Below are 461,373 nucleotides of genomic sequence, written 5' to 3'. Positions count from 1 at the left end.
GAATATTCCATTTTCGAGCAGGCGGGCATACCACAGGGTGAGCTTAAAAAGCCAGATTCTTATTTTATAGATTAAGCTGAGCTGTTTGTTTGAAGATGGAAGATATTAAATTCAGGAAAACAATTAAACTCAGTTTCATGAATGTTTTAAACTTCCACGGATAACTTCTTTAGCTAGCCAAAGAAATCCTCAACGCCAGCAATCCTGTGATTCCCTGCAGATCTTCAACTTTTAGAAACTCCACATCATTCTGAAGAATTCCTTTTTTCTGAAGCTTACTGATGTATTCCAGATATTCTTTCTGATTCTCCATACCGAAGTAAACAATGGTGATTTTTCCGGGACAGGTTATTCTTTCCGAAGAGTCTTTAACGTGGGCTTTGTCCAGACGTTTTTTTATGATTTCGTAATAAGAATTGTAAGCGCCATCTACATCAAAGCGTTTTTCATCCATTCTGAAGCGGATGTCTATTTTTTCATTATAAACAAAGATGAGCGACGCAATATCTAATTGGATGGGAAGATCTCTTTTAAAATTTTGAAATTCACGTTCCATATTGCACATGGTTTTCAGTTGCCAGTACCTTAATTTGTGTACTTCTTTTGAAGTATAATTAAGATCCGGTGCAATATGGTGCCCGATGTACAGGTTATGCTCTACACCATCAGATTTAAATCTTTCATAATAATGCGGAAAGATCTGTTGGGCTTTTACCTGGCCTTCATCCAGCATGTCTGCCAGCTTTCTGTTAACCAATGTAATAGAATCATCCAGGCTTTTTCGGTTGGCGTAAAATAAATTGGTTTGCGTAAAGACCTGTACAAAATAATCTTTGATCTTAGTCTTTATTTCCCTGTCGGTTTTCAGTTCCAGTTTTCCCTGCAGATAAGGATGGGCCTCTTCCCTAAGGAATCTTTGGAGGCGCTGCTCGGTATCGGCTTTGATCTCGTTGTTCAGTTCATTTTCAAAAACATCCAGAGCCATAAGATATTTCTCTGACTCAGAATTGATCATTGCGAAAATCTCCTGAAGGCTTTCAATCTGTTGGTTGAGGTCCTCCAGCATCAGGTTAAAACGCTTTTCTGAAGAAGATCGGATATCAGAGAACCCAAACAGTGGAGTCAGGTTTTTAAATGAGATCTGCTTCAGTGTATACATTTTTTTTCCCAGTGAAGCATTGAAATATTTTTCGGCCTCATTTCTGAATTTCCACACCACACTATTGTGGATGGAGGTGTATTCACGCTGGATAATAGCTTCTATCTGATAGTTTTTTTCATAACTGAACCTGTTCAGAGAAAAGAGGATCATATCGGTGAAAAACTCCATTTTTTTCAGCTTTAATCCGTTGAAACTGTTGGCCTGTGGAGATGTAAACTCCATGATAGCCAGAAGATTATTGTCTTTCATGATGGGAATCACCATGAAGCTGTTGATATTGTTATCCCTAAGAATATTAAAAGAAGGGAGTTCTTTGATGTTGTCATCCAGATTGTCGACATTCGAGATGACAATCGGTTTGGAATTGTGATTTAAATTGGTAAAAGTACTTTTTCGGGTTTCTTCATCAAATGCATTGATCCAGAAATCTAAAACATGATGGGTGAAAACATTTTCGTAGATCGGAAGTCTGCCTAGTTTCTGATCTTTTTGATCAAACAACATTAATCCGAAATTAAGCTCCGGGACATCAAAATAGGACTTGAAAATTTCCACAAGATTTTCATCCGGGCTCAAATCCTCCGGATCAATTTCTATCATGCTCGATTTAAGGTCAGACAGGGCTACTTCTGAAGTGCAGTCTACCAGGGAAATGATTGTAAACCCTTTTAGTACCCATGATTTTGAAGGGAAAAACTTTTTCCAAAGTTTAAAATCGTCCAGGTTTTCCAGTAGCATATCCAGCACATCATCTGTTGGAATTTTTGCCTCTTCAGTAGGATAAACCTCTGTAAAATCTGAATTGACCGTAATTTTATAATGTTTCATGATTCCCAGCCTGTTTGGGATATCATAATAAAGAGGCATGGTACTCTTAATATCTCTTTTGAAATAACTCTGAAGGATAAGACAGCAGCAGAATACGTAAAATTCATCGTCCCCGATATTCCTCAGCTCTATTTCAAAATCTTTTCCGGCATCTTTAAGTATACCCTTAAATCTTTCGGTATAGTTGAAAGTGGTTTTGGAAAGCGGAATACTGGCCGCTTTGATTTCGTTGTGTGTAAGACCGGTAGGGAAGAGGTCTGCAAGAATTTGCCTGATGAGGTCTTCATGTTTTTCAAGAAGGGCTTCATCCAGGAATCCGTCTCTTAACTCAGGAAATTTTTTTGTTCTTTCAATTAAAGATTCAGCATAATTAACCCGATACTCCAAACGGTCGTTATAGCGGATATGTTCCAGTACATCCAAATACTTTTTGAATGATATAAGAACCTGAAAGGGAGCGTCTTTTTTATAAAGATTGGCCAAGAGCTGAAATTTAAAGTAAAGTTATGAAAAAAAGGGCACTTCCGAATGTTGTGTCTATTGGTGAAAACTATCTTTTGGGATAGCTTTACTTCTTTTTCTTAAACAAAATCCGGAAATAGATAAAACATTATCTGTTACTGCTTTTCTTTTTAAAAAAATCTGCAGTTTTATGAAAAAGATTGGGATAAAATTCTGATGTTCCGATCTTTAATTCTTTGGTTACCGGAAACAGAAATTTCATTAGCGGAACACTAAATATTGAGGCGATAACTGCGACCAGCATATTGTAATTGGCTGTATCTGTTTTGCCTTTGTTTATATAAAAAACCATGGCAGAAATGGATACCGCAGTCAATAAGGTTATAATGAATTTTTTCATGTGATCAAGGTTATTCAAATTTAGCTGTTTTCCGGGATATTTAATATAAAAACTCTGTGTTTCTAATGGAAATTTTTTCAGCAAGTACCCGGCAACCACAAAAAAAGCACAACTGAAAAGTTGCGCTTTTGTATATTTTGATATTGAGATCTTACAATCCGAACTGTCTTGCAAACAGATCAGGGAAAACACCCAATAGAATAATAGATGCGATTACAAATACCGCTACGATATTGTAAGTAAGCGTTACTTTTTCTGAAGATTTGAATGTAGAATCTTTGAAGAAGAACATAGAAATGATCAGTCTTAAATAATATGCAATAGATACTGCAGAACCTAAAACAGCTACCAATACTAAGAAAACTCCGTGCTTAGAATTCATCGCCTGAGAGAATAAAGCAAATTTCCCCATGAAACCAGCTGTTAACGGAACTCCTGCCATTGAAAGCATAGAGATGGCTGCAACGGTAGCCAATAGAGGCTCAGATTTTGCCAAACCTTTGAAAGCTCCGAAAGAAGTTTCTCTCTTCAGTTTTTCTACATAAATAAGACACATGAAAACACCCACTGTAGATAACGAATAAGCGAATAAATAGAATCCTAAATTATAAGTAGAAAGGCTTGTCATTCCGAAGAATACCAATCCGATGTATCCTGCATGAGAAACGGAAGAGTAGGCCAGCATTCTTTTGGCGTTGGTTTGGGCAAGACCCATAACATTGGCTAAAAGTAATGTGATGATCAGGAATACTCCAAAAACATTAATCCATTGTTCAGTTACTCCTCCAAACCCGATGGTCATTAATCTGAATAAGGCATAGAATCCTGAGATCTTTACCACACTCGCCATAAATGCTGTGATCAGGGAAGGTGAACCCGCATATACATCCGGACTCCACATGTGGAAAGGAGCTAATGCTACTTTGAATGCCAGTGCACAAAGAATAAGCAGAACACCTAAAATGAACATGACATCTTTAGGATTTTTAACTCCAAAATCCTGGATTTTATACAAGTCAAAACTTCCGCTGCTTCCGTAGATAAATGCAATACCGAAAAGTAAGAAACCTGTCGCAAAAGCACCCATCAGGAAATATTTGATTGAAGCTTCGTTTGATCTTAAATCAGTTTTGTTGGCACCTGCCATGACATACAACGGAATGGAAAGAATTTCTACCCCTAAGAAAAGGGTTACTAAATTCTGGAATCCGAAAAGGACGATCCCTCCGCATAATGCAAAAAGCATCAGTGCATATAATTCCGACTGGTGGCTTCTGTGGTTGCTGAACGCAAAACCTCCCAGGAAGAATAACAATAAGGTTGTTACAATAGATATTTTGGTGAATAACGCAGTATTTGCAGTGTATTCATACATGTGTCTGTACTTTTCAAAGAAAGCACATTCAGGTAAGAAACTTACGTATAATGCGATGATCAATCCTAAAATCCCAATGTATCTTGCGAATTTTCCTTGTTCAAAAACTCCTGAAAATAACGCAATAACTGCCGTTAGGAAAACAATAATTAAAACACTCATAATATAGATTTGAGATGTGAGATTTTAAGTTAGAGTGTAAAGTTCAAGGTTTAAAGTTTAAAGTCGGTAGAATGATCTCTTGTCTCTAATCTCCTTGTCTCTTTTCTTTTACTCTTCTATAATCTCTTAATTTTTTAATTTTTAAATCTTTTAATTTCTTAGCTGGCCATCGCTGTATAGATAAACGTCAGCGAACTATTCACCATATCGATTACCGGCTGAGGGAATATCCCCAGCAAGATCACGAAAACCGCTAAACTAGCCAATACAGAGAATTCCACAGCGGATAAATCTTTTGCTGTACTTAAAACGGCTTCGTTTCCTTCACCAAACATTGCTTTTCCATAGAATCTCAACAGGTAAACGGCACAAAGAATGACGGTAAGACCAGCAATTACTGCTGCCAATCCGTTAAAGTCATATACAGATTTCAGCAAAATAAATTCTCCAATGAATCCATTGGTTAATGGAACTCCCATTGAACCTAATATAATGATCAGGAACAACACGGCAAATTTAGGAGCCACTTTCGCTAAACCTCCCATTTGTCTGATGTCTCTTGATTTAAATCTCTTGTATAAAATATCACAACAGTAGAATAATCCCACTACGTTGATACCGTGGGCAAACGTCTGTACCAATCCTCCTTCAGCTCCTTCAATATTGAATGTTCCTCTTAAAGTAATTACTGCAGAAGAGAAGATCCCTGCCACCATCAATCCTACGTGAGAGAAAGAAGAATACGCGATGATTCTCTTCATATCGGTCTGGATGATTGCGATAAGCGCTCCGTGAACAATTCCTACAATAGCCAGAATAATTACAATCTGCCCAGAAATTCCTGCAATAGGAAGCGGAGTGATCGGAAGAAGGTAACGGATAACACCATAGATCGCCATCTTCAGCATGATCCCTGATAAAAGCATGGATCCCTGAGTAGGAGAGTAGGTATAGGTGTCCGGTTGCCAAGTATGGAAAGGGAATACCGGTAATTTCACTGCAAATGCAAAGAAGATAAACCAGAATACCACCGTCTGCTGTGCTTCGTTAAGCTGAGCGTTGTATAGATCTGTTAAAGCGAAAGATGCAGAGTGGTTGTACACATAGATCAATCCGGCTAACATAAATAATGACCCAACGAATGTATAGACGAAGAATTTCGTGGTGAATTCAAATCTTTTATTTTCCTGGCCCCAAAGTCCGGCGATGAACCAGATCGGAATCAAGGTTACTTCCCAGAAAATGTAGAATAACAATCCGTCTAAAGAAGTGAACACGCCTATAAGACCAAACTGCATCAGCAGAATCAGACCGTAGAATGTATTTCTATAGTTGACATTTTCGTTGAAAGATGATAAAATAATAATTGGCGTTAAAATATTGGTCAACAATAATAGAAGCAGACTCATTCCATCTATTCCGAAATGAAGAGAGCTTTTAATAAATTGTGACCAAGGATAATTGATCTCGTGCTGCAATACACTGTCTACCGTGGGATTAAAATCAAAATCCGCTGCGATGTAGAAAGTAATGAGCATTTGGATCAATGCAATTCCTAGCGCCAAATATTTGCTGGATTTATTTTTCCAAGCAAAAACTAATCCCGAACCTACTAGAGGTAATAGTAATAATGTTAATAATAAACCAGACATTATTGTAATATAAAGTTAACAATCAGTATAATTCCCACTGCTAAAGACATGATAAGAATATAAGTCTCCACATTTCCGTTCTGTATACGCTTCATCGCTTTTCCGCTGTCTTCAGCGCCTTCGCCTACGAAGTCTACAAAACGGTCTAAGATCCCTTTATCAAACATCTTTCCTCCGCGTCCTAATCCTTCAACAGTTTTTACAATCAATGCATTGTAAAGTTCGTCTACATATAGTTTTTTAGCAGAAAGCTTTTCCCATCCGGTATAGCTTTCTTCTGCCAGAGCCATCTTTTTCTTTTTTACGTAGGTGTTTTTTACAATAAACCATACGGAGAAGAACATCAGCACTGTGGCTGCTAATAATATCATTTCAGTACCAAACGGAACTCCCGAAAGAGTAGCTTCCATTTGTTTGTAGCTCTGCTCGGTAAGAACAGGTTTCAACCATTCCATCAATTTAGCATAATGACCATGTCCAATGAAGTGAGGAAGATTAATGAAACCTCCAAGCACAGAAAGGATAGCCAGAACAATCAACGGAAGCGTCATGCTGGATGGGCTTTCGTGTAAGTGATGTTTCTGATCTTCTGTACCTCTGAATTCTCCGTGGAATGTCAGGTAATACAGTCTGAACATATAGGTGGCAGTTATTGCCGCTAAAACAAATAAGAACACCCAATAGATTGGATTTTTAGCGAAAGCTGCTACTAAAATTTCGTCTTTAGAGATCATCCCTGATAATAAAGGGAAACCTGAGATCGCTAGTGTTCCGATAAGGAAAGTAGCGTGTGTAATCGGGATGTATTTTTTCAGACCTCCCATGAAACGCATATCCTGTTCGTTGCTCATCGCATGGATCACAGAACCTGCCCCTAAGAATAATAATGCCTTAAAGAATGCGTGAGTCATTACGTGGAACATCGCTGTTGTATACGCTCCCAATCCTAAAGCAATGAACATAAACCCAAGCTGGGAAACGGTAGAGTAAGCCAACACTTTTTTGATGTCGTTCTGACGAAGTGCATAGAATCCTGCCAAAGCAGCCGTTAAGAATCCGATAAATAAAATTCCTCCCTGAACTGTAGGAGCCAAAGTAAATAAGAAGTTTGATCTTACTACCAAATAGATCCCGGCTGTTACCATCGTTGCCGCGTGGATTAACGCTGAAACCGGAGTAGGACCGGCCATCGCATCCGGTAACCATGTATATAAAGGAACCTGAGCCGATTTACCGGTAGCCCCGATAAATAAACTGGCCGTAATAAAGATAATGACGGTTCCGTCTAATTCAAATTTTGAAGCGTTCTGTGCTACGGTAAGGTAATCTACTGCATTGGTCTGAGAAGCGATCATGAAGATCCCGATCAGTAAGGCAAGGTCACCAATTCTGTTCATGATGAAAGCTTTTCTTGCTGCTTTACCATATTCTTCATTGGTATACCAGAATCCGATCAGCAGGTAAGAACAAAGACCTACACCTTCCCATCCGATAAACAGGATCAGGTAGTTGCTTCCCATTACCAGAAGTAACATAGAGAAGATGAAAAGATTCAGATAAGTAAAGAACTTATAGAAACCTTTGTCGTGGCTCATATATCCGATAGAGTATAAATGAATCAGAGAACCGATACCTGTAATGATCATGACCATCATTAATGAAAGCTGATCAATCTGAAATCCTACGTTGATCTGGATCCCGTTTACTGTAAACCACTCAAAAGCTTTTACAATGACAGGCTGACTTTCAGAATCAAATTTCATGAAAAGACTTACTGCGATACAGAAAGATCCGAAAACCATTGCTGTAGCCAGGGAGCCTACGAATATTTTTGGAAGATTTTTCCCGAATAAACCGTTAATAAGAAACCCTAATAGTGGTAAAAGTACTATTGCATACACTAAATTTTCCATTCCTTATCCTCTTAATTTATTAAATATACTTACATCCACAGAACGGGTATTTCTATATAGCATAGCAATAATTGCCAGACCTACCGCTACTTCAGCGGCGGCTACCACCATAATGAAGAAAACTAAAAGCTGTCCGTCTCCGTTTCCTTTGTATGCTGAAAAAGCAGCCAATAAAAGGTTTACAGAATTCAGCATAAGCTCTACACAGCCCAAAATAACAATAGCGTTTTTTCTCAACAATACTCCCAATACTCCCAAACAGAACAATACTGAAGAAAGAATGATGAAATAGTTAAGAGGGACGCTTTGTATAAATGTATTTACTTCTCCCATAATTTTATAAATCTTTTTTACCGATTAATACCGCACCTACAATACCTGCCAAAATTAGGATGGATGCAAGTTCAAACGGTAAAACATATTGATTAAACAAAAGTCTGCCCAGATTTTTAGTAAGACCCACACCCTTGTCTACATTTTCCAATACAATGTGGTTATCGGTTACTCCTCTGAATACGCCTAAAACTCCAATTAATAAAAGACCGGCTGTAAAAACTCCAACAAATTTTAAAGTATTGTTCTTCTTACTTTCGTCTTGTTTATTAAGGTTAAGCATCATCAGGATATAAAGGAATAATACCATGATGGCTCCTGCATACACTATGATCTGAATGATGGCAAGGAATTGTGCATTCAGAAGAATGTACATTCCGGCAATTGAAAACATCGTAACAATTAATGACAAAATAGCATAGAGAGGATTTCTTGCAAATACAAAATACACTGCACTAGCTACTGCTAAAAACGCTACCAAGAAAAATAAAAACTGATCCATTATTTTACCGCATTTTTTTGTTTCTCGGATTGTCTTGTCGTAATATCAATCCTTTCATTTATTTTTTCAACCAATTTATCTTTTCCATAGATGAAAGAGCCTCTGTTGGTTTCTACATCCACTAATCTGTCTGTAAGATAAATTGCAGACTTAGGACAAGCTTCTTCACACATCCCACAGAAAATACATCTCAGCATATTGATTTCATATACCGATGCATATTTTTCTTCTCTGTAAAGACCTTTTTCCTCCTTCGTTCTTTCTGCGGCAGTCATCGTAATGGCTTCAGCAGGACAGGCTACGGCACAAAGTCCACAGGCTGTACATCTTTCTCTGCCTTCTTCGTCTCTTTTGAGAACGTGATGACCTCTCCAGATGGAAGCTCTTGGTTTCTGTACTTCCGGATATGAATATACTGCCGGAGCACCTTTTATCACGGTTCTTACAGCATGCTTAAATGTAATCCCCATCCCGGTAAAAATAGCAGGAAGGTAGATTTTTTCAGCAAGGGTCATTTCTTTGTTGGAAACAACTTTTGATCTGTTTGTAAGTTTCATTTAATTATGGATGTTAGATGTTAGACGTTAGATGTTAGAAGATGGAAGTGGGTGTTTATTTCCCGCATCACCATATTATCACATCATCACATCATCTCATTTTTAAATTATTCTAGTTGGCAAATGCTAAAATCACAGCACCTGTAATCAATAGATTGACTAATGCCATTGGGATCAGGGTTTTCCATCCTAAGTGCATCAATTGGTCATATCTAAATCTTGGAAGCGTCCATCTGATCCACATAAAGATCAGAATTCCGATTACCGTTTTTGTTAAGAATGCTACGATACTCAAAATTCCTGCAGCATTTTCACCCCAGTTCTGAGTTACCCATTCAATTCCAGGATAGTTATACCCACCGAAGAAAAGAACGACCATGAAAGCATTGGAGATAAACATGTTCACATATTCACCGAACATATACAATCCTAATTTCATGGAAGAATATTCCGTAGAATATCCTGTTACCAGTTCAGATTCACACTCAGGTAAATCAAAAGGGTGTCTGTTGGTTTCTGCCAAGGCAGCTACAAAGAATACAAGGAAAGCAACTGGCTGGTAGAAAATATTCCAGTTCATCCCGGAAACCCATGGAATAACTCCCCATAGTTTTCCACCGGTTTGACTTTCAGTAATTTCTTTTAAATCCAAACTTCCTGTCATCATAATGATAGAAAGCAATGCTAATCCCATCGCCAATTCGTAAGAGATCATCTGTGAAGAAGCACGTATAGCACCTAATAATGAATATTTGTTGTTCGAAGCCCAACCTCCGATCATGATTCCGTATACGCCAATGGAAGCCATTCCGATGATGAAAAGTACTCCAACATCAATATTTGCTACCTGCAAATCATAAGAAACTCCACCGAAATTCAAGGTTTTACCCCAAGGAATAACCGCTCCTGTGATCAATGAAATAAACATTACCAAAGCCGGTCCCAATACGAAAAGAAACTTTTCAGCATTGGCAGGGGTAAAATCTTCCTTAAAGAAAAACTTTCCACCATCGGCCAGAGGCTGCAGTAATCCGAAAGGTCCGGCTCTGTTGGGTCCAATTCTATCCTGCATGATTGAGGCCACTTTTCTTTCTGCCCAGGTAGAGTAGGCCGCTATCGTTAAAGACAGCAGGAAAAGTGCCAGTACAAGTATAAGTTTAAATGTTAGTAAATCCATTTTATTTTTATAGATGTTAGATATGAGATGTCAGATGCTGGATGTCAGATATAGTCTGAAGTCTGTTGTCTGAGATCTGATGTCTTATTAATTATTTTTCGTCTTTTTCACTGATTTCTTTCGCCATAGGATTGTCTAATACTCTTAGCTCATCCTTAGGTTTTTCGTAGTGGTTCAATGAAATCACAGAATGTCTGTCGATATGTCTAGGTCCTTCAATATTCCAGTCGGACAATTCTTTTCTTTCGAAACGACACGTATCGCAGATGAACTCTTCAACTTCACCCCACTGGTCTTTTCTGGCAGTGACTCTTACAATCTCATCACCTTTCATCCAAACTACAGCTTTTCCTGAACATTTTCCACATTTACAAGATGCATTCATTGGTTTTGTAAACCAAACTCTGCTTGCAAAACGGGAGGTTCTGTCTGTTAATGCTCCCACCGGGCAAACATCAATAATGTTTCCGATGAAGTCATTATCCAAAGCTTTATTTAAATAAGTTGAAATTTCAGCGTGATCTCCTCTGAAAAGAATTCCGTGCTCTCTTGAATCCGTCAGCTGATTGGCTGTCAGTACGCATCTTGCACAAAGAATACAACGGTTCATATTCAACTTGATATTCGGACCAAGATCGTCTGCTTCGTACGTATTTCTTTCAAATTCTGTTCTGGTCTCAAGGTTTCCGTGCTCATAGCCAAGATCCTGAAGGTGACATTCCCCGGCCTGGTCGCAAACGGGGCAATCCAGCGGGTGATTCACCAATAAGAATTCGGTAACAGCTTTTCTACCTTCCTGAGCTTTTTCAGACGAAAGGTTTTTCACTTCCATACCGTCCATTACGTTAGTTCTGCAACTAGCAACTAATTTTGGCATAGGGCGAGGATCTGCTTCTGATCCTTTCGAAACTTCGACTAAGCAAGTTCTACATCTCCCTCCACTGGTTTCCAATTTGCTGTAATAGCACATTGCAGGAGGTACAGATTTTCCACCGATTTGTCTGGCAGCTTCCAAAATAGAAGTCCCAGGCAAAACTTCAGTAGTCTGTCCGTCTATAGTTATTTTGAATTTTTTAACCTCTTCGCTCATATTCTATGCTTTCGCTTATGCTTTTAAGGCGTTAAGCTCTATTTTAATTATACTTCTTCGTGTTAAATGTATACCCGACTCCAGCAAGGACCTGCCCGAAAACAAAATCCTGACGTGCTTTATCCGGTTTATTATTCAATGTAGTCTTGATATCCCACATGTTGATATATCCGGCTTTAGCCTCTGCTCTGATCATCCAGTTTTTCCAGAAAACCATGTTAAGGCTGGTTCTAAGGTCGGTTCCCATACCTGCAACGTGAAAACGGTCACTTCTTTCATTTCCAAAAAGTTTGATATTACTTTTAGGAAACATCACCCCGATTCCTGCTCCGTAAGACCATACTAAATCTATATTTTTCTTATGAATAAGATTTTTGTATTTCTCAAGACCTAAATTTTCATAATTAAGTCCGTCTGTATGCTCGAAAGTTAAGAACTGGGTATCTGCTAAATTCACCTGTCCGTTCTGTACCATCCCTGCATATTTAGGATCTGAAATTGTTCCTGAAAAGCCAGCCGTCTGGTCCTGTTTCATTACATATTTCATATGATCGATTCCTAAAACTAGGGCTAAGTTATCTTTTATAAAATATCCCAGTCTGAAGTTATACTGCGTTACGGTAAACCAGCTTGGATCAATATAAACGATTCCAAATTTGGTAGGTTTATCTCTTGCCTGCACATTATTCAGCTGAAAATCGTAGCCGTTTCCTGTGAAATGGATATCAGAATTGCTGAAAGCCCCTCTGTTCCATCCGTAAAAAACAAACACCTGACCTTTTTTGCTTAGTGGTAAAGGCTTTTCTTTTTTTTCAGCTTTATATGGAATTACCTCCAGTTTATATTCTTTGTCTAATGTATCTTTTTTAACTTGCCCGAAAGCAAAACCCGACATCATTAAGCCAACAACTAATAACTTCTTCATTTCAGCTATGCATTTTTTTCAACAGCAGGAATAGGATCTGCATAATGTGCCAATCCATAATTTTGTGTCTGAGACAATTCAGGATTTTTTACATGCCATTCGAACTCGTCTCTAAAGTGACGAATTGCTGCTGCAACAGGCCAGGCTGCTGCATCACCTAATGGACAGATGGTATTTCCTTCAATTTTTCTCTGTATATCCCAAAGAAGGTCGATGTCTTCCATTTTTCCTTCTCCTTTTTCTATCTTCTTCAAGATTTTATGCATCCATCCCGTTCCTTCACGGCAAGGCGTACACTGTCCACAACTTTCGTGATGATAAAATCTCGCCAACGTCATGGTATGTTCTACGATACACTGGTCTTCATCTAAAACAATGAAACCTCCTGAACCCATCATTGTTCCGGTAGCGAAACCACCATCAGCTAATGATTCATAGTTCATGTATCTAGGTTCTCCGTTTACGGTTCTCAATAATAAATTAGCAGGAACAATAGGAACGGAGCTTCCTCCAGGAATACAAGCCTTTAGCTTCTTTCCGTTAGCAATACCACCGCAGTATTCATCAGAATAGATAAATTCTTCAACAGTAATGGTCATATCAATTTCGTAAACTCCGGGTTTGTTGATGTTTCCACAAGCCGAAATCAATTTCGTTCCTGTAGATCTTCCTACCCCGATTTTAGCGTATTCAGCTCCAGTGATATCAATGATCGGAACGATGGCTGCGATAGATTCCACGTTGTTTACTACCGTTGGTCTTTCCCAAAGTCCTTTTACAGCTGGGAATGGCGGTTTTAATCTTGGATTTCCTCTTTTACCTTCAAGGGATTCAAGCAATGCAGTCTCTTCACCACAGATATAAGCTCCTCCTCCTCTCTGAACATAAATTTCACAGTCGAAACCGGTTCCTAAAATATTTTTACCTAAAAATCCTGCTGCTTTAGCTTCTTCAATAGCTTCTTCCAAAATATCTGGAATCCATGAGTATTCTCCACGGATATAGATATAAGAAACATTTGAACCTAAAGTAAAAGATGAAATAAGCATTCCTTCAATCAGTAAATGAGGAAGGAATTCCATCAGATACCTGTCTTTAAAAGTTCCGGGCTCAGATTCATCAGCATTCACTACAAGGTGTCTCGGTACGCCTTCCGGTTTTGCCAGAAAGCTCCATTTCATCCCTGTTGGGAATCCTGCTCCACCACGTCCACGAAGTCCTGAAGCTTTTACTTCTTCAAGAATTTCGTCAGGTGTCATTTTCAAGGCTTTTTCAGCTGCAGTATAACCTCCCTGTTTACGGTAAGTTTCAAAGTAGCGAATACCTTCTATATGTGCGTCTTTAAGTAAAAGTTTTTTACTCATTTTTATATGCTTTTAGCGAATGGCTTTTACACTTCGACAAGCTCAGTGTGACAGCTTTGCGCCTTTTTTAATTAATTTAAAATTTATTTAGCCCAAATCAACCTGTCCTTCTCTACAAAGATCCAGAATTTCGTCAACTTTCTCTATTGTTAAATTTTCATGAAAGAATTTTCCAAGCTGTAACATGGGTGCGTATCCGCATGCTCCAAGACATTCAGCAGGCTTTAAAGTAAACATACCGTCTTCGGTAGTTTCCCCGTCTTTAATATTCAGTTTGGTTCTGATATGATCAAGGATTTTTTCGCTTCCGCACACCATACATGGTCCGGTTCTGCATACTTCCAAAACATATTTACCAACCGGCTTCATGTTGAACATGGTATAAAAAGTAGCTACTTCATATACTTCAATTGGCTTAATACTTAATAATTCAGCAACATAATCCATTACAGGAACGTCTAACCATCCTCCGAATTCTTTCTGTGCAATGTGTAGAACAGGAAGAAGAGCAGATTTTTGTCTACCTTCAGGATATCTTGCGATAATTTTGTGTACCTGTGCTAAACTTTCCGGTTTAAAAGCTATTGTTTCGCTCATTTTATTTTGTTGTAAAATGTAAAATGTACATTGTACAAAGTACAAAGTATTTATTATCTGTTTATATTTTTAAGTACATTGTACATCCTACATTGTACTTTTTACAATTTTTATGCGTCTAATTCTCCCGCAATAATATTCATACTACACATCGTTACGATCGCATCTGAAATCACAGAACCTGTGATCATTTCAGGATATGCCTGGTAATAGATGAAGCATGGTCTTCTGAAGTGAAGTCTGTAAGGGCTTCTTCCTCCGTCGCTCACCAAATAGAATCCTAATTCTCCGTTTCCACCTTCTACTGCGTGGTAAACTTCTCCTTTAGGTACATCGGTTTCTCCCATTACAATTTTGAAATGGTAGATCAAAGCTTCCATTTTCTTGTAAACATCTGCCTTTTCAGGAAGATAGAAATCAGGAACATCCGCGTGGAATGGTCCTTCAGGAAGATTGTCGTATGCTTGTTTGATAATTTTAAGGGATTCCCAGATTTCCTGCTGACGAACCATGAAACGGTCGTACGTATCACCTGCAGTTCCTACCGGAATGATGAAGTCGAAATCTTCGTAAGAAGAATAAGGCTGTGCCACTCTCACGTCATAATCTACTCCTGCTGCACGTAGGTTTGGACCTGTAAAACCATAGCTTAATGCTCTTTCAGCAGAAATAGCTCCTGCTCCGATGGTTCTGTCCATGAAAATTCTGTTTCTTTCCAACAGGGTGCCGAATTCTTTAAATCTTGCCGGGAAGGTTTTTAAGAAGTCTTGTAATAACTCATGGAATTTCGGGGTGAAATCTCTTTCAAAACCTCCGATTCTTCCCATATTGGTGGTCATCCTTGCCCCGCAAATCTGCTCGTACATATCATAAATACGTTCTCTTTCGATAAACATATAAGTAAGACCTGTAATAGCTCCTGCATCCATTCCGGTTACTCCGTTACAGATCAGGTGATCACCGATTCTGGCCAATTCCATCAAAATAACGCGCATATAATCTACACGCTTTGGAACTTGTACACCAATCAGCTTTTCTACTGTCATGTGCCAACCCAGATTGTTGATAGGTGCAGAACAGTAATTCATACGGTCGGTAAGGGTTGTGATCTGAGCATAATTTCTTTTTTCAGAAATCTTTTCAAATGCTCTGTGGATGTATCCTACCGTCTGTTCCGCATGAAGAATTCTTTCTCCATCCATCGTTAAGATGTTTTGGAAGATTCCGTGTGTGGCAGGGTGGGTAGGTCCTAAATTGAGGGTATACAGCTGCCCGTCAATTTGCTCCTTACTTTCGTACTGGTTAAGTATATTAGATAATGAGTTATCTTTCATAATATATAATTGATATTGATAGGTGATAATTAATCATTGATCAATCATCATTAATCATTTATATTTCTATTTTATCTTCCGAACATGCTATCGTTCTTATCCGTTCTGGTACCATCTTCAAGGCGATATTCCTTCAGCATCGGGTGGTATCCGAGATCTTCCATATTCAGGATAGCTCTCAGGTCAGGATGTCCTTTAAATTTAATTCCGTAGAAATCAAACGTTTCTCTTTCCATCCAGTTGGCCCCTGCAAATAATTCTACAAGAGAATCCACTTCAATATTTTCTCTGGACATAAAGATTTTCAGACGTAATCTGAAATTGGCCATCATGTTGTGCAGGTGATACACTACACCTATTTCCTTGTCCGGAAATTCAGGGTAATGAATCCCGCAGATATCGGTAAGGAAATTAAATTCCAGTGATGAATCTCTCAGGTAGTGAATGATCTTTTTGATATCTTCTTTCTTCACTTCAACCGTCAACATTCCATAAGGTTCTGAGCTTGAAATAACAGAATCCGGAAATTCTCTTGTGATGGCTTCTAATACAAATTCGTTCGTCATTTCCGTTAGTTGCTTATGTTGTAAGAATCTAGTAATTTCTGGTATTCAGGCATATCTCTTCTTCTGATGCTTTCGCTTTCTGAAAGAGCCTGAACCTGCATTACGCCTTCAATGATCTGCTCCGGTCTTGGAGGACATCCCGGAACGTAAACGTCAACCGGAATAATTTTATCAATTCCCTGTAATACAGAGTAGGTGTCAAAAATACCACCACTGGAAGCACAAGCTCCAACAGCAACCACCCATTTTGGCTCTGCCATCTGAGTGTAAACTTCTTTCAGGACGGGTCCTAATTTTTTAGATATCGTTCCGCAAACCATCAACATATCTGCCTGTCTTGGGGAGAAAGAGTTTCTTTCCATACCAAATCTTGAGGCATCATATGTGGGGTTCAGGGTAGCCATAAACTCGATACCACAACAAGAAGTAGCAAAGGGTAACGGCCAAAGAGAAAATTTTCTAGCCATCCCGATTACACTGCTCAGTTTCGTTGCGAAAAACCCTTCTCCTTCAAATCCTTCGGGAGCAGGTGCATCTGTTCTTATTACTGGTTTGTTATCTGACATTTTGTAATGATTTTAGATTTTAAATTTTAGATTTTAAATTAATTCAATTCAAAACCATTATCTAAAATTTTTAATTTAAAATTTATAATTCTATTTATTTATCCCAATCTAATGCACCGCGCTTCCAAACATAGAAAAACGCCATGAAGAAGATCGCCACGAACATCAATACGGCCAGGAATCCTTCTACTCCGAATTCTCTGAAGTTAACCGCATATGGGTAAAAAAATACGATTTCAATATCGAATAGTACGAACAATACCGCAGTCAGGAAGTATTTAATAGAAAACGGTGTTCTCGCATTTCCCTCCACGGGAATTCCACATTCCCAGCTTTGGTTTTTCACAGAATTTCCTTTCTTCTGTTTCGGTCCCAGAAAATGTGCTCCAAGCAAAGAAACGGCTACAAATGCCATCGCTACACCTGCTTGGATAAGGATTGGAATATAACTTTCAGGTAAATTCATTTTTGCATTATTATCTCAATTTGCAAATTTAGCGAATAAACAATAAAGCATGAAATTAATAAGCTTAAAAGTGGGATGAAAATGGGGAAAAGCGGTAATTTAGAATCAATAAAAATAGTACTTATTTCTTCATTTTTTTGAGGAGAGAGTAGGCCATGAATGAAATATATCCGAAAAGAATACTTGCCAACATTATGTTAACTACCGTATTCATTCTATCATCTTCGATCTGAAAAAAGAAGTTATAAGCGATAAATGCTGCGATCAGAACAGCGAAAACAATGAGATGTGGTTTCATGGGTTGTGGAATACGGGGTTAGAGATTCGGGTTTCAGAGTGTGGAGTGAGTGGTGTAAGATCCAGGGTTTATTTTTTTTGTGTAAAATATGAGTTATTAGTTGCCGGTTTAAAATAAGTCACGAATAACTCATACTTGTGAATCGTCAATGATCAATCCTTATTGATCGTTAATGAATACGTTCTTCTTCTCTTGTGGTTCACCGGATTGTAGTCCTGCCAAAGAACCTGGACACTTTTGTTTTCTTCAAGCTCAGGATTGGTTTCGGCAAAATCGATTCCCATACTGGTAAAACGTACAAAAATCTCTTTAAATATAATGGCTGTTACTCCACGTCTCTGGTATTCAGGGTGAATTCCGATCAGGTAGAAATTAGCGCGGTCGTTTTTCTTCCCGGCCTGCAAGAAGTGCCACCATCCGAAAGGAAAGAGTTTTCCTTTTGATTTCTGTAAGGCCTTTGAATAAGAAGGCATTGTAATGGCAAAAGAAACGAGCTCGTTGTTTTCGTCTACAACGCAGATCACATAGTTCTTATCTATAAAAGGGAAATATTTTTCTCTGTAGGTCTGTATCTGTTCGTCCGAAATAGGAGTGTAGGTAGAAAGGTGTTTGTATGTTTCATCAAGCAGCTTAAACATAGGTTTCACAAACGGTAGGATTTCCTGTTTTGACTTGAAATTGAGAACTTTAAGTTTGTATTTTTGAGCAATTAATCCACTGAATTTTTCTACTTTTTCAGGTAATATTTTCGGGAAGTTCATTTCATATTCCACCCATTCCTTTTCTTTGGTAAGTCCCAGTTCTTCCAGGTGTTTAGGGTAGTATTCATGGTTATAGATCCCAATCATAGTAGCCAGTTTATCAAATCCCATGGTCAGCATTCCTGCCTTGTCCAGATTGGTGAAGCCCATTGGTCCTTCGATCTTGTCTATATTGTTTTCTTTGGCGTAGTCTATTGCTTTCTGAATCAAAGCTTTAGAAACTTGTTTGTCATCAATAAAATCAATCCACCCGAAACGTACTTTTCTGATCCCTAATTCCTTTTCTTCCTTATGGTTGATGATCACAGCGATTCTTCCCACTACTTTGTTATCTTTTAATGCCAGAAACTGTCTGGATTTTGAATAATTTAAAGCAGGATTTTCTTTTACATCCCAAATTTTAAATTCGTCTTTGATAAAAGAAGGAACGTAATATGGGTTGTTTTTATAAAGATCCATTGGAAACCTTACGAATTGTTTTAATTCGCTTTGGTTTTTGACTTCAATAACTGAAACTTCAGACATAATTAGAGGGTAATTAAAGGGCAAATATAAATAATAAAATGTAATACTTTGGCACAGTTTTTACATCATTATGCTTAAAATTTAAACACAAAAATCTATATAAAATGATGAGTTATTATATTATTATTGGTATTTCAATGTTGGTGAGCTGGTGGGTTTCATCAAGGTTGAAATCAAAATTTGAATATTATTCCAATGTACATCTCAGAAATGGTTTATCGGGTAAAGAAGTGGCGGAAAAAATGCTTAGGGATAATGGGATCAATGATGTACAGGTAATTTCAGTTCCCGGTCAACTGACGGACCACTATAATCCGGCAGACAAAACAGTCAATCTTTCCGAAGGAGTCTATATGCAGAGAAATGCGGCAGCAGCAGCAGTGGCAGCCCACGAATGCGGACATGCAGTACAGCATGCTGTAGGGTATTCGATGCTGAATCTGCGTTCAAAATTGGTTCCTGTAGTCAATATAACTTCTAATTTAATGCAGTTCGTTCTGATCGCAGGTATCGGAATCATGGCAGCCACAAGATCCATTGAAGATCCAAATGGAAATACAGCTGTTTTGGCGATTGGAGTGGCGATGTTTGCAATGACGACGCTTTTTGCTTTTGTAACGCTTCCGGTGGAATATGACGCGAGTAACAGAGCGATGAAATGGCTTAAAGATACAGGCACGGTTACTCAGGAAGAATTTGTAGGTGTACAGGACAGTTTGAAATGGGCAGCAAGAACCTATGTTGTGGCAGCCATCGGGTCTTTGGCACAACTCCTGTATTGGGGTTCTTTGCTTTTAGGCGGAAGAAGAAATTAATCTTTAAATTCAAATGAAATATACTGCATCTCGGATAATTTATCTGAGATGCTTTCTTTTTGTGCCAATTTTAAAGAGGCGGTAAGAATGCAGTTTTCATTGGCATCGAAATGTAAAACTTTAGCATCAAACTTAGAAAGTAAGGTGAAGATGGTATTCTGCTGATTAAAATTAAACTGGATCTCAATTTCTGCTTCAAGTTCTCTGGTGATGATGTTAGCTTCTTCCAGAGTGATTTTTGCACATTCTTTATAGGCTTTTACCAGACCTGAAACGCCGAGTTTTGTTCCTCCATAATAACGGACTGAAATAACGAGAACGTTGGTGATCTCATGAGCTAAAAGCTGATTGTAGATGGGAAGTCCTGCACTTCCTGACGGTTCTCCATCATCATTGGCCCGGTAATTTTCCCCTTCCAGACCCATTCTGAAAGCGTAACAGTGGTGGGTTGCTTTTGGATGTTCTGTCCTGACTTTCTCCAATGCCCCTTTCAGTTCCTTTTCATTATTGACGGGAAATGCAAATCCGATGAACTTGCTTCCTTTTTCTTTCAATAAAGTGTTTTCTATGGGTTTTTCTATGGTTTTGTATTCGAACATACCGCTCAGTAACTTTTGAGCTGCAAATTTACGGTTTATATATTGATAAAAAAAAGAGCGTTTCCGCTCCTTCATATTTTAAATACATAGTGTACCATTAGGTTTACAGACTTCACTGGCGTCTGTAGGAACGCATCTGAAGTATCCGGGTCTGCAAGGGCAAAAGTAAGTGCCATTTGCTAAATAGTAACATCCCTGGATTCCACCTTGAATAGATTTTAATTCTCTGTTTGATAGTTTTCTTAAATTTTTCATGGTTATATTGGATTTTAATGGTTTTAGTTGAATAAAAAGGTAAGCAATTAAATCCAATAAAATGAAAATATCAAAAAAAAAATTATTATGTTAAGTTTTTGATTGTTATGTTTTTATGGTTGTTCTTTTTGTATGATTGACCGTAAAAATAAGGTGTATATATTGCAAATAATGATCAAAAAAGAAGCCCTCAAAATTTTGAAGGCTTCCTATATTTTTTTGATTTTTATACTTAATGACTATATCCCTGTTCCGCAAAGATCCATTGGAATCAGGCACATATAGCTTGTAGGACCACAAAAATCCTGAGGACATCTATCTCTACATCTGGTAGGTTCACCGTTAGGTAGGGTACAATTTACAAATGCGCCACCTGTAATGCTTTTTAAACCGATTCTTGAGATTTTTTTTAAACTTTTCATATTAATTTTTTTTTGGTTAAAGACTAATTTAACCATTTAATTAATATAATTCTCTTTTTTGGGATAAATTAACGTGTTTACTTATGCTGTTGTCACGAAAATCTTTTTGAACGGCAGTGTCGTGTTTGAACTCAGGAGCTTTTGTTCCGTTTTCAAGCTTCAGGTCATCATTTTTGATTACGATAGCTTCATCCCAAAGTCCGGTATTAATGAACTGTTGTAGGGTGTAACTTCCCCCCTCTATAATAATAGATTGGATATGTTCTTTATAAAGTGCATGCATCAGATCCTGCAGGAAATTTTCTTTTCCCACTTTAATAAATTTGATGTTGTTTTCCGCTCCTTCTTTTGTGGTATTGATCACTAAAGTTGGTGCTTCATCATTGAAGAGTTTAAAATTGTTTGGAACTTTTAAATCAAAATCTATAAGAACTCTTACCGGATTGGTTCCTTCGGCATTTCTAACTGTCAAACTCGGATTGTCGTTTAGGGCAGTCTGGGTTCCGACCAGGATGGCATGTTCGTCTGCTCTTAATTGATGAACAAATTGATTAACCAAAGGGTTTGAAATAGCTGTAGGTTTAAAATCTTTGTCTAAAAATCCGTCTCCGGATTCTGCCCATTTGAGGATAATATAAGGTCTCTTCTTCTCGTGATAGGTGAAAAACCTTTTATTTAATTCAATGCATTCTTTCTCCATTATTCCGGAAACGACTTCTATTCCGGCATCCTGGATAATCTTCTTTCCTTTGCCATTCACTTTATCATGAGAATCCATGGCACCAATTACAACTTTTTTGAATCCAAGTTCTTTGATTTTTAAAGCGCATGGCGGCGTTTTTCCATAATGTGCACAAGGCTCCAGAGAAACATAGATCGTAGACTCAGGGATCAGCTTTTTATTTTCTACAGAATTGATCGCGTTGATTTCAGCATGATTCTCTCCGGCTTTGTGATGATAACCTTCCCCGATGATCTTTCCATTATGGACGATAACACTTCCTACGAGAGGGTTGGGATAGGTGTGTCCTAGCGCTTTTTCTGCAAGTTCGATGCATCTTTTTATATATTGTTCGTCGTTGTTCATAGGGTGAAAAGAAAAGGCGAAGACAAATTTCTTTGCTTCGCCCTTATTATATTTTTTAATAGATTAATCTCCGGTAATGATATTGTGAAGATTCTGTTTTAAAGTTTCCAGATGTGCCTTTTTATCGTCGATCGTATTGAAGGTATCTCTAAGCAGAGGATTTTCTCTTGACGGCTTGTTGAAGAATGCAAGGTTGTTTTCCAGTTTTACAATTTCACCTTCAAGGTCAGAGATTTGACTCTTGATCTTTCTTGCTTTATCAGTAAGCTGATTTTCGGTTAATCCTTCTTCTTTCAGTTCAAGCTCATTGATTTTATTCAATTTCAACTTTTCTCTTAAGGTTCTGTTGAACTCGGTATTGATCGCGATTTTATCTCTCGGTACTTTTCCTATGTTATTCCAGGCTGTTTTTATAGCTTCTATTCGCTCAATACTGCCTTCGTCATTAGAAACGGTTTTCAGGTCTTCCAGAATTTCTTTTTTCTGCTTGTAATTCTCTTTCCAGTTGTCATTGGAAGCATTGTTTTTCTCTCTGTAATTATTGAAGAAAGTATTACATGCATCACGGAATTCATCCCAGATTTTGTTGGTCATGCTTTTTGGAACGTGACCTACCTTTTTCCAGTCTTCCTGAAGTTTTTTGAATAAAGGAACGGTAATATCCCATTCTTCATTCATCATATTATCCTGAGCGGTCTGGATCAGTTTCAGTTTTTCTTCAAGATTAGCCTGTTGGGAACCTTTCAGCGATTTATAATAATTATTCTTTGTTGTATTGAAGCTTCTCAATATTGTTTTGAAATCATTCCAGTTCTGGTTGGATAATTTTCTTGGAACACTTCCTGTTTTTAAGAATTCAGTACGAAGATCTTCCACTCTTTTAATGGAATTCTGCCAGTAGTTGTGATTGGGCGTTTCAGAAGGCTCAGACAATTTTTTGATCTCTGCGATAATCTGGTTTTTCTTTTCCAGATTGTCATTCTGTTCTCCTTCGATAGCTGCCGAAAGTTCAGATTTTCTTTCGTGAATTTTATTGGAAATTTCTTTGAATTCTTCCCATGTTTTTTCACGGAATTCTTCTGCTACTGGTTCAGCTTCTTCTTTCCAAAGCTTGTGAAGGTACTGAAGTTCGTTTAATGCTTTCTGAATCACAGGCTCACTTTCCAGTTCTTTAGCACGCGCAATGATATGCTGTCTTTTTTCCAGATTGTGACTGAATTCCTGCTCCAGAAATTCTTTATTCAGATCCAGCATCTGGTAAAACTGATTCAGATGGTGGAAATAGTTATTGTTAAGGATCTTGAATTCAGATTTTGCTACCTGACCCGCTTTTGACCATTCTTCTTTGATTTCACGGATAGATTTGAAAAGGTTGGTTCCCGGTTCAGAATTGGTGTAAAGATTTTTAAGCCTTTCTATAATGTTCTGACGGTGATCAAGGTTTTTCTTCTGTTCTTCATCCTGAGATTTCTGGTACGTGTCATGTTTCTCTCTGAAAATATTAATCAATGCAGAAAGTTTAGACTGTAGAGGATGCTCATAGCTGAAATTTTCAGAAGCATTTCCTCCTTCTTCATATTCATGCTTTTTATCTTCCACTTCATCATGGATGTAATGACTCGCTTTTTCTTTTAACTGATTGAATCTTTTGAAATTTTCCCCAGCATTGGTTGTGTTGATGATGGTTTCCATTTCTTTCAAAGCATCAGCCAGAGAGATATCATCAGCATGTTCCTCTTCCAAATGTTCTGTTTCATCAGCAGGAGTACTTTCAGCATGAACAGCCGGTGTTTCTGATGTTTCTTGTTGAGATACTTCGGTAGAAATTTTATTTTCTTCGTTTTCAGAAAGATTGTTTTCTGTAGTCATAGCAAATCTTTTATGTGAGTGGCGTTATTTCCTTTTGTATATAGCTGTAAAGCCAATTAAGGTACTAATTTAGGTTATTTTTTTTGAAAATTCCAAATTTCCCAAGCTTTTTCTGCTTGCTGTTCAAGCATGTAATATCCGTTCACGGTTTTAGCTCCTTTTTCAGATGCTTTAATGATGAATTGAGTATAGTTTGGGTTGTAGATGAGATCGATGATCAGATGTTCTGAAGTGATACCGTCAAAAGGAAATTCGAGGCAGTCCTCAACATTGGGGAATGTCCCAACGGGCGTGCACTGGATGATGATTTTATGGTCACGAACTGTATCGGTATCCAGATTTTTAAAATTAATTTCAGAATTTCTGGAAATGGTAATGGATGGGATTTCATGTTTATCCATGATATATTTCACAGCTTTTGCAGCGCCTCCGTTTCCCAGAATCAAAGCTTTGTCGTGGTATATTTTCTTGTGAAGCAGAAGGGTTTTCTCAAAACCAAAAGCATCGGTATTATAGCCAGTCTTTTTGCCGTCTTTAATCAAAACGCAGTTTACGGCGCCTATTTTTTCAGCTTCGTCACTAAGCCCATCAAGATAATCAATGATCTTTTCCTTGTAAGGGATCGTCACATTGAATCCTAAAAGGTCCGGATCAGTAAGGAGGTTTTCCACTTCATTCATTTCATTCAGGTCAAAAATATCGTAGGTAAAGTCTTTCAGCATCAGCTTCTGAAACTTGTCTTCAAAGAATTTTTTGGAAAAGGAATAGGAAATATTCTTTCCTATCAGCCCTAGTTTTTTATTGGAATCCATAGATCAAAAATAAAAAAAAGACCGAATAAATCGGTCTTTGTTCTCAAATATTTTTTACGGTTTATTCTACAATGAATTTTGTAGAGAAACTGTCTGTTTTTAGGATGTAATTCCCTTTAGTAATTCCTTTAAGATTGATCTTATTAGAGTTTTTGAATGGATTGGCAATCACTTCAATAAGTTTTCCTGAAAGGTCATAGATTTCAGCTTTTGAAATTTTGCTTAGGTTTTCGCCTTTTACAAATAATTCATTGTTTTTTACAGGGTTAGGGTAGATGCTGAATTCTGATTTTTCCTTTTTCACCTCTGAAGTTCCAAGGGCACCGAAACATGTCCAGGTAAGGTCATCCAGAGCCACTCTGTTTCCACTGGAAGATACAGGATTAACAATTTTAATCACTATGTTTCCGCTTACATTGATATTGTTGATATTCAATGTAGATACTGTTTTATTAGCTGTGTATGTTATAGTACCTACCTGTACGTCGTTTATAAATACGTTTAGAGATCCTGCTGTACTTCCGTATTTTAACTGTGTCTTTATTTCTAAATTCTTAATGCCTCCTGAAATAGGGGAACTTGTTAAAGTACCGTTTCTGAGTGTAATTGCTTTTCCATTCATAGTTTCATCAGCTCTTGAAACTGTAGAAGTCCAGTTGATATTATTATTGGTCCACGTTATTGTTGCATAAGTGTTTGGAGCACCAGTAATCATTTCAAAATCTTCAGTTCCACAACCTGTATTTCCGCCAGGTTGTCCTGCCAGAGTGGTTCCGTCTGCAGAATTACTTTGTGGTGAAGCGTTTCCTGAAGCATCTTTAGCAATTACATAAAATGTATACGTAGTAGAAGGCGTTAATCCCTGAACCGTTGCTGTAGTTCCTGAAACTGTAGTTTGTAATACTCCGTTTGCATATACATCGTAACCTATAACGCCAATATTATCTGTAGCGGCAGTCCAGCTTAAAGATATTGTACTGGAAGTAGGATTCTGAGTAATAAGATTGGTAGCAGCAGTTGGAGCCTGAGTATCTACAACCTGTGTTCCCCAGATTAGCTCAACAAATTCCGGATGATCAATGAATGGATTTTTGTTTTTCTGATATTCGTAAGTCGCGTTATTTCTTGAAATTTCAGCAGGTGATACAGGATCTGCTGCATGCCATGCCCTTAACTGATCAAGCTCCCAGGTTTGTAGTCCCGGAAATGCTGTTGTCCCAAGCATACCTCCCGTTCCGTTGGTGCTTGTAAAGTTTCCTAATTGAGATTGATATCTTGTTACAAAATAAAAGATCATTCTTGCAACATCACCTTTAAATGCATCAATAGGTTCAAATACAATTCCGGTATATCCAGGAGATACAGATGTTCCTAATTTTGATCCGTTTTGAGATGTGAAAGATGGGCTAGTGTTTACTTTTCCAAATGGATAATTAGATCTCATCCCATTTACTTTTCCGTCTGTTGCTCTGATGAAGTTGACATCAGCCACCATTGGAGAAGCCTCATCAAAGAGACTTTGAGGAACAATATGCTCTCTGTTGTAACAGTCACTTTCAACGGAGTATTGTCCACATTGGTTAGTGCCGATCGTAAAATTGTAAGGATCTTGTCCCGTCGGATTTTCAGAATAAATATCTAAAACAGATCCGTCATTTTCATAGAAGTAGTCACGATCGGTTGTCTGGTAAGCCGTCCATAAACCATTGTAAGTTTTAGCCTGGTGGCCGTCCGTGATAATTTGGCTTAACTTGTTTTTTAAAGTTATACCAGTCAAACCTGCAGTTCCATCATAATAGGTGGCAGGTGCCTGCGCTGATACAGCAATCATTGCAAAACTCAGCAGAAAAAAGGATAAAATTCGTTTCATTTAAAAAAAATTGGGCCGTAAAGGTACGAAAAATCAAAAATGAAGGCGATTTTATTTTAGATCAAGTATATTAACTTTTAGTAATATAGTCTTTGTTGATTCTGGAAAAGAACCACGAAATAATGATTCCAAAAAGAGAAGCTGTGAGGGCTACGATAAGATAATTTTTTCCAACAATTTTTACAGGGAAAGGTAATAATTCATTGGCTCTGAAGAATTCAGTATAAAGCTGGAAATAACAAAGGATGGTTCCTGCGATTAATCCCGAAATCACTCCGGAAATTACAATGAGTATTCCCGTATAAAAATACGTCATCCTTAAATGACTCAGTGGAAAACCGAGTGAAATAAGAGATTTTGACTGTTCTTTTTTATCAATTTGAAGGATAATAATGGCTCCGGCTAAGTTGAAGGTTGTAATGAAAATAACCAGTGCAAAAATCAGGTAGATGAACATTTTTTCTGTATTGATCATCTTCCAGAAGGCCGCATTTTCTTCTTCCTTGGTTTTTATTTCAATATTTTTTCCCAATGCTGTAAGAAGACTTTGCTTGACGGCATCAGCCGTTTCCGGATTTTTTAATTTGATAACAATCTGGTATGCTGATTTCTTTGGTAAACTAAGAAGTTCTTCGGTAAGTTCTATTGGAGCGATAATATAACTGTCCAGTTGCTCTTTTCCAGGGAAAACTCCGGTAACCAGAAAATCTCTTTTGTTATAAATGTCTTCCTCTTTGTTGATGATCCCGGTTCCCGGCTTAGGCATGAAAACGGTAGCATAATTGCTTGTGGAATCAATAGGAATGGAAAGCCTGTTGTGCAGGTTGGTTTCCATCAATACTTCATTGGAGTATTTGAAACTGGGATACGTTCCGTAGAATACATCCTCGTTAATAGGATTGACCTTTATATAAGCGGAGTCTACCCCTCTTAAATAAGCAATATCGCCCTTACCTTTATAGTTGACATACACTTTTTCCTCAATTACCCGGGAAAAATTGCTGATCGCTTTATTGTTTTTTAAAACATGAATAACCTTGTCAATATCTTTTACCGTTTTCCCTGAAGCACTTTTAAGAGTCAGGTCTGCATGAAGATTGGAGATAAGGTCTTTGTTCAGGGTTTCAAGTCCGGAGAATACGGAAATGATTACGAACATTGCAGTCACAGCAACCATCATGGCGCCTGCCGAAAGCCACGTAATGAACGTCACGGCGGTACTACCTTTTTTAGCCAAAAGGTATCTGGATGCTATGTAAAATGCAATATTCTTCAAGATCTTATAAAACCGGGTTGTCGCCTTCGCCTCTTAATTCTCTTTCTAATTTTTCAACGTCATCAAGAGCGGTATCCAGGTAGAAGTTAAGTTGGGGAATGATACGTACCTGTTTTCCCATTTTCTGGCCAATAAAATTTCTGTACTGAGCTTTATTTTCTTCAATTTCCTTCATGACCGCAGAACGGAATTCCTGAGGGAAAATGCTTAAATAAATTTTAGCAACACCAAGGTCTGCTGATACTTTTACGTCTGAAACGGATACTAATATACTCTGCTTGCTTTCTGAAGCCTGTTTGCGGAAAAGCTCTGCGAAGTCTTCCTGAATGATCTGTGCTACTTTTCTTTGTCTGTTACTTTCCATAAGTTATGCAAATTTAGTACTTTTGTTTGAATTGATACCTTTGAAATTCAGCTCCGGTATCAAATTTACGATTTAATTATATTTATTAGTATTTATGAAGCTAGAACATATTGGTATTGCCGTGAAATCTTTGGAAGTCTCTGACGAGCTTTTTACCAAATTATTAGGAAAAAAATCCTATAAAAAAGAAAGTGTGGAAAGGGAAGGGGTAGTGACTTCTTTCTATGCAACGGGAGAAAGTAAAATAGAACTGTTAGAAGCGAGTAATCCTGAGAGTCCGATCTCAAAATTTATCGATAAAAGGGGCGAAGGCATCCATCATCTGGCATTTAGCGTGGAAAATATTCTTGAGGAGATCGAAAGATTAAAAAAAGAAGGATTCCAGTTTATCTCCGAAGAACCGAAAGAAGGTGCTGATAACAAATTAGTTGTCTTCCTACACCCGAAATCCACGAATGGGGTACTGGTAGAACTTTGTCAAGAAAAGCAATAAAAAGTTTTGTAGTGAAAGAAATTTTACTATTTTTGCAATCACAAAATTTAACCAAGTTTTGAGGTCCTATAGCTCAGTTGGTTAGAGCACCTGACTCATAATCAGGTGGTCCCTGGTTCGAGCCCAGGTGGGACCACGAATTAAACCCTTGAATGCGCTGGTATTCAAGGGTTAATTTTTTGTGGGGGCTAAGTAGGGGGGCTGTTACTAAGTAGGAATAATTATTATATCTAAACAATAGCATTCTCCACCATTATTATATGCTGTTCCAAGAACAATTTCAGTATTTTTAAAATTCCAAACTCTAATTATATCATCATTTGGATCATCTTTTTCTAGATCATAATAACCTTTGTTTTCAAAATCTACTCCAAAGAGGTTAATTAGTTTATTGGTTAGTATTTCAGCTTCTTTGTACATAATAAAATTAGAATTATAATACCTTTGACAATATAATTTTATTGAATTTTGACTGTAGCTGATTCTATTGAAGTAATTAAAAAATTTATGATGATTTTTTAAAATTATTGAGTGATCTGTAGCATTATCGTCATTATTGCTTAAGATTAAACTGTTTTTTAATTCATAATCTAATGTTTCGAAAAAAGATTTAATATCATTTTCCTCTTGTTGTAGAAATAAATTTCTGTTATTGAGGAACTCTTTAACATCGTAAATTTTTGTTTGTATTTTAAAAAATTTAAATGTTAGGTAAGCTTTGGTAGCTAGTCCTTTATCATCAGTAACTAAAATGTCAGAATATGATGCGTACCAAGCATGATTTGCATCTGTATTTATACTACCTAATGATTGTGACTTCCTGAGGGGTTTGTCTTTCGTTACATTATGTAGTTCCAATGAATTGAAAAAAAGAATAAATTTATCATAATCATTATAATGGTTAACTGATTCAAAAGTTTTCTTCATTATGTCTGTAAAGCTATTTCCTCCGAAGTTTTCTTTAAATTTTTCATCAAATTGATCCTTCCATTTTTCAAAACTGTATTTGTCACTATTAACATATTCTTCCATCATCTTTTTAAGTTCTATTACTTCATGTCGATCTGTCAAGAGCTTATTTCCAAATTTGAAAAAATGTTCCAACATAGAACCAACTGTTAGATTTTCATCTTCTGGTAAATATTTTTCGGAAAGCTGTTTCTCCTTTTCGTCTAAGTCAGATTTTTGAAAATTAGGAATTGGAATATTGAATAAATTATCTAAAAGGTTTTTCGTTATTTTTGAAAATTCATCATCTTCCTCTCCTTCAATAGTCGGAAAAAGAGAATCCATAATATTGGTTGTAGGACTATGGAAATTTTTAGCAACAGTAAAATCTGTATCGTAAAAAGATTCTGTCGGTTTCGCCAATAGGCAGTTCGTTTTTCTTTTGATGCCGTCATAATCAAAATAATGATTTTTTACATACTTTTCTAGCAGATCCAAATCTTCTTTCCAAAATGAAGCGTCAGAATTTGATAAATCTTGATGATGTGCGTGCGAATATGTAAAAATAAAAATATCCTTCAAATCTTCCATTAACTCTTTAAGTTGTGGATTGAAATTTCTTTTTTCTTCTTTTAAGAAAGAGTAGATGTTTTTATCACAATATATTCTAATCATAATTATCGTTTGTCCGTTTCACATAAAATAATCAAAATTCAGAAATTTCAAGCGAAGACTTTATTCAATTATTTTTTTGATATTTATCAGAAATATCATCATAGCCACGTTGCCAAAAATACATGTCTACAATTTTCATCTTTGGGTAAAACATTTCTCTTTTTTCATTAAGAAGATTTTGGCATTCACAAATTTCATTGTATTCAATATTTTCTACAAAATGAAATAAATGTTCTAAACAAAATTCTGATAGATTAATAAAACAATAATCCTCTTGTTTAACACCATGTAAAAAATATCTATCAAAAGCTGGTAAACAACCTAAAGTACCCATTATTACTTTCGTGATAAGAGTTATTGTAGGATTGATTTTGTAATTTTTATAATTTCTGGTAAACAATATAGAGCCATAATATTTTTCGAGTTCTTTGATAAGCCCGTTTAGATCTTTAATATTATTTCGGGATATTTCAAAGGAAGAAGAACATTGCAAATGCTTATAATCTAAAATAATATCTACAGCTCCATTATGAACTTTATGATTTTTTTGAAGAAGACCACTTGAACCTCGATACATACCCCAACTTGCTAAGTAAAAAGCAAGATGTATTGAAAGTGTCTCTCTATTATTATTTTTTTGAAATGCTTCATAGCAATTTTCCCATGAGGTATATCTATGGTCAGAATCAATTTCAATATTATTTAAAAACCTTAAAATTGTAGATTTTGTTTTCACATTAATTAAGATCTAATTTTGAAATAATCTCATCGTCATTTGCATATGTTTTACCCAAGAATGAAGATAAACGAGTTATACATTTTTTTAAATTTTTATATTGATTACCTAGAGGCGTCACAGTTCCGTCTGAGCTTATTTTTTTTAATACAATTACTTCACATTTATTTAAATATTTGTTTCCATCTAAAAGGGTAAATTGTTTGAGATGCTCTTTCAAAAAGATTTCATACGTAGTCAGTTCTCCAGTTGAATCAGTATCAATAAATTTAATAATTGAGTTTGCATCCTTTATTTCTTTTAAGGTTACAGTGTGTAATATTTTAACTTTTGGAACCAATTCCAGTAATTTTTCTAATTCTTCTCTATACGCAGGAGTATCAATATTATCATGTGAAAAAGGATTTAATATATGATCTTTATAAACAAATAAATCAGTAATAATATCAGTTGAAACACTGTTTGCAGTATGTATATTTTTTAGTTCCGTTAATAAGTCATTAAATTGTTTTCCTGTAGTAGTTTTTGTACTTCTATCAATCGTCAATTTACTATTATCTGGCAAAAAATTAAAAATAATATTTTCAAATCCTTGTCGCAGTGCATTTGCACAAGCTGGATAATCAAAAGCTTTTAAGTGCTTTTCAGCTCTTTCAAAATAATCACTGTTTTTTTCAATATATGGTCTTTGTGGTACTTTTGAGGTATCTAAATATATTTCTTTAAAAAGCCATTGACTTTCATCCAAACTTAATTTTATTCTCTGTTTGCAAAGATTGTAAAATGCTTTATCATGTGTGAAAATCACTTTTTGGAATTCGTCAAAATAGTTTAATGCAGGTAATTTATCTGTATTTAAAAATGTTTTAATAACTTTTTCACGATTTCCCATATCAAGGCTGATTAACATATCGTCTAAGCACAATATTTTATAGTCAGAAGTTGTTACACGGGTCTGTAAAGCGCCTATTCTGACAGCTATTGCTATTCTTGTTAGTTGAGCCTCATTTAAAAATGATTGCGGTCTTTTTATAGAAATCCAACGATTATTTACTTCGTCAAAAAACTTTAGAGATAAAATAATGGAGTAGTCATGCCTATTATTATCGATTTTGTTGTAAGCAAGTTTATCTTTAAAGGTGAGATTCAATTCAATTTTATCATTATTATCAAAAAAATATTCTTTTAGAAAAGAGTTTGCATTGTTTTGAATTTCTTCGAGAAATAAATCTATACTTCCATTTAAATTTGTAATTTTTTCCTCATACTGAGTTCTTGGACCTCCGCTTCTCTTTCTTCCAGTTCGAAGGCTTCTAGGAACTCCTTTAGTTAAACTAAAAATCTCCTCTTGATAATACTTATCTGTCTCAGTCCTTCGATAAAATGGAAATATATCATGTTCAAAAACTTTCCATAGATTAATTTCCTGCTTATGGGTAACATTGTAGAAATTGTGAAGAAATTTGTAATTAATAAAATCACTTGCGGCATTTGCCATTGATATTGATAAATTGTTTTTATCAATATCCGTAGTAGAATCAGTATATCTAATATGATCTACAATAGTATTTCCTACTATCTCATCTCTGGTATGTAGTTCAACAAATGCTTCATCAGTGGCAGTAGCATATATATTTTTTAAGCTTGAAAAAGTAAGCGGGTTAGCTTCATCAAACTGTACAAAATAGTCTTTAATCTTATCTTGTTTTTTTGTGGTGCTTTGCAAAAAAGTGTAGATACCCCAAAATATGGAGGACTTACCACTTCCATTTTCACCGTAAAGCAACAAGTTTTTAGAATTAAAATCTATCTCTTGTTCACCATTGAAAGCTTTGAAGTTTTTAAAAATAATTTTATCAATCTTCTTCATTTGGACTAAGTATTTTTCCTACAGTATCAGGACATTTTAAACTCATTAATTTTAGACGATTTCTAACTTCGGAATGTGAGGATGTTAGATGTACGAAAAGATCTGTTATTTGTTGTTTAATATCAACATTCATATTTGAAAGCTCATCGATGATTCCTTTTACATACACAAGAATTTGAACATTTTGTTTCTTCATCTCGTCTGCATAAATAGTTTCCACGATGCACGCATCTACTAAATCTTCAAAGGCTTGTGAAATGACTTTATTGCTGATACGAGTACTTATTGGGTCATTTTGAGAATTATTCAAGTAAAGGAGGTAATTACAGAGAACATCAAATGTTTTCTGCTCTTCCACAGAAATTTTTGGTATAAATAATTTACGCACATTTTGAGGTTTAACTTCAGCAAAAGTTCTTCCTTCTTCTTGCGTAATGTTTTTATAAACTAAACTATTTAATTTACTATTTAACGACAACAGGGCGAACTCATAACTTACACTATAATTTTCAGCAATTTTAAATACTAAAATGCTATTTAAAGTGTAATATGCCTTTTTATCTAATGTTGCCCTAATATTGTCTGACGTCTGTCTAAGAATTATTTTTGTTTCATCGAAAAGTGCAGGATATCGCTGTCTACCCAAAGCATACCAAGGTAATATTCCTGCTTTACTTTCACTTCGTTGAGATAATTTATCTTTAAATTCTAATAAATAATTTTTAATTTTAGGATAAGATTCAATCTGGGTTTCTCTTGAAGTATAAATCAAGACATTTCCCTTATAGTTTACGCTGTATTTATCAATTTCTCCACCTACTAAAATTGGCTTTAAAATTTCTTTTTCAAAGCCTTTATTTAGAGCAACTTCCTCAGTAATTCTAAATACCTTATCACTTCCAGTGCTTATACCGCTTGCTACTTCTAATGCTATTTCATCAACCGTCCAGCTTTTTTCAGCAATATCTTTCATTATTTTTACAGTTGAACTACTCACTCCAATAACTAAATCAGGAACTTCGCTGATTTCTTTATTAGACAATAATTTTTGAGCTTGATCAAAGTCAATTGTAGAAATTGTTTGTTTACGATTATCACTGTAAGCGATTTCGTAGTCCTCAATACTAGTTTTTACTGTAACAAAAATACAAGTAGGAACATCTGCATTTTCAAAGGTGTTATCACCAAGATTTATTATTCTTTTTAAATAATTTTTATTAATAAGTAGGTCTCGGGTTTTTGTATTTTCATTTTGAAATAGCAAGTTATTGGGTACAATGAAAGAAAGGATACCTTTATCTTTAAGTAAAATAAAAGACTTAGAAATAAAATAATTAAAAGTATCGGGAGTCCGCATATGAACATTGCTGTATAATGCTTTAAAAAGAGATTTCTCATCTTTTGAAAGCTTAGCTCCATACGGTGGATTACCAATTACAATATCAAATCCATCCTTAATACCAAACATCCACCAAGAGTCAAACCAAGAACAGCTTTTATCTTCAAAAGGATTAAACTCGCTTATTCTTTTGTATATTTCTGCATCTTCTCCAGTTGCCCATTCTCTTGAAGTTGTCCATAATTTGTTTTGAAGATTTCTAAATTCTCGTTCTAAATCTTTTTTATTTTCTTTATTGGCATCAAAGTACCGATCTCTAATTTTTTCGATTTCATCTGCGATTTCATTTGTTAAACCTAAATCTCCTTTGGGTTGACCTAAAGGAACTAATGTGTTTGCACAAACAATTTTAAATGAAAGATTGGGTAATGGTTGCGGTTTAGGTTCATCTACAACCAAACTTAACCAAAAACGTAGTCTAGCAATATCTACTGCACCAGGATCTATATCTACACCATAGATACTTTCCTCTATAATATGTTTTTTGATTTCTGCATCGGAAACTTTTTTTGTAAATCCTGACATTTCCATCAAGAAAATTTGTGCATTAAAAATTTCTTGTAAAAGTCCCATAGGAAAAGCTCCTGATCCAATTGCAGGATCACAAATTTTTACCTGCTTTAAATCATCAATAATTTTAAAAGCTTGTTTTTCTGCAAATTTAAGTTCAGATTCATCTAATTCTTCTTGTGAAATTATTTTTCTAATTGCAGATTTAGCCACTTCATTTTTAGCACCTTCTAATTCATTTTTAGAGATTAAGTATGCCAATAAACTTTCTTTAGACATATAATGTACAATCTCTTTTGGTGTATAGAATGCACCCTTGTCTTTATTATCTTCTAATAAGTTTTCAAAAATATGCCCTAACATTTCAGGGTCAACAGCAATGGTATGTTCATCTGGAGCATCTTCGTAAACTGTAAAGTTGAAATTATTAAAATTCTCAAAAAGTTTATCAAATATAGATGATGGCAAAGCTATTTTATCATATTGAAAATCTTGTGATCTGTCAAATAGCCCACCATTAAGATACGGAAAACGGAAATCTTGATTTTCATTTTCTGACTGCGGATTATTAAGAGTGTCAAAAAATAAGGGAACTAAATAATCACTATAAAAAAGCTCCTTATACTTTGCGTTTTTATAAAGTTGGTAAAGGTATTCTGAATTTCCCTCATCCCAATTTTTCCCTTTTTCTACTGCAAGCCAACCTTTTTTCTGAATAAAATAAAGAAAGACAATACGACCAAGCATTCTTTTGAAAAAATCTCTAACAGCTTTGTCATCATTTTTAAAAATATCATTAAAATCGAAATGAGGATCATGCACTTTTGTAACTGTCCATTTTCCTCCCTTTTTCACATAACGAGAACCGGTTATATATTCTACAAAATCTTCATAGATCTCTTTGTAGTTTTTAAAAAACTCTTTTCCTAATTTTTCAACTGAAAAAGCATCTTCAAAATCTTCAAGATTTAAAAATTGATATAAATTTTCTTTTTGTTTTTGAATGAGTTTATCAAATCTTTGAGCAGCTGTAAGTGCTTTTTCGCCTTTGCCGAAAAGATAAGTATATCTTTTGGGTGCAGTTTCTTGGGTTTCAATTAAGTTAGTTTCTGAATTTTTAATTTTTCTCTTGCTAATATAACTGAATCTCCATTTTTCACCCTGTACAAAAACAACCATAGCACCTGCAACCTGTGACGAAATATCTTTAATGAGATTACGAAGTGCAACACGGTTTCTAGAAAGATTTACTTTTTCATTAAGCTCAATCTCAAAAATTCCTATTTTAGTAAATTCATTAATCTCATAATTTCCTAAGCTCAGACATTTTTTAGTAATAGTTTTGTCGGCTAAAGTAATTACTCTGTCTTCAGCATTTAATTTATTATTTGTAAACTGTGTCTGTAAAAAGTTCTTCCAAACTTTTCTATCGTAAGGACTTTCGAGTATTTTTCTTATCTCTGCTTTTGTCATTTTATCTATAAATTAAGAAACAAAGGTTTCTGAGATTATTATTTTAGGTTGTATTGGTTCAAAATCAGACTTTGAAATTCTTTCTACCTTTGATGTATATTTTCGTGAGAGTCGGATCATTTCGCTTTCAAGTTTAATAGAATTGCTTTCATTTCTAAACTTATACACCTCGTTAGTCAGATTTAAATAAGTGCCGTTTTTAACTAAAGGAATTAGTTTTTTAACAGCTTCGATAGCTTCTGGACTTGAAATAGCACCATAAGATAGCCAATTTTCTAAATCATTTTTAGCTTTATTTGATCTCAAATCTTTTCCATCTTCATATCCACTAACCATTTCAGGTGTAGTAATATCACTTTCAAATTGCTTTAATATAAAGTTAACCTGATCATAATGAATTTCTGGGATTTCAGATATGCCTTCTTCATTTTTTGATGCTTCAAAAATCTTGACAGCTTGTTCAAATGGTAATGCTGTAGATTTTCCGTCTAAATAAACATATATATTTTTATGTTTTCCATTTTGTACAAAGGCAATACTTAACTGATTGTCATTAGATTTTCTAATACACCTTACTTTTAATGGCATTTTTTTGATTTTAGCAAAATCTTCTGGATTTTGCTCACGAAACTTTCTTAACCACTCCAAATACTGTGTCCGAAGATCTTTCTCCGCATCTTTTTCTTCAAACATTCTAAACTGATCAATTATTTCTTCTAAAGTATAGATTTTATTGTCTTCGCCAAAAGTACTGTGACTACTCTGTAATTTGGCTAAAGACTTTTGGCGTAAATTTATTCTAGTATCACCTTGTTTTGAAGGATAAAAATTATAGTTGTAAATAAATTCCGCCTTAGTTCCAATACGATTTATTCTTCCTAATCGTTGAATTAATTTTGTTGGATTCCAGGGTGTATCGTAATTTACAATTACGTTTGCTCTATGTAAATTGATTCCTTCTGCTAAAACATCAGTCGTTAAAATTATATCATAATCATTTTTTATAATCCCCTCAAAATTTGCGTCAAAATTCTGTTGAATTGTTTCAAACATTTTATTTCGATTTGATGCAGTAATGCTTAAAACTTTATGATTAGTCTCAACAGATAATCTTTCAGTAAGATAGTTTAAAGTGTCAGCTGATTCTGTGAAAATAACAAGCTTACCTAATTCATTTTTATCTTTATTAAAATATTCAATCTTCAGTAACTCTATGAAAATATTCCATTTTGGATCATCAGTTTCTTTTATATTTTTCCAACGTTCATTGAGCTGATATAAATTTTCATAATCCTGTCTCAAACCTTCGATAAAACCTTGTTTAAAATCTGACTGTTTAAAAACTTTATTTTTAGGCTTTTCATCATCAATCTTCAAAATTTCCAATTCGATTTCTTCATCAGTAAGTCCTTTATTTAGCAAATCAGTAATGTCTAGATCTGGTGCTATAAAAATGCTATCTCTTTCATACATTTCAATCATTTGTAGTGTAGAATTAGTAATCTTATTTAAAGATTTTTTAAATGCATGAAAGCTGCTTTCCAACCTTTTAATTAATTGCGTTTGCATAATATATGCTAGAGAACGAGATACAGTTTGAGCACTTTGGTAGAGCCCATTATTTGCTTCATCAGTTAAGTATGCGATTGCTTGATATCTAAAGAAATCAATTTTATTTTTATCAATTATACTATTTGCAGTATCTAAGAAAAGTTCTGCCAAGTTTTCGGATAATTCATATTCGTTAGCGAATGGGTCAACAACTGTTGGGAAAATAATTCCTTGTTCTTTTAAGTCTTTTGCATAACGTTCATTCTTATTTAAATCTGTACGAGTTCTACGAATAGTGATATCTTTAATTACTTTATCTCTAATGTTGTTGAAAATCTCTTGAATTGCCTGCAAATCTAAAGGAGTTTGTTGGATGAGAGTTTTATATTTTACAATATAAGGGTAAAAGAATTTCTGCAAATTAGTTTCTCCTAAATTACTGTTGCGAACATCCTGAAATAATGATATTAAATAATAAATATCTTCTGGTCTATTGTTTAGTGGTGTAGCAGAAATAAGTACAATTTTCTTTTCAAATCCCTCAATATTACCCTCATTTTCTCTGCCTGATTTGCAAATTATCTGCAAGTTCTGAAACTGACGACTTGAATGATTTCTAAATTTATGTGCTTCGTCAACTAATATAAGGTCGTACTTTTCTTTGTATTTTAAAGGGTCATCCTCGTTTATGATTTTGTCTAGGCTTCCATTTGAAATGAAGTCGCATTTTTCATCAATTCTAAATTCTTTGAAAGTGCTTTTCCAGTTTTTTTCTAATGTAGGAGGATAAACAATTAATATTTTTGTTTTTGCGCCATTATTAATAATGAATTTTTTTGCTAATAAAGCAGCCATAACAGTTTTACCTGTCCCCACTACATCAGCAAGAAAAAAACCATTGTGCTTTAAAAGAAGTTCATATCCTTGATTTACAGCATCTATTTGATAACTTAATTTCTTGAACTTTTTTAAAGGAATATCATCTATGCTATCAGGATCATATTCTATGTTTTTACCAAAAAACTCAATTAAAAATTTCACATATATTTCAAATGGAGTTGGATTTACTTCAAGATATGTTTTCTTTATTAAGGTTGGAGCATCAGTAGGTAATATTGGAGAGCTTTGATCCCAGAGTTTTTCAAATTCTTGATCTGCGAATTTCACATTATCAAAATCTCGAAGTTCAACATTCATTTCGTAATTAAATTCAACACCCTCCAAACCTAATCCTTGAGCTGTTAAGTTTGAAGACCCCATTATAACCATCCCATTTGGGTTATGTTCATTAAAATTAGGAGAAAGAAAAATATAAAATTTAGAATGTAATTTTTTAGAATTATGGGCTCTAATCTCAATTTTACGTTCGGCAATATCTTTAATGAGTTGTAAAATTCCTTTTTCTACCTCACTTCCATAATTAGATGATGAAATATCTTCTTGTATTGACTCAATAAAAGAATCTCTAACATCTTTTGCATTATTACTAAATAGTAATCCTTTATTCTGAGCTAAAGCAATTAAAGGATCAACATCAATTCCTGCAATAATTTTAATTTTTAAATCTTCTGGAAAATGTTTTCGTATAGCAAAATAGCCTGATGCTCTAAAATATCCTATTACAGATTTAAAATATTCTATATTTTTCATATGGTCAAAAACCCCTACAAATTTTTTGTAAAGTGTATTTGAACCCTGATTTGTAAAAAAATTGGTACTCATTATTTTGTAGAATTCAATAATTCTTTAATATCAATATCTAAAAGTTTCGCTATTATTAGCAATGTTTCCATAGAAGGCTGTATTTCATTCCTACACCATCTAGAAATAGTAGTTTCAGATTTATCTAATTGTGCAGCAAGCCATTTTCCGGTTCTTTGTTTTTCAGCCAAGACAGCTTTAAGTCTATTTATTGGTATTTCTTGCATAGAAATATACATTTGGTGTAAAGATATTTTAATATTCAATATTAAACAACAGATTTTAGGTGTAAAAATTGTATTGCAAGAATGAAATTATTCAATACAAATTTTATAGTTTACCCTGAAAAATTATATAACTTAGAATTATGGAAAATAATCAAAAAACCGATTCGAATTTCATCAAAATACTATTTGTACGTCTTGCTTTTGATGATGTATATACTCTCGAACAAATTGAAAATTTAAATAAAACCGATACGATAGCATCAGATTTTTTTATCGATTTTGATTATTTGAAAACGAAATCGTTGGATTACATTCTGATGACAGGAGAAGATATTTTTGATAGGAAAGATAATCCCTTGTTTGAATTTCATTATAGAATTTATCTTTTCTATAACAATTTATTGCCATTTGAAAGATAGCAACTCCATAACGATTATTTGAGAAAATGCTTACTCTTTGATTCTAAAATTAGCTTCAGGTTTGATGCAGATAATCATAAAATTTCCAACACATTATTAAGATACTGTGTTAGAAATTCTTGTATGTTTTTTGATGAATTTGACCGTTCTACTGGAATGCTTGATGTTGAATATTTTTTAATGACAGTTGATCATTATTCTAATAACTATGTTAAATACTATTAAAATGCAAGTTTTGTCCAGGTTAGATCACAGAAAATCAAGCACTTACAGAAATGTAGGTGTTTTTTTTATGCCACTGCAATAAAATTGTATTTCAACCAGAAGAATAATCCGTCAAAAAATATCCTGCGAGTATGAGGTTAAATAGGATAGGATGGTAACACGAATTTCATCAACTTGGTTATATTTTTGTATTATTATGTCGTTACTTAAAAAGATGAAAAAATGACAAATCTTGAAATTGTAAAAAGTACTTACGAAGGAAAAACTTCAGAAGAAAACGGTGCCAATCTGGCCCAATATGCAGCTGATCATATTTCCTGGACAGAAGCGAAAGGGTTTCCCTATGCAGGAACTTATATCGGTCTGGAAAATGTGGTGAAAAATGTATTCAGCAGATTGGGAAGTGAGTGGATTGACTATAAATTTACTCCCGAGGATTATGTGTCCAGCGATGATAAAGTGGTAGCCTACGGATCTTATACAGGTACAAATAAAGTGAGTGGGAAACATCTTGAAGCTAGAGTAGCTCACATTTGGAAACTAAAAGATGGTAAAATTATTAGTTTTGAGCAGTTTGTAGATAGCCAGACAGTCAATGATTCAATGAAATAGGATTATCAAATGTATTCATAAAAATACCCAGTCTTTAAAACTGGGTACTTCTATATTTTAATTCTCTTACTTTCCTCCACCACTATTTTTCTCCACATCCGTCTTTGTATTTCCTTTTACTTTCTGGTTTCCGAAACGTTTTACGAACGATAGTGAAAACCCATACCAGTCAGATCTTGTTGCGGTTCTTGAGGTTCCTTCCTGGCTGTAACTTGTGGAATCAAAATTTGGTCTGCTGAAAATATTCATCAGCTGAAGACTTACTTCCATTTGTGTTTTAGGGAATATTTTGGTGGCAGAGATATTATGGAAAATATTCGTTTTATTCGCGTATGAATTTCCGTTATTCTGATTAGAAAGCTCTGCCCAGATACTCAGATTAATGTTTTTGTTGAACAGGTTCGTGTACGACAAATTAGCTGAGGCTCCCAGATAATTGATATATTTTTGACCTTTCAAATTGTTGATTTCATTAAAATCATGATTGTCAATATAGTACCATCCAACTCCTACATTCACATTTAACTTATTTTTCAGGAAAGTCTGGTTAGTATTCGCAAAAAGGTAATATTTCTGTACTTTTCCGTTGAAATTATCCGGCAGGGTTACCAGTCTGCCATTTTCCTCAGCTAAAGAGGTCCAGTAATCCTTATCCGTATACATATACCTCGCAGATAGGAAGTACTTTTTAAGAATTCCCAGTTTCATATAAATTCTGTGACTCGGGTTCGGGTCCAGGTCCATGTTTCCACGGGAAAATGTTCCGTCATTTGTAGGAACAAGAAAAGGATTGAACTCCGAATACCACGGACGCCACAGATTACGGTTGTACGTCAGGGTCAGGTCATATTTATCGGAAAAAGAATATTTCAATAATAAATTGGGAAGCAAAGTACTGTAGGAATCCTTTCTGTTTTTCCCGGATACATCTTCCCTCATTTTATAATCGATATGTTCATAACGAACTCCGACTCTTGTTTCCAGCTTCTCAAAGAAGGTTTTGCTGTAGTTCGCATAGAGGGAATTGATATTGTCCTCGTAATGAAAAATATCATTCGTACGGAGATTATCTGCATTATTTCCTGACAGCGTATTTGGGATCACATTATTATTGAAATCCATTTTCCCACCTACTTCAAAGCTTCCGCCTTTTCCAAGGGGCTGGGTGTAATCCACTTTGATATAATAGTTTCTGGTCTGCTCATGAGAATTGATTCCCAGCTGACTTACTTTTGAATTATCGCTGTATGTTTTTAAAAATTCATTAAGATTTTCCTGAGAATTGTAATTGGATCCTAAATTGACATCCAGAATCCTGTTTTTCTCCTTATCATAGTACTTATAAAAAACATTCGTCCCCAGCGTACGGTAACGCCCCGTTACATCCTGATCCTGATGATAAGATTCAGGTTGATCATTATCCCTGGTTCTGAGGAAATCTGCATCAGAAGTGGAGGAATTTTTACTTTGATAATATTCCAGAATAACGCCTACATTGTTTTTGTCATTCAACTCATATTCTGAAGTAGATGACATGGATGGGCTTTTGCCTCGTCCCAAAGTTTCGTTGCTGCTCTGGGTAATATCATTATCCTTATACAGCATATTAAGACTGGTGTTTCTCTGTAAATAGGAATTGTCACTGTAACTTCCGATCAGGGTCTGCGTGAAACTTTTCTTATGATAATTCAGGTTAAGATTCGTATACTGTGAGTTTTTAGCATTCTGTCTGTTGTTGAAGGTTACGCTGCCCTTCATGCCTTCATCATCCCTCTTTTTCAGTACAATGTTAATCACGGATCCCGCTGTTTCATAACGCGAGGACGGACTTGTAATCACTTCAATTTTCATCAGGTTATCCGCAGGAATGGTTTTCAGATACTCCTTTAATTCCTTACCCGTAAACACCGATTTTCTGTCATTGATATAAACCGTAACAGATTCACCTTCCGCTTTCACCGCATCATTATTATCAATGCTTACCAGAGGCGTCATTCTCAGAACATCCCAGGTTGTATTTCCAGCAAGGATAGAGCTGTTGGATACATTAAAAACCGTTCTGTCTGCTTTAGATTCTACGGTAGGCTTTCTTGCTGTTAGGGTAACACCTTCAATCTGATTTTCCTTCTGCTTGATGGTGTCATTTTTTACCTGTGCAAAAACCAAAGTACCCATTAATAAAGCCGCCGAACATATAATTATTTTCATCTAAAGTGATATTTCACCAATAAGACACTTATTATAGGAGGTTTGTTACATCAGATTGGAAAAATAAATAAAAAATTCACATAGGCCTGAATTTTCATTAAATCATATTTCATGGCTCTTATCATATTGTGATAGCCCTTATTTTTTAATTGATTTGAGTGCCTTATAATAAGATCTTTAACCCTTATAAAGTAAAATGCTTCCTTTGTTCGTTGATTTATATAAATAAGAAATCTATTCTTATATTTATTCTTCTGATTCAATCTTAATTATCAAGGTTCAGAACAAAAAACAACGTAATGAATTTAAAAAAACAAATGGGACAGTTTCCCAATGAAAAAAGGAAAATATATTTCAGTACACTCCCCAATTATACCAACGGGAAATTTCAGAATATACTGCCTACACCGGCGCTGCTGGAAGGTGAAAGTATGACCAAATTACTCCTGCAGACCTTATGCAAAATAGAAAATGTAACCCCAAAATTACCTATTCCATTTGTAGTAACGGATCTGAAGAACCTTAAGCCTGAAGAAAATGCGCTTGTATGGTTTGGGCACAGCTCTTATTTCATCCAAATTGATGGCAAAAAATTTCTGGTAGATCCGGTTTTCAGCGGAAACGCTTCTCCGATGCCGGGGTCTATAAAGGCATTTCCCGGATCAGACCATTACAAGCCTGAGGATATGCCGGACATCGATGTACTCCTTATTTCTCACGACCATTGGGATCACTTAGATTATTCAACCGTTCAGACCCTGAAAGAGAAAGTAGGGAAGGTCATATGTGGATTAGGAACCGGGCAGCATTTCGAGTATTGGGGATGGGAGACGGACAAGATAATTGAAAAAAACTGGTGGGAAAGCATTGATTTGGCTGATGGTTTCACCGTCACACTCACTCCGGCAAGACATTTCTCAGGAAGACTGTTGAATAGGAATATCTCACTGTGGACTTCCTTTGTTCTGCAAACCCCTTCTAAAAAACTTTTTCTGGGTGGCGACAGTGGCTACGGAAATCATTTTACTGAGATTGGTGAAAAGTATGGACCCTTTGATCTTGCTGTGATGGAATGTGGACAGTACAATGAAAAATGGCCTTATATCCACAGTCTACCCGAACAGATTATTGAAGAGGTAAAAGAACTGAAAGCCCGGAACTTTATTCCCGTTCATCATTCAAAATTCAAATTGGCCCAGCATCCATGGTTTGAACCTTTGGAATTGGTCTCAAAATATGCAGAAGAAAACAATGTACCAATTACCCATCCCATAATTGGAGAAAAGGTAGATCTGGATCAATTGGGAGAGGTAGCCTGGAAAAAATGGTGGGAAGAGTTGATGTAAAAAACAGTTGAAATTCTTCTTCAATGATTGTAATGAAGATCATAAACAGCTTAAAATAGGAGTCTGCGGCCCGAATTCGGGCCGCAGACTTACATCCATAATCAACTAACTTAAAAAATATCTAGGGTTCCTGATGATTCACTTTGGTATGGATGATATCATAGTAAACAGCAGGATTTCCTGCATCAGGAGTGATTCTGTAGGTAAATTCTGAATTGTTCAGCGTAAGAATATCAACCGTTCTGGTGAAAAGGATATTTCCGTTTGCATCCAGAGCCGTGATTGTTCTTTTCTTTCCGTCCAGAGAAATAGACCATGTTCCCTGAGATCTCAGCACATTATTCAATCCATAAATCGTAAAAGTTCCGTTTGCTTTAAAATAAGAATACCCAACGAAGCCCGAAACACTAGGATCCGTTAAGGCTACAGGATTTCCGATACTATTTTTAGCACCTGTAGTTTCCCATGGGGTAGAAGCTAAAGTAAGCTGTCCGTTCGTTGGTTCAGCGTGTGTTGTTTTGGTGTGAATAATATCGTAATAGACAGAAGGATTACTTGGATTGGTGTGAATTCTATAAGTGAATTCATTATTGTTCAGCACAAGAATATCTACAACGCGGCTAAAGATGGCGGTTCCGTCAGGATTTAATGCGGTGATCGTTCTTGTTTTCCCCTGTGAATCCACAGACCAGGCTCCTCTGGATCTTAAAACATCGTTCAATCCGTAAATCACGAAATTTCCGTCAGCTTTGAAGTAAGCAAAACCTACAAAACCGTTTACACTGGCATCATTAAGATTCACAGACTGGCCATTTTTGTCTTTTGCAGCCGTAGTTTCCCACGGAGTAGAGGAAAGCATCTGAGAGGGAGTCATCTGTTCCATAACAACATTGTTGTCATTATCAGAACAGGAAACAAAAGCAGCAGACAGGAGGATGGCCGTAAGCAGGTAACATAATTTTTTCAATGTATTCATAATCGATATTTTTATTCACTGCAAACATATCCCTTATGAAAATCAAAAAGTTGTACGAAATATCTCTTTTGTTGTAAAATGTATAACTCCACATTTCAGATGTTGATAAATTAACATGAAATCTGGATAATATATTTTTGTTGTCATAATAAGGTCAGGAAGTTTGAAGCTGGAAGAGGGAAGTTTTTGAAGTTTAAAGGCAGAACTGTAACGTGGTTTTATTAATTTTAAAACAATTTCATCAAATTTTAGGATAACTGTTAAAAATTATTGGCCAATAGCAACTCCCAGCTTCCCTATTCCAGCTTGCTGTTTCTTAATCTTAACTTCCTAAATCCAAGCTCAAGTCAAATGATAAGTAGTAGAGAGTCATAAACAGATTACTGCAATTATATCCCTTTAAAAAACTATTTTTGAATATGAATAACAGAAACCGTGGGAAAAATACAGGTGATGATGTACTGTTCGGCTCACAAAAACAGCTCGATAAGCTGAAAATGGGTGTTCAGGATATGCTGTATGTATTAAGCAGAGGTTATCCTGAAAAAGCTTCCTCCGAACTTGTAGGAAACCGATATAAACTGAAAACAAGACAGATTCAGGCATTACGCGGTGCTTCTGCATCCGGACAACAGATAGAAAATAGAAAACTTAGACAACTTGAAGTTTCGGATTTGAAAGGTAAAATTCTTTATCTGGATGGTTTTAACGTATTGATCTTAATGGAAAGTTTACTTTCAGGCGCTTATGTTTTTGAAGGAGCAGACGGATGTTTTCGCGATCTTTCCGGTGTTCATGGAACCTATAAAAGAGTCAACCAAACACAAAGAGCTATTGCATTGGTGGCTTTATTTTTCCAAAAAGCTGAGGTACAGAAACTGGTCTGGATCTTTGATAAACCAGTTTCTAATAGTGGACGGATTAAAGAGATTGTTCTCGATTATGCACAGGAAAATAAACTGAATTGGGAGGCGGAACTGGAGTACAATCCGGATAAATTTATAGCAGAAAACTCAGAAATAGCAGTCTCTTCAGATGCATGGATTCTGGATCACTGTCAAAAATGGTTCAATCTCATTGCCTGGCTGATCACAGAAGAAAAACTGGATGCTAATCTCATTAAAATGGCTTAAAATGAATGTGTTTACACCATATATTCCACTAATTTCAAACTCCTGGACAGAAAAATACCAAAGTATTCTTGCTGAAGAGCACCTGCAGACCATAGAAAATAATATCCGGAAATTTCCGGATAAGATTCTGGAGTGGGAGCTGCCTTATTTTAACGAAGAAATTAAAACAGACAGAAAAGAAAGTTTCGAACTGTTCATCGATATATTACAAAGCAATGACTGTGATGAGGTTAAAGCGTTACAGTTGGAAAAAATTCCATTTGAACACTGGTTGAATATTTTGGGTCAGCGCCTTACTTCTGCCAGCATCAGGGATGAAAATGCTGTTCCACCCTTAAAAGAGACTTTGCTCGAAGCCTGCCGGAAACCTTTTAACAGCGAAATTACCATTGCACACAGAGCCTGGGAAAAACATATCGGAAGAATGGATGACCTGTTCTGGGGCGAGATCAAAGGAAATAACCAGCAGAAACAGAAAAATGTCATGGAGAAGATCTCCTATATTCTGGACAACAGAACCTGGTGGAACGTTTTCTATCATTACAAACATGAACTTGTTTTTGAAGTCAGGGAAAAAGAAGGTCATGGCATTCGTTGGAGTCATGGCGGAAAACAGTTAATAGGTTTTCTTGAAAAATTTATTAATGAATAGGTGATAAAATTTCACTGCGTAAAAAGATTGCGTACTGAGTAAATAATTTTGCAGACATATACTGAAGCTATGGATTTTTCAGATCAAAAATTTTCGCAAAATGAATGGGAAACATGTCTCAAGGTTCTGAATGCCTTGAAGGATGCCCCGTTTATCAATCCTGACAACAAAACATTTTCAGGATTGATCACGAAAATTCATAAGAATGCTAAAAAACAAATCCGCCACGAAAATTATTCCATGATGAAATCTCATGATCTTGCGGTGAGTTCTGATGCTGTGCTCATGCAAAAAGCATTGTCAGGAGCTTCAGCTTTTTACGATGAAGAACGAGATGAGACAAAACTCACTCCGCTTCAGATCCCAAAAAACTGCTACTGCTGTAACCAGAGCTATCAGTATGCTCACTCTTTCTACACCAGACTCTGTCCGAAATGTGCCGCACAAAATTATGAAAAGCGTTTTGAAACGGCAGATCTCAAAGGAAGAAATGTCATTCTGACAGGAGGAAGAGTAAAGGTAGGATTTGCCGCAGCATTGAAACTGCTGAGAAACGGGGCCAATTTGGTTTTGACAACCCGTTTTCCTGCATTGGCGCTGGAACTGATGCAGCAGGAAGCAGATTATGAAGACTGGAAAGAAAAACTTTGGGTGTACGGTTTGGACCTGAGAAATCTGAAGGCGATACAGGATTTTATAGATTTTTATAAAACCCGTTTTGATACATTGGATATCCTGATCAATAACGCAGCCCAGACTATAAAATATCCCGATGAATATTATCTTCCGATCATCAAACATGAAAAAGAAAAGTGGGTTGAATTTAAAAATATTCAGAATCTTTTTCCTAATCAGACAGAAATTTCGAGCGAAATCGCAAAACTTGAATATGCACAGAACGAGGAAACTCCGGTTGCACTTACCCGTTTCGGACAACCTGTGGATAACAGAGAAAAAACGAGCTGGAATTCTACACTGGAAGAAGTTTCCATGTATGAACTGGTAGAGGTGAATCTGATCAATCATATCGCCCCTTATTTTCTGATCAAAGAACTGAAACCTTTGATGAAAAATTCAGCATTTCAGGAGAAATTCATCATCAATGTGACCTCTTCAGAAGGTATTTTCAGCTACGATAATAAAACGGTATTTCATCCGCATACTAATATGACAAAGGCAGCGCTGAATATGATGACGCTCACCTCAGCAAGAGAATTTGAAAACGATCAGATTTATATGAGTGCGGTAGATGTAGGATGGATTTCTACAGGAGCCAAAGAAAGCCTTCGAAAGAAACAGTTTGAGCAGGGATATATTCCGCCACTGGATTCTGTAGATGGAGCTGCGAGAATACTGCATCCGATCGCTGAAGGGATAAAAGGAAATTATTACAGCGGCGTATTGCTGAAAAATTATAAAATAAATACCTGGTAAAAGGAGAAACGTTAGCTCAATGGAAGAGCGCTGAGTCGACAAGTCAGAGGCGCAGGTTCGAATCCTGCCGTTTCACAGAGAATAATAAGGAAGGAAATAGTTTAACCTGGAAAAAACCAGCTTCTAAGAAGCGAATTATCGGTTCGAATCCGATTTTCTTTCATTTTTTATCATCAAAAAATAAAAGCCATGTTGAAAAAGATATTTGATTTTTTTAGAGATAACGGTCCTGTTGAAGAAATAACAGCTTTTCCTGCCATAGAGGAAATTCAACTTCATTTTGTAGAAAATATGAATATTCCTGAATCATCTGAAATTAAGCCTCACAGAATAAAAAGGACAGAGGCAAGAGAAAAAATCAACAACTTAGAAGAACATACTAAAACCTATAAAGAATACTGTCTGGAAAAGACAAGCAATCAGCATACCCTGAAAGCACCCGGATATAAGATCATTGAAAAGGATGGCAGTACTGAAACCTTTAGAATCTATGGCGATGGCTTTATCTTTCATGGTGAACACAAAATCCTTCGCGTAGAAAGTTACTATTTTGTAAAGTATATACAGCAGGAATATAACCCCATAACACAACTGACAGAAAATGCATACGACTGATCCCATCACAAGATATAAAGTATTCTCCACGGAAGACCTTCCGGAGACAGCTTCTGATGAGCAGGTGACCGTAGAGATCTATGGCAAAAATATCATATGGAACATTGAAGAACTGAACGGAAACCTTCTGCTTCGGGGAGAAGGATGTCATCTTCCGAATCTTACAAAGGTCAATGGATCTCTTTCTGTAGATGCGGCAGACTGCTCTCTTCCCAATCTTAAAACGGTAGAAGAAAATTTCACCCTTCATTGTTTTGCCCAAATCTGGGGACTGGAAACCGTAAAAGGGCATTTCAAATGCATCATTGATTTTGATTTTAAAAATCTGGCAACGATAGGAGGAAATATCTCCGTTAAAAAAGCCAATGTCATTGCAAGAGGTAAAAAGCTGGTGCAGTCCAGAATCGTTATCCCGATCAATCATCAGTATGAAGTGGAATTTCTTCCGAAAGAAGGTATTTTCAATATTGATATTTTTGGCAACGATATTATAATTCCGCATGATGAGATCCGAGGAAAGATCAATGTTTACGGTAAAAATGTATCTTTTCCCTACCTTGAATTTCTTCAGGGGCAGATCAATATGGAATGCCGGGACAAAACAGGACATTATTTTACGCACGATTTTCCTGAACTGAAGAAAATAATAGGACACCTTAGATTTGAAAAAACAAAAGCTTCTTTTCCGGTGCTGCAGGAAATCACAGGAAATATTCTATTGGAACAGGGTTGCTATGCAAATTTTCCATTGCTGGAAACTTCAGGCAGCATTTCTGTTAACCATAATTCAGGCGTAAGATTTCCATTATTGAAGAATGTGAATGGAAATATTCAGAATCAGGGCGAAACCTGTCATTTTACCGCTCTTGAAAAGGTGAAAGGAAACTATAAGACATTCCGCACGATTGCTCCCAGGCTTCAGGAAGTCGGGGATCTGGAGATGCATACTTCTTTGGAATTTGATCATCTTAAGAGAATCAACGGAAGGCTGATTAATGCATTTAAAGTTAATTTTAAATCCCTGGAGTATATTAATTTTTTCGGTGATGAAAGACAAAACGGGTCGCATCTTCCGGCATTAAAAGAGATCAATTTTTATCTGTACCAGAAGGATGATCATTTTGAGCATCTGGCTAAAAATATTTATTTTAAGATCAACGACAGGATGTATCTTTCCAAGGATAAACTGATCCTTTCGGGAATGTCTTTCAACTATGTGGTTCATCAGCAGAATTATACCATCCGGAAACTGGTTTCTATCCTGAAGCTACGTCACAGCAGTTTTCAGAACTTTATGACAAGAGAGTATGAACGCCAGTGGACGAGGTTTGATACCCCGTTTTTTACCAAAATTCTTGAAAAAATAGAAAAACTCTGGAATGTGGTGGAAACCATACAATTTGAAGAATTCTTCGAATCCACGGACAGAAATCTGCGTCTCTTCTGTTTTAATTATGTAGGAGTAGGAAATCTGATGAAGCGTCTGGAAGCGGAAAAGATCAATGAAGAAGAAGCGGAACTCAATTACAACGAATACGATCAAAACGGAAATAAAATCCAGATTAGGAGAGTCAACCGTTATGAAGTGTATAAAATTGAAAATAGAAAATTAGGAATTTATACATGGCGCGAAACAGATCAGTATTCCTACGCCGTAAAATGCTGGTGTCCTTCCACAGAAAAGGAACACTGGCTTTGGATAGAACAGGAGTATAAAGGAAATGCACTCACCGCTATTGCCTCTACTTTCAGGATACACGAAAACATCATTCCACACATCAAATGTCTGAAAAGACAGGGCGATCTTCTGATCTGTGAACTGGAAAGGGAAATTACGCCACGAGGTTTTCCCAGAGCATTGACGGCATCAGAATATTTCAGCCTGCTGGAAGTGGAAGCATAAATAAAGAAACAGTAGTTTAACTGGAAAAACATTCCACTCAACGGAAAGTTGCAGGTTCGGGCCCTGTCTGTTTCTATTTTAAAACTAAAACAATGAAGGAATAGTAAACTCTTAAATTTTCAAATAAACGGAGGCAATAGTTTAATGGAAAAACGCACACTGCTAATGTGATATGCGGGTTCGACTCCCGCTTGCCTCCCTTTTTTAACAAAACAAAAACAAATGAATACATACATTGATATTGGCATTAACCTGACCAATAAACAGTTCTATAATGAACACGAAGAAATTATCAACCGAGCCTTGGATAATGGGGTAGAGCAAATGATCCTCACCGGAACAAGCGTACGCGGAAGCAAAGAATCTGCGGAGATCGCAGAAGAATATCCTGAGATTTTATTTTCTACAGCAGGAATTCATCCGCATGACGCCAAATCGTTTAATCAGGAAAGTATCCGGGAACTTCGGAACCTTCTGAAATTGAATCTTGTAGTCTCGGTAGGAGAGTGTGGATTGGATTTTGACCGGGATTTTTCACCCAGACCCATTCAGGAAAAATGCTACAGAGCCCAACTGGAACTGGCCGTTGAGGTGAATAAACCACTTTTCCTTCATGAAAGATCAGCGTTTAAAAGGTTTAATGAAATTACGGATGAATACCTTTCCAGATTATCGGAAGCGGTTGTTCATTGTTTCACCGGAACTTTGGAAGAAGCTAAAATTTATCTTGATAAAGGGTTTTATTTAGGATTTACAGGCGCTATAAGTGATGACAAAAGATTTAAACAGCTGGAAGATGTCATAAAATACACGCCGCTGGACCGGATGATGATCGAAACCGATGCTCCGTTCATGCTTCCGAAAAATATGCCGAGAATACAGAACCGCCGCAATGAGCCGTCTTTCTTGCCATATGTAGCACAAACGATCGCTCACTGGAAGAAAATAAGTATTTCCGAAGTCGCGGATGAAACTACAGAAACCGCCAGGAATTTTTTCAAACTATAAAAAAGAGCTCTACTCATCAAGTAAAGCTCTTTTTTTATGGTGAAACTGCAAAACTACAGCTTAGCTTTTTTTATTAAAGACTTTTTATCGCTGATTCCAAAGCCAGTTCCATCATAGGTTTAAGGGCTTTTTCTCTTTCGTCAGCAGAAATTTTTTCGTGGGTAGGAATAATATCGGTTACCGTAAGAATCGTCGCTGCATTTTTCCCTAAATGCTGGGCATTGGCGAACAATCCGAAAGCTTCCATTTCTACAGCCGGACAGTTGTATTTCGTAGCAATTGCAGGAATATTCGGGTCTTTTCTGTAGAAAATGTCGCTGCTGTGTACATTGATCGATTTGGTGGCTAAAGAAAGCTCCTGAGCGGTTTCATTGATTGTTCCGAAGATATTTCCCTGGTGAGGAAGGATCTCATCTTCAATTTCCCATGCATATTTGGCATACGTACTTTCGCTGGCTGCATTTTCAATATTTAAAATATCAAAAAGTTTAAGGTCCGTTGTATAAGCTCCGCACGTTCCGATTCTGATGATGGTATCTACTTCATACTCCATAAATAATTCAAAAGAATAGATTCCGATGCTCGGAAAGCCCATTCCACTGGCGCCTACAGTGATCTCTTTACCTTTATAAAGACCTGTATAATAAAAGATTCCTCTTGTTTTGCTTACCAGTTTAGCATTTTCCAAATAATTTTCAGCAATATATTGTGCACGAAGCGGATCCCCCGGCTGCAATACTACTTTAGCAATTTCTCCTTTTTTTGCACTGATGTGAATACTCATAATGTTATTTTGAAGGGACAAAGATAGCAACTTTTAGATTGAAATATTCAAAGGTTTGTTTCTCAATAGACTAAGTTTTTTAAGCATGAATGTCTATCATCTGAAGGGGTCGTGGATCAAAAACATGACCATGTGGTAAAAAGAATCAATAATTTAATTCTCCAAACAAACCTATGAGGTCTAATCAACAATAATAATCAACAGAGAAAACTAGCACACCATTTATTAATGCCAATACAGTTTCAAAATAGAATAACACAGAAGAAGTATGGGCAGGATCTCCTTCCTATTTTAGCGAAAGTTAAAAGATAAACCATAATGAAAATTGAACATATTGCATTCTGGGTGAAAGATTTGGAAAAGATCAGAGAATTTTATCAAAAATATTTTGGAGCGATTTCCAATGAAAAATACCATAATCCTGTAAAAAAATTCAACTCTTATTTCTTAAGTTTTGATAACGGCTGCCGTCTCGAAATCATGACCAGACCTGATATTCAGGAAAGCAGAAGTACTTACGATTCCCAGCAATATGGGATCATTCATCTTGCTTTTTCCACAGGAAGTAAAGAAAAAGTAGATGAGCTCACGGAAATTTTAAGAAAAGACGGTTATACAATCGCCGGAGAACCACGTACAACAGGCGACGGCTATTATGAAAGTGTCATTTTAGATCCCGAAAACAATATCATCGAAATAACAGATTAATTTTAATCTGAAAGAATATTCTGGTTCAGGTTTTCAGGTCGCGTCGAAGACGCGGCCTGAAAACCTGAACTCTAAATCTGTAAACAATCTACCTCATAAGCTTCCAAAACTAAATTAAACATAGGCGGTTATCTGCACCATTTGCCCAATCTGCGAGAGCTAAAAAAAAGAAAAATAAAGAGCTTTATCATTAATTTAATCAACATATTTATGAATTATACATTATAAATAGTATTGAACTGTCAATCATTCACATAAAAATTTTATTTTTGTTAGATGATGGAAACCAGATCCCCATTTTTAGACACTATTTTACTGCTGCGAAACAGCGGATCTATCACTGTTTTTTCAAATCTTCACGAAATCTCAAAAAAAGAAGAACAGGAAGCCGGAGATTATTTTGAAGCAGAATTCGAAAAAGAGCGACTGGAATTTTTATCTACGGATATGAATTGTGATAAAGAAGCTGCGGTTTGGGGAGCGAAAATTCTGTACTATAGCGCACAGCTCTACCTCATTCGTGAAAACACCGCAAAAGATCTGGATAAGCTGATTCCGAAACTGAAATCAAGTTCCGATATCTCTTCCATTTTATCTGCAGATTTATCACTGAGATTTTTGCCACAGATTGCCTCCGTATTGCAAACGGCAGATCCTTATGACCCGTTGGTGAAAATCTTAGAAGAAATACTCACTCAATTTCATTATTCCGGGATTGGATATCCGCTTAATCTGGAGAAAGTCAACTGGGAAAAAGAACTTCAGAATAAGGTTTATAGAAAATTATACCTTGAAAGGATTGTAGAAAAGAAAGCTTATGCGCTGGCGGAAATTCCATATATTAACAAATTGCTGATGGCAGATTTTGGGCTCCATAAAGATATATATTGGCGGGATTTAAAGATCGTTGCCCATGAAGATTAATTTCAATACATACCTTTTTTCCGGAACTCTCGTTTACTTTTTATATTAATCTTATCATAAGTGGATTTATATATTTTTTATTATTAAGATTTTTCATTAAATAAATACTAATGACTCAAAATATTACAAAACTCAATACCGTTCTCAACTACGTAAAAGATACTTTCGTAGGAAAAAATGATGTCGTAGATCTGCTGGGAATATGTCTTTTGGCCAAAGAAAACGCATTTTTGTATGGACCTCCGGGTACCGCAAAATCAGCGATCGTAAGAACATTGTCAAAAACAGTGAAAGACGGTAAAAACTTTGAATATCTGCTGACCCGTTTCACAGAACCGAACGAGATTTTCGGGCCTTTTGACATCCGGAAATTAAAAGAAGGTGAACTTCTTACTAACACCGAAGGCATGATGCCGGAAGCTTCACTGGTATTTCTGGATGAAATTTTCAATGCCAATTCTGCTATCCTGAATTCACTGCTGACTGCTCTGAATGAAAAGATCTTTAAAAGAGGAAAGGAAACAAAGCATCTACCAGTCTTGATGTTTGTAGGAGCTAGTAACGTACTTCCCGAAGATGAGTCTTTGAACGCATTATTTGACCGTTTTCTAGTGAGAATTAATGTCGATTATGTAAATCCTGAGCTGCTTCAGCAAGTTCTTATTGCCGGGAGAAAACTCGAAAACGAAGGGGAAACAAATATTCCCGAAATTCTGGCAGATGAGATCAGGGAGCTTCAGAACCTGTGTAAAACAGTAGACCTGAGACCCATCTACGAAGTCTACTTAAATACCATAATCAACCTAAGAAATACCGGAATTGCTATTTCAGACCGTAGAGCCGTAAAACTTCAGAACCTGATCGCGGCCAGCGCCCTGATCTGTGGAAGAAATGAAGCCGTACTATCCGACCTTTGGGTACTGAAACATATCTGGGATACAGAAGAACAGATTGAGATCCTGGAAGGAATCATCAACAGAACGATTGAAAAAGATGACAATTCAAAATCCCATCCACAGGCGATGCAGAACAAAACTCCGAATCCGGAGGAAGTGATGAAAGATGTAAAGATCCTTGTGGAAAAATGGAACAGCGGAATGTTGAGTTTTGAAGAACAGAATGTGATCAAAGATAAATTGAGATACCTGCAGACCCGCTGCGACTGGATCAGAAATCCGGAACAGAAACAGTATATCCAGCAAGAAATTGAAAGCTTATGGCAGAAGATCCTTCAAACTGTATAAAAGAATTCTGGGCAGAACTTCCCTGGGCCGACGAAGATTTTCTGGGCGCTATCCGCGATTGGAAGAATGTTCAGATTGCAGCAGACGACGATACGGTGTGGCTGAAAGGTTTCACAGAGGAACAGGCTGTATCCGCAGATATCCAGCAGCTGCCTGCTTGTATCCTGTACGAACTGCGTGATGGACTTCTGTTTAAAAAAGAAGCATTGGTACCGAGCAAAAAAATGAGAACGGCTTTGCTTTGGTCACCGATAGATAAAGCGCTGCGTCTTACTTTTCCTGCTTCTAATAATAATTATTTTGGGATCAGCGAAAAAGTGGAGGTTAGATTGAAACCGGGGGATGAAGAATATCCTGCTGTAGCATTGTTAAGCACAATCACAGAAATTAAAGACAGTATTCCTGCACAGCCGAATTTCAAACTGGAAAATATAGAATGGACGGTCATTGGTGATAAAGCATTGTTTCTGGGAACACCGCTGCTGAGCCTGCCCGGAAAAACCTATTGGACAAGAGACGGTCACCTTTTACCTGCAGGTTTTGATTTCGAATTTAAAAATTTGAGTTCCCTGTTGCAGCAGCAATATAACAAAGACTTAGACAAATGGCTATTATGGAACGAAGACGGAACCTATCTTCCCGTTAAGAAAGATGATTTCCGGAAACTTTCCGTAAGCTCATTCCGCCTTACTGAAAAAACAAAAGAATGGATTTAAACGAATATTTCCAGTCATACGAAAACTACTTTTGGGAGTGGGAGACCGACGAGGATGTCGCCGGTGATTCCGGGTACCATGATCATAATCTTGTCTCGATTCCAGGGGTGGGGGCAATAGCCTACAGACCTTATGTGATAGAGATTCTGAAAGAACTTCAGCCACAGGGATGGCCTCCGTTTGGCGCACTGTTGATGGTTTTATATGCGATGCAGGACGGCTATACAGATTTTGTAGGCCCGCTGAAACATACCGCCAATTTTCACAGCATTGGAAATTTTGATTTTACAGCAGACAAGAGTATTGAGTTTCTTGAAAGACTGAAATCCCTAAATAAAGCCTATAAACACGGACAGAACAGAATTGTATTGCTTCAGACCCTTTTTCAGGATGCCCACAACAGAATGGCTCCCGGCAAAGCAGAAATGATTCTTACGATCTACTACAAAAGACCCCATATGCTGGCGGCAAGTGCTGAGAAAAAATATGCAGGACCGTCCGCCATTAACAGAGACCTGAGTGCACTTGATCTGTTAAATGAAAAATTTCCTACCGTACAGTCTATCGTTGATGCCATGCGGGATCACATTGATGAACCTGAACTGGATGATGAAGTCGTAGAGGAAGAAACCACTGTAGAAACGGATAAGGATTTTATCCAGCAGCTGATCGAAGAGCCGAAAACCTTTCAGGTGGGAAGTCTCATCAAAAGAATCTGGAGCGGACTGAGAATTCCTATGCGTCATCTGTCTCCCGGAGAACAACCCATTGGAGGAATTTCCGATATGGCAAATAAAGGGGATCTCCACAGAATGCTGCTTTCTGAATTTGCCAATGAAGATGAAGTTTTCATGAACCGGATAGCGAATAATGAAGCACTCTACATTCAAAGAGAAATACCACCGGAGGAAAATATTTTTGAGCGTATCATTTTAATTGATACTTCCCTGAGAAACTGGGGAACACCTAAAGTGCTGGCCTTTGCATCGGCCATTGCAGTGATCCGGCATCCAAAAGCCCATTCAGAATGTAAGGTTTTTGCTTTGGGGCAGGCAGGGTTACCGGTATCTCTTGATAAAACGGAAGATGTTATTGAAAACCTGAATCAGGTGAGCCCGGTTCTGGAAGTTTCAGAAACGCTGGGAAAGTTTTTTAACGAAGAGCATCCTGAGAAAGATCTTGAAGTTTTCTTCATTACCCATCAGGAAAATCTTGCTGACGAAAAAGTAAGGAAAGTGATCCACGAAAACAGGGACCGACTTAAATTCCTGATCACCACAAACTCAGACGGCGAACTGAATTTTTATAAACACCATAAAGGAGCCCGGAAACATATCCAGAAAATAAAACTTCCTCTTCAGGAATTGTGGGCGAACCCACCTCAGCGTAAGCTGAAAGCGACTACCGTTAATGGTAAGAAAACGGATCTTCCACAGAATTATCCGATCCTGTTTCCAACACCATCCAATAAAATCGCCCAGTTTTTATATGAAGGTGAATTTTATATTTTAAGCTCAAAAAAGCAGTTGCTTAAAACCTATCTTTCCGATAATTATTATGACCGAAACTCCTATGACTATTACAAAACCTACCATGGATGTGAAGTCTTGATCGAAGATATTTCTGTAAAACCAAGAGGACAGTTTGCATTGGCAAAAAACAGGCAGCAACAGTTTATTCTCTGCCAGTATCAGCCGGATAAAAAACTGATTTCAAAACTGAATCTGACTACAAAAGAATATTCCGAACTGAATATAACAGGACTTAATATTCCGAACTCATACCATCTAACCTATTTTGGAAGAAGTTTTTATCTGCATCAGCCAATGAATTCCTCTCTTTATAAGATCAATTTGGAAGGAAATATATCTGTAGAATCCATTTTTAATGAGGACCGTGAAATAGATAAAAACATTGCGAAAGCTGAAACAGAAGTTGCCAAACTGAACAGGAGCGGGATGAAGATCATCAGCAATTTCAACAGAATGGGGATCAATGAAAATCATAATTTGGTGATCTCAGGAAATGAATTGTGCAGTTTATATGACAACTCACTGAATCTTTATAAAAACAGATGTACCGTTACTATTCTTGCAGAGCAAAACAAAAATAAATTTACATTTCAGGACGGCAGTGAGGTGATTACAGATTCCCGTGGAATGCTTACCTTTAAAAGCAGCAACACCGGGATTCCTACGTTTTATATTCCCTCTACAGAATATGGTTTCCTTGCATTGGCTACGGGTACCGAGTACGGAGGCTCGGAATATTATCTTCCCCAACAGACCTTGCTGAAAGTAAAGACCCTGGAAGAAATGTATTCCCAATATTTAACAGCGTTTATTGATCAGATTTTGGATTATGGAGCTTAGAATAAAACCCTTTCCGAAAAATACATATCCTAAAAAAGGGCTTTTGATCAAAAATCCTTCACCAAAGGTATGGCTTCATGAAATGGAGATGTTGGGAATAGATCTCAATAAAATAAAATCTTATGCTGTTCCTGCAGATGAGCCGAATGTTCTGTACGGATGTTTGCTGGTATTTCTTGATGAAGCTCCACAGGAAATTGGAAGGAATGCGTATTTCCAGTGTGTAGATGATCAGCTTTTTATCCCTGAAAATACTATATTTTATCCTAAGATCAATGCGGAAGACTGGAAGTCTGGGGGGGCAAAACTCATGATCATGCATCCTGAGTTTGGATTTGTAAAACTGACAGAAGAAATAGACTGGCTTTCTGTGATACAGGAACCTGACATAGCACAGGGAAAAGTAAGAAAACCGTCGAATGGGGTGAAAACGCCTCAGCATATTGAAAGCTTTACAGTTGAGATGGACGACGAAAAAATTCTGGCCGCCCTTCAGCAACCTAAGAGCGAAGAAGAATGGATGAAAAACCTGCCTTTTGACCTGAAGAAAGTGATGGCCGGGAATAAAAAAGAAATCGAAAAGTATTTAAAATATATAGAGAAATATCCTGACAGAGCTGTAGAACTGGGAGTGCCATTGGATATTATGGGAACTTCACGTGGGGACGGCTTTGGAAAATTTACTTTTGGAGACAACTGGCTGAGTACCCTGTTCGGGGGTTCCGGAGATAAAAAAGAAACCGTAGGAACCCGAAATTTCCGCAGGATATTCTGGGCAGTTGTTGTGATTGCTATACTTTTCAGAATTTTTATGCCTTCTGATAAAGACAGGACCCTGAAAGAAGATTTTCTCGTTTCATCCGGAAAAATTATGAACGGGACAGATCAAGCCCGGGCAGATATGATTGCTTACCAATCCGGAGTAACGGATATTGACATGAAAATTGATTCCATTTACGGAAAAACAAGAAAAAAATTGTCCCGTGAATATACTGCCGCAGGAGCTGCCATGTCAAAAGATAAAAACGAAAGGGAACAATATAAAAAATCCGGAGGCAGAAATCTGGGTGAGGTAGGTAATGACATTGAAAAACTCAACAGCAGGGAACAGAACAGCCGAGATTCTCTGAAAATCGTTTACTCAAAAAAAATAACGAAACATTTGGTTCAGCAGGAAGCCACCATGAAACGTCGCATTTCAGACTCACTGAAACAGTATAGTAAGGGAGAGCATGTGAACGGAGAAGTGGTGAAATTTGTTTTAAAGAAAAAACAGGTACTCATGGCAGATTCTCTCGGTCGATTGTATGGAACGCTTGATATGATGCAGCTTCCTCCAACTCCCGTTAAAGATTCAAAAATAGGAAAGCTCGAGTCCGATGACAGCAGTTCCCCTGAAAAAACAAAAGTTTCAGATATCCTGTACCTTGTGATTTTTATGTTTGGAGCTGTAGGAATTTATTCTTTCATCTTCAAAAGGAAATCATTAAACCTTGGTGGAGACAGTGTTCCGCTTTGGGTGAAGATTATTTTGTCGGTATTTCTTGTTGCCATGCTGGTGTATCTGTTTTATCCACTGATAAAGATGTTCGGATACAACTGGTTTGTATGGATGCTGGTGATCTGTGTGATCCTTCTTCTTTACCGACTGTTCAGCGAAGACAAAACCATTTTAAACCCTGACAACGATGAATAAACAGAAATTTATAGACAAATTCCTGATCGCATTTATGATTCTGGCGGTGTTTAAGATCATAGGGATTGCCGCACAGTTATTCCACGAAAGCTTTTGGAGTGTTGTAGGGACGCTGGCGATTTTCCTTGTGGTAGCCTTTATTATCTTGATCATTATTACTGCTTTAAAAGACAAAGAACAGAACAGGAATAATTCCGGCAAACGAGGTTCCGGGGGTGGGAATTTCTATCTTGAAGCCTCCCTGTTTGACCGGATCCGAAGTAAATACGAAGAACTTGCTGAAAAATATATCGCTGAAAAAGATTACAAAAAAGCAGCAAAAGTATATATGAATTTGCTTCAGGATAATTTCCGCGGGGCGAAAACACTGGAAGACGGAGGTTTCTACAATGAAGCGGCAGCGGTGTATCTTAAAAAACTAAACAATAAATCAGAAGCTGCATCATGCTATGAAAAAGCAAAACAGTACAAAAGAGCCATCGATCTGTACAAAGAAATGCAGCAGAAAGAAAAAGTAGGGGATTTGTATAAGGAACTCAACGATCTCAATAATGCTCATAATTATTATCAAATGGTTGTAGATGACTATACAGCCAACAGTCAAATGGTAAAAGCTTCTCTGGTGTACAGCAAGAAAATGGAACAGCCTGAGGAAGCTCAAAAAATATTGCTGAAAGGATGGGGTGAAGATAAAGATGCATTCAACTGTCTGAATAATTATTTTGCCAATGTTTTTGATGTCGGAAAACTAGAGACGGAAATTCAAAAACTTTATCAGAAAACCCCTTCCTATAAAAAGACCATCTACCTTGAGGCGATGAAACATGAGTTTAAAAAAGATCCTAAGCTACAGCCTGTAACACGGAGTATTGCGTATGAAATTATTGCAGAAAAAGTCGGAACCCGATCTGAAATTATTAATGAACTGAAATATTTTAATCCCGATGACAGTGTGATCCTAAAAGATATTTCAAGGTTTAAAACGGGAAGGAATAAGATGTTGAGGAATTGAAAAATTTAAAGGATTTAAAAATTCAAGAATTAAAAGAGTACAGGAAATCACTTACCGATAAAATAGAGGGTGGCTGAGGTACTCGAAGCTACCGTCTTAAAACCCCTTAATTCAACAATTTTCACATTTAAACTTAGTGAAGCAAAATATTATTTTCATTACTGAAAAACAATTTTTCATATCTTTGCGCCAGAAAATTATGATACTACAAAGAGCACATATCAATGTAAATCTATGCGATAGCCCTTCAATAAAAGGATTATTCGGATACGAATGGATGATATGGAATGAGGCGAAATGTGCTTACTTTGAAAATTATTTACAATAAACCCGTAAGAATTTAAACAAAATACCGCAGAAACGCCTCGATAACTCGAGGCGTTTCTTGTGTTTTAGGCCATAAATTATTTAGAATGAAAAAAAATAACCATACAAACAAACAATTTTTAATTAACAATGTCAATTTAATACGATAAATAAGAGTGATAAGTAACCCGATGAGAGACAGTCATTTAGGTATTTAAGAGATCCGCAGGATATTGCGGACGGTTATTCTATATGCTTAAATTGCTATATAAACTATTGATTATCAATTGATTAAAAGAAAAATAAATTTGCAGATTAAAAAATTTCATACTTACTTTGCAACCGAAAATTGAAAGCAACAGGTTTTCAGGATTCAAAAACTTTTTAAATAACAAGAATATAATGAAACAATTACATAACATATCTAATCAGTATTCAAGACTACACGGACAGGAGCCGAAAGGATATGCATGTATTCTGGATAGTGAATTTATAGATAAAAGGTGCTTATATACGTAGGTCTCAGTGATCTGACACGTCAAAATATATACAGCACCTCCCGAAAAGAGGTGCTTTTTTTATGGTTTCTTTAGCTTATTTGGTAAAGCGTCGGTCTGTGGAACCGGAGAACCGGGTTCGATCCCCGGAGATACCCCAAAATAAATAGGAATAATAAATCTTGTTAAGTGTGAATGGTCAATTTAAAGTGACAAGAAAAGCGAATTGACAATCGACCATTCATTAAAAAAACAATCTCATAGCTCAATTGGTCAGAGCACCGGTCTTTTAAACCGGGGGTTGAAGGTTCAATTCCTTCTGGGATTACAAAATAGTTCTGTAGCTCAATTAGATAGAGCGTTGGTTTTCTAAACCGAAGGGTAGAGGTTCGATCCCTCTCAGAATTACAAAAAAGGTCTATTGAGGTAAAGGCTAATCTGCCCGACTGTCTCTTGGGCACTGCGGGTTCGATTCCCGCATAGACCGCAAGGTTCAAAGAACATTTTAGCTCCGGCTGTCTCCCGGAAAAGAAATTGGAAACTGAACCTGAAAAACTGGAAAGATAACGGTGGTTGTTTACCCGTCTTGGACGCGGGAGGTCGCAAGTTCGAATCTTGCTTTCCAGACAAGTTTTGCAGGTGCAAAAGTGAATGGTGAATAGTGAATTTTACGTTGCAAGTGAATTTTTAAAAATCGACAGTAAAACGAATTGACAATTGACCATTCACACACAAAAAAAACAATTTCGTAGCTCAAGTGGTTAGAGTATCGGTCTGATACACCGAAGGTTGAAGGTTCGAGTCCTTCCGGAATTACAAAAGATGTTAGAGATTAGAAATGATAGTACGTCGAATAATTATCATTGATCAAACATCATTAATCAATTATTGATTTCGTAGCTCAATGGTAGAGCGCCGGTCTGTTAAACCGGAAGTTGAAAGTTCGAATCTTTCCGGAATCGCAGATAACTAAATGTTAATTGTTTCAAAAGAGAAGAAATAAGGTGTGTCAAGAGCAGAAGATCTTTACACCAAATATGGAAAATACCGACAGCCTTTTTCTTTTTTTATTGAGAAGTTAGATGTTAGAAACTAGAAGTTAGGAGGGGTGTAAATTCACTATCAACTATCGATCATCAATTATCAATTATCATTTATAATCCTATCTGATGGTTCGCCGAAGTGGAAGAGTCGGGGCGGTCTGCAAAACCGTTGCATAAGCTGAGTGGGTTTGAATCCCATAGCCATCTCAAATAACTAAAATGAGATTAGTTCCGGAGAAAAAGTAAAAGTTTGTCGAGCGAAGACGTTCTTATATCAAACAAAAAATTAAGACAGGCTTTGTTTTTCTTCAAAATAGGAATTAGAAGTTAGAGGTTAGAAATTAGAAGTGGCAGAGAGTTGTAAATCTCGGATCATGTATCAACTATCAGTAATCATATATCATTTATAAAAATTAGTTAGTTCAGAAGAAAAAGTAAAAGTTTGTCGGGCGAAGAAGTTCTTATATCAAACAAAAAATTAAGACAGGCTTTGTTTTTCTTCAAATAGGAATTAGAGATTAGAGATTAGAAATTAGAGATTAGAAGTTAGAAATTGCTCATTACTAATTGCTTATTACCTATTACTCATTATACTGGGAAGCGCGCCGGAGTTGGAGAGTCGGGGCAGACTGTAAATCTGTTGCTTTATTGCTGAGTAGGTTCGAATCCTACCGCTTCCACAAAAACCGCTGATAATGTAAGGGCAGCATGCAGGAAAAGTACTCTTGTTGTTCAGGTTCGACTCCTGGTCAGTTGGTTTAAAATGCTCTATTCGTCTAACGGTTAGGACGCCTGCCTTTCGAGCAGAGGATAAGGGTTCGATTCCCTTATAGAGTACAGACGTGAATGGTCAGAAGTCAATAATGAATGATTAATACCATGAAAGTTCAGATTGAGAAATAAATTGATACGATCATTCACAGAAAAACAGGAAAGAGAAAGGTTTGTCGAGCGCAGAAGATCTTACAAACACAAACTACAGGCATAGTTTATATAAGTACAAGCCTTCTCCAACCTTAATTCATAAATGATGAATGATAAATTATCATTGATAAAAATTTACGTTTTTAAAAATGATTGATCACTTATCAATAATAAAAACCCGGAAGAGTGGTGTACAAGGTGTTGCACGTTAGTCTGAAAAACTAGAGGTACAGGTTCGATTCCTGTCTGTTCCACCAAAACATAAATGATGATTACAAGATAGTATCAATCATCATTCATCAATTATAAAAAAGACTCTGATAGTGTAATGGGAGCAGCTCAGTCTCCAAAACTGATGGTATCGGTTCGAATCCGGTTCGGAGTGCAAAAAAGTGAATGGTCAATGGTGAATTTTGCTACATAAGTGAATTTTTAAAATTGACAATTCACGATTCAAAAATTAATATTTAAACAAATTTAAAACATGTAAAAAAATGGAAACGCAACAAGAAGTATGGCAGAATATGAAAGGAAATTTTTTCCAAAAACCTATCACACAGCTGGTAGAAGAAGCCATCATCCGCGAACAGGCTAACGGTCACCGCCTGAAGGTATGTGTGGGCTCAGATTCCCACGTTTACGGCGAAGCGATCAGCTATGCTACAGCAGTAGTATTTGTACGTGAGGGAAAAGGAGCGTTTACCTTTATCAGAAAAGAAAGACAAATACAGAAGATCAGTATCAAAGAACGAATGCTGAATGAGGTCAACAGATCCGTAGAAATTGCTTACGCTATCTGTGCCATTCTGGATGATTATGGTGTGGAAATGGAGGTACACGCAGACATTAATACCGACCCTGATTTTAAATCAAACACAGCATTGAAAGATGCTATGGGATATATTCTGGGAATGGGATATGTGTTTAAAGCAAAACCGTATGCATTCGCAAGTTCCAATTGTGCTGATATGATGGTTTAAAAAAAATAATTGTTAACATAAGTTTTCGGGCTTAAAAAATAAAACAATGGAAATGACAAAAAGACTATTATTTCTGGATGATATAAGATACCCGATCGAAGCGTATCATTATACCAGACAGGATATTTTCCTCAGAAAGGACTGGCATATTGTTCGGAATTACGAGCAGTTTGTCAACAGAATAGTGGAAAAAGGACTTCCGGAAATAATTTCTTTTGACCATGACCTGGCAGATCAGCATTATCTGAAACCCGATTCTCAGGAATATACTGAAAAAACAGGCTATGACTGTGCCAAATGGTTGATAGAATATTGTATGGATAATTATTTAGACCTGCCCAAATTCTACTGTCATTCCATGAATCCGGTAGGAAAGAAGAATATTCTAAGCCTTTTGGAAAATTTTAAAAAGTTGTAATCAACATTTTTAGATCAGCGCAAAAAGATTGCGTCATTGTTTTTTTACTTTGCATAATCGTAATATCAAAGATGACTGAAAGGAAGAAGTTAAAAATGATGAGTCTGCAGGAAATATTCTAAGCTTTAAAAAAACTAAAAAAACTAAAAAAATGATTTTCAAAACATATAACTCTATAGAAAATGCTTACCAGGCCCGCGTGATCGATCAGATCAGGTTGCAGGGTTTTGGGGATGAGATTTTCATCGTGCAGGAAAAGGTTCACGGGGCTAATTTCTCTTTCTTTACCGATGGAAAGGAAATTAAAATCGCGAAGAGAACCGCCTTCATTGAAAAGGATGAAAAATTCTACAATGCACACCATATTTTAGAACGTTACAGAAAAAATGTAATTGATTTGTTCCAAAAAGTGAAAACCATTCATCCGGAATTGGAAACAGTAGTGATCTACGGTGAATTATTTGGTGGTGGCTACAAACATAAGGAAGTAGAGCCCGTAAAAGATGCTATAAAAGTTCAAAAAGACATTCAATATGTACCTCACAACGAATTTTATGGATTCGATATCAAGTTGAACGGAGTTACTTATTTGGATACAGATCGGGTCAATCAGATTTTTGAGGAAACCGGATTTTTCTATGCTAAAATTTTGTTCCAGGGAAGCTTGGAAGAAGCTTTGAAGTTCCCGAATGTATTTGATTCTAAAATTCCGGGCTGGTTAGGCTTACCCGAAATTGAAAATAATACGTGTGAAGGAACTATTGTTAAAACTTTGAAAACCAAATATTTTGGAAATGGAGCAAGAGTCATTCTTAAAAACAAGAATGAAAAATGGGTAGAAAAGTCTAAAATGGTTAGAAAAGAACACAAACACGTTCAAAAACCGGCAGATTTTTCTGAAAATGCTCAGCATATTTGGGAAGAGATCCAAAAATATGCTACGGCCAACAGGTTGCATAATGTGGTGAGCAAAGTTGGAGAATTTGAACCTAAAATAGTAGGCAAAATCATAGGTCTTTTTGCACAGGACATTTTGGAAGACTTTGGGAAGGACTTTCCGGAGGCTTTCAGTACCGTGGAAAAAGATGAACAGAAAAGAATCAATAAAAAGTTGAATACTTTAGTGGTTGATTTTATAAAAGAAGAGTTCATGACTCTTAAAGTTTAGTTTCGGTATATTTTACCGGAACTTTTTTATGTTTAAAAACTAATACAATGATACAGGCAGAAATAAAAAGTCTTCTGAGAGAAGACATCAGTATATTAATAAAAATTACAAATTCAGCAAAGCATTATTTATGTGACTGCGGTGAGGCCAGCTTGCTGACGGTGAAAGAAATACAGTCCGTTTCGGCAGTATTTATCAGCCATACCCATATTGACCATTTTTCAAATTTCGACGGAATTTTCAGACATCAGATTGGTAGCGGAGAAAAAGTGGTGATCTGCGGACCTAAAAATATCCATCATCAGATTGAAGCACGGTTAAAATCTTACACCTGGAATCTGATCGACGAAAAGGCCATTGAATATGAGATCCGGGAGATTATTTCTCCTGAAGAAATCAACGTTTACATGCTCCGTCCGCCCTATTGGAACCTGGAATTGGTAAAGACGCAGAACTTCCTTTTTGAAGACGATCAGGTAAAAGTAGATTTTGCCATTCTGGATCATAAAACAGATTCCATTGCTTATCTGTTCAAAGAAAAAGATTCAGTGACCTTTCATGAAGAGGCTTCCGGCTTCAAAAAAGGAAAGTGGATCAGCGAGTTGAAAACAGCTTTTGAAAAGAATGATTCTGATAAGGAAATTGAGATGGAAGGAACAGTGTACAAAGCATCTGATCTTTTTCATTTATTGACCCTTAATCCAGGTTATAAGCTTGGTGTCATCATGGATCATGCAGCAAAGGAAGAAAATTATGAAAAGATAAAAAATGTCTTCAACAAAGCAGATCTGATATATATCGAGAGTTTTTATAAAGATTCTGACCAGGAGTTTGCCAAAATTAATTATCACAGTTTTGCTTCTGCATCAGGAAAGATCATGAAGGACTGTCAGGTGAAAGAAGCCATTCCCATTCACTTTTCGAGAAGATATATGGAAAGTGATGTTATTGAAATTGAAACTGCTTTTTATAAAGCATTTCGCGAAAATTAAACAAACAAATTATTAAACAAATGAAACCTAATATATTTTTTACAGCGGACCATCATTTTGGGCACGCTAATATTATAAAATTTTCAGAGCGGCCATTCGAGTCTTTGGATCATATGTAATTTATAAGTAATGAGTAATGAGTAATGAGTGGCGGCATTGTAATGATACCGGCCCTTATACTTTTTACATTGTACTTTATACATTTAACTTCAATACTTTATACATTTTACAAAAAAAACCATGAACACAACCAACGAAATATTAATCATCGATTTAGAAGCTACCTGCTGGGAAAATGACAGGATTCCCATAGGGCAGAAGGTAGATATTATAGAAATAGGAATCTGCAAGCTGGATTTAAAATCAAAAACCATTTCCCAAAAACAGAGCATTTATGTAATTCCCGAAAGATCAGAGATCAATGATTTCTGTACAAAACTGACGGGAATCACGCCACAGCTCATCGAAGAAAAAGGAATCTATTTTGAAGAAGCCTGTGAAAAGATCTTGGATGAATATGATCCTTCAGTACTTACTTGGGCAGGTTTTGGAAACTTCGACAAGGAACAGATTTTTGAACAGTGCGACTGGCTCGGAATAGAAATTCCTTTTGGTGGAGAATATCTGAACATAATGGAAGAATTCAGAGAGCATTTCAGGCTCCATAAAATGATAGGCCTGAAAAGAGCTCTGGAATACCTGAAAATGGATTTTGAAGGAAATCACCATAGCGGTGCAGACGATGCATACAATGCTGCCAAAATTTTACAGAAGATTTTGGAGTAAAAAGAAAGTAGGAAGAGGGAAGCAAGAAGTAGGATGCCATAAGTGAATGATGTCCAGTATGAACTTCCATCTTCCCTCTCCCATCTTCCCTCTTTAAAAAACATTAAAATTTAAACAAATGAAAACAACAGAAAATATATTAATTATAGACCTGGAAGCCACTTGTTGGGACGACAGACCGCCCAGAGGCCAGGAAAGCGAGATCATCGAGATCGGTGTATGCATTATGAATGCTGCAACCGGTAAGGTCTCAAAAAATGAAGGCATCTTAGTGAAGCCACAGTACTCAAAGGTAAGTCCATTTTGTACAGAACTGACTTCCATAACACAGAACATGCTGGATGATGAAGGGGTCCTACTGGAAGACGCTATGGATATCCTGAGAGCAGAATACGATTCTGAAGATCTGACCTGGGCAAGCTACGGCAATTATGACCTGAATATGCTGCAGAATCAGGCCAGAAGATTCAATGTGGATTATCCGCTGAGCGATGACCATATCAATGTGAAAACATTGTTCGGGCAGCTACATCCTACCGTCAGAAAAAGTGTAGGGATGAGCAGAGCTTTAGGTGAGCTGAATCTTAAGCTTGAAGGGACGCACCACAGAGGGGTGGATGACGCGAAGAATATTGCGAAAATACTTCATTGGTGTTTGAAGCAGGACTAATGTAACAGTTGAAAAATATAATAGTTTAGTAATGGCTCCCTTTTTTAAGGGAGTTTTTTTTAGGTAAGATTGATTATAAAATAGTAAAGATAAAATAAGAATTCCATTTAACTTTTATTCAGAAATGCTTGCAGAAGTCCTATTGAAAGCATAATTTTTTGTTAAAAAAATCACTTTATCGGGATATTTCAATGCCTGTCAGCCAATTTTTATTATTTTAGTCCCCAAGATTGGAATTATGCTTATTGGAGATGAATTGAAAACGATTTATTTAAATTATAGAATCAAGGAAATTGTTCCTTTTCTTATAAAGCTGACCCCAAAAGAAAAGAAAGAAACTGCAGTCATTTTAAAGAAATATTTAAATAAAGACTGGGGTTATAATCACGTTTCCATGCTGGCCACTCTGGCCTGCAGCAGTACTCAGGATGAATACGAAAAATGGGCTCCCGGATATTACGCGGCACCCATACATCTTATCGATGAATTATTTGAATCTTATGTTCCGGAATGGATTGGAAACAGCTACCCGTTTCTAAGAAACATCGACTATCTGAAAGTTCTTGAATGGCAACAGAAAGGCTACCTTAAACTGAATGATGAAGTTTGTGCAAATCTTCTTTCAGAATCACTGGCTTCAGATTATACATCAGAAGAAATTCTTTTCACCTATCCTGAAACACTGGATGTCCACATCTGGTTACTATTTCAGTATAACTCAAGTATCGATTGTCATTATCAAAACGGAAGAAACTGGAAAGAACTTTTGAAAGAGCTTGTCAGTGAAAATAAAATAGACCGCTTCAAAGTTTTACAGTCTTGTCTGGATGCAGTCCATCTTAACTTCTCAAAAGATCACAATACCTGGTTTCTGGAGCTTTTTTCTCACCTTGAACCTGTTAATGAAGAAATTTTAGCCCTTCAGGACAACCTTTTTTCAGTCTTTCATACTTCACAGCAATCTCTTTTTGTTCCGGTCATGAAAGTGATAAATCCGGTGATCGCAGAAGCTGATTTCAGGACAGAATATTTTCTTGATGCTGCAATGTCATTGCCTGGTCTTCAGGTTAAAAATATTTTGAATACACTCCTTCAGATTCTTGAGAAAATAGCGAAGAATGATAAAAAGTACAGCGAAGAAATCTGTCTTTTTTTACTTCCTGTTTTCATGAATAAAGATGCTGGTATACAGATTAAAGCGGCTAAGATCATTTCAAAATATGGTGACCCTGATTCAGAAAATCTAAAGAATGAACTCCAACCTTTTGTAGAATCTCTTCTTTCAGATACCAAAGTGTGGCTTGAAAAATTTATTTCCAGCTTCGAAAATAAAGAAATACAGGTATCCGTTGAAATAGAAGAATCTGCTCTCTGGCATGTTAGCCAGCCTGTTTCTCCAATTAAAACAGTCAGCGATTTTATATTCTTTGCCTCTCAGGTTTTCGGTAACAATGAACCTAATGATTTCGATCTCTTTTTAGATGCAGTGATGAGGTTCAATGTTGAGATCAATGAAGAACAACTTCACCAGTTGGAACCAGCGTTCAAAGCTGCGCTTAAAGTAAAAGGGAGTGTCGGAATGCATCATTTATACGCATCATTTTTTATTAAATACGGCCTTTTAAAGCAGAAAAACAGATCACCGGTACTCAATGAAGCAAAGAAAGAATTTCCCGACCTTGAAAACTGGGTGGGAAAACGTACCCCTTTGATCTTTAAAGCCTATCATCAACTTCTTTCAGGCATATTTGAACTTTTAAAACAGGGAAAAAACCTTCCATTGCTTTCAATTTCTGATCATACACCATGCTGGATAGATATTAATGTGTTGATAGATAAATTAAAAATATACCAGGACCAAAAAGAACTTCCGGTTCCTTTCGATTTGCAGAGAGCAGTTCTGCGTGTAAAAAAAGAAAATCTTGAAGACTCAGAAAAATATGCACGGCAGCAGCTTCACAAAGATTATTTAAAACTTCTAGAGCCTGTTTTTGATTCTGGATATTTTAAAAATATTTATGGAAAAGATGATCTGAACGGCAGTTTCGGCAGAAAGCCGGGCATCAGAAAAATATACAAAGGATATGTTGCAGAAGAAGTCCCGGAGCTTAGGATAACGATTGAGAATAAAGAAATTTCCGCGGAAGCACCTCTTTTGGATCACTTATTTAACTCATATCATGGCGTTTATGATCAGGATTTGATTCGTATTTTATATACCGCTCCGTACTTTTCAGGCTCTGTTTTTGCGAAAAAATATAACGAAACATTATCCAACGCTGTTTATCAGTATGACAGCAGGACCAATACCGAATTTTTAGATGCATGGATGAAGTTGGATCTTCCATTCCAGCCTGTGCATTATTTATTCCTTTCCGCGGCTATGTTCAGTAAGGATAAAACCTTCTCTGGTACGGCTTTTGAAGCGATTATTCACAAGATAGTTTCAGATGATTTTGACATCGGAACATTAGGAATAATGATCAGTGAAAAGATCAACTTCGGACTTGTTCCGGTAAAAAGACTTACCGATGGAATTTCCGGTTTTATCGGCTTGAATTCCAGTCATAACCGGGCTTTTGAAAAACTATTGATATCCATTCTTACAGCGATAAATCATCCGGTTTTTAATCTTAAAAAGATTTTGGAGACTTATTATGAACTGTTGCATCTCAATCAGTCACCCACTGATGATGCTGTAATCGTGAAGCTAAAAGAATGGGAAAACGAAAATAACCTGAAAAAAATGATCATCAAATTAAAAACAAATGAAAGAAAGATTGTATGAGATCCTTAATGAGGAAAAAGCACATGAGATTATTCCCTTTCTGAAGCAGCTTACCGCAGAAGAAAGAAAATCCCTGGTACCGACTATAAAAAAACTGGACAGGGAGATCAGTAAGATTGTAATGACGAAAAACTCCTACCATACTGCCGGTTCTGCAGATCAGCATTCTATTATAGATATAGCCTCATTTGTCTGCATGGATCAAAAGCATTACGGAAAAAACTATTGGAGTCTTTTCAGAAACAAAGAGCAAACCAGCACCATATTGGAATGGGGCTGTCCGCACTGGTTTTCAGATTTTATCAATGATTCTATAGATGCAGAATTTACCGCATTTGATTATCAGGATATTCTGGGCTGGGCAGAAAAAGGATATGTACAGCCGAGACCTGAGCTGCTTGGCTATCATTTAAGCCTTCAGCCTTATGATCTTGACAAATCTCCGGAAACACTGGAGACCCACTTTTGGTATTTGTGTGAATTCCCTTCAAAATCGCTTCCTTTTAAAAGAGAATGGCTGCCATTGGTTCAAAAACTCGTCGCCGAAAATAAAATCGACAGAAAAAGATTTCTTAAAGAATGCCTTCTGGCAGCGAACAGGAATTTTAATAAAAATGTGACAGGATGGTTCATGGAGGCATTCAATGCATTAAAGCCTTCTGATGAAGAACTTGTCTTGCTTCAGGACGAACTGATGGCAGGGCTGGCTTCTGTACAGTCAAAGGCAGTTAATACCATGCTTATCCATTTGAAAAAGATAGTGCCGGCTGTTGAATTTAAAACTGCGGAGTTTTCTCATTTTCTTCCGAATCTGTTGAGTTCAGAGGTGAAAACGGTAGTTGCAGCCAGCCTGACCGTAACAGAAAAAATATTTCAAAAAAAGAAGCTGGATACAGAAAACCTGGAAATGGCATTGAGTGCAGCATTTGTAAGCAAAGACGAAAGCATTCAGAGTAAAGCGGCAAAGATTATTCAGAGGTACATTCCGGTTTCCGACAACATGAAAGAAGCCCTGTCTCATTATGCCGATAATATTTTAGCTAATGTAAGACCTGGTTTAGTTCAGTATATAGAAAACACACAGCTGGAGCTGGATATTGTCATTCCGGAAAAATTAGAACTGATCAGTGACGAAAGCCAGGTTCAGGAACCCGGAAGCTTTGAAGATCTGATGTTTTTTCTTCCACAGGCCATAGAAAATCGCGGAACATATTATTATGATCTGGCGTTGGCAGGCCTTATCCGTTTTGCTGATGAAGCAGATAACGAATCTGTAAAACTTTTTGAACCCGTATTTCAAAAAGCGTGTAAAACCATTGCAAAATGGGAAGTTCATCATTTTAATGTTTTGCTGTGCAATCTGATTATCAATTACGGACTTTCCTTGTTAGAAAGGTTTCCTGTTCAGCTTAAGAGTCTGGAAAAAATATATAAAAGAACCTGCGACGACGAAGCCACAAGAGAAGCGTATTCCAGTTATCATAAAAAGCTTGGACCTGTTAAAGACATCCACGCGGGTGGGGTGGCTATGAAGCCATTTAAAAATATAGCCATACATGTTTTTAACAAAATAAAATCTGGAGATACCACACCGTTGTTGTCCACGGTGACTCATGACCCTTGCTGGGTAAGCCCCGAAGCATTGGTAGAAAGATTTGAAATCTATCAGAACAAAAATATAGAACCGCATGATCTGGATGTACAGCTTGCATTGCAGCGATGTTCAATGGAAAAAACTTCAGACAGATGGCAGCTTGTTGAAGAGAAGTTAAAAGGCGAATATAAAGAACTCCTTCTTTTCTTTTTTAATAAAAATACTGAGCCCAAAGGAAAATTTGAGCACCCTTCATGGTGGATGACAGCAGGAATAACACGCTCTCCGGGGAAAGTTTTTGAAGAATTCAAAGACTTCGGATATGATGATATTCCTAAAGAACTCCTTACCGGTGCTTATAAATGGAAAACCATTGACAGCAAAAAGAACTCCTATTATCCGGTAGAACTTAATATCAGTGTACCCAAATATCACTTGAAAAAAAGAGAACATCAACTTTTCTTAGAATACTTTGTTGCAGAGCAGAAACATTTTTCCGAAACACCTTCATTCATGTGGAGCTTCCCAAATACCCTTGGAAATGTGTTCGCTAAGATTATTAAAGACTGCCTGTTTTATTCAGGGATTGCGGAAGTCTATGAAAGAGGCCTGGTTCTGAATACGGCACAGGCACTTCATCAGATGAAAAAGCCACTTGACGCTATGGGTTACCTGTTTCTGGGTACCATTTTTCTGGATGGTGACAAAGTAATCCGCGGAACTGCTGCTGAGATCTGGCTGGAACATGTTTCCCATAAAGTGATGGATAATAAGCAATTGGGGCGCGTAATCGGATTGCATGAAAAGTTGGAATGGGCGCCTGTAAAGAGATTCACGGATCTTGTTCAGAATCAGATGCTCAATGTCAGCAAAGACCACAATCTGGCACTGGAAGAGCTTCTAACCCATATTTTATTACAGATGGAAACACCTGTTACCAATCTTAAAAAAATATTAGATATTTACCACGAGGTTTTGGCTTTAAACCAATCAGAAGCCGATAAAGACTTAAAAGAAAAACTGAATAGCTGGAAAGACAACTCCAGTCTGAAAAAAATCTGCAATCTTCTTCTAAAAAAATAGATATGGAAGATACGCTTGTTTACCATTATCAGAGACCATCGTCTTTGATAAAAAAAGATGCATCTGAAGAATTATTTCTGTCCAAGTACAGCGAGATTCAGAAGAATACAGATGCTCCCTGCTTTTTCTGGGGAAATGTCAGTCAGCCGTTTATATTGGCAAGATGCCTTATTACACTGTCCAATATTGTGAAATCCAGCTTTAATCTGTCGCCGTTTCAGATGGCTCTGCTTAAAGACCCTATCGTTACCGCAGGAAACAGCAGGTTACGTTTTGAGGGGTTTTCGCATTGTGCCGGCGTTTATGCCAGGGTAGATGTACTGCCTGACGGCCTTGATGGTGAGTTTCTGGAGAATGGAACCACCAATGTGGATTTTAACCAGCCGATGATCATGGCTTTAGGAAGCATTCGTCCTAACGAAAAAATAGTCCTTTCTGTAGGTGAAAAAGAAGTAGGGCTTTACAAAGAAGAGAAAAAAGTAGTGGAAAGAAAAGTTCCGCTGCCTGTAAAATGGATCAAAGGGCTCAGCACGGTTCAGATCTATCTCTCTGAATCAGAAAAGCTTCATACATTTAATAAAATCCAGACTCAACAGCTGTTCAGAGGAATACCAAAAGGTCCGGTAAAATCAGACTATTATCTGATCATCAGAGGGAATAAGCCTATGTTTTCTCCTGTGAAATCGGCAGATGCGGTTTGTATTGGAGGGCTTAACAGGCTTCGACTGCTGGAACCGCTTCTTCCTTATATTGATCAGATGCAGGTATTTCCCCATTCCGGTATGCAGTCTACCACGTGGCAATTGTATATGGGAAATATCAGGTTCAGTTTTTCATTGTCAAGAGAAAGCTGGAGAGGGTTTTCCGGTGAAGGTGCAGTTTTAGACAGCCTGATTGATGATATTTCTGATGAATGGATTGACGCACTAGATAAATATGCTTATGCCAATCAGTCTTTTAACCCTACAGCTTTTGCTTTAGATGAAAATATAAGCCTGAAAAAAACAGATAACCTTACAGGAAGACTTGCAGCTATGGGACTTCTGGGGTATGATCTTGATGATAACGGGTTTTTCTATCGAAGATTACCGTTTCAACTCAACAGAATTATAGGATTAAATCCACGCATGAAAAATGCAGAAAAACTGATTGCCGAAGGAAAAGTACAGATATTAAATAAAAGCCTGGCCAGAACTGAAGCCAGGGTAGAAGGGACTGGTGTTCACCATACCGTAATTATCGACAACAGCAAAGAGCGTTGCACCTGTGAGTGGTTCAGTAAATACCAGGGTGAAAGAGGACCCTGCAAGCATGTGCTTGCCGTAAAAAAATTAGGACAGCTTTAAATAAAAAGGACAGCTTCATAATGCAAGACTGTCCTTTTTTTATTATTGATGTTTCATCCATTCTTCATAAGAGATCACACCCAGTTCCGGTTTTCCTTCCCCTTCAAGGATGGAGATAAATTCCAACTGGTTACCATCCGGATCATTAAAGTAAATGGCTAATGCAGGCATCCAGGCAAAAACCATGGGCTCGTCAATACCATCTTTCAAGAAGTTATAAGGTTTCAGATCTTTATTTTTCAGAAAGTTTACGGAATAATTTAAAATATCTTCTTGGCTGCTGGAAAAAGCAAAATGTCTTGGCTGCAGGTTTTCTTTCTGCTCCCACAATCCCAACATAAATTCTTTGTCTTCACCGATCCACAAAAATGCAATGGGACGAGTCTTATCCATATGCGCTAATTTCAGACCCAATACCTCAGTATAAAACCGTACAGAATTTTCTAAACTGCTAACCTGAACGTGGGTTTCATATAATCCTTTAATCATAGCTTGAATTTTAATGTACACAAAGCTAGACAATGCTGTTGGGAAAAGCAGAGAATGCTGATTCCTTTATTGGAAATGAATGATAGACATTTTGTATGTGGAAAAGATGGGATAAAAGATAAAAGATAAAAGATAAAAGATAAAAGATAAAAGATAAAAGATAAAAGATAAAAGATAAAAGATAAAAGATATTTTCATTAAACATCAATAGGAGTGGGCTTTAGCCCACTTATGAAAAGTATACCCATTCAATCTGGCTTTAGCCAAAACCTAAATTTAAACACAAATAACACAATGTTCTGCACACATCTGAGAAATCTGTAGGAGATAAAATATGCATTCAGTTCAAAAACTCACCAATTTGATTAAGTTTTGAAAAAAAAATAAAAAAAATCATATAAATATTCGCTGCGCAAAAAGACTGCGTAATACTGTTTTTACTTTGCATCAGAAATCAGAGAGGATGAGGTGATCCTCCAAACAATGTTTAACAAAAAACAGTAACTCATGAAATTTAATTTTTTAAAAAAAGAGAAAAATACCGTATTGAACTACGAAGGTGCAAAGGCGTTGACCATGACACCTGCTGAAGAATTATATAGTGCTGTTGTTACAACAGGATTATCCAGTACTTCTTATGAAAAAGGAAATGACAGATTGGAGAGAATTCAGTCTCTGATTAAAAAGAATGATCCGGAATTCGTAGCTAAGCTGGCAGTATATGCCAGAAAGGATATGTATCTGCGTTCAATTCCGTTAGTTCTGACTGCAGAACTGGCCAAACAGGCTTCCGGTACAGACCTGGTCAGCAGAACTGTTGACGGTGTTGTTCAGAGAGCAGATGAAATCACTGAACTTTTGGCTTACTACCAGACTGCCAACGAAAGAACAGAAATCAAAAAACTGAACAAACTTTCAAAGCAGATCCAGAAAGGTCTTGCCAAATCTTTCAATAGATTTGATGAATACCAGTTTGCAAAATATAACAGAAAAGCAGAAGTAACCCTGAAAGATGCCCTTTTTCTGGTGCACCCGAAAGCAAAGGATGAAAAACAACAGGCGATTTTCAACAAAATTGTAGGTGATGCTTTGGAAACTCCTTACACCTGGGAAGTCGAACTTTCAGCTTTAGGTCAGACCAAATTTGCCGATGAAGCAGAAAAAAAACTGACTTTTAAAACCAAATGGGAAGAGCTGATCTTCAGTAGTAAGCTTGGTTATATGGCAACATTAAGAAACCTGAGAAATATTTTGGAATCAGGTGTTTCTTCTGATGCCATGAGTAAGGTCTGTAGTTATTTGTCCAATGAAAAAGCAGTCATCAACTCAAAGCAGCTTCCGTTCAGATTTTTAGCGGCGTACAGAGAATTGAAGGCTATGAATTCACCTTACCTGTCATCCATTTTAGAAGCATTGGAAGAGGCGGTTATGGTGAGTGCGAAAAATATTAAAGGTTTTGGTTTTGATACTTCAGTGGTGATCGCGGCAGATGTTTCGGGTTCTATGCAACAGCCTGTTTCTCCTAAAAGTAAAGTATTGCTTTACGATATTGGTTTGTTAATGTCCATGATTCTTCAGTCACAGTGTAAAAATGTAATCACCGGTATGTTCGGTGACAGCTGGAAAAGAATTCCGATGCCTAAAAACGGTATTTTGAGAAACGTTAATGAATTTTACAAACGTGAAGGTGAAGTCGGTTATTCTACAAACGGTTATCTGGTTATTGAAGATCTGATCAAAAAGAAAGAAAAGACCGATAAAGTAATGTTGTTTACAGATACCCAATTGTGGAACAGCAATGGAACCAAAAATTCTTTTGAAGATTCCTGGAACCGATACAAAAGTATGGCTCCGGATGCGAAATTATATATTTTTGACCTGGCAGGTTATGGAAAACAGCCGCTGGATATCAGACAAAATGATGTATATCTTATTGCAGGCTGGTCAGACAAAATTTTCAATGTATTGAATGCTTTGGAAGACCGGAAGTCTGCCATTCAGGTAATTAAAAAAGTAGTGCTGTAAAAGGCACTGCTTTAATAAATGATGAATGATGATCCATCTTCATTACAATGAGCGAATGAATATAAATAAAACTCAAACTTAAATTCTTCAAAGTATGAAACTTATTAATGTAATTGAAATCTACCCATTAAAATATTCAAAAGAAGAATCCGAATTACCAGATAGTTTTGATTTTCCAGATTCTGAAATTTGGTATAAGGAATGGGTTAAGTCTGTCTCTAGTCTGAATTTTAATTTTGGTCCAATAGATAACAATTCTTATCTTGTTGATATTGAAAAGATTGATGACGATAATTTAGGAATTATTTTAGGAACGGATTTTAAAGGAATCAAACCAGCAGAGCTTGAAGAAGACATGCTCACAGCTTTTGATGGAGGAATAGCTTTGATGGAAGATGGTAGAGCAATGGTTTTGCCTACCTGTTGTGGTGATATTGGAAATATTAAAGAATGGAAAAGAATTCTTGAAGATCAAACTGAAGAATGGAATGAGTTGTGGATCGGCCATCCCTGGATTTTTTATAAAAAAGTGAACGGGAAGGTTCAGTTGTCTGATTATTCTGATGTAAATCTTAAAGATGCAAAAAATATACAAGCGCATATCGAAGTTGATGAATTGGAATTGAAAACTGAATTGGAGAAAGCAGAAAAACAACAAATCAATTTTAAAAATAGAATTTCAAAAATTTTGGAAAAGATGAAGATTAAAAATTTTGATATAATCTCAGAAATATTGACTGGCCTAAACAAAGCGACCTAGGAAACGGAGGCGTTAAAAAAATAAACTATGCGAACGTTAAAAAAATTCTACTGTTTGAGCGCGAGACAATTTTTGAAATATAATAACAATACATAATTCGCGCGAGTTTAGAATTTTTAGAGAGTATAGATTATTTTTAGCTGGAGTTTCCAAGTCTTGAATTTTTGGTTCTTTTGCTTCAAGGCAAAACGAACAGACATAATAAATAAAATTTTGAAATTGCTTCGTCACTTTGGTCCTCCCTATAACAAAAATAATAACAATGTCCGAAACCCATCAACATCAAAGAACCGGAAATCCTTTGATAAAAGAAGATCTAACCCATCTCTGTCGGTGTCCTTGTTGTGGAGCGCCGGATTGTGGTGAAGAATATATGCTCCTGACTGAATCAGAAGGGAGACAGGAAGCTGTACTCTTTGGAGGTGGAACTTTCAGAGGATATTTGAACTACTGGTTTTATGAAGGAATTTCTCCTGAAGAATACAGCCGGTTACCGGAATTTGTGAGACACAATAATGAATGCATCGGCTGGCAGGATATCAGCGCTCAATGTACAGAGATTGATGCAGATGATTTTCTATTCACTTTAGGATCCATAAAAAATGGCAGCCATAAAGAATATCCTGATGAAGATTTTGAAAACTATTATTATCCCGTTTTTTAAAAATTGGTAAAGGAGGTCATGAGAAAAGGGCAAAAATTATACATCAGCATTTAAAAAAATAAAAAATAAAATAAACTGCGTAAAAAGAATGCGCACTTCCGGAATAATTTTGCAGTGTTATTCATCCGGTGCCGTAAGGAAAGAACTTCTTCGACTTCCACTTGAAACAAAGTCTTTCCGCCAGATGCCCGGTAAAAACAGACCAATGCCGTACAATAAGAGTTTCATCGTCAAACTTTCAATTTGAATACATTCAAAAACGCTTATGATTCATTGCTTAGTTTTTAAATTATAATTATGGAAAATATCCTTTATAGAATCGAAAAAGATATTGAAGAAGGCAGAAAGAAAAAAGCATGTGACAGACTCAGAAACCTGATCAATCAATTTCCGGATGACCTTTCTTTAAGAGACAAATTAGGACAGATATATTATGACGCAGGATTTTTGGATGAAGCCGGGAAGTTTTGGATTTTATCTAAAGATAAAGAAATGGAACCTGCAGTGGAGATCTATAAACGTTCATTAAGCTATTCGGGAAATGCTATTTTAAAAGATATTGTTTTCAGAGGGGATAAAAATGTACTGAGTGATTATGCACTTAATGTTTTAAAAGATCTTGAAACGGATAGTTTAAAAAAGACCAATCATATTCCTGAATATAAAAAGAAATATAAACAAGGATCAATAGGTTCAAATGATGAACAAAGCTTTCTGGGTAAAGTGGGTGTCTGCTTATTAATTGGAATGGTAATCCTTCTACCGATTTTAGGACTTATCAAACTTGTTGAACTTTTTAAGTCATTATTTGAATGAAAAATCTATTGATTTTACAATGTAAAAAAAACAGTAACCATGAAAACTTATAAACCATGTCTTAAAGAAGCAGTGTATTGAGGTTAATTCTCAATAGACATGAAAAAATACAAGACATTAAAACAAACTTTCGGGGTCAATGAATACGGACTCATTAATTTTCCAAAGAAAATTTCCGGAATACAGATCTCAAGATTAATGTATGGAATTGAAATGGGTTGTTCGTATTGCTTTCCGCATGGTTTTGAAACGGTTAATTCCCATCAGGAAAAATACCAGAGAAACTGGAAAAAATACAGAAAGACCCGTTGGAAAAATATAAAGCAGGTGCCGTAAAACAGAATTGCTTCGTTGGGGGCAGCAATACAGGTTCGAATCCTGTTCTGGAAACAGATGGCGTAATGGTATCGCTCTGTCGTAAGTTTCTGTTTGACTAAATGCCCTGCTTAAAAATAATCAAGTGTCGTTTTAGGATCGTACTTCGGGATTTTGAAACATTGGGTCGCAGGTTCGATTCCTGCCTTTTCCCTCGAAAAGGAGAAGTAGCTCAGCAGGTAGAGCAAATGCACGGAGATCCTTTCAGTATTACCTTGATTTCAATAAAAGAGTGCCGTTAGAGAAAACTTACTTCGGTTACAATTGGTTCGACTCCAGAATAAACCTGATGGTTTATAAACAGCAGTTTTCCCGCCTTTAGCCTCTTTTTAATTTTAAAAAACTCAGCAGATAAGTGTCGTAGAGAAGAGTTTCTTCGAATTAACGGTCCTAAGGTAGCGTCATTCGGGCGACCGAACTAGCGACGCTGGATTGAAACCCAGCCTGGCAAAAGTTTTCCCCGGAAAGCGGAAGTCTCACGCAGATGTAGAATTGCCGGTTCACTGCCCGATATGGGTAAGAACGACGCTCTGAAAAGAGCAAACTCTTTTCGCCTGTTTCCTTATCTGCTTCAAAACAAACAAGTGCCGTAGAACAGTGTTACTTCGCTCATTACGACGGGGTCACGGGTTCGAGTCCCGTCTCTTCCACAAAAAACACAGTCTATCAATAGGAAGAGTAGCTCAGTTGGTTAGAGCACGACTATACACTTTCGGTTGTTGCCTTGTTTTTACAATATAAAAGTGTCGTAAAGGAAGAAATCCATCGTCACACCTTTGGGGAGGAATAGCGAAGCCGATCACTCCGGCAAGGTTATCCGGTTCGAATCCGGCACGACTGCCCCATTTTTCCTTACCATTACCTTTTATAATAAATGCCGGAGAATTATTATTCACCGGCATTTATTACTTGTTCTATTTCTTCTTCGAAAGTCTTTTTCCAGTTCATGATCGTTGTTCGGCTGATCTTATAGGTCCTGGACATATAGCTGGTAGAAAAACCATGCTTATTTTGATACTGTAAAAGCTTGAACATTGTTTTTTTGTCATATGTTTTAAGCTTTTGGTTGTTGATCTGGCTTTCTTTAGACTGGGCAAAAATCTTATCGTTAAAATTCAATACATCTTCAGTCGTATTCAGTTTTCCCAGAAGTTCTTTGATCTTGGGATCCTTCAGCTTTTCCGGATGTTCCAGCCTCAGCATATCATAATATATCTTCTTGTAGTTTGGACGCATAATAGGTCTGTTTATCCGTTAGTATTATCATTATTTTTCTGAAGCCAGCGGTGAAGTGTGCTTTTCGGAATAGAATATTCTTTGATAACTTCTCCGTAGGTCATTTCACCGGATGAAATTCTTTTCATGATAAAATCTTTGATCTCCTGGGTATAGATATTTTTTCTGAAATAAGGGATTTTATCAGATTTCTTCTGATTCTTGTTTACGGCAGACGGCGGTGCATACAAGATCAGGTGTGAACTATAAAGCCTGAAAAAATCATATTCCAGCAGCTTGCTCCATCTCAAAAGAAGATCTGTATCTATAGATCTGCTTTTGTAAACATTTTCAATGAACTCATCATTCTTATTGAGAAAATTACAGATCCTCTCCATGGGTACCTCATTTTCATCAACCATCTCCTTGATAAACTTTCCTATGTGAATTTCTTTATATAACATGTGTTGAGTACTATTTTTTGTTTAATTCATGAATTAAAGTAAACAGATGATATATTACACTCTTATGGTGAATGAGCAGACTGTTTGAAAAATAAAATTACACTAAGAAAATCTCAGTGACAGCAAAAAGGGAAATATTAAGTTCAGTGCTATACCTGGTGTTTGTATAGCCGGCAGTTTGTAAGGCGATCTGCCGATCATTTAGTTTTCAGGTTATTTATGGGTCTTAAGAATACTTTCTGTCTTCCATTTCTTTTTGCGGTATTCCTATTCAATTGATCTCTTCCATGCTTCAGACTTCTTTGCTGTAAGAATAATATATAACCTATTAAAGCTCTTTCATGCAGTTTTATTCGTAATATTTTTAACTATTGACCTTAGTGTAAACAGACCTTTGCATCGGTACATTTTTTAATGAATAGTAAATAATCTGTTTGTTCGTTTTCAAATTTAAATAAAAAATAGAACCTAATTCTCAAAAAGGGATAAAAAATCTCCTTAAATGCAAAATTTAATTAAAATTAACATATTAAATACACGTATATGTGAATTATTTTAAAATTTTCGAATTGTATCAAAAAAAAGAAAAAAATACTAATTGTATTCCATTCCTCAAGTATATACCTTTGCAGTTCAATGAAAAATACCATAAGCTTATTCGATTTCTCGAAAAAAATAAATTATAAGAACGAACTTCTGGCGGGCTTCACAGTCGCTATGACCATGATCCCCGAATCCCTTTCTTTTGCGATCCTGGCCGGACTTTCTCCGCTCACCGGGCTGTATGCAGCCTTTATGATGGGAATCGTCACCGCAGTTTTGGGCGGCCGTCCCGGAATGGTTTCAGGAGGAGCAGGAGCTACTATTGTTGTATTGATTGCTTTGATAAAATCCCACGGGATAGAATATCTTTTTGCAGCTGTTGCTCTTGCCGGAATATTCCAGATGCTGGTTGGGTTTTTTAAGCTGGGAAAATTTGTCAGGCTTATTCCGCAGCCTGTGATGTACGGCTTTTTGAATGGTTTGGCCATCATTATTTTTATGGCCCAGGTCGAGCAGTTTAAAATCACAGACAGTACCGGAGTGTCCAGCTGGCTTCAGGGAGCACCTTTGTATATCATGGCTGGATTAACAGCTCTTACGATTGCTATTGTCTATTTTTTTCCAAAGATCACAAAAGCAGTTCCTGCATCTCTGGTTGCCATTATCGTAGTTTTTGCAGTGGTTTTGGGTTTTAATATTCCTACGAAAACAGTAGCAGATATTGCCCATATCAGTGGAAGCCTTCCAAGTTTCCATATTCCTCAGATTCCTTTTACTTTGGAAACGCTGCAGATTATTTTTCCCTATGCTTTGGTGATGGCTGGGGTAGGTCTTATCGAATCTCTTTTGACATTGTCTATGGTGGATGAGATTACCAATTCGAAAGGGAATGCCAATAAAGAATCAGTGGCGCAGGGAATAGCTAATATCACCAACGGATTTTTCGGAGGAATGGGAGGTTGTGCAATGGTAGCACAAACATTGGTGAATCTCAATGCAGGCTCAAGAGCCAAACTGTCCGGAATTATCGGTTCAGTCATGATCCTGATGATCATCTTATTCGGAGCTCCTTTTATTGAAAAAATACCGATGGCTGCACTGGTAGGTGTCATGATGATGGTCGCTATAGGCACATTTCAGTGGGTGTCTATCCGGATTGCCAATAAAATGCCGAAGTCTGATATATTTGTTGGAATTACAGTAGCTCTGATAACGGTTGTCCTTCATAACCTTGCTCTTGCCGTACTGGTAGGAGTTGTTATAGCTGCTCTTGTCTTTGCTTGGGATAATGCAAAAAGGATTCGTGCAAGAAAATCCATCGATGAGAATGGAGTGAAACATTATGAAATATATGGTCCCTTATTTTTTGGTTCAGTAACTGCATTCATGGATAAATTTGATCTGATGGATGATCCGGATGAAGTAGTCGTAGATTTTAAGGAAAGCCGCATCGTGGATATGAGTGCCATTGATGCCCTGGATAAACTGTCTAAACGTTATAGCCAGCAAAACAAAAAGCTCTATCTGCGTCACCTCAGTGAAGACTGCCGTAAAATGCTGAAAAATGCAGAAGCAGTGATTGAAGTGAATATCCAGGAAGATCCTACGTATAAAGTGATGCCGGAGAGGTAATTAATGAAAAATTAAGATTGAAAAATTAAAAGATTTAGAGATTCAGAAATTTAAAAATCTGTTTCAACTGAGAAATCTGTGGAAAGCAAAACATCAACCACAAAAGTCACAAAAGTTTTTTCAAACACTTTGGTTATTTTAAGTTGAATGTATTTTACTTATAAAGTGCATTAAAGTTTTATGAAAATCTCTGATTTTCTCTTATGTGATCTTATTATTTTCAGGATGATAAAACTTTTGAAACTAAAGTGGTCTAAAGTGTTTAAAAGCGTAACCTTTTGTGACTTTTGTGGTTAAATAGTACGCAAAATTCACAATTGACCATTCACATTTCACCCTGCAATAACCAAACAAGGACTGTAAAATCACTTTACAGCCCTCGTTTTTTAGGTTATTAATGTATTCGCAATAAAATCAGGCACTAAAGCATAGTGCGAAAGTTTCATGCTGATCGAAGCTCTTCCGCTTGTCAGAGTTCTCAGATCGGAAATATATCCAAACGTAGAGGCCAACGGAACTTCCGCGGTGAAAATCTTTCTTCCTGATCTTTCATCAATGGACGAAATAATTCCCCTTCTTCGGTTGATATCAGCAGTTACGGCGCCCGTGTACTCTTCAATGCTCTGGATCTCAACCTGCATGACCGGTTCCAGAAGCTTAGGACTGCATGTTAAAGCAGCCGCTCTGAATCCGTCTCTCGCGGCATTTTCAAAATCATACGCTGCAGAATCCTGAGCATGGAAAGAACCATCCAGAAGTCTGATCTTCATACTTTCCAGAGGATAACCTTTCAATGGTCCGTTTTCCATGGCTTCTCTGAACCCTTTTTCTACAGAAGGAATAAATTCACCAGGAATAACCCCTCCTTTGATAAGATTAATGAATTCCAATCCCGGTTCGTTATGCTCTCTGGGACCCATTTCAAAAGTGATATCAGCAAACTGTCCGCTTCCACCATTCTGCTTCGAAAGCTTTTCCCTGTGGGTTCTCGTTTCCGTTAAAATCTCACGGTAAGACACTTTAGGTTTCCCCTGATTGACTTCTATACCATGATTCAGACGGATCTTTTCCAGAGTGACCTCAAGGTGAAGCTCACCCAGACCACTCAATAAAGTTTCTCCGGTTTGTCGGTCTCTTTCAACCACCAAAGACGGATCCTCTTCCTGGATCTTAGCTAAAACTAAACCGAAAGATTTCTCGTCACTGTTCGTCTTAGGCTCTATCGAAACCCGGATAACAGGAGCAGGAATGGTAATCGCTTCAAGAAGTACAGGTTGATCAACCGCTGATAAAGAATCTCCTGTTTTAGCATCTTTTATTCCTGTTAAAGCAACGATGTCACCCGCTTTTCCTTCCTCTATCGATAAGGTTTTATCAGACTGCATCTTCAGAATTCTCGATATCCTGAAACTTTCACCTGTTCTCACATTCAGAACCATATCGCCGGATTTTATCGTACCGGAATACAGACGGAGCATGGCAAGCCTTCCCATATGTTTATCGATCACGACTTTAAAAACAAGACCTGAAAAAGATTCCGTTTCATTTCTTACCAATTCCACCGCTTCTTCTGTTTCAGGATCTTTCCCCTGAACGGCAGGAAGCTGATCCGGTGCCGGGAAATACGTGACGACCGCATCCAGAAGAGGCTGTACGCCTTTATTTTTAAATGCCGAACCACAGAGGACCGGAACCGCAGCACCTGATCTGCAAACTTTTTGTAAAGCTTCAGTGATCATTTCCTCAGAAATCCTGTTTTCAGTATCCATGAAAAGCTCAAAGAACGTTTCATCGTGTTCCGCAAGGGTTTCCATTAATTTCATCCTGTATTCATCAGCATCCGCTTTGTGATCCTCAGGGATTTCCTTTTCAATAATGGTTTCCCCGTTTTCATCGGCCCAGTACAAAGCTTTCTGTCTGATTAAATCAATCACTCCCTCAAATTGGTCTTCAGCTCCAATCGGGATTTGAAGAGCCATAGGAACTGCATTCAGTTTCGTTTCAATTTCCTTGACAACAGCAAAGAAATCTGCTCCAATCCTGTCCATTTTATTAATGAAGCATATTTTTGAAATTCCGTGTTTCTCAGCCTGGAACCAAACATTTTCGGTTTGTGGCTGAACTCCTGATGAGGCACAAAAAACAGCAACGACGCTATCCAGAACTCTTAAAGAACGTTCGACTTCTACTGCGAAATCAATGTGTCCGGGCGTATCGATGATATTGATGTTATATACTGTTTCTCCTTTTTCCCATTGTGTAGAAACTGCCGCGGATGAAATGGTAATCCCTCTGTTTCTCTCCTGGATGTCTTTATCCATAGTCGTATTTCCATCATCTACATTTCCGATCTTATGAATGAGGCCTGTGTAATAAAGAAGCCTTTCCGTTAAAGTGGTTTTTCCTGCATCTACGTGTGCTATGATTCCTATATTTCTTGTGTTATATTTCATTTTGCTGAATTTAAATTGTTGATTTTAAGAATACGGTTAGGTATTCTTCTCGTTTTGAGGTCTGAAAATTAGGCAGCAAAAAAGACCCATCTGAATAGATAGGTCTTCAATATATTTTTAGTAATAAAAGATCTAAGGAACTATTCAGATAAATATTGATTGCTGCCAGAGTACACAGCTCTCACAGGGTTACTTAAAGTTATTATATTTATCATTGTTGTTGACATTGTTGATTTTTAATCGGTTGCGAAATTAGATAAATTTTTTAATTGGCAAAAATTTTTTTGAGTTTTTTTTAATAATTGAATTTAAACAAATTGTTAAGCCCGACCGAAACGGGTAGGGAAATCAGTAAAAATTCATAAAAATTTCTTAAAACAGAGAAGTACGTAATGCTTTTCTAAGAAAAATTTTATCTTTGGGAAGAATACCCAGTTAAACACTTGTTGATGATTAAATAATTTTAAATCTTTTTCAAGAAAGCTAAATAAAACTTTTAACTTAAAACTATTGAAAACGGATATCGACATTCACAACCACTGTCATTTTTCTTTTGATTTGTGGCTTACCTTAATCAAATCTCACCCTGAATTTAAAACAAAAAGAGTTGAGCTGTTCACCTCGTTTTTTAATATTGACAAACCTCTTTCTGAAGTTGCGAAAGTTGTAAAATATTATGATGATCTGTGTAATACGATCAATGAAGTGACAGGGGGCAATATTGATACTTATGAAATGTATTTGCTGATTCTGGGCTCACTGGATCTAGATGTAAAACAGTTAGATAAAGAAAAATTAGACGGATTTTATCTGAAAAGCGAAGAACTCTTTTTAGAATATAAGCCTGTTGTCATTTTCGAAAACATAAAAGAGTTTTTTGATCAGATTAAAAATGAAGGGAAGACAGTTAATATTTTAAGCAATACAGGATTTATCAAAGGCAGAACGATGAGGAAATTTCTGATCCAGGAAGAACTGGACCCGTACATAGATTTCCATATTTATTCTGATGAGATTAATATTTCCAAACCCAATCCTCTTATTTTTCAGGAAGTAAAAAATAACCTTAAGGACCAGGATCTTCCCATGCACCGTATCCTGCATATCGGAGACAATCCCGTGGCAGATTATAAGGGAGCAAAAGATTTCGGTTTCAGTGCACACTTACTTAAACACTAAATTGTATGAATAAAAGATACAGCTTACACCCCATTCATTCAGCGGATGAGTTTACTTTTTCACCCGCGGAATACAGCTATTTCAAGTATGGCGATAAGTCGTATGCTGAGAAGTTTGCTAAAGAATTATTCAACGGATTTATCGCAGAACATGCAGAACTTTTAAACACAGAAAAAGAGATAGTAGTTCTTCCAAGTCCGTATATGGCCATTCCTACGGCTTCTAATTTTTTATGTTTTTTCTTTAAAAAGCATCTGGATCTGTACCTGTTTCAGAAAGGAAGAAAATCCAGTATTTTATCTAAGATCAACCGTAATCACACGTATATCACGGATTATGGGAACCTTAATTTTGAAGACCGGAAAAATCTGATCGCCAATGATACTTATTATATCGATAAAGATTTTTTACGCGGAAAACTTTGTATTTTTATAGACGATATAAAAATCACAGGAAGCCACGAGTATACGGTGAACCGGATTTTGAACGAATATGAAGTGGAGGCAGATTTTATGTTCCTCTATTATGCGGAACTGATGAATTTTGACCTTGATCCCAAGATTGAAAACTTCTTTAATTATTATGCGGTAAAGAATATCAAACACGTCGCAGAAGTAATGACAAAGCCAAGTTTTGAATTCAACACAAGGATCGTGAAATATATTTTAGGCCTGGATTCAAGTAATTTTGACTATCTTACGTCTAAAGTAAAAAAGGAGCAGATGGACCTGCTTCTGGAGCTGGCGATCAGCAATAACTATCATTTAATAAAAGAATACGAAAATAACATCAATACTTTAACACAAACGGAACTCTATTATGGCTATTAACTTACAAAAAGGACAGAGAGAAAACATTAACGCACCTAAATTTACTGTAGGTTTAGGATGGGATATCAATAATACTTCTACAGGAACAGGTTTTGACCTTGACGCTTCATTATTTTTGTTGGGTGAGGACAAAAAACTGGTTTCAGACAGTCACTTTATTTTCTATAATAATTTAGAATCTCCGGATAAATCTGTGATCCATACAGGAGACAACCTTACCGGTGAAGGTTCAGGAGATGATGAGCAGATCAAGATCGATCTTACAAAAATCGATGCAGCGATTCAGGAAATTACAGTAGTGGTAACGATCCACGATGCTGATGCAAGAAAGCAGAACTTCGGACAGGTAAGAAATTCTTTCATCAGAATTTTCAACTCAGAAACAAACGAAGAAATTCTGAAATATGAATTAGATGAAGATTTCTCTATTGAAACTGCTGTGGAATTCGGAAGAATCTACAACAAGAACGGAGAATGGAAATTTGAAGCTGTTGGGGCAGGTCAGAGAGACGGCCTTGACAAATTCGTATCAATTTATCAAAAGTAATTATGGACAATCAGGAAAATCAACCCATAGATCCAATGGGATCCATTGAACCTCTTAAAACATTTGAACCTGCTCCGATGGCTCCACCGAGCCAGCCTGTACAAAATACAGCACCGGCGGTTCTTGTGGACAAAGAAGGGAATGTAAATCTGACTCATTTACAGATAGAAGAGCGTAAGAAATATGAAGTTCTTGCAAATTCTATCGATGAGACCAATCCTGGTTCCATCGTGAACTATGGAGCAGAGCTTCAGAAAACTTTATCCAACCAGAGTGACAGTTTCTTAGGGAATGTAAGAAGATCCAACTCAGGAGAAGTAGGAGTGCTTATCAATGATTTATTGGTAGAGCTTAACTATGTAGACGTTGATGAACTTCAGCAAAATAAAGTGAAAAGCTTCCTGAGCAAGATCCCGTTCATGAAAAAGGTCATGACGCAGGTGGAAAACTTGTTCACGAAATATGATAAGATCATCAACAATATCGAGCAGATCGCTCATAAAGTAAATGCGGGAATTATCACTTCTACTAAAGATAATGCGGTTCTTCAGACTATTTTTGAGAGCAATGTGAATTCCATTAAGGCAATTGAAGATTTGGTCATCGCCGGAAATGTAAGAATGGAAAGAGCAGCCGGAGAGTTAGCTCAAATGGAAGCGGATCCGCAGACCTATCAGGACTATCAGATTGCTGATAAAAGAGATTTTATCGCAAGATTAGACAGAAGAATGGCTGATCTTAAAGTAGTGCGTATCATTATGATGCAGTCACTTCCACAGATCAGACTGGTACAGAATAACAACGTTTCTATCGCTGAAAAGGCACAGACGATCCTTACCACAACACTTCCGGTTTGGAAAAATCAGCTTTCACTAGCGGTAGCGATGTACAGACAACAGCAGAATATCGAGATCCAGCAGAAAGTATCTTCTACTACAGAAGCAATTCTGAAGAAAAATGCAGAACGTTTGGGCCAGAATTCAGTGAATGTAGCCAGAGCGAACGAACAAACAATCGTATCTGTAGAAACATTGAGAGAAACGACTTCAATGCTGATCAATACATTGAATGAAGTGAAGCAGATCCAAAAACAAGGTGCTGAAGGCAGAAGAAAACTGGATCAGGATCTTCAGACACTGGAGCATGAATTAAAAGCTAACGTCAGAGGTTAATTAACAGAATATCAAGGTGGGAGATGATGCGGCAGCCATAATGTCTCAGAGCAGAAGAAGATTAACAAAGCTTAAACTTCTGGCTAATTTTTTTGAACATATTGACATCATATCTATTTACATCAAAACAGATATCATCCATAATTTGTTCCAGGAAAATACCGCTCTGGACTACAATAAGCTTGAACTTTTCCACCTGCAGTATACCGACAGCCTCATTGAACTGCTGACAAAAATAAAACGTCAGAAAGAAAATGATATGCTGGCTGTCCTTAATGAAATTGACGTTAATAGTAAATATATTGAAGGTTTTCAAGAAAGACGTGTAGACAGTTTTCAGACCGATCGGAAGATGTACAGCGGTATATTTTCCCAACATCTGAAAATGCTCTATAAGGATCTTACAGAAGATATCTTTACAGCAGACTGGAACAATGTCCTGTATTTCCATAAAAAATACGGACAGGAATTTTACAGAACAAGTACGGATGAAGAGCAGTTGAAATCCCAGCCTTTTCCAGCTTATCAGTATAAAGACTATACGATAGAAAGGAAGCTTTTGGGGAGATTGAATATCCAGAGTTTTAAAGTACGGTTTGTCTGCGGTTATCTGATCGGGACCAATGAGTACGAGCTTTTCAAAATATTTCAGTCTGATGACCATTTTATTTTCGGTATCGATGATAAAAAGCTTTACCTGTTCGATGGAGATCTTGAAAAACTGGATGTTTCCGAGAACCAGTCGAACCAAAGTGCCATCATCAACCAGCTGAAAAGAAAAAATGAACTGCTGGAAAACTCCATCAACGAAAGGAAACGAACGATTCCCGCAGAAGTGGAAAATGTGCTGAAAGATTATCTTAAAAACCTTGAAAATATAGACATTATGAGCAAAATATTTGATTTTGATGAAGAAACGAATATCCTGCGCGCGATGCTTAATTTAAATTTGAATAATAATTAATACGGAATTTGATAGCAAATAGGCTCTGGCACATTTGCGAAAAATAAATAACATACTAAACATAAAAAGATGGCTATTAACTTACAAAAAGGTCAAAGAATAAACCTGAAAAAGGAAAACGGTGCTGATCTTACCCAAGCTTGTGTAGGAATCAACTGGGGAGCAATTGAGAAAAAAGGGCTTTTCGGAACCAAAAAAGAAGCAGTAGACTTAGATGGAAGCTGTATTTTATTTGATTCAAACAAAACGCTTACCGAAGTCATTTATTTCGGAAACCTGAAATCAAGAAACGGTTCTGTAAAACATAGTGGTGACGACCTTACCGGAGATGTAAACGGAGATGATGGATTAGATAATGAAGTGATCACAGTAGATTTCAGCCAGCTGGAGCCTAATGTAGAGCACGTTGCATTGGTACTGAACAGCTACCAGGGACAGGATTTCGGAACGATTCCTTTTGCTTCGATCCGTATCTATGAAGGAACTCCTACGAACGTAAGAGAGGTTTTCGCTAAATATGATATCGCCAACGATGCTTCTTTCAAAGGACACGTTGCCATGGTAATGGGAGTTTTCTATAAAAGAAACGGCGAATGGAAGTTCAATGCGATCGGAGATCCTACTTCAGATAGAAAACTGGAACAGACGATCCAGACGGTTCAGGCCAACTATTTATAATCAATGGATAATCAGTAAGAATGAGCTTTGGTTCGTTCGGAAAAAATGAATAGTTTTACAGGCTTTAGCCAAAACTTATTTTATCTATTGATCTCAAATAAAAAATATTAAAAATTAGCAATATTTGTGCATACTGTACATCTATTGCTTTTATCATATAATAACATAAACTGAAGTGGAACATCAAAGTATTTTAGAATTGCACCCGGGCTTGGTGTGGGGATTTGCGGTAACAGTGGTTATCATGCTACTCCTGGATTTAGGAGTATTCAACAAAAAAAGCCATGAAGTATCATCCAAAGAAGCTACCATCTGGTCTATCGTATGGATTTCATTATCCATGATATTCTCCGGAGTAGTGTATTGGGTTTTCAATACAGACGGAAGCCCTGGAAGTCATGCTATAGCCGTAGAGAAATTTACGCAGTATCAGGCAGCTTACTGGATCGAAAAAGCCCTTTCTGTGGATAACTTATTCGTATTCATCCTAGTTTTCGGATTCTTTAAAGTTCCGAAATACCTTCACCATAAAGTTCTCTTCTGGGGAATCATTGGGGCATTGGTATTCAGGGCGATATTTATCTTTGCAGGGGTAGGACTTATTAACCTGACTTATCTTCCTGAAATGAATGTTTTCGGAAAGGCAGTACAAATCAACGTGGTAATGGCCCTATTCGGTCTGTTCCTTGTCTATGCCGGGATCAAATCCTGGGGTGACGGAGACGGCGATGATGATGAAGATTACAGCAATACAGCAGGAGCAAGGCTGATCAAAAGCTTCTGGAAAGTTTCCGATAATTATGATGGGGATAAATTCTTCACAATTCAAAACGGAATCAAGATGGCAACACCGCTTTTAGTAGTGGTTGGGGTTATTGAATTTACCGATGTTCTTTTCGCGGTAGACTCTATTCCAGCGATTTTCGCCATTTCCAATGATCCGTTTATCCTGTATACATCCAATATTTTCGCCATCTTAGGATTGAGATCATTATATTTCCTATTGGCGAATTTTATCCACATGTTCAGCAAGCTTTCTTACGGACTGGCTATTATCCTGTCATTTATCGGGGTAAAAATGTTGATCGCACCATGGATTCATATTTCGTCTCCGGTTTCATTGGGAATCGTAGGAGGAGTGTTATTGCTTTCTGTTCTTTTATCCATTATGTTCCCTGAAAAGGAAGATGAGGAAAAAGAGAAATTAGAAAAATAAGAACAACAAAACCCTATTATATTGAAAGGCTTTACAATCTGTAAAGCCTTTTTTATTTTTAAAAATTCACCAAACCATCTAAAAATTACTATTCACAACGGCAACTTACGTTACTCCATGCAGCAGCTTATTAATTTTCCTCCTCGTCTGTACAGATACTTTATAAGCCTCATCACGCAGTTTCTGTATCTTTCCGACAGGCTGGAAAAATATCTTGCTTTCAAATGGATTGAATGAAAGCAGTTCATTGGTACAGCCCCGTGCATCCGGAAGTTGGCCTTTATCTATTTTCACTTCCCCGATTTTAATAAAAGGAGAATTTTTCCACTCCACATTCAGTTTGTTGATGGGTTGATCTTTAAGATTATAGCAAAACTGGATAAGAACATCTGCTGCGTAATCATGATCCTGGAAATAGCTTTTCAGAGCTTCTTTCATTTTTAATTTTCTGCCGAAATTTTTGTCTACAGATTTTGGGACCAGTTTTATCTTGATCATGTGGTCTCCAAGACGATAAGCTCCCACAGAATGATAATCAAAAGACAGAATAAAATCATTCCTTTTACTTAATAATTTAAAAATGTTTCTGGCAAACGAGAGGGTGAAAACATAAGGGATTACTTTTGCAGCCTGCGCTGTCAGCGAAAAAAAACTGCTCCATTTTTTAATATAAAACCTGTTGACAGCAGTAAATAGTTTCAAAAAATGAGAAACCGAATTGGTGGGGAATAAAGGAAAATTAACCAAAGGAAAATTCGCGATCAATCCGCCTTTCTCGTCTTTTATTTTGACGGCAAATCCGTAAGCAGGAATATCTTTTCCCGTATTTTTAATCTTCAGGTTCGCATTGGAAAGCCTGATGGTAAGGTCAAATTTTTCGTTGTCAAAAAACGGAAGAAGATCTTCAGGAATGTTTTTGTCGATAAAAAAAGTACCCTCAGCGGCAGCATAAGTTTTGGCGTGGGCATTTCTGGTGGCATAGTTGACATCGCTTATGGAAGATGATTGTTCAACGAAATCTGCAATCGTCTTTTTATTGATTTCCAGAAGTTCTTTTTCCTCTTCGGTAAGCTCATCAAATTCCTTATTATATTTTAGTGGTTGTGGCATTTAGTTTTTAAATTCAATTATAACGCCAAGTTTCGGAATCTGCGTTAACCCAATGTTAAAATTATTTGAATTTTAAGGCAGATAGGCAGATTCGGGCAGAAGTTGTTGCTACTCTGTGATTTAGGTGAAAGGAGGGGAGGTGGAAGGAGGAAGATGGAAGGATTTATGGTTACCCTTTAACCGGAAGACTTTTAAATTTATTTTTTAATTATACATTATACATTATACATTATACATTATACATTATACATTATACATTATACATTATACATTGCCCTTTAAACTCGCAACTAAAACCCCGAAACCCATAACTCGTACCCCATCACCCACCACCATAACTCCTATCCTTCGGCTTCCCTCTTCCATTCTCTACAAAACCCCTATCTTTGTAAAAAATATCAACAATGGGAGTAGCAGATATGTTATTTAAAAAGAAAAAAGAACTGGCAGAAAAGAACCTTAACGACGGTAAGGAATATATGATGGAATATGGTAAAAGAGAAAGTGTTGTACAATTGCCAAGCGGTTTACAGTACGAAATCATTACCGAAGGCGATGGCGCAAAACCAGGTCCTAAATCCACAGTAAAATGCCATTACCACGGAACGACAATCACCGGAAAAGTATTCGACAGCTCTGTAAAAAGAGGAACTCCTGCATCTTTCCCTTTAAATAAGGTAATCAAAGGATGGACAGAAGCCCTTCAGTTAATGCCTGTTGGAAGTAAATGGAGACTCATCCTTCCTCCGCATTTAGCATACGGAGATCAGCAGATCAGCAAAGAAATCGGACCTAATTCTACCCTTGTTTTCGAAGTGGAATTGTTAGATATCAAATAATCCTGCTTAAAAATAGCTTAAAAAATTTACCCGGATTCGGGTAAATTTTTTTATTTGTATTATATTCGTGCTGATCAATTTCAAAGAATAAAGATTGTTGTAATTTTTTAAGGTTTCAGGGAACCCCGAAAGATGGTGTACAAAATATGCAGTTTTAAATTTTATCGGAGATAAATTTTTTGCGTCTTAAAAAGAGTAAACCATTAAATCTCTTTACGCCTTTGCAATTACCCAACGTTTTCACACAAAGAAAAAATATAAACTGAATGAAAAAACTCTTTTACCTTTTGGCTATATTCAGCTTGTTGACTTCCTGTGTTTCCAAAAAGAATCAGGTCATCAGGCAGAATATCCTTACTTTGAAAGACAGCTATTGTAAGGCGCCTTTTAAGTATAACTACAGCAACAGAGTTCCATCATATAATTCTGATTCTATTTTAGCAGCCAATAAAGAACTGAAGGAACTATTTTCTGATCAGAGTATTCTTATTCTGAATGCTTTGGATAATCTCGATGAAGTTCATAAAATCATTGACCTGAAAAAAGATTCCTCCATAACCGCTCAGGTTAAAGTCTTACAGCTTAAAAGCAAAATCAATAGTAAAATCACCATTGCGCTTACAGAACTGGATGCAGTGGCTGCAGAATTCGATTGTGAAGGCGAAAGGGTAGCACAGATCGGGAATTATGTGGATAACCTTAATGATTCCAGAAATAATAAAATGATCCTCTATTCCATTGTGACAGGAGCAGCCGCTTCTATTGCAGGTGGGATTGTTTCAGATGAGGGATGGAGTAATGCGATTGATATTGGTGGGGGTGTTGTAGGAGCCGGTTTTGGTCTTGCCACTCTTAATCCGAAAGGGAAAAAGGTAGAATTTATCCATCACAGAAATCTTCTGAGAGATATCTGGAAAGAAAAGTTGGAGTCCCCGAATTTTCCGCCATTCATTTGGTATATGTATACGGAGAAGAAATTTTCCAATAAAGAAACGCATTCTATTATTGGCAATATGAAGGAAAGGTGGCTGCATTATCAGTTTGATGACAGTAAGATAGAAGCCGACCAGTCTGTCATCTTTAGTGATGGAGGGTTTTACAGAGCAGATGATCTTCATAACCGCGCAGCAATGCTCAATCAGATGCAGTCGGCAACACGAACAATTAACCAAAATATCAATTATCTGCTGCTGGATCTGGATAAATTAATCCTTTAAGAAAAATTTAACTGTAATAAAATTTGTTACATTTAAAAATTTGTCTATCTTTGCCCTGTAATTACAATGAACAATACAAGATTTGCTACGGCAATACATATCATGACCTTATTGGCAAAAAGTCCTCAGGAGTGGCTCACTTCTGAATGGATGGCGGGCAGCATCAACGTAAATCCAGTGATTGTCCGTAAGGAGATCAGCGTATTGAGAGAAGCAGGTCTTATTGCCAGCAGACAGGGGAAGGATGGTGGAAGCCAGCTTGCTAAGAGTGCAGATCAGATTAGTATTTCAGAGATTTACAGAGCGGTAAAGAATACCGAAGTTTTAGGGAAAAAAAATCAGAATCCTAATCCGGCATGTAGCGTAGGTAAAGAAATCAATAGTCATTTAAATACATTATTTGAAGAAACAGATCAATTGGTTACTCAGTTTTTAGGAGATAAATCCCTGAAGGAATTTTCGGAGCAGTTCGAATAAAATTTTTTTAACCATAAATGTAACAAGTTTTATTACAATTTAATTTTAAAATAAAATATTATGAAAAAAGTATCAGTAATCGGTGCAACCGGTTTTGTAGGAAAAAAAGTAGTCAATGAATTAGCAGAAAGAGGATATGCTGTAGAAGCTTTGGTAAGAGATGCTTCTAAGGTAGAATCACAAGAAAATGTAACAGCAAAAAGTGTTGACGTAAATAACACAGAAGAACTTGCAGAAGCTTTGAAGGGGAGTGATGCAGTAATCAGTGCATTCAACGCGGGCTGGACAAATCCAAATCTTTACAATGATTTTCTAAATGGTTCCATTAATATTGAAAAAGCAGTAGAAAAGTCAGGCGTAAAAAGATTAATCGTAGTAGGAGGGGCAGGAAGCCTTTATACTCCGGACAACGTACAGATTGTAGATACTCCGGATTTCCCTGAAGCTTACAAACCAGGTGCTACAGCAGCAAGAGATTATTTAAACAAAATCAAAGAAAACAGTACCCTGGACTGGACTTTCTTCAGCCCTGCCATTGAAATGAACCAGGCGAATGTAGGAGAAAGAACAGGTAAATACAGAACCTCTTTGGAAACTCCTGTTGTTGATGAGAACGGAAGAAGCCGTCTTTCTGTGGAAGATGTTGCAGCCGTTTTGGTAGACGAACTGGAACAGAACAACCATATCCGTGAGCGTTTTACAGCAGCATACTAATTCATAAAAAAATAGACAATGTTAAAAAAGAAATTATTATCACTATTGACCCTACTTGGATTTGTAAGTATAATGCTGGCAGGGAATTTAAAGATTAAGGTTTACAATCCTGGCCCCAAGGCTATTTTTCCCATTACGTCTACCATTGTTTACGGAGATAAAGATGCTATACTGATTGATGCCCAATTTCAAAAGCAGTATGCAGAGCAGTTGGTAAAGGAGATTAAGGCAACAGGGAAAAACCTGAAAACAGTTTTTATTTCCCACAGCGATCCCGATTTTTATTTTGGTTTAGATGTCATTAAAAAGGCATTTCCGAATGTAAAAATCATCTCAACAGCGCAGACCGCTTACCTTATATCCGCTTCAAAAGATGATAAAATGGCGGTATGGAAACCACAGCTGAAAGAAGATGCTCCCTCAGAGATCATTATTCCGGAAGCGGCTAATGCAATTCCTGATTTAGAAGGAAACAAGATTGAGATAAAACAAAATGCTGAAGATCCTGCTCACAGTTTTGTATGGATTCCATCTTTAAAAACAGTGGCCGGCGGTATTTCTGTTTCTGTAGATTCCCATATCTGGATGGCAGATACTCAGAATATGAAGGCGATTGATCAGTGGATCGGACAGATTGATGCGATGAAAGCATTACAGCCTCAACAGGTCGTTCCTTCTCATTTCGCAAAATTGTCCCTATCTCCTCAATCTCTTGATTTCGTTAAAAACTATCTTGAAAACTATAAGAAAGCAGTCACTGAAAACAAAACATCTTCCGGTGTTGTAGATTTTATGGTTAAAAAATATCCTGATCTTCATGGAAAAGATGAACTGGAAATGGGAGCGAAAGTTTTCTTTGGAGAAATCGATTGGGATCTGAGATCACCGTATCCGGCCATAGGAAACAAAGTAGAAGCCGATTTCGGAACGTTTAAATTCCTCCTGAATTTCAAGGACAATAAAGAAATGTCTTTCACAGGAATTTCCGGAAACGTAAAAGGAAATACAGATACCGTACAGTACACTGCTGTAGAAGTGGCAAAGAATGTCTTTATGGTATACTGGCATGAACCAAAACTAGGTTCCAACATCACTCATGTTCAGGATTATAACAAAAATATAATTTATACTAATATTGCAGAACCTAACGGGTCATTCACTCATCTGAAAGGAACGCTTAAAATCCTGAAATAATAGACTTAATAAAAAACTGCCATCACATGATGGCAGTTTTTGGGTGAATCAATCTTCCACAGATCATTAAGGGTACACAAATTTTTAAACTGAACCATAAGAGTATTGAAGGGATTAAGCTTTGTTAAGAAAATCAGATAGATTTTAAGCAGCTTATCTTCAAGCGAAGCTCATCTTAATCATCTTAAAAACTTAATAGGATCTTAATGGTTTAAAACTCAAATCAAGAGTTTTTTTATAAAATCTTCCACAGATTTTTTCAGATGACATAGATTTTTAGCTTTTGAATTGTATTAAATAACAATTGTCCGAAATGTTTTTAAATTAAGCATAATTAAACCATCTGCTTCATCGAATCAATGTATTGATTCCATCTTTGTCTCCTAAAGCTTACAGTTCATATGATAAACTTTGCGTTAAATAAAATGTTGTCAAATTTTCTGAACCATTAAGTGTATTGAAGGGATTAAGCTTTGTTAAGAAAATCAGATAGATTTTAGGCAGCTTATCTTCAAGCGCAGCTATCTTAATCATCTTAAAAACTTAATAGGATCTTAATGGTTTAAAACTCAAATCAAGAGTTTTTTTATAAAATCTTCCACAGATTTTTCAGATGACAAAGAGTATCTTTTGAATCGTGTTGAATAAAAAATGGCCGTCAAACAGACAGCCATTTTTTTATAGATTCATAAACAATTTCGGATTCACCGGTGTATTGTTTTTATGGACTTCGTAATGAAGGTGCGGTCCTGTTGAACGTCCGGAATTCCCGGATTTAGCGATAACCTGTCCTACTTTTACTTTCTCATTGACTTTAGAAATCAGTTGGGATAAATGACCGTAAAGCGTAGCCAATCCATTTCCGTGAGACACGATGACACAGTTTCCGTAACCGCCTTTCTGACCGGAAAATATAACTGTTCCCGCAGCAGCAGATCTTACATCTGAACCGAAAGCAACCGCAATGTCCAGTCCTTTATGAAACTGCATCTGGTCTGCTTCAGCAGGTGGATTGTTCTTTTCTACAGGAGCTTTAGCTGAAGAATTGCCGGCAACCGCTTTCGTTGAAGCAGCGGCAGGTGATGGTGTCGGAGCAGAAGGTGCTGCTTTAGGCGTTACCATTACTTTTACTTCTCTTTTATTGCCGTAGCTGTCTGTTAATTCGATGATTTTTTCAACGGGTTCAGCTTTTACTTCCGGTTTAGGAGCTGCAGCAGCTACAGGTTTAGATTCTGCGGCACTTGATTTCACAGAAGCAAATACGGTTTTAAAAGGAATTGGATTTTTTCTGATGCCGAAATTAGAGGAAATGTATCCGTCGGTAGGCATTCCAAGTGGAACTTCCATCAGCTTTTTTTGAAGATTCATCAAATATTGGCTGTAGCGGTTGGCTTGTTTGGCCAGATATACAGAATTGGAGATACTGTCCTTACTGAGGATCATCAGCTTTTGATCACTGATGTTTTTGGATTTCAGAAATGAATTAAGCTCAGCCACAGTCTGATCTACCATAGTAAGATCAGTTTTCATTTTTAAATAATCTACACTGTCTTTTTCAGTGTTTATTTTAACGAGGTTCACTTCATACATCTTGTCATCCTTTTCAGAAAATAACCTGGCGATAAAGATGGCCTGTGCAAAAACTACCAGCAAAAGTCCTCCGAGGAGAATATTCACATTCTTCTTGCTGTTTAGAAATTTCTTCATATTTCTTCTCTTAGTATATTACAAAACGGTTTAAGCGTGCAAATTTAATTAAAAATACTCTTTGGAGGATATTTTTAAAGAAAACTTAGTTTTTTCTGTATTTAACGTCTAATTAGATATTTAATTGTGTTGAAGTGTTAATTTTTTCAGAAAGTAGCTTTTATCATAGCCCCAAAGTCCCTGTTCCGTCTTTGTTTTAATATATTTGCAGTTCACATTTCAATTATGGCTAAAAAGAAAATAATTTCAGAATCTTCACATCCGAAAAAGAATAAAAATGAAGTTTCTGTAGGGGTAGTAGGCAGTGGAAGTTTTGCAACTGCTATCGTAAAAATGCTTGTTGAAAACTGTAAAGTGGTACACTGGTGTGTAAGAAGTGAATTCGTAAAAGGAGCTATTGAGCTTCGCGGACACAACCCGTCTTACCTTACGGCAGTTAATTTTAATCTTAAAAGTCTGAAACTTACAACAGATATTAATGAGCTGGTGAGTGCCTGCGATGTCATCGTACTGGCAACGCCCTCTATTTATCTGTCGGATACGATGGATAAAATGACCTGTGAATATGGTGACAAGATCTTTGTTTCTGCGATTAAAGGGATCATTCCTAAAGTAAATGATGTGGTAGCGCATTATTTAAGAGATGAATTCAAAATTGGTTTCAGAAACCAAGCCGTTATAGCAGGACCATGTCACGCAGAAGAAGTAGCGATGGAAAGACTTTCTTACCTTACTGTTGCAGCAGTAGAGGACGAAACAGCAGATAAGCTGACCGGAATTTTCAGTTCAGATTTTATCAAAGTACATTCCAGTAAGGATATCTTAGGAAATGAGTACAGCGCGATCCTTAAAAATATTTTTGCCATCGGGGCCGGAATAGCAAGCGGATTGGGTTATGGAGATAACTTCACTGCTGTTTTTGTTTCCAATGCGATCCGTGAAATGGAAATCTTCCTGGAAGCCATATACGAGGCCCCAAGAGATGTTAATGAAAGTGCTTATCTGGGTGACCTTCTGGTAACAGCATACTCACTTTTCTCAAGAAACAGAAGTTTAGGAAATCTTATCGGAAAAGGATATACCGTAAAATCAGCGATCCAGTCGATGAACATGGTAGCAGAAGGGTATTATGCAGCAGATTCCATCTATAAAACAGCTAAACAGAAAAATCTTAAACTGCCCATCATAGATACGATCTACGCAATCCTTTATGAAGGCAAAAATGCAGAAAAGCAATTTAAAAAACTGACTGCAAAACTGAATTAAAAAAATAAGGCTTTAAATTATTTAAAGCCTTATTTTTTTGAACACTACTGAGCCATTTTAGTAATTGTTAATGAAAAGGAAGACCTGATCAATAGATTACTTCCGGTAAAACCATTTCCCGTATCAAATTCAAATTTTTGTTTGATTGTAGTAGGTACAGTCAATTTTAAAAAGAAAGTTCCCTGGAAAAAAGTGAAAGTATCAGTTAACTGGCACGTTCTGTTAAATTCTGACAAATTCGTATTAGTGGCAGCATTAATCAGATAAGACCTTGTACAGACAAAGTTTTTTGACAGATAAGTTGTGTTTACTGGTCCTGTGTTATTAGTATCAGTAACAGTATCAGTAGAATATCTGAAAATATAAGTTCCTGCCGGCAGGGTAATTGTTGATTTGTCCGCAGCAAGTGAAGCGCCTGCAATTTTATTAACACCCACTACAAGATTGGGAACTACATTATTTGAGCTGTTAGTTGCAATCAATATATTAGGGGGCGTAACGGTGATGTTGGTAAGCGACATAATCTGTGGTTCTGATCCGGCAAGGATCGCTCTCTGCCATTGGTCTCTTATCCAGATGTAATATCCTTTAGGGTAGGTAGATGCTCCGCCTTTGTTATAAATCATTAATCCCTCTGCCGGAGCAGCAACGGGGGTAGAAGTACTGTTCAGAACTGTTAAGTCATACTGAGGAAAAAGGACCCCTTTATTGGATGAATTGATATCTAAAACACTGCTGGCATTTGGGGCGTTGGTATTAATACCGACTTGTGCACTCGTTTTCATATTAAAAGATAAAATAATCAATATGAAGTAGATGGTATGAATATATTTTTTCATTTCCTGTTAATTATTGGTTTAGCGCAGATCTTTGGATATCTACTTTTGCGTTGGTGATAATGATCTCTCCGTTATTAGGAGCGGTACCTCCTGCTCCTGATTGGTAAGTACCTCCTGCCGCGTGCGCGATAGCCGGTAAAAGATTAATAGGTGTTGCAGAAGAAGTTACAAATGAAAAACTCAAATTAAGTGTATGTACTTTGTTACTTGCAATAGACATCGCATTGATGCTGAGTGTTTTCCCATACTGAGTACCTGTACCTGGATCTATGAGTTTTAGAGTGTATTGATGCACATGCAGAGGGGTTCCTCCTATACCTGCCGTCGTGCTTTCTTGCGTATCTCTTATGTCTAAACAAAGATTTACAAGATATCCGCTATTTCCTGGCAATGTAATAAGTCCGGTGCCGGAATTGTAAGATGCACCAATATCATTAGAAACAACTGTAAAAGCTGCATCATTGAAATTTTTGTAAGTACCATTGGCAACACCTCCCAATACAGTGTAATCTGTGGATCTTTGCAGGACCAGATAACTGACAAGATTATACGTATCCGCTACCTGGTTCCATTTGCTGTTCTTCCAAATATAGAGTCCGGGGCCTATTGTATTTCCTTTATTGTAGACAACCAGCCCATTTGCAGGTGAGTTGACGGGTGAAGTATTATTCAGAATGTCGATAATGTCTACCCTTGGGAGTAGGACTCCTTTGTTAGTATTACTAGATACTTCTAATACTGCGGAGCTGTTGACACTGGTTTGCCCTATAGCAACCTGTGCACAGATCATATTAGTAAAAGCTAATAATAGGGGTAAGATATAATTTTTTTTCATGTTTTTAAAGCTTAGATATTTTAATGTAAGATTCGTCTCCGATAACGTTTACCAGGTCATAGAATGTACTTCCCTGCATTCTTCCAAGGTATAATCTTAGTGCTCCTATGATATTGGCATCAGCATTAGCAGGGATACTGTAATAGAATGACCATGTAGCAAGATGGTTGGTATTCACTTTAGAGACAATGGGAATTTCTTTTCTCGAAGAGGTTCCTGCTGTAAAAACTCCTGTTGAATTATTATACACATCCCTGTAAAAATCTATGAAGTAGCCCATAAGATAGAATGTACTTCCCGTTAAAGGAGCTGTTCCGTTAAATCCTGCAGGGTTTTCTTGTGGAGAGTTAAGATTCAGATTTACTTCTACCAAATAATTTCCTTGTGGTAAAATTAAAGAATAAGCATTATCATTAGGTAATACTTTAAAACCGTTAATATTAGAAACCGCTGATACCGAAAGAGGATTCTTTAAAAGCCTGTCACTGATCCCCTGAATAGAGTTATCCAGTAAAGGTAGGTTTCCAGTAAGCTGTATATAGGCAATCTTGGGGGTGTCTTCAGCATCAAGAGAGCTTTGCCATTGGCTGGTGGTAGAATTAAAGAAATGCAGAGCTTTGTTATTGCTGTTTGCACCTCCATTGTACGCTATCAAACCATCAGCTGGTGAAGCTACCGGAGTAGTAGTGCTGCTTAGATTGGCTATGTTCAAACTTGGAAATAAAAGTCCTTTATTCCCTCCGGATATTACGACAGTTGGTGCAATGGTATAGCCTGTACCTCCACTGTTGATTGTAATACCTGTAATTACACCTCCTGAAACTGTGGCCGTAGCCTTCGCCTTAGAACCTCCGCTTACAACAGAACCTCCGCCATAAAAATTAATGGTGGGGGGGCTTGTGTAGCCGCTGCCTCCATTCGTAATGTTAATTGCAGTGACCACCCCACCAGATACGGTAGCTGTAGCAGTTGCAGGTGTTCCGCTAAAATTTTCAATGTGTAAAATGGCACTGTTGTCCGGTGTGGGCGTGTTGATTCCTACATTTCCGCTTTGCGAAAAGAGTAATGAGGCGAGTAAAATACCCACCAGGTTAAAAATTTTCATCTCTGTTATTTTAAATTCGAAATAATTCTAATACGATTTAATGAGTATCGTACTATTTTAATGCAAGTTACATAAATAAACAGTTGTATTTTTGAATATTTTATAGATTTTAATCTAAAAATGTTGTTATTTTTCACTTATTGTGGAGTATTTATTATGAAATATTCATGCATATCACTATTTGTTGATAATTTTTGTTTTTGTAAACAATCGTGCATAGGGACTTTTCTTTGCCTGAACTTAAGTGATCTTATAATTGTATTAGATTAAAATTGAACTGTTTTTGTATTTTATTCGATAAAAATTCACTGTAAAAAAAATAATTTTTTGTGAAATAATGGATCATTTTTCTCCTTTTTGTGGTACCTAAGAGTAGGTTTGTATGTCATTGATTTGAAAAATTAGTTCAGATAACTCAAAAATACGAAAACTTTATGCTGTTAAAATTGATAAAACAAAACTCAGTTTTTAAAACTTTTCCCGAAATTTGATGTAAAATTTAGAATTATGCCACACTCGCTTACAAGCAGAACACCGAAACCAAAATATGACGTTGTACTGATAGGCGGCGGAATCATGAGCGCCACTTTAGCAACACTGCTTCACGAATTTGATCCCAATCTTGAAATTGCCATATTCGAAAGGCTTGGCAGGTTTGCGAAGGAAAGTACTGCAGCCTGGAACAATGCAGGAACGGGGCATTCTGCTTTTTGTGAACTTAATTATACTCCTGAAAAACCGGATGGAACGGTTGAGATCACTAAAGCAGAAAGTATTGCAGAGCAGTTTGAGATGTCAAAACAGTTTTGGGCTTATCTGGTGACCAAAGGATATGTTCAGGATCCTAAAGAATTTATCAATTCATGTCCGCATATGAGCTTGGTATTTGGTGAAAAAGATGCTGAATATCTTAGAAAACGTCATGAAAAGATGTCAGAATCTGTTCTGTTCTCGGGTATGGAATATTCTACAGATCATGAACAGCTCAGAAAATGGCTTCCTTTGGTGATGAGCAAAAGAAATCAGTCTGAAGTGATGGCGGCTACCAAAATGGATATGGGTACCGATGTCAACTTTGGAACGTTAACCAGAAAAATGGGAAGACACCTGCTGGAAGATTCTAATGTTGAGGTATTCCTATACCACGAAGTAAAAGATGTTGATCCGAGAGAAGACGGAAAGTGGGAGATGAAAGTAAAAGACAGAATCCACAATCACAAACAGGAAGTTGTTGCTGATTTTGTATTTATCGGTGCCGGTGGTTATGCGCTTCCTCTGTTGGATAGTTCAGATATTAAAGAAAGTGAAGGGTACGGAGGCTTTCCTGTTTCCGGGCAGTGGCTGGTAAGTCATAATCAGGAACTGGTTGAAAAACATCACGCCAAAGTATATACTCAGGCTACGGTAGATGCTCCGCCAATGTCTGTGCCTCACCTGGACCTTAGAATTATTGACGGTAAAAAAGCACTTCTTTTCGGACCTTTTGCTGGATTTTCCACGAAATTTCTGAAAGAAGGAAGCTATTTGGATCTGCCTGAAAGCGTTAATACTAAAAATTTAAGATCATTATTTGGAGCATGGTGGCACAACCTGCCTCTCACTAAATATCTTATTCAGCAGGTAGCAATGACAAAATCCCAGAGAATGCAGCACCTGAGAGAATTCATCAAAGATGCCAATGAAGAGGACTGGGAACTGAAAGTAGCCGGACAGAGAGTACAGATTATCAAGAAAGATGAAAAAGACGGTGGAAAACTGGAATTCGGAACCGAAGTGGTAGTGAATAAAAGCGGAACCATCGCCTCATTGCTTGGTGCCTCTCCAGGAGCTTCCACGGCAGTATATGCCATGCTGAATGTTCTTGAAAAATGTTTCCCTGAAAAACTACAGGGAGAGTGGAAAGACAAATTGTTGGAAATTGTACCTTCGTATGGACAAAAACTAGCTCACAATCCGGAGCTCACCGAAAAAGTAAGAAACTATACTAAAGACAAATTAGAATTAGAATATTAAAAAAGTGAATGGTGAATAGTCAATTATAAATTCTAAAAAATTGACTATTCACGATTGACTATTGACATTATAAAAAGGTGGAAGAAATACTCGTAAAACCCATTATCGCCAAAGAACTCCTAGAATCTCTTCAAACCAAAATTGAAGAGGAGAAGCAGGTCATTGTACACTGCTGTTTTCCGGCATCGCCATTTTTAGGAAATCTGATCAGAATATGGAATTCTACCTATCTTATTGACAATCAGTCTGAACATAAAAGTAAGCTGATTCATGCTGAGAATATTACGATCTACCCCAATTGGACACCCGTCCCGTTTATGCGGGATTTCTGGTTTACCTTAGTGTTTTCCGGATTGCCGAGAGACTGTAAAAGTTTTAATCTGCAAGAAGTGATTCCCGAAGAAGGCGGATTTTTCGTAGAGTCTATCAAAAGAAATTCTCTGGATGTCTACCGGGTGAAAATTTCAGAATCTTATTAAACAATGAAAGCGCGGGAGGAAAAACTGAAACAGATCATCAGTTGGGCAGAAAACAATCCTGACATTCGCGTTGTATTGCTGACCAGTTCGCTGGTGAATCCTTACGCACCTGTAGATAGTTTTAGTGACCTTGATATAGAGCTGGTCTTTGAAAACCTAAAGGTGTATGAGGCCGATAAGACATGGATATATCTTTTTGGAGCCTGTTTCTATGATAGAAGAAGATGATACTTATTTTGATGGAAAACACGCCATGAAAATGGTCTTGTACACCGATCATGTGAAAGTTGATTTTAAGCTCTATCAAAAATCAGAATTTTTAAAAGACGTTCAGGAAGAAACACTTCCCGACGACTGGGATGTTGGTTATAAGGTTTTGGTTGATAAAGACCAGTTAACTGAAAATTTAAAGCCGCCAACCTATCAGTCGATCATGATCCAACAACCGACAGAACAGCAGTTTCAGCAATTGATGAACGATTTCTGGTGGGATACGACTTATGTGGCCAAATGCCTTAAGCGTGAAGATCTGTTTTATGCTAAATTCATGTCTGAAAATGTGATACGGACAGATTATCTCGTTCCTCTGATCGAATGGTATATTGCCAGTTTTCACGACTGGAAAAATATCACCACCAATAAACATGGCCGTCTTTTCAAAAAATATCTGTCTGCAAAACTCTGGACACAGGTAGAAGCTACGTTTTCAGGAAGTAATATTGAGGATAACTGGTGTGCTTTACATGCCTCTGCAGATCTGGTGCATGAACTTGGAACTGTTTTAGCAGAGAAACTTAATTTTGAATATCCTCAGAAGCATGAAGACGATATAAGAAACTACTTAGATGAGGTACAATCCATGCTCTGATCTTAAGCAAATTCATTTTGTCTGATCAGATTTTCAATACAGTATTCTGCAATAGCGGTAATCGTTACAAAGGGATTAACACCAATCGTTCCCGGAATTAAAGAGCCATCTAAAACATACAGATTGTCGTGATCATTTACCTTTCCATATGCATTGGTAGCTTTACCCAGTACACAGCCGCCCAGCGGATGGTAGCAGACATCTGCCCCGAAACCATTATTAAATAAAAAATGGCTTCTCGTCCCGCCATTGGCCCGATTCATCTTTTTTATAAAATAGTCAGCATTCTCCCTCATTTTAGCCGTATTACTCTGATCCCAGTCTAAATTCAGTTTTTTGGTGTTTACATCATAAGAAACTTCTCCTTTTTTATCCACTCTATTGATCAGCAGATATAGAGCCGTTGCCACATCCATTCCCATCGGGAGGGGAGCGATCTCTGTGAAAAAAGGATGTTCCTTGTCGTCCCAGTTATCTATTCCTCCCACAGGAATCGTAGACTGCTTGGCCCCAGTTCCCCCTGACAAAGGTTTTACCCAGTTTCTGCCCGTCATAAAATTGCCATTATTGCCCCAGTTTTTTCCAATTTGTTCGTGAATCGGAAGGCTAGTGACGGCATGAGACTGTAGCAAAAGTTTCAAAGTTCCCATGGTTCCGGCTGCAAGGATCAGTTTTTTACAGTTGAATATCTTATCAGAAACGACAACTCCGGAAGTGTCGGTTTGCTGAACATTTAAAGTATAGGTTTTATCATCATTAAGCTTAATATTTTCAACACAATGCAGATCCAGAATTTCAAGATTTCCGGTTTCCAAAGCTTTTTTAAGGTAAGTCTTATCCAGACTGTTCTTACCATGGTTATTTCCGTAAATCACTTCCGTATTGAAAGCAGAACGGGGAACTTCATTTTTATATTCCTTTTCCATATATTGAAAGTCATAGACATTCGGAACGCGGATGGTTTTAAAACCAGCTTTATGAGCTTCCTCTTCACCAACACGTGTAAATTGATAATAAGGACAGTCTTTTAAAAATTGCTCACCAATAACATTTACTTTTAATTCTTTATGAACTAAAGGGAAGTAAGTGTTGTAAAACTTTTCAGCATCCAGATCAGGAAAAATTTCTTTAAAGTAACTTTCCTTGGGAGTAACGGCCATTCCACCATTAACCAGAGAACCACCGCCGACACCCCGTCCAACCCAGATATTGATATGCTCAAAATCCATTCTGTCCAGCGTTCCGGTAAAAGGCGTTAAAGAAAAAATATTCATAAACGGAGCAATCGTTTTCTTTTTCAGCCATGCTGCACTTTTCCCGGGTTTCAGCATATTGGAAAATGGAATTCCGGATTTTTCCCAGTTGAGACCCATTTCAAGCATTACCACTTTTTTTCCGGCTTCACAAAGACGCAAGGCCGAAACCGCACCTCCATATCCGCTGCCGATAACAAGTATTGGAGCATCTATGACCTCTTTCTCCCGGCTGTTGGTTTCGGGCTGCATTGCCTGAAACAGATTAGCGTTAAGGAAATAAAAACCTGATACGGCGAGAATGCCCGTCTTGATGAATTTCTTTCTGTCCATGTCCACTATGGGTCAAAAAATATGCTAAAGAAAATAGAACATGTATTATTTAAAACAGATTGTGTCTTTTTATTACAATTTTAACTTTTCATGCCATGAAAAATTCATAGTTTTACTCATAATTTGAAGCGTTCATGAAAAAAATATTAATTATACTTCTGTTATCTCCGCTGTTTATCTTTGCTCAAAAAACAGCTTTAAAGGAGATTAAAGAGATCAAAAAATTCCAGAAAGAACTCAATGCAGAATATCTTAATCCAAAGGAAACACCTTTACGCGGAGACAATTTTACCAATTTTAAAAAACATCCATTCTTTCCTGTAGATTTAAAATACAGAGTGACTGCAAAATTTAGTAAAACTGAAGATCCCCAGCCTTTTGAACTTCCTACCTCTTCCGGTAAAACCAAGTCTTATCGTGAATACGGAAAAGCAACATTTGAACTCGATGGAAAATCTTACACCCTGAATTTGTACCAGAGTCTCGACCTGATTAAGCAGGAAAAATATAAAGACCACCTTTTTCTTCCCTTTCGGGATGCTACCAACGAAAAAGAAACCTACGGCGGTGGAAAATATATGGACCTGAAAATTCCAAAAGGAAATATGATTGTTTTGGATTTCAATCAATCCTATCAACCTTATTGTGCCTACAACGCTTACGATTACAATTGTCCAATTGTTCCGGAAGACAACAAACTTCCGGTAGAGATCAGGGCTGGTGTCATGTATCAGGATATTTATCATCATTAAGAGTATGGTCAGCTTAGATTTTTTTAAACAGGAAGATTTCGCAGCACTTAATTATGCTTTGGATGAAAATCAGAAACAGTATACTTCAACGGTAGAACAGGCTTTGGAAAGAATAAAGGAGAGAAATGATCCTAAAGCTTTTGCAATGACTGTTTTTGAAAATCAGCAACCGTCAGGATTTTTCGTGCTGGATTTTGGGGATGATAAGTTTGAACTAACTGACAATAATAAATCTGTTTTGCTGAGATCTTTATCCATAAATCCCATCTTACAGGGAAAAGGGATAGGAAAAGCTGCCATGCAGATCGTGGATGAGTTTGTGAAGAATAATTTTCCCGGTTGCGACGAAATTGTTCTGGCAGTTAATCAGAAAAATGGGTCAGCCTATCATATTTATCTGCAAACAGGGTATTTGTACGACGGAAAAAGCAGAATGGGAAGAAGTGGTCCGCAATACCTGATGTATAAAAAACTTTAAGAAAAATTTAAATTTAATAATTCCATCCTGCTGAATTGTTTCCATAACTTTGAGTAACATCAAATAATAAAATATGGAAATATCACTTCGTAATCAGGTAGCGGTCGTTACTGGAGCGTCCAGCGGAATAGGCTCTGGAATTGCAAAATCTCTGGCTTCTGCTGGTGCAACAGTTATTGTCAACCATTCTTCAGAAAGATCAACGGATGAGGCGAAAGCTGTTTTAAAAGAAATTACAGATACCGGTGGAAAAGGAATCACCTACCAGTGTGATGTCTCCAAAGAAGATCAGGTGATCAAAATGTTTCAGGATACCGTTTCCCAATTCGGAACCGTAGATATCCTTATCAATAATGCAGGAATTCAGAAAGATTCAAAATTTACCGAAATGACCATCGACCAGTGGAATGCAGTGATAGGAGTGAATCTCACCGGACAGTTTCTCTGTGCCCGTGAAGCGATCAAAGAATTTCTGCGCCGGGGTATAGACCCGTCCCGTTCCATTGCCTGTGGGAAAATCATTCATATCAGTTCTGTTCACGAAATTATCCCCTGGGCAGGACATGCCAATTATGCATCCAGCAAAGGTGCCATAAGAATGCTGATGCAAACTCTTGCACAGGAATATGGAGCCGATAAGATCAGGGTCAATTCTATCTGTCCCGGTGCTATTCAGACACCAATTAATAAAGATGCATGGAGTACACCTGAAGCTTTGAATTCTTTGCTGAACCTTATTCCCTACAACAGAATCGGACAGCCACAGGATATCGGAAATTTGGCAGCTTTTCTGGCAAGTGACCTGGCAGATTACATCACCGGAACCAGCATTTTTGTAGATGGCGGAATGACCACTTTCGAAAGCTTTTCTACAGGAGGGTAGATGCGGTACGGGGTTCGGGGTTTGAGAGCATGAGAGTTTTAGGGTTGAAGAGTGAAATGGTTGCTAGTTTGCTTGTTGTCAGTAATTAAAGTTTCTATTTTATAGTCTGAAATCTGACGTCTCATGTCTCACGTCTTTTCTCTTTATTCTTATCTCTATTCATCAATAAATTTTACAAAAAAGCAATACATGTCCGAAAAACAAAGACTTTCAGAAATTTTATGGAAAAAATGGGGACCATACGTAAGCAACCGCGAATGGGGGCTTGTTCGTGAAGATTACAGCGGAAACGGGGATGCATGGAACTATACCAACCATGATACGGCAGAAGCCAAAACTTACCGATGGGGTGAGGAAGGTATTTGCGGGATCTGTGATGATCTTCAGAAACTGGTCTTTTCCATAGGATTCTGGAACAAGAAAGATAAGATGATCAAAGAGCGTTTTTTCGGTCTTACCAACGGACAGGGAAATCACGGGGAAGACGTCAAGGAGTATTTCTATTACTTGGATTCTACCCCAACACATTCTTATATGAAGATGTTATATAAATATCCACAGAATGCTTTCCCCTATGAAGATCTGTTAAAAACCAATGCAGAAAGAAGCAAAGATGAGCCTGAATATGAATTGATTGATACCGGAATTTTTGATCAGAATGAATATTTTGACCTGTTCATTGAATATGCCAAAGAAAGTGAGCATGATATCCTGGTTAAGCTTACAGTAGTTAATAAATCTGAAAAAGAAGCTCCAATTGTCATACTGCCGACAATATGGTTTAGAAATACCTGGAATTGGGGGTACGATGACTATAAACCTCAGTTGAACAGTGAAGAGGCAGAACACATTGCGATTGATCATAAGGAGCTTGAAATTAAAAATTTCTATGCCAAGCAGTCGCTGAAGACCCTCTTCTGTAACAATGAGACCAATACCGAAAGACTTTATCAATCTGCCAATGAAGCAAAATACTGCAAAGACGGAATCAATGATTTTGTCATTAACGGAAATTCTCAGGCAGTCAACCCCAAAGGTACCGGAACCAAAGCATCTTTTTTTATTGATGAAATACTGAAAGGCGGAGAGTCAAAAACTTTTGAATTTAGAATAACAGATAAAGAATTAAAAGAACCGTTCGCTGATGTCGAAGAAATTTTTGAGTTGAGGAAAAATGAAGCAGATGAATTTTATGCTGAAATTCAGAAAGGGATTGAGTCGGATGATGAAAAAATGGTTCAGAGACAGGCTTTTGCCGGAATGCTCTGGAACAAAATGTTTTATCATTACAATGTCGAAAAATGGCTGAAAGGAGATCCTGCAGAAATGCTACCCCCTAAATCCCGTGAGAATATCCGGAATTACGACTGGAAGCACCTCAATAATGAACATATTATTTCAATGCCGGATAAATGGGAATATCCATGGTATGCGACATGGGATCTGGCGTTTCATACGATCAGTTTTTCATTAATCGATCCTGATTTTGCCAAATATCAATTGAAGCTTTTCCTGTTTGAATGGTACATGCATCCTAACGGCCAGCTTCCCGCCTATGAATGGAATTTTAGCGATGTGAACCCTCCGGTTCATGCCTGGGCTGTTTTCAGAGTATTTAAAATCGATGAATACATCAAAGGAAAACCGGATATTCAGTTTTTAGAAAGTGCTTTCCAAAAGTTGCTCATGAATTTTACATGGTGGGTCAATAAAAAAGACAGCAACGGGAATAATATTTTTGAAGGAGGCTTTTTAGGACTCGATAATATTGGCGTTTTTGACCGTAATATAACGCTTCCGAACGGTGAACAGCTGGAACAGTCAGACGGAACGAGCTGGATGGCCATGTTTGCCCTGAATATGATGAGAATTGCTCTCGAATTGGCTCTTTACAACAATGTCTATGAAGAGATGGCGATGAAGTTCTTTGAACATTTCCTTTCTATTGCCAATTCCCTGGATAATATGGGGGACGAAGAATTCAGCCTTTGGGATCAGGAAGATGAATTTTTCTATGATGCTATTGCTTCCGGTGATGGTAATCATATGTATCTAAGGCTTCGGACGATTGTAGGCCTGATTCCCATGTTTGCCGTTGAGGTGATCGATGATGAAATGATCGAAAAACTTCCCAATTTTAAAAAAAGGATGCAATGGGTCCTTGAAAATAAGCCTGAACTGGCATCGCTTGTATCAAGATGGGAAGTGAAAGGGCAGGATTCCAAACACCTTCTGTCATTGCTCCGCGGACACCGTTTAAAGAGATTACTGAAAAGAATGCTGAATGCTGATGAATTTTTAAGTGATTATGGAATCCGGGCATTGTCCAAAGAATACGAACAGAATCCCTATACATTAAACCTGAATGGAACAGATTACTGTGTAAAATATACCCCTGCAGAAAGCGATAGCGGACTTTTCGGAGGAAACAGCAATTGGCGGGGACCCATCTGGTTTCCAATCAATTTTCTGATCATTGAAAGTCTTCAACGGTTTTTCTTCTATTACAGCCCGGATTTTATGGTGGAATATCCTACCGGAAGCGGAAATTATTCTAACCTGGATCAAATTGCAGATTCTTTAAGTAAAAGACTGTCTAAGATCTTTTTAAAAGATGAAAATGGAAGACGTCCGGTGAATGGCCAGTATGAAAGATTTCAGACAGATCCGGATTTTAAGGATTATATTTTATTTTACGAATATTTTCATGGCGATAATGGAAGGGGAGTAGGAGCTTCCCATCAAACCGGTTGGACTGGCCTTATCGCAAAAATCCTGCAGCCAAGATTCTCGAAAAAGGAAATTGCGGAATCTGAAACGGAAATGCCGGGAGAAGTGAAGGGAGTGTAAGAGGGAAAGTGAAAGCTATTTTTAGCGTAGATTGCTGAACTTAGATTGATGCTATTTTCGTTCAATTTTAACAATCCATGTCAAGGTTTAAAACCTTGACATGGATAACAGTGATACTCCTCGAAAACTTTGTCTCGAGCTTCCTTACACTCATATTATTCAAAAATCTGCTGAATAACTTCCAGCGATGTCGGGACTTTAAAATCTGTAATATGGTAATGATAATAGACCAGAAGGCTGTCCAGGAAATCCTTTCTTAAAGAGGAATGAATCTTGGTGGTATAGAGATTTTCTGAGCAGAGCGCTGTTTTCCAGATGGCTGATATTTCTTCAGTAAACAGATGGTGCGAAGGAGAAACGGAGAACATTCCGGTTTCCGGATCCAAATAGAGTCCGTCATTAATCAAAGGTGCCACGCCCTGAATTTTTAATATGGTAATTAAAAAAAGCAGATGACACTGATAGTTTTTGCAGTTCAGTTCATTGACAAATTCCTCGATACTGAAAAATAAACTGGAGTTTTTATTTTCGTGTCTTAAAACCTGATTCAGAAAATCTGAGATGAAAAATATGACAGTATTGGCTTTAATATCCATATACATATCGTGGTTTTTCAGCAGCTCAAATCTTGAAACGGACGGTATTCCGTTGCCCCTCGTGGGATTAATGGTAAAGCTAAGCATGCTTAAAGGCTGAAGCAGGGCTTTCTTTTTATTTCTTTTAGCGTAAATACCCTTTACGAAATAGGTTTGAAAGCCATCCTCTTCTGTAAAACAATGCAGAACTGCATCATTTTCGCCATATTTTATGAATGATAATAAAAATCCGTTTTGTGAATTCATTAATTGACCACAGCTATTTTTGCGGTAGCTTTATCTGATCCGTCTTCATTGGTCATCAATACAAAATAAATTCCGGAAGCTACTCTGTTCCCTTTCATATTGTTAAGGTCCCATTCATAATAACCTCCTCTGGCCACTGCAGAATGTATTACATTTCCTGCTGCGTCTGCGATTCTGATATTTGTTTTTTCGGCAAGCCCTTTAATGGTAACTTTTCCTTTAAAGTTTGAATACACTACAGGATTTGGATAAACCAGTACATTTCCGAAGTTGGATGTTACGTCTCCTACATCTCCCTGATAAGCTACAATACCGTTAAATGTAACAAAATATACTTTTCCTGTTTTCCTGTCAACCTTTATATCGGTAACAGAATTCGTTGGAAGAGGTGAGTTTTCTTTTGTGAAATGTTTGATGGTCTGCTGCCCGTCAGAAGAAAGGTAGTATACACCACCTCCGTCTACAGATAACCATTTATAATCTCCAGCATCTACTGCAATTTGCAAGACCTGGCCATCTCTGAAAAGTTCTTCTCCAAGCCCTCCTTGTTCTATAATGATAGGCTCTACTTTAGGATCCGGGGTTTTTATTTCTGCAGCAGCATTCGGTAATATTCTTAAGCCACTGTCGGTACCTATCCAGGCATCTCCCGATTTACTAAATGCTACAGACAGCGTTCCTTTTGAGTTTCCGGCGAATCCGTTGGCATCTGTTAATATATAATCTACATCATCAGAAAGATTGGCTGCATTTTTATAATCGTATACAATGAAGTTATTTGTTCTTGGAAGCGGTAGCCACAACATATTCTCATAGTAAACAGGTGTTTGTGTGGCAACACTTGATATTCCGAATTTTTTTATAGTAAAATCATCAGTTCCTCTGTCATAAATACCTATAGAGGGGTTTCCATAATTGAAACCAAAAGAGACAAAAAGATTATTCTGAGGATCACTGGCAAAGCCAACAGGACGATGCGAGAAATCTCCGGGAGATCCCAGATTATAGCTCTTTACAAAATCGAAATCTTTAGTATTGGCGTTATACTTCATTTTATAGACGCCCTGAGCAGTAACCGTATAGTTTGTGAAAAATATTTCACTGTTGTCAGCAGGGTTGAATACGGCGTCCAATACATTGGTAATGATAGGACTCGTTGAAAAAAAAGAAGGCCGTGTCCAGTCGGTACCGTTAAAATAATAGAATCCAGCTTTGTTTGGAATGACAGGTGGCTGGTTAAATCTGTTCTCTCTGGATCCTGATGATACCAGCATTTGATTGTTATCGTACAGGTTAATCTTGTAGGCAGAGTTTGAGTAAGGTCCTGAAGGTTTATAGGTCGTACCGCTCTCTTCTTTTATCCCGGACACCATTGTTCCCCCATAAATTTTTCCGTTGACTGTTATACCCGTATTACAGTCTTCTCCCATGCTGGCTGCATTTAGAGATACTCCGTTTAAGCTAAACGTATAAATTCTGTTGTCTGTGACTACGATATTATTTGAACTTAAAACAATGTCTTTAATACCTCCAAAAGTGGCGGGAAGGGGAGTGCCAGTTCCGTTATTATAGATAAATGCAGAAGTTGCCGAAGAAAAAATAAGGGAAGAGGATTCTGCATCAATATGCTTGAATGATCCCGGTATTTCCGTAGTCCATGTAGAAAAAACCGGAAATGTTGTATTCATTTCGTGGCTTTTCAGACCTGTATTTGTTACAGAATAGATCTTGTTCCCGAATATGGTTGCTTCATTGCTGGCTTCGTATACCCCGCCATTTACAAAGAATGCAGAATCTCCAAATTCGAGTTTTTTCAGGTTAAATACTGAAACTCCATAGCCTACCGAAACTACAGCCTGATCTCCTGTAATAGAAATATGATTGATTTTTTTACTCCCACTGTATCCTGTTGCGATAGGAATATCAACAACATATTTGACCTCTTGAGGAGTAATAATATCCATAGAACCATTCGCATATCCTATCACTCCTATTTTAGTTTGTGGATTATAGTCGAAGGCAGAGATATTAATGTCATGGAGGCCGTTTGCTTTTGACAGCTTTGTAATCTCTCCCGTTGCAATGGTATAGTAGAATACCCCATTTTCTGTTGCGGCAACTATTTTCCCGTTGTCTTCCTTCATGGCCAAGACATTGTTATAGGAAAAATGATCCGTCCATTTTTTTGATGAAATGACCTGCGCATTCATGAACTGCAGGGAGGCTAAAATACCAAAAGAGATTAAAGAGAGTTTTTTCATATTATACGGTTATGCTGCTGTCTATTGCCTGGTTGTTCCAGGAAATATGCTTTACGTTTTTATTTGCGTCAAAGTAAAAATCTATTCTGCCAAGAAGAAGACCTGCCCATCCTACCTGGTTCACCAGAACATTTTTACCCTGTTTGTTGGTAAAGGTTTGTGGTTCAGGTAAAAAAGTGTGGGTATGCCCGCCGAGAATAATATCAATATTTTCAGTTTTGGCAGCCAGAATTTTGTCGCTTATTTTATTCGGTTCATCTTTATAATCATAGCCTATATGGGAAAGACAGATCACAAGATCACATTTTTGCTCATTTTTCAGGAAATTAGAATAATGTTGAGCCACATCCACAGGATCTGAGTATACGGTTTCACCATATTGCTTTTTACCTACAAGGCCGTCCAGCTGGATGCCCACTCCGAAGATTCCTACTTTTATTCCGTTTTTATTAAAGATCTTGTACGGTGAAGTTTTACCGTCCAGAACTGTATTTTTAAAATCATAGTTTGAACAGATGAATGGGAATTTCGCATTGGGAAGAACTTTTAAAAATCCATCTAAACTATTGTCAAAATCATGATTTCCCATTGTTGAAGCATCATATTTCATCATAGACATTAGTTTAAACTCCAATTCACCTCCGAAGAAGTTAAAATAAGGAGTTCCCTGAAAAATATCACCTGAATCAAGAAGCAAAACATTGCTTTCCTGATTTCTGATCTGCTGTATTAAACTTGCCCTTCTCGCAAAACCACCTTGATTAGGATTCTTGGTATAGCTTGAGTCAAAAGGTTCTATTCTGCTGTGCTGGTCATTGGTATGAAGAATGGTCAGTTTGTTTGTGGATTTTAAATCAAGAATTTTTAATTCCTCCGCCATCATCATATGGGGAGCTAAAGACATTGCTAAAGTTCCGCCACCTATTACTTTTAAAAAACTTTTTCTATCCATTATTTCTTACCGATAAAATTTAAACGAATATCTGTATTGGGAACCACTTCAGAAGTTTTCTTGAAATATTCAATGAAAAGATCTCTCAATTTAATTCCGGTAGAAATGGCTTCTCCTTTGGAAAAGAATTTCATATTGTCTCCACCCAAAGCCAGATAATCTGACGTTGCAATATAATAATCCTGAGCGGGAACTATAGGTTTTCCATTGATCAGGGATTGGGTAAGCTGTCCGTTGTTGGTTTCTATATATAAATGAGAAACAGGATTGTTTACCTGAGTTTTTGCATAATAATCAAAAAGTCCCTGCAGATCTGTTCCTTTCATTTTTACAATGATTACTTCATTTTCGAAAGGCATTACTTCAAAAACGCTTTTCAGAAAAATATCTCCTTTTCCGATCGTGGTACGGATACCTCCGATGTTGATTAGAGCGGCATCTACATTTTTTTTGAGATTCGTTTTCGTCCAGGCATCAGCCCCGTCGAACGTGTAATCAGCCAAAAGATTACCCAGATTGCTGTTATCTCCTTGTTTGGTAAGATCTACACTGGTGTGGGAGATCTTCTGGTTCATCTCCTTGTCCAGTTTCTGCTTATAAGGTTCGATAATTTTTACAAACTCCTCATCATTCTTTAGCTCATTATTAATAGAAATATTTTTCTGGGTCTTTACATCCGCCAGCTGCAGCGTAGAAGCTGTTTTGCAGGCAGTAAGCGAAGCCAGAGCAATTCCTAGTAACAAGAATTTATTTTTCATATGCAGCAATTTATTTTTTATTAAGGTCATATGTAATCGCCACTATTTGTAATGTTTGTGTAAGCAATTTCAGTCATAGCGATTTCATAATATCTTTTAGTATATGCAAATATAATTATATGTATAATAAAACATTATTATTTATTATAAATTCTTACGGTAAATTATTAAATTTGACAAAAATAATTCTAACAGATGAGCATTTTAAAAGGAGTAGGTGTTGCGTTGGTAACGCCCTTTAATGAAGATTTATCCGTTGATTTCGAGAGTTTAACAAAACTTGTTGAGTATAATATCGAAAACGGAACCAATTATTTAGTTGTTTTGGGAACTACAGCAGAAGCTGCAACGCTTTCTGATGAGGAGAAGAAACAGGTGATTGAGCATATCATTAAGGTTAATAATAAACGTCTTCCTTTGGTTTTAGGAATTGGCGGAAACCATACTCTTGAAGTCAAGAAACAGATAGAAGAAGCAGATCTTTCAGCATTTGATGCGGTACTTTCTGTATCTCCATACTATAACAAACCTAATCAGGAAGGGCTTTATCAGCATTATAAAATGTTGGCTTCCACGGGTAAGAATATTATTATTTACAATGTTCCGTCAAGAACAGGACAGAATGTTGAAGCCGATACTACGATCCGTTTGGCAAATGAATTCCCGAATTTATTTATGATCAAAGAAGCGGCACCGAATATTCTTCAGTATTTCGATATTTTAAGAAAGAAGCCTGAAGGCTTTTCAGTGGTTTCAGGAGATGATGAATACACACTGCCTGTAACTTTAGCTGGCGGAAATGGTGTAATTTCTGTAATCGGGCAGGGGTATCCAAAAGAATTTTCTACAATGGTTCAGTTGGCTTTTGAAGGAAAGGTAAAAGAGGCCTATGAAATTCACAATAAGTTAGTTGAAATCACAAGATTGATTTTTGCTGAAGGAAATCCTTGTGGAATTAAGGTGATTTTAACAGAAAAAGGAATCATCAAAAATTATTTGAGACTTCCTTTAGTTACTGCTTCAGAAGGTCTTTATGCTAAGATCAAAGCAGAAATTGCGAAAATTTAAAAAACAGTCAATTGTGAACTTTGCTTCGCAAGTGAATTGTCAATTTTAAAATTAACCGTTGACCATTCACCATTCACCATTGACATCAAAAATACCAAAGGTGAAAAGTTCCGGCTTTTCACTTTTTTTAATCATAAAAATTATGAAATTAATAGAAGCAACAGAAAAAGACATTCCCCTTATTCAGGATCTGGCGAGAAGATCCTGGGAAAATGCTTACGCAGATATTCTTTCCGGTGAGCAGATGGAGTATATGCTTTCAGAGATGTATTCCGCCGCCGAAATCGGGAGCCATTTTCAGCATAAGGATTATCACTATTATTTGATTCAGGATGAAAATACCGGGTCTTATGAGGGTTTTATAGGATATCAGCATCATTATGAAGAGGGAACAACGAAACTCCACAGGATTTATTTAGTTCCTGAAAGTAAAGGAAAAGGTTTTGGAAAAGGGGCTTTACAGTTCCTGAATGGGAAAGTATCTGAAAATGGAGACGGAAGAATTATCTTAAACGTCAATAAATACAATGCAGCCCGAAACTTCTACGAATCCCAGGGATACAGGATTTACGATGAAGGTACTTTTGATATTGGACGTGGTTTTGTCATGGATGATTACCTTATGGAATTCTTAATTCACAAATAATTGACTTAAAATTGTGTAACATTTAATTTTAATTCTATAACATGTGACGTTTCTTTTTGGTTCATCTTTGTATCAGAACCAAATCACTTTCAATAATACATTCATATGCTTGGTTTTGAGCTTTTGCAGCTTTTTATCAGTATATTTTTTTCATCCTTAGTGTTTAAATTCCTGTATTCAATATGCAGGAGTTTTTTGTTTTTATACATTATGTTAAAAATTTTAATTGCTATTTCACTTTTAAATGAAATAAATTATTATATTTACTTCGAAATTTGACACACTTATATAAGGATGAAAATGTATGTAAAATTTGATTTCAATGCTCTCTGTAAGAAAGTGTTGGATGAAAAGCTAAAAGAGCATGGGCTGAAATACCGTCTGCTGAACTTTGGCGAAGTGGAATTCTATGAACCCATTACGCAGGAGCAGCACAATCTTTTTAAGAAGAATCTTGAAGATTACGGTATAGAGATTATTGAAAGCCAAAAGACGGCTTTAATACAGAAAATAAAAGATGCCATCGTAGAACTCGTTTTTTCTGAAAATGCTGTTCCCGTAAAAGCATCTATTTATATTGCTGAAAAACTAAACCATAGTTATGGGTATCTTTCCAATCTTTTTTCGGAGGTAGCATATACTTCGATAGAAAATTTTATTATCCAGCAGAAAATTGAGTACGCCAAGGAACTGATCTTAAATAATAAGCAGAGCCTGACAGAAATTGCCCATAAACTGAACTATTCCAGTGTGGCACATTTGAGTACCCAGTTCAAAAATACGACAGGGATCACACCTTCCCAATTTCATAAGATCATTATAAAGAGGAGAAAGATTCAAACGTTGGCAGTAAATTCCAAAACGTTGTATGAATAAAGAGTATTTGAATGTAATAGCAGTAGATAATGACGAGGGCAATATACTATTTTTTAAAAATATTTTCAAGGATTTAAAGATAGGAGTGAAGTCTCAGTGTTTCCCGGATGGTGGTAATCTTATGCAATATCTTACCAGCGACGGAGCGATCATTCCGGAAGTTGTTTTCATCAAATATGATATTCCCGGAAAAAACTGCATGGAATGTCTGGGTGAGATAAAAGCAGATCCAAGGCTCAGCAATATAATAATTGTGGTATACATGGATCAGATTTCGGAAAACGAAATAGAAGATATATTTGTTAATGGAGCTAATATTTTTATGAGAAAGCCGGACAGTTATGAAGGCTTAAAAAAATCACTTACAGAAATTATTACGATAAGCTGGCAGTATCATACTTCAGGACTCAATAAAGATAATTTTATTATGAAAGTATGATGAATAAAGACTTTTTTAGTTTTTATTCTTGAAACTAAAAATTATATTTAATGCATACTATTCACAGAAAGGTGAAAATTGTATAACTAATAATTAAAATGATATAAGAGAGAATTCGCGTAATATCATCAATTTTGTAAATGTAAACATTGCAACACAAATTAGCCATATAAAAAGCAATGGATGATAGAGAATAGATTATTTCATTTAGAAATCAAGATATAAGTCACAATGTTAGTTTTAACAAAATGAATTATGTTTATTTCCAGCTATAAAGCATAGAAGATCTTTAAACAAAACGGTACAATCATGAAAACTTAAAAAAGTTGAAGGGTATTTATTCGTTTCATTCCCACTTCCTTCAACTTGAAACAGTTAGTTTTTATAATAAGCAAGTTGGAAAAATAATTCATTTTGTTTTTTTTAATTTATTCTAGTAGTCAGGACTGAAGATTCAAATAGTATATAAATATTTTCACACCAAATCACAAGATATTAAGTTCTGACTACTAGAATAAATTTTTTTAAACAGACCAAAAGTAATTTCTTCTAAATAACAGTTTTATAAGGGGGCCGCGGAAAGATTTTCTTTTCGCGGTTTTTTTATGAAATTTTACTCCACTTATTCTTTCCTTTGTAGTATCTCAGGTAGTAGTTTTTGATGATCAGATTGTCCGGATTGGCCAGAAGAGGATCTGTTTCCAGTATTTTATCAACTGTGTTTTTTGTCGTTTTAATAATGGCGGAATCATTGACAAGATCCAGTCTTTTAAAATCTACAACTCCGCTTTGCTGCGTTCCCAAAATATCTCCCGGGCCTCTGAGCTGCATATCCACCTCCGAAATTTTAAAACCGTCGTTGGTCTCTGTCATCGTCTTGATACGGGTTCTGCTTTCCTTCGACAACTTATCGGAAGTCATAAGGATACAGTAGCTCTGCTCGGCGCCTCTTCCCACACGTCCCCGCAGCTGATGAAGCTGCGAAAGTCCGAATCTTTCCGAACTTTCAATCACCATGACAGAAGCATTCGGTACGTTGACACCCACTTCGATCACAGTAGTTGCCACCATAATTTCTGCTTTCCCCGAGGCAAAATAATTCATAGCTGCATCTTTTTCTGCAGGTTTCATTTTCCCGTGAAGCATCGTGGTATTGTAGTCGGAGAAGGCATCCATAACATGATCCAGACCTTCCATCAGGTTTTTATAGTCCAACGTTTCAGATTCTTCAATCAGTGGATACACAAAATAAACCTGTCTTCCTTTTTTGATCTCGTCCCTGCAGAAATTATACACATATGTCCTGTCTTTTTCACGTCTGTGGGCGGTGATGATCGGCTTTCTTCCTACCGGCATTTCATCAATCACAGAAACGTCAAGATCAGAATAAAAGCTCATGGCCAGTGTCCTTGGAATAGGTGTTGCTGTCATCACCAGAATATGCGGTGGGATTTTATTTTTAGCCCATAATTTGGCTCTCTGTGCCACACCAAATCTGTGTTGCTCATCAATGATAGCCAGCCCAAGGTTTTTAAACTTCACCTTATCTTCAAGAACAGCGTGTGTTCCTACCAATATAGATAACGTTCCGTTTTCAAGTTCTTCATGGATTACTTTTCTTTCCGAAGTTTTCGTGGAACCGGTCAGAAGGCGTACATTAATATCTGTGGCCTCTAAAAGCTCTTTAATGCCATTATAGTGCTGCTGCGCCAGAATTTCAGTCGGAGCCATCATACAGCTCTGAAAACCGTTATCCATAGCAATCAGCATGGTAAGCAAAGCCACCATTGTTTTTCCGGATCCTACATCGCCCTGCAGAAGTCTGTTCATCTGAACCGGCCTTTTCATATCCAGACGGATTTCCTTTAAAACCCGTTTCTGTGCACTGGTAAGATCAAAAGGAATATGATGATTATAAAAATTATTAAAATGATCACCCACAATAGGAAATGGATTTCCGGGGGAATGGCTTTTATGATGAAGCTTTTTAAGGGCATATCCCAGCTGAAAAAAGAAAGATTCTTCAAACTTCAGCCTGTTATCCGCCTTTTCATAGTGCTCCATGTCCTTTGGAAAATGGATATTTAAAAAGGTGTGTTGTCTTGATAAAAACTTAAAAGCCTTGGTTAAATAATCGGGAAAATTTTCCTCCACGAGATTGGGAATCTCTTTGCAGATGTTCCTTAAAACAACCTGGAAAAACCTTTGATTCAATCCTCTTTTGGTTAGCTTTTCAGAGCTTGGATAGATAGGTTTCAAACGGTTTTCACCTTCTTTTTTTTCCTCAATTTCTATTTCAGGATGAGGCATAGAAAACTGACGATTAAAAACACTGATTTTCCCGAAAATATAAACTTCCCGGTTAATCGGGAGCTGTTCTTTCAGCCATTTTGAATACTGGAACCATACCAGATCCATGGTTCCGGTATCATCATTGAATTTGGCCGAAAGCCTTTTCGTCTTTCCGGTCTGAACCTCCTGTACCTGAGTGATTCTTCCTTTAAGCTGTATTTCAATACTGCTTTCCTCAAGCTGGGAAATTTTAAAAACTTTACTCTTGTCCAGATAGCGGAGAGGGTAGAAGTTCAGAAGATCATCTACGGTTGAAAGACCCAACACACTCTTGATGAGTTTAGCTCTGTCAGGACCAATTCCTTTGACGTATTCTATGGATGTGCTAAGTTCCAGATGATAATTTTACAAATGCGAATATCGTTAAAACTTAGTATAAATAAAAACCTCTTAAAAAAAATTAAGAGGTTTTTTGTTGGAATAATGGCTTTTTCACAAGAATATTATTCCAGGAAAGCAGCGATTTTTATTTTGATAGCCATACATAATTCCTTTTCTAAAATATATTTGTTGACTTTGAAATTGCATCCTACGGTAGATGTATTTCCGTTTGCAGGCGATCCGCCGGGATTAAATCCACCGCAATTACAGGCTGTAAGTTCATTTTGGGGACCATATTTTACAATGGAGCAGTCATTGGGACAGCCTATAATATTAACACAGGTAACAACATGGCCGGGACCGGGAACGAAAAAGTAATCAGGAGAGGTTCCAGTATTGCCTAACGGAAGAAATATAGTGGCTCTTTCCATAGAATTGTTGCCTGCTACAATCCCTAAATAGTAAGTATCTATATTGGATTTTACAATTTTAATATCTTCTACCATAATATTTGGATTGAATCCATTTACAGCTTCCTGCACTGCCGTTTGAAGCGCCTTTTTGGGTATTGAAAATGCCATATTACCTTCCATATATTTTGCAATAGGAATGTCTGTAAGTTCATTTTTTGATAGTTTCATAGCATTTGATCTACTAACAGCAGAAACGGTCTCTACTTTTTGTGCGATTGAAAATTGATACATAAAAATAAACAGAATCAATTTCAGGATGTTTGAATTTTTCATGATGTCTTTGTTTTTTAGTTAAGTGAATATTATTTGGAGTATTTTAACTCTTAACAAAGATTAGAATTTGTCCACACATGAGTTAGAGGGTTTATATTGAATTTGCAGGGTGAAAACACTGTATTTAGAAGGGAAGTAAAAAAGGCTTTCAGATTATTCTGAAAGCCTTTTATTTTTAAGAAACCTGTGAGGTTTAAAGTTTAATCTTTTATTTTAGATTTGAATTTCTTCTGATAATCTTCCCATTGTTCTCTGGAACGGATCTTTTTGAAGAGATCTTTTGATATGAATTCTAAATAAGGTTCAAGTTCTTTTGCTGATAATTCTCCCTGAAGAATGGTGATAGGACCACCTTTCTCATCCAGAAACACGGTACTTGGAACAGCTCCTACGTTCATATATTGAGTAAATTCATGCAAAGAATTTTTGCCTTTTTTTTGTTCAGTATTATCATTAGAAAATGTTCTTCCAAAAACATCAATAGATTGTTTTTCTTCAGCATTAAACTTAACAGGATAGTAATTTTCATTTAAGATCTGGGCAATCACAGCGTGACCGTATGTTTTTTTATCCATGATTTTGCATGGGGCGCACCAGTCTGCATAAAAATCGATCAGGATTTTTTTTGGATTTTCCTTTTGAGCTTTTAAGGCTTCTTCAATAGTCATCCATTTGACCTGGGCGAAACTGAAATTTACTAAAAGTAAAAGTATTATGCTTATAATTTTCTTCATAATTTGTTATTTACGTAAAAATAAGCATAATCTCGCTTACTTTATTTTACATCTTGCATTAATTTTTTCACAAACGGAGATATCAAAATTAATACCACACCGGCAATTACCGCGTATAATCCCAATTGTTTATATCCATCAGTATAAGTGATTAAAACATCATAGTTGGTAGAACCTTTTTTTGCCGTGGCAAGTCCCGCTCCGATAATTCCGGCCACATACTGTCCGTAAGCCGAGGCCAGGAACCACATTCCCATCATCATTCCCTGAAGATTCTTGGTGGAAAGTTTCGTCATAATCGATAGCCCGATCGGTGACAGACACAATTCTCCAAGCGTGATGATCAATAATGCCAGCGTGAAAAAGTTCAGAGATGTAATTCCCTGAAGGTCTGCAAAAAGTCTGGTTGCAAATAAGACATAATATCCAATACCCAGGAAGATAAATCCTAAACCGAATTTAACGATGGTATTTGGCTCAATTTTTCTTTTGTTCAGCCAGATCCATAGAAGCCCGATAATTGGGGCAAGGAAAATAATGAAAAATGCACCTCCGGAGTTATTCACCCCGTTCGGATCTAATCCAAGAAGGTCTTTATTAAGGTTTTTAGCCGCGAAAATACTTAAAGAGCCCCCGCTCTGTTCGTAAATCCCCCAGAACACAATAGAGAAAATGATAAAAACTAAAGCAGCCCAAAGTTTTTTACGTTCTGATGCGGTTACTTTTGACATTTCATAGAACAGATAAATCAGTGTTAATGGCCCGATGGTCCACATAAAATAGTCTGTGTATTCTGTTTTGGCTACCATTTTCATGATAATTGGAACGAAAATAAGAGATAAAACATATACTCCGTATTCTTTCCATTTTGGAATCGGTGCAGCTTTTACTTCCGCCAAAGGATGTCCCGGCTGAAGACCGATAGTTCCCATTCTTTTCTGTGTAAAAATGAAATTGATAAGACTTATTACCATAACCACAGAAGCCAGACCAAAGGCTACATTCCATCTCATGGCTTCTGAAATAACACCACCTAAAATTTCTCCTTTACCGATCGCAATACATAGATACCCACCCAGTAAAGCACCCAGATTGATCCCTGCGTAGAAAAGAGAAAAGCCCGCATCTGCTCTTGAGTCGTTTGGTTTATAAAGTTGCCCTACCATAGATGAGATATTAGGTTTAAAGAAACCTGTTCCCACTACGGTAAATGCTATTCCTAAGAAAAAGAATTTGTGAGGATCGGCTGCCAGGATTAAACTTCCCACAATCATCAGAAGTCCGCCCCAAAAGAGTGATTTTCTAAATCCAAGGATTTTATCGGCAAAAAGACCGCCGACAAATGTAAAGGCATATACGAATGCTTGGGTAGCGCCATATTGAAGATTAGCTTCTTTTTCATGGAAATTCAGCTGTGAGATCATGAAGAAAACCAGCATTCCGCGCATTCCGTAGAAACAGAAACGTTCCCACATTTCAGAGAAAAACAGGCTCCAGATCTGTCTGGGATATTTTCCTTTGAAATTTTGTATTTCATCTAGAGTTAAGCTCATAATTGTATATGATTGATTTTATTAGGGTTGTTTATTGTTGTTTTGGTCCAGTTCAAAACGGATTCTGTCCTGATCAATGATTTCTTTTAATTCTTCTTCTTTTGGAAGGTAAAGGAGGTACTTGCTGGCAAAGAGATTGTTTTTGTCATTCAGAACGGAATACTTTACAATGGTCTCATCTTTTTCGGAACAGAGTAAAATTCCTATCGTTGGATTATCTCCTTCTCCGCGTTTCAGATCATCATACATCCGTACATACATATCGATCTGCCCGATGTCCTGATGGGAGAGTTCTCCTGTTTTAAGGTCTATAATGACAAAGCACTTTAGGATATAATTGTAAAAAACCAGGTCAATATAAAAATCTGAAGTATCCGTGGAAATATGCTGCTGTCTTGCCACAAAAGCAAATCCTTTTCCGAATTCCAGAAGAAACTTTTGAATATGGTCGATGATGGCTGTCTCAATTTCTTTTTCAGAAAATTTTTGATCCGGTGTTAAGCCTAAAAACTCAAAAATGTAAGGATCTTTTAAGATGCTGTGAATGTTTTCTGCCGGAGATTTTTTGTGTTCCAACACTCTTTCGTAAGCAAGTGAATTGATCTGCCTTTTCAAGTCTCTGTAATTCCAGTTATTCTGGACGGCTTCATTGATGTAATAGTTCATTTTATCAATGTGATCAAGTCTTATCAGTAATCTGTAATGGGTCCAGCTCAATTCGTGACGCAATGCGTCGCAAATTGGAAATGCCTGATAAAAAGACCGCATATTTCTTAAATTACTTTCATCAAAACCTTTTCCAAATTCCAGAGAAAGTTTTTTAGAAAGATTTTTTAATGTTTGCTTTCCGTATTCAGCGCGTTCTTTTCCCTGTTGTTCATCTTCTACGATCAGTTGTCCGATCTGCCAGTAAGTAAGCAGTAAAGTAGAATTCGCTATCCGAAACACTTTTTCGCGCGACTGCCTAATAATTTCCTTTACGGATTGAAATAAAGAATCTTCGGAAATTTCCATCATACGAAAATAAAAAAAACCTCCGACTTAGCAGAGGTTTTATTGTATTTTATTGATGTGGTTATTTTACACCGTGCATCATTTTCTTTAAGATTGGAGAAAGTAACGCCAAAATTACAGCTGCGATACCACAAAGTACTACGAATACCATAAAGAATTCGAATAGGTTGTGGATCTCAAATCCTGCAAATGTAGGATTTTGCAATGGTAACTGAGCTTTCTCAAATGCTGCTGCCTGATCAGCAGTCAATGTTACTTTTTTATCTAAAACATCCTGAAGATTAACTCCTATTTCTTGTGCTTTAGTGAATTTATCACCTGTAGCTGGGATAAGAGCTCCCAATGAACCTGCTAAAGCATAACCTGCAGCATTGGAAATAAAGAAGACACCATATAATAAAGAGGCAAATCTCTTTGGTGCAAGCTTACCTACCAATGATAAACCGATTGGAGATAAACAAAGTTCACCACAAGTCTGGATGAAATAAAGAAGCATTAACCATTTGATGGCCAATAATCCTGAATTTCCAAGATCTTTTACGTTGTGTGCAATGATGAAATAAGAAAGAGCAATCAATGCTAATCCCATTGCCTGCTTGAAAGGAGACACGGGCTCTCTTCCTTTTGTTCTCAATTTATCCCATGTTAAACTGAATGGAACTGCTAATAAAACAACGAAAATACCGTTGAAGATCTGAACCATTGAAGGCGGCATATTCCACCCAAAAATATTTCTGTCTGTTTGATTATCTGCGATAAAGGTTAATGAAGATCCTGCCTGCTCGAAAGCTGCCCAGAAGAAAATAATAAAGAAGGATACGATGTAAATTACCCAGATTCTCTGTCTTTCAATCTTGTTTTCTGCAGAACTCATGATAAGGAAGGCTAAAGAAATACCAGCCGCATAGATGAAAGGATAGATAATTCCCTTGATCATTTGCCCCATTTCTACAGCTTTAAATCCAAATTCTCCTACCAGCAGGTATCTGAAGACAAAGAATAAAACGACAAATAAAAATCCGGTAATCCCTAAAGATGTTCCTGAGAACTTGGCTGTCTGAGTTTCACCTTCTTCAAAGTCTGCACTTGTATTGTTCTTTGGTAATCCACCGATAGGTCTTCCTTCCGGTGTTACCACATATTTATTTTTAAGGATAAAGAATGTTATCGTTCCAATTATCATTGCAATTGAAGCCGCTAAGAATCCCCATTTGAAAGCAAAAATATCTCTTACTCCGGTGGTTGCATCTTTCACATCTCCAACGTATGGGCAGATAAACTGTCCCAGGAATGCTCCGATGTTGATCCCCATATAGAAAATCGTAAAAGCTGAGTCTAATTTAGATTTCTCCTGCTTAGGATAAAGACTTCCCACCATTGAGGAAATGTTAGGCTTGAAAAATCCATTACCGAAAATGATAACGAATAAAGCCAGCCACATGATCATTTTAGAACTGCCCAGATCGGCAGAGAAAGTAGAGGCACTGATAAATAGTAGAAACTGGCCGATAGCCATTAAAGATCCACCGATTAAGATGGCATTTCTGTTTCCGATATATTTATCCGCAATAAATCCTCCTAAAAGAGGAGTTAAATAACATAAAGCTAAAAATCCACCGTAAATGATTGCCGCATCAGCTTCTTTTATTAATAAGGAATTTACCATAAAGAGCGTCAAAAGGGCTCTCATCCCATAAAAGTTGAAACGCTCCCACATTTCTGTTCCAAAAAGAACCCACAATCCCTTTGGATGCCTTGAATTCTTATTCTCTACAAATTCATCCGGTTTCGGACTTAATGCTTCAATATTATCCATTCTATTGTTAATTTTTGTTAAGACTGACAAATATAGTTTTTTTTGAGTTTTTGGCAAGGTTTTAATTTTATATTTAAATAAAAAAGCTGCAGAGTGATTCTGCAGCTTGATATTCTTTATGATAATTAAGGTTTAGTGCCCTTTTTCCTTCATGATCTTGTTTAATCTTTTTAACATAGATAGTCCTAAAAGGGTCGCAAATATTAACAAAGCGAAGTTGACCAGGAAGTAATTCATTTTGTTGTCGTAATTGTACCATGTACTTGCCAGAATTCCCGAAAGCTTGTTTCCAACCGAGTTGGCCAGGAAGAAACCTCCCATCATCAATGCTGTAATTCTCGCCGGTGAAAGCTTGGAAACAAAAGAAAGTCCCATTGGAGAAAGGCATAATTCCCCAACCGTAATTACGCCATAGCCGGCAACGAGCCACAACGGAGAAACTTTTACAGCACCGTTGTCCCCAGCCATAACAGCAAGAACCATGACCAGGCATGATAATCCGGAGATGAATAATCCCAATACAATTTTTGTAGGGGTTAACGGTTCTTTTCCTTTCCTTCTTAATAAAGCCCAGAATCCTACCACCAGCGGAGTAAGGGCGATTACCCAGAATGGATTGATAGACTGGAATAATTCTGTATTGTATAAATAGACTTTAGTTTCAGGATTTTTCTCTAAAACGGCACGTTGCTCAGGAGAAATATTTCTGAAGTAGATATCTTTTCCGGTTTCCTTAATGCTTTTCCCATCTTTGTCTTTTTGAGACTGGAACTGTTTATCATATACAGAAACTTCTTTGTCTTCGTAGCCCTTTCCTTCCACCATATAGATGTCTTCAAGAGGTTTTTCCAAAGAAGCAGGAACACTTCTGTCCGTATAATAATTAGCCCATCTTGTAAGAGCTGTACCGTTCTGTTTGAAAACGGCCCAGAAAAACATACTGATCAGAAATACTGAAAGTAAAGCTCCGATTGAAGGTTTCTCTTCCGGCTTAGCTTTAAAGTATAATGAAGCATAAAAATAAATTACAGGGACACACGCAAAAATAAAGGCATCTGTACTGTCACTTCCGAAAATGTTTCCGGGAATGAACCATCCTATAGCTCCAACTGCAATGGCAGGGACAAAAACCTTCATTAAAATTTCAGAAAGTTTGGTGTCTCCTTCTTCTACAGGTTTCATCTGTGCCGCATGGATATAGTGTTTTCTTCCGATGGTAAAGATAACAAGGCCAACCAACATTCCTACTCCCGCCGTGATGAACGCTTCACCCCATCCGAATTTATTACGCATGAAAGCGGCAATAATATTACAAATGAATGCCCCGATATTGATTCCCATATAGAAAATATTGTATCCGGAGTCTTTATTGGCTTTATAAGGTTCCTCAGAATAGAGGTTTCCTAAAAGTGTAGATATGGTAGGTTTAAAGAAACCATTTCCAATGATTATTAATGCTAAAGATCCGTAGAAAAGGGGAAGTTCTTTGAAAACGCCCATTCCTATATATCCGGCAGCCATTAAAATTCCACCCAGATAAATAGATTTAATATATCCTAAAACTCTGTCAGCCAAAAATCCTCCAAGGAATGGCGTTAAGTAGGTCAAAGCGATATATGTTCCGAAAATATCATCAGCTGTTTTGTCCGGAAGTCCAAGACCTCCTTTTAGTCCGGTGGGCTCAATGACATAAAGAACAAAGATTCCAAGAATCAGATAGTACCCAAAACGCTCCCACATTTCTGTGAAAAAGAGAAAGGGCAGGCCTTTAGGATGTTTAGTCTTCATATATTCAAATTTCAAATTTCCCAAAAATAAGTTTTTAATTTTAATTGATAAAATAAATAATACGCTCAAAAATGATTAATGAAATGAATATAAAAACCTCTCAAATCGAATTGAGAGGTTTTAAGAGTTTATTTAAAAAGGATTATAAATTATTCAAAATAAAATCCGTCATTTTCTGATACAGTTGTGGTCTTGTCTGCCCACCATAAATTCCGTGGTTTTTATCAGGATAAGCCATGAAATCAAACTGTTTTTTATTCTGGATCAATGCTTCAGAGAATTCCATAGAATTCTGGAAATGTACGTTGTCATCAGCTGTTCCGTGGATCAACAGGAATTTACCTTTTAATAGGTTTGCATATTCCGTTGGAGAGTTTTTATCATAGCCATCAGGGTTTTCCTGCGGTGTTCTCATGAATCTTTCCGTGTATACAGAATCATAATATCTCCAGTTGGTCACCGGGGCTACAGCAATTCCTGCTTTGAAAACGTCTGCACCTTTGGTCATTGCAAGACTGGTCATGTATCCACCGAAACTCCATCCGAACATTCCGATTCTTGTTTTGTCGATATAAGACTGGTTTCCGAACCATTTTGCAGCAGTGATCTGATCTTCAATCTCGTATTTACCTAAGTTCATATACGTCACTTTCTTGAACTTAGTACCTTTGTATCCCGTTCCACGACCATCTACACAGGCAACGATATAACCTTTCTGAACCAAATGATTAAACCACAAAGTATTTCCGGTGTCCCAAGAATTGGCAACCTGCTGCGATCCCGGTCCGGAGTATTGGAACATAAACAGCGGGTATTTCTTATTGGGGTCAAAATTCTTTGGTTTTATGATCCATGCATTCATCTGATCGCCTGCACCGTTTGGAATGGTAATAAATTCTTTATCTGAAAAGTTATCTGCTTTTAATTTCTGAAGCTGATCATTATTATTCTGAAGTTCTTTTACCGTTTTACCGTTTCCGTCCTTTAATACAAACGTATAAGGTTTTGAAGCAGTGGAAGACGTTTCGATGAAATAATTATAGTTTTTGCTGAAGTTGGCAGAATTGTTTCCTTCCGCATTAGAGATCAACTGAGATTTTCCGTTTTCGATATTCACCTTAGAAACCACTTTGTTGATGCTTCCTTTTTCAGTGGTTTGAACGTAAATTTCCTTAGATTTTGGATTAAATCCATAAAAGTCAGTTACTTCCCAATTTCCTTTTGTAATCTGCTTTTTAAGCTTTCCATCTTTGTCGTACCAATATAAATGACGGTTTCCGTCTCTTTCAGAAGCCCAAAGGAAAGAGTCGTCCTCAAGGAATTCAAGAGTCGGGCTATCCGTATCGATCCATTGATCATCCGTTTCTGTGAATAATTTCTGAATAGCTCCCGTTTTGGTATTGACTTTCAGAATATCAGAAGCATTCTGAATTCTTTCAGAAGTAACCAAAACAATTTCGTCCGGTTTTGCGGTCTGAATAATATTGGGAATATAATAGTTTTTGAATGAGCTTAAATTAAGCGGCATTGTTTTTCCGGAATCAAGACGGTACAATTGGGCAGAAACGATAGAGTTTTTTTCTCCCGCTTTAGGATATTTGTAACGCATTTCCGCAGGGTAAAGTTTTTTTCCGTAGATAGGAATGTAAATTTCCGGAACCTGGCTTTCATCAGATTTTACAAATACAACTGCATCAGAGTTTTTTGTCCACTCAAACTGTCTTGCATGCCCGAATTCCTCTTCATATACCCAATCCGAAAGTCCGTTGATAATGGCATTTTTCTTACCGTCATTCGTAATCTGAGTGATTTTTCCTGAGCTCAGATCCTGATAGAACAAATTATTTTCTGCGATAAATGCTACTTTGGTGGCATCAGGCGAGAATCGTGGTTCCTGAAGTGTTTTTCCATTATTTAAACTGATTGTTTTTCCTGATTTCAGATCTTTTACATCAAATTTCCCAAGGAAAGAATGTCTGTAGATCGGCTGGCTTTCTGTCAGGAGAAGAATTTTTGACTCATCATCGGAGAATTCATAGCTCTCAAATTTACCGTCTACAATATTTCCTTCTTTTTGTGAAGTTTTGTAAGAATACTTGGCAATTCCCGTTGGTTCTATAACCAAATAGTTCTCTCCGTTTTTCATGGATGCTATACCAGCAATGCCTTTGCCGCGGTAATATCCAGAATATATTTTATCTAAAGTGATTTCCTGTGCAGATACATTATGGAATGCCACAGCTACAGTAAGAGTTAAAAGTATTTTTTTCATTTCTAATTTTAATGGATCTCAAAGATAATAATTTTATTAAATGCATAAAAAAGCTTTTTTAATACGAGTTTTGGCAAAAAAATTGAATGTATTAGTATACAATCAAATTAAATAATAATTATGGAAACGAATGCATACAACCAGAAACTGAATCGCTATGTTTTAGCTGATCAGATTGTTTATACTGGATTTTCAAGTTTTAAGGATGCTGAAGAATGTGCAAGCAAAAAAGGCGGAACTTTGGTAGAAGTGAGTTTTAAAGACGGAAATGATAATCCGCAGATCACGGATGAAGCCGGACTTATTGAGAAAAAACTTCATTATTATGTGTATGCGGGAGATGAATATAAATTTATTCACTCATCGGATCCCGGATTTAGAAAATATGCTGATGAACTTCAGAAAATAAAAGCCAACAATGATAAAACAAGCCCGGACGAAAGGTATCTTGCCAATTTTGAAATCGAAAATATAGAAGACCCGATTATTGTGATCAAAAACGACCATTTTGAATCGGTAACTTCCAGAGAACGCTCAAAATATTTGAAGCATGCTGAAGTGTATGAATTAGGGGTATCCCTACCAAAATCTTAAAATTTTTTATCATGAGCAAGACCAAATATTCAGAAAAAGCTCAGGACAAAGTAGGAAAGGTCATGCACGAATTCAAGGAGGGGAAGCTGAAATCCTCTTCAGGAGAAAAAGTGACCAACAGAAAGCAAGCGATAGCCATCGGGATTTCCGAAGCCAAAGAAAAAGGCTTAAAAGTGCCGAAGAAGAAAAAATAATAGTTACCAAAAAAAATTCCGCGAAAAGCTTTCACGGAATTTTTTTTAGAGAAGTCTCTCATCTATTTATAGAGTACTTTATAGTATTCATCTGCCATTCTATCACTGTTGAAGTGTTCCTGGACATCATTCATCGCATTATATTGAATCTTTCTCCATTGATCCGGATGATCGTAATAGGTGGGAAGAATTTCGTTTTCTAGGATCTCATAGAGCTTATTCAGGTCATAAGTATCCTGTTCGTAGATACTCATATTCATATAATCTGCTTTTGGAACTACAAATGAATTTTCTCCTGGTTTAGCAAATTCAGGAATCCATCCGTCATCGGTAGAAAGATTGACAGAACCATTCATTGCTGCCGTCATTCCGGAGGTTCCCGATGCTTCCCGTGGTACCCTTGGATTGTTGAGCCATAAATCTGAACCCTGTTTCATCGACTTACTTAAAGCAAGTTCGTAACCTGTAAGAACTGCCATATTTTTATGATTCTTGCTTTCTTCAACCAGTGTGTTAAAAGTAGAAATTGCAGAATAGTCCATGGGATAAGGTTTCCCAGACCATATGATCTGTACCGGGTATTTTGGATTGTTCAGTAATCTGTAGAATCTTTCTTTATCATGCAGCAATAAGTCTGCACGTTTATAGCCTGCAAACCTTCTGGCCCAAACAATGGTGAAAATATTGGGATTGAACAGATTTCCTGTCTGATCGGAAACGATCGTGAAAAGTCTTTTCTTTAAATGTTTTTTGCGGAAATCGAAAACGGTTTCGTCATTTTCATCTTTGGCATTGTAAAGCGGTTTGTCTGCCCAGTATTTGAATTCCTGAGCATTTGTGATAGAAGTAATTTCACATATTCCCGGATATTTGCTCCACATCGCTCTGGAAACTACGCCATGCAGCTGGGAAACACCATTGGCCATTCTTGCCATTTTCAAAGCACATAAAGAATGATTGAAACGGTCGTCATCCGATCCTTCAATACTTTTTACGTCCTGCATACTGAATCCGGAAAAATAAGACATATCATAACATAGTTTCAGATTGTGTTTTTCATTTCCGGCTTCTTCGGGAGTATGGGTGGTGAAAACCAATTTTTCTTTTACCCTGTTCAGGTCTCCGTTGTATTTTTTCAGAAGGTAGAATGCTGCCGGAAGTCCGTGAGCTTCATTAAGATGGTAAACATCCCTTTCAGCGTTCATTTCATCCAGTAATTTGGCACCTCCTTTTCCTAAGAGAATATATTGAGCCAGCTTTGTAGATTCGTTGGCGTCATAGAGTTTATGGCAGATGGTTTTGGAAACATGATCGTTTTCAGGAACATCTGTTGAAAGGAAAAACATCGGTGCTGTATTGAAAATTTCAGGATCTAGGTACCAAACCTTGACCCATACCGGGGCACTATGGATTTCGATCTGGAATTTTATTCCGGTGTCTTCAAGAAAGCTGTACATTTTTTTTGTCCATACGGGCTGCAGGGTCTGGTCATGGTTTCTGGCCTGATCATAATAGCCAAATTTCCAAAGAATTCCGATCCCGATAAGATCCTGTTTCAAATTGTAAGCACTTCTCATATGAGATCCTGCCAGGAATCCCAAGCCTCCCGAATATATTTTTAAAACCTGTTCGATAGCAAATTCCATCGAAAAATAGGCGGCTTTTTTAGAATATTGTGGATTGATGCTGTAAGGTATTTTAAAATTTTTAAAATCCATAAATCGCAGTTTTATAGTTAAGGGGCTAAAGGTATTGATTATGAAAATAAACTTTACATTAATTATTTGATAAATTAATTTAAAAGTATCTTATGAATAGTTTTTTTACCTACCTTTAATAGGTAAATTTTTGAAAATCAAAAACTTCTAACGGTGAGAACCATTATGGCATGTGTTCTTTGGTCACATAAAAAAATCACCCATGAAAAAGACATTTTCTGATGAAGATTTAATAAAGAATCTAAGCCTCTACTATATGAACCGGCATTTGAAAAAAAAGCCGATGGAGAAGTATCACCGTAAAATAGACGAATCTCTGCTTCATGACCGCGAAAAATACAGAAAAAAGTCTGAGATTCTACTGCTTAATTCTTTCATGCATCATTTTCCAGATGTTAAATTTGAAGACCTTACCTGCGAAAGTCCGGACTTTATCGCCAAACTCAACGACAAAAAGATCGGAATAGAGCTAACCGAGGTAATTAATCATCTTGAAATGAAAAAGGTAGAAAGTACCTTGAATAAGATGTTCCGTCAGGCAGAAATACTATTAGAACAGGAAGACACCGCGAAATACCGTGGTGTTTATTTTTTAGAATTTCACCCATATATCAAGTTTGACAATATAGAAGAGCAGGAGGAAAATATCATCAGCATTTATAAAAGCATCAAAAAAAACAAAGCGGTAGGTTGTGTAAAAGGAATGAGGAAATCTTTTCACCGCAGGAATGTTTTTATTACTCATGAATATAGTATGAATCTTTTTGACGAGCTATGTTCCGAAAAGATCCTTGAACTCATCGATAAGAAAAATGAAAAGTTCCCCTATTATGATACTTCCGTAGATGAATGTTGGCTGGTCATTGTTTCTGATATGAATTCCATAGCTTCAAGATATACGTTTATTCAGGATAAAGAGCATCTTCAGGAAGTGAAAAGCCCGTTTCATAAGATTTTTCATCTTGAAAACCTCTGTGGGAATATTACAAGCATAAAATAGTTGCTATTTGTTAAGGTATATCGTAATTATTTTGCGTTTTTAATTAAAATAATTTGAGATTTTTAAAAATCCATTGTTTGTGATTAAAATATAGGTATATTTGATGTATGTGTTGTAAATCAACATATACCATGTGATTATCAAATCAGATTCACCAAAAACTATATATCTATGAAAAAACTTTTACTTCTTATTTTTTTCGGTATATCCCAGACTTTTTTTGCTCAGGCAGATTGTGCAACAGCCCTTGCAGTCTGTGGAAACTCAAATATTACTTACAGTCCCACTGGATACGGTGACATTCGTGAATTAGTCAATTCAGGAAGTTGCATCGATGCGACCGGCGAGCACAATTCGATTTGGTACAAAATTACAATTGCTACAGGAGGAACACTGACTTTTAATCTGGTTCCGAATAATGCAGATGCCGACTATGACTGGGCTATTTTTGGTCCTAATGTTACCTGTGGAAGTTTGGGAGCACCCATTCGTTGTAATGCGGCAACAGTTATTGGTGTTGGACCATCTACAGGATTGAATATGACAAGCACTATTACCAATGCACTTGGAGGTTCACTCACGCCTTATTGCAAGTATATGGATGTTCTGCCTGGTCAAACTTATTATTTATTTATTGACAACTGGGTGAGCAGTACCAGTACTACAACAGCTCCATTTTCTTTAACCTGGGGAGGAACTGCAACATTAGCGTCTCCGTTTACGGATCCTGCTACACAGCCTTATCCGTTTAATCCTCCGGGGGTTCCCGCTGCCAATCCGGCAGATCCCAGAGAAGTGATTATATGTGTTAATCCTGCTGTATTTGATTTTAGTACTTTATCTGCAGGAATTCTAAACGGAAATCCTAATTTTAGTGTAAGCTATCATACAAGTCAGAATGATGCATTAACAGGAAATAATGCCATTACTGTTCCTACAATTGTAAATACTACTTCCACGTATTACTACAGCATAGGGTATACAGACCCAGCCAATCCAAACAGTCCGCTCAATAAGTGTAAACAGATTGGAACCTTTAAGTTTAAGGATGGTAAAATCACTGCGAAAAATGCAACATTAACTCAATGCAACAACAATAATGCGGGAACTGCGGTATATGATCTGACAACTGCAGATGTGTTTGCAGATCCAACCGCGACCAAGAAATACTACAACACGCTTTCTGATCTTAATGCAGGAATCAATGAAATCACAAATCCATCAGCGTTTACTTCTGCTGAAGCAACGATCTATGTGAAAGTGACCTCTTCATTTGGGTGTACTTCTATAGCGCAGATTATGTTGAAATTTCACCCGGTTGTGGTGGTAAATGATACTACGTTACGAGCCTGTTCTATTGAGAGTAGTCCGTCTACCGCCTCTTTTAATCTTTCCGGAGCGATCGTAACTTCACAGAATGGCGTCGTAAAAAAATATTATCCTTCAGCAACAGATGCTGCGAATCAGACCAATGAAATTTTAACAACGGCAGCCTATATCGCTCCTAGTGGAGTGGTTTACGTAAGGGTTTCCAATGCACAAGGCTGTTTTAACATCGCTAAAATTACCTTAGTGGTAATTCCACCGGTTTATTCCAGTATCCTTAAAGATAAAACGATCTGTGTAGAAGATAAAACAACTCTGGATGCAGGACCTGGCTTCAACGGTTATGAATGGAGTACCGGAGCAACGACCCAGACCATTACGAATGTAGGCGTGGGTACCTATTGGGTAAAACTTAAAACAGGAGATTGTACCGTAGTACAGAATGTGAAAGTATATCCATCTGAGCAACCTGTTGTCTCTAATATCGAAATTTCAAACACTACCGTTACAGTATTTGTGATAGGAGGTACACCAGCTTACAAATATTCTATGGATAATGTAGTCTGGCAGGATTCCAATGTATTTAATAATGTCAAAAGAGGGGATGCTACTATATTTGTAAAAGATGCCTACGACTGTGATCCGATAGACATCAGCATAGTCGTTCCTAATCTTGTGAATGTAATCACACCAAACGGTGACGGTTACAATGATATTATCGATTATTCTGCATTAGCGAATAAGAAAAATTTAGTGATGAATATTTTCGACCGTTACGGAAATATGATCTTCCAGGTAGATAAATCTACTGGCTATAAGTGGGATGGAACAAGCAGAAATGGAGCAAAAGTACCTACCGGAAACTATTGGTATTCCGTAGGCTGGAATGAAAATGATAAAATGAGCACACCAATCAAGTATTCAGGTTGGATTGTGGTCAAAAACAGAGATTAAGCTTTTTAATAATAAACTATTTAGATAAAACCATTTCGAAAGAAGTGGTTTTATTTTTAATGTTAGTGAAGATAGCATATCGCAATTTATCTTTTATATACTGGAAAATTACTAACTTGATTTTTATTTTAAATATCATGAAAGACCTTTTTATAAAACGCTTTGGATACTATAAATCTCTCGGTGACAAATCATTCGGACAGCTTTCTGATGAACAGATTTTCTGGCAGTATAATGATGAAAGTAACTCAATTGCTATTCTTGTGAAACACATCGCCGGAAATATGCTGTCGAGATGGACCAATTTTCTAACGGAAGATGGTGAAAAGCCCTGGCGGAACCGTGACGATGAATTTGTGAGCACCTTTAAAACAAAACAGGAAGTTATTGAGTATTGGGAAACTGGCTGGAAATGTCTTTTCGAAGGATTGGATCAGATTAATGATGAAAATTTACATCATACAGTTTATTTAAGAGGCGAGGCGCATTCAGTTATTGATGCAGTATGTCGTCAGCTGGCCCATTATCCGTATCATATAGGACAGATCGTTTATATTGCGAAAATGGTGAAGAATGATGACTGGAAAACACTTTCTATTGAAAGAAATAAGTCTCAGGAATTTAATAATGAAATGAAACAGAGGTTTCCTAATGAAGATGCAGGTTCCAATTCATCGCCGGTATGCTTTCAAAACAGTCCTGAAGTAAGGGATGAATATAAATAATAGACTGAATCGATTTAGAATTCTTATTAAAATTACTATCTTTGCACCCAGAAAATTCAGGAGTAATAAAATGTCTACTTTTCACGGAACTGCCGCATTTCATACACTTGGCTGCAAATTAAATTTTGCGGAAACATCTACTATTGCCCGCCAATTGACAGATGCAGGTTATGATAAAGTAAGTTTTGATGATAAAGCAGATGTCTATGTAATCAATACCTGTTCAGTCACTGAAAACGCTGACCGTGAGTGTAAGCTCCACGTGAAGAGAGCCATGAAGGCCAACCCGGAAGGATTAGTCGTTATTGTGGGATGTTACGCACAGCTGAAACCTGAAGAAATTTCACAGATCGATGGGGTAGACCTTGTCCTGGGAGCCAAAGAAAAATTCAATATCTTAAGCTACCTGGATGACCTGGAAAAAACAGACCATGAAGGAATTGTTCATTCATGCGAAATTGAAAAAACCGATTTTTTTATCGGAAGCTATTCAATCGGTGACAGAACAAGAGCTTTCCTGAAAGTACAGGACGGATGCGACTATAAATGTACCTACTGTACCATTCCATTGGCAAGAGGGATTTCCCGTTCAGACACCATTGAAAACGTCCTTAGAAATGCCAAAGAAATTGCCGAAAGAGACATCAAAGAAATTGTTCTTACAGGGGTTAATATCGGTGATTATGGTAAAGGTGAATTCGGAAATAAAAGACATGAACATACGTTCTTGGATTTAATTTCAGAGCTTGATAAAGTAGAAGGCATTGAAAGAATACGTATTTCTTCCATTGAACCGAATCTTTTGAAAGACGAAAGTATTGATCTCGTTTCCAAAAGCAAAAGCTTTGTTCCCCATTTTCACATTCCGCTACAGTCGGGATGCGATGATCTGCTGAAAAAAATGAAGCGCCGTTACCTGACGAAGCTCTATAATGACAGAGTAAATAAAATCCGCGAGGTAATGCCCGATGCAGCTATCGGTGTAGATGTTATCGTAGGATTTCCCGGTGAAACAGAAGAAAAGTTCATGGAAACCTATAACTTCCTGAATGAGCTTCCGATCACTTATCTTCATGTATTTACCTATTCTGAAAGAGAAAATACGGAAGCTGCCGATATGGATGGAGTTGTTCCTATCCCGGAAAGAAAAAAACGTAATAAAATGTTGAGAATCCTTTCTGAAAAGAAAAAAATGGCATTTTATCAGACCCAGCTTGGGAAAACACTTCCAGTACTTTGGGAGCACGAAAATAAAGACGGCAAAATGTATGGCTTCACGGAGAACTATGTGAGAGTCCAGAAAGATTTTGATCCCGCATTCGTTAATCAGATTGAATTTCTAAATTTAGAAAAAATCCTGTCAGATGGCACGGTTTCTGTGCAGTCATCATTCGAAAGTTTTTTAGCAAAAGCGTAGTCTCTTTGCAAAATTTCTACTAAATTTATTTTAACTTTAAATAACTACATTCATGAGAGATAAGTTTTTATCTTGGGGAATTGTATTAGTAACTGCTACATGGATCGTCGCATTACTGATCAGAGCGCATTATTGGATACCCATCCTGTTATCCGCCATCTATGCATTGGGTGTTTACAATGCTTACCAGTCCAAACACGCTATTTTGAGGAACTTCCCGGTATTGGGGTACTTCAGATACTTTTTCGAAAGTATTTCACCCGAAATGCAGCAGTATTTCATCGAAAGAGAGACAGATGGGAAACCATTTCCCAGAAACCAGCGTTCCGCAGTATACAGACGTGCCAAAAACCTAAGTGATACCGTCGCTTTTGGAACACAGTTAGAAGTTAATCATAGAAAATATGAAGGGATCAAGCATTCTATTTATGCAAAATCGCCTGTAGAAGAACTTCCCAGAGTATGGGTAGGAGGAGAACAATGTACACAGCCTTACCACGCATCTTTATTCAATATTTCGGCAATGAGTTTTGGAGCATTAAGCGACAGAGCCCAGATATCATTAAACAGAGGCGCAAAAAAAGGAAATTTCTATCACAATACAGGAGAGGGAGGTATTTCTCCTTATCACATGGAAGGAGGAGACCTTTGCTGGCAAATCGGAACCGGCTATTTCGGATGTCGTAACGAAGAAGGTAAATTTAACCCGGAACTTTTTGAAAAGTACTCTACCCTTCCCAATGTAAAGATGATCGAAATTAAGCTGTCTCAGGGCGCAAAACCAGGACATGGAGGGGTTCTTCCGGGTGTGAAAAACACACCGGAGATCGCAAAAATCCGTCACGTCACCCCGGGAATGACTGTTATTTCACCACCCTCTCACAGTTCATTTTCTGATGCTTCAGGTTTGCTGAGGTTCGTACAGCAGCTGAGAGAGCTTTCAGGAGGTAAGCCTGTAGGTTTTAAACTTTGTATAGGGGATACCAAAGAATTTGAGGATATCTGCGTTCAGATGAACGTGATGAAGATCTATCCGGATTTCATCACGATAGATGGAGCAGAAGGAGGGACCGGAGCAGCACCGCCGGAATTTTCAGATGGAGTAGGGATGCCTTTGGAACCGGCTCTTATTTTTGTGAACAGAACGCTTAATAATTATAATGTAAGAAGCAAATTAAGAGTTATTGCCAGCGGAAAAGTACTGACAAGCCTGGATATTCTGAGAGCTGTAGCCATGGGAGCCGATATGTGTAATAATGCGAGAGGATTTATGTTCTCGTTAGGATGTATTCAGGCTTTAAGATGCAACAGTAATAATTGTCCTACCGGGGTTGCTACCCAGGACAAAATGCTTGTTAAAGGACTTGATGTTACCGATAAAAGTGAAAGAGTATATCATTTCCATAAAAATACACTTCATACATGCAATGAACTGATTGCAGCGGCAGGAAGAAGCTCTTACGAAGAAGTGGATGCTACCATGTTTATGAGAGGAGATGAGTTCGATCATCTGGCAGATCTTTATTTTCCAGATATTTTAGGAAATGTAAGGGAGAAAGCAAAATACTAAAGAAACAAATAAAAACAAAAACCGCCTTCATATATGGAGGCGGTTTCTTTTTTATAAGTTTAGATTATTGTCCTGCAGGTCTGTCTGCTCTTCCATACACCTGGAAATTAAACACAAAAGAATAATTTCTTAGAGAATAAGAGGTATTATACGGGAAATGCGGATCTCTTGCGAAAGCAGCTCTTGATGGAACTAAAATAACGCCTTGAAGATTGTATGGATTTCCACTTGGAAGATTGTTAAACGCCTTGAATTTCCGTATAGCTTCTTGGAAACCTTCAATTTCGTAGTAGCTTCTCTGTTTGGTCGCATCTGTAGTTGCTGCGTCCAATACAGATTGTTTTACATAATAATACATTGGATCCACTAGTGGAAGCCCATTACCATTAATGGTATTCGTAATTGCCAGTGTTGAAACGAAAGAAACGTTTCCATCAGTATTAGCCGCTAAAAGAGCATTAGCTCTCATCATTACAGTTAGAATATCTTTATCTCCAATAGTTTTCTCTTCAGTTGCAGAAGGTTGTGCTCCTACCCTCATGATGTATATGGTTCCTGAAGAAAGCGTTTCATACGGAAGGTCTGATAATTTTTTTTCATTATCATCACTGGTATCCGTGGTGCTGAAAGCTTTTATATTTCCCTGAGCATCCAGATAATTGTCGTTCATAAATTTCTTAATAGCCTGATCGTCATAACTGTTTTGAACGGCAATGTCTTCCGGTTCTTTATAAGTTTCAACTTCATCATCTTTCTTACATGCAGAAAAACCTAAAGATCCCGCAAGGATATATAAAAATATTTTTTTCATTTCAAAAAACTTTAATTACTTTACAAATAATATAACGGCAAAAGTATAAAAAATTATGAGAATAGATAAATTTTTATGGTGCATTCGTTTTTATAAGACGAGAAGTATTGCAACAGAGGAAATTAAAAAGAACAGAGTTTCATTGGGAACGTCTGCCGTAAAGTCATCTAAGGAGGTAAAAGAAGGAGATGTTATTAAGATTCGGAAAAATCAGATCGACTATAAAATAAAAGTGATTCAGATCCCCAAAAACAGATTAGGAGCGAAACTTGTTCCCCTTCATATACAGGATGTGACAGATAAGGAGCAGTATGAACTGTTGAAACTCCGAAAAATGTCACAGGATTATTACAGAATTAAAGGAGAAGGCAGACCTACCAAAAGAGACAGAAGAGATATGGATGAATATGTAGGGAACGATATTGCCTCAGACTTTACAGACTGGGACGATTTCTTTGGAGAAACAGCAGATGTTGCCGAAAACGAAGATTAAAAATGAAAAAGCTCTAGAGATAGAGCTTTTCTATTATTTCCTGGACAATGTCTTCAGGCTCCCTCGCATCCGTATTGACGCTGAATTGTGCTTTGCTGTAAAATGCATTTCTTTCAAATAAATGCTTGGCAATAAACTCAGGAAGATTCTCATCAGAAATATTGGCAATGATCGGCCTTTTTTCTTTCTGTTTTGAAATCCTTTCGTATAAAGTGTTTACCGAGGCTTTTAAAAATATACTTTTAGAACTATGGTTGATAATTTCCATATTATTATAATAAACCGGAGTGCCTCCTCCCAGGCTTAAAACCGTATTTTCTTCCGAAGCAAGTATTTCTTCCAATGCCTCTCTTTCAAGCTTTCTAAAGTGAATTTCTCCCTTTTTTTCGAAAATCTCAGGAATGGTTAATTTATTTCGTCTAGAAATCTCTTTATCGAGGTCAATTAGCCTGAAATTTATTTTGTCGCTTAATATTTTGGAAATGTGAGATTTGCCAGATCCCATGTATCCGATGAGTGAAATAACCATGAATTTTTTTTAAACAAATTTGCAAAAAAGTTTTGAGATAAAGAAAAAACTTATATCTTTGCACCACTGAAAACGAGGGACATTATTCAAATGTAAATCGTTGACAAAGTGACCGACTCGGTAGCTCAGCTGGTAGAGCAATACACTTTTAATGTATGGGTCCTGGGTTCGAATCCCAGCCGGGTCACAAGCGAAAAAGATTACTAGATTTTTGTAATTTTATAGCCTGCGTGGTGGAATTGGTAGACACGCCATCTTGAGGGGGTGGTTTCCTAAGGATGTGCTGGTTCGAGTCCAGTCGCAGGCACTGCAAAGAAAAATTTAATGATTACTAATGAATTGATTTCATTTTTAATTGTGGCCGACTCGGTAGCTCAGCTGGTAGAGCAATACACTTTTAATGTATGGGTCCTGGGTTCGAATCCCAGCCGGGTCACAAGTTTACTGAAAAGTAAATTTTTTTCATATTAATATTTTGTGATTTGGTGTTTCAAAGGTCTCCGCAAGAGACCTTTGATTTTTTTAAAAAATAAAAACACTTTAAATTTTAAAAAAAATATATTGCGGGATTGAAAAAAAATCATATCTTTGCACCTCTTAAAACGAGAGTCATTGTATAAATGCAAATCGTTAACAAGTGACCGACTCGGTAGCTCAGCTGGTAGAGCAATACACTTTTAATGTATGGGTCCTGGGTTCGAATCCCAGCCGGGTCACAAGTTTACTGAAAAGTAAATTTTTTTCATATTAATATTTTGTGATTTGGTGTATCAAAGGTTTCCTCAAGAGACCTTTGATTTTTTTTATATATTATGATCACCCAAAAAATAAAAAAACTCTGATAATATTGATCAGAGTTTTAATTTTTTATAAGATTATTGGGGGATTTCTGTTGAACAGGTGTTTAATATTTAATCCAAATGCATATTGTCAATAAGCCTTACCCCGTCTACTACAACTACGATGAATGCTCTGTAATTTCTGTCCTTGTAAAAGAAATCAGTTTCTTTCAGGGTTTCTTCATCAGCGATCAGGAAATATTCTAATTTCATTCCCTGCTCATGATCAAAAATGTCTGTCACTCTTTCGTTTATTTCAGGGATCGTAAGGATTCTAAACCAGTCGTTTACTTTGTTTAAGGTATGATAAATAACTTTTGATGCCTCTCTTCGGTCTTCGTGAAGCCTTTGGTTTCGGGAGCTTAATGCCAGACCATTGTCAGCTCTGTAAATAGAAACACCAGTAATTTTTACAGGAAGATGTTTCTTTTCAACCATTTTTTTGATAATGGCAAGCTGTTGAAAATCTTTTTCTCCAAAATAAGCACTGTCCGGCTGGATCTGTCTGAAAAGCTCTTCTACCACAGTTCCTACACCGTCGAAATGCCCCGGTCTTGATTTTCCTTCCATTTCATTTTCCAGTCCATCAAAATCATAATGCTGGCTTTCTGTTTTTTCAGGATAGATATCGGCGACTTCAGGGATATAAACCGCATCCACCAATCCTGAATTTTTCAAGATAAGAATATCTCTGTTAATATCTCTTGGGTACTTTTCAAGGTCTTCCGGATTGTTAAATTGGGTGGGATTTACAAAAATTGAAGAAATAACCAGATCATTATCTTTTCTGGCTTCTTCATACAGAGAAAGATGTCCCTTATGAAGGGCTCCCATAGTAGGAGCGAAGCCTATCTTTTTACCCATTTCTTTCTGTCTTTCAATGAAATCCTGAAGGGTTTTCTTGTTCTTTATAACTTCCATAGTTTATTTTAATACTAATTCAAAAATACTAAAAATATCACATAATTATATGTGTTTTTAATAATTTGAAAATGGGAATTATCGTAAAATAATGTTAATTAAAATAATGTTGGATGTTTTTTTGTAATTTTGCACATTAAAGCATTTTTACAAAAATATAGATAGAAATTTATGCCGAATCAAAAAATACTGTACATTACTACAGAGATGTATCCATATCAAGAAGACACAAATATGGCTGCAGTGGTAAACAAAATGGCACTTAAGATGCACAATGAAGGCAATGATGTAAGAGTTTTTATGCCAAGATTTGGACAAATAAGTGAAAGAAAATTCCAACTTCATGAGGTGATCCGTCTTTCGGGGATGAACATTATTATTAATGACCTAGATCAGCCGTTAATCATTAAAGTAGCGTCTCTTCCGGGGGAAAGACTTCAGGTTTACTTTATTGACAACGAAGAATACTTCAAAAGAAAGCAATACTACGTTGATGATGAAGGAAAACCTTTTGATGATAACGACGAAAGAGCTATTTTCTTTGCGAGAGGTGTAATTGAAACCATCAAAAAACTAAACTGGGTTCCGGATGTAATCCACTTGAATGGATGGATGTCTTCTTTTGTTCCAATTTACCTTAAAACATATTACGAATCTGACACTTACTTCAAAGATGCCAAAATCGTTCTTTCCCTTTACAATGAGAAAGACGCTGATCTGGATAAAAACATCGCTGAAAAATTGACATTCGATAATATTTCCGGATTAAAAGCGTTAGATAATCCGACAATCAAAAATTTTGTTATTGAAAGTATGAATTACGTTGACATGGTAGTAAAAGGAGATGAGTTTCTTGATGAAGACCTGGATAAAGGTTTCAATGAAACAACAACTCCAAAGTCAGAATACGTTGACGTAGATTCTATAAACCAAATTTATTAAACACATTTTTTAATGACTCATACTGTTAAAAGAACTTTAGCCATGCTTTTTGTGGCGGTTTTTGGGAGCGCTCTTCTTTATAATTGCGAACCGGAAACGGATTCGCTGGGCGAACAGCTTTTTATAGATGGTGCCGCGGAAGGCAATGTATCTTCCTACGACCTTATTGCTTATAATATTAATAATAATGATTCGATCAGAAGTGATGCTGGGAGACTTGTGAATCAGATCAATACATCAGGGATATCTCCATCCTATGCTGTCCTTGGAGCTTTTTCTGAGGGACAGTTTGGTATGCAGAAAGCATCCTATCTTACCCAGTTAAGGATGAGCTCTGATAATTTCAACTTCGGAACGACTCCAAAAGTAGATTCTGTAGTTTTAGTATTGAGACCTAACTCTGTTGCTGATTCAGTGGTTACACGTCCTCTTAAGGATGAAAGCATACTGGTAGGAACTGAAACGGTACCTGTTTCCACAGAGATAAAGAGGTATCCTACTAATTATGGTTTTAAATATGGTAAAATGAGACTAGGTCCTGGAGGGACACACTCTTTATTGCATATTAATGTAGATGAAATTACAACATTCTTAGATGGTAATGATCCTGCTTTCAAACGTTCTAATGTAGTTGTTAGTACTGGAGCAGCATTGGGTTCTACCGTATTTGATGGAACTGTAACCTCTAAGACCATCACTAAGAAGTCAGATAATTCAGCTTTATTTACCTCGGATGCAGGAATCAGAATTCCTTTAAATAAAGACTTTTTCCAAACAAAGCTTCTTGATAAAAACGGTAAGCCTGAACTTCAGGATGCTGCTAACTTTACAAGATACTTCAAAGGGATAAAACTGTCTGTGACTGATACAGATGGATATCTTTTGCAGCTTCCTACGGAAAGTATGGAAGTAATCATGTATTATACTAATGAGAAAAACGATAACGGTACAATTACAAGACCTCAGTCTACTTTTAAATTACTTTTAACAGGTGGTATTGGTAATGCACGTATCGGACAGTACGAATATAACAGAGCAGGGTCTGCATGGGCAGCCGCATCAACTATGATTAACGATCAGACCGGTGATGCTAAACTTTATCTGCAGGGAATGGGAGGACCTTCCATAGGTGTGAAAATTCCTGATGAAACTATTGCTACTCTTAAAGCATTATATGATAAGGATAAGGCTGCGATTATGAATGCTAGAATCAGAATCTTTACAGATGCTTCTACTTGGAGTAATAATTACAGAAGGACTAGGGATAACTTTACTATTCTTCCTGTAATAAAAGATGCAACAACCGGATTACTTACTTCTTCAGCGTTTATAGCAGACTTGACAGCTGGCTTTGGAATGATGAAATCTTATGATTTAGATAAAAACCCTTCTTATTATGACTTTACGGTTACAAAAACAGTGAAGGATATTGTTGAAGGTAAAGAGGCAAATAAAACCCTTCTTGTTAATATGGGACAGTTTGTGCCAACTACATCAGGGGCAGCTGCTGGTTATAAATTTACAACCAGAGCATTTGCAACGGAAAGAGGCGTTTTTGTTGGAACAGATAAAACGAATGCCAACAGAATTCAGTTAAAAATTACTTACGGGACAAAAAAATAAAAAAACACTAGAAAAAATATGTGCGGAATTGTAGGATATACAGGGTTTCAGGATGCGTATGATATTGTCATCAACGGTCTTAGAAGATTAGAATATAGAGGGTATGACAGTGCAGGAATTGTTTTGGAAGGCTCAAATAAAAAATTTGAAATAGAAAAAACAAAAGGGAAGGTAGATGATTTGGTGAGTATTTCAGAACAACTGAAAGGAACAGCCAAAATAGGAATGGGGCATACCAGATGGGCTACACATGGGGTTCCAAGTGATAGAAATTCACATCCACATTTATCAAATAACGGAAAAATAGCAGTTGTACATAATGGTATTATAGAAAACTATGACACTATTAAAACAATGCTTACGGAAAAAGGATTTACTTTTAAATCTGAAACCGATACAGAAGTACTGGTGAATCTTATCCAGTATTTTATGGATTTAAAATCAGAAACAGATTTCCCTACTGCTGTAAGATATGCTTTGAATGAAGTATACGGAGCATATGCTATCACGGTACTTCATGAAGATTATCCAGGAGTATTGGTTGTAGCGAGATTAGGTTCTCCGCTAGCCATAGGAATTGGTGAGAAAGAATACTTTATTGCTTCTGATGCATCTCCTTTCGTAGAATTTACAAAAGAGGCGATCTATCTTGAAGAGGGACACATGGCTACTATTTCATTAGAGAATGGTGTAGACATCAGAACAATTAATGATAATTCTAAGATTGAACCAGAGATTCAGGAGCTTAAATTAAGCTTAGAGCAGATTGAAAAAGGGGGATACGAGCATTTTATGCTTAAAGAGATCTTTGAACAGCCTAAGTCTATCCATGACACGATGAGAGGAAGACTTCTTGTAGATGAAGGGATTATCAAAATGGCTGGGATCTGGGATCATTTGGAGAGATTCAAGAATGCCAATAGAATCATCATCATTGCATGTGGTACTTCATGGCATGCAGGTCTTATCGGCGAATACCTTATCGAAGAATATGCAAGAATTCCTGTAGAGGTAGAATATGCATCAGAATTCAGATACAGAAATCCTATTATTACTGATAAAGACGTTGTTATTGCTATTTCCCAATCCGGAGAAACAGCTGATACAATGGCTGCCTTGAAATTAGCAAAAGAAAGAGGAGCATTTATATACGGTATATGTAATGTAGTGGATTCTTCCATCGCAAGAATTACAGATGCCGGTTCATATACACATGCTGGTCCTGAGATAGGAGTAGCTTCTACAAAAGCTTTTACGGCACAGCTTACCATTCTTACTCTAATTGCATTTAAATTAGGAAAACACAACGGTAACTTAGGCAATGCAGAATTCATGAGCTTAATTTCTGAACTGGATGCTCTTCCTAAAAAAATAGAAGAAGTTTTAAGTACGACTCATGAGCTGACTCAAAATATAGCCAAAGATTTTATCCACACAACCAATTTCCTTTATTTGGGAAGAGGGTACAATTATCCTGCGGCATTAGAAGGTGCGCTAAAACTGAAAGAGATCTCTTATATTCACGCAGAAGGATATCCGGCAGCAGAAATGAAACACGGACCTATTGCCCTTATTGATGAGAATATGCCAATCGTTATCATTGCTCCTAAAAAAGGACATTATGATAAGATTGTGAGTAATGTTCAGGAAATTAAGGCAAGAAAAGGGAAAGTTATTGCTGTGGTTAACAAAGGAGATAAACAGGTGAGTGCAATGGCAGATTATGTGATTGAAATTCCTGAGACTTCAGAATGTTTCTCACCAATTGTTGCGTCAGTGCCTTTACAGCTATTAGCTTACTACATTGCAGTATACCGAGGAGCCAATGTAGATCAGCCAAGAAACCTGGCAAAATCTGTAACTGTAGAGTAAAAAGTAGTTGTAAATAAAATAAATTTAGATTTCTTCCGTTATTTCAAAAAAAATCTTAAAAGTTTCTTAAAAAAATTATATATTTACGGCTTAATTATAAAAATTAACATGAAAAGGATATTTCTTTTATTATTGTCTGCGTCGGTAGCATCAGTATCTTGTTCAGGTGGTGGCAGTTCTTCTGTAGGGAAGCCTGGAACGAAAGGAGAATTGATACCAAGAGAAAAAACGAAATCATTTGTTGCGGAAAGACCATATGGAATGGTGGCTATTCCTGCAGGTTCATTTGTTGCTGGTCTGGCGGATCAGGATCCAACAAATACGCCTGAAAAAGCATCATTGAAAACTGTTACAGTCTCTTCTTTCTTCATGGATGAAGCAGAAACTACCAATGCCGAATACAGGGTATTTATCAATTATGTGAGAGATTCCATTGCGAGAACTCTATTAGCTGAAGCCGCTGGGGAAGGCGGTGAAGAAGGTGGACGTAAAGGAGCAAGCATAGGTGATTATGCATACCTTGCTAAAAAAGAAGAAAACTTAACACCTTATCAGGAGTATTTAGAAGGCCAGGGAGGAAGAGAAGACGGAGGTTATGATGCAAGTAAAAAACTAGACTGGAAAATCCCTTTACATTGGAGCACTGGAAAGTATCCTGATGTAGAATACGCGGAAGTTCTTGAATCTATGTATCTGCCTGCTTCTTCTAGAATCGGAAACGAAAGAATTTTAGACGTTAGTAAACTAAAATACAACTATCAGTGGGGAGATATGGATGCAGCACTTGCTGACAACGAAAGAGGAGCTAACTACCTTAAGAGTTCAAGCATTGCGATCTATCCTGATACAACGGTTTGGATAAATGATTTCCACTTTACATATAACGAACCGTTGTTCGAACAATATTTCTGGCACAAAGCCTACAAAGATTATCCTGTAGTAGGGGTAACCTGGGATCAGGCAAGAGCTTACTGTAACTTCAGATCTAAACTGAAAACAGACTACAACGAAAGCTTAAAAAGAAAAAAGCAAAGACCAATGCTGTTCCGTCTTCCTACAGAAATCGAATGGGAATATGCTGCAAGAGGCGGAATGCAAAATGCTACTTATCCTTGGGGTGGTCCATATTTAATGGATGACAGAGGTTGCTACTTAGCCAACTTCAAACCAAAGAGAGGTAATTACATGGAAGACGAGAAAAAAGGTACTTATACATATACAGCTCCAGTAAAGAAATTTAAGAAAAATGGATTTGGGTTATTTGATATGGCTGGAAACGTTTCTGAATGGACAGAATCTGCGTATAACAACTCTTCTTATGGATTCTCATCTACTTTAAATCCTTCTACTAAAGATAAAAAGGATACAAAGAGATCTGTAAGAGGTGGTTCTTGGAAAGATATAGGATATGCCCTGATGACAGGTGCTAGAGATTGGGAAAGAAAAGATTCCGCAAGAAGCTATATCGGATTCAGAACTGTACAGGATATTCCTGAAGCAGCTGTTAAACCAAGAAGAGTTAACAGATAATTAACCAGACAATTATTTTCAATAACAATTTTATTTAACATTAAAAAAACTAACTTAATATGTTTAAGACTAAAGATGCTTGGATGAATTTCTTTTATTCATTCGGTGCTGCAATTGTAATTCTTGGAGCTTGGCTTAAAATTACTCACATTACCTTGGGACCAATTAATGGTAATATCGCTCTTACAGTGGGACTTATTACGGAGGCTATTATCTTTATTATTTTCGCATTTGACCCTCCAAAATCAGAAGAATCTTATGCATGGGAGAATGTTTATCCTGAATTATTAGATAAGCATGCACACCCAAACCCTTTACATTCTAATGTATCATCTAAAAACAATGCACAGCAGTTTGCAGAATTAGAAAATTCTCTTTCAAATAAATTAGACAAAATGCTTCAGGATGCAAAGCTGGATGTTCAATTATTTGACAGACTAAGAACAGGTATCGATAAATTCTCTAACTCTGTTGATCAGATCAACCAAACTGTAGATGTATCTGCTTCTACACATAAATATAATGATCAGCTTAACAAAGCTGCTCAGCATATGGAAAGTATGAATGCTTTATATACAATGCAGCTTGAAAGCGGTAAAAGACAATCTGAATTTGCTAACAAATACGTAGCAGATATGCAGAAGTCTGCAGAGCAGTCTGAAAAATTCAATCAAGAGTTACTAGGTTTAACAACTAATCTTAACAGCTTAAATAGAGTTTATGGTGGTATGCTTACTGCTATGAAGTCTTAATTCCTAACCATTTCTAAATTAACTACTTAATCAAAAACTAAAAGAAAAGAGAATGGCACAAGGAAAACAGACACCTCGTCAGAAGATGATCAACCTAATGTATCTGGTGTTCATCGCTATGATGGCCCTAAACATTGATGCAGAAATCATCAGATCATACTACGACTCTACGAAAGCATTGAATGAAACAAGAACCTTAACAGAGACTAAAAACGAAAAGATTTTCGAAAAAACGCTTGAGGCAAAAGCACAGCAGGTTCCGGATACCTACGCACAGCCTTGGGGACAGTATAAAGTTTTAAAAGGTAAAATTGATGTTTTAGTAGCTTCTGCTCAAAGTATTAAAGATGCCCTTAAAAAGCACTCGGATTTTCATGATAAAGATCCAAAAACCGGAAAAGAAATTGATGTAAGCGAAAATTTCGCAGCGCTTAATAATAATGAAGCAACTACAGAATATTTCTTCAAAGAAGGAGAAGAAAATACCCCTTCAAAAGGAGCTTTAGACTTAAAAGCTAAAATTGACGACGTAAGAAATTATATTAATGCAACTTTTGGAAACAATGCACAGTTAAAAGATTTAGTAGACAGAGCTAATAAATCTTTGATCGCTGAATATCCAAAAGGAAAATCTCCGAATGACAAGACCTGGTTTCAGAACAAATTCTATCATCAGCCGTTAATCGCGGCGATCTCTAACCTGGAGATCATTCAGAATGATGCTAGAAACGTACAGTCTGATGCATTGGCGTTGTTACTTCAGGAGAAAGTAGATGCAAATATCAAATTCTCAAGTTACGAGCCTATCGTTTCTGGTCCGGTAGATATCCAGGCAGGAAAACAGGCTGAAGTAAAAGTAATGTTAGGTACTTATTCTACAAGCAACAAAATTAGTATTTCTGGTGTTGGTAGAGTAGAAAATGGAAAAGGGATCACCTCTATTTCAGGTTCTGGTATCGGAGAACACAAGCTTGGAGGAACAATTACCTTAACGGATGCTTCAGGAAAACCTCAAAGTTTCCCATGGACGCATACTTATAATGTAATTGCAGGACCAAGAGAAGTAAAACTTGAAAAAGGATTATTGCTTTCTGCTGATAAAATGAATGTAATGTATAGAGGACTTGAGAACCCTGTTTCAGGATCTATCTTAGGTGCCGACAATTCTAAACTTTCATTATCTGCTCCGGGAGCATCGGTAAGAAATACAGGTCCAGGAAAATGGAGTGTGAAACCTTCTTCAGGTAATACAGTTAAACTTACATTATCAGGAATAGATCCTTACGGAAAATCTGTATCACAGGTATTTGAATATAGAATTAAGAATGTACCACCACCACAAGGACAGATCAGAGGACAAAGTATCGTAGCGATGCCTCCAACATCTATCCAGAATCAAACGGTACAGGCAGCGATTCCTGATTTCGACTTCCCAGTTTCATTTACTGTAACGCAATTTATGGTAAGAGTTCCTGGAAGAGCAGCACTATTAATTCACGGAAATTCATTGAATGATGCCGCTGGATTAGTGAAAAATCTTAGATCTGGAGACGTAGTTTCTATCTTCGATATTAAAGTTACTGCTCAGGGACTAGACGGTCAGGTAATTAAAAACATTACTCCTATAATCATTAATATTCCATAGGACTAAAATTGTAATTTATTATGAAAAAATATATTAGCACCCTTTTAGTATTAGTTTCGGGATTCGCTTTATCCCAGACTATTCTGAACGCAGCTTCTCCGGAAGAGTTCAGACAGATGAGAGAGGAAAACAAACAAAAAGTTGGTGATACTATTATTGATAAAACAGTAAAACCTCTTGAATATGGTTTTGTAGAAGATAAAGATATCCTTAAGAGTATGTTTGTTTGGGAGATCATTGATATGAATGATAAGATCAACCAGCCTTTCTACTACGACAATCCGGATGGACTTCTTTCTACACCTACAAGATCGCTATATCAGTTATTATTGGATGCTGCTTTAAGCGGAAAGATCGAGCAGGTTTACGATGATGAAAACTTTACGGTGAAACTTTCACCGGAAGGGATCCAAAAGAGATTGGAAAAAGTAATTATCAATGATGCTGCTATTGATATCCTTAACTCTGGAAGACAATTAACAGAGCAGGAGAAAAAAGAATATACCGACGTTTTCAAGACGACTACTGAAAAAGTAAAAGTTCTTAAGATCATGGGTATGTGGTTTATCGATAAGAGAGACGGACAGATGAAATACAGACCTCTTGGTATTGCAGCAATGGGTCCAGATCCAGCTGTACAGGGAGTTATTGGACCAGATGGTAAGCCGATTGCAAGTAATGACGAGCTTATCGACCTATTCTGGATCTACTATCCGAATGCAAGAGACGTGTTGGCAAATAATTTTATTTACAACAGAAAGAACTCTTCTGCGGACCTGTCTTTCGATGATATCATCAATGCGAGAAGATTCTCTTCAATCATTTATAAATCATCTGGCGGTTTAGGTGACGGTACAATCGATAAATATCTCCCTAAAGATGCTGACGAACAGTTAGCTGAAAGCGAAAGAATCAAAAATCAGATCCTTAACATGGAAAATGATATGTGGAATTACTAAGATTTCACTTGATATTTATACAAAACCTGAGTACTTTTACTCAGGTTTTTTTTATTATGAAACATATAGACTATATCATCGTTGGAGACGGATATGCGGGGTTGTTTTTCGCTCATCAGTTAATTAAGAATAACAAATCTTTTGTATTATTTTCTGAAGGCAGGAAAAGCGCTTCACAGGTTTCTGCTGGAATTATCAATCCTGTGGTCCTTAAGAAATTCACTACATTCTGGAAAGCACAGGAACAAATCGACTTTCTTAAAGACACTTTGATCGAAATAGAATCCTACACCGGGAAAAATTATCTGATCGATTCACCTATCCATAGAATTTTTCATGACGAAAATGAACAGAATCTTTGGGTAAAGAAATCGAAAAATGAAGAACTTTCCAGCTTCCTTGATGAAAATTTCGATCATTTAGAGGTAGTAAAAAATGACTTTAATACCGGAAAGGTCAATCAGTCTGCCAGACTGAAAGTAAGCGGGTTTTTCATGGATCTATTCTATTTTTTAGAAAAAAATGAACTTCTGATCAAAGAAAAATTTGATTATGACAAATTAGACGCTTCTACAGGTTCCTATAAAGATTTCCAATCTCAAAATATTATATTCTGTGAAGGAATGGGAGTGAAGGAAAATCCTTTCTTTTCAAATATTGCCGTTACTCCAAATAAGGGGCATCATATTAAAGTAAAACTTTCCGAATCCATTCCAAAGGATATTACAATTAAAAAGAAACATTTCTTATTCCCCACAGATAACGAACTTCATTTCTATGGCGGAACCTATGATCGGGAACAGCTTCATCATCACGTAGACGAATCTGCTGTGAAGCAGCTCGTCAATGGCTTGTCTGAAATTTATCCACATGACTTTGACGTGGAAGAAGTGAACTTTGGTTTCAGGCCAACGGTAAAAGACAGAAGACCGATTATAGGAAGACATGAATCATATCAAAATCTTTATGTTTTTAACGGCCTTGGAGCAAGAGGAATTTTAAACGGTTGCTACTTCTCCAGGAGCTTGTACCAGTTGATTGAAAAAAATATACCTTTGCATGAAGAAGTTTCCAGCGACAGATTTAAATAATTCCAGGTTGATTAAAATATAGCGTAGAAATTCATATCTTCAGAAGAGAATTTAAATTATGAATGAAAATGTTTTGGGTATAATAGCCGGAGTCCTCACATCTATTTCCATGATTCCCCAACTGATCAAGGTCATCAAAGAGAAGAATGTAGACGATATTTCTCTGGTCATGCTGTTGGTCCTTATATCTGGACTTTCACTATGGGTATGGTATGGTTTTATGAAAAACGAACTGCCTATTATTGTGTCAAATGCATTTGCCGTTCTGGTCAATATAAGCCTTCTGATATGTTATATGATCTATAAGAAATAGGAAGAAGTGATATCAATAAAAAAGACGCTTCACCAATCGTAAAGCGTCTTTTTGTATCGTAAAATATTAAATTCAATACTTATTTATTAAGGCTGAAGAACAAATTTAGCCAAAGGTGCCATTCTAGCCTTGTTTAAGGTCAGTGTATTGCCATTTACAGAATAATTATCTGCGGCAAGCACTGCTTTTGTAAATAATTGTTCGGTTTCAAGATCCTCACAGGCCATCATGGTAGACATTCCTTGGTTGAATTTGATTCTCATGATATCAGGTTTAATCTCAAAAGTACCTCCAAATCCATTGCATCCGGCATGACCTTCATATCTCATCCCTTCCGTATTAAGCTTGAAATAAGGATTGTTTTTAGCATTTTTAAGCTTGATAGGTTGTCCGTTCAGTTCCGTAAGTTTCCATGTTTTCCCCATAATATCAGTGGTCTTTTGTGTTGGAGGAGTTTTACATGCGGTAAGAAATACCAATAAAAAAAGAGCGGATAAATAGTAATACAAGTTTTTCATAGTTATTATTTTGTAAGGTTGGTGTAATGTTTGGACTTTCAAATTAATAAGAAGCCATCTTTGCAGATCCTGATCCCTTTGTTTCACGCTTAGCATGGAACAGAACCATATCTACATTTTTTTTCAGTAAAGTGATATTTCCTTTGATATCGGAATATTGATATTCTTCATTGCTAGCCGTATATTCAGGAAGAGCATCGCTTTTCTTAAGATCATACGTTTTGCCTTCCAGATGAACGGTTGCTATGTTTTTTGTGTGATTGATGGTGACTTCAATTTTTTCCCCATAACTGTCAGTGAAAACATCTTTAGAGATCTCATCTTTGTTTTCAGAGACTGCCTCAGTAAGTGCTTCCGTTTCTTTGCCCGGATGCTTACACGCTGTTGAGGAAAGGACTGCCAGGCCCATAAGAAACAATGTAAATAAATTTTTCATAATGATAAGTGATTTGAAAGTGTGTCATGAATTGTGATATTAATACTACATAAATTTACGAATATTTTTAATAAATATATGTTAAATTTGCATAAATTAATCTAATGTTTTTATCCATTGAGCCCGGAGGTTCCTTTACAGTGCTTTTGTATAAATCATAAAAAAACTTTCTGCTCTATAAAGATTTGCTGAACTGGGAACCGTTGGAATACTGCTTTAGACAGCCGGTTTTAAGAATAAAAAAGTATAGTTTTTTTTCATGTTACATTTGTTGTTTTTATTTGGTGCAAAAGTATTGAAATTATATGATGTTGATACACAGTGAAAAATGATTTTAATCATGCTCTTGAGCGTATTTTTTTTGAGATTTAACAGAAAAAAGAAAACTGAAAAAGTCAGTTCTCTTTAAAGGTGGATTTAATTAATATTTTTAATTGAATTTTAAGGTTCGGTGATTTGATCAATAGTGAAAATACTTTGGTTACCAGTTCCGCCTGGGCATTTAGCTACATTTCCTGCACTGCCTGGAGTTGAGGGCCCCATCATGAATTGCATTTTATAAAAAAGGAATGAAGCAACGTACAGAAAACCTGCCATCTGGAGTTGTAGTAGAAATAGCGTATCCTTTATCCATTGCATTCTGTTTGTGTCTATAATTGATCATAAAAACAGATTGTATGTTATTTATGTTTATTAATGGTGAAATTAAGTGATTATTTAATAATGGCTTTATAAGAAAAAATGAATGTTTTCTTTATTCAGCTTATTTAAAGGAGAGTTAAATTTTGTTAATCTATTATGAGCGTATACCTTTCTAGGTGTACATTTGCCACTTCAAAATGAGAAACCTAATAGTATATTTTTTGACCGGTCTTTTTCTGCTCTTTGTAGTAGAAAGCAAACTTGATGTCAAAACACTACGCAATGACTATTCCGGTCATGTTTCTCATCATTTGCCCAAAAAGGCCAACCGCCTGAACCAGACTTTTGAGAAACTTTCGGTTCAGCAAATGGCAGATAATATTGATAATTCTACTTTAGAACTTACTGAAGACGACTTTCAGCTGTCTGATACCATCCAGATTATTGCTGTTTTTGCCAGTGTTTTCAGTCTTGTCTATATTTTTGGCCTACATTCTTTTAAAAGCAGAAAACCGGGTTTCAATGGTTTTCTTTCGCTGTATTCCCATGTTAAAACATTCATTCTGATTCGTTCTATCAGAATTTAAAAATTCATTTTTCCTGATCTATTTTCTGTCCACAGTCCGGATGGGAGATATACTGCGTTGTTTATGCCGGTAATCACCATGACGCAGGATTTCTTATTACCGTTTTATTTTTCATTCAAAACATTAACGATTTATATTAAACTCTAGAATTATGATCAAAAGAGTTGCCTCAGGCATTGCGATAAGCACCCTTTTATTGACTGTTGGCTGCAGTCAGAAGAAAGAAGAAAAAGAAGAAGCCGTAGTATATCCCGTCACCAGCCCTGTAAAAATGGATACGGTGATCAACAAAGAATATGTAGCCCAGATCCAGTCGGTGAAAAACATCGAAGTCCGAGCGCAGGAAAAAGGATTTCTTGAAAAAATTTATGTTGATGAAGGACAGTATGTACAGGCAGGACAAACCCTGTTCAGAATTATGCCTCAGCTGTATCAGGCAGAATTATTGAAAGCCAAAGCAGAAGTAGAACAGGCTACCATAGAGCTTAAAAATGCCAGCACCCTTGCCAGCAACAACATTGTTTCTAAAAATGAAAGAGCGATGGCTAAAGCGAAGCTCGATGCAGCCAATGCTGAAATGAAACTGGCCCAGATCCATTTATCTTTTACTGACATTAAAGCACCGTTTTCAGGGGTGATCAACAGAATTCCTTTAAAACTGGGAAGCCTGGTGGATGAAGGAGATCTGCTGACTTCTTTATCAGACAATACCAATGTCTACAGTTATTTTAACGTTTCAGAACCTGAATATCTAAGCTATCAGACCCATGCTGCCGACAGAGGAAGCAATCAGGTGTCTTTGATTATGGCGAACGGAGAAATGCTACCTCAGAAAGGAGAGATCCAGACCATAGAAGGAGAATTTGACAATGAAACCGGAAATATTGCCTTCAGAGCAAAATTCCCCAATCCGGATAAACTGCTAAGAAATGGCGAAACCGGAAAAGTACAGATGACTCTGCCGGTTCATAATGCGCTTATCATTCCGCAGAAAGCTACTTATGAAATTCAAGACCAGAAATATGTTTTCGTCATTGATAAAAACGGAACTGCAAAATCAAGAAATATAAAAGTGGCTTACGAGCTGCCGGATCTTTATGTAGTAGGGTCAGGACTTGCAGAGGGAGATAAGATCCTTTTAGAAGGGGTACAGAAGGTAAAAGATGACCAGAAAATACAGTCCAAATTCCAGGATCCCAAGAAAGTTCTTCAGTCATTGAAACTAAAAGCAGAGTAGTCTACTCGTAAAACGAAGCAGTATGTTTAAGAAATTCATCCGCAGACCCGTTCTGTCTATCGTGATCTCACTGATCATCGTATTTATGGGAGTTTTGTCGCTGGTAAAACTTCCAGTGACCCAGTTTCCCTCTATTTCACCACCTAAAGTAAATATCACCGCAGAATATCCGGGAGCCAACAACGAACTATTGATCAAATCAGTAGTTATTCCCCTCGAAAGAGGTCTGAATGGAGTTCCGGGTATGAAATATATGACCTCCGATGCCGGTAACGACGGGGAAGCTTCCATCCAAATTGTATTTGATCTCGGAACAGATCCCAATGTAGCCGCAGTAAACGTTCAAAACCGTGTATCTTCCGTTGTTAACAAACTTCCGCCTCTGGTAGTGCGTGAAGGAGTAAAAATTACCCGTGAAGAACCGAACATGTTGATGTACATTAACCTGTACAGTGACGACCCTAAAGCGGACCAGAAATTCCTTTTCAACTATGCTGATATCAACGTGATGTCTGAATTGAGAAGGGTAAGTGGAGTCGGTTTCGCCGATATTCTCGGAACCCGTGAATATGCCATGCGTATCTGGCTTAAACCGGACAGGCTTACCGCTTACAATATTTCGGCAGATGAAGTGATGGAGTCCCTGAACCAGCAGAGTTTGGAAGCTTCTCCAGGTAAAACAGGGGAAAGTTCAGGAAAACGTTCCCAGTCATTTGAATATATCCTGAAATATTCCGGACGTTTTAACAATGAAAAAGATTATGGAAATATTATCTTAAAAGCGAAACCGGGCGGGGAGTTTGTAAGATTAAAAGATGTTGCAGATATAGAATTCGGTTCCTCAATGTATGATATTTATTCTACACTTAACGGAAAACCGTCTGCTGCGATTACCGTAAAACAATCCTACGGTTCCAATGCAAGTGACGTTATCAAAAATGTGAAAACTTTGATGAAAGACCTTGAGAAAAATAACTTCCCGAAAGGAATGCACTATGACATCAGTTATGACGTTTCCAGATTCCTGGATGCATCCATGGAAAAGGTTATTCATACCCTTTTTGAAGCCTTTATCCTGGTGGCCATTGTGGTATTCCTGTTCCTTGGTGACTGGCGTTCAACTTTAATTCCGGCTTTAGCTGTTCCGGTTTCACTGGTCGGTACATTTGCAGTCATGTCTGCATTTGGAATTACCCTGAACATGATCTCGCTCTTCGCATTGGTAATGGCCATCGGGGTCGTCGTCGATGATGCGATTGTGGTAATTGAAGCGGTGCATGCCAAGATGGAAGAAAAAGGACTTTCTCCATTGAAAGCTACGGAAGAAGCGATGCATGAAATCAGTGGGGCGATTATCGCAATCACTTTGGTAATGGCATCCGTATTCATTCCGATTGCATTTATGTCCGGTCCGGTTGGAGTATTTTACCGTCAGTTCTCCATTACAATGGCTTCTGCGATCATCCTTTCAGGAGTTGTAGCCTTGACACTGACTCCTGCTTTATGTGCTTTGATCTTAAGAAACAATCATGGAAAAGCTAAAAAGAGAACCCCAATAACTATTTTCTTAGATAAATTCAACAATTTATTCACGAAAGGAGCCGGGAGGTATGAAAAGATGCTGAATAAAACAGTGAAGAAAAAATCTATCACACTTCCTTTATTACTGGCATTCTGTGCCTGTACATTCTTCCTGAGCAACTCACTTCCTTCAGGATTTATTCCGGCGGAAGATCAGGGGATGATCTATGCTATTATCCAGACACCTCCGGGATCTACTCTTGAAAGAACCAACCAGATCGCCAAAGAATTATTAAGAGAATCTGAAGATATTGATGGGGTACAGTCCGTTTCTTCATTAGCAGGATATGAAATTCTTACGGAAGGTACAGGATCCAACTCAGGAACCTGTCTGATTAACCTTAAAAGCTGGGAAGAACGTAAAGAATCTGCTGCCGAGATCATTGAAAAACTCGAAGAAAAAGCCAAGAATATTCCTGGTGCCAATATAGAATTCTTCCAGCCGCCTTCCATTCCGGGCTACGGTGCTGCAGGAGGTTTTGAACTCCGTTTGCTGGATAAAGCAGGAAGTGGAGATTATCATAAAATGGAGCAGGTAAGTAACGATTTTGTTAATGAATTAAAGAAACGCCCTGAGCTTGGATCTGCATTTACATTCTATTCTGCAAGTTTCCCTCAGTACATGCTGAAAGTAGATAATGATCTTGCCGAGCAGAAAGGAGTAACGATACAAAGTGCGATGGATAATCTGTCTACATTGATCGGTTCCAACTATGAGACCAGCTTCATCCGTTTCGACAGACCTTATAAAGTCATTGTGCAGGCTGGTCCTCAATACCGTGCACTGCCTACGGATCTGTTGAAACTCTATGTGAAAAATGATAAGGAGCAGATGGTTCCGTACTCTGATTTTATGAGAATGGAAAAGGTATATGGATTATCCGAGATCACAAGACACAATATGTACAATTCCGCGGAGGTAAGTGGAACACCTGCTCCGGGATACAGTAGCGGACAGGCCATTAAAGCGATTCAGGAAGTTGCGGATAAAACACTTCCTAGAGGTTTTGGTATCGACTGGGCCGGTATTTCCAAGGACGAAGTGAGCAGAGGAAACGAAGCTGTATTTATCTTCCTTGTTTGTCTTGGATTTGTTTATCTGATCCTTGCCGCGCAGTATGAAAGCTTTATTCTTCCGTTGCCGGTGATCTTATCTCTTCCTACTGGTATTTTCGGAGCATTCTTATGCTTGAAATTATTAGGATTGGAAAATAACATCTATGCTCAGGTGGCGATGGTCATGTTGATTGGTCTTTTGGGTAAAAATGCCGTATTGATTGTAGAATTTGCCGTTCAGAAGAAAGCAGAAGAAGGAATTCCGGTAGCTCAGGCAGCCATTGAAGGAGCAGCGATCCGTTTCCGTCCGATCCTGATGACTTCATTTGCATTTGTTGCAGGTCTTATTCCGTTGGTAATGGCAACCGGACCGGGAGCTGTAGGAAACAGAACGATTGGTACTGCTGCCGCAGGAGGGATGCTGATAGGAACTATTTTCGGGCTGATGATTATTCCTGGACTGTATTACATTTTCGGAACCATTGCAGAGAAATCGAAACTGGCAAAATATGAAGAAGAGAATCCTTTAACAGAACAAACTGAACCTTATCAACACGATAACAAACATGAAGATTTATAATAAATATATAGTAGCCAGTGCTTTATTGCTTGTTCTCACAGGTTGTAGGGCTCCAATGGCGACCGTAATAAAAGATGAAGTAAAAGAAAACCTGCCTCAGAATTTCAATCAGGAAGAGCAGCAGGATGCTAATGCAAACAGCGGAACAACACCGTGGAGACAGTTTTTTACAGATCCTAATTTGGTTAGCTTAATAGAAATTTCCTTGAAAAACAATCAGGAATTACTGATTACGCTTCAGGAAATTGAAATAGCAAAAAGTGGTGTTCTCGCTAAAAAAGGAAAACTGACTCCTACTGTTTCAGCAGGAATAGGAGCAGGTCTGAAAAAAGCAGGTCGCTATACCAGTGAGGGAGCTGGTGATGCCACTACAGAAATAGAACCGGGAAGAGAAATGCCGGATCCGCTGGGCAATTTTGAAGGTGGACTGATGGCGAATTGGGAGATTGATATCTGGAAGAAGCTCAGAACTGAAAAGGAAGCGGCTGTTGCTCACTACCTTTCTACAGTGGAAGGCAAAAACTTCGTATTGTCCAATCTTATTGAAGAAGTAGCGGATAATTATTATGAATTGCTGGCGCTTGATAATCAATTGGACATCATTCAGCAGTACATTAAGTTGCAACAAAGAGCCTTGGAGATTTCTAAAATTCAAAAGGAAGCTGCTGCTGCTACGGAATTGGCTGTGAAGAAGTTTGAAGCGGAGTTGGCAAAATCCAAAGCTGCAGAATATACTGTCCGTCAGAATATTACTGAGAAAGAGAATCAGATCAATGCTCTTTTGGGAAGGTATCCACAGCCTATCGTGAGAACGAAAGAAAGCTTTATGTCTACGATGCCGCAAACGGTTTATACGGGAATACCTTCTCAGTTATTAGCCAACCGTCCTGATATCAAACAGGCGGAATTGGAATTAAAAGCCGCAAAACTGGATGTACAGGCAGCGAGAAAAGAGTTTTATCCGTCACTGGAAATTTCTGCAACGTTAGGATTGGAAGCATTCAAACCTTCTTATCTGGTTAAATTGCCGGAATCCATTGCTTATAATTTAGCAGGAGAACTTGCTGGTCCGCTGATTAATAAAAGCGCGATCAAAGCCAACTTCCAGACTGCTGATGCGAAACAGATCCAGTCTCTGTATGAGTATGATAAAACAATCCTGCATGCTTATCTGGATGTAGCGAATTTAATGTCAAAGGTCAAAAATATAGACCAGTACTATCAGATGAAATCCCAGGAAACAAAAGCTTTGGATCAGTCTATTGACATAGCTAACCAATTGTTCCGAAATTCAAGAGCAGATTACCTTGAGGTTCTTCTGAATCAAAGAGACGCTCTGGATGCCAAGATGGAGCTGATTGAAGCTAAACAGAAACAGCTGAGTACCGTTGTAGATATTTACAAAAGTTTAGGCGGTGGCTGGAAATAAGAAATCATAATTCTATCTATATAAACAGTTAATGTTTTGGGCTGATCCTTTCGGGGATCAGCTCTTTTTGTTTTATGCGACAGGTTTTGTCGGGTCATGAGGTTAATTTTGTTCATCAATTAATGACAAAGTGTTAATAATAAATTACTTAATTAAAATTCACATTAAATCTCAGTAGGGAGATTTGAAATACGTTAAAAAGTGTTAAATTTACCGCCAAAATTATAAAAGCTAATCTTAAACTAAAAATACACAAAAGATGAAGAAATTCTACTCCGGTGCATTTACTCTATGCACTCTTCTGGGGCTATCTGCCCAGGAGGTATTGTGGCAGAAAGATATCAAATCCTCTACTCAGGATTTCTTAAGCCAGGTGACGACCACTATTGATCAACAATATCTAATTACAGGAAGTTCGATCCAATCTCAGAAATTTTCAACGGAAAAAAAACAAAATAATGGCTATGATTTTCATCTGGTTAAACTCAACCAACAGGGCGAACAGGTTTGGGAAAAATATTTTTCTGGACAGAACCATGACTATTTATTAGCATCGGTTGCTACACAGGACGGAGGTTTTTTAGTCTCAGGCACCTCGTATTCAGGGAAAGGTCTGGATAAGAAAGACGAATCAAAAGGCGGATCTGATTTTTGGTTGATAAGGCTCAACGAATTTGGCGATGAACTTTGGCAGAAAACTTTAGGATCAGCATCCGATGAAGAAGCAAGATCTGTAATTCAGACTACTGATCTGGGATTTTTTGTAGCTGGAAATGTTCAGAATTCAGCTAAAGGCTATGGATCAAAAGATGTTTTGATTGTAAAACTCGATAAGAACGGACAAGAACTGTCTCAATCTATTTTAGGAGGGAAAGGATTGGATGAAGTTGAAAAGATGATTCCAACGAAAGATGGTGGCGCATTGTTGGGGATCTATTCAAGGAGCAACACTGGAGGATCAAAGAAAACTGAAAACTTTGGCGAAGGAGATTACTATATTATCAAACTTTCAAAAGACGGAAAAGTAGAATGGGAAAAGAACTTTGGAGGGAAAGGTGATGATCATTTAAGAACACTCGCCTTGACATCGACTGGCTATATCATCGGTGGCGAAAGCCGTTCAGAAAGATCAGGAAATAAAAGTGTTGGTATTGAAGAAGGAACAGATCTATGGCTAATCTCGCTTAACGAAAGAGGAGAAGAGATCTGGCAAAAGTCTTACAATTTCAAAAATCGTGATATTTTGATGGGAATGAGTATCATTCATTCAGCAGATGACAAATCTTCAAAAGGAATTCTTCTAGGGGGCTACACGCAGGCAGAAGGCCGCATTGAAAATGAAGATGAAACTTTCTGGATGCTCTACTTAAATCAAGATGGAAACGAACAATGGAGAAATCATGTCAAAGGTGAATCCAGAAAGAGAGAAGAAAGGCTTTCGGATATTAAGCTAAATAGAGACGGCTCGATCATTTTAGCAGGAACCAGCGCAGAGGAACTCGGAAAAGAGAACTGGAAGATTGTAAAGCTAGGTGATAAACAAATTGATCAGTTGATCGAAAAACAGGATATCAAAATCTATCCAAATCCAGTTTCAGATTATGCTTATGTAGAAATTGGCTTTGACTTCAAAGAGGCTGAAATTACTCTTTACGACATGGGAGGAAGACAGCTTCAGAGCTTGAAAACGAAGAATAAGGTGACCAAGATTAATACCCAGAATTTGATTCAGGGGGCTTATCTGGTGACGATAAAAACGGATACGAATAAAACAGCGAATGCAAAACTCATAAAGAAATAAATATAGATGAAAAAAGTATTAATCTTAATTTATAGCGTGTTTATAAATGTAATATACGCTCAGACAGCAAACTCTATCATTCAAAATGCTGTAAATAATACAGCTGTAATGTCGCCAAATGCAGGTGCATTATTCAGGTATTCAGAAACGCCAGTCTCTTTGTTTACAGGAGTACCAGATATTACTATTCCACTCTATACTATTAAAGAAGGTGATATTGAAGTTCCTATATTTATTTCTTACCATTCCGGAGGAATAAAGGTAAATGATGAGGCTTCTTCAGTAGGGTTAGGCTGGTCTTTAAACACTGGAGGAATGGTTTCTCATATTATGGCAGGAGCTAATGACTTTAGCACTTATGGGTATTATAATATATACCCTAAAAGTACTTCTGGTTATATTGGATCGGTATCAGGCTGTCCCACACCTTCTTGGAATAATAGTACTGCTGTAAGTTCATACTATAGTAACAATTTTCGTTTAATTACTGATGTTAATCAAAGTACTCTATATCCAGGTTATGATTTTCAGCCTGATTTGTTCCTTATTAACTTACCAGGTAAAACTTATAGAGCTTATTTGGATATGTTAAAAACAACTAAGACTGATTATCCGAAATTTGCTATCGAGGGGCAGCCTAATATCGACTTTAAAATAATTCCTAGCACAGGTTATAGACCTAGTAGTTATGGGGATTATAATTTTCAGATTATTGATGATGCAGGATTAAAATATTATTTTGATCAAAAAGAAATAACAAGACCTAATTATACAACAGCCATTACTGGTATTTCTGAATACCTTTCAAAAATAGAAGATACGAAGGGTAAAAATGTTAAGTTTTTTTATTCTAATTTATCACTTAGCAATACATGGAGATTAGCCGGATCAAAAAATACCAGAGTAAATTTTACTTATACTCAACAAGTACCTTCTGGAAGTACAGCTCCCAATTATAATTATTACAATAATAATTGGGGGGCGACTTTATATAATAAACAAAGAATAGACGAAAACTATATTCAAAAGATTGAATTTACTAATGGTAAAATTGAGTTTGTCTGGGAAGATAGAGAAGACATTCATAATTCCAAGAAATTAACTTCTATCAAAATATACAACAACTATAAACTCGTTAAACAATATGATTTCAATTATGATTATCTAGTAGCAAATGATAATCTTAATACAACATCAATAGCTAACTGGTTGGTAGCTCCAAATAATAAAATTTTAACCCACAGATTGAGGTTATTAGGGCTAACAGAATCATTAACTAATGAAAAATATTCTTTTGATTATAATACTTCCTACAGTTTACCGAATAAATTGAGCTTTTCTGTAGATTTTTGGGGTTACTACAATGGTCAGAATAATAACGATACTTTTATTCCGTCTCCTGATAAGTATGTAAAAGGAACAAATCCATTTAATGTTACATCATTTAATCAGGATGCAGCTGGATATTGGTATCAACTTCCTGCACATCAAATTCCGAGCCCAACAACGCCTATTTATGACGAGGAACCCAATATTCTTTATAGTTATTCTGCAGACGGCAAAAAATACTTATCAGATAGAAGGGCTTCCCTTAATGCATTAGCGGGGATTTTAACAGCGATAAATTATCCTACAGGTGCAAAAACAGAGTTTGAATATGAGTTGAATACATTCTCAAATTATCCAATACAATCATTATTAGATAATAGTAATACCGGTATTGAAAGGGATTATAGTTTAGGTGGTGGTGTAAGAATAAAAAATATTAGAACAATAGAAAAATCAGGCGCAACACCTTTAATTAAAAATTATATTTATGACGAGCTTACTAATAATGGAACAAAAATTACTTCAAATGGAAATTTAGCTGAGTTTCCAAAATTTTATGAAATAGAAAATAGATGTTACGAGTACCAACAAACTCATGTTGAAGGAACCATTCTATCCAATCCAAGTTGTTCAATTCAGTTTTTACCTAGTACATATGGACAATATCCATTTAGAATTTCAGTATATGAAGGGACTCCTACTCAAGGGATCTCAACTCTGACCCAAAAAGGAGCTGTAGGATATTCTAAAGTGATAGAGCAAATGGTTGGCAAAGGAAGAACTGAAAATTATTTTGTTAATAATATTAGTGGCTCATGCTTGACTATGATACCCAGAGGGAAAAGTTATTTTATTGGAAACGGAGATATAATAAAGCAACGATATTATGATGAAAATAATTCATTACTGAAAGAAATAGAATATAAGTACAAGTTCAATCACCCAGACAATTTAAATACCTATTTTATATCTGGCTCTATATTAGAACCAGTAAATATGTTTACAGGTTCCGATTTTGCTCAACAAGCTTATCCTCCATTTGGAGGGCTTATACATAGTTATAGTATAAGTCTTTATAAATCTATGTTAGAATCTACCGCAACCAAAGAATATTTTCCTGCAGGATCTGGTAATTATGTAGAGACGAAATCTGACATTACTTACAATGATAGATATCTGCCAAGTATACAGAAAATTACTTACCCAGATAATTCATTTACTGAAACAACTTATAATTATGCTAAGGAAAAAGGGAACCCATTACTTATTGCTAAAAATATAGTTGGTATTCCACTGGAAACTAATACTGCGCAAACCAATAATGGCCTTACGAAGATTGTATCAAAAACAGAAACAATATACCCAACAGTATTGCCAGATTCACAAGTTGGCAATTTTGCAGTGCCTAAATATGTGAAATCACAGGGTCTTTCAGATGGCTCCTCTTCTTTTACCGAAGTAACATTTGATAAATATGATGCCATAGGGAATCTTCTTCAATATACCACTAGAGATGGAACCCCAGTTTCTGTTATCTGGGGATATAACTCTTCGCTGCCAATTGCAAAGATTGCAGGTGCACAGTATAATGACATCAGTCCCTACGTACAAAGCATTATTACAGCATCTAATGATGATGCTAATAATCCGTTAAAGGAACAAACGCTATTAGATGCAGAAGATAATCTAAGAAAGAATATAAATTTGACTAATTATCAAATTTCTACCTATACTCACGATCCTCTTATTGGAGTAACAAGCATTACACCACCTTCAGGTATTAGAGAGTATTATAAATATGATAGTACTAACAGATTAGAGAAAACAGTAGATGTCAACAATAAAGTTTTAAAAGAATATAAATACAGATACGCAAACAATTCGTGTGTTAATTGTACAAATGATGAAAAAAGCCAAGTGTTTACAAGAACCACTTGTACAGGAAATACAGTGGGAGGCTCTTATACTTATATTGTTCCGGCAGGTACATATACATCTGATGTAAGCAAATTAGCAGCAAACCAGAAAGCACTTGATGATATTAATAGTAATGGACAGAATATAGCCAATCAGAGTGGTGCATGTATGCCAATAGTCTCATGTGGTTTTACATTTATAATCAATCCCCAATACAGTTATAGTTCAACAAATACAGTAAACAATACAGTTAATTTCTATGTGTCATTTTCGAGTTATGGAATATGGCAGAGTTGGACAGGTGGGATAAATATTGGAAAAGTGGGGGCAAGTTGTGCCCCATCTGTTAATAGGGAAATAACACATAATGAAGGAGGTCGTCAATGGAAAGTTTTTATTGATACGGCAGGAAACTGTACGTTGAGGTTAATTTCCGGAACTGTTGATGCATCATCTTCCAGTCCATTAAATTTTATGTTCCAATATCAAAAATAAATTTGTGAAAAAATTCAAATACAACTACAAACAATACAACTCAAATTATGAAAAAAACAATATTCATTATCGGCATTTTAGCCACTCAATTTACTTCAGCACAATTATATACCTCTGGAGGTGCTGTGATCCCAACGTCTACTCCTGCTTCAAACAATATAGGAATAGGAACTCATGAACCACATTCCAATTTAGAAGTCGCCGACCAGAACGGTGGTAAAATAACAATTTCCACAGCTGGATGGAGTGCCTCTTCTGCCAATCCAAAATATCCTACTTTGGAATTTGCAGGATACTTAAGTTTTCCTAAGGCAAGAATAACAGCTACTGAAGAATCAGGAAATACTAACGGATCAAAATTTTCTATTTTGGTTAATGACAACACAAATACCACAAACTTGGTTGAAAGGTTTTCAATCCTTCAGAATGGAAATATTGGAATAGGAAATACACAACCCAGAGAAATATTGGATGTTTCCGGTAATATTTTAGCCGGATCTACTCATGCTACAGAGGGAACTAATGCTCTTGCAATAAGATATGAGAATGGGTCATTAAATAACTGGGGTTCTTTAAGAAGTTCGGCAGCTACCTATATGAGTTTTGGTGTTAAGGCAGACCCTAATACTGCAAACGGATGGTTATCTTCCAACGAAACCTTGAATTTCTCTAAGGTTGCTATGGTAATGGATAATGACGGGATGAGGCTTTTGAGTTCTCCATCACAAACTATTGCTTTAAACTCTCCAGTGACGATGAGCGAAGTGATGAAAATTTCTTTAAATGGAAATGCGTTATTACAGGGTAAACTAGAAGCAAAAGAACTAAAAGTTACCCTTACTCCGACAGCCGATTTTGTATTTGAAGAAAATTATGATCTTCCAAAGTTGGAAGAAGTGGCCAAACACATTAAAGAGAAAAAACATTTACCGGAAATAGCTTCTGCAAGTATAATGGAAAAAGAAGGAGTTAATGTGGGAGAGTTTCAAATTAAGTTATTGCAGAAGATTGAAGAATTGACACTGTATGCGATTGAACAGAACAGACAGCTAAGAGATCAGCAGGAGAAAATTCAGAAATTAGAAAAAGAAAATTCAGATTTAGGGAATGCAGTCTTAGAAATTCGAGAACTGAAAGAAAAGTTTCTTAAGATGAAATCCATTACCATCCATTAATTAAAAAGTATGTATAAAAAAATATATATAAGCATAGGATTGTTATGGGGTATTCATCACTATGGACAGGTCGTATTAAATTCTCCTCCTGCTCCCAATACTGAAGTGGCAGATCCCCAAAGTATACGGATGCTTCCCGGTTTCAGGTTTAATTCTGTTAATGGGAGCTTTCGGGCCTATATTGGGACAACATCTCCCGGTAATCCAGGGAATACTTATACGCCCATTACAGTTGATTATTCAGCTAATATTTCAAATACTGAAAATTATGTTTATACCAGACAGTATTTAGTGCCGACCGAAGTTTCGGATGGATCTCTGCAGCAGATACAGAGTGTTCAGTTTTTCGACGGTCTCGGAAGACCAAAGCAGTCAGTAAGTATTAAATCAACTCCTACTGGAAAAGATCTGGTAACCCATATTCCTTATGATGGATTTGGAAGACAGGTTGACAGTTGGCTTCCGGTTCCTATGTCCTCACAAAATGGAAATATTCAGACCGGAGTAGAAAGTAGTGCTAATTCTTATTATCAGTCAAACGGGATTAATGATTCTTATCCTTTCAGTCATAAAAATCTAGAAAACTCTCCGCTTGACAGAGTTTTGAGTCAGAAAAATCCTGGAGCTGACTGGCAGAACAAACCTGTTAGTTTCAGTTATGAGACCAATACAGCAGGCGAGGTGAAAAAATATACCACGGTCACTGGTTGGGTTGATGGAGCTACTTCTTCCGAATTAAGTGTATCCGGAACTTACGGAGAAGCCCAACTGTATAAAAATACCGTTACGGATGAAGACAACAATAAAACCATAGAATTCAAGAATGGTCAGGGACAAACAATATTGGTCAGAAAAGTCATCAGTGCCTCAGAAAATGCAGATACTTATTATGTGTATAATGAGTATGACCAGTTAGCGGTTGTGATTCCACCGTTGGCTTCTGCTTCCACATCAGTATCTGCTTCAGCTTTGGAACATCTGTGTTATCAGTATAAATATGATGGAAGAAACAGGCTTGTAGAAAAGAAACTTCCCGGAAAAGGCTGGGAACAGATGGTATACAACAAAAAAGACCAGGTGATCCTATATCGGGATACCGTTCTGAAAAATGGAATCGCCAATTTTACAGGCGACCAGTCGTGGAATTTTACCAAATACGATCAGTTTGGAAGAGTTACTTATACAGGGATTTCAAGGGACGGTACTCCAAGACAGAACATCCAGAATTATATTGATAATCAGGCTGCGAATGTTTCTTACGAAGCCCGTGGGAGCAGTTTTGCCTTGAGTGGAATGAATATAGAATACGGAAACGTTTCTTATCCTACGAGTATTGATAAAATTCTTACCGTCAGCTATTATGATACCTATCCTCAGGGGGCACCGACGGTTTCCGGGACCATTTTAGGTCAGGAAGTACTGCCTCAGTCTACCCAGTCCTCGAATGTCAGCACCAAAAGCTTTCCTACAGCCTCTTATGTGAGAAATGTAGAAAATGAAAGTTGGACAAAAACATATACCTACTACGACAAAAAAGGGAGGGGAATTGCTACTCATTCTCTGAATCATCTCGGAGGATACACCAAAACTGAAAGCTTACTGAAATTTTCGGGGGTTCCGGAATATACGCTTACCGAGCATAAAAGAGCCGCAAATGCAACTAAGATAAATATCAAAGAAACTTTTGAGTACGATCATCAGGAAAGGCTGGTTAGACATTGGAATGAGGTCAACGGTGGAGCTAAGGAACTTCTTGCTGAAAATCTGTACAATGATCTAGGTCAGTTACAAACCAAAAATGTAGGAAATACAACCGGCAGCCCACTGCAGAGTGTCAAGTATGCATACAATATCAGAGGATGGCTTACAAAACTTAACGACCCTTCCAATCTGCAGAATAAACTTTTTGCTTACGAGCTAAGGTACAACAAAACGGACAGCCAGTTTTCTGGTTCTGCTAGGTACAACGGAAATATCTCGCAGATATCATGGATTACCCAAAGCGATGCCGTACTCAGAAATTACTCCTATGAATATGATGGTCTTAACCGTCTTAAAGAAGGACGTTTCTGGGACGCCATGAATTTAGACAGAGGAGAATACCATGAGAAGCTTTCCTATGACCTGAATGGGAATATTAAATCCCTGCTCAGAAGAGGAAGACAGCTTCCCGGCTATACGGCTCCTGAAGTGATGGATGATCTGGAATACCACTATGAAAATGGTGAACAGAGTAATAAGTTAGCCTACCTTAAAGAGGTGGGAACGGGAAATGCCTTAAGCGGTTATCCGCTTTCATCAGGAAGTACCGGAAGTACGATCAGCTATGACCTGAACGGAAATATGACACTTCAGCAGGATAAAGGGATCTCTATTCAATATAATTATTTAAATTTACCGGGAAAGGTTACCCAGAATGCCAAAGTAACAGATTACACGTATAGAGCAGATGGAGTAAAAGTAAGAAAGATATTCGGTACAGAAACTATAGATTATTTAGATGGTTTCCAGTATGAAAACGGCACGCTGAAATTCTTCCCTACCGCAGAAGGTTATTTTAATTTTGAAACAGGGAAGTATGTGTACAATTATACCGATCATCTTGGAAATACACGTTTGAGCTACTTTAAAAACGGCTCAGGAGCAGAGATCATTGAGGAGAATAATTATTATCCGTTTGGATTGAAGCATGAAGGGTATAATGTGTTGTCGGGAAATCCTGCGTATAAATATAAGTACAATGGGAAGGAGCTTCAGGAGAATGGGATGTATGATTATGGGGCGAGGTTTTATATGCCTGACTTGGGGCGTTGGGGTGTGGTTGATCTGCTTGCGGAGAAAGCCCCAAATCTATCTCCGTTTAGGTATGCTTACAATAATCCTGTAAGGTTTTTAGATCCCAATGGTGCATATGAAACGGATGGCCATTTTTGGACTGTCTATTTAATGGCTACAATGATGGGAAGAAAAGATGCATATTCGTTAGCTTATTATGCAGAAGCTCCGGACAATATAATGGCGAGAAATGGTGAAGTTATGTCATCGCCAAGTACTTGGATGGATCCAGCATTACAAAGGAGTATACATGCTCTAAATGGAGGACGTTCAGGAGCTGCAAGAAATATTGCAAGAAATATGCTACATAGTGCAGGATCTATGGCAGAAGTAGGAAGGGCATTACATTATTTTGGAGATAGTTATGCGCATACAATGATGTCTGATGGAGATACAATGTACCCCAACGGGCAGGGACATTTATTTTCTGGGCATGAACCGGATAAAATCGCTAATCGACCAGATCTGTATTTAGAATATGCAAATAGTTTGGCAGATAATTTGGGTTCAAAATTAGGAGCAGGAAAAATTGACATGTTTACATTTAATTATGTTGCGAATAGTGGTGGCACTACGGAGCAAAATAGTGCTGTTTTTGAAACGGAAGTAAGAATAAGAGAAGGTGCTAAAACGTTTTCTGTTGCAGGTAACCAAGTTGGTACAATTAATAATTATTTAAGAGAAAGAAATGGGCATTTTAGTGGACAGGCTAAAGGAAATGTTGTAAATACTGATGTTGATATGTATAAGCGGAATAAAAAAGGTGAGTGGGAAAAAACAACAGAAAATAGAACTTTTGTAAATTTTACACAATAGTCATGATGAAAAGAACAATACTATTTAACTTATTATATCATATTCTATTATTTCTATTACCTCTAATAATAGTTTGCATTTTTGAAGGGTATGGTACTGAAATGTTTGCTTATACTTTTTATTTTTGCATCATGTATTTTTGTATTGGATTTGTTTTAGATGGTCTAATACTAGCTGTTTTTAATTACTTTGAAGTAATTAGATTAAAGTGGTTTTTATTCATTTTGATTTCTATAACTATATTCTCAATAACTGTATACATACTTACACATAAGAATATAATCTTAGATTTATTTACTTTTGCTTTAAATACTAATTATTTCACCATCATATTTTTAATAAGTATTCTTTTAAGCTTTTCTATTTCTTTAAAACTAATTAGACCTGATAAAAATGAAAAATAGTTTTATTAATTAATGACATTAATAAATATACCCACTGATCCATTCTATGATAAAAAAGCAAATGAAAGCAGTAAAATTTTAGATTCGAGTTTATAGGTATTAACGAACGAAGTATTTCGGAATATTATTGTAAATATTCTTCTGTATTCCCGGCTGGTGTGAGCTTGTAGCTCGTGCCAATCAATAAAAATAAACCACTGTTTTTGCAGTGGTTTTATTATTTTAGCTTTGAAAACCTGATATATAAAACTAAATTTACATCAAAGAACAACCATGAAAAAAACAATCTTCCACATCTTCACCATCGCCCTTTTTTTCACGGTGTTTTCCTGCACCACCTACATAAAAACCATCCACACAGAATCGGTATCCGGCTCCGAAAATATAACAAGAAAATTAGTTTTTCAGGATGGCGCTCTGGATGTCAATTTTTATGGAGATTATATATTTGATAAGGTCGACAAAAATTTCATCTTTTTTACCAATAAAGATATTAGTAGTATACTCGGTAACCTTAAAGAGAAGCCCTCTTCACAGATCCTTTTTACTTATACCAAATCCAGTATTTATAACAATATGCTGGGATTCTATTATACCGGAAAAACGTTAGCAGATGTAAAGAAAAACTTCTTCATCCAAACTCCGGAAAAAGAAATGGATAACGGTCTTTTGTACACGTATGAATACAAAGGCTACTACGTGATGGAATTCTACAGGCAGGAAGAAAAAGGGATAGTTCGTTTTATTTCGATAAATAATTCAGCAAAGCAATCCGTTGATAAATTCAGGCTGGAAAACAACAATGTATTTTTTGATATCAATTCCCAACTTTGGAATGAATTATAGTAATTGGTATTGGTTTTATATCCAATTTAAGGGAAATAATTAGCTTTAAACATAGTTACAGCCGTTTTGTTTATTATATTTGTTAGACCATCACACAAAATCCTATTGCCATGAAAAAGTTCTTTTTAGCCGTTCTCGGTATTCTTGTTATTGTAGTTGCCGTACTCTTAATCAAAACCTATATCTATCCCTTTAAAAAGAATACCGCAGGAACTTCTGAAGGATGGAAACCTGTCAAGAATGATTCTGCAGTAATGAGACTGTCAGGCGGTATCAAAATTCCTACAGTTTCTACAGGAAGCCTGGGTGAGTTCAATTATGTACCTTTCGATCAGTTTAAAGAATACCTGAAAACATCGTATCCTTTGGTGTATCAGCATACCGAAAATACCGAAGTCAATACCCATGCATTAGTTTTCCGGCTTAAAGGGAGCGATCCGAAACTGGAACCTGTTCTTTTTCTTTCTCATATGGATGTCGTGCCGCCTGGAGATGCCGATGTCAAAAGTAAAGAACAAAATATATTCAGACCAGATGACAAACCGCTGCCTCCCGTTTCCAAAGTAGCGGAAGACTGGGATTTTGAACCCTTTTCGGGAAATGTGGCCAACGGAAGAATCTACGGCAGAGGAGCCATCGACATGAAGGGAATGCTATTCTCCCTGATGGAATCCATGAATACAATGATTAAAAGTAAAACCGTTCCTAAAAGAGATATTTACCTGGCTTTTGGCTTCGATGAAGAAGTAGGAGGACAAAAAGGAGCGATACAGATTGCAGATTATTTTAAGAAAAAAGGAGTAAGGTTTGATGCAGTCTACGATGAAGGAGGATTGATCATGCGAAAAGGAAATGTGGCAGGCATAGATTCCGATGTAGCCGTAGTAGGCTGTGCTGAAAAAGGCTTTTTATCAGCTAAAATCAAGGTTAAAGGGCTTGGCGGACATTCCTCAATGCCTCCGATGGAAAGCGCAATAGGAAAAGCGGCGGTCATCATGCAGCGTCTCGAAGATCATCAGATGAAACCTACCATAACTCCGCTCATCAAGAATTTTTTTGATAATATCGGTGGAGGTATGCCATTTTTCAACAGACTTGCTATTGCCAATCAATGGCTGCTGAAACCTGTTCTTTTATCCCAGCTTACAAAAAATAATACCACCAATGCATTGGTAAGAACCACAACTGCTCTGACGATGATGAAGGGAAGTGACGGAACCAACGTCCTTTCTCCCGAAGTGGAATTTGTCGTTAATTTCAGACTTCTTCCCGGCGATACTGCTAAAGAAGTCCGCGAACATATTGCAAAGGCCACAGAAGGTTTTGATGTTGAGGTTGAAGAGATCGACAACACAAGAGAAGCTTCCGCAGTTTCTCCAACTAATACAAAAGCTTACCAATTAATTGAAACCGGAGTCAATGAGATTTACCCCGGTGCGATTGTTACGCCGTATCTTACCATGGCGGGTACCGATGCCTACAAATACCAGATCGTAAGTGAAAATATCTACAGGTTTATGCCTATCAAGATCAACAGTTCAGAACAGCAGAGCATCCACAGCACCAATGAATACATCAGCATCGAAAACTACCTGAAGATGATCCACTACTTTGAATACATGATGAAGAATTATGACAAATAGTTCCGGGATTTAGGGTTAGAGAGTCAGAGAGTTTGAGTGTCTTAGAGTTTCGGGATTCGGGGTTTAAAGTAGGAATAGCTATTTTGTATTCCGGAATGTTTAACAGCTAAACCGTTGCAGTATACAAGTTTTAAATAATCGGTTTAAGTCTTATGATCACCCTTAGTCTTAGCCTCATCAAAAAATATCATGTCTGAAATCTGAAATCTGACGTCTAACATCTAACATCTAACATCTAACATCTGATATCTTGATTCTTGACTCTTGCATCTTGACTCTCAAAAAAAATAACACGTCAAGTTTTGTCGCATTACCGCTATAGCTTTGTCCTATCAAAATTACAGAGCTATGGAATTGCCGTTTTACTTAACATTTAAAGAATTTGAAAGCCATTATTACGATACCCTTGAACAATGGTTTGAAGAATATCACAACGCGAGTGAGATCGATTTTCTCAAAGCGCTTGCAGATCAGTACAGCCCTTATCTGTATTACAGTTTTGCGGATGACAGACTTTTGGCTGATGCTTCTATGGAGATCAAAGACTGTTTTTTTCCTTACCATGAAAAGATCGGGATCTCTTTCTGTACCAGTTGTGAAAACGGAAAATACCTCAAGGCTTCCAAAAGTATGAACCATATATTTGAGTGGAAAACCATTACCATGATGGAATACGCTCAGCATATTCTGGATAAGATCAACAGGCATCTGTTAAAAAATGGCAGCTCTTTAGAGGCGAATAAAACAATTCTGGATTATATCAATGATCGGGAGATTATCACCAAACGGGAAGGAGCCGGATATTGTGTCAATTATAGCAGACATCAGGCTGCAGTTCCATTTTTAAAGGCTTATCTTCCTTACTACGGGCAGACTGTAAATATGGCAGTGTATAGAGACTTTATTTTTTCTGTAGCTCAGATTGCAGAATATATCGACAAAAAGCTAAGATCAGTTCAGGCTTTTGAACATACTATTTATGCTAAATTAAAATCAGAAGCCAAATTCAGAGTGCAGATGAGCCACCAGTTTTTGACGATCTGTAATTGAAATTGTACACCAACCATTCATATTTAAATTATATTGCCGGAAGACTTTCACCGGTCTTCCAAACAAATCCTGACAGCAATGCCAGGATTTTGTTTAATTTTAGACTACTTTTATGTCCCAAAGCAATATAACTTAAAGCCTGTTTTTTACCCAAACAATCAAGCTGCCTTCTAACTCCAAAAGCCGACCAGAAAGCGGCATTGGCATCTCCAAGACCTGGCGGGCTGATCTGCGCATGTAATGGACCACCTGTTAAATCTAATGAAAATCCTCTGATTATAATTTTTTCTATCCTGAACATCCTCTGAAATTTCTTGAGGAGTGTTTTAGATATCTGCTCAATAGTATGATTTAGCTGAACGATAATTGATACCATGAAACGATAATTGGTCATAGCGAATGTAGATCCTTTCTTCCTTAAATAATTATGCAAATGATTGTAATACTGTTGAGAAACAGGACAAAGTACATACAGGATTTAGGAATATTTTAGGAATAGAAAAGCCTGCTTAAAATCAGCAGGCTGTCAATGTTTTATTTTTCTTTTTTTTTGCCTTTTTTCTTCCAATGTGGTCTCTGCTTTTAAAACAAAATCCCGATCAAAAATGACCGGGAACTTTTTATCAACGCAGATAATTATTGTTTCATTACTCCAGAGTCTTTTAATTTTAACAGTAGACTATTAAAATCATTTCGAAGAGATGTTACGTCAATTGCTGTTGAATCAGATTGGTTTTCTGATTTTGCAATAGGCAGATTGATAATTAACGGTTGCGTATTGGTATCATAATAAGCTGAAATATTAACAGGGAAATCATCAGTGTATTTTCCAAGTACCTCAATGACAATGTCTAAATTCCAATAATTAGGATTATTAACTGCATCAGCTTCACTTTGTTTGAAGGTAATGGTAGATTTATTATTTTTTGTATAAATGCCTGTTGAAACGGGAAGTTTTTTGAAATCATCCAAAGTACCGGTATAACTGATCGGTTTTACATCTGAAACAGACATGATTTCTTTCTTTAAATTCGTTGAATCAGCGTCATACCAGTATCCTCTGGTGGTTACTTGTACAAAAAGATCTCTTGCATCAAAATTTGAAGTAAGCGCATCAAAAGTAACATCAATATATTTTCCTGACGGAATTCTTTCTACCGTAAAACTTTTTACTAATTTATCTCCTTTTGCTCTCTCTGCCACAGAAACCATAGGTGGTATTCCTTCAATTTCTATTTTATTATTGTAAGCTTTTTTAAAGAAGGCTTCAATATTGGTGTAAATAAGGCTTGGATCTACAGGAGCATTGATAACAAATTCATCTGTATTACGGAATGTATTATCATAAAACTCCAATTGTCTGTCCTGATCACCGAATATGAAGAAGAAATTGTCTTTAGATGCCAGATTTTGGAACGTGTTGTTATAAACCTTTACTCCATCTTTATGATTTCCGATGATTACACTTCCTTTTACCCCATTGGCAATAGGTGTAGTTCCGGCATCCCGTGAAATATAGTTGTCATAAACAAGAGTTTCTCTGCATTTATTGTTTTTATAGTGTGCATATTCGCAGTCGATCAATAAATTAAAATCAAATGTAGAACTCAAATAAATTTTATTTCCAAAAAAGTGGTCACCACCACCACTTAACCTTACTATTGAGTCATAAAGATTATTATTATAAATAGTGTTGTTACAGGTTAAAGCAAGTGGATCCGGCGCTACTGTGAATGAATTATTTTTAAAAACACATTTTGTAACTGTGGCATCATGAGTTCCATAATGTAAAGCTAAACCGTCTCCTAAATTATTTTCAAATAAAACACCCTCTACAACTGTGTCACTGCTGCCTCGTCCAAAATTTGACATAGTACCCTCTTCAATATCAATACCGTCTTTAGGAGATGTTCCATAAGTTTTTCCTGTATTGGTATAAGAACCACCTACTATTTTAAATCTTTTACTATTGACAACAGAGCATCCCTGTCTGTAACTATTATCCGAATGGCAGTTTCTTAAAATACCATCTTCATTCCAATCGTTTACAGGAGGATTATTAAAAAGTTCATCAGAAGTAATTGTGAAACCGTCCATACACGTATTATCTGATCGGCAATCTACAAATTCATATTTTTTTGATGAACTGATTTTAAATCCGGATTGATTATTGTAACCCGACGGATCACCGCCGTTTGGTTTTCTTGTATCTTTTGATCCGTCATAATTAAGATTAATAACCTTAAAATTTTGACATCCTAAAAATTCAAAACCACGGGTATTGGCAATAGGTGCATTATCAGGATGAGCCATAATTAATGCTCCGTTTCCGTAAATTGTAAAGTCAGATTTATTTTTAAAACTATAGAAAATGGGTGTGCCTATTTCTGTATCATTATCTACATTATGATAAATACCATCTTCAATATCGTACGGAAGATAAGTTCCATCTCCCTGTAAGTATTTTGCATTCTCAAATACAACAATAAAGTCCTTTTCCGGAAGGAAATCAATCATTCTTCTGATGGCAGGAGCATCATTGGTTACTCCATCTCCTAAAGCTCCAAATCTTTTGACATAAACAGTTCGGTTGCATAGCCAATCAATATCTACATAAAAATCAGCGCCTTTTTTTCTATAAATAATTCCATCGGCTAGATTTGACGCCATAGGAGAACCATCATGCCAGGTGGTTGTTTTTTGAAAGTTTACATTTTCTTTTGTGTAGCTGTCTACTAATTGTACTACATTGTCATTAGGAAATGGGCTTCCCAATGCAAAAAAATCTTCAGTGTAAATCATTTTGTTCTTTGGTTTAATTATTAAATTGATTACAAACTCTTGCAAGACATCTGTTATTGATCTAATACAAAACTAACTGAAGACAACGCCAAAACTTGACGTAATAAAAATTTGTTCGTCAAAAAACAAAAAAAAGTCTTAAGTATAAAACTTAAGACTTTTACTTGCAGAGAGGAAGGGATTCGAACCCTCGATACAGTTACCCGTATACTACCTTTCCAGGGTAGCTCCTTCAACCACTCGGACACCTCTCTAATTGAGATTGCAAAAATAGAGTAATTTCTGGAACCTGCAAATTATTATGCAAAATTAGTCAGTAATTTCTCCGCAAAGGCTTCTGGTGAAGTTGTCAGCAAAAGTTCCTGAGTAATTTGGGTTGCCTATAAGGTGCATCGCTTTGGTGATCGCCGTTTCCGCGGTCATATCCCTTCCGCTGATCGCTCCGATTCTTGAAAAGATATTGCTGTTTTCATATTTTCCAAATGAAATTCCGCCTGATATACACTGACTTACCACCACGATTTCAGTTCCGTTGTTTCTGATTTCCTCAAGTGTTTCCTGCGTCTTTTCACTGCTGAAAATGGTTCCCGAACCAAAAACCTGAAGAATTAAAACCTTCATTTTTGGGATTTCTTTAAAGTGGCTCAGATGCATTCCCGGAAAAATTCTCCAGAACAGAATATCTTCAGAAATATGTTCATCCACATGAAATTCTACCCCGGGATCACAACGGTATAGATTGTCCTTGATAATATTTAAATGCACTCCCGATTGTCCCAGAATAGGGTAGTTCGGACTTGAATAAGCATCGAAATACTCAGCAGAATATTTCAGCGTTCTGTTTCCTCTTAATAATTTGTATTCAAAATAAACGGCCACCTCCTGAATGACGGCTTCGTCATTTTCATAAAAACTGGCGTAATAAAGGCTCGTCAGAAGGTTTTCCTTGGCATCCGTTCTCAGATCTCCGATAGGAAGTTGCGAACCCGTCATGATCACCGGTTTTCTCAATCCTTTTAACATGAAACTTAAAGCAGAAGCGGTGTAGGACATGGTATCTGTTCCATGAAGGATCAGAAAGCCATCATACAGTTCATAATTTTTGAGAATGTAATTGGCGATCACTTTCCATTCCTCAGGCCCCATATCGGAAGAGTCCAGCGGTTTGGCGAAAGGATGTACAAAGACTTCGCATTCCATTAATTTCATCTCAGGCATTTTTTCGAAAATATTTCCAAAATCAAATGCGCGGAGGCTTCCGGTTTCATAATCTTTTTCCATACCGATGGTTCCTCCGGTATAGATGAGCAGGACTTTTCGTTTCATGAATTACTTTTTAGTAAGAAATTGAGCCTCGTTCAGGTTCATAGCCCAAAATTACGTTAATTTGCAAAGATTTGAAAATGAATGGAAGATTTAGCACAAACTTTTGACTATTTAAAACAGTTTTTAACAGAGGAAAGACTCTCAAAAATAGAACATTTCTCCAAAGAAAGTTCCGATTTTGTCCTTCCTGTGATGGATGATGTTTACCAGTTCAGAAACGCGGCGGCCATTATAAGATCCGTAGAAGCCTGTGCTTTCCATAAGGTTGTAGCGATGGAGGAGGAGAATATTTTCGATCCTAATCTTACCGTAACCAAAGGGGCAGAAACGTGGGTTGAAGTTGAAAAAATGCCAAAAAACATTGATTCTTTACAAAAAATTAAAGATCGGGGATATAAAATTCTGGCGGTATCATTGGAGAAAAATGCCGTAATGCTTCCTGACTACCAAATTAAAGAACCGATTGCCTTGGTTTTCGGAACTGAAATGGCAGGAGTTTCAGAAGAAGTTATTGATTTTGCAGATGAAACGCTTGCGATCCCAATGTATGGCTTTACGAGAAGTTTTAATGTATCGGTGGCAGCTGGAATTTGTATGTATGAACTGAAACAGAAACTGATCAAATCAGGTATTGATTATAAATTAAATGAAGAAAAACTGATGAAAATGAAAATCCGTTGGGCAGTAAATTCAATGCAAAGCGGACAGCAGATTTTTCAGAAATATTTGAGAGATAACAATATTGAAATGTAATTTTAAAATATCAATAGGAGCGGGCTTTAGCCCGCTTTTTCTTTTCCGTAAATAAATTGGCTTTAGCCAAACCTATTTTAAGTTCAAATAATTCCAGGACGCCACAAAAACACCCGCAGTTTCCGTTCTTAATCGCTGATTTCCAAGAGAAACAGCTTTAATTCCTTTTTCGGCTAAAAGATGAATTTCTTTATCAGAAAAATCTCCTTCAGGACCAATTAAAAACGTAATATTATCCAAATGCGGAATATTTTTTAACTCCATCCTTTCTAAATTTTCATTACAGTGTGCCACGAAAGTCTGTTCTGGATTAATATTTTTCAGAAAATCAGGAAGTTTAATTAAATCATTAACAACTGGAAAATGAAATCGCAAACTCTGTTTTGAGGCCGCAATTGCTTGTTTTCTAAGTTTGTCTATACTGATGTTTTTACGCTCTGTTTTTTCAGTTTGTAAAATGGTAATCTCAGAAATACCCATTTCTACAGCTTTTTCTACAAAAAACTCAATTCGGTCAATATTTTTAGTCGGAGCAATAGCAATGTGAAGTTTTGGATTAAAATCAAGAGTATTCGTTTTAATTTCCGAAACCTCGATATGGGCTTTTTTGCCTTCAATCACTAATTTTCCGGAAGCTACATTTCCTTTTCCGTCTGTTACGTGAATTTCTTCACCATCTTTCATACGAAGAACTTTTACAATGTGCTGTTGTTCGTCGTCATTAATTATTGCTTTTCCGTTATTGATTTCGCCAAAAAAAAGTTTCATATATTGATATTTAGAATGCGCCTGAATTTTATTTATAAGTGATGATTAAAAGGAAATTTCATTATCGCTTAAAAATGCCACACCGGTTTTTATCGTGGTGTAAATATCACCTTCACAATCTCTATATGAACACGCGTAAATTTCTTCAATCCACTTATTATTCATAAATATTAAATTCAAATATTCGTTTTTTCTTAAATTATTTTTGATAGATAAATAATCTCCTTCTTTGGGTTCGTAAGTAAAACTAAACACATTTTCTGAATTGATTTTCTCTACGATCTCTTCCTTTATATTTTGAACATATCCAATTTCTGAACTTATCATTAAATAATCTTCATCTTCAGATTTTTCTGTCACTTCATTTTTTCCGGTAATCGTTTCTAAAACCCAGTAATATTTTGAATTTTTTTTAGACTGCGTTCCCAGTACTTTTTCTTCTAAAAGTATTTTCATAAATCATATTTTGCTGTTGCGGACGTTTTCATATCCGTAAATTCTCCTCGCTCATATTTCAGTTGAGCAACCATCGCTATCATCGCCGCGTTATCGGTAGTATATTCAAATTTTGGAATGTAAATATTCCAGCCTGATTTTTCATGATGATCCTGCATCACTTTTCTTAAAGCAGAATTGGCAGAAACCCCACCGGCGATCGCCACTTCTTTTATATTTAACTCTTTGGCCGCCTTTTCAAGTTTAGTCATCAGAATTTCAATGATTGTTCTTTGAACGGAAGCGCACAAATCATTCAGGTTTTCTTTAATAAAATCCGGATTTTTTCTAACCTCTTTCTGAATAAAATAAAGAACAGAAGTTTTGATACCACTGAATGAATAGTCATAATTCTCCATTCTTGGTTTGTTGAACGTAAAAGCATCAGGATTTCCTTCCTTAGCCAGTCGGTCTATAATAGGTCCAGCAGGGTAGTCCAGATCAAAGATCTTTCCGATCTTATCAAAAGCTTCTCCTGCAGCATCGTCAATTGTTTTTCCGATAATTTCCATATCAAAATAATCCTTCACCAATACAATCATAGTATGCCCCCCGCTTACTGTAAGACACAGGAAAGGGAATTGAGGCGGCATAGGATTTGCATCTTCAATGAAATGGGCTAAAATGTGGGCCTGGAGATGGTTTACTTCAATTAACGGAACATTCAAACTCATTGCCAAAGACTTAGCAAATGACGTTCCTACAAGAAGAGATCCTAAAAGTCCGGGGCCGCGTGTAAATCCTATAGCTGAAATAGCATTTTGTTGTATATTTGCTTTAGTAATAGATTTTTCAACAACGGGAATTATATTTTGCTGATGCGCTCGCGATGCCAGTTCCGGGACCACACCTCCATATTCTTTATGGATGGCCTGATTCGCAGCGATGTTCGAAAGAATACAGTTTCCCTTGATGATAGCTGCTGAGGTGTCGTCGCAAGACGATTCAATACCTAAAATTATAGAGTCGCTCATAATAATGGCAAAGTTAGAGAATAATAACGAGAATGAGAATAAAAAATCAGTAGCTGAAAACCTAAGTGATCAGGTACAGAAGACTGTTGGGGATGTAGAAGATGCTGTGAAGGAGACAGTTAAGGAAGCGTCTGAGCTGGCATCAGATGCCATTCATCATCCTGTGGAAACGGCTGAAGAATTTGGGAAGCAGGCGGTGAAAGATGTGACCAGTTATTCCTGGTGGGCCAGACTTCTCCTCATCCTTTTCTGGCTGGGGGTTATTCTTGTTGGCGGTGTATTGACGGCCATTAATCTTCCTGCAACCAAGCAATGGGCAGCAGATCAGGCACTACAGATCGTTAATAAAGATTTTAAAGCTGGGATGTCTACGGAAAGTGTAGAAGTAGATTATTTCGGAGACGTTACTATAAAAGGGTTAAAAATAAAGGATTACAAAGGCCTAGAATTCATCAAAGCCAGAGAATTTCGCGCCAATTCCGACTGGATGTCGTTGGCATTCAATGCTATTTCCGGAAACAGCAATTCATTAAGCTTTAATTCCCTTACCCTTGTCAATGCAGATATAAAAGTCATCACTTACAAAGGCGACAGTATTTCTAATTTTATCAGATTTACGCAGCTTTTCGACAGTGGTAAAAAAAGAGATCCGAAAAAACCGGCTTTCCAGTTGGATTCTCGTGTACAGATCATTGATTCAAAAGTTTCTATCGTTAGTCAAAACTCTCCGGGAGAACCCGGGAAATGGCTTACCGCAACAAAATTTAATCTAAAAGCGCCTAATGTAAAGGTGAATGGAGCCAATATTTCAGCGCTGATCAATAATATGTCCTTCGTCACTTCCAGATGGGGAAAATCTCATTTTGTAGATACATTCTCTACAGAACTCTCTTTTACGCATGAATTTCTATCATTAAAAGACCTTACCCTGAATACGGATCATTCATTACTTCAGGGGAATATCAAATTTAATCTTCATGATGGATCATGGTCAGAATTTGCAGACCGTGTCCGTTGGGATATGGAAATTAAGCAGGGAAGTCAGTTAAGTGGTTATGACATCAGCTATTTTGTGACCAACTGGGATAATTTTAAGCCATTCAACCTGGCAGGAAAAATGACAGGCCCTTTAAATAAATTTCACTTAGAAAACTTCCTCATCAGAAACCCTGATGTAAATATTGCCACCAAAACCATGAAGATAGACAGGTTGCTGAAAGGAAATTTTTCTATAGAAACCAACGACCTTTCAACAGATTTTACCTACAAGGATCTTAAAGCCATGTTGCCTTCATTTATTTCTAAAAAGATGAAGAATTTTGCAGATGACTTCGGAAAACTGAAATATAACGGAGCTGTAAAGGTAAATCCTGAGCAGATCTATGTGGCAGGCGGAAATCTGATGACAGGAATAGGACAGGCCAAGATCTCCAAGCTTTATCTTACCGGATATAGCACAGCAATGCCTAAATATTCAGGATATCTCGAAGTCAAAGACCTGAACACTTCTGTCATCACGAAAAACAAAACAGTTGGCCTGATCTCAGGTAAATTTGATCTTAACGGACAGAGTTTTGACGTCAATACAATGCGTCTGACTACCAAGTCTCAAATCAGCAGTATCGAGATTATGGATAAGCAGATCAGCAACCTGTATCTGGACGGATTATTAGATCATAAAAAATATAACGGACTCATCACCGTGAATGATGAACAAGCTAAAGCAACCATTAAAGGTCTTATTGACTTCAGCACCTCAAGGGTTGCAATGAATGTGAATGCAGATGTGACTTCTCTGAATATCAATTATTTTACCAATAAACCGGGAAGCCAGATCGTGAGCGGCCAGGTAGAAGGTAAAATGTCCATGTCCTCCATTAATGACCTTACTTTAGACGTGGATGCTAATAATCTTAATTTTGCTACAGCTACCCAAAAATATATTATTCCTAACGCGAAGCTGAAAACCTTTGTGGAAGCAGGCGGACGTGTCATTGATGTGGATGCACCAGGTGCGGCAAGCGGTAAGATCTCAGGGAAATATAACCTGGCGGATCTGGCAGGAATGATGGAAAACGGTATTGGAAGAATACTGGTGGGACCTCCACCGAGAAAATTGTACAGAGGACAGAACTTTAAAATGAATTTTGATGTTCAACAGGGTGTTGTGAATTATTTTCTTCCTGACCTGAAACTTCCACAAGGTGCTTTGGTAGAAGGAGAGTATAACGGAGATTCCAATGATCTGATCCTGAATCTGGATGCCGCTTCTCTAAAATACATCATGACGAAGAAGGAAGAGATTACGGATGCAGACAAAGCTTTAGCCGCAGCCAATCCTGAATACAAAATCAATGACCGGACTAATATTTCCAGAGACAGTGCGATGATTGACAGTGTTATGATAAGGGTGAACACAGCAAATCTTGATCAGCAGATTTATGCAAGGGTCAGCAAACTATTGTATAATAAAAATGTCATCAAGGATTTTGAACTTAAAGGTACAAATGAAAATAATACAGCCCTTCATCTGGCCACTACATTTAAGCATGGTAGTCCGGAAGATGAGCTGGATGACAATCTTAAAGCTTATGCCATTAATGTAGACCAGTCTACGAATGCTGCGGGAGATTATGTTTTCAGGTTTGAACCTACAGAAGTGAAATTCAACGAAGTTACGTGGGCAATAGATACAAGTCCCGAACTGGATCACTCTATTACGTACAGAAAAAATACCGGGGATTTCGACATCCGGAATCTTCGTATATATTCAGAGAAAAGTGCCCTGTTTATCAAAGAAGCACAATTTAAATCGGCTAAAGATTTTTATCTAGATGCGGATATCGAAGAATTTGCGGTAGAAAAACTTCTTGAAATGCAATCCGGCGGAAATCCTATGGGCATAAAAGGACTTGCGAACGGAAGTGTGAAGATCAAAATGGATAAAAGCACTTTGCAGCCATTGGTAGATCTTACCGTAGATAATATTATGATGAACGGAAATGAAATGGGAGACCTTACGATTTCCGCGACAAATGGTTTCTCTCTGAACGTGTATGATGTTGACGTCAAAGTGGCTTCTGCCGGCGTTCTTGGAAATAATAACCTTCATCTGACAGGAACTGTAAATAATAACACAGCTTCTCCAACGATTGATCTGACAGCGGAAATGCGTGATTTTGACCTTGCCTTTACCCAGCAGTTTGTTCAGACTGTTTTTGGAAACATTCGAGGAAAGGCAACGGGAGATCTTAAAATCAATGGTAAGCTGAGTAATCTTGATTATAGTGGAGATATTGCCATGAAAGGTTTTGGTCTGAAACTTCTCTTTACAGGAGTGGATTATTCATTTGATGACACCGTAATTCCTCTTTCCAAAGGACTTGCGATTCTTAATAATATTGAAGTGCATGACGGAAGATCTAATTCTAAAGGAACGATTTCCGGTGCGATTCAGTTTGAAACCATTTCTTCAATGGGGGTCAACCTGATAATGAGAGCAGATAATCTTCTGGTGCTGAATACCTCACAGAAAGATCTTGACCTTTTCTGGGGAAGAGTTTACGGACAGGGAGATTTGTACGTAGACGGACCTGTTTCGGGATTGAGTATTTCCACTCCTAATATGAAGGCATTGAATGGAAGTACCTTTACGTTTAATTCCAGTTCAACGTCCAATGTGGAAGAATTTAAAATGCTGAGGTTCCTGAAAGAAGGAAAAGACGGAATGATCACTCTGGAAGAAAAGAAAAAGACCGGAGCTAATATGAATATCGATTTCAGTCTGGATGTAGACAAAGGAACTACAGTTAATGTACTGGTAGGTGATGATGTGGGAAATATTACCGTAAAAGGAACGGCAGAAAGGCTGAGGTTCCAGATGGGAAGACGTGGAGGAATTGCGATGAACGGGACTTATAAGGTAGACAACGGAACATTTGTTTCCAAAGCGATTCTGAATAAAACCTTCCAGATAGAAAAGAACAGCAGTATCAGATGGGATGGTGATGCCATGAAGCCGGCGCTGGATATTACAGCCAATTATGTAAGAATGGTTTCGAATGCCGGTGAATATTTAAGTATGGGGAAATTGCAGCCGATCAGTGTATTGCTGCAGGCCAATATTACCCAATCACTGATCAATCCGAAGATAGACCTGAATGTGACCGCACTGGATGTGTCCAGCCAGGTAAAAGAGACATTGGCGGCTAAGATGAGCCAGGAAGGAGAAAAAGTTCTCCAGTTCGGTTCTGTACTGTTGCTGAGTACCTTTAATGTATCCAATAGTGGAGGAGTAGACTTTGACGTAGCCGGAGTAGCTGAATCTTCAGGGTACAATATGCTGCTGAAACAGCTGGGATCTGTACTTAATACCATGAGTAATGAGTTCCAGATTGATTTGAATTATGTAAAAGGTGATCAGAATTCCAATACTGGTGACCGGGCCAATGCAGGGGTAAGTGTAGCGCTTTCACCGAGAGTCAATATTAAAACAGGGCTGGGAATTCCACTGACGAAAACTGAAGGTGCCCAGAATAATTATCTTTCCGGGGAAGGATCTATTGAATATGATGTCTCAAAAAAGAATGACGGAAGTCTTGTTTTAAGAGGGTATTCTAAGCCTACCAATATAGGAATGATAAGTACGAATGGTTCTGCAAATCAAGCTTATGGTGGGGGTGTTGTGTGGAGTAAAAGCTTTAATTCTCTATTCAAAAAGAGGAAAAAAGATAAAAAAAACCCGGAAGCCAAAAGTGAAATAAAAACAGATTCTACAAAATCAGGTGCTAAATAATCGTGATATTTTAATGATTTTTATCATCTGTGTTAATTATTGTTAATGTTTGATATAATTTTTTTAGTTAAATTATTTTTTATAAATTTGCAATAAATACATGGATTTTTTAAGAAAATTGTAATTTAACTAATATGAACTATCAACTGGACGAAATAGACAAGAAAATTCTTGATTTCTTAGTCGAAAACACAAGAATGCCTTTTACAGAAATTGCAAAGCAGATGGATGTTTCTGCTGGAACAATTCACGTAAGAGTGAAAAAAATGGAGGATGCAGGTATTATTTTGGGATCATCTCTTAATATCGATTATGGCAAGCTGGACTATCACTTTACAGCTTTCATTGGGATCCTTTTGACAAAATCAAACCGTACTCAAGAGGTATTGAAAGAATTATCAGTACTTCCAAACGTAATCGAAGCGAGCGTTATTTCCGGAAAATATAATATTTTCTGTAAAGTAAGAGCTAAGAATACGGAGGACGCGAAAAGAATTATTTATCAGATAGACGACATTCAAGATGTAATGAGAACCGAAAGTATGATCTCCATGGAAGAGTACTTGAGCGACAAAAACAGATTGATCAACGCTATTTCTATATAATTCAAATTCTAAACGAATAAATATACCAAAGAACTTATGAATATATTCATAAGTTCTTTATTTTTGTACCTATGGAAGAATACAGTTACTTTGACGAGGATCCAAAGAAAGGATGGGGCTTTATTTCAGCATTTGCAGCATTGATGCTGTTCACCATTATGGGGCTTGGAATAGATGTGGATGAATATCTTCAGCATGAGTTTCTTCAGATTCCCAGATGGTACTTTTTCGTTATCTTTTCCATTGATGTTCTGATGATGACCGGGCTCGTCCTGATGTTCTTCTACAGAAAAATAGGCATCTTTATGTTCCCGGCACTGCTGGTCCTGCATTTCTTTATGCATAATTATTATCTGTCTACGTTTTTGTATACGGATGTCACCAATCTTTTCCTGTTTACAGGCTTTGGAATGCTTGCCATTATTCCAAAATGGAAATTTTTCAGGTAAGAATGTAATCGGGAAATTTACATTTTTAATTGTTGCTGATAAAAATGCACAGCCTTCTGTTTTAACGGGCTTTTACTCCAGGCTTCCCACTTTCCTGTATAGGGATCGTAACCGCATTTTAGAGGCTTGGAAAGGTCTAATCCCTGATGGTTTTGGTGGGTGCGTTCTGTATATGCTCTGCAATCCGTACAGATATATCTGAATTCACAGTCTTTACAGACTTCTATCTTGTCTTTGGTGATGTTCCAGTAGTTTTTAAATCCTGGCTTTATCAAGGCTTCTTCAAGACTGATATCGTGAATATTTCCGAAGTGATCAGCCATTAAAGGACAGTTTTTAATGTTACCGCTGAGGTCTATTCCTATTTTTTTATAAAGACAGGAATTGTGATTGAGTGCTTCTGAAACTTTAGAAAAATTGGTGCTGAAATATTTAAGATGTACTTTTCCGCAAGAGGATATGGTAAGGTGATCCCGGCTGAATTGCAAGCTAAATCTGAAAGTGTCTCTGGATCTGAATGGAACTTTAGCACAGCTGTGAAATACTAAACTGTAAACTCTATTTAATGTTTGATTAAGACTGTTAATGAAATTCTCATCTACACTATCATGGAACGGTGAGAATATCTCGATACCGTTCAAAACAGAGTCTTTAAACTGGGAGTCAATATCCTGAAAATCTTTAATCGAAAGTTTTTTATAACAGTAGATGACAAGGTGTTTGACGCCTAGATTTTCCATGGATTGTTTTATTTTATCCAAAACAGAATGATCATCGATTTCTATGAAAATATTAGAAATTTCATTAGGTTCGTAGAAGGTATAAGAGAGTGGCGGGAAATTTCTGTCCCAGTCTCCATCTGTGATGAAACCGTACTCTTTTTCAAGCAGCAGATCTATATATTCCCGGATAAACTGTCTGGATTCTGCCTCATAATCTTTCAGAATATCTTCTACAGACTTATTTTTTAATTCTTCTATAACCTCATATAATTCCAAAGGATATAATTCGGAAGTATTTCTCTGAAGATCAGAGATCAGAATGCGGCTGGCTCCTTTTGTAACCAGAATATTGCTGAATAGATTAAAATAAGTCATAAAAGTCTTGTGAGCTGTTTTAATGGTTTTTCCCTTACATGATGGTCGGTCTGGTATTTTTCAGAAGATGCAAAATAGAGCATGTTGCTGTGGATTTTACCCACGTTTTTGGTCTTAAATATCTCGAGATATTTGAAAGTAAGAGGTAATTTATTTTTTTCGTTGTAGAGTTTTTTCATAAGTAGTCAGCGATTTTTTGTTCCAGTGAGTAATTGCATGTATTGGACATCCCTGTAAACTGCCCAATCGGGTTAATCTCCAGAAAATAATGTTGATCTCCTTTCTTGATAAAATCAATGGATCCTGAGTTCAGATCTAAAGACTTCATCAATTGATGTACCTTTTCTTCAACAGGAGTCGGAAGATTATAAGGAATATTTCTATTAGGCTTTACAGCGTTGTATTTTCTGAAATCTACCTTGGTTTGTTCATCATTTTGTGAAAATATGGCCATAGACCAGCATTTACCGTTGAGGTAGAAAGTTCTTATTTCAAAATCCTTTTCAATTTTCTCCTGAAAGAAGGTGATGAAAAAATCTCCGTCTTCATGCTCTTCAACCACAGATGTATACATGAAACCTCCGGAGTTTTTCCTGATTTCATCCAGCATTGCATTCCCGGTGATGGTCTTGATAATGGTATTTCCGATTTTTGTATCACGGGTATTTTCTGCCAGATAATATTCGGGAACATCAAGTCCTATTTCTTTTGCTTTGTCAAGTACAATCAGTTTATTGACGTCACTGTTGCTTTCCCTATTGATGTGTTTTTTGGATTCAAGCGTTTTTCTCACATAGTCTTCAAGCCAGTGCTGGGTTTCATTCATATTTAAATGAATGGACCTGTTGGCATATTTCAGTCGTTTAAAGACTAAGCCTCCTCTTCTGTACCAGACACTTTTAATTTCATCAAGGAAGAACCTGTTGCGACCGCTTTCCAAGACAATTCTTTTGTTCAGAGTTTTGATTTCAAAGACTTCATCTTCATGCACCCGGATAAATTTTTTATCCATGGCGATCAGCTGTTTAATGACTTCTGTAGTCGTAATCTCATTATTTTGAGAGATAATCAGGATCATAATACATTAATGATTATTTATTTTTCTTTGGAAGTCTTTCGTCATTTTTGAAGACTGTTTGAAAGTAGGAAAACCTACTGCTTGCCGGTTACGGTTTATTCTGACAGAATCTTCAGCATTAAAATTCGTGTCATAATGGGAATATACACCATAAATAGGTTGTAGATAATGGATGTACTGGTATTTGTCTACCATCTCAATATAATCCCTTGGGGTACATTCACCAGACTTCACATATTCCAGTAATTTGGTTTTGAAGTATTCGTAATGCTCTGTTCCTGCCATATGATTGAGAAGAATGCCCATATGCATGAACTGTTCATTATTTCCATAGAGCCCTATTTTTTGCCTTGATGGGAAACCATAATTTTGGAATGTCCAGATCAAAAGCTCAGCATTTTTTTTGTCGTCTTTTACAACAGTTGGGCCCACGCGGGCATTATATTGGTCCCGGGCGGATGCAATACTGAAAGAATCTATCAGTACTTTATTTAAATTTTTTTTCCACTGAAGAACTTTCTGTTCAACACCAATGCTGTCAATGCCATACTTTTTATAGAGTTTGAAAAAATCCTGATCTTCTCTTTTGTATTTCCAGTTAGGTGCCGACTGTGCTATAAGTTTGTCCAGACTTTTTATGCCTCCAAACTTTTTATGGAATTTATCTGCATATCTGATGTAGTTTTCATACTCTTCCAGCCTTTCATTCTGAGCAGGAGGATATTTCCTGAATAGCTTTTTATATTTCCTGATCGTTGCTAAAGTATCTTTATCAGCTCTGTGTGCACTGTCAATGGCATATACTTTATGATAGTAATCAATATAATTCAGTTTTTTACTTTTACACGAAAGAAAAGCGATTACAATCAGTAATGCAAAAATGATTTTTATATAGTTCATTGACATTAGCTTTATATGAAAAATAAAGGGGGTTTCCCCCCTTCCAATATTTAGTCAACTGTTATTGTTCCCACTTGTTTTCCATCATTACAAACGGCTGTATCTCCAGTATTTCCAGGCTGACCGTTTGGTCCTGTTTCTGAAGTTGTTCTGATATTGGTTTCAGCTCTCCCTCCGGTAATACTTGATAGATTGCTTAGTTTCTTGTTTTCTAATGAAGAAAAATCGTTCTTCATTCCTTGAAGCTTTTTCATAATTGAATAATTTTTAATTAATATTTGTGTTGCCATATGAACCCTGACATGGGTTTTGTCATTCCGTATTTCACTCCGTACTGTACACATACAGGCGAAATGTAGAATTTCCAATCAACGTTGATTATTTCAAAACTATCAATAATTAAATCCCTATTATGTGAGTGGTTGTGTGATTTTTTTGCGATTTATAAGGGCCTCATATCGTATTGTACATATTTAAATAAATCCTTAAAACCCAATTATTGTAAAATTTTATCAATGATAGATTGTAAAATATGAGATTGGGATTTTAAAACTCAACCACGAGATGAATATTCTGATTTCTCTATTGTATGAAGGAAATGATGTCTTATACATACAAAAAAAATAGTGGAGAGTGTGCAGCTGGGGATGTTCAAAAGATTTATTTTTTTCATCTATTTTTGTATATTGAGCACTTCATCAAAACCAAAATGACAAAATCAGCGTATGCAAAACCTTAAAAAGCTCAATATTGAGTTAAAAAATTACCTTGAAGAAATTGAAGTACAACTGATTAAAGATATTGTACAACTTCTCAAAGGAGAGAATGTAGATTATCTTGAAGGGAAGACTAAAGTAGATATCAAGGCTTTTTATTTCGAGTATGAGTATGATTATCTGGATATCGTAGCCTGGGCTGTAGATAACAACGGACAAATAATCACAGATACAGTGATATTGCCTCTCCAAAGGAAAAAGCAGATGGGTGAAAGCAAAGAATGGAATTCATTTCTTCCTGAAAAGATATGGACTGCAGCCTCAGATTTCCAGAACAGCCATGAGGACGAAGATGACTTCGATGACCTGTGGGATGAATATAATGAAGAAAAATACAATTTGTTTGAAGACTGGTTCTGTCAATGCTGGAAAGAAGCTTTGGAGCATACAGAGAATAGGGTAGACGCTTACTTTTCAGTTCATGATACCTACTTTAGAACTGATCTCAATACCTTGAAAACGATTAATGACGATGAGATTGCAGAACGCTATGCATCCAAATAAAATAATTAAACATTAAAATACATCACTATTTATTATGAACACGTATCAATTTTACAAAAAGGATGGAAACCTTTTTATTTTCAAAAACCAGCCCATATTTAGTTCGGTATTGGTTATTCTTATAGGTATTGCTGCAGGGCTTGCTTATAAATATAATTTCCCTTTATTAGGCTTATTCTTCATTGTGGTTGCAGGACTGATTATCGCTAATTTCTTTGCAAAAAAGTTTGTGATTGATCCGCAACAACAGACTATTACCTGTAAACCCAGTGTTTTTGTTTCTACAAAAACCTATGATTTCCAGGATTTTACAAATTTTGAAGTTTTAACAACGAAATATCTTGGATTCATTACCATGAATGTATTTCTAAATATTCATTTTGAGGTGAATGGAAAAGAACATAAATTTATGATAGGACAGGCTCTTTCCCATAAAGCAATACAAAAAATGGTGAACGAAACCGAAGATCTCATGCGTTTAAATGAAAACATGCGATGAATACTACAGACCGATATAAATTTGAAGACAACGGCAGTGAAATAAGCTTTATGCCCAATTACAACTTCCTGCGTACTTTAAGATGGTGGTTGGCAGCGGGCATTCTTGCCATTCCGGTGATATATTACTTCAGAAATATACTGTCTGAAAATACCTTTACCATTGCTTCTGTTATATGGGGAATCTATATGGTTTATTTTCTATGGGACCTACTTTTCAAAGTTCCAGTAAAATATATTTTCGATAAAAGGGAGAAGAGCATTTACCGAAAACTATTTCTTACCAAAAAAATCATGAGCTTTGATGAAATGACTTATTTCATTAATGAAGAGAGTGGAGCATACTATTATGTTATCGGGAAAAAAAGGAACCAGTTTGTCAGGAACTACAGGATCAGCAATTATTTTTCAGGTTCTAAAGCATCCCGGATAAGAGAAGATGAATTTCTGGAAAATATATTATATCCTGTGCTGGATATGCTGGAAATTCCGGTAAATAGACCCCAATAATGATCTTAATTGTAGGAAGACAAGAATTTACTATAAATGTCAAAGTAGGTCCTGCGACTATTCTCCTCCTCCGGAGAAGTGGCAAATCAAAGATTTGACGGGGTGGTTAAAAAAACAACTCGGGCTGTTTCGAAGAAACAGCCCGAGCTTAGTTTATAGGATATAACTTATCTTATTTATCTAAAATTCTCTTCACCGCTTCTTTCACAGCAGCAGCGTCGATTTTATATTTCTTCATCAATTCAGCAGGGGTAGCAGATTCACCAAAAGTATCGTTTACGGCAACAAATTCCTGTCTTGTTGGTCTCTTTCTCGCAAGCATTCCTGCAACAGATTCTCCTAAACCACCAAGATAGTTGTGCTCTTCAGCTGTAACGATCTTACCTGTTTTTTCAACTGATTTCAGGATGATTTCCTCATCCAGAGGTTTGATGGTGTGAATGTTGATCACCTCACAAGAAATACCTTCTTTTTCAAGCTCGTCAGCAGCTACAAGAGATTCCCAAACAAGGTGTCCTGTTGCCACAATCGTTACATCAGTACCTTCCTGAAGCATAATCCCTTTTCCAATCTCGAAAGGCATATCTTCCGGAATGAAAACAGGAACTGTAGGTCTTCCGAATCTTAAATATACAGGACCTTCAAAGTCAGCAATAGCAAGCGTAGCTGCTTTCGTCTGATTGTAGTCACAAGGATTAATAACCGTCATGCCCGGAAGCATTTTCATCATACCGATATCTTCCAAAACCTGGTGAGTAGCACCGTCTTCACCTAAAGTAAGACCAGCGTGCGATGCACAGATCTTTACATTTTTTCCTGAATAAGCGATAGACTGACGGATCTGATCATACACTCTTGATGTAGAGAAGTTCGCGAAAGTTCCTGTAAAAGGAATTTTTCCTGTAATGCTCAATCCTGCAGCAATTCCCATCATATTAGCCTCTGCAATACCTATCTGAAAGAATCTTTCCGGTGCTTTTTCAATGAATTTTTCCATTTTCAAAGAACCGATAAGATCTGCACAAAGCGCCACTACATTAGGGTTTTTGTCGGCAAGTTCTGCTAATCCAGCTCCAAATCCTGAACGCGTATCTTTTTTTTCTGTATATGTATATTTCATTTTTTTCTTTACTAAAGTTTTTAATACTTGATAAATGATAGGTCTTAAGATTTAAAACGTTCACCATTTATCATCGATCATTTATGATTAATAATCAGCAGGAGCTTCCAGATATAACTGTTTGAATGCGGTGTCAAGCTGCTCATCATTCGGAGCTTTACCATGCCAAGCGTGGCTTCCCATCATATAATCTACCCCATAGCCCATCTCTGTATGAAGAATGATTACTACCGGTTTTCCTTTTCCTGTTTCAGTTTTTGCTTTCTCAAGAATCGCAATTACTGCTTCAAGATCGTTACCGTTTTTCTCTTCCAAAACAGTCCATCCGAATGCTTCAAGTTTAGCATGCAAATTTCCTAAAGTCAATACATCATCTGTATCACCATCAATCTGACGTCCGTTGTAATCAATTGTTGAAATAATATTATCAACTTTTTTACCTGCAGCATACATCAAAGCTTCCCAAACCTGACCTTCCTGAAGCTCACCGTCTCCGTGAAGCGTGTAAACAATAGAATCATCTCCATCAAGTTTTTTACCCTGAGCTACACCAAGTGCTACAGAAAGTCCCTGACCAAGAGATCCGGAAGCGATTCTGATCCCTGGAAGACCCTCATGAGTAGTTGGGTGTCCCTGAAGTCTTGAATCCAGTTTTCTGAAAGTTTTCAGTTCCTCTACCGGGAAAAAGCCAAATCTCGCTAAAGTAGAATAGTAAACCGGCGAAATGTGTCCGTTTGAAAGATAAAAATGATCTTCATTCTTCCCCTCCATAGTGAAAGGAAGGCTGTAGTTCATTACCTTTCCGTAAAGCGCTGTGAAATATTCTGTACAACCTAAACTTCCGCCCGGGTGCCCTGAATTTACAGCGTGAACCATTCTTAAAATGTCTCTTCTGATCTGCGTAGTAAGAGATTTCAACTCTTCGATACTTTTACTCATTATATCTGATTTATTTGCACGCGAATTTACAATTTTTTAACGGCTTACGGAAATGCAAAAATCCGGACTTAGGATCCGGATTTAGAATTATTTCTTCGAAATACTGATTTTAACAGCCTTCGTTAAGGTATACTGAAATTTCTGTAATAATGTTATTAACAAATTTAAAAGAAAGCTGCGTTCCGGCATCAAGATCTTCTAAAGTGAAATATCCCGTATCTTTAAGACGCTTTTCACCCTTTTCATCCCATGCAGGATGTACGGTAAAACTAGGATAATTTCTATAGGCATTAATCAGATCATCTTTGGTATTTCCAACTCCGATTCCGCTTTTGGTTTTAAATTTTTCGCTCATGGTTGTCAGTCCCATAATACTCACCACATTAGGTTTTGCTTCGCTGATATAGTTCTCGTAGAGATCAACCAGGATCAGCTCTCCATTATATTTAATATTGTTTTTGATCTGTCCGTCCGTTATTTTCAATTTTGTTCCCGCTATCTTTTCTGCTTCTGCTTTTTCCATAAAGATTTTGTAGGGACCTATCCTTAAAGTGGAAACCTCAAAATCCTGAGCATGCATAAAGCTGAATGTGAGTACGAATACGAAAAGCGAAATGATTTTTTTCATGGTTTATAATAGAGTGTATATAGGTTAGAGAGTCAGAGTGTTTTAGAGATTTAGAGTTAATGGTTAGTTGTTGGTTCATTGTTATTAAGTTCTGTCTGATGTCTTAAATCTGATGTCTAGCATCTTAATTCTTTCCTAATGCTTTATTAACAGCTTTTTTAATAATAGGTTCCATGATGGTATAGCCAGCTAAATTAGGATGAATTCCGTCTTTTGAAAGACCTTCGCGCAAACCACCTTTTTCATCACGCATAGCTGTGTTATAATCAATGAAAGTAAGTTTATTGTTGTGTGAATATTGTTTTAACCTGTTGTTTAAGGCATCCACTTTCTGTGTGACATCAGTTATTTCCTTACGCCATGGAAAGGCAGCGGCAGGGAGTACAGACGCAATGATGACTTTAATTCCGTTGCTTTGGGCAATGTCAGCCATCGCTTTAATATTATTGAACGTAAAGTCCGGGTCATAAACGCCAGTGTTTTGGGCAATATCATTAGTGCCTGCATTAATGATCACCAGCTTTGGTTTTAAAGCTACCACATCATTTTGAAACCGCAGCAGCATTTGTGAAGAGGTTTGCCCACTGATTCCCCTGCTCGCATAGTTATTCTCAGAAAAAAATTCCGGATGGCTTTTTACCCATCCTTCCGTAATGGAATTACCCATAAAGACCGCATCCACTTTTTTCTTCGCATTTAAAATGGTCGTATTGTCATCTTTGTATCTGGCAAGATTCGCAAAATCAACGGCACTTTGTGCGTTTACAAATTCGCCTAAAAGTAAGCCTATAGCTAAGAATATTGATGATTTCATACAGTTTTTTAGTTATCAGACGACAGAGCAGAGCCCTGTGAAAATTTAAATGATCATGAATGGCTTTAGTTAAAATTTAAAATGATCTTTCTGATCAGACTACTTTTAAATATTGTTTGTTCTTTACCAGCCATAGACCAATAAAAGTAAGCAAACCATTAAGAATAATCAGTTCCACACCAATTCTGTAATCCGTGTAAGTGGTAACAGATAAATTGATTAAGTAGGTCATCAACGGAGCTAAAAGGGTTACCGCAAGAATTGAATACTTTCTTGAAATCTGAAATTTGGTGAAAATTCCGAAAGCAAACAGGCCTAAAAGCGGTCCATAGGTATATCCGGCTATTTCCATGATCAGATAGACGATTGATTTATCATTCAGGGCTTTAAAAACCATAATCAGCATGAAGAAAACGACGGTGAAAGTTAAGTGTACTTTCATACGAAGATGTTTTTTTTGCTTTTCTGTTCTGGTTTTATCTTCGTTAAGGTTGAGTAAATCAACACAATAGGAGCTTGTTACTGCGGTCAGAGCACCATCAGCAGAAGGGAATAATGCTGAAATCAGTCCAATAATAAAAATAACGGAAATGAACATCGGAAAATGTCCCTGAAGCGATAAAGCTGGGAAGAGGTCGTCTCCCATAATATTTTTTATATTTCCCGCAGCATCTTTAAAACCGAAAATGTTGGTTACCGTTTCAGATTTTGCCAATCCATATTCTGCCCCGTTCTGCAAAGCAAAAAGATAGAGCAGGCCTCCTAAAAACAGGAAGGCAAGATTAACAAAAAGAAGAGTTCCTGCAAACGTCAACATGTTCTTTTTTGAATTCTGAAGATTATCAACAGAAATATTCTTTTGCATCATTTCCTGATCCAACCCGGTCATGGCGATGGTAATGAAAATTCCCCCTAATATGGTTTTAAGGAAAAATGTTTTGGAATTGGGGTCAAAATTGATAAAATGAGTATAATTTTTCTGTTCTAAAATGGTGTATGCCTCACCGAAAGATAGATTAAGATTCGATAAAATATAAACAATACAGGCCACTAAACTGATAATCATGAAGGAAGTCTGCAATGTATCGGTAATCACAATCGTTTTCACACCACCTTCAAAAGTATATAAAAGCACCATCAGCAAAAGGACGAGAGCGGTAACCCAAAACGGAACGCCCAAACCTTCAAGCAAAAAGATCTGTAAAACATTAACTACTAAATACAACCTTGCCGTAGCACCAATGGCTCTGGAAATAATAAAAAAGATGGAACCTATTTTATGAGCTTCTACATTAAATCTCTTTCCTAAATAGGTATAAATAGATGTCAGATTCATCTTGTAATACAGCGGAAGCAAGATGGCAGCAACGATAAAATATCCTATGAAAAAGCCAATCACCATCATATAGTACTCAAAGCCTCCGAAAATATATTCACTACCGGTCATTTTTCCGACTGTTCCCGGAACAGAAATAAAGGTAACGCCGCTTAAGCTGGTTCCTATCATCCCGAATGCCACGAGCCACCATTTACTTTTTTTATTCCCAATAAAAAATGACTGATTATCTGAATTTCGGCTGGTGAAATAGGAAATCACCAAAAGGCCGATAAAATAGATAAATACAAATAGCAAAAGGATGGTTCCTGAATTCATACTGAATTTTTAAATTTTAGCAAATATAGTTTTTTTCTGTTCTGTTAAAAAAAGAAAAAGCCTTTCAGATGTTAAACTCTGAAAGGCCTGTATTTTAAGGGCAGAAATTAGGATTAGTTCACTAAAACATCCTGCAGCTCCTCACTTTTCTGAAAACTTGCTTTGGCAAACGGACAGAGAGGAATAATTTTTTTGTTGTTCTTCCTGGCAAAATCTACCGCAGCCAGAAGCATTTCTTTGCCTACCCCTTTTCCGTTGTAAGCTTCTTCCACCTCTGTGTGGTCAATGATGAATCTTCCTTCTCCGGCCCAGGTATAAGTCATTACTCCTGCGCGTTTTCCGTCTATGAAAGCCTCAAAACTTCCGTGTTTCTCGTCGTTGTTTTGTTTTACTTCGGTCATATTATGAGAATTTGGTTAGTATTTCTATGTCGTTGGTTAATATTTTGTGAACAGGGCAGGCATCAGCAATGGTATACAGTCTTTTCAGCTGTTCATCATCCAGAATGCCTTCAAAGCTGATGTCTCTTTTGAAAACAGCTCTTTTGGTTAAAGGAAAATTTTCGAGTTCTACTTCTACGTTGATGTTTTCCACGTCCCACTCCTTTCTTTCGATGTACATTCTTAGAGTAGCTGCAGTACAGCTTGCCAGGGAGGTTGCTAAGATTTCCAGTGGATTGAAACCTTTATTCTGGCCACCTTTATCTATAGGTTCATCGGTAATGATCTGGTTTTCGCCGGCCGTTACCTCAGTATAATATTTTGTTTTTCCTAAACTCGCTTTTACGGTTACCGCCATTATTGTTGTGTATTGAATTTATAACTTAATGCGCCTGAAGGGCATTGGTCTATCTGGTTTTTAAGTTCTTCAGGACTTGCGTTTTCAGCTTTTATCCAGGGTCTGTCTTTAGGATTGTAGACTTTGGGAAGCATTTTTACGCAAACAGCCGAGTGGATGCACTTCTGGGGCTGCCAGATGACAGTGATACTGCCGTTAGGATATTCGTGAGTTTCCATATCAATTTTCTTTTAATGATTTTTCGATTCTTCGGTCCGGAATCAGCCATATCAGAGCCACGATATAATAAAAACCTATGGCAATATAGGGATAAAAAAATGAAACGGCGATCCCGAGGACGTAAAATATAATCGAGATATATTCTTTAGACTTTGAATGTATGGCTTCTTTTAATCTGGAGTTTTCACCTTCACCCTTGATAATCAGGTTCTCTAAAATAGTATAGGCTACGGCCGACATAATCAGACAAATTCCATAGGTCGCTACCGGATTCTCTGCAAAATGCGTCGTCCCGATCCATTCCGTGGCAATCGGCATCAGCGAAAGCCAAAAGAGAAGATGAAGGTTGGCCCAGAGAATACTTCCGTTGACTTTTTTTACAGCCTGAAACAAATGATGGTGATTATTCCAGTAGATGCCTACATAAATAAAACTGAAAATATAAGCGAGAATTCTAGGTAGAAGAGGCTTGAGACTGGCCCAGCTGCTCCCTTCCGGAACCTTCAGTTCCAGGACCATAATGGTGATGATAATCGCTAAAACACCATCACTGAAAGCTTCAAGTCTTCCCTTAGTCATTGGTTTTAACCGTGTTTTTAAAGTTCTCTATCTTGTCCTTAAGTTCCTTCAGCATATCAGGGTTAATGACGCCGCTTTCCAGATCAAAATTTTCATAAAACTTGGGAAGTGAGAACGTATCCTTGATATCTGCTGCAAACTGCGGAAAAAATGTCTTTGCCGTATTCATCACATTGCCGCCACCGTAACCTCCGGGAGAAGTACTCATCAGAAGCATCGGTTTGTTTTGAAATACCTTGACATTGATCCTTGAAGACCAGTCGAAGACATTTTTAAAGGCTGCACTGTACGATCTGTTGTGTTCCGCAAGCGAGCAAATGATTACGTCACATTCTTCAATCTCTTTTAAAAAATGGTGAGCCTCGTCCGGAAATCCTTTCTTTTCAAGGTCTACAGAGAAAACAGGCATGGTAAAATCATTAAGATCGATCAGATTGATTTCCTCATTCTGAAAATCTTTCAGAACAAATTTTACAAGTTCCCTGTTGATCGAAGTAGAAGACGTGCTTCCTGCAAATGCTAATATTTTCATGGTTTATGTATCTGTACGGGTCGTTATTTTCGGTTTAAAATCGACTTAGGAAGCGGAACGTATTCTTTTTCGTCACCGGGAACCAAAGGAAATGCGTCATGATTCTGATCGTTCCAGTTTACCTTGGCCTGATCCAGCAATTCTTTATCTGAATTCACAAAATTCCAGAATATAAAACGTTCTTCATCAAAAGGTTCGCCACCGAAAAGGTAGACCGTACCGTTTTCACTCATTTCGAATTCACACAATTTAGTGTCTTTAGCAATCATCAGCTGTTTTGAACCGTAAGTATTTCCTTCTGTGGAAACCGTTCCGTCCAGTACATACATGGCTGCTTCACCGTAAAGATCTTTTCCTATGCTTATTTTTTTTGCTTCTTTGGTTTTGATCTCAATAAAAAATAATTTGCTGTGAACCGGAACTGTAGACTTTCTTCCAAACGCTTCACCGGCAATCAGTTTATACTGAATTCCGTCTTCTTCCCATACCGGAATCTCATCCGCCTCAATATGATAGAAAGTGGGTTCTGTCTGCTCCAGATGTTTCGGAAGACCTACCCAGATCTGAAATCCGTGAAGTCTTTTATCGGTATGTCTTAAATATTCAGGAGTTCTCTCGGAGTGTACCACGCCCTTTCCGGCAGTCATCCAGTTTACAGCTCCCGGTTTTATTTCAACTGCACTTCCAATGCTGTCTCTGTGAAAAATAGATCCTTCCAAAAGGTAAGTTAAGGTAGATAGACCGATATGAGGATGCGGAGGAACATCAAGGTTCTGGTAATCCTTCAGCTCGGAAGGTCCCATATGATCGATGAAGACAAAAGGTCCAACTGCTCTTTTTTCACGGAAAGGAAGAAGTCTTCCCACCAGAAAATTTCCTATATCTGCTGCTTTTTCTTCTATGATAAGTCCGATATTTGACATAATAAAGTAATGTTTTGAATTCTGTTTAAGTTAATGAAATAGATCTTTGGGTGTATGGTTACAGTTTGTCGTATCCTTCAAATCTTTCATCAACAATACGTTTCCATTCCGGATGCTTTTTGATGTAGGCAAAAACATAAGGGCAGAACGGAAGAAGTTTTTTGTTATTTTCTTCAATATAAGCCAATGTTTTTTCTACAACAGCCACAGCGGCACCCGTTCCTGCCAGTTCAGGCTCTGCTTCTGTGTGTATCAAAGCGATCTGGTGGCCCATTTCACGGTAATCGATAAATGCGAAATGTCCGTTGATTTCTATTTCGAATCTTTTTCCTGCTTTTACAAGAGGTATACTTTCAAATTCTGGTTTCATAAATTTTGTATTGTAAGTCGCTTGGCAGATCACAAAGACGTAAAATGGTTTGAAACGTACGTCTTTGGTTCACCAAACAGAAGTATATAAAGTTAATAAAAAAGGGATAATGTAAGATTAAGATAAATTTAATTCTTTAATCTTCCAGATAACCGAACTTTCCGGTGTTGAAGTCTTCAAAAGCCTGCTTAATTTCTTCTCTTGAATTCATCACGAAAGGTCCGTGTGGATAGATGGGTTCATTAATAGGTTCTCCACTGATGATCAGGACTATTGAATCTTCATGAGCTTCAATGCTGAACGCTTCGCCTTCATTTTTAAATAACACAAGATGATCTGATGCTGCTTTTTCTTCTCCGTTTACCGTAATGCTTCCTTCAATGACCAATGCTGCTGTATTAAAATGGGCCGGAAAACTGAACTCAGCTTTTCCACCTGCTTTTAATTTAGCATTCATCATATTCAAAGGAGTGAAAGTTTCTGCGGGACCTTTGTGTCCGTTATATTCTCCGGCGATGATTTCCACAAGGCCGTTTTCACCCAAATCAACACGCTCCATAGAACCATTTTCTATAGCCTGGTATTTCGGACAGCTCATTTTATCTTTTGCTGGCAGATTCACCCATAGCTGGACCATCTGGAAAATACCGCCTTTTTTAGACCATTCGGTTTCATGGTATTCTTTGTGAAGGACTCCTTTTGCTGCGGTCATCCACTGTACGTCGCCTTCGCCTATAATTCCGCCTCCTCCGGCGCTGTCATGATGCTCTACTTTGCCCTGATACGCTATGGTTACGGTTTCAAAACCTCTGTGAGGATGGACACCCACGCCTCTTGGTCTTTCTGAACCGTTGAAATGGAATTTTGAATTATAATCTAGCATAATAAACGGGTCCATCCTTTTCATATCTAATCCTTGTACTCCCGGTATAAAATTATGAACCCTAAAACCATCTCCTACAAAATGGGCTGGTTTTGGCGCTACTACGATTTCTACTTTTTTCGCTGTCATAATATTGTGAATTTTATATAACAAAAGTACGGTAGAGAAGAGTCAGATGCATTGATCTGTGTTAAGTTCGTAAAAGGGAAAAATGGCGAAAGAAGATTCCGTCTTAATCTTCTTTAGATTTCATGTTTTTACCATCCGAAATATGAAGTCTTCTGAAAACAAACCCCGAGATAATGGTTAATATTCCTACGGTGAGGAAGGTGTAGCGGAAGGCATTATGAATTTCACCTTCGATCATATTGGAATTTTCAAATAATTTTAAAACAATAAGCCCGAAAGCGATTCCGAAACCGATCGCCAATTGCTGGTTAACTGAGATCAATGAATTCCCGCTGCTGGTCTGGAAGTTTCTCAGATCTGCAATGGAAATCGTATTCATCGAAGTAAACTGGATTGAGTTGAAAAAGCCCAATATGGCAATAATCGGGATGAACCAGTATAAAGAAGTATGAATATTAGGAATGGCAAGAAGGCAGATCAGGGTTCCAATGATGAAGGTATTCACCATTAAGGTCTGTCGGTAGCCATATTTATCTAAAATTTTAATAACGGATGATTTCCCGAATATAGCGGTGAGAGCCATGGGAGCAATGATCCATCCGGAAGTCACCGCCGACTGTTTGTAAGCAATCTGAATCATCAGAGGAAGTAATAAAGGAACGGAGCTGATTCCTAAACGGGTCGCCAGGTTTCCGACAATGCCTACACGGAAAGTTCTTACCTGAAAAAGATCTAACGGGAAAATAGGATTTCCACCTCTTTTTGCATGCTTATAATAATAGTAAAGGAATAAAAAGCCAAGAATAAATACAAAAAGGACCGGGCTAATGTTCTGCATATCTCCGAAAAGCTCCAGTGAAATGGAGAGCAGAAGTGATGCGGCTGCAAAAATTAAAAATCCTTTTAAATCGAAATCAACATCGGTGGATTTGTAATCGGGCATATATTTAATCCCTAAAATAATTCCTAAAACTCCGATCGGAATATTGATCAGAAAAATCCAGTGCCATGAAAGATAATCTACCATATAACCGCCGACCAAGGGACCGAGTACGGGTCCAATCAGTGCCGGAATAATGGCGAAGTTCATCGCTTTCAGTAATTCACTTTTATCGAAAGTCTTGATCAATGCAAGTTTTCCAACAGGAGTCATCAAACTTCCTCCGACACCCTGAATGACTCTGGAAATAACCAAGTGGGTAAGATTCTGCGACATGGAACAGAACAGTGAGCCTAAACTGAAAAGCATCAATGCAAAAATAAAAACTTTTTTCGTTCCAAACCGGTCGGCCAGAAAACCGCTTGCAGGCATGAAGACGGCCAGGGTCAGAACATAGCTGATGATGGCATTCTGCATATTGAGCGGAGATTCATGAAGGTCCCTGGCAATAGAGGGCAGGGAAGTGTTGAGGATGGTGGAATCCAGCATCTGCATAAAAATAGCTGTGGCCAGAATTAATGGAAGTATTTTTTTTACAGAGGTTTGTTGCGGGTTTGTTTCTGTCATTCGTTGTAGACTGGAAATCCAATGATTTTCAGATTTATTTATAGGGTAAGAAATTCCTGTTTTTTAAACAGTCTGATCCTTAGATAAAGAATTTAGTATAAAATTAAAAAAGTCCTGTGAATTTTCACAGGACTTTTCAATTTATTTTCTAGGTTTTTCTACTCCTTTCCATTCGTTGCCGGCTTTTCTGTACTGGCTTAAGATGAAGGTTTTGAAATCTTTTGTTTTGTACTCGATATTATCAGTGTTTTGTTCGAACGGCATGATGTAATAATAATCAACATCCGTCTTATCTGATTTGGTCCCTTTTTTCACAGTCGGAACATATTTAGAGAACTTATAGCTTGGAAGATACTGTTTTAACCTTACGTAAAAATCTTTGTCTTCTTTTTCATTAGGAATGATGTCTATAATATTTAAATCATCTTTTTTCTTGTTGATCCATAAATAATAAGTTTTTTCTTCTCCTAAATTTCTGTTTAAAGAATTGAAGGCAAATAATTCCTTAGGAACCAGCTCCTTGATCTTTTCAGGATCTACCTTCGTATAAAACTGTCCTTTGGATGGATCCACATAGGTTTCAAGATTGTACATCAAAACCGAATTGTTTTCGAATTTTTTATTCTTAAAATATTGATTTAAAGATAATTCTGCCGTTGCTCTAAGTTCTTTTCCTCTGTCATCCAATTTTTTGGTAGGATTCTGAGGATTTACTTTTTTCACGAACTCATATAAAACAATAGGTTTTACATCTTTAAGGTGAGGATACGTTTTCAGCTGCTCCGCTTTTACCAGCCAGTAGAACTGCTGATAATAGTCGTCCTTATCCTGATCTTTTACAGTCTTATAAGATAAAGCAAGCTTTTTTGAATTTAAGTATTTGCCATATTTTCCCTGTCCGAAAGCAAAACTGATGGATAGTAAGGCAAATAAAACAGTAAGATTTCTTCTCATTTTTTTATAATTGATATTTTCGTTGTCCAAATATAATTATTTCTTGGATATTATTTTTGATTGTCAGTTAAATTATATTATATTATTAACGTTTATTCAAAAGAAAATCCTGTATGGCTACAGGATTGATAAAATTTTCAGTGTTGGAGACTAAAGATTAGAAGATAGAGACGAGAAGTGAGAGAGTGGATTTCAGGATTGATATTCTTCACTCATCACTTTTCACTTATCATTTATGCTTCACTTCCGTATGATGTTTCATGCACTTTCACCGCTCTTCCACTTGGATCGTTCATTTTTTTGAAAGCTTCATCCCATTCTAAGGCGATAGGCGTGGAGCAGGCTACAGAAGGTACCGAAGGAACTGTTGCTGCTGCAGTTTCACTTGGAAAATGCGTTTCAAAAATTGTTCTGTAACGGTATTCTTCTTTGTTTTGAGGGGTGTTCAGCGGGAATCTGAATCTGGCGTTCGTCATCATTTCATCAGTCACTTCTTTTTCAGCAACTTCTTTTAAGGTATCGATCCATGAATATCCCACACCGTCTGAAAACTGTTCCTTCTGTCTCCAGATAATAGATTCCGGAAGAACATCTTCAAACGCTTTTCTTAATACCCATTTTTCTATTTTTCCTTCTGCAACGTTGATCATTTTGTCTTTTGGATTCACGTTCATGGCAATGTCCATAAATTCTTTATCCAGGAAAGGAACCCTTCCTTCAATTCCCCAGCTCATCAATGCTTTGTTGGCTCTTAAGCAGTCATATAAATGAAGCTTGCCTAATTTTCTTACCGTTTCATCGTGGAATTCTTTCGCGTTCGGAGCCTTATGGAAATACAGGTATCCTCCGAACAGCTCATCTGCACCTTCTCCTGAAAGAACCATTTTGATTCCCATGGATTTGATCACTCTTGCCAAAAGATACATTGGCGTAGAAGCTCTAATGGTTGTTACATCGTAAGTTTCCAGATGATAGATCACGTCACGTACAGCATCCAGTCCTTCCTGAACAGTAAAATTAACTTCATGATGTACGGATCCGATATGGTCTGCTGCTTTTCTTGCTGCGGCCAGGTCAGGAGATCCTACCAGTCCTACCGCAAAACTGTGAAGTCTCGGGTACCAGGCTTCCTGGGTATCTCCGCTTTCCACTCTCTGTCTTGCAAATTTGGCAGTAACTGCTGAAATCACAGATGAATCCAATCCTCCGGAAAGGAGAACTCCATAAGGAACATCGCTCATCAACTGTCTGTGAACTGCGTCTTCAAGGCCTTTTCTTATTTGGGCAATATCGGTTTCGTTGTCTTTTACGTTGTCAAAACTTTCCCAGTCTCTTTTGTACCACTGTTGAAGTTCCGATCCATCCGGACTGTATAAAAGGTGTCCCGGAAGGAATGTTTCAATCGTTTTGCATATGCCTTCCAATGCTTTTAATTCAGAAGCAACGTAGAAGTTTCCGTTTTTATCCCATCCCTGGTAAAGCGGGCAGATTCCCATGTGATCACGGGCGATCAGATAGATTCCTTTCTCTATATCATAAAGGGCAAATGCGAAAATTCCGTTAAGTTTTTCAATGAAATCTTTTCCGTACTTTCTATAGAGTGCCAGGATCACTTCGCAATCTGATTGAGTTTGAAATTCGAAATCAGGAAATTCTTCTTTTAGTTCTCTATGGTTATAGATTTCCCCGTTCACTGCAAGAACTACTTTTTCGTCCTTGGTGAATAAAGGCTGTTTTCCTGAAGTAGGATCTACGATAGCCAGCCTCTCATGAGAAAATACTACTTTGTCATCCTGAAAGACACCGCTCCAGTCCGGACCGCGGTGACGGATTTTTTTTGACATTTCTAAGACCTGAGGTCTTAATATTTCAGTCTTTTGTTTGGCGTCAAACAAACATACTATTCCACACATATTGTTACTTATTTGAAGCAAAATTAGCTTTGATGTTTAAAAATAACAATAAAAAATCAATAAAAGTTAATATTTTTAACTTAATAATTTATTTTAATGAATAAAATTAACTATTCGTGCCGATTATTGCGTATTTAATTGATTTTTTTCGCCGGGCCATAAAGTGGTTTATTATTCTATACAAAATTAAAATGAAATAATACTTAATATATGGTAATTTATTATTTGAATTTTAGCCCTTACTTTGTGGCTCGAAATAATTTTTTTTCATCATTTGTGTTTTTACCTTCTTGCAATTCTCTTTGCAAGAAGGTTTTGTTTTATTGGGACCCTAACAGAACACCTGAAACATTCCATGAACTGAAACTTGTGCCTTCCGAAGCCCCTTGAGGGATCTTTACCTGTATGGTGTGTTTTCCGGCTTTCAGATCTCCGAGAGGAATGAAATTAGGGTTTGTAACAGTCCCGGGACACCAGTTGGACCTGCTGAGGTCTGATGAAGAAAGCCCATCCGGAAAATTCCCCGATGCGGGGTTGTAAAGTCGGTACGAGCCGCAATCTGATCTCCATGGAACGAAAGAAGATGCCCTCTTTCCGTCAAGGAATATAGAATTGGTTTTAGGAACAAATTCATCCCCGTTTTCCCAGCCTCCGTGTCCGGTGGTGATGTATCTCAGTTGAGCATTTTTCAGATCCTTTTTTAATGTAAATTCTACAAAAAGACCTTTATCCTGATTAAACATGGTTGAATAATCCTGACCGGCCATTTCCATAATATTTAAAGTATTGAAAAGAGGAATAGCCGTATTGTTTTTGTAAACAGTCTGATCGCTTTTATGAATGGTGATCTCAAGGCTCACTTTATGACCGCCCTTATCGTAATTTCCGATGAAAGCTCCAACCCAAAGTTCTTTTTCAGAAAGAGAAGGTTTTAGTTCTGTAATATCCTGACGGTACGGACTAATGGTCTGCCAGTCTTTTCCTTTCAATTGGATATGGTTGAATTTCTGAATTCCGAAAGCCGTAAAAAAGCGCATCATTTCTACAGCGGGACTGTAATTTTCGGTAGCTGTTACCCCATAATATTGCTTTCCGTTTCCGTTGTCATAGACAGGAAGTGTTTTAGCTCCTTTTTCAAGTCCGTCAAAAAAAGAAGAAGCTTTATCCTGAGGAATAAAGAATACAGTTCCCGTTCTGTCGTAGGCATCACCATTAGATTGTTGTTTAACTTCAACAAAAATATTTTCACCTTCTTTAATTACTGGGAATTTTATTTTTTTAAGGATAATGGTTCCGTTAGCAAACTTTTTAACGGCCTCAGTTGATTTTGATTCCTCTGAAAAATTGATCGTTTCATTTTCGAAAACTTTCAAAGTGGTAAAACGGCTTTTCCAAAGAAGATCTTTGTAGCCCAACAGGTCAGTAGACGATACGGAACCTTTTATAATATGATCAATCTCCGCTTTTTTAACCTTTTTGATCGAGCTGGCAGTCATCAGTGAATTTTTATTTCTTTCAATCTCTAAAACAAATCCTAAATTTTGTCCCAAAACAGAAGGTCCGCCATTGATCTTTAAATCATTGGTATACCAAACCTCTATCATATTGGAATTGATTTTTGTGACTGCTTTTTTACAATAGTAGCCTAATATTTTTTTTGTTTCGTTAGTTAGCTCAAAGTTCTGTTTTCCTATGGATTCTTTATCTGAAGACGAAATAATTTCTCCCGGCTTGAGGAAAGCATAAGAAACGATTATATTAGAAGGTTTTTCAACTTTGGTGATCTCAAACGGATAGTCACTTTTCTGTTCCCGGATTGTATTATTCAGAATAAAATTTTCTTTACCATCTGCCCAGACAAGAGTAGGGGACTGCTCAGTAAGAACTTTTCCGTTGGATGAACTGGTGTATTGGACCTCATAAGTCTGTGCATACGAGAGGCAGCATACAAAGAAGGCAAGGAAGTGGAATAGAGTTTCTTTATACATAGGTACAGGTTTTCTGCAAAGATAATATCTGTGATCAGTTTATATAGATTTTAATATAAGTAGGGATTAGTAATAAAGATGTTACATACAATCTTATAATATTAAAAAATTATATTGGGTTACCATTTTTCAACAAAAAAAGCTGCCCTAAGATAGGGCAGCTGTATATTTTTATGTCGATGTCTGATTAAGAAACTCTTTCGATCAAAGCCATATAGAATCCATCGTAACCCTGGCTTGGCATTACTTTGTCATCTTTAACTAACTTAAAGCCTTCGTTGTTTTTCAGGAATTCTTCCACCTGTAAATTGTTTTCAGATGGTAAGATAGAACAGGTAGCATAGACCAATTTTCCACCTACTTTTACCATTTTGGAATAATCCTGAAGAATCTGCTGTTGTTCTTTTTTGATTCTGTCGATGAAATCCTGGTCAATTTTCCATTTACTGTCCGGATTTCTTTTTAAAACACCAAGTCCTGAACAAGGTGCGTCAATAAGAAGTCGGTCTGCTTTATCATAAAGACGTTTGATTACTTTGTTGTCAGAAATCATTCGGGGCTCAATATTGTGCGCTCCTGCTCTTTTTGCACGACGTTTCAGCTCAGCAAGTTTCCATTCGAAGATATCTAAAGCTATGATTTGACCTTTATTTCCCATCAATGCAGCCAAGTGAAGTGTTTTTCCACCTGCTCCTGCACATGCATCTACCACTCTTTGTCCTTCTTTTACATCAAGGAAATATCCGATTTTCTGTGAAGAACCATCCTGAACTTCAAATAAACCTTCTTTAAAAGCTGTGGTAAGAAAAACGTTCTTCTTTTCCTCAAGCTGTACAGCATCCGGATAGTCTCTCACAGTATAAGCTACTACACCCTCATCAGAAAGATCAGAAATAAGTTCTTTTGGACTTGTTTTCAGTCTGTTTGCTCTTAGAACAGTTGGAGCCTGCTCATTTAAAGCACGCATTTCTTTTTCCCAACCTGGACCTAGTTCTTTTTCTAAAGTTTCAGCCAGCCACTCAGGAATAGAATGTTCAATAGCCTTTGTAGGAACTGTATTCTTTTTAAGCTTGGTAAGAATATCAGCGATTTTAATTCCGTCGAATTCTTCAAACTTTTTATAATTGGTCTTGCTCCAAAGCAAATAGGCGATGATTAGTTTGTAAATATTAGTAGGTTTTACCCCTTCACCCATATAGTACTCAAGACGTTTTTTCCAGCGGATAATATTATAGAAAATCTCAGAAACAACGGCTCTGTCCTGGCTTCCCCATTTTCTGTGGGCTTTTAAAAGTCTTTCGATTACCTTATCGGCATATTTGTTTTTCTCGAAAAATGTTTCCTGTAAAGCATCGTGAATTCCGATCGCTAAGTTTCTGTGAATAAGTTCCATAAATTTGCTTCGCTGTTTGAATCTGCAAAAGTACGAATTATAGTTGAGAGTTGAGACGGGATTCGAGTTTCGGGGTTTAAGTGTTTCAGGATGCGAGATCGTAAAGTTTGAGAGTACTAGGTTTTTAGAGTGAATGAGTTCAGCATTAATTATGGGTGTTTTCTACTCCAAATAGTTGGGAATTATGAATCACTACCCTAAAAGTCTCAAATCTCATGTCTGAAATCTGATGTCTAATATCTGGCCTCTAAAAATCTTGATTCTAGTCTCACCTTTCACTTACGAAGCAAAATTCACAATTGACGTTTTCAAATCTCAATCTCAGCAAGTCTGATGTCTTGTGTCTGAAATCTGACATCTAAAACAAAAATCTTACCTTTGCAAAAATCAAAAATATGAGTGATACTGTACTTTGTCCGAAATGCAGCTCTGAGTTTACTTACCCGAGCGACGATATGATGACCTGTTCTCAATGTTTCTATGAATGGAGTCCTGAAGAAACGGCTGCTGAAACGTCTAATGAAGGGAAAATCCTGGATTCAAACGGGAATGAGCTTTTGGATGGGGATTCTGTGGTTGTTATTAAGGATCTTCCTGTAAAAGGTGCTCCAAAACCGGTAAAAGCAGGGACTAAAGTTAAAAACATCCGTCTGAGACCAGACAGTGATCATAATATTGACTGTAAAATTGATGGTTTCGGTTCTATGGCCTTGAAATCAGAATTTGTAAAGAAGGCTTAATCGCTTTTGGCAATCGGCTTAGAAATGCTGGTAGCGCTTACAGAAAAAAAATAAAAAAAAGGAAAAGATTGGACAGTGTAATCTTTCAAAGACTTAATTGCAGGGAGGTGCTAATGTCCGTCTCAGGGCAGAAAGAGAATTAACCAAAAATTTCCTTATGCTGTGGAAGTACAAATGTAAGTAAAAGTTTTAAACGGCTTCTTAGATTTGTGCTTTTTTTTATCCACATATTAACAATAAGTATAAGGAAATGTAGGAGTTATGATAAGTGTCGGAAGAGGGGTTCACTGAAATAAGTGGGTGATATTAAAGGAAGTTACTGTTGTTTAAACAAACGAAATTTTAATATTTCCTTCCACTTTTTCATCTGTATAGACAATAATCTCTTTGTTCAGAACTTTGATTTTATTCCAGTAATGGTTTCCGGCAAACCTGCTTTCGAGAAGTTCGGCTTCGATACCATCGTTTGAAATTTTTATTTCTTTAGGATAGTATGAAAATTTGGAAAGCTGAAATTCCGCTTTTTCGTCTTCACTGAAAATATTAACTTCCCCGAAAAGTTTGGCTACATAAGAATTGTAAGGTCGTCTGTAAGTTTCTTCCGGACTGTCATTCTGAATCAGTCTTCCATCTTTCAAAATAACGATCTGGTCAAGCCATGGCATGATATCCTGAAGTTCATGGGTGGAAATGATCAGGGAAATCTGATGTTGTTTCACATACCTGAACAGTCTTTCACGAAGTTGTATTTTTCTTGGAAAATCCAGATTACTGAAAGGCTCGTCTAAAATAAGCAGTTTAGGCAGTACAGAAAGGGCCCTGGCAATGGCAACCCGCTGCTGCTGGCCACCGCTTAAATATTTAGGAAGAATATGGGCAAATTCCTGAAGTCCTACCACTTCCAGAAGCTCCATGACAGTTTCTTTTTTTTGAGCCAAATTGATATTGGAAATAAATTTACCTACATTTTCGGCAACGGTGGCGTAAGGCATCAGATCAAAATTCTGGGCCACCAGTTTCATCTCAGCTTCTCCGGGAACAATATTTCCTTTAGGGCCCAAAAGCTTGGTTCCGTTAAAAACAATTTCACCACTTTCCCAGTCCAAAAGCCCATAAATCAGGTTAAGCATTGTAGATTTTCCACAGCCGCTTTCTCCTGCCAGTGCAATGATTCTGCCTTCCTCAAAACCCAGATTAAGGTTCTGAAACAGGGGGTTATCTTTGGTATGGGAAAAATATAAATTGTTTATTTCTAAAAGCATAATACAAATGTAAGGTTTTTATGAAAAAATAAAATTTTTTATTATATTAGCAGAAGTAATAAAAATATATCAAAAATGAGAAAAAAACTGTTTTCTTTAGCTATTCCTGCTTTATTTGTGGCAGCGGTAATGGTTTCTTGTAAAAAAGATAAACCTGTTACCAGCGAAAGCAATGAGGTAGTAACTACAAAAGACGGGAACCAGTATACACTGGATACGCTGAACAGTAAAGTGGAGTGGAAAGGATATAAAGTATTCAAGTCTGAAAGCACAAGCCATTTCGGAACCATTAAGTTTGAAAGTGGTGATGTAACGGTAAAAGAAGGAAAGCTTGAAAGCGGGAAATTTGTTGCGGATATGAGTTCTTTGACGTCTGTAGATCTAAAGGATGATGCGGATCAGTTAGGAAAACTGAATGGTCATCTTAAGAGCGGTGATTTCTTTGAAGTGGAAAAATTTCCTACGGCTTCGTTTGAAATTACAAAGGTAACACCAGCTACGGAAGGAGATTACAATACGCTTCTTGATGGTAATTTAACGATCAAGGGGATCTCAAAACCGGTTCAGTTTAAGGCTAATGTTTCTGTAAAAGACGGAGAAGTAAGTGTAGCTACTGAGCCCAAAGATATTAAAAGAGAAGAGTTTGGCGTGAAGTTCCAGGCTCCTGCTGAAAACGGGGTAATCAAGGATGAGGTAACTCTTCAGATCAACGTTAAAGCTTTAGAAAAGAAATAATTTTTTTATTTAAGTGAAATAAGTGATTGAAGTCTGCCTCCCGTAAAGGGGCAGATTTTTTTATCACAGATTCATTATTAAACTTAAAAAACGTATTTTTGCAAAACATTTTGAAAGGGTAAAACAATGATAGAAAAGATAGAAGAACTACTTACCGAAGTAAACAGCTTCAATGCTACGTCTAAAGAGGAAATTGAAAACTTCCGAATTAAGTATAATGGTAAAAAAGGTGTTCTGAACGATTTTTTTGAAAAATTTAAAGAAGTTCCAAACGACCAGAAAAAAGAATTCGGACAGAAGATCAATTCTTTGAAGCAAGCCGTTGCGGGAAAACTGGAGAATCTGAAAGACTCTTCCCAGTCTGCTATTATCACCGAAAAAGAAGATCTTACAAGACCGGCTTTTCCATTGGATATGGGGTCAAGACACCCGATCAATCTGGTGAAAAACAGGATCATTGAAATTTTCAAATCAATTGGTTTTGCAGTAGCCGATGGTCCGGAAATAGAGGATGACTGGCACAACTTTACGGCTCTTAATCTTCCTGAGTACCACCCGGCAAGAGATATGCAGGATACATTCTTTATTGAACAGAACCCTGATATCCTTTTAAGAACGCACACTTCTTCTGTACAGATCCGTTATATGGAAGAAAATCAGCCGCCGATCAGAATTCTTTCTCCGGGAAGAGTATTCCGAAATGAGGCTATTTCTTCACGTTCGCACTGTATATTCCATCAGATTGAAGGTTTATATATTGATGAAAATGTAAGTTTTGCAGATCTTAAGCAGACGATTCAGTTCTTTACAACGGAACTTTTTGGAAAATCCAAGATCAGAATGAGACCTTCTTATTTCCCTTTTACAGAGCCTAGTGCTGAAATTGATGTATACTGGGGACTGAACTCTGAAACCGATTACAGAATCACAAAAGGAACAGGTTGGCTAGAGATCATGGGATGTGGAATGGTTGATCCTGCCGTTTTGAAAAATGTGAATATCGATGCTGAGAAATATTCAGGATACGCTTTCGGAATGGGTATTGAAAGAATCACAATGCTTCTTTATCAGATGAGCGATATCAGAATGTTCTTCGAAAATGATATCAGAACTTTAGAACAGTTTAAATCACTATAAAAATTAAACCTCCGGAATTTCCGGAGGTTTTTGTTTTTAATTACTGACCTAAGAAACAAAACGTAATTAAAAACGATTCTATTGAAAATTTACAACGTGTATTGTCTTATTGATGGTGCAGTACAAAATAAATGCTGATCATGTCACGCTGAGTGAAGTCGAAGTGTGACAACCTTTATCAGTCTTTATGCCTGCTGTTATTAATAAGACAATTAGTAATGACAATGTATTACATCTGGAAATAAAAAAATGGCAGCAAAAATTTTTGCCGCCATTTTTTTTAAGCTAAAAAGACTGATCGCTTTTTACTTAATATATTTTAAAGGGTATTTTACATTTTTAAGATCTTCGATACTCGCTTTCAATGAACCTACGGCCAATTCAGCCTGTAAAAGCATAGGAATATGGTTGGCATCATTGGTCACCCACATTGTTACCCCTTCTTTTTCTTTGAAAACCCTTCCGCTTTTTACAGACGGGATAATTTTCAGACAGTTGATGGTACCGAATTTGGTTTTCAGATCTTCTGTTCCTGTTACTTTCAGCTGAAAGGGGAACATTTCATCGTCGATCCATACATTCATATTGATAACCGTTCCTACTTTCAGTTCGCTGGTGCTTTTGCTTCTCAGGTAATAGAAGCAGGAAAGCATATCCTGAACTCCTTTGACGGATTTCACCACCTTTGAACCGTTAGCGGGTGTTTTTTTATCGGTTAAGATTAGTGTGTGGTTATCGTGATTGAAAACGGTCTCAAAATGCTGACGATAGCTTCCTTCACGTACATTTCGAACGTAAAAGCTTGGCAGGCCGGTTCCTGTATTGATGAAGCTTTCATATAAATCTTCTACTTTAAAAAAGGCTTTGACTGCGCCTGTAGTCTTTCCTGTCCCTTTTACATACAGGTGGGGAGCACCCATATAGGTGGTTTTTTTGGTAGTAAGATTGGCGGTTCCGGCATTCAGGATTCCATAGTGGATTCTGAATGTAATAGATTCACCATCAGCAATATTATCGATCTGAGCGTAACTCAGCAGGAACGTAAATATTGCAAAAAAGCTTAAAATTTTCTTCATGATATGACATTTAACAAAAACACTGCCAAATTTAAGATTCCTATGCATTGACCGGGATTTGATAAATCTCAGGTTTTTATTTAGAATCAATTAAATAGGCTTCGCATTAAAATTAGTAAATTTGCAGCTACATGTATAATTAAATTATCTTTTTATTATGATAACCACTGATATATTGATCATAGGAGCCGGACCTACCGGGCTTTTTGCTGTTTTTGAAGCAGGTTTATTAAAAATGAAGTGTCACATTATTGATGCACTTCCACAGCCAGGAGGACAGCTAGCGGAGCTTTATCCTAAAAAACCTATTTTCGATATTCCAGGATATCCTTCTGTGAATGCAGGAGAATTAGTAGATAATTTGATGGAGCAGATCAAGCAGTTTCAGCCGGGATTCACTTTGGGAGAAACAGCCGTTTCTTATACCAAGGTAGATGATGAATGGTTTGAAGTGATCACTAACAAAGGGACTGTTCACCGATGTAAAGCTATTGCGATTGCAGGTGGATTGGGTACTTTTGAGCCTAGAAAACCTACTTTCGAAAATGTAGCTGATTACGAGGAAAAAGGTCTTGAATATTTCGTTAAAGAACCTGAGCATTTCAGAAATAAAAAAGTAGTGATCGCCGGAGGAGGAGATTCTGCGCTGGACTGGAGTGTTTTCCTTTCCAATGTTGCCAGTGAAGTAACTTTGATCCACAGAAGAAATGAGTTCAGAGGAGCTTTGGATTCAGTGGAAAAAGTTCAGGATCTTAAAAACCAGGGGAAAATTAAATTAATTACACCTGCTGAAGTTACCGGAATCAAAGGTGACGGAAAGGTTGAAGCGATCACTGTAGAAATTGAGGGGCAGGAAGCGTTCGATATTGGAACAGATTATTTCATTCCTTTATTCGGACTGACTCCAAAATTGGGTGAAATCGGGAACTGGGGATTGAATATCGAGAAAAATGCCATCGTAGTCAACAATGCACTTGATTATCAAACGAATATCGACGGAATCTATGCTATTGGAGATATCAATACTTATCCGGGAAAATTGAAGCTGATCCTTTGTGGTTTCCACGAAGCAACTTTGATGTGTCAAAGTGTTTACAACAGACTGAATCCAGGTAAGAAATTTGTACTTAAATATACGACAGTAAGCGGTGTAGACGGATTTGACGGTAGCCGTAAAGAAGCAGAAAAGGCAGTTGTGAAAAAAATTGACTAATTTTGCATTATTATGTCAGATATTAATATAAAGATCACCGATCGGGAGGGGATAACCCATGATGTTGTAGCGCCTACAGATATGTCTATGAACCTGATGGAGATCATCCGTTCTTATGAATTGGCGGAAGAGGGAACCATTGGTGTATGCGGAGGAATGGCGATGTGCGCCTCATGTCAGGTATATGTGATCAATGATCCGGGCTTGGAGCCTATGGGAGATGAAGAAGATGCGATGCTGGCGGAAGCTTACCATGTAAAAGAAAACAGCAGACTGGGATGCCAGCTGCATATCATGGATGCCATGGAAGGTCTTGAAGTGGCCATTGCTCCTTATCCTTAGAAATTTTATTTAAATTATATAAAGATTCCTGAAGAACTTATTTTTCAGGGGTCTTTTTATTTATAAAATTAAAATTATTGTGATTTAATGAACGAGGTAAATAGTTTGTAAAATTATGTGAAATGTTTTCTGAAAATTCTTCTACAAACTTATTGTCATTTATATAGCTTTCTTTTTCCTCTACATTAAGTTTAATTAACATCCAATCATCAGAAAATTGAGGGGATTATATTTAGCATCAGAGAAATTGAGAGGATTGTATATAATACCAGTATATAAATCTTTATTATATAATACATCAATGTATAAATCTTTGTCAGGGGATTCATATACAATGTATTTCCAATAACCACTTTCTATATCTCTTAATTCTGTTTTCTGATTTTCCATAATTTAGACTTTATCTCTAGAAATCCATTTCCCCACAGTAGGCGCTTTATAATTCCTCATTTTCTCCAAAAGCTCATCAACGTTGTCACTAATCAACAGCATATCACGATTCACTTGCTTTAAAAACCCTTTATCAACCATGGTTTGAACCAGTTTTATTAAATCGTCATAAAACCCGTCAATATTCAGAATCCCAATTGGTTTTTTATGAAGCCCCAGCTGTGCCCAAGTGATCATTTCAAAAAACTCTTCAAGGGTTCCGTAGCCGCCGGGAAGAACGATTACGCCATCGCAGAGATCATTCATCTTTGTTTTTCTTTCATGCATCGTTTCTACGATGATAAGTTCAGTGAGATTTTTGTGGGCAATTTCTTTGGATTGCAGGAAGTGGGGGAGAACTCCCGTGGCCTTTCCTCCTTCGCTTAAAGCTCCGTCTGCAACTGCTCCCATCAAACCAACGTCTGCACCGCCGTAAATCAACTGTATATGCTGTTGGGCTAATGTTTGTCCAAGCAGGAAAGCCTGTTCTTTAAAAATATCGTCTGTGCCGAAACTGGAGCCACAGAAAACTGTTATACTTTTCATGATTGTAAATCTTGTTAAATGATTTTTGAACCATTAAGGCCAATGAAGTTATTAAGGAAAGTTAAGTAAAATATCAAAGATATTTTTAAGCCTAATATCTGTAAATTCTTAATGATCTTAACGACTTAAAAAATCTTAATGGTTCAAATTAAAAATATCCAAAATCATATGACTTTGGATATTTAATATAGTTATTTCTGGGAATACTTAATCAACTTTAACCATTTCCCAAGTTCCTTTAGTTCCAAAAGAAACATATAATAATAAGTTCTTAAAACTTATTCCTCCTTTAATTTTCCATTTTCCTATGTAAGAATTTGTCAAATTTAAAGTGCCATGATAATAGATGGGCATATGTTTTTTATTTTCAAACTCTACTTTTTGTCTGTTGCTGCCATATAAGATGGATTTGATCGGCATTTGCTTAATAAATGTTATTTCATGACCGTTGAGTTTTCCTTCGATTGTTCCTAAACCTTTGGTGCCATAATTCTCATCATCGTCTTGAATAGTTCCAATAAAAATTTCACCATCAAATTCTGTAATTTTTAATGTAAATCCAACTTCTTTTTTGTTGAATTCAGAATTTTGTTTCAAGTTATATTTATATTTTCCCTTCCAAGTACCAATCATAATTTCCTAATTTATTTCTGAGGAATATTCGCTAAAATATCTTTAGTGAAACTCCAGAACTTTTGAGCAGAAGGGATATTCGCTTTCTCATCCGGAGAGTGCGCTCCTCTGATCGTAGGTCCGAAACTTACCATTTCCATTTCCGGATAGTTCGCACCGATGATTCCACATTCTAAACCTGCGTGACAAGCAACCACGTGAGGTTTTTCGCCAAACTTTTCAGTGTAAATTTTCTCCATCAGCTGTACGATTTCAGAACCAGGTTTTGGTTTCCATCCCGGATAAGAACCACTGAATTCAACATTCATTCCAGCTAATTCTGCCACGGATTTTAACTGGTCTGCCACAGAATACTTAGATGAATCTACCGATGATCTCGTCAGATTTAAAATTTTAAGTTCTCCCCCTTTTAATTCAACTCTTGCAACATTATTAGAGGCTTCTACAAGATCTTTTACGTCCGGACTCATTCTGTAAACCCCATTGTGAAGAGATTTTAAAGTCAGAATAATTTTCTTTGAATCTTCTTCGGAAATAGCTTGATCAGAGGTTGTAGAGTTTTCAATATTAATATGAATTCCAGGTTCAACTGTAGCAAATTCTTCTAAGATATCTTTTTTAAGAATTGTTGCCGCTTCAATAAATTCCTGAGCATTTCTCACAGAAACCAATGCTGAACCTTCTCTTGGAATAGCATTTCTTAATCCACCTCCGTCAACAGAGATCAGTTGGATATTCTGCTTGTCTAAACCGCTGTAAAGAAGTCTTCCCAAAATAATATTGGAGTTTCCGAAACCTTTGTGGATGTCCATTCCTGAATGTCCTCCCTGAAGTCCTTTCACTTCAATTCTTACAATTTGTCCTTTTGCGGCTTCTGTTGCATAATTTTGAGTGATAGTCACATCTACACCTCCTGCACAACCGATATCGATTTCGTCATCCTCTTCTGTATCAAGGTTTAATAGAATTTCTCCTGTTAACTGCCCTGGCTTTAAACCTAGAGCACCCGTCATACCTGTTTCTTCATCGATGGTGAAAAGCGCTTCAAGAGCAGGGTGTGGAATATCTGAACTTTCAAGGATAGACATGATGGTGGCAACTCCCAAACCGTTGTCTGCACCTAAAGTAGTTCCTTTTGCTTTTACCCAGTCTCCATCAACTTCCATTTTGATCCCTTCCGTATCGAAGTCAAAATTGGTATCGCTGTTCTTTTGGCATACCATATCCAGATGCGACTGAAGAACGATAGATTTGCGGTTTTCCATACCTGCAGTAGCCGGTTTTCTGATGATCACGTTTCCTACTTCATCTACAGTAGTTTCCAACCCTAAATCTTCACCAAATCCTTTGATGAAAGCAATCACTCTTTCTTCTTTTTTAGACGGTCTTGGAACTGCATTTAATTTGGAGAAATTCTTCCAGATAATCTGCGGTTCTATATTAGATAATTCCATGAACTTTTATTTTTATCAAAATTACAAAATAAAAAATGCTTCCGTGAATCCGGAAGCATTTTTTATAGGTCGTATGGGGACAAAAAGGTAAAATCAGCCTTTTGTTTTTCTAGCATCCACATTCACCGTAAATAGGTAATGTTTCTACAGTACCGTCCGGTTTTTCAATCGTCAGGGTACCTTCGAATAATAAAGCTTCTTCGTGCTTTATTTTTTTACCTTTTACAGAGATTTTGTAGTTGTCGCTTTCAATCTCTTTGGTGAGTTCCTCATCCACTTCCATGTCGCTTGATGAAATCAGGTTCATGGTCAATCTTTTGCCGTCGAGTTTCATGTAGGCAGTTTTTCCGGCATCGTCAGCATAGATATATTTCTCTGCTTCAAATTCTGCTTTGTTTCTCGCAAAATAGCATGAACATTCTTTGATCTCTTTGGGAAAAGGGATGATGTCTACCAGTACTTTTCCTGATGTTGTTCCTGTTTTTGCAGAATCTTTAACCAGGTTTAAAGAATCTGTAGGAGTAGAACTTTGAACGGTTTCTTTATCTTTTTTACAGGCGATCAAAAGAAACGCTGAAAAGAAAATGATTAGATATTTCATTGTCTGCTGTTTTTTATTTTTTTAGCCTCTTGCTCTTTCCAGAAGAACCATCATTAATAATGATAAGATGACCAAACTTTCGTCTTCGTCATTAATATCGATCATTCTGTCAAGCTGGAATCTTCTTCCAAAGAAAGACGGCATTTTTTTAAGTTTAAAATATTCTTTTCCGTCGATACCTCTTACAGTATAAGCCGGGTTAAGAAAATATCCTGTGAACATCCCTATAATTGGAATCTCACTCACCATTCCATCAAAGAACTTTGTCCATGCATTATCCTCTGCAACCGTGAATTTGGGTTGGTCGTTTGAATCCAGGATGTCATACGTAGATTTCCAGAGAGAACGCATTCCTTTTCTTGCCAGTCTCCCGTAGTTTTTGTTGTCGGTAAGATCACTTAAAGAATAAGAAGCATTGAAATCGATCCATTGGTTGGCCTTGATTCTGAAAAGCTCCTTAGATTTGCTTTCGTCATTGAAAACAACGACATCTTCTTTCAGTTTAAACATTTTCTGACGTACATAGGCTACATAGCTTCCGTTTTTGTCAGTAATATTGAAGTCACTTGCCAGTGTTGAGATTTTGAATTTGAAATCTAGTGGATAGTTTAGATTTTTAAGTACCATTTAGTTTATTTTTTTCATATTAGAACCCCAAAGATAGAGGTTTTTTTAGAATGATGGGGTAAGAATTTAGACATCAGACGTCAGATTTCAGACATGAGACATGAGACTTTAGACTGTGGTTGAGATTTAGGTTGGGAAATGTCAATGATGAATTTTGCTTTGCAAGTGAATGGTTAATTTTAGAATGAAGAAATAGGAGATAAGAATAAAGAATAAAGAATAAAGAATAAAGAATAAAGATGCCAGGCAAAAGACTCAAACCTCGTATCTCGTATCTGGAAACTAATGGTTCATAACAACTGCCAAACTCTCAAACCCTAAAACTCTCATACTTTCAAACCCCGAAACCCTTACCAATTCTCAACAATATTCCTTATTTTTGTACTTATGGATTATCCTAGTAAAGTTTTAGCAAAAGTCGTAGACGAAATTTCGGGACTGCCCGGGATCGGTAGAAAAACAGCTTTAAGATTAGCATTACATCTGTTAAAACAACCCAGTTCCAGAGCGGTAAGCCTTGGAAACTCATTAATCAACCTTGTCAACGAAATAAAATACTGCAAAGAATGTCATAATTTTTCAGATTTTGAGGTGTGTGAGATCTGCAGCAATGAAAAAAGAAACAGCGAGGTGATCTGCATCGTTGAAGACGTACGTGATGTGATTGCTATCGAGAATACAGGAAAGTTTACGGGTAAATATCTGATTTTAGGAGGAAAGATTTCACCAATGGAAGGCGTAGGACCGAACCAGCTGAATATTCCAAGTATCGAAAGGAAAGTGAATCAGGGTGGCGTAAAGGAATTTATTTTTGCATTGAGTGCTACGATGGAAGGAGATACGACGGCCTATTATATTTATAAAAAATTTAAAAACTTCAGTGTGAGTTTTTCAAGTATTGCCAGAGGAATTTCAGTAGGAGATGAGTTGGAATATGCAGATGAAGTATCTTTGGGCAGATCTATCATGAACAGGTTGCCATACAACGAAAAGGATTAAATATGAAGCTGTCGGTAATTATTGTGAATTATAATGTGACCAGGCTGTTGAGAAACTGCCTTTTGTCTATCCGGAAATATACGGAAGGGGAGGATTACGAAGTGATCGTTATAGATAATGCATCTACGGATTCTTCATGGAGCAACCTTATTCCGGAGTTCCCTAAAGTACATTTTATATCTTCTGAGCATAATGACGGTTTTGCTATTGCCAACAATAAAGCTATAAAAACGGCAACCGGAGAATACGTTCTTCTTTTAAATCCGGATACGGAACTGGAAGGATCCTATGTGAAGGATCTTCTGGATTTTGCTGATTCCAAACCGGATTTCGGATGTTTGGGCGTAAGGATGCATGATGCAGAGGGTGTTTTTCTTCCGGAGAGTAAACGCTCTGTACCGGATATGTTCAATTCTTTTGAAAAATTATTTACGAATTTTAAAAGAAGCAATTCAAAATCTTACTACAGGAGTGATATCGACGAAAACGCAGTGGCAGAAGTAGAAGTTGTTACCGGAGCATTTTTATTGGTTAAAAGAGATATTTACCGGAAGATAGGAGGTCTTGATGAAACGTATTTTATGTATGGGGAAGACATTGATCTGTGCTATACGCTGTTGAGAAACGGCTATAAAAATTATTATTACGGTGCAGCTTCCATACTTCATCACAAAGGTGAAAGTACGATTAAAAATGAGGTGTATCTTGATCGGTTTTATGGAGCCATGCAGATCTTTATTGATAAATACTACAGAGAATCTAAACCGGTGCAGTATTCGTTTTTAAAAGCGGGATTGAAACTCCGCCATAAGATTGAGAAGATCAAACTAAAATAAAAAAGCAGTTCAATTTGAACTGCTTTTGTTTTATATAAGATAGGTCTGTTATTATTTAGCCGGAGCTGCAGGTACCTGGGCCGGAGCCGTTGTAGTAGCTGCTGGTGCAGATTGCTTAGTAGGAGCCGTAGCTTCTTTCTTTACTGGCTGCTGTGCCGGAGCTGCTGTTGTAGGCTTACCTGTGATCACAACGCTTATAAGAATAAGAACGATGATTACTGCGCCTAGAGTCCATGTTGCTTTTTCCATGAAATCATTGGTTCTCTGTACCCCAAACTGTGCAGGTGATGCACCTCCGAAAGTACTGGAAAGGCCTCCTCCTTTAGGATTTTGAGCCATAACGATGATTACCAATAAGATGCTGGCGATCATAACAAGAACCATCAATAGTATAAATATAGTATCCATTAATTTTGATATCTTTTTGAATGGGCAAATTTAATCTTTTTTTACCGAATGACAAAGAAGATCATGGTAAATGTTATTAAAAATAAAAACGGCAGCAAACGCTGCCGTTTTTTCTGTAAAAAACAGTATTCTTATTTAAAATCAGAATCTTTAACCTGATTAACGTCGTATGATTTTACATTCATCGTCATGTCCATCCCCATTTGATTGATTGAGATGGTAAATGGCATTTTCACCCCATTGACATCTTTATAATTAGAGAACGTTGTAGGCACTGTGATTTCTTGTCCCTGTGCTTTTACCGTTTTGGTTTCTCCTGTTTTTAATCCTGTGCTTACGCTGTAATAATAGGTAGTGTCTTTCCCTTTAATGACGTAAGAATCCTCACCACCGATTTTTTCAATTCCGGCTACTTTATAATCCTGAGATTTTGCAAAACCAAGTTCTTCAAAAAGTTCAGTATTTTTAAGTTTTTCAGCGATTTGCTCTGGTTTCATCTCAACTTTCTGACCCATTTGCTCAGAATATCCTTGTTTACCGTCAAAAATCTGTTTCTGAACCACCTGTCCCATTGCCGTTACTGTTGTAGCCTCTTTACCACCTTGAGCCTTAGCGATTTTAAAATCAATATTCTGACCCTGCATAGACATGGAAGCGTTCATCACAAAAGATGAAATTTTAGCAACATTCGCTTTTCCTCCGATGGCATTGATGTATTTATCAGCAATAGATGCTACATTCACGGCAGCATCTACTTTTTGTGCAGTTGGTTTGGCTACCGGATTGGCTTCCTTGTCGAAATATTTTACCGGGTATCCTAATTTCTCAAGTCCTTCAGAAATATCAGCCGCTTTACCAGCGATGAAAATTCTGCTTTTGTTGGGTAAAATGTTGGCTTTTGCAGCATTGGAAATATCTGCAGCAGTTACTTTATCAATTGATTTTAAGTAATTGGTATAGAAATCAGAAGGTAAATCCTGAACCTTTTGGTTTAAAGCAAATTTTGCAATCGTTTCAGGCTTTTCTAAAGACATGATGAAAGAACCTTTCAGCTTAGCTTTAGCATTTTCCAGTTCTTCAGGTTTTACGGTAGTAATAGCATTAAGTTCATTCATAAATTCCTTAACCGCTTTATCCGTAACCTCATTTCTCACACTTGCACTAGCGGAGAAATCAGAAGAATATTTATCAGCGCTCATGTCGGAGTAAGCTCCGTAAGTGAATCCGTTTTTCTCACGAAGATTCATGAAAAGTCTCGCTTCACCCCCACCACCTAAGATGTAGTTAGCCATAGTAGCCGCGAAATAGTTCGGATCTTTCATTTTAAGATTGTTCAGGTTGTTCACTGAAACTACAGACTGTACAGCAGAAGGTACATCTACAATGTTAATCTCTGTTGTAGCAACATTAGCAGAAGGTTCCAGAGGAACGATAGGTGTATTGGCCTTTTTCCATCCGCTGAAAGCTTTTTCAACCAATGATTTTACCTGATCGAATTTCACATCTCCCACAATCACTAAATAAGCATTGTCCGGAGCGTAATATTTTTTATAAACGTTTTGTACGTCAGCTAACTGGATCTTGTTGATAGATTCTACCGTCTCGAATTCCCCTCTTGATGTATTTTTACCATACATTAAGGCATTGGAAACCTTTGAAGCGATAGCAGAAGCATTTTTCTCTTCAGATTTTAACCCTTCTAAAGCTCTTTCTTTTGAATTTTGAATTTCTTCAGCAGAGAATTTAGGATTGATGATCGCATCTGCCATCAGGCTTAATACGTCTGGGAAATATTTTGAAAGAGAGTTCGCAAAAGCGCCATTGGAAGAAAAGCTTAGGTTAGCGCCCAGATAATCTACTTTTTTGTTGAAATCCTCTTTACTTACATTGGTTGTTCCGTTTTCGAACTGTTCGGCCATGATAGAGCTTACTCCCGTTACACTTCCTTCGTTGAATGGAGGTCTGTCCATAGAAAGAGTCGTGTTTACTCTTGGTAATTTATTGTTTTCCACAACCATTACCGTAAGACCGTTGCTCAGTTGAAAAGTTTTTGGCTTGGCAATGTTGATCGCAGGAGTAGGTCCCGGTTTCGGCATTGCGTTAAGATCAATTTTTTGTGCTGAAATCGTTCCTGCGAAAAAAAACGCTGCAGCTATATATGTTAATTGCTTTTTCATTTGTAAAAATTTAATTTTAATAATCATTTTTTAAACCTGAAAGTTTTAAATGACTACTTTTTTTCAGGAACGTAATTAATGATTACTCTTTGATTGGAATTCAAATACTTTTTAGCCGCGTTCTGCAGATCCTGTCTTGTGATCGATCTGTAGATGTCAATTTCCTTATTGATCAGATTGGTGTTACCCATCAATACGTGGTTGGTTGCCAGTGAAGCTGCAATTCCCTGAATGCTTGAATTGGCATTCACAAACTGATTTTCGTACTGGTTTTGAAGTTTCTGATAGTCCTCCTCAGAGATCAGACCTGTCTGCAGCTTTTTGATCTCAGCATCAATGTCAGCCTGTAAAGTCTGTTTCGTGGTCTGTCCCATTGGGATCGCGAAGAATGCGAAAATACTGTAATCTTCAAGACCCTGGTTGAAAGCCTGTACAGCAAGCGCTTTTTTATCCTGATCAACTAATTTTTTGTATAAAACAGAAGATTTTCCATTGCTTAGGTAAGAAGAAAGCATATCAAGAACATAGGCATCTTTTTCTTTGTTAGCCGGAGTTCTGTACGCGAAAATATATGCCGGAAGCTGAATATTAGGATCCGTAGCTGTTACTTCTTTTTCCTGAGTGATAGGAGCATCTTTCGGGAAATCTTTTGGATAAAGCGTTCCTTTTTGAATTCCTCCGTAATATTCCTGAATCCATTTTTTAGTCTGCTCAGGCTTGATATCTCCCGCCACTACTAATGTAGCGTTGTTCGGAACGTAATATTTTTTATAGAAAGCCTGGAACTCCTCAAGTTTTGCAGAGTTAAGATCTTCCATAGAGCCGATTGTAGGCCAGTTGTATGGGTGATTCGTAAATAGATTTTTCTGAATAGTAGGGAAAAGGTTTCCATAAGGCTGGTTGTCCATTCTTAATCTTTTCTCCTCTTTTACAACCTCTCTCTGAGTATCTACTCCCACCTGGTTGATGACAGCGTGACGCATTCTTTCAGCTTCCATCCAAAGACCAAGCTGCTCGTTGTTGGAAGGGAAAGTCTCATAATAATACGTTCGGTCATTCGTTGTGTTAGCGTTATTTTGACCTCCGTTTGAAGAAACTATCTTGAACCATTCACCTCTTTTGATGTTGGGGGTTCCTTCAAATAAAAGATGTTCGAAGAAGTGGGCAAAACCTGTTCTTCCCTTTACTTCATCTTTTGCACCTACATGGTACATAACACCCGTAGTGACTACCGGTGCAGAATTGTCCTGATGAAGAATTACGTGAAGGCCGTTTGGCAGGTCATACTCTTCGAATTTAATTTGCTGTGCATTCAGAACCATTCCGAAGAAAGATGCTGCTGCCACAGAAAGAAGTCGCTTTTTCATAAAGTAGAAATTGTTTGTATAAATTAGTAGGGCAAACACGGTGTTTGTTACATAATTACTCTACTTTTTTTTAAATTTTTGTTTATTTGTAAAATTATTTAACTCCACTATGAGAATTTCTTATCCTTTACTTTTTGTTTTCTCCTTTTTTCTGATGCAGGCACAGGAAAAATGGACGGTTACGAAAAATTTCAATGATTAAACATATTCTGGTCCGGTAGAATACACCTCCTAATTTTTTTACTTTCTATAAATTAAACTCATAATTTGAATTGTCCTTTGAATACATTAATTTTGTGTTCCCAAAATTTTTTTGCAGTATGGATTATCTGAAAGGACTCAATGAATCACAATATGAAGCCGTTACCTCTCTACAGGGACCTTTGATGGTACTTGCAGGAGCCGGTTCCGGAAAAACGCGTGTGCTTACCATGCGTATCGCCCACCTGATTCACAACGGTGTGGACCCTTTCAATATCCTGGCGCTAACGTTTACCAATAAAGCCGCCCGCGAAATGAAAGACCGTATCGCAAAAGTGGTAGGGGACAGCAATGCAAGAAGCTTATGGATGGGAACTTTTCACTCGGTTTTTGCAAGAATCCTGAGGATTGAAGGTCATCATCTTGGCTATCCATCCAATTTTACAATCTATGATATGCAGGATGCCCTGAATGTCATCAGAAAAGTACTCAAAGACATGAATATCGATGCCGATCTTTATAAACCTAAAAAAGTTCAGGCAAGAATTTCAACATATAAAAACAACCTGATCACGGTAAAAGCTTATTTCAACAATCCGGAACTGATGGAAGCTGATGAAAAAGCGAATATGAAATTCATAGGGCAGATTTACCAGAGATATGTAGATGCCTGCTTCAAAAACGGAGCGATGGATTTTGATGATTTGTTGCTAAAAACCAATGAATTGCTGACCCGTTTTCCGGAAGTACTGGCCAAATACCAGGACAGATTCAGATACATCATGGTAGATGAGTACCAGGATACCAACCATTCCCAGTATCTTATTGTAAAAGCGCTGGCTTCAAAGTTTGAAAATATCTGCGTGGTAGGAGACGATGCACAGTCCATCTATTCCTTCCGTGGGGCGAATATTTATAACATCTTAAACTTTAAGAAAGATTATCCTGATGCGATCACGGTTTCTTTGGAACAGAATTACCGTTCGACCCAGAACATTGTGAATGCAGCCAACGTTGTCATTTCCAAAAACCTGCAGCAATTTAAAAAGAATGTATTCAGTGATAACGAAGAAGGAGATAAGATCAAAATATACCGTTCACTTTCCGATGCTGATGAAGCCAATTTCGTAGCCGGAAATATCTGGGAGCTTAGAAATACCGACCAGAGAAAATACAGTGATTTTGCCATTTTATACAGAACGAACTCACAGACCAGAGCATTTGAAGATGCACTGAGACGTAAAAATATTCCTTACAAAGTTTACGGAGGACTTTCTTTCTACCAGAGAAAAGAAGTAAAAGACCTTATCGGCTATCTGCGTCTTCTGGTCAATGAAAACGACTCCGAGGCATTGATGAGAATCATCAATTACCCTACAAGAGGAATTGGAGAAACTACACAGAATAAGCTGATCGTTTTTGCCGATTCTCATAATGTGACCATTTCGCAGGTACTGAGTAATCTACCGCAATATGCTCCTCAGTTGGGCTTAAACAATGGTGTTTTAACCAAACTGAATGATTTCTGGTCCATGATCAAGGCTTTCCAGGTACTACTGAAAACCGATACCGCTTACACTGTTGCCATGGAAGTGGCCAAACGCACCGGACTGATCAAATTCTTAAAAGATGACCAGACTCCGGAGGGAATTTCCCGTGTAGAGAACGTTCAGGAATTAATGAACTCCATGCAGGGATTCATTGAAGAGCAGATGCAGCTGGAAGACGGAGATCCGAGCCTTCCGAATTTCCTTGAGAATATTGCCCTTTCTGCAGATACTCAGGATAAAAGTTTAGAAGAAGATATGGTTTCGTTAATGACGATTCACTTATCGAAAGGTCTGGAGTTCCCTGTGGTACATCTTGTTGGTCTTGAGGAAAATCTTTTCCCGAGCTTTATGAGTTCCGCGACGAGAGAAGACCTTGAGGAAGAAAGGCGTCTGTTTTATGTGGCCCTGACAAGAGCTGAAAAACAAGTCTTTTTCTCTTATGCTGTTTCCCGTTTCCAGTGGGGAAAGATCACGGATGCAGAACCATCAAGATTCTTAAGTGAAATTGATGACCAGTATATTGAATTCTTAAACCCTGTTCTCGAAAAGAGATTTATCAATAATACCGGGATTAAGTCCAATATTTTTGATGAACATCCTTCTGAACAGAAAGCATTCAGAAGAGTTGAGAAGAAAACCATTGACAAAGGAGACAGTTCAAAACCGGCACCGGAAGTCAGAAAACTAAAACCAGTCAGTACCGCAAAAATTATCAATCCAAGCGGAGCTTCTTCCCAGGATATTGAAGTAGGAGACAAGGTAAGACACGATCGTTTCGGAATTGGGGAAGTTTCTTTCCTAGATGGTACAGATCCGCAGAACATCAAGGCTAAAGTAGTTTTCATTCATGAAGGAGAGAAAAACCTCATCCTGAAGTATGCTAAACTGACAAAAATATAATACGACATTTTTCAGCAGAAAAAGCTGATTATCATATTTTAAAACGGATTCCATTTTGGGGTCCGTTTTTTTAATCATTTCCTGACTATATTCTTGTTCTTTAAATATCCTATCTCTATTCCTGTTGGCTACAATTATAAAAGAGGTCCCAACAATTAAAATCAATCCCAGAACGAACATTTTATTTTTGTACCGTAAGAAACTATCGTGGGCAAAGGCTTCAGGAAATATCTCTCTTCCGGCTTCAGCTGCACAATATGAGTTCTAATTATACAGCTTTAATTTTGGTTTCATTTTGTTACAAAATCAATTCCTTGCAAGAAAGCAAAACTTATCTCCAATAGACCAAAACTATCTTAAATTTTCATAAAATTAAAGTCTATTGATTTTGTAGACTAATGAATTTGCTTTACATTTGCCACTCAAAAAAACATAAACTATAAATTGATGTAAGGGTATGAAAAATAAAAAGACTATTGTATCAGCTTCCGTACTGTTTTTCCTGGGAACGTATGCTTTCGGACAGGAAAAAGAGAAGGACAGTGTGAAAACCAACACGGTAGAAGAAGTAGTGGTACTGGGATCCAGAGCTGGTGCAAGATCAAAAATAGACAGCCCGGTTCCTGTGGATGTCTTCAATATAAAAGAATCATCCGTGATTCTTCCACAGTCCAGTATAGGACAGATTTTGAATGCAGTAGCGCCATCTTTTACTTCAACCATCCAAACCAATTCCGATGGAACAGACCATTTGGATCCTGCTCAGTTGAGAGGATTGGGTCCGGATCAGGTGCTGGTTTTGGTTAATGGAAAAAGAAGACACACTTCAGCGTTGGTCAATGTCAATGGAACACCGGGAAGAGGAACGGTAGGAACCGATTTGAACTCGATCCCTTCATTTGCTTTAAACAGAATTGAAGTACTGCGTGACGGTGCTTCGGCTCAATACGGATCCGATGCTATTGCAGGGGTTATCAACCTTGAACTGAAAAAAGATATTGGTAAACTTACCGGTCAGGTAAGCTACGGTGGAAATCTAACCCCGACTGCCAATGACCATACCGGAAATTTTGACGGACAGAATATTCAGGTAGACCTGAACTATGGAAATAAAATAGGGAGTAAAGGTGGTTTCTATAACATCACATGGTCTTCACAGTTTAGAAATCCTACTTCAAGAGCCGGAGCCGAAAGCGGATCTATCTATAACGCCTACAACGCGATTGAAAAACGGGCTCAGAATGACGGAGTCAATTTGTCTTCCCTTTTTTCGAATATTAACAGTGTACCGAATTCTCAGCAGCTTATTAACTATATCCATCAGTATGCTCAGGGTGTAAGTTATTTTTCTCCGGAACTTCAGAATCAAATTCAGGGAGCGAATACCATCAGTGCTTTGCAGGGTTTTTTAAAAGGAGATGTTACTGATCAGGAACTGGCTTACAGAGGACTGAGCAGAAAAGATTTCAATATGCAGGTAGGACAGTCAAAACTGAATAACCACCAGCTTTTTGCCAATATTGAAGTTCCAATTAATGATGACTGGAAAGTGTATTCTTTTGGAGGTTATAGCTTCAGACATGGAAGTTCAGGAGGGTTCTACAGAAAACCCAACCAGAGCAGAACATTTACAGGATTGTATCCGGACGGTTATCTTCCACAGATTGGAACTGATATCCAGGATCTGTCGCTTTCCGCAGGAATTAAAGGAAACTGGAACGGTTGGAATATTGACTTAAGCAATACATTCGGACAGAATTCATTCAATTATAATATTCAGGATACAGGAAATACCTCCTTACGCTTTGCCTCTCCGAATGAGTTTAATGCAGGTGGTTTAAGATTCTCCCAGAACACGATCAATTTAGATTTCTCTAAAAAATATGACGTATGGAGTGGAATTAATGTGGCTTTCGGAGCAGAACACCGTTACGAGAATTTCAAAATAACACAGGGTGATGAAGCTTCTTACACAACTTATGATGCCGCAGGAAATGTGTGGAATAACAACAGCCCGAGAGCAACGGATTTCTTTGGCAATGCACTTCCCGGAGGATCACAGGTTTTCGGAGGATTTAAGCCGGTTAATGCTATTGATAAAAACAGACAGGCAGTAGCGGCCTACGCAGATGTTGAATTTAATTTCACCAACTGGCTATTGGTAGATGCTGCAGCGAGATATGAAAATTATTCAGATTTCGGATCGACTTTCAATTATAAATTAGCTTCAAGAATCAAAGTGGCTCCTAATTTTAATGTAAGACTGGCAGGTTCTACAGGATTCAGAGCGCCTTCTATCCACCAGATCTATTATAATGTGACGTCTACTTTGTTTACCAACAGCCAGCTTCTGGAAGTGGGAACCTTTAGCAATGATTCACAAATCGCAGGACTTTTGGAAATACCGAAACTGAAGCAGGAAACTTCCAAATCTGCCAGTGTAGGATTTACGTACAGAATTCCTTCCGCAAGTTTGACCTTTACGGCAGACGGATATTTTACCAGAATCAACAACAGAATTATCCTTACCGACCAGTTCTTAAGAGCTGACGTACCTGCATCGGCTCAGGCAGCTTTTGATGCTGAGAGAGTTAATGGAGCCCAGTTCTTTACCAACGCTATTGATACGGAAACCAGAGGAGTAGATGTGGTGATTTCTCACAATGCACGATTTTCAGGATTCAAACTGGATAACAGTTTTGCGGCTAATATCAGCGAAACCAGAAAAGTAGGAGATACTCACTCTTCAGGACTTTTACAGTCTCCGAATCTTGAGAAAATTTATTTTTCAGAGAAATCAAGGGTATATCTGGAAGAAGCTGTGCCAAGGGTAAAAGCAAGTTTATCTCATACGCTTTCATGGAAAAGTGCCACGGTTTATCTTAGAAATACCTATTTCGGAAAAGTGACAGGGGCAGATATCATTGATACTAATGGTGATGGAATCATAGGGTTCAATGAGCACCAGCAGATCGGAGACAAGATTATTACCGATCTTTCATTGGCTTACCAGTTTACAAAAAATGTAGGTTTGACTATTGGGGTAAACAATCTTTTTGATATTTATCCTGATAAAAACCTTCCGGCATCTACCAACAATGATCAGTTCATTTATTCCCGTTCTACGTCCCAGTTTGGACAAAACGGAAGATATGTATTCTCAAGACTTAATTTTAATTTTTAATTGATATAAAAAAATAAAAACGGATTCAAATTTTGAATCCGCTTTTATTTTTAAGCTATTTCCATGTTTTTAACTCATAAGCGGCTTCCCAAAAATGGAATTCCATTCTGGAGGACATGATAAAGGCTTCGGTCATTTTTTTTCTTGTTTCCTCTGTACTGTTCTCAGCCAATCGGTCACAAATCGCAATGGCCTGATCTACTGCAACGGAAAATTCATCTCCTCCGTAGGTTTCAATCCACTTTTGGTAAGGATTGTTGATTGCGTTTTGATTCCTGTAAATATAATCTCCGACTTCTCTGTAAATCCAGAAGCAGGGTAAAACTGCTGCGACGGCAATTTCTACAGATTCTAAGGCTGCGGTACTTCTCAGGAAGTGAATGTAATGATGGCAGGCAGGTTCTAATGTGCCTTTATCTGTAACTCCAAAATCAATAAAGTAAGATTCATGTAATGCATTTTCCACGACAATGGCATTTTCCGCAAAGCGCATAAAGGCAAGCACATCCTGAAGATCCTGAATTTTGGCAGCAATCATCGAAAGCGTTCTCCCAAAATGTTCAAGATATAAAGAATCCTGATCCATATAAAACCGGAATTTCTCCTTAGGTAAAGTACCGTCTGATAATTCTTTGATAAACGGCATCGCCAGAATAGACTGATAACGTTGTTCTATAGTTTGCCAGGTGTGTTCAGACCATTTCATTTTTGATGAGTTTTTGAGGATTAAAAAAGTGATTAAGCGGACCGTTTCCGTGTCCTGTTTGTACGTCTTTACCGTTTTCTATGGCTTGATACACATAGTCTTGCCCCAAAGAAACAGAATCATATAAAGTCTTCCCCTGAGCCAGATAGGCGGCAATAGCTGATGAAAGCGTGCAGCCGGAGCCGTGGGTATTGTTGGTGTTAAATTTTACCGTCTCGAAGGAATGAAATTTCTCATTTTCGTCATAAAATAAGGAGGTGATGGTTGAGGTTTCCTGATGCCCACCTTTCAGAAGAATACTTTTGCAGCCCAGTTTTTTTATTTCTTTTCCTGCAGCGTGAAGATCTTCAAGAGTTTCTACTTTCATCTTTGCTAAAATAGCTGCTTCATCCATATTAGGGGTAATCACATCAGCGATGGAGAAAAGTTGTTCCGTGATGGCGGCTATCGTGTCATCTTCTATCAGTCGGTGACCACTTGTCGCGACCATGACAGGATCAAATACAAGCGGTATTTTTTTGTATTTGCCCAAGGTTGAAACAATGGTTTCGACCAGCTTTGGAGTATGAACCATCCCGATTTTGATAGCATCCGGAAAAATATCATCCAGAATAGCTTCGATCTGATCCGCTACGGCTTCCACAGGAATCGGATATATTTTTCTTACGCCCTGCGTATTCTGTACAGGTAAAGCAGTTAATACCGATGTCGAAAAACAGCCTAAAGCAGAAGCCGTTTTAATATCAGCCTGGATACCTGCGCCGCCGCTTCCGTCAAATCCGGCGATCGTTAATACCGATGGATAGGTGTATTTTTTCATTTTAAAATTTCATTTTTTAATTGATAGGCCGCTTTTTGAGGATCTTTGGCACTGCAAATAGCAGAAACTACGGCAAGACAGTTTGCCCCTGCGTTCATCACCTCTCTTGCATTTCCCAGATGAATATGGCCGATAGCTACCAAAGGTTTTGCTGTAAGCTGTCTGATCTTTGTGATTCCTTCCAACCCCCATTCTGTTATCGTATCCGTTTTGGTATCTGTTCTGAAAACAGGGCTTATTCCAAGGTAATCGGATACTGCCGTCTGTTCATTATCAAGCTGGAAAAGATATTCAATCGAATAGCCAATGATTTTTTGACTGAAAAGAGACTGCTGTCTTAGGTAAACAGGCGAAGCGTCGCTGTTCCCAACGTGAATGCCTGCTGCATTTACCTTTTCGGCAACCTCTGTATTATCGTTAATGATCAGTGGAATAGAATGCTTTTCTGTCAATTCAATAAGTTGCCGGGCTTTTGCAAGAAACGAATCCGTACTGCTGTTTTTCTCTCTCAGCTGGATCACATCGACTCCGCCAAGGATAGCCTGTTCGGCAACCTGGAGAAAATTTCTTCCAACACAATCAGCTTCGGAAATGACCAGATAAAGTTGATAGGGAAAAGGATTTAAACTCATTTTCGCTCTATATTTAAACGGTTGAAGAATTCCTGTTCAGTAATATTGTACAGTTTATCGATGAGGTTGATCTGAAGACTTCCCGGGCCTTTGCTTTCTTCAGCGGCTATTTCCCCAGCGATACCAATTAACGCCATGGCAGCAGCTACGGCCAGTACTTTATCTTCTGTAATTCCTATAAACGCACCAATTAATGCTGTAGCAGAACACCCCAAGCCTGTAATTTTAGTCATGAGCGGATGCCCGTTTTTAATGAAAATTTCCTGTTGGTTATTGAGAATAATATCTGTTTCACCGGAAATACAGACAATGGTGCCGTATTGGCTCACAAGACTGCGGGCAGCATCAATAGCTTCGTTACTTTGCGCAGTGCTGTCTACTCCTTTGGTAGCGGTCGTGTTGGCTTTGGCCAACGCAATAATTTCAGAAGCGTTTCCTCTGATAACGGTAGGTTGGTATTGTAAAAGCTGATTTAAAACTTCATCTCGGAAAGAAGTAGCTCCGGCACCTACAGGATCTAAAACCCACGGCTTCCCGGTTGAATGGGCTGTTTTAGCTGCCAGGACCATAGATTCTGACCAATATTCATCCAAAGTGCCTATATTAATAACCACCGAATGAGAAATGCCAATCATTTCCTGAATTTCAGATTTTGCATGCGCCATAATAGGAGAGGCTCCTGCAGCCAAAAGAGCATTGGCTGTATTGTTCATCACCACATAATTGGTGATATTATGAACAAGAGGAGATTTCTGTCTGACAAGCTGTACCAGTTCCCAAAGAATTTTTTCCATTATTATCATTTAAAATAAAAATAGCTTCAGGAAAAAATCCAAAACAAAAAGTACACTGTGAACAATGTCATTTTGCTTTTCCCTACGTCGGTGTTAGCCGTATCAGGTTCAAAGGGACTCTCTCAATTCTTTTCAGAATACCCCTAAAGCAAAACAAATGTATAAAAATTATCAGAGCAGGCAAAAACTCACGAGGATTATCTTTCTACAAGCTCTTTCACAGGTTCTCCGTAATAATCTGTTACTGTGGTTTTGATCTGCAAGAGCTGATACCACTTTATAAAAGCTCCTATAAATACAATCAACATCAGAACCATAGCTGTTACGGCTAACGCTGCCAGCAGATACTGTTCTTTAGGAAGATAAATTGCAGTGACCTGGATATAACCCGCCCAAAAGGTGATTCCAGCCATAAAAACTCCTGGAATTGCTGAGCATAATGCATATTTCCCCCTGTTCATCCGGATCAGCATCGTGGTACAGACAATAAGTCCGCAGGCTGCCAATAATTGATTACTGATTCCAAATAATGGCCAGATACTGCTTACATTACCAGTAAATACCAAATATCCCCAAGCAAAGGTAAATAAGAGACTGCTGATAATAATTCCGGGAATCCAGTTTTTATCATTGAACTTTGGAATAACGGATCCCAGCATTTCCTGTAAGAAGAAACGGCCTACTCTTGTTCCGGCATCAATGGCAGTAAGAATGAACACCGCTTCAAACATGATGGCGAAATTATACCAGTAAGCAGTCAATTGATCCATGTACGGGATTTTATTGAAAATATGGGCCATTCCCACCGCTAAGGACACCGCTCCACCTGTTCTTCCGTGAAGCTCAATGCCTATTTTTTGTGAATAATAATCGATGTCTACCCCGTGCAGAGCAGGATGGGCTGCCAGGAACGCGTCATAAGATTCCTTCGGCGTATTGATGGCAAAATAATCACCAGGCATTAAGGTACATGCTGCGATCAAAGCCATTAAAGCGACAAAACCTTCCACGAGCATCGCCCCATAACCCACAAAAAGGATCTCTTTTTCTTTGTTAAGCATCTTCGGCGTTGTTCCGGTTGCAATGACTGCGTGAAACCCTGAAATCGCTCCACAGGCAATCACGATAAAAATAAAAGGAAGTACAGGCCCACCGATAACAGGTCCTCCACCATTCACGAATTCTGTAAGGGCAGGCATCTGGATCGTTGGATGAATGACAATCACACCCACAGCAAGCATAATGATCGTTCCTATTTTCAGATAGGTTGAAAGATAATCTCTCGGTACAAGAAGCAGCCAAACAGGAAGCACAGAAGCCAGAAAACCATACAATGGGATAGCAATCGAAATGGTTTTTATATCCCATGTAAACAGGTTATTCATCGTTTCGTTTTGCATTAAACTATGTCCCCCGATGATTCCTGCTATTAAAAGTATACCTCCCAAAATACTGGCGAAAAGCACACTGTTTTTTCTGTATCTCATGATCAATCCCATGATCACTGCAATTGGCATTGTGATCACAACAGTAAAAAGAGACCAGGAAGCCTCATGCATTGCATTGATACAGGCAAGTGATAAGCCGGCCAATGTAAGAATCAGAATGAATAATATAGCAAAACCGGCAACCGTTCCTGTCGTTTTCCCAATTTCTTTAGAAGCAATAGTAGCGAGACTTTGTCCTTTATGTCGTACAGAAGCGAATAAAACCACCATATCATGAACACCGCCACCCAATACACATCCGATAAGGATCCATAATGCGCCGGGAAGATACCCAAACTGGGCAGCCAGAACGGGTCCAACTAGTGGCCCGGCTGCGGCAATGGCAGCAAAATGATGCCCAAAAAGAACATTTTTGTTGGTGGCTACATAATCTTTTCCGTCTGCAAATTCTACGGCAGGGGTTGTATTTTGATCGTTAAGCCGGAGTACTTTATTGGCAATAAAAATACCATAAAAACGGTAAGCGATCGCAAAGATCAGTACCGATACAAATATCAGAGTGAGTGCATTGGTGTTATTCAGAAAATCCATACCATTTGTTTTTTAAGAATGAATAATTAAAAATATTGGATATTTTGTTAAGAATAATTTAAACAAAAGCCAAGTTAATTATTTTAGACATAAAAAATGATGATATGTATACTAATTTAGCAAATTTGTGTTTTACAGTTTGTTTTTATTATGTATGGTGTTGATTTATAATTTAATATCGTATTGTGTGATTATAAATGTATATTAAATGTTATTTTACTAATTCCTCAAAAAGTTTACCAAAAGTCTTTTCCAAGTCTTTGGATTTTCCCGGATGAGGTCTTGAAGTCTGAACTACAGAACTTCTTACGGCCGTCAGCCATCGGAAACGTTCCGGAATATCCATCAGGGCGATGGGGCCTCCTTCTTTGTCGCCGTTTGCGATTTTTTGGAAGCTTTCCAGATTCTGGATAATGTCGTCGTAATCAATTTTATTATGCATCAGCTTAAATTTATCCGGACACAGATGGAATTCCACGCGGATAAACTTCTCTTTTTTGGAGAACATCACGAGTCCGATGTTGAAAAATTCTTCTCTTTCAACTTTCGGCACCAGGCGTATAACGGCGTATTCGTATATTTTATCCTCTTGCATTTTTTGCTTCGTTTACAAAGATTTGAGAATTTTCTAACCTGGTTTTCATGAACTGGAAATAGACCTCACGGATCTCTTCCGGTGTTTCGTCTGCATCCTTCCATTGGAGCCAGTCTTCAGGAATTAAATTGACGATTTCCCTGAATAATGTATCATTCAATACTTGGTGGGCAAACTGATCAGCTTCATCCAGCTTGTTGGCTTTTGGAAGAAGGACGTGATCTTTCACATATTTGAAAGGTGTTTTGGCTGCTGCATCAAAATTCTGCCACGAATGGTGGAAATAAAATGATGCTCCATTGTCGATGACCCAAAGCTCCTTATGCCACATCAGAAGATTCGTATTTCTGAAAGTACGGTCGATATTGGTGATGAATGCATCCAGCCAGACAATCTTTGAGGCCAGAACCGGATCAACCTTTACGCCCGGATCATAGGTGATAGAACCTGAAAGATAATGAAGTCCCAGATTCAGTCCTTCTGAAAATTTCAGCAATTCCTGGATTTCCTCATCAGCTTCCGTTCTTCCAAAGTCAACATCCAGGTTCACGAATACCAACTCCGGGATCCTCAATCCTAAAGCTTCTGTGATCTTACCACCCAGAAGTTCGGAGATCAGCATTTTTACTCCGTGGCCTGCGCCTCGAAATTTCAGTACATATTTAAAATCATCATCAGCTTCTGCCAAAGCAGGAAGAGATCCACCTTCCCTCAGGGGCAGGATGTAACGCATGACGGTTACCGTTCTTAAATCCAGCATACCGCAAAATTAAGGTTATTTTTTGATAACTTGTGATCTGTGCGAGCGGGAACGAAAATAAGATTAAAACAAAAGGGCTAAGGATTTTTTCATTAATTTAGATTCGTATGAAATGCCACAAACAGTACATAAAAGTTTTAATTGTATGAAATTGATAAAAGATAGTAACATAAGGCTTGAAAACCCTGAGACCAGAGATTTTCTGGCTGATGCATTGTATCCTGAAACTGATGAAAAATTACCGTTGGTGATCTTTGTTCACGGTTACAAAGGTTATAAAGACTGGGGTGCCTGGAATCTGATGGCAGAAAAGTTTGCGGAAGCTGGCTTTTTCTTTGTGAAATTTAATGCTTCCCATAACGGAACTACTGTTGAAGATCCGAATAATTTTGCTGATCTTGAGGCTTTCGGGAACAATAATTATTCTAAGGAACTTTCCGATCTTGGTGTTGTCATTGATCATTTTGTGAAAAATTCTCATGTAGATGATCAGAAAATAATTCTGATCGGGCATAGCAGAGGAGGAGGAATCTCCATCGTAAAGACATCTGAAGATGAAAGGATCAATGGTTTGATTACACTGGCCAGCGTAGATAGTCTGGAACGTTTCCCAAAAAATGAAGCTCTGGAAAACTGGAAAAAAGAAGGCGTCTATTATGTGCTGAACGGGCGTACCAAACAGGAGATGCCACATTACTATCAGTTTTATGAAGATTTTGAGAATCATATTCACCGTTTTGACGTGGAAAGAGCGACAGAAATGGCGAAAGCTTATGTATTGATTATTCATGGAACCCAGGATGAAAGTGTAAGTGTAACAAATGCAGAACATCTTCATCTTCTCAATCCCAATTCAGAATTGTTCTTAGTTGAAAATGCAGATCACACGTTTGGATCAAAAGAACCGTGGACGGAAAAAGAACTTCCGGAAAATTTGAAAATCGTAACCGAAAAATGCATTGATTTCATCAATAAAAATTTGAAGTAAAGTTAATAATGGAATAAATTTTGAGGATTAACGTTCTAAGTATTAATCACATTTTTAAATTATTATGAAAAAATTGATCGTAGGCGCATGTGCGTTCTCATTATTCGCTGTAATCTCATGCAAAAAGGAAGCAAAAGCAGACGTATCTTCTACCGGTACAGATTCTTTGGCGACAACAATGCCTAAGGATTCTGTAACCACACCAAAAACAGACTCCGTAACTTCAACACCTGCAACAGCTTCCACAGATAATATCCTGACTAAAAATACAGGGAAATATCCTAATGATATTAAACTGTTTGAAGATAAAAGTTTTGCCGACAGAGTTAAAAAACTTACCGGAACACAATATGATGAAATGCTTAAAAATTTCAACGTAGAATCTCCTATTGTATCTGAAAACGGAATCTATAAAGTAACAGGCTGTAAACAACACGACTGCCCGGGATATTTAACATCAATCTTTTATGATTCCAAAAATGACAACCTGAATGTGTCTATTGATAAAAATGGTAAAGTAACGGATTTTGCTGAGAAAGGAAAAATTACAGTTACTGAAGCATTAAAGTCTAAGTAACCCCAAACAAGAAAATCTGTGTTATCAGTGGCAGTGGGAATATAAACCCCTTCAATTTGGATAAACGACAAATAACCAGGCTTTTACTTTAAAAAAGTTAGATTGTAAATTTAGTGTCGTTGTGAATTCCAACACTATAAAGTAGCAGATTTTTGTTTAACGCAAAGTTTTAAGATCAGGATTACTTATTTAGGAAAGCAAAGGATTAATCAACAAGTTGATTGGCTGAAGCGAACTGGCGAATAGCTATATTTTAAAGCTAAGAAAATAAATAAAAAACCAGCCTTACTTTAGGCTGGTTTTATTTTGTGGAATTATTGTATTGTTAAAAATGTCCAGGCTTCATCAATCTTACTTTGCAACAGTAATTTCTGAGCGTTTATATGAACGTTTTCATCTGCATGGAAATCTCCTGCGGGAAGTATTTCTATATTGGCAAGCATTCCCAAATCATTTCCTGTAAATATTTTACTGTATTTGATGGAGTCAGGAAGAAGATCAAACCCGATTCCTTTTGTGACCAAAGGTTTCGGAACCTCAAAAAGGCTGTTCTCATTGCTTCTCGAATATAAATTCCCTCCTAAACGGGCCACCATATCCAGTTTTTGCTGATCTAAATTTCCTGTTTCATTCAGATATTCTTCCCTGATATGAATTTTCTGAACCTCACAAATCACCAGATTTCCTGCTCCGCCCTTGTCTCCCAGAGATTTTACTTCTAACACTTTGCATTCAAAGTTTACGGGACATTCTTCAATCAGTTTGGGCTGTACCAGATCCGCATCTTTCATGGTTAGCCCGGATTTGATGAATTCATTCACTCCGGTTTCGTATTCCGTAGAAGCTAAAGAGATCTGCTGTACAATGGGGAAATTCACTGTTCCAATGACTACTTCAGGAACTTCCAGAACATTTTCCAGAGTATGTTTGGTGGTATTATCTCGTACTCTCCTGGATGGTGAAAAAATCAAAATCGGAGGAACCGTACTGAACATATTAAAAAAACTGAATGGTGATAAATTAATAGTTCCGTTTTTATCTACCGTAGATGCCAGGGCAATCGGACGCGGCGACACGGCAGTCTGCATAATGGTCTGAAGCTGTACGGGGGATAATTCGGATGGGATAACTGTTTTCATTTAAGGTTTCTACTAATTAATTTATTCATACTCTTTAAATACATTAAATATTCTTTCTTTCCTACAACCCAATTTTCCATTAACTTATCTCCTGGATGTGAGATGTTATTTTTATTTCTTCTATCAAAAAATGACATTACAAAATTAATATCTTGTATAGGTGTTTCACATTTAATGAGAAAATCAATAATATTAAGTTGATTATAATTTTTTAATTGTGTTTGTGATTTTGATTTGTCTTTGATAAAACAATAAAGATGGAAAGTATTAAGTAAATGGTTGAATGCAACATTATATCTTTCTTCTTTTTCTGAAAGAATTAGCATCTTTATTTGTTGCATTAAAGAATCATTTTTTAGAAGTACTTTATCCTCAATATTAAGATATTTTTTTTCTCTGTCTTTTTTGCCTTCAATCATTCTCTTTATTAAAGAATAGTAAAAACCACCTTCATTTTTTAATATGATTTCATTAAATGACTTATCATAGTTTTCGAGATTAACAAATTTTTCCAAGAGGTAGATATACTGAGTTTTCTTTATTTTTTGTTTAAAATTATCTTTAAAAAATTCTTCAATAATTTTGTAGCCGGTTTTAGAATTGTCAATTAGATAAATTAAAGCTTTTGTACTATTCAATGTTAATATTGGATTCCAATCTTTAAACGCTCTGTTTATTTTAGTTTGGCTCTGTTTACTCCTTATAAAGTTTTTAACAGATTTGTCAAAAACTTCTTTAAGAGTTAAGTCATTTTCATTTGAAATTTTTGTAATTCCATTTTTTTTATACTCAGACTTTAAATTTTCAATTATATCAGAAATATCTTTTACTTTATCATCTAAAGATTTTTTATCTTCATTATTATATTTTGAAAAACTAATAAACTTTTCTTCACTTATAAATTTTTGTAAATCAGTATTAGAATTTAATATCCATTTTTGAGATTTTAGATGATTAATTTTCAAATTTAATTTTTCAGATAAAAAATCAGTTATTTTAGTTGATATGTCAAAGAATAAATCACCAATTATTTCATTTTTTTCTTTTTTTTCTTTTTCAAAAATTAAGAAAAAGTCATCTACATATCTGAAATATGAAAAGCCTTCTTCCTTAGAAATATCAAGTTTTTGAATATAATTATCCAATTCAAATAAATATATATAACTCAAGAAGTTAGAAAATATGTTCTGTGAAGATAATGGTAGTCCAAAATGATTACCATTAAAATACTTAAATAAATCCAAGATTGAATTTTTTGTCGCATTATCAAATCTAAGTGTTTTTTTTATTGAAGGAAGACTATATTTATCAATTACGTCAATTAATATTTTATTATCAATTGTTTTAAAATAATCTTGAATATCCAATTTAATAATACAAATTTTCTTTTTATCATCTAGTCCTTTTTTAATCTTTCTTTTAATACCAAGATTGAAAGAAGAATAATCATTTTGATAGTAAATCTCACTGTTTTTAGGAGAATCAAAATTTATTTTACCTCCATAATATGTGAAAGCTTTATTTTTATTGCTTTTTGATTTTTCTACAGAAGCGAGAGTTTCTGATAATAATTCATAAAAATAATAGCCTAAAGAATAATAAAGAATAAATAAATTGAACGAAGTGAAATTAAACCTTCTTAAACCATACGCTCCTTTTGGAAGTAGATATTCATTATTGTAAAAAATTGATTTGTAATTGTAAAATAAATCTTTACATAAAAACTTTTGATAATATTTTTTTATATCAAAAGTTCTTATGTAATGTTCGTTCCTAAAAATCTCGAAATCAAGTGTTTTAAAAGTAAAAGTTTCTTGAGATAATTGATGCTTAAGCAATTCGAAGGCCTTTTCAATATGGCTTTCATTAATAAAATAACCTAAATTGAAATTTTTAGAAACTTTCATTATTTGTTTAAATATGGAATAATTTTACCGGAAACTTCACCGAAACCTACTCTTATGCCATCTTTTTCAGACCATGCTTTCATGGTAACGGTGTCGTTATCTTCGATGAATTTTCTTTCCTGACCGTCTTTCAACTGTAAAGGATTTTGGCCTTTCCAAGTCAGTTCCAGCATAGACCCGAAAGATTTTGGATCGCTTCCTGAAATGGTTCCGCTGGCATATAAATCTCCAACTTCCACATTACATCCGTTGATCGTATGATGTGCCAGCTGCTGAGTCATGTTCCAGTACATAAATTTATAGTTACTTTCTGAAATCAGGTTCTCTTCGCCGTTCTCAGGTTGTAAATACACTTCAAGATTGATGTCGTAATTTTTATCGCCTTCAAACTGTAAATAGTCTAAAACTTCAGGATCCTGTTTTGGAGAAGCTGTTCTGAATGGCTCCAGTGCTTCCAGTGTAACTACCCATGGAGAAATAGATGAACCGAAGTTTTTGCCAAGGAAAGGTCCCAGTGGAACATATTCCCAAGCCTGGATATCTCTTGCTGACCAGTCATTGAATACCACCATTCCGAAGATCGCCTCTTCAGCTTCCTTTGTGGAAATACTTTCGCCCATATCCGAGTTTCTGTTTAGAATAAAGGCCATTTCCAGTTCAAAATCCAGTTGCTTGCTTGGTCCGAAAACTGGTTTTTCTGCATCTGCAGGTTTTGTCTGACCTTTAGGACGGTTAATATCCGTTCCTGAAACTACAATGGAGGAAGCTCTTCCATGGTAACCTACCGGAAGATGTTTCCAGTTGGGAAGTAAAGCATTTTCCGGGTCACGGAACATTTTTCCTACGTTTGTTGCGTGTTCGATGCTGCTGTAAAAATCCGTGTAATTCGGGATGTGTACAGGCATCATCATTTTTACTTTGTCGAGATCATAGAACGCATCTACAATAGTTTTTTCGTCTTTAGACAAAATTGAGCCTTCCTGCAGAAGCTCCTGGATTCTGGTACGTACTGCGTTGGTAACCGGTTTTCCAAGTTCGATAAACTCGTTGAGTGTATACGCTTCAAAAACATTATCGTCTAATCCTTTAATGTTTTCAAAATAGCCAAGATCGTACAGAGTGGCAAGATCTACTACCTGATCTCCGATTCTTGTACAGCATCCGATATATTCTTTGTTAAAAACTGTTACTCCGAAAGGAATATTATGTATAGAAAAATCTGAATCCGAAGAATATTCTACAAATGATTTCATAAAGTTTTAGAATTAAATTAAGTTGTAAGATAACAAATCTACATAGATCTGCTATTCCGATTTGATGTCTGTGGGAATTTATTTCGTTTTGGAATAAGAAGCTTCATCTATCCATCTGTCTTTTGTATTGACATCAATAAGATACAGAATGTCTTTCTGCTTGGTGAGCAGTAACGTTTTGGTCACAGGCATCGGAACTTTTTTGTTTTCAAGCTTGTCTGCCCTCAGGGAAACGATGTTTTTTCTTCTGACAATGTCGCCGGTAAAAACGTTTGAACTGCTTTCTCCGGTAGCTTTATCATCAAAAACTTCTACATAGGTAGCCTGGTTTCCTTTAATAACAATAAAATCTCTTTCCGTGTGATCTTCTGCATCTTTAATGAAGACAAACTTCTTGTTGTCAATATTTTCATTTTCAAGATGTTGATTGATGCCTTTTCTTTCTTCCAGGCGGTTAAGGATTTCATTAAGGCTTCCATATTGAGCATTAAGTCCCAATGTTCCAAAAAATAAAATCCCCATTAAAATTTTTCTCATAATATGTGTTTTTAAAAAAAAGTTTTGTCAAGACTTTTCATCCTGACAAAACTCGTACTGTATTGTAAAATTAAAGATTTCCTCTTCTGTCTTGCTCTCTTTCCAGTGCTTCGAACAATGCTTTAAAATTTCCGGCACCAAAACTCTGTGCACCGTGTCTTTCAATGATCTCGAAGAACAGGGTAGGACGGTCTTCTACGGGCTTCGTAAAGATCTGAAGTAAGTATCCTTCTTCATCATGATCAATAAGGATGCCTAAGTCCTGTAATTTTTTAAGATCTTCATCAATATGGCCAACTCTTTCAGGAACCATATCATAATAAGCTTCTGGTGGAGCTGAAAGGAATTCTACACCACGTTTCTTCAATTCAGTAACGGTGTGGATGATATCCCTTGTCGCTACAGCGATGTGCTGTACGCCTTCTCCTTCATAGAAATCAAGATATTCTTCTACCTGAGATTTCTTTTTACCTTCTGCCGGTTCGTTGATCGGGAATTTTGCAAATCCGTTTCCGTTTGACATTACTTTAGACATCAATGCAGAATATTCTGTATTGATCTGCTTATCGTCAAAAGAAAGGATGTTCACAAAGCCCATTACTTTTTCGTACCATTCTACCGTAGGGATCATTCTGTTCCAGTCTACATTTCCTACACAGTGGTCTACATATAACAAACCAGCGTCTTCAGGATTGTAAGCGCTTTCCCATTTTTCGTACCCAGGCATGAAAGCTCCTTTGTAATTTTTTCTTTCGATGAACATGTGGATCGTCTCTCCGTATGTATAAATTCCGGACATTCTTACCTCACCTTGCTCATCTGTTAAAGTTACAGGCTCCAAATAGGGTTTTCCGCCTCTCTTGGTAGTTTCCTCAAAAGCGTCATAAGCGTCATCTACCCAAAGTGCCAAAATTTTCACTCCATCACCGTGTTTTTTTACGTGTTCGCTGATAGGTGAATCGGATTTAAGCCCAGTTGTTAATACCAATCTTATCTTCCCCTGTTGAAGAACATAAGAAGCGCGGTCCCTTACTCCTGTTTCAGGACCAGCATATGCTACAGACTGAAAACCGAAAGCGGTTTTGTAATAATGGGCAGCCTGTTTAGCATTTCCTACATAAAACTCAATGTAATCTGTACCGTTGATCGGTAAAAAATTCTCAGCTTGAGCAATTTTTTCGGCAAATGTAAGTGTTGACATATTTCTATTTTTACTTTTATTTTAATGGTATGCAAATTACAAAAATCTTATAAATAGCGAAAGCATTCAAATGGATTCCTTGAATATACTTAACATAAAGTTAAAGAAGAGTTCATTTAAGTATATTTAAGTTTAATTATAATGAAATTGGATGTCTACATTTGTTAATACAAAGAACAAGTGGAAAAAAAATATTTTCGAAAACAGGAAAGCCGTAGAATTTTCTACGGCTTTTCTTATTGTTCTGTATCTACTTTTCTGTTAAGTCTTCCTGCATCAGGATTATAATTATCCCAAATCTTCCAGACATTGTCTATTTTACGGATAAAATAGATCTGGGTATTGAGCTGATTAACGAAATGTTCTTCGCCCGTTTCGCCTACTTTGAACAAAAGATTCCAGAATTCCTGGGTCTCCAGTATTTTCTTGTCTGGCTCATCTGTAACAAGATGAATATCAAAAACTTCATAGTTTGAACGGTTGTTTTTGGTCACCAGCTGAAAGTCTCTTTCACATAATTCTCTGCTGAACTGTGAAGTTCTTTCTAAAAATGGAGAACCGTTAAATACCAGTTCTTTAAAAAATTCCGTTTTATGTTCCGGAAAATGTTTGTAGAATTCAAAAGCGGTAGCGCAATAGTCATACACCATTTTCGTGAGAAATTCAAGACCATCTCCTAATTCCTTCTCGTTATTTTTAAGTTTTACAGATTGTATGTAGTTATTTAAATCTTTGTAACCGAGGAAAATGCAAATTTTGTCCAGTGTTTTCAGGAACCGGAGATCATTATGGGTTTTGTCCTGATAATCATTTTCGAAAAAGCGTTGCAAAGTAACGTGCGATATCGTATTTCCTATTTCAAATTTTTTCCCGCCTTTCAGTTCTTCAGCGTCAGATAATTCATCTTTTATAATTTCAGAAAGAATAATATAATGGCTTCTTTTCCATTCACTTACATTCCCCAAAACAGAATTCCTTACTTTTAAATGCTTTTCAACTTCTTCCCGTATCGAATTATATATCGTTTTCAATTTCCCTTGGTTTTAAATGAGTTTATCAAAAACACTGCCAAAATGTTAAAGCTTTTTTAAGATTTGTATTGTTTTCGTTAATAACGTCTTGGCTTAATTCATGAAAAATAATCACCGTGAAACCATTAGATTATTGTTTAAAACGTTCATAGGCAGCTCTCTCCAGCATTTCCCTATCATCAGGATGTGCAATGCTGATCAGTTCCTGAGCTCTCTGTCGGAGGTTTTTACCATATAAATAAGCCGTACCATATTCTGTCACTACATAATGAATATGTCCTCTAGTGGTCACAACTCCGGCGCCCTGTTTAAGATAAGGAACAATTCTTGAGATTCCTTTTTTAGTTCTCGATGTGATGGCGATGATCGGTTTTCCGTCTTCACTCAACGCTGCCCCTCTCATAAAGTCCATTTGGCCTCCGATTCCACTGTATTGTAACGTTCCGATAGAATCCGCACAAACCTGACCAGTCAAATCAATTTCAATGGCAGAGTTGATGGCTACCATCTTTTTGTTTCTCATGATATTGATCGGGAAGTTCACATTGCTCACATCTTTAAAATCAAAAACTGTATTGTCATCTACATAATCATAGAGCTTTCTGGTTCCAAAACAGAAACTTGTGATGGTTTTATTATCATTGTAGCCCTTATATTTATTGTTAATAACGTCATTTTGAATCAGATCAATGACTCCGTCACTCAACATTTCAGTGTGCACACCCAGGTCTTTGTGATTCGTTAAGCACTTTAAAACAGCATCAGGAATCGTTCCGATACCCATTTGAAGAGTAGATCTGTCATCAATCAGTTCAGCTACATTTTTGCCAACAAGCATTTCTACTTCACCCACTTTTGAACCATAATCTACGGTAGGAAGTTCTTCTTCATGCCACACCAGCTTATGAATTCTGCTGATATGGATCATTCCGTCTCCATGCGTTCTTGGCATCAGAGGATTTACAATAGCTACAATAATTTTTGCGGTATCCACTGCTGCTCTTGCTACATCTACAGAGGTTCCAAGGGTACAGAAACCATGTTTGTCCGGCAGCGAAACGGTTACTAAAGCCACATCCAGTGGCAATATATTTTTTCTGAATAAAATAGGGATTTCGCTTAGGAAAACAGGAACAAAATCACCCCGCTCTGAATTTACCGCATCCCGCACGGGAGTTGATACGAATAAGGAGTTAACAAAGAATTTGTCCTTGTATTGAGGTTTTGCAATTTCCACATTTCCCTGTTGGGTAATGGAAACCATTTCCACATTTTCCAGACGGTGAGACTGTCGTGCCAGCTCATCGATAAGATAATTGGGAGTACATGCACTTCCGTGGAAAAATACGCGGTTTCCGCTTTTTACTGTATATATGGCTTCTTCTGCACTAATATAATTGTACATAATGAAATTTTTTTTATGAATGATTTTTTTTATTCCTGAGAACGGTCTTCCATGGTTTTATCTGATTCCTCCAGCCATGAAGTTTTATAGGAAGGATCTTCTACTTTTAAAGCTTCTTCCGTAATTTTCAACGGACGGAAAGGATCTACCATTACCGCATATTCTTCAGTGAATTTTTTACCGATACTTCTTTCCATAGCGCCTGGATGAGGTCCGTGTACGATTCCTCCCGGATGTAAAGTGAAGTCCATCAAATCGATATGGTTACGGCTCATGAAGTCCCCTTCCGTATAGAACAGAACCTCATCAGAGTCAATATTGGAATGATTGTAAGGTGCCGGAATAGCCATTGGATGATAGTCGTACATTCTTGCACAGAACGAGCAGACTACGAAATTATGACCTTCAAAATTCTGGTGTACCGGAGGCGGTTGGTGAATTCTTCCTGTGATTGGCTCAAAGTTTTTGATATTGAATTTATAAGGATAAAAATATCCGTCCCATCCTACAACATCAAACGGGTGCGTTGCATAAATGAAATCCGTGATCTGGTTTTCTTTTTTTACTTTAATTAAAAATTCCCCTTTTTCATCTTTAGGCTCTTTGAAAACCGGTGCGATCATGTCTCTTTCGCAGAACGGAGAATGTTCCAGAAGCTGTCCGAATTCGTTTCTGTAGCGTTTTGGAGTGTAGATAGGAGAGTGGCTTTCAAGCACGAAAAATACAGTGTCATCAGAGTTCAGTTCCACCTGATAGATAGTTCCCCTCGGAATAATAAGATAATCACCTGTAACAAATTCCAGGTCTCCTACAAAGGTTTTCAGAACCCCAGTTCCGTTGTGAACGTATAAAAGTTCGTCACATTCAGCATTTTTGTAGAAATAATCCATAGACTTTCTGGGTTTTGCTAATCCCATTTTCAAGTCATTGTTCATCAGAAGGATCTTTCTGCTGTCCATGAAATCATTTTCGGGCGTTACATTCATTCCCTTAAACATTCTCGGAGCAATATTCTTTTCCACTGCGATCTTTGGCGTCACATCTTTTGGAATTCCGATGGATTTGATCTGTGTAGGACGGTGGGTATGATAAAGCAGTGATGAAATCCCATGAAAACCTTCCGTTCCGAAAAGCTGTTCGTAGTAAAATTTATCTTCCGGTGATTTGAAAATCGTATGTCTTTTTTGTGGGATGTTTCCCGACTGATGATATCTCATAGTACTTTTATATCTAGTTTCTCAAATTTAATCATTTTTCGTGAATTGATTCTAACAACATTTGTCATGGTGTTTTGTAATTCAAAAATAATTGTTAGATTTGTCTAACAATTTTAATTTCATGAAGCGAATACTATTTTCTATTATTCTTTTATCCTCCTATTGCTTTTCTCAGGAGACCGACAGCCTGAGTTTGCAACCCCCTATAAAACAAGATTCATCAGCGGTTTCCAAAGCGAAAATCAAGATGAGTACCATTGATGATGTTGTTCTTACAGGAACGATAAAACCTTTCAGCAGATCAAAAAGCCCTGTGGCGGTAGAGGTTTACAGCCAGAAATTTTTCCAGAAAAATCCTACTCCGAGTATTTTTGAAGCCATTGCGATGGTGAATGGGGTAAAACCTCAGCTGAACTGTTCGGTATGTAACACGGGAGATATTCACATCAACGGTCTGGAAGGACCCTATACGATGATCCTGATTGATGGAATGCCTATTGTAAGCTCACTTTCTACGGTGTACGGGCTGAGTGGGATTCCCAACAGTCTTGTGGACAGAATTGAAGTGGTAAAAGGCCCAGCTTCTTCTATCTACGGTTCTGAAGCGATGGGTGGAGTGATTAATATCATCACCAAAAATGCATTGACCGCCCCGAAACTGAGTGTTGACATGATGACAAGCACCTGGAGTGAAAACAATCTTGATGTTTCAACGAAATTTAATATGGGAAAGAATGCTGCGTCTTTATTAAGTTTAAATTATTTTAGTTTTAAAGAAAAAATAGACCAGAATAAAGACAATTTTACGGATGCTGCGTTACAAAGCAGGATTTCAGTTTTTAATAAATGGAATTTTCAGAGAAAGGAAAACCGCCAGGCAAGCTTTGCCATGAGATATTTATATGAAGACCGCTTTGGCGGGGAAATGCAGTGGAACAAATCCCATCGTGGAAGCAGTGACGTCTATGGTGAAAGTATTTATACCAGCAGGGCAGAAGTTTTTGGATTGTACCAATGGCCTTTAAAGGAATATATCGTTACTCAGTTTTCGTATAATTATCATGACCAGAATTCTTTTTATGGCAGTAACCCCTATAATGCCCTTCAAAAAGTAGCTTTTGCACAGACGTACTGGAGTAAAAAGTTAGGGAAACATGATCTGACAAGTGGAGTTACTTTCAAAAGAACATTTTATGATGACAATACTCCCGGAACCTTGTCCGGAGACGGAATCACAAACGCACCGATGAAATCTCCTATCTGGGGAGCTTTTGTTCAGGATCAGTGGGAAATTAGCGATAAGCATACTTTATTGGTAGGCTACCGTTTTGATTATGATAAGATCCATCATGAAGTGCATTCACCAAGATTTGCCTGGAAATTCTCACCGAATCCTTACCATACGCTGAGGTTCAATTTCGGAACAGGATTCAGAGTGGTGAATCTGTTTACCGAAGATCATGCTGCATTGACAGGCTCAAGAGAGGTGCTGATCAAGTCTAATCTTAAACCTGAAAAATCCGTGAATGGAAATTTAAACTACATCTGGAAAATTCCGGTAGGAAGTCGTATGCTTCAGCTTGATGCATCTGCATTTTATACCTATTTCAGCAATAAGATCGTAGGAGATTTTGATACAGATCCGGATAAAATTATTTACGACAATCTTAATGGCTACGGAATTTCGAGAGGAGCTTCTATGAATGTGGATTTCAGTTTTAGTTTTCCTTTGAGCATTAATTTGGGAGTGACTTACCTGGACGTTTATCAGAAGTTTGATGGCGATAACAAAAAATCACAGCAGCTGCATGCTCCGAAATGGAGTGGTACCTACAATCTTTCATATAAGTTCGCGAATGATCTGACAGTAGATTTTACAGGACAATTCTACGGACCCATGAGGCTTCCGGTACTGCCGAATGATTACCGTCCGGAATATTCTCCGTTCTATTCTTTAGCCAATATTCAGGTTTCAAAAAGTTTCAAATCCGGTTTTGAGGTGTATTGTGGGATTAAAAACCTGTTCAATTTTACACCTAAAGATCCTTTGATGAGGCCGTTTGACCCATTTGACAAATATGCGGACGACCCGATAAGCAACCCGAACCATTACACTTTTGATACCTCTTACGGTTATGCGCCGATGCAGAAGATCAGAGGTTTTCTGGGAGTAAAATATACTTTGAAATGAAAAATTTTATTTTATTTTTAATGTTAGTGCCCTGTTTTTATCTGTCTCAGATGAAGACAGGCACTTTTTCTGATCTTGAAATATCTATGAAAAAAGATCCGAAACCCATTATTATCCATTTGTATACGGACTGGTGCTCGGTTTGTAAAATGGAGAAACATGCATTAAACAAAGACAAAGAAACCGTTGATCTGATCAATGAAAATTTTTATATGGTCAATTTTGAAGCTGAAAAAACAAAGGAAAAGATAAATTTCCAGGGGCGGGAATTTGGATATCTTTCTAATGGAAGTGCCGGGATTCATGAGCTGGCACTGGCTTTGTCTAAAAATAAGAGCCAGCCTGTTTATCCGCTGTGGATCGTTCTTGATAAGGATCAAAAACTGGTATATTATCATGAAGGGCTGCTGGCGCCTGAAACCATGAAGCAGAAACTTTTAGAAATTTCTGCTTTATAGTTGCTATCTTTTTGTTGAGATTGCTTCACCTAAAGGTTCGCAATGACAAACGGTTTTCCGCAGATGGCACGGATGGCACAGATTTTTTCTTGTTGTGAAAAATTAGTAATGCGGAAAAATCTTTTAATCTTTCAATTCTTCAATTTTTAAATCTAATTCTCTGCATCAATAAGTACCGCAAGCTGAATACATGGCTCATCAGAGCGGTTACTCCATGCATGATTGGTCCCTCTTTGAATGACGATATCTCCCGGTTTGAGAAGCGTTTCCCCTTCTTCCATGATCAGATGAAGTTCTCCTGAAAGAAGAATAATGTAATCCAGAGTTTGAGTCTGGTGCATCATGGGATGAGGCTCTCCGGCTTTGAATTCTACTCCGAGATCTTTATCCGGTGGAATGACAACGTAACGGAAATAGGTTCCGTTTTTAGGAGTCTGTGGGAATCCTGTATTGGGGATTCGGGTTTCAATATCCAATCCTGCCGGCATTTTCTGAGTATTCCATATATCTGAAATAATCAGGCCTGGAAGATGTTCCACAACATTTTCTGTTTGCTGATCTTCTATGATGACGGATTTTCCGTTTTTAATTCCTGTGACGATACGTCTGGGTATTGTATTCATAGTTTAATGTTTCATGATGAGTTTATGACCTTGAGTCTGATTGTTTTTAAGAAGGGAATGGGCCTTGAGAACCGTATCCAGAGAAAGATCTCCTATAGTTTTATAATTGGGAGTACTGATCGTTCCGTTCTCAATAAGTCTTGCAATTTCCTCAAGGCTTCCTTTGTAATACTGATAGTCTTTGTTCATGCTGTAGGAATAATTGGAGATATTCATGATCACAGTTCCTTTATTGAAAAGGGTTTCGTGGGCATCTTTTGTGACCAGTGCGGTAACATCTGCATAAGTACCATTGATTTTCAAAATATCTGCCGTGATTTCAGACATATAATTTCCCACAAGATCAATTCCGAAGTCGAAAAGCTGTTCATCATTGGCTTTTAAAAGATTGGCTGCAAGATTTTCCTCTTTATAATTGATAATCTGATGATTTTTTAAGCCCAATCCCAGAAGAATTTGTCTGTTTTCTCCACTTCCAACAGTGGCTGTAATTTTCTGAAACTGATTGGCAATTAGAAATTTGATCACAAAGGAACCAACTCCACCTGTTGCTCCGGTAACCAAAACAGAATCATCATGGTTCAGTTTTAAACGGTTAACAATTTGTAACGCAGTAAGTCCTGCTGATGGAATACCAGCGGCCTGTTCAAAAGAAATATTTTTTGGTTTTAAGGCAACAATAGCTTCAGGAACAGCAACATATTCAGCGTAAGAACCGTTGCTTCCCATGGACCCGCTTCCGCAGTATATTTCGGCTCCAATATTGAACTGATGGGCATCTGCACCTTTTTCGATAACAATTCCGGATAGTTCACGGCCCAGGATGGGTGATTTGAGTAACTTCCGTTCCAGTTCGTTCTCTATCATCTGATAATCGATAGGATTAAAACCGCTGGCTTTGATCTGGATGAGAACTTCATGATTTTTTGGCTTGGGCTTTTCTATCACAGCCTCTTCAAGCTGGAAATTTTTATTTAATATAATGGCTTTCATAAGAGTAATTTGATAGACAAATGTAAAAAGAGAATAGTTTATATTTACTACCAGTTAACTATTGGTAACTAGTTACCTTAATGAAACTATTATGGCAAAAATCATAGAAAACGGAATAGAAAGAGAGGCCAACTGTACGGAAGAATTGTTTGCCATGCGCGACAGTCTGGATGTTTTGGGCGGAAAATGGAAGCTGATGATTATACGGTATCTGACCAACAGAACTGACCAGCAGATCCATTTCAAAAAGCTGCAACGTGGTATTACCGGAATTTCGGCAAAAATGCTCAGTAAAGAGCTGAAAGAACTGGAGATGAATCTTCTGATTACCAGAACCATCCAGGATACGAAACCGATCACCGTAACTTATGCCGTGACAGAATACGGAAAATCAGTTTTTCCGGTGACGGAAACTTTGGTGAACTGGGGGATTATTCATCGGGAGAAGATCAAGGAGTCGATGGGGTAGCTTGATTTAAAGATTTAAAAATTGAAGAATTGAAAGATTGAAAGATTTTTCCGCATTACTAATTTTTAACAACAAGAAAAAATTTGTACCATCTGAGCAATCTGTGGGAGACAAATTTTCACCCATTTGTTTAGGTGAAGCAATCTCAAAAGTATTCAAAAAAGAATAGTTCTCATTTCTGAGATTGCTTTGTCTCTTCGATCCTCGCAATGACAATTCTTTATAAACTTACTTTAAAAGAACAGCAATAATCGCTAATATCGCTGGCAGGGCCTGTACGAAAAATATTCTTTTAGTTGCTGAAATTGCCCCGTAAATTCCGGCAATAGCCACACAACTCAGGAAAAACAGAGCAACGTATGTTTGCCATTTCGGATCTTCAATCAGCAATGACCAGATCAGCCCTGCTGCAAGAAAACCATTATAGAGCCCCTGATTGGCAGCCAGACCTTTCGTGGGTTTAAACATTTCTGCCGGCAATGCGGCTTTAAATACTTCTTTTCCTTTGGTTTCCCAGGCAAACATTTCCATCCATAAGATATAGATATGTTCCAGCGCAACGATGGCGATCAGAATTTTAGCAACGAGTTCCATGATTTACTATTTTGTAATTGTAAAACTAAAAAAATAAAGTTAAGTTTGGGTATTCAATTGCAAAGATGGATACTTTCAAAGCACATTTAAATAAATTTATTACAGTCACCGATGAAGAATATGCTTCTATATTTTCTTTTTTTAAGGAAATAGAAGTGAAAAAAAAGGAGAGCCTGATGCTTCATGGTGAAATCTGTAGATCGATGTATTTTGTGTCTGTGGGGTGTTTGAGAAAGTTTTTTGTGAATGAGAAGGGCGCCGAACAAACCACGGAATTTGCCATAGAAAACTGGTGGATCACGGATACTTTCGCGTATGAGAGACAGATGAAATCAGATTTCTGTATTCAGGCGGTGGAGCGTTCTACGGTTCTTGTTATAGATCTTCAGCAGCAGGAACTTTTACTAGAGAAACATCCGATTATGGAGCGGTATTTCAGGATGATCTATCAGAGGGCGTATGCAGCTTCGGAAAGACGGATTCGTTATCTTTATGAAATGTCGAGAGAAGAACTATATGTTCATTTCAGTACTTTATATCCATGGTTTATCCAAAGAATTCCTCAATATCTGATCGCTTCTTTTTTAAATCTTACTCCGGAATATCTGAGTGAAATCAGAGCAAAATTACGTTCTTAAACCAGTTTAAGATTTTTACCGATAATAAGTCGGAAATTTGTCATGTTATTAAAAGCCAATATCATGACAGACAAAAATGTTCAGTTTCCACAATTATTTTTAAGACTTGCCATTTCTGTGACGATGCTTTCCGCAGTGGCGGACAGATTCGGTTTCTGGGGCAAAAACTCCGCCTGGGGAAATTGGGAGAACTTTGAAGTTTATACCCGGAAGCTTACTTTTTTTCTTCCAGAAGGTTTAAGTACATTTTCTGCTTATACCGCGACTTTTTTTGAAATACTTTTTCCACTGATGCTGCTTGTGGGTTGGAAAACCAGGATTGCAGCGTATGGAGCTGGTTTTATGTTGCTGGTCTTTGCTTTGTCTATGACTATTGCATTAGGAATTAAAGCTCCCCTGGATTATTCTGTCTGGGTAGGAAGCGCCGGAGCATTTTTACTGGCCGTTCAGCCGAAGTATTCTTTTAGTATAGATCATTTAACCAACAAATTATAATATTATGAGCGCAAGATTAAATATTGCCACTGTAGATTCAGCAGCTTACAAAGCTATGATGGGATTGGAAGGATACCTTCAGACGATTTCATTAAACCACATTCAAAAGGAATTAATTAAGATCAGAGCTTCACAGATCAACAAATGTGCTTTCTGCCTTGATATGCATACGAAAGATGCTATCAAATACGGAGAAACAACGCAGAGAATTTTCATTCTTGAAGGTTGGAGAGAAGCGAAAGAATTTTTTACAGAAGAAGAGCAGGTACTTTTGGCGATGACCGAAGAAATTACCCTGATCAGCCACAACGGTCTTTCAGAAGAAACTTTCCAAAAGGCAAAACAGTATTTTGATGATGCAAAGATTGCGCAGATTATCATGGCGATTGTAACCATCAATGCGTGGAACAGAATTGCAGTAAGTACCCACTTACCGATCGCGAAATAGTTTTCCGTTTAAAGTTATTGATGAAAAAGAGCCTTCCAAACTGAAAGGCTCTTTTATTTAGTGAGAGATTGCTTCACTTCGTTTGCAATGACGAAAGTGTATTGTATTAAAATTGTGACAATTCAGAATTAATGAAATTCAATTCATCCTGAGAAAGATCAATGGACATAGATTGGGCATTTTCAATCGCCTGCTGTGCATTTCTGGCTCCTGCTAAAACTACTGTAATAGCTGGCTGTAATGTTGTCCATCTCAGTATCAGTTGGGACAGGGAAGCACCTTTTTCCTGAGCAATAGGCTCTATTTTTTCTAAGAAAGTTTTTACTTTATTTAAATCAAACTGGGAGAAATAACCGTTTCTGTGGTCATTGTCTTTTAATTTATCCTCTTTGAAATATTTACCCGTCAAAAGACCTCTTTCCATCGGACTGTAAACAATAATTCCTGAATTGTGTTCCAATGAATAAGGAACAAGGTCACTTTCAATAGCACGGTTCAGCATGCTGTAAGAAACCTGGTTGCTTGCTAAATGCAACGTTCTGTTGGCTTCCTGCATCTGTGGAACCGTATAATTGCTGACTCCTGCCGCAAGGACTTTTCCCTGCTGGATTAGAAGTTCCATGGCTTCCATTGTTTCGCAGATAGGGGTCGTACTATCCGGCCAGTGAAGCTGTAAAAGATCAATATAATCTGTTCCCAGTCTTTTTAGACTTTCCTCCACTTCTTTAATCACATTGGCTTTGGAAGCATGTTTATAGACCGGAAGGGTTTTACCTTCATCTTCTGCATTGAAGAAAAATTCACCTTTTCCGTTATTGCTGCCGTCCCATACCAAACCGAATTTGGTTAATAACTGAATTTTTGAACGGTCTTTTCCTTTAATTGCTTCTCCGATCATTTCCTCGCTGAGTCCGAACCCATAGAAAGGAGCGGTATCAATAGAAGTTACCCCGTGGTCTAAAGAAGCATGAATTGAATTGATGGAATCCTGTTTTTCATTGCCGCCCCACATATTTCCTCCGATAGCGAATGCTCCGTGAGTAATTGCAGACAGTTCCAGTTCTGTATTTCCTAATTTTCTGTATTCCATTTTTTTGTCTTGATTACTTATTAAAATTGTGAGCCACAAAAGGATTTTTTCTTGAACCACCCCGTCAAAAATTCTTTGAATTTTCGCCACCCCTCCACAGGAGGGGAATTCTTACCGGTTCAATAATTGTTATTTGTCAACATAAAAATCTTTGATTTTTAAAGAACTTATGTGATCTTCTTAGTCACAAAGCATTTAGACTTCAAGTAACTTAATTGCTAAAGCTTTTGTTTCTTTTGTGGTTGATATTTTTGTCTCCCGCAGATCTCTCGGATTACACAGATTTTTAATTAACCATGATGGTGAAATCTTTGATTTTTTAAACTTATGTAATCTTCTTATTCGGAAATCATTTAAACCTTAAATAACTTAAGTGTTGGAAAACTTTTGTGTCTTTTGTGGTTAAAATTTAAATTATTTACTAAGTTCCTTTAAAATCGCTTCACCTACACTTTTTGCAGACTGAGGATTCTGTCCTGTGATCACTCTCTGGTCAGCCACCACATGGTTCTGCCAAAGTCCTGATTTTTCAAATTTTGCGCCTCTTTCTTTCAGTTTATCTTCCAGAAGGAAAGGAACTACATTGGTTAATTTCACTTCAGCTTCTTCCTCATTGGTAAACGCATTGATCTTTTTTCCATCTACCAGATATTTTCCATTGTTCAGTTTAATATTGACAAGACCAGCCGGACCATGACATACAGCAGCTACGATACCGCCGTTCTCATATACTTTGGAAGCAATGTCTGCCAATTCAGTATTGTCCGCGAAATCCCACATGGCACCGTGACCTCCTGCGTAGAAGATTGCACTGTAATTGTCTGGTTTCACCTGAGAAGGCTGTAAAGAATGATCGATTTTATTTTTATATTCTTTGTTCTCCCAGAATTCTTTGTTTACAGGATCTTTTAGATCAAATCCGTCTACCGGGGGAGTTCCGCCTTGAGGGCTCACAAAATCAATTTCATATCCTGCTTTGTGAAGAACTTCCCACGGATGGGAAACTTCGCCCAGATAATATCCGGTATCTTCACCTGTGCTTCCTTTTTTATCATGACTGGTCACGACAAATAAAATTTTCTTTTTCATACGTTTAGATTTTTGGTGTTGTGCCTGAATAAATCCTATGGTAAATAGGGTTAAAAATAAAAATGCTAGTTTTTTCATATTAAAGAATATGGGTTGTATAAAGTTGTGGTTTTTCCTGTAATTTTTCATCAACGATGGCTCCGAAAGCTTGGATGTATAGCTGCTGGTTATGCTGAGCCAGTCCTTCCTCACTTTTCCAGATCTCGTAGAAGATGAACTGGTTTTTGTCTTCGATTCCCTGATGAAGGCTGTACAGTTCGTTTGCGTTTTCTTTTCTGGTTTCTGATACCATATTTTGAAGAATTTCCAGTACTTCTGCTCTGTATTCGTCTTTGGCTTTTATAACGGCTGTAAGGTAAATTTTCATACTTAAATAAAATTTTCGATGGATTGATATTGGGGATTCCAGCCCAATTCTGTTCTTGCTTTGTCGGAACTACATACACTATTTGAGGCAAATCCAAAATATCCGCCCGCGGGACCAAATGTATTGACTGCTTCTTGTATACTTACAGACTGTGCAGGCTGTAAATCATATTGTCTGCTTATATTTTCTGCTATATTTTTGATCGTTGAAGACCCGTTTTCGGCATAATAAAGGGAACCTGCTTTTGCTTTTTCCAGTGCGAGTACATAGAGATCTGCCAAGTCTTCAATATGAAGGTTGGACCAGATGTTTTCTCCTTTGCCGAAATACACTCCAAACCCTTTTTCTTTAGAAAAATGAATTAACGCCGGAACCTGAATACTGTCTTTTTTCAAACCCAGACCCTTACCATAAACCATGGTAGGTACAATGACGATGCTTCGTATATCTTTTTTAGCAGATTGAAGAACATATTGATTGATCAGTACTCTTGAGGCCATTTCTAGTCTCGGACTAAGCGGGAAGTCTTCCGTGTAAGCAAAATCATTTTTCTCTCCGTTTTCTTTGCCTCCAAAAATAGCTGAGCCGGAAGTGAAAATAAGTGTTTTGCCGGTTCCTTCCAAAGCAGAGATTATACTGTCTGCCGCATAGGCATCATCTGCAGAATCTGCAGTATGAATAATGGCATCCGTATCAGCAATGGCAGATCTTAAGATCTCTTCATCATGTATATTCCCTATTATAGATTCTATGCCTAACGATTTCAATTCTTTTATATGGGCGTCATTCCGAACCAAGCCTGTTACTTTATAGTTCTTTTCAAGCAGTTTCTTTGCTACAGTTCCACCAATATATCCTGTGATTCCGGTTATCAATACATTTTTCATGACGCTAATTGTGGTTTAAGTTCTTTTTCGAAAACATGCTCAAGATGTTCTCTGTAAAGTGTCATGTCACGCTCTATATTGGCGTTTTTTTCTACATCATGGAAGTGAAAACTTTCCATTTTTTCTAAAGAAACAAAGGCATTCATTCTATGAAAACCAAATAACGGTCCATTATCTACACTTGTTTCATTGAAAAATTCTCCGGGAAGTGTGAAGGCTGTTTCGGGAGCGTTCCAGCTGGTGGTGACCATATATTTTCTTCCGCCCAGCATTCCTCCGGTTCCATAGTTGATGGCAGGATTTTCCGCATTTCTTCCGTCACTCATATAAATTCCCTTGGCGTGTCCGGCTGTAAAAACCTCGTCAATATATTTTTTAAAACTGTTTGGAAGCTGAAACCACCAGATGGGTGTATGGTAGATGATAACATCTGCCCAGACAAATTTCTTTACTTCTTCATCTTTGTCGAAGCCTTCTGAAACCTGAGTGGTCTTCACTTCTATATTCCCGAATTTTTTAAGTACTTCTAATGTGTTTTCTGCGATTGTATTATTATATTTTCCTCCGGAATGTCCGAAATTTTGTCCTCCGTTGATGATCAATACTTTTTTCATTTTTATGATTGTTTAAATTTTATGATGCAAAGTTACTTCGCTGTGTTGTATAATAAAAATAGCATAAATCATAACTAACTATTAGAATAATGATAGTTTGAATTTTACCATTCATGTGAAATGTCATACAGTTTATTGATCCGTTCTTGAGCTTCTCTTGTAAATTTGTTCAGGTCAATTGAATGAATATGATACAGATTGCGGTTTTTAGTGATGTGCACGGAAATCTTCCTGCGCTGGAAGCAGTGCTTGAGGATATAGAAAGAAGAGGAATTCAGCAGAAGTTTTGCCTTGGAGACCTGGTAGATTTTGCTCCATGGGGAAATGAGGTCATCGAAAAAATCAGAGATTTGAATATTCCCTGTCTGATGGGAAATCATGATGAAAGAATCGCTTTTGATATCCCGGTTGTTCCATTATCCAAGCATTCACAAGAAGAAACAGACGCAAGATTCATAGCTATTGATCATTCCAAAAAGAATATTACAGAAGAAAATAAAAAATTTTTATCAGAACTTCCTTTTCACTTAAAACTCAATTATAAAATAGGGAAGAAGCATTGGAATATTCAACTTGTGCATTCGAGCCTGTCCAGCAATGATACGTATTTGTATGAGGCTGAGCATGATGAGGTTTTTGTGAATATGCTGCAAGAATCCCAATGTGATATCGTTGTAATGGGACATACCCATTTATCATTTAAAAAATCGTTTGAACATAAAAAGTGGGCAATCAATTGTGGCTCTGTGGGACGTTCCAAAGAAGAAAACCGTCTGGCATCTTATCTGATCCTGACGATGAACGAAGAACAGATTCTTCCTGAGATTGTTCAGATAGATTACCCGCTTGAGCAAACCGTTCATGGAATTGAAGAAAGTGGAATTCCCAACTATTATGCTTCTTTTTTGAAAAATGAAAAAGTTTCCATCATATAAAATGCTTTTATCAACTTATTTAAAAATAAACAGAATCAACACTGATTTTGATTGTAATAGTTTGATTAGTATGCTGTTGTAACTATTCGTACTTCCGGTTGTAAATGGTCGAACCTATTTTATTGATAAAATGCGTTCGACTTTTTTTATTGAGACTCTTTTAAAAATTCTCTGAAGCATATTTGTATCAGATTATTAAAGTCCCATTAAAATTTAGAAATCATGAAAAAGATAACCCTTATTATTTTTTTACTCCTGTCAGTATTTGGTTTAGCACAAGTACAAAAAATAAAAATGGATACTATTATCACACCGGAAATTGGCGGTATAAAACAAGCTATAGAAATTAAAACGGATGATGCCAGTAAACCCATACTTCTCTTTTTATCCGGTGGTCCCGGAAGCTCCATGATGAAAAATGCGGATTCTTTTACAAATATTTTAAAAAGTAGATTTACTATTGTTCAATGGGATCAGAGAGATGCCGGAAAAACATTGGAATTAAACCCTTCACCAGTCCCACCATCCGTTGAGTTAATGGGTAAAGATACCTATGAAGTGATTCAGCTTCTTAGAAAGCAGCTAAAGCAGGAGAAAGTATACTTATTAGGCAGTTCGTGGGGAAATGCGTTAGGTTTTTACATCGTTAGAAATCATCCTGAACTCTTACATGCTTATTTTGCGGTCAACCCTGTGATCAGTCAGTTAAAGAGTGAAAAAGAATTGCTCAAAACGTTGAAAACTCACTTTAAAGATGATGCTGTTGCCAGCAAAGAACTGGCGAGTGTACATATTCCTTTTACCAATGATAATGATCTGTTTTATTTAAGAAAGTGGCTTTTTTATAAAGACGGTAAAAAATATGTAACCGGTGATGATTTCAAAAAGGGGTTTCTTCAGTGGTCTAAAACCTGGTCACCAGCCTGGAACGAAGTCATGAAAATTGATCTGCCAAAGACGTTAAAGAAAATTGAGTGCCCGGTTTATTTTTTTGTCGGCAAAAACGATATTCAAACCTTGACGGTCATTACCAAAGGATATTTTGAGCAAGTAAAAGCTCCCAGGAAAGATCTGTTCTTGTTTGAAAATTCAGGACATCAAATCCATAAAGATGAGCCTGAAAAGTTTCAGAATACAATCATAACGCTGTTGAAATAGGCAAAGTGGGTAAGGAGATGGAAGCGGAAGATAGAAGGTAATAGAGAGTATATAACGTCTATCTTCCACGATTAAGCCCCCTTAAACCTATCAGTATTGTAATTATTTTGTAATTTTGTATCAGAATATTTATAATTAAAGTTATGGTCAATCTAGAATGGTACCGCACTTTTAAAGCGATATACAAAACCGGAACACTAACGGGAGCTGCAGATTCACTGTTCATTTCCCAACCCGGAGTAAGTCTTCACCTAAGCTCGCTGGAAGCTTATGTAGGCTATAAATTATTTGACAGGACCGGCCGAAAAATGATGCCGACTGAAAGAGGAAAGGTTTTATTTAATGCCGTGTCTGAACCGCTTTCCAAGCTGGAAGATGTGGAGAAGAATTTTCAGAAGTCGACGGAAAAACTGACACCTACGATCAGCGTGGGAATGTGTTTTGAAACGTTTCAAACTACTTTGGAGCAGTATGTTTCCACTTTACCTTTTAACCTGATCATCAGTTTCGGACAGTATCCGGAAATGCTGGACCAGCTGGATAAAGGAATTCTTGATTTGATTATTACCCCGAAAAAAGGAGTTTCTCCCAATATTGAACATGAAGCATTTTCTTCCGAACAGATTATTCTCGTAGGTGGAAAAAATGTAGATACAAACAGCTTCCAAAAAATCGTTGAAACCAAAGGAGTAGAACATATTGAGGGCTGGCTGAAGCAGGAAAAATGGTACGGAACGACTGGGGATATGGAACATCTGTTTCAGTTCTGGATCATGAATTTCGGGCATAAACCCAATTTCCGTCCCAATTATATCGTTCCCAATTTAAACTCGATCATCCGTTGTCTGAAAGGTGGAACCGGACTTGCCGTGGTTCCTGATTTTCTCTGCAAAAATGAAATAGAGAACGGAGAGCTCAAACTAATCTGGGAAGGTGAGAAAAAACTTGAAAACACCCTGTATTTCGGCTGTAGAAAAAAAACGAACTATCAGTCCGAGATTGAGCATATCAAAGGATTATTTCGAAAGGTCATGGGTAAGTATGATCATGTCGCGCATCTGTAATCCGTTTTCATAAATTGGGGCTGCGTAATTTTCTATAAAAAAGTCTTTACGCACTCCCTTTTTTATGAAACCATTCTTTTCATAGAATTTAATCTGCTGAAATCCCGTATCCGAGGTTCCTACCGCTAAAGTTGTATAGCCATTTTCGTTGGCGATTTCTTTAGCTTGATTAATAAGGATAGTGCCGATTCCCTGACTTCTGCAGCTTTCAATGACCGCTATGTTTTTGATTTCCAGTTCTGTATTACTGTTTTGATAGAGTGCCATCACAGCAATATTCTGTACATCATGATGTAAAAGATAGATATCGGAGTCAAAAATATATTGATCGATGGCTTCAACGGTTTCATCCGCTAGAAGAAGCAATTCGTACGGAATATCTGAACCCGGATCCGTTTTTTTTAAAGTGAATTTTTCCATTTTACAGGCTCATATGAATAATAGGATAGTCTTTTCCGGAACCGTCTTTTTCTGATCTTCCGATCTGTCTGAAACCCATTTTTTCATAAAACCCAATGGCTTGAGGATTCTGTTCGTTGACGTCTACTTTTGTTAAACCTGTTTTGTCTTTCATAAATTCATACAACGTTCTGCCCAATCCTTTTCTGCGGGATTCGTTATGGATGAAAAGCATTTCAAGATTACCCTCAGCTACAGCGGCAAAACCTTCTGCAATCCTATTTTCTGTTATTACATATACTTCCAGATTCGGAAGATAATCTCTGGGAATCACTTCTTTGAAATACTCGAAATCTTCTTCAGCGAGGAAATGATGAGTTGCTTTTACGGCAGATTCCCATATCTCCATAATTCTCGGATAATCTTCGGCATGCGCCAATCGGATTGGATGTGACATTGTTTGGGGTTTCTGCAAAAATAGGGAAAATTTGATTTTAGAAACTAGAAGTTAGAGGTTAGAAAGATGGGTATTTTGGAGAAGTAGCAATTCCCCTTTTTTTTAAGAGGTGGATTTTGTGGGTAGTATAAAACACTTACCAACAGTCTCTGAATACTTTGAAAACAGTAAAAATGGTAAGCGGAAATGCCAATTTTTTATCGCAAATTTGTTAGGCTATACATTAATATTAAAATTGAAATTAAAAAATTATGCAAAATAAAACCTATGCAGGGCAGCCTGTAGTGACCTTAAATAATGGAGTGGATATTCCGGCTTTAGGATTTGGAGTTTGGCAGATGGAAAACCTGAATGAATGTGAAAGTGCAGTTGTGAAAGCTATTCAGACGGGGTACAGAATGATCGATACAGCGGCTATTTATCAGAATGAAACAGCAGTAGGTCAGGCGGTAAAAGACAGCGGTGTCAGCAGAGATGAACTGTTTATCACTTCAAAAGTATGGGTTCAGGATCATGGCTATGAACACACCAAAAAAGCATTTCAAAGAACACTGGAAAGACTGCAGATGGATTATCTGGATATGTACCTGATCCACTGGCCTTATGGAGATTTTCTGGGAAGCTGGAAAGCTTTGGAAGAGCTGTACAGTGAAGGAAAGATCAAAGCGATTGGGGTATGTAACTTTACGGTAGAGAAATTAGAAGAATTAAAAGCGAATTCAACCGTGCTTCCGGTGATCAATCAGATCGAACTGCACCCGGTTTTCCAGCAGAAAGAACTTCAGGTGTATGATAGAGAAAATAACATCATCACACAGCCGTGGAGTCCGCTTGGAAACGGAAATGCGGATCTTCTGAACAATACTCAATTAAAAGCAATCGCTGAAAAATATAATAAAACAGTGGCTCAGGTGATTTTAAGATGGCACCTTCAGGAAGGATTTGTTGTGATTCCAAAATCGGTGACGCCTTCCAGAATTGAAGAGAACTTTAATGTTTTTGATTTCGAACTGGGAGATGAGGAAATGAATATTATTCGCTCATTAGACACAGGGAAAAGACTGTTCTTTGATCCGAAAGATCCTGATTGGGAAGAGAAAATGCTTAAAGTGGTAGCAGATATTTAATCGAATATCATTATATTTTCTCCCGCAGATCAAAAGGATACTCCAGATTTTTAATACAAACATCTGCTGAATCAGTTTAATTTGCGGGAGATTTTTTTTAATTTTAAATAAAAACCATGACCGCAGCACAATTCATAGAAAAACTATCAACTTTCAGGAATGAGAAGGAAATGGATAAGGTTGAAAGATTTTTCAAAGGAAATGACGATATTACCCGACCTTTTGGCGTGAAATTCGGGGATGTTTTTACTACAGCAAAAGAATTCTCGGAAATGCCACTGGAAGAGATTAATATGCTTCTCGATAGTGATTTTTATGAAGTGAGAATGGGGGCGGTGAGTATCATGGATTTTCAGGCCGGAAATAAAAAAACGACGGAAGAAAGGAAAAAACAGCTTTTTGATCTGTATTTAAATCGTCATGACCGTTTGAACAACTGGGATTTTGTAGACCGGGGAGCGCGGAACATCGTCGGTGAATATTTAGCTGACAGGCCAAGAGATATTTTATATAAACTGGCTGAATCTGAAAACCCATGGGAAAGAAGAACCGCAGTGGTGAGTACCCATGCTTTTATCAGGAACAATGATACTGAAGATACCTTTAATATTGCTGAAATCCTTGTTCATGATCTTAATGAATTAGTAAACAAAGCCGTTGGGAGCTGGATAAGAGAGGCCGGAAAGAAAAATCCCAAAAGACTACATCATTTTCTTGATCAGTATGTTAAAACGATGCCTGCTGCCACATTTTCTTACGCGATAGAAAAACTGGATCCGGATACAAAAAAGCATTACAAAGAACTCCGGAAAAGTAAGGAAATCTGATGCATTTGCTATTAAAACTGCAGACAGGATGATTTTTAATTTTACAAGAGTATAAAGGACTTGAGCAATATCATGCTTTTCCCAACAAATGTATTCTTGGTTTTTCGTAAATTTTAGATAAAATAATTCCTATGTTTTGGCCAGACACCATCAGTAAGATACTCTCTATCAAATACCCTGTGATTCAGGCTCCGATGTTTGGAGTAAGCAGTCCGCATATGACTGCCGCTGCTGCAAGAGCTGGATGTCTGGGATCATTGGCATTGGCCGATCTTTCACCCGATCAATCTGTTGAACTCATCAGGGAAACTCAAAAACTGACTGATCAACCGTTTGCTGCGAACATCTTTGTTCACCATATTCCCGAAATTACGGATACTCTGAAGGAAAAATATAGTAAAGCTAAACAGTTCATCACCCAGCTGGCGAAGGAAAATAATATAGAGGTTACGCTACCGGATCTTGAAGATCTTAAAGTAAACAGTTACCATGAGCAGGTAGACGCCATTATTGAAGAGGGATGTAAAATACTCAGTTTTACTTTTGGGAATCTGGATGATAATAGCATTCAAAAACTGAAAGAAAACGGAGTCATTCTTATTGGTACCTGTACTTCATTGGAAGAAGCATTGGTTTTGGAGAAATCCGGAATCGATTTGATCTGTGTTCAGGGAATTGAAGCCGGCGGACACAGAGGAAGTTTTGATGCTGAGAATATTCCACAGATTGGAGGAATATCCCTGCTTTCTGAAGTTTATGACCATGTAAAAGCCCCGCTGATCTATGCCGGAGGAATTTATAATGGAAAAACTTTAAGGGCGGCAAAAGAACTTGGAGCAAAGGGATTTCAGGTAGGAAGTATTCTACTGGCATCACAGGAAAGCGGACTGAACCCGTTTGAAAAAGAAAGGCTTAAAAATGTGACCGAGAAAGATATCGTACTGACCAGAAGCTTTTCAGGACGGTACGCGAGAGGCATTAAAAATAAGTTTATCAAAAACATCGAAAATTCAGAGTACATCATGCCCTATCCTTACCAGAATAAACTAACGAATGAGCTGCGTAGAGTTTCGAAAACTTTACAAAATGCAGATTTTGTAGGCATTTGGACGGGACAGTCGATTCATGAGTACAGTATGTTTTCTACGGAAGATATTTTGACAAAACTTATTGAGGCAGCTGAAAAAGAATCCTAAACCGTAATGATACAAACACCAAAAAGAAAATCCCTTCATCTGTATGAAAGGATTTTTATTCTATTTGGAAAATCTAATTATGTTTCTTCATGATCAGATCAACTCTTTTTCAAATTTATTTCGTCAGATCCAAACCTCCGAAGTTACCCGAACTCATCATCAGGAAAACACCATGAGCTTTGTCTAAAGTTTCCCAATAAGCATGAAGCTCTTCAGCGTTGGTAAATACTCTTAATCCTTCGTTTTTGAACTTTTCTTTGATCAGTTCAGGAGAAATAGGATCCATTCTTTTGATTTTTAAAGCATCTTCAGAGTAGAAAACTACCGCTTCATCCAAGCCATCCATGGCATGATCGTATTGTTCAAGAAAAACCGGATTTAAGCTTGAATACGTATGAAGTTCTAAGAAACCATATTTCTTTTCCTTTTTAAACTGTTCACAGAAAGCTTTTACTGCAGCTTTTACCTTACTCGGTGCATGAGCGAAATCTTTATAAAGCGTTCCTTTATCTGCTCTTTCCACTTTTTCAAGACGTTTGGATGCTCCTTTGAAACTCATAATAGCTTCGTAGAAATCCTCATCCATAATCCCCAGCTGACGGCAGATATGTCTTGCTCCCTCCATATTCAGCAGGTTATGCGCCCCAAAAACAGAAAGTGGAACATCGCCCATTTCAGTTTTCAGATAAACTTTTCCGTTGCTGATCTCATATTCAGGGGTTTTATAAGGGATTTTTCTGAAGTAATTTTCAGCTGCTTCCACTACTTTTACGACTTCGGTATCTTCTTCATTGTACACCAGAACACCACCGGGAGTAATGCTTGCTACAAATTTTCTGAACTGCTCGATATAGTCATCAAAAGTTTTGAATACATTGATGTGATCCCATGCGATACCGCTCATTAAAGCAATATTCGGCTGGTACAGAAGAAACTTTGAACGGAGATCGATAGGAGAGGAAAGGTATTCATCACCTTCCAGTACCATAAAATCGTTGTCCTGAGTCAGTTTTACCATACAGTCGAAACCTTCCAGTTGGGCTCCCACCATAAAATCTACATCTTTCTGGTGAAAGTTCAGCACGTGAAGAATCATGGAGGTAATCGTTGTCTTACCATGTGATCCGGCGATAACTACTCTTGTTTTGTTTTTTGACTGTTCGTAAAGAAATTCAGGATATGAATAAATTTTCAGACCCAGTTCTTTTGCTCTTGCCAGCTCAGGATTGTCCTGATGGGCATGCATTCCAAGAATAATCGCATCAATATCTGCCGTTATCTTTTCCGGGAACCAGCCCATTTCCTGAGGCAAAATTCCTTTCTTTTCCAATCTGGATTTTGAAGGCTCAAAAATAGCGTCATCTGAACCTGTTACCTGATATCCTTTGTCTTTTAATGCAATAGCAAGATTATGCATGGCGCTTCCGCCGATAGCAATGAAGTGGGTTTTCAACTTTATTTATTGTTTTTTACATTGTTATTAATGATCTCCTGGAAAGCAGTCAGAATGTTGGTCCAGTTCGTTGTGAAATTGGGCATTATCATGCTTGCATCTGTCTTACTCCCTTCATTAGAACCTTTCTTTATATTGATAGAAGTGGTAATGTTATCATACAGTTTTTTACGGTCTTCCTCTATCCTTCTGAAATTATTTTGAGAAAGGGTCTGGTCCAGTTTCTTTAAATCTTCATCAGAAATTTTGAAATCCTGTTTGTGCTTTTTCCCTTGCCCTTCGAAAGAGTAATGTGCATTGTTACCTTTAATCAACAGGTTCTCGTACACAGGACTAAGCCCTCCGTTTCTGGAATAGCTGATATCAAAATCTGAATATACTTTCTGACTGTTACACGAAACTAATACTATGACCGCGAATAAGATCCCTAATATTTTGTTCATAATTTTTTACTTACTTTAATTATTTGAATCCTTTTGTTCTAATTTTTTAGCTTTAAGTTCTTCATCATAATTGTGTAGTACATTGAAATCTTCTGTCTGCTCAATGGCAGTCATAATTTTCAATAAAATTTCTGGCGCTTTTTCATTGTCGTAATCTATATCCAGAGGGGGTTTGAACTCCATGGTAGGTTTTACGCCTGTTACCTTTACACGGAGGCCTTTCTTGTCAAATGCCCTTCTGAAACCGTTGATTTTGATAGGAATCACGATTGGGCGTTGGTTTTTGACCAGCTTGGCTGTTCCTCTTCGTCCTTGTGCAAAAGCAGAGGTAGTACCTTGAGGGAAAGTAGCTACCCAGCCGTTGTCTAAGGCTTTCATAATATTGTCAACTTCGGTAAGATCTACCATTCTGTTGACGTTCTTACCTTCTGCTCTCCAGGTTCTTTTTACCGTTACAGCACCGGCGATCTTGAAGATCTTCGGAAGAATCCCTTTATTCATGGTTTCTTCTGCTGCGACATAGTAAAAATCGATCTTTGGGTTAAGCAGGTAGATCGGATTTTTGATGGTGTCCAGATATCCATTGTTTACAGCACAGAATGCATGATACATTGCTGCTACATCTGCAAAGTAGGTCTGATGGTTACACACAAAAAGCACGTTGGAATCCGGAAGATCCACAAGGTGTTCTGTACCGGTTATCTTCAGTTTATTAAAGCCGTTGAACCTTCTGTAGGATACAATTCCTAAAATAAAAATGATAAACCTTTTTAAAAAATAAGGTGTTCCGAATGCATCGGTGAAAATATTTTTCTTCGCCATTTCTCTATTAAACACGGTAGTGCAAAGTTACATTTTTTTCAACAACTGGCTAAACTCGCTCAATATCATTGCTGTAGCTCCCCAGATTATATATCCGTTGAAATTAATGACCGGAACTTCATGTCCGGCAGTACTTGGTAGCTCCATCATCTCCGGATTATCCGGAAGACTGAGGAAAGAAGTAATAGGAAATTCTATAGTTTCTACTGCCTCGCTTTGCTGGAGAACGAAAAGAGGGTTCTTTTTAGTATATGAAATATAGGGATATACATAAAAATTACTCGGTGGAACATAAATAGGAGACATTTCTCTGATGACCCTAATATAATGCTTGTCGATTCCTATCTCCTCCGAAGTTTCACGTACTGCGGTTTCTGCAAAGTCCCTGTCCAATTCTTCACGTTTCCCACCGGGTAGCGAGATCTGTCCGCTGTGCCTGTCATGTTCGTTGATGGTTCTCTGAATTAACGGGAAATACCATTCATTGTCTTTTAAATACAAGACAATATTAACCGCTGCAAATTTTGGATTTTTTGCTAATACTTCATCATACGTAAATACAGGACGGGAAGGCGGTGAAAATACACCATGAGCATTGACTCCGGGCAGTTCTACGTTTGTAATTTTCCTCAATAAATCTTTTCCAAAACTTTCCATAGCTCAAATTTAGCAATATATACTGAAGAAAAGAATAGCCATTAACATTAATTAACCATTGATGCAGGGTTGAAAATGTAATGAGTAAAAAATTTGATGATTAAAAAAATTAGAAAAGCCGCAAAATTATTAGATTGAAAAATTAGAGTTATTGTATGTGTTTATGTGGAAATAACGGGTGTAGTGTACCGTATTTTCACGTAACTGAAATACATGATTCAAAGGAAACGGGAAACAGTTACATTCAAAACGGTAAACAGTGATTTTTAAAATTTACACTTTAGCAGTGGTTTTTCATTTTGGTTTAGCATATACCTTTGTCATACTATTAACCAATTAATTTTTATCAAAATGAAAAACTTTATCACAGGTGTATTTACACTAATGGCCATGAGTTTCAGCTTTGCACAATCAAATATTGATGTTACTGCCCAGATTGGAAACTTGAATGTTGCTACTGTTGATCAGACAGGTCTTTTGAACATCAACTCTTTAACTCAGGATGGAAACCGTAACACGGCAGATATCGATCAGGTAGGTATTCTGAATATTAATACTGCTGAAAGTATCGGAAACAGAAACTCAATTGATGTAGACCAAACAGGTCTCGGCAATACAAATGACGTAAGCCAAATGGGAAACAGAAACTCTGCAGTAACCTGGCAGTTTGGTGCATTCAACTCTACAGAACAAACTCAGATCGGAAGAAGAAATGAAACATCTTCTTTACAGTTGGGTATAGGAAACGCAGTGGTACAATACCAGGATGGAAGAAGAAATGATGCTTCTGCTATTCAGTTAGGTAATGGAAATGACGCTTATCAGATTCAGCTTGGAAGAAGAAATGCTGCAAGCGGTCTTCAGGTAGGTAATGACAACCTTTTGGTACAATATCAGGATGGTAATGATAACAGCGCGACAAATGATCAGGTAGGTAATAATAATATCGCTGCTGCAGTTCAGATCGGGGAAGACAATATGGCTCTGGGAGTACAGATTGGAAACAGTAACCAATTGTACCAGATTCAGTTAGGAGATTCCAATACAGCAGTTGATGTTCAAATGGGTAACAATAACTTTACCTGGGTAGCCCAAAGTGGAGATTCTCACATTCATGTAGGAACTCAGATGGGTAACGGAAACTCAATGATAGTCAACCAATCCAATTAATTCAATGTATTATAATCTAGTATAAAAGGAGAAGCTGCGGTTTTCTCCTTTTTTAAGCTTTAAAAAGATAATCATACCCAGAAACCGTGATTTTATATATCTACCTGCTGGGTGTGTTTTTCCAAATACTCTATTCGTGTACCTTTATTAAAAATTAATACCATGTTTAAACTGGGGTGGGGTGCCTTTACACTTTTCGCAGTACTGGGTGTACGGGCACAGCAGATAGACTGGGACAAAGTCAACAGCAGTACAGTTCTCGATCTTATCTCCAGACAGCAGACAGAACAGGGACTTTATGGTTCCCATATTATACAGATCGGAGATCACAATAACGCGGAACTTTCTCTTAATGCTAAAACAAATATTGCTATCCAGCAGCTTGGAGATTATAATACGCTTTATTTTATCAATTCATTTACAGATAAAGAAACCAAAACTGCGGTTACTGCAGAGGGAAATAACAATATCATTGATGTTACCGGAAGCAACAGCGTGTCAGACGGCATGCAGATCCATGTAAAAGGGGACAACAGGACAATTTTCATGAGAAATTATTAAAAACGCAAGTGATGAAACTTTTATATTCCTTGAGTATGTGCACTTTATTTATCTTCCTGTCTGCATTGGTTGATGGGCAGGAAGATAAAAAAGTGAACGCCAGGATAGAAAGCAGCATCCTGGAAAACCAGATAAAGCTGAAAGCTCTTATCACCAATAATACTCCGGTTTACAAAGAATTGAATTACCTGTTGATTTCTATTAAAAAAGGAAAATCCGGAAATCTGTCCAACAACCAGCAGAGCGGAAAATTTTCAATCAATCCTAATGAAGTAAAAGTTTTATCTGAGATCAATGTCAATCTTGAATCTAAAGATGCCCTCAAAGCCTTTCTGTATGTAAGAGATGAAGAAACCCAGAAACTGATCGCTAAAGACAGCCTGGAAATCAACAATGATCTGTTCAAAAAGAAAACAGCCAAAGTGGAAGAAGACGCCGTATTTGAGTTGAAAGGACTTACTATTGACGAGACCAAAACAAAGGTTGGAAAAGACTTTTACGATATTTTTTATCTTCAATACAGCCAAATTCCTGATAAAAGCAGCGGTGCAGTTACCATTTCTGAGCTTCCTCTTCGCGGTACCAGCGGCCAGATCAGCATCCAGATCGATGATAAAGTGATTTACAGTTTTATGACCAATCCAAACGAAGACTATCTGAAAGAACAGCTGGCAGCCAGCTTAAAATATATCAAAGAATTTAATGTAAAGAAAAACCTCATTAAAAATGAATTTATCTACTAAAAACGTCCGCCATGAAAACTTTTATCATTATTTTAATCTTTATTGCGGGTATTTTCTCCGGAAAATCTCAGCAGCTCGTTTATAAGCCCATCAATCCGGCATTCGGAGGTGATACCTTCAATTACCAGTGGCTTTTAAGTTCAGCAAATGCCCAGAATCAATTTGATGAAAAAGATGATTACAGCAGTTTGCTCGATAGCGTTAACTCTCTGGACAGTTTCAGCCAGAGCCTCAACAGGCAGATACTGAGTGAGCTGTCCAGGAAATTGTTTGAAGAGCAGTTCGGGGAAGGTAGCATAAAGCCCGGAAATTATCTTTTCGGTTCGCTTTATCTGCAGATCACTACAACAGCCCAGGGACTTTTGATCAATATTTTGGATACCAGTTCAGGCGATCAGTCCGAGATCGTAATTCCAAAGTAAAAAATAACTAAAAACCAAACTTACCATGAGAACTTACACTTACACCAGAATTTTTTTCTGTACATTCCTCCTGTGCTTAATGCAGGCCTGCAGTTCGATCCTGGGTCTTCCTTCCGATCCCGAAAGATCCACCATGGGAGAGCTCACACCCTCTACTGCAGAATTGAGGAACCTTCCTCTTCCCAAAGAAAAAATCGTAATAGGCGTCTATAAATTCAGAGACCAGACCGGCCAGTATAAACCCTCAGAAAACGGGAATAACTGGAGTACAGCTGTTCCACAGGGGACCACAACCATTCTCATCAAAGCACTTGAGGACAGCCGATGGTTTATCCCAATCGAAAGAGAGAATATTGCCAATCTGTTGAACGAAAGACAGATCATCCGGTCTACAAGACAGGAATACAACAAAGATGTCGATAAAAACAGCCAGGCGCTTCCCCCTCTTCTCTATGCAGGAATTCTTCTTGAAGGTGGGGTGATCTCTTATGACAGCAATGTGATGACAGGGGGCCTCGGAGCCAGATACTTTGGAATAGGCGCTTCTACACAATACCGCCAGGACAGAATCACGATTTATCTGCGTGCCGTTTCAACGCTTAACGGCGAAATTCTCAAAACCGTTTACATTTCCAAAACGATTCTTTCCACTAGCGTCAACGGAAGCTTTTTCAGATATATTGATACAGAAAGACTTCTGGAAGCAGAAGTCGGTCTTACTCAAAACGAACCTGTGCAGCTTGCTGTAACCGAAGCCATCGAGAAAGCCGTAAGGTCTTTGATCATTGAAGGGATCAGGGATAAAATATGGGGGAAAGCATCTGAAAATTTAACAGACTCTCAGGCTCTGATCAATGATTATAATAAAGAGCAGGAAGAAAATACAGGCAGAACAGTAGGCAATAAGTTTCCGGAAAACTACAGACAGAAAATTTCCTTTTTTGCCAATGTGGAAGCACAGAAGATCAAAGATGATTATGTAAATCCTAAAATGAATGTAGGTGGGAAAGTGGGGGTCAAATATTTTATAAGTCCCAACTTCAATATTGAAACCAGTGCCAGCTATTTTACTTTAGAGAATCAAAATATTATTAAAAGAAATTATATAGTTCCTGAGCTCAATCTTGAATTTCTTCTGTTCCCAAAATACAGATTCAGCCCATACGTTTATGGTGGAATGGGAGCTATGTTTTCAAAATATAAACCTGAGTACAAAGGCCAGGTTGGCGGCGGATTGGAATACATGATCGGAAGTAATACCGCGATCCGGGCTTCGTCACAGTATGATATCGGTTTTAAAGATAACTGGGAAGGTTTGGTCAATGGAAAAAGAAAAGATCAGGCACTCCGGTTTGCACTGGGAATCAATTTTTACCTTGGAAACAAATAAAAACATGAACTATGAAAACTTTAATCAAAATACTCAGCATATTCATCCTTATTTTTTGTCTGTTTTCATGTGATGAGGATCTTGTGGAACAGGCTCAGACAGGAGCATTGAAAGGAAAAGTTGTAAAAAGGGGTACCAATGTGCCTATTTCTAATGTGAAAATTTTTACAGCACCAACTACGCAGACGGTTTTCAGCGGCACAGACGGGACATTCGAAATTGCTGCGATGCCGATAGGAAATTACTCTGTAAAAGCAGAACTCTCTGGTTATATCACCAATTTTCAGGGGGTAAACATACAAAATGAGAACCAGGTAGTAACCGTGGTTTTTGAAATGGACGATGATGAATCGCTCAATTCTCCTCCTTCCGCACCGCAGCTCTTAAGTCCGGTAGACAATGCGGTGAACCAGCCTTTAAACGTCGAACTGACGTGGACCGCTACGGATCCAGATACGGCTGATGTTTTAAGATATAGTTTAACAATTAAAAATAACCTAGATACTCATGTGATTCAGGTTAATGATTTGACGGCGACTCATTATTCGCTTTCAAATTTGAAGTTTGGTGTTAGTTACTTCTGGCAGGTGTCTGTTTCGGACGGCATTCACCCGCCAGTTTTAAGTTCTATCAGTAAATTTACGACCAATACGGTTCCGGCCAACCGATACCATTATACACAAAAACAGAACGGTAATTTTGTAATCATGTCGAGCGATGAGCAGGGAAACAGTTTTCCGTTTACTAATTCATCATACAACAGCTGGCGACCGAGAAAAAATAATAATGCCGGACTGATTGCATTTCTGCGCACCGAAGGCGGAAGTACCCATGTTTATACCGCAAACCCTGATGGATCCAATCCTTTTAAGGTGACCACGGTCCCTGCTGCAGGTTTTAATAATTATGAGATGGATTTTGCCTGGAGTACAAACGGTCAGGAGATCCTCTATTCAAATTTCAATAAATTATACAGAATTAATAAAGACGGAAGCGGACTGACTCTGGTCTACACCACTCCGGATGGCAGTATGATCTCTGAATGCGACTGGAGCTATGATGGCAGCAGAATCGCCTTAAAAACGAATGATTACAGCGGTTATAGCACAAAGATTTACATCATTGATATAACGGGAAGTGTTTTGAAAACCATTTTGTCAGGGTCTCTGGGAGCGGCAGGCGGACTGAACTTCTCTGTGGATGGGCAAATGCTTGTATACACCAGAGATATGTCAGGATACCAGGACGGAAGCGGAAATTACCGACAGCTAGATTCCCATATTTTTATCTATAATCTGACCAATGATACGGTTTTTGATATTTCTACGGAGAGCGAAAAGCCGCTGGGAACCAATGATCTTGATCCTAGATTTTCCCCGAATAACGCTCAGGTGATCTTTATGAATACCTCTAATGATAATATTTCGCAGAAAAATGTGATGGTTATTAATCTGAACAGTACAATGACAGATCTTTCGAGAGCTTCTCTTTTCACCAACGGCGAAATGCCGGATTATGAATAGGAGGAGAAAGGAATTTTGAATAGTAAATGGTCAATTGTCAAATGATGATTGATCATTTCCTTGTGTTTGAGTGTTTCAGGGTACGAGATCGTAGAATTTGAGAGTACTAGGGTTTTGGAGTGAATGAGTTCAGCGTTAATTATGATTGTTTTTTATTCTAAGATAGTTGGGGAATTATTGAATCAATAACTTAAAAGTCTCAAATCTCATGTCTGAAATCTGAAATCTGATGTCTAATGTCTAATATCTAAAAATCTTGATTCTTGAACTTAAAAATTCGCCATTCACTTAAGACGCAAAATTCACTGTTGAATTCAATTCCCTTCCAAAAAAGTCCAAACCTTAGGTTTGGACTTTTTTGGAAGGGAATTGAATTAGTTTTCATCAATCAATAATGTGGTTTTCTAAGGCGTATTTTACAATTCCGACGGAATTTTTTGCGTTTAATTTTAAAAGAATTCTTTTGCGGTGGGTTTCTACAGTATTGATGCTTATAAATAGTTTTTCACCAATATCTTTGCTGCTGAAACCATCACATATCAGTTTAAGGATCTCCATTTCCCTGCGTGTCAGTGGTTCTTTGATGTGAGGATTGGGTTTTCCTTCCTCACTGCTGATAAAATTGATCATTCTTTCTTTTGCATTGTCGCAGATGTAGATCTCATTCAAAAGCAACACATTGATAGATTTCAGAAATTCATCGTATCTGCTGTTTTTGTCAAGATAGCTTTTTATGCCTTTGTTAAAGAGCTTTCGGATCTCAGTCATATCATAACTATTGCCTATGACAATAATTTTGATTTTTTTGTTGGTGGAGGTAATGTCTTCTACGAGTCTGAAAATATCTGTAAGCATAAGCATATTGGAGCTTATGACCAGAATTTCCGGGGGATCTTCTTTTAATTGTTCAAATAAGGTTTCATAAGAATTACAAATGTCAATCGTGTTAAAAATTTTGCTCTGTGAGAGCAATTTTGATAAACCTTCTGTGTACAGCAGTGGTTCATCAAAAATGGTTAATCTTGGTTTCATCATGGTTAGTTTTGTTTATATAAAAATATAAAAAAAAACTTTACATTTTACGTAATAATAACAAATAATTGTAATTTTTTACATAATAAATGATTGTAAAATTGAAATTTTATTGATTATTTGATAAATAAATCTCTTTATGTGGAGTTTTAAATTGAAATTTTAGAGTTATCATAGTTAAAACCCAGTATCAAAAGGACTTTTATGGGATTATATCTGTAATGAAAATTATTTAACTGCCACAGTAGGGATATGTTTTATTGGAAAATTCACCGATCGGGCAATAAAACAAAATTGGCTGGCCTTATGATGAAGTTCTTTTGCTTTATTAATCATTGATTCTTCGGTAACAGTAACTGCAGGATGTAGAGTAACCGATGTGAAATGCCCGCTTCCGTCAGTGGTTTCCGTCATAATTCCCGTAGCTTCGTCTGTATAATCGGTGACAATGATTCCTTCTTCAGAACAAAAATGAAGATACCAGAGCATATGACAGGAAGAAAGCGAGGAAAGGAACATGTCTTCAGGATTGTGCCTGGTTTTATCTCCACGAAAGGCGGGGTCAGAAGAACCCTCAATAACCGCTTTATTTTCAATATTGACAGTGTGGCTCCTTTCGTAGGTTCTATAGCTGCTGGTGCCTGTGCCTTTGTTTCCTGTCCAGTGGATTGTTGCTTTATAGTGGTGTTCTTTACTCATTGTAGAAAGATCATTTTATTGTAAAAGGTATTTTATAAATTTTACTTAAACCGTTTTCACCTTCGTTAATATATTCCTGAAAATCGGATAGAGTTGTGAATTTTTTTGGAGATACATTATTTCTTTTGCTGGTAAAGTATAAAATCTGGTTTTTTTCATCATAAAAAGGGCAGTATTCCATGAACTTGGTATTGATGGGAACCCCCAAATTCTCTGCTTTCTGCCATTTTCCATCAGAGCCTTTTTGGGAAATGTAAAGATCCCCGCTTCCCTGTCCGCCTTTTTCATTATATTTTGTGAAAAGTATAAAATTTTCCTTTTTAGAAATAAAAGCATTGAATTCATATCCATTACTATTGATGTTTTCATCCAGTATTTTCGGATCAGAATATTTGTTGCTTTCCCATTTACAGAAATAAATATCATCTTTCCCCATGCCTGTAGGTGATTCCATGGTGAAATATAAATTTTTATTATCGGAGAGCGTAGGGAAGAACTCATTCAGGACAGAATTGACAGGCTTACCGATATTGATAGGGTCAGACCATTCTGAACTTTTATTTTTCCTTTCCACATACCATATATCAAAATCTTTTTTTTCTGCTTTTGTTCTGTCTAAAGGACGATCAGAAGCAAAATATAATCGGGTTCCACTATCAGCTAAAAAAGGTTCCAGATAAGAGTATTCATTATTGAAAGGTAATAATTGAGGCTCAGACCAATTGTTTTTTTCTTTTTTGATATAGGCAATTTGGGAAATTTCCTGATTAGGACTTTGTATGGTGAAAAAAGCCTCATTTCCATCTCCGGAAACTGAAAAATCCCTTACATTGAGAAATTGGTTGAGCTTTTTATCAAAGAGTTTTATTGGATTTGAATCCTGAGCATGAAACAAATTGATGACAAGAAGGAATAGAGTTGTAAATATATTTTTCATCTTTAGAAATCAATAGTCTAATTTAATTAAATAATCCAATTGTTTATAATAATTGTATAAAGCTCTAATTGATTGTTTTCTAGTAATCTGAACATTTAATTATGGGGATTGGATTCCTAAGAAAGACAAAGTTTTGTAATATAAAAAACCTCCAGACAAGCTAGAGGTTTAGAATTTTGTGTTAGTTAGAATATCCTATCAATTCTTCTTTTTTCGAATTGTAAATCTTGTATTCTAAATATTTGAAAGAATCCCGTGGAATAATGGTTACCCATTTTTTATACTTTATAAACCATTTCATCTGGATGCTTTTGATGCCTTTTGTAAGGTAAGCTTCCACGAAAGGATGTACATGCAGATAAAGTTTTCCTTTATCCTTCTGTATGATATTTCTTATGGTTTCTTCCAGTCTTTCCACAACAACAATCGGAGCTGTGATTTCTCCATCTTTGTTCGGGTTTTCTTCTTTGGTTTCGATCTGTTTTTCCGGGCGGTTTCTTTGTCTTGTGATCTGGATCAATCCAAATTTGCTCGGGGGAAGAATTTTGTGGCGTGCTTTGTCACGTTTCATTTCTTCTTTCAAATGTTCAAACAAATCTCTTCTGTGGTCGGGGTTTTGCATGTCGATAAAATCAATAACGATAATGCCACCCATATCACGAAGACGCAATTGTCTTGCGATTTCTGTTGCTGCCATTTTGTTCACGTTCATAGCGTGTTCTTTATTGGCTGAATTTCCGGTTGTGATGTTATTTCCGGAATTAACGTCGATCACATGAAGTGCTTCTGTGTGTTCAATGACGAGGTAAGCTCCTTTTGAACTTGGAATATTAACGTGTTTTCCAAAACTCTGTTTGAGCTGTTTTTCAACGTTATAATATTCCAGAAGAGGAATGTGGGAATTATAAAACTGGACAATATTCTTTTTTTCCGGGGCTATGACTTCCACGTAGTTAGTCATTTCCTCTACCATTTGTTCATCATCACAGATGATGCTTACAAAATCCTGGTTGAAATTGTCCCTTAAAATAGCGGAAGCTTTGTCTTCTTCACTTAAAACTCTGGCGGGCACCTTACTTTTCTGAATGTTTCTAAAAGTGCTTTCCCATTTCTGGATCAGCTGATTCATATCATTATGAAGGTCTGCCACTTTTTTTCCTTCCGCAACTGTTCTTATGATCACTCCGAAACCTTCAGGCTTGATGCTGTCGATAAGGGTTTTCAGTCTTTCTTTTTCCTCAGTAGTTCTGATTTTTTTAGAAATGGAAACTTTGTTGTCGAAAGGGATGAGAACCAGAAAACGGCCGGTCAGAGAAACCTGGGTAGAGATCCTGGGACCTTTTGTGGAAATGGGTTCTTTGGTGATCTGAAGCAGAACGAGATCGTCTTTTACAATGACTTTCTCTACGGTTCCGTTTTTGTCTATTTCGGGTTGTATCTCGAAATTTTTTAAGCTTGAAGCGCTCTGTTTTTTAGAAATAGTATCTTTTAAAAACTTTTTGTACGTAAGATACTGAGGTCCCAAATCCTGATAATGCAGGAATGCATCCTTATCGTATCCTATATTTACGAATGCGGCATTCAGATTGGGTGCCAGTTTTTTTACTCTTCCTACAAACAGATCTCCAACTATAAATTCGCTTTTGTCCTCTTGTTCATGAAGTTCACATAGTCTTCCGTCTTCCAGTAGTGCAATCTTTGTAAGATCATCTTCATGCGAAACTATTAGTTCTTTCTTCATTTTGTTATAAGATAAAAATTATTAAGATTATAGGGAATTGGCGTATTTTTTAGCAAATAAATAATATTAAATATAAGAATTTAGAATGAAATTGCTCTATTTTTTTAAAAATATCTGCAAGAGCCGCTATTTTTCCCTGAAATCTTATGGTTGCAAACAAAAATATAGTCAGTGATCTTTAAAAAATTAAAACCACCAACTATATTATTATATTGTAAATCTCGAGAAAAAGAGATTATTTTTTCTTATGTCTGTTCGCTCTTCTTCTTTTCTTTCTCTTGTGAGTTGCAACCTTGTGTCTTTTTCTTTTCTTTCCGCTTGGCATAATTTTAAATTTTTTAGTAACTAGTTAATATTCAGTTAATGTTTTATTTTACTGCGACTTTAGTTTTTACTTTCTCTACAAAAGATTTTGAAGGTTTGAAAGCAGGAATGTTATGAGCAGGAATCTCAATTGCAGTGTTCTTAGAAATATTTCTTCCTGTTTTAGCAGCTCTTGTTTTAATGATAAAAGATCCAAAACCTCTCAGATAAACGTTATCCCCATTATACATAGAAGTCCTGATCTCCTGCATAAAAGCTTCTACAACTTTCTGTGTTTCATTCTTTTCTGTTCCCAACTTATTTGAGATGGTGTTTACCAATTCTGCCTTTGTCATTTCCTTTTTTAATTTTAAATTTTAGGTGTGCAAATTTAGTTAAAAAAATTGAATACTAGCAAATTAGTGGTAAATTATTTTTGTTTAAAGAGTTAGAGTTTTCATGTTTAGCCTATATTAATATTACATTAAATCTGCCTACATGCTGGAATTGTAGTAGCCATTCTCTACACAGAAACGGATAAGATGCAGTTTTGTCTTAAGTCCAAGCTTTTCCGTAAGACGATTGATATAGGTGTCAATCGTACGTGTGCTCAGATTCAGCTTTTCTGCAATTTCCTTGTTGCTATAGCCTTCATAGCAGAATTTCATCAGCTGAATTTCGGTAGGAGAGAGCTCTTCCTGGCCTTTTTTCTGCCGTTCCATGTAGTTCTGCACTGCCAGTGGCTGCTGTTCCCATTCTTTAGAATACTGTTCGTAATCGAAGCCTTCAGAAGCAATGCTGCCTTTGATAATATCTTTGATGATATTGCTCTTTTTCTGGCAGTAATAGATGTTGGGGATTTTAGAAAGGATCTCAGCCATATCTTCCTGGTAGGTATTGGAATAAGTGACAATGGGAGTTTCCTCGTTGTTTTTCCGGATGTATTTGATGGCTTCTATACCGCTGAGTACCGGCATAAAGAGTTCTATGATAAATACATCTTCCTGTCTCCTGTAAATCCTGTTCACAAGCTCATGCCCGTTGTTACAGTCATTCAGAAGCATATAGAAGGGATTTTCCATAAGCGTTTTGATCATGATCTTCTTAAAGTAGAAATCACTGTCTGCTATGGAAAACCGGACTGTATTTGATAATAGTTTACTCACTTTTAATATCGATTTGGTGTAAGATATTTAAAATTCAGAGGCCTAAATTAAGAAAAACTTATGAAAGTTGAAATTAAACTTAGGTTAAATGGGGTTTTCACGAAATTTCCTTGGGGAAAATACGTATTGTACATAAATTTTTTTTTTTATATTTTCACAGGCCAAACAAATCGCAAAAATATGTCTACTACCAGGGAAAAAAAATTAAACAAATCTGACGTCAGAATAGGCATTTGGAAGTTTATTCTATCTTTCGCCGTTCTCTCTGTGGTGTCTTTTACGTGTTTATTTCTCTTTTTTAAGAGTTATAGCATACAAAGAGAAGGAATTACCAAAGAAGCACAAGACTACAAAGATCTTATGGTCCGCAGTGATCTTATGAAGGATCATGTAGAGAAAATCTATGAACTGATGAATCAGCTTACTATCGATAAAGTACAAAATGGTACTTTTCTCCGAACCAAAATTATGGATGATGTAGCTGATGTAAAACTCCTTATAAAAGGAGACAGTACGAGCAATTTCAAGCATTATGCTGTTCTGATGAAACAGATAGAGCCTATGCTGAAGTTGAAGGATGATATTTTAGAGGTAGAATACAACAAGAGAATCGTCCGTAGAGATCTTGAAGAATGTATGGAAAAGGTAGACAGAGCAAACAACCAACTTAAGAAAGATCCCACAAGAAATTTCACAGGAGGTAAAAGAAGATAATAAAAAAAGAAAACATATGCAGGGACATATTACATTATCCAAAAAAGAAAGGCATTATCAGTTTCTTTATTTAATACTGATGCTTGTAGCAGCCATGATATTCCTTGGAATCATTTTTCTAAAGGGATTTGAGTCTCCATTTTCAGATGAAGATGTAAGAGGAATACAGAGTCTTCAACATAAAACAGAATTTGAAAGCCACCAAAAAATCTTGCAGCCTGAAATGGACAGTGCCTATCTCAGAATCAGCAAAATCACAGATAAAGCTCCGGAACCTTTTGTAGAAAATAATATTTTTAATGGGATTAATGGCCTGGCGAGCTATTTTCATAGTACCGATGTGGTGGATATCCGTAAAGATGCCTATCCGCAGATCGCCAAATTCTATAAAATGTATTTTGAAGACAAAAAAGTTATTTCTACGACCGCAGAAGATATTAAAAAATTCAATCAACAGTTGGAAGACTGCAGAATTGGTTTTAAGAGTACACAGGACCGCCTGTATGAGAGGAACAATGCAATGAGAGAAAGGACCCAGTAACCAAAGAAATAAACATTCAGGGAATAAACACATCACAATCACTTAACTATGAATTATTTTCAAAAAAACAAAAAGAACATTATTATTGGTGTTATCGCAACGCTGCTTATAGCGGCCCTCGTTGCGTTATGGCTGCAGAAAAAGGTCATTCATTCTGCCGATGATATTGTGGGAGTCGTCTCTCCGTCTTCGATATCTGTGGGAGATACACTTATATTCGAGGACATGACCCAGTTCGCAAAAACCAGAAGATGGAATTTTGGCGACGGGAAAACTTCTGACCAAAGCAGAGGAATTCACTTTTACAGTAAACCGGGATATTATGCCGTAAGTCTGATCATTGATAACAAGTATACCAAGACTTTTCCTGTAATGGTTTCGGCCAGATATGTGAAGCCGAAAGACAGCGCTAAAATTGCTACAACCATAGAGGCTCCGGCACAGGCTATGCAGAATGAAAATGTACAGTTTCGTGCCATTTCAGAAGCCACTCAGTTTGCATGGGAGTTTGGCGAAACGGGAAATACGGATTCCAAAGAGAAGATGGCCATCTACTCCTTTAAAAAACCGGGCGATTACCGTGTAAAATTACTTACCGATGAAAAAGAGGAGCCTACTTATCACATGATTAAAATTCTTCCGGCCTACAACTCTCTGGAGCAGGATGAAGTACCGATAGAAGATTCCTACAAAAAGGTGGATGACGACTTCAAATACCACTTACAACAGATTGCGAACGGAAACAGTTTTAATATGCATTACAACTACCTGTTGAATAAGTATCTGTGTAACAACGAAAATACGGTAGTAAAAGTGAGCGACAGTAAGGCTAATAACTTTTACATGTATTGCGCAGGACTTCAGTTTGACAAAAATATTGTGATCCAGAGCGTAAAAGTGAACTTAGACGACAAACAGAACTGTGTGACGAAAGTCGATATCAACCAAAGCAAATAATACAATCCGGTATTCCGGACCCACCAATCATAAAAATAAAATAGGATGAAAAATAAATTTCCTCTAGCAGCATATTATATCGGATTATCAGTATTAATAACGAGCTGTCAGGTGAAGCTGCCTTCTAAAAGAACTCCTGAGCCGTCACAGTACGGGCAGGTAGACAACTCACCGGTAGTGAACGGATACCCTAAAAAATCAGTTCCGTGGATCGTGATTTCAGATAGGTCAAGAAATACGGCCTATCTTGATAAAAGTGACGAGAAGTCTTACAAAGAAGTTAAATTTCTTGAACCTTTAATGGTTCTGAAACATAGAGACGGAATGGTAAAAGTAGCGGAGTATATTCCGGATGCTTTAATGAAAAAAGTTTCTTCAAAATCCATTAAAACCTATGGCTGGATCCCTGAAACGGATCTTCTTCTATGGAACAATTCTTTAAAAAGCGAAAAAACAGGGTATCCTGTAAGAGTAGCTGTAGTTCCGAATAACAGCGAAGTCATAAGAAGTGCTGAGAGATACTATAAAAATGACTCTATTATGGTGTTCAATTCACCAAGCCTTATAGAAACGGCCAATGTCAAAATTCCTAACGGGCAGATGGTATACGTCTATAAGCAGGCGGAAAATAATAAGCGGTTTTTAGTAGGTAAAAAACCTTCCGTTGATATAGACAGCATCAGTACGAATCTTTACGGATGGGTCAACGCAAACGTAATCTCCGCATGGGGTGAACGTTCTGCCGTGAAAATTAATAATAATACAAAAATAACCGATTCTTCTTTGGGGATACATGAAGGATATCCGGGTGCAGCAGATTCAGATAGCAGAACCGCAATTCTTCTTACGGACACGCATAAAAGAACCCCTCTTGAGAATATTTATCCGGTAAGTTTAGCGCTAAATGAAGCCCCGACACCTGATTCTAAAACAAAGTATTTTACCAATGTTTTAGATTACAGTAAAAACTATATATTTAATGTTCTGGGCGAAAAGATTATTTTTGATCGCTACAGAGAGATCACAGAAAGAGATAAGAATATTAATATTGTTTTTGCCCTGGATGTAAGTGCTCCCAATGCACCTTACGCTCCCATTGTAAAATCTCTTCTTCAGGATCTGCAGCTTAGATTTGAAAAACCTTCTTATTTCAGTGGCGTAAAATACGGTGTGGTTCTGTATAAAAACAATCCATGCGGAGAAAATGTTCTGGTTTCAAACTTAAGCCCGGATTACAGCAAAATCACCACATTCATTACTGAAAAGACGAATGAAATGAACTGTACAAGCAACAGCGGGTATCAGCCTGTAGGGGAGGCTCTTACTGCCGCCGGAAACCTTCTCTCCAATGTTCCGGATGAAACCAATATTGTAGTGACTGTAGGTACTTCAGCCAACCAGAGCGGAAATATGTACAGCGTGATCAGTTCTCTTACACAGGCACAGGCCCGATTGATCATGTTCCAGACCAGCGCAAGATCATCTGACACGTATAATGATTTTGTATTGATGGCTGAAAATGTAGTGACCAATACAGCGAAAAATATTGCTGAACTTAAAAAAGAGAAGATCATTAATCAAAGTGATGTTCTTACTAAAAATAACTTCAGCCTTATTGAGGGCGATGCTGGGTTCTTCTCATTGGATTATCCAAAACAGAGTATGTCTCAGGGATTTGTTATTTTCCCTAAAAAAGGGGATATTGCAACGCCGGGCTACCTAAAAAAATCAGTAGACAGCCTTATTGCACAGGTTACTTTAGATAACCAAACGATTGACAAGTCGCTTAATGAATATTTCCACTCTTCTGTTGGAGCAGGAAGAACAGATGTAGATCTGAAATATAAATATCTGTTCCCGGGTCTTACCAATCCGGTTTCCGCAGGAATTGCAGCACAGCTGATCAACTATGGAAATCCATTCCTGGTAAAAGGATATATCCCGAAAGATTTAAAAGACATTAAACCGAGCATAGAAAAAGGAATCCTTATTTCTGAAACGGAATATGATAACTTAAAGAACTTCTACACGGAAGTTTATCTTAAGACTGGACCTGAAAAAGCAGATTTTAGTCAATCAAGAGCGATTAAAGAATATATCAAGCTCCTGAAAAAATATAATCCTACTTTAACATTCCTGGATAAGTCTGAACTGTACGAAAAACCAATGTCTTATGCCGTTGGATTAAGTACCGGTTTCGACAACTCTGAAGAGGAACTGATGTCTAAATACAAGCTGAAAGGCTGGAAAAAGCCGAAGATTGTTCTAAAGGAAAGGGTTAGAAAGTATTTCAAGGACTATAAAGAATTAGCCGACAGAATGCTTTCCCACAGAAATGATCCTGCAGTGAAAATTCAGCAGAACGGACAAACCTTCTACTGGCTTAATGAATATTTTATGCCAACCACTCAGACTGTTGAGGCACCGGAATACACCCAACATTAATCATTAATTTTATCATATGAAAAGCAGGAGTACAACTTCTGCTTTTTTTATTGATGGGAAATCTGAGACTAAGACTAAGACTAAAACTAAAACTAAGACTGAGACTGAGACAATGTGAGATTTAAACAATTTTGTAACCGAAATTCTTAAACATTAAACCTTATCAACCTTCAAACTTTCTCATTCGGATCCGTTTTTAGCATCCCAAAATAGAGTCTATTTCTCATATGAGTGTAAAATCTCTTACTATTTCTATATATCAGGATAATTGCAAAGCCTCTGCTAATGATCTCTGAGGGGGATTTTTAAATCCAAAGTCGTAGAACTACTACAAATTTTGAAATTTATATCCAAATGTTTTCAGAATAGAAATAAGCGCTTTATATTTGTTAAACAATCACCACATCACAAAATATTAATAACGGTTAAAGTTTACCATCATGGCGGGAAATTCAAGAGGAATCTTAAAATTCAATGGCGGAGGAGGACAGAAATTACTGAAACTGAAATACAGTGTATCCAGATCTACAGATGTTTCGGGACGTGTAGCATCAGATCCGTCTAATGCACTGATCAAAATTACAGTTGAAGCTACTGAAAAATCCGATATTTTGGAAAGTTTACTGAACGGAAAATATAAGCCGACAACAGGAGAAGTTACTTTCAACAAATCCCACGAAGAAGGAACATTGATCACTTTAAAATGGGAAAATGGATATGTAATCCAACATCAGGTAAGTTTCGACGCAGTAGACGAGAACAGTATGCTGATCAGTTTTGTAATAAGCGCAGAAACAATTGACTATGGCAACTCCAAATACACCGGATTTTGGCCATCTAACTAAGACACACTTTACACATCAACATTCATAAAAAAAGATCGTCCCTTAAAGACGGTCTTTTTTGCCTAAAATGTCATAAATAGTGTTTTTATGATGAAAAGAAGAAAAGAGTGATTTGTGGACATAATATTAAAAATATACAAGGTAAAATAAAACACATCAAAAAAACTTATTACTTCTCTAATCAAAGAATTAACTATCTTTAACCCTACATACATTCTACATAAAAAAGATATATTTGTAAGGATGTATTTTTTGACAGATAACACCAAATAATCTGATACAACAATAAAGAACACAGACATATTAATATTAGAAAAATTATAAATGGGAGTACTAGTAACCAACGAAACAGTAAAACAGCTATTTCATATTGCTCAGTCGATAGCGAAGGAAAATTATAATGCAACCTACGGCGGACCACATATTTTACAGGCCTTAATGCATAAAGATATCGGTCTTAATGAATTTCTGAAAAGCATAGATAAAGATCCCGGCTACTTTTATGAGTGGGCAGATGTCCGCATTGAAGATTACCCAAAGACAGCCCATCTTCCCGATGAGGTGCGTCAGGATGAGGCAGTAGACACTCTTGTTGAAGAAGCAGACGATATCCGCTTAAAATTAGGGCTGGATGAGATTACACCTATTTGTATCCTTACCGCTATTGTAAAACCTCAGGTTGTTTTTTCACTGCAACAGCTGAAATCACTTCCCTTGAGAGAACATGAAATTTTCAATTTATATAGAAAAGATACCCCTTTTGCCGTATCTGAAGACGGTGATTTTTCTTCACTTTTTTCAAACGGATCAGATTTTACAGATTCGTCATTTCCTTCCATTAAAAGCTATTGTGTAGACAGAACTGCACAGGCTAGAAAAGGAGACCTGGAAAATATTATTGGTAGAGATAAAGAACTCAGAATGCTTGTTGAAATTCTTTGCCGAAGAAGTAAACCCAATGTGATTATTATTGGTGAGCCAGGCGTAGGAAAAACAGCTTTGGTAGAAGGCTTTGCTACTGAAATTACCAAAGGAAATGTGCCTGAAATGCTTAAAAATGCCACTCTTCTCGAACTGGACACGGGCGCATTATTAGCAGGAACTTCTTATAAAGGTGAAATTGAAGACCGTCTGAAAAAAGTTATCAATGAATGTAAGAAAATTGAAAAAGCAGTTCTTTTCATTGATGAAATTCATACCCTTTTAGATCCAAAAGGAAGTATAGGAAACGTGGCGAATCTCCTTAAGCCGGAACTGGCAAGGGGCGAAATTACCGTAATCGGAGCGACAACCCAGGAAGAATACAGAAAAATCATTGAACCTGAACAGGCTTTCAACCGTCGTTTTGAAGTATTGACTGTCAATGAGCCCGATGAGCAGACTTGCGTAAAAATGATTGACGTTCTTCTTGATGGCTATAAAAAACACCACGGCATCGAAGTAGAAAAAACATCTATTCCCGAATGTGTACGTCTGGCCAAAAGATATGCAAAAGGTAAAAAGTTACCTGATGCTGCAATTGACCTGTTAGACCGGACTATGGCTGCCATTAAAATGCTGGACGAACTTTCAGAAAAAGAACTGGCAAGCTGGAAAGAAACCTACGAAACAATTTTAAAGGAAGAATATATAGACGCCAAAGATCAGGCGAATGAGCTGATCTGGAACTATAATCTTCTGAGAGATAAAATAAGTCCAATTCTTTGGGGATCATTAAGTGAGCAACCGACTATCGACAACTCCATGCCTGTTGACCAGATCCATAAAATCATTGATGACACTTATGCAGAGCTTTTACAGCATGCCGCCAAAAAAAGAGAAAAAGTAGACCGTCTGGAGCTGGCAGCAGTGATGGCGGCAAAAACAAATATCCCGATCGGAAAAATTCAGGCTCAGGAAAAAGAAAAACTTCTGAATATGGAATCCCTTTTATTGAACAGAGTTGTAGGGCAGGACCACGCCTTAAAAATTCTGTCGGATGCCATTGTTGAAAACCGAAGCGGACTTAACAAACCAGGACAGCCTATCGGATCATTCTTTCTTCTGGGACCTACGGGAACAGGGAAAACCGAGCTGGCAAAATCTATGGCAGAATTGCTTTTCAACGATGAGAAAGCGATGGTTCGTTTCGATATGTCCGAATTTAAAGAAGAACATTCAGCAGCATTACTGTATGGAGCGCCTCCTGGATATGTAGGGTATGAAGAAGGAGGAATGCTGGTCAATAAAATCAGACAGCAACCTTATACCGTTGTTTTATTTGATGAAATTGAAAAAGCCCACCATTCCGTTTTTGATGTATTCTTACAGATCATGGATGAAGGAAAAGTTCATGATAAACTTGGAAAAGAGGGAGATTTCAGCAATGCAATCATATTATTTACTTCAAATATAGGAAGTGAAGAGATTGTAAAACAGTTTGAAGAAGGAAAAGTTCCGGAATCATCCTCACTGATGCAGATCATGTCCAATTCAGGAAGATTCAGACCGGAGTTTTTAGCAAGGATTACAGAGATCATTCCTTTCGCACCGATTACGGAATCTATTGCGGAAAGGATTTTCAATATCCAGCTGAAATCACTTCATACCTCACTTACAAGATTGGGGATGAGTTTAAAGATCACAGACGAAGCGGTGAAAAATCTTGCCCTGGGAGGATTCAGCAGCAAATACGGAGCAAGACAGATCTCGGGAGTGATTCGTGCTCAGCTGGCAAGACCGATCTCCAAAATGATCGTGAGAGAAGAAGTGAAATCCGGGCAGACCCTTCACGTAGACTGGAACAGCGAGGAAGAAAAAATAAGCTGGAAGGTAGATTAACCATAAAACAAAGAAATCTGGTAAGTCCCAAAGCAAATTTGCCTGTAGACTTATCAGCTTCCTTTGATCATAAACATAAAGAATTAAAATGAAAACAATATTCAGAAATATCTTTACAGGATTGATGTTGGCCGGAAGTTTTGTAATGGTAAACGGACAATTTCTTGCTGCCTCCGATACGTCGGAAAACAGTGTGAAAAAATACAATGACATTATAAATGCCAATAAGGAGATCGTTGAATTCATCGAATATTCTTTGGTACAGAAAGGCCTGCCTAAACATTTAAGAAATCTGGCCCTCATTGAGTCGCATTTTAACAGAAATATTACCTCAGGAGCGGGAGCCGTAGGAATATGGCAGTTCATGACTGCACATGCCAACCAATACGGCCTTACAGAGCAGAACCGGACGGACGTATATAAAAGTACCAAGACCGCAGTAGTTTCGCTGGCTAATCTCTACAGAAAGTACGGTGACTGGATTACGGTCGTAGCAGCTTATAACTGTGGTGAAGGAAATATTGCCAAAGCCATGGAGTCCGCAGGCTCCACACAGTATCATATATTTTCCAAATACCTTCCGGGAGAAACCATTAACCATGTGAAAAAATACCTTAATGCATGCTACGCAACGGGTGAGCTGCAAAGTGTTTTGAGTAACTATAATTCTTCAAGGCTTAATAAAGTTTTCTTTACTGAAGGAGGCAGCGGTAGAAATGCAGAGGTATCTCTTCAGGAAACAGAGATTAATGCGGGATTTAATCTAGGCATTATCGCAGATGAATTGAAAGTACAGGTGAATGAGATCCTGGCCTGGAACCCGGGAATAGAAGATGAGCTGCAAAAGAAAGGCGAGAGCCCTCTTTATCTTCCAACGGATCTTATGCCTGACTTTCTTTTAAGGAAGAATAAAATTCTTTTACGTTCCATAAAAGAAGGTAACCGTGTACAGCAGTAAACCTGAACAAGCATAAAAAAACTTATAGCCGTACTTTTGTGACGGCTTTTTTTATAGCATCACAGGCTTTAAGAGTATCATAAATTTGTCCTGAAAACCCCTTATATATCTCTATTAAGTGTAAAATTTAGGTTTAAATGGGGCTTTTTTAAGAGTTTTAATTTATTTAAATTCAATTATTTACGTGAGTTCATTAAATCTATGATCGTAGAATTACGACATCAAATCGTAGAATTACTACAAATTTTCAGATTTATATCAAAAAGCTTTTTTATCAAAACACGACGTTATATATTTGCTATGTAATCAATCACCAAATCACAAAATATTAACAATTAAAATTTACAAATCATGGCAGCAAATTCAAGAGGAATCTTAAAATTCAACAACGGAGGAGAGCAAAAATTATTAAAGCTTAATTACAGTGTATCAAGATCTACGGACGTTTCAGGACGTGTAGCATCAGATCCTTCTAACGCTCTTATCAAAGTAACAGTAGAAGCTACTGAAAAGTCTGACATCCTTGAAAGTTTATTGAACGGAAAGTATAAGCCTACTGTAGGAGAAGTTACTTTCAACAAATCTCACGAAGAAGGTACATTAACTACTTTGAAGTGGGAAAACGGATATGTAATTCAGCACGAAGTAGATTTCGACGCTGTAGATGAAAACAGTATGCTGATCAGCTTTGTCATTAGCGCAGAAGTGATTACTCTGGGTAACTCTGAGTATCGTGGAATGTGGCCTTCAGACGGAAAATAATCTGAACAATCATCTTAGTAAAAATAAATTGGTGCAGAATAGTGTATTCGGAAGAATATACTATTCTGTTTTTTGTCATTTTCAGACAAGAATAACCCTGAAAACTGATTCTGTCGAAGTTCTTATCCAACTGTTATTAAGAACGGAGAGTTAGCTGCAAATCGCTGTAAGCATCGTGGAGCTATCTAAATTTACTATATAATCTAAGCAAAAAAACACACATTATGTTTAAGGATGATCGGTCGATAAAAATGCAAAGCCCTAAAGGCAGTATAAAAAATATAGCGGACTCACAACAGCTGAACAATGCTGAAGATATTGCAGTACAAAAAGTAAATGACAAACTTCAGAAAGCAGATGAAGCCGTTAAAAAGTCAGCAAAAAAGGCTCAGGAAATCTATTCCGGTGCCACACAGAATTCTAAAATGTTCATGAACCAAACCTTGGTTCCTAATAATCCTTCCATTACCGAAAGCAAGGTATGGGCAAAACAGCCCACCTCCAAAATACACAATGCCGCGGCCATTCCTGAAAGCTTAATTGCGGGGATAAACCGGGTTGTTAAGCTTGATATTGTGATAGAAGGACAAATAATCAAACATTTTAAGCATTTTAAACTTTCTCAGAGTGCCTCAAAACACCATGAATTCAGTTTGACACTCGCCCATGATACTTTGGGAGGGGCAGAAAATCATAATCTACAGGAGGCACAGAATTTTTTAGGAAAAAGAATTACGGTCGTATTTAAATATAAAGATATTGAACAGGGACCTGAGCGTAATTTTGTGGGAGTTATTACAGAAGTAGGCTTCAGCCAGGAAAAAGGAAATCTTGGAAACATCATTCTTACAGGCTTCAGTCCGACAGTTCTGTTGGATGCAGCGCCACATATCCAGAGTTTCGGAGGCGGACAGGAAGTGAGTCTGAATAGTATTGCCGATCATGTGATAAGAGAAGGCCTTGGACAGAATAAATTTGATTTCAGGGTAGATGCACAGTATGGAAATGTTCCGTACAGTTCTCAATATGAAGAAACCCATTATAATTATCTGGCCAGAGTTGCCGAAGCATATGGTGAGCAGTTTTATTATGATGGTGAAGTCCTGCATTTCGGGAAACTTCCTCCACAGGAAAAACCGGTCATGCTTACTTATGGGAGCAGCGTAAGTGATATTGCCATCAAAATGAAAGCCCAGCATGTAAGTCCGAGTTTTTATGGCTATAATAGCAGTAAAAATGAAAAACTGACCACCGGAAGCTCAAAGATCAGTCATACTTCAGATATTGCCAAACGTGCCTATGAAATATCAGAAAGGACGTTTAATACCCCTTCTTTAAGAGTTGCCCCTATCAAGGCCACATCCTTTATGGATATTGATGCCTCTCAGAAAGGAACAGCGGGAAGTAAAGCATCGGAGGTTTTTATTACTTCAGGAACTACAACGGTTCCGTTCTTATATCCGGGATGTACCGCAGATATTGAAATGCGTAAAGCAGATACCAGTGATACGGCCTATTTTACCAAATTAATGATCATCGGGGTTACCCATGAAGTAGATGCAAGAGGTTACTATGACGGAACTTTTGAAGCCATTGCAGCGGATACGGGATTCATTCCCCGTCCGGAATTTGAAACCCCGAAAGCAGAACCTCAATTTGCCAAAGTAACTTCCAATACAGATCCTTTAAACCAGGGAAGAGTAAAAGTGCAGTTTGACTGGCAGGCAGGACAGGATACTACAGAATTTATCCGCGTGATGTCTCCTGACGCCGGAAGCAGTGATAAAGTAAACAAAAACCGCGGTTTTATGTCTGTTCCTGAAGTAGGGGATCAGATCATCGTCAATTTTGTTCATCAGCATCCCGACCGTCCTTTCGTGATGGGTGGAATGTTTCATGGAAGTATTGGCGCTGGAGGAGGAGCAGGGAATAATGTGATGAGTTTTAGCGGAAGAAGCGGAGCAGAATTAAAATATGATAATGGAGCCGGCTCTATGAATCTGAAAGATCAGGGAGGAGCTAATATGTTTTTTGACGGAGCTGGAAATGCTGAAACCAATGCCAATAATAATAAGACAGTAAATGTTGGAAAAAATAATACAGTAAATGCAGGAACAAAGCATTGTACAGATGTAGGTAAAGGCCAAAGTATTCTTACCATGGGGAAGGACGGTGTAATTGATTTGAGTGGAGCACAAAAGGTTACTTTAAAAGTTGGTGAGAGTTATATTGAAATTACAGGTTCTTCTATTACGGTAAAATCAGCAACTGTAAATATAGAAGGTACTTCTACAACTAATGTTGGTAAAGCAGCCGGAAGTCCGGGAATGGTTGTTAATAGTAATGTGACAATAACGGGAGGAAAAGTAGATATAAATTAAGCAAAGAAATGGAGTATATAAAGTATGCCGTTCAGAAAGGGGATACATTGTTTTCTATAGCGCAAAAACAAGAAATTACTATTGAGGATTTGAAAAGTTTTCATAATCGATATTGTGGACTTACAAATACAATCTTAGGAGATCAAATACCTATACATTTACAATATGTATTGATAGAGAATAACCCGAATTTAGGAACCAATAATATCCTGAAATTAAATACCAAAATTCTCAATAAAGAATTTGAATATAAAATTAATATTTATCAGAAATTAATTGCAAATGACAGAAGCTTTGTAAATACAAATACTGAAATGGTCTGGAAATATAGGATTTTAAATATTACCCCAAATAAAATCATTATAGATATTGAGACCGTATCATATGAAGTTAAAAATCAGCCTGCAAATACAACAAATCTGATTAATTTTTCCATGTTGTTTAATTATCCAACTGAACGTCTAACGCTAGAGCTTGATAAATATGGGAGAATTATAGAGGTTGTAAATCAACAGGAAATATTTGAAAGATGGCTTTCAGTACGAAATAACCAATTAGCCCAATACCAACATGAAGAATCAATGAAAGGTATTTTTATAGCTGGAGATACTGAGTTTTCAGATACTAAAAAAAGTTTACAGGGAAATGTATTGTATCTTCTTTTCTTTGATGAAATTTATAATAAGCCTGCTGCGGAAGAATATGAAAAAGGAAAAATAGATTTATATTCGAAACTTTTTCAGGGAACAAAAATTTCATTTAAAAATAAGCAAAGGATATTTGAAGATGAAAATGTAAGAGTGGAAAATGGTATTCATTTCATTGATGATGATGAATTAGAATTAAAAAAGAAGTACTGGGTTAATTATAAAGATCTTGTTGGTGAGGATTTTACATATAACTATAATATAAATTCTGAAGCCAATTATAATAAGGAAAAGGGTATTCTTATTAATCTGAATGCTAAGTGTGTGGAAAGAGCCAATGAACAATTATTTCATCAGACAGATTATACAATTCAATTATTAAATTAAAGATTATGAGCCAATTATATGTACCAGATAAAGTGTTTTTAGTTTGTTCTGATGGAATGAAAAAGTCACAGCTGAAGGTTACGAGCCAGACAACAATAAAAATTGTAAATGGAAAACTTGCAGGAACCATAAATGATAGATTTGAAGGGAATTTCTTTTGTGCTAAAATGGTTATTGCAGGCGCTATCCTTGGAGCTATTGCAGCAGCTTTATTTGTAGCTGCGACTATATTATCAGGAGGAACTATAGGTATTGCCGCAGCTGCGGCCGTAGGAGCAACCGCAGCTGCGGGTGGAGCTGTTGTAGGTGGTTTAGCTGCTTTGATGCCAAGTATTTGTTCAATGCTTACGAGTGGTGGGCAATGGATTCCTGTGCATCCTAGAGTAATGTTCGAAGGACAAAAAGCTCTAATTGAGCAATCAAAAATCCCATGTTTTTTAGGTGGAAATGTCATGATCTTTTATTCAGAAGCAGCAGCAGATGAGTTTACTGATTTGGTTTTGGATAAAACGTTAGTCCAGGTAGGAGGTATTATTTTAGGATCTGCACTTCTTAGCAGTGCTGTTGCTACGGTACTAACTGCAGGTTCAGGATTTCTAGCCAATACAAAACTATTATATTCTACTTTTGGATCTAAAGCCGCATTTTTATATGCAGGAGAGGGGGCAGCTTGGTTGGGCTTGGGTTATGGAGCAAGTAAAAGTGTTGATGCTATAAAAGGAGGTGGTTTTGATGTTCCATTTACAGATGGACTTACAGGTGATGGAAAAGATTTTCATGTTCCCGGTGTTTATGAAGCATTTGGGCTAAATGATTATGCAGAAGGAAAAACTATTGAAGAAATTGATAGAATAACACAATCTACAGGACCACAGATCCCAAAATTTGGAGATTCTGATCCTTATGCAGATGCAGCAAGTATTAAAGATAACTATAATCCAAGAACTTCGGAATATGAGATTTGGGAACACAGGCAAGAAGCGGGACTTTATACAAGAGATGCAAACATCACAGAATCAAACCCACAATATACTAATACGAGCGATCCACGAGCGATTCGTGAATTAAATCCTCAAGTACTTACAGATAGTCCCAATCCCACGCATATGTCTGATGTTTCAGGAACATATGTTGATAGAGTGGAATCCAGATATGAAACTGGACAACAGCTTCATGGGACAAATATAGGTGATTTGAAAACACGGGGTCTTGAAACCATGAAAAATGCATGGCCTTCTCCTTTAGAATGGGCAATAGATGTTTATAATATTGGGATGAACTGGTTGCTGGAAAAGCCTATTGAAGAATATAAAGAATCTTTAAAGGAAGAAGCAAATGCCAAAGCGAAAATAACGGTGATGGAAAAACAGATTTAAATGGTATATTTTGTTAAATATTTTATATTTATAGCTTTTATAGCTTTTCTTATCTATGAAATTATAAGTGTATATAAAATTATTCAGAGCAATGATAATAATCGTTTACTGGTTGGTAAAGTGGTAAACGTTACAAAAAAAACAGGTTATGTAAATGCAGAATTGCATCTGGATGTCATTTTAGATAATGAAAATAAGCATCTTAATATTCAGGGTAATTTTAGAAACAGTTTGAGATGGTGGCTTCAGAAAATACCCAGAACAGGGGATAGAATTTATTTCTATTTAAAGAATAGCGATATCTCATCAGGTCAATATAAGCAATCTGAATCTGCATATGGGATCAGCATAAACACACCAACTTCAAAGTCAAAAAAGACATATGATCTACTATATAATTATGTGTTTAATAAATCACTTTTCATATTTATTTTGGTTTTGATATTAGTTTTAATTGGTAATGCATTGAAGATTGATAATCAATCATTGAAAATTGGTTTTTATCCTTTGATATACCTTTTGAGTCGTTTTATAATAGGTGGAATTGTTTTATAATTTAATAAATAAAAAATGAAAGGGACATTTAAAATTTTTATCGGAATTATTGTTTTTATTGCTGCGGGATCTTTATTGTACGTTATTGGGAAAGATGCTCTTAGAGGAAATGATGCAATCTTTAAAGACGGAGTGACTTATTATAATAATAAGCAATTTGAAGCTGCAGAACAATCATTACAAAGTGAAGCTGATAGAGGAAATAAAAAGGCTTACCCATATTTAGGACATACCAAATTAATTCTCAATAAACCTGAAGAAGCTGAAAAATATTTATTATTGACCCTTGAAGATTTAAAGGATAATTCCAATGTGCCGGTAAAGCAGAATGTACTATTTAATTTAGGTAGCACCTATCTAAATCTCAAGGAAGATAATAAGGCTAAAACTTATTTGCAAGAAGCCGCAAAATTAGGTAACCAGGAGGCTGAAGAGCTATTAATAAAATATAATTTAAACTAATAAATTGATAGTTGTCGGTTTAAATAATTTTCAACAGTACAATTATATCCTTATTTAAGATAAATAAGCCCAAAAAGGTCTTTTTTACTATACATATAATATTAAAATGATCCTTTATCACTACAACAGAAACAGTAGAATTATTTACTTTTATTTTAAAAAAGAAAAATTCATAGAAAAAAAATAATGCTTTTCAGTGAATGATTTAAAATTTCAGATTCTTTATGAAAAAAAATAAAATCTTCACATTTAAAAATGTTTTGCCGTACCATAGCGTCTGGACGGTTTTTGTGATCATTCCATGTCTGTTTTTATATGCATCTTTGTATTATTTTTTATTCAAAGGTGGTTTTAGGCTTTCTTTGGTGAGTATTTTTACATTGTTTTATTTCGTGACCTGCTATTTGATTTTAAAAGCTATTTCTGTTCAGGTGAAAATCTGGTTTAATGATCAATATCTCTTCATACAAAAAGGAAACAGGAAGCAGGAAAAATATCCTAAGGCTGATGTTAAAGGATTTTACTCATATGATTATGAAACAAAATCAACCATATTGCAAAATTCAAAGGTCTATTTTAGATTTTGTTTGAAAAACAGTCATGATATTTTTATTAATGACGTTGAATACAGAAGTCTATATGAAGTAGAAAAAGGTGAGAATCTTAAAAGATTTCTAAAGGAAGCTCAAAAAGAATTAAATTTTGTAAGAATAAGAAAGAGAAATTTTCAAAGCAGTTACTGGTATTCAAATCAGAAGAATGATAGTTGATAAGCATTTCATTTATTCAGTAAAATTAGCCTTTGACTTTTCTAAACCTTAGCCTCTTATTTACAGTACTATTTCCCTTAATAGTGTAAAACAATAGCTCCTATTGCTTTTTAAAACAACAGTAAACCTTTTACAAATAAGCATTTAAAGCATTATGTTAAATCAAAAGTCGTAGAATTACTACATCAAATCGTAGTATTACTACAATATTTCAGATTTATACTTAAAAACTTTTTCTTTACTGGTATCGCGTCTATCTTTGTTCTGTAATCAATCACTAATCACAATATTATATAACAATTAAATACACCAATCATGGCAGCAAATTCAAGAGGAATCTTAAAATTCAACAACGGAGGAGAGCAAAAATTATTAAAACTTAATTATAGCGTATCTAGATCTACAGACGTTTCAGGACGTGTAGCATCAGATCCTTCTAACGCCCTTATCAAAGTAACAGTAGAAGCTACTGAAAAATCTGATATCTTAGAAAGTTTATTGAACGGAAAATACAAGCCTACTACAGGTGAGGTTACTTTCAATAAATCTCACGAAGAAGGTACATTAACTACTTTGAAGTGGGAAAACGGATATGTAATCCAACATGAAGTAGACTTCGATGCTATTGACAGCAACAGTATGCTGATTAGCTTTGTCATCAGTGCAGAAGTAATTACTTTGGGTAACTCTGAGTACCGCGGAATGTGGCCAGGAGGTCAATAATTAACAGATCCAAGTCTTTTAATAAAAAAATAACATTAGGACAGAATAGCAGAAATGCTGTTCTGTTTTTTTATGACCAATGATGAACGAGAACCAGGAATAAAGATTTTTAGATGCCAGATAGTAGACATCAGATTTCAGACATGAGATTTGAGATTTTCAAATTATTGATTCAATAATTTCCCAACTATTTAGAGAGAAAACGTCCATAATTAACGCTGAACTCATCCACTGTAAAACCCCAGTGCTTTCAAACTCTACGATCTCGCATCCTGAAACACTCAAACCGTACTCTAAAACTCATCCCTCATAATTCATCACTTATACCTCATGAAAATATTCCTATTTTCTTATATTTGTTCATTATAGATATTATGGACGCAACACAAGATAAAAGACTCTTTCTTATTGATGCTTATGCAATGATTTTTAGAGGATATTACGCATTGATCAGGAATCCGAGACTCACCAGTACAGGGCTGGATACTTCTGCTATTTTTGGCTTTACCAACTCTTTGATAGAATTGATCAGAAGAGAAAAGCCATCCCATCTGGCGGTTGTTTTTGATGTTGGACAAGCAAGTGTAAGAACTGATGATTATTCAGACTATAAAGCCAACAGAAGCGAAACTCCTGAAGCCATCAAAATTGCTATTCCATATATTCACAGAATCCTTCAGGCGATGCATATCCCGATTTTAGGGGTGGAAGGTTATGAAGCAGATGACGTCATAGGAACTATTGCCTGCAAAGCTGAAAAAGAAGGCTACACCACATTTATGGTTACACCTGATAAAGATTTTGCCCAGCTGGTGACCGATAAGATTAAGATTTATAAACCCGGTTTAAAAGGCGGGGATATTGAGATCTTAGGCGTAGAAGAAGTAAAAGCAAAATACGAAATTGAAGATCCTAAACAAGTCATTGATTTCCTTGCCATGATGGGAGATGCTGTAGATAATATCCCGGGATTGGATGGAGTGGGAGAGAAAACGGCTATGAAATTCCTTAAAGAATTCGGTAATATCGAAACCCTGTTGCAGAATACGGATAAGCTGAAAGGAAAACTGAAAGAAAAAGTAGAAGCTTCAGCAGAACGCGGAATTTTATCAAAAAAATTAGCAACCATTATCTGTGATGCACCTGTAGAATTTCATCAGGAACAATACGATCTTGATACACCGGATTTCGAGAAAGTAAAAGAAGTTTTTGACGAAATTGAATTCAGAAGGTTGTACGAAAACCTTTACCGGGCTTTTGCTTCTGCACCCCTGGAAACAGTCGTTGTCAATGAAGCAGAGGTTAAACAAAAACCATCGGTTGCTGAAATAAAAGGGCAGGTTATGCAACTTGACCTGTTTGCCAATTTTGAAGAACTGGACCAGGCTACCTCTACCAAATCTAATATAGAACACAACGACCATCTGTATCAATTCGTAGACAATCCCAAGGCACAGAAAGTTCTGGTCAGTAATTTATTAAAGCAGAAAGCAGTCTGTTTTGATACAGAAACCACGTCACTGAACGAACTGGAAGCTGAACTTGTGGGAATGAGTTTTTCCTATAAAAAAGGCCTCGCTTACTACATTCCTTTATCCGAGGACAAAGGCGAAGTACTTCAGACGCTGGAAATCTTCAGACCGTTCTTTGAGAAAGAAGATCTGCTGAAAATTGCTCACAATTTAAAATTCGATTATAAAATATTAAAGCAGTACGATATTACGGTAAAAGGAGCCATGTTTGACACCATGATCGCCCATTATCTGCTGAATCCGGACGGAAGACACGGGATGGATTATCTTTCAGAAGTTTATCTGAATTATAAACCCGTTTCCATTGAAACCATTATCGGAAAGAAAGGGAAAAATCAGGGGACCTTCAGAGATGCTGACCTGAGAACGCAGACCGATTATGCGGCGGAAGATGCAGACGTAACCTTCCAGTTGTATGAGCTGTTTGCACCACAACTTAAAAAAGAAAATTTAGAAGATCTTTTCTTCAACATAGAGATGCCTCTGATGGAGGTGCTTGCTAAAATGGAACTTTCCGGAATCTCACTGGATGAGAAATGGCTGGCACAGGAAAGCATTGATCTGGAAAACGACCTAAGACAGCTGGAAACCACAATTTTTGAAATTTCAGAAGAAGAATTCAACATGAATTCACCTAAACAGCTTGGAGAGATCCTGTTTGAAAAAATGCAGCTGGATCCTAAAGCCAAGAAAACAAAAACCGGACAATATGCGACTTCGGAAGACGTGCTTCAGAAACTTTCTTCGAAACATGAGATCATCAAGCATATTCTGGAATACAGAACCTATCAGAAATTAAAATCGACCTACGTGGATGCATTGCCTTCACAGATCGATAAATACGACAGCAGGGTTCATACTAATTTCTCCCAGACGACGGCTGCTACAGGCCGTTTGGCAAGCGTAAACCCGAACCTTCAGAACATCCCGATCAGAACGCTTCGTGGGCAACAGATCAGAGGAGCTTTTGTTTCTGGAGAAGGAAAAAAGATCATCTCTGCCGATTACTCGCAGATTGAGCTTAGACTGATTGCCGAAATCTCAGGAGAAGATAATATGATCAAAGCTTTCCAGGACGGAGAAGATATCCACGCATCTACGGCTGCCAAACTATTCAAAATTCCTTTGGAAGAGGTTTCCAAAACCCAGAGAAGCCAGGCAAAAACCGTGAATTTCGGAATCATCTATGGTCAGGGAGCATTTGCCCTGGCAGAACAGACCGGATTATCAAGAACCGAAGCTAAACAGATGATCGAAGCTTATTTTGAGACTTATCCTAAACTAAAGGAATACATGGCAGAACAGGTAAGCAAAGCCCGCCAGATAGGGTATGTGGAAACCATTTTAGGAAGAAAACGTCATTTGAAAGATATCAATTCCAATAACTTCGTGGTAAGAGGTCATGCAGAAAGAAATGCTGTGAATGCACCGGTTCAGGGAAGTGCGGCAGATGTTGTCAAGCTTGCCATGATCAAAATCGATAAAGAGTTAGAGGCACAGCAGTTAAAAACCAGAATGCTGCTTCAGGTACATGACGAATTGGTATTTGAGGCTCCGATTGACGAAATTGAAACCGCTTCAAAACTAATCAAAACCGAAATGGAACGCGCTTTAGAAACACAGGTGCCGTTATTGGTAGAAGTGGGAGTCGGGAATAACTGGCTGGAAGCGCATTAATAAAAATTTTATGAAAATTCTGTATCTGCTTTTTTTGGTTCCTTTTCAGGTGTTTTCGCAGGCAACTCGGCGGGATACGCTTGATTTTAGCTAAAATGAATAGAAAGCATAAGATTGAATACAATAAGCTCAAAGCTGAAGCTGATGAAATGGATTTTGATCTCTTGACGAGAACCCTGATTAATGATTTGGATAAACGTCAGTTCACAAGAAAATATATTAATTTTATTTATGCTTATTCTCGGTTTGTGTGCGACGAATTGAATGGTTTTGAATGTATCAGCGAATACAATTTGAAAGATCCTTTTTATAACCGTAATAATTGGACTGCTGATGATCTTATTTATCTCGGAAAGAAATTTAAGGATAAAATTATTATTCCTTCAAAAAAAGGAAGCGGATTTGGATATAATGCAGGTTTTTATGCTGACGACGAATCTAAAAATGAGATGTTCCGTAAATTTAAAACAGGAATTATAAAAAATACCGGCGAAGAATTTTATTATTATTCTAAAAAAATGCAGAGCCGCTGAATATAGCTTATGAACCCGGAATGGACCGGGTATTTTTTGATTTTGAAAATCTTCTAGGACATCAGGTTAGGGTAAAACAATATATTAACGGCAAAAAGACGGTAAAACTCTATGAGTATGACAATGATCAATGGGAAATTATAGAATAATATTTCTCCGCTTAGAGTCATCAATATAGATTCAAACTTATATAAACAAACTTCCGCTGTTGGGCGGAAGTTTCTATTTTAACAGACTGATGAATAAAAATGATATTTATTCATGGACAGAATCATACGCCTTTCGTATCACGTCATCCGGAGAAGTTTTTTCAAATAAAAATCTTTTTTTCTTTCGCAGCATCGTTTTTCTGATCCACGCTTGATTTTTCATCTTTTTTACAGGAATAGAGAAGAAGAAATGTAGCCAGTAGAGAAATAATTTTTTCAATGTTTTTTATTTTACGTGTTTTGTAAATCTATTTTTTGTTAAAGGATATGTTAATGTTCCCGTATAATTCTGATCATAGCAAAATCATCCGTTGGTTTTAATCCATAATGATGTTCAAGTTTTTTGAGTTTTCTGTTGAGCATTTCTTCGGTTTCATGATAAGATTGATCGGTCATCAGATATTCAGGAACATTTATTTGTTCCTCGTTATCCGTTTTTTTGATTTTGGTAAAGGTCAGAATACCGTCAGTCGCAATAGAAATGTCACTCAGATGATCAAAAAATATTTTTTGATGTTGATGAGCATACCATTCTTCAAAATCTTCATGAAGATGATATGCTAAGTAATCTGGCTTATTATCTCTGTCAAATTCCGTTATTTTGCCATTAATACAGATCACTCCGTCTCCGATTGATAAAACAACACCCTTATTTTCCTTGCTGTTATAGAGAAGAATGACGAGCGTGGACAACAGTTCTTTTTCATCCAGCATGAGGCGGTTTTTAACAAAGACCAACTCTTTGAATAGATTCCGTACAATTTCTTTTAATTCTTCATCCAGGCTTTTTGTACCGCTGTTTTCGTAAAGATCTTTGTAGCCTTTTTCGACTGCCGTTTTTCGCAGAAGCTTTCCAATAAGGGTTGAGGCGAAGTGACTGTCCATTGCCGTAGAGCAGCCGTCCATTATGGCACATATCAATTGATCGGAGCCAATTTTCTTTATTAACAAATCGTCTTCACAGTGATGGGTATGATAATCTCCCATCTGAAGGGCAGAGTAAATATTCATTGACTGTAAAAATACTTTTAATTTTTGAAGTTGAAAATGGTTAATGAATTTGAAATGAATATTTCATCAGCTGATCAATTCTCAGTTTACGAGCTTTATTGTATTCCCGGGTTGTTCAAATTTCCATCCCAGATCAATAGCTTTCATTATTTTGGATTTGATGAGTTTTGGAGTAATATTCATCGATTCTCGACCGTAGATCGATGGATCTGCAGAAACCTGTATATATGAGCAGAAGTTGTCCTTCACTTTCATGCTGTACAGGAATTCCATAGTATTCATTATGTTTTTCGTTATGGGAAACAATCTTTCTTATTTTCCAGTAAAAAACCTGATCATCGATGACAATTTTCCGCAGTCCTTTTTTTGCTAAAGCCATACTGTCTCTTATTTTTTAGATATTTTCTTCAGATCATGAATTTCTTTTTCCATTCTTCCCTCCCAACCTTTTCCATTCCTTCTGTCAAGGTAAGGATGGGTCAATTCACTATATTTTTCCTGAGCTTCTCTATCAATTCGATCAATGATACATCCTGTGTTTTTATAAACAATACCATATCTTTTATAGATACTGTCTATCTTTTTATTTGTTTTTTCATCATTAATAGAAAGAGACAATCCACCTGCATATCTAATCACAATCTGGCCTTTTCTAATATCTTTTTCAGCTTCCTTAGTATAATAATCCTCCAGCTTTCTGAGTTCTATTTTGTTCTTTATAAATCCATCGGCAGCTATGTAAACAAAAAATGCCAGAGCCAGAGTATTGAGAAGCGGAAACACACTTAAAAATTTACTTTTAAAGTTTAATTTTTTAAAATCCAAACTACTCACCAGATAAGAAGCCAATGCAGTCACCGCAAAAATGGCTGGCAGGTACTGGAGCTGGCACTCTTTAATCATGTACCACAGATTAAACTGCATAGGATAATTCATAAAATAAAAGCATGCTATATACACGGCAGTCACCAGCAGTATGACAGCTAAATTGATGATAAGAAGTTTTTTGTACATATCAGAGAACTTTACTCATTTAAAAATAAGGTTTTCTGCCGATACTAATAGATAAACGGTTTATAATTTCAATACTTTGAGCTTAAAAAAACAAAAAAGAGGATAAGAAGTAGTAGAATTCTATTCGTGATTTACTTTTCTATAAATAACCTCCTGATCTTTTAATCCATAGGTAGCACAATCTTCTGAAGTAAGATCTATAAGATCAAAAAATAGGTAAAAACTGTAGGTGCGTTTATTGATCAGCCTAGTATACTGGATGGTTTCTTTGACAGGGATGGTATAAGTAAAAGTCTGCCCGGGTTTCAGTTTTACTGTACTTTTGATACAGTCCTTGAAACAATCTACGTCAGCAGTATAGTTGATTTTGTTTCCAGCGTTGGGACTATTTTCTGTAATTTTTATAAGCTGCATTCTGTAGGCTGAGAAATCTTTGTTGATCTTGACTTTCTTGTTACCTGCATTAGTGACGGAAAGCTCTACAATCCCCTTACTTTGCAGATTGGCGGTAGTAGATTCAAGTTTTAGGGTACACTTTTTCTGTCCCGAAACAAAAGATACATACAAGATCAGTAAAATAAATAGAGCCTGTTTCATCAATAAATTATTAACCCTAAGATACTTAAAAAAAATAAATAGCTGGAAGCACTTAAAAACAGAAAAAGGATCACAAAAACCTTCAGCAGATTCCTGTGATCCTTATTGAATTCTTTTTAATAAAAGACTAGATATTATATTCAATCTCTCCAATATAGTATAAAGCATACTCTTCCTCGTTCACAGAAACAGGATTTGGAATGGCATGTTTATTAGCGAAAATAATAGCATTCACCGGAGTTTCCAGACCAAGTTCGTTGATCTTTTGTTCAACAATAGGAAGCCATTGATCGGCATAAGAATAATCTGTAAATTTTTCATAAATGCCTAAGCTTTCATCTTCAAAACCATACTCCAGAAAATCATAGTCAAACCATTGTATTTTCTGTGATTCAGCAAATTTTGAGACGTAAAGGTCTTCATTTTCTTCTTCTATATAATAACTTTCGTTTTCTTCAGCAAAATCATTAAAGTCATCTTCATTTTTAAAATATCCCAACCAAAAGTGTGAAATCTCTTTCTCCATAAATTATTTTTTAAGTATACCGTATGTTTATTGTAATCTTCTCGAATGTTCACTTTCATTAATAACCTTTTCCAGTCTTGAAAGCCTTGTTTTTTCCTGTTTGGCACTCATCAGCCAATGAATGATAGTCTTTTTATAAGACGGGGCCTGCTTTTCAAAAAAATCCCAGGCATTCTGATGGGTTTTAAACTGGTGTTCATACGCGGGATCAAGAATGATCTGGTCATTCTCATGCGAATAAATTCCTGTTTTGTCCTCTTTTCTTGCTTCAAATGCTTTCTGCCCTTCAGGAGTCATAAGTCCTGCTTTTGTTAGTGCTTCAACCTTTTTAATATTGATAATGCTCCAGTTGCTGTTCGGTTTTCTTGGAGTAAACCGATTATAATAACTTTCGGCATCTATGGATCTTCTGACTCCATCTATCCATCCGAAACATAAAGCCTGATCCACAGACTCAGACCAGTTCATAGAAGCTTTTCCAGTACCTTTTTTATAAAAACCTACCAGAACTTCCTTTTCTTTCATATGATGCTCTCCCAGCCATTTTCTAAATTCTTCAGGGGTTGCAAAAAATAGAGGAGCCATGGTGAATGTTTTTATTGGTATTAAAATGTAATATTACAAAACTTTTCTTTTAAATGAGAATTTGAACAGGATAAAGTCGGGATCTCAAAAAATAGGGAGATCAACTTTTTTATCGTAATTTTATTCAGGTAAAATTGATATACAATGGAATTTCTTCAGGATCATTATGCAGTCCAAAACGAGCTGTTGCTGATATTGATCTCCGTTCTTTTAGGACTGTTGATTGGTGCAGAACGGGAATACCGGAATAAATCTGCAGGCCTTCGGACCTTTATTCTGGTGTGTTTCGGATCCTGCCTGTTTACCATCCTTTCCATTAAAATAGGAGTACAAAATCCCGACCGTCTTGCGGCTAATATTATTACCGGAATAGGTTTTCTGGGAGCAGGCGTAATTTTTAAAGGGGACAATAAAATCGATGGAATCACAACGGCAACCACCATTTGGGCCACTGCCTCAATAGGAATGGCTGTAGGTTCAGGATATGTCTATCTTTCTCTTCTGGGAACAGGGTTGGTCATTTTGATCCTGAGTGCGCTGATCTATCTTCAGAATTTTATAGACAGCAGCCATAAAATCAGGGAATATAGAATAACGGTCATAGGATCAGAAGATATTAAACACTGCGAAAAAATATTTGAAGAGCATCATCTGAAATATTTTATGCTGAAAATGCAGTATACGCAGGGAAATCTTTCCATAACATGGAGACTTACGGGGAAGCATACAAAACACGATGAGGTGGTAAGAAGTCTCATCAATGATCCCAAAATTACAGCCTATCAGTTTTAGAATAAAGAAAAAAAATAAAGGCCTGAGCCTTTATTTTTTCTTGAAAACATACAGATCCTTGTTGGGACCGGTAATTTCCTGGCCGTCCATATCAAGTTGTATAAGAATGTTTTCGCCTACTTTATATTTGTAACTGGCAGTTTTTCCTTTCAGTGTAATTGAGCTTCCCGAAGCGTCCCATTCAAAAGTTCCTTTATCCTGATTTTTTGAATTCCTTTCAATATATTCTTCCGTGATACTGAAGGTTTTGTCATTATTTAAAGTAAGAGAAGTCTTAATTCCCGGGCAGTCTGCACATGGAACCACAGCTTCATAAGTACCCGGCCAATCCAGTGCATTTTCTGAAGTATCACCTGCAGCGGTAGGAGTGGCTTTTGTAATGCTGTCTGATGGTGTGGTTGCTACAGCGGCAGAATCTGTGGTGGTGTCAGTCGTTTCAGTTGTTTTTTCTTTTGGATTACAAGATGCTAAAAAGACAGCTGATGCAATTCCGAGAATGAACATTTTGTTATTCATCATAATGAAATAATTTAGATATATTAATACTTAAGTGCTGTATTTGAAACAAAAACTGAGCCAGTGAAGGGGTTTGGGGATATGGAATACGAGTTTCGAGTTTAAAGATGCGAGATCGTAGAGTTTGAGAGTACTGGGGTTTTAGAGTGAATGAATTCGGTGTTAATTATTGACGTTTTCTATTCTAAATAGTTGGGAAATTATTGAATCAATAACTTAAAGTCTCAAATCTCATGTCTGAAATCTGATGGCTACTATCTGGCATCTAAAAATCTTGATTCTTGGCTCTTGTTTCTTGAATCTGAAATCTTGAATTTCAACCCCATATTTCACTGTCCATGTAAGGCATATGTATAATATTCTTTGTAAATTGGGGCAAAATTTTGATTATGACAAAAAAGATACTTTTATCCGTATTTATTTTGCCGGCTGCTATGGCGTTCGCACAACAATATGGAGGAATGTGGATTCCGACAGAGTTGAATGAGAAGGAAATGAAGGATTTGGGAATGAAGATCTCTGCCAAAGACATTTTCAATACTCAGAAGCCGAGCATAAAGGATGCTGTTGTACAGTTTAACGGTGGATGTACTGCCGAGATCATCTCGCCTAAAGGTTTGCTACTGACCAACCACCACTGTGGATACGGGCAGATTCAGGCACATTCTACGGTTCAGAATGATCTTCTTTCCAATGGATTCTGGGCTAAGAATCCGGACGGTGAACTTCCGAATCCGGGGGTGAAAGTAGATTTCATTGTAGACATCAAAGAAGTGACTGATCATATTTTAGAAGGAACAGACAACCTGGTGGAGCCTGAACTAACTAAAAAGATCAATAAAAATATCGAGGTTTATAAAAACTCTCAGAAAATAGAATCTTACCAGTCGATCATTGTAAAATCAATGTATTATGGTAACAAATTTTACGCGTTTACTACCGAAACCTACAAAGATATCCGTTTGGTTGGGGCACCACCTCAAAGCATTGGGAAATTCGGTAGCGATACAGACAACTGGGTTTGGCCAAGACATACCGGAGATTTCTCTATGTTCAGAATTTATGCGGGTAAAGACAACAAGCCTGCGGAATATTCAAAAGACAATATCCCTTACGTTCCAAAACATTACCTGCCGGTTTCTATCAAAGATAAAGCTGAAAACGATTTCACATTCGTATTCGGATTCCCGGGAAAAACTACGGAATATCTTCCTGCAGTAGCGGTAGAGAAAATCATGACAGATATTGATCCTGCAAGAATTGCTGTTCGTGATGTAGCCCTTAAAACATTAGACGAAAAAATGCGTGTAGACAGCGAAACACGTATCAAATATGCTTCAAAATACGCTTCAGTAGCTAATTACTGGAAAAAATGGATCGGTGAAGTGGAAGGGTTAAAAAAATCCAATGCAGTCGAGAAAAAAGTAATGTATGAAGGTTCTCTTGTCGCTAAAAACCCTGAGATCAAAACGACTTTGGACCAGTTGAATAAACTGTACAATGATCAGGCTCCTTATGCATTGAACAATGCCTATTATACAGAGGTTGTAAGAAATGCTGAAACCCTGAAACTGGCTGGCGATTACTACGATTATATAGCTTCTGTGGAATCCGGGAAAATGGAAGAAAAAGAGCTTACCAAATTAAAATCAAAAGTAACCTCATTCTACAAAGACTACAGTGCAGAGCTTGATGCTAAGGTAACAGCGAAATTACTGGCCTTATACGCTAATAAAACGGCACCACAATTCTTACCTGCGGGATTCAATAAGTATAAAGACGAAAATCAGAATATCCCGATGATCGAGGAGATGTCTAAAAATTCAATCGTCACAGGAAGAGCACAGGTAAACGGAGCAGCTCTTACAGGAGATATTGAAAAAGCATTCTCCAACCAGGACAAGCTGATCAAGACGTTGAAAAAAGATCCTATTTATCAGCTGTATGCTTCAATGAAAGAAACCTATATGAAAACGGCAGATCCTCAGTTTACTTCTCTTCAGGGGAAAATTGATGACCTTCAGAAGAAATTCATGGCGCAGCAGATGGCAACGGATAAAGACAGAAAATTCTTCCCTGATGCCAACTCTACACTTCGTGTTACCTACGGAAAAGTAAAGGGTTCTACACCTAGAGATGCTGTTTCTTATGGTTATCAAACGCATCTTGCAGGAGTGATGGAAAAATATGTTCCCGGAGATTATGAATTTGATGTTCCTAAAAAGCTGATCGATCTTTACAACAAAAAAGATTACGGAAACTACAAAGACAAAACGGGAGATGTTCCGGTAGGATTTACGGCTACCAACCACACCACAGGAGGAAACTCAGGGAGCCCGGCTCTTGATGCCAACGGAAATCTTGTAGGCCTGAACTTCGACAGACAGTGGGAGGGAACCATGAGTGATATCAATTACGACCCGCGTTTCAGCCGAAACATTATGGTAGATACCAAATATATTCTCTTCATTATCGAAAAATTTGCCGATTCAAAATGGCTTATCGACGAAATGAAGGTGATAAAATAATACATAAAAGTAATACCTTTAAGAATCTATTTGAATATCATTTAAATAGATTCTTTTTTTATTTAACAGAGATGAAAGATAAGATCATCAGTTTACTGGCTGCTTTTGAAACGGAAAATCTGGGGAAATCTTTCCCGATGGATTACTGTCTGCCTGTCTATCATTGTGTTTCTGATGAAAATTTACCACACATCAGACACATCATTCAATATAAAAATACAAAGCAGTTTGAAGAAGATCTGGATTGCCTTTCAAAACATTTTCAGTGGGTCAGCTGGTCAGAGTTCAAAGACTTTGTCAGTGGCAATTTTAAGCCTAAAAAAAAGATAGCTCTGCTGACTTTTGATGACGGTTTCAGGGAGTTTTACGAGACCGTAATTCCTATTCTGGAGCGGAAGGGAATCTATGCCTGCAATTTTATAAATCCGGCTTTTATTGATAATCAGGAACTGATGTTCAGATGTAAGGCCAGCTTAATCATCGACGAAGTAGAAAAGACCCAAAAGATAGATTCTGAGGTTTTCAGGATACTTTCATTGGAGAATCCGACAAAAGAACAGCTTAAACAGCAGATATTAAAGATCAATTATCATAAAAGAGAGATCCTTGATAAGCTCACCGAAAAATTTGAAATTGACTGTAAAGCCTACTTAAAAGAACATAGTCCTTATCTGACAACCGATCAATTAAAAATACTGACTCAGAAAGGCTACGGCATTTCTTCTCACAGCTGGGATCATCCCAAATACAACGAATTATCTTTGCAGGAACAGATGGAAAGTACAAAACTTACCTTTAACTATTTAAAAGAAAATAATTTGATGTACGACAGTTTTGCGTTTCCGTTCACAGACTTTGGCGTGAAGAAAGATTTTTTTGATGAGCTGTTTAAAAACAAGGAGATATTCTGCTGTTTTGGAAGTGCAGGGGTAAAATTTGACAGTATCGATCGGCTTTTCCACAGAATTCCAATGGAAATGGGCGAAAGTGGAGAAAAAACTTTAAAAAAAGAAACCGCCTATTTCAGACTGAAAAAGATCATAAACAAAAATAAAATAGTGAGAAGATGATGGAGTTGAAGACATTGAATAAAAAAGAACTTGACGATTTTGTTTCATCAGGGGATTTCAGCAATTTTGACTTTCTTCCTATTTCAGAACACCGGGCAAAATCCCATATCAGAAACCTGAAAGCTCTGGATAATCAGACCCTTTTAGTTCTGGCATTTTATGACGGAAAGTTAGCCGGATATGTAGGGTGTTTTCCCGATAATTATCTGATAGACGGGAAAATATTCCACTATGCGTGGTTGAGTACATTGTATGTGAGTGAAGAATTCCGTGGAAAAAGAATTGCAAAAACATTGTTGAACAAAATGTTTGAGGAATATGACGGGAATATCATCGCAACCGAATTCACGAAAGAAGCAGAATCCCTGTACAATATGCTGGGCGTTTTTCAATATGCTTTTCCAAAGTCAGGAAAAAGATATTATTTCCGTTCAGATGCAGCTTACATTATTCCTGCGAAAAAACCCGGACTGAAGTCTGTAAAACCTGTTTTTCAATTGACGGATGCCGCAGCGAATTCTTTGATTACTGTAAAAAATTCATCCATAAAAAAGCCCAGCCTCAGATTTGAGATCCTTGATCATATCGATACCGAAAGTTCAGAATGGATGTCAAAATTCCGGAGCAGACGAAATGCCGATGAGATCAATGTATTTATAAAAAATCCCTGGGTTATTCAAAGTAAAAAGAAAGAAGAAAAATATCTTTTTTCAAGTTATGCTGAGGTTTTCAAGTATGTTTGGGTTAAAGTATATGATGCCCATAATGCATTGAGCGCTTGCTCACTGCTCCAGCTCAGGGACGGAAACCTTAAGATCCCTTATCTGTTTTCAGAAGTTCCTGGTTTAGACCATTTCATTGATTTTCTAAGCTACTTTATCGTCAAGAATAAAGTGAAAACCCTAACGAGTTATCAGCAAGAACTCAATAAAAAATTGGAAGAATCTAAAACTTTCCCTAAGATCTACAAACGTGATTTTGAAAGAAGATACCTCTTCCACAAACAGCTTATCGAACATCTTCCGAAAGGCTTTGATCCGGAATATCAGGATGGAGATGGCGACTGTATGATGACTTAAATAAGAAACCCCATTTTAAAATAGATATAGATTTTATCTCTTGAAAATTAAATTTTAAATGTTTGAATCTATGTAATTTTAGAAAAAGCTTCTTATGAATAATAACACTCTCAGAATGTGTACAGAATGCGGTACACAATATCCAGACAATTATCCAGGAAATATATGTATAATTTGTGAAGATGAGCGACAGTCTGTTCCGGAAAGCGGACAATCCTGGACTACTCATGAAAAGCTGTTGGAAAAGCACAGCGTCAAAATCAAAAAAATAAACGATAACCTGTATGAGTTTACGGTAAATCCCAGATTTTCTATTGGCCAGCGTGCCCTTTTTATAATTTCTGAAAATGGAAATCTGATGTGGGACTGTATTCCTTTAATAGATGAAGGTGTTATTGAGTTTATTAAATCAAAGGGAGGACTAAAAAATATTGCCCTTTCACACCCTCATTACTATTCGATTATGAAAATGTGGGCGGAGACTTTTGACTGCAAAATTCTTATCCATGAAAAAGATAAAGAATGGGTAGTAAATGGTGGGAACGCTGTAGAATACTGGAGTACTGAAGAAATGGAACTTTGGGATGCTTTGAAACTACATAATATAGGCGGACATTTTGATGGAAGCTCCATCATTGAAATCCCCTGGATGAGTGAAGGAGGAACATTATTAATAGGGGATACCATGTACCTGGCTCCGTCTTTAAAACATTACGCCATTATGAGAAGCTACCCCAACCGGATTCCGCTGCCATTGAGCGAAATTAAAAGGATTCAAAAACGTTTTGAAAATATAAATTTTGATACCATTTACGGTTTTTATTCTTATCAAAATACAGAAAAAAATGCAAAAGAAATTCTGAGAAATTCTTTCTCCAGGTATCAATAAAAAATTCGGGAAATATTTCCCGAATTTTTTATTGATATGATGTTGAATTAATGTCCGAAAATATCTGTCAAGCTTAATTCTTTGAATTGGCCCATCTCGTTGACGGCCTCCATATCCAGGTTTTCTTTCTTGCCGATAATAGCGGTGTTAAAATGTAACGGCTTGATCTCTATCTGATAGAATTTCTTCACATCTTCAAAGGTCAGATTTTCGATCTGTCCGTAGATGTCTTTTCTGAAATCATGGTAGATGTTCAGTTTTTTCAAACGCAATGTGTTGAAAAATATATTGTTTCGGGTAATTCTGGTGGAAGCAATTTGTTTCAATGCTGCATTTCTGGCATTTTCAAACTGGATTGGAACTTCAGGAAGTTCGTCCATCAGCTCGCTCATCGTGCTTACCGCAGTCCGAAGCTTATCTGGCTGGGTTCCGATGTATGTTGTGATATAATCCGGATGTCCCAGTTCAGAATTGGCGGCATAAGAAACGTAAGCTGAATAGGCTAAACTTTTGCTTTCACGGATCTCCTGGAAAACGATAGAAGAAAGTCCTCTTCCGAAATATTCATTAAAGACATTGATCTTTCCGAAATTTGAAGTGTTTACCTCATGTCCTCTTCCTACTTTGCTCATTTCCATCTGTACCATATCGTAATCTGTGAAATAGACATTTCCGTTGGTTTCGGGTTCAGGATATTGCTTTGGCTCAGGAATCTGGAAACTTGCATCTTCTACATATTTTCCAATATACTGTTTGAAGTTTTCAAGATTTTTTCCATAGAAAAACACCTGATATGGATATTTGAAAAGCTTTTTCATTCGGTCTGTAAAAACCTCTGCATGGCTGCTTTCAAGTTCCTCTTGCGAAATAATATCCGTATAACGGGAGAAGCTGCCCAGTTTTGTGTAATTGGTAAGGGCAGTCATGATCCGGTTTTTATCTTTTTTGGAAGCCTGACGGTTTTCCAAAACAGTTTCTATAAACTGTTTGTAGATCTCCTGATCCGGTTTTACTTCATACATCCAGTGCTGAAGAAGGGCAATCCCTTTTTCGATATTTTCTTCCAGCCCGCTCAGTGAGATCAGAAGCTGATCATTGGTGGTTTTAAAATCATTGCTGACCCCAATCTTAAAGAACTCCTGTTTTAAATCCTCAGGCGAAAGATCTTCAGTTCCAAGATACTGAAGGAGCTGCGTGGAAATTCCAAGATCCCTGTCATGATCACCTCCAAAAGGAAAAATAAAGTGAACCTGTGCAATATCATTGTATTTATTATGAACGAAGCTCAGCTTTTTATCCTTGATGGTATCCGTAAGGATTTCCTTCTCGTAATCAATGAATTCCGGCTGTATATCTTCCGTTTTTTCTTCGATAATTTCTTTTAAAAAATCAGACTGTGCTTCACGGTTGATCTTAATCGGAGTAATTCCAGGATTTTCAACTCTTACCAATTGGTCATTAACACCTTTCTCTTTGTAAACTTCAACATAATTGTCTTTAAAAAAAGTATTGGCAAAATCTATAACCTCTTCTTTGGTGAAGCTTTCATACTCATCCATTTCATTTAGTTCTTGCTCCCAGGATCTTCCTTTGATGTACGTATCATACAGATTCGTAGCCAGTCCATCTGCTGTTTCAAGGCCTTTCAGACGTTGAAGTTTAAAATCATTGACGATCGCAGGAAGAATCCAGTCCGGAAAGTCTCCCTTTTTGATCAGCTCTATCTGCTCCAGAACCATTTCTTTTGCTTCGTCCATCGTCTGTGTTTCCTTTGGAACAGCTACAATAGAAAAATATCCGTATTGCTTTAGACCTACAGAAAAAGCCTGCGCCCAAAGCATCCTTTGGGTTTGATTGATATTAAGGTCAAGCAATCCCGCTTCCCCTCTGTTGCTGAGAATATTGGCTGTAATATCAGCCAGCATAGCTTCCCGGGTTCCATAGCTGTCTGTTCTCCAGGCCAGCTGAACTCTTGGAGTCGTAGGACTTTTTACGGTTCTTTTTATAATTTCCGTTAATGGCTGTTCAATGACAGGCGTCTTTTTCGGAAGTTCCCGGTAAGGAATCGTTCCAAAATATTGATTAACAAGCTGAATCGTTTCCTCGAAATCCAGATCACCCACCAAAACCATCGCATAATTATTTGGAACGTAATATTCATCAAAATACTTATGAATAGCCTTCATGGAAGGGTTTTTCAGGTGTTCCGGTTTTCCGATGGTCGTTTGCTGACCATTCGGGTGGGTAGGAAAAAGAGCATCCATCAATTCATAATTGACCAGCCTTGAATCATTATCCTGAGCTCTGTTAAACTCCTCATATACAGATTCCAGCTCCGTATGGAAAAGTCGGAGGACAACCTCTGAAAATCTTTCCTTTTCTATTTTAAGCCATTTTTCAAGCTCATTGTTCGGAACATTATTTTTATAAACCGTCTCATCAAACCAGGTATGGGCATTCGTTCCGCTGGCGCCCAGTGAAGAGATTACTTTGTCATATTCATTGGCGATGGCATACTGGCTTGCCTCCTGGGATACTTCATCTATTTTTTTATAGATCTCCTTTTTCTTTTCAGGATTCTGTTCCGCTTTGTGATCTTCATATAAAGCTGAAATCTGATCAAGAAGTTCCTTTTCCTTTTCCCAGTTCTGCGTTCCGATCTTCGAAGTTCCTTTAAACATCATGTGTTCAAGATAATGTGCCAAACCCGTATTGTCAGAAGGATCATTATTGCTCCCCGTTCTCACAGGAATATACGTCTGTATCCTGGGTGCATCAAAATTTTGGGCAAGAAAAACCTTTAAGCCATTCTTCAGCGTATAAATTCTTACCTTATTTTCATCATGGGTTACTGTAGTATATTCGTAGTTGTTTTTATCTGTATGAACCGTTTCTCTGTATCTCTTGTCAATCATAAGCTAACTCATTTCATTCTTTTAGATCCGAATGAACTACAAATGTAAGCAATCAAAGAAAGTTTCGGTGTGTTTTTGTTACTATTACATCTATAGTTTCGATTTGTAGGAACGAATAGGTCAGGAAAAGGGAAGTTATTGAGGTACGAAAGTATAACTGCAGAGCAAGCTTTATTAATTTAAAAAATTACTCCATCAAATTTAAAGTAGCTGGTTAAGAATGAATGTCCAATAGTAACTTCCATCCTCCCTCTTCCAGCTTCCATTACTTTTTGACGCAGGTTCAGATTAAATTTCATCCAACTCCTGTTCATTTGCTCAAAAAATTCAATAAGTTTGCATCAGGTTTTCCAAAAACAACCACTATGTCCGGAAACATTCTGATCATCGATGATGAGATCAAGCTCCTTAAACTACTGGGGATGATCCTTTCCCAAGAAAATTTTAATGTCAAAGAATCTTCTACAGCACGTTCTGCAATGACCATGCTCGAGCAGCATGAATTTGATGTCGTTTTATGTGATGTCCGGCTTCCCGACGCTTTTGGGGTAGAACTCGTACGCTCCATCAAAACCAAATATCCACATCAGGAAATTATTCTGATGACAGCTTTCGGGAATATTACCGATGCGGTCCAGGCTATGAAAAACGGGGCATATGATTATCTGGTGAAAGGAGACGACAATGAGAAAATCATTCCGTTGGTGTATAAGGCATTAGAAAAAGTAAAGGATAACCGTTCTAAAATTGTTCAAAAAACAACCATATCAAAAGGATTCGGACAGATCATAGGAACTTCTCCTTTGATTCTTCAGTCTAAAAAGCTTGCTGAAAAAGTAGCTTTAACGGATGCCGCCGTACTTCTGACCGGAGAAACAGGAACCGGAAAAGAAGTTTTCGCCAATGCTATCCACGAAGGAAGCGATAGAAAGAAAAATAATTTTGTAGCCATCAACTGTTCTGCGTTCAGTAAAGAAATACTGGAAAGTGAACTTTTCGGACATAAACAAGGCGCTTTTACGGGTGCTGTAAAGGATAAAAAAGGGCTGATCGAAGAAGCTAATGGAGGAACATTATTTCTGGATGAAATAGGAGAGATGCCAATAGAGCTGCAGGCCAAACTGCTTCGTGTCCTAGAAACCGGAGAGTTTATCAAAATGGGTGAAACGAAAGTTTCAAGATCAGATTTCAGACTGATTGCTGCGACCAACAGAGATCTGGAGCATGAAATAAAGCAAGGCCAATTCCGGGAAGATCTCTATTTCCGACTGAATGTATTCGAAATTCATCTTCCACCGCTGCGTGAAAGAAAAGAGGATCTGAAAATGCTGGCCAAAAATTTTATCGATATTTTCTCACGAAAACTTCATCTTTCAAACCTTGAGGTCAATCCGGATTATTTTAAAACACTGGAAAAAAACGACTGGAAGGGAAATATCCGTGAGCTTAGAAACGCTGTGGAAAGAAGTCTTATTTTAATGGAAGACAATATTCTGGATGCTGAAAGTCTGCCGCATTATTCAGATAAAATTGTTCCTGAAAGCGACTCATTAAGCATGAGATCCCTGGAAAAAATACACATCCAAAAAGTCCTTCAATATACGAAAGGAAATAAAGCTGAAGCCGCCAGACTGTTGGAAATCGGCATTGCAACACTGTACCGTAAGCTGGAAGAATATGGATGGAGGTAAATGGGTTGCGGAGTTTGAGAGTTTTAGGGCTTGAAGGGTCGGAGAGTTTTAGGGTTTGAGAGTATATGAGTGTAAAAGGGAGCTAGTAATTAAGACATATATTTTGAGAGTCTGAAATCTCATGTCTGACATCTAAAATCTTAACTCTTAATTCTTGTTTTTTGAATCTCTCATTCACCATTGACTTGCAAAACAAAATTCACCATTAACGTTTTCCAATTCTCGTCTTAATCTAAAAGTCTCATGTCTCATGTCTAAAATCTAACATCTAATCTCTAACATCTAATCAATCCCTATCATTTCAATAAACGAGCCTATCAAAATGGTAGGCTTTTGTGTTTTGATAGGGTTGAGTTATTTGATTTAAGCAGTTGTTATTTAGTTGTTTAAGTGTTTTGTTTTCAGAATGGGCCATCTTTTGGCCTATAGGACATGAATAAAATATTTTAAAAATGACAATTTCAAGAAAAACGTTCAAAAAACGTGAGCATGCAGGCTTCAGCCTGCTGATGGTATCGTACGTACTGTTAACCCTATTAACCTTAATAATAACGATATGATGCTTATAAGTTTGATCCTGCTTTTTGCAGTGATGTTCTGGCTTCTTTACAAATCCGTCGAATTTTTTGATAAAATATAAAAATATGTGGAGTTTATTTTTCCTTTCAATTCTGGCCTTTGTGTACATCTGCTACGTTTTGCTGAAACCTGAAAAATTTTAACTGGTCATGAATACAGAAATTTTAGGCGTTATTGCCATGTTTGTCATTACATTAGTCATTGGAATATTTCTGGGGAAATACATTGCTAATGTGTACGGGTACAAAAAGACCTTTTTAGATCCTGTTTTTGAACCTGTTGAAAAATTAATTTATACAATATCGGGGATCAATCCAAACCGTCAGATGACCTGGAAACAGAATATGTATGCCATGCTGACGATCAACCTGGTTTGGTTCGTGATCGGATTCCTGATTCTGATGACTCAGTCCTGGCTTCCCTTAAATCCTGACGGAAACCCGAATATGTCACCTGATCTTGCCTTTAATACGGCTATTTCCTTTTTGGTGAACTGTAACCTTCAGCATTATTCAGGAGAAACGGGAGTGAGCTATTTAAGCCAGCTTTATCTGATGTTCCTGCAGTTTGTAACTGCAGCCACCGGAATGGCAGCAATGGCCGTTCTTTTCAAAGCTTTTAAAGAGAAAACAACGACAGAATTAGGGAATTTCTATGATTTCTTTACTAAATCTGTGATCAGAATACTCGTTCCAATCAGTATCCTTGTTGCCCTGATCCTTTCCGCCAATGGAAGTCCGATGACTTTCGAAGGAAAAGATCATATTACAACGCTGGAAGGACAGAAAATTGATGTTTCAAGAGGTCCTGTAGCCGCTTTTGTGGCGATCAAGCATTTGGGAACCAATGGAGGAGGGTTCTTCGGAGCCAACTCAGCACATCCGCTTGAGAACCCGAACTATGTGACAAATATGACCGAAATGGTTACTCAGATGATCATCCCGTTTGCATTGGTTTTTGCATTGGGATTTTATCTGAAAAAGAGAAAACTGTCTTGGGTGATCTTTATCGTAATGACGGTCGGTTTCCTGGCACTTGCCGTTCCAAACGTGGTCAATGAAACAAACGGTAATCCTCTCATCACACAGATGGGCGCAGACAGTAGCCTTGGAGCGATGGAGGGCAAAGAGATCCGTTTCGGAAGTGCATCTTCAGGATATTGGAGTATTGCAACGACAGTGATCTCAACAGGTTCTGTGAACTCCATGCATGACAGCACGATGCCGCTTTCAGGAATGAACGAGCTGCTGGCTATGATGATCAACTGCTTCTACGGAGGCTGCGGTGTCGGAATTCTAAATTATTTTATCTTTATCATTCTCGCTGTATTTATCAGTGGTCTGATGGTGGGAAGGACGCCGGAATTCATGGGTAAAAAGATTGAAGCTAAAGAAATGAAGATCGCAATGATCGTCGCTCTTTTCCATCCGTTCTTAATACTTGTAGGAACAGCGTTAACCGCCTATCTGCCGGAATTCGGAGCAAAAATATTGAATAATCCGGGTTTCCATGGGTTTAGTGAAATGTTGTATGAATTCACTTCCTCTTCTGCGAACAACGGTTCCGGATTTGAAGGTCTTGGCGACAATACCCCTTGGTGGAATATCTCAACAGGAATTGTATTGCTGTTATCCAGATTTATTCCCATCATCGGACCGATAGCAATTGCAGGATTATTGGCACAGAAAAAATTCATCCCGGAAAGTTCAGGAACTCTGAAAACGGATACAGCTACTTTCGGCTTTATGACGTTGGCGGTGATCCTGCTTATTGCGGCGCTGTCTTTCTTCCCGGCATTAACATTGGGACCTATCGCAGAACAGATCCAGTATTTCTCTAAATAAAAAGAAAATTAATTTTTTGAACCATTAAGAAGATAAAAGAGGTTAAGAATATTAAGCTGTACGCCCAATATGAAACAGGCTTAAAAATATTCTTTTGAATATAATCTTAATTCTTCTTCACTTCTAAATAGCTCTTAATGGTTTAAGTATCAATAATTAAAATTACAATCAATAGTTAACCATTAGGAGGATTGAAATATCAGGAAACCAGTCTAAAACTCATCGAAACATTCACCTGAATATATTATCCATTTCCACTCCTTTTAGTTTTATTCTTTCTTAATGGTTACCATTGATTTATAATGATATAACTCTTTCAAAAAAATGAAAAATCAATCACAGACATTGTTTCAAAAAGATTTGGTGAACGAAGCGATCAAGCAGTCCTTCGTTAAACTGAATCCGAAAATCATGTTTAAAAATCCCGTGATGTTCCTGGTGGAAGTCGGAACAGTGGTGATGTTTATTGTAAGTCTTTTCAGTCTTACAGGGGACAAATCACAAGGGAGCTTTGCTTATAACTTTACCGTATTTATTATTTTATTTTTTACGGTTCTTTTCGCCAATTTTGCTGAAGCCATTGCCGAAGCAAGAGGAAAGGCACAAGCGGATACGCTTAGAAAAACGCGTGAAGAAACTCCAGCCAAAGTCGTGGTAGACAACAAACCGGGATTTCAGATAGAAACCGTTCTCAGAATGTCTGCTGAAATGAAACTGGGCGATATTTTCCTTTGTGAAACCGGGGATCAGATCCCGATGGATGGGGAGATTATTGAAGGACTTGCTACCATTGATGAATCGGCAATCACCGGAGAAAGTGCGCCCGTGATCCGTGAATCCGGAGGAGATAAAAGCTCCGTAACGGGCGGAACAAAAGTTCTTTCCGACAGAATAAAAGTGAAGGTAACAACTAAACCGGGAGAATCCTTTTTAGATAAAATGATTGCCCTTGTGGAAGGAGCTTCAAGACAGAAAACACCTAATGAAATCGCATTAACTATACTTTTGGCAGGATTTACCCTGACCTTTATTATCGTCACACTCACTTTAAAACCTTTTGCAGACTACGCGCAGACTCCCATTACCATTGCGGCATTTATATCACTTTTCGTTTGTTTGATTCCCACAACCATTGGAGGTCTGCTTTCTGCAATCGGGATCGCCGGAATGGACAGAGCTTTGAGAGCGAATGTAATTACTAAAAGCGGTAAAGCAGTAGAAACTGCCGGAGATATTGATGTACTGCTTCTTGATAAAACAGGAACCATTACCATCGGAAACCGTAAAGCAACAGAATTTCACCCTGCTGACGGAATCAGACTACCGGATTTCATTAAAGCTTCTGCCTTAAGCTCAGTAGCGGATGAAACACCGGAAGGAAAATCCATTATAGAACTAAGCCAGCTGAAATCAGAAGATCTTCTTGTTCCCAATCCCGTCTATATTGATTTCTCAGCAGAAACGAGAACCTCAGGAATCGATTTTGAAGACACAAGGATCAGAAAAGGAGCGTATGACACGATAAAAAAACTGACTGAAAAAGCCGGGAATATCTTCCCGAAAGAAACCCAGGATGCTGTTACCAAAATTTCTGAAAACGGGGGAACTCCTCTTGTTGTAAGCGTTAATGAAAAAGTCTGGGGCGTCATCGAACTTCAGGATATCATTAAAACAGGAATTCAGGAACGTTTCCAAAGACTGAGAAAAATGGGGGTAAAAACGGTGATGGTAACCGGAGATAATCCTCTGACTGCAAAATTCATCGCTGAAAAAGCAGGTGTAGATGATTTCATTGCGGAAGCCAAGCCTGAAGATAAAATGAACTACATCAAAAAAGAACAGCAGGAAGGAAAGCTTGTTGCTATGATGGGAGACGGAACGAATGATGCTCCGGCATTAGCTCAGGCTGATGTGGGGGTAGCGATGAACAGTGGAACACAGGCCGCAAAAGAAGCCGGTAACATGGTAGACCTTGACAATGACCCTACAAAACTGATTGAGATTGTAGAAATTGGAAAACAGCTGCTGATGACCCGCGGAACATTGACGACTTTCAGTATTGCGAATGACGTTGCTAAATATTTTGCCATTATTCCTGCACTGTTCATTACCTTCATTCCATCACTGCAGAAGTTAAATATCATGAATCTTCACAGTCCGGAAACAGCAATTTTATCAGCCGTTATTTTCAATGCCGTGATTATTCCTTTCCTTATTCCACTGGCGTTAAAAGGAGTTGCCTACAAACCGATCGGTGCCAGTGCATTATTGAGAAGAAACCTTTTTATTTATGGTTTGGGTGGTGTTATTGTTCCTTTCATCGGTATTAAGATCATTGATTTAGTGGTTAGTTTATTCTATTAAAATTTTAAAAATGAAAAATCATATTGTTACAGCATTCAGACTCACTTTTGTAATGCTGGCTATCGTAGGAATTTATCTGCTTATCGTGTACGGAGGCTCAAAAATGTTGCCTACAAAAGGAAATGCTGAGATCATTACCCAAAGCGGGCAGAAGTTTTACGCGAATATCGGGCAGGAATTTAAATCTGAAAAATACTTTCACGGGCGTCCATCATCTGTTAATTATAATGCAGCAGGAAGCGGTGGAAGCAATAAAGGCCCAAGTAACGAAGAATACCTTGAAACCGTTAAAAAAAGAATAGACACTTTAAAAATGGAACATCCGGGAATGGAGAATACAAAAGTTCCTGTAGAGCTGGTTACAGCTAGTGGAAGCGGTCTCGATCCCGATATTTCTGAAGAAGGCGCTTTGTATCAGGTAAAGAAAATTGCTGAAGTACGAAATCTTTCTGAGGAAAAAGTAAGAGATTTAGTGAAAAATCAAACAGAGAAACCATTTTTAGGGCTTTTAGGGCCATCAAAAGTAAATGTGCTGAAGCTTAATATCGCTTTAGATCAATTAAAATAATCTAGCTATTACCGTGAAAAAATATATCATTACCAGTGCCGTATTATTCGGGATCTTTTTCCCGAAAGCACAGTCATCAGATTCATTAAAAACAGAAAATAAAGTAACATTTTCTGCCTATGCAGAACTTTTCTACACTTATGATTTGAATGAACCTGCCAATCATTTCCGTCAGAATTTTTTGTACTCTTACAACAGGCATAATGAGCTCAATCTAAATTTAGGATTGGTAAAAGCGAATTACCAAAGTGAGAACCTTCGTGCTAATGTGGCTTTAATGGCCGGAACGTATGCACAGGATAATATGGCTGCGGAACAGGACGCATTACGTTATGTTAACGAAGCAAATATTGGAATTAAGATTTCAAAGAACAAAAACTTGTGGATCGATGCCGGAATTATGCCTTCCCACATCGGTTGGGAAAGCGCTATAGGAAAAGACAATATCAACCTGACCAGAAGTTTTGCCGCTGAAAATTCGCCTTATTTTGAAACCGGAGCGAAGGTTTCCTATACATCAGATAGCGGAAAATGGTTTGTAAGCGGACTAGTGCTGAATGGTTGGCAACGTATTGCAAAGCCGGAAGGAAATCAGACTATTTCTTTCGGGCACCAGGTGACCTACAAACCGACAGAAAAGATTACGCTGAACAGCAGCTCTTTCATCGGAAACGACAAATCAAAGGATGAAAAAAGAATGCGTTATTTCCATGATCTCTATGGAAGTTTTCAGCTGACAGATCAATTTTCCGCTTTGCTGGGCTTTGATATCGGAGCAGAGCAGAAAGAAAAAGGAAGCAGCAGCTACAATATCTGGTACACTCCCAATGTATTGATGAAATACCAGCTCGACAGTAAATGGGCCCTGGCAGGAAGGTTTGAATATTACAATGATAAAAATGGGGTGATCATCAGTACCAAAACACCCAATGGTTTCCAAACCTTCGGATATTCCCTGAATGTAGATTATGCAATTATGAAAAACGTGGTTTTCCGTACTGAGGCAAGAGGCTTCACGTCCAAAGATGCCATTTTTGTAAAGAATGGTGAGATGAAGCAAGGGAATTTCTTTATCACGACAAGTCTGGCTGCATGGTTTTAGAAAGTGAAGAGTGAATAATGAAGAGTGAAAAATAGATAATTTACCACAAAAGGCACAAAAGTTTTTTTATGCTTAAGCTATTTGAAGTTTAAATGCTTTTTGAAGAAGAAGATCACATAAGTTTTAAAAAAAATCAAAGATTTTTATTCCATCGAATGATTAAAGATCTGTGTAATCTGCGGGAGATAAAAAAATATTTATCAAGAGAGTAACAAAGCCTTATGATTTGTATGTTTTTATAAAACCAAAAGTTATAACAAAGACACTATTAAACCAAACCGACGATAATTCCCCTCCCGTGGAGGGGTGGCGAAAATTCAAAGAATTTTTGACGAGGTGGTTCAAGGTAGTTAAAGAAAAAATGCCCCAAATAATCGTAACTTACTTATACATTTTGAAGTGTTGGAAAATAAACCTTTTGTGCCTTTTGTATTAAAAAAAATAAAGCAAAAAAAATCAATGTCATCAGCAAAACATTTTTTAGAATTGATCCAGAAATCCCGGAAAGGAAAATTTAAGATCTATATCGGGATGAGCGCAGGCGTGGGAAAAACTTTCCGCATGCTTCAGGAGGCACAATCTCTTCTGCGTAACGGCATTGACGTAAAGATCGGGTATATAGAAACCCACGATCGGGAAGAAACGGTAGCTCTTACAGATGGAATTCCGGAAATTTCAAGAAGGTCAGTTTTCTACAAAGGTAAAAGTCTGGAAGAAATGGATCTTCAGGCCATTATCAATGAACATCCCGAGGTGGTTCTTGTGGATGAATTGGCTCATACGAATGTAGAAGGTTCAAAAAATAAAAAAAGATGGCAGGATGTGCTGGAAATCCTTGATAACGGGATCAATGTCATCAGCGCCATGAATATCCAGCATATTGAAAGCCTGAATGAAGAAGTAAAAAATATCACAGGAATAGAAGTGGCAGAACGTGTTCCTGATAAAATTTTGAGTCTTGCCGATGAGGTGGTCAATATAGACCTTACCGCCGATGAACTGCTCACTCGTTTGAAAGAAGGAAAAATTTATAAAAAAGAAAAGATTCAAACTGCGCTTACCAATTTTTTTCAAAGCGGACATATTTTGCAACTTCGGGAACTTGCTTTAAAAGAAGTCGCTGCACACGTAGAAAGAAAGGTCGAAACAGAGATTAAAACAGAAAATTTTAAACCCATAAAATTTCTGGCTTGCATCAGCAGTAATGAGAAGATCGCTAAAAATATCATCCGGAAAACGGCCCGTCTGGCGAGTTACTACAACAGTCAGTGGACGGTTCTATACGTTCAGAAGCCGTCAGAAAATCCTGAAAAAATTGCTCTCGACAAACAGCGGTATTTGATTAATAATTTTAATTTAGCACAGGAATTGGGGGCGAAAGTGGTTCGCATAAAAGAAAGCAGCGTCCACAAAGGAATTCTGGAGTATGTGATCGCTCATAATATCACAACGGTATGCATCGGAAAACCCCACGCAGAGCTCTGGCAGCGTCTTTCCGGCTATAGCTGGATTTACACGCTGATGAACAGACTCAATGAAAAGCAGATAGATATTATTATTTTATCGTAGAAGTAATGAAACTTAAAACAAAACTCACCTTAGGCGTAGGTCTTTTATTTTTACTGATCGTTCTCTTGTCAGTGATCGGATCCGTCTATATCAATAAGCTGAAATCCGATACTGAGAAAATCCTTACAGCCAATTATAACAGTCTGGAGTTTTCCAAAAATATGCTTCTTGCTCTGGATAAAATAAGCACAGACAGCGCTATTGCAGTGAATGATTTTCAGAAAAACAATAAACTGCAGGAAAAAAACCTGACTGAATTCGGAGAAAAGGAAGCTACCCAAAGTCTGAACCTTCATTTCAACAGCTACCTGAAACAGCCTTCTCCAGGAAAGGAGAAACTGATCCGTGAAGATCTTGCCAAGATCATGTCTCTGAATATGAAGGGCATTGAAAGAAAAAGTGATATTGCTATCATTACCGCTGAAAATGCCACTTTCTGGATCGTAAGTTTGGGAACAGTCTGTTTTCTGATCGCTTTTATTCTGCTTTTTAATCTGCCACAGACTATTGCGGAACCTATCAATCAGTTGACGTTCAGTATCAGGCAAATCGCTGCTAAAAATTATAATGAAAGGGTACATTTCAAAGGCAGTGAGGAGTTCAACAGTCTCGCAGATTCATTTAATACCATGGCAGAAAAACTTCAGGAATACGAAAGCAGCAGCCTTTCTAAGCAATTAATGGAGAAAAAAAGGATTGAAACATTGGTGAATAATATGCATGATGCAGTGATTGGGCTGGATGAAAATCATTTTATCTACATGATCAACGATGAAGCACTGAAGATCACGAATCTTCGTAAAGAAGAAATCATTGGTAAAACAGCGCATGAAGTGGCTATTAATAATGATCTGATGCGTGAACTGCTTAAAAACATTGATCAGCCGGTAAAAGAACCAATTAAGATCGTTCGTGATCATAAAGAGAACTATTTTGAACAGGATATAATTCCCATCAATATTGTGAAGACGGGCGAAAAGGAAACTAAATATATTGGAAAAGTGATCCTTCTTAGGAATATCACTCCCTTTAAAGAACTTGATTTTGCTAAAACCAATTTCATTGCTACTATTTCACACGAGCTCAAAACACCTATATCCGCTATAAAAATGGGTGTGCAGCTTCTCGGAAATCAAAAATTCGGAGCGTTGAATGACCAGCAGAAAGAACTGTTGAAAAGCATTAATGATGACGGACAAAGGCTTCTGAATATAACAGGTGAATTATTGAATCTTTCGCAGGTAGAAACCGGAAATATCAGCTTGACCGTTGAGAAATGTTCACCGAAAGAAGTGGTACAGACCGCTGTGAAAAATGTTGAAAAGCTGGCAGAACAGAAGAATATTCTGATCAATACCGCATATCTGGTAGGTGATACCGATTTTATTGCTGCAGATTTTGATAAAACAGTGTGGGTCATGAATAATTTCCTTACCAATGCGGTCAAACATTCTTTCCAGGACGAAAATATCCAGATTTTGGTGGAAAAACTAGACTCTATGATCCAGTTCAGTATTACCGATACCGGAAGTGGAATTGATGAAAAATACCACCGCCAGATCTTCGATCGCTATTTTCAGGTTCCGGGAGACCATCAGAACGGGACCGGACTGGGACTGGCTATCTCCAAAAACTTTATTGAAAAACAAAATGGCGAAATAGGAGTGAAGAGCTCGCCCAATCAAGGAAGTACTTTTTATTTCAGGCTGCCGATGATCTAAACAGATTTTAAATAATATTTTTTAAATTTGAATTAAAATCACACAAGATGAACACAGCAGATTTAAAAGCTGATTTGATAAACAGAATCAGTCAGTTACAAGAAAAAAGAATTATTGAGGAGATTCAAAAGCTGTTGGATTTTGAATTGAATGAAAATGAATATATTCTTACGGAATCCCAGAAAGAAAGAATTGCTGAAGCACAGGCAGAATATAAAAGTTCAGCTTATCTTACAGAGGATAAAGCCAATCAGGATATTGAGGAATGGCTGGGAGAAAAGTAGTCTGGACAGATAAAGCCAATATTGAAAGAAAAGAGATTCTTGAATATTGGATTCTCAGAAATCAATCTAAAACATTCAGTATTAAATTAAATAAATTGATCATCAGTAATGTCAGGTTGCTATCGCAATTTCCATTAATTGGAAGGAAAACGGCTTTCAATAATGTAAGGGTGAAAATTGTTAAAGATTATCTTATATTCTATGAGTTTTCAGAAGCTGAATTAATTGTACTTTCGATCTGGGACGGAAGGAGAAAGGAAAGTGAAATTTGATACAATGAACAGAGTTCCAAAGTTAAAAAAAAGTTACGCAGGATCAAAATTCTGAAGTAAGGTAAAAATTCCACAACCTTCAGAATTATATGTTCAGTTTCCACATAAAGGAGGAGAATTCGTAAAGCAACCAAAAAAATACTAATTCAGTGGCCATTTTTATTCTTACCAATGCCTGATATATTTAATTACTTCCTTCCCATCTGTGTTGTATCAACAGTAATACCTGGTATTTTTTTTTATTTCCAGAATAAAAAAATAATGGTTAAATATAAACAATCTGACTCCAAGGAGTTTAAAAAAATTAGTGGAAAAATTGTTGTAGAAAAGGGTTTTTTGAAAAAAAACATCCGCTGGTGTAGCTTTGATATTCTTCTGAATCAAAACTCGGTTTTTATATTTTCAAAGGATTTTTATTGTATTCCTTCTCGTTTCATTAACCTCATATTTTTTTCTGATAAAAGAAACACAAAAAGTCTACGGTACTGAGAGAATTTAGTATTAATAAAAATACTGTTGTTTTAGTATCCTACCCTGATTTTCTGGCCAATGGAAAACGGACGATCTATTTACAGAATCTTACACCTCACCAGATCAAACTTTTCCAGGAAGCTTTAAAGAATAGTATGCCTTCTGCTCTTCATTAGCAAAATTCTTTTAAATTTACAGAGTAACAAAAACATTCCATGAAAAGCCTCATCAGTCTGTTATTACTACTGTTCTTTTTCTGTGCCACTTCTCAGGTTTCAAAGAGGACGGCGGCCATCATTAAACCTCTTGAAAAAACAAGATTATTCTATTCAAGTGATGACGAGGAAATAAAAAAGGTAAAAGAATTACTGTTTAAAGAAACAAGTACAGAAGAACTTGTATATTTAGCCGAGAAGGGCCAAAATGTTTATATAAAAGCAACAGCCATCGATGTTCTGGCTAAGAAAAAAGAAGGTGGAAAAATACTCGAAGTTTTTAAGAAGAATCTTTATTCAAAAGAGAAATTGACTTATAGAACGGGTTGTCTTTCGGATGATTATCTTTTGTCTATCCATATTTTTGAATCGGTTTCAGTAGGTTATAATTTTTCAGAAAAAGAAAAAGAAAATCTTGAAAAAGAGATGATGGCTATTGTTCTAAATGCCAAACCTATTAACCCAGAGCTTCTGGAAGCTCTGACCTATGACTTACCGCTGGATAATGATAGCTATACTAAAATAAGAAAGTTGGTGATAGATACAAAATCACCGATACTGCTTGTGAATCTTGCAAAATATAAAAATCCAAATGACATAGAACTGATCAAAAGCTTTGGAAAACAAGCTTATCCGGCCATTCAAGAGTTTCCGGATCCAAAATTTCTACCATTCATAAAAGAAAATATCTCGGATGCTTCTGATTATCATGTGATGTTTGCGCTCTCCAGATTTTGCAGTGAGGAAGCTAAGGAAATTGTGATCAAAGCTATTGAGATTGAAAAGAAACAAAACAAAGACAAAGATTGTGGAAACGGATGTCTTTCCACGATCTATCAGCATACTTATATGGAAAAATGTACGCTGTATTATCCTTTGCTCGCAGATCTTTGGCTAACGGATAAGATCATCTCTTTTGATATTCTGGATCACTATGAAAAAACGCATACTCAAAAAGAAGCAGCAAGATTTCTGTTGGATGGATTTTTGAAACCGGGAGAAGCTGAAGTTATTCCTTTCAATACATTCGAGATGGATCATATAATAGACGACATATCTGATGATCTTACCTACGATGGTAATCTGAGACTCGTTAAACTTTTGGAAAGAACCCAAAAGATCTCTGATGAAGTTTATAAGAAAGCCGTAAGAAGTTCTCTTCAGTATCTCGGTGATCTTGATTTGAGCCGTTTCATCTCAAAACTGAAAGATAATGAGTCCGTACTTCAGAATAAGGATGTTCTTCTGGAAAGGGTTAGATATAATGAAAATGCTTATGGTGCCCTCACTATCATGGATGGTCTGAAAATGCTCAAGGATGAAAAGCTTTTCAGTGATGGGGCCGCTATTATTGTCAGCAGAAAAGCAGAATTTAAAAAATTTCCGGTATGGGAAGAGAACTATAGAAGTTTTATCAAAGAAAATAACATTAAAGAATAAGTAAACTATGAATAATCTAAAAATCTTTTTGATCAGTTTATTTCTTACCCTTCTGCATTCACAGATGTCCGGGCAGGCATTCAAATTGGAAGAGCTGGCCGCATTCAACAGGCTTGATATGGCTACTTTCAAAACAGAAATTAAAAAGCAGAAGTACACCTTCTACGACAAAACAGAAAGTCCAGCATTTATTCTGTACGAATACGACAGCCCGGGTTATACCTATAAAATCGGAAAGTTTGAATATACTGAAGATCAATCTCAGGACCATATAGAGTTTCAGTTCAAAGATAAAAAAGAACATGATGTCTATATAAAAACAATTCTTGCAGCAGGTTATAAACAGACCGAAAAAGGGAAGATTCTTACAGGTGAAAATTATATTGATTACTCTAAAGACAAAGCGCAGATCAGGATGGTTTATCCGAAAACTTCACGGGATAACTATACAATTCTCGTTTTTAAATAAAAACAAATGTTTTGTACACCCTGGATTTACTTATTTCCAGATCATAGGAACAAAAAATAAACCATTGAAATTTAATCTCAATGGTTTAATTATAATTTTTTGAAATTCCTATTGTTTCTCTATTAAATCTAAAAACTGCTGTTCGTCAAGAATCTCTATGGTTCCGATGTCCTGAGCCTTTTTTAGCTTGCTTCCGGCCTTTTCTCCCACCACAAGGAAGTTGAGGTTTTTAGACACTGCAGAAATATTTTTTCCACCATGTTTTTCCACCATTTCTTCCGCAGATTCTCTGGTGAATAACGATAATTTTCCTGTAAAAAGGAATGTTTTTCCTTCCAGAATAGTAGAAAGAACTTCATTCGTACTTTCGCCTTTTTCAAGCTGTACTCCGTAAGATTTCAGACGTTCGATCATCAGGATGTTTTCAGGATTTTTGAAAAACTCCACGATGCTTACAGCGATCTTGGCTCCAATATCTTCTACCTGGCAAAGCTCTTCTACACTAGCTTCTTTCAATTCATCAATGGTAGCAAAGTTTTTTACCAACTTTTTGGCAACCGTTTCACCCACATGTTTGATCCCGATCCCATAAAGAACCTTTTCAAAAGGGATTTCTTTGGATTTCTCAATTCCCGAAATAATATTCTGTGCAGATTTTTCCGCCATCCTTTCCAGGGGAAGAATCTGTTCCTTTGTTAAAGCATAGAAATCCGCCGGATTTTCAATTAATTTTTCTCTGTAAAGCTGTTCTATTGTTTCACTTCCCAGATTATCAATATTCAAAGCCTTTCTGGAAACATAATGAATCATTCTTCCTACAACCTGAGGCGGACAGTGAAGTTCATTCGGACAGAAATGGATCGCCTGGTCAACGATTTTCACAAGCTCTGTTCCACATTCAGGACAGTTTGTAATATATTCAATTTCCTTGCTTTCGGAAGTTCTTTTTTCAGTGTGTACGCCTACAATTTTCGGAATAATCTCACCGCCTTTTTCTACATATACAAAATCATGTTCATGAAGATCTAGTTTTTTGATGATATCTTCATTGTGAAGAGAGGCCCTTTTAACGATAGTTCCTGCTAATAAAACAGGTTTTAAATTAGCCACCGGCGTAATCGCTCCCGTTCTTCCCACCTGATAGGATACACTCTGAAGCTCAGTTTCCACTTTTTCCGCTTTAAACTTATACGCCATTGCCCATCGTGGTGATTTGGCTGTATAGCCCAGCTGTCTCTGCTGTTGTAAAGAATTCACTTTTAAAACAATTCCATCAATTTCAAAAGGAAGATTGTGGCGTTCCGTATCCCAGAAACTGATAAATTCCTTTACTTCATCCATCGTTTTGCAGAGTTTCGCCTGCTGCGAGGTTTTAAAGCCCCAGCCCTGTGCTTTCTGAAGCAGTTCCCAATGCGTTTCTGCAGGAATATCCTCAGAAATAAACTGGTAAAGTACGGAAGACAGACTTCGTTTTCTTACTTCCGCACTGTCCTGCATTTTTAAACTTCCGCTGGCGGTATTCCTTGGATTCATGAAAGGATCCAAACCTTCCTCTTCACGAAGTTTATTAAGCTTATCAAAGTTTTTTCTGGTCAGATAAATTTCACCTCTCATAAAAAAAGAGGCGGGGAAATCACCTTTCAGAGTCAGCGGAATATCGGAGATCGTACGAACATTCGGAGTGATTTCATCGCCTTGGAAACCGTCGCCACGCGTTACGGCCTGAGCCAGCTTTCCGTTTTCATAAAGAATAGAAATAGAAGCACCGTCATATTTTAGCTCTGCCACAAATTCTACCGGATCATTGATGGTTTTGATAATTCTTTTCTCCCAGTCTTCAAGATCATCAAAATCATAGGAATTATCGAGAGAATACATCCTGAACTTATGCTGAATAGTAGGGAACACTTTGGTAATTCCTCCGCCTACACGTACCGTAGGTGAATTTTCGTCGTAGAATTCAGGGTATTTTGCTTCCAGATCCTGAAGTTCTTCCAGAAGCATATCAAACTCATAATCAGAGATTGTAGCAGCATCTAAATGATAATAATTTTCATTATGCTGATGGAGCTCTTTTCTTAGCTGTTCTATTTTTTGCTGTATATTTTCGGACATTCCTTTCTATCTTTTGAGCAAAAATAGCTAAACTAATTTCATTAAAAAATACCGCAATTAAATATTATAGAAAGATTAAAAACACGTAATGTGATATAAGTTGTTGATTGTGTTGGATTTAAAACGATTGTTTAAATTAATTTAACATATTGTTATGATTTAATTGAGAATTTGTTAAAACTCCCTTAAACAGCAGGTCCGGAAAGTCAAAATACCTTTGCACATCTAATTTGTTAAGATGAGAAAAGTAAAGATTGTACTAGGATTATTGTTTTTGGGATTTGGAACACTGGCTTATGCGCAGACTACGCAGGCATCTATTGTGGGAAAAGTAACAGGACTGGGCAGTACGGCTCAGGAAAAAGTGAAAGTAACGATCGTGAACGAGTCTACAGGGTTCAGGACGGAGACAGAGACCAATTCGAAAGGAGAATATATATTTAAAGAAATTCCTCTTGGCGGACCTTATACGGTGATCGTGAATGATGACAAAAAAGAAGGATACAACGTCAACTTCGGAGATCAGGTGACAGTAAACGTGAGCTTAGGCGGAGACGAAAAGCAGATAGAAGAAGTTGTAGTTACCGGAAACCTTAAAAACAAGATCGGAAACCTGGGAGCTGCTACTGCTATCTCTGCTAAAAATATCAGCATGCTCCCGGTCAACGGAAGAAACTTTACCAACCTTACTGAATTATCTCCATTAAGCGGAAAAGGAGGAAACCTTTCCGGACAGCTGGGATCTTCAACCAACTTTACGATTGATGGTATGACAGCCAAAAATCCAACGTCTGCAGGATCTACAACCAGTCGAAGTGGTGCACCATTTTCGATATCAATTGAAGCAGTCCGTGAATTTAAAATCACAACCAATCAGTACGATGTAACCTTGGGTAGAAGCGGAGGTGGAACAGTAAGTGCGGTTACCAAATCCGGTACGAATAAATTTTCAGGAAGTGCCTGGGAATATCTAAGAACAAACTGGCTTTCCAGCCCGTATGACATCAGAGGAAACAAAAGAGAGAACGATTTCTCTACTTCCCAGTTCGGGTTTTCACTGGGTGGGCCGATCATTAAAAATAAATTACATTTCTTCGTTGCATGGGATCATCAACTGGATTCAAGACCATTGATCATTGCAGATATAAAGTCGACGGATGATGAGAAAAGATTTAATACGACCACGCAGACGTTGAATCAGTTTCTTGATATTGCAAGATCAAAATACGGAGTCGGAAATTCACCCCAGTTCGGTTCGTTTGATAAAGTAAGAAATTCTGATGCGGGATTTTTACGTTTGGACTGGCAGATCAATGAAAAAAACTTATTGACCTTAAGAAATAATTTCACTTACGACCTGAACAAAAATGGATTGGGGGATAATACCGCGATCAATTTCTTTGAATCTTACGGGAATGATAAAAACCTTGATAATAGCTTACTCTTAACCTTAAGATCAAATTTAAAGCCTAATCTGACGAATGAGCTGAAGGCGCAATATCTTTATACTTTCCAGAACAGTTATCAGAATAATGAATTAGGAAAACCTGTTCCAAGAGCTATCGTAGAAAATATTGTTTCTCCGGGGGTTGGGGCTACCAATATTCAGATCGGGGGACATCGTTTTGCTCAGGAAAGTTTTAGAAATAATGTGATTCAGGTTGTTGATAACTTGTACTACAATACGGATAAAGTAAAATATACCTTCGGTGCTGATCTGATGTATACCACTTCGAAATCCGTGTATGGAAGCGAAGTGAACGGAAGATTCCATTTCAGGGAAGATCCTACCTTGAACCCAGGGAATCTTTATAATTTTAATAATCTTACAGCGTACAGATTTTACAGAGAAGTTCCTTTGATGGAAGATCCGTCCGTAAGATCGAGTATCTGGAATATAGGCCTTTACGGGCAGCTTCAGACGAAAATTGGTGAAGGTTTGAATTTAATGGCAGGTTTAAGATTAGACTACGGAGGTTATCCAAAGGCTGAATTTAACCAAAAGCTTTATGATGAAATGGGGATCAGAACGGACAATAAAATTAAATCATTTGTGATCCAGCCAAGATTCCAGTTTGAATGGAACTTCAATGAGCAGAACAAAGACTTCCTGAAATTTGGTGCGGGAATCTTCTCGTCCGATATCAACAATTATATGGTGATCAATAACCTTGTGTTTGACGGGAAACATCTGGCAACGGTAGATGTAGATCCTTCTGCGATCGGTCTTACACCTGATTTCTACAGCTACAGAAACGATTACAATACGGTTCCTTCGCTTTCAAAGTATCAGATCCCTACAATCAACTATACCGGAGAAGATGCAAAAATTCCAATTGTATATAAAGCGAATGTTTCCTACACACACTTCTTTAACGAAAGATTCAGAGCGGGAATCGCAGGTTATATGGCTCTAGGAAGAAACAACTACTTCTATTATGACCGAAATATGGTGTCCAATCCATACTTTACGTTGGCGAATGAAGGAGGAAGAGGAGTGTATGTACCAGCTTCTTCAATTCAGGGCGCAAAAGTAGACTGGAAGGCCGGAAGGATTAATCCTAATTTCGGAAGAGTGCTGGAGCTTGTAAGCGATGGAAAAGTAAATCAGTTCTCATTTGTAGTGGATACCAGCTACCGTTACTGGAAAGATGGGGAGATTACGGCGAGTTATACCTGGTCGGATATCAAAGACAATACCTCGTACAACGGAAACGTAGCGAATTCAGCGACATTGTCAACGATGGTTCAGGGAGATCCGAGAGACTTAAAAATGACCTATTCTGATAATCAGTTCAGAAACAAGATCGTTCTTTATGGAAATTCGCCTACCATTGCAGGATTTACACTGGGTGTAAGATATTCCGGAATCGGTGGAACGCGTTTCTCGGTAACTGCAGGTGGAAATATCAACGGAGATTTCGTAGATTCCAATGATTTGGCTTACATTTTCCCGGAAATTATTACTCAGCCGCTTCTTAATGATCCGGAAGTCGGACAGGCGCTAAAAGATTATGTGGAAAAATATAATAATGCTATAGCAGAGCGTAACGGCGGCAAAAACGGATTCTTCGGAGTATGGGATGTACGTGTGGCTAAAAAAATCAAGTTTGACAAAATCGGAGCTTTTGAACTTTCTGTGGATATTTTCAACTTAGCCAATCTTCTTAACAAAGAATGGGGTGTCAATAAGTCCTACGGAAATATGGCACTTTACAGAGCTCCAAAATTCAACCAGGCTACCCAACAGTTTGAATACGTTAAAAATACCAGCGGTTTAGCTCCTCTTTCCGGGAATCCTTATCAGATCCAGATCGGTGCCAAATACAGCTTTTAACATTTAAACACTACCTTTATCAAACGTTTTTAAGATTTTTATTTAATTATCTAAATTGTATTATGAAAAATTTTATCTTAGGGTTAGCAGTTTTAAGTACAGTCCTAATGAAGGCACAAACCCAGATTATCGCACACAGAGGCTATTTCCAGGCACAGCCGCCTACCACGGAAAATTCTATTAAATCTTTAGAGAATGCCCAGAAATTAAAAATATACGGATCGGAATTCGATGTAAGGATGACTAAAGACGGCATTCTTGTGATCAATCACGACGAGCACCACGGGGAAATGGAGATCTCTGAAACCTCTTTCAAAGAACTGGAAGCTCTGAAATTATCCAATGGCGAAAAATTTCCAACATTAAAAGATTATCTGAAGCAAGGGAAAAAAGATTCTTCCTTAAAGCTGATCGTGGAAATCAAACCTGCCAAAACTCCGGAAATAGAAAATGAGATCACTCAGAAAACCCTTAAAATGATTAAGGATATGAAACTGGAAGGTCAGAGTGAATATATTTCTTTCAGCTTAAACATCTGTAAAGAGATCAAAAAGCTGGAGCCGAAATTCAAGGTACAGTATCTGAACGGTGAGTTGTCTCCTGAGCAGATCAAAAAAGAAGGTCTTGACGGAATAGACTACCATTACAGTGTTTTCCAAAAAAATCCTACATGGATCTCCGAGGCTAAAGCTTTAGGCCTTATCACCAATTCATGGACAGTAAATGATCCGGCTGTGTACGAACAGTTAAAAAATCAGGGTATAGGCTTCGTTACGACCAATATTCCTGATCAGCTAAAAAATAAATAACAGCTTGATCTCGTAAAGATTTAAAAAGTCTGATATTAAAATTACAGCCTGTCTCTTTGTTGGGACAGGCTGTTTTGTATACGAACTTAATTTATCAGGTTGTGATTCAGTACTTTAATTCTATTTTATATTATTTTCTCAGAGCAAGACAATAAAGATACATCAATGAAAATGGAGTATGACATTAAAAATTATTAACTATTTAAATGGTTGATTATCAATATTATATTTAATGTTATTAAGGTTGCGTTCATGTTTTGTTTAATATTATTTTAATAAATGTTAAACCTATGTTAAAGTCATAGCCGTAATGTCGTTCTAATTTTGCGCAAACAAAAAGGATATGCGTAAAGAGACACAAAAACTGCTGGTTTTGTCGCTGTTAGGATTAGTCAGCGTCAATCTGGCAGCTCAGCAAAAAGCAAAAAAAGATACTGTTAAAGGCATTGATGAGGTAGTGGTAACTGCTTTGGGGATCAAGAGGCATGATAAAGCTTTAGGCTACGTTGCCGAAAAAGTAGGCTCCGACACCTTTGAGGAAACCCAGAACAACAACTGGGCACAGTCGATGGAAGGAAAAGTAGCGGGCCTAAAAGTGCAGACAGCAGGAGCCGGACCGCTGGGAACTGCCAGAATTACCCTCAGAGGTGAAAAATCGATCATGATGGATCATAACTACGCTCTGATCGTAGTGGATGGTGTTCCCATGGGAAATTCCACCACGGGTAGCGATACGCCGGCTTATGGTGCAGGTTCCGGAGGTGATGTTCCCATTGATATGGGAAATGGTCTCAACAGCATCAACCCTGATGATATAGAATCTGTCACTGTTCTGAAAGGAGCTTCTGCCGCAGCTTTATATGGTTCCCGTGCTGCCAATGGAGCCTTAATGATCACCACAAAATCCGGGAAGACTAAAAACGGTAAGCTGAAAGTAACCTTTAACTCTTACTCAAGTTTCGATACGGTACTGAAGTGGCCGGACTGGCAATATGAATATGGTCAGGGAACACTGGCAAAAAATAAAGCAGGCGAGTTTTACTATTCCTATGGCCTGTCTGCAGACGGAGTAAATACGGGCGGAACGAGCAGTGCATTTGGGCCTAAATTCGCCGGACAATATTATTTTCAGTATGATCCTACCCAACAGGGACAAAGCCTGGAAAGGAAGCTTTGGAGACCGTACGAAGACAACATCAAAGGGTTTTGGAGAACCGGTTCTACCTATTCCAACAGTATTTCCGTAGAAAGTTCCAATGAAAAGACCAGTTTCAGAACGTCTCTTACGTACCTTAACAACGAGTGGATGATGCCTAATACAGGTTTTGACAGATTCAATTTTGCCCTGTCTTTCGCCCATCAGTTAACGAAAAAATTAAAAATCTCTACAAAATTTTCATACAATACAACGACCAGCGATAATCTTCCTGCTACAGGATACAATAACCAGTCGATCTCTTACTTCATGATCTTCCAGAATCCGAACGTAGACCTTGAGTGGTATAAACCTGTCTGGAAATACGGACAGGAGCAGGTAGATCAGATCCACCCGTTCAGTTCCTATATCGATAACCCTTATCTTATTGCCTATGAAATGCTGAATGGCGTTAAGAAAAAGACAATCACCGGAAATATTACAGCGGATTATCAGTTTAACAGTAATTTTAGCTTAATGCTGAGGTCCGGTATTGAAATTTTAAATGAAAAAAGAACCACAAGAAGACCCTGGAGCTCTGCCAATTATCTGAAAGGCTATTACAGAGAACAGATGATCAAAAATCATGAATATAACAACGACCTTTTATTCTCCTATAAAATAGACATGAACAAATTCAGCCTTTCGGCTTCAGCGGGAGGAAGTATGCGTTATAATGAGTACGTCATGAACGATTATCAGGCGATCGGTCTCAAAACAGCCGGAGAATACAGCCTTACCAACGCACTTTCCATTCCTGTTAAATACCCCGTTCCCAGAGATAAGGAAGTGAACAGTGTGTACGGTTTATTTACAGCAGGCTATGATAATAAGATTTTTGTAGATATAACAGGAAGAAATGACTGGAGCTCTACACTGCCTAAAGCAAACAGGTCTTTCTTCTATCCGTCGGTCAGTACAAGTTTTATTTTGTCAGATATCTTTAACCTGAAAAGCAATCAGCTGAATTTCTGGAAACTGAGAGGTTCGTGGGCAAAGGTAGGTATAGACAGTGATCCCTATTTGCTGGACAACTATTATACTGCAAGCAATATTACAGGAAGTGTCATATCACCAACTACTTTTAACAATCCTACTCTTAAACCTGAAAAAAATACCAATATCGAAGCCGGTATGGATTTCAGTCTTTTCAAAAGCAGGTTAAATTTTAATTTCACAGCCTATCAGAACGTCAGCGAAAATCAGATCATTCCTGTATCGTTACCTTTTGAGAGCGGATTCTCTAAAAGAGTAATCAATGCGGGAAAGATCCGAAACAGAGGTCTTGAACTTTCCATGGATGCCTATCCTGTAAAATCTAAGAATTTCTCATGGAAGATCGGAGGAAACTGGTCGACTAATGAAAACAGGGTCATGAGCGTTCCTGATGGATTTGACGGAATTGTCTCCAATGTCGGAGGCGTCGTTTTCTATAAAATGGAAGTCGGAGGTTCCCTTGGAGATATGTATGGGTACAAACTGTTGCGTTCACCTGATGGAAAAGTCGTTTACAGAGACGGATTAACGGAAATTCCTGCAGGGATAGAGAAAGTTGGAAATGCATTTCCGAAATGGCGAGCAGGTCTTCAGAACGATTTTAAAATTAAAAACTTCACCATCAGCTTTTCATTTGACGGGCAATACGGTGGTATCGCTTATTCCCAGTCGCATCACAAAATGTCTGAACAGGGTAAGCTTACATCTACGCTTCCGGGAAGAGAAAATCCAGGTGGGATGATTATTGGAGACGGTGTCACTCAAAACCCTGATGGAAGCTACAGCCCGAATACCAAAGCGGTGACGGTATCATCTTATTACGGAGATTATTATAGAAGAGCCAACGTAGAAACCAACAGCTTCAGCACCGACTTTATTAAACTTAGAGATGCAAGAATATCGTATTCCTTCTCAAAAGAAATTATACAGCCTCTTGGACTTGAGGATCTTACCCTGGCTATTTTTGGGAAGAATCTTTGGATGTGGACCAAGTTTCCCATGTTCGATCCCGAAGTGGCGACCCTGGATAATGCGACCATCACTCCCGGTGTTGAAATGGGACAGCTTCCGACAGCAAGAACAGTTGGTTTTCAGTTAAATCTTAAATTCTAAATCTAAAAAAATGAAAAAAATAATCATACATCTGGCACTGGCTATTTCTGTTTTCGCTCTTCATTCATGCGACAGAACTTTTGAAGAGATCAATACCGATACGAGCAGGATCAAGGATCCGTCCGTAGGAAGCCTTTTGGCACCGATCCAGTATGAAATGGGAAGTTACGGATACAACAGGGCAGATGATTTTACGTTTGATATCATGCAGGATGCCCTGGATTTTCCTAATGAAGGCAATACCTTCAGCAGATATTACTTTAACGAGAAAAGTGGTGCCGGATACTGGGACAATTCCTACAGATGGCTGAAACAGGTTAACGATCTGAAAAAGTACGCCGCTAAAGAAGAAAACAACAATTATCTCGCTATATCAATGGTTCTGAATGCCTGGATCACCGCCAATCTTACGGATGCTTTCGGAGATATTCCTTTTTCTGAAGCCGGAAAAATTGAAGAAGGAATTTTAAAACCTAAGTATGATAAACAGAAAGATATCTACGTACAGCTTTTAAATGATCTGAAGACAGCCAATTCTTTATTTGACACTACAAAAGCACTGTCAGAAACAGATCTGTTTTATAATGCTAATGCCAACAGCCAAACGGGAATCTTAGGATGGAAAAAGTTCTGTAATTCACTTTCATTAAGACTTCTGACGAGAATTCTAAGCAGAAACGGAGAAGTAAACGTGTATGAAAGAATCCAGGAGATCGTTAATAATCCAGCACAATATCCAATTTTCCAAAATAACAATGACAGTGCTATTCTGTCCCTTTCCGGAATCTCGCCCTATTTGCCACCAATTGCCCGTCCACAGGATTTTACAACATCCAGGGCAGCAGGTGAATTTTTCGTTGAAGCATTGAAAAATAATAATGACCCAAGGTTGAGCATGTTTTTTACCAAAGCGAAAAATACCGCAGGGGTTGATTTAGGATATAAAGGAGCACCTTCCGGCTATGCCTTAGGAACAGTATTCGATTATCAGCCTTCTAATTTGAATCAAAACCTGGCAAAAGCACCGTTGAAAGTTTTGATAATGACCTATTCCGAGGTACAGTTTATTCTGGCGGAGCTTGTCAACAGAGGAATTATTGCCGGAAACCAGCAGACTTTTTATGAAACCGGGGTTAAATCCATCATAGAACAGTGGGGTGCTGTAGTGCCCGCCAATTATTTCAACAATGCTCAGTTGGCCTATGACGGTTCATTGCAGAAGATCATGCTTCAGAAATATATTTCCCTGTTTTTTGTAGACCATCAGCAGTGGTATGAATTCAGACGGACTAAACTTCCGGTACTTCCTAACAACGGAGGATTGCAGAACGGAGGGGTCATGCCGGTAAGATTCATGTATCCAACCACGACAAAGGTGATGAATGCTGAAAATTACAATGCCGCAGTACAGGCGATGGGCGGAGACCATATCAATGTGAAAATGTGGTGGAATAAGTAAATAAGATTAATAAAGAATAAAGAATAAAGAATAAAGAATAAAGATATGAGTATCAGTATAAAATTTTTAATACCGTGTGTATTGGTTTCAGCAATGGCATTCTCTCAGGATTCTGTTTCAGGATATGTATTTGAGGACATGAGCAGAAATCAGAAGAAAGAAAACCGCGAAAAAGGAATTGAAGGGGTAGCAGTTTCAAACGGAGTTCAGGTCGTTCTTACCGATAAAAACGGAAGATACAGCCTGCCGGTTCAGGAAGACCAGACCCTCTTTGTGATCAAACCTTCTGGATATCAGACTGTTTTAAACAGTAATAATCTTCCACAGTTCTATCATCATCACAAGCCAAAAGGTTCGCCGGCAGATTTTAAATATAAAGGAACAGCGCCAACCGGAGAACTTCCCAAGGAGCTGAATTTCCCGCTTTATAAAAAAGAGGAAAGCAAAAACTTTGATATTCTTGTTTTCGGAGATCCCCAGCCGTATACAGAAAAAGAGCTTGATTATTTCAAAAGAGCTATCGTAAATGAAGTGAAGGGTACCAAGAAAAATGCAGTATTGGGAATCAGTTTAGGCGATCTGGTGGGCGATAACCTGAGCCTTCAGAAACCTTACGCGGATGTGATGAAAGAGATTGGTCTTCCATGGTACAATGTGATGGGAAATCATGATATGAACTACGACGCCAAAGAAGATCAATTTTCAGATGAAACCTTTGAAAATAATTTCGGTCCTGCCAACTATTCTTTCAATTATGGAAACGTACATTTTATTATTTTAGATGATATTCTGTATCCCGATCCGAGAGACGGCAAAGGCTATTGGGGCGGATTCCGTGAGGACCAGCTAAAATTTATTGAAAACGATCTTAAACTGGTTGATAAAAACAAACTGATTGTTGTTTCTTTCCATATTCCTTTAGAGCATAAGAACGAAGATAATTTCAGAAACTCAGACCGTCAGAAATTATTCGATTACCTGACTCCTTTTCAAAATGCTTTGATTTTATCGGCTCACACACACATTCAGCAACAGATCTTCTATGGAAAACAAGCGGGCTGGAATGGTTCAAAAGACCTGCATGAATACAATGTGGGAACTACCTGCGGTGACTGGTGGTCAGGAACGTCTGATGAGATAGGATTGCCTACTTCAACCATGAGAGACGGAACAGCAAAAGGATATTCATTCATCAGCTTTAATGATAACCAGTATAAAGTTAAATACAAAACAGCCGGAAAACCGGAGGACTATCAGATCAAGCTGTACGTCCCGAAAGTGATTCCTTATCCTTCAAAAACCTCTGCGAAAATCCTGGCCAACTTCTTTATGGGAAGTAAAAAAGACAAGGTAGAATACAGGATAGACAACGGAAACTGGGAAGAAATGGACTACGATGAAGCTGTAGATCCGAACTTTGCGCTTTCCGTGTTCAAATGGGACTCAACGCAGAATCTTTTTCCTGGCAGAAGACCTTCCAATCCTGAAATGTCAAAACACATCTGGACCGCAGGTTTTCCAAAGAAACTGACTTTAGGAAAACATAAACTTGAAGTAAAAGCTGTTGATATGTACGGAAATCAGTTTACAGCTTCAGAAGAATTCGAGGTACAGAATCCGGTTCTTATTCCATAGCTTTTCATTTTCTACTATACTTTCAATTGAAACCGGCTTTTCTAAAGCCGGTTTCAATTGAAACCGGCTTTTCTAAAGCCGGTTTTTTTTGAACTTATAAACCACCCCGTCAAAAATTCTTTGAATTTTCGCCACCCCTCCAGGGGAGGGGAATTTTCGTCGGTTCAACAATTGTTATTCATCATTAAACAAATATTGGATTTTTTTAAATTTATATGATCTTCTTATTCGCAAAGGATTTAAACTTCAAATAGCTTAAGAGTAAAAAAACTTTTGTCTCTTTTGTGGTTTAAAAATCCTTAAGAACTTTTTTTAAGTATTAAAATTCTATTAAATGTCCATTCTCCCGGCCTTGTCAAAATGTTCTTTCGTAAATTTGTTCCACGAAACAATAGTATTATGAATATAAACGGAAAAAATGCCATCGTAACAGGTGGCGGAAGAGGACTTGGAAAGGCGGTTGCACTAACTTTAGCCAATGAAGGAGTACATGTTGCCGTTACCGGTAGAAACGAAGAGAATCTTAAAAATACAGTCGAAGAGATCAAAGCTCTTGGGGTAAACTCGGCGTATGCTGTTTTCAGTATCGATAATGAATCTGAAGTGAAGGCAGGCATTGAGTCTCTTGCACAGCAATTGGGAGGTGTTGATATTTTGGTTAATAATGCAGGGATCGGAGATTTTGGAAGTATTGAAGACATGTCTTCTGAGACCTGGGAGCAGGTAATCAAAACGAATTTATTTGGAGTTTACTATGCTGCTAAAGCAGTTCATCCGTTTATGAAAGCCAATGGCGAGGGTGATATTGTGAACGTAGCTTCTACAGCTGGTTTGAAAGGGGGGCCAAATATGTCTGCGTATGCAGCTTCAAAAGCGGCGGTAGTCTCTTTATCCCAGTCGATGATGGCAGAATGGAGAAAACAGAACATCCGTGTGATTACCCTGACGCCAAGTACGATTGCTTCCGATATGAGTATTCAGGGAGGACTTACAGACGGAAACCCTGATAAAGTTCTTCAGCCTGAAGATTTTGCAGAATGGGTAAGAGATATTTTAAAAATGAACAGAAGAGCTCTGATTGCCAATGCTTCTATTTTCTCTACCAATCCATAAGACCGTTTGATGGTTTCGGGATATACATCGAATGAATTCAAACAATACAATATTCAATAGGAGCGGGCTTTAGCCCGCTTTTTTATTAATACAAACTCATCGGGCTTTAGCCAAAACATAAAACCCCCTTTTATTATTTCCTGCCTCAGCTGAATGTTAACCCCTTTGCGGGCTTAAAAAACAGCCAGCCAATCAAAAAAAGTTGCGCCTCCGCGCTTAAAATAAAAATAGAATCAACAAAAAAACGATACTGAATACACTTCCATTTTTTTAACAATAATAACATTCTTATTTTTGCACTAAATTACTTACGCACATGCAAAATTATTTAGAATTCAATTTCAAGATTTCGCCATTACAGCCATGGAACGAGATATTAATGGCGGAGCTTATCGAAATAGGTTTTGACAGCTTTACAGAAGAAATTGATGGAATTTTAGGATATATCCAGAAAGAACTGTTTAAGGAAGAGGATCTTAAAACACTTCCACTTTTTGAAAACGAAAATGTGAACATCACATATTCTTTCGAAGAAATGCCGAATATCAACTGGAATGAAGAATGGGAAAAAAACTTTTCACCAATTAATATCGATGATAAAGTACTGATCAGAGCAGAATTCCATGAATCTGTACCGGGAATGCATGAAATCATCATTCAGCCTAAAATGTCTTTCGGAACAGGGCATCACCCTACAACACACCTCATGATCCAGCAGATGATGGATATTGATTTCAATGGTAAAAAAGTGCTTGATATGGGATGTGGAACCTCTGTATTGGCTATTTATGCAAAACAGCAGGGTGCCGGAGACGTAAAAGCGATTGATATCGATGAATGGTCTGTGGAAAATTCAAAAGAAAATGCTGCCAGAAATGGTGTTGAGTTGGATATTGAACTGGGAACAGCAGAAAACTTAGGAAAAGAGAATTTTGATATCATTCTGGCGAACATCAACAGAAATATCCTGATCTCCGATATTCCTACCTACGTATCAGTGATGAATGAAGGCGGAAAATTACTGCTTTCCGGACTGTGTTTCTTTGATGTGGATGATATCCTGGAAGTTTGCAAAGAAAGCGGACTTGAACTGAAAAAGAAACTTCAGCGTGAAGAATGGGTGAGCTTATTGCTGGAGAAATAATTAAAACAAAATACAAATATGAAATATGTACTGACGGTTTTATGTCTATTGTTTTTGCAGCTTTTTTCAGCACAGGAAGAAGACATGATGTATGCTGACGGAGTTTTTAGCTTTGAGGAAAATAAACCCCAAAAAGTTTTTACAGACTGGACCAGGGTCAGAAAGGAAGCGGATGTAAAATCACAGGTTACTGACTCTCTGCAGACCAATCAGCAGGTGATAATCCTTAAAAAAGAAGAAGCTATTCTTAAACTGGGCGAAAGAGGAGCCAATTGGTACAAGGTTTCCTACCAGAAAGGAGACGTTGTTTCCGAAGGTTATATCTGGGGCGGCAATCTATGTGTAGGGTACCGTAACAAAAACGTCTACGACTTCCTTTTTGGACTCTCCAAAACGGTGGATCGAAAAAGTAAAGAATATAACGGGAATGAAAAGCAGAATATTGCAGGCATCAAAGTGATGGAAGGAAATACGCTGATCGATGAGGTGTATTTTGATACAGGAAGAGGAGAGGAGCTGAGTTATGGTACATTTACCATTGAAAGTGGCCATAAACTGCAAAATGTAGAACTAACCCTTAAAGCAATGGTATCCGGTGAAGCCTGTGGAATTGCAAGCTATGACCAATATGTTTTTTTCAGAGATAAAAAACTGGTTGCCCTGCCACAATTGATGAACGTAGGAGATGCAGACATATACTACCATTCTGAAAAATTTGTATTCCCTAACGATAAAGGCGGAATTCCCAATGCTTTTATCTTTAAGACGGAGGAAATGGAAAGAGACGATAAAGACAGAGAAAAGAAAAAACGTTCGTCCAAAACATATTTTTGGAACGGAAGTTCTTATCAACTGAAATAGACTTTCAAGTAAAATAAAATCTGGCCACTGTATGAATTACAGTGGTTTTTTTATTTTTATCAATATGAAAATAAGAATTTCTATCCAAAGTGGATCGTAGAATAAGTGATATTCGTGATCACAAGGCTTTTTTAGGGGGTAAAAATACAATGAATACAGGTAGTCGGGGAATAAGGACTTGTTTTCAAGTTTTAGGTTAAATAGGCAGGATAATAGATTTTAGTGCAAATTGGAAAAACTGTCTATAGAAAGAATGAACCTATTCTGATTAAAAACAAAAAAGACTCTACAGAAATGTAGAGTCTTTTTAAGTGAGCGCGTCAGGATTCGAACCTGAGACCGTCTGCTTAGAAGGCAGATGCTCTATCCAGCTGAGCTACGCACCCATTAAATAATTTTGAAAAAATTACTAAAACTGTCGGGGCGGCAGGATTCGAACCTGCGACCTCCTGGTCCCAAACCAGGCGCGATGACCGGACTACGCTACGCCCCGATTATTAGGTCATCTTAACGAATTTTACTTCGTTTTTGCGAGTGCAAAGATAGAAATTTATTTTGAATAAAAAAGACTTATTTGAAATAAATATTAAATTTTATGAAAGGGAAGGTCTTTCAATACGGCGTTTTTTATTTTGATGGGAAAATTTTTTAATGGTACTGTTTTGATTTCTAGAGTTTTTAGTCTGTCTTTTATTCAGAGGGGTTTAAATTTTGTAAAAAAAATTAAAGCAGGATGTTTTTTTATTATTTTGCAGACAATTACCTGCCTGGTTGAGAAGTTTCTGATAACCGCTAACAAGAAAAATGATGCCCGGAAATCAAATTATTTTTTAAAAAATCGCTTTTTTATAAGTTGGATTAGATATAGCTGATGGTATTATTTTATAATACGGTACAATCAGGATGGGGAAATTAAGCTTATTCTTTTACAAAAAATAACGGTGGAGTATTTTGTAGATTATGAAACATTGAAAATTGCATCATCATTGTGGAAAAATCAGGATCGGCTTGAAAAGATCTAAACAGCATAAAAAGTGTCAATATAAAAGCTAGAATGCTGCCGGAATTTCACTGTTGAAGAGCTAGTAATTGATACTCAAATGTATGCAAAGTGGACTCCGTATCTATCAGGGTCTCACACGTCACATATGTTTAAGAGGGCTGCTAAAGGCTGTATAGAGAGAATTTAAGATTCAGGTTTTAATTTAAATGAAAGACGATATCTGCGCGTAAACTGTACTGTTGCTTATAGATAACTGTTGCAACTGAGAATAGTCGTTGAGGTTTACGAATTATATAGAATCTATTCTAGATGAAATATCTCCAAACCAACTTTTAGGTTTTTTGGTTATAGTTTAAAGAGTCATTCTTAAATTAACATCTTCTACATCACCTTCTTTTTTTATAGTGACCGTTTTGCGAATATTAGCTTCACTAATAATCTTAAAGTAATGATGCCCCTCTATTTCTCTTGAGCTCTGCAGAGTATTATTGATGTAGGTATTCTCATAACCTAAGGTATAAGTCTGCTGCTTATCTTGTATGTAGTTGAATCCTGTGATCAGTAAATATTGTCCGGGCATGAGATTATTGATCTCGAAGCTGCCTTTATCATCCTTTACCTGTATTACTTTAATGCAGGCTCTAGCCTCTTTGTGCAGTTCTACTATCTTACCTTCCTTTTCATACTTTTTGCTTACTTCCTGCCATTCTTTAAAATAGGCAGTTTGTGGCATTACAATAATGGAAGTCCCTTTGGGTGCATATTGTCTTTTGTTTATATTAAGGATTGCAATTCCTTTGATGCCAGATCGGTTATCTTTAGCAAAAGCCTGTCCCTTAATGGTTGAATTGCCCCCTGTCATCAACTGTATGGTTTCGCTTTTATTAAATTGGGCTTTCTGCTCAACTGTAAATGACTGCCCAGTTGCTATAGAAAAGATAAAGAAAAGCAGAGGAATAAGGTGTTTTTTTTTCATGATAATGTTTTTATAATTTATTTTTTTGCATCAATATTAATGCCAATAATTGTGACAAAATGGGCTGAAATTTTCTAATTAGAATTTTTGTAAAAAGGAACACTTTGTAAATTAATGGTGGAGATATTCATACATGTATCATGTGTAATCTATGTAGTTTTTGACTAAAAGCTAAACAGGAAAGTGTTAAAAAGAGTAAAAACGATTTAATGTGGTTATATTTTAATTAATTTACAAGTATATTTATTTTTGATATTAATTCTGATTAAAATTTAAAAAAAAGTAAAATGAATTATAGACTTCTGATTGCGCTAATTCCTATTGTTTTATGGGATATAAACTGTACTCCTCAACAAAAATTAGATACAGGTGTGGGTGTGTCAAATACGGTACAGAAAAAATCTAAGGTTGAAAAAGTTGAGATCACAGAGCAGACCAGGGGTACCAATAGGTTGATTACATTTACTTCAGGTTCTAAAACTACGACTGTCAATGGAAATGTTTCTGTTGATGTTTTGTCAGCGGTAGCTTGGGGAAATATTATAAAACAAGCCGAATTAATCGATCTGGACAAAATAGCTTTATGGCAATCTCCTTCAGAAGGACGATTTGGAGACAGAGCCTTGGCTTCCACAGTTTCAATTACCGTTGATGGGAAGGTCTATCAGTCATCAAGTTTTGATTCTGGAAGGCCTCCGAAAGAATTGGAAAACCTATATAAAGAGCTTTTTAAAGAAATAAAAGCCCAACAGAAGCTTCCTAAAAAGGATTAACGTAAATTATACTCTGTGAAGTCTTAGACTTCACAGATTTTTCTAAAAAACACCAACTATTTTTGACCACATTACCCCCTTTTTTCTAACAAACAGATAAAAACTTACTCCAGCAAAAACAAATACGGCAGCCATATTACAATAGTCCAATCTTCCAAAAGATATATTTTCGGTCAGTAAATTCTCCAGAAACCTGTAACCTCCCGTGTACACCAGAAAATCCGAAAACCTTTTCTCGTTAGCAAACCCTGAAAAAATCAGCATGAACATACTGAAGCCTATAGGATAAATAAAGCTTTTGAAAATAAGACTCAGAGCCAGCTGAATCATGGTGATCGCAGAAAGGGTGATAGAGAATTTTAAGAAAACATAAAATATCACCTCTCTGAAATCATAATTCTGAAATCCGAGCTCCGGGAAAATAACGCTGAAAAGATAGCCGCTCAGAAGAAAAACAAGGTAGGTCAAAATCATAGAAAACCAAACTGTCATCAGCATGAACAGGACTTTTGAAATGAATATTTTTGACTTTGAAACAGGCAGGGTGAAAAGTATTTTATAGTTATTGTTCCTGTACTCAACATCGCAACAGGCGTGAACGAAAAGAGAAACCAGGATAGGGTACAGCATATAAAGAAACATACACACCGTCCTCCCCAATATGAATTTCCATGGATTGAATTTTCCTTCTCCAGCTCCGCCTTCGGTGAGGATGTTGTAGATATTATAAAAGTCAATAGCGATGATAATAAGGGCGGGAAGCAGTAATATACCGAAGAGTTCCTTGCTTTTCGAAAGTTTATATTGTTCAGAAGAAAAGGCTTTATAGAAAGTATTAGTCATGGTTTTTAGAAATTAAATTAATAAAGATCTGTTCAAGATGAGTGCTTTGAGATTCTATATCATAAATCTCAATTCCGTTTTCAATCACTGTTTTTAAAAGTAAATTGAAATTTTTATCATCATTAGCCCTTACTGAAATCTTACCCGGACCGGGTTGTGAAACGGAAAAAGATTCATGCAGGGCTAAAGTTGCTTTTTCGGCATCATTTACTTTCAGGACCACTTCTTTTTCAACCTTATTCAAAAGTTCATTCTTGGTTCCCTGGAAAACCATTTTGCCGCCCTCGATGATTCCGATGTGTGTAGCTGTTTTCTCCAGTTCACTGAGAATATGACTCGAAAGGAAAATAGTTTTACCTTGCTCATTCAAATGCTGGAAAAGTTTTCTCATTTCAAAAATTCCCTGAGGGTCAAGCCCGTTCAAAGGTTCATCCAGAATCAGCAATTTAGGATCATGAAATATCGCCATGGCAATTCCCAGTCGCTGTTTCATACCCATTGAAAGGGCGCTGGCGTTTTTCTTCTTTTCCTTGTGCAGATCTACCAGTTCCAGAACCTCATCAATTCTTTTCCTTCCTTTTCCATAGATGATATCCAGATATTTTAAATTTTCAAAAACCGTCAGTTTCGTATAAAAACAAGGCGATTCTATCAGGTTTCCGGTTGAAGCAAGAATTTCTGTGCGGTTTTGTTTTAAACTTTTATTCTGAATAAATATTGTATCATCGGCTTCCTCCAAAAGTCCCAAAAGAAGCTTGATTGTAGTTGATTTTCCCGCTCCATTCCTTCCCAGATAGCCATAGATGCTTCCTTCCGGAACATTCAGGCTGATATTGTTTAAAATAGCCTTAGAACCTATGGTATAACTCAGGTCTTTAGTGGTAATACTTTCCATTATTTCTTGATTGGTGTTAAAATAGTATTGGTGTCTATGTAAAATATTCCGTCAAAAGAGCGGCTCCAGTTCTTTTTCATGTCCATTCTCTGGTTGATGGTGGATACAAATTCCTTCTTCAGGAATGAGTTTTCAGGAATGTTTCTCAGATTAAGAAAGAAATAGGGTGTTTTGGTCTGATGAAATAGGTTTTCAATCGCAAATTTCCCAGGCTTGTCATAGATATTCCCGGTTTCATTTCGCTGTGCATAGGATGAAAAATCAATGATATAAGATGCCTTTCCGTATTTATTCTTGATATAATAGCCAAGCGGGAGGTAATCTTTGCTGTATCTTTCTGCGAAAGTGTGAATGTTAGCACACCACACAATAACTTTTTTGTCTTTATAAACAGAATCGATGTGATGAATAAGATTTTTGGCCATCAGAGAATCCCTGAACTGCATACTAGGCATAGATCCCGGCTTGTATTTCCAGTTTTTGATCATGTTATCCTTGATGTCGTGAAAATATCGGGCATACATCATATTTTCAGGATTTTGATTCAATCTTAACACAGCCTGTTCAAGTGTTGTAATTTCCTGAAGAAATTCATTTTTTTGATTTCCTTTTAATATCTTGTTGACGTGCTTTGGGTAAATAAAATTATTCAGCTCATTGATATGCTTACTGAAAACAGGAAAACTTTTGACATTAATGTTGTTACGAATTAAAAAATCTTTTAGCAGCTTTCCGCGTCGTCCAGCGAGTGTGTTTCCTGAAAACTGGATATCAAAGCCTCCAATTTCAATAGGTGTGCCGGATGTTTTGGTTTTTTGATAATACCGGATCAGCGGTTGAGATTCCTTACCATCCCACCAGAAAGGGAAGAGTCCCAGGCCTCCAATGGAATCTGCAGGAACTTTAAGTTTATGATGATTCATTTCTTCGTTCATGATCCAGGTATCATACTGTCCTGCTTCATAGAGCACAATAGTATAGTCCAGGTTTTCATGAAGATATTTGATCAGTCTGCTTTTTGCTTCGAAGGTGGAGCCGTCATAATGAGTATTTTCTCCCAGCATCACCACCTTATTATCTTTTAAAATAGAATCAAATACTTTGAGGTCGCTGTTATCTCTGTATTCCATGGAGATACTTTTCACAGGATGTTTGTACCGCTCAACTTCCAACAGCTGTTCTTTTGTATCCTTCTCAGGAACTTTCTGGTATATCATTTTGTTGAGGACAAAAATGGCAAAAACAGAAATGATAAAAATGTACATGATTTTCTTCATGAATTACAATTTACAGGTTGCTGAATTTTTGTTTATTTTCCTTAATAGGTATTGTTTTAATAAACAATGTTACTCTCATGTGTGAATTATTTAGGGAGTGGACGAAAATAATGCCGAAAGATAGGATAGTGACTCATTGTCATTTAGCCTTTTGAATTGTAAAAAATAAAGATTGATATTTTGTTAAAGTAGAAAGTAGCGTAAATATAAAGTGGAAGAGGGGTAAATTGGAAATTTCCTTTGTAGATATTTTGATTTTAGAGGAGATGAGGTTTTGTAAGAAATGAAAAGGGATAAAAACAAAAAAGCTCACAATAAAAATTGTGAGCTTTTTTGTGAGCGCGTCAGGATTCGAACCTGAGACCGTCTGCTTAGAAGGCAGATGCTCTATCCAGCTGAGCTACGCACCCATTGAATAATTTTGTGAAAATTACTAAAACTGTCGGGGCGGCAGGATTCGAACCTGCGACCTCCTGGTCCCAAACCAGGCGCGATGACCGGACTACGCTACGCCCCGAAGTGTATATTGATAGTGTAAGAAAAAATAGCGGAGGGTAAGGGATTCGAACCCTTGCGACGCTTGCACGTCGACAGTTTAGCAAACTGCTCCATTAACCACTCTGGCAACCCTCCTTTTTTCTTATTTTTTAATGATCGTTGTTCCGTTATTGCGAGTGCAAATATAGAACAGATTTCTTTATTTACCAAATAAAATTCAAATAAAATTTGCGTATTTTTGAGGTGATAAATGGTTAAAAAAATAAACTGATGCGTAAGACATTATATATCATCGGATTAAGTACTTTTGTTTTTTCATGTACTTCCCAACAAAATGTAAAAAAAAATACCTACAAGCCGAAAACCCCGGTATCACAGGCTAAACCCGCAGTTAAAACTCCGGTGGCCGAAACGCCAAAACCTAAAATTACCAACGAGCATGGGGTAGAGTTTTTTACAACCAATCTCGCAGATCCTGCAAAAAATGATAATACGGCAAGCTATGGTTCTATCGTTTCAGCAAAACCAATGGGATATAAAGTAGTAAAGACTTACTTTCCTTCCATTGCACAGAACTTCAGACAGCGCTACCTTATATTACATTATACAGCACTTAATGACGAAAAATCACTTACTGCTCTTACCCAACAGGGCGTAAGCGCTCATTATCTGGTCAACAATACCGGAGACAATGAGATCTATCAGCTGGTAGATGAGAACAAACGTTCCTATCATGCAGGAGTAAGTGCATGGAGAAATGACAAAAACCTTAATGATACCTCAATAGGAATTGAGATTGTTAATACAGGATATACAGCTGATGCTACAGGCAAAAGAACATTTGCGGTTTTCAGTGATGATCAGATTAAGAAAGTGGCTGCACTTGCCAAAGATATTGTCATAAGATATCAGATTCCGGCAACGAATGTACTTGCCCATTCAGATATTGCGCCTACAAGAAAACAAGATCCGGGGCCAATGTTTCCATGGAAAAAGCTTTATGACGAATACCAGCTTGGGATGTGGTATGACGAAACGGCAAAGCAGAATTTCCTGACTTTGGCGCAGACGGATTTTTCGGTAAGATATGTTGATCCTTCTTTTATCTTTGTTGTTCAGACTGCATTGCAAAAATTCGGATACTATTTGGATCTGAGCGGAAAATGGGATGATGCAACGAAAAAAACAATCGAAGCCTTCCAGTACCATTTCCGTCCACAGAATTATGATGGGATCATGGACGCCGAAACATGGGCGATCCTTCAGGCTTTAAATCAAAAATATCCAGCGAAATAAAAATTCAAACGCATCGGTTAAGATGCGTTTTTGTTATATTCAAAAATAAAAACAGTTAAATTATCTGTAATGGAAAATTTCAGAAAAGAAAGTGATCTCTTAGGCGAACTCAATGTGCCTGCAGATGCTTATTACGGGGTACAGACGCAGAGAGCGATCGATAACTTTAAAATCTCAGGGCAGCTGCTGTCTTCCTATCCGGACTTTATCAAAGGTTTGGCTTTTGTAAAAAAGGCGGCGGCAAAAACCAATTATGAATTGGGTCTGCTTGATGAAAATCTTTATTTCAAAATAGCAGAAGCCTGTGATGAAATTGTAGCAGGGAAGTACCATGAACAGTTTCCTGTTGATATGATTCAGGGAGGAGCCGGAACTTCAATCAATATGAATGCGAATGAAGTGATTGCCAATATCGTTTTAGAAAAATTAGGAAAAAATAAAGGCGAGTACGAATTCTGTTCACCAAACGACCACATTAACCTTTCCCAGTCAACCAACGATGCCTATCCTACAGCGATCAAAATGGGACTGCTTCACATGAATATCGGATTGGTTGAGAGGCTTGAGAAAATTGTTGATGCTTTCCGTGCAAAAGGGAATGAATTCCATGATGTGATCAAAATGGGCCGTACCCAGCTTCAGGATGCCGTTCCAATGACTTTGGGACAGGAGTTTGAAGCCTATGCAGCCACTTTGGAAGAAGATATTTCTAAATTAAATAACAATGCCAATCTTTTCGTAGAAGTCAATATGGGAGCTACGGCTATCGGAACAGGACTGAACGCTCCGGTAGGTTATGCGACGCTTTGTGCCAAAAATCTGGCTCAGATAACTGGTTTTCCGGTTATTTCCGCACCCAATCTTGTTGAAGCCACACCGGATACAGGTTCATATGTGATTTATTCTTCTGCTACAAAACGTCTGGCTGTAAAGCTTTCCAAAATCTGTAATGACTTAAGATTGCTTTCTTCAGGTCCAAGGGCAGGATTATTCGAGATCAATCTTCCTCCTATGCAGCCTGGATCATCTATTATGCCAGGAAAAGTAAATCCTGTTATTCCGGAAGTAGTGAATCAGGTGTGTTTTAAAGTATTTGGAAATGACCTTACCGTAACCTTTGCCGCGGAAGCAGGACAACTACAGCTTAACGTAATGGAACCTGTACTTTCCCACGCGATCATGGAAAACATCAATTTCCTTTGCAATGCATTGGATACGCTTCGTGAAAAATGTGTGGTAGGAATTACAGCGAACAAGGAAATCTGCCTGAACATGGTGAAACACAGCATCGGTATTGTAACCGCATTGAATCCTTACATCGGATACAAAAAGTCTACAGAGATCGCAAAAGAAGCTTTGGAAACCGGAAACAGTGTTTATAATCTTGTTTTAGAGAAAGGTATTCTTTCCCAGGAGAAATTAGATGAAATTCTAGATCCTAAAAACATGCTGAAACCGCATAACAAATAAATAAACCAGAATTCATGAATGATAAGTGATAATAAATACATCATTTATCATTCATTATTCATCATTGATCAATTTAAAAAAGTGAGGTTCTTAATCATCATTCCTGCTCATAACGAAGAAGAAAATCTTTCATTCACTCTGGATTCTTTGCAGCAACAAAGTTTCAGAGATTTCAAAACTGTGGTTGTGAATGACGGCTCTACAGATAGAACAGCGGAAGTGATCAGGAAATATACAGATCATGACGCCCGTTTTGAAACGGTGGATCTTCAGAAATCGGCACATCAGCCAGGTTCTAAAGTTGTGAATGCCTTCAAAAACGGACTGAAGACTCAGAATGTGGACGAATTTGATGTCATCTGTAAATTTGATGCAGACATTATTCTTCCGGGCAATTATCTGGAAACACTAGAAAGTGCTTTTAAAAAAAATCCGGAATACGGGCTTGTTGGCGGGTTATTGTATGTAGAGAAAGACGGAAAATGGGTGTATGAAGGCAATTCAAATAAACAGCATGTAAGAGGGCCTATGAAAGCCTACCGCAAAGAATGTTTTATACAGATCGGTGGCTTGAGGGAAACACTGGGTTGGGATAATATTGATTCCATTCTGTTGGAAAATCAGGGCTGGAAAGAAATTGTTCTTCCCGAACTTCAGGTAAAACTGATTAAAGTTAAAGGAGCAGACTATACGATCAGGCCCGCAGACTACTACGGAAGGTATTTTTACTTTTTAGGACTGAATAGATTCCTGGCTTATATTGCCTCTTCAAAAGAAGCGGCAAAGAGCAGATCCATATCTTTTTTCTTTAACATCATTAAAGCTTACGAAGCCTGTAAAAAAGAAAAACGGGAACTGAAAATCTCAAAAGAAGAGCAGCAAGCCATCAACAATAAACGCTGGAAAACGCTGAAGAAAAAATGGCTGAACATGTAAAAAAGATAGATTGACATCCAGCCAAACCTCTTACCTTTGCTAATCCCTAATCCCTAATCCCTAATTGAAAAAAATCGCCTACATAGAAATAGATACCCACGCAGAAATTGCGCAGGCTTTCATGGATATTATGAAGGATTCTTCGGACTTTAGTGTAGATTATTATTTTTCTAAAAAGATTAAAGATATAGTGGAAGAGACCGGAGAAACTGTATTTTTATCTGACAGTTCTATGATCATGGAGCAGTTGAAGTTAAAAAAATATGACCTGATTATTATTGGGACGGTTCACCGGTATTTCAACACTTTTCATGCATTGGTTCAAAAGTATAATGCAGCTGTTATTGTTCACAATATCAATTTTTCAGTAGCCTCAAAAGGGGCTCTGATGAAGAGTATTTTCAAGGGAGATCTTGTGTACCGGCTGAAATTGTGGTGGAAAGAAGGTTTATTTTACACATCGAAGACCTATCGGAATGCCAAAAGCCTGTTGATACTGGACGACGAACTTTCATCAGATACTTATAAATTCCTGCCTCTTTTTTATAATGAACCTATTGAAAAACAGGAAAATAAGGGTCTTGTCGTTGTTGTTCCCGGGGGAGTTTCTCAAAAAAGGAGAGATTACAATCGTGTTTTTAAAATAATTCAACATTTAAAAACCGGTGAAAAGTGTGAATTCATATTTCTGGGGAAAGCTAAAGATGACGAACTGAAACAGCTTGAAAAACTGTCGCAAAAACTTCCTGAAAATGTTTCCATACAGTATTTTTCTGACCGGGTTTCGAATACTGATTTCCAAAAAGGCATGGAGAAAGCAGACGTTTTATGGTGTCCTATTCAGCAGAAAGCAGAATTTTTCAGCAGGGAAGAAATTTATGGGCGTACAAAAATGACCGGAAACCTAGGAGATACCATCAAATATGGTAAAATTGCCGTTTTTCCTAAAGACTATCCGTCGAAATTAGAATTTATTATTCCTGAGAAGGAAAATATAGTAGAGCAGTTTAAAGAGCTTAAAAACACCCGTTTCGATTTCCAGAAAAATTACAGCAAAAAGGCAGTGCTGAAAAAGCTTGAAGATGTTCTGTCAGGCTTAGTTTCTATTTAAATTTAAAAATACTCTTAATAAATTTTACATTTACATAATCCTCAATCGGGAAAACTTTAGTGAAATGATTTCCGATATAGATCAAGATCAAAACAACAGCTGGTTTGTATACTAAGTTGATGAAATTATTATTGAAAGTAGGTAAAACAATGGCGACTGTTATCGCTAAAGTACAGATAATCGAAACGAAAATCATCTCAATCGTCAACGGAGAAACTTTAAATACAAAATAATTAAATACAATTTTCACCACATTATAAGTGGTGAGAGAAATAGCGGTTGACAAAGCAACACCAATCAATTTCAGATCTGTATTTGTTAGAAAATAAAAGTTCAAACCAATAGTGAGTCCTGCAAGAAGAAGCATGACCAGAATATTGAATTTATAATACTTGGAAAGTGAAATGATATTTCCGTTAAACCCTGTTGCTAAATCAACTAAAACAGCGGATCCCCAAATCCAGACTACAGGTTCATATTCTCTTAACATGACTCCGTTTTTTGGCATAAAATGAGTCAGATAGGGGAAGCCTACCATAATGCATGAAAACAGGACCGCCCCTAAAAAATATAAAGATAGAGATGTCTTTTTATGAAATCGGTCAAGTTCCTCCATATCACCATCAGCCAATGTCTTACTGATAATCGGGGCAGAAATATTAAACAGTCCCAGCTGTGGAACAGAGATTAATGAAATCAGAGCATACAGAATAGAGTAGATTCCAACCTCTTCCATTCCCAGAAATTCTCCAATCATAAAATTGTTGATGGCAAGATAATTACCAAAAGTTCCTAAAAATCCAAAGAAACTATAAGCTACAAATTCCTTATAAAAATGATCTTTTTTAAAATATTCCGTACTAAAATCAAATTGAATTTTTTCCAGCTTGTTCGTGTAAAAAATATAACCAATAAACATTAGAAAAAACATTCCGAAGAAAAATAGCAATGCTGTTTTTTCAGGTATTGATGAGGTTGCCGGATAGTGTGAAACTAAAGATATGAAAATCAGGAAAGCGCCCAGATTAGCGATTTTTGGAAAAAGATTATCGAAAATGTTTGAAACAACAATTCTCTTATAATTTGAAATATACTTATTGAAAATAGCACAAAATGAAAGCATTAATGTAAGAGGAAGGATGATTTCCTTAATCTTCCATGCTTTCATATTCTTAAATCCCGGAAAAATATAGGGGAGCAGAAAAAAAACGAACAAAAACAAAATGAAATTGATAAAAACTGCAGCCAGCGAAAGCGAAAGCATATTGTGCCGTTTTCCATCTTTATCTACTTTGTTGAAAAACTTCACATTGGAATAAGAAATCCCAAAAACTACAAAAGGAACCAGCATTTCTGCTGTTGGCATGATGTATCTTAATGTTCCGTAGAACTCAAGATTATTTGTGAAAATAAATATAGAAAAGGTTCCCAGTAAAAAACCAATATAACCTATGATGGAATATTTGAAGCCCTGTCTCGCTACTACACTCATAATGTTCTTTTAATGGTTTTTTGGCGTAAAAATAATATTGTTTATATAGCTGGTTTTATTTTTTTCATCGTTTGTATTGTGCAGTAAAATCTCTTCCGTCAGAAGTTCCAGCTTAAAACGGTCACGGTTAAGATATTTTGCTTCGTATCCCCAGCTTTTTACTTCAGAAATATCATTCCAGATGGGATTGTCATGATGTCTCTGTTCCATTTCGACCATTAATGTCGGAAGAAACTGTTTGATAATTTTTTTAGCGCCGGAAAGGGTTTTCATTTCATTTCCTTCCACATCTATTTTGATGAAGTCCAGTTTGTCGAAGTGCTCTATAGCAGCCCATTCATCCAGTTTAATCACCTTTACCTTTTCGGTATAGCTTTCCTCTTCACCTTTTTCTTTGTATAATGTGTTTAAAGTTCCACGGGAAGCAATCTGTTTGCCGTTAATAATCGGAACCTTAAATTCAGCGGTCGTGTTTTCATCAGAGAGAGCCAGGGGGAATACTCTCATTCTTGGGAAAAGCCTTTTCAGACGTCGGTAAAGCTTTTTGTTCGGTTCAAAACCATAAATATTTTCATGATTCAGTTTGCTTTCCAGTTGATAAAGAAAAGTCCCGACATTGGCCCCGATGTCCAGTATTACAGCATTTTTGGGAAGGTACTCTTTGATCCATACCAGTTCCGGTTCTACATTCCGTGCCGAAAAATTAGCTTGAGTAAGATGGTTTAAATTTTTAAAATATCTTTTCTTGTAAAAACTCGGACTTATATATTGTAGTTTTTCTGCAATTTGTTGATATAAAGACATCCCTGATTGTTTGACGAAAGGCAAAGATAAGCAAAAATGTTAAACTAATGTTAAAAAAGCATAAATATAACCGTTTGATTATCAATTAGTAACTGAAAAGTGTCGATTTGTAAAAAATTGAATTTTAGCTGATTGAAGCTTTGTTATAAAAACGATTCCGGAAAACCTGTTTCAAAATGTCCTTTCTTTTTAATAGGATTGAATTAATGATGAAAAGAAGGGTTGTTTAAATTCGTAATGCGATATCCACTACATTTTTTTGCAACCACAAAAGACACGAAAGTTTTTTAAGCACTTCAGTTATTTAAGTTTAAAAGCCTTACAAAAAGAAGATCATTTAAGTTTTTTGAAAATCAAATATTTTCATAACGAAAGGAATACGTCGGCCCTTAGTTCCCCTCCCACGGAGGGGTGGCGAAAATTCAAAGAATTTTTGACGGGGTGGTTTACAGCAGCTATAAAAACAAAATCCCACAGATCCCACAAAATTCTCTCCGAAATCTGCGTCATCTGTGGGAAATAAAAAAGTTAATTATTTAATTTTGAGAATATTTGGCGTAAGCCTTAGCTAGTTTTTCATCATATTTATTTTCCCTGTATCCTGCTCCGTTATAAAGCTTTGCAAAGCCCGCCCAGTTTTTATTTCTGAGATGAACAAGGCAGTTATTTTTCTCCAGAAATTTCCCAAATGCTTTCAAATGGGCACCCTCATTGAGTTCCATTTGCGAAACAAAGTGATGAACATCGCTATAGCCTAAATTTTTAGCGTGATAGCCCATGATCTGAAAACTTCCCCATGAAGCAGAAGACAATGCGGCCTCTTCGAAGTTCGGACTATTGTCGAGGCTGATGGCTTCACTGAGTCTGTCATATTCTTTCACACCACCCTGATAATGCACTCTGGTCCATTTCGGATAAAGAACGTTCTGGCTGTTTGAATTGTAATAAGAATTAGGATCGATACCTCTTTTCTTAAGTTCATTCCAGAAAACATGACCTTCAAACAGAATTTTAGGTTTATTATTGATCAAAAATCCTTTTCCGCTGCTTTCAATTTCGTTCACAGCTTTTACGGCAGCGAGTTCCAGATTGTATTCATCTGCAAAATTAACAAGGTCGCTCTCTTTCAGGAATTTATCGGTCTGGTTTACAGGTCTTTCATCTTTTTCAAGAAGAACGGACCAGGTTTTTACCCCAACGATTCCGTCTACAACCAAAGAATTTTTACTTTGGAAATCCTTCACGGCTGCATCTACTTCCAGGGTGAATGAATCCGAGATCTTAATGTCGTATCCAAGTTGGTAAAGGATCTCACATAAGGTGAGTACTTCCGGTGCTTTTGTATAATGTTTTAAAAGTCTCATGGTAATGTTTTTTATAAGTGAATAGTGAATAGTGAATAGTGAATAGTGAATAGTGAATAGTGAATAGTGAATAGTTTTAGATATGTATCAAAATTTGAAGTCTAAAGTCTCATCTCTCATGTCTGACATCTGGCATCTGGCATCTGAAGTCTAGCATCTAATTAACCGGTATTCGCGGCATTCTCTCGCAAATCATTCCGATCAGAAAGAACGACTTAAATTTGACTTCTTCCCTCTGGAGTTTATATTCCAGGTTAATAGGCATTGCGCTGGTAACGCTGAAACTCTGATTTAAGATGGCGTAATCATCGATTCTCAGTTCAATACTGTACTCGCCGAGAGGGATGAGTTGATTGATTATACCGGCTTCATTGCTTTCGATCTCAAAGATCCGGTTGTTGTTCGTCCCTTTAATGGAAATAGCGCATTTATAGATGGGGTCGCTATTAATTTTATCCGAAACTCTGAATTGTACAACAGCACCTGCAGACGGTAATGGAATAGGGGTGGGAATTGGTGTCGGAGTTGGAATAGTAGGGAACTTAGGGTCCCATGAACCCCAGGGTACTTTAATGGGGGTGGCTGGTTGGGGCGCAGGCTGTACCGGACTTGCTCCATGAGGAACCGGATTCAGCGGTGTTAAGTTTTTAATAGTGTTAATAAGGTTTCCCATGTTCGTTTTACCGGCGAAGGAAGCATTGGCTGTTGTTTTCATTGTTTCTAAAGGTTCCGATTCCACAGCGGTTCTGGCAGTAAAACCATTAATAACCGTTGCTTTTTGAGCTCCTGCAATAGCTGTTTTCTTAGCTAAATAATTAAATTGGTCAGACTTGATGGTTTTTACATTGGTGATCGCTTTCAGAAACCTTTGATTATTATTTTTGTTGACAAAAACCTGTTGCTTCATCACCATCGGTCCGAAATAAACAAGTTGCTCGTTATTGCTGACACTGGTACTGATAATAGACGGGTCCAGAATCACTTTCAGATTTTTGATCAGAATCATGGTTTTCGGAAAAGCCGGAAGCTTAAAATCGTTGGAGATGGTCTGTCCGTCTGATATTTTTTTAGGTTCTTTCCATTCAAAATAATCCGACAGCATAAAATTTTTATTGAACCAGTTTCTTTTTAAATGCACGAAAGAATAGTCTACTTCCACAGCCTGGATCATGCTTTCATCATAATCTATAGATAAAATCTCAGAAGGAATATTTTCATTGCTGTTTTTCGCCTCAGAATGAAGTCCCTCCAGTTCAGATTTTTCAATGCGCATGCTGTTCCATCCGGATTCATTTTCCATGAAATCATATGGAATAAAATTGATATCGTGGATTGAAGAATTGCTGATCACATCCGTTTTCTCAGCGGCCTCAAAAGTATGTTTCGCATTCTGTGCCATGGCAAGATAGAGGTCAGCATCAGAGGATTTGTTGATCCTTGCCAGTTCCTTTTCAATGCTGTCTTTACTTCCTTTAACCTTCCATTCAGAAAAAGCCAGCTCTTTCAGATTATTCAGGTTGATAAGCGTGTCGTTCCAGTTGCTTTTTTCTTCTTCAGTGTCAAGTCCGTCCAATACCATCAGATGGTCTGTTATTTTATTAACGGCCTCTTCAAATAATGTTCTGTATTTTTTATAAGCTTTAAATTCCTTGGTGTCACTGTTTTTAGCATCAAAAAGAACCGTGCTTTTGTTGTCCAGGACTTTGTCCAGATTTTCCTCCAGATTTTTCAGGTTGTTTTTGTCCAGAATATCTCTGTAGATATCAAATAAAGAATTGTTAGGATTCAGATCCCAGAAATTCTGAGAAATAGGAACAGAGTTTAGCTCATAAGCAACGTTCTGTTTTTTAATGATAGAAAGTGCTTTTTTCTGTTCATCGTTCAGCAGACTCTGAGGTTTCAGGAGCTCCAGTTCCTCATTATCATATATCCGAAGAGAGGGGCAGATCATAGGCAGGTCATTTTCCATCGAACTCTGCGACATATAGATATTCTTAAGCTTCTGGTAAACGGCTACAAAATATTTCATGGTTATAGTTTTTAGTTTAGGTGAATAACCGGCAGAAAAAACTTCTGCCGGCTATTCTTATTGAGAAGGATATATAAGTAATCTCAGTTTGGGTTAAAGAAAATGATATTAATGAGTTGGAATTTTGAAGAGGAAGGCTGGAAGTTACTCCTGAACATTTATATTGAACAGATGCCGTAAAATTTATAAAGTAGTCTTAATAAAATAATAAAACTGCACTATCGTTGTATTTTAGGATTCCAGTAACTTCCCTCTTCCGGCTTCAAACTTCATTACCTCATTATGATTTTCCGTCTGCCCATTTTTTGATCTCCGGATTCGGGTTGGGAGATTTAGGGACAATATGGCATTTGTATCCGATGATGTAAATTCCTTTTGAGACCAGCTTTTTGCCTTCCCATTCATAGGTGGATTTTACATTCTGGTTATCGTAGCTATAGTTTCCTCCGATCACGAAAGGTCCTATTCCTACTGCACCACCACCGGATACTGAATTTTTAGCCTCAGTGTATGCTGAGCTGCTGTCTTTAAAATTCAGAGAAACATCTTTTGCAATAATCAGTTCCGTGATGATAGACGGCATTAATCCTTTGCCTTTTCCATCACTGATCATGTCACCGTTTAATGTTTGTGGAGACTGTTCGTGAAGTTTCCAGTATTTAGATTCTATAAACTGTTGATTGAACCAGCCTCTTTCCACTCTTACCTTTCCGATTTTGAAGGAAATATCCATGCTGGTATAATCAGAATTGATCTTGGTCTTTTCATTTTTTCCTCCCGCTTTGGCTCCGATAGAGAATAATCCCATGCTGAAACCTCCGGCAGCACCCCAGTTGTGGATAGATTTAGAATAATCATAATTTGATTTTCCTTGTGAGATAGAGATTTCGGGCCAGCCTTTCGATTCCCTTAATGCGTTGGCTGCAACCGGAATACAAGGAGAATAGTTGGTGTAATCTAAAATTCTGGTCCTCTGACTGTTTCTGAATTCTGCCTGAATCCTTTTCTTGATCACGAGCATATGCTTTTCTTCAATTTCGCTCAGATAATTTTGAATTCTTTCCACAGCTTCCTTGTAGCCTAAAGACTGCCATGCCTTTAAAGCGGCTTCTTCCCGCTTTTTCATGTTTTTTCCGTCAATAGAAACCTTAGCCATAGCATCGGTGTCCCCGTTGTCTGCAGCCACTCTGATTTCGTTGTTCGCATCTACGATATCATAATACTTCATCTGATACTCTACATATTTAGCATAAGTAGGCGCTACAAAAGTGTGGATCAGCTCAGGCTTGTTCAGGTCATCTACCGGAGCATTCTCGTCAAAATCAGGATTCTTTACCTTTTTGATTTTGAATAATTTATCTCTCAGAGAATCAAGTTTCTTTTCTACTTTTTGATCAAAATCCGTGTCAACAACTACAGACCACTGCAAAAGATCCTCGTATACTTTTGAAACCCTCTTTTGGGAATCATTCATAATCGTGATCGCTCTTCCTTTTCCGTCTTCAGTAAGGGGAGGTAATTGGGAAGGAATAGCGTCGGTCATCGCTGCGAACTGCTCCATCTGAAGGTATTTTTTGAATTTGCTGTTAGATAAAGCATTTTGGTAGGCCTCCATATCGATTTTCGGATTTCCGTTGGCGTCCAGAATAGGTTTTCCTGTTCCGTCCAGCATTGGTTTTGGAGAAGGTGCATCTCCGAAAAGTCCGTTCAGCGCATAATCGAAAGTATCTTCAGAAAGTGTAATCCCTACCGGATCAAAGGCAATGAAATCATCGGTTCCTAAAGATTCCGGATTTCCACCGTTGGTTACCGTGTCATAGACTTGCTTTAAAAGCATACTCATTAATGAATTTGTTTTTGCTTCTTGAGTTAAAGTTGGCATAATTATAAGTTTTTAAAATTTTCTTTGCTTACTCTTTTTGGTTTTCAGCATCCCCGATTTTCTATAGTACAAATGTATTTCAGTGGTGTGAGTAAATCAACAGTGTTTTTCCTGTTTTTAAGGTGTGGTTTTCACTGTTTTTTAATTTATGTTGAATTTGTTTTAAATTATGTGTGTTATTTTTATCAAATAATTGTTGTTAGAATACTGATGGAGCAGTGGTATTCTACAATGGAGTACAAAAAATCACCCCGGTAAGAGAGGTGATTTTTTTTAAGTTCAATAAATGGTTTTATTTTTTCAGTAGCTTTATGGGTTGCTTCCTGTCACCGTCTTTTACAGGAATCAATAAATAGAGTCCGGGATACCAATCTGAAGCATTCATTTCAAAATCGGTAGCTTGTCTTGGAATACTTTCTGTTTTTATTAATTTCCCTGAAGCATCATAAATTTCTAAAATCAAACTTTTAAAATCATTATGGCTAAGTTTTAATAATAATTTGTCTTTTACCGGATTTTCTTTAACTATAATTTCACTGGTGAAAATTCCTGATTCGCTTGTTTTTAAAACAGCTCCGGAATTCAGAATGATTTGCCATGAAGAAATATTACTTGTATCACCTGCGCCATAATCGTAAATAATCAATGTCCAGTCACCACTGATTTGTTTTCCCGTTAAAAAAGTGCTCATACCCACAATATTATGGGTAGGATACTTTGCTGACCCGATCGTTGGGATATAGTTACCTGCCGGAACATTTTGAGAATCTGTTAAACTTGCGGCATCAATAGGATTGGAATTGGCAGAATTAAAACTTAATACGTTCGCGGGAAGAAAGTTGGATGAATCTCCACAGCTGTTGTTATTGGTGGAAGTTCCTATTCTTCTTATCAGTGTAATGGCGTCTCCCGAAGGGCTGATAATATCTGCAGCGACGTCTCCCAGCCAGGTTGCGTTAAGAGAAAGATTGAATGTGATCTTTGTAGGATCAGCGATAGTACCTGCAATAGGAATGCTTATCGTGGACATGTGAACGCCCGGCTGTACATTGGCGCCGCAGTCTCCAAGTCTGTTGATCCCATCTACAGCGGATGTAGCTGTCGTATTCTGATAGGTTTGTGCATGGATTTTAATACAGAATAAAAATACCAGACAGATTGTAAATTTTACAGTTTTCATGTTAGTGTTGTTTTTTGGTTAAAGTTTATTTTTTAAATCTTTGGTAAACCTACACATAGCATATAATTATTTTACAAGTGTTTTCACCCTTTTAATACAGTGAAACGGCTTTTTATTAAATATTTCATATAATTCGTTAAATAATTAACATTTATGTATTTTTTTGGCAGGATTGTTGATTGAGATTTTAAACTTTTTGCAAAAAGCCATTAAAACTAATAATCACTGATTTTAACAGTTTAAATATTTAATAGTGATGAAACACCTAAACCAAAATCAGGAATTTCGTTTCAACGAAGTTCTTTTTGAGCACCGCAACAAAGAATACGGAGCTTATGCATTAAGAAATGAATCAGATAGAATACTAACCAAAGCACTTTTTGTGGGAGTAAGCTTATTGGCTGCCATTTCAATAACGCCCCTTGTAATTTCGGCGTTTACAAGCGAACCGTCTTTTCACGTACCTGTAGACGGGCCTCCAGTAGTTATTAAACTAAAAAAGGTTGATGATCAACAGAGGCCACCTGTAGAAATTGTAAAGCCTGTTCAGCCTGTTGCTCCGCCAAATGTGAAACAAGTGGATACTTCTGTGCCCACACCTAAAAGTGATGCAATAGAGCCAATTAAACAGAATAAACCTAAAGATGCAATTCCTGGACTGATCGATAACCTGAAAGGAGATCCTGTAAAATCTGATAGCTACCTTCCTCCTCCTCCTGTTATAGGGACTGGGCCGGTTATAAAGGATACTCCTGCACCAGCTCCAAAAGTGGATGATAATCATATAGCAAATAAAGGAGAACTAAGTGCAGAAGCAATATTTCCAGGAGGGCTTGAGTCATTCAGAAATAAAGTGATCAATAAATTCGACGGTTCAGGATTTGACGGAACCGGAGAAACAATGAGAACAGTGGTTACTTTTGTTGTAGAAAAGGACGGAACTATTTCCGGAATTAAAGCGGATGGTAAGGATGCTGAATTTAATAAAGAAGCGATCAGAACCATTAAAAGTATCGGAGGAACCTGGAAAGCTGCTAAAAATAAACAAGGCGAAACCGTAAGAAGTTATTTCAAATTTCCAATCACAATGAACTTTGAATAATTGAGATAAAAAAGCAAATCTTAATAGTTATCCACAAAGAATTTTTTTTGTGGATAATTTTTTTAATTGTTAAACTGTTTATTAACAATACTTTAACTCAATTTTGAATTTCGCCACTCCTATAGAGCAAAGAAAAAAGTGTATTTTTGACACCTAAAGTTCTAATAATGGCAAAAATCATAGGTATCGCTAATCAAAAAGGTGGAGTTGGAAAAACGACCACAGCTGTAAATTTGGCGGCAGCATTAGGGGTATTGGAAAAAAGAATACTCCTTATCGATGCTGACCCACAGGCTAATGCAACCTCAGGGCTTGGTGTAGATGATGTTCAGTACTCTACATATAATCTATTGGAGCACAGCGCCGATACAAGAACCTGTATCAAAAGAACAGCTTCTCCCAATCTGGATATCATTCCTTCACATATTGACCTTGTTGCAGCAGAAATTGAGCTCGTGGATAAAGAAAACCGTGAGTACATGCTGAAGAAAGCACTGGCAGAGGTGAGAGACGATTATGATTATATTATTATCGACTGTGCACCGAGTTTAGGGCTTATTACAGTCAATGCGCTTACCGCAGCAGATTCTGTGATTATTCCGATTCAGTGCGAATATTTTGCATTGGAAGGATTAGGTAAGCTTTTGAATACCGTGAAAAATGTACAGAAGATCCATAATAAAGATCTTGGGATTGAAGGCCTTCTTCTTACCATGTACGACAGCAGATTGAGATTGTCAAACCAGGTCGTTGAAGAAGTGAATTCACATTTCCCTGACATGGTTTTCGAAACAATCATCAGCAGAAACGTAAGGTTAAGTGAGGCACCTAGCTTCGGAGAAAGTATCCTTAACTACGATGCAGAAAGTAAAGGAGCTATCCAGTACATTCAGCTTGCAGAAGAAGTTCTGTTGAAGAACGAAAATTTAGTAAAAAATTAATTTAATAATAAATGGACAATAAGTGAATGGGTGATCATCACTTATCAATTATCATTTATCAATTATATCTATGAAGGACAAAAAAAGAGCTATGGGACGCGGTTTAGGCGCTATTTTAAGTGCTGAATCCAAAGCGAGTATCAACTCCGCTACCGATGAAGGAGCAGATAAGTTTGTAGGAAATATTGTAGAGGTAGCCCTTGAAGATATTTATCCGAATCCTACCCAACCAAGAACTTATTTTGATGAAAAAGCATTAAACGAACTTGCTCTGTCAATCAAAAACTTAGGGGTAATCCAGCCAGTTACCTTAAGGAAAGACGGTGAGAAATTCGAAATCATATCAGGGGAAAGACGTTACCGTGCAAGTAAAATTGCCGGACTTTCGACGATTCCTGCTTACATCCGTTTAGTAAACGATCAGGAGCTTCTGGAAATGGCTCTTGTTGAAAATATTCAGAGAGAAGATCTTGATGCTATAGAGATTGCCCTTACCTATCAGAGACTTTTGGACGAGATCGGTCTTACCCAGGAAAATCTTAGCCAGAGAGTAGGGAAGGACAGAAGTACCATTACCAACTCTATCAGGCTATTAAGGTTAAATCCTGATATTCAGAACGCGATCAGAAGCGGTGAAATCTCTGCAGGACACGGAAGAGCTATCATCAGTCTTGAAAGTGAAGAACACCAGCAGATCCTATTTGACCTGATCATTAAAGAAAAACTCAATGTACGTCAGGCTGAACAGGCCGCGACAGCATTGAAGAATCCTAAATCACCGGCAGCGAAAAAAATAAATGCTGAGCTTTCCAATAATTTTAAAAGAGCCCAGAAAACAATCGCTGATATTTTAGATGTAAAAGTAGAGATCAAAACCTCCGGAAACGGTAAAAAAGGTAAAATCGTTCTGGACTTCAAAAATGAAGAAGAACTGGAATATATTTTATCCCATATTAAATAATGAAGAAAATATTTTTCACATTTTTTTTGTACACTTTTGCTTTCGCTTATTCGCAGGTAACGCCCAGCGATACAGTTCGTGTAGGCCCACTTCCTAAGGATAGTGTTGCAGTTGTGACTCCATCTGCAAAGCCGGCAAAACCTGTAAAAACAGAAGCTAAGATTATTCAGGATCTTGAAAATGCCAACGGTCCCACAAAGAAAACCATCAAACTGAATCCTACCAGAGCCGGACTGTATTCTGCAGTATTACCGGGACTTGGGCAGTATTACAATAAAAGGTATATCAAAATCCCTATTGTTTGGGGGGCTATGGGTGCTGGTATTGGATACACGCTGTGGAGCAATAACCAGTACAAAAAATATAGAGAATATTACGTAGCAAAACTTAATGGAACGCCAAACGAATTTGTAGACAGTCATCCGTGGCTGGATAAAAAGGCTTTTGGAAATGCTCAGGACAGATATAAAAGACAAAGAGATTACGCAATAGCGATTACAGGTCTGATCTACATCCTAAACATCGTAGATGCAGTGGTAGATGCCCATCTTTACGAAAGCCGCCATGACCCGGATCTTACTTTTAATCCTACAGTGATCCAGGATCAGTACGGGATTTCTACTCCGAAAACAGGCGTAAGTTTAAGTTATAGATTTTAAAACAAATTTTTAATAAAGTTGATACCAACCTTAGGGTTAAGGATCATTATAAATAAAGACATCACATGAGAATAGCATTAGTTGGATACGGTAAAATGGGAAAGATCATTGATGAGATCGCACAGAAGAGAGGTCACGAAATAGTAGCCCGCCTGAAAGAGACTCCATCCGCTGAAAATCTTAATAATCCGGATGTAGCTATTGAATTTTCACTTCCTGAAGTGGCATTTGACAATATCAAAGCTTGTCTTGAACATAAAATTCCGGTCATCTGCGGTACCACAGGTTGGCTGGAGAAAAAAGAAGAAGTTGAAAATATTGCTGCAGATAACGACAGCGCTTTCTTATACGGTTCAAATTTTAGTTTGGGTGTAAATTTATTTTTTGCCCTTAACGAAAAAGTAGCCGATATTATGAAAAATGTGGATGAATATTCATGCCAGCTTGAAGAAATTCACCACGTTCATAAAAAAGATGCACCCAGTGGAACCGCAATTTCAATTGCTGAAGGAATCATCAAAAATAATCCTAAATTTAACGCCTGGAAGCTGGAAGAAACGCAAGATCAGGAACTGGGAATTTTTGCTATTCGTGAAGACGAAGTTCCAGGTACCCACAGCGTTTATTACAAGAGTGAAGTTGATGAAATTGAAATCAAACATACAGCCTTCAACAGAGACGGGTTTGCACTCGGAGCTGTAGTGGCGGCAGAATGGATTAAAGATAAAAAAGGAAATTTCACAATGAAAGACGTTTTGGGGCTTTAATTTGTAACAAACACGCTAAATAGTAAACTAATAACAGGTAATGATGTTATCATTTATTAATCATCATTGATCATTTATATTATCAGAATAGGCACAAAAAACTATGAATTATTTTTTAACTTATACAGTATATGTTCTCATTTTGTCTGTACTGATGGGAATTTCCACTTGGAAACTGTTCAAAAAAATGGGACACAATCCCGTATTTGCATTTATACCTTTCTATAATTATTTCCTTATTTTAAAGGAAACGGAACATCCAAAATGGTGGGCTATCCTGTCCTATCTTCCGATAGTAGGACCTATTATGATGTCTGCTTTCCATATTTATTTAATGAAGAAATTTGGAAAATCTCTTTTCAAGGACCAGTTGCTTACCGTAATCCTGCCGTTTATCTATATGGCGACAGTGAACTACTCTAAAGATGCTGAAATAGAAGATGAAAATGCCAACGACCTGTTCATTACCGATGATGAGAAAATGGCAAAAAAGAAAGATACCTTCATCGGATCTATCACTTTTGCGGTGGTTTTTGCAACCATTATCCATGTTTTTGTAACCCAGCCATTCGGGATTCCTACAGGATCCATGGAAAGAACACTTCTTGTAGGTGATTTCCTTTTTGTGAACAAATGGAGCTACGGATACAGAATGCCGATGCGTCCTGTTGCCATACCATTCCTTCAGGGGACTATTATGGATACAGGACAGAAAGGAAATCCAAAAGATGATGCAAAATCATATGTTGATGGTATAAAACTTCCTTATACCAGAATCTTCCAGTTCAGCAAGCCTCAGAAAAATGATGTTGTAGTATTCAACTATCCTAGAGACTCCGTACATACTGCGATCGACAGAAAAGATCCATACGTTAAAAGATGTGTGGCCACTGCCGGTGATACTTTTGAAATGAGAGCTGGAAGACTTTTTGTTAATGGAAAACCGGAAACCGTTTTAGGCGATCAGGAAGTACAGCACAGATATATTGTCAATACAGGAAGCCAGTTGGATATTCCTGCTCTATATAACACCTATGGGTTCTTACCTGTACAGGAGATCCAGGATGAAAAAGGTTATATTTATGCTTTTCAGGGCTTGACCGATAAAACCGCTAAAGAGATCAAACAGCTTCCTCAGGTCATTGATATGAAAGAGGATGTTACTCCTAAAGGAGAAGCTGCAGTATACTACAGAGACGAAGCCAAAACAAAAATTGATACCACTCAGTCGATCTTCCCGATCAATCAGCCTTGGAACCAGGATTGGTATGGCCCACTGAGGATTCCTAAAAAAGGGGATGTAGTAGCAGTTAATACTCAGACGCTTCCGCTATACCAGTGGATTATTTCACAATACGAGCACAACAGCCTTGAGACAAAGAACGGAAAAATCTTTATCAACGGAAAAGAAGCAAATAATTATACGATTCAGCAGGATTATTATATGATGGTAGGAGACAACAGAGATGCATCATTGGATGCGAGATTCTTTGGTTTCGTTCCGGAAGAGAATATTGTAGGAAAGCCAATGTTTACATGGATGAGCCTTCAGGGAGCTTTCAAAGACAGCAGCTCTACATATCAGGCACCGTTCAAAGTCCGTTGGGATAGAATGTTTAAAGCAACCAACACAGGAGAAGCTAATAAAACTTCATACTGGTGGGTAGCTGCCATGATCCTTATCCTGTTTTTCGGATGGGAATATTTCACAAAATTATTCGGAAAAAAGAAAACGGAAGACAAAGCATAATTTAATTTAAAACTTAAAGATAGAATGAAGTATTTGAAAAAATACTTCATTTTTTAATATGATGAACATGACAAATGTATTATTACCGGTATTTTATATGCCCCCGATTTCATGGTTTTCAGTGTTTTTAAATCCTGAAAATGAGATTATATTTGAACAGTTTGAGAGTTTCCCTAAGCAGACCTATAGGAGCAGAGCCAATATCTATGGGGCCAACGGAAAGCTTTCTTTAATCATTCCTGTCAATCATAACGGTAAAAAAGAATTCAAAGATATTGAGATCTCTTACAGGGAAGACTGGAGAAGCCTGCACTGGAAATCCATCAAGACCGCGTATCAGAGCTCGCCGTACTTTGAATATTATGAAGATAAGTTTAAGAAAATCTTCGATCTGGAAGAGAAATTTCTCCTTGATTTCAATCTTAAAGTATTAGAAATCATCCAGCAGATCCTGAAAACGGAAAAGGCACAGTCTTTGAATGTAGAATATATCAAAAATCCTGAAAGCATTAATTTTAGAGAAAAGTTTTCGGCTAAACTTCCTTCTGAGTTTCAAATGGAAGAATATTACCAGACCTTTTCAGACAAATTAGGGTTTTTAGAAGATTTGTCAATTTTAGATCTTATATGTAACAAAGGACCTGAATCTCTGACTTATATAAAAAATATTAAACAATCATACTGACATGAAATCGCCGTTAACGAAATTCTAGGGATATAAACCAATGAATATGGCGAGTGCATATAATTTTAGAAAAAAATAAATATCAACATATGAAAAAGGTATTATTAGCAGCTGTTTTTTTTGCAGGCTTTAGTTTCTCTTATGCTCAGGAAGCTCAGGCTAAGAGCATTGATCCAAAAGAAGACAAAGATCTCATGACTTGGTACCATAAAGACTTTTCGGGAACAAAAGTATATGGTGTAAATACAGCAAACGCATATAAATATTTAGAATCCAAAGGCCTTAAACCTAAAACTGTTGTTGTAGGAGTTTTAGATAGCGGTGTTCAGGTTGATCATCCGGGTCTTGTAAAGAACGTATGGTCAAATCCTAATGAAGTTCCCGGAAACGGAAAAGATGATGATGGAAACGGGTATATCGATGATGTACACGGTTGGAACTTTATCGGTGGGAAAAATGGCGATATTGATATCGACAATATGGAAGTAACGAGAGTTGTTGCTAAATATAAGCCGGTTTTTGAAGGTGATGATTCTGCAAAAAATAAAGCAAACCAGGCGAAAATGCCGGAAGAGTTTGCGATGTATATGAAATCGAAAGAGCTTTTCAATAAAAAAAGCATCGATGCAAAACAAAACTTACAGACTTACACGATGATCAACAGCATCATCCCCAATATGGTGAAGCTATTAGGGGGTAAGCCTGTTACTGCAGAAACTTTACAGGGAATCAAACCTCCAACGGATCAGAAAGATGCTATTGCACTTAATGTTCTTGGACAGGTTTCTCAATCCCCTGAATTCAAAGGAAAATCTTCCGCTGATTTCGAAAAATTGATGAAAGAGCAAATGAAGGAAGCGATCGATCATTTTGCACCACAATCCAAGCAGTACGATCTGAGCTATGATCCGAGAAAAGAAATTGTAGGAGATAACTACGACGACTATTCTGAGAAAAGTTATGGAAACAACCACTATGAAGGACCTGATGCAGAACACGGAACACATGTTGCGGGTATCATTGCAGGTCTTCCACAGGGAAAAGAAATTCAGTATGGTGTAGCTTCCAAAGTAGCTAGGATCATGTCTGTAAGAACTGTTCCTAACGGAGACGAAAGAGATAAAGACGTTGCCAATGCGATAAGATATGCAGTGGATAATGGAGCTAAAGTTTTAAATATGAGCTTCGGAAAACCAGTATCTCCGGGGAAAAATGTAGTGTGGGATGCCTTCAAATATGCTGAAGAGAAAGGGGTGCTTTTAGTAAAAGCAGCAGGTAACGAAAATGAAGACGTAGCTGAGCATCTTGCTTTCCCTACCAACTTTAAAAACGTTACAGATGAAAAACCGTTTGTCAACAACGTACTGGTTGTAGGAGCAAGTACTAACAGAAATAATGAATTAAGAGCGGATTTCTCTAACTATAACAAGAAGATGGTCAATGTTTTCGCACCGGGAGAAGAAATTTATTCTACCGTGCCTAAAAATGAATATAAATATCTTCAGGGAACTTCTATGGCATCACCTGTAGTAGCGGGAGCAGCGGCTGTATTATTAGCCTATATGCCTAACCTGAAGCCTAACCAGATTATTGAAGCCCTTGTAAAAAGCAGCAACCTGAGTTCAGAAAACAAATTTCCTGAGTATTCTCAGGCCGGAGGCGTGATAGATCTTCAAAAAGCCGCAGAGTATGCGTACACGAATTTCTACAACGGGAAATCTTCAACGAGTAGTAAGCCTGCGAAATCCATAAAAAAGGCTGTTAAAAAATAGTATATCTCCCTGTATATAAGGAGAAACCATTTAAAGTCCGAAAATTTCGGACTTTTTTTATTTTTATTTTTCAATTTGGCACGGTTTTTTGTAACTTTATAATAACAAAATAATAAACAACAAAATGAAAAAGTTACTACTTGCAGGGATGATCGGAACATCACTTTTTGCAGTGTCTTGTTCCTCAGTGAAAAAAGCAGAAACATCACAAAACCAAAGAGTTGAGTACTTGAAATTAAAAGGCGACTGGCAGATTGTTAGCGTTGATTATGAAAAAGGACTCAAAATCAAGCCTTTTGACGAAGGTGCAGATGCTCAGTGTTTTGTAGGAAGTCATTGGAGATTAATTCCTAATAACTACACCGGTGCCTATACTTTAAACGGAGGTGGAGCTTGCCCAAGCCTTACACAGCCTATTAAATTTGAAGTAAAAGATGGCAATACTTTCTTGTTTAAAAAAATCGCTGCGGGAACTAAAGCTAAGCAAAATACTGTAGGATATTCTTTAACAATTACCAACCAGTCTACAGATCAGTTTTCACTTGTACAAAGCGTTCCTTTCGACGGAAGCACAGTACAGGTTGTTTACAACTTCCAGAGAACAGGAATGAAATAATTTATCAATTTAAAAGATTAAAAAAATGAAATTTACTAAAACATATATAGGAGCTCTTTTCTTGTCATCAGCACTATTATTAACCAGTTGTGAAGCTGTTCAGAATTCTAACCACCAGCAAAGAGGTACAGCAGTAGGTGTTGCATCCGGAGCTGTACTTGGAGGTATTTTGGGTAATAATGTAGGAAGTGGTAAAAACTCAGCTTTAGGAGCAGTATTAGGAGGTATTATCGGTGGTGTTGCAGGTAATGTTATCGGTAACAAAATGGATAAGCAGGCTAAGCAGATTAAGGAAACTTTACCTGGAGCTGAAGTAGAAAGAGTAGGAGACGGTATTAAAATTACAATGAACGAAAGCATTGTGAACTTTGCATTTGATTCTTCAAATCTAACTTCTATTGCTCAGACTAACCTTGACAAATTAGCTAAAGTTCTTGTTGACAACCCGGATACCAATATCAATATCTACGGGCATACAGACAGCAAAGGGGCAGATGCTTACAACTTATCGCTTTCTCAAAGAAGAGCAGATGCTGTAAAAGCTTATTTATCAGGAAAAGGAATCGCATCAGCAAGAATGTTTACAAAAGGAGAAGGAGAAGCGATGCCAGTAGCTAGCAATGATACAGATGAAGGAAGAGCTAAAAACAGAAGAGTAGAATTTGCTATTACAGCCAATGAAAAAATGATTAATGAAGCCAAGCAAGGGCAGTAATTAATTTTATATATAAATATTTTCGTAAAAGACCGCCTCGGCGGTTTTTTTTGTATTTTTATGCTTTAAATTTTGAATTCACTATTTTTGTAACTGAAATAACATAAATGAAGAAATATCTTAAACTCCTCCGGGTAGAACAGTGGGTCAAAAACTTATTTGTTTTCGTTCCTTTGTTCTTTTCAGGAAACATTACAAACGTAGATTTACTTAGCAAAAGCGTCTTTGCATTTATTATTTTTTCCCTCGCAGCAAGCAGCGTCTATATACTCAATGATTACAATGATATAGAAGCAGACAGCAAACATCCTGAAAAAAGGAGAAGACCTCTGGCAAGCGGAGCCATTTCAAAACCAAAAGCGTTAGGCATTCTTGCAGGGCTGGTTATTGTTGATGTAGCTCTGGTATGTCTTGCTCAGCTTTATTTTCATGAACCCTTATGGAAATTTGCTACAATCATCGGACTCTATGTCGTGATCAATATTGCCTATACTTTTAAACTTAAACATGTTCCGATCATTGATATTTTCATTATTGCTCTAGGTTTTGTACTTAGAGTTTTGGCGGGAGGTTACATTACAGGAATTAGTATTTCTCAGTGGGCTATCCTGCTGACTTTTGTGCTGGCTCTTGTTTTAGCGATTGGAAAAAGAAGAGGAGAACTTATCAATGCACAGGTTTCCGGAAAAACAAGAAAAGCACTGGACGGATATAATGTACAGTTTGCAGATATTGCACTGTCTATTTCAGTGACGCTTGCGATTGTCTGTTACCTGATGTTTACCCTCTCCCCTGAAGTTCAGGGAAGATTTCACCAGCGGGTTTTCTATACCGTTATATTTGTAGTCTTTGCTTTTTTGAGATATCTGCAGCAGACATTGGTGTACAACAGAACAGAATCTCCTACAAAAATTGTTTACAGAGACCGATATATCCAGGTAACTTTAGTCCTTTGGGTTGCGGCATTCTTAATTCAGATTTATTTTAAAAAATGAAGCCAAATTTCACACAAAAAGTTACAAACTGGGGTAATTTTCCGGTAGTAGAAAAAGAAATGAGATCCGAGGACAGCTTCAAAAGAATAAAGGAGTTTGTACTTAATCATAACGAAATTATTGCAAGAGGAAACGGAAGATGCTACGGGGATGCTTCCCTGGGAGAAACCATATTCTCTACCAAGAAATTAAATAAATTCATCAGTTTCGACCGTCTCAACGGTGTTATAGAATGTGAATCCGGTGTACTGCTTTCAGACGTACTTGAAATTGCAGTTCCGCAGGGATATTTCCTGTACGTAACTCCGGGGACAAAATTTATCTCTGTAGGAGGAGCCATCGCTTCAGATGTTCACGGCAAAAATCATCATGCAGAAGGCTGTTTTTCAGAATATGTAATTGAGTTTAAGCTGATGACAGAAAGCGGAGACATCATAACATGCTCCAGAGAACAAAATGCAGATAAATTCTGGGCTACTATCGGAGGAATGGGACTTACAGGAATCATTCTTACGATAAAATTTAAACTTAAAAACATTGAATCGGCCTACATTCGTCAGGAAAGTATTAAAGCAGAAAACCTGGATGAAATTTTCAGGCTCTTTGAAGAAAGTGAAAGCTGGACGTATACCGTAGCATGGATCGACTGTCTTCAAAAAGGAAAAAACCTGGGAAGAAGTATTCTAATGAGAGGGGAGCACGCTTTTCAGCATGAACTTCCACAAAACCTGAACAAACAGCCATTAAGACTGAAGAAAAAGCTTCAGCCTACCGTTCCGTTTTATTTTCCGGGATTTGTTTTGAATGCTTTGACTGTCAAGATCTTCAATCTACTGTATTACAAAAAACAGGCAAAAAAAGAAGTGAAATCCTTTATTGATTACGAAACCTTTTTCTATCCGCTGGATGCTATTACCGATTGGAATAAGATCTACGGAAAATCTGGATTCATCCAATATCAGATGGTGATTCCTAAAGAAGCAGGGAAAGAAGGAATGAAACAGATCCTTGAGACTATTGCAGCGAGTGGCAACGGGTCATTTTTGGCTGTTTTAAAGCTCTTTGGAAAGAATAATCCGGAGGCTTATAACTCATTTCCTTTCGAAGGATATACATTGGCTCTCGATTTTAAGGTCAATTCAAAACTGAAAAAACTGGTGGAGAAATTAGATGATATCGTACAGCAGTTCGGAGGAAGGATTTATCTTACCAAAGACAGCATGAGCAGGTCCTCACTCACGAATTACCTTAAAAATATTCAAAGTTCAAAATTTGTGTCTTTACAGCACAAAAGAATCATAAACAACAATTCATAAATGATAGTTCTGGGAAGTACGTCTGAGGTGGCTCAGGCTTTTGTGGAAAAGGCTCTGCAGGAAGGAGAAAAGTTTGAAAAAATATATCTTTTCACCTCAAGTAAAGAGACCACGGAAAGATTTGCACGACATATTGATGTAAAATTTCTACAGCAGTCTGAAGTCATCGAAATTGATCTGATGAAGGAGATTGATTATAATAAATTTGATCATGTGAGTTCAAATGTATTATTTTGTGCTGTCGGATATTTAGGAGATGGAACCGAGGAAGGTCTTTATGACAACCGGAATACAGAAAGGATTATCAATATCAATTATTCTAAACTGATTCCTGTAATGAACTATTTTGCACAGAAGTTTGAAAGCAGAAGGTCGGGAACAATCATTGGACTTTCATCTGTAGCAGGAGACCGGGGAAGACAGAGCAATTTTATTTACGGTAGCGCAAAAGCGGCTTTTACAGCGTATCTGAGCGGACTCCGAAATTATCTTTTTGAGAAGAAAGTGCATGTTCTTACCATAAAACCGGGCTTCATGGCCACAAAAATGACGGAAGGATTGCCTTTAAATCCGAAACTGACAGCCACTCCAAAGCAAGCTGCTGACTGCATTTATAAAGCTTTTAAAAAGCAAAAAAATGTAGCGTACGTTTTACCTGTTTGGAGTATTATTATGATGATTATCAGGAATATACCTGAATTTATATTTAAAAAATTAAAGCTTTAGTAAAAATGAAAAAATTGTATTGTTTTGATTTTGACGGAACTCTAACGTATAAAGATACCATGTTTATGTATCTTAAATTCTACGATCCTACAAAATTCCGGATACAATTTTTAAGACACGTTCCTCTTTTTATATTACTGAAACTGAAGCTTGCAGAAACAGAAAAAGTAAAGAAAAGCTTTATAGGATCTATTCTGAAAGGGCAGAGCCAAGAGAAGATCGAAATGAAGTCTAAACAGTTTTTTGAGCAGCACTATCCTAAAATCGTTAGAGAAAATGCTCTGGACTTTATAAAAAATATCGATAGGAATAATACACAGAGTTTATTGGTTACCGCTTCACTCGATATCTGGGTGAAACCTTTTGCTGAAGAATTGAAAATGCAGCTGGTATCCACACGTGCAGAGTTTAAGAATGGTATTTTTACAGGGAATTTCATAGGCAAAAACTGCAACGGAAAGGAAAAACTGATCAGAATAAAAGCTGAAATACACGATTCCAAATACGATAAAATAATCGCTTTCGGAGATACTTCCGGAGACCGGCAGATGCTTAAGTGGGCAAATGAAGGTCATTACCAATTTTTTCACTAATTTTGGGAGGTAAAAATGTAAAAATGAAAAGACTGCTTATTGTATGTACTGCAATCTTAATGAACTGTACAGCTACGCCGTCTCAACCATCATCAGGGATGCAGGAAAATGCAGAACTGCTTGTTTCTGAGTCGCAGGGAGGTACAGATGAAGCTGGATTTACTATTATTAAAAATGAACAGGAATTCCGAAACTCCATCAAGGGTAGTTTTGGTCTTATTGGTTTGAAAAAAGAACCATCTGTGAACTATCCGAAATTTCCTAAAAACAAAAAAGTAGTTTTGTACCACATGGGAATCTTTAGATCAGGAAGTCATAGAGTGACCAGCATCAGAAATATATCTGTAAAAAACAGGGTATTGTATGTGGAAGTTCCGGATGCAGCATCAGGTGGAATGGAAATTCAGGTGCTTTCAAATCCATGGTTTATTTTTGCCGTTCCTTCAGATTATCAGTTTACCTCAGTAGAATTAAAATATTCCAAATAAAAATGAACAAAATATATTTAGATAACGCTGCAACGACCCCTTTGGCAGAAGAAGTCATAGATGCAATGGTGAGCACCATGAAGATGAATTTCGGAAATCCTTCTTCTACTCATAGTTTCGGTCAGGAAGCTAAGATCCTTATTGAAAATGTAAGAAGACAGGTTGCAGACTATCTTCATGTAAGTCCTGCAGAGATTATCTTTACTTCATGCGGAACAGAATCGAACAATATGATTATTAAGTCGAGTGTAGAGCATCTTGGCATAGAAAGAATCATCAGTTCCCCGATGGAGCACAAATGTGTTTCTGAGAGTATTCTGGATATGAAGAACAGAAAAGGAGTAGAGGTAGTCTATATCCGTCCTAATGAAAAAGGGGATATAGATCTTAATAAGCTGGAAGAACTACTAAAAGCTTCTGATAAAAAGACTTTGGTAAGCTTAATGCACGCCAATAATGAAATTGGAAATATCGTTGATATTAAAAAAATAGCAGCTTTATGCAAAGCGAATAATGCCCTTTACCACTCTGATACAGTGAAGACAATGGCCCACATGGAATTTGATTTTTCAGACATCCTTGTAGATTTTGCTTCTTGCAGTGCTCATAAATTCCACGGTCCGAAAGGAATAGGCTTTGCTTTTATTAGAAAAGCTACGGGTTTGAAAGGAATTATTACGGGTGGTCCTCAGGAAAGAAGTCTTAGAGCAGGAACTGAAAATGTTGCGGGTATCGTAGGCTTAGGTAAGGCCTTAGAGCTTTGTATTAACAATATGGAGGCTTATGCCGGTCACATCAGAGAAATCAAAGAATACGCTATCGAAAAATTGTATGCAGAGGTTCCCAATATTAAATTCAATGGACGAAGTGGTGAGATGGAAAATAGTGTGGACAGTGTTCTAAGTGCATTGCTTCCATATAAAAATCCTTTGATTGGACTTCAGCTGGATATGAAGGGGATTGCAATCTCTCAGGGTAGTGCATGTTCTTCAGGAGCATCGAAACCTTCTATGGTGATGATGATGGTTCTTTCTGAGGATGAAATGGACCATTGTACGCCTTTACGCATTTCTTTCAGCCATATGACGACAAAAGCAGATATAGACGCACTGGCAGAAGCTTTGAAAGAAATTTCAAAAGACTATGCTATAGAAAAAACAAATGTTGAGCATAGATAGTCTTATTGCTTAAAAATCGTAATTTTGAATATCCAATTAAGGATTAAATAAGAAGATAATATTAATTTAAATAAAAGAAACAAAATGGCTTTAGAAATTACGGACAGCTCATTTCAGGAAATGGTTTTAAAATCAGATAAGCCGGTATTGGTAGACTTTTGGGCAGTATGGTGTGGACCATGCAGAACTTTGGGACCAATCATCGAAGAAGTAGCATCAGATTTTGAAGGAAAAGCAGTAGTAGGAAAAGTTGATGTAGACAACAATCAGGAAATTTCAATGCAATATGGCATCAGAAATATCCCTACAGTTCTGATTTTTAAGAACGGTGAAGTGGTTGATAAATTGGTAGGAGTGACTCCAAAGGAGATCATCGCTGAAAAATTAAGCGCGCACTTGTAAAAAATAACTTTGATAATGAATGCCTTCCATTTTGGAAGGCTTTTTTTTTGCAAATAATGAAAAAGGTGTAGTTTGTGCAATCACAAAAAAGAAGAATTCTTTTTTCTATGCCAACAGAAAAGATCCGGTAGTTCAGCTGGTTAGAATGCCGCCCTGTCACGGCGGAGGTCGCGGGTTCGAGTCCCGTCCGGATCGCAATTATAAAATTGAATAGATATTATAGAAATATTTATTCTGATCAAAAGAGTTCTTAAATCTATAAGTAGGAATACAGAAAAAAACGAATTATAGCTTAATGAATGATTTGTATAAGCTCCTATTTTCTTTTTAAGAACCTCATTATTACAAACCCTTTTTCAGTTTTTCTTTATATTCTGGAGGCATTTTAATCTTGTATCTATCAATTTTTTTTGAAATCTAGGCTTTCCCTTTTTTAATTCATTTGATTTTGAATCATGAATTCTTGTTCAAATCTAAAAGTATAACCTTTCAAGTCTGATTTTTTTTATCACCAGCGAAGAGTAATTACTAAAGTAAATGAGTGTAATATTCTTACGACAGGGATTTATAAATATTGAATATTTCATAGAAAGTTAATAAATATTTATCCTAAAATACTGATTATCATTCTGGTATGTTTTCTGTAGAATTAGTTACTTATTTAGTCTAAGTATAAATTAAATAAAACAATGATAAGTGATATAATTATATATTTTTTTTTTAATAGGTTTGAATAAAATAAATAATGGATTATTCATGAATTGAAGTAAAGGTTTGTGTTTTTTATTTTTTTTCAAATTATTATGTTTTATTTTCATAATGATTTCGATTAAAGTGGTAGTAATTAATAATTAACACGTGCCTGTAATTCTTTTCTGAAATTAGCTAAAAACCATTAGCAAAGAGCGAGATAAAAAAGAATTAAACTCTTAAAAAGATGATTCTATGTTTAACTAAAAATTATATACTATGAAAAGAGATGCATTAAAAAAAGTTCCAGCATTAAAATCAGAAAATGGAGCTTTAACAGGAGGATTTTCTTCACTATCAATTGATCAAATGAGAAAATTAAAAGGAGGTGGGAACATGCAGTGCAATAACAAAGTTAAATGCATACTGGGCTCACACACACAGTGTAACAACACTGGGACATGTTTTTCAGATTCAGATACAGATCTTGGAATTGAATAACAATTGATAGAGTTTAAATCAGCTACCCGAAAAAAACTCTAGCAATTGCTAAGAACAATCAACAAAAGAGCGAAATATAAGTAGAATTAAACTCATAAAAATATGATTCTACATTTAACCAAAAATTATTTACTATGAAAAAAGACACACTAAAAAAAGTTCCTGCATTGAGATCAGAAAACGGAGCTTTAACAGGAGGATTTTCTTCTTTGTCAATTGACCAAATGAGAAAATTAAAAGGTGGTGGAAACATGCAGTGTAATAACAAAGTTAGATGTTTGGAAGGTTCCCACACGCAGTGTAATAACACTGGAACATGTTTTACAGATTCGGATATAGATCTTGGACTTGGATAGCAATTTATAGAATCCCAAACCAGGCTATCTCTTTGTGGGATAGCCTCTTTATAATTATTTAAAAAAACAACATGAAAGCTAGTCAATTTAACAGTTTTTTCTTTTATGAAGAAAAGCAGATAGGATATAATGCATTTACGAATGAGTTTCTATTATTAGAACCGGAATTGTATGATTTGTATAATGCAGCTAAGCATGAAAACAATTGGAAAGAACTGCAAACAATACACCATGATTTTCATAGCTTTTTAGTCGATAAAGGATTTATCGTTGATGAAAATGATAATGAAGTTGAAAAAGTAAAAGACTTGGTTCAGAAAATTGATAAAGATAATGATGAATTATTTGAGCTAACTATCAACCCGACAATGAACTGTAATTTTAAATGCTGGTACTGCTATGAAACGCATATCAAAGCATCTAAAATGTCTAAGGAAACAATAAACAATATTATTTCACTAGTAGATAATATTTTAATAGATAAACCAAATTTAAAAGAATTTCATTTACAGTGGTTTGGAGGCGAGCCTCTACTGTATTTTGACGCTACGGTAGTACCTTTATTGAAAGGAATATACCCTAAAATGATTGAAAGAGGAATTGCATTCTCTTCAGGTTTTACCTCAAATGGTCTACTGATCAATCAAAATATGTTGGATGTGTGTAAAAGCCTGGGTGTTAATCATTTTCAAATTACTTTAGACGGGCACAGGGAAAGGCATAATCAGGTGCGATATGTTTCTAAGGAAAGGGGTTCATATGACGAAATTGTAAATAATATCAAGCTATGCACAAAAAATGAAATAACAACAAGTGCAAGAATTAATGTTTCAGAAGAAACCTTAGACAACTTATCGAAAATACTGGATGACTTTATTGATTTAGATGATAAATCAAAAGAATATTTGAACTTCTCTTTTCATGAAGTATGGCAGGAAGAAAAAGATATTGACAGTGATATACAAAATGAAGTAAATCTATTTAGAGACCACGGATTGAATACATTGTATAAAGGCGTTAATCTAGATACCGTAAGAAGCTCCTGTTATGCTGATAAAAAAAATCATGCTACTATTAACTATAATGGAGAAGTTTTTAAATGTACAGCGCGAGATTTTGAATCTGAATCACGAGAAGGATTATTGAATAGTAATGGAGTAATAGAATGGAACGAAAAATATGAAAATCGAATGAACTCTAAATTCAAAAATGCCCCTTGTTTGAGTTGTAAAATATTACCTATATGTAATGGGGGCTGCTCTCAACAAGCAATTGAGCATAAAGGGAGAGAATACTGCGTTCATGGTTTTGATGAAAATAAAAAGCTCGAAGTAATCAAGGATAAATTTTTATATGCAATATCTTAACATAGACTAGTCTTTTGATTCTGATAAGTATTTGGACCTATTGCTATCGATGAAAAAGATTTTAGCTCCATAAACTAGTAGACAGGATGAAGTATTTCAGACTATATTGTAAAAATCTCCTAGAAATAGGAGACTTTTTTATGAAGAATAATCTAAAATTGTTTTTATAAATTTATTCGATATTGAAACAAATAGTTTGTATAGCTTTCGAATGGGAATATGTAGGTATGGAAACTATTTATAAAAGGATCAGAATAAAATTCCTCTTTTTTTTTGAAAATTTTACAATTGATAATCTGTGGCTTATATAAATGTTTTAGAAAAAAACGACAAGTTTGTTTGGGGGGACTAAAAAAAGTCGTAGTTTTGCAATCACAAAAAAGAAACAACGTTCTTTATAACAACAGAAAATGATCCGGTAGTTCAGCTGGTTAGAATGCCGCCCTGTCACGGCGGAGGTCGCGGGTTCGAGTCCCGTCCGGATCGCAACTATTAAATCAAAATAGTGCAAATGCTTTAAAACATATGTTTTAAAGCATTTTTTGTTTTGTTTCGGTTCAAAGAGAGTTAAAAAAGCACAATCTGAAAGTGACCTATTCAGTATCAGTGATCTGATGCAACAGGTTAAAAAGGTCACTGAAAATTCAGACAAAACCTGTTCAAGAACGAGTTCAGAAACTGAATATCTTGTAATAAGGTTTTGCTAAGGTTAATTTTAAAATCTGGAAACTCTTTCTTTAAAAAATTTAAACAGGTTCAGCAATTTAATTAAATATTAAATTCACTAAATAATGATATATATCATTACACGATTATTTTTTCACTGACTGTTGAATATTATATTTGCCGGAAACTTTTAATAATATTATGAAAAAACAAATTTTATTTTGCTTCAGTAGTTTACTGATGCTTTTCATGAGTTCATGTTCTACAGAAGAGCTGAATACTGACGTAACGCCCGGAAGTCCAGAAGCAAAAGCCAATCGTTTATCGGCTGCCAAATTTGCAGGAGACGGAGTTTATGATGTCTTAGGGCATGGTTATAATGTTGCCGGTGAATATGCCAATGCTACTGCAGCGGGTTTTAAAGTGATCGATATTGATCGTTTTAAAACAGAACAGGCGAACAGGTTAGTGAGCGAAAACACATTCTCACAGGAATATGTTGAAGAATATGGTGAAAATGCAGAGTCGTATTCTAAAATGGTTTCTACCAAAGTAAATGTTACTGCCGGTATCCCATTGTTTAAGAAAACACTTTCAGTAGGATTCAATTCAGCAGTGACCACAAACAATAAGTTTGATGCAAAATATATCTACGGAAGTTATAATCTGACTATCAAACAGAAAAGATTAAGATTCAATGCAACGACAGATATGTTGGGAGATTATCTGACTCCTGAATTTGTTCAGGATCTGCAGACAAAAACTCCGCAACAGATTGTACAGGACTACGGAACTCACGTGGCAATTGATATATATACAGGTGCTAAACTGGATGTTCTGTTCCAGGCAGAAACAAGAAGCCAAAGCCGTGATCGTGCTGCAAGAATTGGGGTGAAAGTAGGGATGAAAGATATTTTTGATGTAGATGTTACAAATGATGTGAATACTTCTGAATCATCCATGAACTATTCTAAAAAATTAGCCTATAAAACTAGAGGAGGAGATCCTTCAAAAGGATTAGTAGGAGACCTGAATCTTGATCAGACAAATCCTAAAATTAATATTTCCAACTGGCAGAACAGCTCTAATGCAAGCAATTCAGTTTTGGTAGATTTTGGAAACAACGGATTGGTGATTATTTACGATCTAGTGAAAGATGCGGCTAAAAAAGCTCAGCTTAAAGCTTATGTAGATCAATATCTTATCGACAATAAAGTTTATCTTGAATTCAATACTATTTCAATTTACAGATATTACAACGGATTAGATCATTACTATACTAGAACTCCGGGAAGCTATAGCGGGTATTCTTTTGAAGGGATAGAGTTCAATGCATTCTTATATAAAGCTCCAAACACTATTCCTATTTACAGATATTATAACGGGAAAGATCACTATTATACAAGAACTCCAGGGTATTACCAGGGGTATGTAGATGAGGGAATTGAGTTTAACGCATTTGCAACTCAGCAGCCTAATACTGTTCCTATTTACAGATATTATAACGGGAAAGATCATTATTATTCAAGATCAAGTGTAAGACCAGCTGGTTATGCATCTGAGGGAATTGAATTCTATGCCTATTAATTAAATATATTGATATTTTACAAGTAGACCGTCTCATTTTTGGGACGGTTTTTTTGATGCTGTGACGAAGAGAATTTATTAGTAGATGGCAAGACACCAAAACCCCCTGCATATCAAGAGATATTAATGTAGGACTGGAGCATAATCACGAATGGCATAATATCATATAGTAAACGGTTATCTTTCAAGGAGTAGGAAAAGATAGCAACCTACAAAATCTGTGGTCGTGAGTTTGATAACCCTAAAATCCTAAGAAACAATATACTCCACGATAGCTTCACAGTGTATTTTGGTCGTATCAAAAACAGGAATGATAAAATCATCCTGACTGATTAGCAGAGGAATTTCCGTACAGCCCAAAATAATACATTCCGCACCACGGCTGACCATATTTTCTACAATTGAAATATAGCTGGCTTTGGTCTCCGGATTAATGAATCCCACTCCCAGTTCATCTTTTACCGTCTGCTGGATATAATCTCTTGTTTCCTGCTTTTCCGGAACCAGTACTTCAAGTCCGTATTCTTCAAGTTTCTTTTTGTAGAAATCCATTTCCATAGTAAACTTTGTTCCAATTAAGCCTGCCCTTGTAAAACCTGCCTTTTGTATGGCTTTTGCAGTTTCTGTACCTATGTGGATAATGGGCAGTTTTATGGTGTCCTGAAGCTTATCTGCGAAGAGGTGAGCGGTATTGGCACACAGGACAATGCTGTCTGCACCGCTGTTTTTAAGATGCTCACAGGCATTTAGTAATAAATCGAAAGAATTGGTCCAGCTTTTAGCCTGAATGTCTCCAAAATTTAAAGAATAGATCATACACTCGGCGGCATTCAGTCCTCCCAGTCTTGCATTCACGCCTTCATTGATGAACTTATAATAATCTAATGTAGAAACCCAGCTTATTCCGCCTACCAATCCTATTTTTTTCATGAATTTGATGATTTATTCTTAAGTACAAATCTAGATAAAAGTTTCCGATGTATCCGTGCATCTGTTGGAATATAGATCACTTCAATGATTGATGTATCAGCTGAAATTTTTAAGCTCCCCCATTTATTTAGACTACTCATAAAAAGTGTTTAACTTTTTTGGGATTGTCTACTTTGTAAATCAATGTCTTATATTTTTATAAGGCAATAGTATTTGCATAATTTGGGAAAAAATCTTTATTCTATATTGAATTTTTGTGTTTAATGCTGATATTTTTGCTACATTTATTAAATAATTAACAATGATGAAAGATAAACTATTTAATAAAAAAATCTATGCATTAGTATTAAGCGGAATTGGTACTATGGGATATGCTCAGGAAAACGTAAAAGAAAACAACATAGATGAAGTTGTGGTTACTACGGGTAGAACTAAGCCTAGAACTATAATTACCTCGGCAAGTCCTATTGATAATATTTCGGCAGTACAGCTAAAATCCACAGGGCAGGTTACTTTTGATAAAGCTTTGACATATGCTGTGCCATCTTTTAATTCATCACAGCAGACCGTTTCTGATGCAACCGCTCACTTTGATCCAGCAGATTTAAGAGGATTAGGCCCTTCCAGAACATTAGTTTTGGTTAATGGTAAAAGAAAAAATCAAAGTGCTTTAATTTATGTAAATGATACACCAGGAAAAGGTGAAGTCGGTACAGATCTGAAAAGCATTCCGTCAGCAGCCTTACAAAACGTAGAGGTATTGAGAGATGGAGCATCTGCACAATACGGCTCCGATGCTATTGCAGGAGTTATTAATATTATTCTTAAGAACAGCGTTGGAAAAAGCACGGTCAATCTTTTTTCAGGTATTACTTCAGAAGGAGACGGCTTTAATATCGGAGCAGATTTTAATACAGGAATCAGAGTTGCAAAAAATGGAAGTTTGAACCTTACATTGGGGTATTCTTCCCAAAATAAAACTAACCGTGCAGGTTCTGTTACAAAAGATGAACTTTTTGGTGTCGATAATGCCTGGACGCAAGCCAATCCTGGATTAGGAATGACTATAGGGCAACCGGAGACAAAAGTTGCTAATATGTTTGTTAATTTTGAATTGCCAACAGGTGAAAATGGTAAATTTTATGCCTTTGGTGGTACAACTTACAGAAATGGGACTAGTTATGGTTTGTATAGAACACCATATTGGGTAACTTCAGATTTTGGTTTATTGACTCCAAAAGGAGAGACTTATAATGGATTTCAGCCGGAATTTAAAACAGATGTTTATGATTATAATTTAACCTCCGGGTGGAAAGGCATGTTGGGAAAATGGAGTTTTGATGGTAGTGCAACTTTTGGCTCTAATGCAGTAGATTATGTTGTAGGAAATACCATTAATACATCTTTGGGTGGAAATTCACCAACTAGTTTTAAAGCAGGTGGGCATCAGTTTAGTAATATTATAGGTAATTTAGATATTAACCGAAATTTTGGTACACTTGTTTTGGGAGCTGGTATTGAAGCGCGCAATGAAAATTATCAGGCTATAGCAGGAGAAGAAGCATCTTATATAGGAAGTGGTGCAGAATCATTTCCCGGATTACAACCTCAAAATGAAGTCAATAAAAATCGTCAAAATATTGGAGCTTATATGAATGCTGAATGGGATATTACGAAAAACTTCTTACTTGGAGGAACTGTGAGGTATGAAAATTTCAGTGATTTTGGGAATAATGTTTCGTGGAAAGGAAATGCAAGGTATAAATTGCTGGATGATAAATTGGTTTTCCGTGGGTCTGTTTCTACAGGATTTCGGGCACCTTCATTACACCAAATTTATTATTCGAATGTTCAAACCAAAATTACAGGAAACACTGTAGCCAATCAAGGTACTTTTAATAATGACTCTCAAATTGTAAGATCCGATCTTGGTGTTCCAAAATTAAATGCTGAAAAAGCTTTTAACATTACCGGAGGATTTGCTGTAAAACCTTTTAAAAATTTGACCATTACAGCAGATTATTATAGAATAAGAATTAAAGACCGCGTGCTTTTCTCAGGAGATATTGGCTATAAAACGGGTACTCCTGGGACTCCGGATATGACAAATCCTGTTGAAGTAATACTAGATAATAACAATATAACCTCTTTGAAGTTTTTCACCAATGCTGTAAATACAGTCACTAATGGGGTAGATTTTGTAGCTAATTATTATACTTCTGCTATAGGGAAAGGAAGATTAGGAATTATTGCCGCGTTCAATTATAACGAAACTAAAATAATAGACAATATTGTTGTTCCATCTATTTTGGCTGAAAATGGCTATTCAGAAAACTTTTTTGATAGAAAGGAGCAATCCAGAATTACCTCTGCAAGACCAAAAACAAAAACTATTCTTAGTCTTTCGTATGATATTTCAAAGTTTAATTTTAACCTTAATAATACTTATTTTGGTTCTGTTGCATGGCAGCACGCATCTGATCCTGCTAAAGATCAGACGTTTTCAGGTAAGGTAGTTACAGATATTGTTTTAACATATAAAATCACGAAAGACCTTAAAGTTTCCGGAGTCGTAAATAATTTATTTAATATTTATCCGGATGTTATAGATAGTAAAGGAGATGTAGTAACAGATCTTGGAGGAAGGTTCAAATATCCTTGGGAAGTAAATCAGTTTGGATTTAACGGAACAATTTTTCAGCTAAATGTTAATTATGCTTTTTAATGTATAAATAAAGTCGAAGTGTCTCAATACTAATTCTGCCTGATAATCAAATTAATATCTGCAAAAATTCGTTTATTTTCAAAAAAATTGGGTAACGCTAAACTTTAAGAAAAATTTAAATAATCATTAATAATATATAAGCAGATAAGGACAGATTATGAGAAAACTTTTTCTACTCTTTGTAATTGCTATTTTCGGGACTTTTCTGCACGCCCAGCCGATCACTTTAAAATATGTTGCTGCAATGAAAGAACTCAGGCTGAAGCTGTATTATGGGAATGGCGGGAAAGGAGCTTTTATACAGTATGAAGGGAAAAAAGAAATTATTCCGTTAAAGGTCAAAAGTTACAAACTGGATACCATTTCGCAAGGCCCCGGTCAGCCGGCCCACCATTATTTTGTGTGGGATGAAATGGTTAACGGAAAACTTAGTGGAACATATAAAATGATGCAAATGAAGAATGTTATTGTAGATCCTTCTTACATCAGAATACGGGATTTCACACATTTCAACCTTGATCTTGTGGAAGAAGAGGGAGATCCGGACGGCGATGATAAATACCTGCTGCATGGTGCCATAATCTCTTTTAATCATTTTTATAATAACAGACTACTGATTGAATATCCTGACGGGGAAAAGATGAATGCAGAACTTCCGTTTCCGGACAGTCCGAATGCAGCCCAACAGAGCTTTATAGAAGATTATAATTTCGACGGCTATGATGACCTGGCCTTCACAATTCCTGACGGAGGGATGGGGGTCTACAATATGTTTACCATTTACCTCTATAACCCGAAAAAGAAGCGTTTCGAGAAATTTAAAGAACCGGACTATTCTAAGTCAAGTTGCTCTTGTCTGTGTGATGTATTGGTCAACAAAGAAAAGAAACTGTTGCAGACCGGTTGCAGAGGTGGTGCTTCATGGCATCAGGATTTATACCGTTTCGATAAAAATGGGGCGTTAAAATGGCTAGATTCAAGAGAATTGCAGGAAGAAACAGAAGAATAAAGGTCAATAGTGAACTTGCTTCACAAATGGATGGTGAATTTTGGAGTCTGGATTTTAGACATTATATTTAGGCTGAGAATGAAGCTAAGGGTGAGATTGATAGCGAGATGGAGAAAGCTATTTGAGATCCAAGTACTCAAATACCAAAACCCAATCCCATACCTCAAAAAGCTCTCCAACGTCGAATCTCGCAACCCTAAAACCCTACATACATACTCCTACAAATAAAAATTACTGCCCAAAAAGACAGTAATAGAGCAAAGATCAGCTGATATGATGTTTCAAACAGTTTGGTTTTTTACTACGGAAATTAATTCTGTTGCTTGGAAGGCTGATCTTTAAAGGCTGCTTTAATTCGGCCACTGTTATTTAATATTTTCAGTCTGAATTGTCCCTCATGGGCTGAGTTATTTACGATAAAAACTTGATGCTTGAAATCTACTTTAACTTGGACCGAATCGTTGGTTGGCAGCTCTTTTATTTCACGGTTATTGATGACATATTGAAGTGGATCGGTCTGTGAAGGATTGTATAAAACAACTTCAAGACTTTCTTTTGATGAATTTTTAATGTTTAGATTTTTGTGGGCAGGAATTTTCCACTGATTACGGTAGATATGTCTGCCTCTGGTAATCTGGAAAGAAGACAGGATAATAACAAGGACTGTAGAGAAAATAAATAGAGAATAAAAATAGATATTTTTCATTTTGGCACAGAGCGGAAGTTATTTTCAGCAAAATTATATCACGGCATTTTGATAACCACTACACTTTTGTGTAGATTTGCTTAAGTGCGATAAATACTACACTTTTGGGTAGTAATTCTGTCAATTTATTACGTGGTATATGGAAGAGATTAATAAATTTTTTAACGATAAAAATGACGTCCGCAGTGATGCTGAAATAGATCGCAGCCAGGTCGGGGAGTATTTAGAAGCAGTAAAGGCATTTTCAAGGCTTACTTACCAGAGTCTGTATGTCATAGATTATCAGACCAGAGCTTTTGAGTATGTATCTGATAATCCATTATTTCTATGTGGTAAAACATCGGAAGAAGTAAAAGAACTGGGGTATGCTTTTTATTTTCAGAATGTGAAGCCCGAAGATGTGGAACTGTTGATCATGATCAATGAAGCCGGATTTGAGTTTTATGAAAATATTCCTGTAGACGAACGGAAATTGTATTCCATTTCTTATGATTTTTATCTGATCAACGGAAAAAAAAACAGGGTGCTGGTCAATCATAAACTTACACCGATGTTTCTTACAGAAGGTGGGCAGATCTGGAAAGCATTATGCATCGTATCACTTTCCAACAACACTTCATCCGGAAATGTTGTCGTAAGCAGGGAAGGTTCGGATGCTCTTTGGAAATATGATCCTGAGGTCAATAGATGGGAGAAAGATGAAAAAATAAGGCTCTCCCAGAGAGAATATGAAATACTGAGCCTTTATGCCAGTGGATTGACGATTAATGAAATTGGAGAGAAATTGTTTATTTCTGCCGATACGGTAAAATTTCACAGGAAAAAACTCTTTGAAAAAATTGGAGTTAATAACATTGCTGAAGCACTTGCCTACGTTAAAACGAATAAGTTGCTGTAAAACAATATACTTCAGTACCGTTTTTTTACGGTATTTTTTATAATGTCTTTTATGATTCAAATTTAGGTCTGATATTTGCAATGGGTAATCAAACTAAATGACCTGTTTTATTTATGAAAAACATATCTGTGAAGAAATCATTTTTATATGCATGTATCTGTGCTGCATTCATGGTTTCATGTAAAAAAGAAATTGAGAAAATAAGCGATACTTTTAAAGATACGGTATCTTCGTCAGAAGCTCCTGCCGTGGAAAAAGACTCCATAAAGAAAGATTCTGTAATTCAAAAAGAATCTGTACCGCCCGCAATGCAGGAAAACGGTTTTTATAATGCCTTCGTACTTCCGAAAGGTAAAAAGCTCAGAGACTCTGTATATGCAGAATTCAGCAAAAAATACAGTGAGAAAGAACGGTATGCGATCCTTGCATTGAACAGGCTTGATTCTAAAAATAGATTTAACGCGGATACTTTAGTGGTTCCTGCCAAAATAGATACCACGCTGATGTCTTACTCACCTTTCCCAATGCAGTTGGACATATTGAGCGGAGTGAAAAAGTTTGTGATCTTTTCCTATCCTATCCAGGCTTACGGAGTATACTCCAACGGAAGCCTTGTAAAATGGGGCCCTACCAGTATGGGAAAAAAAGCAGCGCAGACAACAAGAGGTCTTACTTTTGCCAATTGGAAAAAGAAACTGTCGATTTCAACAGTAAGCAGCGAGTGGAAACTTCCTTATAATTTCAATATTCATAATATCGGGGGTATCGGATGGCACCAGTATGATCTTCCGGGCTATCCTGCATCACATTCTTGTCTTCGTTTGTTGATGAAAGATGCACAATGGCTGTACTCTTATGCAGACACATGGATTCTGAATCCGGGAGGTGCTACAACCAAAGCTAAAGGAACTGCGGTCATGGTCTTCGGAGATTATAAATGGGGCGGGAGAAAACCTTGGAAAAAGCTTTTGGATGATCCTAATGCAAATAATATTTCAGTGGAAGAAATGACCCAACTCTTAGAACCTCATGTTGATAAAATGATGAAAGAGCAAGACAACAGGGAAAAAGTATCAGACTCCATTAAAACCGCCAAAGCAATGGCCGTACCGGCTCAAACTGAAAAAACAACAGAAGTTCCTGCTAACTAAGTTTTTTCTCAAACTGTGAAGTAGATTCTTCAGCAAACCTTCTAAGTTTCAGCATTTCTTCTTTACCCTTGTATTGTCCGAATCGGGCAGCCACATAAGTAAGAAGGATGAAAAACAACATAACAAATGAAGCGCTCAGGGCCCACGGGAACTCAGCGCTTTTTATCTGTTTTTCCACATAGAACATTGTGAAAAATGTCATCCAGAGAATAGAAAAGGAAAAATAAAGAAACATAAAGAATGTCCACACTGCAGAGCTGGGACCGAATATCCCCCGTATAGCAATATCATCATCTTCAGCCTCTATCCTTAAAGACAGTCTTGGCTTCCAGTAATTGTCATATTTTGTTTCTACCCAGATGGTAGCCACTTCCTTATTAATATTTCCCGAAAATTCATCTTTATGATCAGCAAGGTATTTTTTTAATTGCTCGGCATATTCTTCCTTGGTAAGATGGGTAAACATCTTGAATCTCGGGCGGGTTCTTATTTTATCTATTGTGCTTTCTTGAGTTTCCATATTTTATTCTTGATAGGGGATAGGATCTTCCAATACAAAATTAAAGGTCATTTCCTTGTTCTTTCTCTGAATCACCATGGTGATATTTCTGCCTTCATCAGATTTCATCAGCTCCATGATCTTTTCCATGGTCATCTCTGAAGTTTTGCTTCCGTTGATGGTAATTACGCGGTCATCTTTTTTCAGTCCTGCTACGAATGCGGGGGAGTCCTTTCTTACTCCTGCAACAGAAAAGACAGGTTTTAAAGTAAATTTATACTGGAAGTTATTGATTACTGAAATTTCATTGTTGGCATCCGATAATTTCTTGGGTTCAATCTTTACGCGGTCTTCCTGCCATTCCAATCCATCCTGTTTAAAATCTAATCCACTCATATTAAAATGGAAAGGATCGTCAAAATTCCGGTTTTTCTTCAGATATAATTTTCCGTCTGTATAATCGAAAACAACCGTAAATCTACGCATTATTTCTCCACCTACAGATCCTTTTCTGTCAGCGACAAGGTTCACGTGTTGGATGGAGTACTCATCGGGCATTGCTGTGAGAGGCCTTTCAAATTTAAAATCCTGAAGATAAAAATTATGGATTCTGCTTCTTTTGCCGTAAATATCTCCGTTGAATCCACGTCCCAGATAATCCTCAATATTAGGTCTGTTGTACACAAAATCTTTGATGAGGGCAGGGAAGAGCCAGATTGCATCACTGTTACCAAGATCAATCAAAAGTTTTGAGCTTTTCTTTTCATTCGTCATTTCAACGTCTGCATAAAGGTAAGGTTTGTCTTTTTCTATGCTTATAGGCAGTTCCGTAAACTTTCTGATCTTCTTTTTAAGTAGCTCAGTATCCTGATAAACAGTTATTTTTTTTGCTGTATAATCTATTGAAATAGGGTGGTTCTTGAAAAAATGGTATCCTATAACACCATTTACCGGAATTCCGATATGGGATGAAATATTGAATTCTTCATCGATTACAATATACAGCAGCATGGAAGAATTAACGATCTTGTCACCTATTTTCGCAATATTACGGTCAGATTTAAAGCCGTCTATACTTACATTTCCTCCTAATCCTGAAAATTTTATCTTTTCAACATTTTCAAACTTCACTTCTTTATTATCCAGACTGAAAAGAATAGTTTCTGCCACTCCGGTATCCAGCATAAACGTAAGCTCCGCACCATTAACATTAACTGGGATGAAAATAAGGTTATTGATTAGTTTAAAAGGGATGACCGCTTTTTTGACATTAACCAGCTCAAAATTGTTCTGAGCATCAATAAAAATGCTGAAGAATAATGCCAGTAAAAAAAGCTTTAGTTTCATTTACTGAATTTAGTGAAATAATCCTTACTATAAATAAAAAAACATTCCAAAAACAGGAATGCTTACATAAACTGCAACAAAGCAGCTGTATGGGTTGAGTTTTATCTAAAATAAGATTGAGGCTACTTTGAAAAGAAATCCATCAGATCCATATAGTTTTTCTGATTTACGCCGTGTCCGCTCATATACTCTCTGAATGTAAAATAACAACTCAGGTCATACAGAAGATCTGCCGCTTTTCTTCCCCATTCCATAGGGATCACAGCATCGTCTGTGCCGTGTGATACAAAGAAACGGAGCCTTTCCAGTTTCTTTTTGTCTTTTACAATGCCATCCAGAAGTTTTTCCTCAGGATAACTGCTCAGGCATGCCACATAACTGAACATGTCCGGATGCTTTAAAGCTAAAGCATAGCACAATATTCCACCCTGGCTGAAGCCACATAAATGGACCTTACCTTCAGTAAGCCCATAATGATTCACAACTTTTAAGATGTTTTCCAGTACTCCGTCCAACGATTCCTTAGCCTGGGGAATGTCAATGAAATTTTCAGGATTATTGAAATCTATGTCAAACCAGGAATATCCTTCAAACTGGGTATCTCTGGGTGCTCTGAAACTTACAATAAGCCAGTCGGCAGGAAGGGTTTCCCTGAAGCTGAAAAGATCCTGTTCATTACTTCCGTAGCCATGAAGCATAAAAAGTACAGTAGTATTGGGAGTGATATGTTCCGGTTCTCTTACTATATAATCTAAATTCATAGAGCAAATATAATTAATAAATCATATTGTAAAATTCAAAATATCACCGTCCTGTTTTTATATTTGGTAATTAACCGATTGTACTCTTAAATAGGGACTGATCCTGCAATTGTGCTTTTTGCCGATTTGATATTAATTGGAAAACTTTATTGGAAATTTTTCATAAAAGTTATTTTTATATTAATAAAAAACTTATATTTGAAACATTAAAAATCTATTTGGAGAAATGAAGCAATTTTACAAATCAAAAAGTTTACTTAGACTTTCTTTTTTATTCGTTTTATTATTTTCTGTACTTACCGTGGTGAATTCTTGTAAAAAGGATAATGATGATGATGAAGAGTTTACAGATCACGTTGTTCAGTTTGAAGTAAAAACAACCACCGGAGGTGTTATCAGAGCAATTGTAACACAAGTAGGAACCGTTAAAACTGATATTTTCGATCCTGTAGGAACTACTTGGGCGAGCGGCGAATTTTTCGTGAATTCCAGTCAGGCACAGTTGAATCTGGATGCTAAGGCAGACCTTCCTACTGCAGATTCAGAGCTGGTCATTAATCTTCGGATCGACGGGGAAATCGTAAAAACCAAAAAGATGGTGGGAGCAGGTCCTGTAGTAGCTTCTATTGATTACAGCTTCTTAGAATTATAAGTATTATTTACTTAACATATATGAAACCGCTTTTAAAGCGGTTTTTTTTATTGACTGTTTTCAATCATATGATGTTGCCTGGCAAGATTGATTAGCTCTGTAGAATTTCTTGCCTGAAATTTTTGTAATAAATTTTTACGGTGGGTATCAATGGTAAGCGGGCTCAGAAAAAGCTCTTCGGCAATCATGGCACTTGTTTTTCCTTCCGCTACCATCCAGAGGATCTGTTTTTCCCGTTTTGTAATCCTTGGCACGGGAAGATCGTTCTGTGAAGGTCTGCTGATGATCTGCTTTGTTTCCTCACAAAAAACAATATTTCCCGAAAGAGCCCCTTTGATGCACATTACCAGTTCATCTATTGATGTGTTTTTAAGGATATACCCGCTGGCCCCATTCTGGATAGCCTGCATGATAATGCTTCGTTCCGAACGGTTGCTGAACATGATCACGGAAGTTTTTGGCGATATTTTTTTGATTTCCAGGCAAAGTTCTATTCCGTTGGCATCCGGCAGTGTGATATCCAGAAGAACTATATCTATTTCATTGGACCGGAGAAAACTGATGAGGTCCGAACCAGATGTAAAAGTTTCCGAAACAGTAAGAAATGATTGGCTTTTCAACATCATTTTTAATCCTTCTATAACGATAGGGTGGTCATCTACGATAACGATATTTATTTTATGAGACTGCATGGGTATTTAATTCAATATTAATAGTTGTTCCTTCGTTATCCGAATTGATCTCCATTTTGCCTTTAAGATAATCTACTCTGTTTTTAAGATTATGAAGACCCATACTTTGAGACTTCCTGTAATCCTCTTCTTTAAATCCTTTTCCGTTATCTTCTACAGTGATCATGAAGTTTTCATCAGATTGTGAGCATTGCAGCAGTATATTGGTAGCTTCCGAATGTTTAACGGAGTTGGCCAATAATTCCTGTGCAATTCTGTAAATATTAAGCTGTATGGATAAAGGAGTACTTTTGCTAATGTTAATAGGCTGAAAGTCTACCTTAAGATCTTTTCGGATATAGAACTCGCACAGATCTTTAAGAGCGGTTTCCAGTCCGAAGCTCAAAAGGGATTCCGGCATCAGGTTTCTAGCCACATGTCGCAGTTCGGTAACTGAATTATCCAGTTGGTTTAGGATTTTGTAGAAATCTTTATGCCGGCCTGCTTCAAGGTGGGTTGAAGACCAGGTAGAAAAATTTATTTTAACTCCGGCAAGCATTCCGCCCAAACCGTCATGAAGATCTTTGGCAATACGGGCTCTTTCTCTTTCTTCTCCTTCCAGAATAGCTTTTGTAAGGGCCAGTTCTTCTCTTTGCTGAATTTCTTTTATTTCCTGTTGAAGATTTATTTCGCGCTGTTCCGAAATTTTTTTGTTCTTTTTAAAATTTAAAAGACCTAAAATGATAAAGCCGGCTGATAACAGGGAGGCAAGTCCCAGAATCCACATGTATTTGTTTTTCTTGCTGATTTCCAGCTGCTTTTGTACTAATTCTTTATCTCTTTCGGATTTTCTGTATTTTGCTTCCAGAATGGCAATATTTTTATGGATAGAAACCGTATTCAGGCTGTCAAAAGAATCTATATATCGTTCAGCATACAGGTTGGCTTTAGTTGTATCCTTAAGTGCGGTGTAATTTTTAGAAAGTTCTTTTAAAACTTCCTGCCTGTTTTTTTGATAGGGAGTGCTGGCATAAACTTCTTTAAAAATCTTATTGGATTTTCCGTAGTCTTTCAGCTCACTGTTGAGCTGCCCTTCAAACAGCTTTATTCTTTCTGCAATAACTGTATTTTTATATTTTTCTGCATTGCTTAGCCCTTTGGCAAAAAGCTTTACCGCTTCCGGGTAATTTTTTTGCTTCATATGATAATATCCTAAAGTGCAGTAATAGAGTGAATAAAAATTGGATTCAGGATAATCTTTGATGATGGAATAGGTTTTCTCTAATTCTGTATTTGCCTGAGGCAATTTGTTTTCTCTCATCAGAGCATCTGCCTTAAACAAAACAGCTTCTCCCTTAATAGCTTTGGACTGTGCTGTTTGTCTTTTCAGTTTATTGATAGAATTTTCAGCCAAGTTCATGTATTCTATTGCTTTGGGATAATCCTTGGAGTTATAGAATAAGACCCCAATACTTTTATATAAAGCTCCTGTAAGCTCATAATCTTTCAGGGATTTGGCCAAGGGTATTGCTTTATTCGTGATGATGTTCATAGACTCTACTTCCTTATTCTGAATGATCTTGAATAACGCTTTATTCTGGAACATGATGATCCTTATTTTTTTGGCTTCATTACTGTTGTATTTTTTCAAAAGTGATTCAATGTTTGTGAAATCTTTTTCCAGAAGATTAACGGCATCTGTCTTTGTATAGTTTATAATGGACTGATAATAAAGTCCTATATCTCTGTACACAGGACTGCTGGAGGAATTTTCCAGACCTTGTTTCAGGTACTTCTGATAATTTTCAATATCCTGCTTAGTAAAATAGGTTGCAGCAATCTGGTAAGACTTAATGGCTTTTACCGTATCCACAGTTTCATTGTTGGCAGCCAGAATCAGACTGTCAAAATTACTATTCTTTTTCTCTAAAGAATAGAAATAAAGAGATTGTGCCTCAATATTGAGTATGCCGAAAAACGAGATTAATAATGCAAGTAATTCTTTTCTCATGCTTTCTGTGTAATCATGATTTATATTATGAATTTATTAAAAAAAACAATATGTACCTGTAGTGTACTTCATTTTCTTAAGATAGCTACTTGGAGATAAGCATGAAATACCTAAAAATAGGTAGATGTAAATACTGTTTTTTATGTATTGTTCCTTCCGGACATACAGAATAGTTTTGTGATACACATCTGAATCAACTTTAAAGCATGAAATAATAAAGACATTGAAAGGTTTGATGAAAAAACATAGAAATAAATGTAGATAAGAATTAGTTTAAAAATTAAAATATGAGAATTATGAAAAAAATTAATTTACACGGAACATTCAGAAATGCAGTTGCTTTTTTGATGACAGCGCTTCTCTTAGGCTTTGTATCTTCATGCAGCAAAGATGATGACGATGTTGATGCAGGGGGAGGAGTTGTAGGTGGAGGCGCCAATTATAAAATAACAGTTACTCTGAACGGGGTAAATTCTACCGATGATTATGTTTCAGTAGTTGCTTCAGGAGGTGGTTCTCAAAGCAGCGATGCTATCTGGAAAATTAATGGAACCAACCAAAATGGACAAACAGCTGTAGGATTAAATGACAATAGTTTTACAGGCTCTACCAAAACTTATACTATTGAAACGAATTCTCCTATTGCAGCTTTAGCAGCTTCAATTCAGGTCATCAATTATAATTCTGCTATTACCGGAACTTATAAAATAGAAAAGAATAATAAGGAAGTGGTCAATGAAACTATCAATTTAACGACAAATGGTGCCGATTTTACTAAGCAATACTCATTCAATTAAATGATTACTTTTGTAATTGAACTATTTTCGAAGGGGAAATAGCTTTTTCAAGTTTATAATTTTGTATTAAAAAGAGAAACACCTTAATTTCAAGGTGTTTCTCTTTTTATAATACTATTTTTTGAAATCTTTTATTGAATTTTTACAATAAAATAAGCTTTCTTACCTTTTTGTAATAATAAAAACTTACCGTCAATAAGGTCGCTTTCATTAGCGGTATACGTATCATTTACCTTTTCCTTGTTTACAGAAATTGCATTTCCTTTGATCTCTCTTTGAGCCTCACTTTTAGACTTTAAGAAACCAGATTTTTCAGAAAGAAGCTCAACAATGTTGATTCCTAAAACATCAGCTTTTGCAACTTCTTTTTGAGGAACACCGTCAAAAACTTCAAGGAAAGTTTCTTCATCCAGGCTTACAAGATCTTCAGCTGTAGAACGTCCGAAAAGAATTTCAGAAGCCTTCAGAGCTTTTTCATATTCTTCTCTGCCGTGTACCCACACGGTTACTTCCTCAGCCAGTCTCTTTTGAAGTTTTCTTTCGTGAGGAGCGATTTTGTGCTCTGCAACCAAAGCTTCAATTTCCTCTTTGGCTATGAAAGTATAGAACTTAATAAATCTTTCAGCATCATCATCCGTCGCATTCAGCCAGAACTGGTAGAATTTGTAAGGAGATGTTTTCTTTTTATCCAACCAGTAATTTTCACCACTTTCAGACTTTCCGAATTTAGAACCGTCAGCTTTAGTAATCAAAGGAACTGTTAATGCAAACGCTTCTCCTTGAGCCTTTCTGCGGATCAGTTCAGTACCTGTGGTGATATTTCCCCATTGGTCAGAGCCTCCCATCTGAAGCTTTACGTTATTGTTTTGATACAGGTGAAGGAAATCATATCCCTGGATAAGCTGGTATGTGAATTCTGTAAAACTCATCCCGTCTGCTCCGCCATCTCCCGAAAATCTCTTTTTTACAGAATCTTTCGCCATCATATAATTAACGGTGATATTCTTTCCTACATTTTTAGCAAAATCAAGGAACGAAATATTCTTCATCCAGTCGTAATTGTTCACTAATTCTGCTTTATTAGGACCATCACCCTCAAAATCCAAAAACTTTGAAAGCTGGTTTTTTAAACAGTCTACATAGTGAAGAAGAGTAGCTTCATCCAATAAGTTTCTTTCAGCAGATTTCCCCGATGGATCCCCAATCATTCCTGTTGCACCACCTACCAAAGCAATCGGCTTGTGCCCGTGCTGTTGGAAATGCGCTAAAATTTTGATCTGGATAAGACTTCCGATATGCAAAGAATCAGCAGTCGGGTCGAAACCAATATATGCAGTAGTTACCTCTTTATTCAGCTGTTCATCGGTTCCTGGCATCATATCGGCAAAAAGACCACGCCATTTTAGTTCTTCTATAAAGGAATTCATCTATACTTTTCTTTAAAATTTTATGGTGCAAAGATAGTAAATTCAGCAGTATGGAGAGTGAATGTCAGAAGGCAAAAAGAGGATTGAATAAAAAGCCATATTGGCCCCTTTGCTTTTCCACTTAAAAAAATTATATTTGTTACTAATGAACGACGAACAGCTATTTCTGCTTATTCAAAAGGCAAAAGAAAAGGACCAGAAGGCCCAGACCAAACTCATCAATATTTTTTGGGTGGATGTTTTCTCTTTTGTGATGAAGAAAGTAAAAGATGAAAATGATGCAGATGAGATCACGGTGAATGTTTTTTCAAAAGTACTGTCGAAACTGGATATGTATGATCCCCATTTTCAGTTTAAAACCTGGGTATTAACCATTGCTCAAAATACAGTCATTGATTTCTGGAGAAAAAGAAGCCGGGAAAACCAGGATCCAACCGAAAATCTTGATGAGGTTAAAAACCAGTTCGCAAAATCTCCCGAAGAACTGATGATTTCTAATGAAGAACAAAAAAAGATCATCAAAACCATTGAATCGCTGGATGCCAATTACCAGGATATTATCAAATTACGATTTTTTGAAGAAAAAAGCATCAAGGAAATCGCTGAAGAACTGGGCATTTCAGTCGCCAATACAAAAGTGAGGGTGATGCGCGCCAAGAAAGTCCTTGCTGAGCTGCTAAAAAACAATGAATTTGATGATAATTAATAGCTTAGTAAGATAATTAGTCTCATTCAATCTTAAAGGCAAAGCTTACCTTAATAATCTTAACAACTTAATAGAATCTTAATGGTTCAAAATTTTCACAAATAAACTTCCTCCTTTGTTTTAGGAAGAATAATTTTCCTCGGCTCTTTCTGATTTCTGTTCTGCAGATCTATTTTCAATCCTTTTTTAATATAGGTTTCCTGCTGGGATTTACCATATTCAGTGGTATTTTCAACCTCTTTCTTATAATTAAGCTGCCCTGTGGAAAGATTAAAGTCTATGTCTGTCCAATAATCTCCGGGTCTTCCATATGTTGAAGAATGGCCAATCAGTTCAAAATGACCGTTCTGAAACCTGTATTTATCCGTATAGCTCCATTTCCAGCTGCTTCCTCCTGCCTGAGTGATGCTTAAAATTCCTTTTGAAATAGTTGTACTTTGATAAGGATCACCCATCATACCTCCACCTGCACTTTCTAGAACAGCATTTCTTGATTTACTCAAAATCATCCACGTTCCGCCGCTTTTTTTCTGGATTTGAATTTCACGGATCTTACCCAGTTCACCTTCATCTGCTGTAGTATAAATAACCACTCTTTCAGGAATTTTATCACCATCCAGATCTCCCTCCACAGTGTCAATGATCTCCGAACCTGCCGGTTGAAGCTCTTTCTGAGCAAAGCAAAATGTACTGATAATAACGGATAGGGTAAAAAGAATCTTCTTCATAATTTAATTTTGGTGGTTTAAAATTACTAAATTATATGTTTCATCAATGTTTGTCTTTGATTGTTTCGATAAAAAAATCACTAACTTTGAAGCTCAATTTGAGAAATAAATGGAGAATTTAGTTCAAGATACTACCGTTCAAAAACCAAAGTGGATCCGTGTAAAACTTCCTACCGGAAAGAACTACAGGGAGCTTAGGACTTTGGTCGACAAATATAAATTAAATACCATATGCCAGAGCGGAAGCTGTCCGAATATGGGTGAATGCTGGGGAGAAGGAACGGCAACGTTCATGATCTTAGGAAATATCTGTACAAGAAGCTGCGGATTCTGCGGTGTAAAAACAGGAAAACCGCTTGACGTCAATTGGGATGAGCCTGAAAAAGTGGCCCGTTCTATCAAATTGATGAAGATTAAGCATGCTGTTCTTACTTCTGTAGACCGCGATGACCTGAAAGATATGGGCTCCATCCTTTGGGGAGAAACCGTGAATGCAGTAAGAAGAATTTCTCCGGGAACAACGATGGAGACTCTTATTCCTGATTTTCAGGGACTCACCAAGCATATTGACAGATTAGTAGAGGTAGCTCCTGAAGTGATCTCTCACAATATGGAAACGGTAAAACGTCTGACAAGAGAAGTGAGAATACAGGCTAAATATGAGCGAAGCTTAGAAGTATTGAGATACTTAAAAGAAGCGGGTCAGAGAAGAACAAAGACGGGAATGATGCTTGGTTTAGGCGAAACTAAAGATGAAGTTTTCCAAACCATAGAAGATATCAGAAATGCCAATGTTGATGTGATCACACTTGGACAGTATCTTCAGCCTACCAAAAAACATTTACCGGTGAAAAAATTTATTACACCGGAAGAGTTTGATGAGTTTGGAGATTTTGCAAGAAGTTTAGGCTTCAGACATGTGGAAAGCTCTCCACTAGTAAGAAGTTCTTATCACGCTGAAAAACATATTCACTAAAAAATATAACCGCTTCAAGTGAAGCGGTTTTTTATTTTAAGTAACAAGCTCGGTGATAAGAACAGCTCTTAAGTTAAAAAAGATAATCTCGTTCTGACAAAATCTGTCGGATCAAAATTCCCCTCCAGTGGAGGGGTGGCGAAAATTCGAAGAATTTTTGACGGGGTGGTCAAACAATCACCCGCCATTTAAAGGAAAAGAAATCTAGTTCCTCACCTCAATATTCTTCAAATACTTTTTCCTAAACTCAGATGGCGTTTCACCCGTATGCTGCTTGAATAGTTTATTAAAATAGGAAAGACTTTCAAAACCCACCTGAAAACAAACCTCTGTCACAGAATAATCTTTCAGCAGAAATATCTTAGCCTGATTGATTCTGTAGTTATTCACGAAATCGGTGAATGTCATATTCGTCTGCTTTTTAAAATAACGGCAAAAAGCGGGTGTGCTCAGGCTGACGATCTTTGCAATTTCATTAACATTCGGTTTTTTATCATAGTTTTCGTGGATGTAATCGTAGATTGTTCCCATTCTGATCTTGTCATTCAGGAACCATTTTATTCTCGTGTCTTCTTTGTTCAGTTCTTTTACTTCATCAGAGGCAGCGAGGATTTGCAGAATTTCAATCAGGCCCATCAGAGCATCAAAAGAGTTTTTATCTTTAATCTCATGAAGTTTTTCAACAACCGTTTTTTTCGTTTCTCCGGAGAATGAAAGTCCCAGATAAGATCTTTCCATGAGCTTTTTAATAGATTCAAATTCCGGAACAGGGAAAATAATATCCTGAAGAAAATTTTCTCTCAGTTGCAAGACCATCTGCCTGCATTCCGTCTGGATACCATAATCGAAATTCAGATGCGGAACATTAGATCCAATCAGAACCAAATCACTCTCTGTAAAACCGGAAATATCTCTTCCTACGTGGCGAATTCCGTTGACGGCTTGTACATACACCAGTTCTATTTCAGGGTGATGATGCCAGAAAAAACAGTTCTTTAAAGACGGCGAAAAAAGCTTAAAAGACTTTCCTTTTTCAAACTCTATAATTTCTTTCTGGATTTTCATTTTGTCCTCATTTGATTGTTTCTGATTTTAAAATTACATAAAAAGGTTAATATGGAGCAAGTTTTTATCATTTCAAGAGAAGTAAAAACCGATATTTCTTGCGAATTTTGCACTTTCAAACTAAAGATGGATGCCCATTTTTAATGTTCAGAAAAATCATTTAAAATTAAATTCGAAAAAGAAGTTTACTCACAATGAAGATTGATAAAAGAATAATACCGCTGGCCATTGGCGGTTTGGGAATCGGAACTACGGAATTTACCGTAATGGGATTGCTTCCTGATATTGCAAATACCTTAAAGATCACCATTCCGGAAGCGGGACATCTGATCTCGGCTTACGCGATGGGAGTAGTGATCGGAGCTCCAATCCTGATCGGGTATTCTGTGAAATTTCCACCAAAAAAAGTGTTGATGGTTCTGATGATCCTTTTTACACTATTTAACGGGCTTTCTGCAATAGCTCCCGATTATACGAGCATGCTGATCATCAGGTTTATGTCCGGACTTCCTCATGGAGCATTTTTTGGGGTAGGAACGGTAGTAGCATCGCGAATGGCTGGAAAAGGGAAGGAGGCATTTTATATATCCTTAATGTTTACGGGACTTACGGTGGCCAATCTGGTCATGGTTCCTTTTGTTACCTATATCGGGCATGCTTATCACTGGAAACTATACTTTGCCATTGTAGCATTGATCGGCCTTTTCGCCATATTATTCCTGAAATTATGGCTTCCTGCCATAGAAACGAATCAGGATACGCACTTTCTCGAAGAACTGAAATTTCTTAAAAGGAAGCAGTCGTGGCTGGTTTTAGGGATTACAGCAATTGGATTTGGAGGACTTTTCACATGGTTCAGCTACATAACACCTTTGATGACCATCGTTGCCGGAATCCAGGCTAATCAGATGGCTTATGTGATGGTTCTTGCCGGTGCCGGAATGGTGGTTGGAAATCTTGCCGGAGGATTTATTTCCGACAGACTTGGACCTGAAAAAACATGTGCATTACTGATCTTTCTGATGATGATCTCGCTTGCCGGTGTATTTTTCTTTGCCGAGCATCAGAATATAGCACTTATCCTGACATTCGTCTGTGGGGCATTGTCGATGTCTGTTGCCGCACCTATTAACATCATGATGATGAAAGCAGCTCCAAAAAGTGAAATGATGGCTGCTGCATTCATGCAGGCTGCTTTTAATATTGCCAATGCAATGGGAGCATTTTTAGGTGGGATTCCCTTAGAATATGGCTTTTCATTCAAATATCCTTCATTGGTAGGAGTGGGGATGACATTCATTGGTCTTGCTATAAGCTTACGATATAGATATCTTTATGGCAGAGAAACTCCTGATAACGATGACACCGTTGTAGAGTGTGTGCCTTGTGAGAAGTAAAAAAAGAATGGATATGCATTCTTTAATTCATTGGGTATTAGAAAAAAACCTTTGCGTTAAAAAAAACATTTACAAATAAAAGGAGGTCAGGAATTTATAATTCGCTCATCAATACAAAAAGAGACTTTGTTCATGAACAAAGCCTCTTTTTCTTTATAAAATACGGTTATACTTCTACCTCATTGCCGTTTTTACACCAATAAAGCGCATTGTATAAATTTTCTTTAGGGAAAGATTTAAATTCTCCCGGCATCAGAACGCTGAAAATATCTGTGAAGTTCTGTACCGCTTCTTTGTCTGTAACAATAGCTGCCCGGTTCCATTTGGAAAGATTTTTTAGACCTAAAAGCGCATCTTCAAGCCATGCTCCCATGGTAAACTTATCCAGATCCGTGTCCAAATATAAAAGGTAATTCAGCTCACCAAATTCGTCTACTTTTTCCTTTACATGAGGAATGACAAGGTTTTCAAAATCTTCTCTGGTTATTTCTCCCGTTGCATTGAACGCAGCAACATTTTCCGGAGCTTCTGGAATAATCGTTATCATAGTAAATTATTTATGTGGTTGGGTTTTAAACTGGGTACAATAATTGCACCATAAATTGATAATAAATCGTTAAAATACTTATAAATATTACTATTTTTAATATAATATTCAATTATGGATCTAAAATCAAACGAACCTTTCTGGCTTATAAAGAATGGACTTATAGAATCTTATCCGTCCCTGAAATCAAATGAAGAATGTGATGTTTTAATTATAGGCGGTGGTATTACCGGAAGCCTTATTGCCCACCAGATGGTCAGTGATGGTTATAAAACAATCCTGATTGACAAACGCGAAATCTGTAATGGAAGTACTTCAGCCACCACTTCAATGTTGCAATACGAAATAGATGTTCCGCTCTATGAACTGATTGACAAGATCGGAGAGAAAGGAGCCGTGGAAAGTTATAAAGCTTGTTCTGACGCCATAGACCATCTTGAAAAGCTGACCAAACAGATCCGGTCTGATGCAGGTTTTAAACGAAAAAAATCTCTATATTTTGCTTCAAAAAAGAAAGATGTAAAGTGGCTGAAAGAGGAATATAAAGCCAGAAAAAATGCCGGATTCAATGTAAAATGGCTGGAAGCAGAACAAATTATAAAACAGTTTGGATTTGAAAATACCTATGGGGCTATTCTTTCAAAACAGGGAGCCAGCATCGATGCCTTTAAGTTTGCCCATGAATTATTTGAGCATAACACAAAAAAAGGATTGAAAATATTTGATAAAACTGAAATGAAAAAGGTAGAATACCATAAAGGTTTTAATCAGGTAACGGTAAACAGTGGTTTTCAGATCAAAGCTAAAAAGATAATCTATTGCATCGGTTATGAGAGTAAAAACCTCATCAGGGAAAATTTTGTTGATTTAAAAAGCACTTTCGCCGTTGTTTCAGAAATTGATAATGACAAATTTAAAAATATAAGCAGCACCCTGGTGTGGAATACAGATGATCCGTACATCTACATGCGGACGACAGATGATGGAAGGCTTCTGATCGGCGGCGGAGATGAAGATTTCAACGATGCCAAAAAAAGGGATGCACTTCTCGATAAAAAAGAGAAGGAGATCCTGAAAAATCTAAAAAAGATAAAACCGGATTATCAGTTTTATACAGATTTTGTCTGGGCCGGAACTTTCGGGGAAACCAAAGATGGTTTACCCTATATCGGGGAGCATAAAAAATTTAAAAATTCTTATTTTGTCCTGGGTTTCGGAGGAAACGGAATTACTTTTTCTGTAACAGGAATGGAAATGGTTTCTCAGTTTATGAAAAACAAAAAACATCTGCTATCTGAGTATTTTAAATTTGGAAGATAAAAATCTGATGGCTGAAATATCCCAAGCCATCAGATATAAATTAAGACTGATATTGAAAAATTTGATAAAATGATGGCCTTCAATATTGAAGGCCATCATGTCTTATTAAGAAGTATATCCACTCATTTTTGCCTGTTCCAATATGGATTTCTCAATTGCTTTTCCAAGATCGTCGGAATCAGAATTTCCCCGTTTTTTCATTTCACTATCAATATATTCCTGACGTTTTCTGGAAAGTTCTTCAATTTCCTTCTGAATCTTTCCACGTTCCGTAGATTTTACGGCAATTGCTTTTTTGATCTCTTCTTTACTTTTACCTTTCAGTTCAGCAGGAAGCGCATCATCCTTTACGGAGGCGATAAAGTCTGCATCTTTTTCAGCTTTGTCCACAAGGTCCCAGTGATCATTTTTGTACGCATTTTTCTTAGACTTGGCAACGGTTCTTTCTACATAATTAGAAACCGATTGTACTTCAGCATTTCTATCCTGAGTTACTTGTTTTAGTTTATATTCAGAGCCGTGATTTCCATAATAGATGTAGGTGTCGTTCAGTTTGGTGTTGCATTCTGAAATTCTTACATCATAAGGCGTTTCAATATAAATCACTTTCCTGTCGCTGTCGATATTAAAATATTTACCACCACCTACAACCGCTCCGTTTTGCCAGAAAGTTTGGGCACCTTCTTCTCTGCTTCCACAGAAAATGGTATTGGTGTATATATTTTTGGTTTTAGCCTTGGAAATTACTTCTTTGTAATTTACTTTTCCCTGATCAAACGGTTCATTACCGGCGATGTAGATCAGTTTCATGCTTTTTTCGTTGCCATCCCAATTCAGATTCATTGACGCATCGCGGATCACGGCACCGCAGTATTCATTTCCGCCATTGGTTCTCAGAGCAAATAATTTTTCGGAAACCAGATCCAGGTCCTGCGTAAGAGGAGTCACCTGGCGGATATAATTCTCATCACGAATACCGTCATTTCCGTATTCATAAAGGGCAATTTCTATCTGGGGAGCCTGTCCGTTGTACTTCAGTGTGGTTAAAGTATTCACGATATTCCAAAGCCTGGATTTAGCCTGATCGATAAGCCCGTCCATACTGTTGGAAGTATCCAGCAGAAGGGCAACCTGGATTTTATTGTCCTTTGATGGCGTAGGTGTTTCAGGGACAGAAGCATTCTGTACTAATACTGCTCTGTCTGTTGTCGTGCTGTTTGAACAGCGGATGTCTGAAAAGCTACCGGAGCTTAGAAAAGCGGTAATAGCCGTCATTGCTAAGATTTTTAAAGTTGTCATAGTGCTATTTTTTATGGGTTATCTGCTGTAATATTGAATCTGCATTTCTTTTGGATACTTCACCTCATAAGAGAAATTGATCTTGTCTGAACTTCCGCTGCCGATGTTTCTGTTCCAAAGGATGCTTCCCGTCTTCTCATCAAAACTTCCGTTTCCAATCTCTAAGGCTTTAACCAGGATTTTAGAATTTTCGCTGATTGGAAGCTGGTCGAGGATTTCCAGTTCGATACTTTCTTTTGTATTGTTTCTGATGCTGATCTGGAAAGATTCCGTTTCCCATTTATTACTGTTCAAGGTTTTCTGAGACGTTTTATCTTCCAGTTTGATCCTTTTTACGGTAATTCTTTCATCAACACCCAGAGAAATAGGGAATTCGTCTTTTACATAATTGCTTGCAATGCTGGTCTTCCCGATGTAATTATCATCAAAATAAACATTGGCTTCTCCCGAGATCAGATTAAGATTCTGCCAGTTTTTAATGAACGCCATCAGGAATACCTGGTTGTTCAGTTTCGGAACTGTATGGTATTTGTAGGTGGCATCAATCTGTTTTTTATCAAGGATCACATACTGCTCTTTTTCCTGACTTAAAATGGTCTGGTTATAATTAAGCTCATAAATGACATTCATCTGGCTGTCCGAAACGGTTGCTACAGGGATTTGGTTTGGTGTAACGACAGCATCTTCTCTCATTTGATAAGAATTCACCTCTTTAGCTGCTGCTTTCAGGCTGTAATTGGCCGTTTCAGCCTGAGCATTATAAGCGGTATATTCAGCTACATAAAGCGGGGAAAGAATCGGCCGGTCCTGATTATAAGAAGGTCTGTAGGTGGACACAAACAACTTTACATTTTTCCAGTCCTGCCCGGTTTTCTGGTAAATCTTTCCTTTGTAAACCATTTCAAGAGGTTTCTTTACCGATTCGGCACGCAAATCGTAAGATGGAACCCAACCTGCATCAGAAACGATATAGCTCACCCCTAAGTTCAGATTGGTTTCATGGTCTGCAAGGATTTCCAGAAGAAGTTCTTTTCTGTTGGTGTTTTTGTTGGTTTGCTCTTCTGCGAATTGATTATTGATCTTGCCAATACCTTCATCTAAAATTATTTTCTGTTCATTCAAAACAAAAACCTGGTTATCGATTTCCAGCATTCTTTTTCTGTAAAATTCGGTCAGTTTGATCAGCTGTTCCTGCGGAGTAGACTTGTCATTGGTAGAAACCTTTAGATTGTCATTAATGATATTCTGTTCACCGGTCAGGTTCTTGATCTGGATATTCAATAAATTCACTTGTCTCTGTAATTTTTTTCTTTCATCATCAAGCTTTTTCTCTCCGTCAGATAGATCCTCGTTTTTCAAAAAGTTGCTCTGTGGCGTTATAGAAAGAAGGGTTGTATTTTTTTCAAGATTGATTTTGTAGGTGTTTTCATCCAGATTATTGGGAAGATTGACGATTCTCACCATATTTCTTCCTTTCTGTAGAGTAACGGATGTACTTCCGAAAACTTTGGCACCCTGAAGGAAGACAGTGGCCTGTTTCACTTCAATCTCCTTCTTGATTTCCTGTCCTTTTAAAAATGAAACAGAAAATGCGATGAGTAGTAATAAATAGCGTTTCATAGTATATTATTTTAAATTCCTATAGTAAAATTATCTCTATTTAAGGCTGAAAATGGGGAGACTTGGTGAAACCTGACTTTCACTTGGTGAGCTTAAAAATCAGGCTGGAAAAAGAAAAACAGCCCTTTCGGACTGTTTCTTAAATCTGTTAATTCTAAAGGATTTCATATCGTGTTTTGATGCTGTATTTCAGCTTGATATTCTCAATATTGTCGAAAGAAAAATCTATGGTAGCGTCTGCTGCTTCCAGCTGCATATTTCTTACACTGCTTTTGTAGGCTACAGGAAGAACCATATCGCTGGTGTAATCTTCAATTTCGATGATCTCAAGCGGAGCCCCGGTTTTTTTACCCATACTCTCCAACAGATAATCTGCCTTTTCTTTGGCTGCTTTTAATGCATTGATCTTAATTGTTTTTCTGAAATCTGCTATTTTAGTGTTTTTCACTTCCGCTACATTCAGGTTGCTTACCCATTTCTGGTTGAGGTCTTCAAATATTTTGCTGATGTTCGCTTTTGTATTGACTTTGAACTGGTAGCTTTTCGTGAATTTTCCATTTTTAGCATAGATATTCTGGTACATGGATTTGAATTTGATGTCTTCGTTCTTCACACCTCCATTCTTCAGTGTTTCAAATAGTTTCTTTTCATTATCCGCCAGATCATTCTTGTTATCCGCTTTAATGCCGACGCTGAAGATAATCTCATCCGGTTCCACTTCCATTTCTGCAATACCTGTTACTTCAATTGCATTTTTCTTTACTTCCTGTGCATTCACAAAACTTCCCAGGGTAAAGATTCCGATCAATAAAAAATGTCTCAATTTCATAATTTCTTGTTTTAAATTCTGAAGTAAAATTACGACGATCCGAAACCCGAAATAAAGAGACTTGGTGAAATGAGGTTTTCACTTGGTGGATGCCCATAAAAAAGACGATCCCCCTGAGAATCGCCTTTTGTAGCTTTTTAAAACGTTTTAAAACATTAAGATCAATGAAGGATGTAAGGTTAGTTAAGAAAAAATCAAATGATTTTTTAAGCTGTATATCTTAAAGCGAAGCTAAAACTTAATGCTCTTAAGAGCTTAACAAGAATCTTAATGGTTCAAAAATTAAGTTTAATAAATAAAGTAAACCTTCGAAATTTTATCGTTTTTAATCTCATAAATAGCCGTCGCTTCCGTTTTCACACCAGGACTCAGCCCTGAAACGCTCTCTTTATCAATAACAGTATTGAGATTTACGATCCTCTGTTTGATCTCGCAATGCAGATCCGGATATTTTTCAAACATAGCGGAATAGGTTTTTCTCATGGCTTCTTTTCCCTTACTCATAAGCTTGCCGGGGAACATATAAAGCTCTACATTGTCTGCATAGGGTTCTAGAAAAGCATCAATATTTCTCGCATTATAAGCATTAACCTACTGTTGAGCCAAAGATTCCGGCGTCACTTTTATAATTTTCTCCCGGTCTACAGGCAGACCGTTTTTGATTACCAGATCAATTTTCGTAAGATGCTCGAGGTTATCAACCGGATTGGCATTGAGAAGAACAAAATCGGCTGTTTTGCCAGCTTCTATGCTGCCGTACTCATTTTCTTTATTAAGGATTTTCGCAGGAATAATTGTAGCCGACTGAAGAATCTGCCATTCGTTCATACCGCTTTCTTTCATTGCTTTAAGTTCTGCAGGAAAGGATGAAGCATGTTGTGTTCCTATATTTCCGGCATCGGTACCAGCAGCGAGCATTACCCCTCCGTCAGCCAGTTTTTTAAGATTGACTTTTCGGATAGAATCTGTTTTTGAAATGTAGGCTTTTATTTTAGGCTCACTGAACCGTGCTTTACGTTTATTGAGCATCGCAGAATCTGAGGTTTGCGTAAGATGCTTCAGATCATACATCGAGCCGATGCTTTCAGGATTGGAGTTTTCCAGTTCATACGTATTGTAGACTTTCTTTTGTCCGTAGGTGTCATAATAATTATCCATTACCGTAAGGGTAGGGGTCACAATGACTTTTTTTGATTTTAAAAGTTTTACAAAATCATCAGAAACGATTTCATCTTCTATATTATGGACCAGAAAATCGACACCGTTAAGTACTGCTGTTTCTGCGGTGAAGCGTTCTGTAGCGTGAATGGCTACCTTTAAATTATTTCTGTGGGCTTCATCAATGACCGCTTTTATAGTCGGTTCCAATTTCTTAGTCTGTTCTTTCTTCTTTTCAGCATCTCCCGTTACAATATACCATATTTTGATAAAGTCGGGTTTGTACGGAAGCTGTTCCTGCACCAGCTTTTTTGCGTCATCTATGGACAAAAGCAGTCTGAAAGGTTCATTTTTACCAAGGTTTTTAAAAACTTCAGGTTCATAAGTGGTAATGAGTGGTCCTGACATATAAACTGATGGAAGACGCTCATTTACTTTCAGGGAATCTCTAAGTTTCAACAAATTGTAAGTGGCGCCCGGATCAATGACTGAGGTAATTCCCATTTTAAGATAACGCTGCAGAAGGTCTTCCATATGAGCATGGCTCCAGCTGATCTCTTTTTCGTAAGGAACATGTTTTCTGAGGTCAAGGGCATCCGGTCTTGTATACAGGCCTCCGCTCTGGAAAAAATGGACGTGTGCATCTGTCATTCCGGGAATCAGATATTTACCTTCACCATTAATGATATGTGAATTCTGGGGAATTTTGACCTGTTTGCTGGGTTTTACTGCGGTAATGATTCCTCCATTCATAACCACTGTTTGAGAAGGGATCATTTTTTTGTGAACCACATCAGCAACCGTTACATTCTGAATATAGATCTGTGCACTAAAACGGCTTATGCAGAATAGGGTTGCCAGTAGAATCTGAAGTTTTTTATTCATGATTTCAGTGTAAAGTAATAACACAAATATAATGAAAGCCTCACTGTACTTTGTTACACAATTTCCAGAACCATTTAAAAATGAAAGCTTTGCTTCTTTGATTGGGTAAACTGTGTGAAATGAAGTTTTGACTTGGTAAAGAATAGAAAAGGATACCTAAAGTTTTACTTACTTTGCATTAAAGATCTGAAATCCGTGAAATTAGTTTTTAAAATATTGTTTATCTTCATTCTTGCTGCAGGAAATTTCTGTACAGCACAGGATTCTACACGGGTTACCCAAGCCTATAAATCGGCGGTAAGACTGAAAAAAGCAGTAGACAATAATGATAATAAAGGCGTTGCCGATTCCTATGTAGGAATTGCCAATGATTATTACAACCAGGGAAATTATGCCAAAAGTGAAGAATTTTTGGTGAAAGCCAGAACCATTTACAAAAACCTTAACGATAAAAAAAATCTGGAATCCGTTACCCGGAAAATTGCCCAGTCACAGGAAAAGCAGAACAAAATAACGCCTGCTATCAGCAATTACAGCATGGCGGCCGAGATGAGCTACAATGAAAAAAGCAGAGCGGTCAATACCAATGATGCAGCAAGGCTTTCTTCCCCCAACGCTGAGCAGAAAGTAGAGGCGATTCAGGATAATATCAATATAGGTCTTAAAACAAAGGACAAAGGGGATCTGGCAGCAAGTTACAGCCAAATGGCAGATGTGAACATCCAGCAGAACGATATTCCCAGAGCGGAAGAAAACCTCAACAGTGCCTACGCCATTTCTAAAAAGGAGGCCCCTCAACAGGCCTTAGAGATCAATCAGAAGCTGACCAATTTCTATGTGGAAAACAGAAATTTTGAAAAAGCCATTGAGGCCAAAAAGAAAGTCCTGAAAGAAGATTTTGTAAAAGAAAATTCACAGGAAAAAGTCAACCAAATTCAGGAACTGGCCGATATTTATATTAAGAAAAATGACCCGGAAGAAGCCGTGGTGTTATTAAAAAATGCCTACGGAATAGCTCTCGAAAAAGGACATACGCTGGAAGCCCAGAAAAGTGTAAAAAGACTGGACAGCCTGTATAGTATAACGGGAAATACTGCTGCCTCAGTTTCACTCTATCGGGATTTTCTGGGGAAACTTCCGGATATTGTGTCCAAAGACAGAAGCCTGGTAGATAATAAAATTCTGGAAGATACCGAGCAGAGAATTTCCCAGCTTGAAAAAGAAAAGGAATTGAAAGACCAGCTGATTCGTAAGAAAAATGTTTATAATTATAGCCTGATCGGAGTTTTGGTTTTGTTAACAGGCTTGGTTATCTTTATTTTCAGAATGTTGAAGAAAGTTCAGATCAAAAATAAAAAGATTGCTTTACAGTCGCTGCGACGTGAAATGAATCCGCATTTTATCTTTAACAGCCTAAACAGTGTCAATCATTTTATTGCGACGAATAATGAGCTGGAAGCCAATCAGTATTTGACAAAATTCTCAAAACTGATGCGCGGCGTCATGGAAAACTCTGCCGAAGATTTTATTCCTTTCCAACAGGAACTGGATCTTCTCCAGAATTATCTAGCGTTGGAAAAAACACGTTTTTCGGATAAATTCGATTATGAAATTGATGTAGACGAAAGCCTGAATATGCAAAGCCTGAAAGTTCCGGGAATGCTGGTTCAGCCGTTCCTGGAAAATGCGGTATGGCATGGACTTCGTTACAGAAGTGACAAAGGATTTTTGAAACTGAGCTTTGAAAAAGAAGCCCAGCATTTGAAGATCACCATCGAAGATAACGGAATCGGCATTGAAGAAAGCAAAAAGCAAAAGACAGAGCATCAGAAAAACAGAGAAGGCCGCGGCATGAAAAATACATTGGAAAGGATCAAATTGTTGAATGATCTCTATAAAAAAGAGATCGCCTGTATCATAAAGGACAAGGAAAACAACAGTGGCGTTTTAGTGAATATTAAAATAAATCTGGCTTAAAAAACAACAGATAATGAAGTATTTATTCACGGGAATATTGATATTCTCATTCGCTGGAATTTTACATGGACAGGAAATCAATGCAACGCGGTTTGATCATATCGTGAAAAGCTTAAAGCTTGACAAAACCAGGATCAAAGAAGAATTCTGCACCGAAAAGAAAATGCCGAACGCGGAAGATTCATATATTGCTGTACTGCCCATTCTTCAGGGCAAGGAGGAAGAGGACTTTTTTGTAGTCCGGAATTATATTGTAATCACAGATGAAAATGGAGGAATCAAAAACCAGTATTTTGATCCGGTGGAAATCACTTCAGATGCCATTATGTTGAGAAGTATAATGATAGATACAGGATTGTACAACATCAGCAGTGGAATTCGTGCTTTCGGTGTGAAAGTAAGTGTTCAAAACGGCAGTAAGCCCAATCCCTATTCTTCAGAAACCATCTCCCTTTATTATCCGTCGGGAAACACTTTTAAAAAAGTGTTGAATGAATTTGAATTAAGCAATTACAGCGGAGAATGGGATACCAAATGTACAGGCGAATCCGCAGATGACCATTCCGTGATCATGATGGATAAAACAAAAACCAATAATTTCACGGATCTGAAGATTAAAACTATGTCCATCGATAGAAAAATCAAAGAAGTAAATGGAGACTGCAAAGAAAATGAAACCTCAAAAACCTCCTACCGTATCTTAAAATTTAAAAACGGAAAATACCAATAAAACCATTCCCTAATCCCTGCCATCTGCTCCCTAATTCCTAATCCCTTACAAAATGAAAATAAAATCCGTAATCGTAGACGATGAGATCATTGCAAGAGAAGTTCTCAGAAATTATATCACAAAATACTGTCCGCAGGTAGAAATAGTAGGCGAGGCAGAAAACATCAAAGAAGCCGTTCCGTTGATCGCTGAGAAACAGCCGCAGTTGGTCTTCCTGGATGTAGAAATGCCTTTTGGGAACGCCTTTGATGTATTAGAAGCTACCAAGGAATTTTCCTACGAGACCATCTTTATCACAGCGTTTTCTCAATATTCGTTGCAGGCACTTAATAAATCAGCCAGTTATTATATTTTAAAACCAATTGATATTCAGGAGCTTATTTTAGCCGTGAATAAAGTAGCGGAGAGTCTTGAAAGCAAAGAAGAACTCAACCGCAATAAAATTCTCCTTGAGAATTTAAAACTAAAACCTGAAAAACAGCAGCTTATTCTTCCGACACTTCAGGGGTTTGATGTCGTAAAAACAGAAGATATCCTAAGGCTGCAGGCAGACGGAAACTTTACACAGGTCTACCTTACCGACGGTTCTAAAAAAATGGTCTGCCGTTTCCTGAAACATTTTGATGACCTGCTGGAAAACCCATTTGTAAGAGTTCACCGCTCCCATATTATCAATTCCAGGTTTGTGAAATCCTATCATAAAAGTGGGACCATCATGCTTTCAGATGATACGGAAATTGAGGTTTCCGGCAGTTTTAAAGACAATTTTCTGAAGGTCTTTTCTTAGAAATTATTGTTCCTTAAAAGCGTAAAGGCATTATTTTTGAAGTTTTCCGGGTAATCACACAAAATATTCCAATTATGAAAACGTTTAAGAAAATTGCTATTCCGGTTACATTAGGTGTTTTAGGGCTCATTATGTACAACTCCTGTTCTGCAGGAATGCCTAAAGGAGCAGTAGCGGTCAACAATTTTAATGCTAAAAAATATCTGGGAAGGTGGTACGAAATAGCCCGTTTTGATTATAGATTCGAAAAAAACATGGATAACGTTACGGCCGAATATTCCGAAAATCCCAATGGTTCCATTCGTGTCGACAATAAAGGCTATGATTATATTAAAAAAGAATGGAAAGAATCCATCGGAGAAGCCAGATTTGTTAAAGACAAAACCGAAGCCCGTCTCAAAGTTTCATTTTTCAAACCGATTTGGGCTGGCTATAATGTTATTGATATCGATGAAGATTATCAATATGCCTTGGTTGCGGGAAGCAGCTTAAAATACTTATGGATCCTCTCAAGAACGACCTCCATTCCCGAAAGCATCAAACAGCGTTTCCTCGAAAAAGCAAAAAAATTAGGTTATAAAACAGATGAACTGATCTGGGTGAAGCATAATTAGGAGTTGGGAGAGTCAAGATTTTAGATGCAAGACATCAGATATCAGACATGAGACTTTAAGATTGAGAATAAGGTAAAGGCTGAGAGCAAGATAATAACGACTATCAGCCTGTACTTTATATCCCGAAGCACGAAACTCATATCTCATAAACGCTCACACTCCGAAACTCAAACCCCGGAAAACTCCTTCCATTCCTCAAAACGCTGATCAATAAGCGGTTTGATCAGATCATAGTTTTCGTATGTATTTTCTACGTGGTAGAAGGATTCGTACTCAAAATCATTTTCTTCTGCTTTCCTGTCGAAAGTTTCGGAATAATCATCGGTAAAAGAATGGAATTTTTTTCCAAACGCTGTGTCATCATTATAATAAGCCTGTGCAAAACCATTGCCCAGATCATTGAGATCATGCTGGCTGAACTTTTCATCACACATCTCAATCAGGAATTCTCCTCCCGTCATCTCGCGTCTTTTCACACTTTGGATTTCATCTGCAGAATCTTCCGCCAACTCATCCGAAATAAGATCGTTGTTGATGCACCATGCCAGAAACATTCCGATATGGGTCGCTGCATTTTCATCAGGTAAATTTTCCGGATATTCTCCGCCATAGTGCCAGGAAGCATCATCATATTTTGCCATTGCCGAATAATTATAGTTTTAAACAGTATCACCCAAAGATAGAAAAAATCATTTTATGTTGTCGCAGCCACAGATTTTCCCGTCATTTGCAGGACATTTTCTTTTAAGAATTTATATATGGAAAAAGCTGTTCTGATTACTATCGGTGACGAAATCCTTTCCGGAAACACCGTGGATACCAATTCTAATTTTATTGCCACAGAACTTAAAAATATAGGCATACAGGTTATTCAGATCTTCACAATATCAGATGAAATCGATACCATTAAAAATACTTTAAAAGCTGCTTTTGAGATGGGTGACCTGATCATAACAACAGGAGGTTTGGGCCCGACAAGGGACGACAAGACCAAAAAAGCGCTGGCAGAATATTTCAATGATGAAATTGCACTGGATGAGGTGACCTTCAACCACCTTAAAAACTATATGGAAAGACGAGGACGTATTGATATCCTTGAAAGAAACAGAGAGCAAGCCTTCGTTCCTACAAAATCGATTGTTTTTCAAAATCATTTCGGGACCGCGCCTTGTATGATGATGGAGCAGGACGGGAAATTGTGTTTCAGTCTTCCCGGCGTTCCTTATGAAGTAAAACCGCTGGTTAGGGACCAGATCGTTCCTTATTTAAAAGACAAATTCAATCTTTATTATATCTATACCAGAATCGTTTCTGTGGTGGGAATTCCTGAGAGTATTCTTGCAGATACCATTGAAGACTGGGAACTTGCACTTCCTGAAAACCTTTCACTCTCATACCTTCCGGTAGGAACACGTGTAAAACTTAGATTGACAGCCTCAGGAGATGATGAATCAGCTTTGAAACAGCAGACTGAAGATGAAATTCAGAAACTTTTACCTTTGGTGAAAGAGCATGTCATTGCAGTCACCGAAGATAAAATTGAGAAGATTCTTTCGGAAATCCTTATTGAAAGAAACCTAACCATTTCGACAGCAGAAAGCTGTACCGGTGGTGAGCTGGCAAAAATGATCACATCTACTGCAGGAAGTTCAAAATATTTTATCGGAGGTATTATACCGTATGCCACAGAAAAGAAAATAGAGATTTTAAAAGTTTCTAAAGAAACCATAGACCAGTTTACCGTAGTCAGTGAGCAGGTGGCTGGTGAAATGGCAAGAGGATGCCAGAGATTATTCGGTACGGATATTTCCCTGTCCACAACAGGCGTTGCGGGCCCCGGAATGGGAGAGGACGGCAATGAAGTAGGAACTGTTTTCTACAGCATACGCATCAAAGACCAGGAAGTGATTTCAAAATTATACATGCCTCATTTGGACAGACTTGATTTCATGAATTTTGTTTCCCAGAAAATAATTCAGGATCTGGTAGGGCTTCTTATAAATACTTAGGAACCAGCTGTTTTTTAATTTTATTTTAATTAATATGAATGCTCTTTTTCACGGTTTTTGAGATCTATGTCATAAATTTCATAACGTGAAAGACTCAAAACAGATTTTTCAGACTGACAGTAAAAAACGCTGGAGAAGCGTACAGTGGGGAAGTCGTATTTTTATTTTCGTAGCTGTATTGCTCATTCTTGCCTTAGGGCTGATGATGAAACTGGAGAAAAGTCCGAAAATCCCGTTCAAAGAAGATTATAAAGCGGTAATAACAGCTAGTAAACCTTATCTTCAGGAAAATAAAATATCCAAAGAATACAAAGGTTTCAGGAGCTTTATTTCTGAAAAAACAATGCATACCAGTCTGGCTAAAATCCAGCAGGCAAGGGCAGAAAGACTCAAAAATCAAAACAGAAACTGGTCCCAGTTTCCGGGTGGGATCCGCTCGGCATTCTATGTAGCCTGGGATCCGCAGTCCCTGATGTCTCTGAAAAGAAATATCAGACATATCAACCTGGTTTTCCCCGAATGGTTTTTCCTTGATCCTAAAACGGGAGATTTAAAGACCAATATAGATCCGGAAGGTTACAAAATCATCAAAAGAACCGGCGTGGCAGCAATGCCTATTTTAAGTAATAACTCTGACCGGGAATTCCGTTCTGAAGGGCTTGGAAAAGTCCTCAAAGATCCTCAGAGAAGAACAAAGCTTATTCAGAAACTTACACAGCAGTGTCAGAAATTCCATTTTAAAGGAATCAACATTGACTTTGAAGATATGAACCTGGATTCTGATGAATATCTCATTGCCTTTATGAAAGAACTTTCAGAAACTTTTAAACAGAATAAACTGCTGGTTACCATGGATATCATGACAGATAATGATGATTACAATATCCGGAAACTGAATCCTTATGTAGATTATTTCATCCTGATGGCCTATGATGAATATGCCGCAGACAGCGATGCCGGGCCCGTTTCTTCACAAAAATGGATAGAGGAACAAACCGAAAAGATCCTCAAAAAAACAGCTCCCGAAAAAATAATTCTGGGATTGGGAGCGTACGGGTATGACTGGAGCACGAATAAAGATGACAACACATCTGTTACTTATATGCAGGCTATCACAAAAGCCAGCGCGAGTAAAGCGGTTATTAATTATGATGATAATACATTCGATTTAAATTACTCCTATACAGATTCCAAAAAAAACACCCACACCGTATTTTTCAACGATGCAGCCTCTATTTTCAATACCATGCGTTTTTCCTCCGAATATCCGCTGGCGGGAACTGCCGTTTGGAGACTGGGTAGTGAAGACAGCAGGATCTGGAATTTCTATGATAAAGATCTTACGTTGGCAGGTCTTCCTAAGTTTAATTTAAAAACGCTGGAAAATGTAAAAGGACAAACGATGGTAGACTACATCGGAGACGGAGAAGTACTGGATGTTTTGAATACGCCTCATGACGGAAAAATTGCCATGGAAATAGATCCAAAAGAAAAAATAATTACAGACGAGAACTATATCACCTATCCAAGTTCTTATGAAGTGAAAAAATATGGAGAAGCACCACAGAAAGAGCTGGTACTCACTTTTGATGACGGTCCGGATGAGACCTATACACCACAAATTTTGGATATCCTGTCAAAATACCATGTGCCTGCCGCATTTTTTCTTGTGGGGCTCAATGCTGAAAGAAATCTTCCGTTGGTTAAAAGAATTTACCGTGAAGGCCACGAAATCGGGAACCATACCTTCACCCACGAAAATGTAGCTAAAGTAAGCCCGGAAAGAGCGCTGCTGGAAATGAAACTCACAAGACTACTTATTGAATGCGTAACTGGCCACAGTACCATTCTGTTCAGAGCACCTTATAACGCAGATTCTGAGCCTACGACTTCTGAGGAAATTATTCCTGTGGCGTTGGCGAGACAGCAAAACTATCTGGATATTGGAGAAAGCATTGACCCCGAAGACTGGCAGCCCGGAATACGATCAGATGAAATCATTAAACGGGTCATGGCAGGAATAAAACAGGAGCGGGGAAATATTATCCTTCTGCACGATGCAGGTGGGGATACCAGAGAAGAGACCGTTAAAGCACTTAAAATTTTAATTCCGACGCTTCAGAAACAAGGCTATCATTTTACGAACCTTTCCAGTATTTTGCACAAAAACAAAAATGTACTGATGCCGGAAGTGCCTAAAACAAGATCGTATTATGTGATGCAGCTCAATTTGGTTCTCGCTACGGTAATTTATGGGATAAGCCATTTTCTGGTGGCACTTTTTGCCCTATTTATTGGTTTAGGTCTGATCAGATTGATGGTGATGATGTATTGGGCTTTTAAAGAAAGAAAAAGAGAAAAGTCACTGGGTGGTTTTCCTGTTTTGGAAACCTATCCTAAAGTATCCATCATTGTTCCTGCTTATAATGAAGAAGTGAATATTATTTCTTCCCTGAATAATTTATTAAAACAAACCTATCCAAACTTTGACATCATTATGGTGGATGATGGAAGTAAGGATTCAACATATAAAAAAGCAAATGAAGCATTTCCCAACCATCCAAAGCTGAGAATTTTCACCAAATCAAACGGTGGAAAAGCAACAGCCCTGAACTTTGGGATTGCCCAAACCGATGCGGAATATGTAGTCTGTATTGACGCAGATACTCAGCTTCAACACGATGCGGTAAAATATTTAATCGCAAGATTTTTAAATTCAGATCCTGCCGAAAAAATAGCAGCAGTGGCAGGCAATGTAAAAGTAGGAAACACCGTAAACTGGCTCACCAGATGGCAGGCGATTGAATATACTATCAGTCAGAATTTCGATAGATTGGCTTACTCCCACATCAATGCTATTACCGTAATTCCGGGTGCCATTGGAGCATTTAAAAAATCTGTAATCATTGAAGCAGGAGGATATTCTACTGATACTCTGGCAGAAGACTGTGATATTACAGTAAAGATTTTAAAGGCAGGATATACCGTTGCCAATGAAAACCGAGCTGTTGCCGTGACCGAAGCTCCTGAAAGTGTAAAACAATTTTTAAAACAACGCTTCCGCTGGACCTATGGTATTATGCAGATGTTCTGGAAACAACGCCAGACCTTCCTTAATCCGAAATACAAAGGACTTGGACTTTGGGCAATGCCGAATATTTTATTGTTCCAATACATCATTCCGTTCTTTTCACCTATGGCAGACGTGATCATGTTCTTTGGGATTTTATCAGGAAACGGCGGAAAAATATTCACTTATTATCTGATTTTCCTGTTGGTAGATGCCTCTCTGGCCCTGACTGCATTCATTATGCAACGTGAGAAATTGACAGGATTACTCTATGTGATTCCTCAGAGGTTCGGCTACAGATGGCTGATGTATATCGTATTATTCAGAAGCTTAAGAAGAGCATTGAAAGGGGAAATACAATCCTGGGGATTTTTAAAAAGAACAGGAAATGTAAAAGAAATAACGGCTTCCTAATATTTGTTTAAATTTGTTATTGGTGGAAAGTAACAAAATACAAAAAAAACAGACATATCATATAAATTTGCTATCATAATGAAAAAACTAACGCTTTCTTTGTTTTTATTGGCAGGAGTTTGCTCACTGAATACCGTGAACGGACAGACTAAAGCCGTGAAAACAGCAGTTAACAGCACCGATAAAGGCTTAGATATGAGCCTTATGGACACTTCTGTACGTCCGCAGGATGATTTTTATAACTACGTAAGCGGAACTTGGATGAAAACAGCCAAAATTCCGTCTGATAAGCCAACTTGGGGTAGTTTCAACAAACTGGCTGAAGATACAGACAACAACTCAATGACTATTTTGAACTCTCTTCTGAAAGATAAATTTGCAGACGGAAGCGAGGGTAAAAAAATTCAGGATCTGTATGCTTCCTATATGAATATGGAGAAGAGAAATGCAGATGGAATCAAACCTATTCAGGATAACCTGAACAAAATTGAGGCAATCAAAAATCTTACTGATCTTCAGAACTATTTGATTTCTGTAACTAAAGATGGTGAAAATACCTTATATGGATGGGGTGTAGATGCAGATCTTAAAGATTCTAAAATGAATGCCGTTTACTTAGGTAACGCTTCTTTAGGTCTGGGAAGAGATTACTATCAGAAGGTCAACGAGAAAAATACAGAAGCTATTGCTGAATATCAGAAATACGTAGCTTCTATGCTTACTGAGCTAGGCTATAAAAATGCTGACGCAGCTGCAAAAGGAATCGTTGATTACGAAAAAAGTATTGCACAAACTTATCTTACAAACGAGCAGAGCCGTGACAATACGCTTCAATACAACCCAAAAACGATGGCTGAGCTTTCAACATTGGTAAAAGGGGTGGATATTCCAGCTTATCTTAAAAAAGTTGGGGTAAGTACAGATAAAGTGATCATCGGAGAAATCGGATATTACAAGAACTTTGATAAATTAGTCAATGCTCAGAATCTTCCTGTAATCAAGGATTATTTAAAATTCCACATGATTCACGGAAGTGCATCTTACTTAAGTGAGAAACTGGGAAATATGAGATTTGGTTTCTATGGCAAATATTTAAGAGGCCAGCAGGAGCAGAGAGCATTGAACAAAAGAGGTTTTGAATTGATCAATGGTTCTCTTGGTGAGGCTTTCGGTAAATTATACGTTGAAAAATATTTCCCGGCTGAAGCAAAAGCTCAGATGGTGGAATTGATCGATTATTTAAAGAAAAGCTTCGCAGTTCACATCAATAACTTAGCGTGGATGTCTTCTACAACGAAAGAAAAGGCAATGACTAAACTGAACAAGTTTACCGTAAAAGTTGCTTATCCGGATAAATGGAAAGATTACTCAAAATTAGAGATCACTCCTGAAGCTAAAGGCGGAACTTTATACAAGAACCTTCAGAATGTAGCGGCTTGGCAGTACAATAAAGACTTAGCAAAAATCGGTAAAGCTGTTGATAAAACAGAGTGGGGTATGACTCCACAAACGGTTAATGCTTATTATAACCCGGTGAACAACGAAATCGTTTTCCCAGCTGCTATCCTTCAGCCTCCTTTCTTTAATCCTAAAGCTGATGCTGCCGTGAATTTCGGAGGAATCGGAGCCGTTATCGGTCACGAAATGAGCCACGGATTTGATGATTCAGGAGCTCAGTTTGATGCAGACGGAAACTTAGTAGACTGGTGGACGCCGGAAGATAAGGCCAACTTCGAGAAAGCAACAAAAGCTCTTGCTGCTCAGTATGACAAATACGAGCCGGTAAAAGGTACTTTCGTAAACGGTACTTTCACCAACGGTGAAAATATCGCTGACTTAGGAGGTGTGAATATCGCTTACGATGCGCTTCAGATGTACTTAAAAGATAAAGGAAATCCAGGGAAAATCAGCGGATTCTCTCAGGATCAGAGATTCTTCTTAAGCTGGGCAACCGTTTGGAGAACTTTATCAAGTGAAAAATATATGGTGAACCAGGTGAAAACTGACCCGCATTCTCCGGGATATTTCAGAAGCTTTGGTCCGTTAATCAACGTTGATGCTTTCTATAAAGCATTTGATGTGAAAAAAGGAGACAAACTATACAAAACTCCGGAAGACAGAATCAAAATCTGGTAAACATAACAAACCGTTCAGCAATGAGCGGTTTTTGTTTTCTTAGGGAGTAGGTTGCAGATGTTAGGTTGCAGGTAGTAGATGCGAGTTTCGGGTGATGAGGTTTCGAGATACGGAGTATTGGGATTTGGAGTACAAGTTGTGGGTTGTTAGTAGCCAGTAGCTAAGTCATTCTGATTTCTAAATTACTTTAAAACTCTAAACCCCTCAAACCCTACCACCCTCATACTCGAAACCCCGCATTCCACTACTAACTCTTCATCATTTATCAATTATCCTTAATCACTTATTATTAAAGTTCGTATATTTGGTTAGTTTGTAGACAATCAAAATTTTTTTAATGAAAAAGCTAAATATTGGAATACTTGCCCTTTCCGGCATTGTATTTTTAAACTCATGCGGAACGGCTAAAACTGTAGGTACAGAAACAAAAACTGAAACTACGGCTGTCGTTGCAGAACCTGTGAAAGAAGAAGTAAAAGAGGAGGGGATCAATTTATCTTATATGGATAAAAGCGTTCGCCCGCAGGATGACTTTTTTAGCTATGTGAACGGAAATTGGGTGAAAACTACTCAGATTCCTTCAGATAAAGCTAGCTGGGGTTCTTTCAATGCTTTGAGAGAGAATGTAGATGATGCTTCTCTGGATATTTTGAACAAAATTTTATCCGAAAGTTATGCCGAAGGATCAGAAGGACAGAAGATCCAGAATCTGTATGCATCTTTCATGGATGTCAATAAAAGAAATGCAGATGGATTGGCTCCTATTAAAGGAGATCTGGCAAAAATTGAGGCTATCAAAAACCTTAATGATCTGCAGAAATACCTTCTTGAAGCAACAAAATTAGGCGACAATTCTTTCTACGGATGGAGAGTGAGCGCAGATATGAAGAATTCTAAAATGAATGCGGTGTATCTTGGCGGTCCAGATCTTGGATTGGGAAGAGATTACTATCAGAAAGTAAATGATGCCAATACTAAAACTTTAGCAGAATATCAGACTTATGTAGGAAAGTTATTTGGAGTTTTAGGACATAAAAATGCATCGCAGGCTGCCCAAAATGTTGTAACATTTGAAAAACAGCTTGCCAACTACCTGTTGACGCTTGAGCAGAACAGAGATGCCAATTTGAGATACAACCCTAAAAATGTAACTGAGCTTTCAGGATTGGTTAAAAATGTTAATCTGGCTAAATACCTGAAGGATGCAGGGGTAAATACAGATAAAGTGATCATCGGTGAGCTGAAATATTATCAGAATATGGATCAGTTCGTCACTGAAAAGAACCTTCCGCTTCTGAAAGATTATTTGAAATATCATTTAATTAACGGTAATGCAAGTAACCTGAATGACAGTTTAGAACAGATCAGATTTGATTTCTATTCAAAATATCTTCAGGGCCAGAAAGAACAGCGTCCGATGGACAAAAGAGGACTTACTCTTGTAAACGGTGTTCTTGGTGAGGCTTTCGGTAAATTATATGTTGAAAAATATTTCACGCCTGAAGCAAAAGCTCAGATGGAGACCTATATAGATTATATCTTAAAATCATTCAAAACACATATCAATGATATGGACTGGATGTCTCCGGCTACCAAAGTTAAAGCTCAGGAAAAGCTTTCTAAATTTACAGTAAAGATCGCTTATCCGGACAAGTGGAAAGATTATACCCAATTAAAAGTGGAATCTCCAAAACAAGGAGCAACATTATATTCCAATCTTCAGAATGTATCTGCGTGGCAGTATCAGAAAAGCCTTGACAAAGTAGGAAAACCGGTAGACAAAACAGAATGGGGAATGTCTCCACAAACTGTAAACGCTTATTACAGCGGATCTAACAACGAGATTGTTTTCCCGGCGGCCATTCTTCAGCCTCCTTTCTATAACCCTAAAGCTGATGCTGCTGTCAACTTCGGAGGGATCGGTGCGGTCATCGGACATGAGATCTCTCACGGATTTGATGACAGTGGTTCACGTTTTGACGGTGATGGAAATCTTAACAACTGGTGGACAGATGAAGACCGTAAGAACTTTGACGCAAAAGTAGGACAGCTGGCTGCTCAGTACAGTGCTTACGAACCGGTAAAAGGAAGTTTTGTGAACGGTAAATTTACAAGCGGTGAAAATATCGGCGACCTTGGTGGAGTAGCTGTGGCTTATGACGCCCTTCAGATGTACTTAAAAGATAAAGGAAATCCGGGGAATATCAGCGGATTTACTCAGGATCAGAGATTCTTTATGAGCTGGGCAACCGTGTGGAGAACAAAAGCTACCGACCAGTATATGATCAACCAGGTGAAGACAGATCCGCACTCTCCGGGAGTGTTCAGGGCATTCGGTCCGCTGGTTAATCAGGATGCATTCAACAAAGCATTCGATATAAAGCCTGGTGACAAAATGTACAAAGCGCCTCAGGACAGAATAAAAATTTGGTAGAATAACCAAAAATTGTTAGAAAAGAAAGAATCCGTCTCAACTTCATGTGAGATGGATTCTCTTTTTAATAGGCTTTCTTATAATTCCGGAGAACAAACTTTATTCCGGTTTCTATAATGTCTCCCATGGTTTTACAATATTTGAAATTGACATCGTAGGTAAGTCTTTGTAAAGCTGTTTTTAGCTCTGTAACATTAGCTTCCGGTGCAATATTTTCTTTTTTCATAATAGAAATAAGCTCATCGAATCTGTTTTGGCTACTGGTCACTCTTTTTACAATTTGTGAACGTACTTCTTTACGATACTGTTCTATAGAATTAGGCTTCAGTTTTTCCAGTACCATACTAACCATTTGGCTGTTTTCTTTGAAATATTGAGGAAGATAAACTTTCAAATTCCCTTCATAACTCTGCTGATCAAAATCGATAGGGCGGATTCTGTAAATAACCTGATCAAAATCGTGTATCGGAATAATAACATAATTATAAGAGCGCATGTCACCAAGCAGCCCAATGAGGCAACGTTCATTGAATTTTACAAATTCCTTGGAAATTTGTGCCTTTTCCGATTCTGTACAGTTGTGTAAATGTTTCTGAATGAAAACATCTCCGGGAATTCCTAAAATATGCTCTTCTATCAGGGTGTTTTTGTAAATCAGAAAATTGATCCGGTTAGGAGAAAGAAGGTCTTCTATTTCCAGTCCGTATATCCGTGAAGCATCAGCCTGTTTAATATAGAAATTGGTATAATTGTCATTCAGAATATTTCTCACCCGAATTCGAAAAGGTTTAGAGTTTCCGAAGGTACAGAAATCGATCGTGTCCACTTTTAGATAAGGTAAAGTAGCCTCATCCCCGTCGGAATGAAGAAGAGTATAAATCTTATTTAAATTAGCCTCTATTTCTTTAAACTCATATTCAGAATACAATACACCGAGCCACAAAGTATCTTTGCCCTCCTTATCCAGAATATTCACACTGTCACTGAATCTTAGCAGGTCTTCATACAGAAACTGAATCTTAGTCGTTCTGTTATGTTTTTCCAGATACTGCTCTAATGCTTCTGAAACAGGATATATGGGTTTTCTAAACGCGATCTTTACATCTTTCATAGCTCTGTTTACTTTATTTAAATAGTATCTGAGTTCGTAATGAGACCTCCTTATTTTAATAGTGGTCAGGAAGTTTGAAACTACTTTGTTCCTAGCAGTGTGTTACCCTTGTCAAGGTTTCCAACCTTGACAAGGGTAAAATCCGTAATTTCCGCCCTCTCTTTTCAGTCTTATAATCTAAATTTTCTTATTCCGAACTCAGGTTAAATATAGAGAATATTTTTTCCCCACGTCGGAGGAATTCCTATTTTAACACGTGTTTGATGTTTTTTTATAAACGCAAAATGCACCAGGATTTTATTTTATCTCCTTATGGTTTATTTTTATTTATTTTTTCATAGTTTAGTGATATCGTAAAGTCATGATTTTACGGCATATATATAATGGGTTAAATTAAATATTTCAAGAAAAATCTTGACAAAATTTTGTATGTTACAGTTTTTTTTTAAATTTAAACATTGGATTGGTAATTTATTTGATTCATCGGTAAATTACTCAAAGACAGATCCAAACCAAAATCAACAATCTCAAAATAACAATAATATGGCAATGTTTAATTATGGTGTTGGCGGCAACGAGGTAAAAGTAGACGCTAATGAAGCTATTCAGGAAATACAGGAGAACAAATCGCTGATAGTGAGCCAGCTTACTACAGAAGAATCTTATACCCCTGAAATCATCACAGGATTAAAGTCAGTAGACGATGTCTTCAGACATTTTCAGCCTTCTGTCGCTGTACAGCACGAAACAGAAGATGGAGGTGTAGTAGAAGAAGAATTCCGTTTTCAGAATCTTGCAGACTTCACCCCTAAAAATCTTACTCAGAAATCAGACTATTTGCAGCAGCTTAGCATGGAACAGGAGCAGTACAATAAAATCGTACGTCAACTGAAGACCAACAAAATTCTGCGTAATATGCTTGAGAACGACCAGACCAGAGCTGCATTCATCGAAGTATTGAAAGATGTGGCACAAGAACTTGAAAAATAACCATTTACACTAAATCAAATCATGGATAGCAAATTACAGGCACAAGAAAGCCAACAGCAGGGTCAGCAGCAACACTCAGGGCAGCCGAAAGGCAACCCGCTTGCAGAGCTTAATAAAATGGGAGGTTTTGGCTTTGTTGAATCCGTTGTAGACGGTATCGCCAATATGAACCCTACTAGAAAAGCCAGGAAAGAAATTTTCCTGACAGATAGTAATAAAACAGACGAAAGAAAAGAACTTCTTCAAAAAATAAACCTTTGGGTAAGCCTTTTGGAAGGGAATGAATCTGCAGATAAAATGGCGGATACCTGCAAAACGAAAGCGCAGGCAGCCGATCAGAATTTAAAAACCAATCTGAAAAATACACTTGACTCAGTACGTTTGTTGGAAACCAACTACAGAACTGTAGCCCAATTCTATAAAAATACAGAATTGGATAAAGTGGATAACGTAAGCATCGTTAATGCAAGCCTTGAACAGGTTTCCGATCTGGATAATCCTTTATTCATCGATGCTATTTCTGAAGAATTCAAAAATTATTACGACCGTTTGGATCTTAGAGACAACTATTCTATCCTGGCAATCCCTGGATATTTAGGGTCAAATAAAGTCATTGAAAAATGGGCAAAGATCTGTAACGAGAATAAAGTAATGATGGTCACCGATTTCGCCAACCTTGATAAGCCGGATGATGTTGTAGACTTATTCCACTCTGCAAACCTTACAGGAGGTGAGCTACACAGAAGTAACGTGATTATGACGTGTAACTGGCTTGTAGGGAGAGGAAGAGCTGAAGAAGTAGGAGAAGAAGACAACGTAGAGCTTCCACCATCCACTTCATTAGCTGGAAAGATCCACAAAACACTGATGTCTCAGGTAGCAGCAGGTAAAAAACACGGGAACATCAACGAAGTAGACGCTGTAAAATTCGAATTGAAGAAAAGTGAAATTTCTCAGTTAGAAAAAATGGGTCTTGTTCCAATGGTTAACGAATATGGAAAGATCATGGCATTCTCTGCTAAAACGTTGTTTACAGGGGATAATATCGGTCTTCAGACTTATTCGGTAGTACGTGTATTTGATTATGTAACTAAAGTTTTACTGGACTTCCTGAACAGAAGAGCTTTCGAAAACTGGAATGCCAAGAATGAAGATGATCTGAGAAGACAGATCGTAACATTCCTTGATAATATCAAAGGTCCGGATAAATTGATCGAAAAGTTCAAAATCGTTCGTTTCGAGCAGGACAAAACAAATAAAGACAGAGTATGGCTTGATATCCGTATGACCCCTTATTTCCCTACAAAAAGTTTCGTTATTAAATTAGACGGACACAAAGGAGATGATGGTAACGAATGGGATGCACAATACACTCAGGAATAATAAGAACCTAATTTTAAATAATAAAACCGATGCATTTTTTCATCGGTTTTTTACTGCCAATTCATATGAAAATTAATGTAATCAAAAAAAGTTTAAGCTTCTTCCTGCCTGTACTCCTGCTGATTGTATTATCGGGATGTGAAAAAAAATACAAGGAACCGGATCATTATGCAGTGGATCTTTTTAAAGACGAACGTCAGGAGGGGAAAGCTTACATTATGAACAAAGAAGAATGTTTTGACGACAGCGAGCTGGTTATTGCAAGTTCAAGTGTAAAACTGACAGATAGCTCAAAAGGAAGAGGAAAAACGTTCTTTCTTTACAAAGTAAGAGACGGAAAAATGTTGAAAACAATAAGGGACTCAGTAGTAGATTATCCATTCACATTCCTGTCTGATCAAAGACTTAAACTTAAAAATGACTCCATCTATCTTTACCTGAAAAAACTCGAAGGCTACCGTTTTATTGCCGCGGAAAGAAATCTTAAATATCAGTGGTTGAAAGCAGCTCCGGTATATTCCGTTAAAAAGGATAAATAATTTTATCTTTGTGGGACGGGAAGTGAAGTTGTATCAAATTTTTGAATGATATGATAAAAATATACTTCGACTCCGCTCAGCATGATAATCTACAGTCATCCTGATGCAAGGCAGTTAAGAACTCCCGGAATCATTAAAACAGACAAAGATTTTTGGAAAAAGATAATAAAAGTTCAGATTTTCTTCATATTGGAAACAAACTCCTGGGTTGGTACGGAAAAAATGCAAGAGATCTGCCTTTCAGACAGACAAAAGACCCTTACAAGATATGGATCTGTGAAATTGTATTTCAGCAGACCAGGATCAGTCAGGGACTGAATCATTACAACAACTTCATTAAAAGATTTCCGGACGTTAAAACTCTGGCCGATGCTGAAGAAAATGAAGTACTGCTTTATTGGAAAGGACTTGGATACTATTCACGGGCTATTAATATCCATAAAGCTTCACAACAGATCATGAATGACTATCATGGTACGTTCCCTGCGGATTATGATGAAATCTTAAAATTAAAAGGCGTAGGAAAATATACTGCAGCTGCCGTTTCAAGCATCTGCTTTGGAGGCAGAATGCCAGCCGTTGATGGCAATTTTTACAGGGTTTTAAGCCGCATTTTTGCTGATGATTTCGATATTTCCAACTCCAGAGCTTTTTCCTATTTCTCTCAGCTTGCCACATTGGTGATGCCTGAAAATGTTGGAGATTTTAATCAGGCTATGATGGATCTTGGCTCAGAGATCTGTAAGCCTAAAAATCCTCTGTGTGGTGAATGTCCCGTGAACGATGACTGCCTTGCATTCTCTCTTGAAAAAACATCAGATTATCCTGTCAAAACAAAAAAAGTAAAAACAGAAGATCTGGCTTTGACCTATTATTTTGTCCACAGACACGGGCAGTTTTTGATTCAGCAAAGGAAAGATGACTTCATCTGGAAGAAATTATTTGAGTTTCCGCCAACCATTTCTGCTGAGCTGGAACCATTTATAAGAAATGTAAAAACAATTACCCATAAACTTACCCATAAGAATCTGACTATTGAAATTTCAAACGTTGAGGTTCATTCAGAAGAGGTCTGGGACCGTTTTATCGCACAAAATAAGTATATCATTACAGACTTTGAAGGCTCTCATGATAAATCTTTTCCCAAGCCTTTGGAAAACTACATCCAAAACTCACTGAAAGACTGAAATTTGTCTCCCAAAATCTAAAATCTAATTTGTACTTTTGCAAAATGATAAAAAACGTCATTTTTATTTTTGTGTCACTGCTTTTAATTTCGTGCGGAAAAGATCATGTTCCAAAACCTTACGGGGAACTGCGTCTGGAATATCCGGAACCGAAATATCATAAGTTTGAAAATAACTGTGCCTATACCTTCGAATATTCAGATTTTGCATCCATTACCGATGCTAAAAAGCCGTGCTGGTACTACATCAACTACCCAAAAATGAAAGCAAAACTTTTTGTAACATATTATCCGATACAGAATGACTTTGCAGACCATATCAAAGAAACTGAGAAAATGGTCTATGAGCATACCGTAAAAGCAAGCTCCATAGATACCAAGTCATTTGAATATCCTGATAAAAGTGTTTACGGGAATTTCTATGAACTGAAGGGGCAGACTGCTTCCAATCTTCAATTTTACATTACAGACAGTACGAAACACTTCGTGACTGCTTATTTATACTTTAATACAAGACCGAAACCAGATTCTTTGGCCCCGGCAGTAAACTATATCAAAAATGATATGAAACATCTGCTGGACACTTTTGAATGGAAAAAATAATTGACTTTAAAATACATTGAAAAATATATGAAACTTTTAGTTGTAGGAAGCGTTGCATTTGATGCGATCGAAACACCATTTGGTAAAACGGATAAAATTTTAGGAGGTGCAGCCACTTATATCGGCATCACTTCATCTATTTTAGGTGTTAAATCCGGTATTGTTTCTGTTGTTGGAGGAGATTTCCCACAGGAGCACCTTGATATGTTCACAGACAGAGGTGTAAATATTGAAGGCATTGAGATCGTAAAAGAAGGAAAAACATTCTTCTGGTCAGGAAAATACCATAATGATCTAAATACCAGAGATACTTTGGCTACAGAAGTGAATGTTTTAGAGAATTTTGATCCGAAAATTCCAGATTCTATGCAGGATGCAGAAATCCTTTTGCTTGGAAACCTACACCCGGGTGTTCAGTTATCCGTATTGGAAAAAATGAACAACCGTCCTAAATTGGTTATCCTTGATACCATGAACTTCTGGATGGATTCAGCCTGGGATATCTTAATGGATATGATTGCTAAAACAGACGTTATTACAATCAATGATGAAGAGGCAAGACAGCTTTCCGGAGAATATTCTTTAGTAAAAGCAGCTAAAAAGATCCACACAATGGGTCCTGACTATGTGATCATCAAAAAAGGAGAGCATGGAGCTTTGCTTTTCCACGACAGTAAAGTATTTGCTATCCCTGCGCTTCCATTGGAAGAAGTTTTCGATCCTACCGGAGCAGGAGATACTTTTGCAGGAGGTTTTGCAGCGTATCTTGCTAAAAAAGGAAAGGTTGATTTCGAAACGATGAAGTCTGCTTTGATCGTAGGTTCTGCGATGGCTTCTTTCACCGTTGAAAAATTCGGAACAGAAAGACTGGAAGAAGTAAAAGAATCTGATATGTTCGACAGATTAAGACAATTCAAAGAATTAACGACATTCGATATCGAACTGCAATAAATAAGTCTTTTTAAGAAATATTTATAATAAAAAATTTAGACTAATTCGTTAAGAATTCTAAATTTGCAACTTGTTTAAAATAGTAAAATGACAAATAAACTAAAAATCACTTTTCTTCTTGGGATTTTCATGATGATATTCTCTTCAAACATGAATGCTCAGCTAAAACCAGGAGAGTTAGTGGATGGTATTGCTGCTGTTATCGGTGATGAAATTGTTTTGGAATCAGATGTGAATGAGCAGATGAATTATGCCAAACAGCAGGGAGCCTCTGAGACTGACAAATGTGAGTTCCTTGAAAACCTGATCAGCAACAAACTTCTTGTATACGAAGCAAAAAAAGATACATTGATTGAAAACCGCTCTGCTGCCATTAAAGAGCAGGCGAATGCAAAATACCGTCAATTGCTTTCTCAATTCCCGGACGAAAAGACAATGCTTACAGCATATAAATTCAGAAACGGGTTTGAAATGAAAAACGCTATCGAAAAGATCGATATCGACCAGTATTACGGACAGGCAAAATATCAGCGTATCACTGAAAAGGCAGATGTAACACCAAATGAGGTGACAGACTTCTATAACCTCTACAAAATGCAGCTTCCGCAAGTAAAGGATGAAATTTCTTTAGCTCAGATCATGATGTATCCTAAATTGACAGAAGCTCATAAGGAAGATCTTATCAAAAGATTAAAGAAGATTAAGCAGGATATTGCAGGTGGAGAAACTTTCGAAAGCCAGGCAAGGATTTATTCTGAAGATGAGGGATCTGCCGCGAACGGAGGATTGTATAAAAACATCTACAAAGGACAAATGGTGAAGCCATTTGAAGCGGCGGCATTAAACCTTCAGGAAAATGAAATCTCAGATCCTATTGAATCTGAATTCGGGTATCATATTATACAGCTGATTAAAAAATCAGGGAAAGTATATGACGCAAGACATATTTTACTGAAAGCGACTCCTACTGATGACGAAATTAAAACGGCAAAAGTAAAATTAGACAGTATCAAAGGTCTTATCGTAGCCGGTAAGATTACATTTAAAGATGCTGCTTTTAAATTTTCAGATGATAAGAAAACGAAGTTCAATGCAGGAGTGATTGCAGGAGCGGACGGTTCTGATAAAATTGAAAGAGAAAGTATCCCGGGATCTATCAGTTATGAACTGGCTGGTCTGAACAAAGGAGATATTACTTCTGCTTTCGAAGATGAAGACAATAAAAGAAAAGTCGTTAAGATCATCAAGCAGGAAGATGTGATTCCTGCCCACCAGATCACAATGGAAACAGATTACAACAGAATCAAGCAGATGGCGCTTAATAAAAAGCGTAATGAAATGATTGAGAAGTTTGTCAACTCTAAACTACCGACAACCTTTATATCGATTGACGGACGTTATGATAACTGTAAGTTCAAAGCGAACTGGAAAAAAGAATCAATCAAAAAATAAATAGTGAACCTTCAGAATTTCTGAAGGTTTTTTTATTTAAATGCACATATCATCTTTCTAAAAAAATTATATTTAGATCATAAATGTAAATCAATGGATGAACTTTTTTATAAGCAGAAATTTCAGGAAGCTGTTGACACAATTTCTGGTAAAGAATTTGATGATGCAGGACTTCGACTGTCCGTACATGTTATACTGGAATCTGTTGCTTTAAAAATATATAAGCCTGAATGGTCCAGTAATGCAAAATCCCCGATTGATGCTTCAGGCAGAATCTTTTTTTCGGTTTGGGTTAATGAAAAAACAACCCGGGAAGGCAGATTATATTACAATATCCATGCATTGAAACTGAGGAATCTGAGGAATCTGAAAGGGTATACAATACCGGCCAGAGATTTTGCCGAAAAATTTAGAATACGTTTTGAAAACGACCGGACCAATTGGGAGAATGTGAACCTAAAATATGGTCCCCTGACTTTAATGGAAGGCTGGGTTGAATTAAAACCTGATCATATCCAGGATGACCTGCACAAGCTGGCTCATCGTTTTTTAACAGTAAGCCCGATGATAGATGAAGTACTGAATAATTATCGTTTAAAACCATCGTAGATATCAATAATTTTACTCAACTTTTAATGACTGAAAACCGTTGTTTTTAGTATTTTTACGCATGAGCAATTTTATAGATTTCAATTCAGCAAAAAAACTTCACGACATGAAGACAGGTCAAAATAGAATTACAGAGCTTTTTAATATACAATATCCTATTATTCAGGCCGGAATGATCTGGCATTCAGGTTGGAAATTAGCTTCGGCGGTTTCTAACTGCGGAGGATTGGGAATCATAGGGGCAGGAAGTATGTATCCTGATATCCTGAGAGAAAATATTCAGAAATGTAAAATGGCTACAGATAAGCCTTTTGGGGTTAATGTACCCATGCTATATCCTAATCTTGAGGAGATCATCCAGATTATTCTTGAAGAAGGCGTAAAGATTGTTTTTACGTCCGCAGGAAATCCAAAGACTTATACAGAAACCCTTCAGAAAGAAGGTATAAAAGTGGCCCATGTAGTTTCATCCACAAAATTTGCAATGAAATGCGAAGAGGCCGGAGTAGATGCTGTCGTAGCGGAAGGTTTTGAAGCAGGAGGACACAACGGAAGAGATGAAACCACCACTTTCTGCCTGATCCCGAATGTGAAAAACCACATTTCCAAGCCTTTGATTGCAGCCGGAGGAATTGCCCTCGGCTCACAGATGAAAGCGGCCATGATTTTAGGAGCTGACGGAGTACAGATAGGTTCACGTTTCGCGGCCACCGTAGAAGCAAGTGCCCATGAAAACTGGAAAAAGAAAATTACAGAATTAAACGAAGGCGATACCCATCTTACTTTAAAAGAACTGGCCCCCGTAAGGATGGTTAAAAACAAATTCTTTGGCGAACTGGAAGACATATACCAGTCCGGAAGAGATAAAGAGGCTTTGATAGCTTCATTAGGCCGGGCAAGAGCAAAACGCGGAATGTTTGAAGGTGATATGGAAGATGGTGAGCTTGAAATAGGGCAGGTTTCTGCTTTAATCAATGATATACTGCCGGTAGAAACTGTTTTCAGTAATTTACTTAGGGAATTTGAAGAAGCAAAGGTACCTGCACTGTAATGTAGGCTTGAATCAATGGAAGAGAGAGTAATTGAAGTAAGAGGCCAAAAACTTTATACAGCATACAACAACTCATTGGAAGGAAAACCTGTTATTGTTTTTCTGCATGATTCCTTTGGCTGTACGCAGCTTTGGAGAGATTTTCCGGTGAAACTGTCGGAAGCTACAGGTTGTAATGTTCTGGTTTATGACAGGCTGGGGTATGGAAAATCCTGTCCAATGCTTACTCACGAAAGACCAGTTAATTATATGGAATTGGAAGCAGATCTGTTGAATGATCTGCTGATGCAACTTAATATCAACAATGCCATTCTGTTCGGACACAGTGACGGTGGAACCATTGCGCTGATAACAGCAGCAAAGTATCCGGAAAGAGTAAAAACTGTCATCTGTGAAGCAGGACATATTTTTGTAGAAGAAGTTACATTAAAAGGAGTCTATGATGCCTGGGATGCCTACAGAACGACCAATCTGGCTGAACGTCTGCAGAAATACCACGGTGATAAAGTAGAAATGCTTTTCAAAGCCTGGACAGAAACCTGGACCCGCGATGACTACAGAAGCTGGAATATAGAATCCCTTTTAAAAAATATACAATGCCCCTTACTGTTCATTCAGGGGGAAACTGATGAATATGGAACCCTTGATCAGGTTGAAAAAACAGTTTCTCAGGTAAGCGGACCTTCAGAAAAATATATTATTCCCAGCGTAGGGCACACACCTCATAAAGAAGTTCCTGAACTGGTTCTCAAAAAGGCAGCAGACTTTGTTAAACAATACAGTTGATTACTGAATAATCACATGATAAAAGCATCTTAAAAATAAGGTGCTTTTTTGTTTCTCCAACATTTTTACTAAGCCTTGACTGAATTTTATGTGTACAGATTTGAGATAAATTAAGCTGTTTGTATGAAATATACACATTATTAAAACGGGCAGATCCTTTTTTCAGCGTTATTTAATACGGATTGACACGACCTGTGTATTCCTGTTTGTATAGTTTTTAGCGAAAATCAAAAAATGAATAATTTACATTCTTAATAAATTATAAATCCATTCCTACGAAACTTTAAAAAATATTTAACTGCGTTTAAATCGATAAGAGGTCAGTAAAAGGTTGATTTTTCCAGGATTTATCAGGAGGAAAATTACACAAAATACACAATGGAAATCACGGTAAAGTGATATGAGTATTTGTATTTTTGAAATATAAAATGGTGATGCAGGAGATTCTAAAAACAAAATTTTGAGAAAAAATGTCCATAAAAAATTAAGAAAGATTTCGATTAATCTTTATTGACGAAATGTGAAATAGTTGTGTTTGAAATGGATGCTTTGGAAGGAGGTGCGGCTTTTGCTGCATCTCTTTTTTTTGTTTTTGATATTCACAGAAGCTTAAGCTCAGTGGCTATATTTTCCTTTGCCTTAATCTCATACTTTTCCTGAAACTCATGGGTTTTAAAAATACTTTCAAGTTCCAGAAAATGCCTGAGCACCTTTTTCCTTCCGGGCTTGTAAAGCAGATCAGGATAAATGGAATACTCCTTTCTGATTTTCCGGGTATAATCCAGATAAACAGCCCAATCTTTTCCAAGAATGGAAAGATCTGAATCCAAAAGATAATTCGTATCTCTATCGTCAGATTTTTCGTGTGCTTTTGTAGCTAAAATCTGTTTGGTGATTTTTGAAACCGTATTTTTATCTAAACCCATCTGTTGAAGCCTGTCTTCAGCATATAATGCACTATTTTCTTCATTGGATTTTGACGAAGCATTATAAATAATGTCGTGATAAAAAACAGAAAATGAAACAGCAGCAAAATCTTCAATACCGCTTTTTACAGTTTCCAGTTCACGGAACATATTTTCGAGATGGAAAAGATCATGATAATGCCGGCCTTTTTTAGAGTACTTTGTTTCAATTTCCTGCCAAAAGCTGCTGATAAGATCCTGGTCTTTCGAAAAAGTAAAACAAAGATCTGTAAATCTTTCCTTTAGATTCATAGTGGGTGAAAATAAAAAAAGGAACTTTAAAAAGTTCCTTGATTTGCTTCTAGTACTGCTTTCAGGTCAGCCCAGCCTCCGCCGTTATGACCGTCTTTCAAGCCTTGTCCGTTAAGATATTCCAATGCTTTTCCGCTTCTGTTTCCACTTCTGCAGAATAAAATTACAGGCTTTTCAACAGATAAGATTTCTTCTTTTCTGTCTTCTACTTCACCCAGAGGAATATTTTTAGCGCCATCTATATTTCCGTCCATTTCAAGCTCCATTGGCTCACGGACATCGATCAATTCATAATTTCCTGACTGTATAACTTCTATTAAAGACATAACTGTTTAATTTTAGATTAAAAAAAATAAGAACGAAAATACGCAATTTTTTCCTGAAAAAACTCTTTATCAAAACTTAAATTTTCACAAAAATGCCTTAAAATTTTGAGCTGATGAGCTCTAGAATTGAAAAGCAGAAGATTGATAAATTAATCTTAATTTTGCAAGGTGAAAATTCTGAATTCCAGTGCCGAAAAATATTCCCAACTTATCAAGTCCAAAGCAGATCGTTTTGGGTTTCAGAGTTGTGGGATCTCGAAAGCAGAATTTTTAGAAGAAGATGCACCGAATCTCGAAAAATGGCTTAAAAATAATTTTCATGGCGAAATGAAATACATGGAAAACCATTTTGACAAAAGACTAGACCCCAGGTTGCTTGTGGAAGGTTCAAAATCGGTTATCTCACTTTCTTACAACTACTTTCCAAAAGAAAAAATTTCAACTTTGGAGAACTACAAAATCTCCAAATATGCCTACGCAGAAGACTATCATGAAGTGGTGAAAGAAATTCTCCGTGAAATGGTTTCAGAACTTCAGGAAGAAATAGGAGAGTTTGGATTCCGGGTATTCGTGGATTCTGCACCGGTCATGGAAAGGAGCTGGGCCAGAAAGTCGGGAATAGGATGGGTAGGAAAAAATGCCAATCTCATCACAAAACAGAACGGTTCTTTCTATTTTCTGGCTGAAATCATCTGTGATCTGGAGCTCGTTCCCGACCATGCCACGACAGACCACTGTGGAACCTGCAGAAAGTGTATCGATGCATGCCCTACAGATGCTATTGTTTCAGAAAAGATCATTGATGGAAGCCGCTGTATCTCTTACGCGACCATAGAACTCAAAAATGAAATTCCGGATTATTTCAAAGACAGAATGGAAGACTGGATGTTCGGCTGCGATATATGTCAGGATGTATGTCCGTGGAACCGGTTTTCTGCCCCAAATAAACAAAACAGATTTGTCCCGAACGAATCGTTGAAAAATTTCAAAAAAGAGGAATGGAAAGAAATTACTCAGGAAATATTCTCCGAGATCTTCAGAAAATCTCCTGTGAAGAGAACAAAATTTGCAGGTCTGAAGCGGAATATCGAATTTTTAGAACGTTCTTCAGATCAACTTTAGGATAAATTTTTGGTGACGAATCCTTATTTGGAATTTTTTAGTTCCAAAACTTGGTGGATAACTGTCCATCCCTTAAGCTGTACGTCTTAAGGAGGATAAGATCTAATTCAATAAGAACCTTTTGAAAACTTTTCCTAAAAAGAAAAATTGACTTTCATGAGATAAAAAATCCCATAGAAAATCAACGTTTTTTTTGTACTCTTTTTGGAGCAATTTTCACTCTTACTTTAAATCTTTTTTGTGATTTTACATTTTTACGCATATTTGTGAATATTTCGTAACTAAATTTAATCATTTTTTCGATTAAAACAAATACTTTTACGGAAAATTGAAGATTAAATTGTATTAAAACATGACTGCGAAAATTGTATTGGTATATATCCTGAAAATCATGGGAATTATTTTGGGAATTGTGGTGCTCTATATTATTTTGGGGCTTGTGCTGCCACTCATAGAAGTTTCTTCAGATGACGACGGACAGCCGAAAGATATCCCGATCTATATTTATACAAACGGTGTGCATACCGATATCGTAATGCCTGTGAAAAATAATCTTCAAGATTGGGGAGCAAAAGTTCCGTTTTCCAATACCAAATCAAAAAGTACTGATTATAATTATATAGGAATAGGCTGGGGTGATAAAAGTTTTTATCTTGATACCCCAACGTGGGCAGATTTAAAGGCTTCCACCGCTCTTAAAGCTGCATTCTGGCTCAGCGATTCTGCGATGCACTGCTCTTATTACAAAACGATGAAAGAAGGTGAGGACTGCAAAATGATCATGATCAGCAGAGACCAGTATAAAAATCTGGTCAAATTTGTTGAAGATAAATTTGATAGAGATCAGAACGGAAATTTTATCGTGATTCCTACTAATGCTGTTTATGATGTGAACGATGCATTTTATGATGCTAAAGGTACATACAGCTTCCTTTATACCTGCAACACCTGGGCAAACGATGCTCTGAAGGCAGCAGGGCAGAAAGCAGCCTTGTGGACACCTTCTGATTTTGGTATTTTCAGACACTATAAATAATTTTCAATGAAGCTGGTCACCTTAATTTTGGTTATTCACCTTGTATTTTCGTGCACTAAAGAACGTAACGAAAGCAATCGGGTTGCGGAAATTTCGACAGAAAAAGTAGAAAAAAGACCCGAAGTGAATATTTCTGAAGTTGCGGATAAAGCAGAAGAAGCTTTACAATTCTGTGTTTCAAAAAAACTCAGTACAGATTTCTGTATTCTGATCGATATGAGCCTTCACTCAGGAGTAAAGAGGTTTTTTGTGTGGGATTTTAAAACGAAGTCGGTGATCAGGAAATATCTTGTAGGGCATGGCTGTGGTGTAAATTCATGGAGTCGTGACGACTCCAAAGACCATCCGAAGTTCAGCAATGAAGACGGAAGCCATCTTTCGTCCTTGGGGAAATATAAACTGCAGGGAAGGGGGCATAGTGAATGGGGGATTAATATAAAATATTTAATGCATGGTCTGGAGGAAACAAACAGCAATGCGTTGAAAAGATATATTGTTTTTCATTCATGGGACCAAATGAGTGACGACGAAGTTTTTCCAAAAGGTTCTCCGGAAGGCTGGGGTTGCCCCACGGTTTCCAATAACGCTATGAAAGAAATTGATCCACTCATTCAAAAGGCTGGGAAGCCTGTTCTGATGTGGATTTATAATGAATAGCAAAGGTGAATGACATTCATCATTTAAAAACGTATTCCCATCCGGTTCTGGATTGAATTTTTACGATAAAAGCCGCCCCAAAGGACGGCTTTCTTTATTGTTTTTACAAAATCTGCAGTTATAAACAGATCTGTTATAGTAAAGCTAAAGCTCTGATTATTTAACCAATTCGATATTAACCGCAGAGAATCCTTTCGGAGATTTTTCTTTCTCGAAAGACACCTTGTTCCCCTTTTTAACTGGGTGTGAACAGCTGTTGTTGTGAAAGAAAACATTTTCCTTGCTGTTGTCTTCAGTAATGAAGCCATATCCTTTCTCGCTGTGGAAGGTGATGATTCCTGTCTTTCTGAGTTCTTCCTCCATAATTGGAGCTGCACCAAGCTGAATCTCATCAATGTTTACTTCCTGTCTTTCTCTGCCTTCAGGCGGTGTAGAGGTAAGTCTTCCGAATTCATCTACATACATGAAAACATCTTCCGAACCTTTGTTGTTGTTCGTTTTACGATCTTCGCGTCTCAGCGCTTTTTCTTTTTGCTTTTGAATTTTTTTCTTGAAATTTTCTTTTTTAGAAAAAGAGTCTGCCATAAATTATTCTAGTATTTAATTTTATATTGTAATAGTTGTTAATCTGATCTGCCATGTGCTATGTAAAGCCCGCAGTCGTCCGTCTGTTCTTCTTTATGAAATGAAATGTCGAAAGCAGTTTGTTTTTGGCCGTTCATCAGGAAAAGAAGTGGTTTTAAAAAATGAGGCATCTGAAAAAGCGGGAACTGATAAGAAAGAATTTCTAAACTGTAACAGAGAGCAAAGGCAGCGGCCTATTAATTAATATACAAATATACGATAAAAAACCGAATAAACCTATATTAAATCATTGATTATCAAAAATGTATTTTTCCCTCTTATTAAAGCGTACCCATATTTCATGCAATATATAGAGAGAATAATAAAAAAATCCCCAGCGAACTGAGGATTATGGAAAATAATATATTATAAGAATGAAGTGGTGTATAATATGATTGATAGAGTTGCAAATGCCGTGCCTAAAACTCACATATTTTAGACTTCTCCTTAAGAAAAAGTTGAATTCCAGGGCGATTGAAGGGTGTATTTAGTTGGTATGTAATGGGATATATTCATGGTGTGGTATGTCGAAAAAAGTGTATTTTTTTGATTTAATTTATATTGTATGTAGGCATATGTAAGGAAATCAGAAATTGATTACAGCTTCCGAAAGATTCACCATGCTGCATTGGCATTCATTGTTCATCTTTGTTTCTATAACATTTAAAGCAATAGATAATGTCAACACAAAATGTCAAAGGAAAAGTAGTATTAATTGCCGGAGGCGGCAAAAATTTAGGCGGACTGCTGAGCAGAGGTTTTGCAGCAAAAGGTGCAAAGCTGGCCATTCATTATAACAGCGAAAGCTCAAGAGCAGACAGTGAGAAAACACTTGCGGAAGTTCAGGCGCTGGGAGCGGAAGCGTTTTTGTTTCAGGGAGACCTTACCAAAGTAGACCATGTAACCCAATTATTTGATGAGGCTGTATCTAAGTTCGGAGGAATAGATATCGCAATCAATACTGTAGGAATGGTCCTTAAAAAGCCTTTTGCGGAAACTACAGAAGAAGAATATGACAAGATGTTTAATGTGAATTCAAAATCAGCCTATTTCTTTCTTCAGGAAGCAGGTAAAAAACTGAATGACAACGGAAAGATCTGTACTATTGTTACCTCTTTACTGGCAGCTTACACAGGTTTGTATTCCACCTATGCTGGCGCAAAAGCTCCGGTAGAGCACTTTACAAGGGCAGCTTCAAAAGAATTTGGAGAAAGGGGAATTTCTGTAACGGCTGTAGCACCGGGACCTATGGATACCCCTTTCTTTTATGGTCAGGAAACAGCAGATGCAGTAGCTTATCATAAATCTGCCTCTGCATTGGGAGGATTAACGGATATTAAAGATATTGCTCCGCTGGTTGAGTTTCTGGTAACAGATGGATGGTGGATTACCGGGCAAACGATCTTTGCCAACGGAGGTTATACAACAAGATAAAGAAGATAGGAGATGGGAGTTTTTAAAATCTACAGTGAGAAACTGGTGGCTTTAAAAACTTCCAGCTTCGTTCTTCTACCTTCCTTTCTTTTATATACACTTTTAAGCTGTTGATATACAGGGATAATCATTCTTTTTTTTGATTTTTTAATTTGGATTCATGAAAAAGAATTTTTATATCCGTTCAGCGCTCTCCGTTATCTTGTTGATGCATAGTGTGGTTTCTATTTTCAGCGGTGATGTCAATAATTTTGGACGTCTTTATCTGGATACCATAGGTTTCAGCCCTTTTGGAATCTATCTGGCGTGGACCGTAAAACTGATCCATCTTTTTTCTGTATTTCTGATTTGGTCTGACCGATGGGTAAAGATCGTTTCAGTAGGTAATATACCGATTCTTATATTGGGAATTTATTTTTTACACTGGCAAAACGGCTGGTATGTAGTGGGTGGCGGGACCAACGGAATTGAGTTCAATGTACTATTGATTTGCTGTTTTTTACAGTTGATTTTTACGGAATATCCATCACTAAGGAAAGTAAAAAGCAGTTCGTAGACCGATACTTTGGATTCGCCGGTTTATATTTTTATTTTCCACCGAAAGATGGTATTTTGCATAGTAAATCCCATCAGTTTTGAAGCCAGACAGAAAATCAAAATTATACGTTCATCTGCTCTTTTGGATACTGTATTATATTCTGGAAGTGTATCTGGACTTTTACTGGTCGAGGTATCAGTTTCCTGCTACAGGATGGCAGACAAGGCTTCAGAATACCATTGTTCTGGAATTCGGGTATCTTTTGATTAAAATGCCATTGGCCTATGCGCTCCTGTATGTGTATGAGACAACCGGGTTAAAGAAATTTCTTACCTATATTCTCTACTGCTTTATTATGGTTGCAGCCGTTCTCACTCACAGGTTTTTTACTCACTATATCATTTATCCTCACATTTATGGAGTAACAGAAACGCTTGATGGAAAACAACCTTCAGGGTTTATCAACGGATTAGTGGCTTTCAACTCTTTTATGGACCTTATTTTCATGGCAGGCCTTATTTTTGGTGTTGAAATTACGAGGCAGAAAAACCTTTTGAAAGAACAGATTTCCCTGTTGAAATCAGAAAAGCTGGATCAGGAGCTTACCATGCTGAAAGCACAGATCAATCCCCATTTTCTATTCAATACCCTCAACAATATTTATGGAATGGCTCTTAAGAAAGCAGATGAAACCCCTGATGTGATTCTGCAGCTTTCCAAGGTAATGAGGTACAATATTTATGAAGCAGCAGAACGGTATATTTCCATTGATAAAGATGTAGAAAACATCAAAGATTTTCTCCAGATCCAACAGATTCGTCATCATGATCTCGTGATTCGTTTTAAGGAAGATATTGATCAGCCTTCTCAGGAAATTTCTCCGCTCATCCTGATCCAGTTTGTAGAAAATGCTTTTAAACATGGGGTTTCTGAAACCTTAGGACAAAGTTTTATTCATATTGATATGAAATTGAATAATGGAGTTCTTCATTATCACATTGAAAACTCCAAAGAGGAAAAACCTCACGGAAATTCTACAAAAATAGGATTGAAAAACATTCGAAGACAGCTCGAACTGCTTTATCCGAAGCACAGTCTCACCGCTGAAAGTACAAACGACCGGTATATTGTAAACTTAATTATTGATTTTAATGACTCATCCCGTTTCTAAAAAATACAATTGCATCATCGTGGAAGATGAACCTATAGCTGCGGAGATCCTGGAGAATTTTGTTTCCAGGGACGAAGAACTTCATCTTGTGGCAAAATGTTCAGATGCCGTGTATGCAGGAAGCCTTTTGAACAGACATGAAATAGATCTGATGTTTCTGGATCTCCATCTTCCGGTTGTGAAAGGCTTTGATTTTCTTAAAAAACTGAAAAACCCACCCCTTGTAATTGTGACTACCGCTTATCATCAGTACGCAGTGGAAGGGTATGAACTGGATATTGTGGATTATCTGATGAAACCTATTCCTTATGACAGATTTATAAAAGCAGTTGAAAAGTTCAAATACCTGATGAATGCTGAAGAGGCTCTTCTTGAAGCTGCGGACCGTGAACATATTTTTATCAATAGCGGGAAAAAACAAATTAAGATTGTTCTTCATGATATTTTCTTTATTGAAAGCCTACGGGAATATATTCATATCCATACCAAAGCCGGAACAATCACTGTAAAGATGCCCATCAGCAGGATAGAAGAGAGTTTAGATCCGAAAATGTTCATCAGGATCCACAAATCTTACATTATTTCCAAGACTAAAATTGAGGTGCGTTCTGCCAGCATGATCCAGGTGAACGGTAAGAAATTACCGATCGGTAGGACTTATAAACCTTCCATAGACTTGTAAGCTTAAGACCTTATTGGGATCTAAAATCCTTCATAGACGATAAGGCCTGTTTGATAGCTTTTTCTTTTATTTTTATTCTTTTTTGAGCAACTTTGAATCGTTAAATAAAACAGATATTCAAATTGTCAATAAGATTTGAAGAAGAAGATGACCGATTGCAATAATTAGAATATATATGTGGATGTTAGCATTCTGATTGAAGGATGCGGATTGGCTTAATGACCTTAAGCCAATTTTTTATGAGGTTGATTCAACAAAAAAACCTCTGAAATTATAGATCTCAGAGGTTTTTAGTATATATTTTTAAGATTACGAAACCTTCATTTCTTTTTTATCCCGAATACTTTTAATGATAAAGAAGAGTCCCAGGAATATAAAAGGAATACTCAGAATCTGGCCCATATTCAAGCTCATTCCCTGTTCAAAATCAACCTGATCTACCTTTATAAATTCAACAAAAAATCGAACAACGAAGATCAGTAGAGTAGTGATCCCAAAGTAAAAACCTTTTCCAACCTCAAAGATGTTCTTCTTATAAATAAAATACACCAGAAGGAAGATGATCAGGTAAGAGATCGCCTCGTACAGCTGGGCGGGGTGTCTTGGAATATTATCTACATGTCTGAATATAAAAGCCCATGGGAGATCAGAAGGTGTTCCTATGATTTCAGAGTTCATCAGATTACCCAACCTGATAAATGCTCCGGCTAAAGGTGTGGCAATAGCAATGACATCCAGAACGGTCATGAATTTAATGGAAAATTTTCTCGCATAGATCAGAAGCATGATAATAAGCCCGATTCCGCCACCATGGCTCGCCAGTCCTGCATACCCTGAAAAATGATAGGCTCCGTCTGCTCCTTTTTGGATCGGAAGGAATATCTCGATAGGATGCTGGGAATAATAATCAAAATCGTAAAAAAGACAGTGTCCCAATCTTGCCCCAACCAAAATGCCTATAAATGCATAAGAGAAAAGTGCTTCATGAGCCTGCTGGCTTAGATTTTCCTTTTTATAGATGGTTTTTAAGATCGTGTAGCATAAAACGAGTCCGGCAAGAAACAACATGCCATAATATTTCAGAGGAAATCCGGAAATATTGAAAATTTCGGGACTTACATCCCAGTTAACGTATAATAAATTCATTGATAATAATTGTAGAATTACTTTTTCGGAGACAAATATAGCAGGATATAGCCGTTTTTAAGGAACCGAACTTCAATTTTAGGATATTTTGGGGGAAAATATCATGTTTTTGGCTTCAATACTACAAAAAACCTCTCACATAAAGTAAGAGGTTTTTAACGGACATCGAATAAAAAGTATTGCTACTTATCAGCCCATGTTCGTTTAAATGGTATATTCAAACTATGCTAACTTTACGTTAACTGCATTTAAACCTTTGTCGCTTTTTTGTACTTCGAAAACTACTTTATCGTTTTCACGGATAGATCTTGTGTCTAATCCTGAAGAGTGTACAAAAATGTCTTTACCTCCGTCTGCTGGAGAAATGAATCCGAAGCCTTTTGCTTCATTGAAAAATTTTACGGTGCCTTCTTGCATTGTAATTATTATTAAAAATTGTTGTATTAATTGTTTTGATGACTTTTTTCTGAAATTTCTTTAAGAAAGAGTCCATCTATTTTGTTGTGATTTAATGAATGTACTGGAGTTTTCCAACAGGCATTATAAAACCTATCAGCTTTTGAATATTGGTTAAATCAGAGCGTTCCCCTTCATCGCAAAAAGAAACGGCTGTTCCTTTGGTTCCTGCTCTTCCCGTTCTTTCAATCCGGTTAACATAAGTTTCCGGGACATTGGGAAGTTCATAATTGACTACATAAGGAAGCTCTTCCATATCGATGCCTCTCGCTGCAATATCAGTGGCTACCAGAACCCGAATTTTGCTATTTTTAAAATCTTCTACCGCTTGTTGTCTTGCGATCTGAGATTTATTCCCATGAATAGCCGCCGCGAAAATTCCTGTACGTTCCAGTTGTTTAACCAGTCTGTCTGCGCCCTGTTTGGTTTGTGTAAAAACCAGGGAACGTAAAATCGATACATCCTGCAAAATATTGATCAACAGATCTGTTTTCTTGGTCTTTTCAACGAAATAAACGGATTGGTTAACGCTCTGCAATGGCGATGGAATCTTATCTACTGTGACTTCAACAGGATTGTTCATCATGGTGTCCGCAAATTTTCGGACATCTGAAGGCATGGTTGCAGAAAAGAATAAAGTTTGTCTCTTTTGAGAAATTAATTTTAAAATCTTTTTTACATCGTCTGCGAATCCCATATCAAGCATTCTGTCAGCTTCATCCAGGACCAGTATTTCTATTTTAGAAAGATCAATATGTCTTTGGCTTACCAGGTTCAGTAATCTTTCGGGAGTCGCTATAAGGATGTCTACTCTTTTTCTCAGAGCGGCCAGCTGGCTTCCCGATAATACGCCTCCAAAGATCGAAAGCTGTGATAATGGTAAATA

The 461,373-nt window shown here is 37.2% G+C and carries 406 protein-coding genes, 28 tRNA genes, 2 pseudogenes and 1 riboswitch (2 of these 437 only partly in view); of the genes and pseudogenes, 246 read left to right on the top strand and 190 right to left on the bottom strand.

The window, feature by feature from the left end:
* A protein-coding gene (locus NZD88_RS06535) for a bestrophin family protein (protein WP_259828327.1) crosses the window boundary here: on the top strand, positions 1-75 show its end. Its footprint begins 849 nt before the window's first position; 75 of the gene's 924 nt are visible here — the last part of the coding sequence; the start codon falls outside the window, past its left edge; its stop codon occupies positions 73-75.
* 94 nt (positions 76-169) lie between these two features.
* Here NZD88_RS06535 and NZD88_RS06530 read toward each other — a convergent pair whose 3' ends face one another.
* From NZD88_RS06530 to NZD88_RS06440, 19 genes are all read right to left on the bottom strand, one after another.
* Positions 170-2,473: a GAF domain-containing protein gene (locus NZD88_RS06530; RefSeq protein WP_259828326.1), complete on the bottom strand. Its 2,304-nt coding sequence runs from the start codon at positions 2,471-2,473 to the stop codon at positions 170-172.
* Between the two features lie 127 nt (positions 2,474-2,600).
* Complete coding sequence (locus tag NZD88_RS06525) at positions 2,601-2,852, bottom strand: hypothetical protein (RefSeq protein WP_259828325.1); 252 nt, start codon at positions 2,850-2,852, stop codon at positions 2,601-2,603.
* A 151-nt stretch (positions 2,853-3,003) separates the two neighbouring features.
* Positions 3,004-4,389: an NADH-quinone oxidoreductase subunit N gene (locus NZD88_RS06520; RefSeq protein WP_169235203.1), complete on the bottom strand. Its 1,386-nt coding sequence runs from the start codon at positions 4,387-4,389 to the stop codon at positions 3,004-3,006.
* Positions 4,390-4,547: 158 nt separating this feature from the next.
* Positions 4,548-6,041, bottom strand: a complete 1,494-nt coding sequence (locus tag NZD88_RS06515) for a complex I subunit 4 family protein (protein WP_259828324.1) — start codon at positions 6,039-6,041, stop codon at positions 4,548-4,550.
* Positions 6,041-7,954, bottom strand: a complete 1,914-nt coding sequence (gene nuoL / locus NZD88_RS06510; RefSeq protein WP_259828323.1) for an NADH-quinone oxidoreductase subunit L — start codon at positions 7,952-7,954, stop codon at positions 6,041-6,043. Before nuoL ends, NZD88_RS06515 begins: the two co-directional genes overlap by 1 nt.
* A 3-nt stretch (positions 7,955-7,957) precedes the next feature.
* The gene (gene nuoK / locus NZD88_RS06505; protein ID WP_034703571.1) at positions 7,958-8,287 is read right to left on the bottom strand and encodes an NADH-quinone oxidoreductase subunit NuoK; all 330 of its coding nucleotides are present in this window, start codon (positions 8,285-8,287) and stop codon (positions 7,958-7,960) included.
* A 4-nt stretch (positions 8,288-8,291) separates the two neighbouring features.
* Positions 8,292-8,789: an NADH-quinone oxidoreductase subunit J family protein gene (locus tag NZD88_RS06500; RefSeq protein WP_169235200.1), complete on the bottom strand. Its 498-nt coding sequence runs from the start codon at positions 8,787-8,789 to the stop codon at positions 8,292-8,294.
* A complete protein-coding gene (locus NZD88_RS06495) occupies positions 8,789-9,346 on the bottom strand; it encodes a NuoI/complex I 23 kDa subunit family protein (RefSeq protein ID WP_073331953.1) in 558 nt (185 codons plus the stop codon). The genes NZD88_RS06500 and NZD88_RS06495 overlap by 1 nt, the downstream gene beginning before the upstream one ends.
* Before the next feature lie 112 nt (positions 9,347-9,458).
* The gene (nuoH, locus tag NZD88_RS06490) at positions 9,459-10,523 is read right to left on the bottom strand and encodes an NADH-quinone oxidoreductase subunit NuoH (protein WP_259828320.1); all 1,065 of its coding nucleotides are present in this window, start codon (positions 10,521-10,523) and stop codon (positions 9,459-9,461) included.
* Between the two features lie 91 nt (positions 10,524-10,614).
* Positions 10,615-11,613: an NADH-quinone oxidoreductase subunit G gene (locus NZD88_RS06485; protein WP_169235198.1), complete on the bottom strand. Its 999-nt coding sequence runs from the start codon at positions 11,611-11,613 to the stop codon at positions 10,615-10,617.
* Between the two features lie 43 nt (positions 11,614-11,656).
* Positions 11,657-12,538 (bottom strand): hypothetical protein, encoded by an 882-nt coding sequence (locus tag NZD88_RS06480; RefSeq protein ID WP_259828319.1) that lies wholly within the window; start codon positions 12,536-12,538, stop codon positions 11,657-11,659.
* Between the two features lie 5 nt (positions 12,539-12,543).
* A complete protein-coding gene (gene nuoF / locus NZD88_RS06475) occupies positions 12,544-13,902 on the bottom strand; it encodes an NADH-quinone oxidoreductase subunit NuoF (RefSeq protein WP_169235195.1) in 1,359 nt (452 codons plus the stop codon).
* Positions 13,903-13,989: 87 nt separating this feature from the next.
* The gene (locus tag NZD88_RS06470) at positions 13,990-14,499 is read right to left on the bottom strand and encodes an NADH-quinone oxidoreductase subunit NuoE family protein (RefSeq protein WP_259828318.1); all 510 of its coding nucleotides are present in this window, start codon (positions 14,497-14,499) and stop codon (positions 13,990-13,992) included.
* A 110-nt stretch (positions 14,500-14,609) separates the two neighbouring features.
* Positions 14,610-15,833, bottom strand: a complete 1,224-nt coding sequence (nuoD, locus tag NZD88_RS06465) for an NADH dehydrogenase (quinone) subunit D (RefSeq protein ID WP_259828317.1) — start codon at positions 15,831-15,833, stop codon at positions 14,610-14,612.
* Positions 15,834-15,904: 71 nt separating this feature from the next.
* On the bottom strand, positions 15,905-16,399 hold the full coding sequence (locus NZD88_RS06460) for an NADH-quinone oxidoreductase subunit C (protein WP_259828316.1): 495 nt from the start codon (positions 16,397-16,399) through the stop codon (positions 15,905-15,907).
* A gap of 5 nt (positions 16,400-16,404) precedes the next feature.
* Complete coding sequence (locus NZD88_RS06455; RefSeq protein ID WP_259828315.1) at positions 16,405-16,965, bottom strand: NADH-quinone oxidoreductase subunit B; 561 nt, start codon at positions 16,963-16,965, stop codon at positions 16,405-16,407.
* Between the two features lie 94 nt (positions 16,966-17,059).
* On the bottom strand, positions 17,060-17,431 hold the full coding sequence (locus tag NZD88_RS06450; RefSeq protein WP_169235190.1) for an NADH-quinone oxidoreductase subunit A: 372 nt from the start codon (positions 17,429-17,431) through the stop codon (positions 17,060-17,062).
* 121 nt (positions 17,432-17,552) lie between these two features.
* A complete protein-coding gene (locus NZD88_RS06445) occupies positions 17,553-17,729 on the bottom strand; it encodes a hypothetical protein (protein ID WP_169235189.1) in 177 nt (58 codons plus the stop codon).
* A gap of 152 nt (positions 17,730-17,881) precedes the next feature.
* Positions 17,882-19,015 carry a GNAT family protein gene (locus tag NZD88_RS06440; RefSeq protein ID WP_259828314.1) on the bottom strand — a complete coding sequence of 378 codons (1,134 nt, stop codon included), beginning with the start codon at positions 19,013-19,015 and terminating at the stop codon, positions 17,882-17,884.
* Positions 19,016-19,122: 107 nt separating this feature from the next.
* Here NZD88_RS06440 and NZD88_RS06435 point away from each other — a divergent pair, with 107 nt between their 5' ends.
* Positions 19,123-19,830: a zinc metallopeptidase gene (locus NZD88_RS06435; protein ID WP_259828381.1), complete on the top strand. Its 708-nt coding sequence runs from the start codon at positions 19,123-19,125 to the stop codon at positions 19,828-19,830.
* Here the strand turns inward: NZD88_RS06435 and NZD88_RS06430 are convergent.
* From NZD88_RS06430 to rbfA, 9 genes are all read right to left on the bottom strand, one after another.
* On the bottom strand, positions 19,827-20,429 hold the full coding sequence (locus NZD88_RS06430; protein ID WP_259828313.1) for an IMPACT family protein: 603 nt from the start codon (positions 20,427-20,429) through the stop codon (positions 19,827-19,829). The genes NZD88_RS06435 and NZD88_RS06430 overlap by 4 nt on opposite strands.
* Before the next feature lie 78 nt (positions 20,430-20,507).
* Positions 20,508-20,684 carry a bacteriocin-like protein gene (locus tag NZD88_RS21325; protein WP_423738654.1) on the bottom strand — a complete coding sequence of 59 codons (177 nt, stop codon included), beginning with the start codon at positions 20,682-20,684 and terminating at the stop codon, positions 20,508-20,510.
* 239 nt (positions 20,685-20,923) lie between these two features.
* Positions 20,924-21,106 carry a bacteriocin-like protein gene (locus tag NZD88_RS06425; RefSeq protein ID WP_259828312.1) on the bottom strand — a complete coding sequence of 61 codons (183 nt, stop codon included), beginning with the start codon at positions 21,104-21,106 and terminating at the stop codon, positions 20,924-20,926.
* Positions 21,107-21,146: 40 nt separating this feature from the next.
* The gene (gene ribD / locus NZD88_RS06420; protein WP_259828311.1) at positions 21,147-22,193 is read right to left on the bottom strand and encodes a bifunctional diaminohydroxyphosphoribosylaminopyrimidine deaminase/5-amino-6-(5-phosphoribosylamino)uracil reductase RibD; all 1,047 of its coding nucleotides are present in this window, start codon (positions 22,191-22,193) and stop codon (positions 21,147-21,149) included.
* A 63-nt stretch (positions 22,194-22,256) separates the two neighbouring features.
* On the bottom strand, positions 22,257-24,062 hold the full coding sequence (locus tag NZD88_RS06415; protein WP_259828310.1) for a DUF349 domain-containing protein: 1,806 nt from the start codon (positions 24,060-24,062) through the stop codon (positions 22,257-22,259).
* 74 nt (positions 24,063-24,136) lie between these two features.
* A complete protein-coding gene (locus tag NZD88_RS06410; RefSeq protein ID WP_259828309.1) occupies positions 24,137-24,874 on the bottom strand; it encodes a shikimate dehydrogenase family protein in 738 nt (245 codons plus the stop codon).
* 61 nt (positions 24,875-24,935) lie between these two features.
* The gene (locus NZD88_RS06405; RefSeq protein ID WP_259828308.1) at positions 24,936-26,744 is read right to left on the bottom strand and encodes an endonuclease; all 1,809 of its coding nucleotides are present in this window, start codon (positions 26,742-26,744) and stop codon (positions 24,936-24,938) included.
* A 70-nt stretch (positions 26,745-26,814) separates the two neighbouring features.
* Entirely contained in the window at positions 26,815-28,020 is a 1,206-nt protein-coding gene (locus NZD88_RS06400; protein WP_259828306.1) for an ABC transporter permease, read from the bottom strand.
* A gap of 4 nt (positions 28,021-28,024) precedes the next feature.
* Positions 28,025-28,384 (bottom strand): 30S ribosome-binding factor RbfA, encoded by a 360-nt coding sequence (gene rbfA, locus NZD88_RS06395; RefSeq protein WP_169235180.1) that lies wholly within the window; start codon positions 28,382-28,384, stop codon positions 28,025-28,027.
* Between the two features lie 94 nt (positions 28,385-28,478).
* On the opposite strand from rbfA, the gene mce reads away from it, so the two are divergent.
* Positions 28,479-28,877, top strand: a complete 399-nt coding sequence (mce, locus tag NZD88_RS06390) for a methylmalonyl-CoA epimerase (RefSeq protein ID WP_259828305.1) — start codon at positions 28,479-28,481, stop codon at positions 28,875-28,877.
* 62 nt (positions 28,878-28,939) lie between these two features.
* A tRNA-Ile gene (locus NZD88_RS06385) sits at positions 28,940-29,013 on the top strand.
* 71 nt (positions 29,014-29,084) lie between these two features.
* Here NZD88_RS06385 and NZD88_RS06380 read toward each other — a convergent pair.
* From NZD88_RS06380 to NZD88_RS06355, 6 genes are all read right to left on the bottom strand, one after another.
* Positions 29,085-30,500 carry a hypothetical protein gene (locus tag NZD88_RS06380; RefSeq protein WP_259828304.1) on the bottom strand — a complete coding sequence of 472 codons (1,416 nt, stop codon included), beginning with the start codon at positions 30,498-30,500 and terminating at the stop codon, positions 29,085-29,087.
* 64 nt (positions 30,501-30,564) lie between these two features.
* Positions 30,565-31,236: a hypothetical protein gene (locus NZD88_RS06375; RefSeq protein ID WP_259828303.1), complete on the bottom strand. Its 672-nt coding sequence runs from the start codon at positions 31,234-31,236 to the stop codon at positions 30,565-30,567.
* A 1-nt stretch (position 31,237) separates the two neighbouring features.
* Positions 31,238-33,106, bottom strand: a complete 1,869-nt coding sequence (locus tag NZD88_RS06370; RefSeq protein WP_259828302.1) for an AAA family ATPase — start codon at positions 33,104-33,106, stop codon at positions 31,238-31,240.
* Positions 33,093-36,488 (bottom strand): Eco57I restriction-modification methylase domain-containing protein, encoded by a 3,396-nt coding sequence (locus NZD88_RS06365; protein ID WP_259828301.1) that lies wholly within the window; start codon positions 36,486-36,488, stop codon positions 33,093-33,095. The genes NZD88_RS06370 and NZD88_RS06365 overlap by 14 nt, the downstream gene beginning before the upstream one ends.
* 12 nt (positions 36,489-36,500) lie before the next feature.
* Complete coding sequence (locus NZD88_RS06360; protein ID WP_259828300.1) at positions 36,501-39,761, bottom strand: helicase-related protein; 3,261 nt, start codon at positions 39,759-39,761, stop codon at positions 36,501-36,503.
* Positions 39,761-39,967: a helix-turn-helix transcriptional regulator gene (locus NZD88_RS06355; RefSeq protein WP_259828299.1), complete on the bottom strand. Its 207-nt coding sequence runs from the start codon at positions 39,965-39,967 to the stop codon at positions 39,761-39,763. Before NZD88_RS06355 ends, NZD88_RS06360 begins: the two co-directional genes overlap by 1 nt.
* A gap of 140 nt (positions 39,968-40,107) precedes the next feature.
* Here NZD88_RS06355 and NZD88_RS06350 point away from each other — a divergent pair, with 140 nt between their 5' ends.
* Together NZD88_RS06350 and NZD88_RS06345 are read left to right on the top strand one after the other, a co-directional pair.
* Complete coding sequence (locus NZD88_RS06350; RefSeq protein ID WP_259828298.1) at positions 40,108-40,386, top strand: hypothetical protein; 279 nt, start codon at positions 40,108-40,110, stop codon at positions 40,384-40,386.
* Between the two features lie 447 nt (positions 40,387-40,833).
* Positions 40,834-41,223, top strand: a complete 390-nt coding sequence (locus tag NZD88_RS06345; protein ID WP_259828297.1) for a nuclear transport factor 2 family protein — start codon at positions 40,834-40,836, stop codon at positions 41,221-41,223.
* Positions 41,224-41,289: 66 nt separating this feature from the next.
* Here NZD88_RS06345 and NZD88_RS06340 read toward each other — a convergent pair whose 3' ends face one another.
* Positions 41,290-43,431, bottom strand: a complete 2,142-nt coding sequence (locus tag NZD88_RS06340) for an outer membrane beta-barrel family protein (RefSeq protein ID WP_259828296.1) — start codon at positions 43,429-43,431, stop codon at positions 41,290-41,292.
* Positions 43,432-43,730: 299 nt separating this feature from the next.
* Between NZD88_RS06340 and NZD88_RS06335 the strand changes: the two genes are divergently transcribed.
* Positions 43,731-44,777 carry an MBL fold metallo-hydrolase gene (locus NZD88_RS06335; RefSeq protein ID WP_259828295.1) on the top strand — a complete coding sequence of 349 codons (1,047 nt, stop codon included), beginning with the start codon at positions 43,731-43,733 and terminating at the stop codon, positions 44,775-44,777.
* 121 nt (positions 44,778-44,898) lie between these two features.
* Here NZD88_RS06335 and NZD88_RS06330 read toward each other — a convergent pair whose 3' ends face one another.
* Complete coding sequence (locus tag NZD88_RS06330; protein ID WP_259828294.1) at positions 44,899-45,753, bottom strand: DUF4822 domain-containing protein; 855 nt, start codon at positions 45,751-45,753, stop codon at positions 44,899-44,901.
* A gap of 419 nt (positions 45,754-46,172) precedes the next feature.
* On the opposite strand from NZD88_RS06330, the gene NZD88_RS06325 reads away from it, so the two are divergent.
* From NZD88_RS06325 to NZD88_RS06285, 9 genes are all read left to right on the top strand, one after another.
* On the top strand, positions 46,173-46,886 hold the full coding sequence (locus NZD88_RS06325) for a DUF434 domain-containing protein (RefSeq protein ID WP_259828293.1): 714 nt from the start codon (positions 46,173-46,175) through the stop codon (positions 46,884-46,886).
* Between the two features lies 1 nt (position 46,887).
* Positions 46,888-47,538 carry a hypothetical protein gene (locus NZD88_RS06320; RefSeq protein ID WP_259828292.1) on the top strand — a complete coding sequence of 217 codons (651 nt, stop codon included), beginning with the start codon at positions 46,888-46,890 and terminating at the stop codon, positions 47,536-47,538.
* 69 nt (positions 47,539-47,607) lie between these two features.
* Positions 47,608-48,972, top strand: a complete 1,365-nt coding sequence (locus NZD88_RS06315; RefSeq protein WP_259828291.1) for an SDR family NAD(P)-dependent oxidoreductase — start codon at positions 47,608-47,610, stop codon at positions 48,970-48,972.
* Between the two features lie 5 nt (positions 48,973-48,977).
* Positions 48,978-49,047, top strand: a tRNA-Val gene (locus tag NZD88_RS06310).
* A gap of 14 nt (positions 49,048-49,061) precedes the next feature.
* A tRNA-Leu gene (locus NZD88_RS06305) sits at positions 49,062-49,135 on the top strand.
* Positions 49,136-49,161: 26 nt separating this feature from the next.
* The gene (locus NZD88_RS06300; protein WP_259828290.1) at positions 49,162-49,587 is read left to right on the top strand and encodes a hypothetical protein; all 426 of its coding nucleotides are present in this window, start codon (positions 49,162-49,164) and stop codon (positions 49,585-49,587) included.
* Positions 49,574-51,490 carry a hypothetical protein gene (locus NZD88_RS06295; protein ID WP_259828289.1) on the top strand — a complete coding sequence of 639 codons (1,917 nt, stop codon included), beginning with the start codon at positions 49,574-49,576 and terminating at the stop codon, positions 51,488-51,490. The genes NZD88_RS06300 and NZD88_RS06295 overlap by 14 nt, the downstream gene beginning before the upstream one ends.
* Before the next feature lie 130 nt (positions 51,491-51,620).
* Positions 51,621-51,689 (top strand) — tRNA-Ser (locus NZD88_RS06290).
* A 23-nt stretch (positions 51,690-51,712) separates the two neighbouring features.
* Positions 51,713-52,498, top strand: coding sequence for a TatD family hydrolase (locus NZD88_RS06285; RefSeq protein WP_259828288.1), 786 nt, complete (start codon positions 51,713-51,715; stop codon positions 52,496-52,498).
* Between the two features lie 73 nt (positions 52,499-52,571).
* On the opposite strand, the gene deoD is transcribed toward NZD88_RS06285, so the two are convergent.
* Positions 52,572-53,282 carry a purine-nucleoside phosphorylase gene (deoD, locus tag NZD88_RS06280; protein ID WP_259828287.1) on the bottom strand — a complete coding sequence of 237 codons (711 nt, stop codon included), beginning with the start codon at positions 53,280-53,282 and terminating at the stop codon, positions 52,572-52,574.
* Between the two features lie 318 nt (positions 53,283-53,600).
* On the opposite strand from deoD, the gene NZD88_RS06275 reads away from it, so the two are divergent.
* The 28 genes from NZD88_RS06275 (at position 53,601) to NZD88_RS06140 (ending at position 76,549) form a co-directional block, all read left to right on the top strand.
* On the top strand, positions 53,601-53,990 hold the full coding sequence (locus NZD88_RS06275; protein ID WP_259828286.1) for a VOC family protein: 390 nt from the start codon (positions 53,601-53,603) through the stop codon (positions 53,988-53,990).
* A gap of 276 nt (positions 53,991-54,266) precedes the next feature.
* A complete protein-coding gene (locus tag NZD88_RS06270) occupies positions 54,267-54,914 on the top strand; it encodes a hypothetical protein (RefSeq protein WP_259828285.1) in 648 nt (215 codons plus the stop codon).
* Between the two features lie 110 nt (positions 54,915-55,024).
* On the top strand, positions 55,025-56,158 hold the full coding sequence (locus NZD88_RS06265) for an AAA family ATPase (protein WP_259828284.1): 1,134 nt from the start codon (positions 55,025-55,027) through the stop codon (positions 56,156-56,158).
* Positions 56,131-56,874, top strand: a complete 744-nt coding sequence (locus NZD88_RS06260; protein WP_259828278.1) for a hypothetical protein — start codon at positions 56,131-56,133, stop codon at positions 56,872-56,874. Before NZD88_RS06265 ends, NZD88_RS06260 begins: the two co-directional genes overlap by 28 nt.
* Complete coding sequence (locus tag NZD88_RS06255; RefSeq protein WP_259828277.1) at positions 56,865-59,246, top strand: hypothetical protein; 2,382 nt, start codon at positions 56,865-56,867, stop codon at positions 59,244-59,246. The genes NZD88_RS06260 and NZD88_RS06255 overlap by 10 nt, the downstream gene beginning before the upstream one ends.
* Entirely contained in the window at positions 59,236-60,942 is a 1,707-nt protein-coding gene (locus NZD88_RS06250) for a nicotinamide mononucleotide transporter family protein (RefSeq protein WP_259828275.1), read from the top strand. The genes NZD88_RS06255 and NZD88_RS06250 overlap by 11 nt, the downstream gene beginning before the upstream one ends.
* Entirely contained in the window at positions 60,935-61,954 is a 1,020-nt protein-coding gene (locus NZD88_RS06245) for a soluble NSF attachment family protein (protein WP_259828274.1), read from the top strand. Before NZD88_RS06250 ends, NZD88_RS06245 begins: the two co-directional genes overlap by 8 nt.
* An 888-nt stretch (positions 61,955-62,842) precedes the next feature.
* Positions 62,843-62,915: transfer RNA gene (locus tag NZD88_RS06240), tRNA-His, on the top strand.
* A 96-nt stretch (positions 62,916-63,011) separates the two neighbouring features.
* Positions 63,012-63,085, top strand: a tRNA-Lys gene (locus tag NZD88_RS06235).
* A gap of 6 nt (positions 63,086-63,091) precedes the next feature.
* Positions 63,092-63,165 (top strand) — tRNA-Arg (locus tag NZD88_RS06230).
* 7 nt (positions 63,166-63,172) lie between these two features.
* A tRNA-Asp gene (locus NZD88_RS06225) sits at positions 63,173-63,244 on the top strand.
* A 68-nt stretch (positions 63,245-63,312) separates the two neighbouring features.
* Positions 63,313-63,384 (top strand) — tRNA-Pro (locus NZD88_RS06220).
* A 115-nt stretch (positions 63,385-63,499) separates the two neighbouring features.
* A tRNA-Ile gene (locus NZD88_RS06215) sits at positions 63,500-63,573 on the top strand.
* Positions 63,574-63,647: 74 nt separating this feature from the next.
* Positions 63,648-63,719, top strand: a tRNA-Asn gene (locus NZD88_RS06210).
* Positions 63,720-63,925: 206 nt separating this feature from the next.
* Positions 63,926-64,007 (top strand) — tRNA-Cys (locus NZD88_RS06205).
* A 389-nt stretch (positions 64,008-64,396) separates the two neighbouring features.
* Positions 64,397-64,480, top strand: a tRNA-Tyr gene (locus NZD88_RS06200).
* Positions 64,481-64,565: 85 nt separating this feature from the next.
* Positions 64,566-64,637 (top strand) — tRNA-Glu (locus NZD88_RS06195).
* Positions 64,638-64,904: 267 nt separating this feature from the next.
* Positions 64,905-64,981, top strand: a tRNA-Phe gene (locus tag NZD88_RS06190).
* A gap of 57 nt (positions 64,982-65,038) precedes the next feature.
* A tRNA-Trp gene (locus NZD88_RS06185) sits at positions 65,039-65,109 on the top strand.
* 109 nt (positions 65,110-65,218) lie between these two features.
* The gene (locus NZD88_RS06180; RefSeq protein ID WP_259828272.1) at positions 65,219-65,704 is read left to right on the top strand and encodes a ribonuclease H-like YkuK family protein; all 486 of its coding nucleotides are present in this window, start codon (positions 65,219-65,221) and stop codon (positions 65,702-65,704) included.
* Between the two features lie 52 nt (positions 65,705-65,756).
* Entirely contained in the window at positions 65,757-66,122 is a 366-nt protein-coding gene (locus tag NZD88_RS06175) for a cyclic-phosphate processing receiver domain-containing protein (protein WP_394354155.1), read from the top strand.
* Between the two features lie 151 nt (positions 66,123-66,273).
* Positions 66,274-67,290, top strand: a complete 1,017-nt coding sequence (locus NZD88_RS06170; RefSeq protein WP_259828265.1) for an RNA ligase family protein — start codon at positions 66,274-66,276, stop codon at positions 67,288-67,290.
* A 47-nt stretch (positions 67,291-67,337) separates the two neighbouring features.
* Positions 67,338-68,282: an MBL fold metallo-hydrolase gene (locus NZD88_RS06165; protein WP_259828264.1), complete on the top strand. Its 945-nt coding sequence runs from the start codon at positions 67,338-67,340 to the stop codon at positions 68,280-68,282.
* Between the two features lie 240 nt (positions 68,283-68,522).
* The gene (locus NZD88_RS06160) at positions 68,523-69,068 is read left to right on the top strand and encodes a 3'-5' exonuclease (RefSeq protein WP_259828262.1); all 546 of its coding nucleotides are present in this window, start codon (positions 68,523-68,525) and stop codon (positions 69,066-69,068) included.
* A gap of 118 nt (positions 69,069-69,186) precedes the next feature.
* Positions 69,187-69,738, top strand: a complete 552-nt coding sequence (locus tag NZD88_RS06155) for a 3'-5' exonuclease (protein WP_259828257.1) — start codon at positions 69,187-69,189, stop codon at positions 69,736-69,738.
* Between the two features lie 238 nt (positions 69,739-69,976).
* Positions 69,977-72,526, top strand: coding sequence for a DUF6493 family protein (locus tag NZD88_RS06150; protein ID WP_259828255.1), 2,550 nt, complete (start codon positions 69,977-69,979; stop codon positions 72,524-72,526).
* The gene (locus NZD88_RS06145) at positions 72,507-75,203 is read left to right on the top strand and encodes a DUF6493 family protein (RefSeq protein ID WP_259828253.1); all 2,697 of its coding nucleotides are present in this window, start codon (positions 72,507-72,509) and stop codon (positions 75,201-75,203) included. The genes NZD88_RS06150 and NZD88_RS06145 overlap by 20 nt, the downstream gene beginning before the upstream one ends.
* Positions 75,204-75,205: 2 nt before the next feature.
* Positions 75,206-76,549 carry an SWIM zinc finger family protein gene (locus NZD88_RS06140; protein WP_259828252.1) on the top strand — a complete coding sequence of 448 codons (1,344 nt, stop codon included), beginning with the start codon at positions 75,206-75,208 and terminating at the stop codon, positions 76,547-76,549.
* A gap of 42 nt (positions 76,550-76,591) precedes the next feature.
* Here NZD88_RS06140 and NZD88_RS06135 read toward each other — a convergent pair whose 3' ends face one another.
* Positions 76,592-77,038, bottom strand: a complete 447-nt coding sequence (locus NZD88_RS06135) for a VOC family protein (protein WP_259828251.1) — start codon at positions 77,036-77,038, stop codon at positions 76,592-76,594.
* A 507-nt stretch (positions 77,039-77,545) separates the two neighbouring features.
* On the opposite strand from NZD88_RS06135, the gene NZD88_RS06130 reads away from it, so the two are divergent.
* From NZD88_RS06130 to NZD88_RS06110, 5 genes are all read left to right on the top strand, one after another.
* On the top strand, positions 77,546-79,063 hold the full coding sequence (locus NZD88_RS06130; protein WP_259828249.1) for a TROVE domain-containing protein: 1,518 nt from the start codon (positions 77,546-77,548) through the stop codon (positions 79,061-79,063).
* 94 nt (positions 79,064-79,157) lie between these two features.
* Positions 79,158-79,823 (top strand): hypothetical protein, encoded by a 666-nt coding sequence (locus NZD88_RS06125; protein ID WP_259828248.1) that lies wholly within the window; start codon positions 79,158-79,160, stop codon positions 79,821-79,823.
* Positions 79,824-80,085: 262 nt separating this feature from the next.
* Complete coding sequence (locus NZD88_RS06120; RefSeq protein ID WP_259828246.1) at positions 80,086-80,487, top strand: hypothetical protein; 402 nt, start codon at positions 80,086-80,088, stop codon at positions 80,485-80,487.
* Positions 80,488-80,784: 297 nt separating this feature from the next.
* A complete protein-coding gene (locus NZD88_RS06115) occupies positions 80,785-81,303 on the top strand; it encodes a DUF6584 family protein (protein WP_259828245.1) in 519 nt (172 codons plus the stop codon).
* A 99-nt stretch (positions 81,304-81,402) separates the two neighbouring features.
* Positions 81,403-81,639, top strand: coding sequence for a phosphate ABC transporter substrate-binding protein (locus NZD88_RS06110; protein ID WP_259828244.1), 237 nt, complete (start codon positions 81,403-81,405; stop codon positions 81,637-81,639).
* Positions 81,640-82,566: 927 nt separating this feature from the next.
* Here NZD88_RS06110 and NZD88_RS06105 read toward each other — a convergent pair.
* Together NZD88_RS06105 and NZD88_RS06100 are read right to left on the bottom strand one after the other, a co-directional pair.
* Complete coding sequence (locus tag NZD88_RS06105) at positions 82,567-82,914, bottom strand: helix-turn-helix domain-containing protein (RefSeq protein WP_169236561.1); 348 nt, start codon at positions 82,912-82,914, stop codon at positions 82,567-82,569.
* Positions 82,915-82,925: 11 nt separating this feature from the next.
* The gene (locus NZD88_RS06100) at positions 82,926-83,357 is read right to left on the bottom strand and encodes a transposase (protein ID WP_169236562.1); all 432 of its coding nucleotides are present in this window, start codon (positions 83,355-83,357) and stop codon (positions 82,926-82,928) included.
* A gap of 636 nt (positions 83,358-83,993) precedes the next feature.
* On the opposite strand from NZD88_RS06100, the gene NZD88_RS06095 reads away from it, so the two are divergent.
* Entirely contained in the window at positions 83,994-85,532 is a 1,539-nt protein-coding gene (locus NZD88_RS06095; RefSeq protein WP_259828242.1) for a SulP family inorganic anion transporter, read from the top strand.
* Positions 85,533-85,918: 386 nt separating this feature from the next.
* On the opposite strand, the gene fusA is transcribed toward NZD88_RS06095, so the two are convergent.
* Positions 85,919-87,985, bottom strand: coding sequence for an elongation factor G (fusA, locus tag NZD88_RS06090; protein WP_259828240.1), 2,067 nt, complete (start codon positions 87,983-87,985; stop codon positions 85,919-85,921).
* 510 nt (positions 87,986-88,495) lie between these two features.
* Between fusA and NZD88_RS06085 the strand changes: the two genes are divergently transcribed.
* The 7 genes from NZD88_RS06085 to NZD88_RS06055 all read left to right on the top strand — a co-directional run bounded on the left by NZD88_RS06085 (position 88,496) and on the right by NZD88_RS06055 (position 94,571).
* Positions 88,496-89,164 carry an HAD family hydrolase gene (locus tag NZD88_RS06085; RefSeq protein ID WP_259828238.1) on the top strand — a complete coding sequence of 223 codons (669 nt, stop codon included), beginning with the start codon at positions 88,496-88,498 and terminating at the stop codon, positions 89,162-89,164.
* A gap of 5 nt (positions 89,165-89,169) precedes the next feature.
* On the top strand, positions 89,170-89,994 hold the full coding sequence (locus NZD88_RS06080) for a phosphoribosyltransferase family protein (RefSeq protein WP_169236565.1): 825 nt from the start codon (positions 89,170-89,172) through the stop codon (positions 89,992-89,994).
* Positions 89,984-90,541 (top strand): TerD family protein, encoded by a 558-nt coding sequence (locus NZD88_RS06075; protein ID WP_169236566.1) that lies wholly within the window; start codon positions 89,984-89,986, stop codon positions 90,539-90,541. Before NZD88_RS06080 ends, NZD88_RS06075 begins: the two co-directional genes overlap by 11 nt.
* Positions 90,542-90,543: 2 nt before the next feature.
* On the top strand, positions 90,544-91,713 hold the full coding sequence (locus tag NZD88_RS06070; RefSeq protein ID WP_259828228.1) for a toxic anion resistance protein: 1,170 nt from the start codon (positions 90,544-90,546) through the stop codon (positions 91,711-91,713).
* A 16-nt stretch (positions 91,714-91,729) separates the two neighbouring features.
* Positions 91,730-92,677 carry a hypothetical protein gene (locus tag NZD88_RS06065; RefSeq protein WP_259828227.1) on the top strand — a complete coding sequence of 316 codons (948 nt, stop codon included), beginning with the start codon at positions 91,730-91,732 and terminating at the stop codon, positions 92,675-92,677.
* A gap of 69 nt (positions 92,678-92,746) precedes the next feature.
* Complete coding sequence (locus NZD88_RS06060; RefSeq protein WP_169236568.1) at positions 92,747-93,355, top strand: TerD family protein; 609 nt, start codon at positions 92,747-92,749, stop codon at positions 93,353-93,355.
* A 175-nt stretch (positions 93,356-93,530) separates the two neighbouring features.
* The gene (locus NZD88_RS06055; protein WP_169236569.1) at positions 93,531-94,571 is read left to right on the top strand and encodes a TerC/Alx family metal homeostasis membrane protein; all 1,041 of its coding nucleotides are present in this window, start codon (positions 93,531-93,533) and stop codon (positions 94,569-94,571) included.
* Positions 94,572-94,676: 105 nt separating this feature from the next.
* On the opposite strand, the gene NZD88_RS06050 is transcribed toward NZD88_RS06055, so the two are convergent.
* Positions 94,677-95,681 (bottom strand): catalase family protein, encoded by a 1,005-nt coding sequence (locus NZD88_RS06050; protein WP_259828213.1) that lies wholly within the window; start codon positions 95,679-95,681, stop codon positions 94,677-94,679.
* A gap of 404 nt (positions 95,682-96,085) precedes the next feature.
* Here NZD88_RS06050 and bamJ point away from each other — a divergent pair, with 404 nt between their 5' ends.
* From bamJ to NZD88_RS06025, 5 genes are all read left to right on the top strand, one after another.
* The gene (gene bamJ, locus NZD88_RS06045) at positions 96,086-96,520 is read left to right on the top strand and encodes a BamJ family beta-barrel-assembly machinery protein (protein ID WP_169236576.1); all 435 of its coding nucleotides are present in this window, start codon (positions 96,086-96,088) and stop codon (positions 96,518-96,520) included.
* A gap of 266 nt (positions 96,521-96,786) precedes the next feature.
* Positions 96,787-97,737 carry a hypothetical protein gene (locus tag NZD88_RS06040; RefSeq protein ID WP_259828212.1) on the top strand — a complete coding sequence of 317 codons (951 nt, stop codon included), beginning with the start codon at positions 96,787-96,789 and terminating at the stop codon, positions 97,735-97,737.
* Between the two features lie 66 nt (positions 97,738-97,803).
* Positions 97,804-98,214, top strand: a complete 411-nt coding sequence (locus NZD88_RS06035; RefSeq protein WP_259828211.1) for an Rrf2 family transcriptional regulator — start codon at positions 97,804-97,806, stop codon at positions 98,212-98,214.
* Positions 98,215-98,274: 60 nt separating this feature from the next.
* A complete protein-coding gene (locus NZD88_RS06030) occupies positions 98,275-98,928 on the top strand; it encodes an NAD(P)-dependent oxidoreductase (protein ID WP_169236579.1) in 654 nt (217 codons plus the stop codon).
* Between the two features lie 18 nt (positions 98,929-98,946).
* The gene (locus NZD88_RS06025; RefSeq protein WP_259828207.1) at positions 98,947-100,122 is read left to right on the top strand and encodes an MBL fold metallo-hydrolase; all 1,176 of its coding nucleotides are present in this window, start codon (positions 98,947-98,949) and stop codon (positions 100,120-100,122) included.
* 678 nt (positions 100,123-100,800) lie between these two features.
* On the opposite strand, the gene NZD88_RS06020 is transcribed toward NZD88_RS06025, so the two are convergent.
* Positions 100,801-101,829 carry a M23 family metallopeptidase gene (locus tag NZD88_RS06020; protein ID WP_259828206.1) on the bottom strand — a complete coding sequence of 343 codons (1,029 nt, stop codon included), beginning with the start codon at positions 101,827-101,829 and terminating at the stop codon, positions 100,801-100,803.
* Between the two features lie 225 nt (positions 101,830-102,054).
* Here NZD88_RS06020 and NZD88_RS06015 point away from each other — a divergent pair, with 225 nt between their 5' ends.
* Positions 102,055-103,095 (top strand): NAD(P)H-dependent glycerol-3-phosphate dehydrogenase, encoded by a 1,041-nt coding sequence (locus tag NZD88_RS06015; RefSeq protein ID WP_259828205.1) that lies wholly within the window; start codon positions 102,055-102,057, stop codon positions 103,093-103,095.
* 44 nt (positions 103,096-103,139) lie between these two features.
* Here the strand turns inward: NZD88_RS06015 and NZD88_RS06010 are convergent, their stop codons facing one another.
* The 3 genes from NZD88_RS06010 to NZD88_RS06000 are packed head-to-tail and all read right to left on the bottom strand — an operon-like array spanning position 103,140 to position 105,874.
* Positions 103,140-103,934, bottom strand: coding sequence for a hypothetical protein (locus tag NZD88_RS06010; RefSeq protein WP_259828190.1), 795 nt, complete (start codon positions 103,932-103,934; stop codon positions 103,140-103,142).
* Positions 103,935-103,944: 10 nt separating this feature from the next.
* Entirely contained in the window at positions 103,945-104,769 is an 825-nt protein-coding gene (locus tag NZD88_RS06005) for a hypothetical protein (protein ID WP_259828188.1), read from the bottom strand.
* A 4-nt stretch (positions 104,770-104,773) separates the two neighbouring features.
* The gene (locus NZD88_RS06000; RefSeq protein ID WP_259828186.1) at positions 104,774-105,874 is read right to left on the bottom strand and encodes a hypothetical protein; all 1,101 of its coding nucleotides are present in this window, start codon (positions 105,872-105,874) and stop codon (positions 104,774-104,776) included.
* A gap of 507 nt (positions 105,875-106,381) precedes the next feature.
* Here NZD88_RS06000 and mqo point away from each other — a divergent pair.
* The 3 genes and pseudogenes from mqo (at position 106,382) to NZD88_RS05985 (ending at position 109,234) form a co-directional block, all read left to right on the top strand.
* Positions 106,382-107,887, top strand: a complete 1,506-nt coding sequence (gene mqo / locus NZD88_RS05995; RefSeq protein WP_259828184.1) for a malate dehydrogenase (quinone) — start codon at positions 106,382-106,384, stop codon at positions 107,885-107,887.
* A gap of 77 nt (positions 107,888-107,964) precedes the next feature.
* The gene (locus tag NZD88_RS05990) at positions 107,965-108,366 is read left to right on the top strand and encodes a hypothetical protein (RefSeq protein ID WP_169236584.1); all 402 of its coding nucleotides are present in this window, start codon (positions 107,965-107,967) and stop codon (positions 108,364-108,366) included.
* Positions 108,367-108,369: 3 nt separating this feature from the next.
* A pseudogene (locus NZD88_RS05985) lies at positions 108,370-109,234 on the top strand (AadS family aminoglycoside 6-adenylyltransferase).
* Between the two features lie 2 nt (positions 109,235-109,236).
* Here NZD88_RS05985 and NZD88_RS05980 read toward each other — a convergent pair.
* Complete coding sequence (locus NZD88_RS05980) at positions 109,237-110,820, bottom strand: GMC family oxidoreductase N-terminal domain-containing protein (RefSeq protein WP_259828181.1); 1,584 nt, start codon at positions 110,818-110,820, stop codon at positions 109,237-109,239.
* A 134-nt stretch (positions 110,821-110,954) separates the two neighbouring features.
* Between NZD88_RS05980 and NZD88_RS05975 the strand changes: the two genes are divergently transcribed.
* The 4 genes from NZD88_RS05975 (at position 110,955) to NZD88_RS05960 (ending at position 115,783) form a co-directional block, all read left to right on the top strand.
* On the top strand, positions 110,955-111,572 hold the full coding sequence (locus tag NZD88_RS05975; protein WP_259828179.1) for a DUF1684 domain-containing protein: 618 nt from the start codon (positions 110,955-110,957) through the stop codon (positions 111,570-111,572).
* Between the two features lie 4 nt (positions 111,573-111,576).
* Entirely contained in the window at positions 111,577-112,050 is a 474-nt protein-coding gene (locus NZD88_RS05970) for a GNAT family N-acetyltransferase (RefSeq protein WP_259828177.1), read from the top strand.
* 73 nt (positions 112,051-112,123) lie between these two features.
* Entirely contained in the window at positions 112,124-112,933 is an 810-nt protein-coding gene (locus NZD88_RS05965) for a glucose 1-dehydrogenase (RefSeq protein ID WP_259828175.1), read from the top strand.
* Between the two features lie 189 nt (positions 112,934-113,122).
* Complete coding sequence (locus tag NZD88_RS05960) at positions 113,123-115,783, top strand: MGH1-like glycoside hydrolase domain-containing protein (protein ID WP_259828173.1); 2,661 nt, start codon at positions 113,123-113,125, stop codon at positions 115,781-115,783.
* A gap of 155 nt (positions 115,784-115,938) precedes the next feature.
* Here NZD88_RS05960 and recO read toward each other — a convergent pair whose 3' ends face one another.
* Genes recO through NZD88_RS05940 form a run of 4 tightly spaced genes read right to left on the bottom strand, consistent with a single transcriptional unit; the run spans position 115,939 to position 120,596 of the window.
* A complete protein-coding gene (gene recO, locus NZD88_RS05955; RefSeq protein WP_259828171.1) occupies positions 115,939-116,625 on the bottom strand; it encodes a DNA repair protein RecO in 687 nt (228 codons plus the stop codon).
* Positions 116,625-118,886, bottom strand: a complete 2,262-nt coding sequence (gene porZ, locus NZD88_RS05950) for a type IX secretion system anionic LPS delivery protein PorZ (RefSeq protein WP_259828168.1) — start codon at positions 118,884-118,886, stop codon at positions 116,625-116,627. The genes recO and porZ overlap by 1 nt, the downstream gene beginning before the upstream one ends.
* A gap of 1 nt (position 118,887) precedes the next feature.
* Positions 118,888-119,838 carry a bifunctional metallophosphatase/5'-nucleotidase gene (locus NZD88_RS05945; RefSeq protein ID WP_259828167.1) on the bottom strand — a complete coding sequence of 317 codons (951 nt, stop codon included), beginning with the start codon at positions 119,836-119,838 and terminating at the stop codon, positions 118,888-118,890.
* On the bottom strand, positions 119,838-120,596 hold the full coding sequence (locus tag NZD88_RS05940; protein ID WP_259828166.1) for a 5'-nucleotidase C-terminal domain-containing protein: 759 nt from the start codon (positions 120,594-120,596) through the stop codon (positions 119,838-119,840). Before NZD88_RS05940 ends, NZD88_RS05945 begins: the two co-directional genes overlap by 1 nt.
* A 195-nt stretch (positions 120,597-120,791) precedes the next feature.
* On the opposite strand from NZD88_RS05940, the gene dapA reads away from it, so the two are divergent.
* The 4 genes from dapA (at position 120,792) to NZD88_RS05920 (ending at position 123,625) form a co-directional block, all read left to right on the top strand.
* A complete protein-coding gene (dapA, locus tag NZD88_RS05935; protein ID WP_259828165.1) occupies positions 120,792-121,664 on the top strand; it encodes a 4-hydroxy-tetrahydrodipicolinate synthase in 873 nt (290 codons plus the stop codon).
* A gap of 142 nt (positions 121,665-121,806) precedes the next feature.
* Positions 121,807-122,310: a GNAT family N-acetyltransferase gene (locus NZD88_RS05930; RefSeq protein ID WP_259828164.1), complete on the top strand. Its 504-nt coding sequence runs from the start codon at positions 121,807-121,809 to the stop codon at positions 122,308-122,310.
* Positions 122,311-122,604: 294 nt separating this feature from the next.
* Complete coding sequence (locus tag NZD88_RS05925) at positions 122,605-123,186, top strand: helix-turn-helix domain-containing protein (RefSeq protein WP_259828163.1); 582 nt, start codon at positions 122,605-122,607, stop codon at positions 123,184-123,186.
* A complete protein-coding gene (locus tag NZD88_RS05920) occupies positions 123,179-123,625 on the top strand; it encodes a response regulator (RefSeq protein ID WP_259828162.1) in 447 nt (148 codons plus the stop codon). The genes NZD88_RS05925 and NZD88_RS05920 overlap by 8 nt, the downstream gene beginning before the upstream one ends.
* A gap of 603 nt (positions 123,626-124,228) precedes the next feature.
* Here NZD88_RS05920 and recG read toward each other — a convergent pair.
* From recG to NZD88_RS05880, 8 genes are all read right to left on the bottom strand, one after another.
* A complete protein-coding gene (recG, locus tag NZD88_RS05915) occupies positions 124,229-126,313 on the bottom strand; it encodes an ATP-dependent DNA helicase RecG (protein WP_259828380.1) in 2,085 nt (694 codons plus the stop codon).
* A 107-nt stretch (positions 126,314-126,420) separates the two neighbouring features.
* Positions 126,421-127,044, bottom strand: a complete 624-nt coding sequence (locus tag NZD88_RS05910) for a hypothetical protein (RefSeq protein WP_259828161.1) — start codon at positions 127,042-127,044, stop codon at positions 126,421-126,423.
* Positions 127,045-127,244: 200 nt separating this feature from the next.
* On the bottom strand, positions 127,245-127,778 hold the full coding sequence (locus tag NZD88_RS05905) for a thioredoxin family protein (RefSeq protein WP_259828160.1): 534 nt from the start codon (positions 127,776-127,778) through the stop codon (positions 127,245-127,247).
* A gap of 41 nt (positions 127,779-127,819) precedes the next feature.
* Positions 127,820-129,331 (bottom strand): peptide MFS transporter, encoded by a 1,512-nt coding sequence (locus NZD88_RS05900; protein WP_259828159.1) that lies wholly within the window; start codon positions 129,329-129,331, stop codon positions 127,820-127,822.
* 21 nt (positions 129,332-129,352) lie between these two features.
* Complete coding sequence (locus tag NZD88_RS05895) at positions 129,353-130,348, bottom strand: PDDEXK nuclease domain-containing protein (RefSeq protein ID WP_259828158.1); 996 nt, start codon at positions 130,346-130,348, stop codon at positions 129,353-129,355.
* A gap of 58 nt (positions 130,349-130,406) precedes the next feature.
* Positions 130,407-132,161 (bottom strand): peptide MFS transporter, encoded by a 1,755-nt coding sequence (locus NZD88_RS05890; protein WP_259828157.1) that lies wholly within the window; start codon positions 132,159-132,161, stop codon positions 130,407-130,409.
* Positions 132,162-132,293: 132 nt separating this feature from the next.
* Complete coding sequence (locus tag NZD88_RS05885) at positions 132,294-133,949, bottom strand: peptide MFS transporter (RefSeq protein ID WP_259828155.1); 1,656 nt, start codon at positions 133,947-133,949, stop codon at positions 132,294-132,296.
* A gap of 142 nt (positions 133,950-134,091) precedes the next feature.
* On the bottom strand, positions 134,092-136,221 hold the full coding sequence (locus NZD88_RS05880; protein WP_259828154.1) for a S9 family peptidase: 2,130 nt from the start codon (positions 136,219-136,221) through the stop codon (positions 134,092-134,094).
* A 120-nt stretch (positions 136,222-136,341) separates the two neighbouring features.
* Here NZD88_RS05880 and NZD88_RS05875 point away from each other — a divergent pair, with 120 nt between their 5' ends.
* Together NZD88_RS05875 and NZD88_RS05870 are read left to right on the top strand one after the other, a co-directional pair.
* Positions 136,342-136,815: a hypothetical protein gene (locus NZD88_RS05875; protein ID WP_259828153.1), complete on the top strand. Its 474-nt coding sequence runs from the start codon at positions 136,342-136,344 to the stop codon at positions 136,813-136,815.
* An 11-nt stretch (positions 136,816-136,826) separates the two neighbouring features.
* Positions 136,827-137,009 (top strand): DUF6496 domain-containing protein, encoded by a 183-nt coding sequence (locus NZD88_RS05870; RefSeq protein WP_259828152.1) that lies wholly within the window; start codon positions 136,827-136,829, stop codon positions 137,007-137,009.
* A gap of 62 nt (positions 137,010-137,071) precedes the next feature.
* On the opposite strand, the gene glgP is transcribed toward NZD88_RS05870, so the two are convergent.
* Positions 137,072-138,727, bottom strand: a complete 1,656-nt coding sequence (gene glgP, locus NZD88_RS05865; protein ID WP_259828151.1) for an alpha-glucan family phosphorylase — start codon at positions 138,725-138,727, stop codon at positions 137,072-137,074.
* Between the two features lie 202 nt (positions 138,728-138,929).
* Here glgP and NZD88_RS05860 point away from each other — a divergent pair, with 202 nt between their 5' ends.
* The 5 genes from NZD88_RS05860 (at position 138,930) to NZD88_RS05840 (ending at position 145,719) form a co-directional block, all read left to right on the top strand.
* Positions 138,930-139,727 carry a hypothetical protein gene (locus tag NZD88_RS05860; protein ID WP_169236098.1) on the top strand — a complete coding sequence of 266 codons (798 nt, stop codon included), beginning with the start codon at positions 138,930-138,932 and terminating at the stop codon, positions 139,725-139,727.
* A gap of 171 nt (positions 139,728-139,898) precedes the next feature.
* Positions 139,899-142,007 (top strand): T9SS type B sorting domain-containing protein, encoded by a 2,109-nt coding sequence (locus NZD88_RS05855; RefSeq protein WP_259828150.1) that lies wholly within the window; start codon positions 139,899-139,901, stop codon positions 142,005-142,007.
* A 137-nt stretch (positions 142,008-142,144) separates the two neighbouring features.
* The gene (locus NZD88_RS05850; protein WP_259828149.1) at positions 142,145-142,732 is read left to right on the top strand and encodes a DUF1572 family protein; all 588 of its coding nucleotides are present in this window, start codon (positions 142,145-142,147) and stop codon (positions 142,730-142,732) included.
* Between the two features lie 70 nt (positions 142,733-142,802).
* On the top strand, positions 142,803-144,149 hold the full coding sequence (gene mtaB, locus NZD88_RS05845; protein WP_259828147.1) for a tRNA (N(6)-L-threonylcarbamoyladenosine(37)-C(2))-methylthiotransferase MtaB: 1,347 nt from the start codon (positions 142,803-142,805) through the stop codon (positions 144,147-144,149).
* A gap of 52 nt (positions 144,150-144,201) precedes the next feature.
* The gene (locus NZD88_RS05840; protein ID WP_259828146.1) at positions 144,202-145,719 is read left to right on the top strand and encodes an FMN-binding glutamate synthase family protein; all 1,518 of its coding nucleotides are present in this window, start codon (positions 144,202-144,204) and stop codon (positions 145,717-145,719) included.
* 64 nt (positions 145,720-145,783) lie between these two features.
* On the opposite strand, the gene NZD88_RS05835 is transcribed toward NZD88_RS05840, so the two are convergent.
* On the bottom strand, positions 145,784-146,530 hold the full coding sequence (locus NZD88_RS05835; protein WP_259828144.1) for a hypothetical protein: 747 nt from the start codon (positions 146,528-146,530) through the stop codon (positions 145,784-145,786).
* Between the two features lie 55 nt (positions 146,531-146,585).
* Between NZD88_RS05835 and NZD88_RS05830 the strand changes: the two genes are divergently transcribed.
* Entirely contained in the window at positions 146,586-147,023 is a 438-nt protein-coding gene (locus NZD88_RS05830; protein ID WP_259828143.1) for an RNA-binding S4 domain-containing protein, read from the top strand.
* A gap of 13 nt (positions 147,024-147,036) precedes the next feature.
* On the opposite strand, the gene NZD88_RS05825 is transcribed toward NZD88_RS05830, so the two are convergent.
* Positions 147,037-147,552, bottom strand: a complete 516-nt coding sequence (locus NZD88_RS05825) for a shikimate kinase (RefSeq protein WP_259828142.1) — start codon at positions 147,550-147,552, stop codon at positions 147,037-147,039.
* Between the two features lie 114 nt (positions 147,553-147,666).
* Between NZD88_RS05825 and NZD88_RS05820 the strand changes: the two genes are divergently transcribed.
* From NZD88_RS05820 to NZD88_RS05805, 4 genes are all read left to right on the top strand, one after another.
* Positions 147,667-147,739, top strand: a tRNA-Lys gene (locus tag NZD88_RS05820).
* 37 nt (positions 147,740-147,776) lie between these two features.
* A tRNA-Leu gene (locus NZD88_RS05815) sits at positions 147,777-147,859 on the top strand.
* A gap of 56 nt (positions 147,860-147,915) precedes the next feature.
* Positions 147,916-147,988: transfer RNA gene (locus NZD88_RS05810), tRNA-Lys, on the top strand.
* A gap of 207 nt (positions 147,989-148,195) precedes the next feature.
* A tRNA-Lys gene (locus tag NZD88_RS05805) sits at positions 148,196-148,268 on the top strand.
* 195 nt (positions 148,269-148,463) lie between these two features.
* On the opposite strand, the gene panC is transcribed toward NZD88_RS05805, so the two are convergent.
* Entirely contained in the window at positions 148,464-149,312 is an 849-nt protein-coding gene (gene panC / locus NZD88_RS05800) for a pantoate--beta-alanine ligase (RefSeq protein WP_259828141.1), read from the bottom strand.
* A gap of 171 nt (positions 149,313-149,483) precedes the next feature.
* Here panC and NZD88_RS05795 point away from each other — a divergent pair, with 171 nt between their 5' ends.
* The 9 genes from NZD88_RS05795 (at position 149,484) to NZD88_RS05755 (ending at position 160,039) form a co-directional block, all read left to right on the top strand.
* Positions 149,484-150,254, top strand: a complete 771-nt coding sequence (locus tag NZD88_RS05795; protein WP_169236089.1) for a glycogen/starch synthase — start codon at positions 149,484-149,486, stop codon at positions 150,252-150,254.
* Between the two features lie 12 nt (positions 150,255-150,266).
* Positions 150,267-151,877: a DUF4270 domain-containing protein gene (locus NZD88_RS05790; RefSeq protein WP_259828140.1), complete on the top strand. Its 1,611-nt coding sequence runs from the start codon at positions 150,267-150,269 to the stop codon at positions 151,875-151,877.
* Between the two features lie 18 nt (positions 151,878-151,895).
* Positions 151,896-153,749: a glutamine--fructose-6-phosphate transaminase (isomerizing) gene (glmS, locus tag NZD88_RS05785; RefSeq protein WP_259828139.1), complete on the top strand. Its 1,854-nt coding sequence runs from the start codon at positions 151,896-151,898 to the stop codon at positions 153,747-153,749.
* Positions 153,750-153,857: 108 nt separating this feature from the next.
* Complete coding sequence (gene porK / locus NZD88_RS05780; RefSeq protein ID WP_169236086.1) at positions 153,858-155,279, top strand: T9SS ring complex lipoprotein PorK/GldK; 1,422 nt, start codon at positions 153,858-153,860, stop codon at positions 155,277-155,279.
* Between the two features lie 59 nt (positions 155,280-155,338).
* Entirely contained in the window at positions 155,339-156,031 is a 693-nt protein-coding gene (porL, locus tag NZD88_RS05775) for a type IX secretion system motor protein PorL/GldL (protein ID WP_169236085.1), read from the top strand.
* 52 nt (positions 156,032-156,083) lie between these two features.
* Entirely contained in the window at positions 156,084-157,676 is a 1,593-nt protein-coding gene (gene porM, locus NZD88_RS05770) for a type IX secretion system motor protein PorM/GldM (protein ID WP_259828138.1), read from the top strand.
* Positions 157,677-157,696: 20 nt separating this feature from the next.
* Complete coding sequence (gene porN / locus NZD88_RS05765) at positions 157,697-158,635, top strand: type IX secretion system ring subunit PorN/GldN (RefSeq protein WP_259828137.1); 939 nt, start codon at positions 157,697-157,699, stop codon at positions 158,633-158,635.
* Between the two features lie 56 nt (positions 158,636-158,691).
* Complete coding sequence (locus NZD88_RS05760; RefSeq protein ID WP_259828136.1) at positions 158,692-159,726, top strand: NAD(P)/FAD-dependent oxidoreductase; 1,035 nt, start codon at positions 158,692-158,694, stop codon at positions 159,724-159,726.
* Between the two features lie 58 nt (positions 159,727-159,784).
* Positions 159,785-160,039, top strand: coding sequence for a SemiSWEET transporter (locus tag NZD88_RS05755; RefSeq protein WP_259828135.1), 255 nt, complete (start codon positions 159,785-159,787; stop codon positions 160,037-160,039).
* Positions 160,040-160,125: 86 nt separating this feature from the next.
* Here NZD88_RS05755 and NZD88_RS05750 read toward each other — a convergent pair whose 3' ends face one another.
* Positions 160,126-160,557 carry an META domain-containing protein gene (locus NZD88_RS05750; RefSeq protein WP_259828134.1) on the bottom strand — a complete coding sequence of 144 codons (432 nt, stop codon included), beginning with the start codon at positions 160,555-160,557 and terminating at the stop codon, positions 160,126-160,128.
* A gap of 43 nt (positions 160,558-160,600) precedes the next feature.
* On the bottom strand, positions 160,601-160,993 hold the full coding sequence (locus NZD88_RS05745) for a hypothetical protein (RefSeq protein ID WP_259828133.1): 393 nt from the start codon (positions 160,991-160,993) through the stop codon (positions 160,601-160,603).
* Positions 160,994-161,832: 839 nt separating this feature from the next.
* On the opposite strand from NZD88_RS05745, the gene NZD88_RS05740 reads away from it, so the two are divergent.
* The 11 genes from NZD88_RS05740 (at position 161,833) to NZD88_RS05690 (ending at position 182,416) form a co-directional block, all read left to right on the top strand.
* Complete coding sequence (locus NZD88_RS05740; protein ID WP_259828132.1) at positions 161,833-162,222, top strand: hypothetical protein; 390 nt, start codon at positions 161,833-161,835, stop codon at positions 162,220-162,222.
* Positions 162,223-162,373: 151 nt separating this feature from the next.
* Entirely contained in the window at positions 162,374-163,459 is a 1,086-nt protein-coding gene (locus NZD88_RS05735; RefSeq protein WP_259828131.1) for an efflux RND transporter periplasmic adaptor subunit, read from the top strand.
* A 22-nt stretch (positions 163,460-163,481) separates the two neighbouring features.
* Positions 163,482-166,676, top strand: coding sequence for an efflux RND transporter permease subunit (locus NZD88_RS05730; RefSeq protein WP_259828130.1), 3,195 nt, complete (start codon positions 163,482-163,484; stop codon positions 166,674-166,676).
* Positions 166,663-168,105, top strand: coding sequence for a TolC family protein (locus tag NZD88_RS05725; RefSeq protein ID WP_259828129.1), 1,443 nt, complete (start codon positions 166,663-166,665; stop codon positions 168,103-168,105). Before NZD88_RS05730 ends, NZD88_RS05725 begins: the two co-directional genes overlap by 14 nt.
* A gap of 259 nt (positions 168,106-168,364) precedes the next feature.
* Positions 168,365-169,906, top strand: coding sequence for a T9SS type A sorting domain-containing protein (locus NZD88_RS05720; protein ID WP_259828128.1), 1,542 nt, complete (start codon positions 168,365-168,367; stop codon positions 169,904-169,906).
* Positions 169,907-169,912: 6 nt separating this feature from the next.
* On the top strand, positions 169,913-173,647 hold the full coding sequence (locus NZD88_RS05715; RefSeq protein ID WP_259828127.1) for a DUF5977 domain-containing protein: 3,735 nt from the start codon (positions 169,913-169,915) through the stop codon (positions 173,645-173,647).
* A gap of 47 nt (positions 173,648-173,694) precedes the next feature.
* Positions 173,695-174,822, top strand: coding sequence for a hypothetical protein (locus NZD88_RS05710; RefSeq protein WP_259828125.1), 1,128 nt, complete (start codon positions 173,695-173,697; stop codon positions 174,820-174,822).
* Between the two features lie 9 nt (positions 174,823-174,831).
* Positions 174,832-178,473, top strand: coding sequence for an RHS repeat-associated core domain-containing protein (locus NZD88_RS05705; RefSeq protein ID WP_259828124.1), 3,642 nt, complete (start codon positions 174,832-174,834; stop codon positions 178,471-178,473).
* Positions 178,474-179,150: 677 nt separating this feature from the next.
* Entirely contained in the window at positions 179,151-179,723 is a 573-nt protein-coding gene (locus NZD88_RS05700; protein ID WP_259828123.1) for a hypothetical protein, read from the top strand.
* Positions 179,724-179,833: 110 nt separating this feature from the next.
* Positions 179,834-181,366 (top strand): M20/M25/M40 family metallo-hydrolase, encoded by a 1,533-nt coding sequence (locus NZD88_RS05695; RefSeq protein ID WP_259828122.1) that lies wholly within the window; start codon positions 179,834-179,836, stop codon positions 181,364-181,366.
* Between the two features lie 348 nt (positions 181,367-181,714).
* On the top strand, positions 181,715-182,416 hold the full coding sequence (locus tag NZD88_RS05690; RefSeq protein ID WP_259828121.1) for a hypothetical protein: 702 nt from the start codon (positions 181,715-181,717) through the stop codon (positions 182,414-182,416).
* Between the two features lie 28 nt (positions 182,417-182,444).
* Here NZD88_RS05690 and NZD88_RS05685 read toward each other — a convergent pair whose 3' ends face one another.
* The 4 genes from NZD88_RS05685 to NZD88_RS05670 form a co-directional block, all read right to left on the bottom strand.
* The gene (locus NZD88_RS05685) at positions 182,445-182,792 is read right to left on the bottom strand and encodes a hypothetical protein (RefSeq protein WP_259828120.1); all 348 of its coding nucleotides are present in this window, start codon (positions 182,790-182,792) and stop codon (positions 182,445-182,447) included.
* Between the two features lie 260 nt (positions 182,793-183,052).
* Positions 183,053-185,218, bottom strand: coding sequence for a right-handed parallel beta-helix repeat-containing protein (locus tag NZD88_RS05680; RefSeq protein WP_259828118.1), 2,166 nt, complete (start codon positions 185,216-185,218; stop codon positions 183,053-183,055).
* Positions 185,219-185,385: 167 nt separating this feature from the next.
* Positions 185,386-185,472: transfer RNA gene (locus tag NZD88_RS05675), tRNA-Ser, on the bottom strand.
* Positions 185,473-185,527: 55 nt separating this feature from the next.
* Positions 185,528-186,544, bottom strand: a complete 1,017-nt coding sequence (locus NZD88_RS05670; RefSeq protein ID WP_259828117.1) for an asparaginase — start codon at positions 186,542-186,544, stop codon at positions 185,528-185,530.
* An 81-nt stretch (positions 186,545-186,625) separates the two neighbouring features.
* On the opposite strand from NZD88_RS05670, the gene NZD88_RS05665 reads away from it, so the two are divergent.
* On the top strand, positions 186,626-187,297 hold the full coding sequence (locus tag NZD88_RS05665; RefSeq protein WP_259828115.1) for a TrmH family RNA methyltransferase: 672 nt from the start codon (positions 186,626-186,628) through the stop codon (positions 187,295-187,297).
* Positions 187,298-187,369: 72 nt separating this feature from the next.
* On the opposite strand, the gene NZD88_RS05660 is transcribed toward NZD88_RS05665, so the two are convergent.
* Genes NZD88_RS05660 through tsaD form a run of 3 tightly spaced genes read right to left on the bottom strand, consistent with a single transcriptional unit; the run spans position 187,370 to position 189,534 of the window.
* Positions 187,370-188,065, bottom strand: a complete 696-nt coding sequence (locus tag NZD88_RS05660; RefSeq protein WP_259828113.1) for an RsmE family RNA methyltransferase — start codon at positions 188,063-188,065, stop codon at positions 187,370-187,372.
* Between the two features lie 45 nt (positions 188,066-188,110).
* Positions 188,111-188,521 (bottom strand): hypothetical protein, encoded by a 411-nt coding sequence (locus tag NZD88_RS05655; RefSeq protein ID WP_259828111.1) that lies wholly within the window; start codon positions 188,519-188,521, stop codon positions 188,111-188,113.
* Positions 188,518-189,534 (bottom strand): tRNA (adenosine(37)-N6)-threonylcarbamoyltransferase complex transferase subunit TsaD, encoded by a 1,017-nt coding sequence (gene tsaD / locus NZD88_RS05650; RefSeq protein ID WP_259828109.1) that lies wholly within the window; start codon positions 189,532-189,534, stop codon positions 188,518-188,520. The genes NZD88_RS05655 and tsaD overlap by 4 nt, the downstream gene beginning before the upstream one ends.
* A gap of 4 nt (positions 189,535-189,538) precedes the next feature.
* Between tsaD and NZD88_RS05645 the strand changes: the two genes are divergently transcribed.
* The 3 genes from NZD88_RS05645 to NZD88_RS05635 all read left to right on the top strand — a co-directional run bounded on the left by NZD88_RS05645 (position 189,539) and on the right by NZD88_RS05635 (position 195,383).
* Positions 189,539-194,329 carry a translocation/assembly module TamB domain-containing protein gene (locus NZD88_RS05645; protein WP_259828107.1) on the top strand — a complete coding sequence of 1,597 codons (4,791 nt, stop codon included), beginning with the start codon at positions 189,539-189,541 and terminating at the stop codon, positions 194,327-194,329.
* Between the two features lie 134 nt (positions 194,330-194,463).
* Positions 194,464-194,934: an Lrp/AsnC family transcriptional regulator gene (locus NZD88_RS05640; protein ID WP_034703315.1), complete on the top strand. Its 471-nt coding sequence runs from the start codon at positions 194,464-194,466 to the stop codon at positions 194,932-194,934.
* Positions 194,935-195,005: 71 nt separating this feature from the next.
* Positions 195,006-195,383 carry a hypothetical protein gene (locus NZD88_RS05635; RefSeq protein ID WP_259828103.1) on the top strand — a complete coding sequence of 126 codons (378 nt, stop codon included), beginning with the start codon at positions 195,006-195,008 and terminating at the stop codon, positions 195,381-195,383.
* Between the two features lie 17 nt (positions 195,384-195,400).
* On the opposite strand, the gene gwsS is transcribed toward NZD88_RS05635, so the two are convergent.
* From gwsS to NZD88_RS05610, 5 genes are read right to left on the bottom strand one after another with little or no spacing between them, the layout of a single operon-like run.
* Entirely contained in the window at positions 195,401-196,480 is a 1,080-nt protein-coding gene (gene gwsS, locus NZD88_RS05630) for a grasp-with-spasm system SPASM domain peptide maturase (RefSeq protein ID WP_259828101.1), read from the bottom strand.
* Complete coding sequence (locus NZD88_RS05625; protein ID WP_169235491.1) at positions 196,477-196,659, bottom strand: hypothetical protein; 183 nt, start codon at positions 196,657-196,659, stop codon at positions 196,477-196,479. Before NZD88_RS05625 ends, gwsS begins: the two co-directional genes overlap by 4 nt.
* Positions 196,656-197,558: a grasp-with-spasm system ATP-grasp peptide maturase gene (gwsG, locus tag NZD88_RS05620; RefSeq protein ID WP_259828099.1), complete on the bottom strand. Its 903-nt coding sequence runs from the start codon at positions 197,556-197,558 to the stop codon at positions 196,656-196,658. Before gwsG ends, NZD88_RS05625 begins: the two co-directional genes overlap by 4 nt.
* Before the next feature lie 6 nt (positions 197,559-197,564).
* Complete coding sequence (locus tag NZD88_RS05615; protein ID WP_259828097.1) at positions 197,565-198,458, bottom strand: hypothetical protein; 894 nt, start codon at positions 198,456-198,458, stop codon at positions 197,565-197,567.
* Between the two features lie 50 nt (positions 198,459-198,508).
* The gene (locus tag NZD88_RS05610; RefSeq protein ID WP_259828095.1) at positions 198,509-198,712 is read right to left on the bottom strand and encodes a grasp-with-spasm system A modified peptide; all 204 of its coding nucleotides are present in this window, start codon (positions 198,710-198,712) and stop codon (positions 198,509-198,511) included.
* A 471-nt stretch (positions 198,713-199,183) separates the two neighbouring features.
* Here NZD88_RS05610 and NZD88_RS05605 point away from each other — a divergent pair, with 471 nt between their 5' ends.
* Genes NZD88_RS05605 through NZD88_RS05595 form a run of 3 tightly spaced genes read left to right on the top strand, consistent with a single transcriptional unit; the run spans position 199,184 to position 200,746 of the window.
* Positions 199,184-199,738 carry a hypothetical protein gene (locus NZD88_RS05605; protein WP_259828093.1) on the top strand — a complete coding sequence of 185 codons (555 nt, stop codon included), beginning with the start codon at positions 199,184-199,186 and terminating at the stop codon, positions 199,736-199,738.
* Between the two features lie 34 nt (positions 199,739-199,772).
* Entirely contained in the window at positions 199,773-200,237 is a 465-nt protein-coding gene (locus tag NZD88_RS05600) for a hypothetical protein (RefSeq protein ID WP_259828091.1), read from the top strand.
* Positions 200,234-200,746: a hypothetical protein gene (locus NZD88_RS05595; protein ID WP_259828089.1), complete on the top strand. Its 513-nt coding sequence runs from the start codon at positions 200,234-200,236 to the stop codon at positions 200,744-200,746. Before NZD88_RS05600 ends, NZD88_RS05595 begins: the two co-directional genes overlap by 4 nt.
* A 172-nt stretch (positions 200,747-200,918) precedes the next feature.
* Here the strand turns inward: NZD88_RS05595 and NZD88_RS05590 are convergent, their stop codons facing one another.
* From NZD88_RS05590 to NZD88_RS05505, 18 genes are all read right to left on the bottom strand, one after another.
* A complete protein-coding gene (locus NZD88_RS05590; protein ID WP_073333401.1) occupies positions 200,919-201,866 on the bottom strand; it encodes a transketolase family protein in 948 nt (315 codons plus the stop codon).
* A gap of 87 nt (positions 201,867-201,953) precedes the next feature.
* Complete coding sequence (locus NZD88_RS05585; RefSeq protein ID WP_259828379.1) at positions 201,954-202,808, bottom strand: transketolase; 855 nt, start codon at positions 202,806-202,808, stop codon at positions 201,954-201,956.
* 106 nt (positions 202,809-202,914) lie between these two features.
* Positions 202,915-203,433, bottom strand: a complete 519-nt coding sequence (locus NZD88_RS05580) for a hypothetical protein (protein ID WP_259828088.1) — start codon at positions 203,431-203,433, stop codon at positions 202,915-202,917.
* A gap of 124 nt (positions 203,434-203,557) precedes the next feature.
* Positions 203,558-204,247, bottom strand: a complete 690-nt coding sequence (locus tag NZD88_RS05575) for an SGNH/GDSL hydrolase family protein (RefSeq protein ID WP_259828086.1) — start codon at positions 204,245-204,247, stop codon at positions 203,558-203,560.
* A 94-nt stretch (positions 204,248-204,341) separates the two neighbouring features.
* Positions 204,342-205,901, bottom strand: coding sequence for a sodium:solute symporter (locus tag NZD88_RS05570; protein ID WP_259828085.1), 1,560 nt, complete (start codon positions 205,899-205,901; stop codon positions 204,342-204,344).
* A 113-nt stretch (positions 205,902-206,014) separates the two neighbouring features.
* Positions 206,015-206,302, bottom strand: a complete 288-nt coding sequence (locus tag NZD88_RS05565; RefSeq protein WP_259828084.1) for a GNAT family N-acetyltransferase — start codon at positions 206,300-206,302, stop codon at positions 206,015-206,017.
* 1 nt (position 206,303) lies between these two features.
* On the bottom strand, positions 206,304-206,699 hold the full coding sequence (locus tag NZD88_RS05560) for an OsmC family protein (RefSeq protein ID WP_259828082.1): 396 nt from the start codon (positions 206,697-206,699) through the stop codon (positions 206,304-206,306).
* Positions 206,699-206,917 carry a (4Fe-4S)-binding protein gene (locus tag NZD88_RS05555; RefSeq protein WP_169235507.1) on the bottom strand — a complete coding sequence of 73 codons (219 nt, stop codon included), beginning with the start codon at positions 206,915-206,917 and terminating at the stop codon, positions 206,699-206,701. Before NZD88_RS05555 ends, NZD88_RS05560 begins: the two co-directional genes overlap by 1 nt.
* A 1-nt stretch (position 206,918) precedes the next feature.
* Positions 206,919-207,497, bottom strand: coding sequence for a TMEM175 family protein (locus tag NZD88_RS05550; RefSeq protein WP_169235508.1), 579 nt, complete (start codon positions 207,495-207,497; stop codon positions 206,919-206,921).
* Entirely contained in the window at positions 207,490-208,029 is a 540-nt protein-coding gene (locus NZD88_RS05545) for an NADPH-dependent FMN reductase (protein WP_259828080.1), read from the bottom strand. Before NZD88_RS05545 ends, NZD88_RS05550 begins: the two co-directional genes overlap by 8 nt.
* A gap of 23 nt (positions 208,030-208,052) precedes the next feature.
* Positions 208,053-208,952, bottom strand: coding sequence for a pirin family protein (locus NZD88_RS05540; protein WP_169235510.1), 900 nt, complete (start codon positions 208,950-208,952; stop codon positions 208,053-208,055).
* A gap of 58 nt (positions 208,953-209,010) precedes the next feature.
* On the bottom strand, positions 209,011-209,322 hold the full coding sequence (locus NZD88_RS05535) for a GNAT family N-acetyltransferase (RefSeq protein WP_259828079.1): 312 nt from the start codon (positions 209,320-209,322) through the stop codon (positions 209,011-209,013).
* 136 nt (positions 209,323-209,458) lie between these two features.
* A complete protein-coding gene (locus NZD88_RS05530) occupies positions 209,459-210,334 on the bottom strand; it encodes a pirin family protein (protein ID WP_259828078.1) in 876 nt (291 codons plus the stop codon).
* A gap of 103 nt (positions 210,335-210,437) precedes the next feature.
* Complete coding sequence (locus NZD88_RS05525) at positions 210,438-211,841, bottom strand: MFS transporter (RefSeq protein ID WP_259828077.1); 1,404 nt, start codon at positions 211,839-211,841, stop codon at positions 210,438-210,440.
* A 141-nt stretch (positions 211,842-211,982) separates the two neighbouring features.
* Positions 211,983-212,795 carry a hypothetical protein gene (locus NZD88_RS05520; RefSeq protein ID WP_259828076.1) on the bottom strand — a complete coding sequence of 271 codons (813 nt, stop codon included), beginning with the start codon at positions 212,793-212,795 and terminating at the stop codon, positions 211,983-211,985.
* 233 nt (positions 212,796-213,028) lie between these two features.
* On the bottom strand, positions 213,029-214,708 hold the full coding sequence (gene asnB, locus NZD88_RS05515) for an asparagine synthase B (protein WP_259828075.1): 1,680 nt from the start codon (positions 214,706-214,708) through the stop codon (positions 213,029-213,031).
* 320 nt (positions 214,709-215,028) lie between these two features.
* Positions 215,029-216,696 (bottom strand): GLPGLI family protein, encoded by a 1,668-nt coding sequence (locus tag NZD88_RS05510; protein ID WP_259828074.1) that lies wholly within the window; start codon positions 216,694-216,696, stop codon positions 215,029-215,031.
* 187 nt (positions 216,697-216,883) lie between these two features.
* Positions 216,884-218,089: an RsmB/NOP family class I SAM-dependent RNA methyltransferase gene (locus NZD88_RS05505; RefSeq protein ID WP_169235517.1), complete on the bottom strand. Its 1,206-nt coding sequence runs from the start codon at positions 218,087-218,089 to the stop codon at positions 216,884-216,886.
* A 395-nt stretch (positions 218,090-218,484) separates the two neighbouring features.
* Between NZD88_RS05505 and NZD88_RS05500 the strand changes: the two genes are divergently transcribed.
* Positions 218,485-218,829: a zinc ribbon domain-containing protein YjdM gene (locus NZD88_RS05500; RefSeq protein ID WP_169235518.1), complete on the top strand. Its 345-nt coding sequence runs from the start codon at positions 218,485-218,487 to the stop codon at positions 218,827-218,829.
* A 326-nt stretch (positions 218,830-219,155) separates the two neighbouring features.
* Here NZD88_RS05500 and NZD88_RS05495 read toward each other — a convergent pair whose 3' ends face one another.
* Positions 219,156-220,091, bottom strand: a complete 936-nt coding sequence (locus NZD88_RS05495; RefSeq protein WP_259828071.1) for a sulfate/molybdate ABC transporter ATP-binding protein — start codon at positions 220,089-220,091, stop codon at positions 219,156-219,158.
* A gap of 75 nt (positions 220,092-220,166) precedes the next feature.
* Here NZD88_RS05495 and NZD88_RS05490 point away from each other — a divergent pair, with 75 nt between their 5' ends.
* Both NZD88_RS05490 and pheS read left to right on the top strand, forming a co-directional pair.
* A complete protein-coding gene (locus NZD88_RS05490; protein WP_259828070.1) occupies positions 220,167-220,826 on the top strand; it encodes a YceI family protein in 660 nt (219 codons plus the stop codon).
* A gap of 126 nt (positions 220,827-220,952) precedes the next feature.
* On the top strand, positions 220,953-221,963 hold the full coding sequence (gene pheS, locus NZD88_RS05485) for a phenylalanine--tRNA ligase subunit alpha (protein ID WP_259828069.1): 1,011 nt from the start codon (positions 220,953-220,955) through the stop codon (positions 221,961-221,963).
* Positions 221,964-222,268: 305 nt separating this feature from the next.
* Here the strand turns inward: pheS and NZD88_RS05480 are convergent, their stop codons facing one another.
* Positions 222,269-223,039: a DUF3108 domain-containing protein gene (locus NZD88_RS05480; protein WP_259828068.1), complete on the bottom strand. Its 771-nt coding sequence runs from the start codon at positions 223,037-223,039 to the stop codon at positions 222,269-222,271.
* Between the two features lie 157 nt (positions 223,040-223,196).
* On the opposite strand from NZD88_RS05480, the gene NZD88_RS05475 reads away from it, so the two are divergent.
* Positions 223,197-224,252 (top strand): NAD(P)/FAD-dependent oxidoreductase, encoded by a 1,056-nt coding sequence (locus tag NZD88_RS05475; RefSeq protein WP_259828066.1) that lies wholly within the window; start codon positions 223,197-223,199, stop codon positions 224,250-224,252.
* Positions 224,253-224,264: 12 nt separating this feature from the next.
* Entirely contained in the window at positions 224,265-224,594 is a 330-nt protein-coding gene (locus NZD88_RS05470; protein WP_259828065.1) for a 2Fe-2S iron-sulfur cluster-binding family protein, read from the top strand.
* Positions 224,595-224,789: 195 nt separating this feature from the next.
* Here the strand turns inward: NZD88_RS05470 and NZD88_RS05465 are convergent, their stop codons facing one another.
* From NZD88_RS05465 to NZD88_RS05440, 6 genes are all read right to left on the bottom strand, one after another.
* Positions 224,790-224,984, bottom strand: a complete 195-nt coding sequence (locus NZD88_RS05465; protein ID WP_259828063.1) for a hypothetical protein — start codon at positions 224,982-224,984, stop codon at positions 224,790-224,792.
* Between the two features lie 3 nt (positions 224,985-224,987).
* Positions 224,988-225,569: an LOG family protein gene (locus tag NZD88_RS05460; RefSeq protein WP_259828061.1), complete on the bottom strand. Its 582-nt coding sequence runs from the start codon at positions 225,567-225,569 to the stop codon at positions 224,988-224,990.
* A 207-nt stretch (positions 225,570-225,776) separates the two neighbouring features.
* A complete protein-coding gene (locus NZD88_RS05455; protein WP_259828059.1) occupies positions 225,777-226,202 on the bottom strand; it encodes a hypothetical protein in 426 nt (141 codons plus the stop codon).
* An 11-nt stretch (positions 226,203-226,213) separates the two neighbouring features.
* Positions 226,214-227,656: an aminoacyl-histidine dipeptidase gene (locus tag NZD88_RS05450; RefSeq protein WP_259828058.1), complete on the bottom strand. Its 1,443-nt coding sequence runs from the start codon at positions 227,654-227,656 to the stop codon at positions 226,214-226,216.
* Positions 227,657-227,765: 109 nt separating this feature from the next.
* A complete protein-coding gene (locus NZD88_RS05445) occupies positions 227,766-228,257 on the bottom strand; it encodes a hypothetical protein (protein WP_259828056.1) in 492 nt (163 codons plus the stop codon).
* A gap of 21 nt (positions 228,258-228,278) precedes the next feature.
* On the bottom strand, positions 228,279-228,884 hold the full coding sequence (locus NZD88_RS05440; protein WP_259828054.1) for an LURP-one-related family protein: 606 nt from the start codon (positions 228,882-228,884) through the stop codon (positions 228,279-228,281).
* A gap of 387 nt (positions 228,885-229,271) precedes the next feature.
* Between NZD88_RS05440 and recR the strand changes: the two genes are divergently transcribed.
* Complete coding sequence (gene recR / locus NZD88_RS05435) at positions 229,272-229,883, top strand: recombination mediator RecR (protein ID WP_259828052.1); 612 nt, start codon at positions 229,272-229,274, stop codon at positions 229,881-229,883.
* 2 nt (positions 229,884-229,885) lie between these two features.
* Entirely contained in the window at positions 229,886-230,719 is an 834-nt protein-coding gene (locus NZD88_RS05430; protein ID WP_259828050.1) for a glycosyltransferase family 2 protein, read from the top strand.
* 51 nt (positions 230,720-230,770) lie between these two features.
* Here NZD88_RS05430 and secG read toward each other — a convergent pair whose 3' ends face one another.
* From secG to NZD88_RS05415, 3 genes are all read right to left on the bottom strand, one after another.
* Entirely contained in the window at positions 230,771-231,127 is a 357-nt protein-coding gene (gene secG / locus NZD88_RS05425) for a preprotein translocase subunit SecG (RefSeq protein ID WP_259828048.1), read from the bottom strand.
* 131 nt (positions 231,128-231,258) lie between these two features.
* Positions 231,259-233,304, bottom strand: a complete 2,046-nt coding sequence (locus NZD88_RS05420; protein WP_259828046.1) for a M16 family metallopeptidase — start codon at positions 233,302-233,304, stop codon at positions 231,259-231,261.
* A gap of 53 nt (positions 233,305-233,357) precedes the next feature.
* Complete coding sequence (locus NZD88_RS05415; RefSeq protein ID WP_076506557.1) at positions 233,358-234,671, bottom strand: M16 family metallopeptidase; 1,314 nt, start codon at positions 234,669-234,671, stop codon at positions 233,358-233,360.
* Between the two features lie 320 nt (positions 234,672-234,991).
* Here NZD88_RS05415 and NZD88_RS05410 point away from each other — a divergent pair, with 320 nt between their 5' ends.
* Together NZD88_RS05410 and NZD88_RS05405 are read left to right on the top strand one after the other, a co-directional pair.
* Positions 234,992-237,322: an ATP-dependent helicase gene (locus tag NZD88_RS05410; RefSeq protein WP_259828042.1), complete on the top strand. Its 2,331-nt coding sequence runs from the start codon at positions 234,992-234,994 to the stop codon at positions 237,320-237,322.
* A gap of 457 nt (positions 237,323-237,779) precedes the next feature.
* Positions 237,780-240,506 (top strand): TonB-dependent receptor plug domain-containing protein, encoded by a 2,727-nt coding sequence (locus NZD88_RS05405; RefSeq protein WP_259828040.1) that lies wholly within the window; start codon positions 237,780-237,782, stop codon positions 240,504-240,506.
* Positions 240,507-240,561: 55 nt separating this feature from the next.
* Here NZD88_RS05405 and tenA read toward each other — a convergent pair whose 3' ends face one another.
* The 7 genes from tenA to NZD88_RS05370 form a co-directional block, all read right to left on the bottom strand.
* On the bottom strand, positions 240,562-241,212 hold the full coding sequence (gene tenA, locus NZD88_RS05400; RefSeq protein WP_259828038.1) for a thiaminase II: 651 nt from the start codon (positions 241,210-241,212) through the stop codon (positions 240,562-240,564).
* Complete coding sequence (gene thiD, locus NZD88_RS05395) at positions 241,199-242,032, bottom strand: bifunctional hydroxymethylpyrimidine kinase/phosphomethylpyrimidine kinase (RefSeq protein WP_259828036.1); 834 nt, start codon at positions 242,030-242,032, stop codon at positions 241,199-241,201. Before thiD ends, tenA begins: the two co-directional genes overlap by 14 nt.
* The gene (thiE, locus tag NZD88_RS05390) at positions 242,029-242,664 is read right to left on the bottom strand and encodes a thiamine phosphate synthase (RefSeq protein WP_259828034.1); all 636 of its coding nucleotides are present in this window, start codon (positions 242,662-242,664) and stop codon (positions 242,029-242,031) included. Before thiE ends, thiD begins: the two co-directional genes overlap by 4 nt.
* Positions 242,661-243,458: a hydroxyethylthiazole kinase gene (gene thiM, locus NZD88_RS05385; protein ID WP_259828032.1), complete on the bottom strand. Its 798-nt coding sequence runs from the start codon at positions 243,456-243,458 to the stop codon at positions 242,661-242,663. Before thiM ends, thiE begins: the two co-directional genes overlap by 4 nt.
* Before the next feature lie 62 nt (positions 243,459-243,520).
* Positions 243,521-243,613, bottom strand: a riboswitch (TPP riboswitch).
* 42 nt (positions 243,614-243,655) lie between these two features.
* Positions 243,656-245,497, bottom strand: coding sequence for a carbon starvation CstA family protein (locus tag NZD88_RS05380; RefSeq protein ID WP_169235538.1), 1,842 nt, complete (start codon positions 245,495-245,497; stop codon positions 243,656-243,658).
* Positions 245,498-245,708: 211 nt separating this feature from the next.
* Positions 245,709-246,092 (bottom strand): DUF3037 domain-containing protein, encoded by a 384-nt coding sequence (locus NZD88_RS05375; RefSeq protein ID WP_047455103.1) that lies wholly within the window; start codon positions 246,090-246,092, stop codon positions 245,709-245,711.
* A complete protein-coding gene (locus NZD88_RS05370; protein WP_259828028.1) occupies positions 246,079-246,852 on the bottom strand; it encodes a HipA family kinase in 774 nt (257 codons plus the stop codon). Before NZD88_RS05370 ends, NZD88_RS05375 begins: the two co-directional genes overlap by 14 nt.
* A gap of 145 nt (positions 246,853-246,997) precedes the next feature.
* Here NZD88_RS05370 and NZD88_RS05365 point away from each other — a divergent pair, with 145 nt between their 5' ends.
* Together NZD88_RS05365 and NZD88_RS05360 are read left to right on the top strand one after the other, a co-directional pair.
* Positions 246,998-247,840, top strand: coding sequence for an alpha/beta hydrolase family protein (locus NZD88_RS05365; RefSeq protein ID WP_259828026.1), 843 nt, complete (start codon positions 246,998-247,000; stop codon positions 247,838-247,840).
* Positions 247,841-247,904: 64 nt separating this feature from the next.
* Positions 247,905-248,417 (top strand): hypothetical protein, encoded by a 513-nt coding sequence (locus NZD88_RS05360; protein ID WP_259828024.1) that lies wholly within the window; start codon positions 247,905-247,907, stop codon positions 248,415-248,417.
* A gap of 314 nt (positions 248,418-248,731) precedes the next feature.
* On the opposite strand, the gene NZD88_RS05355 is transcribed toward NZD88_RS05360, so the two are convergent.
* The 8 genes from NZD88_RS05355 to NZD88_RS05320 form a co-directional block, all read right to left on the bottom strand.
* The gene (locus tag NZD88_RS05355; RefSeq protein ID WP_259828022.1) at positions 248,732-249,556 is read right to left on the bottom strand and encodes a flavin reductase family protein; all 825 of its coding nucleotides are present in this window, start codon (positions 249,554-249,556) and stop codon (positions 248,732-248,734) included.
* Positions 249,553-251,463 carry a reverse transcriptase domain-containing protein gene (locus NZD88_RS05350; RefSeq protein WP_259828021.1) on the bottom strand — a complete coding sequence of 637 codons (1,911 nt, stop codon included), beginning with the start codon at positions 251,461-251,463 and terminating at the stop codon, positions 249,553-249,555. The genes NZD88_RS05355 and NZD88_RS05350 overlap by 4 nt, the downstream gene beginning before the upstream one ends.
* Positions 251,463-252,716, bottom strand: coding sequence for a fumarylacetoacetase (gene fahA, locus NZD88_RS05345; RefSeq protein WP_259828019.1), 1,254 nt, complete (start codon positions 252,714-252,716; stop codon positions 251,463-251,465). Before fahA ends, NZD88_RS05350 begins: the two co-directional genes overlap by 1 nt.
* A gap of 78 nt (positions 252,717-252,794) precedes the next feature.
* Positions 252,795-253,253, bottom strand: a complete 459-nt coding sequence (locus NZD88_RS05340; RefSeq protein ID WP_259828017.1) for a hypothetical protein — start codon at positions 253,251-253,253, stop codon at positions 252,795-252,797.
* A gap of 70 nt (positions 253,254-253,323) precedes the next feature.
* A complete protein-coding gene (gene hppD, locus NZD88_RS05335) occupies positions 253,324-254,454 on the bottom strand; it encodes a 4-hydroxyphenylpyruvate dioxygenase (RefSeq protein WP_259828016.1) in 1,131 nt (376 codons plus the stop codon).
* Positions 254,455-254,690: 236 nt separating this feature from the next.
* A complete protein-coding gene (locus tag NZD88_RS05330; RefSeq protein ID WP_169235548.1) occupies positions 254,691-255,485 on the bottom strand; it encodes a hypothetical protein in 795 nt (264 codons plus the stop codon).
* 130 nt (positions 255,486-255,615) lie between these two features.
* The gene (locus NZD88_RS05325; RefSeq protein ID WP_259828015.1) at positions 255,616-256,890 is read right to left on the bottom strand and encodes an acetyl-CoA hydrolase/transferase family protein; all 1,275 of its coding nucleotides are present in this window, start codon (positions 256,888-256,890) and stop codon (positions 255,616-255,618) included.
* 29 nt (positions 256,891-256,919) lie between these two features.
* Positions 256,920-258,107 carry a homogentisate 1,2-dioxygenase gene (locus NZD88_RS05320; protein ID WP_259828014.1) on the bottom strand — a complete coding sequence of 396 codons (1,188 nt, stop codon included), beginning with the start codon at positions 258,105-258,107 and terminating at the stop codon, positions 256,920-256,922.
* A 121-nt stretch (positions 258,108-258,228) separates the two neighbouring features.
* On the opposite strand from NZD88_RS05320, the gene NZD88_RS05315 reads away from it, so the two are divergent.
* Together NZD88_RS05315 and NZD88_RS05310 are read left to right on the top strand one after the other, a co-directional pair.
* Positions 258,229-260,298: a TonB-dependent receptor plug domain-containing protein gene (locus NZD88_RS05315; RefSeq protein ID WP_259828013.1), complete on the top strand. Its 2,070-nt coding sequence runs from the start codon at positions 258,229-258,231 to the stop codon at positions 260,296-260,298.
* Positions 260,295-260,756, top strand: coding sequence for a thioredoxin family protein (locus tag NZD88_RS05310; RefSeq protein ID WP_259828012.1), 462 nt, complete (start codon positions 260,295-260,297; stop codon positions 260,754-260,756). The genes NZD88_RS05315 and NZD88_RS05310 overlap by 4 nt, the downstream gene beginning before the upstream one ends.
* Before the next feature lie 152 nt (positions 260,757-260,908).
* Here NZD88_RS05310 and NZD88_RS05305 read toward each other — a convergent pair whose 3' ends face one another.
* Together NZD88_RS05305 and NZD88_RS05300 are read right to left on the bottom strand one after the other, a co-directional pair.
* The gene (locus NZD88_RS05305) at positions 260,909-261,379 is read right to left on the bottom strand and encodes a cupin domain-containing protein (RefSeq protein ID WP_259828011.1); all 471 of its coding nucleotides are present in this window, start codon (positions 261,377-261,379) and stop codon (positions 260,909-260,911) included.
* A gap of 3 nt (positions 261,380-261,382) precedes the next feature.
* On the bottom strand, positions 261,383-262,372 hold the full coding sequence (locus tag NZD88_RS05300) for an NADP-dependent oxidoreductase (RefSeq protein ID WP_259828009.1): 990 nt from the start codon (positions 262,370-262,372) through the stop codon (positions 261,383-261,385).
* Between the two features lie 91 nt (positions 262,373-262,463).
* On the opposite strand from NZD88_RS05300, the gene NZD88_RS05295 reads away from it, so the two are divergent.
* Positions 262,464-262,841 carry a winged helix-turn-helix transcriptional regulator gene (locus NZD88_RS05295; protein WP_169235555.1) on the top strand — a complete coding sequence of 126 codons (378 nt, stop codon included), beginning with the start codon at positions 262,464-262,466 and terminating at the stop codon, positions 262,839-262,841.
* Positions 262,842-263,069: 228 nt separating this feature from the next.
* Here NZD88_RS05295 and NZD88_RS05290 read toward each other — a convergent pair whose 3' ends face one another.
* The gene (locus NZD88_RS05290; protein ID WP_169235556.1) at positions 263,070-263,435 is read right to left on the bottom strand and encodes a DUF1304 domain-containing protein; all 366 of its coding nucleotides are present in this window, start codon (positions 263,433-263,435) and stop codon (positions 263,070-263,072) included.
* Between the two features lie 65 nt (positions 263,436-263,500).
* On the opposite strand from NZD88_RS05290, the gene NZD88_RS05285 reads away from it, so the two are divergent.
* The 3 genes from NZD88_RS05285 to NZD88_RS05275 all read left to right on the top strand — a co-directional run bounded on the left by NZD88_RS05285 (position 263,501) and on the right by NZD88_RS05275 (position 265,016).
* Complete coding sequence (locus NZD88_RS05285) at positions 263,501-264,073, top strand: Crp/Fnr family transcriptional regulator (RefSeq protein ID WP_259828006.1); 573 nt, start codon at positions 263,501-263,503, stop codon at positions 264,071-264,073.
* Between the two features lie 63 nt (positions 264,074-264,136).
* Positions 264,137-264,568 (top strand): DoxX family protein, encoded by a 432-nt coding sequence (locus tag NZD88_RS05280; protein WP_259828005.1) that lies wholly within the window; start codon positions 264,137-264,139, stop codon positions 264,566-264,568.
* A gap of 4 nt (positions 264,569-264,572) precedes the next feature.
* Positions 264,573-265,016: a carboxymuconolactone decarboxylase family protein gene (locus NZD88_RS05275; protein ID WP_259828003.1), complete on the top strand. Its 444-nt coding sequence runs from the start codon at positions 264,573-264,575 to the stop codon at positions 265,014-265,016.
* A gap of 106 nt (positions 265,017-265,122) precedes the next feature.
* On the opposite strand, the gene NZD88_RS05270 is transcribed toward NZD88_RS05275, so the two are convergent.
* The 5 genes from NZD88_RS05270 to NZD88_RS05250 all read right to left on the bottom strand — a co-directional run bounded on the left by NZD88_RS05270 (position 265,123) and on the right by NZD88_RS05250 (position 269,063).
* Entirely contained in the window at positions 265,123-266,106 is a 984-nt protein-coding gene (locus NZD88_RS05270) for an aldo/keto reductase (RefSeq protein WP_259828001.1), read from the bottom strand.
* Between the two features lie 414 nt (positions 266,107-266,520).
* Positions 266,521-267,195, bottom strand: coding sequence for a type 1 glutamine amidotransferase domain-containing protein (locus tag NZD88_RS05265; protein WP_259827999.1), 675 nt, complete (start codon positions 267,193-267,195; stop codon positions 266,521-266,523).
* 79 nt (positions 267,196-267,274) lie between these two features.
* Complete coding sequence (locus NZD88_RS05260) at positions 267,275-267,562, bottom strand: putative quinol monooxygenase (protein ID WP_259827998.1); 288 nt, start codon at positions 267,560-267,562, stop codon at positions 267,275-267,277.
* Positions 267,563-267,564: 2 nt separating this feature from the next.
* Positions 267,565-268,449 (bottom strand): NAD-dependent epimerase/dehydratase family protein, encoded by an 885-nt coding sequence (locus tag NZD88_RS05255; RefSeq protein WP_259827996.1) that lies wholly within the window; start codon positions 268,447-268,449, stop codon positions 267,565-267,567.
* Positions 268,446-269,063: an NAD(P)H-dependent oxidoreductase gene (locus NZD88_RS05250; protein ID WP_259827994.1), complete on the bottom strand. Its 618-nt coding sequence runs from the start codon at positions 269,061-269,063 to the stop codon at positions 268,446-268,448. The genes NZD88_RS05255 and NZD88_RS05250 overlap by 4 nt, the downstream gene beginning before the upstream one ends.
* 188 nt (positions 269,064-269,251) lie before the next feature.
* Here NZD88_RS05250 and NZD88_RS05245 point away from each other — a divergent pair, with 188 nt between their 5' ends.
* The 3 genes from NZD88_RS05245 to NZD88_RS05235 all read left to right on the top strand — a co-directional run bounded on the left by NZD88_RS05245 (position 269,252) and on the right by NZD88_RS05235 (position 272,220).
* Positions 269,252-269,998 carry a metallophosphoesterase family protein gene (locus NZD88_RS05245; protein WP_259827992.1) on the top strand — a complete coding sequence of 249 codons (747 nt, stop codon included), beginning with the start codon at positions 269,252-269,254 and terminating at the stop codon, positions 269,996-269,998.
* 294 nt (positions 269,999-270,292) lie between these two features.
* Complete coding sequence (locus NZD88_RS05240; protein WP_259827990.1) at positions 270,293-271,156, top strand: alpha/beta fold hydrolase; 864 nt, start codon at positions 270,293-270,295, stop codon at positions 271,154-271,156.
* Between the two features lie 143 nt (positions 271,157-271,299).
* The gene (locus NZD88_RS05235) at positions 271,300-272,220 is read left to right on the top strand and encodes a LysR family transcriptional regulator (RefSeq protein ID WP_259827988.1); all 921 of its coding nucleotides are present in this window, start codon (positions 271,300-271,302) and stop codon (positions 272,218-272,220) included.
* On the opposite strand, the gene NZD88_RS05230 is transcribed toward NZD88_RS05235, so the two are convergent.
* Positions 272,173-272,640 (bottom strand): GNAT family N-acetyltransferase, encoded by a 468-nt coding sequence (locus tag NZD88_RS05230; RefSeq protein ID WP_259827987.1) that lies wholly within the window; start codon positions 272,638-272,640, stop codon positions 272,173-272,175. The two genes, NZD88_RS05235 and NZD88_RS05230, sit on opposite strands and share 48 nt — an antisense overlap.
* Before the next feature lies 1 nt (position 272,641).
* A complete protein-coding gene (locus NZD88_RS05225; RefSeq protein WP_259827985.1) occupies positions 272,642-273,076 on the bottom strand; it encodes a GNAT family N-acetyltransferase in 435 nt (144 codons plus the stop codon).
* Between the two features lie 251 nt (positions 273,077-273,327).
* On the opposite strand from NZD88_RS05225, the gene NZD88_RS05220 reads away from it, so the two are divergent.
* From NZD88_RS05220 to NZD88_RS05210, 3 genes are all read left to right on the top strand, one after another.
* Positions 273,328-274,203, top strand: coding sequence for an aldo/keto reductase (locus NZD88_RS05220; RefSeq protein WP_259827982.1), 876 nt, complete (start codon positions 273,328-273,330; stop codon positions 274,201-274,203).
* Between the two features lie 116 nt (positions 274,204-274,319).
* On the top strand, positions 274,320-275,030 hold the full coding sequence (locus tag NZD88_RS05215; RefSeq protein ID WP_259827980.1) for a DNA alkylation repair protein: 711 nt from the start codon (positions 274,320-274,322) through the stop codon (positions 275,028-275,030).
* Between the two features lie 131 nt (positions 275,031-275,161).
* Positions 275,162-276,226, top strand: coding sequence for an NAD(P)H-dependent flavin oxidoreductase (locus NZD88_RS05210; protein WP_259827979.1), 1,065 nt, complete (start codon positions 275,162-275,164; stop codon positions 276,224-276,226).
* Positions 276,227-276,341: 115 nt separating this feature from the next.
* On the opposite strand, the gene NZD88_RS05205 is transcribed toward NZD88_RS05210, so the two are convergent.
* The 4 genes from NZD88_RS05205 to NZD88_RS05190 are packed head-to-tail and all read right to left on the bottom strand — an operon-like array spanning position 276,342 to position 279,601.
* The gene (locus tag NZD88_RS05205) at positions 276,342-277,679 is read right to left on the bottom strand and encodes a UDP-N-acetylmuramate--L-alanine ligase (RefSeq protein ID WP_259827977.1); all 1,338 of its coding nucleotides are present in this window, start codon (positions 277,677-277,679) and stop codon (positions 276,342-276,344) included.
* 2 nt (positions 277,680-277,681) lie between these two features.
* Positions 277,682-278,122 carry a hypothetical protein gene (locus NZD88_RS05200; RefSeq protein WP_259827976.1) on the bottom strand — a complete coding sequence of 147 codons (441 nt, stop codon included), beginning with the start codon at positions 278,120-278,122 and terminating at the stop codon, positions 277,682-277,684.
* Between the two features lie 15 nt (positions 278,123-278,137).
* Positions 278,138-278,944: a lysophospholipid acyltransferase family protein gene (locus NZD88_RS05195; protein WP_259827974.1), complete on the bottom strand. Its 807-nt coding sequence runs from the start codon at positions 278,942-278,944 to the stop codon at positions 278,138-278,140.
* 27 nt (positions 278,945-278,971) lie between these two features.
* Positions 278,972-279,601, bottom strand: a complete 630-nt coding sequence (locus NZD88_RS05190; protein ID WP_259827972.1) for an NUDIX hydrolase — start codon at positions 279,599-279,601, stop codon at positions 278,972-278,974.
* Positions 279,602-279,952: 351 nt separating this feature from the next.
* On the opposite strand from NZD88_RS05190, the gene NZD88_RS05185 reads away from it, so the two are divergent.
* The 6 genes from NZD88_RS05185 (at position 279,953) to NZD88_RS05160 (ending at position 285,410) form a co-directional block, all read left to right on the top strand.
* Positions 279,953-280,771, top strand: a complete 819-nt coding sequence (locus tag NZD88_RS05185) for a hypothetical protein (protein WP_259827970.1) — start codon at positions 279,953-279,955, stop codon at positions 280,769-280,771.
* Positions 280,772-280,933: 162 nt separating this feature from the next.
* Positions 280,934-281,332 (top strand): hypothetical protein, encoded by a 399-nt coding sequence (locus NZD88_RS05180; RefSeq protein WP_259827968.1) that lies wholly within the window; start codon positions 280,934-280,936, stop codon positions 281,330-281,332.
* An 11-nt stretch (positions 281,333-281,343) separates the two neighbouring features.
* Positions 281,344-282,075: a CsgE family curli-type amyloid fiber assembly protein gene (locus tag NZD88_RS05175; RefSeq protein ID WP_259827966.1), complete on the top strand. Its 732-nt coding sequence runs from the start codon at positions 281,344-281,346 to the stop codon at positions 282,073-282,075.
* 11 nt (positions 282,076-282,086) lie between these two features.
* The gene (locus tag NZD88_RS05170; protein ID WP_259827965.1) at positions 282,087-282,497 is read left to right on the top strand and encodes a curli production assembly/transport component CsgF; all 411 of its coding nucleotides are present in this window, start codon (positions 282,087-282,089) and stop codon (positions 282,495-282,497) included.
* 25 nt (positions 282,498-282,522) lie between these two features.
* Positions 282,523-283,887 carry a CsgG/HfaB family protein gene (locus NZD88_RS05165; protein ID WP_259827964.1) on the top strand — a complete coding sequence of 455 codons (1,365 nt, stop codon included), beginning with the start codon at positions 282,523-282,525 and terminating at the stop codon, positions 283,885-283,887.
* An 11-nt stretch (positions 283,888-283,898) separates the two neighbouring features.
* Entirely contained in the window at positions 283,899-285,410 is a 1,512-nt protein-coding gene (locus NZD88_RS05160; protein ID WP_259827962.1) for a carboxypeptidase-like regulatory domain-containing protein, read from the top strand.
* A 384-nt stretch (positions 285,411-285,794) separates the two neighbouring features.
* Here the strand turns inward: NZD88_RS05160 and NZD88_RS05155 are convergent, their stop codons facing one another.
* The 6 genes from NZD88_RS05155 to NZD88_RS05130 all read right to left on the bottom strand — a co-directional run bounded on the left by NZD88_RS05155 (position 285,795) and on the right by NZD88_RS05130 (position 291,288).
* On the bottom strand, positions 285,795-286,445 hold the full coding sequence (locus tag NZD88_RS05155) for a response regulator transcription factor (protein ID WP_259827961.1): 651 nt from the start codon (positions 286,443-286,445) through the stop codon (positions 285,795-285,797).
* 225 nt (positions 286,446-286,670) lie between these two features.
* On the bottom strand, positions 286,671-287,141 hold the full coding sequence (locus NZD88_RS05150) for an OsmC family protein (protein WP_259827959.1): 471 nt from the start codon (positions 287,139-287,141) through the stop codon (positions 286,671-286,673).
* 10 nt (positions 287,142-287,151) lie between these two features.
* On the bottom strand, positions 287,152-288,078 hold the full coding sequence (locus NZD88_RS05145) for a hypothetical protein (protein ID WP_259827957.1): 927 nt from the start codon (positions 288,076-288,078) through the stop codon (positions 287,152-287,154).
* Between the two features lie 181 nt (positions 288,079-288,259).
* A complete protein-coding gene (locus tag NZD88_RS05140; protein WP_169235577.1) occupies positions 288,260-289,819 on the bottom strand; it encodes an Rne/Rng family ribonuclease in 1,560 nt (519 codons plus the stop codon).
* A 368-nt stretch (positions 289,820-290,187) separates the two neighbouring features.
* Positions 290,188-290,478, bottom strand: a complete 291-nt coding sequence (locus tag NZD88_RS05135) for an HU family DNA-binding protein (RefSeq protein ID WP_002984212.1) — start codon at positions 290,476-290,478, stop codon at positions 290,188-290,190.
* A 138-nt stretch (positions 290,479-290,616) separates the two neighbouring features.
* Positions 290,617-291,288 (bottom strand): response regulator transcription factor, encoded by a 672-nt coding sequence (locus NZD88_RS05130; RefSeq protein WP_259827932.1) that lies wholly within the window; start codon positions 291,286-291,288, stop codon positions 290,617-290,619.
* Positions 291,289-291,468: 180 nt separating this feature from the next.
* Here NZD88_RS05130 and tssO point away from each other — a divergent pair, with 180 nt between their 5' ends.
* From tssO to NZD88_RS05045, 17 genes are all read left to right on the top strand, one after another.
* Complete coding sequence (gene tssO / locus NZD88_RS05125; protein WP_259827930.1) at positions 291,469-292,002, top strand: type VI secretion system transmembrane protein TssO; 534 nt, start codon at positions 291,469-291,471, stop codon at positions 292,000-292,002.
* 16 nt (positions 292,003-292,018) lie between these two features.
* Positions 292,019-292,543 carry a type VI secretion system transmembrane protein TssO gene (locus NZD88_RS05120; RefSeq protein WP_259827929.1) on the top strand — a complete coding sequence of 175 codons (525 nt, stop codon included), beginning with the start codon at positions 292,019-292,021 and terminating at the stop codon, positions 292,541-292,543.
* A gap of 48 nt (positions 292,544-292,591) precedes the next feature.
* A complete protein-coding gene (locus tag NZD88_RS05115; RefSeq protein ID WP_259827927.1) occupies positions 292,592-293,500 on the top strand; it encodes a PKD domain-containing protein in 909 nt (302 codons plus the stop codon).
* 45 nt (positions 293,501-293,545) lie between these two features.
* Entirely contained in the window at positions 293,546-295,945 is a 2,400-nt protein-coding gene (gene tssR / locus NZD88_RS05110; RefSeq protein WP_259827926.1) for a type VI secretion system protein TssR domain-containing protein, read from the top strand.
* A 440-nt stretch (positions 295,946-296,385) separates the two neighbouring features.
* On the top strand, positions 296,386-296,790 hold the full coding sequence (gene tssD, locus NZD88_RS05105; RefSeq protein ID WP_185194879.1) for a type VI secretion system tube protein TssD: 405 nt from the start codon (positions 296,386-296,388) through the stop codon (positions 296,788-296,790).
* 324 nt (positions 296,791-297,114) lie between these two features.
* Positions 297,115-299,610, top strand: a complete 2,496-nt coding sequence (locus tag NZD88_RS05100) for an ATP-dependent Clp protease ATP-binding subunit (protein ID WP_259827925.1) — start codon at positions 297,115-297,117, stop codon at positions 299,608-299,610.
* Positions 299,611-299,698: 88 nt separating this feature from the next.
* Positions 299,699-300,568, top strand: a complete 870-nt coding sequence (locus NZD88_RS05095; protein ID WP_259827923.1) for a lytic transglycosylase domain-containing protein — start codon at positions 299,699-299,701, stop codon at positions 300,566-300,568.
* 351 nt (positions 300,569-300,919) lie between these two features.
* Positions 300,920-301,330: a type VI secretion system tube protein TssD gene (gene tssD, locus NZD88_RS05090; protein WP_259827922.1), complete on the top strand. Its 411-nt coding sequence runs from the start codon at positions 300,920-300,922 to the stop codon at positions 301,328-301,330.
* A 251-nt stretch (positions 301,331-301,581) separates the two neighbouring features.
* A complete protein-coding gene (locus NZD88_RS05085; RefSeq protein ID WP_259827920.1) occupies positions 301,582-303,711 on the top strand; it encodes a type VI secretion system Vgr family protein in 2,130 nt (709 codons plus the stop codon).
* A gap of 8 nt (positions 303,712-303,719) precedes the next feature.
* Positions 303,720-304,745, top strand: a complete 1,026-nt coding sequence (locus NZD88_RS05080; protein WP_259827919.1) for a LysM peptidoglycan-binding domain-containing protein — start codon at positions 303,720-303,722, stop codon at positions 304,743-304,745.
* A 5-nt stretch (positions 304,746-304,750) separates the two neighbouring features.
* Entirely contained in the window at positions 304,751-306,121 is a 1,371-nt protein-coding gene (locus NZD88_RS05075; protein ID WP_259827917.1) for a PAAR-like protein, read from the top strand.
* Positions 306,122-306,676, top strand: a complete 555-nt coding sequence (locus NZD88_RS05070; protein WP_259827915.1) for a hypothetical protein — start codon at positions 306,122-306,124, stop codon at positions 306,674-306,676.
* A 15-nt stretch (positions 306,677-306,691) separates the two neighbouring features.
* Entirely contained in the window at positions 306,692-307,138 is a 447-nt protein-coding gene (locus tag NZD88_RS05065) for a tetratricopeptide repeat protein (RefSeq protein ID WP_259827913.1), read from the top strand.
* A gap of 224 nt (positions 307,139-307,362) precedes the next feature.
* Positions 307,363-307,908, top strand: coding sequence for a hypothetical protein (locus NZD88_RS05060; RefSeq protein ID WP_259827911.1), 546 nt, complete (start codon positions 307,363-307,365; stop codon positions 307,906-307,908).
* A gap of 315 nt (positions 307,909-308,223) precedes the next feature.
* Complete coding sequence (gene tssD / locus NZD88_RS05055; protein WP_175550373.1) at positions 308,224-308,631, top strand: type VI secretion system tube protein TssD; 408 nt, start codon at positions 308,224-308,226, stop codon at positions 308,629-308,631.
* Positions 308,632-309,005: 374 nt separating this feature from the next.
* Positions 309,006-311,840 carry a DNA polymerase I gene (polA, locus tag NZD88_RS05050; RefSeq protein ID WP_259827906.1) on the top strand — a complete coding sequence of 945 codons (2,835 nt, stop codon included), beginning with the start codon at positions 309,006-309,008 and terminating at the stop codon, positions 311,838-311,840.
* Positions 311,841-311,935: 95 nt separating this feature from the next.
* Positions 311,936-312,373: a hypothetical protein gene (locus tag NZD88_RS05045; RefSeq protein WP_259827904.1), complete on the top strand. Its 438-nt coding sequence runs from the start codon at positions 311,936-311,938 to the stop codon at positions 312,371-312,373.
* Positions 312,374-312,628: 255 nt separating this feature from the next.
* On the opposite strand, the gene NZD88_RS05040 is transcribed toward NZD88_RS05045, so the two are convergent.
* The 7 genes from NZD88_RS05040 to NZD88_RS05010 form a co-directional block, all read right to left on the bottom strand.
* Positions 312,629-312,802: a hypothetical protein gene (locus NZD88_RS05040; RefSeq protein WP_259827902.1), complete on the bottom strand. Its 174-nt coding sequence runs from the start codon at positions 312,800-312,802 to the stop codon at positions 312,629-312,631.
* A 50-nt stretch (positions 312,803-312,852) separates the two neighbouring features.
* The gene (locus tag NZD88_RS05035; protein WP_259827901.1) at positions 312,853-313,593 is read right to left on the bottom strand and encodes a protein phosphatase 2C domain-containing protein; all 741 of its coding nucleotides are present in this window, start codon (positions 313,591-313,593) and stop codon (positions 312,853-312,855) included.
* Positions 313,594-313,726: 133 nt separating this feature from the next.
* On the bottom strand, positions 313,727-313,972 hold the full coding sequence (locus NZD88_RS05030) for a hypothetical protein (RefSeq protein ID WP_259827900.1): 246 nt from the start codon (positions 313,970-313,972) through the stop codon (positions 313,727-313,729).
* 8 nt (positions 313,973-313,980) lie between these two features.
* On the bottom strand, positions 313,981-314,607 hold the full coding sequence (locus NZD88_RS05025; RefSeq protein ID WP_259827898.1) for an FEKKY domain-containing protein: 627 nt from the start codon (positions 314,605-314,607) through the stop codon (positions 313,981-313,983).
* 120 nt (positions 314,608-314,727) lie between these two features.
* Entirely contained in the window at positions 314,728-315,204 is a 477-nt protein-coding gene (locus NZD88_RS05020) for a hypothetical protein (RefSeq protein ID WP_259827896.1), read from the bottom strand.
* Positions 315,205-315,331: 127 nt separating this feature from the next.
* Positions 315,332-315,730 (bottom strand): immunity 22 family protein, encoded by a 399-nt coding sequence (locus NZD88_RS05015; protein WP_259827889.1) that lies wholly within the window; start codon positions 315,728-315,730, stop codon positions 315,332-315,334.
* 27 nt (positions 315,731-315,757) lie between these two features.
* Complete coding sequence (locus tag NZD88_RS05010; protein ID WP_259827887.1) at positions 315,758-316,315, bottom strand: YdeI/OmpD-associated family protein; 558 nt, start codon at positions 316,313-316,315, stop codon at positions 315,758-315,760.
* Positions 316,316-316,459: 144 nt separating this feature from the next.
* On the opposite strand from NZD88_RS05010, the gene NZD88_RS05005 reads away from it, so the two are divergent.
* On the top strand, positions 316,460-317,107 hold the full coding sequence (locus NZD88_RS05005; protein ID WP_259827885.1) for an MgtC/SapB family protein: 648 nt from the start codon (positions 316,460-316,462) through the stop codon (positions 317,105-317,107).
* A gap of 30 nt (positions 317,108-317,137) precedes the next feature.
* Here the strand turns inward: NZD88_RS05005 and NZD88_RS05000 are convergent, their stop codons facing one another.
* Entirely contained in the window at positions 317,138-317,626 is a 489-nt protein-coding gene (locus tag NZD88_RS05000; protein WP_259827883.1) for a copper resistance protein NlpE, read from the bottom strand.
* Positions 317,627-318,012: 386 nt separating this feature from the next.
* Here NZD88_RS05000 and NZD88_RS04995 point away from each other — a divergent pair, with 386 nt between their 5' ends.
* From NZD88_RS04995 to NZD88_RS04980, 4 genes are all read left to right on the top strand, one after another.
* A complete protein-coding gene (locus NZD88_RS04995; RefSeq protein ID WP_259827881.1) occupies positions 318,013-320,151 on the top strand; it encodes a S46 family peptidase in 2,139 nt (712 codons plus the stop codon).
* Between the two features lie 71 nt (positions 320,152-320,222).
* On the top strand, positions 320,223-321,221 hold the full coding sequence (locus tag NZD88_RS04990; protein WP_259827880.1) for a polysaccharide deacetylase family protein: 999 nt from the start codon (positions 320,223-320,225) through the stop codon (positions 321,219-321,221).
* The gene (locus NZD88_RS04985) at positions 321,218-322,300 is read left to right on the top strand and encodes a GNAT family N-acetyltransferase (protein ID WP_259827879.1); all 1,083 of its coding nucleotides are present in this window, start codon (positions 321,218-321,220) and stop codon (positions 322,298-322,300) included. Before NZD88_RS04990 ends, NZD88_RS04985 begins: the two co-directional genes overlap by 4 nt.
* A gap of 94 nt (positions 322,301-322,394) precedes the next feature.
* Positions 322,395-323,189, top strand: coding sequence for an MBL fold metallo-hydrolase (locus tag NZD88_RS04980; RefSeq protein WP_259827878.1), 795 nt, complete (start codon positions 322,395-322,397; stop codon positions 323,187-323,189).
* Between the two features lie 47 nt (positions 323,190-323,236).
* On the opposite strand, the gene NZD88_RS04975 is transcribed toward NZD88_RS04980, so the two are convergent.
* The gene (locus NZD88_RS04975; protein ID WP_259827876.1) at positions 323,237-326,104 is read right to left on the bottom strand and encodes a M16 family metallopeptidase; all 2,868 of its coding nucleotides are present in this window, start codon (positions 326,102-326,104) and stop codon (positions 323,237-323,239) included.
* Positions 326,105-326,469: 365 nt separating this feature from the next.
* Here NZD88_RS04975 and NZD88_RS04970 point away from each other — a divergent pair, with 365 nt between their 5' ends.
* From NZD88_RS04970 to NZD88_RS04920, 11 genes are all read left to right on the top strand, one after another.
* Positions 326,470-327,795, top strand: a complete 1,326-nt coding sequence (locus NZD88_RS04970) for a sigma-54-dependent transcriptional regulator (RefSeq protein WP_259827874.1) — start codon at positions 326,470-326,472, stop codon at positions 327,793-327,795.
* A gap of 728 nt (positions 327,796-328,523) precedes the next feature.
* Positions 328,524-330,218: a potassium-transporting ATPase subunit KdpA gene (gene kdpA, locus NZD88_RS04965; RefSeq protein WP_259827873.1), complete on the top strand. Its 1,695-nt coding sequence runs from the start codon at positions 328,524-328,526 to the stop codon at positions 330,216-330,218.
* Between the two features lie 324 nt (positions 330,219-330,542).
* Entirely contained in the window at positions 330,543-332,582 is a 2,040-nt protein-coding gene (gene kdpB, locus NZD88_RS04960) for a potassium-transporting ATPase subunit KdpB (RefSeq protein WP_259827872.1), read from the top strand.
* Positions 332,583-332,592: 10 nt separating this feature from the next.
* Positions 332,593-333,150, top strand: a complete 558-nt coding sequence (gene kdpC / locus NZD88_RS04955) for a K(+)-transporting ATPase subunit C (protein WP_259827871.1) — start codon at positions 332,593-332,595, stop codon at positions 333,148-333,150.
* A gap of 13 nt (positions 333,151-333,163) precedes the next feature.
* On the top strand, positions 333,164-334,252 hold the full coding sequence (locus NZD88_RS04950) for a porin (protein WP_259827870.1): 1,089 nt from the start codon (positions 333,164-333,166) through the stop codon (positions 334,250-334,252).
* 459 nt (positions 334,253-334,711) lie between these two features.
* A complete protein-coding gene (locus NZD88_RS04945) occupies positions 334,712-335,821 on the top strand; it encodes a sensor protein KdpD (protein WP_169234303.1) in 1,110 nt (369 codons plus the stop codon).
* A 5-nt stretch (positions 335,822-335,826) separates the two neighbouring features.
* Complete coding sequence (locus NZD88_RS04940) at positions 335,827-337,542, top strand: HAMP domain-containing sensor histidine kinase (protein ID WP_259827867.1); 1,716 nt, start codon at positions 335,827-335,829, stop codon at positions 337,540-337,542.
* A gap of 47 nt (positions 337,543-337,589) precedes the next feature.
* On the top strand, positions 337,590-337,826 hold the full coding sequence (locus NZD88_RS04935) for a hypothetical protein (RefSeq protein WP_259827866.1): 237 nt from the start codon (positions 337,590-337,592) through the stop codon (positions 337,824-337,826).
* The gene (locus NZD88_RS04930; protein WP_259827864.1) at positions 337,808-338,098 is read left to right on the top strand and encodes a type II toxin-antitoxin system RelE/ParE family toxin; all 291 of its coding nucleotides are present in this window, start codon (positions 337,808-337,810) and stop codon (positions 338,096-338,098) included. Before NZD88_RS04935 ends, NZD88_RS04930 begins: the two co-directional genes overlap by 19 nt.
* A 686-nt stretch (positions 338,099-338,784) precedes the next feature.
* Positions 338,785-340,224 (top strand): hypothetical protein, encoded by a 1,440-nt coding sequence (locus tag NZD88_RS04925; RefSeq protein WP_259827863.1) that lies wholly within the window; start codon positions 338,785-338,787, stop codon positions 340,222-340,224.
* A 7-nt stretch (positions 340,225-340,231) separates the two neighbouring features.
* A complete protein-coding gene (locus NZD88_RS04920) occupies positions 340,232-340,693 on the top strand; it encodes a hypothetical protein (RefSeq protein WP_259827862.1) in 462 nt (153 codons plus the stop codon).
* Positions 340,694-340,801: 108 nt separating this feature from the next.
* On the opposite strand, the gene ligA is transcribed toward NZD88_RS04920, so the two are convergent.
* On the bottom strand, positions 340,802-342,808 hold the full coding sequence (gene ligA / locus NZD88_RS04915) for an NAD-dependent DNA ligase LigA (protein ID WP_259827860.1): 2,007 nt from the start codon (positions 342,806-342,808) through the stop codon (positions 340,802-340,804).
* A 238-nt stretch (positions 342,809-343,046) separates the two neighbouring features.
* Between ligA and NZD88_RS04910 the strand changes: the two genes are divergently transcribed.
* The 8 genes from NZD88_RS04910 to NZD88_RS04875 all read left to right on the top strand — a co-directional run bounded on the left by NZD88_RS04910 (position 343,047) and on the right by NZD88_RS04875 (position 356,470).
* Positions 343,047-346,145, top strand: coding sequence for a TonB-dependent receptor (locus tag NZD88_RS04910; RefSeq protein ID WP_259827858.1), 3,099 nt, complete (start codon positions 343,047-343,049; stop codon positions 346,143-346,145).
* A gap of 62 nt (positions 346,146-346,207) precedes the next feature.
* Complete coding sequence (locus NZD88_RS04905) at positions 346,208-346,954, top strand: glycerophosphodiester phosphodiesterase family protein (RefSeq protein WP_259827856.1); 747 nt, start codon at positions 346,208-346,210, stop codon at positions 346,952-346,954.
* A gap of 343 nt (positions 346,955-347,297) precedes the next feature.
* The gene (locus NZD88_RS04900; protein WP_259827854.1) at positions 347,298-350,258 is read left to right on the top strand and encodes a SusC/RagA family TonB-linked outer membrane protein; all 2,961 of its coding nucleotides are present in this window, start codon (positions 347,298-347,300) and stop codon (positions 350,256-350,258) included.
* A 10-nt stretch (positions 350,259-350,268) separates the two neighbouring features.
* A complete protein-coding gene (locus tag NZD88_RS04895; RefSeq protein ID WP_259827852.1) occupies positions 350,269-351,717 on the top strand; it encodes a SusD/RagB family nutrient-binding outer membrane lipoprotein in 1,449 nt (482 codons plus the stop codon).
* 45 nt (positions 351,718-351,762) lie between these two features.
* Complete coding sequence (locus NZD88_RS04890) at positions 351,763-353,352, top strand: calcineurin-like phosphoesterase C-terminal domain-containing protein (RefSeq protein ID WP_259827851.1); 1,590 nt, start codon at positions 351,763-351,765, stop codon at positions 353,350-353,352.
* Between the two features lie 399 nt (positions 353,353-353,751).
* Entirely contained in the window at positions 353,752-354,465 is a 714-nt protein-coding gene (locus NZD88_RS04885) for a 3-ketoacyl-ACP reductase (protein WP_259827849.1), read from the top strand.
* Between the two features lie 316 nt (positions 354,466-354,781).
* Positions 354,782-355,609, top strand: coding sequence for a 50S ribosomal protein L11 methyltransferase (gene prmA, locus NZD88_RS04880; protein WP_169236881.1), 828 nt, complete (start codon positions 354,782-354,784; stop codon positions 355,607-355,609).
* A gap of 18 nt (positions 355,610-355,627) precedes the next feature.
* The gene (locus NZD88_RS04875; protein WP_259827848.1) at positions 355,628-356,470 is read left to right on the top strand and encodes an SH3 domain-containing protein; all 843 of its coding nucleotides are present in this window, start codon (positions 355,628-355,630) and stop codon (positions 356,468-356,470) included.
* A 312-nt stretch (positions 356,471-356,782) separates the two neighbouring features.
* Here the strand turns inward: NZD88_RS04875 and NZD88_RS04870 are convergent.
* The 3 genes from NZD88_RS04870 to NZD88_RS04860 form a co-directional block, all read right to left on the bottom strand.
* Positions 356,783-356,856: transfer RNA gene (locus tag NZD88_RS04870), tRNA-Arg, on the bottom strand.
* A gap of 32 nt (positions 356,857-356,888) precedes the next feature.
* A tRNA-Pro gene (locus tag NZD88_RS04865) sits at positions 356,889-356,963 on the bottom strand.
* A gap of 862 nt (positions 356,964-357,825) precedes the next feature.
* Positions 357,826-358,449, bottom strand: a complete 624-nt coding sequence (locus tag NZD88_RS04860; protein ID WP_259827847.1) for a hypothetical protein — start codon at positions 358,447-358,449, stop codon at positions 357,826-357,828.
* Positions 358,450-358,736: 287 nt separating this feature from the next.
* On the opposite strand from NZD88_RS04860, the gene NZD88_RS04855 reads away from it, so the two are divergent.
* Positions 358,737-359,222 carry a hypothetical protein gene (locus NZD88_RS04855; protein ID WP_259827846.1) on the top strand — a complete coding sequence of 162 codons (486 nt, stop codon included), beginning with the start codon at positions 358,737-358,739 and terminating at the stop codon, positions 359,220-359,222.
* A 42-nt stretch (positions 359,223-359,264) separates the two neighbouring features.
* Here NZD88_RS04855 and NZD88_RS04850 read toward each other — a convergent pair whose 3' ends face one another.
* The 6 genes from NZD88_RS04850 to NZD88_RS04825 all read right to left on the bottom strand — a co-directional run bounded on the left by NZD88_RS04850 (position 359,265) and on the right by NZD88_RS04825 (position 362,870).
* Positions 359,265-360,065: an ABC transporter permease gene (locus tag NZD88_RS04850; protein WP_259827845.1), complete on the bottom strand. Its 801-nt coding sequence runs from the start codon at positions 360,063-360,065 to the stop codon at positions 359,265-359,267.
* Positions 360,058-360,960 carry an ABC transporter ATP-binding protein gene (locus NZD88_RS04845; protein WP_259827844.1) on the bottom strand — a complete coding sequence of 301 codons (903 nt, stop codon included), beginning with the start codon at positions 360,958-360,960 and terminating at the stop codon, positions 360,058-360,060. Before NZD88_RS04845 ends, NZD88_RS04850 begins: the two co-directional genes overlap by 8 nt.
* Entirely contained in the window at positions 360,960-362,237 is a 1,278-nt protein-coding gene (locus NZD88_RS04840) for an erythromycin esterase family protein (protein WP_259827842.1), read from the bottom strand. The genes NZD88_RS04845 and NZD88_RS04840 overlap by 1 nt, the downstream gene beginning before the upstream one ends.
* Before the next feature lie 336 nt (positions 362,238-362,573).
* A tRNA-Arg gene (locus tag NZD88_RS04835) sits at positions 362,574-362,647 on the bottom strand.
* 32 nt (positions 362,648-362,679) lie between these two features.
* A tRNA-Pro gene (locus tag NZD88_RS04830) sits at positions 362,680-362,754 on the bottom strand.
* A 31-nt stretch (positions 362,755-362,785) separates the two neighbouring features.
* A tRNA-Ser gene (locus NZD88_RS04825) sits at positions 362,786-362,870 on the bottom strand.
* A 135-nt stretch (positions 362,871-363,005) separates the two neighbouring features.
* On the opposite strand from NZD88_RS04825, the gene NZD88_RS04820 reads away from it, so the two are divergent.
* The 4 genes from NZD88_RS04820 to NZD88_RS04805 all read left to right on the top strand — a co-directional run bounded on the left by NZD88_RS04820 (position 363,006) and on the right by NZD88_RS04805 (position 367,548).
* Positions 363,006-364,031, top strand: a complete 1,026-nt coding sequence (locus NZD88_RS04820) for an N-acetylmuramoyl-L-alanine amidase (RefSeq protein WP_259827841.1) — start codon at positions 363,006-363,008, stop codon at positions 364,029-364,031.
* 69 nt (positions 364,032-364,100) lie between these two features.
* Positions 364,101-365,501, top strand: a complete 1,401-nt coding sequence (gene aspA / locus NZD88_RS04815; RefSeq protein WP_259827840.1) for an aspartate ammonia-lyase — start codon at positions 364,101-364,103, stop codon at positions 365,499-365,501.
* An 18-nt stretch (positions 365,502-365,519) separates the two neighbouring features.
* Complete coding sequence (locus tag NZD88_RS04810; RefSeq protein ID WP_259827839.1) at positions 365,520-366,437, top strand: glycosyltransferase family 2 protein; 918 nt, start codon at positions 365,520-365,522, stop codon at positions 366,435-366,437.
* Between the two features lie 64 nt (positions 366,438-366,501).
* Positions 366,502-367,548: a hypothetical protein gene (locus NZD88_RS04805; protein WP_259827838.1), complete on the top strand. Its 1,047-nt coding sequence runs from the start codon at positions 366,502-366,504 to the stop codon at positions 367,546-367,548.
* Here the strand turns inward: NZD88_RS04805 and NZD88_RS04800 are convergent.
* From NZD88_RS04800 to NZD88_RS04775, 6 genes are all read right to left on the bottom strand, one after another.
* Positions 367,541-369,040 (bottom strand): lipopolysaccharide biosynthesis protein, encoded by a 1,500-nt coding sequence (locus NZD88_RS04800; RefSeq protein WP_259827837.1) that lies wholly within the window; start codon positions 369,038-369,040, stop codon positions 367,541-367,543. The two genes, NZD88_RS04805 and NZD88_RS04800, sit on opposite strands and share 8 nt — an antisense overlap.
* Positions 369,041-369,049: 9 nt before the next feature.
* Positions 369,050-369,844: an FkbM family methyltransferase gene (locus NZD88_RS04795; protein ID WP_259827836.1), complete on the bottom strand. Its 795-nt coding sequence runs from the start codon at positions 369,842-369,844 to the stop codon at positions 369,050-369,052.
* 536 nt (positions 369,845-370,380) lie between these two features.
* On the bottom strand, positions 370,381-371,208 hold the full coding sequence (locus NZD88_RS04790) for an N-acetylmuramidase family protein (protein ID WP_259827835.1): 828 nt from the start codon (positions 371,206-371,208) through the stop codon (positions 370,381-370,383).
* 157 nt (positions 371,209-371,365) lie between these two features.
* Positions 371,366-373,237, bottom strand: coding sequence for a hypothetical protein (locus tag NZD88_RS04785; protein WP_259827834.1), 1,872 nt, complete (start codon positions 373,235-373,237; stop codon positions 371,366-371,368).
* 280 nt (positions 373,238-373,517) lie between these two features.
* Positions 373,518-375,119: a hypothetical protein gene (locus tag NZD88_RS04780; RefSeq protein WP_259827833.1), complete on the bottom strand. Its 1,602-nt coding sequence runs from the start codon at positions 375,117-375,119 to the stop codon at positions 373,518-373,520.
* Between the two features lie 292 nt (positions 375,120-375,411).
* A complete protein-coding gene (locus NZD88_RS04775; protein ID WP_259827831.1) occupies positions 375,412-376,299 on the bottom strand; it encodes a T9SS type A sorting domain-containing protein in 888 nt (295 codons plus the stop codon).
* A 256-nt stretch (positions 376,300-376,555) separates the two neighbouring features.
* Here NZD88_RS04775 and NZD88_RS04770 point away from each other — a divergent pair, with 256 nt between their 5' ends.
* The 23 genes from NZD88_RS04770 (at position 376,556) to NZD88_RS04660 (ending at position 397,132) form a co-directional block, all read left to right on the top strand.
* Positions 376,556-377,401, top strand: coding sequence for an energy transducer TonB (locus NZD88_RS04770; RefSeq protein ID WP_259827829.1), 846 nt, complete (start codon positions 376,556-376,558; stop codon positions 377,399-377,401).
* A 167-nt stretch (positions 377,402-377,568) separates the two neighbouring features.
* Positions 377,569-378,342 (top strand): ParA family protein, encoded by a 774-nt coding sequence (locus NZD88_RS04765; RefSeq protein WP_259827828.1) that lies wholly within the window; start codon positions 377,569-377,571, stop codon positions 378,340-378,342.
* A 70-nt stretch (positions 378,343-378,412) separates the two neighbouring features.
* Positions 378,413-379,303 carry a ParB/RepB/Spo0J family partition protein gene (locus NZD88_RS04760; RefSeq protein ID WP_259827825.1) on the top strand — a complete coding sequence of 297 codons (891 nt, stop codon included), beginning with the start codon at positions 378,413-378,415 and terminating at the stop codon, positions 379,301-379,303.
* Positions 379,303-379,962 carry a DUF5683 domain-containing protein gene (locus tag NZD88_RS04755; RefSeq protein WP_259827824.1) on the top strand — a complete coding sequence of 220 codons (660 nt, stop codon included), beginning with the start codon at positions 379,303-379,305 and terminating at the stop codon, positions 379,960-379,962. The genes NZD88_RS04760 and NZD88_RS04755 overlap by 1 nt, the downstream gene beginning before the upstream one ends.
* 65 nt (positions 379,963-380,027) lie before the next feature.
* Positions 380,028-380,729 (top strand): 4-hydroxy-tetrahydrodipicolinate reductase, encoded by a 702-nt coding sequence (dapB, locus tag NZD88_RS04750; RefSeq protein WP_259827823.1) that lies wholly within the window; start codon positions 380,028-380,030, stop codon positions 380,727-380,729.
* Between the two features lie 103 nt (positions 380,730-380,832).
* The gene (lepB, locus tag NZD88_RS04745) at positions 380,833-382,479 is read left to right on the top strand and encodes a signal peptidase I (RefSeq protein ID WP_259827821.1); all 1,647 of its coding nucleotides are present in this window, start codon (positions 380,833-380,835) and stop codon (positions 382,477-382,479) included.
* A 61-nt stretch (positions 382,480-382,540) separates the two neighbouring features.
* Complete coding sequence (locus NZD88_RS04740; protein WP_185194890.1) at positions 382,541-383,164, top strand: WbqC family protein; 624 nt, start codon at positions 382,541-382,543, stop codon at positions 383,162-383,164.
* A gap of 89 nt (positions 383,165-383,253) precedes the next feature.
* Entirely contained in the window at positions 383,254-384,936 is a 1,683-nt protein-coding gene (locus NZD88_RS04735; protein ID WP_259827819.1) for a S8 family serine peptidase, read from the top strand.
* A 124-nt stretch (positions 384,937-385,060) separates the two neighbouring features.
* Positions 385,061-385,552, top strand: a complete 492-nt coding sequence (locus NZD88_RS04730; RefSeq protein ID WP_169236029.1) for a lipocalin family protein — start codon at positions 385,061-385,063, stop codon at positions 385,550-385,552.
* A gap of 25 nt (positions 385,553-385,577) precedes the next feature.
* Positions 385,578-386,267, top strand: coding sequence for a YiaD family glycine zipper/OmpA-like lipoprotein (locus NZD88_RS04725; protein WP_259827817.1), 690 nt, complete (start codon positions 385,578-385,580; stop codon positions 386,265-386,267).
* A gap of 107 nt (positions 386,268-386,374) precedes the next feature.
* On the top strand, positions 386,375-387,262 hold the full coding sequence (locus NZD88_RS04720; protein ID WP_259827815.1) for a decaprenyl-phosphate phosphoribosyltransferase: 888 nt from the start codon (positions 386,375-386,377) through the stop codon (positions 387,260-387,262).
* Positions 387,259-388,578, top strand: coding sequence for an FAD-binding oxidoreductase (locus tag NZD88_RS04715; RefSeq protein ID WP_259827813.1), 1,320 nt, complete (start codon positions 387,259-387,261; stop codon positions 388,576-388,578). Before NZD88_RS04720 ends, NZD88_RS04715 begins: the two co-directional genes overlap by 4 nt.
* A complete protein-coding gene (locus NZD88_RS04710) occupies positions 388,579-389,304 on the top strand; it encodes an SDR family NAD(P)-dependent oxidoreductase (protein ID WP_169236033.1) in 726 nt (241 codons plus the stop codon).
* Positions 389,305-389,309: 5 nt separating this feature from the next.
* The gene (locus tag NZD88_RS04705) at positions 389,310-389,897 is read left to right on the top strand and encodes an HAD family hydrolase (RefSeq protein ID WP_169236034.1); all 588 of its coding nucleotides are present in this window, start codon (positions 389,310-389,312) and stop codon (positions 389,895-389,897) included.
* Between the two features lie 23 nt (positions 389,898-389,920).
* The gene (locus tag NZD88_RS04700; protein ID WP_169236035.1) at positions 389,921-390,385 is read left to right on the top strand and encodes a hypothetical protein; all 465 of its coding nucleotides are present in this window, start codon (positions 389,921-389,923) and stop codon (positions 390,383-390,385) included.
* A 2-nt stretch (positions 390,386-390,387) separates the two neighbouring features.
* Positions 390,388-391,563 (top strand): cysteine desulfurase family protein, encoded by a 1,176-nt coding sequence (locus NZD88_RS04695; RefSeq protein WP_259827807.1) that lies wholly within the window; start codon positions 390,388-390,390, stop codon positions 391,561-391,563.
* A gap of 60 nt (positions 391,564-391,623) precedes the next feature.
* Positions 391,624-391,965 (top strand): thioredoxin, encoded by a 342-nt coding sequence (gene trxA / locus NZD88_RS04690; RefSeq protein ID WP_341483005.1) that lies wholly within the window; start codon positions 391,624-391,626, stop codon positions 391,963-391,965.
* A gap of 121 nt (positions 391,966-392,086) precedes the next feature.
* A tRNA-Asp gene (locus tag NZD88_RS04685) sits at positions 392,087-392,160 on the top strand.
* 774 nt (positions 392,161-392,934) lie between these two features.
* On the top strand, positions 392,935-393,156 hold the full coding sequence (locus NZD88_RS04680) for a hypothetical protein (protein ID WP_259827804.1): 222 nt from the start codon (positions 392,935-392,937) through the stop codon (positions 393,154-393,156).
* A 134-nt stretch (positions 393,157-393,290) separates the two neighbouring features.
* On the top strand, positions 393,291-393,512 hold the full coding sequence (locus NZD88_RS04675; RefSeq protein WP_259827803.1) for a hypothetical protein: 222 nt from the start codon (positions 393,291-393,293) through the stop codon (positions 393,510-393,512).
* A gap of 71 nt (positions 393,513-393,583) precedes the next feature.
* The gene (locus NZD88_RS04670) at positions 393,584-394,879 is read left to right on the top strand and encodes a radical SAM/SPASM domain-containing protein (RefSeq protein ID WP_259827802.1); all 1,296 of its coding nucleotides are present in this window, start codon (positions 393,584-393,586) and stop codon (positions 394,877-394,879) included.
* A 412-nt stretch (positions 394,880-395,291) separates the two neighbouring features.
* Positions 395,292-395,365: transfer RNA gene (locus NZD88_RS04665), tRNA-Asp, on the top strand.
* Positions 395,366-395,746: 381 nt separating this feature from the next.
* Entirely contained in the window at positions 395,747-397,132 is a 1,386-nt protein-coding gene (locus NZD88_RS04660; protein ID WP_259827801.1) for an MACPF domain-containing protein, read from the top strand.
* Positions 397,133-397,381: 249 nt separating this feature from the next.
* On the opposite strand, the gene NZD88_RS04655 is transcribed toward NZD88_RS04660, so the two are convergent.
* Positions 397,382-398,062 (bottom strand): aspartate/glutamate racemase family protein, encoded by a 681-nt coding sequence (locus tag NZD88_RS04655; protein ID WP_259827799.1) that lies wholly within the window; start codon positions 398,060-398,062, stop codon positions 397,382-397,384.
* Positions 398,063-398,363: 301 nt separating this feature from the next.
* Between NZD88_RS04655 and NZD88_RS04650 the strand changes: the two genes are divergently transcribed.
* Together NZD88_RS04650 and NZD88_RS04645 are read left to right on the top strand one after the other, a co-directional pair.
* Positions 398,364-400,787 carry a TonB-dependent receptor plug domain-containing protein gene (locus tag NZD88_RS04650; RefSeq protein ID WP_259827798.1) on the top strand — a complete coding sequence of 808 codons (2,424 nt, stop codon included), beginning with the start codon at positions 398,364-398,366 and terminating at the stop codon, positions 400,785-400,787.
* A 157-nt stretch (positions 400,788-400,944) separates the two neighbouring features.
* Positions 400,945-401,796: an XAC2610-related protein gene (locus NZD88_RS04645; RefSeq protein ID WP_259827797.1), complete on the top strand. Its 852-nt coding sequence runs from the start codon at positions 400,945-400,947 to the stop codon at positions 401,794-401,796.
* Between the two features lie 310 nt (positions 401,797-402,106).
* Here the strand turns inward: NZD88_RS04645 and NZD88_RS04640 are convergent, their stop codons facing one another.
* Positions 402,107-402,502 carry a hypothetical protein gene (locus NZD88_RS04640; RefSeq protein WP_259827795.1) on the bottom strand — a complete coding sequence of 132 codons (396 nt, stop codon included), beginning with the start codon at positions 402,500-402,502 and terminating at the stop codon, positions 402,107-402,109.
* A gap of 139 nt (positions 402,503-402,641) precedes the next feature.
* Between NZD88_RS04640 and NZD88_RS04635 the strand changes: the two genes are divergently transcribed.
* Together NZD88_RS04635 and NZD88_RS04630 are read left to right on the top strand one after the other, a co-directional pair.
* Positions 402,642-403,400, top strand: a complete 759-nt coding sequence (locus NZD88_RS04635) for a response regulator transcription factor (protein WP_259827793.1) — start codon at positions 402,642-402,644, stop codon at positions 403,398-403,400.
* A gap of 113 nt (positions 403,401-403,513) precedes the next feature.
* On the top strand, positions 403,514-404,551 hold the full coding sequence (locus NZD88_RS04630) for a L,D-transpeptidase (protein ID WP_259827792.1): 1,038 nt from the start codon (positions 403,514-403,516) through the stop codon (positions 404,549-404,551).
* Here NZD88_RS04630 and NZD88_RS04625 read toward each other — a convergent pair.
* From NZD88_RS04625 to NZD88_RS04615, 3 genes are all read right to left on the bottom strand, one after another.
* Positions 404,544-405,071 carry a hypothetical protein gene (locus NZD88_RS04625; protein WP_169236047.1) on the bottom strand — a complete coding sequence of 176 codons (528 nt, stop codon included), beginning with the start codon at positions 405,069-405,071 and terminating at the stop codon, positions 404,544-404,546. The genes NZD88_RS04630 and NZD88_RS04625 overlap by 8 nt on opposite strands.
* Positions 405,072-405,074: 3 nt before the next feature.
* Entirely contained in the window at positions 405,075-406,397 is a 1,323-nt protein-coding gene (locus NZD88_RS04620; RefSeq protein ID WP_259827791.1) for a PDZ domain-containing protein, read from the bottom strand.
* A gap of 122 nt (positions 406,398-406,519) precedes the next feature.
* Positions 406,520-407,158 (bottom strand): alpha/beta hydrolase, encoded by a 639-nt coding sequence (locus NZD88_RS04615; protein ID WP_259827790.1) that lies wholly within the window; start codon positions 407,156-407,158, stop codon positions 406,520-406,522.
* Positions 407,159-407,384: 226 nt separating this feature from the next.
* Between NZD88_RS04615 and NZD88_RS04610 the strand changes: the two genes are divergently transcribed.
* Positions 407,385-407,810 (top strand): hypothetical protein, encoded by a 426-nt coding sequence (locus NZD88_RS04610; RefSeq protein ID WP_259827789.1) that lies wholly within the window; start codon positions 407,385-407,387, stop codon positions 407,808-407,810.
* Between the two features lie 47 nt (positions 407,811-407,857).
* Here NZD88_RS04610 and NZD88_RS04605 read toward each other — a convergent pair whose 3' ends face one another.
* Together NZD88_RS04605 and NZD88_RS04600 are read right to left on the bottom strand one after the other, a co-directional pair.
* A complete protein-coding gene (locus NZD88_RS04605) occupies positions 407,858-408,502 on the bottom strand; it encodes a response regulator (protein WP_259827787.1) in 645 nt (214 codons plus the stop codon).
* Complete coding sequence (locus NZD88_RS04600) at positions 408,489-410,492, bottom strand: tetratricopeptide repeat-containing sensor histidine kinase (protein WP_259827786.1); 2,004 nt, start codon at positions 410,490-410,492, stop codon at positions 408,489-408,491. The genes NZD88_RS04605 and NZD88_RS04600 overlap by 14 nt, the downstream gene beginning before the upstream one ends.
* 296 nt (positions 410,493-410,788) lie before the next feature.
* Here NZD88_RS04600 and NZD88_RS04595 point away from each other — a divergent pair, with 296 nt between their 5' ends.
* Positions 410,789-411,289, top strand: a complete 501-nt coding sequence (locus NZD88_RS04595; protein WP_259827784.1) for a hypothetical protein — start codon at positions 410,789-410,791, stop codon at positions 411,287-411,289.
* 131 nt (positions 411,290-411,420) lie between these two features.
* Here the strand turns inward: NZD88_RS04595 and tyrS are convergent, their stop codons facing one another.
* Complete coding sequence (gene tyrS / locus NZD88_RS04590) at positions 411,421-412,716, bottom strand: tyrosine--tRNA ligase (RefSeq protein WP_259827783.1); 1,296 nt, start codon at positions 412,714-412,716, stop codon at positions 411,421-411,423.
* A 145-nt stretch (positions 412,717-412,861) separates the two neighbouring features.
* On the opposite strand from tyrS, the gene NZD88_RS04585 reads away from it, so the two are divergent.
* Positions 412,862-413,422, top strand: a complete 561-nt coding sequence (locus tag NZD88_RS04585; protein ID WP_116012450.1) for an RNA polymerase sigma factor — start codon at positions 412,862-412,864, stop codon at positions 413,420-413,422.
* Between the two features lie 95 nt (positions 413,423-413,517).
* Here the strand turns inward: NZD88_RS04585 and NZD88_RS04580 are convergent, their stop codons facing one another.
* Entirely contained in the window at positions 413,518-414,150 is a 633-nt protein-coding gene (locus NZD88_RS04580; protein ID WP_259827780.1) for a hypothetical protein, read from the bottom strand.
* Between the two features lie 109 nt (positions 414,151-414,259).
* On the opposite strand from NZD88_RS04580, the gene lipA reads away from it, so the two are divergent.
* Positions 414,260-415,126, top strand: a complete 867-nt coding sequence (lipA, locus tag NZD88_RS04575) for a lipoyl synthase (protein WP_259827778.1) — start codon at positions 414,260-414,262, stop codon at positions 415,124-415,126.
* A 204-nt stretch (positions 415,127-415,330) separates the two neighbouring features.
* On the opposite strand, the gene NZD88_RS04570 is transcribed toward lipA, so the two are convergent.
* Entirely contained in the window at positions 415,331-416,191 is an 861-nt protein-coding gene (locus NZD88_RS04570; protein ID WP_259827776.1) for an AraC family transcriptional regulator, read from the bottom strand.
* Positions 416,192-416,385: 194 nt separating this feature from the next.
* Here NZD88_RS04570 and NZD88_RS04565 point away from each other — a divergent pair, with 194 nt between their 5' ends.
* Entirely contained in the window at positions 416,386-417,588 is a 1,203-nt protein-coding gene (locus NZD88_RS04565; protein ID WP_259827775.1) for an MFS transporter, read from the top strand.
* A 166-nt stretch (positions 417,589-417,754) separates the two neighbouring features.
* Here the strand turns inward: NZD88_RS04565 and NZD88_RS04560 are convergent, their stop codons facing one another.
* The gene (locus NZD88_RS04560; protein ID WP_169236056.1) at positions 417,755-418,135 is read right to left on the bottom strand and encodes a SpoIIAA family protein; all 381 of its coding nucleotides are present in this window, start codon (positions 418,133-418,135) and stop codon (positions 417,755-417,757) included.
* Between the two features lie 114 nt (positions 418,136-418,249).
* On the opposite strand from NZD88_RS04560, the gene NZD88_RS04555 reads away from it, so the two are divergent.
* Positions 418,250-419,455: an NAD(P)/FAD-dependent oxidoreductase gene (locus NZD88_RS04555; RefSeq protein ID WP_259827773.1), complete on the top strand. Its 1,206-nt coding sequence runs from the start codon at positions 418,250-418,252 to the stop codon at positions 419,453-419,455.
* 105 nt (positions 419,456-419,560) lie between these two features.
* Here the strand turns inward: NZD88_RS04555 and NZD88_RS04550 are convergent, their stop codons facing one another.
* From NZD88_RS04550 to NZD88_RS04530, 5 genes and pseudogenes are all read right to left on the bottom strand, one after another.
* Positions 419,561-420,754 (bottom strand): vWA domain-containing protein, encoded by a 1,194-nt coding sequence (locus NZD88_RS04550; protein WP_259827771.1) that lies wholly within the window; start codon positions 420,752-420,754, stop codon positions 419,561-419,563.
* A gap of 18 nt (positions 420,755-420,772) precedes the next feature.
* The gene (locus tag NZD88_RS04545) at positions 420,773-422,374 is read right to left on the bottom strand and encodes a DUF4139 domain-containing protein (RefSeq protein WP_259827769.1); all 1,602 of its coding nucleotides are present in this window, start codon (positions 422,372-422,374) and stop codon (positions 420,773-420,775) included.
* A 154-nt stretch (positions 422,375-422,528) separates the two neighbouring features.
* Positions 422,529-423,203 carry an SIMPL domain-containing protein gene (locus tag NZD88_RS04540; RefSeq protein ID WP_259827768.1) on the bottom strand — a complete coding sequence of 225 codons (675 nt, stop codon included), beginning with the start codon at positions 423,201-423,203 and terminating at the stop codon, positions 422,529-422,531.
* A gap of 288 nt (positions 423,204-423,491) precedes the next feature.
* Positions 423,492-423,779 (bottom strand): annotated as a pseudogene (locus tag NZD88_RS04535) (nuclear transport factor 2 family protein); the annotation flags it as partial.
* A 15-nt stretch (positions 423,780-423,794) separates the two neighbouring features.
* Entirely contained in the window at positions 423,795-425,246 is a 1,452-nt protein-coding gene (locus NZD88_RS04530) for an amidohydrolase family protein (RefSeq protein WP_259827766.1), read from the bottom strand.
* A gap of 195 nt (positions 425,247-425,441) precedes the next feature.
* Between NZD88_RS04530 and NZD88_RS04525 the strand changes: the two genes are divergently transcribed.
* From NZD88_RS04525 to NZD88_RS04510, 4 genes are all read left to right on the top strand, one after another.
* Entirely contained in the window at positions 425,442-427,223 is a 1,782-nt protein-coding gene (locus NZD88_RS04525; protein ID WP_259827764.1) for a histidine kinase, read from the top strand.
* Between the two features lie 13 nt (positions 427,224-427,236).
* Positions 427,237-427,953: a PA3715 family protein gene (locus tag NZD88_RS04520; RefSeq protein WP_259827762.1), complete on the top strand. Its 717-nt coding sequence runs from the start codon at positions 427,237-427,239 to the stop codon at positions 427,951-427,953.
* A gap of 52 nt (positions 427,954-428,005) precedes the next feature.
* Complete coding sequence (locus tag NZD88_RS04515; protein WP_259827761.1) at positions 428,006-428,740, top strand: LytR/AlgR family response regulator transcription factor; 735 nt, start codon at positions 428,006-428,008, stop codon at positions 428,738-428,740.
* Positions 428,741-428,814: 74 nt separating this feature from the next.
* Complete coding sequence (locus NZD88_RS04510) at positions 428,815-429,354, top strand: lipocalin family protein (RefSeq protein WP_259827760.1); 540 nt, start codon at positions 428,815-428,817, stop codon at positions 429,352-429,354.
* A gap of 167 nt (positions 429,355-429,521) precedes the next feature.
* Here the strand turns inward: NZD88_RS04510 and NZD88_RS04505 are convergent, their stop codons facing one another.
* Positions 429,522-429,995: a DUF7832 domain-containing protein gene (locus tag NZD88_RS04505; RefSeq protein ID WP_259827758.1), complete on the bottom strand. Its 474-nt coding sequence runs from the start codon at positions 429,993-429,995 to the stop codon at positions 429,522-429,524.
* A 117-nt stretch (positions 429,996-430,112) separates the two neighbouring features.
* On the opposite strand from NZD88_RS04505, the gene NZD88_RS04500 reads away from it, so the two are divergent.
* The 4 genes from NZD88_RS04500 (at position 430,113) to NZD88_RS04485 (ending at position 439,417) form a co-directional block, all read left to right on the top strand.
* The gene (locus NZD88_RS04500) at positions 430,113-431,363 is read left to right on the top strand and encodes a CinA family nicotinamide mononucleotide deamidase-related protein (protein WP_259827757.1); all 1,251 of its coding nucleotides are present in this window, start codon (positions 430,113-430,115) and stop codon (positions 431,361-431,363) included.
* Between the two features lie 85 nt (positions 431,364-431,448).
* On the top strand, positions 431,449-434,847 hold the full coding sequence (locus NZD88_RS04495) for a trifunctional glycoside hydrolase family 18/polysaccharide deacetylase/glycosyltransferase family 2 protein (protein ID WP_259827755.1): 3,399 nt from the start codon (positions 431,449-431,451) through the stop codon (positions 434,845-434,847).
* 78 nt (positions 434,848-434,925) lie between these two features.
* Entirely contained in the window at positions 434,926-436,983 is a 2,058-nt protein-coding gene (locus NZD88_RS04490; RefSeq protein ID WP_259827753.1) for a M13 family metallopeptidase, read from the top strand.
* Between the two features lie 337 nt (positions 436,984-437,320).
* Positions 437,321-439,417, top strand: coding sequence for a M13 family metallopeptidase (locus NZD88_RS04485; protein WP_259827751.1), 2,097 nt, complete (start codon positions 437,321-437,323; stop codon positions 439,415-439,417).
* A 64-nt stretch (positions 439,418-439,481) separates the two neighbouring features.
* Here the strand turns inward: NZD88_RS04485 and NZD88_RS04480 are convergent, their stop codons facing one another.
* A complete protein-coding gene (locus tag NZD88_RS04480) occupies positions 439,482-440,528 on the bottom strand; it encodes a hypothetical protein (protein ID WP_259827749.1) in 1,047 nt (348 codons plus the stop codon).
* A 543-nt stretch (positions 440,529-441,071) separates the two neighbouring features.
* On the opposite strand from NZD88_RS04480, the gene NZD88_RS04475 reads away from it, so the two are divergent.
* From NZD88_RS04475 to NZD88_RS04430, 10 genes are all read left to right on the top strand, one after another.
* The gene (locus NZD88_RS04475; RefSeq protein ID WP_259827747.1) at positions 441,072-441,518 is read left to right on the top strand and encodes a type VI secretion system contractile sheath small subunit; all 447 of its coding nucleotides are present in this window, start codon (positions 441,072-441,074) and stop codon (positions 441,516-441,518) included.
* 21 nt (positions 441,519-441,539) lie between these two features.
* Positions 441,540-442,901, top strand: coding sequence for a DUF5458 family protein (locus tag NZD88_RS04470; RefSeq protein WP_169236819.1), 1,362 nt, complete (start codon positions 441,540-441,542; stop codon positions 442,899-442,901).
* Positions 442,902-442,966: 65 nt separating this feature from the next.
* Entirely contained in the window at positions 442,967-443,440 is a 474-nt protein-coding gene (locus tag NZD88_RS04465; protein WP_259827746.1) for a hypothetical protein, read from the top strand.
* 152 nt (positions 443,441-443,592) lie between these two features.
* Positions 443,593-444,627, top strand: a complete 1,035-nt coding sequence (mutY, locus tag NZD88_RS04460; RefSeq protein WP_259827744.1) for an A/G-specific adenine glycosylase — start codon at positions 443,593-443,595, stop codon at positions 444,625-444,627.
* A 44-nt stretch (positions 444,628-444,671) separates the two neighbouring features.
* The gene (gene gldD / locus NZD88_RS04455) at positions 444,672-445,229 is read left to right on the top strand and encodes a gliding motility lipoprotein GldD (protein ID WP_169236822.1); all 558 of its coding nucleotides are present in this window, start codon (positions 444,672-444,674) and stop codon (positions 445,227-445,229) included.
* A gap of 27 nt (positions 445,230-445,256) precedes the next feature.
* Positions 445,257-446,180, top strand: coding sequence for a PfkB family carbohydrate kinase (locus NZD88_RS04450; RefSeq protein WP_169236823.1), 924 nt, complete (start codon positions 445,257-445,259; stop codon positions 446,178-446,180).
* Positions 446,181-446,267: 87 nt separating this feature from the next.
* On the top strand, positions 446,268-447,632 hold the full coding sequence (locus NZD88_RS04445) for a peptidylprolyl isomerase (RefSeq protein ID WP_169236824.1): 1,365 nt from the start codon (positions 446,268-446,270) through the stop codon (positions 447,630-447,632).
* Positions 447,633-447,725: 93 nt separating this feature from the next.
* Positions 447,726-448,241, top strand: coding sequence for a hypothetical protein (locus tag NZD88_RS04440; protein ID WP_259827740.1), 516 nt, complete (start codon positions 447,726-447,728; stop codon positions 448,239-448,241).
* Between the two features lie 61 nt (positions 448,242-448,302).
* Entirely contained in the window at positions 448,303-449,292 is a 990-nt protein-coding gene (locus tag NZD88_RS04435) for an NAD(P)H-dependent flavin oxidoreductase (protein WP_259827739.1), read from the top strand.
* A 15-nt stretch (positions 449,293-449,307) separates the two neighbouring features.
* A complete protein-coding gene (locus NZD88_RS04430) occupies positions 449,308-450,078 on the top strand; it encodes an alpha/beta fold hydrolase (RefSeq protein ID WP_259827738.1) in 771 nt (256 codons plus the stop codon).
* A 599-nt stretch (positions 450,079-450,677) separates the two neighbouring features.
* On the opposite strand, the gene NZD88_RS04425 is transcribed toward NZD88_RS04430, so the two are convergent.
* Both NZD88_RS04425 and NZD88_RS04420 read right to left on the bottom strand, forming a co-directional pair.
* Positions 450,678-451,295, bottom strand: a complete 618-nt coding sequence (locus NZD88_RS04425) for an HD domain-containing protein (RefSeq protein ID WP_259827737.1) — start codon at positions 451,293-451,295, stop codon at positions 450,678-450,680.
* Between the two features lie 26 nt (positions 451,296-451,321).
* Complete coding sequence (locus NZD88_RS04420) at positions 451,322-451,621, bottom strand: rhodanese-like domain-containing protein (protein WP_259827735.1); 300 nt, start codon at positions 451,619-451,621, stop codon at positions 451,322-451,324.
* A gap of 177 nt (positions 451,622-451,798) precedes the next feature.
* On the opposite strand from NZD88_RS04420, the gene queG reads away from it, so the two are divergent.
* From queG to NZD88_RS04405, 3 genes are all read left to right on the top strand, one after another.
* On the top strand, positions 451,799-452,743 hold the full coding sequence (queG, locus tag NZD88_RS04415; RefSeq protein ID WP_259828378.1) for a tRNA epoxyqueuosine(34) reductase QueG: 945 nt from the start codon (positions 451,799-451,801) through the stop codon (positions 452,741-452,743).
* Between the two features lie 352 nt (positions 452,744-453,095).
* A complete protein-coding gene (locus tag NZD88_RS04410) occupies positions 453,096-453,779 on the top strand; it encodes a TIGR02117 family protein (RefSeq protein WP_259827733.1) in 684 nt (227 codons plus the stop codon).
* A gap of 6 nt (positions 453,780-453,785) precedes the next feature.
* Positions 453,786-454,436: a murein L,D-transpeptidase catalytic domain family protein gene (locus NZD88_RS04405; RefSeq protein ID WP_259827732.1), complete on the top strand. Its 651-nt coding sequence runs from the start codon at positions 453,786-453,788 to the stop codon at positions 454,434-454,436.
* 156 nt (positions 454,437-454,592) lie between these two features.
* Here NZD88_RS04405 and NZD88_RS04400 read toward each other — a convergent pair whose 3' ends face one another.
* A complete protein-coding gene (locus tag NZD88_RS04400; RefSeq protein WP_169236679.1) occupies positions 454,593-455,021 on the bottom strand; it encodes a cold-shock protein in 429 nt (142 codons plus the stop codon).
* A 717-nt stretch (positions 455,022-455,738) separates the two neighbouring features.
* Between NZD88_RS04400 and NZD88_RS04395 the strand changes: the two genes are divergently transcribed.
* The 4 genes from NZD88_RS04395 (at position 455,739) to NZD88_RS04380 (ending at position 458,885) form a co-directional block, all read left to right on the top strand.
* Entirely contained in the window at positions 455,739-456,494 is a 756-nt protein-coding gene (locus NZD88_RS04395) for an SDR family oxidoreductase (RefSeq protein ID WP_259827731.1), read from the top strand.
* A gap of 160 nt (positions 456,495-456,654) precedes the next feature.
* Positions 456,655-457,050 carry a DoxX family protein gene (locus NZD88_RS04390; protein WP_259827729.1) on the top strand — a complete coding sequence of 132 codons (396 nt, stop codon included), beginning with the start codon at positions 456,655-456,657 and terminating at the stop codon, positions 457,048-457,050.
* Between the two features lie 79 nt (positions 457,051-457,129).
* Positions 457,130-458,203 (top strand): sensor histidine kinase, encoded by a 1,074-nt coding sequence (locus tag NZD88_RS04385; protein WP_259827728.1) that lies wholly within the window; start codon positions 457,130-457,132, stop codon positions 458,201-458,203.
* Complete coding sequence (locus NZD88_RS04380) at positions 458,184-458,885, top strand: LytR/AlgR family response regulator transcription factor (protein WP_259827727.1); 702 nt, start codon at positions 458,184-458,186, stop codon at positions 458,883-458,885. The genes NZD88_RS04385 and NZD88_RS04380 overlap by 20 nt, the downstream gene beginning before the upstream one ends.
* A gap of 309 nt (positions 458,886-459,194) precedes the next feature.
* On the opposite strand, the gene lgt is transcribed toward NZD88_RS04380, so the two are convergent.
* The 3 genes from lgt to NZD88_RS04365 all read right to left on the bottom strand — a co-directional run.
* Positions 459,195-460,031, bottom strand: a complete 837-nt coding sequence (lgt, locus tag NZD88_RS04375) for a prolipoprotein diacylglyceryl transferase (RefSeq protein ID WP_259827725.1) — start codon at positions 460,029-460,031, stop codon at positions 459,195-459,197.
* 222 nt (positions 460,032-460,253) lie between these two features.
* Complete coding sequence (locus tag NZD88_RS04370) at positions 460,254-460,448, bottom strand: cold-shock protein (protein WP_034741125.1); 195 nt, start codon at positions 460,446-460,448, stop codon at positions 460,254-460,256.
* A 91-nt stretch (positions 460,449-460,539) separates the two neighbouring features.
* On the bottom strand, positions 460,540-461,373 hold the 3' portion of the coding sequence (locus tag NZD88_RS04365; RefSeq protein ID WP_259827724.1) for a DEAD/DEAH box helicase. The gene runs 291 nt beyond the window's last position; 834 of the gene's 1,125 nt are visible here — the last part of the coding sequence; its start codon lies beyond the right edge, outside the window; the stop codon is at positions 460,540-460,542.

Source organism: Chryseobacterium pyrolae (genome assembly GCF_025153485.1).
In the GTDB taxonomy this organism is placed as follows: Bacteria; Bacteroidota; Bacteroidia; order Flavobacteriales; family Weeksellaceae; genus Chryseobacterium; species Chryseobacterium antibioticum.
The sequence above is the reverse complement of the archived record's forward strand: the minus strand, read 5'-3'. Positions and strand labels throughout refer to the sequence as shown.

What these genes read in the sequence shown, in the direction of transcription:
- NZD88_RS05555 (WP_169235507.1), bottom strand. Translation starts at nt 206,917, where the DNA reads ATGGAAACTCACGAATATCCTAACGGCAGTATCACTGTCATCTGGCAG.
- NZD88_RS06095 (WP_259828242.1), top strand. Translation starts at nt 83,994, where the DNA reads ATGAAAAATACCATAAGCTTATTCGATTTCTCGAAAAAAATAAATTAT.
- NZD88_RS04630 (WP_259827792.1), top strand. Translation starts at nt 403,514, where the DNA reads ATGAAAAACATATCTGTGAAGAAATCATTTTTATATGCATGTATCTGT.
- NZD88_RS04925 (WP_259827863.1), top strand. Translation starts at nt 338,785, where the DNA reads ATGAAAAGCCTCATCAGTCTGTTATTACTACTGTTCTTTTTCTGTGCC.
- NZD88_RS06125 (WP_259828248.1), top strand. Translation starts at nt 79,158, where the DNA reads ATGAAACTTATTAATGTAATTGAAATCTACCCATTAAAATATTCAAAA.
- mtaB (WP_259828147.1), top strand. Translation starts at nt 142,803, where the DNA reads ATGTCTACTTTTCACGGAACTGCCGCATTTCATACACTTGGCTGCAAA.
- NZD88_RS05235 (WP_259827988.1), top strand. Translation starts at nt 271,300, where the DNA reads ATGGTCAATCTAGAATGGTACCGCACTTTTAAAGCGATATACAAAACC.
- NZD88_RS06070 (WP_259828228.1), top strand. Translation starts at nt 90,544, where the DNA reads ATGGACAATCAGGAAAATCAACCCATAGATCCAATGGGATCCATTGAA.
- NZD88_RS05525 (WP_259828077.1), bottom strand. Translation starts at nt 211,841, where the DNA reads ATGACAGAAACAAACCCGCAACAAACCTCTGTAAAAAAAATACTTCCA.
- porM (WP_259828138.1), top strand. Translation starts at nt 156,084, where the DNA reads ATGGCACAAGGAAAACAGACACCTCGTCAGAAGATGATCAACCTAATG.
- NZD88_RS04765 (WP_259827828.1), top strand. Translation starts at nt 377,569, where the DNA reads ATGGCAAAAATCATAGGTATCGCTAATCAAAAAGGTGGAGTTGGAAAA.
- NZD88_RS04485 (WP_259827751.1), top strand. Translation starts at nt 437,321, where the DNA reads ATGAAAAAGCTAAATATTGGAATACTTGCCCTTTCCGGCATTGTATTT.
- NZD88_RS05440 (WP_259828054.1), bottom strand. Translation starts at nt 228,884, where the DNA reads ATGGTACTTAAAAATCTAAACTATCCACTAGATTTCAAATTCAAAATC.
- NZD88_RS05170 (WP_259827965.1), top strand. Translation starts at nt 282,087, where the DNA reads ATGAAAACTTTTATCATTATTTTAATCTTTATTGCGGGTATTTTCTCC.
- thiE (WP_259828034.1), bottom strand. Translation starts at nt 242,664, where the DNA reads ATGAGTTTAAATCCTTTTCCCTATCAACTTTATCTGGTCATTTCCGAA.
- NZD88_RS05100 (WP_259827925.1), top strand. Translation starts at nt 297,115, where the DNA reads ATGGGAGTACTAGTAACCAACGAAACAGTAAAACAGCTATTTCATATT.
- NZD88_RS05635 (WP_259828103.1), top strand. Translation starts at nt 195,006, where the DNA reads ATGGAAGAATACAGTTACTTTGACGAGGATCCAAAGAAAGGATGGGGC.
- NZD88_RS05580 (WP_259828088.1), bottom strand. Translation starts at nt 203,433, where the DNA reads ATGAAAAAAATCATTTCGCTTTTCGTATTCGTACTCACATTCAGCTTT.
- NZD88_RS04790 (WP_259827835.1), bottom strand. Translation starts at nt 371,208, where the DNA reads ATGAGACTTTTAAAACATTATACAAAAGCACCGGAAGTACTCACCTTA.
- NZD88_RS05020 (WP_259827896.1), bottom strand. Translation starts at nt 315,204, where the DNA reads ATGAAACAGGCTCTATTTATTTTACTGATCTTGTATGTATCTTTTGTT.
- NZD88_RS05120 (WP_259827929.1), top strand. Translation starts at nt 292,019, where the DNA reads ATGCAGGGACATATTACATTATCCAAAAAAGAAAGGCATTATCAGTTT.
- NZD88_RS06520 (WP_169235203.1), bottom strand. Translation starts at nt 4,389, where the DNA reads ATGAGTGTTTTAATTATTGTTTTCCTAACGGCAGTTATTGCGTTATTT.
- tssD (WP_185194879.1), top strand. Translation starts at nt 296,386, where the DNA reads ATGGCGGGAAATTCAAGAGGAATCTTAAAATTCAATGGCGGAGGAGGA.
- NZD88_RS04885 (WP_259827849.1), top strand. Translation starts at nt 353,752, where the DNA reads ATGAATATAAACGGAAAAAATGCCATCGTAACAGGTGGCGGAAGAGGA.
- NZD88_RS05840 (WP_259828146.1), top strand. Translation starts at nt 144,202, where the DNA reads ATGAGAGATAAGTTTTTATCTTGGGGAATTGTATTAGTAACTGCTACA.
- NZD88_RS05730 (WP_259828130.1), top strand. Translation starts at nt 163,482, where the DNA reads ATGTTTAAGAAATTCATCCGCAGACCCGTTCTGTCTATCGTGATCTCA.
- NZD88_RS05325 (WP_259828015.1), bottom strand. Translation starts at nt 256,890, where the DNA reads ATGTACAATTATATTAGTGCAGAAGAAGCCATATATACAGTAAAAAGC.
- NZD88_RS05455 (WP_259828059.1), bottom strand. Translation starts at nt 226,202, where the DNA reads ATGATTGGTACTTGGAAGGGAAAATATAAATATAACTTGAAACAAAAT.
- NZD88_RS05695 (WP_259828122.1), top strand. Translation starts at nt 179,834, where the DNA reads ATGAAAAAGTTCTTTTTAGCCGTTCTCGGTATTCTTGTTATTGTAGTT.
- gwsS (WP_259828101.1), bottom strand. Translation starts at nt 196,480, where the DNA reads ATGACTTATTTTAATCTATTCAGCAATATTCTGGTTACAAAAGGAGCC.
- NZD88_RS05460 (WP_259828061.1), bottom strand. Translation starts at nt 225,569, where the DNA reads ATGAAAAGTATAACAGTTTTCTGTGGCTCCAGTTTCGGCACAGACGAT.
- NZD88_RS06425 (WP_259828312.1), bottom strand. Translation starts at nt 21,106, where the DNA reads ATGAAAAGTTTAAAAAAAATCTCAAGAATCGGTTTAAAAAGCATTACA.
- NZD88_RS05145 (WP_259827957.1), bottom strand. Translation starts at nt 288,078, where the DNA reads ATGAAAAATATATTTACAACTCTATTCCTTCTTGTCATCAATTTGTTT.
- NZD88_RS06455 (WP_259828315.1), bottom strand. Translation starts at nt 16,965, where the DNA reads ATGTCAGATAACAAACCAGTAATAAGAACAGATGCACCTGCTCCCGAA.
- NZD88_RS05475 (WP_259828066.1), top strand. Translation starts at nt 223,197, where the DNA reads ATGATAACCACTGATATATTGATCATAGGAGCCGGACCTACCGGGCTT.
- NZD88_RS06155 (WP_259828257.1), top strand. Translation starts at nt 69,187, where the DNA reads ATGAAAACAACAGAAAATATATTAATTATAGACCTGGAAGCCACTTGT.
- NZD88_RS05285 (WP_259828006.1), top strand. Translation starts at nt 263,501, where the DNA reads ATGGATACTTTCAAAGCACATTTAAATAAATTTATTACAGTCACCGAT.
- prmA (WP_169236881.1), top strand. Translation starts at nt 354,782, where the DNA reads ATGCAAAATTATTTAGAATTCAATTTCAAGATTTCGCCATTACAGCCA.
- NZD88_RS04635 (WP_259827793.1), top strand. Translation starts at nt 402,642, where the DNA reads ATGGAAGAGATTAATAAATTTTTTAACGATAAAAATGACGTCCGCAGT.
- NZD88_RS04515 (WP_259827761.1), top strand. Translation starts at nt 428,006, where the DNA reads ATGAAAATAAAATCCGTAATCGTAGACGATGAGATCATTGCAAGAGAA.
- tsaD (WP_259828109.1), bottom strand. Translation starts at nt 189,534, where the DNA reads ATGAGCGACTCTATAATTTTAGGTATTGAATCGTCTTGCGACGACACC.
- NZD88_RS05370 (WP_259828028.1), bottom strand. Translation starts at nt 246,852, where the DNA reads ATGCTGGATTTAAGAACGGTAACCGTCATGCGTTACATCCTGCCCCTG.
- NZD88_RS05000 (WP_259827883.1), bottom strand. Translation starts at nt 317,626, where the DNA reads ATGATGAATAACAAAATGTTCATTCTCGGAATTGCATCAGCTGTCTTT.
- NZD88_RS04735 (WP_259827819.1), top strand. Translation starts at nt 383,254, where the DNA reads ATGAAAAAGGTATTATTAGCAGCTGTTTTTTTTGCAGGCTTTAGTTTC.
- NZD88_RS04755 (WP_259827824.1), top strand. Translation starts at nt 379,303, where the DNA reads ATGAAGAAAATATTTTTCACATTTTTTTTGTACACTTTTGCTTTCGCT.
- NZD88_RS04995 (WP_259827881.1), top strand. Translation starts at nt 318,013, where the DNA reads ATGACAAAAAAGATACTTTTATCCGTATTTATTTTGCCGGCTGCTATG.
- NZD88_RS06380 (WP_259828304.1), bottom strand. Translation starts at nt 30,500, where the DNA reads ATGATTAGAATATATTGTGATAAAAACATCTACTCTTTCTTAAAAGAA.
- NZD88_RS05225 (WP_259827985.1), bottom strand. Translation starts at nt 273,076, where the DNA reads ATGTCACATCCAATCCGATTGGCGCATGCCGAAGATTATCCGAGAATT.
- NZD88_RS04625 (WP_169236047.1), bottom strand. Translation starts at nt 405,071, where the DNA reads ATGGAAACTCAAGAAAGCACAATAGATAAAATAAGAACCCGCCCGAGA.
- NZD88_RS04725 (WP_259827817.1), top strand. Translation starts at nt 385,578, where the DNA reads ATGAAATTTACTAAAACATATATAGGAGCTCTTTTCTTGTCATCAGCA.
- NZD88_RS05745 (WP_259828133.1), bottom strand. Translation starts at nt 160,993, where the DNA reads ATGAAAAATTTATTTACATTGTTTCTTATGGGCCTGGCAGTCCTTTCC.
- fusA (WP_259828240.1), bottom strand. Translation starts at nt 87,985, where the DNA reads ATGAAATATAACACAAGAAATATAGGAATCATAGCACACGTAGATGCA.
- NZD88_RS04605 (WP_259827787.1), bottom strand. Translation starts at nt 408,502, where the DNA reads ATGCAGTCTCATAAAATAAATATCGTTATCGTAGATGACCACCCTATC.
- NZD88_RS06285 (WP_259828288.1), top strand. Translation starts at nt 51,713, where the DNA reads ATGAATACATACATTGATATTGGCATTAACCTGACCAATAAACAGTTC.
- NZD88_RS05870 (WP_259828152.1), top strand. Translation starts at nt 136,827, where the DNA reads ATGAGCAAGACCAAATATTCAGAAAAAGCTCAGGACAAAGTAGGAAAG.
- NZD88_RS05645 (WP_259828107.1), top strand. Translation starts at nt 189,539, where the DNA reads ATGGCAAAGTTAGAGAATAATAACGAGAATGAGAATAAAAAATCAGTA.
- NZD88_RS05910 (WP_259828161.1), bottom strand. Translation starts at nt 127,044, where the DNA reads ATGAAAAATTCAAACATCCTGAAATTGATTCTGTTTATTTTTATGTAT.
- NZD88_RS05625 (WP_169235491.1), bottom strand. Translation starts at nt 196,659, where the DNA reads ATGAAAAAACTCTACAACGAAAAAAATAAATTACCTCTTACTTTCAAA.
- NZD88_RS04680 (WP_259827804.1), top strand. Translation starts at nt 392,935, where the DNA reads ATGAAAAGAGATGCATTAAAAAAAGTTCCAGCATTAAAATCAGAAAAT.
- NZD88_RS05375 (WP_047455103.1), bottom strand. Translation starts at nt 246,092, where the DNA reads ATGCAAGAGGATAAAATATACGAATACGCCGTTATACGCCTGGTGCCG.
- NZD88_RS05305 (WP_259828011.1), bottom strand. Translation starts at nt 261,379, where the DNA reads ATGAATACAATACCCAGACGTATCGTCACAGGAATTAAAAACGGAAAA.
- NZD88_RS05155 (WP_259827961.1), bottom strand. Translation starts at nt 286,445, where the DNA reads ATGATGAAACCAAGATTAACCATTTTTGATGAACCACTGCTGTACACA.
- NZD88_RS04895 (WP_259827852.1), top strand. Translation starts at nt 350,269, where the DNA reads ATGAAAAAAATAATCATACATCTGGCACTGGCTATTTCTGTTTTCGCT.
- NZD88_RS04795 (WP_259827836.1), bottom strand. Translation starts at nt 369,844, where the DNA reads ATGTCTTTATATCAACAAATTGCAGAAAAACTACAATATATAAGTCCG.
- NZD88_RS05960 (WP_259828173.1), top strand. Translation starts at nt 113,123, where the DNA reads ATGTCCGAAAAACAAAGACTTTCAGAAATTTTATGGAAAAAATGGGGA.
- NZD88_RS05750 (WP_259828134.1), bottom strand. Translation starts at nt 160,557, where the DNA reads ATGAAAAACTTGTATTACTATTTATCCGCTCTTTTTTTATTGGTATTT.
- porZ (WP_259828168.1), bottom strand. Translation starts at nt 118,886, where the DNA reads ATGAAAAAACTCTCTTTAATCTCTTTTGGTATTTTAGCCTCCCTGCAG.
- NZD88_RS05245 (WP_259827992.1), top strand. Translation starts at nt 269,252, where the DNA reads ATGATACAGATTGCGGTTTTTAGTGATGTGCACGGAAATCTTCCTGCG.
- NZD88_RS05690 (WP_259828121.1), top strand. Translation starts at nt 181,715, where the DNA reads ATGGAATTGCCGTTTTACTTAACATTTAAAGAATTTGAAAGCCATTAT.
- NZD88_RS06060 (WP_169236568.1), top strand. Translation starts at nt 92,747, where the DNA reads ATGGCTATTAACTTACAAAAAGGTCAAAGAATAAACCTGAAAAAGGAA.
- NZD88_RS05575 (WP_259828086.1), bottom strand. Translation starts at nt 204,247, where the DNA reads ATGAAATCATCAATATTCTTAGCTATAGGCTTACTTTTAGGCGAATTT.
- NZD88_RS05035 (WP_259827901.1), bottom strand. Translation starts at nt 313,593, where the DNA reads ATGAATATTTACTCTGCCCTTCAGATGGGAGATTATCATACCCATCAC.
- NZD88_RS05860 (WP_169236098.1), top strand. Translation starts at nt 138,930, where the DNA reads ATGAAAAAGACATTTTCTGATGAAGATTTAATAAAGAATCTAAGCCTC.
- NZD88_RS04940 (WP_259827867.1), top strand. Translation starts at nt 335,827, where the DNA reads ATGAAACTTAAAACAAAACTCACCTTAGGCGTAGGTCTTTTATTTTTA.
- NZD88_RS05550 (WP_169235508.1), bottom strand. Translation starts at nt 207,497, where the DNA reads ATGACTAAGGGAAGACTTGAAGCTTTCAGTGATGGTGTTTTAGCGATT.
- NZD88_RS05060 (WP_259827911.1), top strand. Translation starts at nt 307,363, where the DNA reads ATGAAAAAAAATAAAATCTTCACATTTAAAAATGTTTTGCCGTACCAT.
- ribD (WP_259828311.1), bottom strand. Translation starts at nt 22,193, where the DNA reads ATGAACAACGACGAACAATATATAAAAAGATGCATCGAACTTGCAGAA.
- tyrS (WP_259827783.1), bottom strand. Translation starts at nt 412,716, where the DNA reads ATGAATTCCTTTATAGAAGAACTAAAATGGCGTGGTCTTTTTGCCGAT.
- NZD88_RS06110 (WP_259828244.1), top strand. Translation starts at nt 81,403, where the DNA reads ATGAAAAAATACAAGACATTAAAACAAACTTTCGGGGTCAATGAATAC.
- NZD88_RS06450 (WP_169235190.1), bottom strand. Translation starts at nt 17,431, where the DNA reads ATGAATTTACCTGAAAGTTATATTCCAATCCTTATCCAAGCAGGTGTA.
- deoD (WP_259828287.1), bottom strand. Translation starts at nt 53,282, where the DNA reads ATGAGTATTCACATCAGTGCAAAAAAAGGAGAAATTGCTAAAGTAGTA.
- NZD88_RS06300 (WP_259828290.1), top strand. Translation starts at nt 49,162, where the DNA reads ATGTTGAAAAAGATATTTGATTTTTTTAGAGATAACGGTCCTGTTGAA.
- lepB (WP_259827821.1), top strand. Translation starts at nt 380,833, where the DNA reads ATGAATTATTTTTTAACTTATACAGTATATGTTCTCATTTTGTCTGTA.
- NZD88_RS05700 (WP_259828123.1), top strand. Translation starts at nt 179,151, where the DNA reads ATGAAAAAAACAATCTTCCACATCTTCACCATCGCCCTTTTTTTCACG.
- NZD88_RS05570 (WP_259828085.1), bottom strand. Translation starts at nt 205,901, where the DNA reads ATGAATTCAGGAACCATCCTTTTGCTATTTGTATTTATCTATTTTATC.
- NZD88_RS06135 (WP_259828251.1), bottom strand. Translation starts at nt 77,038, where the DNA reads ATGATTAAAGGATTATATGAAACCCACGTTCAGGTTAGCAGTTTAGAA.
- NZD88_RS05710 (WP_259828125.1), top strand. Translation starts at nt 173,695, where the DNA reads ATGAAAAAAACAATATTCATTATCGGCATTTTAGCCACTCAATTTACT.
- NZD88_RS04970 (WP_259827874.1), top strand. Translation starts at nt 326,470, where the DNA reads ATGTCCGGAAACATTCTGATCATCGATGATGAGATCAAGCTCCTTAAA.
- NZD88_RS04620 (WP_259827791.1), bottom strand. Translation starts at nt 406,397, where the DNA reads ATGAAACTAAAGCTTTTTTTACTGGCATTATTCTTCAGCATTTTTATT.
- NZD88_RS05005 (WP_259827885.1), top strand. Translation starts at nt 316,460, where the DNA reads ATGGAATTTCTTCAGGATCATTATGCAGTCCAAAACGAGCTGTTGCTG.
- NZD88_RS05855 (WP_259828150.1), top strand. Translation starts at nt 139,899, where the DNA reads ATGAAAAAACTTTTACTTCTTATTTTTTTCGGTATATCCCAGACTTTT.
- NZD88_RS06460 (WP_259828316.1), bottom strand. Translation starts at nt 16,399, where the DNA reads ATGACGAACGAATTTGTATTAGAAGCCATCACAAGAGAATTTCCGGAT.
- NZD88_RS05735 (WP_259828131.1), top strand. Translation starts at nt 162,374, where the DNA reads ATGATCAAAAGAGTTGCCTCAGGCATTGCGATAAGCACCCTTTTATTG.
- NZD88_RS05405 (WP_259828040.1), top strand. Translation starts at nt 237,780, where the DNA reads ATGAAAAATAAAAAGACTATTGTATCAGCTTCCGTACTGTTTTTCCTG.
- NZD88_RS05685 (WP_259828120.1), bottom strand. Translation starts at nt 182,792, where the DNA reads ATGGTATCAATTATCGTTCAGCTAAATCATACTATTGAGCAGATATCT.
- fahA (WP_259828019.1), bottom strand. Translation starts at nt 252,716, where the DNA reads ATGAAATCATTTGTAGAATATTCTTCGGATTCAGATTTTTCTATACAT.
- NZD88_RS05360 (WP_259828024.1), top strand. Translation starts at nt 247,905, where the DNA reads ATGAAAAAATTGATCGTAGGCGCATGTGCGTTCTCATTATTCGCTGTA.
- NZD88_RS04900 (WP_259827854.1), top strand. Translation starts at nt 347,298, where the DNA reads ATGCGTAAAGAGACACAAAAACTGCTGGTTTTGTCGCTGTTAGGATTA.
- NZD88_RS04510 (WP_259827760.1), top strand. Translation starts at nt 428,815, where the DNA reads ATGAAAACGTTTAAGAAAATTGCTATTCCGGTTACATTAGGTGTTTTA.
- gldD (WP_169236822.1), top strand. Translation starts at nt 444,672, where the DNA reads ATGATAAAAAACGTCATTTTTATTTTTGTGTCACTGCTTTTAATTTCG.
- NZD88_RS06260 (WP_259828278.1), top strand. Translation starts at nt 56,131, where the DNA reads ATGGCAGAAGATCCTTCAAACTGTATAAAAGAATTCTGGGCAGAACTT.
- NZD88_RS06360 (WP_259828300.1), bottom strand. Translation starts at nt 39,761, where the DNA reads ATGAGTACCAATTTTTTTACAAATCAGGGTTCAAATACACTTTACAAA.
- NZD88_RS06000 (WP_259828186.1), bottom strand. Translation starts at nt 105,874, where the DNA reads ATGAAAATTTTTAACCTGGTGGGTATTTTACTCGCCTCATTACTCTTT.
- NZD88_RS05250 (WP_259827994.1), bottom strand. Translation starts at nt 269,063, where the DNA reads ATGAAAAAAGTATTGATCATCAACGGAGGACAAAATTTCGGACATTCC.
- NZD88_RS04890 (WP_259827851.1), top strand. Translation starts at nt 351,763, where the DNA reads ATGAGTATCAGTATAAAATTTTTAATACCGTGTGTATTGGTTTCAGCA.
- NZD88_RS05505 (WP_169235517.1), bottom strand. Translation starts at nt 218,089, where the DNA reads ATGGAACTTATTCACAGAAACTTAGCGATCGGAATTCACGATGCTTTA.
- NZD88_RS04810 (WP_259827839.1), top strand. Translation starts at nt 365,520, where the DNA reads ATGATAAGTGATAATAAATACATCATTTATCATTCATTATTCATCATT.
- NZD88_RS04740 (WP_185194890.1), top strand. Translation starts at nt 382,541, where the DNA reads ATGAACATGACAAATGTATTATTACCGGTATTTTATATGCCCCCGATT.
- NZD88_RS05975 (WP_259828179.1), top strand. Translation starts at nt 110,955, where the DNA reads ATGAAAAAAATATTAATTATACTTCTGTTATCTCCGCTGTTTATCTTT.
- NZD88_RS04660 (WP_259827801.1), top strand. Translation starts at nt 395,747, where the DNA reads ATGAAAAAACAAATTTTATTTTGCTTCAGTAGTTTACTGATGCTTTTC.
- polA (WP_259827906.1), top strand. Translation starts at nt 309,006, where the DNA reads ATGGACGCAACACAAGATAAAAGACTCTTTCTTATTGATGCTTATGCA.
- NZD88_RS06415 (WP_259828310.1), bottom strand. Translation starts at nt 24,062, where the DNA reads ATGACTACAGAAAACAATCTTTCTGAAAACGAAGAAAATAAAATTTCT.
- NZD88_RS04705 (WP_169236034.1), top strand. Translation starts at nt 389,310, where the DNA reads ATGAAAAAATTGTATTGTTTTGATTTTGACGGAACTCTAACGTATAAA.
- NZD88_RS05310 (WP_259828012.1), top strand. Translation starts at nt 260,295, where the DNA reads ATGAAAAATTTTATTTTATTTTTAATGTTAGTGCCCTGTTTTTATCTG.
- NZD88_RS05175 (WP_259827966.1), top strand. Translation starts at nt 281,344, where the DNA reads ATGAAACTTTTATATTCCTTGAGTATGTGCACTTTATTTATCTTCCTG.
- NZD88_RS05895 (WP_259828158.1), bottom strand. Translation starts at nt 130,348, where the DNA reads ATGATGGAAATTTCCGAAGATTCTTTATTTCAATCCGTAAAGGAAATT.
- NZD88_RS21325 (WP_423738654.1), bottom strand. Translation starts at nt 20,684, where the DNA reads ATGAAAAATTTAAGAAAACTATCAAACAGAGAATTAAAATCTATTCAA.
- NZD88_RS05315 (WP_259828013.1), top strand. Translation starts at nt 258,229, where the DNA reads ATGAAGCGAATACTATTTTCTATTATTCTTTTATCCTCCTATTGCTTT.
- NZD88_RS05725 (WP_259828129.1), top strand. Translation starts at nt 166,663, where the DNA reads ATGAAGATTTATAATAAATATATAGTAGCCAGTGCTTTATTGCTTGTT.
- NZD88_RS05535 (WP_259828079.1), bottom strand. Translation starts at nt 209,322, where the DNA reads ATGAAACCAGAATTTGAAAGTATACCTCTTGTAAAAGCAGGAAAAAGA.
- NZD88_RS04655 (WP_259827799.1), bottom strand. Translation starts at nt 398,062, where the DNA reads ATGAAAAAAATAGGATTGGTAGGCGGAATAAGCTGGGTTTCTACATTA.
- NZD88_RS06495 (WP_073331953.1), bottom strand. Translation starts at nt 9,346, where the DNA reads ATGAAACTTACAAACAGATCAAAAGTTGTTTCCAACAAAGAAATGACC.
- porL (WP_169236085.1), top strand. Translation starts at nt 155,339, where the DNA reads ATGTTTAAGACTAAAGATGCTTGGATGAATTTCTTTTATTCATTCGGT.
- NZD88_RS05790 (WP_259828140.1), top strand. Translation starts at nt 150,267, where the DNA reads ATGACTCATACTGTTAAAAGAACTTTAGCCATGCTTTTTGTGGCGGTT.
- NZD88_RS05065 (WP_259827913.1), top strand. Translation starts at nt 306,692, where the DNA reads ATGAAAGGGACATTTAAAATTTTTATCGGAATTATTGTTTTTATTGCT.
- NZD88_RS04800 (WP_259827837.1), bottom strand. Translation starts at nt 369,040, where the DNA reads ATGAGTGTAGTAGCGAGACAGGGCTTCAAATATTCCATCATAGGTTAT.
- NZD88_RS05720 (WP_259828128.1), top strand. Translation starts at nt 168,365, where the DNA reads ATGAAGAAATTCTACTCCGGTGCATTTACTCTATGCACTCTTCTGGGG.
- recR (WP_259828052.1), top strand. Translation starts at nt 229,272, where the DNA reads ATGGATTATCCTAGTAAAGTTTTAGCAAAAGTCGTAGACGAAATTTCG.
- NZD88_RS05300 (WP_259828009.1), bottom strand. Translation starts at nt 262,372, where the DNA reads ATGAAAGCCATTATATTAAATAAAAATTTCCAGCTTGAAGAGGCTGTG.
- NZD88_RS05255 (WP_259827996.1), bottom strand. Translation starts at nt 268,449, where the DNA reads ATGAAAAATGTATTGATAACCGGAATCACAGGATATATTGGTGGAACT.
- NZD88_RS04480 (WP_259827749.1), bottom strand. Translation starts at nt 440,528, where the DNA reads ATGAAAGATGTAAAGATCGCGTTTAGAAAACCCATATATCCTGTTTCA.
- thiM (WP_259828032.1), bottom strand. Translation starts at nt 243,458, where the DNA reads ATGGAAAAAATTCTTTGGGAACTGGTACAGCTTGTCAGACAGAAATCT.
- NZD88_RS05530 (WP_259828078.1), bottom strand. Translation starts at nt 210,334, where the DNA reads ATGACAGCGAAAAAAGTAGAAATCGTAGTAGCGCCAAAACCAGCCCAT.
- NZD88_RS04520 (WP_259827762.1), top strand. Translation starts at nt 427,237, where the DNA reads ATGAAGTATTTATTCACGGGAATATTGATATTCTCATTCGCTGGAATT.
- NZD88_RS06500 (WP_169235200.1), bottom strand. Translation starts at nt 8,789, where the DNA reads ATGGATCAGTTTTTATTTTTCTTGGTAGCGTTTTTAGCAGTAGCTAGT.
- NZD88_RS04435 (WP_259827739.1), top strand. Translation starts at nt 448,303, where the DNA reads ATGAGCAATTTTATAGATTTCAATTCAGCAAAAAAACTTCACGACATG.
- NZD88_RS06150 (WP_259828255.1), top strand. Translation starts at nt 69,977, where the DNA reads ATGCTTATTGGAGATGAATTGAAAACGATTTATTTAAATTATAGAATC.
- NZD88_RS05520 (WP_259828076.1), bottom strand. Translation starts at nt 212,795, where the DNA reads ATGAGAAGAAATCTTACTGTTTTATTTGCCTTACTATCCATCAGTTTT.
- NZD88_RS05510 (WP_259828074.1), bottom strand. Translation starts at nt 216,696, where the DNA reads ATGTATAAAGAAACTCTATTCCACTTCCTTGCCTTCTTTGTATGCTGC.
- NZD88_RS06370 (WP_259828302.1), bottom strand. Translation starts at nt 33,106, where the DNA reads ATGAAGAAGATTGATAAAATTATTTTTAAAAACTTCAAAGCTTTCAAT.
- NZD88_RS05015 (WP_259827889.1), bottom strand. Translation starts at nt 315,730, where the DNA reads ATGGAGAAAGAGATTTCACACTTTTGGTTGGGATATTTTAAAAATGAA.
- NZD88_RS05075 (WP_259827917.1), top strand. Translation starts at nt 304,751, where the DNA reads ATGAGCCAATTATATGTACCAGATAAAGTGTTTTTAGTTTGTTCTGAT.
- NZD88_RS04380 (WP_259827727.1), top strand. Translation starts at nt 458,184, where the DNA reads ATGACTCATCCCGTTTCTAAAAAATACAATTGCATCATCGTGGAAGAT.
- NZD88_RS05200 (WP_259827976.1), bottom strand. Translation starts at nt 278,122, where the DNA reads ATGAACAAAATATTAGGGATCTTATTCGCGGTCATAGTATTAGTTTCG.
- NZD88_RS06140 (WP_259828252.1), top strand. Translation starts at nt 75,206, where the DNA reads ATGGAAGATACGCTTGTTTACCATTATCAGAGACCATCGTCTTTGATA.
- NZD88_RS05605 (WP_259828093.1), top strand. Translation starts at nt 199,184, where the DNA reads ATGCAAAACCTTAAAAAGCTCAATATTGAGTTAAAAAATTACCTTGAA.
- NZD88_RS05595 (WP_259828089.1), top strand. Translation starts at nt 200,234, where the DNA reads ATGAATACTACAGACCGATATAAATTTGAAGACAACGGCAGTGAAATA.
- NZD88_RS04530 (WP_259827766.1), bottom strand. Translation starts at nt 425,246, where the DNA reads ATGAATAAAAAACTTCAGATTCTACTGGCAACCCTATTCTGCATAAGC.
- NZD88_RS04945 (WP_169234303.1), top strand. Translation starts at nt 334,712, where the DNA reads ATGTCATCAGCAAAACATTTTTTAGAATTGATCCAGAAATCCCGGAAA.
- NZD88_RS05940 (WP_259828166.1), bottom strand. Translation starts at nt 120,596, where the DNA reads ATGAAAAATAAATTCTTGTTACTAGGAATTGCTCTGGCTTCGCTTACT.
- NZD88_RS05215 (WP_259827980.1), top strand. Translation starts at nt 274,320, where the DNA reads ATGACCGCAGCACAATTCATAGAAAAACTATCAACTTTCAGGAATGAG.
- NZD88_RS06525 (WP_259828325.1), bottom strand. Translation starts at nt 2,852, where the DNA reads ATGAAAAAATTCATTATAACCTTATTGACTGCGGTATCCATTTCTGCC.
- lgt (WP_259827725.1), bottom strand. Translation starts at nt 460,031, where the DNA reads ATGAATTTATTATACGTTAACTGGGATGTAAGTCCCGAAATTTTCAAT.
- NZD88_RS06255 (WP_259828277.1), top strand. Translation starts at nt 56,865, where the DNA reads ATGGATTTAAACGAATATTTCCAGTCATACGAAAACTACTTTTGGGAG.
- NZD88_RS05545 (WP_259828080.1), bottom strand. Translation starts at nt 208,029, where the DNA reads ATGAAAATATTAGCATTTGCAGGAAGCACGTCTTCTACTTCGATCAAC.
- NZD88_RS05970 (WP_259828177.1), top strand. Translation starts at nt 111,577, where the DNA reads ATGGTCAGCTTAGATTTTTTTAAACAGGAAGATTTCGCAGCACTTAAT.
- NZD88_RS06115 (WP_259828245.1), top strand. Translation starts at nt 80,785, where the DNA reads ATGGAAAATATCCTTTATAGAATCGAAAAAGATATTGAAGAAGGCAGA.
- NZD88_RS05500 (WP_169235518.1), top strand. Translation starts at nt 218,485, where the DNA reads ATGAGTGATACTGTACTTTGTCCGAAATGCAGCTCTGAGTTTACTTAC.
- NZD88_RS06330 (WP_259828294.1), bottom strand. Translation starts at nt 45,753, where the DNA reads ATGAATACATTGAAAAAATTATGTTACCTGCTTACGGCCATCCTCCTG.
- NZD88_RS05660 (WP_259828113.1), bottom strand. Translation starts at nt 188,065, where the DNA reads ATGAAACTTTTTTTTGGCGAAATCAATAACGGAAAAGCAATAATTAAT.
- NZD88_RS05925 (WP_259828163.1), top strand. Translation starts at nt 122,605, where the DNA reads ATGAAAATGTATGTAAAATTTGATTTCAATGCTCTCTGTAAGAAAGTG.
- nuoF (WP_169235195.1), bottom strand. Translation starts at nt 13,902, where the DNA reads ATGAGTAAAAAACTTTTACTTAAAGACGCACATATAGAAGGTATTCGC.
- NZD88_RS05095 (WP_259827923.1), top strand. Translation starts at nt 299,699, where the DNA reads ATGAAAACAATATTCAGAAATATCTTTACAGGATTGATGTTGGCCGGA.
- NZD88_RS06325 (WP_259828293.1), top strand. Translation starts at nt 46,173, where the DNA reads ATGAATAACAGAAACCGTGGGAAAAATACAGGTGATGATGTACTGTTC.
- NZD88_RS04565 (WP_259827775.1), top strand. Translation starts at nt 416,386, where the DNA reads ATGAAGATTGATAAAAGAATAATACCGCTGGCCATTGGCGGTTTGGGA.
- gwsG (WP_259828099.1), bottom strand. Translation starts at nt 197,558, where the DNA reads ATGATCCTGATTATCTCTCAAAATAATGAGATTACGACTACAGAAGTC.
- pheS (WP_259828069.1), top strand. Translation starts at nt 220,953, where the DNA reads ATGATAGAAAAGATAGAAGAACTACTTACCGAAGTAAACAGCTTCAAT.
- NZD88_RS04710 (WP_169236033.1), top strand. Translation starts at nt 388,579, where the DNA reads ATGATAGTTCTGGGAAGTACGTCTGAGGTGGCTCAGGCTTTTGTGGAA.
- NZD88_RS06265 (WP_259828284.1), top strand. Translation starts at nt 55,025, where the DNA reads ATGACTCAAAATATTACAAAACTCAATACCGTTCTCAACTACGTAAAA.
- NZD88_RS04440 (WP_259827740.1), top strand. Translation starts at nt 447,726, where the DNA reads ATGGATGAACTTTTTTATAAGCAGAAATTTCAGGAAGCTGTTGACACA.
- NZD88_RS04845 (WP_259827844.1), bottom strand. Translation starts at nt 360,960, where the DNA reads ATGGAAAGTATTACCACTAAAGACCTGAGTTATACCATAGGTTCTAAG.
- NZD88_RS04695 (WP_259827807.1), top strand. Translation starts at nt 390,388, where the DNA reads ATGAACAAAATATATTTAGATAACGCTGCAACGACCCCTTTGGCAGAA.
- NZD88_RS05140 (WP_169235577.1), bottom strand. Translation starts at nt 289,819, where the DNA reads ATGAAGAAAGAACTAATAGTTTCGCATGAAGATGATCTTACAAAGATT.
- NZD88_RS04570 (WP_259827776.1), bottom strand. Translation starts at nt 416,191, where the DNA reads ATGAAAATCCAGAAAGAAATTATAGAGTTTGAAAAAGGAAAGTCTTTT.
- NZD88_RS05350 (WP_259828021.1), bottom strand. Translation starts at nt 251,463, where the DNA reads ATGAAAGTTTCTAAAAATTTCAATTTAGGTTATTTTATTAATGAAAGC.
- NZD88_RS06435 (WP_259828381.1), top strand. Translation starts at nt 19,123, where the DNA reads ATGAGTTATTATATTATTATTGGTATTTCAATGTTGGTGAGCTGGTGG.
- NZD88_RS04370 (WP_034741125.1), bottom strand. Translation starts at nt 460,448, where the DNA reads ATGCAAGAAGGCACCGTAAAATTTTTCAATGAAGCAAAAGGCTTCGGA.
- NZD88_RS05030 (WP_259827900.1), bottom strand. Translation starts at nt 313,972, where the DNA reads ATGGCTTTAGCAAAAAAAGGACTGCGGAAAATTGTCATCGATGATCAG.
- NZD88_RS05615 (WP_259828097.1), bottom strand. Translation starts at nt 198,458, where the DNA reads ATGAACTATATAAAAATCATTTTTGCATTACTGATTGTAATCGCTTTT.
- NZD88_RS04855 (WP_259827846.1), top strand. Translation starts at nt 358,737, where the DNA reads ATGAATTATAGACTTCTGATTGCGCTAATTCCTATTGTTTTATGGGAT.
- NZD88_RS04975 (WP_259827876.1), bottom strand. Translation starts at nt 326,104, where the DNA reads ATGATTGACAAGAGATACAGAGAAACGGTTCATACAGATAAAAACAAC.
- ligA (WP_259827860.1), bottom strand. Translation starts at nt 342,808, where the DNA reads ATGTCCGAAAATATACAGCAAAAAATAGAACAGCTAAGAAAAGAGCTC.
- NZD88_RS06005 (WP_259828188.1), bottom strand. Translation starts at nt 104,769, where the DNA reads ATGAAAAAAAATTATATCTTACCCCTATTATTAGCTTTTACTAATATG.
- NZD88_RS05875 (WP_259828153.1), top strand. Translation starts at nt 136,342, where the DNA reads ATGGAAACGAATGCATACAACCAGAAACTGAATCGCTATGTTTTAGCT.
- NZD88_RS04600 (WP_259827786.1), bottom strand. Translation starts at nt 410,492, where the DNA reads ATGAGAAAAGAATTACTTGCATTATTAATCTCGTTTTTCGGCATACTC.
- NZD88_RS04410 (WP_259827733.1), top strand. Translation starts at nt 453,096, where the DNA reads ATGACTGCGAAAATTGTATTGGTATATATCCTGAAAATCATGGGAATT.
- thiD (WP_259828036.1), bottom strand. Translation starts at nt 242,032, where the DNA reads ATGAAAAAATACACCTATCCATCGGTATTAACGATCGCCGGATTTGAC.
- NZD88_RS05160 (WP_259827962.1), top strand. Translation starts at nt 283,899, where the DNA reads ATGAAAACTTTAATCAAAATACTCAGCATATTCATCCTTATTTTTTGT.
- NZD88_RS05295 (WP_169235555.1), top strand. Translation starts at nt 262,464, where the DNA reads ATGGCAAAAATCATAGAAAACGGAATAGAAAGAGAGGCCAACTGTACG.
- tssO (WP_259827930.1), top strand. Translation starts at nt 291,469, where the DNA reads ATGTCTACTACCAGGGAAAAAAAATTAAACAAATCTGACGTCAGAATA.
- NZD88_RS06340 (WP_259828296.1), bottom strand. Translation starts at nt 43,431, where the DNA reads ATGAAAATAATTATATGTTCGGCGGCTTTATTAATGGGTACTTTGGTT.
- NZD88_RS05180 (WP_259827968.1), top strand. Translation starts at nt 280,934, where the DNA reads ATGTTTAAACTGGGGTGGGGTGCCTTTACACTTTTCGCAGTACTGGGT.
- NZD88_RS05355 (WP_259828022.1), bottom strand. Translation starts at nt 249,556, where the DNA reads ATGAAAACAGTTATCCCATCCGAATTATCCCCCGTACAGCTTCAGACC.
- NZD88_RS06020 (WP_259828206.1), bottom strand. Translation starts at nt 101,829, where the DNA reads ATGAAGAAATTTCTAAACAGCAAGAAGAATGTGAATATTCTCCTCGGA.
- NZD88_RS06270 (WP_259828285.1), top strand. Translation starts at nt 54,267, where the DNA reads ATGATGGAAACCAGATCCCCATTTTTAGACACTATTTTACTGCTGCGA.
- NZD88_RS05600 (WP_259828091.1), top strand. Translation starts at nt 199,773, where the DNA reads ATGAACACGTATCAATTTTACAAAAAGGATGGAAACCTTTTTATTTTC.
- NZD88_RS06405 (WP_259828308.1), bottom strand. Translation starts at nt 26,744, where the DNA reads ATGAAACGAATTTTATCCTTTTTTCTGCTGAGTTTTGCAATGATTGCT.
- NZD88_RS04775 (WP_259827831.1), bottom strand. Translation starts at nt 376,299, where the DNA reads ATGAAAACTGTAAAATTTACAATCTGTCTGGTATTTTTATTCTGTATT.
- NZD88_RS06445 (WP_169235189.1), bottom strand. Translation starts at nt 17,729, where the DNA reads ATGAAACCACATCTCATTGTTTTCGCTGTTCTGATCGCAGCATTTATC.
- NZD88_RS06160 (WP_259828262.1), top strand. Translation starts at nt 68,523, where the DNA reads ATGAACACAACCAACGAAATATTAATCATCGATTTAGAAGCTACCTGC.
- NZD88_RS05885 (WP_259828155.1), bottom strand. Translation starts at nt 133,949, where the DNA reads ATGAAGACTAAACATCCTAAAGGCCTGCCCTTTCTCTTTTTCACAGAA.
- NZD88_RS06245 (WP_259828274.1), top strand. Translation starts at nt 60,935, where the DNA reads ATGAATAAACAGAAATTTATAGACAAATTCCTGATCGCATTTATGATT.
- NZD88_RS06035 (WP_259828211.1), top strand. Translation starts at nt 97,804, where the DNA reads ATGAACAATACAAGATTTGCTACGGCAATACATATCATGACCTTATTG.
- NZD88_RS05495 (WP_259828071.1), bottom strand. Translation starts at nt 220,091, where the DNA reads ATGCTTTTAGAAATAAACAATTTATATTTTTCCCATACCAAAGATAAC.
- NZD88_RS04475 (WP_259827747.1), top strand. Translation starts at nt 441,072, where the DNA reads ATGGCAATGTTTAATTATGGTGTTGGCGGCAACGAGGTAAAAGTAGAC.
- NZD88_RS05470 (WP_259828065.1), top strand. Translation starts at nt 224,265, where the DNA reads ATGTCAGATATTAATATAAAGATCACCGATCGGGAGGGGATAACCCAT.
- NZD88_RS04490 (WP_259827753.1), top strand. Translation starts at nt 434,926, where the DNA reads ATGAAAAAACTAACGCTTTCTTTGTTTTTATTGGCAGGAGTTTGCTCA.
- NZD88_RS06320 (WP_259828292.1), top strand. Translation starts at nt 46,888, where the DNA reads ATGAATGTGTTTACACCATATATTCCACTAATTTCAAACTCCTGGACA.
- NZD88_RS05465 (WP_259828063.1), bottom strand. Translation starts at nt 224,984, where the DNA reads ATGGAAAATCAGAAAACAGAATTAAGAGATATAGAAAGTGGTTATTGG.
- porN (WP_259828137.1), top strand. Translation starts at nt 157,697, where the DNA reads ATGAAAAAATATATTAGCACCCTTTTAGTATTAGTTTCGGGATTCGCT.
- NZD88_RS05930 (WP_259828164.1), top strand. Translation starts at nt 121,807, where the DNA reads ATGAAATTAATAGAAGCAACAGAAAAAGACATTCCCCTTATTCAGGAT.
- NZD88_RS05795 (WP_169236089.1), top strand. Translation starts at nt 149,484, where the DNA reads ATGCCGAATCAAAAAATACTGTACATTACTACAGAGATGTATCCATAT.
- kdpB (WP_259827872.1), top strand. Translation starts at nt 330,543, where the DNA reads ATGAAAAATCAATCACAGACATTGTTTCAAAAAGATTTGGTGAACGAA.
- NZD88_RS04920 (WP_259827862.1), top strand. Translation starts at nt 340,232, where the DNA reads ATGAATAATCTAAAAATCTTTTTGATCAGTTTATTTCTTACCCTTCTG.
- NZD88_RS05430 (WP_259828050.1), top strand. Translation starts at nt 229,886, where the DNA reads ATGAAGCTGTCGGTAATTATTGTGAATTATAATGTGACCAGGCTGTTG.
- NZD88_RS04610 (WP_259827789.1), top strand. Translation starts at nt 407,385, where the DNA reads ATGAAGCAATTTTACAAATCAAAAAGTTTACTTAGACTTTCTTTTTTA.
- NZD88_RS05420 (WP_259828046.1), bottom strand. Translation starts at nt 233,304, where the DNA reads ATGAAAAAGCAATTAACATATATAGCTGCAGCGTTTTTTTTCGCAGGA.
- nuoD (WP_259828317.1), bottom strand. Translation starts at nt 15,833, where the DNA reads ATGAAAGATAACTCATTATCTAATATACTTAACCAGTACGAAAGTAAG.
- NZD88_RS05165 (WP_259827964.1), top strand. Translation starts at nt 282,523, where the DNA reads ATGAGAACTTACACTTACACCAGAATTTTTTTCTGTACATTCCTCCTG.
- NZD88_RS06480 (WP_259828319.1), bottom strand. Translation starts at nt 12,538, where the DNA reads ATGAAGAAGTTATTAGTTGTTGGCTTAATGATGTCGGGTTTTGCTTTC.
- NZD88_RS04500 (WP_259827757.1), top strand. Translation starts at nt 430,113, where the DNA reads ATGGAAAAAGCTGTTCTGATTACTATCGGTGACGAAATCCTTTCCGGA.
- dapA (WP_259828165.1), top strand. Translation starts at nt 120,792, where the DNA reads ATGAGCATTTTAAAAGGAGTAGGTGTTGCGTTGGTAACGCCCTTTAAT.
- NZD88_RS06165 (WP_259828264.1), top strand. Translation starts at nt 67,338, where the DNA reads ATGATACAGGCAGAAATAAAAAGTCTTCTGAGAGAAGACATCAGTATA.
- NZD88_RS06355 (WP_259828299.1), bottom strand. Translation starts at nt 39,967, where the DNA reads ATGCAAGAAATACCAATAAATAGACTTAAAGCTGTCTTGGCTGAAAAA.
- NZD88_RS05150 (WP_259827959.1), bottom strand. Translation starts at nt 287,141, where the DNA reads ATGAGTAAAGAACACCACTATAAAGCAACAATCCACTGGACAGGAAAC.
- mce (WP_259828305.1), top strand. Translation starts at nt 28,479, where the DNA reads ATGAAGCTAGAACATATTGGTATTGCCGTGAAATCTTTGGAAGTCTCT.
- NZD88_RS06120 (WP_259828246.1), top strand. Translation starts at nt 80,086, where the DNA reads ATGTCCGAAACCCATCAACATCAAAGAACCGGAAATCCTTTGATAAAA.
- secG (WP_259828048.1), bottom strand. Translation starts at nt 231,127, where the DNA reads ATGGATACTATATTTATACTATTGATGGTTCTTGTTATGATCGCCAGC.
- NZD88_RS05665 (WP_259828115.1), top strand. Translation starts at nt 186,626, where the DNA reads ATGGAAGATTTAGCACAAACTTTTGACTATTTAAAACAGTTTTTAACA.
- NZD88_RS04465 (WP_259827746.1), top strand. Translation starts at nt 442,967, where the DNA reads ATGAAAATTAATGTAATCAAAAAAAGTTTAAGCTTCTTCCTGCCTGTA.
- NZD88_RS04540 (WP_259827768.1), bottom strand. Translation starts at nt 423,203, where the DNA reads ATGAAATTGAGACATTTTTTATTGATCGGAATCTTTACCCTGGGAAGT.
- mqo (WP_259828184.1), top strand. Translation starts at nt 106,382, where the DNA reads ATGCCACACTCGCTTACAAGCAGAACACCGAAACCAAAATATGACGTT.
- NZD88_RS05480 (WP_259828068.1), bottom strand. Translation starts at nt 223,039, where the DNA reads ATGAAGAAAATTTTAAGCTTTTTTGCAATATTTACGTTCCTGCTGAGT.
- recO (WP_259828171.1), bottom strand. Translation starts at nt 116,625, where the DNA reads ATGAATTCACAAAACGGATTTTTATTATCATTCATAAAATATGGCGAA.
- NZD88_RS06100 (WP_169236562.1), bottom strand. Translation starts at nt 83,357, where the DNA reads ATGTTATATAAAGAAATTCACATAGGAAAGTTTATCAAGGAGATGGTT.
- NZD88_RS05320 (WP_259828014.1), bottom strand. Translation starts at nt 258,107, where the DNA reads ATGAGATATCATCAGTCGGGAAACATCCCACAAAAAAGACATACGATT.
- NZD88_RS04640 (WP_259827795.1), bottom strand. Translation starts at nt 402,502, where the DNA reads ATGAAAAATATCTATTTTTATTCTCTATTTATTTTCTCTACAGTCCTT.
- NZD88_RS04875 (WP_259827848.1), top strand. Translation starts at nt 355,628, where the DNA reads ATGAAATATGTACTGACGGTTTTATGTCTATTGTTTTTGCAGCTTTTT.
- NZD88_RS05265 (WP_259827999.1), bottom strand. Translation starts at nt 267,195, where the DNA reads ATGAAAAAGAAAATTTTATTTGTCGTGACCAGTCATGATAAAAAAGGA.
- NZD88_RS06345 (WP_259828297.1), top strand. Translation starts at nt 40,834, where the DNA reads ATGACAAATCTTGAAATTGTAAAAAGTACTTACGAAGGAAAAACTTCA.
- kdpA (WP_259827873.1), top strand. Translation starts at nt 328,524, where the DNA reads ATGAATACAGAAATTTTAGGCGTTATTGCCATGTTTGTCATTACATTA.
- NZD88_RS06030 (WP_169236579.1), top strand. Translation starts at nt 98,275, where the DNA reads ATGAAAAAAGTATCAGTAATCGGTGCAACCGGTTTTGTAGGAAAAAAA.
- hppD (WP_259828016.1), bottom strand. Translation starts at nt 254,454, where the DNA reads ATGTCAACACTTACATTTGCCGAAAAAATTGCTCAAGCTGAGAATTTT.
- NZD88_RS05410 (WP_259828042.1), top strand. Translation starts at nt 234,992, where the DNA reads ATGGATTATCTGAAAGGACTCAATGAATCACAATATGAAGCCGTTACC.
- glgP (WP_259828151.1), bottom strand. Translation starts at nt 138,727, where the DNA reads ATGGATTTTAAAAATTTTAAAATACCTTACAGCATCAATCCACAATAT.
- asnB (WP_259828075.1), bottom strand. Translation starts at nt 214,708, where the DNA reads ATGTGTGGAATAGTATGTTTGTTTGACGCCAAACAAAAGACTGAAATA.
- NZD88_RS06180 (WP_259828272.1), top strand. Translation starts at nt 65,219, where the DNA reads ATGGAAACGCAACAAGAAGTATGGCAGAATATGAAAGGAAATTTTTTC.
- NZD88_RS06335 (WP_259828295.1), top strand. Translation starts at nt 43,731, where the DNA reads ATGAATTTAAAAAAACAAATGGGACAGTTTCCCAATGAAAAAAGGAAA.
- NZD88_RS04430 (WP_259827738.1), top strand. Translation starts at nt 449,308, where the DNA reads ATGGAAGAGAGAGTAATTGAAGTAAGAGGCCAAAAACTTTATACAGCA.
- NZD88_RS05920 (WP_259828162.1), top strand. Translation starts at nt 123,179, where the DNA reads ATGAATAAAGAGTATTTGAATGTAATAGCAGTAGATAATGACGAGGGC.
- NZD88_RS05080 (WP_259827919.1), top strand. Translation starts at nt 303,720, where the DNA reads ATGGAGTATATAAAGTATGCCGTTCAGAAAGGGGATACATTGTTTTCT.
- NZD88_RS05195 (WP_259827974.1), bottom strand. Translation starts at nt 278,944, where the DNA reads ATGGCGAAGAAAAATATTTTCACCGATGCATTCGGAACACCTTATTTT.
- NZD88_RS05260 (WP_259827998.1), bottom strand. Translation starts at nt 267,562, where the DNA reads ATGAAAATTTACCTTACAGCCGTTATAAAAGCCAAAGACGAATACAGA.
- NZD88_RS05085 (WP_259827920.1), top strand. Translation starts at nt 301,582, where the DNA reads ATGCAAAGCCCTAAAGGCAGTATAAAAAATATAGCGGACTCACAACAG.
- NZD88_RS06025 (WP_259828207.1), top strand. Translation starts at nt 98,947, where the DNA reads ATGTTAAAAAAGAAATTATTATCACTATTGACCCTACTTGGATTTGTA.
- NZD88_RS04850 (WP_259827845.1), bottom strand. Translation starts at nt 360,065, where the DNA reads ATGACTAATACTTTCTATAAAGCCTTTTCTTCTGAACAATATAAACTT.
- NZD88_RS05565 (WP_259828084.1), bottom strand. Translation starts at nt 206,302, where the DNA reads ATGACCGAAGTAAAACAAAACAACGACGAGAAACACGGAAGTTTTGAG.
- NZD88_RS06515 (WP_259828324.1), bottom strand. Translation starts at nt 6,041, where the DNA reads ATGTCTGGTTTATTATTAACATTATTACTATTACCTCTAGTAGGTTCG.
- NZD88_RS05230 (WP_259827987.1), bottom strand. Translation starts at nt 272,640, where the DNA reads ATGGAAAAATTCACTTTAAAAAAAACGGATCCGGGTTCAGATATTCCG.
- NZD88_RS06440 (WP_259828314.1), bottom strand. Translation starts at nt 19,015, where the DNA reads ATGTCTGAAGTTTCAGTTATTGAAGTCAAAAACCAAAGCGAATTAAAA.
- NZD88_RS05365 (WP_259828026.1), top strand. Translation starts at nt 246,998, where the DNA reads ATGAAATTGATAAAAGATAGTAACATAAGGCTTGAAAACCCTGAGACC.
- NZD88_RS05240 (WP_259827990.1), top strand. Translation starts at nt 270,293, where the DNA reads ATGGATACTATTATCACACCGGAAATTGGCGGTATAAAACAAGCTATA.
- NZD88_RS04470 (WP_169236819.1), top strand. Translation starts at nt 441,540, where the DNA reads ATGGATAGCAAATTACAGGCACAAGAAAGCCAACAGCAGGGTCAGCAG.
- panC (WP_259828141.1), bottom strand. Translation starts at nt 149,312, where the DNA reads ATGGAAGTTATAAAGAACAAGAAAACCCTTCAGGATTTCATTGAAAGA.
- NZD88_RS04585 (WP_116012450.1), top strand. Translation starts at nt 412,862, where the DNA reads ATGAACGACGAACAGCTATTTCTGCTTATTCAAAAGGCAAAAGAAAAG.
- NZD88_RS05880 (WP_259828154.1), bottom strand. Translation starts at nt 136,221, where the DNA reads ATGAAAAAAATACTTTTAACTCTTACTGTAGCTGTGGCATTCCATAAT.
- NZD88_RS05755 (WP_259828135.1), top strand. Translation starts at nt 159,785, where the DNA reads ATGAATGAAAATGTTTTGGGTATAATAGCCGGAGTCCTCACATCTATT.
- NZD88_RS04420 (WP_259827735.1), bottom strand. Translation starts at nt 451,621, where the DNA reads ATGTCTTTAATAGAAGTTATACAGTCAGGAAATTATGAATTGATCGAT.
- NZD88_RS04645 (WP_259827797.1), top strand. Translation starts at nt 400,945, where the DNA reads ATGAGAAAACTTTTTCTACTCTTTGTAATTGCTATTTTCGGGACTTTT.
- NZD88_RS06250 (WP_259828275.1), top strand. Translation starts at nt 59,236, where the DNA reads ATGGAGCTTAGAATAAAACCCTTTCCGAAAAATACATATCCTAAAAAA.
- NZD88_RS04670 (WP_259827802.1), top strand. Translation starts at nt 393,584, where the DNA reads ATGAAAGCTAGTCAATTTAACAGTTTTTTCTTTTATGAAGAAAAGCAG.
- NZD88_RS04595 (WP_259827784.1), top strand. Translation starts at nt 410,789, where the DNA reads ATGAAAAAAATTAATTTACACGGAACATTCAGAAATGCAGTTGCTTTT.
- NZD88_RS05850 (WP_259828149.1), top strand. Translation starts at nt 142,145, where the DNA reads ATGAAAGACCTTTTTATAAAACGCTTTGGATACTATAAATCTCTCGGT.
- NZD88_RS04675 (WP_259827803.1), top strand. Translation starts at nt 393,291, where the DNA reads ATGAAAAAAGACACACTAAAAAAAGTTCCTGCATTGAGATCAGAAAAC.
- nuoK (WP_034703571.1), bottom strand. Translation starts at nt 8,287, where the DNA reads ATGGGAGAAGTAAATACATTTATACAAAGCGTCCCTCTTAACTATTTC.
- NZD88_RS04700 (WP_169236035.1), top strand. Translation starts at nt 389,921, where the DNA reads ATGAAAAGACTGCTTATTGTATGTACTGCAATCTTAATGAACTGTACA.
- NZD88_RS06145 (WP_259828253.1), top strand. Translation starts at nt 72,507, where the DNA reads ATGAAAGAAAGATTGTATGAGATCCTTAATGAGGAAAAAGCACATGAG.
- NZD88_RS05670 (WP_259828117.1), bottom strand. Translation starts at nt 186,544, where the DNA reads ATGAAACGAAAAGTCCTGCTCATCTATACCGGAGGAACCATCGGTATG.
- NZD88_RS05185 (WP_259827970.1), top strand. Translation starts at nt 279,953, where the DNA reads ATGAAAAACTTTATCACAGGTGTATTTACACTAATGGCCATGAGTTTC.
- porK (WP_169236086.1), top strand. Translation starts at nt 153,858, where the DNA reads ATGAAAAGGATATTTCTTTTATTATTGTCTGCGTCGGTAGCATCAGTA.
- NZD88_RS05340 (WP_259828017.1), bottom strand. Translation starts at nt 253,253, where the DNA reads ATGAGAAAAATTTTAATGGGGATTTTATTTTTTGGAACATTGGGACTT.
- NZD88_RS05220 (WP_259827982.1), top strand. Translation starts at nt 273,328, where the DNA reads ATGCAAAATAAAACCTATGCAGGGCAGCCTGTAGTGACCTTAAATAAT.
- NZD88_RS04990 (WP_259827880.1), top strand. Translation starts at nt 320,223, where the DNA reads ATGAAAGATAAGATCATCAGTTTACTGGCTGCTTTTGAAACGGAAAAT.
- NZD88_RS04730 (WP_169236029.1), top strand. Translation starts at nt 385,061, where the DNA reads ATGAAAAAGTTACTACTTGCAGGGATGATCGGAACATCACTTTTTGCA.
- NZD88_RS06295 (WP_259828289.1), top strand. Translation starts at nt 49,574, where the DNA reads ATGCATACGACTGATCCCATCACAAGATATAAAGTATTCTCCACGGAA.
- NZD88_RS04905 (WP_259827856.1), top strand. Translation starts at nt 346,208, where the DNA reads ATGAAAAATTTTATCTTAGGGTTAGCAGTTTTAAGTACAGTCCTAATG.
- bamJ (WP_169236576.1), top strand. Translation starts at nt 96,086, where the DNA reads ATGGGAGTAGCAGATATGTTATTTAAAAAGAAAAAAGAACTGGCAGAA.
- NZD88_RS05280 (WP_259828005.1), top strand. Translation starts at nt 264,137, where the DNA reads ATGACAGACAAAAATGTTCAGTTTCCACAATTATTTTTAAGACTTGCC.
- kdpC (WP_259827871.1), top strand. Translation starts at nt 332,593, where the DNA reads ATGAAAAATCATATTGTTACAGCATTCAGACTCACTTTTGTAATGCTG.
- NZD88_RS05715 (WP_259828127.1), top strand. Translation starts at nt 169,913, where the DNA reads ATGAAAAAAGTATTAATCTTAATTTATAGCGTGTTTATAAATGTAATA.
- NZD88_RS04405 (WP_259827732.1), top strand. Translation starts at nt 453,786, where the DNA reads ATGAAGCTGGTCACCTTAATTTTGGTTATTCACCTTGTATTTTCGTGC.
- NZD88_RS05590 (WP_073333401.1), bottom strand. Translation starts at nt 201,866, where the DNA reads ATGAAATATACATATACAGAAAAAAAAGATACGCGTTCAGGATTTGGA.
- NZD88_RS05760 (WP_259828136.1), top strand. Translation starts at nt 158,692, where the DNA reads ATGAAACATATAGACTATATCATCGTTGGAGACGGATATGCGGGGTTG.
- NZD88_RS05380 (WP_169235538.1), bottom strand. Translation starts at nt 245,497, where the DNA reads ATGGATTTTCTGAATAACACCAATGCACTCACTCTGATATTTGTATCG.
- NZD88_RS05965 (WP_259828175.1), top strand. Translation starts at nt 112,124, where the DNA reads ATGGAAATATCACTTCGTAATCAGGTAGCGGTCGTTACTGGAGCGTCC.
- NZD88_RS06410 (WP_259828309.1), bottom strand. Translation starts at nt 24,874, where the DNA reads ATGGATTCCAATAAAAAACTAGGGCTGATAGGAAAGAATATTTCCTAT.
- NZD88_RS05190 (WP_259827972.1), bottom strand. Translation starts at nt 279,601, where the DNA reads ATGGAAAGTTTTGGAAAAGATTTATTGAGGAAAATTACAAACGTAGAA.
- NZD88_RS04445 (WP_169236824.1), top strand. Translation starts at nt 446,268, where the DNA reads ATGACAAATAAACTAAAAATCACTTTTCTTCTTGGGATTTTCATGATG.
- tenA (WP_259828038.1), bottom strand. Translation starts at nt 241,212, where the DNA reads ATGAAATGGTCTGAACACACCTGGCAAACTATAGAACAACGTTATCAG.
- NZD88_RS05135 (WP_002984212.1), bottom strand. Translation starts at nt 290,478, where the DNA reads ATGACAAAGGCAGAATTGGTAAACACCATCTCAAATAAGTTGGGAACA.
- NZD88_RS04760 (WP_259827825.1), top strand. Translation starts at nt 378,413, where the DNA reads ATGAAGGACAAAAAAAGAGCTATGGGACGCGGTTTAGGCGCTATTTTA.
- NZD88_RS04580 (WP_259827780.1), bottom strand. Translation starts at nt 414,150, where the DNA reads ATGAAGAAGATTCTTTTTACCCTATCCGTTATTATCAGTACATTTTGC.
- NZD88_RS05835 (WP_259828144.1), bottom strand. Translation starts at nt 146,530, where the DNA reads ATGAAAAAAATATTTTTATATATCCTTGCGGGATCTTTAGGTTTTTCT.
- NZD88_RS05115 (WP_259827927.1), top strand. Translation starts at nt 292,592, where the DNA reads ATGAATTATTTTCAAAAAAACAAAAAGAACATTATTATTGGTGTTATC.
- NZD88_RS04555 (WP_259827773.1), top strand. Translation starts at nt 418,250, where the DNA reads ATGGATCTAAAATCAAACGAACCTTTCTGGCTTATAAAGAATGGACTT.
- NZD88_RS06175 (WP_394354155.1), top strand. Translation starts at nt 65,757, where the DNA reads ATGACAAAAAGACTATTATTTCTGGATGATATAAGATACCCGATCGAA.
- NZD88_RS05945 (WP_259828167.1), bottom strand. Translation starts at nt 119,838, where the DNA reads ATGGATAGAAAAAGTTTTTTAAAAGTAATAGGTGGCGGAACTTTAGCA.
- NZD88_RS06010 (WP_259828190.1), bottom strand. Translation starts at nt 103,934, where the DNA reads ATGAAAAAATATATTCATACCATCTACTTCATATTGATTATTTTATCT.
- NZD88_RS05705 (WP_259828124.1), top strand. Translation starts at nt 174,832, where the DNA reads ATGTATAAAAAAATATATATAAGCATAGGATTGTTATGGGGTATTCAT.
- NZD88_RS05830 (WP_259828143.1), top strand. Translation starts at nt 146,586, where the DNA reads ATGAGAATAGATAAATTTTTATGGTGCATTCGTTTTTATAAGACGAGA.
- NZD88_RS04930 (WP_259827864.1), top strand. Translation starts at nt 337,808, where the DNA reads ATGGCTGGGAGAAAAGTAGTCTGGACAGATAAAGCCAATATTGAAAGA.
- rbfA (WP_169235180.1), bottom strand. Translation starts at nt 28,384, where the DNA reads ATGGAAAGTAACAGACAAAGAAAAGTAGCACAGATCATTCAGGAAGAC.
- NZD88_RS06350 (WP_259828298.1), top strand. Translation starts at nt 40,108, where the DNA reads ATGGAAAATAATCAAAAAACCGATTCGAATTTCATCAAAATACTATTT.
- NZD88_RS04985 (WP_259827879.1), top strand. Translation starts at nt 321,218, where the DNA reads ATGATGGAGTTGAAGACATTGAATAAAAAAGAACTTGACGATTTTGTT.
- NZD88_RS05415 (WP_076506557.1), bottom strand. Translation starts at nt 234,671, where the DNA reads ATGAAAAAGCGACTTCTTTCTGTGGCAGCAGCATCTTTCTTCGGAATG.
- NZD88_RS04550 (WP_259827771.1), bottom strand. Translation starts at nt 420,754, where the DNA reads ATGACAACTTTAAAAATCTTAGCAATGACGGCTATTACCGCTTTTCTA.
- NZD88_RS06105 (WP_169236561.1), bottom strand. Translation starts at nt 82,914, where the DNA reads ATGCGTCCAAACTACAAGAAGATATATTATGATATGCTGAGGCTGGAA.
- NZD88_RS05640 (WP_034703315.1), top strand. Translation starts at nt 194,464, where the DNA reads ATGAACTATCAACTGGACGAAATAGACAAGAAAATTCTTGATTTCTTA.
- NZD88_RS05890 (WP_259828157.1), bottom strand. Translation starts at nt 132,161, where the DNA reads ATGGATAATATTGAAGCATTAAGTCCGAAACCGGATGAATTTGTAGAG.
- NZD88_RS05450 (WP_259828058.1), bottom strand. Translation starts at nt 227,656, where the DNA reads ATGGAATTATCTAATATAGAACCGCAGATTATCTGGAAGAATTTCTCC.
- NZD88_RS05680 (WP_259828118.1), bottom strand. Translation starts at nt 185,218, where the DNA reads ATGATTTACACTGAAGATTTTTTTGCATTGGGAAGCCCATTTCCTAAT.
- NZD88_RS05900 (WP_259828159.1), bottom strand. Translation starts at nt 129,331, where the DNA reads ATGAGCTTAACTCTAGATGAAATACAAAATTTCAAAGGAAAATATCCC.
- nuoH (WP_259828320.1), bottom strand. Translation starts at nt 10,523, where the DNA reads ATGGATTTACTAACATTTAAACTTATACTTGTACTGGCACTTTTCCTG.
- NZD88_RS06315 (WP_259828291.1), top strand. Translation starts at nt 47,608, where the DNA reads ATGGATTTTTCAGATCAAAAATTTTCGCAAAATGAATGGGAAACATGT.
- tssD (WP_175550373.1), top strand. Translation starts at nt 308,224, where the DNA reads ATGGCAGCAAATTCAAGAGGAATCTTAAAATTCAACAACGGAGGAGAG.
- NZD88_RS06365 (WP_259828301.1), bottom strand. Translation starts at nt 36,488, where the DNA reads ATGACAAAAGCAGAGATAAGAAAAATACTCGAAAGTCCTTACGATAGA.
- NZD88_RS06040 (WP_259828212.1), top strand. Translation starts at nt 96,787, where the DNA reads ATGAAAAAACTCTTTTACCTTTTGGCTATATTCAGCTTGTTGACTTCC.
- tssD (WP_259827922.1), top strand. Translation starts at nt 300,920, where the DNA reads ATGGCAGCAAATTCAAGAGGAATCTTAAAATTCAACAACGGAGGAGAG.
- NZD88_RS05045 (WP_259827904.1), top strand. Translation starts at nt 311,936, where the DNA reads ATGAATAGAAAGCATAAGATTGAATACAATAAGCTCAAAGCTGAAGCT.
- NZD88_RS04935 (WP_259827866.1), top strand. Translation starts at nt 337,590, where the DNA reads ATGAACACAGCAGATTTAAAAGCTGATTTGATAAACAGAATCAGTCAG.
- NZD88_RS06075 (WP_169236566.1), top strand. Translation starts at nt 89,984, where the DNA reads ATGGCTATTAACTTACAAAAAGGACAGAGAGAAAACATTAACGCACCT.
- NZD88_RS06130 (WP_259828249.1), top strand. Translation starts at nt 77,546, where the DNA reads ATGAAATTTAATTTTTTAAAAAAAGAGAAAAATACCGTATTGAACTAC.
- NZD88_RS04450 (WP_169236823.1), top strand. Translation starts at nt 445,257, where the DNA reads ATGAAACTTTTAGTTGTAGGAAGCGTTGCATTTGATGCGATCGAAACA.
- NZD88_RS04785 (WP_259827834.1), bottom strand. Translation starts at nt 373,237, where the DNA reads ATGAAATATTTTGTAGCCGTTTACCAGAAGCTTAAGAATATCTATATG.
- NZD88_RS04560 (WP_169236056.1), bottom strand. Translation starts at nt 418,135, where the DNA reads ATGATAACGATTATTCCAGAAGCTCCGGAAAATGTTGCTGCGTTCAAT.
- NZD88_RS04390 (WP_259827729.1), top strand. Translation starts at nt 456,655, where the DNA reads ATGAAAAAGAATTTTTATATCCGTTCAGCGCTCTCCGTTATCTTGTTG.
- NZD88_RS04505 (WP_259827758.1), bottom strand. Translation starts at nt 429,995, where the DNA reads ATGGCAAAATATGATGATGCTTCCTGGCACTATGGCGGAGAATATCCG.
- NZD88_RS05490 (WP_259828070.1), top strand. Translation starts at nt 220,167, where the DNA reads ATGAGAAAAAAACTGTTTTCTTTAGCTATTCCTGCTTTATTTGTGGCA.
- NZD88_RS05445 (WP_259828056.1), bottom strand. Translation starts at nt 228,257, where the DNA reads ATGAAATATCTAATCATTTTCTTTTCAGCGTTTCTTTTGATCGCCTGT.
- tssR (WP_259827926.1), top strand. Translation starts at nt 293,546, where the DNA reads ATGAAAAATAAATTTCCTCTAGCAGCATATTATATCGGATTATCAGTA.
- NZD88_RS06430 (WP_259828313.1), bottom strand. Translation starts at nt 20,429, where the DNA reads ATGTTCGAATACAAAACCATAGAAAAACCCATAGAAAACACTTTATTG.
- NZD88_RS05270 (WP_259828001.1), bottom strand. Translation starts at nt 266,106, where the DNA reads ATGGAATACAGAAAATTAGGAAATACAGAACTGGAACTGTCTGCAATT.
- NZD88_RS04400 (WP_169236679.1), bottom strand. Translation starts at nt 455,021, where the DNA reads ATGGCAGACTCTTTTTCTAAAAAAGAAAATTTCAAGAAAAAAATTCAA.
- dapB (WP_259827823.1), top strand. Translation starts at nt 380,028, where the DNA reads ATGAGAATAGCATTAGTTGGATACGGTAAAATGGGAAAGATCATTGAT.
- NZD88_RS05210 (WP_259827979.1), top strand. Translation starts at nt 275,162, where the DNA reads ATGTTTTGGCCAGACACCATCAGTAAGATACTCTCTATCAAATACCCT.
- glmS (WP_259828139.1), top strand. Translation starts at nt 151,896, where the DNA reads ATGTGCGGAATTGTAGGATATACAGGGTTTCAGGATGCGTATGATATT.
- NZD88_RS05070 (WP_259827915.1), top strand. Translation starts at nt 306,122, where the DNA reads ATGGTATATTTTGTTAAATATTTTATATTTATAGCTTTTATAGCTTTT.
- NZD88_RS06485 (WP_169235198.1), bottom strand. Translation starts at nt 11,613, where the DNA reads ATGAGCGAAGAGGTTAAAAAATTCAAAATAACTATAGACGGACAGACT.
- NZD88_RS04770 (WP_259827829.1), top strand. Translation starts at nt 376,556, where the DNA reads ATGAAACACCTAAACCAAAATCAGGAATTTCGTTTCAACGAAGTTCTT.
- NZD88_RS05905 (WP_259828160.1), bottom strand. Translation starts at nt 127,778, where the DNA reads ATGAAGAAAATTATAAGCATAATACTTTTACTTTTAGTAAATTTCAGT.
- NZD88_RS05560 (WP_259828082.1), bottom strand. Translation starts at nt 206,699, where the DNA reads ATGGCGGTAACCGTAAAAGCGAGTTTAGGAAAAACAAAATATTATACT.
- NZD88_RS06050 (WP_259828213.1), bottom strand. Translation starts at nt 95,681, where the DNA reads ATGCCACAACCACTAAAATATAATAAGGAATTTGATGAGCTTACCGAA.
- NZD88_RS04720 (WP_259827815.1), top strand. Translation starts at nt 386,375, where the DNA reads ATGAAGAAATATCTTAAACTCCTCCGGGTAGAACAGTGGGTCAAAAAC.
- NZD88_RS06275 (WP_259828286.1), top strand. Translation starts at nt 53,601, where the DNA reads ATGAAAATTGAACATATTGCATTCTGGGTGAAAGATTTGGAAAAGATC.
- NZD88_RS04980 (WP_259827878.1), top strand. Translation starts at nt 322,395, where the DNA reads ATGAATAATAACACTCTCAGAATGTGTACAGAATGCGGTACACAATAT.
- NZD88_RS06080 (WP_169236565.1), top strand. Translation starts at nt 89,170, where the DNA reads ATGAATAAAAGATACAGCTTACACCCCATTCATTCAGCGGATGAGTTT.
- NZD88_RS05025 (WP_259827898.1), bottom strand. Translation starts at nt 314,607, where the DNA reads ATGTACAAAAAACTTCTTATCATCAATTTAGCTGTCATACTGCTGGTG.
- NZD88_RS04395 (WP_259827731.1), top strand. Translation starts at nt 455,739, where the DNA reads ATGTCAACACAAAATGTCAAAGGAAAAGTAGTATTAATTGCCGGAGGC.
- NZD88_RS04860 (WP_259827847.1), bottom strand. Translation starts at nt 358,449, where the DNA reads ATGAAAAAAAAACACCTTATTCCTCTGCTTTTCTTTATCTTTTCTATA.
- NZD88_RS05540 (WP_169235510.1), bottom strand. Translation starts at nt 208,952, where the DNA reads ATGTCAAATATCGGACTTATCATAGAAGAAAAAGCAGCAGATATAGGA.
- NZD88_RS04615 (WP_259827790.1), bottom strand. Translation starts at nt 407,158, where the DNA reads ATGAATTTAGATTATATAGTAAGAGAACCGGAACATATCACTCCCAAT.
- NZD88_RS04840 (WP_259827842.1), bottom strand. Translation starts at nt 362,237, where the DNA reads ATGAAGAAAATCATGTACATTTTTATCATTTCTGTTTTTGCCATTTTT.
- NZD88_RS06470 (WP_259828318.1), bottom strand. Translation starts at nt 14,499, where the DNA reads ATGAGCGAAACAATAGCTTTTAAACCGGAAAGTTTAGCACAGGTACAC.
- NZD88_RS04715 (WP_259827813.1), top strand. Translation starts at nt 387,259, where the DNA reads ATGAAGCCAAATTTCACACAAAAAGTTACAAACTGGGGTAATTTTCCG.
- NZD88_RS05980 (WP_259828181.1), bottom strand. Translation starts at nt 110,820, where the DNA reads ATGGACAGAAAGAAATTCATCAAGACGGGCATTCTCGCCGTATCAGGT.
- NZD88_RS04425 (WP_259827737.1), bottom strand. Translation starts at nt 451,295, where the DNA reads ATGAATCTAAAGGAAAGATTTACAGATCTTTGTTTTACTTTTTCGAAA.
- NZD88_RS05290 (WP_169235556.1), bottom strand. Translation starts at nt 263,435, where the DNA reads ATGGAACTCGTTGCTAAAATTCTGATCGCCATCGTTGCGCTGGAACAT.
- NZD88_RS06170 (WP_259828265.1), top strand. Translation starts at nt 66,274, where the DNA reads ATGATTTTCAAAACATATAACTCTATAGAAAATGCTTACCAGGCCCGC.
- aspA (WP_259827840.1), top strand. Translation starts at nt 364,101, where the DNA reads ATGGAAAATTTCAGAAAAGAAAGTGATCTCTTAGGCGAACTCAATGTG.
- NZD88_RS04910 (WP_259827858.1), top strand. Translation starts at nt 343,047, where the DNA reads ATGAGAAAAGTAAAGATTGTACTAGGATTATTGTTTTTGGGATTTGGA.
- nuoL (WP_259828323.1), bottom strand. Translation starts at nt 7,954, where the DNA reads ATGGAAAATTTAGTGTATGCAATAGTACTTTTACCACTATTAGGGTTT.
- NZD88_RS05740 (WP_259828132.1), top strand. Translation starts at nt 161,833, where the DNA reads ATGAGAAACCTAATAGTATATTTTTTGACCGGTCTTTTTCTGCTCTTT.
- NZD88_RS04820 (WP_259827841.1), top strand. Translation starts at nt 363,006, where the DNA reads ATGCGTAAGACATTATATATCATCGGATTAAGTACTTTTGTTTTTTCA.
- NZD88_RS05825 (WP_259828142.1), bottom strand. Translation starts at nt 147,552, where the DNA reads ATGGTTATTTCACTCATCGGATACATGGGATCTGGCAAATCTCACATT.
- lipA (WP_259827778.1), top strand. Translation starts at nt 414,260, where the DNA reads ATGGAGAATTTAGTTCAAGATACTACCGTTCAAAAACCAAAGTGGATC.
- NZD88_RS04545 (WP_259827769.1), bottom strand. Translation starts at nt 422,374, where the DNA reads ATGAAACGCTATTTATTACTACTCATCGCATTTTCTGTTTCATTTTTA.
- NZD88_RS05010 (WP_259827887.1), bottom strand. Translation starts at nt 316,315, where the DNA reads ATGGCTCCTCTATTTTTTGCAACCCCTGAAGAATTTAGAAAATGGCTG.
- NZD88_RS05655 (WP_259828111.1), bottom strand. Translation starts at nt 188,521, where the DNA reads ATGAAAATACTTTTAGAAGAAAAAGTACTGGGAACGCAGTCTAAAAAA.
- NZD88_RS05610 (WP_259828095.1), bottom strand. Translation starts at nt 198,712, where the DNA reads ATGAAAAAGCTTCAAGGAATGAAGAACGATTTTTCTTCATTAGAAAAC.
- NZD88_RS04780 (WP_259827833.1), bottom strand. Translation starts at nt 375,119, where the DNA reads ATGCCAACTTTAACTCAAGAAGCAAAAACAAATTCATTAATGAGTATG.
- NZD88_RS06015 (WP_259828205.1), top strand. Translation starts at nt 102,055, where the DNA reads ATGGCTAAAAAGAAAATAATTTCAGAATCTTCACATCCGAAAAAGAAT.
- NZD88_RS05275 (WP_259828003.1), top strand. Translation starts at nt 264,573, where the DNA reads ATGAGCGCAAGATTAAATATTGCCACTGTAGATTCAGCAGCTTACAAA.
- NZD88_RS04650 (WP_259827798.1), top strand. Translation starts at nt 398,364, where the DNA reads ATGATGAAAGATAAACTATTTAATAAAAAAATCTATGCATTAGTATTA.